The 456,576-nt window shown below is 72.5% G+C and carries 408 protein-coding genes, 3 tRNA genes, 1 pseudogene and 1 riboswitch (2 of these 413 cut by a window edge); of the genes and pseudogenes, 187 read left to right on the top strand and 225 right to left on the bottom strand.

What is annotated here, in order from left to right; genetic code table 11:
* Positions 1-1,473: the 3' portion of a tetratricopeptide repeat protein gene (locus RY076_RS02785; RefSeq protein WP_323095939.1), read on the top strand. 948 nt of this gene lie to the left of the window's left edge; the window shows 1,473 of its 2,421 coding nt (coding positions 949-2,421); the start codon falls outside the window, past its left edge; its stop codon occupies positions 1,471-1,473.
* Here the strand turns inward: RY076_RS02785 and RY076_RS02780 are convergent.
* The gene (locus tag RY076_RS02780) at positions 1,462-2,070 is read right to left on the bottom strand and encodes a ClpP family protease (protein WP_323095937.1); all 609 of its coding nucleotides are present in this window, start codon (positions 2,068-2,070) and stop codon (positions 1,462-1,464) included. The genes RY076_RS02785 and RY076_RS02780 overlap by 12 nt on opposite strands.
* A complete protein-coding gene (locus RY076_RS02775; protein ID WP_323095935.1) occupies positions 2,067-2,675 on the bottom strand; it encodes an ATP-dependent Clp protease proteolytic subunit in 609 nt (202 codons plus the stop codon). The genes RY076_RS02780 and RY076_RS02775 overlap by 4 nt, the downstream gene beginning before the upstream one ends.
* A gap of 116 nt (positions 2,676-2,791) precedes the next feature.
* On the opposite strand from RY076_RS02775, the gene RY076_RS02770 reads away from it, so the two are divergent.
* The 5 genes from RY076_RS02770 to RY076_RS02750 all read left to right on the top strand — a co-directional run bounded on the left by RY076_RS02770 (position 2,792) and on the right by RY076_RS02750 (position 9,150).
* Entirely contained in the window at positions 2,792-4,438 is a 1,647-nt protein-coding gene (locus RY076_RS02770) for an FAD-binding dehydrogenase (protein WP_323095934.1), read from the top strand.
* Between the two features lie 50 nt (positions 4,439-4,488).
* Positions 4,489-5,685, top strand: a complete 1,197-nt coding sequence (locus tag RY076_RS02765) for an ROK family transcriptional regulator (RefSeq protein WP_323095933.1) — start codon at positions 4,489-4,491, stop codon at positions 5,683-5,685.
* Between the two features lie 93 nt (positions 5,686-5,778).
* Positions 5,779-6,867: an ABC transporter substrate-binding protein gene (locus RY076_RS02760; protein ID WP_323095931.1), complete on the top strand. Its 1,089-nt coding sequence runs from the start codon at positions 5,779-5,781 to the stop codon at positions 6,865-6,867.
* A 130-nt stretch (positions 6,868-6,997) separates the two neighbouring features.
* The gene (locus RY076_RS02755) at positions 6,998-7,828 is read left to right on the top strand and encodes an ATP-binding cassette domain-containing protein (protein ID WP_323096385.1); all 831 of its coding nucleotides are present in this window, start codon (positions 6,998-7,000) and stop codon (positions 7,826-7,828) included.
* The gene (locus RY076_RS02750) at positions 7,825-9,150 is read left to right on the top strand and encodes a sugar ABC transporter permease (protein ID WP_323095929.1); all 1,326 of its coding nucleotides are present in this window, start codon (positions 7,825-7,827) and stop codon (positions 9,148-9,150) included. Before RY076_RS02755 ends, RY076_RS02750 begins: the two co-directional genes overlap by 4 nt.
* A gap of 126 nt (positions 9,151-9,276) precedes the next feature.
* Here the strand turns inward: RY076_RS02750 and RY076_RS02745 are convergent, their stop codons facing one another.
* Positions 9,277-9,834 (bottom strand): GNAT family N-acetyltransferase, encoded by a 558-nt coding sequence (locus RY076_RS02745; RefSeq protein ID WP_323095928.1) that lies wholly within the window; start codon positions 9,832-9,834, stop codon positions 9,277-9,279.
* A 60-nt stretch (positions 9,835-9,894) separates the two neighbouring features.
* On the bottom strand, positions 9,895-11,118 hold the full coding sequence (locus RY076_RS02740) for an MFS transporter (protein ID WP_323095927.1): 1,224 nt from the start codon (positions 11,116-11,118) through the stop codon (positions 9,895-9,897).
* Positions 11,119-11,257: 139 nt separating this feature from the next.
* Here RY076_RS02740 and RY076_RS02735 point away from each other — a divergent pair, with 139 nt between their 5' ends.
* Positions 11,258-11,722 (top strand): MarR family winged helix-turn-helix transcriptional regulator, encoded by a 465-nt coding sequence (locus RY076_RS02735; RefSeq protein ID WP_323095926.1) that lies wholly within the window; start codon positions 11,258-11,260, stop codon positions 11,720-11,722.
* A 3-nt stretch (positions 11,723-11,725) separates the two neighbouring features.
* Here the strand turns inward: RY076_RS02735 and RY076_RS02730 are convergent, their stop codons facing one another.
* The 7 genes from RY076_RS02730 to RY076_RS02700 form a co-directional block, all read right to left on the bottom strand.
* Positions 11,726-12,445: a phosphatase PAP2 family protein gene (locus RY076_RS02730; RefSeq protein ID WP_323095925.1), complete on the bottom strand. Its 720-nt coding sequence runs from the start codon at positions 12,443-12,445 to the stop codon at positions 11,726-11,728.
* An 83-nt stretch (positions 12,446-12,528) separates the two neighbouring features.
* Complete coding sequence (locus RY076_RS02725; RefSeq protein WP_323095924.1) at positions 12,529-13,632, bottom strand: DNA polymerase IV; 1,104 nt, start codon at positions 13,630-13,632, stop codon at positions 12,529-12,531.
* A gap of 30 nt (positions 13,633-13,662) precedes the next feature.
* Positions 13,663-14,061, bottom strand: coding sequence for a hypothetical protein (locus RY076_RS02720; RefSeq protein WP_323095923.1), 399 nt, complete (start codon positions 14,059-14,061; stop codon positions 13,663-13,665).
* 67 nt (positions 14,062-14,128) lie between these two features.
* A complete protein-coding gene (locus RY076_RS02715; protein ID WP_323095921.1) occupies positions 14,129-15,382 on the bottom strand; it encodes a hypothetical protein in 1,254 nt (417 codons plus the stop codon).
* Positions 15,383-15,509: 127 nt separating this feature from the next.
* The gene (locus RY076_RS02710) at positions 15,510-17,660 is read right to left on the bottom strand and encodes a penicillin acylase family protein (RefSeq protein ID WP_323095920.1); all 2,151 of its coding nucleotides are present in this window, start codon (positions 17,658-17,660) and stop codon (positions 15,510-15,512) included.
* Positions 17,657-18,067 carry a TIGR03618 family F420-dependent PPOX class oxidoreductase gene (locus tag RY076_RS02705; protein WP_323095918.1) on the bottom strand — a complete coding sequence of 137 codons (411 nt, stop codon included), beginning with the start codon at positions 18,065-18,067 and terminating at the stop codon, positions 17,657-17,659. Before RY076_RS02705 ends, RY076_RS02710 begins: the two co-directional genes overlap by 4 nt.
* 6 nt (positions 18,068-18,073) lie before the next feature.
* Entirely contained in the window at positions 18,074-18,532 is a 459-nt protein-coding gene (locus RY076_RS02700) for a hypothetical protein (protein ID WP_323095917.1), read from the bottom strand.
* A gap of 49 nt (positions 18,533-18,581) precedes the next feature.
* Here RY076_RS02700 and RY076_RS02695 point away from each other — a divergent pair, with 49 nt between their 5' ends.
* The 4 genes from RY076_RS02695 to RY076_RS02680 all read left to right on the top strand — a co-directional run bounded on the left by RY076_RS02695 (position 18,582) and on the right by RY076_RS02680 (position 21,011).
* Complete coding sequence (locus RY076_RS02695; protein WP_323095915.1) at positions 18,582-18,980, top strand: DUF2237 family protein; 399 nt, start codon at positions 18,582-18,584, stop codon at positions 18,978-18,980.
* Complete coding sequence (locus RY076_RS02690; protein ID WP_323095914.1) at positions 18,977-19,426, top strand: hypothetical protein; 450 nt, start codon at positions 18,977-18,979, stop codon at positions 19,424-19,426. Before RY076_RS02695 ends, RY076_RS02690 begins: the two co-directional genes overlap by 4 nt.
* A 17-nt stretch (positions 19,427-19,443) precedes the next feature.
* On the top strand, positions 19,444-20,241 hold the full coding sequence (locus tag RY076_RS02685) for a pentapeptide repeat-containing protein (protein ID WP_323095912.1): 798 nt from the start codon (positions 19,444-19,446) through the stop codon (positions 20,239-20,241).
* A 119-nt stretch (positions 20,242-20,360) separates the two neighbouring features.
* Positions 20,361-21,011 (top strand): hypothetical protein, encoded by a 651-nt coding sequence (locus tag RY076_RS02680; protein ID WP_323095910.1) that lies wholly within the window; start codon positions 20,361-20,363, stop codon positions 21,009-21,011.
* Here the strand turns inward: RY076_RS02680 and RY076_RS02675 are convergent.
* The 3 genes from RY076_RS02675 to RY076_RS02665 form a co-directional block, all read right to left on the bottom strand.
* Positions 20,968-21,993 carry an aminoglycoside phosphotransferase/kinase family protein gene (locus RY076_RS02675; RefSeq protein ID WP_323095908.1) on the bottom strand — a complete coding sequence of 342 codons (1,026 nt, stop codon included), beginning with the start codon at positions 21,991-21,993 and terminating at the stop codon, positions 20,968-20,970. The two genes, RY076_RS02680 and RY076_RS02675, sit on opposite strands and share 44 nt — an antisense overlap.
* An 85-nt stretch (positions 21,994-22,078) precedes the next feature.
* Positions 22,079-23,458, bottom strand: coding sequence for an HNH endonuclease signature motif containing protein (locus RY076_RS02670; RefSeq protein ID WP_323095907.1), 1,380 nt, complete (start codon positions 23,456-23,458; stop codon positions 22,079-22,081).
* A 102-nt stretch (positions 23,459-23,560) separates the two neighbouring features.
* Positions 23,561-24,544: a DUF389 domain-containing protein gene (locus tag RY076_RS02665; protein ID WP_323095906.1), complete on the bottom strand. Its 984-nt coding sequence runs from the start codon at positions 24,542-24,544 to the stop codon at positions 23,561-23,563.
* 87 nt (positions 24,545-24,631) lie between these two features.
* Between RY076_RS02665 and RY076_RS02660 the strand changes: the two genes are divergently transcribed.
* From RY076_RS02660 to RY076_RS02645, 4 genes are all read left to right on the top strand, one after another.
* The gene (locus RY076_RS02660; protein WP_413785724.1) at positions 24,632-25,012 is read left to right on the top strand and encodes an ArsR/SmtB family transcription factor; all 381 of its coding nucleotides are present in this window, start codon (positions 24,632-24,634) and stop codon (positions 25,010-25,012) included.
* Entirely contained in the window at positions 25,009-25,935 is a 927-nt protein-coding gene (locus RY076_RS02655) for a cation diffusion facilitator family transporter (protein WP_323095903.1), read from the top strand. Before RY076_RS02660 ends, RY076_RS02655 begins: the two co-directional genes overlap by 4 nt.
* Entirely contained in the window at positions 25,932-26,564 is a 633-nt protein-coding gene (locus RY076_RS02650; RefSeq protein ID WP_323095902.1) for a cation diffusion facilitator family transporter, read from the top strand. The genes RY076_RS02655 and RY076_RS02650 overlap by 4 nt, the downstream gene beginning before the upstream one ends.
* Before the next feature lie 67 nt (positions 26,565-26,631).
* The gene (locus tag RY076_RS02645) at positions 26,632-27,825 is read left to right on the top strand and encodes an MFS transporter (RefSeq protein WP_323095900.1); all 1,194 of its coding nucleotides are present in this window, start codon (positions 26,632-26,634) and stop codon (positions 27,823-27,825) included.
* On the opposite strand, the gene pdxR is transcribed toward RY076_RS02645, so the two are convergent.
* Positions 27,800-29,233, bottom strand: a complete 1,434-nt coding sequence (gene pdxR, locus RY076_RS02640; protein ID WP_323095899.1) for a MocR-like pyridoxine biosynthesis transcription factor PdxR — start codon at positions 29,231-29,233, stop codon at positions 27,800-27,802. The genes RY076_RS02645 and pdxR overlap by 26 nt on opposite strands.
* Positions 29,234-29,328: 95 nt before the next feature.
* Between pdxR and RY076_RS02635 the strand changes: the two genes are divergently transcribed.
* Both RY076_RS02635 and RY076_RS02630 read left to right on the top strand, forming a co-directional pair.
* On the top strand, positions 29,329-30,666 hold the full coding sequence (locus tag RY076_RS02635; protein WP_323095897.1) for an APC family permease: 1,338 nt from the start codon (positions 29,329-29,331) through the stop codon (positions 30,664-30,666).
* A gap of 57 nt (positions 30,667-30,723) precedes the next feature.
* The gene (locus tag RY076_RS02630; RefSeq protein ID WP_323095896.1) at positions 30,724-32,673 is read left to right on the top strand and encodes an amino acid transporter; all 1,950 of its coding nucleotides are present in this window, start codon (positions 30,724-30,726) and stop codon (positions 32,671-32,673) included.
* A gap of 20 nt (positions 32,674-32,693) precedes the next feature.
* Here the strand turns inward: RY076_RS02630 and RY076_RS02625 are convergent, their stop codons facing one another.
* Positions 32,694-33,227, bottom strand: coding sequence for a GNAT family N-acetyltransferase (locus RY076_RS02625; protein WP_323095894.1), 534 nt, complete (start codon positions 33,225-33,227; stop codon positions 32,694-32,696).
* 324 nt (positions 33,228-33,551) lie between these two features.
* Here RY076_RS02625 and RY076_RS02620 point away from each other — a divergent pair, with 324 nt between their 5' ends.
* The 3 genes from RY076_RS02620 to RY076_RS02610 all read left to right on the top strand — a co-directional run bounded on the left by RY076_RS02620 (position 33,552) and on the right by RY076_RS02610 (position 37,008).
* Positions 33,552-35,132, top strand: coding sequence for a helix-turn-helix domain-containing protein (locus RY076_RS02620; RefSeq protein ID WP_323095893.1), 1,581 nt, complete (start codon positions 33,552-33,554; stop codon positions 35,130-35,132).
* 94 nt (positions 35,133-35,226) lie between these two features.
* Complete coding sequence (locus tag RY076_RS02615; protein WP_323095892.1) at positions 35,227-35,697, top strand: YciI family protein; 471 nt, start codon at positions 35,227-35,229, stop codon at positions 35,695-35,697.
* A complete protein-coding gene (locus RY076_RS02610; RefSeq protein WP_323095891.1) occupies positions 35,698-37,008 on the top strand; it encodes a DUF6596 domain-containing protein in 1,311 nt (436 codons plus the stop codon).
* A gap of 4 nt (positions 37,009-37,012) precedes the next feature.
* On the opposite strand, the gene RY076_RS02605 is transcribed toward RY076_RS02610, so the two are convergent.
* On the bottom strand, positions 37,013-37,579 hold the full coding sequence (locus RY076_RS02605; RefSeq protein ID WP_323095889.1) for a DinB family protein: 567 nt from the start codon (positions 37,577-37,579) through the stop codon (positions 37,013-37,015).
* Between the two features lie 72 nt (positions 37,580-37,651).
* Between RY076_RS02605 and RY076_RS02600 the strand changes: the two genes are divergently transcribed.
* The 3 genes from RY076_RS02600 (at position 37,652) to RY076_RS02590 (ending at position 41,124) form a co-directional block, all read left to right on the top strand.
* On the top strand, positions 37,652-38,278 hold the full coding sequence (locus tag RY076_RS02600; protein ID WP_323095888.1) for a LysE family translocator: 627 nt from the start codon (positions 37,652-37,654) through the stop codon (positions 38,276-38,278).
* An 84-nt stretch (positions 38,279-38,362) separates the two neighbouring features.
* Positions 38,363-39,826: an FAD-binding oxidoreductase gene (locus RY076_RS02595; RefSeq protein WP_323095887.1), complete on the top strand. Its 1,464-nt coding sequence runs from the start codon at positions 38,363-38,365 to the stop codon at positions 39,824-39,826.
* On the top strand, positions 39,823-41,124 hold the full coding sequence (locus RY076_RS02590; RefSeq protein WP_323095885.1) for a cyclopropane-fatty-acyl-phospholipid synthase family protein: 1,302 nt from the start codon (positions 39,823-39,825) through the stop codon (positions 41,122-41,124). Before RY076_RS02595 ends, RY076_RS02590 begins: the two co-directional genes overlap by 4 nt.
* 45 nt (positions 41,125-41,169) lie before the next feature.
* Here the strand turns inward: RY076_RS02590 and RY076_RS02585 are convergent, their stop codons facing one another.
* From RY076_RS02585 to RY076_RS02575, 3 genes are all read right to left on the bottom strand, one after another.
* Entirely contained in the window at positions 41,170-41,568 is a 399-nt protein-coding gene (locus RY076_RS02585) for a VOC family protein (RefSeq protein ID WP_323095884.1), read from the bottom strand.
* 6 nt (positions 41,569-41,574) lie between these two features.
* Positions 41,575-41,835, bottom strand: coding sequence for a metal-sensitive transcriptional regulator (locus RY076_RS02580; protein WP_323095881.1), 261 nt, complete (start codon positions 41,833-41,835; stop codon positions 41,575-41,577).
* A 64-nt stretch (positions 41,836-41,899) separates the two neighbouring features.
* Entirely contained in the window at positions 41,900-42,442 is a 543-nt protein-coding gene (locus tag RY076_RS02575; RefSeq protein WP_323095880.1) for a hemerythrin domain-containing protein, read from the bottom strand.
* Between the two features lie 136 nt (positions 42,443-42,578).
* Between RY076_RS02575 and RY076_RS02570 the strand changes: the two genes are divergently transcribed.
* Positions 42,579-42,794, top strand: a complete 216-nt coding sequence (locus RY076_RS02570; RefSeq protein ID WP_461782302.1) for an ECF-type sigma factor — start codon at positions 42,579-42,581, stop codon at positions 42,792-42,794.
* 18 nt (positions 42,795-42,812) lie between these two features.
* Here RY076_RS02570 and RY076_RS02565 read toward each other — a convergent pair whose 3' ends face one another.
* The 22 genes from RY076_RS02565 to RY076_RS02460 all read right to left on the bottom strand — a co-directional run bounded on the left by RY076_RS02565 (position 42,813) and on the right by RY076_RS02460 (position 67,814).
* Positions 42,813-43,472 carry a LutC/YkgG family protein gene (locus RY076_RS02565; protein WP_323095879.1) on the bottom strand — a complete coding sequence of 220 codons (660 nt, stop codon included), beginning with the start codon at positions 43,470-43,472 and terminating at the stop codon, positions 42,813-42,815.
* Entirely contained in the window at positions 43,469-44,974 is a 1,506-nt protein-coding gene (locus RY076_RS02560; protein WP_323095878.1) for a LutB/LldF family L-lactate oxidation iron-sulfur protein, read from the bottom strand. The genes RY076_RS02565 and RY076_RS02560 overlap by 4 nt, the downstream gene beginning before the upstream one ends.
* Positions 44,971-45,738 carry a (Fe-S)-binding protein gene (locus tag RY076_RS02555; protein ID WP_323095877.1) on the bottom strand — a complete coding sequence of 256 codons (768 nt, stop codon included), beginning with the start codon at positions 45,736-45,738 and terminating at the stop codon, positions 44,971-44,973. Before RY076_RS02555 ends, RY076_RS02560 begins: the two co-directional genes overlap by 4 nt.
* A 16-nt stretch (positions 45,739-45,754) precedes the next feature.
* Positions 45,755-46,372 carry a class I SAM-dependent methyltransferase gene (locus RY076_RS02550; RefSeq protein ID WP_323095875.1) on the bottom strand — a complete coding sequence of 206 codons (618 nt, stop codon included), beginning with the start codon at positions 46,370-46,372 and terminating at the stop codon, positions 45,755-45,757.
* A gap of 14 nt (positions 46,373-46,386) precedes the next feature.
* Positions 46,387-47,397, bottom strand: a complete 1,011-nt coding sequence (locus RY076_RS02545; protein WP_323095874.1) for an alpha/beta fold hydrolase — start codon at positions 47,395-47,397, stop codon at positions 46,387-46,389.
* A complete protein-coding gene (locus RY076_RS02540; RefSeq protein ID WP_323095873.1) occupies positions 47,394-48,632 on the bottom strand; it encodes an RNA polymerase sigma factor in 1,239 nt (412 codons plus the stop codon). Before RY076_RS02540 ends, RY076_RS02545 begins: the two co-directional genes overlap by 4 nt.
* Before the next feature lie 25 nt (positions 48,633-48,657).
* The gene (locus tag RY076_RS02535) at positions 48,658-49,095 is read right to left on the bottom strand and encodes a YciI family protein (RefSeq protein WP_323095872.1); all 438 of its coding nucleotides are present in this window, start codon (positions 49,093-49,095) and stop codon (positions 48,658-48,660) included.
* 121 nt (positions 49,096-49,216) lie between these two features.
* Positions 49,217-49,612: a VOC family protein gene (locus tag RY076_RS02530; protein ID WP_323095871.1), complete on the bottom strand. Its 396-nt coding sequence runs from the start codon at positions 49,610-49,612 to the stop codon at positions 49,217-49,219.
* A 55-nt stretch (positions 49,613-49,667) separates the two neighbouring features.
* On the bottom strand, positions 49,668-50,678 hold the full coding sequence (locus RY076_RS02525; protein ID WP_323095870.1) for a sugar phosphate isomerase/epimerase family protein: 1,011 nt from the start codon (positions 50,676-50,678) through the stop codon (positions 49,668-49,670).
* 53 nt (positions 50,679-50,731) lie between these two features.
* Entirely contained in the window at positions 50,732-52,138 is a 1,407-nt protein-coding gene (locus RY076_RS02520) for an alkaline phosphatase family protein (RefSeq protein WP_323095868.1), read from the bottom strand.
* Positions 52,135-53,316 (bottom strand): metabolite traffic protein EboE, encoded by a 1,182-nt coding sequence (eboE, locus tag RY076_RS02515; protein ID WP_323095867.1) that lies wholly within the window; start codon positions 53,314-53,316, stop codon positions 52,135-52,137. The genes RY076_RS02520 and eboE overlap by 4 nt, the downstream gene beginning before the upstream one ends.
* Before the next feature lie 2 nt (positions 53,317-53,318).
* Positions 53,319-54,203, bottom strand: a complete 885-nt coding sequence (locus RY076_RS02510; protein WP_323095866.1) for a TatD family hydrolase — start codon at positions 54,201-54,203, stop codon at positions 53,319-53,321.
* A gap of 9 nt (positions 54,204-54,212) precedes the next feature.
* Positions 54,213-54,842 carry an EboA domain-containing protein gene (locus RY076_RS02505; protein ID WP_323095865.1) on the bottom strand — a complete coding sequence of 210 codons (630 nt, stop codon included), beginning with the start codon at positions 54,840-54,842 and terminating at the stop codon, positions 54,213-54,215.
* Positions 54,839-55,735 carry a sugar phosphate isomerase/epimerase family protein gene (locus RY076_RS02500; protein WP_323095864.1) on the bottom strand — a complete coding sequence of 299 codons (897 nt, stop codon included), beginning with the start codon at positions 55,733-55,735 and terminating at the stop codon, positions 54,839-54,841. The genes RY076_RS02505 and RY076_RS02500 overlap by 4 nt, the downstream gene beginning before the upstream one ends.
* Positions 55,732-56,670: an SCO3242 family prenyltransferase gene (locus RY076_RS02495; protein WP_323095863.1), complete on the bottom strand. Its 939-nt coding sequence runs from the start codon at positions 56,668-56,670 to the stop codon at positions 55,732-55,734. Before RY076_RS02495 ends, RY076_RS02500 begins: the two co-directional genes overlap by 4 nt.
* Positions 56,667-57,827 (bottom strand): inositol-3-phosphate synthase, encoded by a 1,161-nt coding sequence (locus RY076_RS02490; RefSeq protein ID WP_323095862.1) that lies wholly within the window; start codon positions 57,825-57,827, stop codon positions 56,667-56,669. The genes RY076_RS02495 and RY076_RS02490 overlap by 4 nt, the downstream gene beginning before the upstream one ends.
* A gap of 123 nt (positions 57,828-57,950) precedes the next feature.
* A complete protein-coding gene (locus tag RY076_RS02485) occupies positions 57,951-61,295 on the bottom strand; it encodes a PQQ-dependent sugar dehydrogenase (protein ID WP_323095860.1) in 3,345 nt (1,114 codons plus the stop codon).
* A gap of 123 nt (positions 61,296-61,418) precedes the next feature.
* Positions 61,419-62,543 (bottom strand): sugar phosphate isomerase/epimerase family protein, encoded by a 1,125-nt coding sequence (locus RY076_RS02480; protein ID WP_323095858.1) that lies wholly within the window; start codon positions 62,541-62,543, stop codon positions 61,419-61,421.
* A 95-nt stretch (positions 62,544-62,638) separates the two neighbouring features.
* Positions 62,639-63,862: a Gfo/Idh/MocA family protein gene (locus tag RY076_RS02475; RefSeq protein WP_323095856.1), complete on the bottom strand. Its 1,224-nt coding sequence runs from the start codon at positions 63,860-63,862 to the stop codon at positions 62,639-62,641.
* 119 nt (positions 63,863-63,981) lie between these two features.
* Positions 63,982-65,040: a substrate-binding domain-containing protein gene (locus tag RY076_RS02470; RefSeq protein WP_323095854.1), complete on the bottom strand. Its 1,059-nt coding sequence runs from the start codon at positions 65,038-65,040 to the stop codon at positions 63,982-63,984.
* Positions 65,041-65,208: 168 nt separating this feature from the next.
* A complete protein-coding gene (locus RY076_RS02465; protein ID WP_323095853.1) occupies positions 65,209-66,291 on the bottom strand; it encodes an ABC transporter permease in 1,083 nt (360 codons plus the stop codon).
* Positions 66,288-67,814 carry a sugar ABC transporter ATP-binding protein gene (locus tag RY076_RS02460; RefSeq protein WP_323095851.1) on the bottom strand — a complete coding sequence of 509 codons (1,527 nt, stop codon included), beginning with the start codon at positions 67,812-67,814 and terminating at the stop codon, positions 66,288-66,290. Before RY076_RS02460 ends, RY076_RS02465 begins: the two co-directional genes overlap by 4 nt.
* 73 nt (positions 67,815-67,887) lie before the next feature.
* Between RY076_RS02460 and RY076_RS02455 the strand changes: the two genes are divergently transcribed.
* From RY076_RS02455 to RY076_RS02445, 3 genes are all read left to right on the top strand, one after another.
* Positions 67,888-69,150, top strand: a complete 1,263-nt coding sequence (locus tag RY076_RS02455) for an ROK family transcriptional regulator (protein WP_413785723.1) — start codon at positions 67,888-67,890, stop codon at positions 69,148-69,150.
* A gap of 8 nt (positions 69,151-69,158) precedes the next feature.
* Positions 69,159-69,962 carry an HAD-IIA family hydrolase gene (locus RY076_RS02450; protein WP_413785722.1) on the top strand — a complete coding sequence of 268 codons (804 nt, stop codon included), beginning with the start codon at positions 69,159-69,161 and terminating at the stop codon, positions 69,960-69,962.
* Positions 69,963-70,044: 82 nt separating this feature from the next.
* Positions 70,045-71,778, top strand: coding sequence for a serine/threonine-protein kinase (locus RY076_RS02445; protein ID WP_323095847.1), 1,734 nt, complete (start codon positions 70,045-70,047; stop codon positions 71,776-71,778).
* Positions 71,779-71,791: 13 nt separating this feature from the next.
* Here the strand turns inward: RY076_RS02445 and RY076_RS02440 are convergent, their stop codons facing one another.
* From RY076_RS02440 to RY076_RS02420, 5 genes are all read right to left on the bottom strand, one after another.
* The gene (locus RY076_RS02440; RefSeq protein ID WP_323095846.1) at positions 71,792-73,459 is read right to left on the bottom strand and encodes an HAD family acid phosphatase; all 1,668 of its coding nucleotides are present in this window, start codon (positions 73,457-73,459) and stop codon (positions 71,792-71,794) included.
* 204 nt (positions 73,460-73,663) lie between these two features.
* A complete protein-coding gene (locus tag RY076_RS02435; protein ID WP_323095845.1) occupies positions 73,664-75,457 on the bottom strand; it encodes a flavin-containing monooxygenase in 1,794 nt (597 codons plus the stop codon).
* Positions 75,458-75,564: 107 nt separating this feature from the next.
* Entirely contained in the window at positions 75,565-76,731 is a 1,167-nt protein-coding gene (locus RY076_RS02430; protein ID WP_323095843.1) for a helix-turn-helix domain-containing protein, read from the bottom strand.
* A 119-nt stretch (positions 76,732-76,850) separates the two neighbouring features.
* A complete protein-coding gene (locus RY076_RS02425; protein ID WP_323095841.1) occupies positions 76,851-77,354 on the bottom strand; it encodes a DnaJ family domain-containing protein in 504 nt (167 codons plus the stop codon).
* 4 nt (positions 77,355-77,358) lie between these two features.
* Complete coding sequence (locus RY076_RS02420; protein ID WP_323095840.1) at positions 77,359-77,910, bottom strand: DinB family protein; 552 nt, start codon at positions 77,908-77,910, stop codon at positions 77,359-77,361.
* Between the two features lie 161 nt (positions 77,911-78,071).
* Between RY076_RS02420 and RY076_RS02415 the strand changes: the two genes are divergently transcribed.
* On the top strand, positions 78,072-79,436 hold the full coding sequence (locus RY076_RS02415) for an HNH endonuclease signature motif containing protein (protein WP_323095839.1): 1,365 nt from the start codon (positions 78,072-78,074) through the stop codon (positions 79,434-79,436).
* Between the two features lie 17 nt (positions 79,437-79,453).
* On the opposite strand, the gene RY076_RS02410 is transcribed toward RY076_RS02415, so the two are convergent.
* Positions 79,454-79,648, bottom strand: coding sequence for a hypothetical protein (locus tag RY076_RS02410; RefSeq protein WP_323095838.1), 195 nt, complete (start codon positions 79,646-79,648; stop codon positions 79,454-79,456).
* Positions 79,649-79,897: 249 nt separating this feature from the next.
* Here RY076_RS02410 and RY076_RS02405 point away from each other — a divergent pair, with 249 nt between their 5' ends.
* On the top strand, positions 79,898-80,215 hold the full coding sequence (locus RY076_RS02405; protein WP_323095837.1) for a hypothetical protein: 318 nt from the start codon (positions 79,898-79,900) through the stop codon (positions 80,213-80,215).
* 19 nt (positions 80,216-80,234) lie between these two features.
* Here the strand turns inward: RY076_RS02405 and RY076_RS02400 are convergent, their stop codons facing one another.
* A complete protein-coding gene (locus RY076_RS02400) occupies positions 80,235-80,693 on the bottom strand; it encodes a GNAT family N-acetyltransferase (protein ID WP_323095834.1) in 459 nt (152 codons plus the stop codon).
* 21 nt (positions 80,694-80,714) lie between these two features.
* Positions 80,715-81,584, bottom strand: coding sequence for a uracil-DNA glycosylase (locus tag RY076_RS02395; protein WP_323095833.1), 870 nt, complete (start codon positions 81,582-81,584; stop codon positions 80,715-80,717).
* A gap of 117 nt (positions 81,585-81,701) precedes the next feature.
* Here RY076_RS02395 and RY076_RS02390 point away from each other — a divergent pair, with 117 nt between their 5' ends.
* The 3 genes from RY076_RS02390 to RY076_RS02380 all read left to right on the top strand — a co-directional run bounded on the left by RY076_RS02390 (position 81,702) and on the right by RY076_RS02380 (position 83,359).
* Positions 81,702-82,190, top strand: coding sequence for a sigma-70 family RNA polymerase sigma factor (locus tag RY076_RS02390; RefSeq protein WP_323095831.1), 489 nt, complete (start codon positions 81,702-81,704; stop codon positions 82,188-82,190).
* Positions 82,187-82,867, top strand: a complete 681-nt coding sequence (locus RY076_RS02385; protein ID WP_323095830.1) for a zf-HC2 domain-containing protein — start codon at positions 82,187-82,189, stop codon at positions 82,865-82,867. The genes RY076_RS02390 and RY076_RS02385 overlap by 4 nt, the downstream gene beginning before the upstream one ends.
* Positions 82,868-83,110: 243 nt before the next feature.
* Positions 83,111-83,359: a DUF2630 family protein gene (locus tag RY076_RS02380; protein ID WP_323095828.1), complete on the top strand. Its 249-nt coding sequence runs from the start codon at positions 83,111-83,113 to the stop codon at positions 83,357-83,359.
* Positions 83,360-83,392: 33 nt separating this feature from the next.
* Here RY076_RS02380 and RY076_RS02375 read toward each other — a convergent pair whose 3' ends face one another.
* The 7 genes from RY076_RS02375 to RY076_RS02345 form a co-directional block, all read right to left on the bottom strand.
* Complete coding sequence (locus RY076_RS02375) at positions 83,393-85,264, bottom strand: glycoside hydrolase family 3 protein (RefSeq protein ID WP_323095827.1); 1,872 nt, start codon at positions 85,262-85,264, stop codon at positions 83,393-83,395.
* A gap of 149 nt (positions 85,265-85,413) precedes the next feature.
* Entirely contained in the window at positions 85,414-87,066 is a 1,653-nt protein-coding gene (locus RY076_RS02370; RefSeq protein WP_323095826.1) for a glucoamylase family protein, read from the bottom strand.
* A 34-nt stretch (positions 87,067-87,100) separates the two neighbouring features.
* Positions 87,101-88,003 (bottom strand): carbohydrate ABC transporter permease, encoded by a 903-nt coding sequence (locus tag RY076_RS02365; protein WP_323095825.1) that lies wholly within the window; start codon positions 88,001-88,003, stop codon positions 87,101-87,103.
* Position 88,004: 1 nt separating this feature from the next.
* Positions 88,005-88,919, bottom strand: coding sequence for a carbohydrate ABC transporter permease (locus RY076_RS02360; RefSeq protein WP_323095823.1), 915 nt, complete (start codon positions 88,917-88,919; stop codon positions 88,005-88,007).
* Between the two features lie 4 nt (positions 88,920-88,923).
* The gene (locus RY076_RS02355; RefSeq protein ID WP_323095822.1) at positions 88,924-90,210 is read right to left on the bottom strand and encodes a sugar ABC transporter substrate-binding protein; all 1,287 of its coding nucleotides are present in this window, start codon (positions 90,208-90,210) and stop codon (positions 88,924-88,926) included.
* Between the two features lie 155 nt (positions 90,211-90,365).
* Positions 90,366-91,496 carry a LacI family DNA-binding transcriptional regulator gene (locus RY076_RS02350; protein ID WP_323095821.1) on the bottom strand — a complete coding sequence of 377 codons (1,131 nt, stop codon included), beginning with the start codon at positions 91,494-91,496 and terminating at the stop codon, positions 90,366-90,368.
* Positions 91,497-91,784: 288 nt separating this feature from the next.
* On the bottom strand, positions 91,785-92,159 hold the full coding sequence (locus RY076_RS02345) for a VOC family protein (RefSeq protein WP_323095820.1): 375 nt from the start codon (positions 92,157-92,159) through the stop codon (positions 91,785-91,787).
* An 87-nt stretch (positions 92,160-92,246) separates the two neighbouring features.
* Here RY076_RS02345 and RY076_RS02340 point away from each other — a divergent pair, with 87 nt between their 5' ends.
* Complete coding sequence (locus tag RY076_RS02340) at positions 92,247-93,203, top strand: sigma-70 family RNA polymerase sigma factor (protein WP_323095819.1); 957 nt, start codon at positions 92,247-92,249, stop codon at positions 93,201-93,203.
* Between the two features lie 3 nt (positions 93,204-93,206).
* Here the strand turns inward: RY076_RS02340 and RY076_RS02335 are convergent, their stop codons facing one another.
* On the bottom strand, positions 93,207-93,785 hold the full coding sequence (locus RY076_RS02335; protein ID WP_323095818.1) for a VOC family protein: 579 nt from the start codon (positions 93,783-93,785) through the stop codon (positions 93,207-93,209).
* Positions 93,786-93,932: 147 nt separating this feature from the next.
* Here RY076_RS02335 and RY076_RS02330 point away from each other — a divergent pair, with 147 nt between their 5' ends.
* Complete coding sequence (locus RY076_RS02330; protein ID WP_323095817.1) at positions 93,933-94,712, top strand: SDR family oxidoreductase; 780 nt, start codon at positions 93,933-93,935, stop codon at positions 94,710-94,712.
* A gap of 65 nt (positions 94,713-94,777) precedes the next feature.
* The gene (locus RY076_RS02325; RefSeq protein WP_323095816.1) at positions 94,778-95,368 is read left to right on the top strand and encodes a DinB family protein; all 591 of its coding nucleotides are present in this window, start codon (positions 94,778-94,780) and stop codon (positions 95,366-95,368) included.
* 18 nt (positions 95,369-95,386) lie between these two features.
* On the opposite strand, the gene RY076_RS02320 is transcribed toward RY076_RS02325, so the two are convergent.
* Positions 95,387-95,845 carry an NERD domain-containing protein gene (locus RY076_RS02320; RefSeq protein WP_323095815.1) on the bottom strand — a complete coding sequence of 153 codons (459 nt, stop codon included), beginning with the start codon at positions 95,843-95,845 and terminating at the stop codon, positions 95,387-95,389.
* Between the two features lie 581 nt (positions 95,846-96,426).
* On the opposite strand from RY076_RS02320, the gene RY076_RS02315 reads away from it, so the two are divergent.
* Genes RY076_RS02315 through RY076_RS02305 form a run of 3 tightly spaced genes read left to right on the top strand, consistent with a single transcriptional unit; the run spans position 96,427 to position 99,366 of the window.
* The gene (locus RY076_RS02315) at positions 96,427-97,425 is read left to right on the top strand and encodes a patatin-like phospholipase family protein (protein WP_323095814.1); all 999 of its coding nucleotides are present in this window, start codon (positions 96,427-96,429) and stop codon (positions 97,423-97,425) included.
* Between the two features lie 41 nt (positions 97,426-97,466).
* On the top strand, positions 97,467-98,513 hold the full coding sequence (locus RY076_RS02310) for a Y-family DNA polymerase (protein WP_323095813.1): 1,047 nt from the start codon (positions 97,467-97,469) through the stop codon (positions 98,511-98,513).
* 34 nt (positions 98,514-98,547) lie between these two features.
* Positions 98,548-99,366, top strand: coding sequence for an arylamine N-acetyltransferase family protein (locus RY076_RS02305; protein ID WP_323095812.1), 819 nt, complete (start codon positions 98,548-98,550; stop codon positions 99,364-99,366).
* A 15-nt stretch (positions 99,367-99,381) separates the two neighbouring features.
* Here the strand turns inward: RY076_RS02305 and RY076_RS02300 are convergent, their stop codons facing one another.
* Positions 99,382-99,807, bottom strand: a complete 426-nt coding sequence (locus RY076_RS02300; RefSeq protein WP_323095811.1) for a VOC family protein — start codon at positions 99,805-99,807, stop codon at positions 99,382-99,384.
* 64 nt (positions 99,808-99,871) lie between these two features.
* Entirely contained in the window at positions 99,872-101,287 is a 1,416-nt protein-coding gene (locus RY076_RS02295; protein ID WP_323095809.1) for an esterase/lipase family protein, read from the bottom strand.
* Between the two features lie 166 nt (positions 101,288-101,453).
* Between RY076_RS02295 and RY076_RS02290 the strand changes: the two genes are divergently transcribed.
* Positions 101,454-102,086 (top strand): hemerythrin domain-containing protein, encoded by a 633-nt coding sequence (locus RY076_RS02290; protein WP_323095808.1) that lies wholly within the window; start codon positions 101,454-101,456, stop codon positions 102,084-102,086.
* Positions 102,087-102,088: 2 nt separating this feature from the next.
* On the opposite strand, the gene RY076_RS02285 is transcribed toward RY076_RS02290, so the two are convergent.
* Positions 102,089-102,895, bottom strand: coding sequence for an inositol monophosphatase family protein (locus tag RY076_RS02285; RefSeq protein ID WP_323095807.1), 807 nt, complete (start codon positions 102,893-102,895; stop codon positions 102,089-102,091).
* 219 nt (positions 102,896-103,114) lie between these two features.
* Here RY076_RS02285 and RY076_RS02280 point away from each other — a divergent pair, with 219 nt between their 5' ends.
* On the top strand, positions 103,115-104,410 hold the full coding sequence (locus tag RY076_RS02280; protein ID WP_323095806.1) for a hypothetical protein: 1,296 nt from the start codon (positions 103,115-103,117) through the stop codon (positions 104,408-104,410).
* A 99-nt stretch (positions 104,411-104,509) separates the two neighbouring features.
* On the opposite strand, the gene RY076_RS02275 is transcribed toward RY076_RS02280, so the two are convergent.
* Positions 104,510-106,138, bottom strand: a complete 1,629-nt coding sequence (locus tag RY076_RS02275) for a hypothetical protein (protein WP_323095805.1) — start codon at positions 106,136-106,138, stop codon at positions 104,510-104,512.
* 613 nt (positions 106,139-106,751) lie between these two features.
* Here RY076_RS02275 and RY076_RS02270 point away from each other — a divergent pair.
* The 3 genes from RY076_RS02270 (at position 106,752) to RY076_RS02260 (ending at position 109,675) form a co-directional block, all read left to right on the top strand.
* The gene (locus RY076_RS02270; RefSeq protein ID WP_323095804.1) at positions 106,752-107,957 is read left to right on the top strand and encodes a GNAT family N-acetyltransferase; all 1,206 of its coding nucleotides are present in this window, start codon (positions 106,752-106,754) and stop codon (positions 107,955-107,957) included.
* 88 nt (positions 107,958-108,045) lie between these two features.
* Complete coding sequence (locus RY076_RS02265; RefSeq protein ID WP_323095803.1) at positions 108,046-108,606, top strand: SRPBCC family protein; 561 nt, start codon at positions 108,046-108,048, stop codon at positions 108,604-108,606.
* A 22-nt stretch (positions 108,607-108,628) separates the two neighbouring features.
* The gene (locus tag RY076_RS02260; RefSeq protein WP_323095801.1) at positions 108,629-109,675 is read left to right on the top strand and encodes an NAD(P)H-binding protein; all 1,047 of its coding nucleotides are present in this window, start codon (positions 108,629-108,631) and stop codon (positions 109,673-109,675) included.
* On the opposite strand, the gene RY076_RS02255 is transcribed toward RY076_RS02260, so the two are convergent.
* Positions 109,660-110,412 (bottom strand): SDR family NAD(P)-dependent oxidoreductase, encoded by a 753-nt coding sequence (locus RY076_RS02255; protein WP_323095800.1) that lies wholly within the window; start codon positions 110,410-110,412, stop codon positions 109,660-109,662. The two genes, RY076_RS02260 and RY076_RS02255, sit on opposite strands and share 16 nt — an antisense overlap.
* A gap of 334 nt (positions 110,413-110,746) precedes the next feature.
* Here RY076_RS02255 and RY076_RS02250 point away from each other — a divergent pair, with 334 nt between their 5' ends.
* The gene (locus RY076_RS02250; protein ID WP_323095799.1) at positions 110,747-111,163 is read left to right on the top strand and encodes an antitoxin; all 417 of its coding nucleotides are present in this window, start codon (positions 110,747-110,749) and stop codon (positions 111,161-111,163) included.
* A 16-nt stretch (positions 111,164-111,179) separates the two neighbouring features.
* Here RY076_RS02250 and RY076_RS02245 read toward each other — a convergent pair whose 3' ends face one another.
* Entirely contained in the window at positions 111,180-112,130 is a 951-nt protein-coding gene (locus RY076_RS02245; protein ID WP_323095798.1) for a DUF4097 family beta strand repeat-containing protein, read from the bottom strand.
* Positions 112,131-112,299: 169 nt separating this feature from the next.
* Between RY076_RS02245 and RY076_RS02240 the strand changes: the two genes are divergently transcribed.
* The 5 genes from RY076_RS02240 to RY076_RS02220 all read left to right on the top strand — a co-directional run bounded on the left by RY076_RS02240 (position 112,300) and on the right by RY076_RS02220 (position 115,351).
* The gene (locus tag RY076_RS02240; RefSeq protein ID WP_323095796.1) at positions 112,300-112,716 is read left to right on the top strand and encodes an NINE protein; all 417 of its coding nucleotides are present in this window, start codon (positions 112,300-112,302) and stop codon (positions 112,714-112,716) included.
* 202 nt (positions 112,717-112,918) lie between these two features.
* Positions 112,919-113,473: a DoxX family protein gene (locus RY076_RS02235; protein ID WP_323095795.1), complete on the top strand. Its 555-nt coding sequence runs from the start codon at positions 112,919-112,921 to the stop codon at positions 113,471-113,473.
* Positions 113,474-113,611: 138 nt separating this feature from the next.
* A complete protein-coding gene (locus tag RY076_RS02230) occupies positions 113,612-114,094 on the top strand; it encodes a hypothetical protein (RefSeq protein WP_323095794.1) in 483 nt (160 codons plus the stop codon).
* Positions 114,095-114,134: 40 nt separating this feature from the next.
* Entirely contained in the window at positions 114,135-114,863 is a 729-nt protein-coding gene (locus RY076_RS02225) for a dienelactone hydrolase family protein (protein WP_323095793.1), read from the top strand.
* Positions 114,864-114,997: 134 nt separating this feature from the next.
* A complete protein-coding gene (locus RY076_RS02220) occupies positions 114,998-115,351 on the top strand; it encodes a YciI family protein (RefSeq protein WP_323095791.1) in 354 nt (117 codons plus the stop codon).
* A 25-nt stretch (positions 115,352-115,376) separates the two neighbouring features.
* Here the strand turns inward: RY076_RS02220 and RY076_RS02215 are convergent, their stop codons facing one another.
* Both RY076_RS02215 and RY076_RS02210 read right to left on the bottom strand, forming a co-directional pair.
* Positions 115,377-116,039 (bottom strand): SRPBCC family protein, encoded by a 663-nt coding sequence (locus tag RY076_RS02215; protein ID WP_323095789.1) that lies wholly within the window; start codon positions 116,037-116,039, stop codon positions 115,377-115,379.
* Positions 116,040-116,054: 15 nt separating this feature from the next.
* Positions 116,055-117,509 (bottom strand): cyclic 2,3-diphosphoglycerate synthase, encoded by a 1,455-nt coding sequence (locus RY076_RS02210; protein ID WP_323095788.1) that lies wholly within the window; start codon positions 117,507-117,509, stop codon positions 116,055-116,057.
* Between the two features lie 283 nt (positions 117,510-117,792).
* Between RY076_RS02210 and rocD the strand changes: the two genes are divergently transcribed.
* Entirely contained in the window at positions 117,793-118,971 is a 1,179-nt protein-coding gene (rocD, locus tag RY076_RS02205; protein WP_323096383.1) for an ornithine--oxo-acid transaminase, read from the top strand.
* Between the two features lie 94 nt (positions 118,972-119,065).
* Here rocD and RY076_RS02200 read toward each other — a convergent pair whose 3' ends face one another.
* The gene (locus tag RY076_RS02200; protein ID WP_323095787.1) at positions 119,066-120,217 is read right to left on the bottom strand and encodes a baeRF2 domain-containing protein; all 1,152 of its coding nucleotides are present in this window, start codon (positions 120,215-120,217) and stop codon (positions 119,066-119,068) included.
* 106 nt (positions 120,218-120,323) lie between these two features.
* On the opposite strand from RY076_RS02200, the gene RY076_RS02195 reads away from it, so the two are divergent.
* The 4 genes from RY076_RS02195 (at position 120,324) to RY076_RS02180 (ending at position 123,605) form a co-directional block, all read left to right on the top strand.
* Positions 120,324-121,034, top strand: a complete 711-nt coding sequence (locus RY076_RS02195) for a histone deacetylase (RefSeq protein WP_323095786.1) — start codon at positions 120,324-120,326, stop codon at positions 121,032-121,034.
* 124 nt (positions 121,035-121,158) lie between these two features.
* Positions 121,159-122,811, top strand: coding sequence for an APC family permease (locus RY076_RS02190; protein WP_323095784.1), 1,653 nt, complete (start codon positions 121,159-121,161; stop codon positions 122,809-122,811).
* A gap of 148 nt (positions 122,812-122,959) precedes the next feature.
* The gene (locus tag RY076_RS02185) at positions 122,960-123,148 is read left to right on the top strand and encodes a hypothetical protein (protein WP_323095783.1); all 189 of its coding nucleotides are present in this window, start codon (positions 122,960-122,962) and stop codon (positions 123,146-123,148) included.
* 55 nt (positions 123,149-123,203) lie between these two features.
* Positions 123,204-123,605, top strand: coding sequence for a YccF domain-containing protein (locus tag RY076_RS02180; protein WP_323095782.1), 402 nt, complete (start codon positions 123,204-123,206; stop codon positions 123,603-123,605).
* Positions 123,606-123,627: 22 nt separating this feature from the next.
* Here RY076_RS02180 and ptsP read toward each other — a convergent pair whose 3' ends face one another.
* The 6 genes from ptsP to RY076_RS02150 form a co-directional block, all read right to left on the bottom strand.
* A complete protein-coding gene (gene ptsP / locus RY076_RS02175) occupies positions 123,628-125,310 on the bottom strand; it encodes a phosphoenolpyruvate--protein phosphotransferase (protein WP_323095781.1) in 1,683 nt (560 codons plus the stop codon).
* 10 nt (positions 125,311-125,320) lie between these two features.
* A complete protein-coding gene (locus tag RY076_RS02170; protein ID WP_323095780.1) occupies positions 125,321-125,587 on the bottom strand; it encodes an HPr family phosphocarrier protein in 267 nt (88 codons plus the stop codon).
* Between the two features lie 37 nt (positions 125,588-125,624).
* Complete coding sequence (locus tag RY076_RS02165) at positions 125,625-127,727, bottom strand: PTS fructose transporter subunit IIABC (protein ID WP_323095779.1); 2,103 nt, start codon at positions 127,725-127,727, stop codon at positions 125,625-125,627.
* A 17-nt stretch (positions 127,728-127,744) separates the two neighbouring features.
* Positions 127,745-128,704 (bottom strand): 1-phosphofructokinase, encoded by a 960-nt coding sequence (gene pfkB / locus RY076_RS02160; protein ID WP_323095778.1) that lies wholly within the window; start codon positions 128,702-128,704, stop codon positions 127,745-127,747.
* On the bottom strand, positions 128,701-129,462 hold the full coding sequence (locus tag RY076_RS02155) for a DeoR/GlpR family DNA-binding transcription regulator (protein ID WP_323095777.1): 762 nt from the start codon (positions 129,460-129,462) through the stop codon (positions 128,701-128,703). The genes pfkB and RY076_RS02155 overlap by 4 nt, the downstream gene beginning before the upstream one ends.
* A gap of 249 nt (positions 129,463-129,711) precedes the next feature.
* Entirely contained in the window at positions 129,712-130,098 is a 387-nt protein-coding gene (locus RY076_RS02150; protein ID WP_323095776.1) for a VOC family protein, read from the bottom strand.
* A 118-nt stretch (positions 130,099-130,216) separates the two neighbouring features.
* On the opposite strand from RY076_RS02150, the gene RY076_RS02145 reads away from it, so the two are divergent.
* Positions 130,217-132,415: an ATP-dependent DNA ligase gene (locus RY076_RS02145; RefSeq protein WP_323095775.1), complete on the top strand. Its 2,199-nt coding sequence runs from the start codon at positions 130,217-130,219 to the stop codon at positions 132,413-132,415.
* 2 nt (positions 132,416-132,417) lie between these two features.
* Here RY076_RS02145 and RY076_RS02140 read toward each other — a convergent pair whose 3' ends face one another.
* Both RY076_RS02140 and RY076_RS02135 read right to left on the bottom strand, forming a co-directional pair.
* Positions 132,418-132,879, bottom strand: coding sequence for a hypothetical protein (locus RY076_RS02140; RefSeq protein ID WP_323095773.1), 462 nt, complete (start codon positions 132,877-132,879; stop codon positions 132,418-132,420).
* A 37-nt stretch (positions 132,880-132,916) separates the two neighbouring features.
* Entirely contained in the window at positions 132,917-134,578 is a 1,662-nt protein-coding gene (locus tag RY076_RS02135) for a DUF4389 domain-containing protein (RefSeq protein WP_323095772.1), read from the bottom strand.
* A 211-nt stretch (positions 134,579-134,789) separates the two neighbouring features.
* On the opposite strand from RY076_RS02135, the gene RY076_RS02130 reads away from it, so the two are divergent.
* From RY076_RS02130 to RY076_RS02120, 3 genes are all read left to right on the top strand, one after another.
* Positions 134,790-135,353: a flavodoxin family protein gene (locus tag RY076_RS02130; RefSeq protein ID WP_323095770.1), complete on the top strand. Its 564-nt coding sequence runs from the start codon at positions 134,790-134,792 to the stop codon at positions 135,351-135,353.
* A 237-nt stretch (positions 135,354-135,590) separates the two neighbouring features.
* Positions 135,591-136,523 (top strand): alpha/beta hydrolase, encoded by a 933-nt coding sequence (locus RY076_RS02125; protein WP_323095768.1) that lies wholly within the window; start codon positions 135,591-135,593, stop codon positions 136,521-136,523.
* A 192-nt stretch (positions 136,524-136,715) separates the two neighbouring features.
* Positions 136,716-138,239: a M28 family metallopeptidase gene (locus RY076_RS02120; RefSeq protein ID WP_323095767.1), complete on the top strand. Its 1,524-nt coding sequence runs from the start codon at positions 136,716-136,718 to the stop codon at positions 138,237-138,239.
* A 108-nt stretch (positions 138,240-138,347) separates the two neighbouring features.
* Here the strand turns inward: RY076_RS02120 and RY076_RS02115 are convergent, their stop codons facing one another.
* Positions 138,348-139,496, bottom strand: coding sequence for a hypothetical protein (locus RY076_RS02115; protein ID WP_323095765.1), 1,149 nt, complete (start codon positions 139,494-139,496; stop codon positions 138,348-138,350).
* A 178-nt stretch (positions 139,497-139,674) separates the two neighbouring features.
* Between RY076_RS02115 and RY076_RS02110 the strand changes: the two genes are divergently transcribed.
* Both RY076_RS02110 and RY076_RS02105 read left to right on the top strand, forming a co-directional pair.
* Positions 139,675-140,289 (top strand): hypothetical protein, encoded by a 615-nt coding sequence (locus tag RY076_RS02110; protein WP_323095763.1) that lies wholly within the window; start codon positions 139,675-139,677, stop codon positions 140,287-140,289.
* A 3-nt stretch (positions 140,290-140,292) separates the two neighbouring features.
* Positions 140,293-141,648, top strand: coding sequence for a hypothetical protein (locus RY076_RS02105; protein WP_323095761.1), 1,356 nt, complete (start codon positions 140,293-140,295; stop codon positions 141,646-141,648).
* Positions 141,649-141,688: 40 nt separating this feature from the next.
* On the opposite strand, the gene RY076_RS02100 is transcribed toward RY076_RS02105, so the two are convergent.
* A complete protein-coding gene (locus RY076_RS02100; RefSeq protein WP_323095760.1) occupies positions 141,689-142,213 on the bottom strand; it encodes a 2'-5' RNA ligase family protein in 525 nt (174 codons plus the stop codon).
* Between the two features lie 61 nt (positions 142,214-142,274).
* On the opposite strand from RY076_RS02100, the gene RY076_RS02095 reads away from it, so the two are divergent.
* Complete coding sequence (locus tag RY076_RS02095; protein ID WP_323095759.1) at positions 142,275-142,676, top strand: PPOX class F420-dependent oxidoreductase; 402 nt, start codon at positions 142,275-142,277, stop codon at positions 142,674-142,676.
* 74 nt (positions 142,677-142,750) lie between these two features.
* A complete protein-coding gene (locus RY076_RS02090) occupies positions 142,751-143,656 on the top strand; it encodes an oxygenase MpaB family protein (protein ID WP_323095758.1) in 906 nt (301 codons plus the stop codon).
* Between the two features lie 51 nt (positions 143,657-143,707).
* Here the strand turns inward: RY076_RS02090 and RY076_RS02085 are convergent, their stop codons facing one another.
* The 3 genes from RY076_RS02085 to RY076_RS02075 form a co-directional block, all read right to left on the bottom strand.
* A complete protein-coding gene (locus RY076_RS02085; RefSeq protein WP_323095757.1) occupies positions 143,708-146,167 on the bottom strand; it encodes a hypothetical protein in 2,460 nt (819 codons plus the stop codon).
* 10 nt (positions 146,168-146,177) lie between these two features.
* A complete protein-coding gene (locus tag RY076_RS02080; RefSeq protein ID WP_323095756.1) occupies positions 146,178-146,846 on the bottom strand; it encodes a peptidoglycan-binding protein in 669 nt (222 codons plus the stop codon).
* Positions 146,847-147,095: 249 nt separating this feature from the next.
* Positions 147,096-148,271 (bottom strand): S53 family peptidase, encoded by a 1,176-nt coding sequence (locus RY076_RS02075; protein ID WP_323095755.1) that lies wholly within the window; start codon positions 148,269-148,271, stop codon positions 147,096-147,098.
* 305 nt (positions 148,272-148,576) lie between these two features.
* On the opposite strand from RY076_RS02075, the gene RY076_RS02070 reads away from it, so the two are divergent.
* The 5 genes from RY076_RS02070 to RY076_RS02050 all read left to right on the top strand — a co-directional run bounded on the left by RY076_RS02070 (position 148,577) and on the right by RY076_RS02050 (position 151,805).
* Positions 148,577-148,783 (top strand): hypothetical protein, encoded by a 207-nt coding sequence (locus RY076_RS02070; protein ID WP_323095754.1) that lies wholly within the window; start codon positions 148,577-148,579, stop codon positions 148,781-148,783.
* A 134-nt stretch (positions 148,784-148,917) separates the two neighbouring features.
* The gene (locus RY076_RS02065; protein ID WP_323095753.1) at positions 148,918-149,256 is read left to right on the top strand and encodes a hypothetical protein; all 339 of its coding nucleotides are present in this window, start codon (positions 148,918-148,920) and stop codon (positions 149,254-149,256) included.
* A 32-nt stretch (positions 149,257-149,288) separates the two neighbouring features.
* Entirely contained in the window at positions 149,289-150,503 is a 1,215-nt protein-coding gene (locus RY076_RS02060) for a hypothetical protein (protein ID WP_323095751.1), read from the top strand.
* Positions 150,503-150,925, top strand: coding sequence for a hypothetical protein (locus tag RY076_RS02055; RefSeq protein WP_323095750.1), 423 nt, complete (start codon positions 150,503-150,505; stop codon positions 150,923-150,925). The genes RY076_RS02060 and RY076_RS02055 overlap by 1 nt, the downstream gene beginning before the upstream one ends.
* Positions 150,926-151,220: 295 nt before the next feature.
* On the top strand, positions 151,221-151,805 hold the full coding sequence (locus tag RY076_RS02050; protein ID WP_323095749.1) for a hypothetical protein: 585 nt from the start codon (positions 151,221-151,223) through the stop codon (positions 151,803-151,805).
* Between the two features lie 275 nt (positions 151,806-152,080).
* Here the strand turns inward: RY076_RS02050 and RY076_RS02045 are convergent, their stop codons facing one another.
* From RY076_RS02045 to RY076_RS02035, 3 genes are all read right to left on the bottom strand, one after another.
* Positions 152,081-152,974: a helix-turn-helix transcriptional regulator gene (locus RY076_RS02045; RefSeq protein WP_323095748.1), complete on the bottom strand. Its 894-nt coding sequence runs from the start codon at positions 152,972-152,974 to the stop codon at positions 152,081-152,083.
* A 211-nt stretch (positions 152,975-153,185) separates the two neighbouring features.
* A complete protein-coding gene (locus RY076_RS02040; protein WP_323095747.1) occupies positions 153,186-153,977 on the bottom strand; it encodes a hypothetical protein in 792 nt (263 codons plus the stop codon).
* 1 nt (position 153,978) lies between these two features.
* A complete protein-coding gene (locus tag RY076_RS02035) occupies positions 153,979-156,015 on the bottom strand; it encodes a DUF262 domain-containing protein (protein WP_323095746.1) in 2,037 nt (678 codons plus the stop codon).
* Positions 156,016-156,527: 512 nt separating this feature from the next.
* Here RY076_RS02035 and RY076_RS02030 point away from each other — a divergent pair.
* The 6 genes from RY076_RS02030 to RY076_RS02005 all read left to right on the top strand — a co-directional run bounded on the left by RY076_RS02030 (position 156,528) and on the right by RY076_RS02005 (position 164,069).
* Positions 156,528-156,716, top strand: coding sequence for a LuxR C-terminal-related transcriptional regulator (locus RY076_RS02030; protein ID WP_323095745.1), 189 nt, complete (start codon positions 156,528-156,530; stop codon positions 156,714-156,716).
* A gap of 295 nt (positions 156,717-157,011) precedes the next feature.
* Positions 157,012-159,591 (top strand): Z1 domain-containing protein, encoded by a 2,580-nt coding sequence (locus RY076_RS02025; RefSeq protein ID WP_323095744.1) that lies wholly within the window; start codon positions 157,012-157,014, stop codon positions 159,589-159,591.
* Positions 159,584-160,594, top strand: a complete 1,011-nt coding sequence (locus RY076_RS02020) for a PD-(D/E)XK motif protein (protein WP_323095743.1) — start codon at positions 159,584-159,586, stop codon at positions 160,592-160,594. The genes RY076_RS02025 and RY076_RS02020 overlap by 8 nt, the downstream gene beginning before the upstream one ends.
* Positions 160,578-162,425, top strand: coding sequence for a hypothetical protein (locus RY076_RS02015; RefSeq protein WP_323095742.1), 1,848 nt, complete (start codon positions 160,578-160,580; stop codon positions 162,423-162,425). The genes RY076_RS02020 and RY076_RS02015 overlap by 17 nt, the downstream gene beginning before the upstream one ends.
* A gap of 41 nt (positions 162,426-162,466) precedes the next feature.
* Positions 162,467-163,309: a hypothetical protein gene (locus tag RY076_RS02010; protein ID WP_323095741.1), complete on the top strand. Its 843-nt coding sequence runs from the start codon at positions 162,467-162,469 to the stop codon at positions 163,307-163,309.
* A gap of 1 nt (position 163,310) precedes the next feature.
* Positions 163,311-164,069 carry a hypothetical protein gene (locus RY076_RS02005; RefSeq protein ID WP_323095740.1) on the top strand — a complete coding sequence of 253 codons (759 nt, stop codon included), beginning with the start codon at positions 163,311-163,313 and terminating at the stop codon, positions 164,067-164,069.
* Between the two features lie 56 nt (positions 164,070-164,125).
* Here the strand turns inward: RY076_RS02005 and RY076_RS02000 are convergent, their stop codons facing one another.
* A complete protein-coding gene (locus tag RY076_RS02000) occupies positions 164,126-165,577 on the bottom strand; it encodes a DNA cytosine methyltransferase (protein ID WP_323095739.1) in 1,452 nt (483 codons plus the stop codon).
* Positions 165,578-165,614: 37 nt separating this feature from the next.
* Between RY076_RS02000 and RY076_RS01995 the strand changes: the two genes are divergently transcribed.
* Positions 165,615-166,136, top strand: coding sequence for a very short patch repair endonuclease (locus RY076_RS01995; protein WP_323096382.1), 522 nt, complete (start codon positions 165,615-165,617; stop codon positions 166,134-166,136).
* Between the two features lie 183 nt (positions 166,137-166,319).
* On the opposite strand, the gene RY076_RS01990 is transcribed toward RY076_RS01995, so the two are convergent.
* The 5 genes and pseudogenes from RY076_RS01990 to RY076_RS01970 all read right to left on the bottom strand — a co-directional run bounded on the left by RY076_RS01990 (position 166,320) and on the right by RY076_RS01970 (position 170,851).
* Entirely contained in the window at positions 166,320-168,185 is a 1,866-nt protein-coding gene (locus RY076_RS01990) for a DUF2075 domain-containing protein (protein WP_323095738.1), read from the bottom strand.
* 170 nt (positions 168,186-168,355) lie between these two features.
* Positions 168,356-169,330 carry a glycoside hydrolase family protein gene (locus RY076_RS01985; protein WP_323095737.1) on the bottom strand — a complete coding sequence of 325 codons (975 nt, stop codon included), beginning with the start codon at positions 169,328-169,330 and terminating at the stop codon, positions 168,356-168,358.
* 5 nt (positions 169,331-169,335) lie between these two features.
* Positions 169,336-169,683: pseudogene (locus RY076_RS01980) on the bottom strand (carbohydrate ABC transporter permease); the annotation flags it as partial.
* 50 nt (positions 169,684-169,733) lie between these two features.
* Complete coding sequence (locus RY076_RS01975; protein ID WP_323095735.1) at positions 169,734-169,949, bottom strand: type II toxin-antitoxin system antitoxin; 216 nt, start codon at positions 169,947-169,949, stop codon at positions 169,734-169,736.
* Positions 169,946-170,851 (bottom strand): SPFH domain-containing protein, encoded by a 906-nt coding sequence (locus RY076_RS01970; RefSeq protein ID WP_323095734.1) that lies wholly within the window; start codon positions 170,849-170,851, stop codon positions 169,946-169,948. The genes RY076_RS01975 and RY076_RS01970 overlap by 4 nt, the downstream gene beginning before the upstream one ends.
* A 776-nt stretch (positions 170,852-171,627) precedes the next feature.
* Between RY076_RS01970 and RY076_RS01965 the strand changes: the two genes are divergently transcribed.
* Both RY076_RS01965 and RY076_RS01960 read left to right on the top strand, forming a co-directional pair.
* Entirely contained in the window at positions 171,628-172,944 is a 1,317-nt protein-coding gene (locus RY076_RS01965; RefSeq protein WP_323095732.1) for an HNH endonuclease signature motif containing protein, read from the top strand.
* A 193-nt stretch (positions 172,945-173,137) separates the two neighbouring features.
* Positions 173,138-175,957, top strand: coding sequence for a glycoside hydrolase family 38 N-terminal domain-containing protein (locus tag RY076_RS01960; protein WP_323095731.1), 2,820 nt, complete (start codon positions 173,138-173,140; stop codon positions 175,955-175,957).
* Between the two features lie 309 nt (positions 175,958-176,266).
* Here the strand turns inward: RY076_RS01960 and RY076_RS01955 are convergent, their stop codons facing one another.
* The 9 genes from RY076_RS01955 to RY076_RS01915 form a co-directional block, all read right to left on the bottom strand.
* Complete coding sequence (locus tag RY076_RS01955; protein WP_323095730.1) at positions 176,267-177,385, bottom strand: CehA/McbA family metallohydrolase; 1,119 nt, start codon at positions 177,383-177,385, stop codon at positions 176,267-176,269.
* Positions 177,386-177,521: 136 nt separating this feature from the next.
* A complete protein-coding gene (locus tag RY076_RS01950; protein ID WP_323095729.1) occupies positions 177,522-178,601 on the bottom strand; it encodes an ABC transporter ATP-binding protein in 1,080 nt (359 codons plus the stop codon).
* On the bottom strand, positions 178,601-179,422 hold the full coding sequence (locus RY076_RS01945) for a carbohydrate ABC transporter permease (RefSeq protein WP_323095727.1): 822 nt from the start codon (positions 179,420-179,422) through the stop codon (positions 178,601-178,603). Before RY076_RS01945 ends, RY076_RS01950 begins: the two co-directional genes overlap by 1 nt.
* Before the next feature lie 92 nt (positions 179,423-179,514).
* A complete protein-coding gene (locus RY076_RS01940) occupies positions 179,515-180,453 on the bottom strand; it encodes a carbohydrate ABC transporter permease (RefSeq protein WP_323095726.1) in 939 nt (312 codons plus the stop codon).
* A 43-nt stretch (positions 180,454-180,496) separates the two neighbouring features.
* The gene (locus RY076_RS01935) at positions 180,497-181,951 is read right to left on the bottom strand and encodes an extracellular solute-binding protein (RefSeq protein ID WP_323095724.1); all 1,455 of its coding nucleotides are present in this window, start codon (positions 181,949-181,951) and stop codon (positions 180,497-180,499) included.
* 87 nt (positions 181,952-182,038) lie between these two features.
* On the bottom strand, positions 182,039-182,827 hold the full coding sequence (locus tag RY076_RS01930) for a DeoR/GlpR family DNA-binding transcription regulator (protein ID WP_323095722.1): 789 nt from the start codon (positions 182,825-182,827) through the stop codon (positions 182,039-182,041).
* A gap of 186 nt (positions 182,828-183,013) precedes the next feature.
* A complete protein-coding gene (locus RY076_RS01925; RefSeq protein ID WP_323095720.1) occupies positions 183,014-183,991 on the bottom strand; it encodes a cation diffusion facilitator family transporter in 978 nt (325 codons plus the stop codon).
* A gap of 67 nt (positions 183,992-184,058) precedes the next feature.
* Complete coding sequence (locus RY076_RS01920) at positions 184,059-186,383, bottom strand: glycoside hydrolase family 31 protein (protein ID WP_323095718.1); 2,325 nt, start codon at positions 186,381-186,383, stop codon at positions 184,059-184,061.
* A gap of 131 nt (positions 186,384-186,514) precedes the next feature.
* Positions 186,515-187,912: an FAD-dependent oxidoreductase gene (locus RY076_RS01915; RefSeq protein WP_323095717.1), complete on the bottom strand. Its 1,398-nt coding sequence runs from the start codon at positions 187,910-187,912 to the stop codon at positions 186,515-186,517.
* Between the two features lie 97 nt (positions 187,913-188,009).
* Here RY076_RS01915 and RY076_RS01910 point away from each other — a divergent pair, with 97 nt between their 5' ends.
* Positions 188,010-188,423, top strand: coding sequence for a cupin domain-containing protein (locus tag RY076_RS01910; protein ID WP_323095716.1), 414 nt, complete (start codon positions 188,010-188,012; stop codon positions 188,421-188,423).
* Entirely contained in the window at positions 188,420-188,806 is a 387-nt protein-coding gene (locus tag RY076_RS01905) for an SRPBCC family protein (RefSeq protein ID WP_323095715.1), read from the top strand. The genes RY076_RS01910 and RY076_RS01905 overlap by 4 nt, the downstream gene beginning before the upstream one ends.
* A gap of 73 nt (positions 188,807-188,879) precedes the next feature.
* Here the strand turns inward: RY076_RS01905 and RY076_RS01900 are convergent, their stop codons facing one another.
* The 3 genes from RY076_RS01900 to RY076_RS01890 form a co-directional block, all read right to left on the bottom strand.
* Complete coding sequence (locus tag RY076_RS01900) at positions 188,880-190,838, bottom strand: hypothetical protein (protein WP_323095714.1); 1,959 nt, start codon at positions 190,836-190,838, stop codon at positions 188,880-188,882.
* Between the two features lie 244 nt (positions 190,839-191,082).
* Complete coding sequence (locus RY076_RS01895; RefSeq protein WP_323095713.1) at positions 191,083-192,222, bottom strand: hypothetical protein; 1,140 nt, start codon at positions 192,220-192,222, stop codon at positions 191,083-191,085.
* A gap of 1 nt (position 192,223) precedes the next feature.
* A complete protein-coding gene (locus tag RY076_RS01890) occupies positions 192,224-192,802 on the bottom strand; it encodes a hypothetical protein (protein WP_323095712.1) in 579 nt (192 codons plus the stop codon).
* Between the two features lie 222 nt (positions 192,803-193,024).
* Here RY076_RS01890 and RY076_RS01885 point away from each other — a divergent pair, with 222 nt between their 5' ends.
* Together RY076_RS01885 and RY076_RS01880 are read left to right on the top strand one after the other, a co-directional pair.
* Positions 193,025-193,786, top strand: coding sequence for a hypothetical protein (locus RY076_RS01885; RefSeq protein WP_323095711.1), 762 nt, complete (start codon positions 193,025-193,027; stop codon positions 193,784-193,786).
* Positions 193,787-194,057: 271 nt separating this feature from the next.
* Complete coding sequence (locus tag RY076_RS01880) at positions 194,058-195,590, top strand: S8 family peptidase (RefSeq protein WP_323095710.1); 1,533 nt, start codon at positions 194,058-194,060, stop codon at positions 195,588-195,590.
* A gap of 211 nt (positions 195,591-195,801) precedes the next feature.
* Here the strand turns inward: RY076_RS01880 and RY076_RS01875 are convergent, their stop codons facing one another.
* Complete coding sequence (locus RY076_RS01875) at positions 195,802-197,220, bottom strand: MFS transporter (RefSeq protein WP_323095709.1); 1,419 nt, start codon at positions 197,218-197,220, stop codon at positions 195,802-195,804.
* A 37-nt stretch (positions 197,221-197,257) separates the two neighbouring features.
* Between RY076_RS01875 and RY076_RS01870 the strand changes: the two genes are divergently transcribed.
* The 3 genes from RY076_RS01870 to RY076_RS01860 all read left to right on the top strand — a co-directional run bounded on the left by RY076_RS01870 (position 197,258) and on the right by RY076_RS01860 (position 199,864).
* Entirely contained in the window at positions 197,258-198,265 is a 1,008-nt protein-coding gene (locus tag RY076_RS01870; RefSeq protein WP_323095708.1) for a pirin family protein, read from the top strand.
* A gap of 18 nt (positions 198,266-198,283) precedes the next feature.
* Complete coding sequence (locus RY076_RS01865) at positions 198,284-199,300, top strand: zinc-dependent alcohol dehydrogenase family protein (RefSeq protein ID WP_323095707.1); 1,017 nt, start codon at positions 198,284-198,286, stop codon at positions 199,298-199,300.
* Between the two features lie 180 nt (positions 199,301-199,480).
* Positions 199,481-199,864, top strand: coding sequence for an iron chaperone (locus tag RY076_RS01860; protein WP_323095705.1), 384 nt, complete (start codon positions 199,481-199,483; stop codon positions 199,862-199,864).
* A 34-nt stretch (positions 199,865-199,898) separates the two neighbouring features.
* Here RY076_RS01860 and RY076_RS01855 read toward each other — a convergent pair whose 3' ends face one another.
* A complete protein-coding gene (locus RY076_RS01855) occupies positions 199,899-203,096 on the bottom strand; it encodes an alpha-mannosidase (RefSeq protein WP_323095704.1) in 3,198 nt (1,065 codons plus the stop codon).
* A gap of 290 nt (positions 203,097-203,386) precedes the next feature.
* A riboswitch (cyclic di-AMP (ydaO/yuaA leader) is annotated at positions 203,387-203,591 on the top strand.
* A gap of 95 nt (positions 203,592-203,686) precedes the next feature.
* Between RY076_RS01855 and RY076_RS01850 the strand changes: the two genes are divergently transcribed.
* Complete coding sequence (locus tag RY076_RS01850) at positions 203,687-204,439, top strand: CHAP domain-containing protein (protein ID WP_323095703.1); 753 nt, start codon at positions 203,687-203,689, stop codon at positions 204,437-204,439.
* 114 nt (positions 204,440-204,553) lie between these two features.
* On the opposite strand, the gene RY076_RS01845 is transcribed toward RY076_RS01850, so the two are convergent.
* From RY076_RS01845 to RY076_RS01835, 3 genes are read right to left on the bottom strand one after another with little or no spacing between them, the layout of a single operon-like run.
* Positions 204,554-205,129, bottom strand: a complete 576-nt coding sequence (locus RY076_RS01845; RefSeq protein WP_323095702.1) for a GNAT family N-acetyltransferase — start codon at positions 205,127-205,129, stop codon at positions 204,554-204,556.
* A 9-nt stretch (positions 205,130-205,138) separates the two neighbouring features.
* Complete coding sequence (locus RY076_RS01840; RefSeq protein ID WP_323095701.1) at positions 205,139-205,993, bottom strand: potassium channel family protein; 855 nt, start codon at positions 205,991-205,993, stop codon at positions 205,139-205,141.
* Positions 205,994-206,052: 59 nt separating this feature from the next.
* A complete protein-coding gene (locus RY076_RS01835; RefSeq protein ID WP_323095700.1) occupies positions 206,053-206,985 on the bottom strand; it encodes a CHAD domain-containing protein in 933 nt (310 codons plus the stop codon).
* Between the two features lie 108 nt (positions 206,986-207,093).
* On the opposite strand from RY076_RS01835, the gene RY076_RS01830 reads away from it, so the two are divergent.
* The 5 genes from RY076_RS01830 to RY076_RS01810 are packed head-to-tail and all read left to right on the top strand — an operon-like array spanning position 207,094 to position 212,438.
* A complete protein-coding gene (locus RY076_RS01830) occupies positions 207,094-208,107 on the top strand; it encodes a S1C family serine protease (protein ID WP_323095699.1) in 1,014 nt (337 codons plus the stop codon).
* A gap of 40 nt (positions 208,108-208,147) precedes the next feature.
* Positions 208,148-209,281 (top strand): AAA family ATPase, encoded by a 1,134-nt coding sequence (locus RY076_RS01825; RefSeq protein WP_323095698.1) that lies wholly within the window; start codon positions 208,148-208,150, stop codon positions 209,279-209,281.
* Positions 209,260-210,288: a DUF58 domain-containing protein gene (locus RY076_RS01820; RefSeq protein ID WP_323095697.1), complete on the top strand. Its 1,029-nt coding sequence runs from the start codon at positions 209,260-209,262 to the stop codon at positions 210,286-210,288. Before RY076_RS01825 ends, RY076_RS01820 begins: the two co-directional genes overlap by 22 nt.
* Positions 210,285-211,265, top strand: a complete 981-nt coding sequence (locus RY076_RS01815; RefSeq protein WP_323095696.1) for a vWA domain-containing protein — start codon at positions 210,285-210,287, stop codon at positions 211,263-211,265. Before RY076_RS01820 ends, RY076_RS01815 begins: the two co-directional genes overlap by 4 nt.
* Positions 211,266-212,438, top strand: a complete 1,173-nt coding sequence (locus RY076_RS01810) for a VWA domain-containing protein (protein WP_323095695.1) — start codon at positions 211,266-211,268, stop codon at positions 212,436-212,438.
* Between the two features lie 67 nt (positions 212,439-212,505).
* Here the strand turns inward: RY076_RS01810 and RY076_RS01805 are convergent, their stop codons facing one another.
* Positions 212,506-214,629 carry a bifunctional lysylphosphatidylglycerol flippase/synthetase MprF gene (locus RY076_RS01805; protein ID WP_323095694.1) on the bottom strand — a complete coding sequence of 708 codons (2,124 nt, stop codon included), beginning with the start codon at positions 214,627-214,629 and terminating at the stop codon, positions 212,506-212,508.
* 131 nt (positions 214,630-214,760) lie between these two features.
* Here RY076_RS01805 and RY076_RS01800 point away from each other — a divergent pair, with 131 nt between their 5' ends.
* From RY076_RS01800 to RY076_RS01785, 4 genes are all read left to right on the top strand, one after another.
* Positions 214,761-215,267: a metallophosphoesterase family protein gene (locus tag RY076_RS01800; RefSeq protein ID WP_323095692.1), complete on the top strand. Its 507-nt coding sequence runs from the start codon at positions 214,761-214,763 to the stop codon at positions 215,265-215,267.
* A gap of 72 nt (positions 215,268-215,339) precedes the next feature.
* On the top strand, positions 215,340-216,464 hold the full coding sequence (locus tag RY076_RS01795; protein ID WP_323095691.1) for a DNA glycosylase AlkZ-like family protein: 1,125 nt from the start codon (positions 215,340-215,342) through the stop codon (positions 216,462-216,464).
* A 29-nt stretch (positions 216,465-216,493) separates the two neighbouring features.
* Positions 216,494-216,964, top strand: a complete 471-nt coding sequence (locus RY076_RS01790) for a DUF4440 domain-containing protein (RefSeq protein ID WP_323095690.1) — start codon at positions 216,494-216,496, stop codon at positions 216,962-216,964.
* Between the two features lie 45 nt (positions 216,965-217,009).
* Entirely contained in the window at positions 217,010-217,786 is a 777-nt protein-coding gene (locus tag RY076_RS01785) for a DUF427 domain-containing protein (RefSeq protein ID WP_323095689.1), read from the top strand.
* A gap of 30 nt (positions 217,787-217,816) precedes the next feature.
* On the opposite strand, the gene RY076_RS01780 is transcribed toward RY076_RS01785, so the two are convergent.
* Positions 217,817-218,278, bottom strand: coding sequence for a phage tail protein (locus tag RY076_RS01780; protein WP_323095688.1), 462 nt, complete (start codon positions 218,276-218,278; stop codon positions 217,817-217,819).
* A 606-nt stretch (positions 218,279-218,884) separates the two neighbouring features.
* Between RY076_RS01780 and RY076_RS01775 the strand changes: the two genes are divergently transcribed.
* The 3 genes from RY076_RS01775 to RY076_RS01765 are packed head-to-tail and all read left to right on the top strand — an operon-like array spanning position 218,885 to position 221,138.
* Positions 218,885-219,481, top strand: a complete 597-nt coding sequence (locus RY076_RS01775) for a hypothetical protein (protein WP_323095687.1) — start codon at positions 218,885-218,887, stop codon at positions 219,479-219,481.
* 9 nt (positions 219,482-219,490) lie between these two features.
* Positions 219,491-220,033 carry a hypothetical protein gene (locus tag RY076_RS01770; RefSeq protein WP_323095686.1) on the top strand — a complete coding sequence of 181 codons (543 nt, stop codon included), beginning with the start codon at positions 219,491-219,493 and terminating at the stop codon, positions 220,031-220,033.
* Positions 220,034-220,046: 13 nt separating this feature from the next.
* Positions 220,047-221,138, top strand: coding sequence for a DNA glycosylase AlkZ-like family protein (locus RY076_RS01765; RefSeq protein WP_323095685.1), 1,092 nt, complete (start codon positions 220,047-220,049; stop codon positions 221,136-221,138).
* Here RY076_RS01765 and RY076_RS01760 read toward each other — a convergent pair.
* Positions 221,125-221,559 (bottom strand): hypothetical protein, encoded by a 435-nt coding sequence (locus RY076_RS01760; protein WP_323095683.1) that lies wholly within the window; start codon positions 221,557-221,559, stop codon positions 221,125-221,127. The genes RY076_RS01765 and RY076_RS01760 overlap by 14 nt on opposite strands.
* Before the next feature lie 96 nt (positions 221,560-221,655).
* Positions 221,656-222,009, bottom strand: coding sequence for an iron chaperone (locus RY076_RS01755; protein WP_323095682.1), 354 nt, complete (start codon positions 222,007-222,009; stop codon positions 221,656-221,658).
* Between the two features lie 150 nt (positions 222,010-222,159).
* Between RY076_RS01755 and RY076_RS01750 the strand changes: the two genes are divergently transcribed.
* Both RY076_RS01750 and RY076_RS01745 read left to right on the top strand, forming a co-directional pair.
* Positions 222,160-223,110 (top strand): thermonuclease family protein, encoded by a 951-nt coding sequence (locus RY076_RS01750; protein ID WP_323095681.1) that lies wholly within the window; start codon positions 222,160-222,162, stop codon positions 223,108-223,110.
* A gap of 60 nt (positions 223,111-223,170) precedes the next feature.
* The gene (locus tag RY076_RS01745) at positions 223,171-224,118 is read left to right on the top strand and encodes a phosphotransferase family protein (protein WP_323095680.1); all 948 of its coding nucleotides are present in this window, start codon (positions 223,171-223,173) and stop codon (positions 224,116-224,118) included.
* A gap of 8 nt (positions 224,119-224,126) precedes the next feature.
* Here the strand turns inward: RY076_RS01745 and RY076_RS01740 are convergent, their stop codons facing one another.
* From RY076_RS01740 to RY076_RS01715, 6 genes are all read right to left on the bottom strand, one after another.
* Positions 224,127-224,915 carry a GNAT family N-acetyltransferase gene (locus RY076_RS01740; protein ID WP_323095679.1) on the bottom strand — a complete coding sequence of 263 codons (789 nt, stop codon included), beginning with the start codon at positions 224,913-224,915 and terminating at the stop codon, positions 224,127-224,129.
* A 47-nt stretch (positions 224,916-224,962) separates the two neighbouring features.
* Positions 224,963-226,999: a hypothetical protein gene (locus RY076_RS01735; RefSeq protein ID WP_323095678.1), complete on the bottom strand. Its 2,037-nt coding sequence runs from the start codon at positions 226,997-226,999 to the stop codon at positions 224,963-224,965.
* Positions 227,000-227,058: 59 nt separating this feature from the next.
* Entirely contained in the window at positions 227,059-227,478 is a 420-nt protein-coding gene (locus RY076_RS01730; protein ID WP_323095677.1) for an SRPBCC family protein, read from the bottom strand.
* A gap of 46 nt (positions 227,479-227,524) precedes the next feature.
* Positions 227,525-228,934 carry a magnesium chelatase gene (locus RY076_RS01725; RefSeq protein WP_323095676.1) on the bottom strand — a complete coding sequence of 470 codons (1,410 nt, stop codon included), beginning with the start codon at positions 228,932-228,934 and terminating at the stop codon, positions 227,525-227,527.
* 56 nt (positions 228,935-228,990) lie between these two features.
* On the bottom strand, positions 228,991-230,544 hold the full coding sequence (locus tag RY076_RS01720; RefSeq protein ID WP_323095675.1) for an LCP family protein: 1,554 nt from the start codon (positions 230,542-230,544) through the stop codon (positions 228,991-228,993).
* 144 nt (positions 230,545-230,688) lie between these two features.
* Positions 230,689-232,248: an LCP family protein gene (locus RY076_RS01715; protein WP_323095674.1), complete on the bottom strand. Its 1,560-nt coding sequence runs from the start codon at positions 232,246-232,248 to the stop codon at positions 230,689-230,691.
* A 117-nt stretch (positions 232,249-232,365) separates the two neighbouring features.
* Here RY076_RS01715 and RY076_RS01710 point away from each other — a divergent pair, with 117 nt between their 5' ends.
* Positions 232,366-233,433 carry a DUF429 domain-containing protein gene (locus RY076_RS01710; protein WP_323095673.1) on the top strand — a complete coding sequence of 356 codons (1,068 nt, stop codon included), beginning with the start codon at positions 232,366-232,368 and terminating at the stop codon, positions 233,431-233,433.
* A 97-nt stretch (positions 233,434-233,530) separates the two neighbouring features.
* Positions 233,531-233,998 (top strand): GNAT family N-acetyltransferase, encoded by a 468-nt coding sequence (locus tag RY076_RS01705; protein ID WP_323095672.1) that lies wholly within the window; start codon positions 233,531-233,533, stop codon positions 233,996-233,998.
* A gap of 92 nt (positions 233,999-234,090) precedes the next feature.
* On the opposite strand, the gene RY076_RS01700 is transcribed toward RY076_RS01705, so the two are convergent.
* Positions 234,091-235,254: an SGNH/GDSL hydrolase family protein gene (locus RY076_RS01700; protein WP_323095671.1), complete on the bottom strand. Its 1,164-nt coding sequence runs from the start codon at positions 235,252-235,254 to the stop codon at positions 234,091-234,093.
* An 87-nt stretch (positions 235,255-235,341) separates the two neighbouring features.
* Positions 235,342-236,166 (bottom strand): SDR family oxidoreductase, encoded by an 825-nt coding sequence (locus tag RY076_RS01695; RefSeq protein ID WP_323095670.1) that lies wholly within the window; start codon positions 236,164-236,166, stop codon positions 235,342-235,344.
* Positions 236,167-236,242: 76 nt separating this feature from the next.
* On the opposite strand from RY076_RS01695, the gene RY076_RS01690 reads away from it, so the two are divergent.
* The 3 genes from RY076_RS01690 to RY076_RS01680 are packed head-to-tail and all read left to right on the top strand — an operon-like array spanning position 236,243 to position 237,612.
* The gene (locus RY076_RS01690; RefSeq protein WP_323095669.1) at positions 236,243-236,611 is read left to right on the top strand and encodes a hypothetical protein; all 369 of its coding nucleotides are present in this window, start codon (positions 236,243-236,245) and stop codon (positions 236,609-236,611) included.
* Entirely contained in the window at positions 236,608-237,156 is a 549-nt protein-coding gene (locus tag RY076_RS01685) for a hypothetical protein (RefSeq protein ID WP_323095668.1), read from the top strand. The genes RY076_RS01690 and RY076_RS01685 overlap by 4 nt, the downstream gene beginning before the upstream one ends.
* Positions 237,157-237,201: 45 nt before the next feature.
* Complete coding sequence (locus tag RY076_RS01680; protein WP_323095667.1) at positions 237,202-237,612, top strand: hypothetical protein; 411 nt, start codon at positions 237,202-237,204, stop codon at positions 237,610-237,612.
* 11 nt (positions 237,613-237,623) lie between these two features.
* Here the strand turns inward: RY076_RS01680 and RY076_RS01675 are convergent, their stop codons facing one another.
* The 3 genes from RY076_RS01675 to RY076_RS01665 all read right to left on the bottom strand — a co-directional run bounded on the left by RY076_RS01675 (position 237,624) and on the right by RY076_RS01665 (position 240,294).
* Positions 237,624-238,499: an alpha/beta fold hydrolase gene (locus RY076_RS01675; protein WP_323095666.1), complete on the bottom strand. Its 876-nt coding sequence runs from the start codon at positions 238,497-238,499 to the stop codon at positions 237,624-237,626.
* Between the two features lie 92 nt (positions 238,500-238,591).
* A complete protein-coding gene (locus RY076_RS01670; RefSeq protein ID WP_461782301.1) occupies positions 238,592-239,851 on the bottom strand; it encodes an RNA polymerase sigma factor in 1,260 nt (419 codons plus the stop codon).
* Positions 239,852-239,898: 47 nt separating this feature from the next.
* Entirely contained in the window at positions 239,899-240,294 is a 396-nt protein-coding gene (locus RY076_RS01665) for a YciI family protein (RefSeq protein WP_323095664.1), read from the bottom strand.
* Positions 240,295-240,495: 201 nt separating this feature from the next.
* On the opposite strand from RY076_RS01665, the gene RY076_RS01660 reads away from it, so the two are divergent.
* Both RY076_RS01660 and RY076_RS01655 read left to right on the top strand, forming a co-directional pair.
* Positions 240,496-241,764: a glycoside hydrolase family 76 protein gene (locus RY076_RS01660; protein ID WP_323095663.1), complete on the top strand. Its 1,269-nt coding sequence runs from the start codon at positions 240,496-240,498 to the stop codon at positions 241,762-241,764.
* 82 nt (positions 241,765-241,846) lie between these two features.
* On the top strand, positions 241,847-242,293 hold the full coding sequence (locus tag RY076_RS01655) for a group II truncated hemoglobin (RefSeq protein WP_323095662.1): 447 nt from the start codon (positions 241,847-241,849) through the stop codon (positions 242,291-242,293).
* 4 nt (positions 242,294-242,297) lie between these two features.
* Here RY076_RS01655 and RY076_RS01650 read toward each other — a convergent pair whose 3' ends face one another.
* Complete coding sequence (locus tag RY076_RS01650; protein WP_323095661.1) at positions 242,298-243,227, bottom strand: amidohydrolase family protein; 930 nt, start codon at positions 243,225-243,227, stop codon at positions 242,298-242,300.
* A gap of 107 nt (positions 243,228-243,334) precedes the next feature.
* Here RY076_RS01650 and RY076_RS01645 point away from each other — a divergent pair, with 107 nt between their 5' ends.
* The gene (locus RY076_RS01645) at positions 243,335-244,450 is read left to right on the top strand and encodes an alpha/beta hydrolase family protein (RefSeq protein WP_323095660.1); all 1,116 of its coding nucleotides are present in this window, start codon (positions 243,335-243,337) and stop codon (positions 244,448-244,450) included.
* 383 nt (positions 244,451-244,833) lie between these two features.
* Here RY076_RS01645 and RY076_RS01640 read toward each other — a convergent pair whose 3' ends face one another.
* Both RY076_RS01640 and RY076_RS01635 read right to left on the bottom strand, forming a co-directional pair.
* Positions 244,834-246,195: a C1 family peptidase gene (locus RY076_RS01640; RefSeq protein WP_323095659.1), complete on the bottom strand. Its 1,362-nt coding sequence runs from the start codon at positions 246,193-246,195 to the stop codon at positions 244,834-244,836.
* A gap of 116 nt (positions 246,196-246,311) precedes the next feature.
* Positions 246,312-246,821, bottom strand: coding sequence for a GNAT family N-acetyltransferase (locus RY076_RS01635; RefSeq protein ID WP_323095658.1), 510 nt, complete (start codon positions 246,819-246,821; stop codon positions 246,312-246,314).
* 117 nt (positions 246,822-246,938) lie between these two features.
* Between RY076_RS01635 and RY076_RS01630 the strand changes: the two genes are divergently transcribed.
* Positions 246,939-247,892, top strand: a complete 954-nt coding sequence (locus RY076_RS01630) for a helix-turn-helix transcriptional regulator (RefSeq protein WP_323095657.1) — start codon at positions 246,939-246,941, stop codon at positions 247,890-247,892.
* Between the two features lie 35 nt (positions 247,893-247,927).
* Here the strand turns inward: RY076_RS01630 and RY076_RS01625 are convergent, their stop codons facing one another.
* Positions 247,928-248,521 carry a mycothiol transferase gene (locus RY076_RS01625; protein ID WP_323095656.1) on the bottom strand — a complete coding sequence of 198 codons (594 nt, stop codon included), beginning with the start codon at positions 248,519-248,521 and terminating at the stop codon, positions 247,928-247,930.
* Between the two features lie 226 nt (positions 248,522-248,747).
* Here RY076_RS01625 and RY076_RS01620 point away from each other — a divergent pair, with 226 nt between their 5' ends.
* Positions 248,748-249,575 carry an HNH endonuclease family protein gene (locus RY076_RS01620; RefSeq protein WP_323095655.1) on the top strand — a complete coding sequence of 276 codons (828 nt, stop codon included), beginning with the start codon at positions 248,748-248,750 and terminating at the stop codon, positions 249,573-249,575.
* Here the strand turns inward: RY076_RS01620 and RY076_RS01615 are convergent.
* On the bottom strand, positions 249,523-250,446 hold the full coding sequence (locus tag RY076_RS01615; RefSeq protein WP_323095654.1) for a hypothetical protein: 924 nt from the start codon (positions 250,444-250,446) through the stop codon (positions 249,523-249,525). The two genes, RY076_RS01620 and RY076_RS01615, sit on opposite strands and share 53 nt — an antisense overlap.
* Positions 250,447-250,624: 178 nt before the next feature.
* On the opposite strand from RY076_RS01615, the gene RY076_RS01610 reads away from it, so the two are divergent.
* Both RY076_RS01610 and RY076_RS01605 read left to right on the top strand, forming a co-directional pair.
* Positions 250,625-251,392: a RibD family protein gene (locus RY076_RS01610; RefSeq protein ID WP_323095653.1), complete on the top strand. Its 768-nt coding sequence runs from the start codon at positions 250,625-250,627 to the stop codon at positions 251,390-251,392.
* A 58-nt stretch (positions 251,393-251,450) separates the two neighbouring features.
* Positions 251,451-252,350 carry a hypothetical protein gene (locus RY076_RS01605; protein WP_323095652.1) on the top strand — a complete coding sequence of 300 codons (900 nt, stop codon included), beginning with the start codon at positions 251,451-251,453 and terminating at the stop codon, positions 252,348-252,350.
* On the opposite strand, the gene RY076_RS01600 is transcribed toward RY076_RS01605, so the two are convergent.
* Positions 252,320-253,033, bottom strand: coding sequence for a TetR/AcrR family transcriptional regulator (locus tag RY076_RS01600; RefSeq protein WP_323095651.1), 714 nt, complete (start codon positions 253,031-253,033; stop codon positions 252,320-252,322). The genes RY076_RS01605 and RY076_RS01600 overlap by 31 nt on opposite strands.
* An 83-nt stretch (positions 253,034-253,116) precedes the next feature.
* On the opposite strand from RY076_RS01600, the gene RY076_RS01595 reads away from it, so the two are divergent.
* Positions 253,117-254,193 (top strand): NAD(P)-dependent alcohol dehydrogenase, encoded by a 1,077-nt coding sequence (locus RY076_RS01595; RefSeq protein ID WP_323095650.1) that lies wholly within the window; start codon positions 253,117-253,119, stop codon positions 254,191-254,193.
* A gap of 32 nt (positions 254,194-254,225) precedes the next feature.
* Here the strand turns inward: RY076_RS01595 and RY076_RS01590 are convergent, their stop codons facing one another.
* Positions 254,226-254,858, bottom strand: coding sequence for a TVP38/TMEM64 family protein (locus RY076_RS01590; protein ID WP_323095649.1), 633 nt, complete (start codon positions 254,856-254,858; stop codon positions 254,226-254,228).
* Positions 254,859-255,026: 168 nt separating this feature from the next.
* Here RY076_RS01590 and RY076_RS01585 point away from each other — a divergent pair, with 168 nt between their 5' ends.
* The 3 genes from RY076_RS01585 (at position 255,027) to RY076_RS01575 (ending at position 257,490) form a co-directional block, all read left to right on the top strand.
* Positions 255,027-255,845 (top strand): ABC transporter ATP-binding protein, encoded by an 819-nt coding sequence (locus tag RY076_RS01585; RefSeq protein ID WP_323095648.1) that lies wholly within the window; start codon positions 255,027-255,029, stop codon positions 255,843-255,845.
* Entirely contained in the window at positions 255,842-256,639 is a 798-nt protein-coding gene (locus RY076_RS01580; protein WP_323095647.1) for an ABC transporter permease, read from the top strand. The genes RY076_RS01585 and RY076_RS01580 overlap by 4 nt, the downstream gene beginning before the upstream one ends.
* Before the next feature lie 68 nt (positions 256,640-256,707).
* A complete protein-coding gene (locus tag RY076_RS01575) occupies positions 256,708-257,490 on the top strand; it encodes a MerR family transcriptional regulator (protein WP_323095646.1) in 783 nt (260 codons plus the stop codon).
* A gap of 71 nt (positions 257,491-257,561) precedes the next feature.
* On the opposite strand, the gene RY076_RS01570 is transcribed toward RY076_RS01575, so the two are convergent.
* The 3 genes from RY076_RS01570 to RY076_RS01560 all read right to left on the bottom strand — a co-directional run bounded on the left by RY076_RS01570 (position 257,562) and on the right by RY076_RS01560 (position 261,096).
* Positions 257,562-259,037, bottom strand: coding sequence for a carboxylesterase/lipase family protein (locus RY076_RS01570; protein ID WP_323095644.1), 1,476 nt, complete (start codon positions 259,035-259,037; stop codon positions 257,562-257,564).
* Positions 259,038-259,141: 104 nt separating this feature from the next.
* Entirely contained in the window at positions 259,142-260,506 is a 1,365-nt protein-coding gene (locus tag RY076_RS01565) for an MFS transporter (protein ID WP_323095642.1), read from the bottom strand.
* On the bottom strand, positions 260,503-261,096 hold the full coding sequence (locus tag RY076_RS01560; protein WP_323095640.1) for a helix-turn-helix domain-containing protein: 594 nt from the start codon (positions 261,094-261,096) through the stop codon (positions 260,503-260,505). Before RY076_RS01560 ends, RY076_RS01565 begins: the two co-directional genes overlap by 4 nt.
* Before the next feature lie 155 nt (positions 261,097-261,251).
* Here RY076_RS01560 and RY076_RS01555 point away from each other — a divergent pair, with 155 nt between their 5' ends.
* On the top strand, positions 261,252-262,016 hold the full coding sequence (locus RY076_RS01555; RefSeq protein WP_323095639.1) for a polysaccharide deacetylase family protein: 765 nt from the start codon (positions 261,252-261,254) through the stop codon (positions 262,014-262,016).
* Between the two features lie 59 nt (positions 262,017-262,075).
* Here the strand turns inward: RY076_RS01555 and RY076_RS01550 are convergent, their stop codons facing one another.
* The 12 genes from RY076_RS01550 to RY076_RS01495 form a co-directional block, all read right to left on the bottom strand.
* Positions 262,076-262,666 (bottom strand): S1C family serine protease, encoded by a 591-nt coding sequence (locus tag RY076_RS01550; RefSeq protein ID WP_323095638.1) that lies wholly within the window; start codon positions 262,664-262,666, stop codon positions 262,076-262,078.
* 517 nt (positions 262,667-263,183) lie between these two features.
* Positions 263,184-264,569 carry a replicative DNA helicase gene (gene dnaB, locus RY076_RS01545; protein ID WP_323095636.1) on the bottom strand — a complete coding sequence of 462 codons (1,386 nt, stop codon included), beginning with the start codon at positions 264,567-264,569 and terminating at the stop codon, positions 263,184-263,186.
* Between the two features lie 491 nt (positions 264,570-265,060).
* On the bottom strand, positions 265,061-265,936 hold the full coding sequence (locus RY076_RS01540) for a glucosamine-6-phosphate deaminase (protein ID WP_323095634.1): 876 nt from the start codon (positions 265,934-265,936) through the stop codon (positions 265,061-265,063).
* A complete protein-coding gene (locus RY076_RS01535) occupies positions 265,936-266,943 on the bottom strand; it encodes an ROK family protein (protein WP_323095633.1) in 1,008 nt (335 codons plus the stop codon). The genes RY076_RS01540 and RY076_RS01535 overlap by 1 nt, the downstream gene beginning before the upstream one ends.
* The gene (gene nagZ / locus RY076_RS01530) at positions 266,940-268,358 is read right to left on the bottom strand and encodes a beta-N-acetylhexosaminidase (protein WP_323095631.1); all 1,419 of its coding nucleotides are present in this window, start codon (positions 268,356-268,358) and stop codon (positions 266,940-266,942) included. Before nagZ ends, RY076_RS01535 begins: the two co-directional genes overlap by 4 nt.
* A 1-nt stretch (position 268,359) precedes the next feature.
* Entirely contained in the window at positions 268,360-269,256 is an 897-nt protein-coding gene (locus tag RY076_RS01525; RefSeq protein ID WP_323096381.1) for a carbohydrate ABC transporter permease, read from the bottom strand.
* A 2-nt stretch (positions 269,257-269,258) separates the two neighbouring features.
* A complete protein-coding gene (locus tag RY076_RS01520; RefSeq protein WP_323095629.1) occupies positions 269,259-270,218 on the bottom strand; it encodes a carbohydrate ABC transporter permease in 960 nt (319 codons plus the stop codon).
* Positions 270,219-270,319: 101 nt separating this feature from the next.
* Entirely contained in the window at positions 270,320-271,690 is a 1,371-nt protein-coding gene (locus RY076_RS01515) for an extracellular solute-binding protein (protein ID WP_323095628.1), read from the bottom strand.
* A 179-nt stretch (positions 271,691-271,869) separates the two neighbouring features.
* Complete coding sequence (locus tag RY076_RS01510; protein WP_323095626.1) at positions 271,870-272,997, bottom strand: ROK family transcriptional regulator; 1,128 nt, start codon at positions 272,995-272,997, stop codon at positions 271,870-271,872.
* Positions 272,998-273,136: 139 nt separating this feature from the next.
* On the bottom strand, positions 273,137-274,132 hold the full coding sequence (locus RY076_RS01505; protein ID WP_323095625.1) for a hypothetical protein: 996 nt from the start codon (positions 274,130-274,132) through the stop codon (positions 273,137-273,139).
* Positions 274,133-274,159: 27 nt separating this feature from the next.
* Positions 274,160-275,119 (bottom strand): hypothetical protein, encoded by a 960-nt coding sequence (locus RY076_RS01500; protein ID WP_323095624.1) that lies wholly within the window; start codon positions 275,117-275,119, stop codon positions 274,160-274,162.
* Positions 275,116-275,646 (bottom strand): RNA polymerase sigma factor, encoded by a 531-nt coding sequence (locus RY076_RS01495; RefSeq protein WP_323095623.1) that lies wholly within the window; start codon positions 275,644-275,646, stop codon positions 275,116-275,118. Before RY076_RS01495 ends, RY076_RS01500 begins: the two co-directional genes overlap by 4 nt.
* A 159-nt stretch (positions 275,647-275,805) precedes the next feature.
* Between RY076_RS01495 and RY076_RS01490 the strand changes: the two genes are divergently transcribed.
* The 3 genes from RY076_RS01490 (at position 275,806) to RY076_RS01480 (ending at position 277,954) form a co-directional block, all read left to right on the top strand.
* Positions 275,806-276,081 (top strand): DUF2277 domain-containing protein, encoded by a 276-nt coding sequence (locus RY076_RS01490; RefSeq protein ID WP_323095622.1) that lies wholly within the window; start codon positions 275,806-275,808, stop codon positions 276,079-276,081.
* Between the two features lie 51 nt (positions 276,082-276,132).
* On the top strand, positions 276,133-277,260 hold the full coding sequence (locus RY076_RS01485; RefSeq protein ID WP_323095620.1) for a metallophosphoesterase: 1,128 nt from the start codon (positions 276,133-276,135) through the stop codon (positions 277,258-277,260).
* A 73-nt stretch (positions 277,261-277,333) separates the two neighbouring features.
* Positions 277,334-277,954 carry a class I SAM-dependent methyltransferase gene (locus tag RY076_RS01480; RefSeq protein WP_323095619.1) on the top strand — a complete coding sequence of 207 codons (621 nt, stop codon included), beginning with the start codon at positions 277,334-277,336 and terminating at the stop codon, positions 277,952-277,954.
* A gap of 81 nt (positions 277,955-278,035) precedes the next feature.
* Here the strand turns inward: RY076_RS01480 and RY076_RS01475 are convergent, their stop codons facing one another.
* Complete coding sequence (locus tag RY076_RS01475; protein ID WP_323095618.1) at positions 278,036-278,608, bottom strand: TetR family transcriptional regulator; 573 nt, start codon at positions 278,606-278,608, stop codon at positions 278,036-278,038.
* A gap of 41 nt (positions 278,609-278,649) precedes the next feature.
* Positions 278,650-280,131, bottom strand: a complete 1,482-nt coding sequence (locus RY076_RS01470) for a fatty acid desaturase (protein WP_323095617.1) — start codon at positions 280,129-280,131, stop codon at positions 278,650-278,652.
* A gap of 133 nt (positions 280,132-280,264) precedes the next feature.
* Between RY076_RS01470 and RY076_RS01465 the strand changes: the two genes are divergently transcribed.
* Both RY076_RS01465 and RY076_RS01460 read left to right on the top strand, forming a co-directional pair.
* Positions 280,265-281,005: a DNA alkylation repair protein gene (locus tag RY076_RS01465; RefSeq protein WP_323095616.1), complete on the top strand. Its 741-nt coding sequence runs from the start codon at positions 280,265-280,267 to the stop codon at positions 281,003-281,005.
* Entirely contained in the window at positions 281,002-282,348 is a 1,347-nt protein-coding gene (locus tag RY076_RS01460) for an MATE family efflux transporter (protein ID WP_323095615.1), read from the top strand. The genes RY076_RS01465 and RY076_RS01460 overlap by 4 nt, the downstream gene beginning before the upstream one ends.
* Positions 282,349-282,637: 289 nt before the next feature.
* Here RY076_RS01460 and iolC read toward each other — a convergent pair whose 3' ends face one another.
* Positions 282,638-283,642 carry a 5-dehydro-2-deoxygluconokinase gene (iolC, locus tag RY076_RS01455; protein ID WP_323095613.1) on the bottom strand — a complete coding sequence of 335 codons (1,005 nt, stop codon included), beginning with the start codon at positions 283,640-283,642 and terminating at the stop codon, positions 282,638-282,640.
* A 222-nt stretch (positions 283,643-283,864) separates the two neighbouring features.
* Between iolC and RY076_RS01450 the strand changes: the two genes are divergently transcribed.
* The 5 genes from RY076_RS01450 (at position 283,865) to RY076_RS01430 (ending at position 289,821) form a co-directional block, all read left to right on the top strand.
* On the top strand, positions 283,865-285,184 hold the full coding sequence (locus RY076_RS01450; protein ID WP_323095612.1) for an ABC transporter substrate-binding protein: 1,320 nt from the start codon (positions 283,865-283,867) through the stop codon (positions 285,182-285,184).
* Positions 285,185-285,294: 110 nt separating this feature from the next.
* Complete coding sequence (locus RY076_RS01445) at positions 285,295-286,281, top strand: carbohydrate ABC transporter permease (protein WP_413785732.1); 987 nt, start codon at positions 285,295-285,297, stop codon at positions 286,279-286,281.
* On the top strand, positions 286,278-287,183 hold the full coding sequence (locus RY076_RS01440; RefSeq protein ID WP_323095609.1) for a carbohydrate ABC transporter permease: 906 nt from the start codon (positions 286,278-286,280) through the stop codon (positions 287,181-287,183). The genes RY076_RS01445 and RY076_RS01440 overlap by 4 nt, the downstream gene beginning before the upstream one ends.
* Positions 287,180-288,769: a GH1 family beta-glucosidase gene (locus tag RY076_RS01435; RefSeq protein ID WP_323095607.1), complete on the top strand. Its 1,590-nt coding sequence runs from the start codon at positions 287,180-287,182 to the stop codon at positions 288,767-288,769. The genes RY076_RS01440 and RY076_RS01435 overlap by 4 nt, the downstream gene beginning before the upstream one ends.
* On the top strand, positions 288,766-289,821 hold the full coding sequence (locus RY076_RS01430; protein ID WP_323095606.1) for a LacI family DNA-binding transcriptional regulator: 1,056 nt from the start codon (positions 288,766-288,768) through the stop codon (positions 289,819-289,821). Before RY076_RS01435 ends, RY076_RS01430 begins: the two co-directional genes overlap by 4 nt.
* Before the next feature lie 117 nt (positions 289,822-289,938).
* Here RY076_RS01430 and RY076_RS01425 read toward each other — a convergent pair whose 3' ends face one another.
* From RY076_RS01425 to RY076_RS01390, 9 genes are all read right to left on the bottom strand, one after another.
* Entirely contained in the window at positions 289,939-290,727 is a 789-nt protein-coding gene (locus tag RY076_RS01425; protein ID WP_323095605.1) for a hypothetical protein, read from the bottom strand.
* 226 nt (positions 290,728-290,953) lie between these two features.
* Positions 290,954-291,283 (bottom strand): DUF4262 domain-containing protein, encoded by a 330-nt coding sequence (locus RY076_RS01420; protein WP_323095604.1) that lies wholly within the window; start codon positions 291,281-291,283, stop codon positions 290,954-290,956.
* Positions 291,192-291,464: a DUF4262 domain-containing protein gene (locus RY076_RS23630; RefSeq protein WP_413785731.1), complete on the bottom strand. Its 273-nt coding sequence runs from the start codon at positions 291,462-291,464 to the stop codon at positions 291,192-291,194. The genes RY076_RS01420 and RY076_RS23630 overlap by 92 nt, the downstream gene beginning before the upstream one ends.
* Positions 291,465-291,766: 302 nt before the next feature.
* Positions 291,767-292,213, bottom strand: a complete 447-nt coding sequence (gene rplI, locus RY076_RS01415; protein ID WP_323095603.1) for a 50S ribosomal protein L9 — start codon at positions 292,211-292,213, stop codon at positions 291,767-291,769.
* A 29-nt stretch (positions 292,214-292,242) separates the two neighbouring features.
* The gene (gene rpsR, locus RY076_RS01410) at positions 292,243-292,479 is read right to left on the bottom strand and encodes a 30S ribosomal protein S18 (protein WP_013494395.1); all 237 of its coding nucleotides are present in this window, start codon (positions 292,477-292,479) and stop codon (positions 292,243-292,245) included.
* A 144-nt stretch (positions 292,480-292,623) separates the two neighbouring features.
* Positions 292,624-293,241 (bottom strand): single-stranded DNA-binding protein, encoded by a 618-nt coding sequence (locus RY076_RS01405; protein WP_323095593.1) that lies wholly within the window; start codon positions 293,239-293,241, stop codon positions 292,624-292,626.
* Between the two features lie 81 nt (positions 293,242-293,322).
* Positions 293,323-293,610: a 30S ribosomal protein S6 gene (gene rpsF / locus RY076_RS01400; protein ID WP_323095592.1), complete on the bottom strand. Its 288-nt coding sequence runs from the start codon at positions 293,608-293,610 to the stop codon at positions 293,323-293,325.
* Between the two features lie 221 nt (positions 293,611-293,831).
* Positions 293,832-295,199: a glycosyltransferase 87 family protein gene (locus RY076_RS01395; protein ID WP_323095591.1), complete on the bottom strand. Its 1,368-nt coding sequence runs from the start codon at positions 295,197-295,199 to the stop codon at positions 293,832-293,834.
* Between the two features lie 10 nt (positions 295,200-295,209).
* Positions 295,210-297,441 (bottom strand): transglycosylase domain-containing protein, encoded by a 2,232-nt coding sequence (locus RY076_RS01390; RefSeq protein WP_323095590.1) that lies wholly within the window; start codon positions 297,439-297,441, stop codon positions 295,210-295,212.
* Positions 297,442-298,094: 653 nt separating this feature from the next.
* On the opposite strand from RY076_RS01390, the gene RY076_RS01385 reads away from it, so the two are divergent.
* From RY076_RS01385 to RY076_RS01330, 12 genes are all read left to right on the top strand, one after another.
* A complete protein-coding gene (locus tag RY076_RS01385) occupies positions 298,095-304,145 on the top strand; it encodes a hypothetical protein (protein ID WP_413785721.1) in 6,051 nt (2,016 codons plus the stop codon).
* Positions 304,146-304,207: 62 nt separating this feature from the next.
* Positions 304,208-305,644: a multicopper oxidase domain-containing protein gene (locus tag RY076_RS01380; RefSeq protein ID WP_323095589.1), complete on the top strand. Its 1,437-nt coding sequence runs from the start codon at positions 304,208-304,210 to the stop codon at positions 305,642-305,644.
* A gap of 3 nt (positions 305,645-305,647) precedes the next feature.
* Complete coding sequence (locus tag RY076_RS01375; protein WP_323095587.1) at positions 305,648-306,970, top strand: multicopper oxidase domain-containing protein; 1,323 nt, start codon at positions 305,648-305,650, stop codon at positions 306,968-306,970.
* 16 nt (positions 306,971-306,986) lie between these two features.
* Entirely contained in the window at positions 306,987-309,935 is a 2,949-nt protein-coding gene (locus RY076_RS01370; protein WP_323095586.1) for a multicopper oxidase domain-containing protein, read from the top strand.
* Positions 309,936-309,991: 56 nt separating this feature from the next.
* The gene (locus tag RY076_RS01365; protein ID WP_323095585.1) at positions 309,992-310,516 is read left to right on the top strand and encodes a hypothetical protein; all 525 of its coding nucleotides are present in this window, start codon (positions 309,992-309,994) and stop codon (positions 310,514-310,516) included.
* Entirely contained in the window at positions 310,513-312,651 is a 2,139-nt protein-coding gene (locus tag RY076_RS01360) for a copper resistance CopC family protein (RefSeq protein WP_323095584.1), read from the top strand. Before RY076_RS01365 ends, RY076_RS01360 begins: the two co-directional genes overlap by 4 nt.
* A complete protein-coding gene (locus RY076_RS01355) occupies positions 312,648-314,717 on the top strand; it encodes a S8 family serine peptidase (protein ID WP_323095582.1) in 2,070 nt (689 codons plus the stop codon). The genes RY076_RS01360 and RY076_RS01355 overlap by 4 nt, the downstream gene beginning before the upstream one ends.
* Before the next feature lie 320 nt (positions 314,718-315,037).
* The gene (locus RY076_RS01350; protein ID WP_323095581.1) at positions 315,038-315,625 is read left to right on the top strand and encodes a hypothetical protein; all 588 of its coding nucleotides are present in this window, start codon (positions 315,038-315,040) and stop codon (positions 315,623-315,625) included.
* 273 nt (positions 315,626-315,898) lie between these two features.
* Entirely contained in the window at positions 315,899-316,417 is a 519-nt protein-coding gene (locus RY076_RS01345; RefSeq protein WP_323095580.1) for a SigE family RNA polymerase sigma factor, read from the top strand.
* Positions 316,414-317,496, top strand: coding sequence for a hypothetical protein (locus tag RY076_RS01340; RefSeq protein ID WP_323095579.1), 1,083 nt, complete (start codon positions 316,414-316,416; stop codon positions 317,494-317,496). Before RY076_RS01345 ends, RY076_RS01340 begins: the two co-directional genes overlap by 4 nt.
* A gap of 240 nt (positions 317,497-317,736) precedes the next feature.
* Complete coding sequence (locus tag RY076_RS01335) at positions 317,737-318,420, top strand: PadR family transcriptional regulator (protein WP_323095578.1); 684 nt, start codon at positions 317,737-317,739, stop codon at positions 318,418-318,420.
* A 3-nt stretch (positions 318,421-318,423) separates the two neighbouring features.
* Positions 318,424-319,515 (top strand): inositol-3-phosphate synthase, encoded by a 1,092-nt coding sequence (locus RY076_RS01330; RefSeq protein WP_323095577.1) that lies wholly within the window; start codon positions 318,424-318,426, stop codon positions 319,513-319,515.
* 85 nt (positions 319,516-319,600) lie between these two features.
* Here the strand turns inward: RY076_RS01330 and RY076_RS01325 are convergent, their stop codons facing one another.
* From RY076_RS01325 to RY076_RS01315, 3 genes are all read right to left on the bottom strand, one after another.
* Positions 319,601-320,413 carry a DUF4190 domain-containing protein gene (locus tag RY076_RS01325; protein WP_323095576.1) on the bottom strand — a complete coding sequence of 271 codons (813 nt, stop codon included), beginning with the start codon at positions 320,411-320,413 and terminating at the stop codon, positions 319,601-319,603.
* A 56-nt stretch (positions 320,414-320,469) separates the two neighbouring features.
* Positions 320,470-321,309, bottom strand: coding sequence for a septum formation family protein (locus RY076_RS01320; protein WP_323095574.1), 840 nt, complete (start codon positions 321,307-321,309; stop codon positions 320,470-320,472).
* A 64-nt stretch (positions 321,310-321,373) separates the two neighbouring features.
* Positions 321,374-322,366: a DUF4190 domain-containing protein gene (locus tag RY076_RS01315; protein ID WP_323095573.1), complete on the bottom strand. Its 993-nt coding sequence runs from the start codon at positions 322,364-322,366 to the stop codon at positions 321,374-321,376.
* A 106-nt stretch (positions 322,367-322,472) separates the two neighbouring features.
* On the opposite strand from RY076_RS01315, the gene RY076_RS01310 reads away from it, so the two are divergent.
* Positions 322,473-323,243, top strand: coding sequence for an endonuclease/exonuclease/phosphatase family protein (locus RY076_RS01310; RefSeq protein WP_323095572.1), 771 nt, complete (start codon positions 322,473-322,475; stop codon positions 323,241-323,243).
* On the opposite strand, the gene RY076_RS01305 is transcribed toward RY076_RS01310, so the two are convergent.
* Entirely contained in the window at positions 323,230-323,595 is a 366-nt protein-coding gene (locus RY076_RS01305; RefSeq protein ID WP_323095571.1) for a hypothetical protein, read from the bottom strand. The genes RY076_RS01310 and RY076_RS01305 overlap by 14 nt on opposite strands.
* A gap of 241 nt (positions 323,596-323,836) precedes the next feature.
* On the opposite strand from RY076_RS01305, the gene RY076_RS01300 reads away from it, so the two are divergent.
* Positions 323,837-324,475 (top strand): peroxiredoxin, encoded by a 639-nt coding sequence (locus tag RY076_RS01300; protein ID WP_323095570.1) that lies wholly within the window; start codon positions 323,837-323,839, stop codon positions 324,473-324,475.
* 92 nt (positions 324,476-324,567) lie between these two features.
* Here RY076_RS01300 and RY076_RS01295 read toward each other — a convergent pair whose 3' ends face one another.
* The 18 genes from RY076_RS01295 to RY076_RS01210 form a co-directional block, all read right to left on the bottom strand.
* Positions 324,568-325,242 (bottom strand): class I SAM-dependent methyltransferase, encoded by a 675-nt coding sequence (locus tag RY076_RS01295; RefSeq protein WP_323095569.1) that lies wholly within the window; start codon positions 325,240-325,242, stop codon positions 324,568-324,570.
* Positions 325,243-325,446: 204 nt separating this feature from the next.
* Complete coding sequence (locus tag RY076_RS01290; protein WP_323095568.1) at positions 325,447-325,671, bottom strand: hypothetical protein; 225 nt, start codon at positions 325,669-325,671, stop codon at positions 325,447-325,449.
* A gap of 150 nt (positions 325,672-325,821) precedes the next feature.
* Positions 325,822-326,883 (bottom strand): threonine aldolase family protein, encoded by a 1,062-nt coding sequence (locus tag RY076_RS01285; protein WP_323095566.1) that lies wholly within the window; start codon positions 326,881-326,883, stop codon positions 325,822-325,824.
* A gap of 71 nt (positions 326,884-326,954) precedes the next feature.
* On the bottom strand, positions 326,955-327,653 hold the full coding sequence (locus RY076_RS01280; RefSeq protein WP_323095565.1) for an SDR family oxidoreductase: 699 nt from the start codon (positions 327,651-327,653) through the stop codon (positions 326,955-326,957).
* A complete protein-coding gene (locus tag RY076_RS01275; RefSeq protein ID WP_323096379.1) occupies positions 327,650-329,026 on the bottom strand; it encodes a DUF6421 family protein in 1,377 nt (458 codons plus the stop codon). Before RY076_RS01275 ends, RY076_RS01280 begins: the two co-directional genes overlap by 4 nt.
* Before the next feature lie 769 nt (positions 329,027-329,795).
* A complete protein-coding gene (locus RY076_RS01270; protein WP_207556097.1) occupies positions 329,796-330,071 on the bottom strand; it encodes a WXG100 family type VII secretion target in 276 nt (91 codons plus the stop codon).
* Positions 330,072-330,119: 48 nt separating this feature from the next.
* Entirely contained in the window at positions 330,120-330,395 is a 276-nt protein-coding gene (locus RY076_RS01265; protein WP_323095564.1) for a WXG100 family type VII secretion target, read from the bottom strand.
* A 282-nt stretch (positions 330,396-330,677) separates the two neighbouring features.
* On the bottom strand, positions 330,678-335,090 hold the full coding sequence (locus RY076_RS01260) for an FtsK/SpoIIIE domain-containing protein (protein WP_323095561.1): 4,413 nt from the start codon (positions 335,088-335,090) through the stop codon (positions 330,678-330,680).
* Entirely contained in the window at positions 335,087-337,873 is a 2,787-nt protein-coding gene (locus RY076_RS01255; protein ID WP_323095559.1) for a transglutaminase TgpA family protein, read from the bottom strand. The genes RY076_RS01260 and RY076_RS01255 overlap by 4 nt, the downstream gene beginning before the upstream one ends.
* A complete protein-coding gene (locus tag RY076_RS01250) occupies positions 337,870-339,348 on the bottom strand; it encodes a DUF58 domain-containing protein (protein WP_323095557.1) in 1,479 nt (492 codons plus the stop codon). Before RY076_RS01250 ends, RY076_RS01255 begins: the two co-directional genes overlap by 4 nt.
* 74 nt (positions 339,349-339,422) lie before the next feature.
* A complete protein-coding gene (locus RY076_RS01245) occupies positions 339,423-340,394 on the bottom strand; it encodes an AAA family ATPase (protein ID WP_323095556.1) in 972 nt (323 codons plus the stop codon).
* A gap of 85 nt (positions 340,395-340,479) precedes the next feature.
* Entirely contained in the window at positions 340,480-346,812 is a 6,333-nt protein-coding gene (locus tag RY076_RS01240; RefSeq protein ID WP_323095555.1) for an Ig-like domain-containing protein, read from the bottom strand.
* Complete coding sequence (locus tag RY076_RS01235; protein ID WP_323095554.1) at positions 346,809-347,636, bottom strand: hypothetical protein; 828 nt, start codon at positions 347,634-347,636, stop codon at positions 346,809-346,811. The genes RY076_RS01240 and RY076_RS01235 overlap by 4 nt, the downstream gene beginning before the upstream one ends.
* A gap of 203 nt (positions 347,637-347,839) precedes the next feature.
* The gene (locus RY076_RS01230; RefSeq protein ID WP_323095552.1) at positions 347,840-349,591 is read right to left on the bottom strand and encodes a serine/threonine-protein kinase; all 1,752 of its coding nucleotides are present in this window, start codon (positions 349,589-349,591) and stop codon (positions 347,840-347,842) included.
* Positions 349,591-352,356: an FHA domain-containing protein gene (locus RY076_RS01225; RefSeq protein ID WP_323095551.1), complete on the bottom strand. Its 2,766-nt coding sequence runs from the start codon at positions 352,354-352,356 to the stop codon at positions 349,591-349,593. Before RY076_RS01225 ends, RY076_RS01230 begins: the two co-directional genes overlap by 1 nt.
* A 2-nt stretch (positions 352,357-352,358) precedes the next feature.
* A complete protein-coding gene (locus RY076_RS01220; RefSeq protein ID WP_323095549.1) occupies positions 352,359-353,171 on the bottom strand; it encodes a PP2C family protein-serine/threonine phosphatase in 813 nt (270 codons plus the stop codon).
* Positions 353,168-353,695: a hypothetical protein gene (locus RY076_RS01215; protein WP_323095548.1), complete on the bottom strand. Its 528-nt coding sequence runs from the start codon at positions 353,693-353,695 to the stop codon at positions 353,168-353,170. Before RY076_RS01215 ends, RY076_RS01220 begins: the two co-directional genes overlap by 4 nt.
* Positions 353,696-354,010: 315 nt before the next feature.
* Positions 354,011-355,402 (bottom strand): CCA tRNA nucleotidyltransferase, encoded by a 1,392-nt coding sequence (locus tag RY076_RS01210; protein WP_413785730.1) that lies wholly within the window; start codon positions 355,400-355,402, stop codon positions 354,011-354,013.
* 202 nt (positions 355,403-355,604) lie between these two features.
* Here RY076_RS01210 and RY076_RS01205 point away from each other — a divergent pair, with 202 nt between their 5' ends.
* The 8 genes from RY076_RS01205 to RY076_RS01170 all read left to right on the top strand — a co-directional run bounded on the left by RY076_RS01205 (position 355,605) and on the right by RY076_RS01170 (position 365,373).
* Positions 355,605-356,090: an NUDIX hydrolase gene (locus RY076_RS01205; RefSeq protein WP_076263003.1), complete on the top strand. Its 486-nt coding sequence runs from the start codon at positions 355,605-355,607 to the stop codon at positions 356,088-356,090.
* Positions 356,091-356,143: 53 nt separating this feature from the next.
* Positions 356,144-358,543, top strand: coding sequence for a DUF6049 family protein (locus tag RY076_RS01200; RefSeq protein ID WP_323095546.1), 2,400 nt, complete (start codon positions 356,144-356,146; stop codon positions 358,541-358,543).
* Between the two features lie 94 nt (positions 358,544-358,637).
* Positions 358,638-360,776 (top strand): protein kinase family protein, encoded by a 2,139-nt coding sequence (locus RY076_RS01195; RefSeq protein WP_323095544.1) that lies wholly within the window; start codon positions 358,638-358,640, stop codon positions 360,774-360,776.
* Position 360,777: 1 nt separating this feature from the next.
* A complete protein-coding gene (sigM, locus tag RY076_RS01190; RefSeq protein WP_323095542.1) occupies positions 360,778-361,350 on the top strand; it encodes an RNA polymerase sigma factor SigM in 573 nt (190 codons plus the stop codon).
* Positions 361,351-361,558: 208 nt separating this feature from the next.
* On the top strand, positions 361,559-362,374 hold the full coding sequence (locus RY076_RS01185) for a hypothetical protein (RefSeq protein WP_323095541.1): 816 nt from the start codon (positions 361,559-361,561) through the stop codon (positions 362,372-362,374).
* 178 nt (positions 362,375-362,552) lie between these two features.
* A complete protein-coding gene (trxB, locus tag RY076_RS01180) occupies positions 362,553-363,587 on the top strand; it encodes a thioredoxin-disulfide reductase (RefSeq protein WP_323096378.1) in 1,035 nt (344 codons plus the stop codon).
* 84 nt (positions 363,588-363,671) lie between these two features.
* Entirely contained in the window at positions 363,672-363,995 is a 324-nt protein-coding gene (gene trxA / locus RY076_RS01175; protein ID WP_207556001.1) for a thioredoxin, read from the top strand.
* Between the two features lie 160 nt (positions 363,996-364,155).
* A complete protein-coding gene (locus tag RY076_RS01170; protein ID WP_323095540.1) occupies positions 364,156-365,373 on the top strand; it encodes an N-acetylmuramoyl-L-alanine amidase in 1,218 nt (405 codons plus the stop codon).
* A 4-nt stretch (positions 365,374-365,377) separates the two neighbouring features.
* Here the strand turns inward: RY076_RS01170 and RY076_RS01165 are convergent, their stop codons facing one another.
* Positions 365,378-366,055, bottom strand: a complete 678-nt coding sequence (locus tag RY076_RS01165; RefSeq protein WP_323095539.1) for an N-acetyltransferase — start codon at positions 366,053-366,055, stop codon at positions 365,378-365,380.
* A 104-nt stretch (positions 366,056-366,159) separates the two neighbouring features.
* Here RY076_RS01165 and RY076_RS01160 point away from each other — a divergent pair, with 104 nt between their 5' ends.
* Positions 366,160-367,176: a glutathione S-transferase family protein gene (locus tag RY076_RS01160; RefSeq protein WP_323095537.1), complete on the top strand. Its 1,017-nt coding sequence runs from the start codon at positions 366,160-366,162 to the stop codon at positions 367,174-367,176.
* Positions 367,177-367,239: 63 nt separating this feature from the next.
* Here RY076_RS01160 and RY076_RS01155 read toward each other — a convergent pair whose 3' ends face one another.
* The 3 genes from RY076_RS01155 to RY076_RS01145 all read right to left on the bottom strand — a co-directional run bounded on the left by RY076_RS01155 (position 367,240) and on the right by RY076_RS01145 (position 369,420).
* On the bottom strand, positions 367,240-368,067 hold the full coding sequence (locus RY076_RS01155; RefSeq protein WP_323095536.1) for an alpha/beta fold hydrolase: 828 nt from the start codon (positions 368,065-368,067) through the stop codon (positions 367,240-367,242).
* 64 nt (positions 368,068-368,131) lie between these two features.
* Positions 368,132-368,416 carry a DUF4287 domain-containing protein gene (locus RY076_RS01150; protein WP_323095535.1) on the bottom strand — a complete coding sequence of 95 codons (285 nt, stop codon included), beginning with the start codon at positions 368,414-368,416 and terminating at the stop codon, positions 368,132-368,134.
* 113 nt (positions 368,417-368,529) lie between these two features.
* Complete coding sequence (locus RY076_RS01145; RefSeq protein WP_323095533.1) at positions 368,530-369,420, bottom strand: metallophosphoesterase family protein; 891 nt, start codon at positions 369,418-369,420, stop codon at positions 368,530-368,532.
* 64 nt (positions 369,421-369,484) lie between these two features.
* On the opposite strand from RY076_RS01145, the gene RY076_RS01140 reads away from it, so the two are divergent.
* Both RY076_RS01140 and RY076_RS01135 read left to right on the top strand, forming a co-directional pair.
* A complete protein-coding gene (locus RY076_RS01140; protein WP_323095532.1) occupies positions 369,485-369,808 on the top strand; it encodes a DUF1905 domain-containing protein in 324 nt (107 codons plus the stop codon).
* 13 nt (positions 369,809-369,821) lie between these two features.
* On the top strand, positions 369,822-370,223 hold the full coding sequence (locus RY076_RS01135; protein WP_323095531.1) for a PNPOx family protein: 402 nt from the start codon (positions 369,822-369,824) through the stop codon (positions 370,221-370,223).
* 43 nt (positions 370,224-370,266) lie between these two features.
* Here RY076_RS01135 and RY076_RS01130 read toward each other — a convergent pair whose 3' ends face one another.
* The gene (locus tag RY076_RS01130) at positions 370,267-371,127 is read right to left on the bottom strand and encodes an Fpg/Nei family DNA glycosylase (protein WP_323095529.1); all 861 of its coding nucleotides are present in this window, start codon (positions 371,125-371,127) and stop codon (positions 370,267-370,269) included.
* Positions 371,128-371,263: 136 nt separating this feature from the next.
* Here RY076_RS01130 and RY076_RS01125 point away from each other — a divergent pair, with 136 nt between their 5' ends.
* On the top strand, positions 371,264-372,712 hold the full coding sequence (locus RY076_RS01125; RefSeq protein ID WP_323095527.1) for a hypothetical protein: 1,449 nt from the start codon (positions 371,264-371,266) through the stop codon (positions 372,710-372,712).
* 113 nt (positions 372,713-372,825) lie between these two features.
* Here RY076_RS01125 and RY076_RS01120 read toward each other — a convergent pair whose 3' ends face one another.
* From RY076_RS01120 to rpmH, 9 genes are all read right to left on the bottom strand, one after another.
* Positions 372,826-373,905 (bottom strand): ParB/RepB/Spo0J family partition protein, encoded by a 1,080-nt coding sequence (locus RY076_RS01120; protein ID WP_323095525.1) that lies wholly within the window; start codon positions 373,903-373,905, stop codon positions 372,826-372,828.
* A gap of 534 nt (positions 373,906-374,439) precedes the next feature.
* The gene (locus tag RY076_RS01115; RefSeq protein ID WP_323095524.1) at positions 374,440-374,859 is read right to left on the bottom strand and encodes a hypothetical protein; all 420 of its coding nucleotides are present in this window, start codon (positions 374,857-374,859) and stop codon (positions 374,440-374,442) included.
* Positions 374,860-375,125: 266 nt separating this feature from the next.
* A complete protein-coding gene (locus tag RY076_RS01110; RefSeq protein ID WP_323095522.1) occupies positions 375,126-376,163 on the bottom strand; it encodes a ParA family protein in 1,038 nt (345 codons plus the stop codon).
* A 653-nt stretch (positions 376,164-376,816) separates the two neighbouring features.
* On the bottom strand, positions 376,817-377,617 hold the full coding sequence (gene rsmG, locus RY076_RS01105; protein WP_323095520.1) for a 16S rRNA (guanine(527)-N(7))-methyltransferase RsmG: 801 nt from the start codon (positions 377,615-377,617) through the stop codon (positions 376,817-376,819).
* A gap of 78 nt (positions 377,618-377,695) precedes the next feature.
* Positions 377,696-378,457, bottom strand: coding sequence for a Jag family protein (locus tag RY076_RS01100; RefSeq protein ID WP_323095519.1), 762 nt, complete (start codon positions 378,455-378,457; stop codon positions 377,696-377,698).
* A gap of 99 nt (positions 378,458-378,556) precedes the next feature.
* The gene (yidC, locus tag RY076_RS01095; protein ID WP_323095518.1) at positions 378,557-379,537 is read right to left on the bottom strand and encodes a membrane protein insertase YidC; all 981 of its coding nucleotides are present in this window, start codon (positions 379,535-379,537) and stop codon (positions 378,557-378,559) included.
* Between the two features lie 78 nt (positions 379,538-379,615).
* Positions 379,616-380,023 (bottom strand): membrane protein insertion efficiency factor YidD, encoded by a 408-nt coding sequence (yidD, locus tag RY076_RS01090; protein ID WP_323095517.1) that lies wholly within the window; start codon positions 380,021-380,023, stop codon positions 379,616-379,618.
* Complete coding sequence (gene rnpA / locus RY076_RS01085; RefSeq protein WP_323095516.1) at positions 380,020-380,370, bottom strand: ribonuclease P protein component; 351 nt, start codon at positions 380,368-380,370, stop codon at positions 380,020-380,022. The genes yidD and rnpA overlap by 4 nt, the downstream gene beginning before the upstream one ends.
* 18 nt (positions 380,371-380,388) lie before the next feature.
* Positions 380,389-380,526: a 50S ribosomal protein L34 gene (gene rpmH / locus RY076_RS01080; RefSeq protein WP_010849920.1), complete on the bottom strand. Its 138-nt coding sequence runs from the start codon at positions 380,524-380,526 to the stop codon at positions 380,389-380,391.
* 548 nt (positions 380,527-381,074) lie between these two features.
* Here rpmH and dnaA point away from each other — a divergent pair.
* On the top strand, positions 381,075-382,841 hold the full coding sequence (dnaA, locus tag RY076_RS01075; protein ID WP_323095508.1) for a chromosomal replication initiator protein DnaA: 1,767 nt from the start codon (positions 381,075-381,077) through the stop codon (positions 382,839-382,841).
* Positions 382,842-382,921: 80 nt separating this feature from the next.
* Here dnaA and RY076_RS01070 read toward each other — a convergent pair whose 3' ends face one another.
* Positions 382,922-383,887, bottom strand: coding sequence for an NAD(P)H-binding protein (locus RY076_RS01070; RefSeq protein ID WP_323095507.1), 966 nt, complete (start codon positions 383,885-383,887; stop codon positions 382,922-382,924).
* Between the two features lie 146 nt (positions 383,888-384,033).
* Between RY076_RS01070 and RY076_RS01065 the strand changes: the two genes are divergently transcribed.
* From RY076_RS01065 to RY076_RS01040, 6 genes are all read left to right on the top strand, one after another.
* Positions 384,034-384,819: a WHG domain-containing protein gene (locus tag RY076_RS01065; protein ID WP_323095506.1), complete on the top strand. Its 786-nt coding sequence runs from the start codon at positions 384,034-384,036 to the stop codon at positions 384,817-384,819.
* 742 nt (positions 384,820-385,561) lie between these two features.
* Positions 385,562-386,689, top strand: coding sequence for a DNA polymerase III subunit beta (dnaN, locus tag RY076_RS01060; protein ID WP_323095504.1), 1,128 nt, complete (start codon positions 385,562-385,564; stop codon positions 386,687-386,689).
* A gap of 177 nt (positions 386,690-386,866) precedes the next feature.
* The gene (gene gnd, locus RY076_RS01055) at positions 386,867-387,991 is read left to right on the top strand and encodes a phosphogluconate dehydrogenase (NAD(+)-dependent, decarboxylating) (RefSeq protein WP_323095503.1); all 1,125 of its coding nucleotides are present in this window, start codon (positions 386,867-386,869) and stop codon (positions 387,989-387,991) included.
* Between the two features lie 17 nt (positions 387,992-388,008).
* A complete protein-coding gene (gene recF, locus RY076_RS01050; protein WP_323095502.1) occupies positions 388,009-389,343 on the top strand; it encodes a DNA replication/repair protein RecF in 1,335 nt (444 codons plus the stop codon).
* Positions 389,336-389,983 (top strand): DciA family protein, encoded by a 648-nt coding sequence (locus tag RY076_RS01045; protein WP_323095500.1) that lies wholly within the window; start codon positions 389,336-389,338, stop codon positions 389,981-389,983. The genes recF and RY076_RS01045 overlap by 8 nt, the downstream gene beginning before the upstream one ends.
* Positions 389,984-390,040: 57 nt before the next feature.
* A complete protein-coding gene (locus RY076_RS01040; protein WP_323095498.1) occupies positions 390,041-391,522 on the top strand; it encodes a protealysin inhibitor emfourin in 1,482 nt (493 codons plus the stop codon).
* A gap of 46 nt (positions 391,523-391,568) precedes the next feature.
* On the opposite strand, the gene RY076_RS01035 is transcribed toward RY076_RS01040, so the two are convergent.
* A complete protein-coding gene (locus RY076_RS01035; RefSeq protein ID WP_323095497.1) occupies positions 391,569-392,897 on the bottom strand; it encodes a hypothetical protein in 1,329 nt (442 codons plus the stop codon).
* The gene (locus RY076_RS01030) at positions 392,894-393,400 is read right to left on the bottom strand and encodes a SigE family RNA polymerase sigma factor (RefSeq protein ID WP_323095495.1); all 507 of its coding nucleotides are present in this window, start codon (positions 393,398-393,400) and stop codon (positions 392,894-392,896) included. Before RY076_RS01030 ends, RY076_RS01035 begins: the two co-directional genes overlap by 4 nt.
* 443 nt (positions 393,401-393,843) lie before the next feature.
* Here RY076_RS01030 and gyrB point away from each other — a divergent pair, with 443 nt between their 5' ends.
* From gyrB to RY076_RS00995, 7 genes are all read left to right on the top strand, one after another.
* Positions 393,844-396,021: a DNA topoisomerase (ATP-hydrolyzing) subunit B gene (gene gyrB, locus RY076_RS01025; RefSeq protein WP_413785720.1), complete on the top strand. Its 2,178-nt coding sequence runs from the start codon at positions 393,844-393,846 to the stop codon at positions 396,019-396,021.
* Positions 396,022-396,137: 116 nt separating this feature from the next.
* On the top strand, positions 396,138-398,891 hold the full coding sequence (gyrA, locus tag RY076_RS01020; protein WP_413785719.1) for a DNA gyrase subunit A: 2,754 nt from the start codon (positions 396,138-396,140) through the stop codon (positions 398,889-398,891).
* Positions 398,888-399,721 carry a DUF3566 domain-containing protein gene (locus tag RY076_RS01015; RefSeq protein WP_323095494.1) on the top strand — a complete coding sequence of 278 codons (834 nt, stop codon included), beginning with the start codon at positions 398,888-398,890 and terminating at the stop codon, positions 399,719-399,721. Before gyrA ends, RY076_RS01015 begins: the two co-directional genes overlap by 4 nt.
* Positions 399,722-399,879: 158 nt before the next feature.
* Positions 399,880-399,956: transfer RNA gene (locus RY076_RS01010), tRNA-Ile, on the top strand.
* 29 nt (positions 399,957-399,985) lie between these two features.
* The gene (locus RY076_RS01005) at positions 399,986-400,174 is read left to right on the top strand and encodes a DLW-39 family protein (RefSeq protein WP_323095492.1); all 189 of its coding nucleotides are present in this window, start codon (positions 399,986-399,988) and stop codon (positions 400,172-400,174) included.
* A 39-nt stretch (positions 400,175-400,213) separates the two neighbouring features.
* A tRNA-Ala gene (locus tag RY076_RS01000) sits at positions 400,214-400,289 on the top strand.
* An 81-nt stretch (positions 400,290-400,370) separates the two neighbouring features.
* A complete protein-coding gene (locus tag RY076_RS00995) occupies positions 400,371-400,943 on the top strand; it encodes a hypothetical protein (protein ID WP_323095490.1) in 573 nt (190 codons plus the stop codon).
* A 176-nt stretch (positions 400,944-401,119) separates the two neighbouring features.
* Here the strand turns inward: RY076_RS00995 and RY076_RS00990 are convergent, their stop codons facing one another.
* The 7 genes from RY076_RS00990 to RY076_RS00960 form a co-directional block, all read right to left on the bottom strand.
* Entirely contained in the window at positions 401,120-401,413 is a 294-nt protein-coding gene (locus RY076_RS00990; protein WP_323095489.1) for a DUF6510 family protein, read from the bottom strand.
* Between the two features lies 1 nt (position 401,414).
* Complete coding sequence (locus RY076_RS00985) at positions 401,415-402,155, bottom strand: ferredoxin reductase (protein WP_323095487.1); 741 nt, start codon at positions 402,153-402,155, stop codon at positions 401,415-401,417.
* Positions 402,156-402,168: 13 nt separating this feature from the next.
* Positions 402,169-402,765, bottom strand: a complete 597-nt coding sequence (locus RY076_RS00980) for a molybdopterin-dependent oxidoreductase (RefSeq protein WP_323095486.1) — start codon at positions 402,763-402,765, stop codon at positions 402,169-402,171.
* 70 nt (positions 402,766-402,835) lie between these two features.
* Entirely contained in the window at positions 402,836-405,232 is a 2,397-nt protein-coding gene (locus RY076_RS00975; RefSeq protein WP_323095485.1) for a caspase, EACC1-associated type, read from the bottom strand.
* Positions 405,229-405,627, bottom strand: coding sequence for an effector-associated constant component EACC1 (locus RY076_RS00970; protein ID WP_323095484.1), 399 nt, complete (start codon positions 405,625-405,627; stop codon positions 405,229-405,231). The genes RY076_RS00975 and RY076_RS00970 overlap by 4 nt, the downstream gene beginning before the upstream one ends.
* Positions 405,628-405,800: 173 nt before the next feature.
* Entirely contained in the window at positions 405,801-408,245 is a 2,445-nt protein-coding gene (locus RY076_RS00965; RefSeq protein ID WP_323095482.1) for an MSCRAMM family protein, read from the bottom strand.
* 168 nt (positions 408,246-408,413) lie between these two features.
* Positions 408,414-409,475, bottom strand: a complete 1,062-nt coding sequence (locus RY076_RS00960) for an aldo/keto reductase (RefSeq protein ID WP_323095480.1) — start codon at positions 409,473-409,475, stop codon at positions 408,414-408,416.
* Between the two features lie 56 nt (positions 409,476-409,531).
* Between RY076_RS00960 and RY076_RS00955 the strand changes: the two genes are divergently transcribed.
* Entirely contained in the window at positions 409,532-409,927 is a 396-nt protein-coding gene (locus tag RY076_RS00955; RefSeq protein ID WP_323095479.1) for a MerR family transcriptional regulator, read from the top strand.
* Positions 409,928-410,045: 118 nt separating this feature from the next.
* Here RY076_RS00955 and RY076_RS00950 read toward each other — a convergent pair whose 3' ends face one another.
* The 3 genes from RY076_RS00950 to RY076_RS00940 form a co-directional block, all read right to left on the bottom strand.
* The gene (locus tag RY076_RS00950; RefSeq protein WP_323095478.1) at positions 410,046-413,618 is read right to left on the bottom strand and encodes an RICIN domain-containing protein; all 3,573 of its coding nucleotides are present in this window, start codon (positions 413,616-413,618) and stop codon (positions 410,046-410,048) included.
* Positions 413,619-414,194: 576 nt separating this feature from the next.
* Positions 414,195-415,328 (bottom strand): hypothetical protein, encoded by a 1,134-nt coding sequence (locus tag RY076_RS00945; protein ID WP_323095477.1) that lies wholly within the window; start codon positions 415,326-415,328, stop codon positions 414,195-414,197.
* Between the two features lie 116 nt (positions 415,329-415,444).
* Positions 415,445-415,996, bottom strand: a complete 552-nt coding sequence (locus RY076_RS00940; RefSeq protein ID WP_323095476.1) for an Rv0909 family putative TA system antitoxin — start codon at positions 415,994-415,996, stop codon at positions 415,445-415,447.
* A 152-nt stretch (positions 415,997-416,148) separates the two neighbouring features.
* Between RY076_RS00940 and RY076_RS00935 the strand changes: the two genes are divergently transcribed.
* A complete protein-coding gene (locus tag RY076_RS00935; protein ID WP_323095474.1) occupies positions 416,149-416,667 on the top strand; it encodes a peptidylprolyl isomerase in 519 nt (172 codons plus the stop codon).
* A 101-nt stretch (positions 416,668-416,768) separates the two neighbouring features.
* Positions 416,769-417,674 (top strand): rhomboid family intramembrane serine protease, encoded by a 906-nt coding sequence (locus RY076_RS00930; protein ID WP_323095472.1) that lies wholly within the window; start codon positions 416,769-416,771, stop codon positions 417,672-417,674.
* Between the two features lie 559 nt (positions 417,675-418,233).
* Here the strand turns inward: RY076_RS00930 and RY076_RS00925 are convergent.
* Positions 418,234-418,485, bottom strand: coding sequence for a cell division protein CrgA (locus RY076_RS00925; protein ID WP_076264151.1), 252 nt, complete (start codon positions 418,483-418,485; stop codon positions 418,234-418,236).
* 192 nt (positions 418,486-418,677) lie between these two features.
* Between RY076_RS00925 and RY076_RS00920 the strand changes: the two genes are divergently transcribed.
* The 3 genes from RY076_RS00920 (at position 418,678) to RY076_RS00910 (ending at position 421,100) form a co-directional block, all read left to right on the top strand.
* Entirely contained in the window at positions 418,678-419,478 is an 801-nt protein-coding gene (locus RY076_RS00920) for a helix-turn-helix transcriptional regulator (protein ID WP_323095469.1), read from the top strand.
* Between the two features lie 127 nt (positions 419,479-419,605).
* Positions 419,606-420,415, top strand: coding sequence for a DUF881 domain-containing protein (locus RY076_RS00915; RefSeq protein WP_323095468.1), 810 nt, complete (start codon positions 419,606-419,608; stop codon positions 420,413-420,415).
* Between the two features lie 55 nt (positions 420,416-420,470).
* Positions 420,471-421,100: an aminodeoxychorismate/anthranilate synthase component II gene (locus RY076_RS00910; protein WP_323095467.1), complete on the top strand. Its 630-nt coding sequence runs from the start codon at positions 420,471-420,473 to the stop codon at positions 421,098-421,100.
* 99 nt (positions 421,101-421,199) lie between these two features.
* On the opposite strand, the gene pknB is transcribed toward RY076_RS00910, so the two are convergent.
* The 7 genes from pknB to RY076_RS00875 all read right to left on the bottom strand — a co-directional run bounded on the left by pknB (position 421,200) and on the right by RY076_RS00875 (position 430,328).
* Complete coding sequence (pknB, locus tag RY076_RS00905) at positions 421,200-423,041, bottom strand: Stk1 family PASTA domain-containing Ser/Thr kinase (protein WP_323095466.1); 1,842 nt, start codon at positions 423,039-423,041, stop codon at positions 421,200-421,202.
* Positions 423,042-423,135: 94 nt separating this feature from the next.
* Entirely contained in the window at positions 423,136-424,509 is a 1,374-nt protein-coding gene (locus RY076_RS00900; RefSeq protein ID WP_323095464.1) for a serine/threonine-protein kinase, read from the bottom strand.
* Positions 424,506-425,966 carry a peptidoglycan D,D-transpeptidase FtsI family protein gene (locus tag RY076_RS00895; RefSeq protein WP_323095463.1) on the bottom strand — a complete coding sequence of 487 codons (1,461 nt, stop codon included), beginning with the start codon at positions 425,964-425,966 and terminating at the stop codon, positions 424,506-424,508. Before RY076_RS00895 ends, RY076_RS00900 begins: the two co-directional genes overlap by 4 nt.
* A complete protein-coding gene (locus RY076_RS00890; protein ID WP_323095462.1) occupies positions 425,963-427,360 on the bottom strand; it encodes an FtsW/RodA/SpoVE family cell cycle protein in 1,398 nt (465 codons plus the stop codon). The genes RY076_RS00895 and RY076_RS00890 overlap by 4 nt, the downstream gene beginning before the upstream one ends.
* Entirely contained in the window at positions 427,357-428,871 is a 1,515-nt protein-coding gene (locus tag RY076_RS00885) for a PP2C family protein-serine/threonine phosphatase (RefSeq protein ID WP_323095461.1), read from the bottom strand. The genes RY076_RS00890 and RY076_RS00885 overlap by 4 nt, the downstream gene beginning before the upstream one ends.
* Before the next feature lie 4 nt (positions 428,872-428,875).
* Positions 428,876-429,490, bottom strand: coding sequence for an FHA domain-containing protein FhaB/FipA (locus RY076_RS00880; protein ID WP_323095460.1), 615 nt, complete (start codon positions 429,488-429,490; stop codon positions 428,876-428,878).
* Positions 429,491-429,524: 34 nt separating this feature from the next.
* The gene (locus RY076_RS00875) at positions 429,525-430,328 is read right to left on the bottom strand and encodes a DUF3662 and FHA domain-containing protein (protein WP_323095458.1); all 804 of its coding nucleotides are present in this window, start codon (positions 430,326-430,328) and stop codon (positions 429,525-429,527) included.
* 223 nt (positions 430,329-430,551) lie between these two features.
* Here RY076_RS00875 and RY076_RS00870 point away from each other — a divergent pair, with 223 nt between their 5' ends.
* The 4 genes from RY076_RS00870 to RY076_RS00855 all read left to right on the top strand — a co-directional run bounded on the left by RY076_RS00870 (position 430,552) and on the right by RY076_RS00855 (position 434,677).
* Positions 430,552-432,162 carry a MinD/ParA family ATP-binding protein gene (locus RY076_RS00870; RefSeq protein ID WP_323095457.1) on the top strand — a complete coding sequence of 537 codons (1,611 nt, stop codon included), beginning with the start codon at positions 430,552-430,554 and terminating at the stop codon, positions 432,160-432,162.
* A gap of 91 nt (positions 432,163-432,253) precedes the next feature.
* Positions 432,254-433,102, top strand: coding sequence for an NAD-dependent epimerase/dehydratase family protein (locus RY076_RS00865; RefSeq protein ID WP_323095456.1), 849 nt, complete (start codon positions 432,254-432,256; stop codon positions 433,100-433,102).
* Positions 433,103-433,167: 65 nt separating this feature from the next.
* Positions 433,168-433,250, top strand: a tRNA-Leu gene (locus tag RY076_RS00860).
* Between the two features lie 488 nt (positions 433,251-433,738).
* Positions 433,739-434,677: a serine/threonine-protein kinase gene (locus tag RY076_RS00855; protein ID WP_323095455.1), complete on the top strand. Its 939-nt coding sequence runs from the start codon at positions 433,739-433,741 to the stop codon at positions 434,675-434,677.
* Positions 434,678-434,708: 31 nt separating this feature from the next.
* Here the strand turns inward: RY076_RS00855 and RY076_RS00850 are convergent, their stop codons facing one another.
* A complete protein-coding gene (locus RY076_RS00850) occupies positions 434,709-435,254 on the bottom strand; it encodes a winged helix-turn-helix domain-containing protein (protein ID WP_323095452.1) in 546 nt (181 codons plus the stop codon).
* 259 nt (positions 435,255-435,513) lie between these two features.
* On the opposite strand from RY076_RS00850, the gene RY076_RS00845 reads away from it, so the two are divergent.
* The gene (locus RY076_RS00845) at positions 435,514-439,923 is read left to right on the top strand and encodes a carboxypeptidase regulatory-like domain-containing protein (protein WP_323095451.1); all 4,410 of its coding nucleotides are present in this window, start codon (positions 435,514-435,516) and stop codon (positions 439,921-439,923) included.
* 70 nt (positions 439,924-439,993) lie between these two features.
* On the top strand, positions 439,994-440,647 hold the full coding sequence (locus RY076_RS00840; RefSeq protein ID WP_323095449.1) for an LON peptidase substrate-binding domain-containing protein: 654 nt from the start codon (positions 439,994-439,996) through the stop codon (positions 440,645-440,647).
* Positions 440,648-440,666: 19 nt separating this feature from the next.
* Here RY076_RS00840 and RY076_RS00835 read toward each other — a convergent pair whose 3' ends face one another.
* Positions 440,667-441,374, bottom strand: coding sequence for a M50 family metallopeptidase (locus RY076_RS00835; RefSeq protein WP_323095448.1), 708 nt, complete (start codon positions 441,372-441,374; stop codon positions 440,667-440,669).
* A 122-nt stretch (positions 441,375-441,496) separates the two neighbouring features.
* Here RY076_RS00835 and RY076_RS00830 point away from each other — a divergent pair, with 122 nt between their 5' ends.
* The gene (locus tag RY076_RS00830; RefSeq protein WP_323095447.1) at positions 441,497-442,345 is read left to right on the top strand and encodes a matrixin family metalloprotease; all 849 of its coding nucleotides are present in this window, start codon (positions 441,497-441,499) and stop codon (positions 442,343-442,345) included.
* A gap of 26 nt (positions 442,346-442,371) precedes the next feature.
* On the opposite strand, the gene RY076_RS00825 is transcribed toward RY076_RS00830, so the two are convergent.
* The 4 genes from RY076_RS00825 to RY076_RS00810 all read right to left on the bottom strand — a co-directional run bounded on the left by RY076_RS00825 (position 442,372) and on the right by RY076_RS00810 (position 446,921).
* Positions 442,372-443,307 carry a 2-dehydropantoate 2-reductase gene (locus RY076_RS00825; protein ID WP_323095446.1) on the bottom strand — a complete coding sequence of 312 codons (936 nt, stop codon included), beginning with the start codon at positions 443,305-443,307 and terminating at the stop codon, positions 442,372-442,374.
* Between the two features lie 302 nt (positions 443,308-443,609).
* A complete protein-coding gene (locus RY076_RS00820; protein ID WP_323095445.1) occupies positions 443,610-444,107 on the bottom strand; it encodes a DUF427 domain-containing protein in 498 nt (165 codons plus the stop codon).
* Positions 444,104-445,354 (bottom strand): cysteine desulfurase-like protein, encoded by a 1,251-nt coding sequence (locus RY076_RS00815; RefSeq protein ID WP_323095444.1) that lies wholly within the window; start codon positions 445,352-445,354, stop codon positions 444,104-444,106. The genes RY076_RS00820 and RY076_RS00815 overlap by 4 nt, the downstream gene beginning before the upstream one ends.
* Before the next feature lie 118 nt (positions 445,355-445,472).
* Positions 445,473-446,921 (bottom strand): FAD-binding oxidoreductase, encoded by a 1,449-nt coding sequence (locus tag RY076_RS00810; RefSeq protein WP_323095443.1) that lies wholly within the window; start codon positions 446,919-446,921, stop codon positions 445,473-445,475.
* 191 nt (positions 446,922-447,112) lie between these two features.
* Between RY076_RS00810 and RY076_RS00805 the strand changes: the two genes are divergently transcribed.
* From RY076_RS00805 to RY076_RS00795, 3 genes are all read left to right on the top strand, one after another.
* Positions 447,113-447,643, top strand: a complete 531-nt coding sequence (locus tag RY076_RS00805) for a mycothiol transferase (RefSeq protein ID WP_323095442.1) — start codon at positions 447,113-447,115, stop codon at positions 447,641-447,643.
* A gap of 14 nt (positions 447,644-447,657) precedes the next feature.
* Positions 447,658-448,155: a nitroreductase family deazaflavin-dependent oxidoreductase gene (locus tag RY076_RS00800; RefSeq protein ID WP_323095440.1), complete on the top strand. Its 498-nt coding sequence runs from the start codon at positions 447,658-447,660 to the stop codon at positions 448,153-448,155.
* 97 nt (positions 448,156-448,252) lie between these two features.
* Positions 448,253-449,107 (top strand): CPBP family intramembrane glutamic endopeptidase, encoded by an 855-nt coding sequence (locus tag RY076_RS00795; RefSeq protein ID WP_323095439.1) that lies wholly within the window; start codon positions 448,253-448,255, stop codon positions 449,105-449,107.
* Between the two features lie 24 nt (positions 449,108-449,131).
* On the opposite strand, the gene RY076_RS00790 is transcribed toward RY076_RS00795, so the two are convergent.
* Positions 449,132-449,413 carry a hypothetical protein gene (locus RY076_RS00790; RefSeq protein WP_323095438.1) on the bottom strand — a complete coding sequence of 94 codons (282 nt, stop codon included), beginning with the start codon at positions 449,411-449,413 and terminating at the stop codon, positions 449,132-449,134.
* Between the two features lie 261 nt (positions 449,414-449,674).
* On the opposite strand from RY076_RS00790, the gene RY076_RS00785 reads away from it, so the two are divergent.
* On the top strand, positions 449,675-450,172 hold the full coding sequence (locus tag RY076_RS00785) for a GNAT family N-acetyltransferase (protein ID WP_323095437.1): 498 nt from the start codon (positions 449,675-449,677) through the stop codon (positions 450,170-450,172).
* A 33-nt stretch (positions 450,173-450,205) separates the two neighbouring features.
* Here RY076_RS00785 and RY076_RS00780 read toward each other — a convergent pair whose 3' ends face one another.
* The gene (locus RY076_RS00780; protein WP_323095435.1) at positions 450,206-451,090 is read right to left on the bottom strand and encodes a hypothetical protein; all 885 of its coding nucleotides are present in this window, start codon (positions 451,088-451,090) and stop codon (positions 450,206-450,208) included.
* 144 nt (positions 451,091-451,234) lie between these two features.
* Between RY076_RS00780 and RY076_RS00775 the strand changes: the two genes are divergently transcribed.
* The gene (locus tag RY076_RS00775) at positions 451,235-451,576 is read left to right on the top strand and encodes an MmcQ/YjbR family DNA-binding protein (RefSeq protein WP_323095434.1); all 342 of its coding nucleotides are present in this window, start codon (positions 451,235-451,237) and stop codon (positions 451,574-451,576) included.
* Positions 451,577-451,664: 88 nt separating this feature from the next.
* The gene (locus RY076_RS00770) at positions 451,665-452,555 is read left to right on the top strand and encodes a carbon-nitrogen hydrolase family protein (protein ID WP_323095432.1); all 891 of its coding nucleotides are present in this window, start codon (positions 451,665-451,667) and stop codon (positions 452,553-452,555) included.
* Between the two features lie 54 nt (positions 452,556-452,609).
* Here RY076_RS00770 and RY076_RS00765 read toward each other — a convergent pair whose 3' ends face one another.
* Complete coding sequence (locus RY076_RS00765) at positions 452,610-453,266, bottom strand: uridine kinase family protein (protein WP_323095430.1); 657 nt, start codon at positions 453,264-453,266, stop codon at positions 452,610-452,612.
* Positions 453,267-453,374: 108 nt separating this feature from the next.
* Between RY076_RS00765 and RY076_RS00760 the strand changes: the two genes are divergently transcribed.
* Positions 453,375-454,040 carry a Type 1 glutamine amidotransferase-like domain-containing protein gene (locus RY076_RS00760; RefSeq protein WP_323095429.1) on the top strand — a complete coding sequence of 222 codons (666 nt, stop codon included), beginning with the start codon at positions 453,375-453,377 and terminating at the stop codon, positions 454,038-454,040.
* Between the two features lie 93 nt (positions 454,041-454,133).
* On the opposite strand, the gene RY076_RS00755 is transcribed toward RY076_RS00760, so the two are convergent.
* Together RY076_RS00755 and RY076_RS00750 are read right to left on the bottom strand one after the other, a co-directional pair.
* Complete coding sequence (locus RY076_RS00755) at positions 454,134-454,463, bottom strand: nucleoside triphosphate pyrophosphohydrolase family protein (protein WP_323095427.1); 330 nt, start codon at positions 454,461-454,463, stop codon at positions 454,134-454,136.
* Positions 454,464-454,486: 23 nt separating this feature from the next.
* Positions 454,487-455,191, bottom strand: a complete 705-nt coding sequence (locus RY076_RS00750; RefSeq protein WP_323095426.1) for a hypothetical protein — start codon at positions 455,189-455,191, stop codon at positions 454,487-454,489.
* Positions 455,192-455,363: 172 nt separating this feature from the next.
* On the opposite strand from RY076_RS00750, the gene RY076_RS00745 reads away from it, so the two are divergent.
* Positions 455,364-455,978 (top strand): hypothetical protein, encoded by a 615-nt coding sequence (locus tag RY076_RS00745; protein WP_323095425.1) that lies wholly within the window; start codon positions 455,364-455,366, stop codon positions 455,976-455,978.
* 13 nt (positions 455,979-455,991) lie between these two features.
* Here the strand turns inward: RY076_RS00745 and RY076_RS00740 are convergent, their stop codons facing one another.
* A complete protein-coding gene (locus RY076_RS00740) occupies positions 455,992-456,486 on the bottom strand; it encodes a DUF6194 family protein (protein ID WP_323095424.1) in 495 nt (164 codons plus the stop codon).
* A 37-nt stretch (positions 456,487-456,523) separates the two neighbouring features.
* Here RY076_RS00740 and RY076_RS00735 point away from each other — a divergent pair, with 37 nt between their 5' ends.
* On the top strand, positions 456,524-456,576 hold the 5' end (the start) of the coding sequence (locus RY076_RS00735; protein WP_323095423.1) for a MerR family transcriptional regulator. It continues 790 nt past the right edge of the window; the window shows 53 of its 843 coding nt (coding positions 1-53); its start codon is at positions 456,524-456,526; its stop codon lies beyond the right edge, outside the window.

Below are 456,576 nucleotides of genomic sequence, written 5' to 3'. Positions count from 1 at the left end.
GCCGAGGCGCGCACATGCCTGGGCGAGCTGCGCTGCGGCGACCTCGCGGTGCGCTCGAACATCGCGCTGTCGGTCGAGCACCTCGAGTCCAGCGACGACCCCGTCGACGCCGCAGCGGCGCTCGTGCACCTGTGGTGCGGCCTGCTGCCCTCCGCGTCGCTCTCGGTGCCGGCCGTCGCGGCGCTCACCGGGCTGGCCCGGGACGACGCCGCCACGGCCCTCGAACGGCTCGCCGACGTCAGCCTCCTCGAGACGACGACGCCCGGGCGCTACCGCGTGCACGACCTCGTGCAGGCGGTGGCTCGCGAGCGGGCGGAGGCGTTCCTGGCCCCGCAGGAGGCAGCGGCCGGGATCGAGCGCCTGATCGCCTTCTACGTCGCGGTCGCCTGGCGCACCCGGCACCACAGCCGGGCCGTGCCCGTCGGCGTCGACGAGGCGGCGCTCACGGCACCGTCCGCGTCGCTCGTCGAGCCCACCGCGTGCCTCGACCTGCTCGTCGCCGACGCCGACCAGATCATCGGCCTCACGCAGACCTTCGCGACGGCCGACCACCCCGCCCGACGCCACGTGCCGTGGCTCGCGCTCGGGCTCATCACGTACTACGTCGCCCGGGTCGACACGGCCGGGTGGCCGGAGATGCTCGGGCTTGCCCTCGCGGCAGCCTCGGGCGACGCGTCCGACGCGTCGCCGGCACTGGTGGGCCACCTGCACGAGGACCTCGCCCTGGCCCTGAGCGGTCGGGGTGAGCACGCGGCCGCCCTCGAGGAGGCCCGACGCGCCGCCGACACGTTCCGCTCCTGCGGGGACGCGCCCGCCGAGGCCGCGGCGCTCGGGACCGTCGCGATCGTGCTCGGGCGCCTGGACCGCATCGGCGAGGCGATCGAGCTGCGCACCCGGGCGCTCGAGCTGAGCGACGGCGTCGGCGACGCGCGTGCCGTGGCGGCCGCACACCGCGACCTCGGCCTGCTCCACGCCCGACGCGGCGACCTCGCCGCCGGCATCGCCCACGAGCAGCGCTCGCTCGAGCTCTACACGCGCATCGGTCTCCGGCGGGGCATGGCCATGGCGGCGGTCAACCTCGGCGTCATGCTCCGCGACAGCGGGCGCCTCGACCGCGCCCGCCGGCTCCTCGAGCAGAGCCTCGCCATCTACCGCGAGATCGGCGACCGCGCCGGCGAGACCGAGGCCCTCGACGAGCTCGGCTACTGGCACCTCGTCTCCGGCGACCCCGCCCGCGGCCTGACGGTGCTCACCGACGGCCTCGCCCTCGTCGTCGCCGCCGACGCCGGGCAGTGGGAGGCGAGCATCCGCAAGCGGCTCGGCCTCGTCCTGCTGCGCCTCGGGCGCCGCGACGAGGCCGAGCAGCACTGGCACGCCGCGCTGCGCATCCACGTGAAACGCGGTGAGTGGCGGGCCGTGGCCGAGGCCCGACAGCTGCTCGGCACCGTCGCGCTCTCGGCGTCAGCGCCCTAGACGGGCCTCCTCGGCCCGCTCCACGACGTGGTCGACGACGCCGAACTCGACCGCCTGCTGAGCCGTGAGCACCTTGTCGCGGTCGGTGTCGAGGCGCAGCTGCTCGATGCTGCGCCCGGTGTGGCGGCTCAGCACCTCCTCGACCTGGGAGCGCACGCGGAGCAGCTCGTCGGCCTGGAGCGCGAGGTCGCTCACCGTGCCCTGCCCGCCGGCGGACGGCTGGTGGAGCAGGACGCGTGAGTGGCGCAAGGCGAAGCGCCGCCCGGGTTCGCCCGCGGCGAGCAGCACGGCCGCGGCCGACGCCGCCTGCCCGAGGCACCACGTCGCGACCGGCGTCGGCACGTACTGCATCGTGTCGTAGAGCGCCATGAGCGCCGTGAAGGAGCCGCCGGGGCTGTTGACGTACAGCGAGACCTCGCGGTCCGGCGCGACGTCGGCGAGGTGGAGCAGCTGGGCCATGACGACGTTGGCGACGCCGTCGTCGATCTCCGTGCCCACGAAGATGATCCGCTCCTGGAGCAGCCGGCTGTAGATGTCGAAGCTGCGCTCGCCGGCCGGCGTGCGCTCGACCACGTACGGGATCGTGTAGCTGCTCATCGCAGGCCCACCGTGCGCTGCACGCCCTGCGGGCGGACGTCGGCGAGCGAGGCGACGACGTGGTCGACGATGCCGTACGCCTGCGCCTCCTCGGCGCTGAACCACCGGTCGCGCTCGCTGTCGAGGGTGATCTGCTCGACGCTCTGGCCGGTGTGCTCGGCCTGCAGCTCGTTGACGCGGCGCTTGACGGCCTTGAGGTTGTTCGCCTGCACCTCGACGTCCGCGGCAGTGCCCTGGATGCCCGCCGAGGGCTGGTGCATCATGATCCGCGCGTTGGGCAGGGCGAACCGCTTGCCGGGCGTGCCGGCGCCGAGGAGGAACTGCCCCATCGACGCCGCGAACCCGAGCGCGAGCGTCGACACGTCGTTGGGGATGACGCGCATCGTGTCGTAGATGGCCAGGCCCGCGGTGACGGACCCGCCGGGGCTGTTGACGTAGAGGCTGATGTCGCTGCGCGGGTCGCGCGCGGACAGGAGCAGGAGCTGGGCCGTGATGCGGTTGGCGACGGGGTCGTCGACCTCGGACCCGAGCACGATGATCCGCTGGTGGAGCAGCTGCATCGACAGCTGGTCGTCCAGCGCGGCTGGTGCGAGTGTGTCGGTCATGACCCCAGCGTGGGGCCGGACGCGGCGACAGGAGACGTGGCTCTGCCACGGGCGAATTCGCCCCTGGCGGACCGATCAGCGGGGGTCACGGTCCGGGCCCCGGTAGGTTGCCGTGCATGGAAGCCGACGTCGTCGTCGTGGGAGCCGGCCTCGCCGGGCTCGTCGCCACCGCCGAGCTCGCCGATGCCGGCAAGCGGGTGGTGCTCGTGGACCAGGAGGGTGAGCAGTCGCTCGGCGGCCAGGCGTTCTGGAGCTTCGGGGGCCTGTTCCTCGTCGACTCCCCCGAGCAGCGGCGCATGGGCATCCGTGACTCCATCGAGCTGGCGACCCAGGACTGGATGGGCTCGGCGCAGTTCGACCGCGAGGAGGACTTCTGGCCGCGCAAGTGGGCCGAGGCCTACCTGCACTTCGCCGCCGGCGAGAAGCGGGCCTGGCTGCACGACCTCGGCCACCGCCTCTTCCCCGTCGTCGGGTGGGCCGAGCGCGGCGACGGCCGTGCGGACGGCCACGGCAACTCCGTGCCGCGCTTCCACATCACGTGGGGCACCGGCCCCGGCATCGTCGAGCCGTTCGAGCGTCGGGTGCGGGCCGGCGTCGCGGCCGGACGCGTCACCCTCGCCTTCCGCCACCGCGTCGACGAGCTCGTCGGGTCCGGCGGCGTCATCAGCGGCGTCCGCGGTGCGGTCCTCGCCCCCGACGGCGCGGCCCGGGGAAAGGCGACGAGCCGCGAGGTCGTCGGCGACTTCGAGATCACCGCCCAGGCGGTCGTCGTGACGAGCGGCGGCATCGGAGGCGACCACGACCTCGTGCGGCGGGCCTGGCCCGAGCGGCTCGGCGCCCCGCCGAAGCGGATGGTCGCGGGGGTCCCGGCGCACGTCGACGGCCGGATGCTCGGCATCACCGAGGCCGCCGGCGGACGGGTCATCAACCCCGACCGCATGTGGCACTACACCGAGGGCCTGCGCAACTGGGACCCGATCTGGGACAACCACGGCATCCGCATCCTGCCGGGCCCCTCGTCGCTGTGGGTCGACGCGACGGGCCGGCGGTTCCCGGCGCCCTTCTTTCCCGGGTTCGACACCCTGGGCACGCTCGGACACATCGTGCGCACGGGCTACGACTACTCGTGGTTCGTGCTGACCCAGAAGATCATCGAGAAGGAGTTCGCCCTCTCCGGCTCGGAGCAGAACCCGGACCTCACGGGCAAGGACGTGCGCCAGGTGCTCGGACGCGTCCGGCCCGGGGCACCCGCGCCGGTCGAGGCGTTCAAGCAGCACGGCGAGGACTTCGTCGTCGCCGACACCCTCGAGCAGCTCGTGCACGGCATGAACGCGCTGACCGGCGAGGACCTCGTCGACGAGCGGTCGCTGCGCGCGACGATCGTGGCGCGCGACAACGAGATGGCCAACGACTTCGGCAAGGACGCCCAGGTCACGGCGATCCGCGGTGCGCGGAACTACCGCGGCGACAAGCTGATCCGTGTCGCCACGCCGCACCGTCTGCTCGACCCCAAGGCGGGCCCGCTCATCGCGGTGCGGCTCAACATCCTGACCCGCAAGACCCTCGGCGGGCTCGAGACCGACCTCACCGGGCGCGTCATGCGGGCCGGCGGCGAGCCGCTGCCGGGCGTCTACGCGGCCGGCGAGGTCGCGGGCTTCGGCGGCGGTGGCATGCACGGCTACAACTCCCTCGAGGGCACCTTCCTCGGCGGGTGCCTCTTCAGCGGTCGCACGGCCGGACGCTCCGTGGCCGCAGCGCTCTGACCGCCGGACGCTCGCTACCCAAACCGGACCCCAGCCCTTATCTTTACCCCGTGAATTCATCGCAGGCATCCCCCGGCTCGCAGGCGTCACTGCGCGAAGCCAACCGCCTGCGCGTCCTCGAGGCCCTGCGCGACCAGGGCGCCATGACCCAGGTCGAGATCGCCGGCGCCACGGGCCTGTCCCCCGCGACGGTCTCGAACATGGTCAAGGAGCTCGACGCGGCCGCTGCCGTCGAGCTGGCCCCGAGCATCCGCAACGGCCGCCGCGCCGTCCTCGTCAAGCTGGCCACGGGCAACACGTTGCTCGCCGGCATCGCCTTCGGCGACCGCGACGTGCGCGTCGCCGTGGCCACCGGGCCGCGCGACGTCATCGGCCGCCAGCGCATGCCGCTGCCGCAGAACCACCACGCCGACGAGGGCATGGAGCGTGCCGCCCGCCTGCTGTCCGACCTCGTCGAGAAGGCCGGCCGGGAGATGCCCGACATCAAGGCGGTCGGCGTCGGCATCCCGGCCCCGGTCGACAGCGTGACGGGCCAGGTGGGCTCCGAGAGCATCCTGCCCGGATGGCGCGGCGTCCACGTCGCCGACGAGATGAGCGGGCGAATCGGCGCCCCGGTGTCGGTCGACAACACGGCGAACCTCGGTGCGCTGGGGGAACTGAGATGCGGTGCGCTGCAAGGGATTTCGGATGCCGCGTACATCAAGCTCTCTTATGGCGTCGGGGCCGGGCTCGTGATCGGAGGCGAGCTGTTCCGCGGCCATGCCGGGACGGCCGGCGAGATCGGCCACCTCACCATCGACGAGGACGGGCCGATCTGCCGGTGCGGCAACCGCGGCTGCCTCGAGACGTTCATCGGCTCCCCGGCACTGACCGAGGCGCTGGCCGGCTCGCACGGCCGCCTGACCCTGCGCGACCTCGTGACGCGAGCCCTCGACGGCGACCCCGGCTGCCGCCGCGTCCTCGACGACGCCGGCCGCCACCTCGGGGTCGCGGTGGCGGGCCTGGTCAACCTGCTCAACCCCCAGGTCGTCGTCGTCGGCGGCCAGCTGTCGGCGGTCGGCGACCTCATCACCGACCCGATGCGCCGGGCGCTCGAGCGCAGCGCGATCCCGAGCGCTGCGGCGTCGGTCGAGATCCGCCGCTCCGAGCTCGACACGGACGCCGACGTCGTCGGCGCGATCGTCGCCGCCGAGGCGCTGCACGCGTCCCGCGAAGGCCTCGTGGTAACGATTACGTCCACTTCTTGAATTCAAGGCTTGACGTCAAGGCCGCGCACACGCTGTACTCCGTACGGCCGCACCACCGAGGTTGCCGGCGCAAGAACAAGGGAGTTCCACACCATGCGTGCTCGCTCGACCCGTCTGGCCGGCCTCGTCCTCGCCGCCGGCCTCGGCATCACCTCGCTCGCCGCGTGCGGCAGCAACGGCAACGGCTCGTCCTCCGGCAGCACCGGTGGCGCGGGCGGCGGCGGCAAGAAGATCGCCCTCCTGCTGCCCGAGTCGAAGACCACCCGGTACGAGACCTTCGACCGCCCCCTCTTCGAGGCAGCCGTCAAGGCGTCCTGCTCCGACTGCCAGGTCATCTACAGCAACGCCGACCAGGACGCGAGCAAGCAGCAGCAGCAGGCCGAGGCCGCGCTGACCCAGGGCGCCAGCGTCCTCGTCCTCGACCCCGTCGATGGCAAGGCCGCCGCGTCGGTCGTCGCGAGCGCCAAGAGCAGCGGCGTGCCCGTCGTCGCCTACGACCGCTTCATCGAAGGCGCCGACTACTACGTGTCCTTCGACAACGAGACCGTCGGCAAGCTGCAGGCCCAGACCCTCGTCGACCTCGTGAAGAAGAGCGGCAAGACCTCCGGCGACCTCGTCATGATCAACGGCTCGCCGACCGACCCGAACGCCGCCGACTTCAAGAAGGGCGCCCACAGCGTCATCGACGGCAGCGGCTTCAAGGTCGCCGCCGAGTACGACACCCCGGACTGGAGCCCCGACAAGGCCCAGCAGTGGATGGAGGGCCAGATCTCCGCGGTCAAGGGCAGCCTCGTCGGCGTCTACGCGGCCAACGACGGCACGGCCGGCGGCGCGATCGCGGCCCTCAAGGGTGGCGGCGTCACCCCGCTCCCGCCCGTGACCGGCCAGGACAGCGAGCTCGCCGCGATCCAGCGCATCCTCTCCGGCGACCAGGCCATGACGATCTACAAGCCGATCAAGCCCGAGGCCGAGGCCGCCGCCAAGGCTGCCCTCGCCCTCGCCGCCAAGGAGACGCCGGAGAAGTCCGCCGACTTCAAGGGCATCGCGGCCACGATCCTCGACCCGATCGCCGTGACGAAGGACAAGATCAAGGACTCGGTCGTCAAGGACGGCATCTACAAGACCGCCGACATCTGCACCGGCAGCGTCGCCGCCGCCTGCACGGCCGCCGGCATCAGCTGAGCCCCTCCGGGTGCGGGCGGCGCCGACCGGGCCGTCCGCACCCGTACCCCGCACGCCTCCCCTCCACCGGCACCACCCTCCCGCTCCCTCTCCGACCGAAGGACGGCCCCCGATGACCGGCACGACCGGCATGACCGCCACCACCTCGCCGCCACCTGCACCGACGCAGACGGCCGTGCTCTCGCTGCGCGGCATCTCCAAGCGCTTCGGTGCGGTCCAGGCCCTCTCGAACATCGACTTCGACGTCAACCCCGGCGAGGTCGTCGCCCTCGTCGGCGACAACGGCGCCGGCAAGTCGACGCTCGTCAAGACCATCGCCGGCGTCTACACGCCCGACGCCGGCACGATGGAGTTCGCCGGCTCGCCCGCGACCGTCACCTCGCCGGCGGAGTCCCAGCGGCTCGGCATCGCCACGGTCTTCCAGGACCTCGCCCTGTGCGACAACCTCGACGTCGTCGCCAACCTGTTCCTCGGCCGCGAGCTGCGCACCGGCCGGGCCCTCGACGAGGTGCGGATGGAGCAGGAGAGCTGGCGGCTGCTGCGCCAGCTCTCGGCGCGCATCCCGTCGGTGCGCATCCCCGTCGCGAGCCTCTCCGGCGGCCAGCGCCAGACCGTGGCCATCGCGCGCTCGCTCCTCGGCGAGCCGAAGGTGGTCATGCTCGACGAGCCCACCGCCGCCCTGGGCGTCGCCCAGACCGCAGAGGTGCTCAACCTCGTCGAGCGCCTGCGCGAGAACGGTCTCGGCGTCATCCTCATCAGCCACAACATGAGCGACGTCATGGCCGTGGCCGACCGCGTCACCGTGCTGCGGCTCGGCCGCAACAACGGCACGTTCGACGTCAGCCGCACCAACGTGCAGGAGATCATCGCCGCCATCACCGGCGCCACGACCAACGCGGTGTCCGAGCGGGCCTCGCGGCGCGCGCACACCGAGCAGCCCGAGACGCAGGAGCAGCAGTGAGCACCACGACGCCCGACCCCACCCGCGACTCCACCGGCACGGCGACCACCAGCACCGTCGAGCCGCCCGCGGCCCCGGCAGTCCCGGCGGCCCCGGCCCTGCCGGCCGACCTGCAGGACGAGCGGCTCATCGCCGAGGCCGGCCTCGCCGGCGCGGCCCGCGCCTTCCTCTCCCGCCTGCGCAGCGGCGACCTCGGCGCCCTGCCGGTCGTCGTCGGCCTCGTCATCATCTGGGTCGTGTTCCAGAGCCTCAACGACGCGTTCCTGTCGCCGCGCAACCTCGTCAACCTGACGCTGCAGAGCGCCGCGATCGGCACCATCGCGATCGGCATCGTGCTCGTGCTGCTGCTCGGCGAGATCGACCTGTCCGTCGGCTCGATCAGCGGTCTCGCGGCGGCCATCGTCGCGGTGGGCACCGTCGAGAAGGGCTGGCCGGCGATCGTGGCGATCGTGGCGGCGATCCTCGCCGGCACCGTCATCGGCATCGCCTACGGCGCGATCTACACCCGCTTCGGGGTGCCGAGCTTCGTCATCACCCTCGCCGGCCTGCTCGGCTTCCTCGGCCTGCAGCTCAAGGTCCTCGGCGAGACCGGCTCGATCAACCTGCCCTTCGACTCCGGCCTCGTGAAGTTCGCGCAGCTCACGTTCCTGCCGCCCGTCGTCGCCTACGTCCTCGCGCTGCTCGTCGTCGCCGTGTACGCCGCCACGCGCCTGCGCGCCAACGCCCGACGCGACGCGGCCGGCCTGTCGACGACGCCGGTCGGCTTCGTCGCGGCCCGCACCGCGCTCCTCGCCGTCCTCCTGGTCGCCCCGATCGCGGTGCTCAACCAGGACCGGGGCGTGTCGGTGATGTTCCTCGTGTTCCTCGCGCTCGTCGTCGTCATGGACTTCGCCATCCGGCGCACCGGCTGGGGCCGCTCGGTCATGGCGGTCGGCGGCAACGTCGAGGCCGCCCGACGGGCGGGCATCAACGTGCGGCGGATCTACCTCACGGTGTTCGCGATGTGCTCGACGTTCGCGGCGGTCGGTGGCATCTTCGCGGCGGCCCGCCTCGCCGCGGCCAACCAGAGCAGCGGTGGTGCCGACACCAACCTCAACGCCATCGCGGCCGCCGTCATCGGTGGCACGAGCCTCTTCGGTGGCCGGGGCTCGGCCTACGCGGCCCTGCTCGGCATCCTCGTCATCCAGTCGATCAGCAACGGCCTGGCCCTCATCAACCTCGGCTCCCCGGAGCGGTACATGATCACCGGCGCGGTGCTGCTCCTCGCCGTGACGGTGGACGCGCTGAGCCGGCGGAGCCGGGCGGCCCACGGACGCGCCTGACGCGTCAGGCGTGCCGGGGTCGGCACGGGACCTTCGCCGACGGTCGGTCGGCGGGGGCGGGAGGAGGGCCCGGCGGTGGGAGACCACCGCCGGGCCCTCTGGCGTCCGCGTGCCGTCCGCGTGCCGTCAGCCCGACGCGGGCTGCCACTCGCGCCGCAGCAGTCCGTGGACCCACGAGTCGGAGACGACGCCGTCGACGACGCAGTCCTCACGGAGCGTCCCCTCGAGCACGAACCCGAGCTTCGTGAGCACCCGGGCCGACGGCGCGTTGCGGGTGTCGACCTCGGCCTGGACGCGGTTGAGGTCGATGGTCCCGAAGGCCCACGTCAGCAGCGCGCGGGCAGCCTCCGTGGCGTAGCCGTGCCCCCAGGCCGCCTCACCGAGGCAGTAGCCGAGCGAGGCGCTGCGGAAGTCGGGGTTCCACCGGTTGAGGGTGCACCACCCGAGGAAGACACCGTCGTCGAGTCGCTCGACGACCAGCCGGGCGCCCGTGCCCTCCTCCTCCATCTGGCGACACACGGAGAGGAACCGCTCGGCGCGCGCGGGGTCGGTCCACGGCGGCGAGTCCCAGTAGCGCAGCACGTCGGCGCTGCTGTGCAGCGCGTAGAGGTCGGCGGCGTCGGCATCGTCGAACGGGCGCAGGCGCAGCCGGTCGGTGACCAGCGTCGGGGTGGGGAGCGACATGGGCGTCATGGTCCCGTCGCCGTGCGGCCCCGACAACCGAATTGCCGGGGCCTCACGAGCTCAGCCGAGCGTCGCGAGCGAGCGGGCGTCGGCTGCCGGGTCCGACTCCGACCCGCTCATCGACCGTCGGCCCGACCGCCGGCCCGAGCGGACCGCGGCGAGCAGGACGACGAGGCCCAGGCCGCTCAGCGTCGCGCCGACCCAGAGGGGCGAGGTCCAGCCGAGGCCGCCTGCGATGGCCAGGCCCGAGAGCCAGACGCCGAGGAAGTTGCCGACGTTGAAGGCGGCGATGTTGGCCGAGGAGGCCATCGTCGGGGCGGCCGACGCGTGCTCGAGCACCCGCATCTGCAGGCCGGGCACCGTGGCGAACCCGAAGAAGCCCATGGCGAGCAGCATCGCGGCGGCGCCCCACCGGCTGCCGGCGAGCAGGCCGAAGGCGACGAGGGAGGCGCCGAGGGCCACGGTCAGGGTGACGAGCGTGCGGGTCAGGGCGCGGTCGGCCCAGCGGCCACCGAGGAGGTTGCCGGCGAAGAGTCCCACCCCGAAGAGCACGAGCAGCCACGGGACGGCCGACTCGGAGAACCCGGACACGCGCGTCAGGAGCGGCTCGACGTACATGAACGCCCCGAACATCCCGCCGAAGACGAGGACCGTCATGGCGAGAGAGAACCAGACCTGGCCCGAGCGGAAGGCCGACAGCTCGCTGCGCAGCGACCCGGCGCGGGACGACCGACCACTCGGCGCGTCGGGGACGAGGAGCGCGATCCCGACGAGGGCGAGGACCCCGACGACGGCGATCACCGCGAACGTCGCCCGCCAGCCCCACTGCTGCCCGACGAAGGTGCCGAGCGGGACGCCGAGGACGTTGGCGAGGGTCAGGCCACCGAACATGATCGAGATGGCGCCGGCCTTGCGGTCGGCCGGCACGAGCGAGGCGGCGAGCACGGAGCCGATGCCGAAGAAGGCGCCGTGCGCGAGGGCCGCGACGACGCGTCCGGCGAGCAGGGCCGCGTAGCCGCCGGCGAGGGCGGAGGCGGTGTTGCCGACGACGAAGAGCACCATGAGCGCGAGGAGGGCGCGCTTGGGTCGCCAGGCGCCGATGAGCGGGGTCAGGCCGAGCGCGCCGACGACGACCGCGAGCGCGTAGCCGCTGACGAGGTAGCCGGCGGTGGGGATCGAGACCGCCATGTCGGTCGCGACCGCCGACAGCAGGCCGGCGATGACGAACTCGGTGAGGCCGATGCCGAAGCCACCGAGGGCGAGGGCGACGAGGCCGAGAGGCATGCGAGGAGTCCTTCCGGGAGGACGCGGGAGCGTCGGGGCGCGTCGTTGTCGTCGCCGATAGGCCGCGTGTGCAACTAACTGACCCGGCCGAAGTTAGTTGCACACGCTGGATATTGCAAGCGCGGGTTAGAATCGGCGCATGGGTATCGCTGACACCGCCGTGGAGGTGCGCGCCTCCGGGTGGCGCACGCTCGCCGCGCTGCACGGGCACATCGAGGCCGCGCTCGAGCGCGAGCTGAGCCGCGAGCACGGCGTCTCCGTCGTCGAGTTCACCGTCCTCGACGCCCTGTCGCGCCAGGACGGCTGGCACATGCGGATGTCACAGCTGGCCCGCGCGGCCGCGCTGTCGTCGTCGGCCACGACGCGCCTCGTCAACCGGCTCGAGGAGCGTGGCCTGCTGACCCGCGTCCTCTGCGCCGACGACCGGCGCGGCATCTACACCGAGCTCACCGCGAGCGGCCGTCGCCTGCACCGGGCCGCGTCACCGACCCACGACCGCGTCCTCCAGGCGTCCCTCGAGCAGGCCCGCGACGTGCCCGAGCTCGCGCCGCTCGTCGACTTCCTCCACGCGCCGGCGTCCACGGTGCCCGCAGCGCACCGCTGAGGCTCAGACCTCGGAGCGCTCCCCCACCGGCTCGCCGACCACACGGCGCACGACGTCAGGGGCCGAGCCGTCGACCCACGCCTCGAGGCGGGCGTGCAGCCACGGCACGAGGGCCCACGTCGCGAACCACACGACGAGCACGCCCACGGCGACACCGGTGACGACGTCGTGCCAGTAGTGCGCCCCGGTCACCACGCGGGAGACCCCGACCGCGAGGGCGACCGGCGCGGCGAAGCGCCACCACGTCGGGGCGAGCACGACGACGGCGGTCGCGAGCGACGCGGCGATGACCGCGTGGTTGCTCGGCCACGAGTAGTCGCCCGGCGGCGGGCACGCCGCGAGCGGGTGCACGGCGAGGGTGCGGCACGGCCGCTCCTCGCCGACGACGGACTTGACGACCTCGCTCAACACGTAGGCACCGACCGTCGTGACCCCCGCGGCGACGGCCAGGGCGACGTGCTCGAGACCCCGTGACCGGGCCCGCCAGGCGAGGAAGGCCGCCGCGCCGAGCAGCACGAGGATGCCGAGCTCACCGACGACCTCGAAGAGCGCACCCAGCGGGCCGGGCAGCGCGGTGCCGAACGCCGCGGTCCCCCGGTAGAGCGGTTCGCGCGCCAGCGTGAGCAGCAGCACGAGCACGACGCACGCGCCGACGGCGGGCAGCACGCCGGAGCCGGCGATGCGGCGTCGGACGTCAGAGGTGCTGCTCGCGCGAAAAGACATGGGCACGACCGTAGGCCACGTTCCTGACAGCCGCCTGCCACCCCCCGGACAGGCTTCGGTCAGCCGGCGTCCACCCGGGTCGGCTAGAGGCGCCCGCGGATCGGGGTGCGCTCGACCGGGTCGCCCTCCTCTGGCATGACCATCTCGGCGCGGACGCCGAGCAGGCGCACCTCGCGTTCGGGGTCGAGGCGCCCGGCGAGCTCGACGGCCGCCGCGACGACGGCGTCGACGTCGGTGGTCGGGGCCGGCAGCTTGCGCGCCTTCGTCGAGGTGAAGAACGGGGCGTACCGCACCTTGAGGGTGACCCGGAAGACCGGGCGCCCCTCCTTGACGGTGTCCTCGAAGACCTGCGCGGCGAGGACCCGCACCGCCTCCTCGACCTGCGCCGGCGTCGTGAGGTTCTCCTGGTAGGTGGTCTCGCGGCTGTGGCCGCGGGCGACCCAGGGGGTGTCGTCGACGACGGCGGATCCCAGCCCGCGACCGAGCTGGTGGTACCAGACGCCCATCCGCGGGCCGAGCTCGCCGACGAGGACGGCCTCGTCGGCGTCGGCGAGCTGGCGCACGGTGTCGATGCCGTGCGCGGCGAGCCGCTTGGACACCTTGGACCCGATGCCCCAGAGGTCGACGGTCGGCCGCTCGCCCATGACCTCGAACCAGTTGTCGCGCGTCAGGCGGAAGACGCCGCGCGGCTTGCCGAAGCCCGTGGCGATCTTGGCCCGCACCTTGTTGTCGCCGATGCCGACGGAGCAGTGCAGGTCGGTGGCCTCGAGCACCGCCTCCCGGACGTGGGTGGCGAACGCCTCCGGGTCGTCGGTGTCGACACCGAGGAACGCCTCGTCCCAGCCGAGCACCTCGACGACGACACCGAGCGAGCGGAGGGTGTCCATGACCCGGCCCGACGCCTCCGTGTAGGCCTCGGCGTCGACCGGGAGGATGACGGCGTCCGGCACCTTGCGCGCGGCGAGCCGCAGCGGCATCCCCGAACCGACGCCGAACGCGCGCGCCTCGTAGCTGGCCGTCGACACGACGGCCCGCTCGGTCGGGTCGCCACGGCCGCCGACGATGACCGGCCGGCCGGCGAGCTCGGGGTGGCGCAGCACCTCGACAGCCGCGATGAACTGGTCGAGGTCGACGTGGAGCACCCAGCCTCTGGCTCGGGCGGCGCCGTCGGTCGTGCCGTCGGTCATGTCGCCATTGTGCCCACGACCACCGACGCCTCAGGAGTTGCCGATGCGCTTGCCGCGCTTGAAGGTGTAGGTCTCGTGCGCCTCGGCGTCCGCCCGCTCCGGTATTCCCGCGGCGAGGTCGGGGGTGGGGTCGGGGGTGGCGTCGGGGGTGGGGTCGGGGTCGACCCGGGCAGGGTCGAGGACCGGGTCGCCCGACAGGTCCTCCTCGGGCGGGGCCGCGGCGTCCTGGGCCTGCGCCGCGACGACGACACCGTGGTAGAGCATCAGGGCGGCCAGGGCCGTGACGAGCCAGGCCGACACCTCCAGACCGAGGCTCGTGTGGGCACCGCCGAGGTCGGACCGCAGGACGTGGAGGACGGCCGCGACCCCACCCACGAGGGCGGCGCCGACGAGCCACAGGGCAGCCGAGCGCCGCGTCGTTGTGCTCACGAGGTCACTCTCGCACAGCACCGCAGGTGCGGGAGGCGGGTCCGGCGCGACGTGCCGGGGCGTCGGTTCAGCGGCTCGCCCGCGCGGCCTGGGCCGCGCTCTTCCGGGCCGCCTTCGCAGCGGTCCTGGTCGCCTTGGCCTGGGCCTTGGCCTCCGTGGCCGCCTGCTTCGCCGCGGTCTTCACTGCGTTCTTGGCCGCCGTCTTGGCCGCGTGCTTCGGTGCGTTCTTCACCGCACCCGGGGCGGCGGACGGTGTCGCCTTCGCCGGCTTGGCTGTCTTCGCCGGCTTCGGCGTCTTGGCCGGGTTGAGCGTCTTCGCCGGGTGAAGGGGCTTCGCCGGAGCGGCACCGCCGACCAGCTCGGTGGGCAGCAGGCCCGTGCCGGTGACTGCGGCGAGGGCGTCGAGGCCGGGCTTGGGGGCGAACGCGTCGGCGGGCAGGAGCGGCGCCGTCGGCGTCGCGGCGGCGCGCACCACCTCGGCCGTGTGGGCCGTCTCGACCGCCCGCGGCGCGGGAGCCGTGGACCTGTTGTCGCGGTGCGGGCTCGGCGGCACGAGCGTGCCGGTCACCGACGGGACGGCGCTCAGCTCGGTGCTCGTGCGGCGCGGGGCGGCCGGCGCCTCCGACGCGGGGCCGGAGGCGGACGACGTCGGCGTGACCGCGTGCCCGGACGCGATCGGCGAGGAGACCGGGACGGGCACACCGTGCTGGACGGCGTCCTCGCGGCGGGCCGCGGCGTCGACCGAGCCGGCGATGAGCGCACCGACGGCCACGACGAGCAGGAGGCTTCCGCCGCGCAGGCCGCCGACGTGGTTGAGCGTCAGGCGCCCGAGGATGATCGCGGCAGAGGTGGCGAGCAGGGTCGAGACGCCGAGGACGACGAGGCCCCCGGTGGGGCCACCGATGAGCGTGCCGAGCACGACGAGGGCCGCCATGAGCGTGAAACCGAGGCCGGAGCCCTCGGGTAGGCGCCGACCACGAGGGCGGGCCAGCAGGTCGACGGTGTCGCGCGGCGCGAGGCCCGGTCGCGACGGGAGCGTGAACGCGGCGTCGTCGGCCTCGACGAAGGGGCGCGTCTCGTCGTCGCCGGTGAGGTCGACGTCGCTGCGGTCGACGTCGGCGGCGAGGGCGTCGTCCGGGGACGCCGGGCGGCCACCCAGCGACTCGGGCAGCGCTGCGGCCCAGAGGTGCCAGCCGCGCGGCGGCACGGGCCACTCGGGGTCGGGGAGCAGCCGCTCACCCGTCCCCGCGCCCACCGGCACGAGCGCGCGGTCGAGCGAGAGATCGAGCGCCATGCGGTGCATCGTCGTCGTCCTGGACATGTCCGGACCCCCTCCACCCCTCACGATCGGGACCCTCGACCCGACCCTTGCGGACCGTCCCACCGGTCCGTCAGGCTCGAGCGTACGGGGAAAGTCACGAAATGTCCCGTAAAAGGTAAAAGAATGGTCAAGTGCGCCGGGATCGCGCCCCGTCATCGTCGTGCACGGGGTAGAGGCGGCCGGTGAGCCACGCCGCGGTCTGGTCCGCGAAGTGCGGGTCGCCCTCGACGCCCGAGGCCCCGATCGGCACGACCCAGCGGCTCGCCGAGCGGCCCGCCAGGTCCCACACGTACCGCGCGACGGGCCCGCCGTACGCACGGTCGGTGACGCCCGGCGAGCTCGCCGCGGCGAGGACGCAGCCCTTGTCGCCCGGGACCGGGTCGGGCGAGACCGCCGGCGCACCGCCGACGCCGTCCAGGGCGTGGAGCGGGTCGAGGCGGTGGCGGTCGCCCCACACGGCATCGGGCCCGACCGACTCGGCGACGCGCTGGAGCGCCACACGGACGCCGATCGAGACGTCGATGCCGAGCGCACCCGCGCCCTCGACGAGCGTGTGCCAGCCGGCCCCGAGCTGGCCGAACGGGTTGGTCCAGGCCGCGAAGACCCTTGAGTGGCCGAGGGGTTCGCGGACCGCGGCGAGCTGCGGCTGCTCGGCGAACCACTGCACGAGGGCCGTCCGCCACGCCGCGAAGAGCACCGCCGGGTGGCTGTCGACGTCGCTGTGGCCGTCCCACGCCAGGAGCGTCTCGCGCACCTCGGCGGCCCCGCCGTCGACGACGGCCGCCTCGACGAGCGGACGCATCGGCTCGGCCTGGCCGTTGAGGGTGTCGACGTGGATCGCCGCGAAGTCGTCGACGGTGAGGTCGGTGCGGTCACCGACGAGGGCGCGGATCCGCTCGGCCCGGAAGGGGGTCGCGTAGTCGACGCCGAGCCCGCCGCCGCTCGCGCGGTCGTTGGCGCTGACCATGACGTCGTCGACGTCGGTCACCGGGGGCGTCCGGTAGCCACGCCACGCGTGGCGGGGGTCCCACGCCGCCAGCGGCAGCTCGAGGGCCGCGGGGTCGCGGTCGGGCACACGCCCGGCGATGACGTGCCGGACGCGTCCGGTGGTGTCGGCGACGAGCCCGCTGTTGACCGGCTCGACCCAGCGCGCGAAGGCCGCCTCGACGTCGTCGACGGTCCGGGCACGCAGCAGCGGCAGCAGTGCCGAGAAGCCGAGGTCCTCCTCGACGGCGGTGGGGGTGCGCAGGCTGTAGGCCGTTGGGTGCGCGCGCCGCGGGAAGGCGGCCGGGGCGTCCGACCGGTCCGACGCGTCGGCGGTGGCCCGGTCGAGCTCGGCCTCGAGCCCGGTGACGACCGGCCCACGGCGCGTCACGACGACGGGCACGACGACGTCGTCGCCGCCACGCACCCGCACGACCTCGCTCGAGGCGTCGGCCGGCTCCCAGCCGTCGACGCCGCGCGCCTCGAGGACCGGCCCGCCCGAAGCGCCGCGGCCGGTGACGCGCAGCGACTCGGTCGTGAGGTCCTGGTAGTCGGCCATGGCGTTGGTGATGCCCCACGCCACGGTGCCGGTGTGCGCGAAGTGCTGGACCCCGGGCACGCCGGGGAAGGTGAACCCGACGACGTCGAGCTCGGGGCAGGCCAGGCCCACCTGCTGGTAGCCGCCGGGCAGCTCGATGGTGCGGTGCGGGTCGCCGGCGATGAGGGGCAGTCCGCCGGCCGTGCGGTGCCCGGCGACGACCCACGCGTTGCTGCCGGAGCGGTCCGAGCCCTCGGTGCGCAGGAGCGGAACGACGTGCGCTCCGAGCCGTTCGGCGACGTGGGCGTTGAAGAGCTTGGACGGGAAGGTGCCGAAGAGCAGGTGGATGCCCCAGAAGATCCCGAGCGGGGTCCACGGCTGCCACGGTCGCGGCGCGGCGGCGTAGGCCTCGATGCCGAGCGTGCGTACCTCCGGGGCCTTCGAGAGGCCTTCTTCCAGTGTCGAGTTGACGCCGTCGACGTAGGCGGAGAGCCACTCCTGGGTCTCGGGGTCGAGCTTCTCGAAGCAGCGGCGGACCGTGGGTTCGAGGCGCACCTGGCGCGCGAACCGGTCCCAGTCCACGCCGTCGACCCCGACCTGCTCCGCCGTGCGCCCCTCCATCCGCCACCGGTGGTGCTCGATCTGCCAGGCGCGGTCGAGCGCGGTGACCTGCCCCTGGAGCCGGGCCAGCGCGATGACGTCGTCGGCCCACAGGTGCGGCACCCCGAGCGGGTCACGACGGACGCGTGCCGTCACCTCGCGTCCTTCAGCCGGCCCCACGCGTGCCAGCGGTCGACCTCGACGTGCGCCGTGACACGGGGCCGGTCGCGCACCCGGTACGGCTTGCCGGTGTAGTGCCGCGCGATGCGGTCGATGTCGCGCAGGTCGGTGTCGTCGAGCAGCTCGACGACGTGGCCCTGGAGGCTCACGTGCGTGATCCAGTCGTCCGGGTCGATGGCGCTGAGGGCGACCCGAGGCTCGCGGCGCAGGTGGGCCAGACGCGTGCGCCCGGCGTCGAGGTTGACGACGACGCGGCCCTCCTCGAAGAGGTACCACGTGGGCACCGACACCGGCTGGCCGTCGCGGCGCACGGTGCTCATGGTGGCGTGGTTGGGGCGGGCGAGGAAGGCGGCGACCTCGCCGGGCAGGGGCGGACGGCTCACGACGTGTCAGTCCTGCCCGCCGTGGGGCAGGTGGGCCTCGACCTGGCGGAAGAACGCGTCGGCGAGGCGCATGTACTGCTGGAGCGTCAGGCGGATGGGGTCGCCCGGGGCGAGGCGCAGCACCGTGCGCGCGGGGTCGAGGGGGGACCGCGGGTCGGCGACGAAGGTGCCGCCGTCCTCCATGAGCGAGCGGACGACGGCCCGCACCTCGTCGACGGCACCGCCGCGGCCGACGAGGGCGCGCGACCGCTCGCCGAAGTAGCCCTCGAGGACGATGAGCATGTTGTTGAAGTACTCGTACTCCAGCGACGCGAGCGCGCCTTCGAGGAGATCGACATCGGCGTCGCCGTGGTCGCGCGCCGCCTGGGCGACCTCGCGGAACATCGCCGCCTGGGTCTCCGAGCGCGAACGGCACGCGTCGACGTAGTCCTGATCGCTGTCGTCGTAGTCGCGCATGCCAGCCATGGGATCAGCGTAGTCACGCCGCCGCGGCTCCGGGCGATACCTTGGGCGCATGGCGGATCGGCGGGAGCGCAACGTGCTCGGCGGCGACCTCGAGCCCTGCGGCACCGACCCGCTCACCGGTTTCTACCGCGACGGCTGGTGCACGACCGGGCCCGAGGACCGCGGCAGCCACACGATCTGCGTCATCGCCACCCGCGAGTTCCTCGACCACCAGCGCGCCGTCGGCAACGACCTCGTGACACCGCGGCCCGAGTGGCGTTTCCCCGGGCTGTCGCCGGGCGACCGGTGGTGCGTCGTCGCCGCGCGCTGGCTCCAGGCCCAGCAGGACGGCGTCGCGGCCCCGGTGTTCCTCACCGCGACGCACGAGCGTGCGCTCGAGGTCGTGCCCCTGCAGCTGCTGCAGGACTACGCCGCCGACATCCCCGACGACCCGAGCTCGCTGCTGTGAACGCTCCGACGCCCTTCACCGCCGACGAGATCCGCGCCGGCTGCCCCGACGGCCGCACCATCACGCTGCTCGTCGAGCCGGCCGGCGGCGAGCCGTTCCGGCGGGTCAACCGCTACCGCGACGGCGACGCCGAGGGCGTCACGGTCGACCGCTGGACGCTCGGCCCCGACGGCGACCGGGTCGGCGAGGTCCAGGCGACGCGCTCGACGTGGCTCGAGCTGCAGGCCCACGCGTCCTTCCCCGCCGACGTCACGACCGTGACGCGCGAGACCGTGTCACTCCCCCTCGGCGAGGTCGAGGCGCTGTGCTACCGCGTCGGCGCGGGCGCGGACGCCGCCACGTTCTGGTTCGCCCCGGCGCACCCGGGCATGCCGGTCCGGTACGAGTCGCCCTCTGCCGCAGGCGGTGTCGACCGCACGACCGTCGTGTCCGACACGGTTTCGTGACGGCCGGGCAACCTCCCGTGCCGGTCCACGTGCCCGAGCTCGTGCCCGACTGCTCCCGCTGCTTCGGGCTCTGCTGCGTGGCCCTGCCGCTGACCCGCTCCGCGGACTTCCCCGTCGACAAGCCCGCCGGTGAGCCGTGCCGCAACCTCCTGTCCGACGACCGGTGCGGCATCCACGACCGGCTGCGCGAGACGGGCTGGAAGGGGTGCACGGTCTTCGACTGCTTCGGCGCCGGCCAGCAGGTGTCACAGGTGACCTTCGGCGGGGTGTCGTGGCGGCAGGAGCCGGGCACGGCGGCGTCGATGTTCGCCGTGCTGCCGGTGCTGCGCCAGGTGCACGAGGTGCTGGCGCTGCTCACCGAGGCGTCCGAGCTCGTGTCCACCGTGCCGGGCCTAGGGCGCGAGGCGGCCGGCCTGCGCGGGGAGCTGGACGCGCTCGTGGAGCAGGCGGCCGCGCTGAGCCGGGCCGACGCGTCGACGCTGCTCGCGCTCGACCTCGACGCCCTGCGGCGCCGCGTCGGCCCGGTGCTCGGACGCGTCAGCGCGCGCGTGCGCGCCTCGACACCCCGTCGCGGTGGGGGCCCCGACCGACGCGCGCGGCCCGGCGCCGACCTCGTGGGTGCCGACCTGCGCGGTGCGGACCTGCGTGGCGCGGACCTGCGAGGCGCCCTGCTCATCGCGGCCGACCTGCGCGGGGCGGACCTGCGCCGAGCCGACCTGCTGGGCGCCGACCTGCGCGACGCCGACCTGCGCGACGCCGACCTCGACGGGGTGCTCTACCTGACGCGTCCGCAGCGCGCCGCAGCCCGCACCTGAGCGTGGGCTCGAGATCCGATTCGGTCGTTCGGCCCCGAAACGGGTCATGACGTGACGACAATCATCGGGCCGGGCACCGCTGCCCGGCGACCGACGCCCGGCGACCGAGGGAGGCGACCGTGCACCCAGCCCGCACCGCGGCTGTCGCCGCGCTCGGCCCGGCTCTCGCCGTGGCCCTGGCCGTCAGCGTGTCGGCGTGCTCGTCGGGCAACCCGTCGGTCGAGCTGAGCCAGGCGCCGCAGGGTGCCGGGGTCCGCGACACCGTGAGCGTCACGGTGACCGACACGCAGACCGTCACCCGGACGGCCACGATCCCGGTGACCTCGACGGTCACGGTGCGGGCCACCCCGACCGTGACGGTGACATTGCTGCCGGCTCCCGCGCTGACGAGCAGCGCGCTCTTCAACCGCGCGACGGCCCTGGCCGGGTACGCCGCGCTGCTGTCGGACGTCCGCGCGCTCGACGGGATCCCGTTGAGCGGCAACGCGGCCGCCGTCCGCCTCGACATGATGACCCGCCACTTCTCCGCGCTCGGCGCGGGTGGCTCCCCGCCCGGCCTCGACGCGCCGACGTACTACGCACGGCTGGCCTCGCTCCGGCTCTTCACCGACGCCGCCACGCGCGAGGCTGAGGCCGGATCCCCGCAGGCGGCGGCCCGGTACGCCGTCATCCGTCAGGAGACGGGCACCTTCCTCGCCCTCGTCAACGGGGCGCTGTCGACGAGGTTCACGCTCCCCGCTCCGACGCCAGCGCCGACAACGAGTCGGTGAACCCGCCCCACGCCGTGGCCGAGTCCTCGTCGTCGGCATGCGGTTCGGCGAACCACGCGACGTAGAGCGCCACCTCGGTGAGGGCCCAGCGCAGCGACTGGAACCGCAGCTCGTCCGGGTCGACGACGCGGCCGGTGCGGGCCGCGTAAGCAGCCAGCACGGCGTCGGCCCGCGGCCCGGACGCCTCGCCCGCGACATGGAGGAGGTCGCGCGCCGGCGGCGCGAGCAGGAGGGTGTCCCAGTCGACGAGGTGCAGGCCGTCCGGCCCGTCGAGGACGTTGCGCCAGTGCGGCTCACCGTGGGTGACCACCCAGCCGCCCCGGGACGCGCGCACCTCGGCGGCGAGGGCGTCGTAGTCGTCGAGAGCTGCACGGACCGCGGCGGCGTTGTCGCGCAACGCGGTTCGTGCACGGATGGCGTACGGGCCGCCAGGCGGCAGGTCGCCGGGGTCGGCGGGGTCGGCCCCATCGGCACGGCGGAGCGCGGCATCGAGGCGCTCACGCTCGGGCAGGAGGAGGTCGTCGGTGGCGGCCGCGACGGCCAGCGGCGTGGCCTCGTGGAGCCGGGCCAGTGCGTCGACGACGGCGCCCAGCTGTGCAGCGGTCTGCGCCGAGGGCTCGGGCAGCCGGGGCGCGTCGAGCCAGGGCGTCACGGAGAGCCACCGGTGCCGCGCCGCCTCGACCGCGACGGACCGGTCGCACGCGGCGCGCGGCCCGACGACGAACGGCAGCCCGCTCGCCTCGAGGTCTGCCGCGGCCCGGAACGCGGCGAGCAGCGTCAGCGCCCGGCCGCCAGCACCGGTGCCCGCACCGTGGTCGTGCAGGGTGACGAACCAGCGCGCTCCGTCCGTGTCGCTGACCGACCAGTGGTGGGCACCGAATCCAACCGGTGCGTAGGCGATCTCGCGGGTGTCGATCCCCCACATGACTCGCAACGTGATCACGACGGTGCTCTCGGACACGTCGGTCGGCGGCGTCATCACGGCCCCGACGCTAGCGATCCCGGCGCCCCTTCGCCATGGCACGTCCACCCAGCCGTCCGGCCGCCCGGCCGCCCGGGCCCGACCGTCAGTCCCGCGGCGCTGCGCGTGACGGGGTGAGGTCGACGAGGTGCAGGTGCAACGTGCCGCCGGTCGGGGCGGGGTAGGTGCGGCCGAGGCGTGGTCGTGGTCGGCGGGGCCGTGGCGGCGGCCCGATGGGTGTGTCGGGCGATGGCTTTGGTGAGCTGGTCGGTGGGCCGATGGGCCAGCCCTGTCGGGTCTGGAACCGGAGTCCGTCCGCTCGGGTGGGGTCGCCGGTGATGGTGTAGTCGCCGCGGTGGTGGCTGTCGTGGTGGAAGGTGCACAGGCAGGCCAGGTTGTCGAGGTCGGTGAGGCCGCCGTCGCGCCAGTGGCTCAGGTGGTGGACCTCGAGGTAGTCGGCTGAGCTGGTGGGGCAGCCGGGGAAGCGGCAGCCGCGGTCCCGGTCCAGGACGAGGACGCGGGTGCGGTGCGGGACGACGCGGTGGGTGCGCCCGACGTTGACCGGTGAGCCCTCGGTCTCCCAGACCGGGGTGAGGGTGCCGTCGCAGGTCAGCCCGTCGACGACGTGCCGGGGCAGGCGTGGGGTGCCGGTGAGCCACCCGCCGGTCGTGTCGAGGTGGACCTGCACGCGGTACCGGGCCCGACGCGCCGGGGTCTGCTCGGTCCCGGCGTCCAGCGACCGGGTCGCGAGCAGCACGAGGGCATCGGCCCACGTGATCCGTCGCGGGCCCGGGGTGGTGGCCGGGTCGGCGTACGGGTCCGGCCGGTGCTGCGCGTCGTCACCATCGGCGGTGTGGGTCGTGTCGGTGACGGTGTGGAACAGGTGGTCCTTCGCCTCCGCGATGGCCGCCCTCACGAGCTCGCCGACCTCGGCCGGGGCGTCGTACCGCAGTCGGAACCGGCCGTCCGCGTCGATGCCCATGCTCAGCGAGGCCGGCTCGACCGGACCCGGGGTGCACGCCGGCACTTCTTCGTCGTCGGGGGTCGCCTCGGCGGGCAGGAGCCGGCCCTCCTCGTCGAAGGTCCGCGGCTCCAGGGTGAAGTCGTACCGCGCCACCGACCGCTGCAGCTGCGGCACCGTCGCGTACTGCGCGAACTCGGCCACCGTCGCATCGAACGCCGCCGGGGCGTGCCGTGCGACGACCGCGGCCTGGTCCAGGCTGATCCGCCCCTCCCGCAACGCCGCCGCCGTCTCGGGCAGCTCACTCGCCCGACGAGCCATCAGCACCACCGCGGACGCGTGCCCCCGCGACAGCCCGGCCCGGACGACGAGCCAGTGCTCCGGCGACCGGATCCCGGCCGCCTGCCACGACCCCTCCACCAGCGCCACCGCCACGGCATCGACCAGCCGCCCGTGCGCGTCGTGCAGGTCGGCGGCCAGGGACGCGACGAGGTCCCAGTCCTGCTCGATCACTGCTTGCGACATACCCATATCGTACAGGTGTTCGAACGACGGGGAAAGGCCTGTCCACGGCCAATTCGACTCAGCCACAGCTCATTTCGTCCGAGAAGCCACCATCCCGAGACCTCAGTGACGAGGCGCGGGCGGCTCGGCGTGGACCCGGCGGCTCAGCCGCGAGTGCGACCGCGGCGCCGGTACCCGCGACCACACGGCGCGCTGCAGGGCGAGCGTCACCCACCCGGCCAGGGCCATCCCGACGAGGTTGACGACGAGCTGCACACCGCTGCCGAGCACCTCGGTCCACGCGCCGAAGGCGAGGCCCAGCCCGACGTTGCCCGCGGCCGGGATCGTCGTGACCGAGATGAAGACGCCGCTGAGCCCGCCGACCTTGGCCGAGGTCAGCGACAGCACTCCTGCGGCGGCGGCGAGCAGCGCGACGATGAACGACCACTTGTCCGGCGTGTAGATGAACCCGGTGGCCGGCCGCGAGCCGGTGATGTCGTCGAGGGTCACCCAGCCGAGGGCGCGGCCGAAAAGCCCAGCCAGACAGGTCACGAGGATCGCCACCCCGAAGCCGACGACGAGCGCCCGCGCCGCGACCGCGAACAGCAGCGCCCGCCGCCGCACCAGGGCGACGCCGAGCGCCGCGATCGCCCCGAACTCGGGCCCGAGCACCATGGCGCCGATGACGAGGATCTGCGAGTCGAGGACGATGGCGATGCCGGCGATGAGGGTCGCGAGCGACATGAACGACAGGAACGTCCAGTTGAGCTCGCTGTCCTCGTAGGAGCGCTGGGCGACCTCGGCCCAGACGACGGCGTCGGCGCTGCTGCCGGGCGTCTCCTCGTCGGCCTCGAAGCCGGCCCGCGACACCCACGTCCCGACCGGCTCGAGCTGGAGCGTCCCCTCCTCGTGGACGCCGAGGTCACGCAGGCGCTCGACGAGGTCGTTGGCCCCCTCGCGCGCGACGTCGGCGTGCACGACGTCGCCCGGCGGTCGCAGTGCGACCCCGCGGTACACGACGAGCGTGCTCACGGCCGTCGAGTCGGTCAACACGGCCGTCACGTCGTCGGTCAGGGCGCCCGGCACCGTCACCGTGAGTCTCAGCATGGGCGACAGTCTGCCGGTCGGTTGACACCGGGGCGCGCAGCCGACGACAGTGACATCTGAACATCCGGTCAGATGAGAGGACCAGCCGTGTCGACGGTCACCGGCCTGGACGCCTGCACGACGCCCTGCGTGCACCCTGAGAAGGTCGCGGTCGCCTCCGAGCACGCCCCGGACGCCGACGAGCTGGCCCGCGTGACCAGCGTCTTCAAGCTGCTCGGCGACCCGACGCGCGCCCGCCTGCTCTACGCCCTCCTCGAGGCCGGCGAGCTCTGCGTCTGCGACCTCGCCGCGGCCACCGCCACCGCGGAGACGACCGTCTCGCAGGCGCTGCGCCTGCTCCGCGCATCCGGCGTCGTCGCCGGCCGGCGCGAGGGCCGCAACGTCTTCTACCGCCTCTCCGACGCGCACGTGCGCCTCCTGCTCGACGTCACCCGCGAGCACGCCCTCCACGACGGCCGGTCCCGATGAGCCACAGCCACTCCCACGGCGCCGGGAGCGTCGCAGGAGCACAGGGCCACGCGGGTGGGCGCCACCGCTGGCGCCTCGCCGTCGCCTTCGTCCTCGTCGGCGCCTTCTTCGTCGTCGAGCTCGTCGCGGGCCTCCTGTCCGGGTCGCTCGCGCTGCTGTCCGACGCCGGCCACATGGCGGCCGACGTCGTGACGCTCGGGGCCGCGCTCGTCGCGACGCGCATCGCCACCCGGGCCGACACCACCGGACGCCGCACCTTCGGCTCGTACCGGGCCGAGGTCTTCGCGTCGGGGCTCGCCGTGCTCCTCATGCTCGGGGTGTCGGTCTACATCGTCGTCGAGGCGGTCGGGCGCATCGGGGCCTCGCCCGAGGTCGCGTCGGGCACGATGCTCGTCGTCGGCCTCCTCGGCCTCGTCGTCAACGTCGTCGCGCTGCTGATGCTCCGCGGCGGCGCGGGCGAGAGCCTCAACGTCAAGGGCGCCTACCTCGAGGTCGTCGCCGACACCGTCGGGTCGATCGGCGTCGTCGCCGCGGCCCTGCTCGTGCGCGCCACCGGCAGTGCGTGGTGGGACACCGGCATCGCGCTCGCCATCGCCGTGTTCGTCGCGGTCCGCGCCGTCGGGCTCGGCCGCGAGGTCGTCGCCGTCCTCGGTCAGCACGCCCCGGCCGGCATCGAGCCCGACGACCTCGCCGACGCACTGGCCGGCGTGCCGGGCGTCGTGGAGGTTCACGACCTCCACGTGTGGACCCTGACCTCGGGCATGGACGTCGCCACCGCCCACCTCGTCACCGCGGCGAGCGAACCGCCCGACCGTGTGCTGTTCGCCGCTGGGCTCGTGCTGCGCGAGCGGTTCCACATCGCGCACGCCACCCTCCAGGTCGAGAGCACCGACCGGTCCGCGTGCACCGGAGCCGACTGGTGAGCACCCCGCAGCCGCAGCTGTTCACGCTGCTGACACCGGCGCGCCGCGCGGCGCTCGGCCGACGCGCCCGGCTGCTCGCGGCGGCGTCGGTCGCCTACAACGTCGTCGAGGCCGTCGTCGCCGTGGCGGCGGGGCGCGTCGCCGACTCGACCGCCCTCATCGGGTTCGGCCTCGACTCCGTCGTCGAGGTCATGAGCGGCCTCGTCATCCTCTGGCAGTTCGGCCACCGCGTCCCCGAGGAGCGCGAGCACCTCGCCCGACGCGTCATCGCCGTGTCGTTCCTCGCCCTCGCCGCGTACGTCACCGTCGAGTCGGTGCGCGCCCTCGTCACCCGCGAGGAGCCCGACGCGTCGGTCGTCGGCATCGTCCTCGCGGCCCTGTCGCTCGCCGTCATGCCCGTGCTGTCGCGGTGGCAGCGGCGCACCGGTCGCGAGCTCGGCTCCGGTGCCGTCGTCGCCGACGGCACCCAGACGCTGCTCTGCACCTACCTGTCGGCGGTGCTGCTCGTCGGGCTGCTCGCCAACGCCCTGCTCGGGTGGTGGTGGCTAGACGCCGTCGCGGCCCTCGCCATCGCCGGTGTCGCCGTGCGCGAGGGCGTGCAGAACTGGCGCGGCGACCCCTGCTGCTGAGCCTCCCTGCGGCGGCGCGGCGCGGACCGCTTGACGGCGGACCGCCCGGGGTCCATCGTGAGCCACCGTGACGGTCCAGACCGAGGCCCCTGCCCTCCGCCGCTCCCGGCTCGCCGCCGGTGCCGCGTTCTTCGTGCAGGGCCTGCTCTTCATCTCCCTGACCACGCGACTGCCGATGATCCAGGAGCGGTGGGACCTCGACGAGCTCGCCGTCAGCGGCCTGCTCCTCATGGTCGTGCTGCTCGCCGGCGTCGGGTCGGTGCTCGCCGAGGTCGTCGCCAAGCGGTCCTCGAGCGCCGTCGTCGTGCGGGTCGGGTTCGTCCTGGCCACCGTCGGGTTCGCGGTGCTGCTGGTCGCGCCGGCGTTCGGGGTGTTCGTCGCGGGCCTGGCCGTCTACGGCCTCGCGCTCGGGCTCGTCGACGCGTCGTCGAACATGCAGGCCGTCACCGTCGAGCACCTCTACGGCCGCCCGATCCTGCCCTCGTTCCACGGGTTCTGGACCGCGGGCGGCGTCGTCGGCACGCTCATCACGCTCGCGACCGCGTCGGTCGACCTCGGCCCGACGCTGCTGCCGCTGCTCGTCTTCCCGCTCGCCGTCCTCGCCGCGCCGTTCGTGCGCCGCGACCGGCTCGCCGACTCCGCCGACCCGCTCGACGTGCCGTGGCGACGCATCCTGCTGCTCGGCGTCGCGATGGTCCTCTTCTACATGGTCGACACCGCCGCCACGACGTGGGGGCCGGTCTACCTCGGCGGCACCCTCGACGCCCCGACGAGCCTCACCGCCCTCGCGACGCTGCCCTACCTCCTCGCGACGCTCCTCGCCCGGGCCGTGGGCGACGGGCTCGTCGACCGGCACGGGGCCGTGTGGATGCTGCGGATCAGCGGCGTCGTCGCCTCGATCGCCCTCGCGATCATCGTCTTCGCGCCGACGTGGTGGGTCGCGGTCGTCGGGTTCGCCGTCCTCGGCGGGGCCGTCGCGACGATCGCCCCGCTCAGCTTCTCGGCGGCCGGAGCCATCGCCGGCGGCGAGGGGCTGAGCGGTGAGAAGCGCATCGACAAGGTCGACCAGGTGATCGCGCGCTTCAACCAGTTCAACTACGTGGGTGCGCTGCTCGGCGCCGTCCTCACCGGCGCCGTCGGTTCCGACAACCTCCGCATCGGGTTCGCCGTGCCGATGGTGCTGATCCTGGGGATCATCCCGCTCGCAGCGCAGTTCGCCATCGTGCGCCGACGCGCTACGGGCGTCGTCGACGGCGCCTGAGCACCGCGGCGAGCACCGCCACCCCCGGCCCGACGCGGTCGGCGGGCACCGCACCGACGCCGAGCACGAGGCCGTGGCGGGCGGGCTGCTCGCGGTGCCGCGTCGACAGCGGCTCGACGAACACCCCTGACGCGAGCGCCTGCCCGGCCACGGCGACATCGTCCAGCGCCGGGTCACGCAGCACGGCGCAGACGTGCAGGCCCGCAGCCGAGGGAACGACGTCAAGGTCCTCGTCGAGCCCGGCGAGCGCGTCGAGGAGCCGCTCGCGACGCTCCCGGTAGACCTTCGTCGCCCGCCGCACGTGCGCGCCGTGGTGGCCCTCGGCAAGGAAGTCGGCGAGCGCCTCGTGGGTGACGGCGTCGCCCGACCACGCAGTGACCCGACGCGCCTCCCGCAGCGCGCCCGACAGCGACGGCGGCGCCACGGCGTACCCGACCCGCAGCGCCGGCAGCAGCGACTTCGAGAACGACCCCACGTAGACCACCCGCCCCTCGCGGTCGAGGCTCTGCAGCGGCTCGAGCGGGCGGTCGGCGAACCGGAACTCGCTGTCGTAGTCGTCCTCGACGACCACGGCATCGTGACGGGAGGCCCACTGCAGCAGGGCGATCCGGCGCGCCAGCGACATCGCGGCGCCGGTGGGGTGCTGGTGCGAGGGCGTGACGTAGACCAGGCGCGCCGCGTCGGGAAGCGCGTCGACGACCAACCCCTCGGCGTCGACGGGAACACCGCGGACGCTCGCGCGGTGGGTCTCGAGCAGGCGCGCGGCCGCCGTGTAGCCCGGGTCCTCGACGGCGACGACGTCGCCCGGCTCGAGCAGGACGCGGGCGACGAGGTCGAGGGCCTGCTGGGCGCCTGCCGTCACGATGACGTCCTCGGGCCGGGCGGTCACCGAGCGGGACAGGCCGGCATGCCGGGCTACCTGCTCCTCGAGCCGGGAGGGCCCGGTGTCGCCGTAGGTCACGGTCGACAGGCGGCCGCGGCGCAGGGCCCCCGACACGAGCCGTCGCCACGTCGCGAGCGGGAAGAGGTCGGGGTCGGGCACGCCGACCGAGAAGTCGACGGCGACCCGGCCGGGCAGCTGCGGCGGCTCCCCCGGCACCTGCCACGGTCCGCGCGGCACGAGCGCACCTCCGGCCCGGGCCACCCGACCCGCGGCCGCCGGCGGCACGCACCCGGGCGCGACGAAGGTGCCGGCGCCGCGTCGGGCCTCGAGCAGCTCCTCGGCGAGCAACCGGTCGTAGGCGGCCGTCACCGTGCCGCGCGCGACGTCGAGCCGGCCCGCGAGGTCGCGGGAGGCGGGCAGCCGGTCGCCGCCCGCGAGCCGGCCCTCGAGGATGGCGTCGCGCAGCTGGGCGTAGATCTGGGCGGTGAGGTCACCGGTACCGGTCAACGTGACGTGCAGGTCCACGCGGTCAGCCTAGGCCGACCGTGCCTGGATTGGCCCAAACGGTTCGGGACGGAATGGACCTTCTCACCGGGCCACTGCGACGGCAGTCTGGGGCCATGACCTCGACCGCCGCCCGCGAGCCCGCCCTCCCCGCGCTCCCTGCGCCCCAGGGGCTCCCCACTTCGGCCACCGGGGCCGCTCCCGCCCCGGTGGCCGGCGGCCTGACGGTCCCGCAGGGCACGGCGCTGTCGGTCGGCGCCGTGCTCGGCACCGGCGTCATCACGCTGCCGGCCCTGGCCGCCGGGATCGCCGGCCCCGCCTCGCTCGTCGCGTGGGCCGCCCTCGTCGTGCTCTCCGTGCCGCTCGCGAGCACCTTCGCCGCACTCGGTGCGCGGCACCCCGACGGCGGCGGGGTGTCGACCTACGTACGCCGCGCCTTCGGTGCCCGGGCCGCCGGCGCCGTCGGCTGGTGCTTCTACCTTGCCATCCCGGTCGGCGCTCCCCCCGCGTCGATGATGGCGGGCGGGTACGTGGCGGACGTCGTCGGCGGTGGCCGCACGACGACGCTCGTCGTGGCGGCGGCGCTGATCCTCGGCACCGGCCTCATGAACGCGGCCGGCCTGCGCTTCTCCGGACGCGTCCAGCTCGGCCTCGCCACCGTGCTCGCCCTCCTCATGACGGCGACGATGGCCGTGGCCCTGCCGCACGGGCACACCGAGTCGCTGACGCCCTTCGCACCGCACGGCTGGGGCGCCGTCGGCTCGGCCGCGGCCGTCCTCGTGTGGGGCTTCGCCGGCTGGGAGGCCGTGGCCTCGCTCGCCGGTGACTACCGCAACCCGCGGCGCGACGTGCCTCGTGCCACCGGCATCGCCGTTGCCGTCGTCGGGGTGCTCTACCTCGGCCTCGCGGCGACGAGCGTCCTCGTGCTCGGCCCGGCCGCCGGCTCGAGCGCCGCACCGCTGTCCGACCTCATGGCGATCGCCCTGGGCGAGCAGGCCCGGGTCGTCACCGCCGTCGTCGCGGTCCTGCTCACCGTCGGGGCGATGAACGCCTACTTCGCCGGCGGCTCGCGCCTCGGGGCGTCGCTGGCCCGCGAGGGCGCCCTGCCCGCCTGGCTCGCGAAGGGCTCCGGCCCCGGCGAGGTGCCACGCCGCAGCATCGCCGTCATCGCAGGCGCGTCGGCGACGGCACTGGCCCTGACGGCCGTGCTCGACCTCGGTATGACGCCCCTCATGCTGCTCGCAACCGGCTGCTTCACCCTCGTCTACGTGCTCGGCACGGCGTCGGCGCTGCGGCTGCTCGAGCGTGGGAGCGCCGGCTGGTGGTGCGCCGCCGTCGCCTTCGCCTCGGTCGTCGGGCTGCTCGTCGTCAACGGGCTGCACGCCCTGTGGGCGCTCGGGGTCGTCGGGCTGTCGCTGGCGTACCAGGCGCGCCGCCGGCGTCGGGTGGCCTGACCACCCCTCGTCCTCGACTGGCGTCGGACCCCGGACCGGCACCTAGACTCCTCCGCCGTGACGACGCCAACCGCGCAGCGGTTCAACCGGTGGTTCTTCGACGCGGACCCGCAGCCCGACCCGGGCGGCTACTACGAGCGCGAGGCCCAGGCCACCGCCCAGCACCACGTGCAGCCCTGGTGGCGCGTCATGTGCCTGACCGGCGTCGACTACTTCTCGACGCTCGGCTACCAGCCCGGCATCGCTGCTCTCGCCGCCGGCGCGCTGTCGCCGATCGCGACGCTCGTGCTCGTCCTCATCACCCTCTTCGCGGCGCTGCCGATGTACCGACGCGTCGCCGTCGAGAGCCCGCACGGCGACGGCAGCCTGTCGATGCTCGAGCGGCTCCTGTCGTACTGGCCGAGCAAGATCCTCGTGCTGGCCCTCATCGGCTTCGTCGCCACCGGGTTCGTCATCACCATCACCCTGTCGGCGGCCGACGCGAGCGCCCACCTCATCGAGAACCCCTACCTGCGCTCCACCCTGAGCGGGCACCAGGTCGGCGTCACCCTGACGCTGCTCGTGCTGCTCGCCGCGGTCTTCCTCAAGGGTTTCAAGGAGGCCATCGGCCTGGCCGTGGTGCTCGTCGTGGCCTACCTCGGCCTGAGCCTCGTCGTCGTCGTGCGCGGGTTCATCGCGATCGGCGACCACCCGACGGCCTTCGGCGACTGGGTCGACGCCATGACCTCCGCGCACTCGGTGCCGTTCGGCATCATCGGGGCGGCCCTGCTCGTCTTCCCGGCGCTCGCGCTGGGGCTGTCCGGGTTCGAGACCGGCGTCGTCGTCATGCCGCTCGTCAAGGGCGACCCCGACGACACCCCGGCCGACCCGGCGGGCCGGATCCGCAACGCCAAGAAGCTGCTGACGACCGCGGCCCTGGTCATGAGCGTCATGCTCATCGGGTCCTCGCTCGTCACGACACTGCTCATCCCGCACGCGGCCTTCGAGCCCGGCGGCCCGGCCAACGGCCGCGCTCTGGCCTACCTGGCCCACGACCTGCTCGGCGAGGGCTTCGGCACCGTCTACGACGCGTCGACGATCGGCATCCTCTGGTTCGCCGGCGCCTCGGCCATGGCAGGGCTGCTCAACATCGTGCCGCGCTACCTGCCGCGCTACGGAATGGCGCCGGACTGGGCCCGCTCGACGCGTCCGCTCGTGCTCGTCCTGTCGTTCATCGCCGCCGTCGTCACGCTCGCGTTCAAGGCCAACGTCGACGAGCAGGCCGGCGCGTACGCCACCGGTGTCCTCGCGCTCATGACGTCGGCGGCGGTGGCGGTGTTCCTCACCGAGCTGCGCCGCCGGCACCGCGGCACTGCCGCCTTCTTCGGCGTCGTCAGCGCGATCTTCCTCTACACGATCACCATCACCGTCGTGGAGCGGCCGGAGGGCCTGCTCATCGCGCTGCTGTTCATCGCGCTCATCGTCGTCATCAGCGTGTGGTCGCGGATCGTGCGCTCCACCGAGCTGCGCGTGCAACGCGTCGTCTACGACGAGAGCGCCAGGGCGATCCTCGACGACGCTGCCCTCGGGCCGCAGCCGCTGCGGTTCATCGCGAACAAGATCGACGCCGGTGACCGCGACGAGTACCGCGCGAAGTCGCTCGAGGTGCGGATGCACAACCACCTCAACGCCCGTCAGGGCGCGATCTTCCTGGAGGTCGAGATCAGCGACGCGAGCGACTTCGCGACGACAGTGCACGTCGGCTCCGCGGTGGTCGGCGGGCACTACATCCTGCGCGCGACCGGCCCGTCGGTGCCGAACGTGCTGGCCGCCGTGCTCCTCGACGTCCGCGACCGGGTCAGCAAGCCGCCGCACATCTACTTCGAGTGGAGCGAGAAGGCGCCGGGCCTGAACGTGCTGCGCTTCCTGCTCGCCGGCGAGGGCGACATCCCGCCGCTGACCCACGAGATCATCCGGCGCGCCGAGCCCGACGCCGCGCGTCGCCCGCAGGTCCACGTCGGCGGCTGACGGGAACCGGCTGACGCGCGTCAGGCGCGGTTGGCCCACGCGTCGGGCGTCGTGCGGAAGACGCGCGAGGGCTCCTCGTACCACTTCGTCATCTCACCGAGGTCGTCGAGGCCGAGCCGGCGGCAGACCGCCTGGGAGCGGTCGTTGGTCAGGTGGGTGATGGCGTAGACGTCGGGCAGGCCGGCGCCGAAACCGTGCTGGATGACGGCCGTGGCAGCCTCGGTGGCGTAGCCGTGGCCCCACGAGTCGGGGTGCAGGTGCCAGCCGACCTCGACCTCGCCGTCCTCGGCGTCCGGCAGCGTCAGCAGCAGGACCGAGCCGGCCACGACACCGGTCTCGCGCACCTCGACGGCCCAGAACCCGAGCGGCGGGTTCTCGCTGCGCGCCCGGTAGCGGTCGATGCGCTCGTGCGCCTCGTCGAGGTCCTTCATGAGCACTGGCTCGCCGTCGCCGAGCCACTGCACCACCTCGACCCGGCTGAGGATGTCGAGGAGGCGGTCGGCCTCGTCGTGCGACCACGGGCGGATGACGAGGCGAGGGGTCTCGAGCTGCATGGCGCCACGATCACACCCGCCACCCCCGACGTCCACGCATTTGTCGGGCGCCCTCACGGGACGGCCGCAGGGAGGGCACGACCTCTGGAACGTCCTACTCGTGCCCTCTGCATTGCTCCACGACACGAGCCAGCCGACGGGCCCACCGACGGACCACGCGTCCCCAGCGACCCACTGGCTCACCTGGGGGAGCAATGCAGAGCGTGTGATGAGCGACCCCGGGCCGAGTCGCCGCCGTCCACACCCCCGACCGCCACCCGCGTGACGTCCACAGTGGGCACGTTGACGCTGGTGACAGGCGCCCCACCACCTCACTGTCGTGGGATGAGCTCGAGCACGCGGCAACCCGTCGACCTCGGCGCCGAGGCGTTCGGCGACGCGCTGCGTCACGTGCGCCGCGTCCACCGGGTGAGCCAGCGCAGGCTCGCCGCCTGGCTCGGCGTGCCGCGGGCCCGCATCGGGCGGATCGAGGCCGGTGACCTGTCGATCAGCCTGCACGAGGCCATCGGTCTGTTCCGGGTGCTCGGCTTCCGCATCGTCCCGTCGCACGACTTCCCGTGCCGGCCTCGGCCCGACGCCGACGTCGCCCATGCCTTCGACGTGAGCCCCCAACGCTGCTCGGAGTGGTTCCTCGACGGCGCAGTCACCTACCGCGACGACGCGGACCGGGCGTTCCCGGCGCACGGGGTCATCGACCCACGAGGGCTTCCCGACCACTGGGGCGTGCGCTACGGCTGGGGAAACACCGATGGTCGGATGCCGTGGATCCACCACCGACGCGGCCCGCGCGCTCCGGAGGTCCCCTGGGGCCGGACAGGGCAGGATGGCGGCATGTCAGCGACGACCCCGCCCCCGACCGGCGGGCCAGACGGTTCCGACGCGCCCCCCACGGCCGCGCTTCCCCTGCCCTCCTCGACGCCGCAGATCCGCGCCGCCGTCGAGGAGTACGCGGCGCGCCGGCCGGCCCTCGAGGTCGCGACACACCGGTTCATCGACCTCGTGCGCGACCTGCTCGACGACGCCGGCATCAACTACCTCACCGTCAGCGGCCGCACGAAGTCGGTCGAGTCGTTCGCCGCGAAGGCCGAGCGCCGGCGCGACGGCGTGCTCACCCACCCCGACCCCCTCGAGGACATCACCGACGTCGTCGGCGTCCGCGTCATCACCTACGTGCCCGACGACGTCACCGCGGTGGCCGAACTGCTCGCCGAGGAGCTGGCGGTCCTCGACGACCGCGACCTCGGCAAGGAGACGGCCCGCTCCGGCCGGTTCGGCTACGCCAGCCGCCACCTGCTCGTCGGCATCGACGCGAGCCGCAGCGTGCCCCGGGCCTACGAGTCGCTGGGGCGCCAGAACGCGTCGGTGCAGGTGCGCACCGTGCTCCAGCACGCGTGGGCCGAGTTCGAGCACGACATCCGCTACAAGGGCAGCGTCCCCGAGGAGCACGCGAGCGACCTCGACCGGCGCTTCACCCTCGCCGCCGGGCTCATCGAGCTCGCCGACCGCGAGTTCTCCGCGATCCGCGGGCGCCTGCAGAAGGTGCTGCCGACGCGTCCGGCCGACACCGGCGAGCGCCCGGCACCCGGCATCGCGGCCCAGGACCTCGCCAAGTTCCTCGCGCACCGGTACACCGACGCCGGCTGGTCCCGCGCCGACCACTACACGTGGATCTCGGGCCTGCTGCTCGAGCTCGGCGTCTCGACGGTCGACCGGCTCACCGAGGTGCTCGGGCCCGACGACGGCGCCGACCTCACCGAGCGGATGGGCTACAAGTACCCGCCGGGCGCGGTCCGGCGCCTCGACGACGCCCTGCTGCGGCGGTTCGGCGAGGCCTACCTCGCCCTCGACGGCAACGCGCACCGCCGCGACTCCCTCGCTGCGCGCCTCGACAAGCTGCGCGCCTGAGAAGTTCTTGGCCGGACGTGTCGATTCCACGGAGGCGAGTTCGTCAGGATGATGTGACGAAAGGCGTCACGCACCCACGAACGAGGAGCCGACCATGACCGACACGTACGCCTACATCATCCACGAGGGCGACTGGAACTCCGACGCCTTCCTCGCGGGCGCCCCCGGCGCGAGCGCCCCCGCCGGCAAGGACCCGTCCGCACCGGGCAGCACGCCCGGGATGGGTGGCACCGCCGTCGCCACCGCCGAGGCCCCGGCCGACCTCGAGTCCTCCTTCCCCGAGCACCAGGTCTTCCAGGAGGCCGTCGCCCGGATGGGGGCCCGCATCGTCGGCGGCGCCGCGCTGCAGAACGCGCGCCACGGCGGCGCCGTCAAGCCCGGCGCCGGCGACCGGAAGGTCGAGGACGCCGTCTACACCGACGGGCCGTTCACCGACACCGCCGAGGTCATCACCGGCTTCTACCTCGTCGAGACCGACGACGAGGACACGGCGCGGCGGATCGCGGCGCTCGTCCCCTCGGGCGGGCACGTCGAGTGGCGCAAGGTCTTCCCGACGGGGATGTGAGTGCCCCTCGCGCCGGGTGAGTTCGAGGAGGCGTGGCCGCGCATCGTGCGCGTCCTCGCCTCCTTCACCGGCAGCCTCGACGACGCGGAGGAGTACGCCGCCGAGGCCGTCGCGCGCGCTGCGGACCACGAGCGTCGCACCGGGACGCCCATCGACTCGTGGGCGGCCTGGTGCACGACCGTCGCCAAGCGGGCCTGGCTCGATGACACCCGTCGCCGGGTCGCGCTCGACCGGCTCGCCCCGCAGCTCGCCCGGCCCGAGGCGGACCCCACCGCCCACGACGCCACCGACCACACCGCCATGGACACCGACGACCTGGCCCGCGAGGGCCTCGACGACCGCCTCGCCCTGCTCTACGTCGCCTGTGACGAGGCGCTCTCCCCGGCGTCGCGGATGGTCCTCGCGCTCCGGGTCGTCTGCGGGCTCACCGTCCCGGAGATCGCCGGCCACCTCGGCGTGCAGGACGCCGCGGCCGCGGCCCGCCTCACCCGCGCCAAGAAGGCGTTGACCGACGCACGGGGCGCCTTCCACGTGCCCGACGCCGACGAGCGTGACCGACGCCTGCCGGTCGTCCTCGCCTGCGTGTCCGGGATGTTCACCGTCGCCCACCGCACCGTGCTCGACCCGGCCGACGCCCTCGCCGACACCGGCCGCCAGGCCCTGTCCATCGCCGACGCGCTCGTCGCCGAGCACCCGGACGACCCCGAGGTGCGCGGGCTGCGGGCCGTCATCCGGCTCGGCCTCGCGCGGCGGCCCGGCCGCCTCGACGCCGACGGCACCGGCCTGGCGCTCGACGAGGTGGACCGCCGCCGCTGGGACCACGCCCTCGTCGCGGCCGGGCTCGACGACGCGACGGCCGCCACGGCCGGCGACGGCCGCTTCGCGATCGAGGCCGCCATCGCCGGTCTGCACACCGCCGTCCCGACCTTCGAGGCGACCGACTGGCCGCGCATCGTGCAGCTCTACGGCGCGCTCGAGGAGCGCTGGCCCTCCCCCGCGGTCCGCGTCGCCCGCCTCGCGGCGACGGCGCACGCCCACCTCGCCGGACGCGTCGACACGGCGACGCTCACCGACGGTCCGTCGCTCGCCGACGTCGAGCGCGAGCTGACCCGCCTCGCCGACGCCGCGCCCGGCTACGCGAGCCGCGACGCCGCCCTCGCCCTCGCGGACCTCGAGTGGCGCACCGGTCGGCAGGCCGCGGCGGCGGCGCGCTACCGCGAGCTCGCCGAGGTGCTGCCCGCCGAGCCGCTTCGACGCTTCTGCCTGCGGCGGGCGGCCTCGGCCTCGGACACGACGTCGGACTCGCGCTGACCCGTCACTCCCCCGTGACGCCGTCGAGCGACTCGCGGATGAGGTCGGCGTGACCGTTGTGCCGCGCGTACTCCTCGATCATGTGCAGCAGGATCCACCGGAGGCTGAACTGGCGGCCCTCCTTGCGCGACGACACGACCGACAGCCGGTCCAGGCCGCCCGCCGCGAGCGCCTCGTCGATGTGGCCCCGGGCCGTCTCGACGGCCTCGTCCATGAGCCGGTGCAGCTCCTCCGGGCTGTCGCCCTTCGCCGAGGTCAGCTCCCAGTCGGGGTCGGCGTCCCAGTCGGCGGAGTCCCACGGCTCGCCCATCGGCCGCCCGTGCAGCACCCGGCCGAACCAGCTGGCCTCGTTGAGGGCGACGTGCTTGAGCAGACCGCCGAGGGTGAGCGTCGACGGTGGGTGCGGCGTCGCGAGCTGCTCGGCCGTCAGGCCGGCGGTCTTCCAGCGCAGGGTGTCGCGGTGGTAGTCGAGGAAGGCGACGAGCGTCGTGGCCTCGTCGGCGGCGAGCGGCGGCTCGGTGCGGGAGGGCTGGCCGGGCTCGGTGGCCCCGGGATCGGTCGAGTCGGTCATGGCGCCCGACGCTAGTGTCCGGCCCGCGGTAAACGCATGTCGTTATCGGGGCCGTGGGAGCACACTGGACCGGTGCCCAGCTCGAGCCAGTGGATCGCCTTCCTCGTCGCCTCGCTCCTGTTCATCCAGGTGCCGGGCCCGAGCCTGCTGTTCACCATCGGCCGCGCCCTGACCGTCGGTCGGCGTGAGGCGCTGCTGTCGGTCGTCGGCAACGCCCTCGGCGTCACGACTCAGGTGCTGCTCGTGTCGGTCGGCCTCGGCGCCGTCGTCGCGACGAGCACCACGGCCTACACGGCCGTCAAGGTCGCCGGTGCCGGCTACGTCATCTGGCTCGGCATCCAGGCCATCCGGCACCGCGCGGAGGCCCGCGAGGCGCTCGAGGCGCAGGTCGCCGCCAGGCGTGGCCACGCCCTGCGCATCGGCTTCGTCGTCGGGGTCACCAACCCCAAGACGATCCTCTTCTTCCTCGCCTTCCTGCCCCAGTTCACGAACACGTCGGCCGGGCACGTCGGCCTGCAGATGGCGGTGCTCGGCGTCGTCTTCGGGGCGATGGCCGTGTGCTCGGACAGCGTCTGGGCGCTCGCCGCGTCGAAGGCCCGTGACTGGTTCGCCCGCAACCCGGCCCGGCTCGACCGCCTCGGCGCAGCCGGCGGCACGATGATGGTCGGCCTCGGGGTCACGCTTCTGGCCCGCGAGTGACCGGGCCGCGGCCCGTCCCGGAGATTTTCGCGAGTGCCGGCGGTCCGCGTGCGGAGCCCGCTGCGGCCGTGCTTGAGTAGGACCGTGGCAACCGGTCAGGTCACGGCCCTGACGCGTCCGCCCGGCACGAGCGAGCGGCTGCGCGACCACGAGCGTGCCGTCGAGGACGCCCGTCGGTCCTTCGCGGCCATCCCCCCGGGGGCGCGCGTACGCCTGGCCAAAGGCACCTCGAACCTCTTCCGGTCCCGCACGCCGACCGACGCCCCCGGCCTCGACCTGTCGGGCCTCACCGGCGTCGTCGAGGTCGACCCGGTGGCCGGCACGGCGCGCGTCGGTGGCCTGACGACGTACGAGCAGCTCGTCGACGAGCTGCTGCCGCACGGCTTCGTGCCGCTCGTCGTGCCGCAGCTGCGGACCATCACCATCGGCGGGGCCGTCACCGGGCTCGGCATCGAGGCGGCCTCGTTCCGCAACGGGCTGCCGCACGAGTCGGTCCTCGAGATGCGGGTGCTCACCGGGGCCGGCGAGGTCGTCACCGCCACCCCCGAGGGCGAGCACGCGGAGCTCTTCCGGGCCTTCCCCAACTCCTACGGGTCGCTCGGCTACGTGCTCGACCTCGTCATCGAGCTCGAGCCCGCACACCCGTGGGTGCTGCTGCGGCACGTCCGGTTCGACGGCGTCGCGGCCCTCGCCGAGGCGGTCCGCGCCGTCATGTCTGACGGCGCCTGGTCGGGCGAGCGGGTCGACTTCGTCGACGGCGTCGTCTTCGGCCCGCGCGAGGCCTACCTGACGCTGGGGCGCTGGTCCGACGACCTGCCCGACGGGACGCGTCCGAGCGACTACACCGGCGAGCTCGTCTTCTACCGCTCGATCCAGCACCGGAGGACCGACGCGCTGTCGGCCCACGACTACCTCTGGCGCTGGGACACCGACTGGTTCTGGTGCAGCCGTGCCTTCGGGGCGCAGTCCCCGGCCGTGCGGAGGCTCTGGCCGAAGCACCTGCTGCGCAGCGACGTGTACTGGAAGATCGTCGCCCTCGAGAACCGGTACCACCCGATGGCCCGGCTCGACCGGCTCCGCGGCCTCCCCGCCCGCGAGCGCGTCGTGCAGGACGTCGAGATCCCCCTCGACCGCACGGCCGAGTTCGTCGAGTGGTTCCTGCGGGAGGTGCCGATCGAGCCGGTGTGGCTCTGCCCGATCCGGTTGCGCGACAAAGAACCCCACGCACCGTCTGGAGGCCCGGGCGCCGACGCGGAGGGGACGCCGTGGCCGCTCTACCCGATGCACCGGGGCGAGCCATACGTCAACGTCGGGTTCTGGTCGAGCGTCCCGATCGAGATGGGGGCCGCCGACGGCGACGTCAACCGCCGCATCGAGGACGAGGTGACGCGCCTCGGCGGCCACAAGTCGCTCTACTCCGACGCGTACTACGACGAGGCGACCTTCGCGCGCCTCTACGGCGGTGCCGCGTACACCGCAGCGAAGGACAGGTACGACCCCACGGGTCGGCTCCCGACCCTCTACGAGAAGGCGGTGCGAGCAGGATGACAACGCTGACGGTGGGCGAGGCGTTCGACCGGGTCTACGGGCCGGACGCCCCGGTGCGGTTGGTCGCGTGGGACGGGTCGGCCGGGGGCAGCCCCGACGGCCTCGTCGTGCGCCTCACCGGCCCTGACGCCCTGAACCATCTCGTGACGGCTCCCGGCGACCTCGGCCTGGCCCGGGCCTACCTGCTCGGCGAGCTCGTCATCGACGACATCGACGAGGGCGACCCCTACGCGGTGCTCCGGATGCTCGGCGACGGCCTGCGCCCCCGACGCCCGGGCGCGCGCGACCTGCTCGAGGTGGCACGCCTCGTCGGGGCGAAGGGCCTGCACGTGCCGACGATCCCCGCGGAGGAGACGCCCGGGCAGCTGCGGCGGCTCGCCCACGGCCTGCGCCATGGCCGCACCCGCGACGCGGAGGCGATCAGCCACCACTACGACGTGTCGAACGACTTCTACGAGCTCGTCCTCGGGCCCTCGATGACGTACACGTGCGCGTGCTACCCCACCGACACCGCCTCGCTCGAGGAGGCGCAGGCCTACAAGTACGACCTCGTGGCCCAGAAGCTCGGGCTCCGGCCGGGCATGCGGCTGCTCGACGTCGGCTGCGGCTGGGGCGGGATGGTGCGCCACGCGGTGCGCCACTACGGGGTCACGGCCCTCGGCGTCACCCTGTCGCGCGAGCAGGCGACGTGGGCCCAGCGCGCCATCACGGCCGAGGGGCTCGACGGGCGCGCCGAGGTGCGCCACGGCGACTACCGCGACGTCACCGAGCGCGGCTTCGACGCCATCAGCTCCATCGGCCTGACCGAGCACATCGGCGTGCGCAACTACCCGTCCTACTTCCGCTTCCTGCGCGAGCGGCTGCGCGACGAGGGCCGGTTGCTCAACCACTGCATCACCCGGTCGGACAACCGCCACGCCGGCCTGCCGGCCCGCGGCTTCATCAACCGGTACGTCTTCCCCGACGGCGAGCTCACCGGCTCCGGCGACATCGTCCAGGTCATGGAGGACGAGGGCTTCGAGGTGCGCCACCACGAGAACCTTCGCGAGCACTACGCCCGCACGTGCGGAGCCTGGAACGCCAACCTCTCCAAGAACTGGGAGCGCTGCGTCGAGCTGGCCGGCCTCGGCACGGCACGCGTCTGGGGCCTCTACCTGGCCGGCTCGCGGATCTCCTTCGAGCAGGGCGACATCCAGCTGCACCAGGTGCTCGCCTCGCGCACGAGCAGCGACGGCGCGTCGGGGTTCGCCTTGCGGCCGCGCTACGAGCCCAGCGACCTCGAGCGGCCGGTGGGCTGACGCGAGCCCGCCGCGTCCCGACGCGTCCCGACGCGGCCCGACGCGTCAGAGGTCGCCGGCCGCGCGGCGCTCGTCGTCGCTGCGCAGGATGCAGAACTCGTTGCCCTCCGGGTCGCCCATGACGACCCAGCCACGACCGTCGGCGGTGCGGCAGTCCTGCACGACGGAGGCACCGAGCGCCTCGACGCGGGCGACCTCCTCGTCGCGGGGGCGGTCGGTGGGTCGCAGGTCGAGGTGCACGCGGTTGCGCACCTGCTTGGCGTCACCGACCTCGATGAAGAGCAGCCGGTGCGACCCGTCGGGCGAGAAGATCATGCACTCCTCGTGGCCCGGCTCGTTGGGGTCGGCGGGGTCCTCGTGGTAGCCGAGGAGGTCGGCCCACCAGACGGACTGGGCGTGGGCGTCGAGGGCGTTGACGGTCGTGTGGGACAGCTGCAGCGCCATGGGCCCTCAGGCGAGCGAGAGGAACAGACGCTGCATCGTGTCGACGTCCATCTCGTTGTTGTCGGGGTCGGCGAGGCACTGCCGCAGGCCGAGGGCGATGACGGCGAAACCGGCCCGGTCGAGCGCCTTGGAGACCGCGGCGAGCTGGGTGACGATGTCCTGGCAGTCGCGGCCGTCCTCGATCATGCGGACGATGCCGCCGATCTGGCCCTGGGCACGGTTGAGCCGCTTGACGACGGCCTTCATCTCCTCGGGGTCGAGCTCCATCGACGGGCCTCCTGGTCTGGTCGGAACCCCCTGATGATACCCCTCGGCGTATCAGTCGAGCGGGTCAGTCCGAACCGCCGAGGTCGACGTCGTAGGCCTCGTGGAGCATGTCGTCGCCCTTGCTCCGGTGACGCACGAGCCGGGTGACGAGGCGCGCCACCTCCTCACGGAAGACCGGCAGGTCGGCCATGGTGCCGCCGTGCTCGAGGACCGCGAGGTAGCCGCGGATCGAGTCGCGCAGGCCGACGTGCTCGGCCCGGAGCCGGCCGGCGGGGCCCGAGAGGCGCGGGGCAGCGTGGGCGGCCCGCTCGTAGACGCCGCCGCTGCTCTCGGTGAGGCTGACGTGGTCGTCGAAGTCGTGGGACAGCTCGGCGAGTGCGGCGCGGACGCGCTCGCGCCACATCCCCCCGCGGGCGAGGGGCGAGTCGAGCGCCGCCCCGACGGCCGACATGGACTCGTGCAGCTCCGCGCGGTGCGCGCGGACGTGTGCGAGGTGGGCGGCCAGGCTCTCGGCCTCCGCCGTGGACACTGCCAGGCCTGCGGGCGTCACGGCATCGCCCGCGCTGCGGCCGGGGGTGTGCTGCTCGGTTCCGGTTCGTACGTCCATGGCGACCCCTCCATGCGCATCCATGGTCCACCCGCGATGCGAAGATCGTCCAGTCCCAGTTCGTCAACCGTGGTTGACGGCCGCGTTCGGGGCGCCTAGCCTCGTCAACACAGGTTGACATCGAAGGAGTTGACGGGTGGAGGTGGACGACGTGGTGCGCACCGCACTCGCGACCGGGGACGACGACCCTCGCGTGGCCCTCGCCGCAGCGCGCGAGCTGCGCCGGGCGGCCGACCGCACCGAGGCCACCGTCGTGCGGCGGGCGCGGATGGGCGGCATGGCCTGGACCGAGATCGCCGACGCGCTGGGCGTCAGCCGGCAGGCCGTCCACAAGAAGTACGGCCGCCGCTGAGCACCCCACCCGAACCGGTCAGCCGGCGAGGACGACGACGAGCGTCCGCGGGCCGTGGACGCCCTCGACTCGGCTCAGCTCGATGTCGCTCGTGGCCGAGGGGCCGCTGACGAACGTCAGCGGACGCGTCGGGTCGAGGCGGGCCAGCGCCTCCGGCACGGTCTGGACGACGTCGGCGACGCGCAGCACGCAGACGTGGACGTCGGGCACGAGCGTCAGGGCGCGGCGACCGCACGCGGGCGAGCCGTCGAGCACCACGGTGCCGGTCTCCGAGACGGCGACGACCGACGCGGTGACGACCGCGGCCACGACGTCGAGGTCGCGCGCGGCCAGGGAGCCGTCGTCCGGCCGGGACGCCAGCCCCTCCACCCACGCGACCGGCAGCCCGGGCGCGTGCAGCAGCGGGGGCACTGCGGAATCATCGTCGCCGATCCCTTTGCGGGACAATGCTTCCGACACCGCAGAGGCCACGGCGTCGCGGATCGAGACGTCGTCGGCACCGCACCGCACGACGGTGGCCCGATAGTCCTCGAGTCGGTCGACGAGCTGCGCGACGAGGGCGTCCGAGCCGGCCTCGTGCTCGCCGACGCGCCGGTACCCGCGCGGCACATCGGGCGCGTCCGGCGTCGGACCCAGGGCGTCGCGGACGCGCGCGAGCACCTCGTCGCGGGCGCTCACGACTCGTCCCCCTCTCCCCGCGTACGGGCCCACCAGTCGCGGAACGTCTCGGCGGGCAGGTCGGGGAGGTCGCGTGAGGCGGTCCACCCGGAGAACGGCGGCGGCAGGGGAACCACCGGCTTGCCGCCACGAATCCCCTTGCGCGCCTTGGTCGCCGCGCGCCCGGCCCGGGCGAACCGACTGGCATCGGCCATGACCCAGGCCACGGCTCGCATCGAGGCGGCCTCGGCCGTGGGCACGCGGTGGGTGTCGGCGTGCGCCTCGACGTGCTCGGCCCGCAGCCGCACGAGCTGGTCCGGGATCGGGATCTTGACCGGGCACACGTCGTAGCAGGCACCGCACAGCGACGAGGCGTACGGCAGCGAGTCGTTGGGGTGCGCGTCGCCGGTGCCGCCGTCGAGGCCGGTCAGCTGCGGCGACAGGATCGCCCCGATCGGGCCCGGGTACACCGACCCATACGCGTGACCGCCGACCCGCTCGTACACCGGGCACACGTTGAGGCAGGCCGAGCACCGGATGCAGTGCAGCGCCGACCGGCCCTGCTCGTCGGCGAGCACCCGGGTGCGGCCGTTGTCGAGCAGCACGAGGTGGAACTCCTGCGGGCCGTCGCCGGGCGTGACCCCGGCCCACGTCGACGTGTACGGGTTCATCCGCTCACCGGTCGAGCTGCGCGGCAGCAGCTGGAGGAACACCTCGAGGTCCTGCCACGTCGGCACGACCTTCTCGATGCCCATGACGGTGATGAGGGTGTCGGGCAGCGTCAGGCACATGCGGCCGTTGCCCTCCGACTCGACGACCGCGAGCGAACCGGTCTGGGCCACGGCGAAGTTCGCTCCCGATACGGCGACGCGTGCACGGAGGAACACCTCGCGCAGGTGCGCCCGGGCCGCGGCGGCGAGGACGGCGGGCTCGTCGGTGAGCGACGCGTCGACGCCGGGCATCTCGCGCACGAAGATGTCGCGGATCTCGGCGCGGCCGCGGTGGATGGCCGGCACGAGGATGTGCGAGGGCTTGTCGTGGCCGAGCTGCACGATGAGCTCGGCGAGGTCGGTCTCGTGCGCGGTGATGCCGGCGGCCTCGAGGGCCTCGTTGAGGCCGATCTCCTGGGTGGCCATCGACTTGACCTTGACGACCTCGTCGGCCCCGGTGGCGCGCACGAGGCCGGTGACGATCGCGTTGGCCTCGGCGGCGTCGCGGGCCCAGTGCACGTGGCCGCCGCGGGCGGTGACCTTGGCCTCGAGCTGCTCGAGCAGCTCGGGCAGCCGGGCCATCGTCGCGGCCTTGAGCGCGGCACCGGCGTCGCGCAGCGCCTCCCAGTCGGGCACCTCCCCCACGACCGCTGACCGCTTGGCGCGGATCGTCGCCGTGGCGTGCCCGAGGTTGCGGCGCAGCTGGGTGTCGGCGAGCGCCGCCCGGGCCGCGGTCGGGAAGGACCTGTCGCCGGCGAGATTGCCGTGCCCGGCGGGTGGCCGCAGGCCGGGCATGCCGAGGTGGGTCGTCATGCGCCCACCTCCCACGGCGCGTCCTGGGTGCTCGCGAGCACCTGCGCGAGGTGCACGGGGCGCACGCCGGTGCGCAGCCGGGCGAGTCCGCCGCCGATGTGCATGAGGCACGACGCGTCGCCGGCGGTCAGCACCTCGGCGCGGGTCTGGCGCACCGCCGCCATCTTGTCGGCGAGCATCGCCGTGGACGTGTCGGCGTTCTTGACGGCGAAGGTGCCGCCGAAGCCGCAGCACGAGTCGGCCGCGGGCAGCTCGACGAGGTCGATGCCCCGGACCGCGCGCAGCAGCTGCAGCGGCCGGTCGCCGACGCGGAGCATCCGCAGCGAGTGGCACGTCGGGTGGTAGGTGACACGGTGCGGGTAGGAGGCGCCGACGTCGGTGACGCCGAGCACGTCGACGAGCAGCTCGGACAGCTCGAACGTGCGGGCGGCCACCGCCTCGGCCCGCTCGGCGAGCGCGTCGTCGCCCGCGCGTCGGGCGAGCTCGGCGTGCTGGTGGCGCACCGACCCGACGCACGAGCCCGACGGTGCCACGACGGCCTCGACGCCGCCGGCGAGTGCGCGCTCGAACACCTCGACGTGGTGGCGCACGAGGCCCAGGGCGTCACGCTGGTACCCGGTGTTCGTGTGCATCTGGCCGCAGCACGTCTGGTCGGCGGGGAAGACGACCTCGTGGCCGAGGCGCTCGAGCAGCGCGGTCGTCGCACGTGGCACGTCGGGGAACAGGACGTCGCCGAGGCAGGTCGCGAACAGTCCGATGCGCACGGGCGGCTCCTCGTCCTCAGGCCCGGGTCAGCACGACGACGGTGTCGAGGGCCTCGCGCGGCCCGTCGTCGGTCTCGACGGGCCGTACCCGGATGCCCGAGTGCTCCACCGACACCGGCGGGCCGTCGACGAGGTCGAGCACCTCGTCGGGGTCGTGGAGCACCTCGCGTGAGCTCGGGCCGCCCCAGCCCTCGGTGAGGTTGCGGCCGGCGTGGCACACGACGACGACGTGCCCGCCGGGGCGGACCGCCTCGACGCCGGCGCGAAAGGCCGCCCGCATCTGCTCGCGCGGCAGCTGCAGGTAGGAGAAGAGCGCGAGGTCGAACGATGCAGGGTCGCCCGGCGCGGCCGTCGTCGCGTCGGCGACGAGCGGCGTCAGGCGCGACGTGTCGTCGCCGAGCAGCGCGGCTGCGCGGGCCCGCATCCGGTCGACGGCCACGGCCGAGTAGTCGGTGGCGACGACGCTCCAGCCCTGCTGCACCATCCAGAGGGCGTTGCGGCCCTCACCCGCCGCGACGTCGAGCGCGGAGCCCGGCGTCAGCGCGCCGACGATCTCGGCGACGAACCGGTTCGGCTCGGCCGACCACACGAGGTCGCTCGCGGCGTACCGCTCGTCCCAGGCGTTGGCGTCCACGGCATCCCCTTCGCTCAGGCCGGCCCGGCGGTGGGCCGGCGGACGTCGTGGGCGGCGCCGGCGTCACCGGCCGCGTCGACACCCTCGACGAAGGGCACGACCTCCGCGAGGAAGCGCTCGGGCACCTCGAGCTGCGGGGTGTGCCCGACGCCCTGCAGCCAGGCGGTCGACCAGCCCGGGTTGCGCGTGGCGGTGCGCTGCGCGGCGGCGAAGGGCACGAGCCGGTCGCGGTCGCCGTGCACGAGCAGCACGGGCCGGTCGACGCCGGAGATGAGCGCGTCGTAGCGACGCGGCCGGCGCAGCACGGCGAGCAACGAGCGCGCCGCGCCGAGGAACTCGGTGTCCTTGGCGGGCAGGTCGCCGCGCCACCGCGTCAGGGTGACGCCGGCGTCGATGACGTCCAGATCGGCGCGCGACGCGTCGGCGAAGCACAGCTGCACCGTGCCGAGCACGCGCTGGCGGTCGGTGTACCGGCTCTGCAGCCGCGACAGGAACAGCTCTCCGACGCGGGGCACCGCGTAGAGCGCGAACGTCACCGCGACCTGTCGGTCCTGACGCTGGCGCGGCGCCGGGAGAGCCGGGTCGACGAGCACGAGGCCGGCCACGCGCTCGGGCGACCGGTCCGCGAGCAGCAGCGAGACCATGCCGCCCATCGAGTTGCCGACGAGCACCGCCGGAGCCCCGACGACCTCGTCGAGGAACCGGCCGAGCACGTCCGCGTTGGCCTGGACGCTCGTCGAGCGGCCGCCGGACGGGGTCAGCCCGAAACCGGGCAGGTCGAGGGCGACGACGCGGCGCCCCGCCGCGAGCGCCGGGCCGACGTGCACCCAGTTGAGGTGCGAGCCGCCGAGGCCGTGCACGAGCACGACCGGCGTGCCCGACGCGTCGGAGGTGCGGCTGCCGGGGCTACCCTCGGGCGGGTCGAACTCGACCCAGTGCACCGGCCCGTCGAGGTCGGTGACGTGGCTGCGGGCGCCCCACGGCGCCGCGAGGTCGAACGGGGCGTCGCCCGGGATCGCGCTCACCCCAGCAATCTACGACTCCCGGCGGCTCGGGAGGCGAGGTGGGCCGACTCGGTGGCGTTGTCGCTCGACGCCGCCGCCCGGTCCCACTCCCCCGCGGCGTCCGCGTGGCGGCCGAGGCGTCCGATCAGGTCGGCGCGCACGGCGTGGAAGGACGTGTACCCCTCGAGGGCCAGCGGCTCGACGAGCGCCAGCCCGGCCGCCGGCCCGTCGACCTCCGCCACGGCGACGGCCCGGTTGAGGCGCACGACGTCCGTCGGCACGACGGCGAGCAGCTGGTCGTAGAGGGCGAGGACCTGGCGCCAGTCGGTGTCGGCGGCGCTCGCGGCGTCGGTGTGCACGGCGTTGACCGCCGCCTGCAGCTGGTACGGGCCGGGCGCACCGCGTCGCAGGCAGGCCCGGACGATCGCGTGGCCCTCGGCGATCGCCGCGTGGTCCCAGCGGGAGCGGTCCTGGTCGGCGAGGCGGACGAGCGCGCCGGACGCGTCGGTCCGGGCCGGGCGTCGGGCCTCGGTGAGGAGCATGAGCGCGAGCAGGCCCGCAGCCTCGGGTTCGTCGGGCATCAGCTCGACGAGGACGCGGCCGAGCCGGATGGCCTCGGCCGCGAGGTCGGGCCGGCCGAGGTCGTCGCCGGAGCTCGCGGTGTGGCCCTCGGTGAAGACGAGGTAGACGACGGCGAGGACCGAGGCGAGCCGGTCGGGGAGGTCGGCGTCGCGGGGTACCCGGTAGGGGATGCCGGTGTCGCGGATCTTCTTCTTGGCCCGCACGATCCGCTGCGCCATCGTCGCCTCGGGCACGAGGAAGGCGTGGGCGATCTCGGGGGTGCTGAGCCCGCCGAGGAGCCGCAGGGTCAGCGCGACGCGCGCCTCGGGGGCGAGCGCCGGGTGGCAGCACGTGAAGACGAGCCGCAGGCGGTCGTCGCGCACGGGGCCCTCCTTCCACTGGTCGTGCAGGGTGTCGTCGGACGCCGTGAGCAGGGCCGACTCGGCGTGCTTGCCGTCGCGCACGGCCTCGCGCCGGAGCCGGTCGACGGCCCGGTTGCGGGCGGTCGTGATGATCCAGCCGGCCGGGCTCGGGGGCAGGCCGTCGCGGGGCCAGCGCTCGACGGCGACGGTGAAGGCGTCCTGCACCGCGTCCTCGGCGAGGTCGATGTCGCCGAGGACGCGGATGAGGACCGCCACCGCCCGCCCGTGCTCCTGCCGGAAGACGCGGGCGATGTCGTCGCTCGTGACCGGCATGCGCGGCGGGTGCACCGGGTCGCGCTCAGCCGGCCTCGGGCCGCTGGCCCGGGTCGTCCATGTCGACGAAGGGGCGGATCTCGACGGCGAGCCCGGTGGCCTTCGCCGTGCGCTGCGCCCAGCCGAGGGCGACGTCGTAGTCGGGCGCCCGGACGATGGTGAGCCCGCCGAGGTGCTCCTTGGCCTCGAGGAACGGGCCGTCGGTGAGCACGGCCTCGCCGGTGCCGCTCGTGCGGATCGTCGTGGCCGCGGACAGGTCGCCGAGGCCGCCGGCGAAGACCCAGCCGCCGGCCGCGCGGATGTCGGCGTTGATCGCCTCGAGCTCGGCCATGATCGGGCCGAGGACCTCCGGGGGCGGCGTCGGTCCGTCCGGTGAGTAGAGCGTGATGAGGTAGGTCCGCATCGGGGTGCCTGTCGCAGTCGTCGTGCCGGTGGTCGAACCGGTGGAAGCCGTGGTCGTCATCGTCGTGCCTCTCGGTCGTGAGGTGCGGAGCGGGACGGTTCGCCTGCTCTCACCCTCTACACGAACGCGCCGGGTGGCAATCGACAGGCGCCGACGACTTTCTCGGCTGAGTCGATGCCGGTCAGGACGCGGGGCGCGGGCGCTGCTCGACGAGGCCGACGAGGTTGCCCTCGGGGTCGGTGACGAACGCCATCCACTCGTCGGTGCCGGCGGGGCCGAGCGTGTCGTCGTCGTGACCGAAGATGACGTGCGGCTCGGACTCGACGGAGACCCCGGCCCCGCGCAGCCGCTCCACCGTGGCCTCGATGTCGTCGACGCGGTGGTAGAGCAGCGCGCTCGGGGCGCCGCGGTCGAGCAGGAGCCGCACGCCGCCGCGGTCGAAGAAGACGAGACCCGGCGGGTCGAACGAGGCCACGGGCGCGGTGCCGAGCAGGTCGGCGTAGAACGCGGTGGCACGGGCGAGGTCGTCGGCGTGCAGGGCGACCTGGACGAGTGGGCTGCCGGCGTCGATGGCCATGGGCCGAGGGTATCCCGGCCCATGGCCGCTGGCGGTTCGGCGGCGCGCGGAGGCGTCAGTCCTTGCTGCTGCTGAAGGCGGCGTCGAAGGCCGCCTCGGGGCGCTCGAAGTTCAGCGCCCGGACGTACTCGAGCGCACCGGGCGCTCCGACGAGACGGTCCATGCCGGCGTCCTCCCACTCGATGGAGATGGGGCCGTCGTAGCCGATGGCGTTGAGGGTGCGGAAGCAGTCCTCCCACGGCACGTCGCCGTGCCCGGTGGAGACGAAGTCCCAACCCCGACGCGGGTCGCCCCACGGCAGGTGCGAGCCGAGACGACCGTTGCGGCCGTTGCCGATCCGCTTGCGGGTGTCCTTGCAGTCGACGTGGTAGATCCGGTCCTTGAAGTCCCAGATGAACGCCGCCGGGTCGAGGTCCTGCCAGACCATGTGGCTCGGGTCCCAGTTGAGGCCGAACGCCTCGCGGTGCCCGATGGCCTCGAGCGTGGCGACGGTGCTCCAGTAGTCGTACGCGATCTCGCTCGGGTGCACCTCGTGGGCGAACCGCACGCCGACCTCGTCGAAGACGTCGAGGATCGGGTTCCAGCGTCGGGCGAAGTCGGAGTACCCCTCCTGGATGACGGCGTCGGACACCGGCGGGAACATGGCGACGTACTTCCACACGGCCGAGCCGGTGAAGCCGATGACGGTGTCGACGCCGAGCTTCGCCGCGGCGCGCGCCGTGTCGGCCATCCGCTCGGCGGCCCGCTGCCGGACGCCCTCGGGGTCGCCGTCGCCCCACACGGCAGCGGGCAGGATGTCCTGGTGACGCTGGTCGATGGGGTCGTCGCACACGGCCTGGCCCACGAGGTGGTTGGAGATCGCCCACACGTTGAGGTCGTGCTTCGCGAGGATCTCGAGGCGCGACTCGACGTAGCCGTCCTCGGTCAGGGCGCGGTCGACCTCGAAGTGGTCGCCCCAGCAGGCGATCTCGAGGCCGTCGTAGCCCCACTCCCCCGCGAGGCGGCACACCTCCTCGAAGGGCAGGTCGGCCCACTGGCCGGTGAAGAGGGTGATCGGTCGAGCCATGTGAGTCTCCTTGGCGCTGTTCGGGTCGAGCGGGTCGAGCTGGTGAGGGGTGGTCAGGACGCGGCGACGGTCTCGGCGACAGGTGCGACGGCGACGCCGGCGGCCTCGAGCACGAGGTCGTGGACGTCCGTCGCGGCCACCGTCTCACGCTGCAGGCCGCTCAGGGCGGGGTCGGACGCGATGAGCACCGGCCCGTCCTCGGGGTCCTCGGGCAGGCGTCCGTGGCTGCCCCTGACCCACCGCGGGTCGAGCGGCACGACGCTCATCGCGTACCGCAGGCCGGCCTTCTTGCGGACGAGCGACAGGGCGGCGCGCGCCTTGGCCGAGCGGTCGGCGGGGTCGAAGAAGAGCTCGGCCGGGTCGTAGCCGGGCTTGCGGTGGATCTCGACGCCGCGGGCGAAGTCGGGCGCGCGCCGGTCGTCGAGCCAGTAGTAGTAGGTGAACCAGGCCTTCGGCTCGGCGACGAGCACGAGGTCGCCGCTGCGTTCGTGGTCCAGGCCGTGCTCGGCCTGCCCGGCCCGGTCGAGGACGAGGTCGACCCCGGGGACGGCCGCGAGCAGCGTCCGCACCTGCTCGAGACGCTCGGGGTCGCGGACGTACACGTGTGCCACCTGGTGGTCGGCGACGGCGAAGGCCTGCGAGGCCCACGGGTCGAGGTACTCCATGCCGGCCTGGGTGTGCACCTCGAGCAGCCCCTCGCGGCGTAGCACCCGGTTGACGTCGACGGGCTGGTCGACCTCGGTGATGCCGTACTCGCTGACGACGAGCACCGTGACGCCGAGGCGCTCGGCGTCGTCGAGGAGCGGGGCGAGCACGTCGTCGAGCTCGCGGGCGGCCGCTCGTGCCTCGGGCGAGGTCGGGCCGAACCGCTGGAGGTCGTAGTCGAGGTGCGGCACGTAGGCGAGGGTGAGGTCGTGCTCGGGCAGCAGCACCCGCGTCGCCTCGACGATCCAGCGCGACGACGCGATCGAGGCCGTCGGCCCCCAGTACTGGAACAACGGGAACGGCCCCAGACGGGCGGTCAGCCTGTCGTGCAAGGACGCCGGGCGGGTGTAGCAGTCCGGCGACTTGCGGCCGTCGGCGTGGTAGACCGGCCGCGGGGTGACGATCGAGTCGACGTCCATCCCCATCGCGTACCACCAGCAGACGTTCGCGACGCGGGCGCCGGGGTGGGCGCGGCGCAGCGCGTCCCACACCTTCTCGCCCTCGACGAGCGCGTTGTGCTGGCGCCAGAGGAAGACCTCGCCGAGGTCGCGGAAGTACCAGCCGTTGCCGACGGAGCCGTGGTCGACGGGCAGGCGCCCGGTGAGGAAGGTCGACTGCACCGAGCAGGTCACGGCGGGCAGCACGGTGCCCAGGGTCGACTGGGCGCCGGCCTCGGCGAGCCGGCGCAGACGCGGCATGTCGCGCAGCGCGCGCGGCGTCAGGCCGACGACGTCGAGCAGGAGGACGGGTTTCATGCGGGCTCCTTGAGGCCGAGGTCGATGAGGGTGTCGCGCAGCCAGGCGAGCTCGCCGGCGATGCTGCGGGCGAGGCCGGCGTCGTCACGGGGCCGGTGCCGTTCGGGCACGACGGTCCACGTGTACGTCTCGACCTCTAGGTGGTCGGTGCGGGCGGTGGCGCCGCCGACGAGCGCGTCGAGCGAGCGGCGCAGGTCGTCGGTCGTTGCCGCCAGCGGCGGTTCCGGCGCGGTGCCGAGCGGCACGTGGAAGTGGACGCGCCACGGCTCGTCGGCGTGGGCGCCCAGGGGGCGGCGTCCACCGAGTGCCTCGCCCAGGTCGTCGCGGGCCCGGACCAGCCCGGCGTGGTCGCGCGAGCGCACCTGGTGCAGGAAGCGCTCCTCGTCGAAGGCGGCGAGGGCGGTGCGCGTGGCCGGGTCGGTCGGGTCGGCGGCGTGCAGCCCGGCCGACACCTGCGCCTTGGCCACGCCGATCTCCGACGCGTCGAGCGCGGCGAGGGCGTCGGTGGCGTCCTCGAAGCCGACGGCGAGGTGGCAGAGGTCGAGGCAGGTGCCGATGACGTCTCGGTCCCAGCCGCAGGTGCGCTCGACGAGGTCGGCGACGGTCTCGACGACGCAGCCCGGCTCGGGCTCGAGGGCGACGCGGACGGTGCGGCCGGTGCGGTCGCGCAGGGCGTGCAGGTGCTCGGCGAGGCGCTCGAACTGCTCTGCGGCGAGGGCCTGCCGGTCGCCGAACCACGGGTGTCGCCAGCCGAGCGGCAGCGTCGAGATGCTGCCGCGAGCGGCGTCGTCGGGCAGCAGGCGCGACAGGATGTCGGCGAGGTCGGTCGTGTAGCGCAGGCGGGCGGGCTCGCTCCAGTCCGGGTGGTAGACGCGGTGCTTGACGACCGGCTCCTGGAACCCGCGGTACGGGAACCCGTTGAGCGTCACGACCTCGAGGCCGCGGCGGTCGAGCTCGGCACGGAGGCGGTCGGTCAGCGAGGCATCGCCGGCGAGGGCGTGCGCCACCGGGGCGCTGAGCCACAGCCCGACGCCGAGGACGTCGGCCCCGAGGTGCTGCCGCACCGGCAGCGCGAACCGGTCGAGCTGGCCGACGATGGTGTCGAGGTCCTCGCCGCCGTGCACGTTGGTGCAGTAGGCGACGTGGACCGTCGTGCCGTCGGCGTGCTGGAGTCGCACGGCTACTCCCTTGCCCCGCGCAGCACCGAGTTGCCTTCATACGTCGAGGCGCCCGCGCCCACGAGCTCGCCGGCGGCTGACGCGTCGATGTCCTCGGGCAGCTCGAGCCGGCCGCTCTGGGCGAAGAACTCGACGGGGTTGCGCCACAGCACGCGGTCGACGTCGTCGTCGTTGAACCCGGCCCGGAGCATCGCCTGGCCGGTGCGCCACGTCTTGAGCGGGTCGCTGTTGCCCCAGTCGGCGGCCGAGTTGACGAGCATCCGCTCGAGGCCGTGCTCGCGCAGGATCGCGACCATGCGCTCCTCGTCCATCTTCGTGTCGGGGTAGACGGAGAAGCCCATCCAGCACCCCGACTCGGCGACCGCGCCGACGGTCACCTCGTTGAGGTGGTCGACGAGGACGCGGCCCGGCTCGAGGCCCGACTCCCGCACGACGTCGAGGGTGCGACGCGTGCCGGAGAGCTTGTCGCGGTGCGGCGTGTGCACGAGGGCCGGCAGCCCGTGCTCGACGGCGAACGCGAGCTGCGCGGCGAAGACGTCGTCCTCCTCGGGCGTCATGCTGTCGTAGCCGAGCTCGCCGACGGCGACGACGCGGTCCTTGGCGAGGTAGCGCGGCAGCTCGGCGAGCACCTCGCGACAGCGGGCGTCGTTGGCCTCCTTGGGGTTGAGGCCGATCGTCGCGTGGTGGGTGATGCCGTACTGCGAGGCCCGGAACGGCTCCCACCCCAGGAGTGCGTCGAAGTAGTCGCAGAAGGTACCGACGGTGGTGCGCGGCTGGCCGAGCCAGAACGACGGCTCGACGACGGCCCGGACGCCGGCCTCGTGCATGCGCTTGTAGTCGTCGGTGGTCCGCGAGGTCATGTGGATGTGGGGGTCGAAGATGCGCACGGCTGCTCCTCAGCGGTCGGTCGGGTCGGTCGGGTCGGTCGCGACGGTGATGTCGGCGCTGGCGGTGCGGGCTGCCTCGAGCACGGTCGACGCGTCGCTCGGCACGGTGCGCCCGGCCGCGAGACGCTCGGCGGCGTAGTCGGTGACCATGCGGGCCAGCTCGGCGTCGGCGCGCTCGGCGAGCCCGGCGACGGCCGCCACGGGCACGCCGGTGAAGAGCACTTTGAGGACGGCCTGCCGCCACCCGTGCTGGTCGAGGTGACGGGCCGCGTAGGGGCCGAGCGCTGCCTCGACGAGCCGGGTGTCGTTGGTGCGCAGGGCGTCCCGCACGACCGGGAGCGCCCTGTCGCCGACCGGGTGGGCCCGGTCAGGTGCGTCGAGGGCGTCGAGGGCGCGCAGCATCGCGAGCCGCTCGGCGGTGTCACCGCGCTCGTACGCGCGGACGACCCGGCGGGCCGTGTCGTCGGCGGGACCGGGCAGCGCGAGCAGCAGCAGGCGGCGGTCGGCGTCGCCGTCGCGCCCGGCGCGGGCCGCGAGCCTGGCGGCCGGGGTGAAGTGGCGCTCGAGGCTGTCGGGGTCGCGCGTCACCTCGGCGAGCGCGTCGTGCAGGGCCGTGTCGGGGTCGAGGTCGGTGGTCACGAGGGCACCTCCTGGAGGGCGGGATGGGTGGTGGGCCGGCGGGCGGGGAGGGCACCGGCCGCGCGCTCGGCGGCGCGGAGGAAGCGCAGGCTCTGCGCGGCGAGCGTCGGTGCGGCCCAGGGGTGGCGGGGCAGCTCGACGGACACGAGGCCGCGGTAGCCGACGGCCCGGAAGGCGGCGAGCACGGGCGGCACGTCGACCTCGCCCTCGCCGAAGGGCAGGTGCTCGTGCACACCACGGCGCATGTCGTCGATCTGCACGTTGGCCAGGTGCGAGCCGGCGGCCAGGACGACGGCGGCCGGGTCGTCGTCCTCGACGCACCGCAGGTGGCCGACGTCGATGGTGAGTCGCAGGCGGTCCGGCTCGCCGAGGCGCCGGCGCAGGTCGAGCACGTCGGCGACGCGCTCGAGCACCATGCCGGGCTCGGGCTCGACCGCGAGGTCGACGCCGTGCTCCCGCGCCACGGGCAGGACCTGCGCGATGCCGTCGTCGACGCGTCGGACGAGCTCGGCGGTCGGCACCCCGACGGGCGCCACCCCGCTCCAGCACGACACCACCGGGGCACCGAGCTCGGCGGCGATGCGTACGGCGCGGTGCAGCAGGTCGACCCGACGCTCGCGGCCCGCGTCGGACACGAGCGTCGGCTCGTGCTTGGCGCGCGGGTCGAGGAGGAACCGGGCACCGGTCTCGACGACGACGTCCAGGGCGTGCCGGTCGAGCAGCGCCCGCACCCGGCGGACGCGTGCTGCGACGTCGCGCGCGTACGGGTCGAGGTGCGCGTGGTCGAGGGTGAGCGCGACGCCGTCGTAACCGAGGTCGGCGAGCAGCGAGAGCGCGTCCTCGAGCCGGTGGTCGGTGAACCCGTTGAGGCCGTAGCCGAAGCGCAGGCTCATGTCGGCGACACCACCCGCATCGCAAGGCGTCCCACAGGGACCGACGCCGCGAGCGCCAGCGCGACCTCGGGGCGTCCGCGGCCGGCGACGAGCGAGCCCTGGAGGGGCACGAACCCGCGGATGCCGTGGCCCGTGGCGCGCCGGACCGTCGCCGCATCGGGAGACCGGACGGCGTCGAGCTGCGCGCGCAGGACGCCGCGGGCGTACCAGGCGGCCATCCCCGTCGACAGGGCGAGCGAGCCGGCCCGGCGCACCCGCGAGCCGCGTCGGGCGTTACCCGGCCCGACCGGACCGACGAGCCCGGCCAGCCCGGCCCGGCCGCCGACGAGCGCGCTCGCCGCGGCGACGGCGGCGGTGCCGATCGCCACGGCTCGCGCCGTCGACACCGAGCCGCCGTGCACCTCGCCGCGGCTCAGCGCCGTGACGCCGGCCGTGTGCGCGCCGACGAGGGCGGCCGGCACGGCCGCCGTGCGGATCCCCGCGAGTCCGCCCGCACTCGCCCCGAGCGCGACGTCGAGGGCACGCGTCGAGGCCATCGTCGCCGCCCCGAGCGGGCCGTCCTTGGGGCCGAGGTCGTAGGCCCACACGGCGGCGGCGAGCAGCGTGGCCACGGCCGCGCCGGCGCGTCCCGCCGCGACGCCGGCCACGGCAACCCCGCCGACGGTCAGGCCGGCGGCCACGCCGAGGGCGGTGCGGGCCGGCACGCGTCCCGACGGGATCGGCCGCTCCGGCCGCTCGGTGGCGTCGAGGTCGCGGTCGGCCCAGTCGTTGAGGGCCATGCCCGCCCAGTAGAGGCACGTCGACGCGACCGGCAGCAGCAGGGTGCGGCGCCCGCCCGGCCAGCCCGCCGCCGCGGCCCCGGAGAGGGTGTCGCCGGGCACCGTGAGGGCCGCCGGCGCCCGCACCAGCTCGGCGAGGTCGCGCAGCGTGGTCACGACGACGCCGCTCCCTCGCCGCCGACCACCCAGTCGCGCAGCGTCACGAGCTGCTCGAAGAGCCGGTGCTCGTCGGAGCCGACCGGGTCCTTGAAGAAGAAGCCCCACTCCGGCACGGGGCCGACGTGGCCACGCTGGAGGGCGAGGCCGGCGAGCCGGGCCAGGTCGATGACGAGGGGCGCGGCGAGCGCGGAGTCGCAGCCCTGCCAGGTGAACTGGAGAGACATCCGGGTGCCGAGGAACCCGGAGAAGGTCACGTGGTCCCAGGCGGTCTTCCAGTCGCCGAGGTCGGTGATGTTGTCGATGTGCACCGGCCCCTCGACCGGGTAGCCGAGCATCGCCTCGAGGCCCTTGGCCTTGCTGCGCGATTTGCTCTCGCGCGCGTCGGGGTCGGCGAGGGTGGCGCCGTCGCCGCCACCGAGCAGGTTCGCCCCGGCCCACGAGCGCACCCGCAGCGAACGGGCCGCGAACATCGGGGCGAGGACCGTCTTGACCAGCGTCTCGCCGGTCTTGCCGTCGCTGCCGCCCCACGGCACGGCGTGGCGCTCGGCCAGCTCGGCCAGCGCCGGCAGCCGCGCGCCGGTCGACGGCGTGAAGTCGACGAAGGCGGCTCCGGCCAGGAAGGCAGCAGCCGCGTACACGGCGCTCGACGGCAGAGGGGAACCGCCTGCGTCCCAGGAGGACTCGAGCGCGGACAACGACGCGTGCGTGGCGTCGGCGTCGGCCGGCGGCTCGGTCGAGGACACGTTGACGACGACGACCCGCGCCAGCCCCTCCACGCGTCGGAAGTCGGAGATGTCGGCGGCGAGCCGGCGCACTGCGTCGCCCTGCGGCTCGGCACCGGGCACGTAGCCGGGTCGCAGCCGGGCGTCGACGCGCTCGAGCTCGTCGTGCACGAGCGGCAGGGCGGCGCCGGGCACGACGCCGGCGTCCGCGAGCATCGCCGCCCGCTTGACGAGGGGCACCTCCGCGACGTCGTGGCCGCCGAGCACGATCCGGTCGAGCCCGGTCACGTGCTCGCGCAGGCCCGCCTGCTCGGTGACGAGCCCGTCCGGCCCGCTGCCGCCCGCCGCGATCATCGCGAGCCCGGTGGCCACCGTCGTCGCGACGCTGCCGCGGGCCCCGACGAGCCAGAGGCCGGTCCTGTCGTTGCTCATGTCGATCTCCTTCGATCTGCCGTGGCCCCCCACGTGATGCCGTCCCGTTCCCTCCCCCGGTGGTGACCCGGCGGCGGTCTCCCGCCGCCGGGTCACCGGTGATCCCTCCCGGCCCGCTGCGGGTCAGCGCAGCGAGGCGATCACCGCCCTCGCGTCACGCTGCAGCGCGGCGCGGGCCGCGGCGTCACCGACGGTCGCCGGCTGCCCGGCGAGGTCGACGAACGACTGCAGCTGCGACACCGCGGCGGCCGTACGCCCGCCCGCGACGTGCTTGGCGGCCTGCTCGAGACGCTTCTCGAGCTGCGGCTCACCCGCCTTCGTCACGAGTCCCTCGCGGGCCAGGCGCTCGGTCAGGGCCGTCAGCTCGGCCAGCGACGTCGTCGTCGTGAACGTCGTCGTGGTCGTGCGGACGAGGCCTGCCTTGTCCTTCGCCGTGACGACGAGGGTGTGGCTGCCGAGCGGCAGGCGCCACAGGGCCAGCGGCTGGTCGGCCGCGACGGTGGCTCCGTCGACGGTCGCCGTGACGGTGTCGACCCCGCTCGCCGCGTCGGCCGCCGTCCACGTCACGTCGTTCGAGTTGCCCACGGACCCACCGTCGGTGACACCCGAGACCGCCACCGTCGGCTGCGTCTTGTCGAGCTTCACCGTGACGGACCCGGTCTCGGACACGTTGCCGCCGTTGTCGGTGGCCCGGTAGAGCACCGTCGTGGTGCCCTCGGTCGACACGGTCAGCGCGGTGTTGGCGTTGACCCACGTCGCGCCGCCGTCGGTCGAGCGCTGGCGCGAGGCGACGGTGCCGTTGTCGGTCGCGTTGACCGTCACGGTGACGTTGCTCGTGTACCAGCCGTTCGCCCCGTTGGGCGTCGCCGGGCTCAGCGTCGCCGACACCGTCGGCGGCGTCTTGTCCGCGACGCCGTCGCCGACGAAGCTCAGCGCGTCGAGGACGACGCCACCCGTCGAGGTGACGAACAGGCGTCCCGTGCCGGTCGGCTTCGACGACAGGGTCGCCGCCGTGTCTGACCAGCCGGTGCTGTTCACCGCGACCGTCCCGAACGGCGTCGCCGTCGGCGAGTTCCAGCGCAACGAGAGCGTGCCCTGGCCCGACGCCCGGGCCGTGATGCCGGTGATGCCGACGAGGTTGGCCGGGTCCCAGCCGAGGTGGTCACCGGTGTCGAGCGAGGTGACCTTGCGCAGGCCGCTCGCCGTCGTGTCGCTGACGATCTCGACACCCTGGGTCAGGTCGGCCCACTCGGCCTCCTGCTTCTTCGGGTTGAGGACGAGCTGCTCCGTCGTGGTCGCCGCGGGGACCCCGGCGTGGCCGTTGTCGGTGTAGGTGATGACGACGACGCCGAAGATGTTCTCCGTCTCGCCGTGCTCGGTGGCGTCGGCCGGGGTCGGGATCGCGAACTGGCAGCCCGTGCCCTGGCTCAGCGGGTGGGCGTGCGCGTCGTGGCCGAGACCGAAGGTCCACGTGACGCGCGAGCACACGGTGGCGTTGCCGTCCTCGGGGTCGGAGGTCGTGACGGTGAACGGCACGGCCTGGCCCCAGTCGAAGAACGCGCCGTGGGGCGGCGTCTGGATGTTGATCGTCGGCGCGACGTTGCCGACCGAGATCGACGTGCTCGTCAGGTTGCTCCGGCCCTGCGGGTCGGTGACCTTGAGCCGGGCCGTGTACTTGCCGAGCTCGGTGTAGGTGAAGGACGCCGTGGCGCCGGTGGCGTCGAACGTGCCGTTGCCGTCGAAGTCCCACTGGTAGGTCAGCGCGCCACCCTCCGGGTCCTTCGAGGCCGAGGCGTCGAACTGCACCGTGAGCGGGGCGTTGCTGCTGCTGATCGGGTTGGCCGAGAACTTCGCCTGCGGCGCCTTGTTGCCCGGGCTGTAGTCGATCCGGTAGAGACCCGCGTCGGGGTTGGCGCGGAAGAAGCCGTCGCCGTAGTCGAGCACGTAGAGCGAGCCGTCCGGCCCGAACTCGATGTCGATGGGGCTGTCGGTGATCGGCATCCCGTTGGTCTCGAGCGCCTTGTTGGGCAGGAAGTGCTCGATGTGGTCGACCGGGCCGTTCGGCCACTGGACCGTGAACGCGGCGAGGTAGTCCTGCGAGAACTCGGCGAAGAACGCCTTCTTGTCCCAGTACGCCGGGAACTTCGTCGCCGACGGGTTGGCCGCGTCGTAGTGGTAGACCGGGCCGCCCATCGGGCCCTGACCGCCCTGCGGGTCGAAGTCGGTCAGCTCGGGCCACGGCTGGTCGGTGGACCGGTCGCCGTAGTACAGCGTCGCCGTCGTGGCCGGCGGCACCTGTGCCAGGCCGGTGTTCCAGCGCGAGTTGTTCTGCGCGCCGGCGTTGCAGTCGAACCACGGGCCGGGCGTCGCCGTCGCGAAGTTCCACTCGTTGTAGTTGGCGTTCGGGCCGTGGCAGTACGGCCAGCCGCCGTTGACCGGGCGGTCGATCGCCGTCGTCATCCACTCGACGTAGCCCATCGGGCCACGCTGCGGGTCGGCCGCACCGGCGTCGGGACCGTAGTCGCCCCACGTCACCGAGTTGGTCTGCGGGTCGACGTCCATGCGGAACGGGTTGCGCACGCCCATGACGAAGATCTCCGGACGCGTCTTCGCCGTACCGGGCGCGAAGAGGTTGCCGGCCGGGATCGTGTAGCTGCCGTCGGCGCCGACCTTGATGCGCAGGATCTTGCCGCGCAGGTCGTTGGTGTTGCCCGCCCCACGACGCGAGTCGAGGCCCGGGTTGTTGCCCGGGGCGTCGTTGTTCGGGGCGTAGCCGTTGGCACCGGGGGCGCTGGCCGGCGTGTTGTCGCCGGTCGAGAGGTAGAGGTTGCCGTCGCCGTCGAAGTCGACGTCACCGGCCACGTGGCAGCACTGGCCGCGCTGGGTCTCGACCTTGAGGATGACCTGCTCGGTCGTGAGGTCGAGTTTGTCGGCGGCGGCGTCCCACTTGAACCGGCTGAGCTGGTTGTAGCCCTTCCACTGGTCCCAGTACGACGCGTCGGCCCCGGCGGGCAGGCTGTTCGGCGCCGAGCCGGTCGGGGTCGTCGTGACGTAGGGCGCCGTCATGGTGCGGGGCGCGTAGTAGAGGTAGACCCACTGGTTCGTCGCGAAGTCGGGGTCGAGCGTGACGGTCTGGAGGCCGTCCTCGGAGTTGTTGTAGACCGGCAGGGTGTTGATGACCTTGGTGACGCCGGTGTCGGGGTCGACGAGGCGGACGTCGCCGTTGCGGGCCGTCGTCAGCACGCGGCGGTCCGGCAGGACCGCCAGGTCGATCGGCTCGCCGGTGTCCTTGGTGAGCGTGATCTTCTCGTAGTTGGACCAGTCGAGGGCGGGGTCGTCGCCGTGGTCGACGCCGTCGTGGGCGACGGCCGGCGAGGCGAGGATCCCGCCGAGGGTGGAGAGGGCCAGGACGGCGGCGGCAGTTGCCGCAACCGCCCTCCCGGCCCGGGAACGACTTGTAGCATTCATCGGTACGTCCTTCTTGACAGAGACGGGCGAAGCCGGTCCCCGGGGAGCGCGCCGCTGCAACGGCCATGCGCTCCCCGGGGGTCGGCGTTGGTGCTTTTCCGACTGCTCTCGGTGCGTCGTGCCTCAGCCGCGGAGGGCGGCCATGTTGTCGTAGCTGACCTTGGCGAACGCGAGCGACTGGCCCGGGTTGGCCGTGCCGCCGGGAGCGGTGTCCTGCTCCCACATCGGGTTGTGCCAGCCCTTGGAGCCCACCCGGCGCAGGAACGTCGGGTAGTCGATGTCGCCCTCACCGAACGGCGCCATGACGTAGCCGTTGGCCTGGGTCGGGTCGGACTTGCCGTCCTTGGCGTGGAAGAGCGGGAAGCGCTTCGTCTGGGCCTCGACGACGGCGGCCGGGTCGAACACCGACGTCACCGTCGAGCCGTCGGGCGCCGTGTACGACTTGTGCTTGTACTGCGCGACGTGCGCCCAGTAGATGTCCATCTCGAGGAAGACGTACTTCGGGTCGGTGTTGGCCAGGAAGTACTCGAGGCGCCGGACGCCGGACGAGCGCGTCGGGCGGCCGAGGGAGTCGAGCGGCCCGCTGTCGAGCAGGAAGCTGTACGCGATGTCGTGGTTGTGCGTGTAGAGCTTGAGCCCGTGCTTCTTCAGGGCCCGCTCGCCGAAGGTGTTCCAGCGCGCGGCCGCGGCGTCCCAGTCGGCGACGTAGCCGCTGCTCGTCGGGTCGTTGCCGGTGCCGATGTGCGTCATGCCGAGGATGTTGGCCGTCTCGCACATCGCGTCGAAGCTCGCGAGCGTGGCGTCGGTGATCGTCGCGGGGACGGTGCCGTGGTTGCCCTCGGCCTCGATCCCGTTGTCGTCCAGCCACGTTCGCAGCAGCTTGGCACCGTCGGGGTTGTTGACGTTGCCACCGGGGGCGTTCACGTGCTGGCTGTAGCCGGCGAACTCGATCTGGGTGTAGCCGATGCGACCCAGCTCCTCGATGACGGCCTTGAAGCCGGACGCGTACGGCGAGGTGGCGGGGTCGCGCGAGATGGCGTCGCGGACGGTGTAGAGGATGATGCCGCGCTTGGACTGCGGGATGAGGACTCCGTTGGCGTTGCCGGTGGGCGCCGCGTGGGCGGTGCCGACCGAGGCCGCCGTCAGGGCCGCCGCGGCGGCCATTCCCGTGGAGGCCGCCATGAACTGGCGGCGGTTGAGGCCGAGGCCCTTGGCGAGCTTCAGCGGCTTGACGTCGTTGTCGTGCATGTGAGGGTGCTCCTTCGGGGTGTGACAGAGACGGTGGTGCGGGGGCTCTGACCGGGACTCCTTTCAGGACGGTGAAGCGCGATGACCCCCGCGGGTCAGGTGAGGACGGGAGACGCCGTGCGGGCCCCGACGATCGGGGTCCAGGACCCCTCCCGCTCCGCACTCGTCTCGACGGCCGACAGGATCCGCTGCACCTGGAGCCCGTCGGTGAACGAGGGCCGCGGGTCGGCGCCCGCGGCGACGGCGGTGAGGAAGTCCACCGCCTGGTGGGTGAAGCCGTGCTCGTAGCCGAGCACGTGGCCGGGCGGCCACCAGGCGGCCACCCACGGGTGGTCGGCCTCGGTGACGAGCACCCGGGTGAAGCCCGCGTCACGCGTCGGGGCGTCGTTGTCGAAGACGTGCAGCACGTTCATGTCCTCGAAGTCGAACGCGATCGACCCGCGGGTTCCGTTGATCTCCAAGCGGATCGCGTTCTTGCGACCCGTCGCGAACCGCGTCGCCTCGAAGGTGGCCAGCGCTCCCCCCGACATCCGCGACACGAAGACCGCGGCGTCGTCGACCGTGACCGGCCCCCTGGCGGTGGTCCCGTTCGAGCCGGCCGAGCCGCTGATGCCGGCGAGCGACGCGTCGCCCACGGGCCGCTCGCGCACGAAGGTCTCGGTCAGCGCCGACACGCCCGTCAGCGTCTCGCCGGTGACGTGCTGGGCGAGGTCGACGATGTGCGCACCGATGTCACCGAGCGCCCCGGACCCGGCGCGGTCCTTCTGGAGGCGCCACGTCAGCGGCGACTCGGGGTCGGTGAGCCAGTCCTGCAGGTAGGCGCCGCGCACGTGCAGCACCCGCCCGATGCGTCCCTCGGCGACGAGCTGGCGCGCGTACGCGACGGCCGGGACGCGTCGGTAGGTGAACCCGACCATGGAGCGCACGCCCCGGGCCCGGGCCGCCTCGGCGGCCGCGGCCATGGCCTCGGCCTCCTCGACGCTGTTGGCGAGCGGCTTCTCGCAGAGGACGTGCTTGCCCGCCTCGAGCGCGGCGAGCGCGATCTCGGCGTGCGTGTCGCCGGGCGTGCAGATGTCGATGACGTCGATGTCGTCCCGCTCGAGCAGCCGCCGCCAGTCGGTCTCGACGTCGGCCCAGCCGAACCGGTCGGCCGTGTCGCGCGCGGCCGACGCGTTGCGCCCGGCCACCGCGACGAGGCGCGGCTCGACCGGCACGTCGAAGTAGCTGCGGGCGTTGCGCCAGGCCTGCGAGTGGGCGCGGCCCATGAAGGCGTAGCCGATCATCCCCACCCCGAGGGCGGGCTTTGGTGCGGTCGTCATGACGTCCTCAATCTCCGACGAAGGATGTGTCGGTGGTGGTGCTGCCGGTGCGGTCGTGGAGACCGGCGGGGACGGGTGCCCGCGCCGCACTCGGTGCGTACGGCGCGGGCCCCGGCCGGTCAGGACTCGAAGCCGAGCGGCAGGTACTGGGCGACGTTCTCCTTGGTCACCACGGGGGCGTTGAGGACGATTCGCCGCGGGACCTCGACCTGGACGAGGTCGCTGATGCCCTTGTCCTGCGCGATGAGTCGCGCGAGCTTGATGCCGTCGGCCGCCTGCGTGGGCGGGTAGAGGACGGTCGCCTCCATCTTGCCCTCCTGGATCCACCGCATCGCGTTGGCCGAGCCGGCGCCGCCGATGAAGGCCATCTCGTGGCGGTTGGCCTGGTCGAGGGCGGCCATGACGCCGACACCCTGGTCGTCGTCGTGGTTCCAGAGGATGTCGATCTTCGGCGCGGCCTGGAGCAGGTTGGACATCTGCTTCTCGCCCGACTCGACGGTGAACTCGGCCGCGACGCGGTTGTCGACGGTCTGGTTGCACGCCTTGAGGGCGTCGGCGAAGCCCTTGCTGCGGTCCTGGGTCAGCGGCAGCGAGTCGATGCCGGCGATCTCGGCGATGACCGGGTTGGACAGGTTCTTGTCCTTGACGAGCTTGCAGGCGTACGTGCCGGCCGAGACGCCCATGCCGTAGTTGTCGCCGAGGATCGTCGCGCGGGCGGCGAACGGGCTGGAGAACTCACGGTCGACGTTGATGACCGGGATGCCGGCGTCCATCGCCTTGGTGGCGACCTCGGTGAGCGCGGCGCCGTCGGTCGGCAGCAGGACGATGGCGTCGACCTTGTCGTTGATGAACGTCTCGATCTGGCTGATCTGCTGCGAGGGGTCGTTGGTGCCCTCGGCGGCCTTGAGCTCGACGTCGCTGTGCTTCTTCGCCTCGGCGAGCGCCGAGCTGTTGACGGCCGCGAGCCAGCCGTGGTCGGCCGCGGGGCCGGAGAAGCCGATGACGACCTTCTTGCCCGGGGCGTCGTTGTCGCTCGCGGCGTTGCCACCGGCCTGCTGGGTCGAGGCCGCCGGCGTCGTGGCCGGGTCGTTGCTCGTGCAGCCGGCGGCGACGAGGGCGGCGCTCATGGCGATCGCCGCGGCGGCGACGCGCTTGGTGGTACGAGGTGATGCAGACACGCTGACTCCTATGTGAGCAGTGTTGAGGGTGTGAGTTGCCGTGCGACCCGGTGGCCCCGGGGTCGTGGTGCTGGGTTCCCTTGCGGTTCGGTGCGATCCACCCGGCCGGCGAGACCGGGCGTGGTTGGTCGACGTGGTTGGTCGACGGGGCCGTCGATGTGGCCGGCGCTAGGTCGACCTGGTGCGGGAGACCCGCTGCTGGAGCAGGACGGCGGCGATGATGATGGCCCCCTTGGCCACCGCCTGCGTGGAGGTGTCGACGTTGTTCAGGGTGAACACGTTGCCCAGCGTCGTGAAGATGAGGACGCCGAGGATGGTGCCGACGATGGTGCCGCGGCCGCCGGACAGGAGCGTGCCGCCGATGACGACCGCCGCGATGGCGTCCAGCTCGTAGAGCTGGCCGTGGGTCGAGGTGCCGGTGGTCGTGCGGGCCATGAGCATGACCGCCGCGATGCCGCAGGCGACCCCGAGCAGGATGTAGAGGTACATCGTGTGGCGCTGCACGCGGATGCCGGCGAGCCGGGCGGCCTCGGCGTTGCCACCGATGGCCAGGGTGCGGCGTCCGAAGGTCGTGCGGTTGAGCAGGATCCAGCCGATGACGGCGACGACGGCGAACATGATGACGAGGACCGGCACGCCGAGGACGCTGCCGCCGAAGAACTCGACGAACCCGCGCTCGCGGACGATCTGGGTCCGCCGCTTGGCGATGATCTCGGCGAGGCCGCGCGCGGCGGCCAGCATGGCGAGGGTGACGATGAAGGGCGCTATCCGCCCGTAGGCCACGAGCACGCCGTTGACGAGCCCGCACCCGGCTCCGACGGCGAGGGCCGCGAAGACCATGACGATCCAGTGGGTGTTCGCCGCCATGGTCTGGGTGGCGACCGTCGTGGCCCACACCGACGACAGGGCCACGATCGCGCCCACTGACAGGTCGATGCCGCCGCCGGAGATGACGAAGGTCATGCCGACGCTGACGACGCCGATGACCGAGCCGAGGCGCAGGATGGTCAGCGCGTTCTCGGGGCTGGCGAACCGGTCGCCGGCGGTGACGATCCCGACGACGACGAGCAGCAGGAGGGCGAGGACGAGCCCCGCGTTGCGACCGGCGGGCCCGGAGAGGATGCCGGCCAGGCCCCCACCCGACCGCGACGGCGCGCCGCCGACGGCGGGGCCACCCTTCGGCTCGTCCGGGCCCGCCTCGGAACCGGGCGCTCCCGGCGTCTGGTCGGCCTTCGTGACGTCGGCGCTCATGCCGCGTCTCCCTTCAGGATGATGTCGAGGACGGCGTGCTCGTCGAGCTCGGCGGCCGGCCCCTCGTGGCGGACGGTGCGGTCGGCGAGGACCAGCACCCGGTTGGACAGCCCGAGCACCTCGGGGATCTCGCTGCTGACGACGACGACGGCCACGCCCTGTTCGGTGAGCCGGCGCACGAGCGCGTAGATCTCGGAGCGGGCGCCGACGTCGACGCCGCGGGTCGGCTCGTCGAGGAGCAGGACGCGGCAGCCGCGGAGCAGCCACCGGGCGAGCACGACCTTCTGCTGGTTGCCACCGGACAGCGTCCGCGACTCGCGGTGGACGCCGCGCGGCCGGACGTCGAGGGACTCCATGAGCTCCTCGGCCGCGGCCACCTCGGCGTCGCCGTCGAGCAGGCCGCCGCGGGAGAACCGCGCGAGCGTGGCGAGGCTGATGTTCGAGGCGAGGCTCGCGCCGAGGACGAGCGCCTGGCTCTTGCGCTCCTCGGGGCACAGCCCGATGCCGGCGGAGACGGCGGCCGGCACCGAGCCGCCCCGGACCGGCTTGCCGTCGACGAGGACCCGGCCGCTCGTGGCGCGGCGCGCGCCGAAGATCGTCTCGACGATCTCGGACCGGCCCGAGCCGACGAGCCCTGCAAGGCCCACGACCTCGCCCGGGCGGACGTCGAAGGTCACGTCGGCGAACTCGCCCGCGCGGGAGAGCCCCTCGACGCGGAGCACCGGCTCGGCGTCGCCGACCGGCGGCTTGTCGGGGAAGACGTACTCGATGGAGCGGCCGGTCATGAGCCGGATCAGCTCCTGGGTGCCGGTGTCCTCCGCGTCGAGGCCGGTGGCCACGGTCCGACCGTCCTTGAGGACCGTGACGCGGTCGCCGATCTCACGGATCTCCTCGAGACGGTGGGAGATGTAGACGACGGCGACGCCCTGGGCGGTGACCTCGCGGATGACGGCGAAGAGCTGCTCGACCTCGCCCGCGTCGAGCACGGCGGACGGCTCGTCCATGATGATGAGCCGCGCGTCGCGCGACAGGGCGCGGGCCATGCTGACGATCTGGCACGACGCGGCCGAGAGGGTGCCGACCTCGGTCGAGGGCGAGATCTCGCGGTGGCCGAGGCGGGCGAGCAGCTCGGTGGCGCCGCGGCGCGCGGCGGTGCGCTGCGAGAACCCGAAGCGCGTCGGCTCGTGCCCGAGGTAGATGTTCTCGGCGACGGTGAGGCCCTCGACGAGGTCGAGCTCCTGGTACATCGTCGCGACGCCGAGGTCCATGGCGGCCTGCGGGTGGTGGAGCGTCACGGTCTCGCCGTCCCACTCGATGGTGCCCTCGTCGGGCTCGTGGACGCCGGCGAGCACCTTGATGAGCGTGCTCTTGCCGGCGCCGTTCTGGCCGAGCAGGCAGTGCACCTCACCGGGCCGCACGTCGAGGTCGACGCCACCGAGGGCCACGACCCCGGGGAAGCGCTTGACCACGCCGGTCATCCGCAGCAGCGGGGCGTCGGCTCCATCTCGCCGTCGAGATTCCATGGGTCACACCGTGGACCACTTTTGTCGGACCGTCAAGCAAAAGTTTTGCGAGTGAGACACGAAAGCCGCATGGATGGCATGTGGAAGCTGCGTGTGCTTGACTTCAACGGTGCGTCATCCGGAGTCGTCGTCGCCCCCCGTCCTCGCCGCCAGCGGCGCGGGCGAGCTGCTGCAGCTGCTGCGCGACGAGACCCCCCGCACGCGTGCCGAGCTGGCCAAGCTGACCGGCCTCGCCCGGTCCACCGTCGGCGCCCGCGTCGACGCCCTGCTCGCCACCGGCCTGCTCGCCCCGAGCGGCGAGGCCGCGAGCACCGGCGGGCGACCCCCGGCGCGCTTCGCCTTCAACCCCGAGGCCCGCGTCGTCATCGGCGCCGACATCGGCGCGACGCACGGACGCGTGGCCCTGACCGACTTGAGCGGCAGGCCGATCCGCGAGATCGGCGAGGAGCTCGACATCACCGACGGGCCCGAGGTCGTCCTCGACTGGCTCGTCGCCACGACCCGGCGCCTCCTCGACGACACCGGGCGCGACGCGTCCGACCTCGTCGGCATCGGCATCGGCCTGCCCGGTCCCGTCGAGCACTCGACCGGCCGGCCCATGCGCCCGCCGATCATGCCCGGCTGGGACGGCTACGACGTGCCGTCGCGCGTGCGCCGGTCCTTCGACGTGCCGGTCCTCGTCGACAACGACGTCAACATCATGGCCCTCGGCGAGCACGCCACGGCCCACCCCGACGTCGAGCACCTCCTCTTCGTCAAGGTCGCCACCGGCATCGGTGCCGGCATCATCAGCGGCGGCCGGCTGCACCGCGGGGCCGTCGGCGCGGCCGGCGACCTCGGGCACGTCGCGGCGCCCCACGCACCCGAGGTGCTGTGCTCGTGCGGCAACCTCGGGTGCCTCGAGGCCGTGGCCAGCGGACCGGCGATCTCCAAGTCGCTCAAGGAGATCGGCATCGCGGCCGAGAACAACGCCGACATCGTCGCACTGGTCCGCGGCGGCAACGTGCCCACCGCGCACGCCGTCCGCCAGGCCGGGCGCACCATCGGCGAAGTGCTCGCCACGTGCGTCAGCCTCCTCAACCCCGAGGTCATCGTCATCGGCGGCTCGCTCGTGCAGGCGGGTGAGAGCCTCATCGCCGGCGTCCGCGAGGTCGTCTACGGGCGGTCGCTGCCGCTCGCCACCGGCGGGCTGCAGATCGTCGTCGCCTCCACGGGCGTCCAGGCCGCCGTCATCGGCGCCGCCACGATGGTCATCCAGCACGTCCTCACCGCCGACCGCGTCGACCTCGCCATCGCGCGCCGGTCCGCGGCCGCGGCCGCCGCGTCGGCCAGCTGACCCCCACAATGGGGGCCATGACCGATCACCGGCCCGTCGACACCTGGCTCACCGACATGGACGGCGTCCTCGTGCACGAGGAGGACGCGATCCCCGGCGCCGCCGAGTTCATCGCCGCGCTCGAGGCGTCGGGCAAGCAGTTCCTCGTCCTGACGAACAACTCGATCTTCACCCCTCGTGACCTCGCGGCTCGCCTGCGGCTCAGCGGGATCGCCGTGCCCGAGCGCGCGATCTGGACCTCCGCCCTGGCCACGGCGCAGTTCCTGGCCGACCAGCGCGGGGGCGGCAGCGCGTACGTCGTCGGCGAGGCCGGGCTGCTCACCGCGATGCACGACGTCGGCTTCGTCATGACCGACCGCGACCCCGACTACGTCGTGCTCGGCGAGACCCGCACCTACTCCTTCGAGGCGATCACGCGCGCGATCCGCCTCATCGACAACGGGGCCCGCTTCATCGCCACCAACCCCGACCCGAGCGGCCCGAGCGCGCAGGGCAAGCTGCCCGCCACCGGTTCGGTCGCCGCGCTCATCTCGACCGCCACCGGCCGCCAGCCGTACTACGTCGGCAAGCCGAACCCGCTCATGATGCGCAGCGCGCTCAACCGCATCGAGGCGCACAGCGAGACCACGGTCATGGTCGGCGACCGCATGGACACCGACATCATCAGCGGCCTCGAGGCGGGCCTGCGCACCGTGCTCGTGCTCACCGGCTCGACGCAGCGGCACCAGATCGAGCGCTTCCCCTACCGCCCGAGCCGCGTCGTCGACTCTGTCGCCGACCTCGTCCCGCTCGTCGGGCACGAGGAGGGCTGACCCAGAGCCGCCGATCGGCCCGCCTGTGTGCGGCCCGGCCGCTCCGGGTAGGTTCCTCTGGTCGACGGGAGGACTGTCAGCAGTGAGCCATGCGCAAGAGGTCGTGACGGGGCGCTACCGCCTGCTCGACCGCATCGGGTCCGGCGGCATGGGCCAGGTGTGGCTCGCCTGGGACGAGCGCCTCAACCGAGCGGTCGCCCTCAAGCGGCTGCACGCCCCCGTCGGGCTCCCCGACGCCGACGTGCAGGTGGCGCACGAGCGGGCGATGCGCGAGGCGCGGATCACGGCCAGCCTGCACCACCCCAACGCGGTCCCCGTCTACGACGTCGTCGACCACGAGGGCTCGCCCTGCCTCGTCATGCAGTACCTGCCCTCCCGCAGCCTGCACGAGATCCTCGCCGCCGACGGGCCGCTCGACCCCCGTGAGGCGGCCCGGATCGGGGCCGGGATCGCCGGCGCCCTGGCGGCGGCGCACGCCGCCGGAATCGTGCACCGCGACGTCAAGCCCGGCAACATCCTCATCACCACGACGGGCACACCGCTGCTCACCGACTTCGGGATCTCCCGCGCGCGCGGCGACGCCTCGCTCACCGCGACCGGGCTGCTCACCGGCACCCCCGCCTACCTCGCGCCCGAGGTGGCCCGCGGCGGCGACTCGACGCCGGCCGCCGACGTCTTCGCCCTGGGCGCGACGCTCTACGCCGCCGTCGAGGGCGCGCCGCCCTTCGGCGTGAGCGACAACCCGATGGCCCTGCTGCACCGAGTGGCCTCGGGCCGCATCGACGCGCCGCGCCGCGCCGGCCCCCTCGAGGGCCTGCTCGTGCGGCTGCTGGCCGCCGATCCCGACACGAGGCCGTCCACGGCGGAGGCCGCCGGCGCGCTGGCCGCGGTCGCGAACACCACGCCCGGCACGCACGGCACGAGAGCGACCGCGGTCCTGCCCGCTGCTGCCGGCGTCGATGCCAGGGGTGCCGACGCGACGAACCGCGCCGACGCGTCCGATGCGTCCGAGGCGTCCGTGGCGTCCGCGTCGTCCGACGTCCCCCCGCGCGAGGACGGCCGGTCGGGCCACACGGCCGTCCTGCCCGTCGCCCCTCGGCCCGGGAGAGACCGCCCCCGCCCCGACGCGTCGCCCAGCACGTCGCCCGACGCGACGCCGGGTTCGTCGCCCGAGGTGGCGCCCGGGCTCGCGCGCGAGGAGGGTCGCCGCCGACCGGCCCTGCTGCTGCTCGTGGCCGCCGGGGTCGTGGCAGCCCTCGTCGTGGCCGTCGTGGCGCTCACCCGCGAGACGCCCTCGGGTGACGTCGCGCCCGACGCACGCGCGTCGTCGTCCGCGCCCTCACCCTCGGCGTCGTCCCCGACGCAGACCCGGACCTCGTCACCGTCGACGTCCACCGCGCCGAGCCCGACCGCGTCCCCGAGCACGTCCGCGAGCACGTCCCGCCCGACGCCGACGCGTCCGCCCGCGAGCACGACGTCGCCCGGACCGCCCACCGCCTCCCGGCTGGCGGCGGCGATCCGGGACTACTACTCCGTGCTGCCCACCGACACCGACGCAGGCTGGGCTCTGCTGACGCCGCGCTACCGCACGACGACCTCCGGCAACCGCGCGACCTACGACCGCTTCTGGGGCGCGATCGACCGGGTCCGCGTCAGCGCCGTCGACGCGTCGGCCCCGTCGTCAGCCGTCGCCACGCTGCGCTACGACTACAAGGACGGGCGCACGTACGTCGAGCGCACCGCCTTCACGCTGGTGCAGGAGGGCGGTCGACTCAAGATCGACCGCACCTCCGTGCTCAGCAGCCGGCAGCTCTGACCGTCACCGGCCCTCAGGGCAGGTAGTACGTCGGGTTCGGCACCTTGACGACGTGGTCGGCGTGGCCGCCCTTGAGGTCACTGAACTGGTCGCCGAGGTTGGCGACGACGTCGTAGCCGAGGTCGTCCTCGACGTGGGCCCGGGTCGCCGACTTGTACTCGATGGTCGTGCACGTCGGGTAGGCGACGCACTTGCCCTGCATGTACGACGGCGGCTGCTCGCCCGACTTCCACTTCGTGAAGTAGAGCGCGTCGGTGAACTGCGGGTAGCCCTGCTCGTGCAGGTTGGCGAGCGTCGCCGCCTTCTGGCCGGTGTTGCGTCCGGTCAGACCGACGATCGCGCAGCCGGCGTCGGAGGCCGCCGCGACGAGCGCGGGCATCCCGGGCGTCGCCGGGAAGAGCTTGTTCTGCACCCAGTAGTCCTGCCGGGTCGGGTTGAAGACGAACTTCATGTCCGCGACCTCCATGTCGTAGGTCCACAGCGTCGTGTCGTCGGCGTCGAGCACGACGGCCGGCCTGGTGCCGCGGGCCGCGCCCTGCTTGCACGCGGCGACGAGCCGCTGCTGCTGGCGCGCCTCGAGGGCCTTGAGCTCGCTGATGTACGGGGAGGACGTCTTGTTCGCGATGCCGGTGCCGGGGTCGCCGTAGTAGGTGTAGATCGTCTTCTTGACCGAGTCGATGTTGGGGATCCCCTCGCCGCTCTCGGTGAGGCCGCTCGAACCGTCCGGCTTCATCGTGAAGTGCGTGCGCGGCGCGAGCTTCGGCTCGTTCATCCCGGCGAGGTCGGGCGAGGGCAGGTAGTACGTCGGGTTCGGCAGCTTGACCCAGCGGTCGGCGGAACCGCCCTGCAGGTCGCTCCACTGGTCACCGAGGTTGAGGACGATGTCGTAGCCGAGGTCCTTCTCGATGTGGCGACGCGTGTTGGCCTTGTACTCGACGGTCGTGCAGGCGGCCATGTTGACGCACTTGCCGGCCATGTAGGCCGGGATCGGGTCGCTCGAGCGCCACTTCGTGAAGTACCGGTCGGCGGTGAAGCCGTGGTAGCCGACGTCGGCGAGGTTCTGCAACGTCGCGTCCTTCTGGCCGTTGTTGCGACCGGTGAGCCCGAAGATCGTGAAGCCCATCGCCTCGGCCCTGTTGACGAACGAGACCATCGACGGCGTGGCCGGGAAGAGGCGGTTCTGCACCCAGTAGTCCTGGCGGGTCGGGTTGAAGACGAACTTCATGTCCGCGACCTCCATGTCGTAGGTCCACAACGTCGTGTCGTCGGCGTCGAGGACGATGGCCGGCTTGTGGCCGGCCCGCACGGACTTCGCGTAGGCGTGGGCGAGGTCGGCGTCGAGGCGCGAGGTGATGCGGCCGAGCTCGCTGATGTACGGCGAGGACGTCTTGTTCGCGATGCCGGTCCCGGGGTCGCCGTAGTAGGAGTAGATCGTCTTCTTGACCGAGTCGATGTTGGGGATCGCCTCGCCGCCGACCTTCGCGCCGCTCGAGCCGTCTGGCGCCATGACGAACTGGGTGCGGGGGGTCAGCGTGCGGTCGGGCTGACCGGTGTGCGCCGGGCTGCCGTCGTGTGCGACGGAGGGGGCGGCGGAGCCGACGACAAGTGCTCCGACGACGGAGCCGACGGCTCCGACGACGAGCCCGACGCGTCGACCGGGGATGGTGCTGGGACGCCTCATACGGGATCACCTCTGGGGGCGGGAGTTCACGGACGCTTGAACGTATCCCCACGGGAGCACGCATGGGCCGTTGCGGACGCTATCGGGTGAATCCCAGTGCACTGTCAGAGAACTCGCAGCGCACATGGAGGAACGCACCGACGTCGCAGCCGGTGCGTTCCTCCCTCCCGACGCCGCGCCGGATGCCGCAGCGTGACCGCGGCGTCAGCTGAGGTGGTGCGTCGGCGCAAGGGCGTGCACCGGAGTGTCGAGGCCTTCGAGGCGGGCCTTGAGCTGCATCGCGAGGTAGCGCGAGTAGTGCCGCGACTGGTGCAGGTTGCCGCCGTGGAACCACAGGTTCTCCTGCTGGGTGGGCTTCCACATGTTGCGCAGCTCGCCCTCCCACGGGCCGGGGTCCTTCGTCGTGTCCGAGCCGAGCCCCCAGCACCGGCCGACCTTGTCGGCGACCTCCTGGCTGATGAGTCGCGCCGCCCAGCCGTTCATCGAGCCGTAGCCGGTGGCGTACACGACGGCATCGGCCTCGATCTGCGTGCCGTCGGTGAGGACGACGGCGTGCTCGGTGAGGTGGTCGACCTGGCCGCGCACGAGCCGGATCGCGCCCTTGGCGACGAGCTCGGAGGCGCCGATGTCGATGTAGTAGCCGGAGCCGCGCCGCAGGTACTTGAGGAACAGGCCGGAGTCGTCGTCGCCGAAGTCGAGGTCGAACCCGGCCGCCTCGAGCGCGGCGTAGAACTCCTTGTCCTGCTCGCGGATCGCGTCGAACGCCGGGCGCTGCACGTCGGGCAGCACCTTGTACGGGATCGACGCGAAGACGAGGTCTGCGGTGTCGGCGTCGATGCCGTTCGCGACGGCCTCCTCGGAGTAGAGCGGGCCGAGGACGGTCTCCATGAGCGAGTCGGACCGCACGATGTGGGTGCTCGACCGCTGGAGCATGATCGGCTCGGCACCGTTCTGCCACAGGTCGGCACAGATGTCGTGGGCCGAGTTGTTCGACCCGACGACGACGACGCGCTTGCCGGCATAGCGAGCGCCACCCGGGTGCTTGCTGCTGTGGTGCTGGTCGCCGGCGAAGACGTCCTGGCCGGGGAACGCCGGCACGTTGGGGATGCCGCTCATGCCGGTGGCGAGCACGAGGTGCGTCGGGGTGAGCACCACCTCGCGACCCTCTCGGGTCACGTGCACGGTCCACTGCTTCGACGCCTCGTCGTAGCTCGCGGACGTCGCCTCGGTGTTCGACCAGTAGTCGAGCTCCATGATCTTCGTGTAGCTCTCGAGCCAGTCGCCCATCTTGTCCTTGGGGGTGAAGACGGGCCAGTGGTCGGGGAACGGCAGGTAGGGCAGGTGGTCGTACCAGACCGGGTCGTGCAGGCACAGCGAGTGGTAGCGGCTGCGCCACTGGTCACCGGGCCGCGGGTACTTGTCGACGACGAGCGTCGGCACGCCGAGCCGCTTGAGCCGCGCGGCGAGGCCGATCCCGCCCTGGCCGCCGCCGACGACGAGGACGTACGGCTGCGCGTCGCTGCCCCACGCGTCGACCTGGCTGGTGCGCCGGTCGAGCCAGTTCTCGGTGGACACGTTGACGCCGTGCTCGGCGCCCCGGACCCGCTGCGGTCCGGACGGCTCGGGGAAGTCCTTGAGCGCCTGCGCGCTCGTGAGGATCGTCCACCCCTTGCCGTCCCGGACGCGGACGAGGCCCTTGCCGGTGAAGGTGGCGTTGCCGTAGGTGAACCACGCCTCGCCGACGCCGTCGGCCTCGCTCTCGGAGGTGACGACGAGGTCGGTCGGCCACGCGTCGGGCCCGACGTCGTCGAGCATCGCACCGATCGCGTCACGGCCCTCGGCGGTGTGCAGGTTCCACGTCATGCTGATGAGGTCGCGCCAATAGCACTCGTCGCCGAACAGCGCGGTGACCCGGCCGCTCTCGCCCGAGGCGATCGCCTCCGCGAGGTCGCCGAGCCATCGTCCGGCCGGCCCGGCCTGCGTCGTGTTGTCCGCCATCGCCAACTCCTTTGTCCACGTCGGGGCTGATGGGGCGACGCTAGGTGCGGGCGCAGGGCGGCCGACAGCGTTGCAGAGGGTTGCAGCGCTCTGGACCCGGCCGCGCGTCAGTCGCGGACGGAGGCGGGGACGGCGAGGCGGTACGGGCGGCTCTCGAGGAGGCCACCGAGTCGCTTGCGCAGCCGGGACATCTCGGCGCGCACGGTGACGGCCGTCGTGGCCCCGGACAGGTGCCCCATGAGGGCGGTGACGCCGAGGCCCTCCGGGTGCCGGACGAGCAGCTCGACGATCTCGAGGTGGCGCTCGCTGAGCGGGATCTCGGTGGTCGTGCCCTCCGAGGTGAGCAGGGCCCGCGGCGTCGGGCGCCGCACCACCTCGAGGCTCGCGACCGACGCATCCTCCCGGAGCACCCAGCCGCCCGCGACCTCCTCGGCCACGACGTGCCCGAGCTCGGGCACCCACAGCGACCCGGCCCGCAGGCCGCTCGGCACCCAGGGACGCTCGCCCAGGCCCCAGCCCTGTGCCCGCGCCACCCAGCCGTGCCGGTCCACGACGACGAAACGCCCACGCGTCGTGAGGGACTCGCTGGCCCGGGCGACGCGTCGCAGGTCGCGCTCGTGCTCGCCGGCGAGCTTCTGCACGGCCTCGCGCACCGCCATCGACACGAGCATGAGGGTGTGCGGGTGGGCCGTGCGGAAGGCGCCGCTCAGGGTGACCACCCCGAGCGGCGTCCGGGCCCGGCGGTCGACGACCGGGGCACTCGTGCAGACCCAGGCGTGCTGGTCCTCGCGGGCGTGCTCCGGGCCGAAGATCTGCACCGGGCGCAGCTCCTCCATCGCGGTGCCGAGCGCGTTGGTGCCGACGTCGGACTCGCGCCACCGCGCGCCCTCGACGTAGCCGATGCCCTCGCTGCGGCGCCGGACCAACGACGGGCCGAACATCCACAGCGGGTAGCCCTCGTCGTCGCTGATGACGAGCTCGTTGCCCGCCTCGTTCGCGAGCGGCAGGAGGCGCTCCTTGAGCAGCGGCACGACCGAGCCCAGGACGCTGGAACGGTCGCGCCGCGCGAGGAGGGCGTCGTCGGCGATGGGCAGCGAGACGCGTCCGGCGTCGGCCGGCTGCCGGCCCCACGACCGGGCGACGACGCCGCGCACGTGCGGCGGCACCTCACGCGTGCGCGACCAGTCGCGGTGCAGGCGCAGCAGGTCACGCGCCTTGGCTGCGGGGTCCTCGAACGCAGTCAGGGCGGCCTCGAGTCCACTGGCTGCAGACATGCGCACCTTCGCGACGGGTGCCGCGGCGACCGGTGGAGTCAGCGCGACACGGCTCCCCGTGATGGTGACACGCAGGGCGCCGGTTGGGTAGGGCTCCTCAGCCGCCCGCCAGTTGCCTGTCAGCCGCGGCCGAACAGGCGCGACCACCACGATCCGGCCGGCTGCCGGGCGGACGCGGCGGCGGCCTCGCGCTCCTCGCGGGCGGCGCGCAGCTGCTCCTCACGCTCGTCGCGCAGCACCCGCCAGGCGGCGACCATCTCGTCGACGTCGAGCGTGCGGGCCAGCATCGGCGGCAGGTTGCCGACAGCGGGGCGCAGCCGGTCGGCGAGGACGCGCTTGTTGAAGTCCTCGACGATCTCGCGCACCTGTGCCTCGGTGCGGACGTCGGCGAGGGCCTGCGGGTAGCCGGCCGCCTCCTTGCGCAGGGCCAGCGCACCGGGCAGGGCCCCGCCGAGGTCGAGGTTCTCGCGCTGCGCGAACCGCTTGACCCACCAGTCGGGGTCGCCCGAGTCGCCCAGGTCGAGCGGCTTGCCGGCGCCGGGCAGGTTGTCGAAGTCGCCCCGCTCCTGCGCCTCGCGGATCTGTCGCTCGACGGCGCTCTCCCAGTACGGCTGACCGGACATGCCCTCACGTTAACCCGCGCGCGTCGCCCCCTGCTGTTGACACCTCACCCACCGCACCGTCGTGCAGCTCACGCCAGATGTCGAGGTGCCCGGCATGCCGGGCGTACTCCTGGATCAGGTGCAGCAGGACCCACTGGAGCTGCGGGGCGGACTCCACGTCGGTGAAGCGCCCGCCGACGGCCGCGCGGTCGGTCAGCTCGTGCGCCTCGGCGATGCGCCGGGTGTCCGCGCCCGCGCGTCGCACCCGGGTGGCCAGCTCCTGCACTCCAACCGCCGGCGACACCCAGCCCGCATCGCGCTCGGAGGCCGAGGCGTCACGCCACGGGTCTGGCAGGTCTTCGGCCTCGAAACCCCATGCCATCCAACGACGCTCGACGTTGGCGAGGTGGTTGAGCAGACCTGCCGCGGTCCACTCGGAAGGGACGACACTGTCCTGCAACATGTCGGCATCGAGGCCCTCGACCCTGCCGATGACGACGTCGCGGTAGAAGTCCAGGTAGTCGAGGAGCAGGCCGCGCAGGTCGAGCGTGCTCGCGGGTTCGGGGAACCGGGTCATGGCCATCCTCCATCGTCACCCGACGCGGGTCCGGACGTCGATCAAGGACTAGCGATCAGACCGGCTTTCCGCCGTGCCGCCTGACGAAACGGACTGGAGTCCAAAGGAATTGGGTGTGGGCAACCCTTTCCTCTCCATTCGAACACCTGTACGATAAAGGTATGTCGCAAGCAGTGATCGAGCAGGACTGGGACCTCGTCGCGTCCCTGGCTGCCGACCTGCACGACGCGCACGGCCGGCTCGTCGACGCCGTGGCGGTGGCGCTGGTGGAGGGGTCGTGGCAGGCGGCCGGGATCCGTTCGCCGGAGCACTGGCTCGTGGTCCGGGCGGGTTTGTCGCGGGGGCACGCGTCCGCGGTGGTGCTGATGGCCCGCCGGGCGGGTGAGCTGCCGGAGACCGCGGCGGCGCTGCGGGACGGGCGGATCAGCCTGGACCAGGCGGCCGTCGTCGCGCGGCACGCGCCGGCGGCGTTCGATGCCACGGTGGCGGAGTTCGCCCGGCACGCGACGGTGCCGCAGCTGCAGCGTTCGGTCGCCCGGTACGACTTCACCCTCGAACCGCGGACCTTCGACGAGGAGGGCCGGCTCCTGCCCGCCGAGCAGGACCCGGCCGCGAAGCCAGAGGTTGTCGAGCCGGCCACGTTGTCGATGGGCGTCGACGCGGATGGCCGGTTCCGGCTGCGGTACGACGCCCCGGCCGAGGTCGGCGAGCTCGTGAGGGCGGCCCTCGCGGAGGCGAAGGACCACCTGTTCCACGCCGTCACCGACACCGCACACGGCCACGACGGCGATGACGCCCAGCACCAGTGGGACCCGTACACCGATCCGGCCACCACCCCCGGCCCGCGACGCATCACCTGGGCCGATGCGCTTGTGCTGCTCGCGACCCGGTCGCTGGACGTCGGCACCGAGAAGACTCCGGCGCGTCGGGCTAGATACCGGGTGCAGGTGCACCTCGACACGACCGGTGGCTGGCTCACCGGCACCCCGCGCCTGCCGCGGCACGTCGTCGACGGGCTGACCTGCGACGGCACCCTGGTCCCGGTGTGGGAGACGCAAGGCCACCCGGTCAACGTTGGGCGCACCCACCGCGTCGTCCCGCACCGCACCCGCGTCCTCGTCCTGGACCGCGACCGCGGCTGCCGGTTCCCCGGCTGCCCGGTCAGCTCAGCCGACTACCTCGAGGTCCACCACCGCGTGCACTGGCGCGACGGCGGCCTGACCGACCTGAACAACCTGCTGTGCCTGTGCACCTTCCACCACGACAGCCACCACCGAGGCGAGTACGCCATCACCGGCGACCCCACCACAGCGGACGGGCTCCGGGTCGACACCCGGCAGGGCTGGCCCATCGGCCCACCGACCCGATCACCCCAGCCATCGCTCGACACACCCGTCGGGCCGCCGCCACGGCCCCGCCGACCACGACCACGCCTCGGCCGCAGCTACCCCGCCCCGACCGGCGGCACGCTGCACCTGCACCTCGTCGACCTCCACCCCTCCGGGGCGTCGCCACCTCCGGGCTGATGGCCGGGTTCGACCGACTAGCCGGCCTGCAGCTCGCGGAGCACGGGGAGCTCGAGGTCGGCCGGCGAGGCGCACGCGTTGGTGCAGGCCAGCGCGGGCTCGCCGTCCTGACGGTCGATGCGCCACGCGGTCCCGCCGTGCACCGGCTCCGCGGTCACCGTGACGACTCCGCCGCACCCTTTCGTCGGGCACGGGATGCTGATGGTCTCCATGCCCGCCAGCGTCTCGCGAACACCGCCTGACCGTGACCGGTTCGCCCCCACGTGAGGATCCGTTCCGCAACGTCATCAGCACCAAAGCGCGCTCCGGGCTGTCACCATGCGGACATGACAGGGGTTCGGAAGCGGGTTCGGATGGGGGTGCTGGCGGCGCTGGTGGTGCTCGGTGCCGGAGCCGGCGGCGTGTGGGCTTACGAGGCTTCGCAGCCGAAGCCACCCCAGCGACCGTTGCCCGCAGCGGGCGTGTCCCTCCGCGACGCCGCGACCGCGTACCTCGACGCCGCGGTGCGGCAGGACTGCGGTTTCACCCGGGCCATGACGGTGCGCGAGGAGCTCTTCGCCTGGTGCACGTCACCGACGATGACCTCCTACGGCGACCTCGGGGGTCCGACGGTCCTCACCGCCGAGCAGGCCGGTGGCGAGGAGGAGCAGTGCGTGCCGTTCCGCATGACGAGCACCGAGAGCCGTGACGGGTCGATGCAGGCGGGCGAGCAGCCGTGGAGCCTCTGCTTCGTCAGCACCCCGGTGGGGTGGCGCGTCGCGAACCAGGGCCAGGGCTGACGCGTCGGGGACCGGTGGGTCAGAGCTCCTTGCGGAGGTGGACGTCGTCGGAGTCGGCGGTCGGCACGCCCTCCCAGCGGAAGATCTCGCGGTAGCCCTGCTTCTCGTAGAACCCGGGCGCCTGGAAGGTGAACGACGTGACGAACACGTGCGTGCACCCACGTGCCCGGGCCTCGGTCTCGAAGTCGGCGAGCAGCCGCTCCCCCAGGCCCTGGCCGCGCGCGTCGTCGCGCACCCACGTCATGCCGATGCCGGCGGCGACGCCCCACGTCCAGCCGCTGACGCCGGCGGCGAGCTCGCCCGACGCGTCGAGCAGGCGCACGGTCAGCTCGCGGGCGGCGGGCGTGCCGACGGTCGCGGCCGCGTTGACCACGTCGAGCTCGTCGGAGAGGCGCTGGTCGAGCGCAGCGTCGGCCTCACCGACCTCCGAGCGGTAGGTGGTGGCGGCAGCGGTCGGAGCAGCGTGGGGATCGGTCACGTCGGCCGATCCTGCCACGGGTCACAGCCGGGCGAGGACCTCGTCGAGCATCGCCTCGGTCAGCTTGCCGGTGAAGGTGTTCTGCTGGCTCACGTGGTAGCTGCCGACGAGGCGCACCGGACGCCCCGACGCGGTGACGAGCATCGCCTCGGCGCCGTGCCCGAAGCGGGGCTTGGGGCGCGGCACCGCCCAGCCGCGGCGTCGGGCGGCGCCGATCGCGGCGACCCACCCGATCGAGCCCAGCGCCAGCAGCGACTCGACGAAGGGCTCGGCCAGCTCGAGGTCGCGGTCGAGCCACGGCGCGCAGGTCGCCTTCTCCTGCGCCGACGGCTTGTTCTCCGGTGGGGCGCAGCGCACCGTGGCGACGATGCGCAGTCCGGTCAGCTCGAGGCCGTCGCCCGCGGCCACCGACGTCGGCTGGCTCGCGAAGCCGGCCCGGTGCAGGGCGGCGTAGAGCCAGTCGCCCGACCGGTCGCCGGTGAACATCCGCCCGGTCCGGTTGGTGCCGTTGGCCGCCGGGGCCAGGCCGACGACGAGCACCCGCGCCTCGGGGTCGCCGAACGACGGACCGGGGCGCCCCCAGTACGGCTGGTCGGCGAACGACGCGCGCCGCCCGGTGCGGGCCACCGACTCGCGCCACTGCACGAGGCGCGGGCACGCCCGGCAGACGCTGACCCGGGCGTCGAGCTCGGGCACCGACGCCGCCGAGCGCGCGAGCCGCACCACCTGCGCGGGGGTGCGCGCCACCGGCGTCGACGCATCGGCCGGGTCGCCGGGCCATCCGGTGCCCGGCGGGACCGGGGACGGGAAGCGCTGCCCGGTGACCGGGTGCGGGTCGGACGCGTCGGGCTGCGGCACGCCCGACGCGTCGGGTGCCGGTGCGCTGTCCATGCCCCCACGCTAGGCGGGCGTGAGACGGTTCGGGGTGTGGCGGCGGGTGAACCGCAGGCCGGGCGGCGACGTCCTCGCCTACGAGAGCACGCGCGAACGCAAGGAGGTGAGGGTCGCATGCCGCTCGACGACGACGCCGTCGCGGAGATCTACCGCGAGCACGGCCCGATGCTCCGGCGCGTCGTGTGGCGGGCGACGAACGACGCCAACCGCGTCGACGACATCGTCCAGGAGGTCATCCTCCGCGTCTGGCGACAGGCGCCGGAGGCCGAGAACCTGCGCGCCTACCTCATCACGACGGCCCGGCACCTCATCGTCGACCAGCACCGCGCCGCCACCCGCCGCCCCCAGCAGGCGCAGCTCGTCGAGGTCGCCGCGGACGACGCCGCCCTCGACCGGGCGCTCGACCAGGTGCTCGTCGAGGAGGCGCTCGGCCGGCTCCAACCGGCCCACCGCGACATCGTCCGCTGCCTCTACTACGAACGACTCTCGGTGGCCGAGACCGCCGTCCGCGCCGGGGTGCCGGAGGGCACCGTCAAGTCGCGGGCCTACTACGCCGTGCGCAACCTGCGCGTGATCCTCGACGAGATGGGAGTGACCCGATGAACGCCGGCCCGGACGACGTGCACGTGCTCCTCGGTGCGTACGTGCTCGGTGGCCTGGCCGACGACGACCACCGGGCCTTCACCGAGCACCTGCGTGCGTGCCGCGACTGCCAGGCCGAGCTCGGCCAGGTGTCGGGGCTGCCGCGGCTGCTCGACCTCGCCGGGCCCGACGGCGGCCCGCACCTCACCGACACCACCGACGCTCCCCCCGCGTCGCTGCCACCGACCGACGACGGACGCGTCACCGACCTCCTCGCCGAGGTGGCCCGGCGTCGCCGGCGGCGTCGCACGTGGCTCTCGGCCGTCGCCGCGGCCGCCGCCGTCGTGCTCTTCGCGGGCGGCGTGCTGCTCGGGCCGCGCCTGTTCGCCTCGACGCCGCCGACGACGCACTACACGGTCGCGGCCGCACCGGGGTCGGCCGTCAAGGTCGACGTCGCCCTCGTGACCCGCGGGTGGGGCACGCAGGTCGACATCGACTGCGAGGACATGCCGAAGACCGGCGCGCTGGCCCTCTACGTCATCGACGGCAGCGGCAGGGCGACGACCGCGGCCTCCTGGCGCGCGACGGCGTCCGGCTACTCGAAGGTCACCGGCGCGACGGCGCTGAGCCCCGAACAGATCCGCGCCATCGAGGTGCGCACCGACACGGGCAAGGTCGTCGCCTCGGCCCGCACCTGAGCAACAGCCCGGCTCGAGGGCGCGCTCGAGGGCCCGGTTCGCGGGTGCGCAGCCTGCGATGCCGGGCCCGGGTGGCGGTTCACGTACCGCAACGGGCCAACCGCCGAAGTCGAGAGCGCGTCAGGTCGGGTTTCGGGCCGTTCGACCCACTCGGCCCCCTCGGGTCCGGTTCGCGACCATTCACACCGATCAGTGCCCCGGCGCGAGCCGCAGATACATCGACACCGCGTGCGAGACTGAGCCATGGCTGACGACGTCTCCATCCAGAGCCGCATCAAGTCGCTCATCGACGAGGAGCACGCGCTGCGCGACTCGCTCGGCAAGGGTGACATCACGCCCGAGGACGAGCACGCGCGCCTCGGCCGCCTCGAGGTCGAGCTCGACCAGTGCTGGGACCTCCTGCGCCAGCGCCGCGCCCGGCGCGAGGCCGGACAGGACCCCGAGGGCGCGCAGGTGCGCTCGGAGCGCACCGTCGAGGGCTACACCGGCTGACCCGGGACGCCCAGGCTCGGACCCTGGCGCGCCTCAGGCGCCGAGGCCGTGACCGAAGGTGAAGAGCGGGTCGTCGTAGCCCGGCACGTCCTCGCCGTGCCGGCGCACCTGCTCCATCGAGCGTGGCAGGTCGAAGGGCAGCCGGCCCTGCGGCGACTCGACGCCGGTCAGCGCGTCGACGAGCGCGTCGTCGCTCGTGCCGTAGCTGCCGACGACCGTCGTCGCGATCGGCAGCAACGGCGTCAGCACCGCCGGGCGGTCGAGCACGACGTCGACCACGAGCGGGCACGCCGCGGCGACCCGTCCGAGGCGGTGCACCAGACCGGGCGGGAAGTCGAGCGAGCCTTGGTGGAACCACGACTCGAGGAAGAGGTCCGAGCGCGGGTCGAACGGCGCGGTGACGCGCACGACGGCGACGTCGGCGTCCTCGGGCCGGTCGACGACGGTGCCGAGGCGTGCCGCCGCCTCCGGGGAGACGTTCTCGACGTAGACGTTGAGGCCGTCACGCAGCGGCAGCGTCGCGTCGGCGCACGTGACGCTCGACCCTGCCGCACGTGCCCCCGCGGGGGCACCGTTCTGCAAGAGCGTGACCGAGCGGGCCTGGACGGCGCGGCCGAGGTCGCGGAAGTCCTGGCGGCCGACGGTGGAGGCGGCCGCGTCCTCGTCGACGTACGGGTCGTCGAACAGGCCGAGGCGGAACTTCACGGCGAGGATCCGGCGGGCGGACGCGTCGATGCGCTCTTCGGTGACGCGGCCCTCCTTGACGAGGTCGATGAGGACCTCGACGCACTCCTCGCCGCCGAACTGGTCGGCTCCGGCCTCGAGGATCAGCTCCATCCGGCCGTGGGGGTCGAGGTGCTCGACGCCCCAGGCGCGGGCTGGCAGCACCTGGTCGCCGACGTGGTTGTCGTTGACGAGCTCCCAGTCGGTGACGACGACGCCGTCGTAGCCGAGCTTCTCGCGCAGCAGCCCGGTGACGACCTGCTTGTTGTAGCCGAAGCCGATCGGCTCGATCTTCTCGCCGTCGATCTCGAGCTCGATCGGCATGCCGTAGTAGGGCATGATCCCGGCCGTGCCGGCCTCGATGATCGGCGGGAAGGGCTTGAGGTGGTCGGCGAACCGCCCACCGGGATAGACCTGCTCGCGGCCGTAGGGGAAGTGCGCGTCCTCGCCGTCCTTCTGCGGGCCGCCTCCCGGGAAGTGCTTGCTCGTGCAGGCGACGCTCGCCGATCCGAGCGAATCCCCTTGGAAACCCTTGAGGTAGGCGACGCCGAGCTCGGTGACGAGGTCGGGGTCCTGGCCGAACGTGCCGGCCTGACGGGCCCACCGCGGCTCGGTGGCGAGGTCGAGCGTCGGGTGCAGCGCGGCGCGGATGCCGACGGCCACGTACTCCTGGCGGGCGACGTCGGCGAAGGTGCGCACGAGGTCGGCGTCACGCAGGGCCGCGAGACCGAGCGGCTCCGGCCACTGCGAGAACGCGCCGGCCGAGAAGGACACCCCGACGTTCTCGATGAACGCGTGGCGGGGGTCGGTCGAGATCGTCACCGGGATGCCGTGCGGGGTCTGCTCCGCGAGGGCCTGCAGGGCGTTGCTCCAGCGCGCGGCCATGCGCGGGTCGTCGAGGGCGTGGACGTTGAAGTGGCTCAGGTGCTTGGTCAGCACGACCTCGGACGTCGGCGACTTGCTGATGTTGCCGGGCGTCTCGAGCACGGAACCGTCGGTCCCGGCCTCGATGACGGTCTGGAACATCAGGCCGACCTTCTCCTCGAGCGAGAGACGACCGAGGAGGTCCTCGACGCGCTCGCCGACCGGCAGCCGCGGGTCCTCGTAGGGGTCCATCCGGCCGTTGCCGTTGAGGTCACGGTAGGTGACCCCGTCGTCGGTCGTGCTCGTCTCGGGTCGCACGGGTGAAGCCTTTCATGCGGTGGTGAGGGCTCCGTGGCCGCCCGCGGAGAGGGGGCAAGGCGGGCGGGCGGCCACGGAGGGGGCGTCGGGGCCGGTGGGCTGCTCCCGACGCGTCAGGGGGTGTTTCGGTGGGTGGGTTGTCCTGCGGCTCAGGCGATCCCGGCGCCGAACTCCTCGACGCCGATGACCGGGCGGAGGCGCTTCTCGACGGCCGGCGTCGAGAAGCCGCGTCGGATGACGCCGTTGCCGAGCACGTTGCCGGCGACGCCCATGACCATCGCCTGGTCGAGCGAGAGGTAGCGGCGCGCCACGGTGCCCGACCGCACGGCGACGGCGTCGAAGAACCCGCCTCGGCCGTAGGAGTCGAAGTCGGCCCGCAGGTTCGCCAGGCTGGTGAACGCCTCGTCCGGCTCGTGCATCATCGCGAGGAAGCCGGCGTGCGGCGTGACGACCCCGTCGCCGTACGTCGGGTTCGGGTTGGTCGCCGCGCGGCACGTGCCGAAGCCCGGGTCGTAGCTCGTCCGCTCCTTGTCGGAGAAGTAGCCGTCGGGGTTGAGGCCGAGGGCGTCGACGCCGTACTCGCGGTAACCGGCGAACGGGTCGCTCGACGGGCTGAAGCCCCAGTAGCCGTAGCCGGCGTCGTCGAGGCCGTGCTCGCGCTGGGCGCGCACGTGCAGCGGGTGGTTGCGGCCCCAGCTGTTCGGCGCCCAGTCCGCCTCCGGCACGAAGACGTCGGGCATGAGCTCCTCGAACATGCTGCCGCCCCAGCCGGGCACGACGTGCATGCCCCGGTAGGTGTAGGCGCCCTCGTAGACGTCGATGCCGTAGTAGGTGCGGTTCTCACCCACCGGCTGCATCTCGTGCCAGCTCCAGTCGCAGGTGGCCGGGAACGTGCGCCACATCGCGAAGTACTGCTTGGGCGGGATCTGGCCGGTGATGATGCCGAGGTAGCTCGTGATGCGCGTCTCCGACACGGTCGTGTCGTAGTGGTGCGTCGTGAGCCAGACGGGGTCGCCGCCGATGTGGGTGCCCTGGTACGTGCCGCCGGGGCGGCCGTCCTCGTACGGGTAGAAGCCGCCGTGGATCAGGCCGCCGGGGCGCACCTGGTGGGCCGGGTCGCTGTTGTCGTTGTAGAAGGAGTCCCAGCGCATCCGGTCGAAGATGCGCTTGGCCCAGGGGCGCGCGGCGGCGTCGGACTGCTGGACCACGAGGAGCGCGGCGCCGAGCCAGCCGTTGTCGACGCTCGAGCAGAAGGGGACGACCTTGTCGCCTGAGCCGGGCCACGAGTGAAGGGTCTTGGCGGTCGCCTCGTCGTACCAGTTGAAGTACATGCCGCTCGGCGTGTGGTGCTCCATCCGCTCGACCGTCTTGAGCGTGCGGATGAGCCGGGCCGATGCCTCGCCGCGGCCGATGATGCCGAGCTCGCGCGCGGCGATCGTCGACCACAGGTAGCCGCCGATGTTCGTCGGGGACGTGTAGCCCGAACGGTCTGTGGCCGCGAGGCTCTCCGGGATGTTGTCGGCGGGCAGGCCCGTCGTCGGGTCGGTCATCGCGACGAGGCTGCGCCACGTGTCGGCGGCCCAGGTGCGCACGAGCGCGGCGTCGAGCCGCCGCGTCTGGGCGTTGAGCCCGCCCCGCAGGAAGGCCGGGGCCGAGCCGCTGCGCGTCGCGGCACCTGCGGACGCGGCGGGCGCGAGGGCGAAGGCCGCGAGGGAGGCGGCCCCGCCGACGAGGAGGCTGCGCCGGGAGGGGGTGAGGGAAGGTGCGGAGGAGGAGGTGGGGGTGGTGGGACGGTCGGACATGGGGGCGTTCTCCGTTCCTGGCATGCGTGAGTGCTTACTTGAGGCCCGTCGTGGCGATGCCCTCGATGAAGCGCTTCTGGAAGACGAGGAACACGACGAGGATCGGGACGATGACGACGGTGGCGCCGGCGAGCAGCACGCCGTAGTTGGTGCTGTTCTGGCCCGTCGAGTAGAGGGCCAGCGCCACGGGAAGGGTGTACTTGTCCTCCTTCTGGGCCACCACGAGCGGCCAGAGGAAGTTGTTCCAGCTGCCGAGGAACGTCAGGATGCCGAGCGTCGCGAGGGCGGGGCCGCACAGCGGCATGATGATCCGCCAGAAGATCCGCAGCTCACCTGCGCCGTCGACGCGTCCGGCGTCGAGCAGGTCCCGGGGCAGCCCGAGGATGAACTGGCGCATGAGGAACACCCCGAACGGGCTGACGAGGAACGGCAGGATCAGCCCCGGCAGCGAGTTGACGAGGCCCGCGTTGGCGACGAGGACGAACAGCGGCACGAACGTCACGACGCCCGGGATCATGAGCGTCGCCATGACGGCGATGAACAGCGGCCGCTTGCCCCGGAAGTCGAGCATGGCGAAGGCGTACCCGAGCATCGAGCAGAAGACGAGGTTGCCCGCCGTGACGACGGCCGCGACGACGATGGAGTTGAAGAAGTACTGGCCGAAGTTCAGCTTGCTGAACAGCATCGTGTAGTTGTCGAGCGAGGCGCTCTGCGGCCACCACGTCGGCGGCACCTGGCGCAGCTCGCCCTCGCCCTTGAACGAGCCGAGGACCATCCACACGAACGGGGCGACGACGACCACGAGCGCCACGGCGAGCAGCACGTAGAGCCACCACTTCCCACCCCGGCTCGAGCCGACCATGCCCGAGCGCGGCGCGCGCGAGGGCGGCGCGGGGGCCACCTCCTGCGTCGGTCGGGGGGCGGTGTCGACGGCCATGTCAGGTCCTCTCTCGCAGCAGCCGGAACTGGATGGCCGTGACGATCGCGATGACGACGAAGATGAGGTAGCTCATCGCCGACGCGACGCCGTAGTTGCCGAACCCGAACTGCTGGTAGGTGTAGTAGGACAGCGAGATCGTGCTGTTGAGCGGGCCGCCCTTGGTCATGACGTACGGCTCCTCGAAGAACTGCAGGTAGCCGATGGCCGTCGTCACCATGACGAAGAGCAGCGTCGGGCGCAGCAGGGGCAGGGTCACGTGCCGGAACCGCTTCCACGCGCCGGCGCCGTCGATGGCCGCCGCCTCGTGCAGCTCGGCGGGCACGGCCTGCAGGCCGGCGAGGAAGATGATCATGGCCGTGCCGAAGTTGCGCCACGAGGCCATGAGGATGAGTGACGGCATCGACCAGTTGGGGTCACCGAGCCAGTTCGGCCCCTCGATCCCGACCCAGCCGAGCGCGGTGTTGATGAGGCCGCCCGGGTCCTGCAGGAGGAAGCGCCAGACGACGGCCACCGCGACGATCGAGGTGATGACCGGCATGTAGAACCCCAGCCGGAACACGGCCCGGAACCGGGTGATGCCCTTGTCGAGTGCCACGGCGGCGGCGAGGGCCACGACGAGCGTCAGGGGCATCCCGACGAGGACGAAGTAGGCCGTGTTGGAGGCGGCCTGCCGGAAGATCGGGTCCGAGAGCGCCTTGGCGTAGTTGTCGAACCCGATGACGTCGACGGCGAAGGGGGTGCGCAGGTCGCGGGCCTTGGTGTCGGTGAAGCTCATGAAGAGCGACTGGATCACCGGCCACGCCGTGAAGGCGAGGAACAGGACGCAGAACGGGAGCGCGAGGATCCACGCGGCCCGCCCCTCCCGCCGGGCCGCCTTCGCGGTCCGGCGGGAGGCTGCGGTCTGGACGCTCATGGGATCAGGCGCCCGTGCCGATGGACTCGGCCTGCTGCTGGGCGGTCTTGAGCCCGGCAGCCGGGTCCTCGCCGGTCTTGGTGATCTTCTCCATCTCGGTGTCGAGACCCTTGACGGCCTGCTCCCACGTCGGGAACGACGGCGGGGCCTTGGCGGTCTCGAGCTGCTTTCCGAAGACGGCGAGCTTCTGGTCGGCGGCGAGGGCCGGGTCCTGCCAGGCGCTCTTGACCGAGGGCAGGTCGGTGGAGATCGAGTACCACTTGGCCTGGACCTTCGGGTCGGTCAGCCACTGGACGAACTTCCACGAGGTGTCACGGTTCTTCGTGTTCTTGAAGACGACGAAGTTCGAGCCGCCGACGAACGAGGACGAGCCCGCCGAGCCGGCCGGGATCGGGGCCACGTTGTACTTGTCCTTGAAGCCGGCGCCGCCGACCTTCTCGACCGCGGACATCATCCACGGGCCGGAGATGAACATCGGCACCTTGCCGCTCGCGAAGTCGGGCTCGGTCGTCGGCGTGGCCGGGGCCGCCTTGTCGGAGATGCCGTCGGTGAAGAACGACTGGTAGTACTGCGTCGCCTTGAGCAGCTGCGGGCTGTCGAAGTTGTAGGCCTTGCCGCCGTCCTTGGTCAGGTCGGCGCCCTCGCCCCAGGCGAAGGGCATGACGGTCTGCCACGAGCCCTCACCGCCGGCCTGCAGGCCGATGCCCCACTTGGCGCCGGCCTTGGTCTGCATGGCCTTGGCCATGTCGTGCAGGCCCTTCCAGTCGGCCGGGACGGTGTCGTAGCCGGCCTTCTTGGCCAGGTCGGTGCGGTAGAAGACGACGCGCGTCTCGACGTACCACGGGATGCCGAAGGAGGTGCCGTTGACCTCGGTCGTCTTCTGGGCGCCGTCGAAGAACGCGGACTTGTCGATCGAGCTCGGCGTCGGGTCGAGGGCGTTCATGCCGGCGAACTCGCCCATCCACGTCGTGCCGACCATGGCGACGTCGGGCGTCTGGCCGGCCGTGATGGAGGCGGTGAACTTGTCGTGCGCGGCGTCCCACGGGATGGCGGTGACCTGCACCTTGACGCCCGGGTTGGCGGCCTCGAAGTCCTTCGTCAGCTGCGGGAGGTTGTCACCCTCGGCGCCCATGGCCCACACGGTGATGGTGCCGCTCGCCTTGCCGGTGCTGACGGCGGCTCCGGTCTGTCCGGCGGCGGGGCCACCGTTGTCCGAGCCTCGGCCGCAGGCGGTCACGGTCAGGGCCGCGGCGGTCATGCACGCGACGGTGATGGCGGTGGTGCGTCTCATCGGGTGTTCTCTCTTTCTCGGGGACGTGCAGCGTGGGTTGCCGGGGGGCGCGGTCGCACGTGGTGGAGGGGCGGGTCGGGATCAGGTGTCGTGGAGGGTCGGACGTCGGGGATCTGGGGTGGGAGGGGCCGGTCGGCCCGTCGGGGACGGGCGGCTCAGCGCGTCGGGACGGGACCGGTGGGACCGGAGGCGGATATGGGGCGCGGGCTCGCGCAGCCGCACGAGCCGCGGATGACCACCCGGGTCGGGAGCAGCCGGCGCTCGGACGGCGGCTCTCCCCCCTGGACCCTCTGGTGGAGACGTTCGGCCGCGAGCTCGCCGAGCTCGCGGACCGGTTGGCGCACGGTGGTCATACCCGGGCGCACGTACCTGGCCGTCATGACGTCGTCCCAGCCGACGACGGCGACGTCGCCGGGGACGTCGCGGCCGGCGTCCTGCAGGCGCGTCATGATCGACAGCGCGAGCTCGTCGTTGGCGCAGACGAGGGCGTCGGCGTCGAGCTCACCGGACAGGAGACGGTCGGCGACGAGCTCGCCGTCGGCCTCGCGGAAGGGCACGCGGACCGGCTCGGCCGGCTCGAGCCCGAGGGCGTGGTGGGCCGCGACGAAGCCGGCGTGGCGCTCGGCGATGTCGGGGGCGCCGGCGGGGTCGCCGACGAAGAGGAGGCGACGCCGACCGTGCCCGAGCACGTGGGTGGTCAGCTCGGCCGCGCTGTGGGCGTTCTCGGCCGTGACGCTCTCGATGCCGTCCTGGGGCTCGCCGGCGATGATGACGACGGGCTTCTTGCCGTGCAGGGCACGCGCCACCGCGGGCGGCATCGCGGCCGAGCCGAGCACGGCCAGGGCATCGACGCGGGTGGCGAGGCGGCGGACGGCGCGGGCGGCGTCGGCCTTGCCCTCGGTGAGCAGCAGGGTGACGCTCTGGCCGAGCTCGGCGGCGCGGGTCTCGAAGCCGAGGAGCAGCTCGGCGTAGTAGGGGCCGGTGAGCTCGGGGAGCACGAGGCCGTACGCCTCGTGGTGGCGGACGGCGAGGCTGCGGGCGGCGCCGAGGGGCACGTAGTTGAGCGCGTCGACGGCGTCGAGGACCTTGCGGCGGGTCGTGTCGGAGACGACGTCGGCGCCCTGCAGGACGCGGGAGACGGTGGCGATGGAGACGCCGGCGCGCTCGGCGACCGAGTAGATCGTCGCCCCGGCGCCAGGGACGGACGCGGGCGCCAACCCGGCGGCGGACGCGTCGGTGGAGGCCTGGGTGGCGCGGCGGGCACGTCGGGCCTGCTCGGCTGCCATGGGAGGCCACCTCCGTCTCGTCGTCGAGTCCTGGTCGGTGATGCGATGCGTTGTAAGCGCTTACATCGCCAACCATCCTGCACACATCCCCGACATCGCGCAAGACCCGCTCCGACGGGCAGGGCCGCGACGGGCCTGCCGAGCCGGGCATGGACACCCCCGGCCGGCCAGCCACCGGATCACGAGTTCGACTGTCCCTCAACGCTTCTGGCGCGGACAATGCAAAGGCCCGGTGGCGTCGGAGGTCCGACACCACCGGGCCCGGCCGGCTCGAAGACGGGTGACCGCTCAGGCCGGCGCGGCGTCCTGGAGGATGCCGACGTGGCCACCGTCCGGCAGCGCGAGGACGGCCGTGCGTCGCCCGCCACCCACCTCCGACGGCTCCTGCACGACCGTCGCACCCGCCGCCACGAGGGCGTCGCGGGAGGCCGCGATGTCCGCGACGGTCCAGTACGGCAGCGGGCCGGCCAGCCCCTTGCGGTGGCCGTTCGGGTCGAGGGCCACGTCGACACCCGCCACCTTCCAGCCGACGTAGTAGGGCTGGTCGGTGTGCGGGTCGCCGAGGACGGTGGTGAAGGCGGCCTTCGCGGCGTCGAGGTCGGTGACGGCGTAGACGATGGTCGTCATGGCGGGCAGGCTCGTCGTGCTGGTCGCGTCGGTCATCTCGGGGTGCTCCTTGTCGGTGTCACATCGGGCCCGGCTGGCCCGTCAGACCCATGACGGAACAGAGACGAAGGATGTGACACGGCGATGGACACGAACCCCGGACCGACGCCCGACTGGCTGGCCGGACGCTTCGAGGAGCACCGCGGGCACCTGCGCGCCGTGGCCTACCGGGTGCTCGGCTCGCCGGTCGAGGCAGACGACGCCGTGCAGGAGGCCTGGCTGCGCCTGAGCCGCACCGACACGAGCGACGTCGCCAACCTCGGCGGCTGGCTCACGACCGTCGTCGCGCGGATCAGCCTCGACATGCTGCGCTCCCGGTCGGCCCGGCGCGAGCACCTGTGGGACGCCGCCGACGCCGAGGCGCTGGGTGGCGCGTTCGGTGACGCGCCGGCCGCACCCGTGGGCGGGACGCGTCCGCCCGACCCCGCGGCGGAGGCCGAGCTCGCCGACTCGGTGGGCCTCGCCCTCCTCGTCGTGCTCGACACCCTGGCGCCCGCCGAGCGGCTCGCCTTCGTGCTCCACGACCTCTTCGGCCTGCCGTTCGAGGAGATCGCCGACGTCGTCGACCGCTCCCCCGCGGCGACGCGCCAGCTCGCGAGCCGGGCCCGGCGTCGCGTCCGCGCCTCCGACGTCGACCTCGACGCCGAGCGCGTCGACGACCTCCCCGGGGCCGCAGCCCCGGCGTCGAGGACGCGTCAGCGCGACGTCGTCGAGGCGTTCCTCGCGGCCTCGCGCGGCGGCGACTTCGCGCGCCTGCTCGAGCTGCTCGACCCCGGCGTCGTCGTCCGGTCCGACGCGGCCGCCGCCCTCATGGGCTCCCCGGCCGAGGTGCGTGGCCCCGAGGCCGTCGCCGCGATGTTCGACGGGCGCGCCCGCGGCGCCCGGCTCGCGACGCTCGACGGACGCGTCGGCGCGGTGTGGATGCTGCACGGTGTGCCGAAGGTCGTCTTCGCCTTCACCGTCGAGGGCGGGCGCGTCGTCGGCATCGACCTGCTCGCCGACGAGGCCCGCCTCGACGCGCTCGCGATCGACTACCTGTGAGGCTCAGCCCTGCTGCTGGGCGTGCTCGGCCTGCTTCTGGGCCTCGGCGGCCCACTCGGCGACGCGTCGGGCACTCTCCTGCTCGGAGAGGTCCTCGACCCGGGTCATGACGCTCCAGCGCACCCCGAACGGGTCGCGGAGGCTCGCGTACCGGTCGCCGGAGACGAAGTCGGTGGCCGGCTCGCGCAGCGTCGCGCCCGCAGCGAGCGCCCGCTCGACGACGGCGTCGACGTCGGGGCAGTAGAGGCCGAGGGAGTAGCAGTCGTCCTCGCCCTCGGGCGGCGCGACGAGGTGGTAGTCGGGCACGGGCTCGCCGAGCTGGAGGTGGCCGTTGCCGAGGTCGAGCTCGGCGTGGACGACCGTGCCGCCCATCTCGGTGACGTCGACGACGCGGGCGCCGAAGACGCCCTCGTAGAAGCGGATCGCCTCGGCGGCGCGCGGCACGGCGATGAAGGGCGTGAGGCTCGTCGACCCGTGCGGGACGCCGTTCGTCGTGTGAGCTCCGGTGGCCGCCCGGGTGTCTGTGCCGGTGCCGGTGCTGCTCGGGCTGGGGGTCGCGGCGTCGCGCGCGGTGTCGGTCATGACCTCGACGCTAGGGCCCGGATGCTCTGTGCGGCTTGAACATTCGCGACACGTCCTCACCCAGCCCGCCCGACAAACCGGTTGTGCCCTGGTGCGGCGTCTGGTTGCGTGGCCGGCGTCGTCGTCCCGCGAGCCAAGGAGCCCACCATGACCCGGCCACCCGGAACCGTCCTCGTCACCGGAGTCGGGAGGCGGCGCTCCATCGGCACCGGGATCGCCCTCGGGCTGGCAGCCGACGGCCACGACCTCGTCCTGCACCACTGGCGTCCGTACGACGACCGCCTCGGCTACGAGCAGGGCGCCGACGACCCGGTGGACATCGCGCAGGAGTGCCGCGACCTCGGCGTCCGCGTCGAGCTGGTCTCGTCCGACCTCGCGGACCCCGACGTGCCCGAAGCCCTGGTGGCACAGGCGGTCTCGGCGTTCGGTGGGCCGCTGCGCGGCGTCGTCATGTCGCACTGCGAGTCGGTCGACAGCTCGGTCACGTCGACGACCCTCGAGTCGTGGGAGCGGCACTTCGCCGTCAACACCCGCGCCGCCTGGCTGCTGCTGCGCGCCGTCGCCGACCGGCTGCCCGAGCAGGCCGACCCCGACGAGCCCGTCACCAGCGTCGTGGCCCTGACGAGCGACCACACGGCGAACAACCTGCCGTACGGCGCGAGCAAGGGTGCCCTCGACCGCGTCGTCATCGCGGCGGCCGTCGAGCTCGGGCGCCGCGGGCTGCGCGCCAACGTGCTCAACCCCGGCCCGATCGACACCGGCTGGATGACCGAGGAGATCCGCGGCCTCGGCACCGCGAACACGCCGGCCGGGCGCCTCGGGCGACCGTCCGACACGGCTGACCTCGTGCGCTTCCTCCTGTCGCCGCAGGGTGGCTGGGTCACGGGGCAGCTGCTCCACAGCAACGGCGGCTTCAACGCCGGCTGAGCCCGGAGCAAGGGCAGGGACGTTGCGGCCGTGGATCGTCCGCAACCAGCCCTAGCCTCCTTCCCATGACCGACGCGCCTGCTGCCACCGACCTCCCGCCCGCAGACCTCTCCCTCTACCTCCCGCCGCCGGCACACCCACCGGTCGCCGGCACCGAGGTCGAGATGCTCCTCGGCGAGCTCGAACGGGTTCGCGGCTACGTGCGCTGGAAGTGCAGCGGGGTCGACGCCGAGGGGATGCGCAAGCAGCTCGGCCCGTCCGCCCTCACGCTCGGCGGCCTGCTCAAGCACCTGGCGCTCGTCGAGGACCACTGGTTCGGCGTCCGGCTGCACGGCCGGCCCGCGAGCGAGCCGTGGGCATCGGTCGACTTCGACGCCGACCCGGAGTGGGAGTTCCGCACCGCGGCGGACGACTCCCCCGACGAGCTGCTCGCGCTGTGGGAGACCTCGTGCGACCGGTCGCGGCGGTGGCTCGCCGAGGCCCTGGCCGACGGCGGCCTCGACCACCCGGCGGCCGTCACGGGGCGCGGCGGTCAAGCGCCCGACGCGCGTCGGATCGTCGTCGACATGGTCGAGGAGTACGCGCGGCACGTCGGACACATCGACCTGCTCCGCGAGAACGTCGACGGGCTGACCGGCGAGGACCCCGGCCAGTAGGCCGGCGCCCGACCCGCCTCAGGCCGGCGGCAACGCCGTCGCGAGCCGCCGGTGCAGGTCGGCGATCGTGTCGGCGTCGAGCGGACCCGGCTTACCGAGCACCGACACCAGACGCCGGGACCACGTCACCGCGACGCCGTCGATGACGAACGACCCGCCGATGAGCGGCCAGTCGGCGTCGACGAAGCACAGCGCCGCAGTGACGTCGACGTCGACGTCGGGGCCGACGTCGGGGCCGAGGACAGTTCGCACGACGTCGGCCTGGCCGAGGACCGCAGTGACGAGCCGGGTGCAGTCACGCGTCCCGACGAGCAGACGGTCGACGCGCGGGCGCAGGAAGCCGCCCTCGACGACGTGCCTCGGCCGGCCCTTGTAGCGCTTGGCGTCGATGACGACGACTCCTGACGCGCAGACCACGACGTGGTCGATGTTGGCGCGCGAGCGCGGGACCCGGCGGTCGTGCAGGACGCGGAACATCGGACCCGCCGCGGCGTCGAGCGCCTTGCCGACGTGCTCCTCGCCCGCAGCCCCGGTCTCCCATGCGCGCGTGCTCTGCGGGTCGCCGAAGAGCGCGAGCAGCAGGCCCCCGATGCGCGGCGCCCGGGCCCGGACGCGCTCCTCGCGCGCGTGTGGCGACGGTCGAACTCGCGCCGGGCGGACGCCCCGGCCGCCCCGTCGACGAGCGGCAGCTCGCGCAGCGGGTCGACCGCACCAGCGTGGGTGGCGGCCCGGCAGCCGATGCAGCGCACCGTGCGGGTGATCCGCGAGTACACGGCGGCGGCACCCCGCTCCAGGGCCCTGCCACAGAGCACGCAGGTCCCGGCGTAGCGCAGCCGCATCCGCCTCTCCCCGTCGCCGAGCGACGCCTCCCCCGTCACCCGACGGAGGCTATGTCCCCCGCCGGTCGTCCGTGCGCGGTTCGCGGGATCCCGGCGTCGGCACGCGTCGGGTGCCCGGCGGCGTCGGGTCAACGGGCGTCGGGTGACCTGGCATCGGTGTGACGAAGCGCTCGCCCGGGGCCGCACGGGTGCGGCGGGGCGCGTCGTATCGTCGGACGGGTGGCAGACGGGACGCGTGCAGCAGTCGTGCTCGGGTCGGGCGGAGCCCGCGGCTACGCCCACATCGGGGCGCTCGAGGTGCTCGCCGAGCGAGGCATCGAGGTCGTCGCGATCGCCGGCACGTCGATGGGCGCGCTCGTCGGCGGCCTCGCCGCAGCAGGCCGACTCGAGGAGTACACCGACTGGGCGCGCAGCCTGACCCAGCGCGAGGTGTGGCGCCTGCTCGACCTCAACCTCACGGCGTCCGGCGGCGCCATCCGGGCCGAGCGCATCATCGCCCGCGTCGGCGAGATCCTCGACGGCGCGACGATCGAGAGCCTGCCGATCCCGTTCACCGCCGTGGCCACCGACATCAACGCCCGGCGCGAGGTGTGGTTCCAGCGCGGACCCGTCGAGCACGCGATCCGGGCCTCGATCGCGATCCCCGGCGTCATCACGCCGGCCGTCATCAACGGGCGGGTCCTCGTCGACGGCGGCCTCATCAACCCGATCCCCATCGAGCCGACGGCCGCCGCGCCCGCCGACGTCACCATCGCGGTGTCGCTGTCGGGCATGCGGTCCTCGACCGGCACCGCGACGCCGGTCAAGGAGTCCTCGGAGCCGCGCCCGCGCGAGGAGTGGACGAGCCGCCTGCGTCGCAGCGCCGCCGAGGTGCTCGACTCCGAACGGGTGCGGGCCATCACGAGCCGGTTCTCCCACCCCCGTGACGTCGACGCCGACGCGATCATCCCCGCCGAGGCGGCCGAGCTCGTGCCGCAGACGCCGACAGAGGCCCTCGTCACGGGGCGCGCCGACATCGGCACCGTCGACCTGCTCAACATGAGCTTCGACACGATGAGCGCCCTCATCTCCCGCTACCGGATGGCGAGCAACCCGCCCGACGTCCTCGTCACCGTCCCGTCCAACGCGGTGCGCACGCTCGACTTCCACCGAGCCGCGGAGATGATCGAGCTGGGCCGGCAGCTGACCACCGAGGCCCTCGACCAGGCCGGCTACTGACAGCACCGACCTCTGTCGGCGTGCGGGTGTTGAGTGGGGACGTGGTCCTCCTGCACGCCGACGCCGACGCGTTCCTCGCCTCGGTCGAGCAGCGCGACGACCCGCGTCTGCGCGGGCGTGCGATGGTCGTGGCCCACGAGGTCGTCGCCTGCCCCTCCTACGAGGCGCGCGCCCTCGGCATCCACGCCGGGATGTCGACGCGGATGGTGGCCCGCCGCTGGCCCGAGGTGCTCGTCGTCGGCTACCGCGACGAGGTGTACGAGGAGGCGTCGCGGGCGCTCTTCGAGGTGTTCCACCGCTACACGCCGCTCGTCGAGCCCGGCTCGATCGAGGAGGCGTTCCTCGACGTCACCGACCGCGACCGCGGCGACCCGGCCGGGATGGCGGCCGCCCTGCGGCGCACGGCCCGCGCCGAGGTCGGCCTGCCGGTGAGCGTCGGGGTCGGGCGCACCAAGCTCATGGCCAAGCTGGCGAGCCGGCGCGCCAAGCCCGACGGCCTCGTCGTCGTCGACGCCGACACGGAGGCGCGGGTGCGGCCCCGGCTGCACCTCGACGACCTCTGGGGTGTGGGCCCGACGACGTACGAGAAGCTCCACGCCGCAGGCCTGTTCGTCGTGTCCGACCTGTACGGCTGGGACGAGGAGCGCCTCAAGGGCGTCGTCTCCACGGCGATGGCCCGGCGGCTCGTCGCAATCGCCGCCGGCACCGACGACGCCATGATCCGCCTTCCCGGCCCGCGCCGGTCGGTCAGTGCCACACGGTCGCTCGCCGCCACCCGCACCCGCTCCAAGGTCGTCGCAGTCCTCGACGAGCAGGTCTCGCGGGCGGTCCAGCGGATCGCCGGTCTCGACGGTCCGCCCCGGCTGCCCGCTCGCATCGAGGTCATCGTGCGATACGACGACGGCGTCCAGGCGCTCGAGCGCGGGCTGCTGCCGGCGCCGACGCTCGACCCCGGCACGCTGCGCGCGGTCGCCCACGACCTGCTCGACCGCACCGGGTTCGAGTGGGACGGCCGCGGCGTCACGATGGTCGGGGTGACCCTGCCGCTGCCCACCGCACCCACCATCGCGTCCACGCCCACCGCTTGACCTCAGGTGCACTGGAGATCGCACGATGGCGTCCATGGACCCGAGCACCGACGCGAGAACCGAGTTCCTGAGCGCCGCCGATGCCGCCGCGTACGCCCGGCACATCGGGGCGACCCTGCCGGCGGCCCCGACGCTCGGGGCGCTGTCGGGCCTGCAGCGGGCCCACCTGCTCGCCGTGCCGTTCGAGAACCTCGACATCGAGCTCGGCCGGCCGATCCGCCTCGACCTCGACGCGTTCGTCGACAAGGTCGTCCGGCACCGGCGCGGCGGCTACTGCTACGAGCTCAACGGGCTCTTCGCGGCGCTGCTACGCACCGTCGGCTACCGCGTCGACCTCGTGTCGGCGCCGGTGGCGATGAGCGGTGGGGGTTTCACACCGGAGTTCGACCACCTCGCGCTCGTCGTCGACAGCGAGGCGATGGACGAGCGGGTGCTCGCCGACGTCGGCTTCGGCGCAGGGTTCATCGAGCCGCTGCCGCTGCGCGATGGGTTCGTGCGCCGCGAGCGCGGCACCGACGTCGGGCTCGCCCGCGACACCGACGGCACGTGGACCTATCGCGAGCGCCCGGCTGGCTCGCGGACCGGGGAGTGGGCGCCGCGGTACACCTTCACGACCCGGCCGCACCCGCTCGCGGACTTCGCGCCGCGCAACGAGTGGCAGCAGACCTCCCCCGAGAGCCACTTCACCAGGCAGCGACTCGCCTCACGGCTCACCGCGACCGGGCGCGTCACCCTGAGCGGAGACCGCCTCATCACGACGACGCACGGCAGCCGCGACGAGCGCACGGTCGACGCGTCAGAGCGACCCTCCGTGCTCGCGGAGCACTTCGGGATCACCCTGCCCGACGCCTGACGCGGCGGGTCCGCTTCAGCCCCAGGCGTCCTCGGCGGGGCGGCACAGGCAGAACGGGTGCCCGGCCGGGTCGGCGTACACGCGGAAGCCGCGCTCGGGCGAGGGCTGCGGCGGCTCGACGGGATCGAGAGCGGTGCCACCGAGGGCGAGCACGCGCTCGTGCGCGGCCGCGATGTCGACGACGACGAAGTCGAGGTGCGCCTGCTGCTCGCCGCGCGGCCAGTCGGGTGAGGTGTGGCCGGGGGCGACCTGCGTGGCGATGCGCGGGCCGTCCCAGAGGACGTTGAACCAGTCGCCGTCGGGGTCGGCCTCGACCCGGCCGCCGAGCAGGTCGGCGTAGAACTGCGCCACGCCGGCCGCATCGGCACAGTCGAGGGCGACGCAGTCCCAGCCGATCCGCTGGTCGGCGGGCAGGGACGACGAGGAGGTGGTGTCGGTCATCGCCCCACCCCAGCACCCGGCACCGACACGCGCCAGCGGTTTCCGCGTCGCACCCGGCGACGCGTCAGGTGTCGGTCGGCCAGACGAGCGTCGTCGAGGTCACCGGCCGCACCGTCGCGGCCGGGCCCGAGCCCCCGATCGTCACGGTGTGCGTGCCGGGCGGCAGGTCGGCGAACCGCGCCGACCCGTGCCCGTCCCGAGTCGTCTTCTCGGTCGTGGCGAGCACCGTGCCCTTCTCGCTGCTGACCGTGACGACGACGGGCTGGTCGGGCGAGCCGGCCTGGGGGTCGTCGGCCTCGAGGTCGAAGGCGACGCGCAGCTGGTGGCCCTCGGTGACGAGGTCGGGCACGACGGCCCGGACGCTGACGGTGGCGAGGTCGCGCCGGCGCACGGGCTTGGCGGTCAGGATCTCCTGCACCTGGTCGAGGACGAACGGGTTGCACTGGAGGTTGGTGTGCTGGTCGGGCACGCGGACCGCGAGGTTGGTGTCGAGGCTCTCCCCGAGCCCGACCGCCCCGGTCAGGGTGACGGTGCCGTCGCCGTAGTCGTCGTCGGTGCCGAAGGTCTGCGACGTGATGGCCCGGCCGTCCTGGAAGGTCACGGTGGTCTGCGTCGGCTGGCGCACCCCGAGCACCATGTGCGTCGTGTCGCGGCTGCCCGGTCGGGCCGCCTCGGCCGCCTGCAGGTCGGTGTGGAAGACCATGGCGTCGGCGACCATCGCCGTGTCGACGTTCGGCACCTGCACCTCGGTCGTCTTGGCCCAGCCCCCGCCAGCAGACGCCCCACCGGCGCCGCCGATGCACGCGTACTCCGGCAGCAGCTGGTGCAGCGACGGCATGCTCCGCGCGAACGCCGTCAGGTCGACCGACAACGGACCGATGCCCTTCTTGACGCCGTTGACGAGCTGCTCGAGGGCGTCGGTGGCCCCGCGCCACGGCGTCCCGAGCGTCACGAGCTTGCGGGTCACCTCGGCGCCGCCGCACTTCTCGATGTACCAGCGCGCGACGAGCCCTCCCATCGAGTGGCAGACGAAGACCGCCTTCGCGTCGGCCCACTCGCCGCCGCGGGCGCGCAGCCGCTCGAGCGCGGGCTCGACGAGGGTGCCGAGCCGCTGGCCGTTGTACCGGTTGGACAGGCGCCAGTCGTACGCGAAGGCGATGAGGTTCGGCGGCTGGGCGCCGTTGTCGCGGCGGTAGCCGAGCTTCTCGAGGGCGTCGACGAGCACGTCGTAGCCGCGGATCGGCGTCCAGATGCCGGGGATGACGTGGACGTCCGGCATGAGCGCCACCGCCTCGACGCCGTCGCCGGGGTGGGCGTCGCCGATGCCGGCCGGCAGCGCGTGCTTCAGCACCGAGTCGCCGCCGGTGAACATCTTCCACACCGCCCCGGCGCTCGGCGCCCAGATGAGGTTGGCGCTCGCCGGCGACCCGTCGGCGCCGCGCACCCCGAGGGTGCTGCCCGTGATTCCCGGGAGAACCACGACGAGATCGTTGCTCGTCATCCGACCCACCGCCTCGCTGCCTCTGGCTGCTGCTCGCTGCTGCTGGTGACCCTTCCGACCAACGGTGGCACCGATGCCCTCCGGTGATACGCGAAACGGGTATGAACGCGACAGTCGCCGCACCCGAGCCCGCGAAGGAGCATCCGTGGACATCACCGAGGTCATCGCCCACCAGCACGAGGAGCAGCGGCGGATGTTCGCGATGCTCGAGGAGTGGCCGCGCGACGACCACGAGGGCCTGGCCGCCGTGTGGAAGCGGCTCGAGGTCCTGCTCGAGGTGCACGCCGAGGCCGAGGAGCGCTTCTTCTACCCCGAGCTGCTCCGGCTCGGCACGGGCGGCGCCGACGCCGAGTCGGTCGACGAGGAGGTCGAGGACGCCGTCCACGACCACAACGAGATCCGCAAGGCGGTGCGCAAGGTCGGCCGGTGCCGCACCGGGTCCGACGCGTGGTGGACCGCCGTCGTCGACGCCAACGTGCACAACAGCGACCACATGGGCGAGGAGGAGCGCCAGGACCTCGCCGACTTCCGCCAGCGCGCGAGCCTCGAGCTGCGCCACGAGATCGCCGTGCAGTTCCTGCGCTACGAGGCGCAGCGGTGGGCCGACGGGATCACCCCGAAGGACAAGGACCCCGAGCGCTACGTCGACACGAAGAAGCCGGCGCGCGCCACGGCGACCGAGAAGAAGGCGGCCCGGGCAGCGACTCGGGCTGCGAAGACCGGCCCGGCTCGGAAGGCCGCCTCGAAGAAGGCGTCGAAGGAGGCGTCCGAGGGCTGAGCTCAGCCCTCGGTGGCGGCGAGCGCCGCGACGACGCGGTCATAGACGCCCGGGGCGCCGGCCGCGACGAGCCCGGGGGGCGCGGTGTCGCGCGGCGAGTACGCCTCGCCGTCGGCACGCCCGAGGAGGCCGCCGGCCTCGGCGAGCAGGAGCGAGCCCGGCACGTGGTCCCACGGCGCGCCGCGGCCGTAGAGCACGTAGTCGGCGGCGCCCTCGACGAGCTTCGGGTAGTCGATGCCGCACGACACCCACGTCAGCTCGAGCGGCGGGAGGCCCTCGAGGCTGCGCCCGATCCAGGCCCGGCGCGAGGTGCGGCCGCGCAGCCCGTCGTGGCTCTCGGTACCCGACGCGTCGGGCACCGTCAGGCGCGTCGTGCCGTCGGCGTCGTGGCGCCACGCGCCTGCGCCGCGCTCGGCGACGTAGCCGACGAGGTGCTGCGGCTGCCAGATCCAGGCCCGGACCGCCTGCCCGTCGACGGTCTCGCTGACCATGACGGCGTGGTCGGGCGAGCCGTGCACGAAGTTCTTCGTGCCGTCTACCGGGTCGAGGGTGAACGCGTGCGGCGCCGCGGTGTACCGCTCCATGAGCGACGCGTCGGCGGCGAAGGTCTCCTCACCGAGCACGACGGCGTCGGGGAACGCGGCGACGAGCGCCCGGGTGATGAGCACCTCGGCCTCGCGGTCGGCGTCGGTGACGAGGTCGCCGGGACGCTTCTCGTGGACCTCTCCCTCGGCCAGCGCCCGGAAGCGGGGGTTGACGACCTCGTCGGCGACGTCGCGCAGGAGCGTCAGGATCTCGTCGGTGTCCACAGCCAGCAACCTAGCCCGTCCCCCGACCCGGCCGCTGGAGGCCTGCTGGACATCCGCTGGACGCCCCATGCCGAGACGATGTGAGAATACTGTGAGTTTCATGAATGCGACTGTGCCGCAGTGAAATCCAGCCTATCCGGATCCCCCGTTGCCGGTGTCGCGAGGGTTACATTCCGGCCTATCGGGGATCTTCCGAACGAACTCAGGGATGGAGCACGCATGAGACTGCGTTCCACAGCATCGGCCTTGGTCGCCGCCGCGTCACTCGTGGTGGCGGCCGGAGCGGCGACGGCGGGCACACCGACCACGTCCGAGCCGCAGGTCATCAGCGACGACGCCCTCAAGGCCGAGTCGGTGACGATGGGGGGTGCCACGGTCCTGCCGACCACGCGCACGGTCCCCCACTGGCACGGGTCCACGACCGACCCGGCCGACGGGAAGACGTACGGCTACAACATGGTCGGCGCCGACCCGCACTCGTGCGCCGCGGCGGCGTGCGACGTGACGGTCCAGGTGGACATCACGCCGATCAAGGTCATCATCGCCGGCCGCACCTTCGACGGGTCGGACGTGCTTCCCGCGACGATCGCCTCCCCGCAGTTCGCCACCGGCGACTACGGCACGACGACGGCCGCGACGAACTCGTCGTTCTCCCGCGGCCCGGGCGGTGCCCTCTCGCAGGAGGACGCCGGCGTGCCGCTGCAGCTGCAGGACGCCACGATGCGCGCCCAGTTCGCCAAGACGGGCACCAGCCCGTACCACCTGCGCCTGCACCCGAACGTGCTGGCGCCCGTGACGATCACGGTGCCGAGCAACCAGGGCGGCCTGCTCCAGAGCGGGCGCGGCGTCGTGTTCGCCAGCGTCGACATCGGCTGGTGGTCCGCACAGATCAACAACCTCGAGACGAGCGCCGACCCGACGCACCTGCCGCTCTACCTCACCGACGACGTCATGCTCCACGACGGCAAGTCCCTCACCGACTGCTGCGTCATCGGCTACCACGGCACCAAGGCCGCCGGGGACCGCAAGGGCGGCGGCCAGACCCAGGGCAACGCCCCGGTCCAGACGTTCGCCTGGGCCTCGTACGTCGACCCGGGCCTCTACGCGCGGGCGAACGGCGGCGCCGACTGGGCGCTGCAGGACATCCACGCCATCAGCCACGAGATCGCCGAGTGGGCCGACGACCCGTTCGTCGACAACGGCGTCGAGCCGTGGCTGACGCCGACGGCGCCGCAGTACGGCTGCACCTCGGTGCTCGAGACCGGTGACCCGGTCGTCGGGATCGGCTTCGCCCAGGGCACGAACACCTTCCGTCAGGGCCCCAACCCGAACGGCAGCCAGAGCGCCGACGGGGCCTACCACCCCGAGGACGAGGCGCTCTTCCCGTGGTTCCTGCGCCTGCCGCCGAACGCGACCGGCTCCGAGCCGACGCAGAGCGGGACGGGTGGTCGCTACACCCTGATGGGCGACCTCAACCCGTTCCCGGGCTTCCGCCAGCCGGCCACCGGCTGCTGACGCTCCCGGCTCGCCCAGCGAGCCCGTGAGCCCACCTGACGCCCACCCCCGCCTTTGCGCGGGGGTGGGCGTCGGCGCGTCCGGGATGCGGGCGGCGGGTCAGGCCAGGCCGCCGTCGGGGCGCAGGTGCTCGGGCAGCCCCAGCCAGTAGCCGAGGATGCCGCGGGCCACGCCGTCGGGGCCCGGACGCGTCGCCGGGTCGAGCGCCGGTGGGACGAGTCCCGCGTCGGGCTCCGACGGCTCGACCGGCAGGGCGTCGGCCAGGGACTGGACCAGGTCGTAGCGCCCACGCATGCCGAGGGCGTAGACGAGGCTGCGGACGAGGTCGCCGTCGTCGTGCCCCGAGCCCGTCGCCATCACCTCGGCGACGCGCAGCGCGACGGCGGCGTCCCGGGCCTCACGTCGGGGCGAGCGCGGCTCCACGGTGTTGCCGAGGACGTACCCGGCGGTCGTCGCGACGTCGGTGGGGGTGCCGTTGCCGAGGCTGACCCGTTCGAAGAGGTCGAGGTCCTCCGGCTGCCCGAGCCACGACAGGATGGTCAGGCTCTCGTGGGCGGCGACGACGTCCTTCTGGCCGAGCGCGTCGGCCAGTGCCCGGGCCTGCACCCGCCCGACGACGTGGGCCTGCGGCGACACCATGAGGATGCCGAGCGCCGAACCGCGCTCCCCCTCGTCGGTGGACCCGAGCGACGTCTCGAGCAGGTGCGCGAGCACCGGCTCCTCCATCGACTCGTGCCCACCGACGTCCTCGAGCTCGGCCCGGATGCGCTTGACGGCCGTGCGGAACGCCTCGGCACTGATGGCCCGGCCGTCGCGGACGATCGAGGCGGCCACCCGCCGGTCCTCGGCGGTGAGCACCGTGGCGAGGCGGGGGGTCGCGATGCCGAGCGCGCGCACGAGGTTCGCGGCGCCCCGGTGGACGCGGTAGGGCAGGTCGGGGTCGCGCAGGTGCTGCACCCCGAGGCGGGCGGCCTCGAGGCGGACGTCGCCGTCCAGCCGCTGGCCCTTCACGAGGGTCGTCATGACGATGAGGCAGGCCCGCAGAACGCTCGGGTTCGTCGGCCGGCGCAGCTGGTCGAGGACGACCGACACCGCCTCCGGGTGGTCGGTGTGGTGCAGCATGCCGAGCGGGTCGTTGTAGAACTGCGCGTCCGGGCGGGCCGTCACCTCCGCGGCCATGGCGGCCACGACCGGCCCGCTGCGCGCGTGCCCGACGAGCCGCGCCAGCGCCTCGGACCGCTGGGCGTAGCCGATCCCGAGGCCGAGGCTGGTCTCCTCGAGCAGACGGCGCAGCAGCGCCTCCCAGTCGCGGGCGCGGACGAGCGGCCGCCCGATCCGGCCGAGGGCGTCGGTGAGCTCGTCCCAGTCGAGGCCCGTCATCCGGTCCTCGGACAGGGCCCGCTCGAGGAGCAGCAGGGCGCGGTCGGTGTCGGGCTCCGCGGTGCGTGAGAGCACGGCGACCGACCGGACCGGGCTGCGGGCCCGGCCGAACAGGTCGACCGCCGTGAGCAGCGTGCCCTCGTCGAGGTCGAGCACACGCTCGTAGCGCCGCACGAGCTGACGCGTCACGACCACGTGCCCGCGCTCCCAGCGTCCGACCTGGGCCCGGTGCACGGCGGTGGCGACACCGTTCCCCTGGGCGAAGCCAGCAGCGCTGCGCAGGGCGGGGTCCGCGGCGCTGAGCCGCGCATTCCGCAGCACCCACTGGATCTCGTCGATGAGCTGCATCGCTCAGGTCCTACCCGGTTCCGCAGGCACATATCGGGCGGCAGAAGGGCCGTCGTTGCACGACGATTTCTGCCGCGCAACGTCCGCCTTCGGATTCCGAACCTGTTCGTAGGGTGTCGCGCACAGGGGGTGGGGCGGACACGGAGCGGCGGTCTGGGGGCAGCTTCGTGTCCCGCCCCGGCACGACCGGAGCGGGCTCCGCGTCCCTCGGGTGCGTCCGTCGGGCACGCACGTCCGGACCCACGGCGACCCCTGCATCGCAGCTCCCCTCGACCGGCGCGACGCTCCATCAGCAGCCGCGCGACTCCCCGAGTTGCGATGGACAATAGGCCGCGCAACGCGCGTTTGCCCTGTCATCCCTGTGGGTACGGTAGGCCCCGGAACGCAGCCTGTGGAGGGGAAGCGGGCCTTTTGGACCGGGAGCCGGCGATTCGGCTCCCGGTCTTCCCGTTCCCCGCTCCACCGCTTTTCGTGGCTGACCGCGGTGTGACCGGCGAAAGACCCGCTCACAACTGCGTGGCCCGTGTCCCCGCGGGCTGGCAGGGTGGGCCGCGTGACCCCCGCGCAGCCGCAGACCACCGCCGCCTCCGTGCCTGACTCCGTGCCTGACTCCGTGTCTGACTCCGTGTCGGCACCGATCCTCACCGACGGCGTCGTGACACTGAGAGTGCACACGGAGGCCGACGCCGACGCCGTGGTCGAGCAGTCGGCCGACGCGGACAGCCAGCGGTGGACGACCGTCCCCCGTCCGTACGGCCGTGACGACGCCCTCGGCTGGATCGAGGGCAACCGCGCCGCGTGGCGCACGCCCGACGGCACCCGCACCTGGGCCATCGACTGGGTCGACCCGCACGACCCGGACGGTCGCCCCCGGTTCGGCGGCAGCATCGACCTGCGGCCGGCGGTGCGCCCGGCCGTCGGCGAGCTGGGCTTCGGCCTGCACCCCGACGCCCGGGGCCACGGGGTCATGGCCCGCGCGGTCCGCCTCGTCCTCGCCCACGCCTTCACCGAGGGCGGCTGGGGGCAGCCCCTCATCCGCGTGCACTGGCGCGCCGTGCGCGGCAACTGGGGCTCGCGACGCGTCGCGTGGGCCACCGGCTTCACGCCGCACGGCACGCTCCCCGACAGCCACCCCGACCCGACCCACGAGTCCGCCGCCCTCGACACGTGGACCGCGAGCATCGGCCCCGACGACGCCACGACGCCGGCGGCGCCCTGGTTCGAGCCGCCGGTGCTCGAGGCACCCGAGGCCGGGCTCCGGCTGCGGCCGTGGCGGGCCGAGGACGCCGAGGCCATCGAGCCGCGCGACGCCGACCCGACGCACTGGATGCCGACGCGCTCCGTGCTGTCCACCGAGACGTTCCCGCTGTGGCTGCTCGTGCGCCGGGAACGGATGGCCGAGGGCTCCGCCGTCGAGTGGTGCATCGCCGACGCCACCACCGACCGCGCGCTCGGCGGGGTCACGGTGTTCTCCCGCGTCGGGTCCCTGACGGGTGACGCCGGGGAGCTCGGCTACCAGCTGTTCCCGAGCGCGCGGGGCCGGGGCGTGGCCAAGACGGCCGCGCGGCTCGCCACCGCGCACGCCTTCCGGCCGCGCGAGGAGGGCGGGCTCGGCCTGCGCCGGCTCGTCGGCGAGACCGCCGCCGACAACGAGGCGAGCAACGCGGTGCTGCGCGCCACGGGGTTCACCTCCTGGGGCCGCGAGCGCGCGGTCGACGTGCTCGCCGACGGCTCCTACGGCGACGGCCTGCACTGGGACCTCTTCCGCGACGACTGGCTCGCCCGGGCCGGCGACCGGACCGGCGACCAGCCCGGGTAGTCGTTCGGGGGGTCGTCAGGGGGTCGTGAGGGGCGCGCCCGGCGGGTATGTGGGGGTTGAGCCCGCCGACCCGCCGAAGGAGGATGCCGTGAGGCTGCACCACGACCAGGAGCTCGACGCACCGGCCGACCTCGTGTGGGAGCACTTCATGGACCTGCGCCGGATCGGCCGCTGCTTCCCGGGTGCCGAGGTCACTGAGGTCGACGGCGACGCGTTCGTCGGGCAGATCCGCGCCCGGCTCGGGCCGCTGTCGATGTGGTTCGACGGGACCGGGTCGATGACCGAGCGCGACGCGTCCGCCCGGCGGGCGCGCCTCGAGGCCACCGGGCAGGAGCGCCACGGACTCGGGAAGGCGACGATCGGCGTCACGCTGACGCTGCAGCCGCTCACGGCCGACCGCACCCGGGCCCGGCTCGACACCGCGCTCGACTTCTACGGGATGCCGCTCGACATCGGCCGCGGCCTCGTGCAGCGCGCGTCCGACCCGCTCATCGAGCGGTTCCTCACGAACATGTCGCGCGCGGGTGACGGAGCCGACGACGCGGCGGACGACGCCACCGGCGACGACTCCGGATCGCTCGACCTCGTGCGGGCGGCGGGCGACCTGCTCGGCTCGTTCCGGCGCGACGGCCGGCGTCTGCGGCGCTGACGGACGCCGTCGGACGATGCGGATGACGCTGCGGGTGGCGGTCGTCGGGGCCAGCGGGTACGTCGGCTCGCGGCTCGTGCCCGAGCTGCTCGCGCGCGGCCACGAGGTCGTCGCGCTGCACCGGCGGCCCGTGCCGCAGCGCCTCCCGTGGACCGACGCCGTCGAGTGGCGCCGGGCCGACGTGCAGGACGAGGACCAGGTCGTCGCGGCGCTCGAAGGGGTCGACGCCGTGTGCCACCTCGTGCACGGCCTCGACGACGAGGACTTCCTCCGGCTCGACCGGCAGGCCGCCGACAACGTCGCCTACGCCGCCGGACGCGTCGGGGCCGGGCGGCTCGTCTACCTGTCCGGGATCGTGCCCGACCTCCCGGTCGAGGAGCTGTCCGAGCACCTCCTGTCGCGGCTCGAGGTCGAGCAGGTGCTGGCCGGGGCCGACGCGTCGGTGCTGACCCTGCGCGCCTCGATGGTCATCGGCGCCGGCTCGACGAGCTTCGAGGTGATGCGCCAGACCTCGCACCGGCTGCCCGTCGTGCAGACCGTGCCGGCGTGGATGCGCGGCTCGGTCATCCAGCCGGTCGCCGTGGCCGACGCCGTGTGGTTCCTCGCCGAGGCGCTCGAGCGGCCCGACGTCACCGGCTGGCTCGACCTCGTCGGGCCCGAGCTGCTCAGCTACGTCGACCTGCTGCGGACGTACGCGTCGCAGGCCCGGCTGGTGCGCGTGCAGGTGCCGCTGTGGCTCGCGCCGGTCGACGCGGTGGCCCGGCTGGCCGGCGTGCTCGTCGACGTGCCGAGCCGCACCGTCGAGTCGCTCGTGCCGAGCCTCGGGCACGACATGGTCGCCTCGCGCGACGCCGCCACGGTGCTCGGCGAGCCCCCGGAGGGCCGGATCACCGTCGCCGACGCGATCCGGCGCGCGCTCGGCCCGCCGGCGGACGCGTCGGGGCCAGGGCCGGCGGACGGGGCCGCGGTCGGCGGCGACCCGCAGGGCCCGTCGGCCGGCGACCCCGACTGGTCACGCCACCGGTCGGTGCTCGCGTGGGTGCGCTCGATGGCTCAGCGGGCGATGTAGCCGCCGTCGATGTAGAGCTCGAGGCCGGTGACGAACGCGGCGTCGTCGCTGGCGAGGTAGGCCACGCCCGCGGCGATCTCCTCCGGTCGCCCGAGCCGGCCCATCGGCGTCAGGTCGATCATGGTCTGCTCGAACGGCGTCCCCCTCGCCTGGTCGAGGATCGGGGTGTCGATGAACCCGGGGTGGATCGAGTTGACCCGTACGCCCTCGGGCGCCCAGTGCAGCGCGACGTTCTTCGTCAGCGTCCGGACCGCCCCCTTGGCCGCGTGGTAGGCCGGCGAGGTGCCGAAGCCGCCGCTCGTGCCGAAGATCGAGCTGATGTTGACGACCGAGCCGTGGCCCGACTTCTTCAGGTGCGGCGCCGCGGTGCGCATCCCGAGGAAGACGCCCGTCTGGTCGATGCCGATGGTGCGCTGCCAGTCCTCGAGGCTCGTCTCCTCGATGGTGGCGAGGTCGCCCATCCCGGCGTTGTTGACGAGCACGTCGATGCCGCCGAACTCCTCGATCGCCTTGGCGCACGCGGCGTCCCAGTCGGCCTCGCTCGCGACGTCGTGCTTGACGAACGCGGCGCGGCCGCCGGCGTCGCGGATCTGCATCGCGGTCTTCTCGCCGGCGTCGACGTTGACGTCGGTGACGAGCACCGCGGCGCCTTCGTCGGCGAGGCGCAGTGCCGTGGCCCGGCCGATGCCGCTGGCCGCGCCGGTGACGAGGGCGACACGTCCTTCGAGTCGCTTCATCGTGATCACTTCGATTCCATGGAAGGGGTGGAGCAGGGCTGCAGCAGGACGCACCCTGCCCCTCCACTGTCCGCCCGGGCAGCGTTGCGGCGCAGTTCTGCCGGTCACACCGGGACACGGAGTGACCAACGAGACACCCTCGTCGACACGGGCACCGACACGGGCACCGACACGGGCATCGAAGCGTCGGGGTCGGGTCAGGGTCGACTCCGGGCCGACCCCGGTTGCGCGCGACGGCCTGGCGGATGGACGCTGGCAGGAGAGAGCAGGGCAACCGGTCCAGCTCTGGGAATCCATGACGAATCCATGACCGCAAACCACCCGAGGAGGCACCGTGTCGTTCGGTGACCAGATGAAGCACAAGGCCGAGGAGGTCCACCTCCAGGCCAAGGCGAAGGACTTCGGCGACGCCGTGGCGGAGATGCTCAAGACGGCCGCCTCGATCGCCGCGAACTACGCCAAGGACAACCGCGAGAAGGTCGACGGGGCGCTCGACAAGGTCGAGGGCACCATCGAGGAGAAGACGAACGGCAAGCACACCGACACCGTCACGAAGGTGCGCGCCAGCGTCGACAAGGGCATCGACAAGCTCGTCGAGAAGAACGCGCCGCACGGCACGTCCGCTCCTGCGCCCGGTGCGACGCCGGGTGCGACGCCGGGTGCGACGCCCGGTGCAGCGCCGGGCTCCACGGTGCCCGACGACACGTTCTCCGCCTTCGACGACGACGCCCCCGCCGGCTCCCCGTCCTGACGCGGGGGTCAGCGGGTCAGCGGTAGCGGACCTCGATGTCGCCCGACCCGGTGCGGACGGTGACGTGGTCCGCGCCGGTCGGGCTGTTCGTCACGCCCACCTCGGTGTCGCCGGACCCGGTCTCGGCCGAGACGGCGTAGACCCCGGCCGGCAGGCGCACCGACGCGTCGCCCGAGCCGGTCTGGACGCGCACGGCGTCGGCGGCGGAGGAGAAGTCGAGGTCTACGTCGCCGCTGCCGGTCTTGGCCGTGACGTCGGCCCGGCCGAGCCCCGAACCCTCGACGTCGCCCGATCCCGTCTCCAGGCTCAGCGGTCCGGCGATGTCGCGGGCCGACAGGTCGCCGGAGCCGGACGTGGCCCGCGTCGCGCCGAGGGAACCGGCCATGGCGACGTCGCCGGAGCCCGTCTCGACGGTCACGGCGGTGCCGTCGGGGACGGTGATGACGTGGTCGACGGATCCCCAACCGAGGAAGCCGCCGCAGTCCCCGTCGACGACGAGCGTGTCGCCCGACCACGAGGGCCTCGGGGCGTTCCCGCCCGGGCACCGGGTGTCGGTCAGGACGCCCACGGACCCGGACGCGCCGCCGCCCCGGACCTCGATGTCGTTGGCCCCGCCGCGGATCGTCAGCGTGGCGGGGACGCGCTGGAAGGTCTCCGAGGTGGTGCGCGAGCCCTCACCGGTGAGGGCGTCCCCGGACACGGCCGCCACGCCGGCCATGAGCAGCAGCGCCGCACCCAGGCCGGCGAGCAGCCAGGACCGTTTCGCCGGCGAGGGGCGGGGACGCCGGGGTTCCGGCGGCTCGGGCGACGGGCTGCGCTCGCCGGCATCGAGCGTCGGTCGCAGCCACGCGTCGCCGTACGCCTCACCCCGGGGCGCGTCGCCGGGGACCCGGTCGTCGGGCACCGGCGGACCAGCGGGTGGCGTCGGGGGCGGGCCGTAGCCGCGGACCGGCTCGTCGGAGGTCACCCGATCACGGTACGAGTCCCGGACCCCGCGGCGCCATGACGTTTGGCACCGTCCGGGGTGCCAGGAGTCCCTGTCCCGGCGCTGCACCATCGGTCATGCTGGCCGGAGGTCGACGCCCACGGTCAAGCACCAGGTCAACGCACACAGGTCACAGCACACGGAGGTCGTCATGAGCCAACCACCCACCGAGGGGACGGCACCGCAGCCGCCTCGTGAGATCCCTGCCGGCTGGTATCCCGACCCGGAGGGCAAGCCGGCCTCGCGCTACTGGGACGGCGACTCGTGGACCGACCAGGTCGGTCCGGCGCTGCCCCAGGCCGCGGCGCCGGCGCAGCCGATGATCCAGCGCGTCGAGTTCGACGCCGAGGGCCGGCCCGTCAGCGACCGGTCGCGGCTCGCGGCGACGCTGCTCTGCTTCTTCCTCGGGGTGTTCGGCGTGCACCGCTTCTACGTCGGCAAGGTCGGCACCGGGGTGCTCCAGATCGTGACGTTCGGCGGCCTCGGTATCTGGGCCCTCGTCGACCTCGTCCTCATCATCGTCGGCGCGTTCCGCGACAAGGAGGAGCGGCTCCTCGTCAACTGGTGACGTCGAAGGCACCGGATCGGGCGATCCACTGACTTCGGTTGCGTGTCAAGCGAATTCCGCAGGTGATCAAGCGTGCCCGAATTGCCGTCGAACGCCCCGGTACGGGATGGGTACCGCGACTCAAAGGGCAGCCCGGGCGTATCTGCAGCGGGCCCCGGCCTTCTGAGGTCTCGACAGCTTCGACCTCACAGGAGACACCACCATGTCGCAGATCGCCGTCGACCGACCCGGTCGCCGCACCCACCCCCGCCCCGACGCCACCGGCGTGGGGGGCGCCGTCACCGGCACCGTGGGCACCGCCATCACCATCGTCACCGCCGGCGTCGACCGACTCCAGGCCTTCCTGGTCCGGTACAGCCTGCAGATCCTCCGCATCAGCCTCGGCCTCGTCTTCCTCGGCTTCGGCGTCCTGAAGTTCTTCCCGGGCCTGAGCCCGGCGGAGGCCATCGCCTCGGCCACGATCGACCGGCTCACCCTCGGGCTCGTGTCGGGCCACGCCGCCGTCCTGCTCACCGCCGTCACCGAGACCGTCATCGGGCTGACGCTCGTCAGCGGCCGGTTCCTCCGCGTCGGCATCGTCGTCCTCGGGGGCGCGCTCATCGGCATCATGTCGCCGCTCGCGCTCTTCACGGCCGACCTGTTCCCGCACGGCCCGACGCTCATGGGTCAGTACGTCCTCAAGGACATCGTCCTCGCCGCCTCGGCGCTCGTCGTCTGCGCGTACGCCCTCGGCGCCCGCCTGACGCCGCGTGACTGACACCCGCGTCCCCGCCGCGACCGGCCACCACGCCGGCCGCGGCGGGCGCACCACGTACGCGAAAACCCCACCGCCATCCCGTCGCCCGGAGGATGCTGCAGAGCAGGACCCCGGCGACCGTCGGACGAAGGACACACCATGACCGCCATCCCCGTGCCCCGCACCGGCGCCCCCGTCGGCGTCCACGCCGGGCTCCACACCTCCGACACCCCGTCCGACCACCGACCCTTCGTGGGCCGGCCCGACCCGGGCGTGCGCACCCACCGCTTCCCGGCCGCCACCTACCTGTGCCGCGAGGTCGCGCGCGACGAGCGCGCCTTCGCCCTGGCCGAGCTCGCCGCGTCCGGACGCCGCACCAGCCGCCGCGTCGGGGCGCTCTGCGTCGTGGTGGGCGCCGCGTTCGTCGCGATGCTCGTGCTCCTGTCCACCGGACGCGCCTCGGACACCCTGGGCGTCGCCCTCCTCGTCGGCATCGGGGCCGTCATGGTCATCGCCATCGTCGGGCTCGTCGCGGTCCTGCGACGGCACGAGCGCGAGTACGACCGGCTCGCCGACCGCGTCCGGCGCTACGAGGCGCGCCTGCTCGAGCTGCGCGCCGCCCGCAGCTCGACGCGACGCTGAATCCCCCTGCGGCGTCCTCGCGTGGGTGAGGATGGCGAGCATGACCGACACCGCACCTGCACCGACCGACGTGACCGTCCCGACCGACACCGGCGACGTGCCGACCCGGCTCTGGCTCCCGCCCGCCGGTCAGGGACCGGGCATCGTCCTGCTCCAGGAGATCTTCGGCGTCAGCGCCTACGTCCGCCGCCGCGCCGCCGACCTCGCCGCGCTCGGCTACGTCGTCGCCGCCCCGGAGATCTTCTGGCGGCTCGGTGTCACTGAGCCGGTCGAGGGGCCCGACGCCCTCCAGAAAGGCATGGGCCTCGCGCAGCGGCTCGACTGGGCGCAGGCCGTGCTCGACGCGTCGGCCACCGTCGAGTGGCTCCGCGACCGCGACGAGGTGACCGGCGGCGTCGGCGTCGTCGGGTTCTGCTTCGGGGGTGGGCTCGGGTTCAACGTCGCGGCGCACCTCGAGTCCGAGGGCGCGACGCCGGTGGACGCGCTCGTCAGCTACTACGGCTCGGCGCTGCCCGGGCTGCACGACGTCATGGCGGTGTCGGTGCCGAGCCTGCACCACTTCGGCCTCGCCGACTCCTTCATCGACACCGACACGGTGCGGCGCATCGAGGCCTCGCTCGAGAAGGAGCCGCGGACCGTCGTCGTCACCTACGCCGGCGCCGACCACGCCTTCGACAACGACGACATGCCGTGGTTCCACGCCGGCGCCTCCGGCGAGGCGTGGGCGCGCACCGAGGAGTTCCTCGGCGAGCAGCTGCCCACCGACTGAGGAGGCTCGCCGAGAAAACTCCGACGGCCGTGTCGAACCCGCCGGCCCCCGCTCGACGTGGGGGTGAGTCGGCACCGGCCGACCACCCCACTCACCAGCACCAGCATGATCATGAGCCGCACAGGAGCACTCCGATGACCCAGTACCTGATGTCCGTCCACCACACCGCCGGCGAGGCGATGCCCCCGCAGGACGAGATCGAGCGGATGTACGCCGACGTCGACGCGTTCAACAGCAAGCTCCAGGCCTCCGGGGCGTGGGTGTTCGCCGGCGGCCTCGTCGACCGGTCCGAGGCGAGCGTCGTCGACGCCACGTCCGGCGCCGACTCCGCCACCGTCACCGACGGCCCGTTCAGCGAGGCGCGCGAGTGGCTCGGCGGCTTCTGGGTGGTCGAGGCGCCCGACCTCGAGGCCGCTCTCGCCATCGCCAAAGACGGTTCGCAGGCCTGCGGCGCCCCCGTCGAGGTGCGTGCCTTCCAGGGCGAGTAGTCCCCTGCGCGGGCGGCGCTCCGACTCACGCCGCGAGCGCCGCCGCCTCGGCCCGCTCCTTGATGCCGAGCAGCATCTTGCGGGTCATGAGCGCGCTGCCGGCGGCGAGCGGCTCGCAGACCGCCCGCGAGGCGTGCGTCGTGTAGCCGTACCGCTCGCGCACGAGCAGCCGGGTCGTGAGCCCGGGGTGCTTGCGCACGACGAACGCCCACGAGAAGTCGTACGGCGGGCCGGGCTCACCCTGGCGCGCCCGGCCGTCGACGACGAGCGAGTGCCCCTCGTCGACCGACGCGACGCGCAGCGCGAGCTCCGGGTGCAGCCGGAAGTCCTCGCCCTCGTGCGGGTGCTGCCACTCCTCGTGCACGTGGTCGGCGCTCCGGACGCGGCAGCCGACGAGGTTCTCCAGCCAGTCGTAGCTGTAGAACCCGCCGTGCTCCTGTCCCAGCTGGGCGACCCACGGCCACACCTGCTCCGGCGGCGCGTCGATCGTCACGGCCCGCGTGGCCACGAGCGACGCGTCGGGGATCAGCTCGTCGCCGGGCAGCGCGTCGAGCGTCTCCCCGGTGGTCGACCCGTACCGCAGGTAGGCCCACCGGAACGTCCACGCGGAGAAGGCGACCCCCGTCGCGAGGGCTCCGAGCAGGGCCGCTCGGCGCAGTGGGTGCACGTCCCACCTGATCGGGTTCACGGCCTCCTCCTTTCGTCAGGTCGCCGCGAGGTGGCGTTCGGAGGCGAGGCCGGCGGACGCATCGCGTCGGGCGAGCGCCTCGCGCAGCGCGGCGTCGAGCTGGCCCGGTGTCCGTTCGCGCAGCTCGTAGCGGGCCCGGACGATCGGGACGCTGACGCCGAGCACGCGCATCAGGTCGATGGGCGTGCCGGCCACGACCGCGTCGCACATGCCGGCGTCGGCGACGGCCTCGATCGTCGCCTCGAGGTCGCGCACCTGAGTGGCGTCGTAGCCCATGGCGGGCAGGATGCCGCGCGCGTTGGGGTAGCGCTCGAAGGTGGTGGCGATGGAGCCGACCGCGTACGGCGTCGGGTTGACGATCGCGGCCGCGCCCGCCTGCCGGGCGCCGACGACGCCGGCGCCGTACGTCATCGAGCCGTGCGTCAGGGTCGGGCCGTCCTCGACGACGACGACGCGGTGGCCGCGCACGAGGTCCTCGTCGTCGACGCGGACCGGGCTGTCGGCCAACACGATTCGTGCCTTCGGGTTGAGGCGCAGGCAGGAGGCGACGACTGCCTCGATGTCCTCCGGCCTGGCCGAGTCGCACTTGTTGACGAGGACGACGTCGGCCATCCGGACGTTGGCCTCGCCCGGGTGGTAGCGCGTCTCGTCGCCGGGCCGCAGCGGGTCGGCGAGGACGATGTGCAGGTCGGGCTCGTAGAACGGCAGGTCGTTGTTGCCGCCGTCCCAGAGGATGACGTCGGCCTCCTGCTCGGCCTCGCGCAGGATCCGCTCGTAGTCGACGCCGGCGTACACGACGCAGCCGTTGTCGAGGTGCGGCTCGTACTCCTCGCGCTCCTCGATGGTGCAGTCGTGCGCGTCGAGGTCGGCGTAGGTGGCGAACCGCTGGCAGGCCTGCCGGGCGAGGTCGCCGTACGGCATCGGGTGGCGCACCGCGACGACGCGCAGCCCGGTGCGCCGCAGCAGCCGGCTCAGGTAGCGGGTCGTCTGGCTCTTGCCGACGCCGGTGCGCACGGCGGTGACGGCCACGACCGGCCTGCTGCTGCTCAGCATCGTCTGCCGGGCGCCGCGGAGCCAGAAGTCGGCGCCGGCGGCGATCGCCTCGGACGCGAGGTGCATGACCCGCTCGTGCGGCACGTCGGAGTAGGCGAAGGCGACGACGTCGACGTGCTCGCGCGTCACGAGGTCGGTCAGCTGGGCCTCGTCGACGATCGGGATCCCCTGCGGGTAGAGCGAACCCGCGAGCTCGGGCGGGTAGCGGCGTCCGTCGATGTCGGGGATCTGCGTCGCGGTGAACGCGACGACCTCGTAAGCCGGGTCGTCGCGGAACGTCACGTTGAAGTCGTGGAAGTCGCGACCGGCGGCACCGAGGATGACGACGCGTCGGGGCAGGGGCCCGGGGGTCGGGCGTGACCCGTCGGTGGCGTCGGTGGCGTCCGGGCTGGGGGCGAGGGGTCCGGTGGTGCTCATGGCCAACTCCGTGGCTGAGGTCGACCGCCGGAACCGACACACCCTGGAGCGGGTAGTCCTGGCTGCGGGACCCGCCACTCCCATGGTGGCACCGGGGCTCCGGCGCGTCAGGTGGACGAGACACGTCTCTCACCGTGGCGGGCCGAGCGTTCGACCGTGGCGTGCGGCACGACTGCCGGACGCGCGCCCCGGACGGTGCGACCATCGAGGGGTGAGCAGCACGACGACTGACCGTGACGACCACACGAGCAACACGGGCCGGACGACCGCGACGCACGAGCACGTGTCCCTCGCCGAGCAGTGGCTCGCCCGCAACTACCACCCGCTCCCCGTCGTCATCGCGCACGCCGAGGGCGCGTGGGTCACCGACGTCGACGGACGCCGCTACCTCGACGCGCTGGCCGGCTACTCGGCGCTCAACTTCGGGCACCTGCACCCGGTGCTCGTCGGGGCGGTCCGCGACCAGCTCGACCGGCTGACGCTGACGAGCCGCGCCTTCCACAGCGACCGGCTGGCGCCGTTCGCGCGCGACCTCGCCGCCCTCGCCGGCAAAGAGCTCGTGCTGCCGATGAACACGGGCGCCGAGGCCGTCGAGACGGCGATCAAGACCGCACGCAAGTGGGGCTACGAGGTCAAGGGCGTGCCCGACGGCCACGCCCGGATCGTCGTCATGTCGGGCAACTTCCACGGCCGCACGACGACGATCGTCAGCTTCAGCGACGACCCCGTGGCTCACGACCACTACGGGCCGTACACGCCCGGGTTCGACGTCGTGCCGTACGGCGACGCGGCGGCCCTCGAGGCGGCCCTGACCGACGACACCGTCGCCGTGCTCCTCGAACCGGTCCAGGGCGAGGGCGGCGTCGTCATCCCGCCCGAGGGCTACCTGCGCGACGTGCGCCGGCTGACCCGCGAGCACCACGTCCTCATGGTCGCCGACGAGATCCAGTCGGGTCTGGGGCGAACCGGCTCTACGTTCGCGTGCGACCTCGAGGGCGTCGTGCCCGACCTCTACGTCCTCGGCAAGGCCCTCGGCGGCGGGATCCTGCCGGTCTCGGCCGTGGTGGGCGACGCCGACGTGCTCGGCGTCTTCACCCCCGGCAGCCACGGCTCGACCTTCGGCGGCAACCCGCTCGCGTCGGCCGTCGGGCACGCCGTCGTCGGCCTCCTCGAGACCGGCGAGTACCAGGAGCGGGCCGCGTGGCTCGGCGAGGTGCTCGCGGACGGGCTGAAGCCGCTCGTCGGCCACGGCGTCGACGCGGTGCGCGTGCGCGGGCTGTGGGCCGGCGTCGACGTCGACCCCGCGCTCATGACCGGGCGCGAGGTGTGCGAGCGGATGCTCGAGCAGGGCGTCCTCGTCAAGGACACCCACGGCTCGACCGTCCGCATCGCACCCCCGCTCGTCGTCGAGGAGCGCGACGTCGAGCTGCTCGTCGACGCCTTCGCCCGCATCCTGCGCTGAGGTCCGCTGACGACAAAGTGCCCACTCGACCACACCAACCGGTCGAGTGGGCACTTCCCCCACGTCGAGTGGGCACTTTCTCGCGGGGTGCGACCTACTGGCCGCCGTGGCCGGGCATGCTCGGGATCCGGGACCGCGGCGTCGACTCGTCGGACCACCGCAGCACGGCGCCGACGCCGTCGGCCGGGTTCGCCTGGCCGGGGTCGACGAGCGTCACACCGGCACGGGAGCACACCGCCGCCCACACGAGCGCGGCGTCGGCCGGCACCTCGACGGGTTCGGCCGCGCCGGCCAATGACGCCTCCTCCCGGGAGGAGCCGATCTCGAGGCGCCCCGAGCCGACCCACAGCGGGTGGTCGTGCACGCGTCCCTCGACGAGGAGGACCTCGTCGGCCTGGGCGCGCTGCAGCACCTCGACGACCGGCTCGAGCCCCTCGGCGGCGGCCGCGGCCCGTCCGGTCTCCTCCTCGAAGCGTCCGACGAGGTCGGACTCGGTGGCCGCCCGGGTCGCGGCGAGCGCCGACGCGGTGGCCTCGCGCTCGGCGACCTCCGACGTGCCCGGCGCCCGGCCGCCCGTCCGCGACCGCACGAGCAGCGACCGCAGGGCCTCGCTCGCGTGCTGCTCGAGGTAGCTCATGGCGTGCTCGTCGCCCATGAGGACGACGACCTCCGGACGGTGCTCGCGCACGACGCGGTCGAGCTGTTCCGCGACGGTGGCGGCGTTGCGCTCCCACGAGTCCTGGACGCGGGCCTGGAACCGGCGCTGACCGATGCCGGCGGCGGACGCGCGGTGGATCTCGTCGTGGCCGCCGTCGACGGAGGACGACTCGGGCTCACCGACGCCGGTGGTCACCTCGACGTCGGCGCCGGCGCGGTCGAGCCGGACGACGACATGCGGCACGGTGCCCGCGAGCGCCCGCACCGCCGGCACGAATGAGGGGATCGGGCCCCATGTCGCGTCCTCGCGGGGGCGGCCGGGCAGCTCTACCGTGTCGAGCAGGCCGTCGGCGTTGGCGACGAGCAGCCGGCCGCGGCGGCCGCCGTGCCCGGTCGGGGCGAGCGCCGCCTCCTCGAGGCTGTCGACGACGGTCTGCGGGGCTCCGTCGGCGACGAGCCGACGCACGATGTCACGCCACCGCGCGTCGAGGTCGTCCGACGTCGCGGGATCTCTCTTCGTCACGTCCATCGTCACGCTCACGAACGGGCCGCTGGCCTCAGCCAGCCCGTGGAACCTCTCGAGGTCCATGGTCACCTCCATGTCGGGGACATCTCGGACAGGGACGTCTCGTCACCTACCCAGTCCGGCCGGTCCTCGTCAGCGAGCATCGCCCGAGTCTGCGATGGTGGAGGTGATGGACCATGTCTGGTACGCGGCCTACGGGTCGAACCTCTCGCGCGACCGCTTCACCCACTACCTCGCCGGTGGGCGCCCGTCCGGCGCCGCCCGCGGGTACGACGGGGCGCGGGACGCGTCCGAACCCCTCGGCGACGTGCCCCTGACGCTCGAGGGCCAGGTGTACTTCGCGTGGCAGTCCCGGACGTGGGGCGGCGGCATCGCCTTCTACGACCCCGACGCGTCGGGCCGCGTGGTGGGCGACGGGGGCTCGGACGCGGGTGGGGCCGGCGCAGCAGGTGGCGCGTCGGGCGTGGCCGCGCGGGCGTACCTCGTCACGCGTGAGCAGTTCAGCGACGTCGCGAGCCAGGAGATGCGGCATCCGATCGGGCGCGACCTGCCGCTGTCCGAGCTGTTCCGGGAGAGCCGCACCGCCGTGCTCGGGCCGGGACGCTACGAGACGCTCCACGTCGTCGGCGAGGTCGACGCCGTGCCTGTCGTGACGTTCACGGCGTCGTGGGAGCACGCGTCGGTCGAGCTCAACCCGCCGGTCGACGCGTACCTGCGCACCATCGCGACGGGGCTGGCCGAGTCGCACGGCTGGGACGCGCCGGAGATCTGCGACTACCTGCTGACGCGGCCGGGCTCGGCGCCGACGTGGACGCCCGACGCCCTCGCCGACCTCGTCACCGACGCCCTCTGCCCGCAGCCCGCCGCCACACGCCCCTGACCGACGCCCCTGCCCCCTCCTGACGCCTCGAGGGTGCGGTCTCGATTCGGACAAAACGGGTACAGCGCCTCTCGGACCTCTTGCGCCGATGCGGGAGATGCGTCCGCTGACGAGAGGTGACCACATGGCAACCGTCGACACCAGACCCCAGGAGACACCAGTCCTCAAACGGCACGTCGGGATCATCGGGCTGCTGTTCGCCAGCGTCGGCTCGATCATCGGCTCGGGCTGGCTCTTCGGGGCGCTCAACGCCTCGCAGGCCGCCGGACCGGCGTCGATCGTCTCGTGGGTCTTCGGCGCGATCCTCATCCTGCTCATCGCGCTGTGCTACGCCGAGCTGGGCACGATGTTCCCGCTCTCCGGTGGTGTCGTCCGCTTCCCGCACATGGCCTTCGGCAGCTTCGCCAGCTTCACGAGCGGGTGGATCACCTACGTCGCGGTCGGCACGACGGCCCCGATCGAGGTCGAGGCCGCCCTCCAGTACGGCACGAAGTACGCCGACTTCACGACGAAGCACATGATCGGTGGCGAGCCGGTCTACACGCTGACCCCACTCGGCTACACCGCGGCGGTCATCCTCATGGCGGTGTTCGTCGTCATCAACTACTTCGGTGTCCGCTGGTTCGCGCGGATCAACAACGCCCTCGTGTCGTGGAAGCTGTTCATCATCGTGCTCGTCATCGTCGCGTTCTTCGTCGCAGCCTTCCACGGGGAGAACTTCACGAGCCACGGATTCACGCCGACCGGCTGGCACGGCGTCTTCACCGCCATCGCGACAAGCGGAATCGTCTTCTCCTACCTGGGTTTCCGCCAGGGCATCGAGCTGGCCGGCGAGACCGACAACCCGCGTCGCAACGTGCCGCTGGCCGTCATCGGCTCGGTCCTCATCACGGCGGTCATCTACATCCTGCTGCAGGTGGCCTTCATCGGTGCGCTCGACCCGTCGACGCTCACGAGCTCCAAGGGATGGGCGAACCTCTCCTTCGAGAACGACTTCGGCCCCCTTGCGGCCCTGTCGACGCTCCTCGGGATGGGCTGGCTCGCCGTGCTGCTCTACCTCGACGCCATCATCTCCCCCGGCGACACCGGCCTCATCTACACGACCGTCACGGCGCGCATCTCCTTCGCGATGGCGCGCAACGGCAACGCCCCCAAGGCGCTCGAGCGCACGACGCACCGCGGCGCCCCGCTCATCGGGCTGGTCCTGGCGTTCGTCATCGGGCTCATCGCGTTCCTGCCGTTCCCGAGCTGGCAGCAGCTCGTCGGGTTCATCACCTCGGCGACGGTGCTGTCGTTCGCCTCGGGGCCGCTGGTGCTGTCCGCGCTGCGCAAGCAGATCCCCGACGCCGAGCGTCCGTTCCGCCTGCCCGGCGGGCACGTCGTGCCGTTCCTCGCCTTCTGGGGCTCCAACCTCATCGTCTACTGGTCGGGCTGGAACACCGACTGGAAGCTCATGGCGGCGGTGCTCATCGGCTTCGTCCTGCTCGCGATCTTCTCGGCCACCGGGGTGCTGCGCGGCCAGTCGTTCGACCTGCGCGCGGGCCTGTGGGTGCTGCCCTGGCTGGGGGCGCTGACGATCGTGTCGTGGCTCGGCGACTACGACGGCGGTCTGGGCCTCATCGGCTTCGGCACGGCCATCCCGGTGCTCTTCGTCGTCTCGCTCGGCGTCTACGCCATGGCACTGAACCTGCGGCTGCCCGACGACCAGGCTCGCACCTACATCGACGAGACGACCCACGAGGCCAAGGTCGACGACGAGCAGCTCGCCACAGCCTGACGTCGACTCCGGGCCGAGTGGCCGGATCGAACCGGCGAAACCCTCTTCTGAGGCCGCTTCCGCCCGTCGATCCGGCCACTCGGCCCACAAACGGCGTTCCTCAGGTCCAGTCGATGGTGGCCACGTATCCGGGTGCGACACTCGGAGGGTGAACCGGTCGCCCTACCTGATCGCGCTCGGCGTGCTCCTCTTCCTGGTCGGCGTCCTGTGGACCCTGCAGGGCCTGGGTGTCGTGGGCGGGAGCGTCATGTCCGGGGTGACCCTGTGGGCGGTCATCGGTCCCGTGGTCGCGCTCGGCGGCCTCGCCCTCGTGCTGTGGCCCCGCCGCGGACCCTGAGTCTGACGCGTCACGGCTCGCGGCCACGCCTGCTCACGGCTGGTTGGATGGAGCCATGCGGACACTGCTCAACATCATCTGGGTCGTGCTGTCGGGCTTCTGGCTCTTCCTCGGGTACGTCGCGGCGGGCATCCTGCTCTGCATCCTGATCATCACGATCCCGTGGGGCGTGGCGTCGTTCCGCATCGGGGTCTACGCGCTGTGGCCGTTCGGGCGCACCGTCGTCAGCAAGCCCACCGCGGGAGTGGGGTCCTTCCTCGGCAACGTGATCTGGGTGCTCCTGGCCGGCATCTGGCTCGCGATCGCGCACGTCGTCACGGGACTCGCGCTGTGCGTCACGATCATCGGCATCCCGTTCGGCATCGCCAACTTCAAGATGATCCCGATCTCGCTGGCCCCGCTCGGCAAGCAGATCGTCGACCTCGACGCGACCGACCAGCCCGCGCTCATCGGCTGAGCGGGGCGGGCAGGCTCCGCCGTCAAAGGAGGTCGGTGAGGGTGTCGTTGGCGCGCTCACGGACGGCCTGCAGCGCCTCGTAGGCGGTGCGGGCCCCGCGGGCGGCCGCGGCGAGGCCCCGGCACTCGGCGACGGTGTGCAGCGACAGGGCGAGCCGCACGATCGGCACCTTGCTCGGCGCCATCGACAGCGACGAGACGCCGAGCCCGACGAGGACGAGCGCGAGCAGCGGGTCGCCCGCCGACTCACCGCACACCCCGATCGGCCGGCCGGCGGTGGCCGCCCCCTCGCTCGCGAGCGCCACGACGTCGAGGACGGCCGGCTGCCACGGGTCGAGCAGGTCGGACAGCTCGCCCTGCATCCGGTCGGCCGCCATCGTGTACTGCGCGAGGTCGTTGGTGCCGAGCGAGCCGAAGTCGACCTCGCCGAGCACGTGAGAAGCCCGCAGCGCAGCGCCCGGCACCTCGATCATGACGCCCGCCTTTGGCAGCCCGTTCTCGCGGACGCGCCGCGCGAACCAGGCCGCCTCCTCGACCGTCGCGACCATCGGCGCCATGACGCGCACGTCGGCCCCGGTGTCGCGGGCGGCGATGGCGAGCGCTTCGAGCTGGGCGTCGAGCAGCTCGGGCCGCTCGGCCGACAGGCGCAGGCCCCGACGCCCGAGCGCCGGGTTCTCCTCGGGCCCGAGGTCGGCGAAGGCGAGCGGCTTGTCGGCGCCGGCGTCGAGCGTGCGGACGACGACGCGTCGGTCGCCGAAGGGGGCCATGACGCGTCGGTAGATGTCGGCCTGCTCCTCGACGGTGGGCGCCTTGTCGGCGGAGAGGAAGACGAACTCGGTGCGGAACAGCCCGACGCCCTCGAGGTCGAGCGGGCCTGCGGCCTCGGCGTCCTCGACGCCACCAATGTTGGCGAGCAGCGCGATGGCGGCGCCGTCTGAGGTACGCCCCGGACCCGAGAGGTGCGCGAGTGCGTCGGCCCGACGCTGCCGGCGTCGCCCCTGCTCCTGCACGACCTCGGGGTCGGGATCGACGCTGACCTCGCCGGAGTCGCCGTCGAGCGCCACGGGAGTGCCCGGCGCGATGTCCATGGCCCCGTGCAGCTGCACGACGGCGGGGATGCCCATCTGGGCGGCGAGGATCGCGGTGTGGCTGGTGCGGCCGCCGCCCTGGGTGATGATCCCGACGACGAGCGCCCGGTTGAGGGTGGCCGTCTCGGCCGGGGCGAGGTCGTGCGCGACGAGGACGCACGGCTCGGTGAGCTCGGGCACGCCCGGCGCCGGCACCCCGAGCACGGCCGCGACGGCGCGCGCCCCGACGTCGCGCAGGTCGGTGACGCGCTCGGCGAAGTACCCGCCGAGGGCCTCGAACTGCGCGGCGTACTCCTCGACGGCGTGGGTGATGGCCGTGGCCCGGCCCTGCCCCCTGGCGAGCAGCTTGTCGGCCGCCTTGACGAGACCCTTGTCGCGGGCGATGAGGGCGGTGGCCTTGAGGATCTGCTGCGCGGTGTCGTCGGCCTGGGCGGCCCGCTCCTCGAGCGAGACCGCCACCGCCTCGAACGCCGCCTTGACGTCGGCCAGGGCGGCCTCGTGGTCCTCGGGCGCAGCCTCGTCGGCGGGCGGCGGGACCGGTGGTGCGACCTGCACCACCGGTCCGTACGCCGTGCCGGGGCTGACGCCGATGCCGTGGATCGTCGTCTCGGCGGGCATCAGTGCCTCCTCAGGCGTCGAGGTCCTGCGAGAGCAGGTCCACCAGCTGGTCCAGCGTCGCGTCGGCGCCGTCGCCGTCCGCGCTGAGCACGACCTCTTCGCCGTGCTTGGCCCCGAGGGCCATGACGCCGAGGATGCTCGTCGCGTCGACGGGGTCCTGGCCGGGTCGGGCGATCTCGACGTCGAGGCCGCTGTTGCTGGCGGCCTCCACGAAGAGGGCGGCGGGGCGGGCGTGCAGGCCCACGGACGAGGCGATGGTGACGGTACGGCTGGGCATGGACTGCTCCTTCGCTGTCGGGAACTCAGTCGGGACTTCAGACGGTAGCGGTGGCCTCGACCTGCGCAAGGTTCGCTTCGCGAGAGCGCAGGGCGATGAAGATCAGGGTCATCACCGCGATGCCGATGACCAGGGCGAGCAGGAAGAGCCCGAAGCTGCCGATGAGCGGCAGCACCCAGATGCCTCCGTGCGGGGCCCGCAGCGTGGCGCCGAAGACCATGACGAGGGCGCCGGTGACGGCGGAGCCGACGACCGAGCTGGCGATGACGCGGACCGGGTCGGCCGCCGCGAACGGGATGGCCCCCTCGGAGATGAACGACAGGCCGAGCAGCCAGGCCGCCTTGCCGTTCTCACGCTCGGGCTCGGAGAAGAGCTTCGGTCGCAGGCTCGTGGCCAGGGCCATGGAGAGCGGGGCGACCATGCCGGCGGCCATGACGGCGGCCATGATCTTCAGCTGCGGGGCGTCGGTGGAGGCACCGGCCGCGGCCAGGCCCGTGGTCGCGAAGGCGTAGGCGACCTTGTTGACCGGGCCGCCGAGGTCGAAGCCCATCATCGCGCCGAGGATGGCGCCGAGGAGCAGGGCGCTCGCACCGGTCATGCCGGTGAGCCAGCTGTTGAGATCGGCGGTGAGGCGGGCGATCGGCTTGCCGAGGACGGTGATGAACAGGCCGATCGTGATGAACGACGACACGAGCGGGATGACGACGACCGGCATGACACCGCGGACGCCCTTGGCGACCTTCCATCCCGAGACCCACCGGGCCACGAAGCCGCCGAGCAGACCGGTGACGATGCCACCGAGGAAGCCGGCGCCCATCGTCGCGGCGACGGCGCCACCGACGATGCCGGGCACGAGGCCGGGCCGGTCGGCGATGGCGAAGGCGATGAAGCCGGAGAGGATCGGCACGAGGAAGCCGAACGCGGCGCCGCCGATGACGAAGAGGAGCGCGGCCCACGACGTCAGGCTGGCGATGTTGAACGTCTCGGCGATGTTGAGCGGGTCGCCGGGCTTGAGGTTGTACTTGACGATCTCGATCGGGCCCTGGTCCCCGAGGGCGACCGTGGAGAGCATGAAGCCGAGCGCGATGAGGATGCCGCCGGCCGCGACGAACGGGATCATGTAGGAGACACCGGTCATCAGCCACTGGCGGACCTTCGTGGCGGTGCTCGCACCCTCCTCGACCTTCGAGACGAGGCCGCCGGATGCTCCCGCCGTGGCGGCCGCGGCGGCCGCGGCCTCGCGCTTGGCCGGGTCGGCGTCCCACTCGGCGACGAGCTGCTCGGCCTGCGACACCAGGGCGGGCCCGTCGGAGATGCCCTTCTTGACGCCGACGTCGACGAGCGGCTTGCCGGCGAAGCGTCCGGCGTCCTTGACCGGGAGGTCGTGGGCGAAGATGACGGCGTCGGCGGCGGCGATCTGCGCCGCGGAGAGCGGCTTGGATCCGGCCGAGCCCTGCGTCTCGACGAGCATCGTGTGCCCGGCGGCCTTCGCCGCGTTCTCGAGGCCCTCGGCCGCCATGTACGTGTGGGCGATGCCGGTGGGGCACGACGTGACGCCGACGAGGTTGAGGGTGCGGCGCTCACGCGTCGCCGTGGCGACCGCGCCCGACGCGGCGCCGGTGGCGTCGCTGCCCACGGCTGCCGACGCGGCGCCCGCCGCACCGGCGGCACCCGCGGCACCCGCCCCGGCAGGAGCGTCGAGGGCGACCTCCTGGCTGACGATCCGCACGACCTCGGCCTCGGACGTCGCCGCGAGGAGCGCGTCCTTGAAGTCCTGCTTCATGAGCGCGCGGGCGAGCTTGGGCAGCATCTGCATGTGCGCGTCGCCGCCGCCCTCGGGGGCCGCGATGAGGAAGATGAGCCGGGCCGGGCCGTCCTTGGCACCCCAGTCGATGCCCTCGCTGCGGCCGAACACGAGCGAGGGCTCGGTGATCGCGGCGCTGCGGGCGTGCGGGATGCCGATGCCGCCGGGCAGGCCCGTGGCCATCGTCTCCTCGCGGGTGCGGACGTCCGCGAGGAACTGGTCGAGGTCGGTGCAGCGGCCGGTCGCGACGAGGCGCTCGCCGAGCGTGCGCGTCGCCTCGTGACGGTCGGCACCGGTGAGGTCGAGGACGACCTGCTCTTCGGTGATGAGGGACATGCGGGTTTCCTTTCGGTTCAGCCGGCGAGGCGCCAGGTGAAATCAGGGGTGTCGGTGCTGTCGACAGGGATGCCGAGGAGGTCGGCGGGGGTGGGGACGCGGCTGCCGGGCAGCGTCACCGCCGCGGCGCCCCAGAGGACTCCGGTGGCGAGGGCGTCCTCGGGGGCCTGGCCGGTGGACAGGCCGTGCAGGAGGCCGGCGAGCATGCAGTCGCCGGCCCCGACGGTGGACAACGGGGCGGTGATCGTCGCGCGGGCGTGGACGGCTCCGTCGTCGGTGACGAGGAGCGCGCCGTCGCCGCCGAGGCTCACCGCGACGCACTCGATCCCGTTCGTGACGAGGTCGAGGGCGGCGTCACGGACGTCACCGAGGGTGGGCAGGTCGTGCCCCACCACCTCGGCGAGCTCCTCGTGGTTGGGCTTGATGAGGCTCGGGCGGGCCGCGACGGCCGCGGCCATCGGGGCTCCCGAGGAGTCGACCGCGACGCGCACGCCGAGGTCGCGGACGCGTCGGACGAGGGTCGCGTAGAGGTCGACCGGGGCGCCGGGCGGGAGGCTCCCGCAGCCGACGACCCAGTCGGTGTGGGTGGCCGGGTCGGCGGCCAGCTCGACGGTGGCGGACAGGAGCGCGTCGACCTCCGCGGCCGAGAGCGTCGGGCCGGGCTCGTTTAGCTTGGTCGTCGTGCCGTCGGGCTCGAGGACGCTGATGTTCATCCGCGCGCTACCGGCGACGGGCACGCTGCGCCGCGGCACGCAGGACGCGTCGAGCAGCTCCTCGAGCAGGTGGCCCTCGGGGCCGCCGACGGGCAAGACGGCGACGGTGTCGCCGTCGTTGGCCGCGAGGGCTCGGGAGACGTTGACTCCCTTGCCGCCCGGGTCGATCCGGCTCTCGGTGGCGCGGTGCACCTCACCGCGGCGCAGGGCGTCGATGACGACGGCGCGGTCGACGCTCGGGTTCGGCGTGAGCGTGACGATCATGCGGTCACCACCTCGGGTCCGGCGGCCCGGATGTCGGCCGCGACGTCGTCGGGAAGGTCGGTGTCGGTGACGAGCACGTCCACCTCGTCGAGGCCGGCGAAGCGGTGCAGGTGGTCGTCGCCCGCCTTGCTCGAGTCGGCGAGCACGACGGCGGTGCGGCCGGCGGCAACCATGGCGCTCTTGACGACGCCCTCGGACTGGTCGGGGGTCGTGAGGCCGCGGGCGACCGACAGGCCGTTGGTGCCGACGAAGGCGACGTCGACGACGACGTCGCGCAGGGCGTTGACGGCCCAGATGCCGACCGACGCGCCGGTGAGGGGGCGGACGCTGCCGCCGACGACGTAGAGGGAGATGCCGGGGCGGGCGCAGAGGATGCCGGCGATCTGGACGCTGTTGGTGACGACGGTGAGCTCGGCGTCGGCCGGGAGCAGCTCGGCGAGGGCCTGGGTGGTGGTGCCGGAGTCGAGGACGATGCTGCCGCCGGCGGGCACGTGCTCGAGGGCGCGGGCGGCGATGCGGCGCTTGACGTCGGCGAGGCGGCCGAAGCGGGTGGCGAGGTTGGGCTCGACCTCGAGGCGCTCGACGGGGATCGCGCCGCCGTGGACCCGGCGCAGCGAGCCGCGCCGCTCGAGGGCGGACAGGTCGCGGCGGATGGTCTCGGCGGCGACCCCGAGGGAGTCGGCGAGCGCCGTGACCTCGACCCGGCCGGCCTGGCGCGCCTCGCTCATGATGCGCTGCTGCCGCTCCGCTGCGTACATCGGACCCCTTCGTCCTGTGCCTGGTGCCTGCTCGTGCCGTCTCGTGCCTGCTGGCGCTGGGCCTCTCGTGGCCCGGTTGTTCCATGGAACCACCGAAGCGGACTCAAGTAAAGAGATTCGGGCACCCGTTTTTGTGGAGGTCAGGGCGCGAGAGTGAGCAGCGACCGCAGTTCAGTGAACGAAACGGGCCGAACCGGGCAGCCTGACGCGCCCGCCGATGTGGAGTATGCGGCGAACGGGCGCGGTCGGTCAGCCGGGGCCGGGCGCCTCGATGACGGACAGGACGTTGCCCGACGGGTCGGTGAACCACGCGATGAGCGGGCCACCCTGGCGGAAGATCCCCGACGCGTCGGTCTCAGCCGGCGTGCCCTCGTAGTGCTCGAAGGCGACGCCCCGGGAGGTGAGGCCGGCGACGGCGGACTCGATGTCGTCGACGGGGAAGTTGAGGATCGTGTACGTGGCCGGCGTGTGGTCCGGCTTCGGGTAGACGATGACCGGGCGGTCGCCCGCGAGGTGCAGCGTCAGCATGCCGTTCTCCTCGGTGACGCGCAGACCGAGCGTGTCGCCGTAGAAGGTCCGGGCGGCGTCGACGTCCTTGACGGCGAAGCCGCTGAACGCCTTGGAGTTCTCGAGCACCGGGGTCCCCTCTCGTCGTGGTCGTCCTCCCAGTGAACTCCTCGACGCGGCCGCGTGGGGGCTTCCTCAACGGCGTCGTTGCCGGCCTCCTGACGGTGCGCGTCGTTACGATCGCCGGGTGAGCGCCAAGCCCGCCGTCGTGTCCGCGCCCAGCCCTGCCAGCCCGTCCGGGGTGCGGGAGGTGCGCGTCTCGAGCCCGGACCGCGTGCTGTGGCCGGCGTCCGGGATGGCCGACGGCAAGCCGGTCACCAAGCTCGACATGGCCGAATACCTTGTCGCCGTGGCCGACCCGCTGCTGCACGCGCTCGGCGACCGGCCGGTGACCCTCCAGCGGTTCCCCGAGGGCATCGAGGGCGAGGAGTTCTTCTCCAAGAACCCGCCCAAGGGCGTTCCCGACTGGGTGCGCACCGTCATGTGCACGTATCCGTCCGGGCGGCGCCACCCGCAGCTCGTCGTCGACGAGGTGGCCACGGCGGTGTGGGCCGCGCAGATGAACACCATCACCTTCCACCCGTGGCCCGTACGCACCGGCACCATCGACAACCCGGACGAGCTGCGCATCGACCTCGACCCGCAGCCGGGGCGCGGGTTCGCCGACGCGGTGGAGGCGGCCTTCGCGCTGCGCGAGGTCATGGCCGAGATCGGCCTGACGGCATGGGCCAAGACGTCCGGCAACCGCGGCGTGCACGTCTACGCCCGGGTCGCGCCGACGCACGAGTTCCTCGACGTGCGCCACGGCGTCATCGGCATCGCCCGCGAGCTCGAGCGTCGCCTGCCCGACCTCGTCACGACGTCGTGGTGGAAGGAGGAGCGCGGCGAGCGCGTCTTCGTCGACTTCAACCAGGCCTGCCGCGACCGCACCATCGCCTCGGCGTACTCGCCGCGCCCGCTGCCCGGCGCCCCGGTGTCGACGCCGCTGACGTGGGACGAGCTCCGCGGCGCCGACCCCAAGGCCCTGACGCTGCGCACCGTGCCCGAGCTGGTGGCGTCGCGCGGCCACGCGTGGGCTGGCATGGACGACGCCGTCGGCGACATCGCCGCCGCGATCGCCCTCTGGGACAAGGACGTCCACGAGCGCGGGCTCGGCGAGCTCAACTTCCCACCCGACTACCCGAAGATGCCGGGCGAGCCGCCGCGCGTGCAGCCGAGCAAGCGTCGCCAGGACAAGTCCGACGCCGAGTACATGGCACCCAAGGCCGAGCGCGACGCCGAGCTGCGCGAGGTGTGGGGCGAAGTCGTGCCGCCGGTGGCGCCGATGCTCGCCAAGCCGGTCAAGGACTTCTCGGCGGTCAAGGCGGAGGTGCTCTACGAGCCGAAGTGGGACGGCTTCCGCTCGATCATCTACCGGGCCGGCGACCTCGTCGAGATCGGCTCGCGCAACGAGAAGCCGATGACGCGCTACTTCCCCGACGTCGTCGAGGCGGTGCTCGCGAACTTCCCGGACAAGGCGGTCATCGACGGCGAGATCGTCCTCGTGTCACCGGAGTCCGGCGACCGGCTCGACTTCGACCTGCTCCAGCAGCGCATCCACCCGGCCGCCTCGCGGGTCAAGAAGCTCGCGGGCGAGACCCCGGCCTCGTTCGTCGCCTTCGACCTGCTCTCCCTCGACGGCGTCTCGTACGTCGACCGCCCGTTCAGCGAGCGCCGGGCGGCGCTAGAGAAGGCGCTGGCCGACGCGTCGGCGCCCGTCCACCTGACGCCGGCCACCGCCGACGCCGAGGTGGCGCGCGGCTGGTTCACCCAGTTCGAGGGGGCCGGGCTCGACGGCGTCATCGCCAAGCCCGTCGACGTGCACTACGAGCCCGACAAGCGGCTCATGTTCAAGATCAAGCACGCGCGCACCGCCGACTGCGTCGTTGCCGGCTACCGCGTGCACAAGAGCGGCCCGGACGCCATCGGCTCGCTGCTGCTCGGCCTCTACGGCGACGACGGGCAGCTGGCGTCGGTCGGGGTCATCGGTGCCTTCCCGATGGCGCGGCGCAGAGAGCTCTTCGAGGAGCTCCAGCCGCTCGTGGCCGAGTGGGACGAGCACCCGTGGAACTGGGCGGCGCCGGCGGAAGGCACTGAGGGCGTGCGCAACCCGCGGTCCTCGGAGTACTCGCGGTGGAACAACGGCAAGGACCTCTCGTTCGTGCCACTGCGGCCCGAACGCGTCGTCGAGGTGCGCTACGACCACATGGAGGGCGACCGGTTCCGCCACACGGCTCAGTTCGTCCGGTGGCGGCCCGACCGCGAGCCTGAGTCGTGCACGTACGCCCAGCTCGAGGAGCCGGTCAGCTACGACCTGGCCGACGTCCTGTCCGCGCGCGGCGACTGACCTCAGGCGGGGCGGCCGGTGGCGATCCGGACGAGCGAGACGAGGAGACCGAACCCGCTGCCGACGAAGCCGACGGCGAGCAGCACCCGCGTGACGACGGTCCACGCCGAGTCGGGCCCGTAGTCGAACGGGAACACCGTCCACAGCTCGATGAGGGCGACGATCCCGAACCCGATCGTCACGACGTCGCCGAGCGCCCGAAGGCGGGGCGCCCGGACGAGCGCCGTGACGATGTTGACGACGATCGAGGCGATGATCGCGGCGTTGACCGCCGGGAGGACGCGGGGGGTGTCGGCGGTGAGGAACGGCACCGCCTGCCAGCCCGGGGCCACGTTGATGAGGTAGTAGAGGACCCCGTTGACGACGGCCGCGCCGAGGTTGCCGCCGGCGACGGACGCCGGCGGCGGGACGCGCGCCCCGTGCCTGGTGTGGACGGTGTGCTGGGGGTCCAGCTGGGTGGACATGGGGACTCCTTCCCGGTCGTGCCGGTCGATCAGCCGGTCATTCGGTCGGGGTGTGGTGCGAGAGGTCGGGCCGGCGGGCGGGCTGGGGCTCACCCGGCGCGGATTCCGCGGCAGACGCGTCCGGCGGTGGTGGTACCGACGCGTCCGGCGGCGGAGGTGGCGGCGGCGCGTCCGGTGGGACGACCGCGTCCGGTGGGACGACCGCGTCGGTCAGCGGCGGACCCGTCGGCAGCGGCTGCGGCAGCGCCTCGGACCCTCCGGTGTCGAACCTGAACGGCGGGTAGACGTCCGTCATGAGCGCCGCGTAGGCCATGACCCGGTACACCCACCGGTTGAGGCCGATGACGACGTCGAAGAGGCCGCGCGGCATCGACCCGCTGAAGAGCAGCACGAGGCCGGCGACGAACACGAGGATGCTGAGCACGCCCGGCCAGCCGCCGACGCGCACCCCGTTCTCGTTGGTGTGCGACTGGGTGCCCGCGATGAGCGCCACGACGATCCAGTGCGGCAGCAGGAGCAGCCACTTGACGAAGATCAGCCCGCGCGAGAGGCGCTCGGGGTAGGCGACGTCGAGTCGGGCGTCGTCACCGGGCTGCGGGTCGAGCGAGAACTCCGGGTAGCGGTCGGTGCCGAGCCCGCCGGTGCTGCAGTAGTGCATGACCCGCCAGCTCCAGCGCATGACCCCGACGTTGAAGTCGAAGAGGCCGCGCGGGTAGTGGGCGGTGAAGAGGATCGCGAACCAGGCGATGAGCGTCGTGACGCCGAACGCGATCCAGAGTGCCAGCAGGACGACGAAGTGCGGGATCGCGAGGAACCACTTGACGAGCCACATCCAGCGCGACAGGTCCGGCGCGATGCGGGCCTCGAGCACGACGGGATGCTCGACCGTCGGCGTGATGGCTCCCGCGAAGGCGTCCGGCGTGGGAGCGACCCCCTCCCCCGGGCTCTGGCCGGTCTGCCCGGTGCCGACGGGCACGGCGCCCATCGCCACGGGGGTCCCGGTCGGCGGCGGTGCACCCGAACCGCTCCGGGCGCGGTCGCTGCCGCGCACCCCGGCCACGACGAGCAGCACCCCGGCGACGAACATGACGAGGCCGATGACGACCATCGCGATGGCGACCGGCACGAGCGCCGAGGACTTGACGCCGACGACGGCGGTCGTGGACACCCCGGGCTGGCCGGACGCGTTGAGCACCGCGATGCTCCAGCTGCCGGAGGTTGCGGTCCAGGTGAGCGTCTGCGTGCCGGTGCCCGACGCCTTGGCGGCCCAGAAGGTCTGGGTGCCGGGCGGCTGGACCGACCCGCTGCCGGGCACCGCCTGGGTGGTGACGACACCGTTGGTGCTGAGCCGGACGACCTGGTCGTGGGCGGCGCCGGCGAGGTACTGGTTCAGGTCGGCCGACGGGGCGACGCCGACGAAGACGGGGTTGACTCCCTCGGCCGGGGTCACGGACACGCGCAGCTGGAGGTCGAGGCGGTCGACGACGGCGCTCGGTCCGTCGAGGCGCACCACCGACTGCGGCGAGGTGACGGCGACGCCGGTGGAGGCGAGGCGGTCGATGGTCACCGAATGCCATCCGCCCGAGTCCCGCGTCACCGCCTCGAACACCCCGATGGCACCACCGCCGATGAGCAGGCCCAACCCCGGCAGGAGGAGCAGGCAGCCGATGACCAGCATGACGACATGACGTGTTCTCATGGCGAACTCCATTGACGGCTTTACATCTTCGACGCTAGGCCGCTCTCACAGGCAGGTCTCGGGAATGTGACCCATGAGTCGAGGAAACCGGCCGTCACTCGCCCGTCATGCGGGGTTTCAGGCGATGTGCGAGGGACATGTCGTCTCCTGAGTCACCTTTCGGCTGCAGGGTGCCCGGAGCGGCGGGACGATGGGAACGGAGGCAGAGCCCATGAGCATCCTGATCGTCTACGAGTCCATGTTCGGCAACACGGCCGCCATCGCCGAGGCCATCGCCGACGGGATCCGCCACCCACGCGGTGCGCCGCCCGGCAGCCCACCAGGCACCCGAACCCCAGAACCGGGCGGCCACCCCACCAGGGTCTGCGTCCTTCCCGTGACGCAGGCGCCGAGCACCATCCCGGACGACGTGCAGCTGCTGCTCGTCGGCGGCCCGACCCACGCGTTCTCGATGTCGCGCGACTCGACGCGTGCCGATGCCGCGCGCCAGGGCGCGTGGGGGTCGGTGCGGCGTGGCATCCGCGAGTGGATCCACGACCTCAACCCGAGCGAGGACCTGCGGGTGCTCACCTTCGACACCCGCGTGCACGTCCGGATGATGCCGGGTTCGGCCGCCAAGCAGGCCGCGATCGCCCTGCGCCATCAGGGTTTCCGGCAGGCCGAGCGCGGCCAGAGCTTCTGGGTGGGAGGTGTCTCCGGACCGTTGTCCCACGACGAGCTCGTCCGCGCCCGCGCCTGGGGCGGCTTCCTCGCCACCCTCCTCGTCCCCGCCTGAGGGAAAATATGGGGCCCGGCTCGCTGTGCGAGTCCGGGCCCCGGGCGACGGTTCACGTACCACATCGGGCCAACCGTCAAAGTCTTTGCGTCGTCATGAATTCTTCCGACTTGATTCAATGAAACGGCGCAGACACGCCGATTCCGGTCGATTGCGGATTCCTTGCGCCAATGCAGCAGGGGCCTTGCAGCGCGTCATACAGTCCTCGCAGGACCCCCGAGCCCCGCGAGGACCACGATGCAGAGCAGCACCTTCACGCTGACCACCCCCGACGGCACCGAGGTGTTCGTCAACCGCTGGCTGCCCGACAGCGAGGCGGGTGGTGACGCCAAGGGCGTCGTGCAGCTCTCGCACGGCATGGCCGAGCACTCGTCGCGGTACGCCCGGTTCGCCGAGCGGCTGACGGCCCGCGGGTACGCGGTCTACGCGTCGGACCACCGGGGGCACGGGCGCACGTCCGGCACGCGCGGCGCCTTCGCGGACGACGAGGGGTGGCAGACCGTCGTCGACGACCTGCGCGCCGTCACCGAGCGCGCGCTCGAGGAGCACCCCGGGCTGCCGGTCTTCCTCGTCGGGCACAGCATGGGCAGCTTCCTGGCCCGGTCGTACGCCGCGCAGCACGGCGCATCCCTCGCGGGCCTCGTCCTGTCCGGCACCGCCGGCAGCGCCGGGCCGCTCGGCAACGTCGGCGTGCTCGTCGCGACCGCCCAGGCGCGGATCCGCGGCCACGAGCACGCGAGCGGCCTCATGAACTCGCTGACCTTCGGGCAGTACAACGCCGCCTTCAAGCCGACGCGCACCGACTTCGACTGGCTCTCGCGCGACCCGGCCGAGGTCGACAAGTACGTCGCCGACCCCGACTGCGGGTTCGTCTTCACGGCCGGTGGCTTCGTCGACTTGCTCAAGGGCCTGGCCGCCGTCAACACGGACCGGGTCGTCTCGCGGATCCCCAAGACCCTGCCGATCCACCTGGCGTCCGGCGCGATGGACCCGGTCGGCAACAGGCGCAAGGGCGTGCAGGAGGTCGCCGACCAGCTGCGACGCGTCGGCGTCGAGGACGTCACCGTGACGATCTGGCCCGACGCCCGGCACGAGATCCTCAACGAGACGAACCGCGACGAGGTCGAGACCGAGATCGCCGACTGGATCGACGCCCACCTCCCCGCCTGACCCCTGTGCAGGACGGGTGGTGTGCCGCTACCGTCGTCAGATCGGGGAAGTCGCCACCACACGGCGGGCGACGAGGTCCGCCTGCACGGTCCGGCGGTCGTCGACGTCGCGCCACACGCACGTCAAGGAAACCGCTGTCGCCGGGCGGAGTCCGAGCGTCGATGCCCGGCGCGAGATCTTCGGAGCACTCACATGGACCGAGCATTTCGCCCTGCCGTCGCGGCTGTCGCCGCTGCGGTCCTCGCCGGTATCGGCGCGCTCAGCGCGTCGACCGCCACAGCCGCCCCGCCACCGAACGGGTGCGGCACGAGAGTGAACAACACCACCGCCCTGCTGCTCGAGTGCGTCACGCTCGACGGCGTGCGCGAGCACCAGGCCGCCCTCCAGGCCATCGCCGATGCCAACGGCGGCACGCGCGTGTCCGGCAGTGCCGGCTACGACGCGTCGGTCGACTACGTCACCGGACGCCTGCGCGCCTCAGGCTGGCGCGTCACCACCCAGCCGTTCCAGTTCCAGACCTTCGTGTCCCTGACGCCGTCGGTGCTGCAGCAGGTGTCGCCGGGGCCCGTCGGCGCGCTCCCCCACGCGATCATGAGCTACTCGGGCAGCGGCGACGTCACCGCGGCGGTGAGCACGCCGTCCGGAGACTTCCGCGGCTGCAACGCGGCCGACTGGGCGGGCTTCCCGGCGGGCAACATCGCGCTCGTCTCGCGCGGGGCGCCTCCCGGCTTCCCCGTGGCCTGCACCTTCGCCCTCAAGGCGCGCAACGCCCTCGCGGCCGGGGCGGTCGGGGTCGTCGTCTACAACAACGCCGCCGGGCCTCTCAACGGGACGCTCGGGGCCGACTTCACCGAGAACATCGGCGTCGTCGGCATCGAGCAGTCGCTCGGTTTCCAGCTCTCCACGACGCCCGGGCTCGTCCTCCGGCTGAAGACCGACACCCTGCGCGGCATCGCGACCACCGCCAACGTCCTCGCCGAGCTGCCGGGCAAGAACACGGGCAACGTCGTCATGGCCGGCGCGCACCTCGACTCGGTCAACGCCGGGCCGGGCATCAACGACAACGGCAGCGGATCGGCGGCCCTGCTCGAGGTGGCCGAGAACCTCGGAAAGGTCAAGCCGCAGAACACGATCCGCATCGGTTGGTGGGCTGCCGAGGAGTCGAACCTCGTCGGTTCGACGTACTACGTCAACAACCTGCCGGCATCCGAGCTGCAGCGCATCGCGCTCTACCTCAACTTCGACATGGTCGGCTCGCCGAACCACGTCTTCTTCGTCTACGACGGCGACAACTCCGACAACGAGGGCGCCGGCCCCGGCCCGGCCGGTTCGGCGCAGATCGAGAAGACGTTCGAGGCCTTCTACGCCTCGCGCGGCATCCCGTTCAAGGGCACCGACTTCAGCGGACGCTCCGACTACGGGCCGTTCATCGCGAGCAACGTGCCCTCGGGTGGCCTGTTCACCGGTGCCGAGGGCGTCAAGACGGCGCAGGAGGCAGCGCTCTGGGGCGGTACGGCCGGGAGTGCCTACGACCCCTGCTACCACCAGGCCTGCGACACGTACGCCAACGTCAACCTGACGGCGCTCGACGTCAACAGCGACGCCATCGCCGACGCCGTCCTGCGCTACGGCATGAGCACCGCGCTCATCAACGGCACGAAGTCCAAGGGCAACTTCCGCCCGCCGGCCGACACGAGCGCGCCCGCCACGAGCTGACGTGTCGACCACCTGATACCCACGGAGAGGCCGGACGCGCCCGGGAGGTGACGCGTCCGGCCCCTGCCCGTGCGGCCGGGAGGTCGACGCACGGGCCGGCAGCAGGCGTCAGGTGAGCGGGGTGCCGACGGGGAGGCCTGCGAGCGCGCCGTCGGGCACGACGTGCACGCAGCCCCACTCGAGGCCCAGACGCGTCATGACGTCGGGGCTCGTGACGTGGCGCAGGCGGCCGCCCTCGGCGTACCAGACCGGGGCCGCGTTCTGCTCGCGCAGCAGCGTGTGGTCGCGCGGCGTCGACCGGAGCCCGGAGAGGGAGCCGAGCGGGATCTCGCGCACGGCGTTCCAGTCGAGGTGCAGCGTGTCCATCCACGCCGGCGACGGGATGCCGAACGCCTTGCCGCCGTACACGACGTAGACGCCGTCGGTGCCGCGCTCGCGCACCAGTGTGCCGTTGCCGGGGCACGTCGACACGTGCGCCATCGAGCCGGGTTTGGCGGCCACGACGTCGGCCCAGCGGTAGCCACCGGCGTCGAGCTCGGCGGGCGACGGGATCCAGAACGCGGCCCCGCCACGGATGACGTTGATGCGCGGGTCGGTCGAGTCGTGCAGGAGGCGGCCGTTGGCGAGCCACGACGGCGTCTTGCGGGTGTGCGAGCCGACGAAGAGGCCGCGCCACGTCTTGCCGTTGCTGCCGGTGATGGCGCGCTCGGCGGGGTCGTCGACGGTCGTGAGGCGGATCCGCACCTCGACGCCGGGGTTGTTGTTGTCGTAGACGAGGACGTAGGTGTAGCGGCTGTCCTGCTCCCAGCCGTATGCGACGACCTGGTGGTCGTTGCCGAGCTGCGTGACGTCGCGGGCCTGCGTCAGGCCGAGGAGCACGGGCTGGCCTGAGTTGAGTCGCGCCTTGAGCTTCGGCAGCTCGTCCTCGCGGGTCATGCGGGCAACTCCCTTGCCGCGCAACCAGGTCGGGTGGTCGAGGCTCGTCGCGTACTGCACGAACTTGAGCCCGTTGTCGACGAAGGTGTCCATGAGCCGGTCGTAGACGTAGTCGGCCAGGAGCGTGCCGTCCTGCGGGAGGGCACGGTTGTCCGGCATGCCGAGGCCGGCGTACCAGTAGTCCATCGACGCGGCCGCCATGCCGCCGCAGCGGCCGCCGGTCGTGACGTCGATGCCGAGCGCGGGGATCCGCAGCACGTGGTTGGTGAACGAGTTGCTGAACGCGAAGCCGTGCTCGGCCGGCGTGAAGGCGATGCGCATGGTGGTGCTCTTTCTGCTCTGGTGGAACGGTTCGGGGAGAAGAGGTTTCGGCGACCGCCCTTGAGACTGAGCGCGGCTACTCAAACCGTCCGTTTCGTCGGTATCCAGCGCCGGGTGTCGCGCCTCTGACGAGTGGACGCCCGCCGCCGGGGCGGGCCAGGCCGTTCGGGGGCCCACCATGCGCACGACGCCATTCGTCGTCCTGCCTCGTCGACGCGGTTCGGGAGGGGTGGTCGCGGCGCTCGTTGCCGTCGCAGTGGCCGGCGCCCTCACGGCGTGCTCCGGCGCGTCGGGCGGCTCGAGCCCTTCGCCGCCGGCCACGTCCCCTCCCCCGTCGACGTCCGTCGCCCCGACCAGCGACCTGCCGACCAGCGACCTGCCGACCAGTGACCTGCCGACGACGGACACGACCACCACCGACGCGTCGGGCGTCGTGCCGAGCGACCTCGTCGGTAGCTGGCAGAGCCTCGACCAGGGCTCGGCCGAGGTGCTCTACCGGATCCACGAGGACGGCTCGTTCGAGCGGGCCGAGGTCATGATGCAGCCGCGGACGAGCGGCACCTTCGAGATGCAGGTCGCGACGAAGGGGACGCTGTCGGTCGAGGACGGGACGCTGCGCGTGCGGCCGAGCGGCGGCTGGCAGACCCTCCACGACCCGGACTCCCCCAGTGGCAGCTACGACCACCAGCCGCTCGACGACCTCTCCGTCGAGACGTACCAGTGGTCGTTCGACGGGCCGCGCCTCGTGCTCGTCGGGCCGTACGGCGCCGTGCCGTACGAGCGGGCGGGCTGACGCGTGGCCGGCGGGTCGGCGTCGGGACCTTCGGGGACGCAACGGGTTCCGGCGCCGGCCGGGCTGCTGGCGCGGGCGTGGCGGGCGGCGTCGACGAACGCGGCGCAGGTCGTCGTCAGCGTCGTCGTGGCCGGGCTGCTGGCGCTGGCCACGTGGCTGGCGTCGCAGGCGTCGGGTGCGTGGACGTCGTCGACGCGCCTGGAGACGAAGGCGGCCGCGCTGCTCGGGGAGGACCTGCGCCACGTGTACCAGGACGAGGTGCCGCTGGCGCTCGAGGTGTCGCTGATGCAGGTGCGGGCCGACGCGCTCGACGCGGCGGGCGTCGAGTCGCCGGCGGCCGCGGTCGAGGCGCGGGTGCTGCGCAAGGCTTCGGGCGAGCTGCGGGCGGCCCTCGGCTCGTCGTCGTCGTCGCTGCTCGCCGAGAAGTACGCCGGCGCCGACCACGGGTACGCGGTGAACCGGCGCCTCGCGGACGTCGTCGGCTCCTCGGCGCTCGTGGCGCGGGCCGACGTGCTCGACGCGGTGGCCGAGGGCGACCGGTACGCCGCCGGCGCCGCGTGGGCGGCGGGCGCGGCCGTCGCGCTGGCGCTCGGGTTCGTCGTGGTCCGCGTCCTGACGCGTCGAGGCCGGGCCCGCGGGTCGGCCGCGGCTACAGCGGCGGCGGCTGGATCTGGGGCTGGGGCCGCGGAGCCCGACATCGGCGTCGTGCCGGGGCCGTGGCAGGAGCGGACGACGTTGACGCGGCTGGCGGCCGGAGCGGCGCTGCTCGCCTGGCTGCTGCTGCCGGCGCTGACGGCCGCTCAGCTCGTGCTCGGCACGGCCGCGGCGTCGGACGGTGCGTCGGGGTCGCGGCGGGCCACCGGTCTCGGCAGCACGATCCTCGCCACCCAGCTGCGGCAGGGGCTCATCGCCGACGCGGCGCAGTCGGTGGTCCGGGCGCAGATGGTGTCGCTGGCCCGGCGGTTCGTCGACGTGCAGGCGCAGGACCCCGGGCAGGAGGCCATCGCGTTCGCCGACGGGCAGGGCGCCGACGCGTGGGCGGCGCTGTCGGCACGGATGCTCGCCTTGCCGACGCACGCCGACGGCGTCGATGCCGACATCGTGCAGCTGCTCGCGTCGGGTGACACCGAGGTGGCCGCCGACCTGCGGCTGCAGCAGGAGGCGGTCGACGCGTCGGACCGGGCGGGCGGGGCGGCTGACCTGCTGTCGCTTGCCGTGCTCCTCGCCGGCCTGACCGCCGCGGTGGCCGCGATGGCGAAGGTCGCCGGCTTCACCGGACGCCTCGCGACGGGGGCGGCCGCCGGGCTCGTCGCGGCAGCGGTCGTCGTGGCCGGCATCGCCGTCCTCCACGCCACCTGACGTACCGGTCGGACGCGCGGGGCCGGGCCGGACGCGTCGGTCAGGGGACGCCGGCCAGCGGCCACCGGCGTCCGTCGGCGGTGTCGACGAGCGCGGCATGGTCGCAGCGGAGGGTCAGCGGCAGCACGTCGGCGACGGCGGTGACCGCGAGCGGGATCTGCGCGGCCGTCAGCCCGGTGGAGACCGACACGTGCGGCACCCAGTGGCCGGGGTCGTAGTGCTTGTGGATGGTCGCGCCGGTGTCGCGCAGGGCGGCGACGGCGCGCTCCTGCCGGGCCGCGGTCGCCGAGGTGACCGAGCAGGCCAGGGCCGCCCGCCCGCGCGGGAACGACACCGTGCCCTGGACGGCGATGTCGACCGGACCGTCGTCGGGCAGCGCTGCGGTGGCGGCGAGCACGGCGTCGAGGTCCCACTGGAGGCAGACGCCGTACGACAGGTGCGGCACGTGCCGACCGTGCGTGTGCGTCAGGAGGGTGGCGATGCCGCGTTCCTCGAGGCGCTCCCACAGGCGCACGACCGTCCGGGCGGACGGCGGGTCGAGCAGGAGGCAGAGCGCGAGCGCCATGCCTCATTGTGGCGGTTGCTCGCCGGCGTCCCCGGGAAGCCGCCTGCGTAGGGTGGGCCCCGTGGACACCCCCAGCGACCTCGACGTCGTCGCCGCGCACCGGTACGTCTCGCTCACGACCTTCCGCCGCGACGGGACGCCGGTGTCGACGCCGGTGTGGGTGGCGCGCGACGGCGGCGAGCTCGTCGTCGTCACCGTCGACCCGGCGGGCAAGCTCAAGCGCCTGGCCCACACGGCGCGAGTCGAGCTGCGGCCGTGTGACATCCGCGGACGCATCGCAGACGGTGCGCCGACGTACGCGGGCACGGCACGCGTCGACCGGACGCCCGAGGGCGTGGCCGCGGTGAAGCGCGCGATGGGGCGCAAGTACGTCATGGCGCGGCTCGGCGACATCATCGCGGGCGCGACGTCGTGGGCGGTCAAGCGGCAGCCGCGGGCCGGCATCCGGATCACGCTCGCCTGACGCCCCCGGGTCTGGTTCGCCCAACGTTGGACAGCACGCTTGGGAGTGTCAGGTTCCTCGCCTAGCGTGACGGCATGACCCTCCAACCGGTGACGCGCGCGCTCCAGCGTCGGCTCGGGATGATGTTGCGCGACAAGGTGGCCGGCGACGATGCGCCTGCCCGGGCGGCGCGGATCTGGGGCGCGGAGGGCGAGCGGTGGTTCGTGCCGACGGACCCGGTGTGGCGGGTGCACGCCGACGCGTCGATGTTCCCGGGCGGCATCACGTCGCTGCTGCTGCAGATGCTGCACCCGATGGCGATGGCCGGGGTGGCCGGCCACAGCGGTTACAAGAGCGACCCGTGGGGGCGGCTCCAGCGCACGAGCCACTACCTCGCGACGACGACGTTCGGCACGGTCGAGCACGCCGAGCAGGCGATCGCCCACGTCCGCGAGATCCACGAGCGGGTGCGCGGGCGTGACGCGCTGGGCCGACCGTACCGGGCGAGCGACCCGCACCTGCTGACGTGGGTGCACGTCGCGGAGGTCGACTCCTTCCTGCGCGCGTACCAGGCCTTCGCGGCATCGCCCCTGACCGACGCCGAGGCCGACGCGTACGTGCGGCAGGCGGGCGTGCCCGCGGCGCGGTTGGGGGTACCGACGCCTCCCGCGTCGGTCGCCAAGCTGCGCGGGGTGCTCGCGTCGTACCGTCCCGAGCTCGAGGCCACCGATGCCGCACGCGAGGCGGCACGGTTCCTGCTGCTCGACCCGCCGCTGCCGTGGACGGCCCGGCCGGGCTACGGCGTGCTGGCGGCCGGTGGGGTGTCACTGCTGCCGAGGTGGGCACGGGAGATGCTCGGGCTGCCGGTGCCGGATCCGGTGGCGCGGTTCGTCGGCCGCCCACTCGGCCACCTCGGCGCGGCCACCGTCCGGTGGGGCATGGCCGGCCTCGGCGAACGCCGCCCGTCAGACGCCCGCGAGGAGTCCGCCGCCTCGGCCTGACCGGTGACCGACGCGGCTCGGTGCGAGAGCAGAGCGAGGTGGTCGCTGGGGTCAGGGGGCGGACGCGGAGGGCGCGGGCTGAGGACTCGTTGCCGCGGCGGTCGGAGTGGTCGACGCGTCGGCGCCGGTCGTGGGGCTGCCGGCGTCCGGGGTCGTGGTCGACTCCGGCGTGGTGGCGGTGGGCGGTTCCGGCGTCGCGGCCGGGGCCGTCGTGCTCTGGCCGGCCGGGGCACTGGTGTCAGTGGGTGACGCGGTGCCCGTCGCGGTGGGCGCGCCGGACGTCGGGGTCGGACCGGACGGGGTCGGACCGGACGGGGTCGGGCCGGTGGTCGGGCTGGTCGTCGGGGTGGCTGATGCGGTGACGAGCGTCCGGATCTGGTTCTGGTAGTCGAGCAGCCGGGCCCTGACCTGGTCGAGGGGCAGGCGCTGCATGCTCGCGGCGAACGTGGCGATCTGGGCCCACAGCGCGTCGAGCCGTTGCCGCGTCTGTGCGGGCAGCTCGGACGGCACCGTCAGGACCAGCTGCTGGGCGAGGGCGTACGTCAGGCACTGGACGCAGGAGTAGTTGACGGCGCCGGCGACGTTCTGCGGGATGGCGATGTTGGCGCTGCCGGTGATGAGGACGACCTGGAAGGCCACCGACACCGTCGTGCAGCGGGTGCAGCTGGCGAACGCGTAGGCCTCGTTGGCGTTGGTGACGCTGGTGCCGTCGGCCCAGACGAGAGCGAAGGCGACGTCGTAGACCGTGGAGCCGTCCGTCGTGTTGACGGCCAGGGCCTGGTTGTCGCCGGGGCCGGGCGCGGCGGGGCGGTTGAACGGGAAGACCCACGCCGGCGGTGGTGATGCGCTGGTCGTGGTCGTCCGGTCGGCCGGTCGGGGGACGAGGACGAGGGCGAGCTCGGGATGGTCACGCGTCGGAGGTGTGGACGTGGACGCCCACACCGAGCGCTGCGCGTCGACGAGCTGGCCGTCCTGCAGGTCCGGGGTGCCCGTGATCGCGTACCCGGCCGAGGCGACGGCCTGGGTGAGCGTGCCCTTCTCGAAGGGCTGGACCGGGCGGTAGCGGTTGGCGTCCGGCCACCAGGCGTAGGCGAGGCCGGCGATGACGGCGACTGCGGTGAGGCCGGCAACCGCGCGACGGCCCGGGTGGCCGACCGTGCGGCGCCAGACGGCGGCCGTGGCGGTGCGCACCAGCCGGGTGAGCAGCAGCAGCGAGCCCAGGACCGGGAGCGCGACGGCCACGACGGCGAGGACCCGCACGGTCACGCCGAGGGCGTCCCCTCCGGCCCAGTCGACGGCCAGCGCGTGGGACTGACGCCCCATGCTGTCCCACGCGGTGCCCAGCACCCGGGGCAGCGCCAGGACCATCATCACGAGCGTGAAGGCCAGCAGCGGCACGATCGCCAGCACCCAGATGGTGACGATGATCCGCGGGCCACGCTTGAGGGCGGTCACGCGGGGGTCGGCCGAGCGGCCGGGCCACAGGGCCGCGAGGATCGCGCCCATGCGCGCCTGGAGGTCGGGGACGCCGGTCAGGTCTGCGAGGACGTGGTAGCCGTCGAAGCGCACCATCGGGGCGAGCTGACGGACCATCTGGAGCAGCTGCGCCGCCAGGATGAGCAGGATCGCGTCCCAGCCGGTGACGGCCCAGACCGCGAACATGGCGACGCCGATGATGGCGTTGAAGTACAGACCGCCGAGGTCGACCCGGAGCCGTCCCGCGCGGTCGAGGCGGTAGCTGTCGGTGACGTCGGTGTAGAAGGCCGGCCACACCAGGTAGAGGCCGGTGCCCATCGCCCCGGGCGTGGCGCCGCCGTACCGGCAGGCAGAGGCGTGCCCGAACTCGTGGAAGCCTGCGGACACAACGGTGATGGCGAAGACCACGACGAGCAGCAGCGGCTGGTCGAAGGCCTGGTGGGTGGCCGAGGCCAGGCCCTTGGTGAACAGCACCCACGCCGAGATCGCGACGAAGGCCAGGACCACCGGCACGACGACCAATGGCGCGAACAGCACCGCGAAGGGTGCCGTGAGCCGCCGGGTGACGCGCGGGTCGGACACGACCCAGCGAAGTCGGAGCGCCAGCAACGGGTTCGACCGCTGGACCTGCGGCTGCGACCCGTCGGCGCCGAGGACGAGGCCGAGCTGGCGCAGCTGCGACTCGACGAGGGTCTGCGCATCCTCGGCCGCAAGCCGGCGTCCGTACTCGACGCTCACGGCATCGGCGACCTGCGCGAACGTGCGCTCGCCGTCGATGGCCTTGAGCACCAAGTAGAGCAGCGGCGTCAGCTGGACCGTCTGACCACCGGGGCGGCGCACCAGCGAGGGCGGCGTGCGGTACCCCGATCCCGTCATCTCCCCGAGAAGCTCGACGCCGTCGGCGCGCTGCGGACGCTCGCCGGACGCGTCTTCCCGGGAGAGCGTGTCGCCGGCCGTTCGGGACGGCGCGGCGCCGGGGCCGGACGCCATGGCGTCCGGCCCCGGCACCCCACGCGGTGACGAGGTGAGGCTCACGAAGGACCCGCTACTGGTTGATCGTCGAGGTCTGGTCGGCGGTGGCCTGGGCCGTGCCGTCCAGGTGCTGGGTGATGCTGCCGCTCTGGTCGGCCATGGAGACGGCCTGCGAGCCCACCGACCCGACGTTGGCCGACACGGACGCGTCGATGGGCGCGGCCACGTTCGCGTTCGCGGCCACCGCGCCGTCGACCGGTGCGGCGAGCTTGGCGTCCGCGGCAGCGTTGACGTCGATGTTGAGCAGGTTGCCACTGAGCGCCGAGGACGGTGTCGTTCCGGTCGTGCTGCCCGCGTCGGTGCCCGTGGTCGTGCCGGGGTCGGGGGTTGTGGCCGGCGCCGGCGTGGTCGTGTCGGGCGTGGTCTGCTGGATGTCGCTGTGCTGCGGTGCGTGCGCGATCGCCGACCCGGTGAGGCCCTGGTCGATGTTCACCGCCTGGTGCGCCACTGCCGCGTCCGTCGAACCGACGGACAGGATGTTGGCCCCGACAGCGCCGGCGATCGGCGCCGCGACGTTGGCGTTGGCCCCCACGGCCAGGTCGATCGGCGCGGCGACGTCGAGCGCGAGGTTGAGGTCGGCGTTGAGGTCGAGCAGGGACATGACCTCCTTGTCCGGCAGGGCCGCACCGGCTTCCGCAGCGAGTTCTTCCGGGGAAACAGGGGGCAGATCTGAATCGGTCATCAGGTACTCCATTCCGGCGCCGTCCGGCGCCACTCCTGCGCTTGAGAACCACGCTGCGACGCAGCCGGGCCGCGTCGACCAGCCCGGAATCGAGCTGACGCGCCGCACCGACCTCGCAGGTCACTGCCCGACTTACCCCGAAAAGGACAAAACGCACCGAACCACCGATGTCGGTTCGGTGCGGGTGCCGAGACCAGACGCGGAAGGGGCCCGCCGTGAGACGGGCCCCTCCCCTTTCGGTGCTGGAGATCAGAACGCGCTGGTGCCGTTCGGGGTGCCGAGGCCGGTCGGGCCGTCCCAGCCGGTGCCCGACGTGCACCACACCGCGGGGGTGCACGTGCCGTTGGTGCCGGTGGTGACGTCGTTCAAGCCCGAGGTGTGCGCCCACGTGTAGGACGCCGGGTAGCCGGACGTGTTGCCCGAGAGGGCGTACACGCTGCCGATGATCGGGGACGAGGCGCTCGTGCCGCCGTAGACCTGCCAGCCCTTGCGGCCCTGGTAGGACGTCGAGTCGTACACGGCGACACCGGTGTTCGGGTCGGCGACGGCCGAGACGTCGGCGTTGGCCTTGCCCGAGCACTGCGTCGCGGAGGTCTGCCACGCCGGCTTGGCGTTCAGCGTCGAGCAACCGCTGCCGGCGCCGCTCCACGCCTTCTCGGTCCAGCCGCGGCTCGTGCCGGAGGCGCGGGTGAGGCTCGTGCCGCCGACGGCGATGACGCTGTCGAAGGAGGCCGGCGACTCGATGCCGTAGCCGTTGTCACCGGTCGAGGCGGTGATGGCGATGCCGGGGTGGTCGTAGGCCGAGGTCTGTGCCGAGTCGGAGCCGCCGTAGCTGTTGCTGATGGCGGAAACTCCTTGCGTCGCAGCGTAGTTCACAGCCGTGCCGAGGTCGGCGAACGAGGCGGAGTTGGCCTCGACGAGCAGGATCTTGCAGTCGGGGCACGACGCCGACACCATGTCGAGGTCGAGGCTGATCTCGGTGGCCCACCCGGCGTCGGTGCGCGGGAGGCTCGAGCCGCCGGTCTGGTTGACCTTGCGGAAGCAGCCGTTGGCGGTGGTGCAGGCCGGCAGGCCGAACTGCGAGCGGTACGTGGCGAGGTCGGCCTCCGCGGTCGGGTCGTTGTAGGCGTCGACGATCGCGACGGTGCGGCCGCCGCTGGACAGGCCCGTCAGGCCGTACGCCGCCTGGATGTCGGTGGGGCCGTACCCACTGGGGGTCGCCGTCACCTGCGGCTTGCCCGTGGCGTCGACGACGACCATGGCGTTGCAGCCCGCCGTTCCGGGAACCGGCTTCGCGCAGACGTGTGCGGCACGGTGGGTGGACGCCGCCGGGGCGCTGGTCGGTTGGGCCATCGCCGACGTCGCGCCGAGGGTGAGCATCAGCGCGCCGACGGCAGCGCCGAGTGAGAGAGCCGAGCGTTTCACAGGTCCTCCAGGGTTGGGTGTGACGCTCGGCGCAGCGTCGATGGGGGTCGGCGGCGCGATCGTCGAGGCCTCCCAACCTGACTGGCGCGCCGCGTTCCGGACGCTACGCCCGGCGAGGTAAAGCGTTGGCCAACGTTTGGGAAGACTTCTGCCACGCAAGGGAGTTGGCCGCACTCGTCTCGAGTGGCCGCGTCGCGAGCGCACATGAGGCTGTCACCGACGCGTCGGTTTCCGGAAAGCCGAACGGCTCGCCGACGCGCCGCCTAGGCTGACGACGCACACCTCGGACGACGACAGGGGGCGACGTGGCTCGGGTCTTCAGGGTGATCGCGGGCGTGCTGCTCGGGGGCCTCGGAGGGATGGCCTTCGCCTTCACCGCCGGTCCGACACTCATCTCCGCCATGGGCGCCAGTGAGAGCAGTGCCATGGGCGCCTTCTTCTTCATGTTCTTCTGCGTCCCCGTCATCGGTGCGGTCCTCGGCGGGGTCGTCTTGGCCAGGTCCCGCGCCTGAGGATCGTTCGTCTCGGTTGCGGGCGCTTGGAGTGTCAGCGGCGACCGAGCCTGCAGCTGCGGGCGTGTGGTGCGCGTCGCGTCTGCTGTGGATGACGACGGACACGCTGTCCGAGATGTCCCTAGCCTCGAGTCATGTCCTACGCGATCGACACCGACGGGGCCGGCGGGGCCGGTGACACGCTGGCTCTCACGGCTACCGCGCTGAAGGACTGCGCCGAGGCGTTCGCCTACGCCGCGGGTGTGCTGCAGCGCGGCGTCGGTGACGACGACCCGTTGCTCTCGACGGCCGCCAAGGAGTTCGCCGGCACCCAGACGATGTCGCTGCACACGGCGTCTGGCGGGTTCGCTGCCCTCGGACGGAAGGTGTCGTGGGTCGGCCTGACCGGTAAGGAGACCGAGCTCGAGGTGGCGCAGGCTCTCGGCCTCCTGGGCAAGGCGGCCCCGACCGGCTCTGCGGGACAGGCACTCTGATGCAGCCGGATCCGGGAGGGCCGCACGGCCCGATGACCGTACCCGCCGGTGACCCGCAGTCGCTGCGTGCGGCGGCCCGCCGGCTCGGCGTGGTAGCCGAGATCGGCCTGCAGACGCCCGGCGTGCGTGGCCAGTCGGCGTCGATCATCTCAGCGGTCTGGCAGGGTGACGCGGCCACCGCGGCCCAGCGCGAGGCCGACGTCCTTGCGGGCCGCACCCGCCTGCTTCTCGAGCGCGTCGGAGGTGCTGGCGCCGAGCTGCTCGCTCTCGCAGTCGCTTTGGAGGAGGCCCAGGCGGTCGCTCGGCGTTCGATCGCCGAGCAGGACGCGGCCCAGCGCGACTACGAGCGCGACGTCAACCCGGCGTTCCCGCTGCTCGACCCGGTCGCACGTGCTGAGCATCAACGCGCCCTCACCGACGAGCGCGACCGACGCCAGCGCCTGGCCCGGTCGCGGTACGAGGCGGTCATGGCCCAGCTTCACCTCAAGCGTCGGGCCCTGACGCGTCGGCTCCTGTCCCTCGCCACCGCTCCCCTGCGTGGCGGCACCAGCGGCACCGGCGGCACCCTGCCCGGCCCGAACACCGCCCAGGGGGTGATGCACGACCTCGTCGGCGACCTCACCCTGACGATGACCGCGCTACTGCCGCCCGAGTGCACGACCGTGGCCGTCGACGTCTACGACAACGTCGACACCGGCCTGCCCGAGTGGTCGCTCGAGCAGAAGCTGACCGACGCCGGGATCATCCCCGGGCCCAGCGTCATCGACAAGATCGGCTGGGGCTCCGGCGCCGCGGTGACGTCTGCCCAGTACGGCCTGGCGGCCGCGTTGCGCCCGAGCGGCACGGTGTCGCGGGTGGCTGGGAACCCTGCCGTGCGGCGCACCGTCGACACCCTGAACAAGGCTGACAAGGTCGCCGGCTGGGTTGGCATCGGCCTCTCGGGCGCGACGACGATGGCCGGCCAGCTCGACTCCGACTCGAGGAAGTACACGAACATGCCGACGTGGAAGCTCTTGGCGCGCGGCGCCGTCCAGGGAACCCTGGCCGGCGGTCTAGGAGGCGCCGCCGGTGCCGGTTGCGCCAGGGTGCCGGTCGTCGGACCGGTGCTCTCACCTGCCTGTGGCGCAGTGGGAACGGCGATCGGTCAGGAAGCCGGTCGACAGGTGAACAACTCGTCGATTCTCAAACCCGAGCGGGCGGACACCCGAAGGACCGTGAGTGTCCCGCTCCAGGCGGTGTGGAACTGATGGAGTCCTGGCCAACGTGGCTCTTGGTCCTGGTCATCGACGCCATCGTGGTCGGCGGCTACGTGAGCGTCGCGACGCCCTCGCGCATGTACCGAGGCCGGTTCAGGTTCGCCCAGCTGCCCGATCGTGGGTACTTCGGCGGGCTGTGCGCGGGACTCGGTTTCACGCCCGTGGGCCTGTGGATGAGCATCGGCGGCTCGGACGAGGGAGTCGTGGCCAACATCCTCTTTTCATGGCTCGTGCTGTGCTTGGCCTACTGCGCCATAGGCCAGTTCGCGGCTGTCCCCATCCCCAAGTGGTTCGTCCCCTCAGCGTTCAAGAACGACACCGAGCACGTCTACCCCCGACGCGTCCTCGGGCTCCGAAAGGTCGACCGCCTCTCCGACCGGCCCGACGCCGTCGCTCGAGAGCTGCTGCCCTGACCGGGACCGACGACGCCGTGCTGCACGTCCGAGCGACGCGCAGCACGGCTCGTGGTCCAGCGCTCACGCAGCGACCGTGGCCACACGACGCGACGGCAGCGCGGACGCCACGGCGAGCAGCGCCATGGCACTCGCGAGGTAGACGAGGCTGTGCTGAAGCCGGCACCGGGGCGGCCGCCATCGACGCGACCGCTTGCCATCCGTCCTCCGGGGTGCTTCCCCGGGCCCTTCGGGATCGACAGACGGTAGGTGGAGACTGGTCGGGTCGACGGGACCGAGGAAGAGGTGGCAGGGCATGCCGGACAGCGAGACGTACGTGACCCCGAAGGTGGCGCAGCCCTACTGGGTCAAGCACGCGTACGAGGTGCTCGTCGAGACCGCGGGTCGCTACAACGCCGTCATCACCTACTCCGAGCTGGCCGAGGAGGTGCAGCGTCGTTCGTCGCTGCACACCCGGTCGAGCATGCAGAACTGGGTCGGCGGCCTGGTCACCGACGTCGCCAAGGTCAACCACGTGCGGGCCGAGCCGCCCCTCGCCTCGCTCGTGGTGCGCAAGGACGACGGCCAGGTCGGCGCCGGCTACGACGAGGTGCTGCGGCTCGCCGGTGAGCGGCTGAGTGCCGACTCGATCGACCGGGAGAACCACGCCGCCGCCGCGCGCCTCGAGTGCTACCGGCACTGGGGTGCCGACGTTCCCGCCGACGCGACGCCGACCCTGGCCCCGCGCGCACGTGCTCGCGAGACGCGGGCGCAGACGCCGGGGACTCCGCGGACGCCGCGGACTTCGCGGGCTGCAGCAACGCCCGAGCGTCGCGGTGCGATCTGCCCGACCTGCTTCATGGAGATGCCGCTGTCCGGTGGCTGCGTGAACTGCAGCTGAGCTCGGCCCCGGCCGTCGCCGGTTGTGGCGCACCTGGCCCAGCATCGGCGTCCGGGCAGCGGGGATCTGGGTGCGCGGAGCCCCTGCCGTGCGCACCCAGACACCCCTGCCGGCCCGGAGTCGGCCAGCCGATGTCGCGGCTGCCGACGTCCGGGCGCCCACCCCTTCTGCGGTCGTCGCCGGGCCTCCCATGCCCGACGACGAAGACGCTTCCACCAAGGATGGGCAACACGACCGGCCGGCACTAGGTGTCGGAACCGACACCCCGTCAGTTCCTACCGCCGCGGCGCGACGCTGCGGCTTGCTCTGCTCCCTGCCCACCACGCGGTCGCCGCCGCGCGCCCGTGTAGGCCGGTCTTGGCGTAGACGGAGGACAGGTGCTTGCGGATGGTGCGCTCGCTGAGCCCGAGGCGGTGGCCGATGGCGTGGCTCGTCAGGCCCTGGGCCGCGAGCGCCAGCACCTGACGCTCGCGCGCGGTCAGCGTCGGGAGCTGCCCGGCAGCGCTGGCAATCCGGTCCTCGGTGCCGGCGCGGTTCGCTCCGTTGGCGCCCGCACTTTCATCGTCGCCCTCGACGGCGGCCAGGCGCGCGAGCGCCGCCTTGAGCCGGACGTTGAGGGTGAGGGCGGGCGCGACGATGCTCTGGATCAGGGCGAGCGCGTCGAGGTCGTCGTCGGTGAAGTCGCGCCGGCCGCGGTGCAGCCCGAGGAACACGAGGTCGTTCGCACTGAGGTGCAAGGCGATGGCGACCGGGAACTGGCCGTCGGGCAGCCAGCCGTGCATGGCGTCGAACTCCGGGGTGTCCCAGAACTGGTCCATGCGCACGTGGTCGCTCGTGCGGACCGGGCCGGTGACGCCGATGCAGCGCATGGCTGCGATCGCGGGATGGCTGCCGGCGTACTGCGCCGCGCGTTCCGCCTGACCGAGCGGGACCACGCACCCCTCCGACGTGACGACTGCCGGAGCGTCATCGGTCTGCACGTGCGGCCCGAACGACGTGAGCCCCGCTCCCCCGTCGGCGCCGAGCACGATCTCGATGCGCTGGACGAGCTCCTCGGCGAAGGCCTCGTCGGCGGCCGCGTGCCGGGCGATGTCGACGGCGAGTCGCAGCACGTCCGCCTCACGCGGGTGCCCGGCGCCCAGCAGGGTCGCGGCCTGTCGCGTGCCCATCGCGCTCCGATCGCCTGCGGGTCATCGAGGAGTCCGGCCCGACGATCGTAAGAGCGGGCTGCAGGCTTTGCGTCGTTTCGCCAAGTTTGGCTCCGTTGCCTCGTGGGGCCCTACCGCTCTCTACCTAGCGCGCGTAGCCAACCTGCTGCCTCCTCCGTCCACGTGACGCCGGGCGGGACACCCGCCCAGGCCAACTGGGTAGCCATATCGATCATCGAGGCGGCATATCCAAATGCGCCAAGGTTGTTCGGACCTCTTCCCTCAATCTGATCAGTTCATACAGAAGCTCGAACACAGGCCTGGTCAGAATCTCCTCGACCGCCTGTCGCCGCACCCCGCTGGGACTTAGACTCTCTGCCACCAAGCCAAGAGTCATGTCCTGGCCCTTTCCACGATTCAGTCCCACCCTGAAGACGCGACCGCAATAGGCCCTGGACTGCATGCCTTCACCTAGGTCGGATTCGGCAAGCCCCCAAGCATCCATGATGCTCTTCCAGCCGGCAGGGTCCTCCGTGCGGTTTGGAACCGGAGGCATTTCATCGATGCCTCCAACGGGACGATCGGCAGAGGCAACTGCGGTTCTCAGGACACCCTGGCCGAGGGTCATGACTTCCAAGTCGTCAGAGAGCTCGTAGACTTTTTGGTTGGCCGCACGAGCCTCGAGAGTCCATCGAGCAGCGGCCGGACTGCCATCCGCGAAATCTAGACGGTAAAGAGTCAGGCGCCAACCTTGGTCCGCCGTTTGAAGCCCCAAGCTCAGAGCGGCCTCTCGCAACACATGGTCGATGTCTATGGCATCCACCACGCGATCCACTTCGCGACGCACTTTACGACGCTCCCGGCCAGCGATAACAAGACTAGCTATGTACAGTACGAGCGCCAGGCCGCCGGCCGTAGCCGTCAGATACCAAACTTGGCCGAAGATCCCCAGGAAAGCGGCAAGAAAGGTGAGCAATTGCGCAGCGGTCGCGAGTCGGTGCGCCGTAAAATGAAATCTTGCCACGCTAGAGCCTTCCGGTGACGTCTGCGCCCACCTTCTCCAGCGATGCAACGGCGTCGACTATGGAAATGCGTACCGCCTGATTGAAGTCGAAACCATCAAGATCGCTGAGACCAGGCACGCCCTCAACCTCGCTATGCAGCTGCCGCCCAGGAAGTACACGGTAGCCTGCCTGCTCAACCTGACGCACTAATGCATCCCCCGTTTCACCGCTTAGCTGAGCAAGGTCATCGAGGGCGATCCAGGTGTCCGGCGGTATAGCGTCTAGCACGTTAGCGACCGTGAAGCCCTCCGGGAGCAGGGTCGCAAAGAAGGCATCCTTCTCTGGGGTAGCCAAGCTGGGACGGGGCCATATCTTCACCGCGAGAGCAAGAAGCTCGGCCGACCGCGTATCGATCATTTCAGGCGTCCAGTCATCCCCAATCCCGGCCGATCGATTGATTGGCAGGTTGGATTTCCTCAAGAGTTCTGACTTCTCGACAGGTGGCCGCTGGCCAAGAATAGAATTCTGCCCCGTCACAGTAAGATTTCCGATCACGTGAAGCTTTGCTTCAGCGGTTTCGAGTGCGACCCCATTGCTTGTAAGCATGGTTTTCCATGCATCAGTCATGACCTGGGGCATGATGTGCTCAACCGTCAGTTCATCGCGGACGATTGTCTCTGCAGGCATCAAGTAGTCGTTCAACTCGGATAGCACAAAGCGAACTTGACCGGCTTGCAAGGTGTGGTACAGAGGTGACGTGAGGCCACGATCCGTGACCTCGTTGTCCGCCGGCCAATACTTGTTCCCACGCAGTAGCTCATGCGCAAGCTGTTCAGCTACGGCGCCAGGCTTTAGGCTAGAGGGAATCGCGGAAATGATGCGATTGAGATTGTTTGTTGGAATCGCACACAGTCCGCGGCGAACCAAGAACGAAAGTATGTACTGCAGAGCGCGTGTCGCATCTGAAGTGCTGGTACTGCCAGCCTCGAGACGACTGAGTGTTTCCAAGGTTATGGGAAGGTGCGTTGAGGAGCCCCATGAATTTAAATCGAAAACCGCTTCCCGCAGTTCGGCATTCCAGGCTGGAAGACTATGTTCACCCGGCCTCAGAATTGCCAGAAATAGCGGAGCCTCTCGCTTCAAGCGTTCGAGTTCTAGACGAGCGACGACCGCCGGCCCCTCGCTCGACAGACGCTGCAATTCCTTCAAGTTCTTCTGGAAAGGCGTGTATAGATCTCTCTGGGTGGTCTTAGGGTTCCGCCGAACTAGCTGGGCCCAGAAATACTGGGAGAGCACGCCCTCAGAACCCAACGCATCTTCTAGAGGTTTCCACGTTTGGGAATAGACATCAGCGGCTACAGCATTATCGAATTGCATGAAGCTGTGGTTTCTGATCAGGTCAATCGCTGAAAGCCTCATGCCAGAGTGGTTGATCGTGTTGAAAATCTGATTGATATTGTCATCATCCGACGTATTTATTTCTACAACGATGAGCCGCAGAAGAACTGCATTCTCAAACTTCTTGAAGTCGAAGTCTGGGGCCGATGCAGCCTTCTTTATCTGCTTCTTATACCACGAGTAGGCATCGCCGATCTGTCCCGTTGGTCCACCCTCGTAGACCGTCGAAACAAAATCAGATCGATCATTGTCGCCGGGCACTAGGCGGTGGGGTTGATCTGGATTATAGGGGTTGCTGAGATATTGGCTGGTGTACGTGTCCGGATTCCATTCCGGCTCCAGTTCATGTCGGACGTCGCGCAGCGCCGCTAGGAGTGCGAGCAATGTCGTGAGTCGCTGTTGCCCGTCGATCACCCAGTAGCGCGCGACGGTTGATGCTGGCCCCGGCGCCGGGTGCAAGACGATGCTCCCGATGAAGTGCCCTTCATTGGGAATAGGATTCCCCGCCTGAACATCCGGAGCTTCGTACTGATCCAGTATATCTTCGTACAGCTCCAGCCACTGTGCCTGCTTCCACTTGTAGTGGCGCTGGAACTGGGGAACCACGAAGACCTTGGTTCCGATCAGGAGCCTGGCGAGGTCGGTCTGCTTCGTCTGCACCGTCGGAGCTTATGTCTCGGAACCTTTGTTTGGGCGGAGACAGGCCTAGAGGATTGGGGCGGAGACGGTCTGCGTGGGTGGCCACCGGACAATCACGGGCACGCGCCCACGGACAGCGGCCTCGGTCGTCGTCGTGGCCCCTCGGCCTGGCTGCCTGCCGATTACGGTCGTTCTGTCCTACCTGCCGCGCGTGACCCTCATTCCGCGACTTCGACGTCAACCACCTTGATGTCCACGCCACCGACATACCGCCCAGCATGCTCTTGGTGTTCTTCTAGGCTTGTTCGACCAGTTCCGACTCCTTGGCTCCGTCAGTGAGCTTGTCCTCGGCCAGCAGGGAGAGCACCCCGCTGGTCCTTCGACGACAGTGCGTCACCGATCCGGTTGAGCACGCCGCGCGCTCCTGGTGGTGGCCAAGGTGAGCAACCGGCGACGAGGTGGTCGGCGCGGTCCAGGCGCACCGGCTGGGCATCACAGCTAGCCAACGCGCTGAGGCTGCTCGGCTGTCCGCGATGCTGACGCGGCGTGAGCGGGAGGTCGTCGCCGGGTTGGCGCGCCGGCTTTCGAACGCCGAGTTGGCGCGCGAGCTCTACGTCAGCGAGACGACCGTCAAGACGCACGTCGTGAGCGCGTGCGCCAAGCTCGGCGTCGACAACCGCGTGCAGGCCGCCGTCATCGCGGACCGCGCTGGAGTGGCTTGACACGGGTCGGTTCGCCACATTCGTGGGTCTGCCGCTACACCGTGACGTCGTTAGCGACGCCGCGAGCAACGTCCACCCAAACGTTCATGTCGAGGTAGACAGCGAGTGCGGGATCGGTGCTTGAGGAGTTCACCCCCTTCAGTCTGAACGACCCGCCGCCGGGTCGTCCCTATGGCCCCAGATTGGGTCGGTTCGCGTATTTATGAGATTGCCTCGCGACGTGGCGCTAGCCTGCTGTCCGACGTCACAGGGGAGAAAGGCCATTGGGGTGGAACTAAGCGTTCGGGAACGGGCTGTGCTGGATCAGATCGAGATGCTCATCCGGCAGGGCCGGTCCGAGTCCGAGGCTGCGGCCACACTCAAGGTCTTACTCGTGGGCGAACAGGCGCTCGTAGACAGCGTGGTGCAGTTCCGCCACGACATCGCCGAGCAGCGCCGGAACATGGGTGCCCAGAACGCCGTGTTCGATCCCGAGGACGAGAGCGGCCCTTGGTATGTCGGTCCCAGCGCCATGGATGTCTTCTGGCCTGACCTGAAGGCGGGACTCGAAGGCGACCCCTCTTGGGTCGAGGCTGTACCCAGCCTCGATGCCGCTTCCACGGACATCGTCGGCTTACTTGCAGACCCACACAGTCCGTCAATCAGGACCCGCGGCCTCGTGCTGGGTTTCGTGCAATCAGGCAAGACCGCCAACTTCACTGCCTCCATCGCGAAGGCAGCGGATGCGGGCTACCGACTGTTTATCGTGCTGTCGGGGGTGCACAACTCACTTCGACGACAAACTCAGCTCCGGATCGACGAGCAACTCATCGAAAGGCACCCGGCTCGGTGGGTCGCCCTCACGGATGAGCACCGCGACTTCGGGCAGCCGGTGAAGGCCCTCCCCCTGCTGCACGCGCCGGATCTCCGCATCATCGCGGTCGTCAAGAAGAACGTCTCAAGACTCACTCGGCTACGTGACTGGCTCCGGGAAGCGCACAAGCACGGGGGGCTGGACTCCTGCCCGGTCATGATCATCGACGACGAGGCGGACCAAGCTAGCCCCAACGCTGCCAAGAACCCCGAGCTCGATCGCACAAAGATCAATGAGCGACTAACCGAGCTTCTAGCGCTCCCGCGGGTGGCGTACGTGGGGTACACCGCAACACCGTTCGCCAATGTCTTGGTCAACCCCGCCGATGCGACTGATATCTACCCCAGATCGTTCGTCTACTCGCTGCCAAAGCCGGCCACCTACTTTGGCTCTCGGGAACTCTTTGGGCAACACATCTCTGAAGAGGAAGCCTCGGCTGCCGACGCTCCGCATGACATGATTCGGATCATCCCGGACGATGAAGCCGAAAGGCACTCGACCAAGACTCTGCTCGCCGAGGGACCGGAGGTCACCGACTCCCTAGCGGAAGCGATCAGGTGGTTTGTCCTCGCTACGGCGGCCAGGCGCGTGCGGTCAGGCGTCGCGAAGCACTCGAGCATGCTGATTCACACGACCATGAGGGTCGGTCCTCAACTCGACTACTTGGATCCAATCAGCGCCCACGTCAAGTACCTCGGCACGGAGCTCGCGGCAGGCAACTCCCACCTCTTCAGGTCCTTGTGGGAGAAGGAAGTGGCGGCCGAGCCCGCGAGGCGACATGGCCTCGAGCCGGTTACGTTCGAGCAACTGCTGCCCGCCCTCCCTGAGACGATCTCAGAACTCAAGGTGCTCGCTGACAACGGCTTGTCCACGGACCGACTCGTGTATAACGACGAGCCCGCCACCGTGATCGCCGTCGGCGGCAACACCCTGTCCCGAGGGCTGACGCTCGAAGGTTTGGTTTCGTCGTTCTTCCTGCGGAGTTCGAACACCTACGACACGCTGCTACAGATGGGCCGATGGTTCGGCTACCGACCCGGATACGGCGATCTCCCGCGGATCTGGACCACCCAGCAGCTCGCTGATGACTTCGAGTTCCTGTCCGATGTCGAGGACTCCCTCCGCACCGAAATCGCCAGGTACCGGACCATGGACGGCGCCACGCCCGCGAACTTGCCAGTTCGCATCCGGCTCCATCCCCGGATGCAGGCCACCGCGAACCAGAAGATGAAGTACGCAATTAGAGGAGACGCGTCCTTCAGCGCCCAGCGACCCCAGACCACCTACTTCACGCACCGGGATGCGGCAACGATCGCTCAGAACCTTGGCGCTGCTCGGAAACTATTGGAGACGGCAAAGGCAGCAGGCGTCCACGAGGACGTACAGGACAGCCGCGTGATCCTCCGCGACATTCCGGTCGGGCTAGTCAGCGAGTTCATCCGCGACTACCGCTTCCACGAGGACAGCGAACTGCGTTCCGACCTTCTCGTAAAGTACATCGCCGGTCAGGTTAGGGCGGGCGCCCTCACCGCCTGGAACGTGGCGATAATGGGCATCCAGCAGCCCAAACGAGCACTGACACTGGGCCTCGACTCTCCTAGCCCGCTCATTACCCGATCCAAACTCAAGCGGACCAGCACCCCTTCGCGGGCCGTCATTGGAACCCTGATGTCAAAGCCAGATCGTGTGGCCGACCTCGTCCCCGCAGCCTCGGTCGGGCCTCGATCCACTGACGCGGAACTGCAGAAGCTACGCGACGAAGACGGCCGCGGCCTTCTGGTCCTGTACCCGATCGACAAGGACTCCAAGCCGAAAGCCGGGGTTACGGACCGTGTCCCCCTCGAGGCATCCGACGACCTGCTCGGCGTTGCGGTCTGCTTCCCGACAGCGGCGCCGGGATCCGAGCCGGAGAACACCATCCAAGTCGACCTCACCGAGATGCAGGCGGACGACGAGGTCGGATCGGACGCCTACGAGGACACCGAAGGGTCTCGCGACGACGTGGATCTCGAGGATGAGTAAGCGAGACCTTGACGGGATCTGGACCGTCCTCTCGACATCGCCGCCCACGCTGGGCATCACCGTAGCCCCGACCGGATATCAGGTAGCGGCCGGTCCCTTGCTCGCAGGAATAGACAGCGAGCGGCGACGACACCTACTTATCCCCCTTTCGGCCGGTGAGGCTGCGAGGACCGACACAAAGGGCAAGGCAGTGCACCTCGCGCGTGTCGCTCACGACGGCACCGACTACCTCACGGTGTTTTGCCTGCTTCCGCACTTGCACCACGTCTTCTCGCAGTTCTGCCGCGAACTTGTGGAATCGGTCGAAGAGGTTGGGTCCCCGGCCGGCGAGGCAAGCAAGGCCTTCGACCGGTGGCGAGCCTTGTTCTCTGATGCGCAAATGCAGAGAGGCCTACCCGACGAGACACTGACGGGCCTTGTCGGCGAGTTGCTCGTGCTCGAGGCGTTGCTCAAACGTGGCGCGCCGGCCGATCTCGGTTTCTGGACCGGGCCGTTCAGTGAGATCCACGACTTCCGAAGCGCGACCCACGCAGTAGAGGTGAAGGCCACACTGGTGCGTGAGGGCCGCATCGTTCACATCGCGAACGTCGACCAACTCCAAGAGCCGTCCGGAGCCGATCTCACCTTGGTGCACATACGGCTCGACCGTGATGCCAACGGCTTTGATCTCGAAACCTTGGCGCATCGCGCCTTGTCGGCCGGTGCCGTACGAACTGAACTCAGCCGTCGCCTTGCGGAGCTCGGCGCCGATCTGGACGACATGAGGCCGTATGCCACCCGGAAGTTCCGACTCGTCGAGAGGCGCACCTACGACGTGTCCCGCCCAGCCTTTCCCCGGCTATTGCGCTCGTCCTTCGCGGCCGGGGACCTGCCACCGGGCACGTTGCACGTTACGTACTCAATCGACCTGACCAACGAGCCCCCTCACCCGCTAACCGGAGACGAAGAGCACGCGGCCCTCGAGGCCTTGGCGAAGGAGGCCGCAGATGCAGTGGATCCCTGAACCCAAACCACCCACCGGCGGGCTCGCGGCCGAGGGGTTCTACAAGTTGCTAGGGCGCCCAAGACTAGACCCACTCACGGTCCTGGTCAGGGAGACCGCCCAGAACAGCTGGGACGCCCGCCTCGACGGCGGCAGGCCGGTCGACTTCGGGATCGAAGGTTGGATTCTCGATGACAGCGAGCGGAGCGCCCTCCGCAACCAAGTGTTCGTAAACGCCGCCCGAGCACGGGGAACAGGGCTGGCCCAGGCCCTGTCCGCACCTGAGCTCGTCGGCATCTACATCACGGATCGCCACACCAAGGGTCTCAGCGGTCCCGTGCAAGCGGATCAAGCGGACCCCGAGGGCGTGTACGACTGGGTCGACTTCGTGCTCAACGTCGGTGAGGCCAACACCCAAGGTCACACTGGCGGCACCTACGGGTTCGGCAAGACGATCTCGTACGTCGTCTCGTCGGCCAATGCCGTGGTCGTGCACTCTCGAACGGTCTACAAGGGTCAGCTACAGACCCGCCTGATCGCCTGTGCCATCGGGGAGAAATTCTCCGCCGGCGGCAAGGTCTTCACGGGAAGACACTGGTGGGCAATCCCACAAGGGGACGCGCCTGTCCCCGCAACCGGCGAAGACGCCGATCGCTTGGCGGAGGCCATCGGCATGCCCGGCTTCGAAGGCGATGAGACCGGGACCAATATCCTGGTGATCGCACCTGATCTCGGCGGTCGCCGACCAGAACAAGCCATGAGATTCATCGCAGAATCCGTGACTTGGCACCTTTGGCCAAAGCTCATGGCCAAGGCCACAACACCGCCGATGATCGTGGAAGTAATGTGGAACGGCCAGGTCGTGCCGATCCCGCGCCCAGAAGAGCGCCCTCCCCTCCATGGCTTCGCGCAAGCCTTTCGGGCAATCCAAGAAGGCGCAAAGGTCAGCCAAGACATTCCGGGGCTTAAGATCGAGGGCATCCGCTGCCAGCGGCCGAAGACCCTTGTGGGAACACTGGCAACCGTTCCGCTGATCCACCGGGACCGGGTCGCCGTCGATGATGGACACGACCCCGAAGACGCCGAGACACCGCGGCCCGCGGCCGCAATCACCGGGGTATGTCACCACGTAGCACTACTGCGGACTCCGGAACTAGTCGTCGACTATCTCCAAGGCCCACCACCTCCCGAAGGCGGCACTGAATGGGCCGGAGTCTTCCGCGCCCACGATGACCAAGACGGCCATTTCGCCGCGGCGGAGCCCCCCACGCACGATTCCTGGAACCCCGAGCTGCTGCCAAAGAGCTCGGGCCGAACCATCGTCAACGTGGGCCTACGTGAGATCCGCACGGCTCTCGAGAATCGCTGGGCGCAGAGGAACAACTCGCGTCACGCGGATGCAACGAGCACAGCCCTGATCGCCGACGAGCTGGGCCACCTACTGGGGCCACTGGAAGGCAGGGCGCGCGGACGCCACCGGAAGGACGTGCGCCGCACTCCGACGGGCCCAGCCAAGCCAAAGGTCGACTTCATCCACTCAGGCCCCATTGAAGTCGACGGCGAGCTAGCGACACTCGCACGTGTCAGCGTGGTGCCCGGGAAGCTATCAGGCGCAACCCGACTGCATGTCGCAGTCGCCGCCGCGCTGGATGGCACCTCGGGGGATGCGGACCTTGATCCGAGGCTCGCGCTGATCGCAGCCCGTGTCGGCGGGCAGCCGGAGGAGATCTCCGGCTTGGCCGGGCGTCTTGACCTCGTCTGGAGCTCGGCACCGGTCGAAGTGGAACTGGTCGTTCGCCGAAGCGCAGACACCACAGTGTTGTTCGACCTCGAGGCCGAGCCGGTTCTATGAAGCGCCCAATCGTCCCCTTTCTCACCTGTCCAGAAGTCGCAGTGAACCACGGTGAGTGGCTACTCGGCACGCCGGAGGGTGACGTCCCCTTGCCTAAGGAAGTCCCGCACTGGGACTACCAGACGGTATTGGAGCTAGCAGCACCCGTGTCAGTCGACCGCGCTTTGGTCACGGACTCATGCCAGCTAGGGAGGACAAGCGGCCTTGCCCTCTTGGTCATGGCGCGTTCCGACAGAACCAATGCGGAGCTCATGGCATCACGCTTGGAAGTCCCCCATTCCGACTCCTTCGACCTAGCAGTCAACCTCCGCATTGAAGGAGCCCTGCTAGGGGGGAGGCTTACTCTCGAAACCTTGCTCGTCGTCACCGAGCCGGAGCCTCTGAGCCGGCTAGCTCCCCAACACGCCGGCAGCATCCTTTGGCGCTCGCGCAGCTGGACCGACCTAGAAGGTGTTGGTACGCAGTTCCCCACGGACACAGTCGACTTCCGGACCGTGGGCCTCGATCCCAACGCCGGATGGCAGTTCAAGGTCGATCTGTCCGATCCGGAGGCACGATTCATGTCGGCCGCTCGCCTCACCCTCAATTCAGGACACCCAGCGATAATGCGACTGCTGTCGGGCAGCCGGGATGCGGGGACGGAGCAACTTCTCCGGACTCTGAACTGGGACGTCACTCGGCAGATGGTCCAAGCCGGTCTCGCCTGCGACGACGTTGCCGGTCTGGAGATCGACCCAGACGACACGACCGTCGCCGGTGTTCTGCGCAATCTCCTTGGAAGACTGTGGCAGTTGGAGAGTGTGGCAACGATTCGCCAATGGCAGCAGACCGACCCCCGACGCATTGAGGTCCATATCCAACACCAGGCAAGGCTGCTCATCTGACATGGCCACCCTCCTCTACCCACGGCTTCCACGCGGCACCGCCCAGCAACTAATCCATGAGCGCGCGGGCGCCAAGCCTGCGGAGCTCGTCGAGCTCGCCGCTCTACACCACCCCGACGCCCAGCCGTCGGCGTCAGGTGGCCACCCGGCGGACCTGCAGAAGCTCGCCGAGATCCAGGCCACCATCCGAGAGATCGCCCAACGTGCGGGATATCCGCGACCACTCGGCGGACTTGCACAAAACTTCGACCGGCCTTGCGGGACAGCACTTTACGAGCGGATGGGCATCGTTCCTGCAGATGCGGCCGAGGAAGGTGTCTGGTCCTTCCTGACAGTTGTGCTCGTGCCTGAGATCGGCCCTTGGCGCTTCCCTGCCCAACCTGAGGAGCGGCTCTTGGGCCGACCGCGCAACGTCCTTCGCCGGACTTGGTGGCGCGCATGGGCGCTTGGCCCAGACCTCGAGTCAGCGCCCGAAGGGTGCACGCCACTTGGAGAAGACGAGTCAGTTCAGATCATGGAGCGGCCTTCGCTCGGGGGAAACCGTCGCACCGCCAAGGCCATGCAATACGCCGCTTGGCGTGCTGAACTGGAAGGGCTGCCGGCCCCGCGCTCGGAACTCATGCGCCAACTGGCACGCAGGCTGCGAGCGACGCGATCCCACATCTCGCTGGACTCGCTCGAGGACGCCGATCTGGCGTCACTACTCGACCGCTTGGCCGCAGAGGCCTTGGAGAGCCTGAGCCCAGCCAGCACCAACTAAGAGTGCGGATGGGGTGCCGTCACGAGCGAAAGGACGTCAATGCCGCGAGGAGGCCGTCACTGCGCCCCCGTCGAGTGCAGCACTTGGTCAACGACGCCCGCCAGTTGCACCGCCAAGCGTGGCGGGACAGCGTTGCCAACTTGGTGGTACTGCTGGGTGCGATTGCCACAGAAGTAGTAGTTGTCGGGGAACGTCTGCAACCTAGCGCCCTCTCGAACTGTGAGGCTCCGCATCTGGCCGGGATCTGGGTGGATGTAGTAGTGACCGTCCTTGGCTATGTGGCTTACAACCGTCGTAGAAGGGTCGCTCCACCGTTGGACCCTAAAGCGATCCTTGAAGGGCGCGTCCGGCCGATTTGCGTTGGCGTGGTTCGGCTTGAGGCTGTCGGGTAGCTGGTCAAGCTTTATAAAATCACCGCGCTCAGCTCGTGCAGCAAGAAACCCGTACCGAATAAGGTCTTCAGGCATGTGGGCTCGCGCCCGGTGCTGACTGAGGCTCTCAAGCCGCGCATCGGCAAGCCACGCCTCGAGTTCGCCCTGCTTAGTGCGCGAGATACCAGCCCCCCCGAAATCGCTTCCGGAAGTTGCTGGGACGGCCCGCTTTCGACGGCTCTCAGCGAGGTCCATCGCCTTCAATCGGCAGGACCGCCAGAGATCTTCCGAGTCCATCCGCAGCGGGCTCACCTGCGAGCGGATTCGGGGAAGGTGCTCCAGCGCTTCACGGACGGACACGGTATTGCCCTTGGCCAACGGCAAATACTTGACTCCGGTCAGATCCTCACGAACCCCGAGCAAGATCACACGGTGACGCGCTTGGGGCACCCCGTGTTCCTCCGCCCGGATCACGTAGTCCTTGGGTCCGATCTCGCCAGGCCCTCGCGTGGTCGTGAAGGAGTGGATGACATAGCCGGGGCGCTGGAGATCGGCCAAGATCCTGTCAAACATTCCGACGCCCTTGTGCCGGGAAGACAACAAGCCCTTCACGTTCTCCATGACAAAGACGGCCGGCCGGAACTTTTCGATGATGCGCAGGTACTCCCTGTAGAGGAAGTGCTTGACATCGTCCTCGAACTTCTTGTCATGGCGCCTGCGTGACCTCCCAACAAGCGAATAAGCTTGGCACGGAGGCCCCCCGATCAAGACCCAAGGATCCTCTCGATCCGAACCCAGAGCCGCGCCGATCGCAGCGTCAGTGCGCTCAACCTCCCGGCCGAGTTCAAGCTGGTGAATCTCGCCTCCCGCATCCAACAGCGCCTTCGACACTTTGGGGTTCGCTTGGAACGCCCTCCAGTCCAACCGCCCGTTTAGGAATGAGTAGTAGACGTCCGGGAAGTCGCCACCCGCCGCGAGCGCGCGCATCGCAGTGCGGAGCGTCAGCGTCTCACACGCCACCCGATCCATCTCGAACGACGCCACCGTCTTGAAGACTTGGCGACCGTCCGTGCGGAAACTGGAGAAACCCTCGTTCAGGCCGCCGGGGCCAGCGAACAGGTCGACGACCGGGATCATCCAGTGAGGGTCCTATCTTTGAGTGCATGAGCTCGGGATGCCGACAGGCCCACCCCTCGGCCGCCCACCGGCCTCCAGGCTACCAGGTCTGGCGACCCAAGGAGTCAAGATCGTAGCGCGCCCAGAAGAGCCAATCCGATCAGCGCCCACAGCCTCTCTGAGTGCTCGGTTTGCTGCCCAGCGTCGCGAAGACACCAAGCCCGAGGTGGAACTTCGGCGACGACTCCACGCTCTTGGCCTCCGGTATCGGGTTCACTTCCTAGTACCCGGCTTGCCGAGGCGAAGAGTCGACATCGCCTTCACACGTTCCCGGGTCGCGGTCCAAGTCGACGGTTGCTTCTGGCACGGTTGCCCGGAACACTGCGTCATCCCTGCCACAAACAAGGACTGGTGGCTCTGGAAGTTCTCAGTGAACTCAGAGCGGGACCGGGATACCGACCGCAGGCTCGCCGAACTGGGTTGGACGGCCCTGCACATTTGGGAGCACGAGTCGCCTGAAGCCGCTGCAGACCGCGTCCTCGAAGCGCTTGGGATGCGTCCACCGGCGCCAAGCAGCTGACAACTCACTGATCGCAGCGCACCCCCTTCCTACAACTCGACCATGGGCGCACGATCGGATGTCGATCGTTCAACGAGGCGGCGGGCGACCCGTTTGCTGGTCTGACTTGGCAACGGATGTAGGCCTGTCCCCACGGCCAACGACAAGTCATGGCATGGCGTTCCTTGTCAAGCATCGACCCCGTCAGCAAACCAGTCCACGAAGGAACTCGCGCGTCTGTGCATCAGTCGAGTAGATGCTCACGCTCTGCATTCCCCGCGTGAGGAGCACCTTGTAGACATTGCGCACCAAGCGGTCGAAGTCGGCCTCGCTCACCTTGGTGCGGTTGCGGAAGTCGGGGTCGCGATTGACTTCGCGCATGGTCAACCATCGACCGTCTCTCCACACGAAGTCGGGTCCGATGATGACCCCTGCATGGTCGTACTCGAAGCCCTGTGCGGTGTAAACGCACCCCACCTGCCCGAAGCCCGCAGGATCGCTGGCCCACAGGGCCGCCGGCGGCGCACCTCCTACAGAGCGTTCACCCCGCAGGTTCCAAGGCCGAGCCCAGCCCTCGATCTGCACGTCAGGCACCAGAGATCCATCGGAACGCGGGTCGCTCCAGGGCCAGCAGTAGCCGGCCGCCATTCGGGCCGAGTAGCCATCCTCACTCCGGGCGGTCAGGAAATGTTCGAGCTCCTCCGGCGTGTCCACCACGGACACCTCGAAGCCGTCGTCACCACGCCACGGAATCGGACCTCCGGGCTTCAGCCCTAGCAGGCGCTGGACCCAATCGACGTAAGCCTCGGATCCACCGCACCGGAACTGGTCGTTGAGGTTGATGTGCTCCACGCGGATGCCGAGCGCGGCCGCGTGCGCCTCGATGTCCTCAACGGTGCCCATCTCGCCGGGCCTAACGACCTGGTGCTCGTCGAGAAGGAACACCGGAACACGCGCGGCGGAGAGCAGCTCGTGGATCTGCGGCCGGCCGGAGTTGCGCAGCTCCTTGCGGGTGTAGCGGTTCACCGATGTTTCACGAATGCGGTGAGCCTCATCGAGGATCAGGCAGTCGAGATCGTTCGGCTCCGCCGTCATGAAGGAGTTGAAGTAGGTGAACAGCTTCGCGACCGCGGGCGCGCGCTTGCCGGCGACCTTGCGCAGCGTCTGGGTGAAGGACTTGGAGCCCGTCGCATGCATGACCGCCCGTCCCTGCCGGGAGAGCTCACCCATCAGCGACAGCGCAATGACTGACTTGCCGCTGCCCGGCCCGCCGCTCACGACAACGGCTGTCTTGGTGTTCGAACGCCGGGCACGGTTGACCGCGTGCATCACGTGCTCAAAGGCATCGCGCTGCTCGTCTAGGAGCACGAACTGCTCGCGACGCTGTACCTCGTCGGCGGCTGCGGCCAAGAGCTGCTTGCTCGGAGAGATTCTGCTGCGCAGAAGGCGATCTGCGGCCTCGGCCCCGCTCTCACCCGGGGCGAGGAGAGAACGCAGATACTCGACGAAGGCTCCGCGGTCCTGTCCTGTGAACAAGGCACTCTGCTTGGTGGTGGCTCGGCGGCGCAGATCAGCGACGCCCTGGTCAGTGGCGTTGTGCAGGTAGGCCACGCCTGCGAGGGAGTGTGACTGCTCCGCGAGCATGACGGTGAAGGAGGACAGGTACTCGCAGTAGTCGGCGACCTGGAGAGCCGGGTGGGTCACCGCTCGGTGCCCGTACTGCTCCACGGTCACCAGCGTGTCGCTGTCCTCGAAGCGCTCCGCAGCACTCCACTGCTTCAGCTCCACGACGACGTAGGACGGCTGACCGGTCTTCGGGTGAACACCGGCGAGCACGACGTCCGCGCGTTTGCTTGTCAGAGGCAGCTGGTACTCGATGAGCATCTCGACGTCGTCGAGCCCGGCCGACACCAGATCCGCTCGAAGGGCCGGCAGGCTGCGCTCCCAGGACCGTGACTCGCTGGCCGCGGGGCGCCTACCGGTCTGGATGCTCATCTGCTCAGCGATGTAGTCGGCGAGATGGGCTTCCAACGACGAGAAGCCGCGTACGGAGGTGCGGAGAAGGTGCACGGACAAGTCCCCTGGCAGCACGAAGTGACTCGTGCGGTGTGGGGGCATGTCCGTAAGGAAGCCCGTCGGGCCGCAATGACAGTCGCAGACTAGTCAGAGGACCCCCTGACGCACGGCGATCGACGCGCGTCAGGGGGTCAAATGCCGCCGCAGGTCCGCAGACTGTCCGCTCAGTTGCTCAGGAAGAGGACGTCGTCCTTCCACCGAGCCGTCATGGGGTCGGTGATTTCGCCGATGAACTGGCCGCCGGTCTCGTTGCGGAAGGCCATGAACTTGGTCTCGTCGGTGTCGCGGTGGGTGATGAACTTGCCGACGTAGAGGGTCGGGTCGTCGATGCGTCGCGCCCCGGCGATGTCGTACGGGCCGAGCGGCGAATCCGCCGAGGCGATCCACACGCCGCCTTCGGTCCCCGTCGCCTTGAGCCGGTCCGAGGCGTCCCCCGCCAGGCAGTTGAAGAGCAGCACCTGCCGACCGTCCACGACGAACGGCTGCAGCACCTCGAGCTGCCCGAACCCCTGCCCCGGCGCCGACAGTGGCTCACACAGCTCCCAGTTCTCCAGGTCGGCCGACCACGCATGCCCCACCACCCCCCGGTCCACGCGGTCCGAGGGATCAGCGTCGGGCCCGACAGCCGACCGCGCGGTGATGAGCATGTGCCACCCATCCCCGTCCGGGTCGGCGAACACCCACGGGTCGCGGAACGCCTCGTCGTGCCAGTTTCCCTCGGGTGCCGGCGCCCACTTCTCGTAGATCACCCCGTCTGCCGATAGCACCGGCCCCGGCGCCTTGTCCCAGACCATCAGGTCCGAAGACGTCGCGTACCCGATCGACTGCACGTTCGCCCCGAACGAGTTGAGCGACGCCCCCGTGTAGAACATGAACCACCGCCCGTCCCTGTGCCGCACCACCGACCCGGTCCACGTCGCGCAGTCGTCGAACGCCGGCGCGTCCGACCGCACCAGCGCGTCGACGACGCGCTCCCAATGAACCAGGTCCGTAGACACCGCATGCCCGATGGACGCCCGGTAGTGCCGCGCGTGCGGATCCTTGAGCGCACGCGACGCGTAGAGGAAGAACAGGTGGTACTGCTCGCCGTCGTCGACGGTCCAGAAGTCCCACACCCAGGCCTCGGGCAGACGGAACACGAATCTCAGCCTTTCACGCCGGAGCTGGCGATGGAGTTGATGAAGGCCCGCTGGAAGGCCACGAACAGGACGAGCACCGGGGCGGTGATCATCGTCGCGTAGGCCATGATCTGCCCCCACGAGGTGTTGAGCTGCTTGAAGTAGTCGATGCCCACCATCACCGGCCGCAGCTCCTCCGACTGCACCGCCATGAGCGGCCACAGGTACTGGTTCCACGTCTGCAGGAAGGTGAAGATCGCGACCGTCGCGACGGCCGGCCCCGACAGCGGCATGACGATGCTGCGGTAGATGCGGAACCACCCCGCCCCGTCCACGCGCGCCGCCTAGTCGAGCTCCTTCGGGATGTGGTCGAAGTCGTGAGTGCTCACGCCACCTGAGGCGTCGGGGATCGGGACGCGTCGACTCAGTCGTCGGCGCCCGACGCGTCGGCGTCGCGACGCGGACGACCGCGCTTGGGCAGCGGGCCGGCGTGCTTGGGCATCCGGCCCGCCTCCGTGAGGGCGCGCCGCAGGACCAGCTCGGCCTGGGCGTTGACGCTGCGCAGCTCGTCGTTCGCCCAGCGCATGAGCGCGTCGTGCACGGCGGGGTCGAGGCGCAGCAGGACCTGACGGCGCGTCACGTGTAGAGCGATCCCGCGTTGACGACGGGCGACGGCGGTTGGTCGCCGCAGAGCACGACGAGCAGGTTGCTCACCATCGAGGCCTTGCGCTCTTCGTCGAGCTCGACGATGTCGTGCTCGGCCAGCTGGGCCAGCGCCATCTCGACCATGCCGACCGCGCCCTCGACGATCCGGCTGCGCGCCGCCACAACAGCGTTGGCCTGCTGGCGTCGGAGCATCGCCTGGGCGATCTCCGGCGCGTACGCCAGGTGCGAGATGCGCACCTCGACGATCTCGACGCCGGCCACGGACACCCGCTCGGCCACCTCGGTCGCGAGCTGCCCGGCGACGACGTCGGTCGAGCCCCGCAACGAGGTGCCCGTGCCCTCCGAGTCGTCGTACGGGTGGGAGGTCGCGACATGGCGCAGCGCCGACTCCGCCTGGACGGTGACGAAGTTGCGGTAGTCGTCGACCGCGTACGTGGACCGCGCCGTGTCGGCCACCTGCCACACGACGATGGCGGCGATCTCGACCGGGTTGCCGTCGGCGTCGTTGACCTTGAGGCGGCCCGTCTCGAAGTTGCGCACGCGGATGCTGACCTGGCGGCGGATCGTCAGCGGCAGCACCCACCAGAACCCGGGCCGCGCGACCGTGCCGACGTACCGGCCGAAGAACTGCACCACCTGCGTCTGACCCGGCGGCACGACGACGAGCGCGCTGAGCACGAGGGCCGCGACGAGGATCGGCAGCCAGAGCAGGCCCGTGTCGTTCGTGACGAGGTACCAGATGGCGAGGCCGCAGAGCGCGACGACGATGACGCCGAACCAGCCGTTGAAAGCCAGGGCGGGCCGCTGGGTGATCTCGACGCGGGCCCCCTGGTGACCGACGGGTCCTTGCATCGACGGTGACGGCTGGGCGTTCATGACGCCTCCTCGGCTGCAGTAAAAGTGATATCAAATAGATAGCACTTTTCCGACGGACGCGTAAGCCCCCGATGACACGCACCTGGCCGTGTGCGCCGGGCGAGCTCCGACGCCTCCCGCCCGACGCGTCACGCCACTTCCCCTTCCCGACGCGCCCTCCCACCCTTCCCATCGAGTGAGCACTCAGCCTCACCCGCCCCACACTCACCAGGCCCCGACGCGTCAGCCCCACGGCAGCCCACCCGGCGCGACCAGCCATCCTCCGCGCGCCCTCCTCCTCCTGCCCATCGAGTGAGCACTCAGCCTCACGCGCCCCACGCGAAACGGGCCAGGACAGGACCTCGAGGGGCCGTGACGGGCCTTGTCCGATCAGGCGCATCGCGCGACACAGGACTGTCGGTGGTCGAACATATGTTTGGTTCATGGCCCCCGATCCCTCGACGCTCGAGCTCCTGAGGAGCCGGCTCACCGACCTCGAGGCGCGACAGCGCGCCACGGGCGGCGTGGCCGAGAGCGCGTTCTGGGAAGCCCTGACCAGACGCACCGGGACGACGTCGGCAACCGGATCCACGTCCGGGCCAGCGGCCGAACTCGCGTCACGGACTTCGACCGCGCCCGCGTCGTCAGTACCGTCAGCATCGACCGGCGAGTTCGCTTCGGGTCGTGGCCGTGTGCGGACGCGGCGTGAGGCGCCCCACGCGCGGCAGCTCCCGAGGGGCTCCGGTCCGTGGGCGGGGCTGCCGCAGGAGTCACTCACCTCGCTCGGCCCGGACGGCTTGTCCTGGCTCGATGCGGCCGGCTACGACGAGATGGTCGAGGACCCCTCGTGGATCGAGGCCACGGCTCGACGCGGCGAGGAACGGGCCCAGCGGGAGGCCCGCCCCGGCGGTGAAGGCACCGCCGATCACCACGAGACGATCGCGACCGAGGCGCTCGTCGGGTTCGACCTGACCTCGCACGCCGAGGCCGACCTCACCGCGGCGGCCGAGCGGATCGCGCACCAGCGGCGCTCGCAGGAGGTTGCGCTCGTCGGCATCGTCTCCGAGCTCGTCTCGCGCGGGGTCGAGGTACCGGACGGCCTGTCGCGCGCCGACTGGCTGCGCCGTCACGACCCGTCGCTGACCGCGGGGCAGGCAGCTGCCTTCGTCACCGTCGGCACGGCACTGGCCCAGGCCCGGTGGGCGCGACTGCGGCTGCTCGTCGTCACGCAGCAGGTCACCGTCGGCCACGCCGCGCAGATCGTGCACTTCGACGAACGCACCAGCCCGGTCGCCGATCCCGACGACCTCACCACCGCTCTGGGCGACCTCACCGAGCAGGCACTCCGGCTTCGGCCCGAAGAGCTGGCGCGGCTCGTCCGCCATCACTCCGAGCAGATCCGTCCACCCCGCGACGAGGACCGCCTCGACCGTGGTCGCCGTGAGGCGCGAGGGCTCTGGTTCACGACACCGGACCGCACCGGGATGGTCGGGCTGCGTGGCACGCTCGACCCCGAAGGGGCGGCCGTCCTCAAGGCAGCCATCGACCCGCTTGCCGCTCCGTGCCCCGAGGTCGACGAGCACGGCCGCACCGTCACTCCCGACACCCGCACGCCTGCGCGTCGCCGGCTCGAAGCGCTCCTGACCATCGTGCAGCGTGGTGTGGCCTCCGCGGAGGGCGTCCCGACCACCGACAAGGCCAAGGTCGTCGTCCTCATCGACCTCGACACCCTTGTCGGCGAGGTTCGCGGCACCGGCGCGACGCTCACCGGCGACGTCCTGTCGCCGGGCGTGGTGCGGCGGATGGCCTGCGACGCCGAGATCATCCCGATGGTCCTCGGTGCCGACAGCGAGCCGCTCGACGTCGGCCGCGGCCGCCGCCTCTTCACTCGCGGTCAGCGCCTCGCCATGATCGCCAGAGACCGAGGGTGCAGCTTCGATGGGTGCAGCGTGCCGGCCACCTGGTGCGACGCCCACCACGTCGTGCCGTGGCACCGCGGCGGCCTGACCCGCCTCGACAACGGGGCCCTGCTCTGTCAACGCCACCACACCGTCGTGCACGAGCGCGACCTCACTGCGACGGTCACAGCCGCCGGCGTCACCTGGCACACCTGAGGATCTCGCCCTGCACCCTGCCGACACCGGCGGGGCGCTCGGCATGTCCGCACTCGGTATGTCCACGCTCGCCCAGTGACTCTCGCCCTGATCCATGGGACTGACGGCCCTTTGATCCGGGAAGGGGCCCGTCGGAAACAGGCAGCGGGTCACGCCGGGCGACACGGGTGCCCGGCTGGCAGGATCGGTGACCATGACCACGACGGTGTGGCTCGTCCCCCACACGCACTGGGACCGCGAGTGGTACGAACCCTTCCAGCGCTTCCGGCTGCGCCTCGTCGACCTCATGGACGACGTCGTGGCCCGAGCTCAGGGTGATCCCGACTTCCGCTTCACCATGGACGGCCAGATGGCGGCCGTCGACGACTACCTCGAGGTCCGCCCCGAGCAGACCGACGCCGTCAGCGCGCTCGTCGCCAGAGGCCAGCTCGCCATCGGGCCGTGGCGGGTCCTCATGGACGAGTTCCTCTGCTCCGGCGAGACGATGATCCGCAACCTCGAGATGGGCTGGGCCGACGCCGCGCGGCTCGGGCCGGTCATGCCGATCGGCTACCTCCCCGACATGTTCGGCCACTGCGCACAGATGCCCCAGATCCTGCGCCACGTCGGCATCGAGCAGGCCGTCGTCTACCGCGGCGTGCCGGCTGACGTCGACCGGCACGAGTTCTGGTGGCGCTCACCCGGCGGCACCGGCATCCGCACCGAGTTCCTCGCCAACAGCTACGGCAACGTCGCCGACGTCTTCGGTGGCGGCGCCGCGCGCGAGCGCCTCGCGACGCGTCTCGGTACCCAGACGCACTGGTACGGCGGCGACTTCCTCGCGATGTACGGCACCGACCACGCTGCTCCCCTGCCCTCGCTCATGACCGAGGTCGCCGACCTCGACGCCGACGAGTCGGGCCCACGGATCCGGGTCGCCACGCTGACCGAGTACCTCGCCGAGCCGCGCACCCCGTGCGACGACCTGCGCATCGTCGACGGCGAGCTGCGCAGCCACGCCCGCGCCAACATCCTCCCGGGCGTGCTGTCGGTCCGGTGGCAGCTCAAGGAGGCCATGGCCCGTACGGAGCGGCTGCTGACCCGCTACGCCGAGCCCTTCGCGGCCCTGCACCTGCGGACCTTGCCGAGCCACTACCTGTCCATGGCATGGCGTCGCGTCATCGACTCGTCGTGCCACGACTCCGTGACCGGGTGCGGCGTCGACGAGACCGCCGTGCAGGTGCTCGCCCGCCTCCAGGAGGGCGAACACGCCGCCCAGGCCGTACGCGACCGAGCCCTTGCCGCGGCCGAGGCCGCGAGCCCGATCGGCTCCGTCGTCGTCGCCAACCCGGTGCCCACCGAGCGCACCGACGTCATCGATGTCACCCTCCCGGTGCCCGAGCACTGGGCTGGAGTCGGATTCGAGCTGCCCGACGGCCGTGTGGTGCCGGCCCAGGAGGTGTCACGGCCGCCGGTCGAGCTGGCACGAGAGTCGGTCCCGGCCGCCGACCTCCCGAAGCTGATGCACCGGGTGCACGACCGCGAGCTGTTCGGGCTCCAGCTGCTCCGCATCGACATCGACGCCGCCAACCAGAACCTGACCTTCCGGCTCGCCGACCACGGGGACCCCGACTTCGACGCCATCGCCGAGGAGAGTCGCCTGCGCACCGCTGCCGACGCGTCTCCGGCCGAGGCGGTGTGGGACGTCGTGACAGCCGACGAGCCCCGACGCCGGCTCGCCGCCGCGGTCCCGGCCCCCGCCCTCGGCTGGGCCGCGATCCGCGTCGCCGAACTCCCAGCAGACACCGCGCAGGTCCCGGAATCCGGAGGCATCCGCCTGGGCGACCGGGTGCTCGACAACGGGCTCGTGCAGGTCCGCGTCGACGACGACGGCACGCTGACCGTCACCGCCGACGGGGTCACGCTCCGCGGCGTCGGGCGGCTCGTCGACGGCGGTGACCCCGGCGACTCCTACAACTACGCACCTCCGGCCCACGACGTGCTTGTCAGCGAACCGGCCGAGGCGTCGGTGACGGGGCTCGGAAGTGAGGGCCGGGTCGTCGGCGCACTCCGGGTCGACCGGCGCTACGACCTTCCCGCCACGAGCACCCTCGACGGGCGGTCCGAGAGCGTGGCCTCCACCCCGGTGGCCATGCACGTCGAGCTCCGGGTCGGCGAGCCGTTCGTCCGGCTGCGTCTGGACTGGCAGAACGTCACCCGCGACCACCGGCTTCGCCTGCACGTTCCGACCGCCGAGCCGGCCACGGTCTCGCACGCCCAGGGACAGCTCGCCGTCGTCGAGCGCGGGCGCACCGCCGAGGCCGGCCCGGTGGGCGAGCACCCGCTGCCGACCTTCCCGGCCGAGCGCTTCGTCGACGCCGGCGGTGTGGCCGTCCTGCTCGGCCGGACGGTGGAGTACGAGCTCGTCGACGCTGAACGACCAGCCGACGATGCCGCGACCAGTCCGGTCGATGGGTCCGTCGGCACCGAGATCGCCGTGACCGCGCTGCGGTCGATCGGCCACCTCAGCCGCAACGTGCACCCGTACCGCAGCGAACCGGCCGGACCCCAGCTGCCGACGCCGGACGCCCAGGCGCTCGGGCCGTGTCACCTGTCGCTCGCCGTCATGCCGCACCAGGGCACGTGGGCCACGGCCGAGGTCGCCGCGGCCACGGAGGCCTACCTCCACCCGGTCGTCGTGACGCGGGGTTCCGGTCCCGCCGACGGTCAGCTGACACAGGTCGAGGGCCTGCGCGTCTCGGGCGCGGGCGTCGAGCTCGTGTCGCTCCGGCGGCGCGCTGACGCCGACACGGCCGTCGAGGCACGCCTCGTCAACCTGTCCGACCATCCCACCGTCGCCGTGCTCGGTTCTGACGCGGTGCCGGTGCGTGGCGCCACTGCCGTCGACGGCCTCGGCCGGGAAGCCCAGGACGGCGAGCCGATCGAGGTGGCCGACGGCCGCGCCCGGATCGCGCTGCGCCCGTGGGAGATCGCCGCCGTTCGCATGGAGGTCCCGCTGCCCCACGCCCGCTGACCGGCGTCCATCACTCCAGGACGGCACCCGACCTGCCGCGCCGGCGTCCCGATCGTTCGGGCCTCGACCTCTGCACATCCGCCACGATCGAGTGAGCACCCAGCCCCACCGGGCACATCCGTCACGATCGAGTGAGCACCGAGCCCCACGCGTCACACGCGTCGTGAGACGGGTGTGACGAGTGGGGCTCGGTGCTCACTCGATGAAGGGGTGGGGAGCAGGACGCGTCGGTCAGGTGGGGGCGTGCTCGGGGTGCTCGCACCTGAGCAGAGAGTGATCGAGGACGGCGCGGTCAGGGAGGACGGGGCCTCAGCCGCAGAGGGCGTGGACGATGCGGTCGTCGCTCTCCAGCCAGCACGGGCCGTCCCAGCCCGATACCCGCACCCGGTCCTCGAGCAGGAGCCGCCGCGACCGGCCGAACCCGGTGAGCAGCAGCCCCTCAGCGCACAGCGCCACGACGTCGTCGCCGTCGCGGAGCAGCAGCGGCCCGTCGACACCGGCGCTCACCGCCGTGCGGCCCGCCTGCACCGCACCGAGGACGTCGTCGCCCTCCGCGAGCACCCACGTCGTCGGCGCACCGGGCAGACCGTCACTGCCGTGCCGGTGGTAGTCACTGCCCCCGATCGGCGTCGTGCGGGGTGTCTGCTGCCACCACGCGAGCGGCGCACCCCAGGTCGGAGCGAGTGCCCACGACGAGTGCCACACCTCGGCCACCCGCGGCTCCCTGACGGGCAGCAGCCAGGCGCAGTCGCCACCGAGCGGGTGGTTGACCGAAAGGAGACCACCGCGGCTCTCGGCCTGCTCGGCCCACGTCTCGGGCGACGAGCGGAAGTCGACGAAGCCGATGTCGCCGAACGCGTTGGCGTGGCCGACGTCGCGCGTCACCTCCTGACCCGGGACCAGGGTGATGCCGTGCTGGCGCCCCACCGCCGGCAGGTGCGGATGGTGGCTCGTCGTGTTGTGGTCGGTGACGGCGAGGAAGTCCAGCCCGCGCGAGACCGCCAGCGCCGCAAGGCCGCCCACCGAGAGCGACCCGTCGGAGTGCACCGTGTGCGAGTGGAAGTCGCCGGCGCGCCACTGCATCCCGTCGACCGTCGGCAGATTGCGCCCGGCCCCGGCACGCGGCCGGCGAGCCGCAGCGTCGACGGTCTCGGGGTCCTGCGGTTCCGCGCGCCGGTGGCCGTCGACGACCGACGCGTCGACGGATCGCACGGTCAGCTCCATGGTCACGCCCGAGCGCGGGACGCGGTGCAGCCCGACGAGCACGTGCCACGTGCCGCCATCGACCGGGTGGGGCACGTAGCCCGGCGTCGCCCACCCCTGGGAGACAACGACTCGGCTCCGTGCCCCACCCGACCACCCGACGTATCCCTGCGGCCCCTCGAGTCCGAGGTCCAGCACCGCCCCCGGCTCGCCGGAATACGTCATCTCGACCTCGATCGCGCCCACCCCTGAACCGGGCACGTCGACGTCAACCGTGCGGATCTGTGCCTCCGCCCGGTCTTCGGGTACCCAGCTCCGCTGCACGTGAAGCAGCGTTCGACCGCTCATGGCGTCCGGCGCTTCATGGCGACAGCAGCTCCCCCTCCGCGTCGTAGAGGAGCACCCGTCCGGAGATCGGGGCGACCCCCACGACCGCCCCGACCTCCGGCTCGGCGCCCTCGGGTGCCACCACCTGCACCCGCTGGCCGTCATCGGTGCGCGCGGTCACGAGGACGCTCGCTCCCAGGCTCTCCGTCGTCTCGACGGTGCCCTTGAACACGAGGGGACCGTCGGCGTCGACCTTCGCGTACTCGGGTCGGAACGCCACCGTCACCTCGCCGTCCGCGGCGTCGGACCCCACCCACCCGGCCGCGACCGCGTCGACACCCTCGAGCGGGCCGACCGTCAACGAGCCGCCGGCGAGCGTGCCGGGCAGCATGTTCATCGGCGTCGAGCCGATGAAGTTCGCGACGAACGTGTTCGCCGGACGCCGGAAGATCTCCGACGGCGTGCCGAGCTGGCGGATCCGCCCGGCCTCCATGACCGCGATCTGGTCGGCCATCGCGAGCGCCTCGCTCTGGTCGTGCGTCACGAAGACCGTCGTGACCCCGAGGTCGCGCTGGAGCCGCTTGAGGAAGGTGCGGGCCTCGAGGCGCAGGCGCGCGTCGAGGTTCGACAGCGGCTCGTCGAGGAGGAAGACGCTCGGGTTGCATGCCATGGCCCGCGCCAGCGCGACCCGCTGCTGCTGGCCGCCGGAGAGCTCGCCGGGGCGTCGGTCCATGAGCTCCGACAGGCCGAGGCCCTCGCCCGTGTCGGCCGCCTTGGCCGCGCGCTCGCTGCGGCCGACCTTCTTGATGCGCAGCGGGTAGGCGATGTTGTCGGTCACCGTCATGTGCGGGAACAGCGCGTAGTCCTGGAAGACCATCGCGACGTTGCGCTCGCCCGGCGTCAGCGTCGTGACGTCACGGTCCCCGATGCCGATCGAGCCGCCCGACGCCGCCTCGAGCCCCGCGATGGTGCGCAGCAGCGTCGTCTTGCCGCAGCCCGACGGGCCGAGCAGCGCGAAGAACGAGCCGTCCTCGACCGTCAGGTCGAGACCGTCGATCGCGGTGACGTCACCCGGGTAGACCTTGGTCAGGCCCTCGATGTGGATGCTGGCCATCAGCTCTTGATGCCTCCGTGGAACCGGAACCCGTAGCGTCGGTTGACGAACAGGTAGAGCGCCACCACCGGCAGCGCATAGACGAGCGAGAACGCCGAGATGAGAGGCAGATTCGCCTGCCCGCCCTCGGAGTAGAACGTGTACATGACGACGCCGGCCGGGATCTTCGCCGGGTCGCGCAGCAGGATGTACGAGGTGAGGAAGTCGCTCCACACGTTGACGAGCGCCCACACGGCGATCGTCGCAAGGCCCGGGCGGACGATCGGCAAGACGACGTGCCGCAGCACCTGCGTCGGGGACGCGCCGAAGACCCGCGCGCTCTCCTCGTAGGACTTCGGCGTCGCGTCCATGAAGTCCTTGAGGATGAAGATCGCTGCCGGCAGCAGGCCGCCGGTCAGCACGAGGATCACGCCGGAGCGGTCGTCGATGAGGTTGAGCTGGAACATCAGCTGGAAGATCGGCACCATCGCCGCGGTGCCGGTGACGATCGAGCTGAGCAGCAGCAGCCCGTAGAGGATCCCGTTGCGGCCCGGGATGCGCACCCGCGACAGCGAGTAGGCCGCGAGCGCAGCGAGGGCCGTGACGCCGAGCATCGTGCCGCCGGCCAGGTAGACCGAGTTCTTGAGCGAGGAGAACGCGTACGGGTTCTCGGACAGCTTGCGGAAGTTGTCGAGCGTCCAGTCGGGCCAGCTGACGTCGAGCCCCGGGTGCGCGTCGAAGGGCGCCGTGACGAGCCATAGCATCGGCAGCGCCCAGAACGCGACGACGACCGCGAGGAAGGCCACGAGGCCGAGGTGCCCGACGACCGACCGGGTCCGCACCGGCCGCCGCGTCGGCCGTCGCGTCGACGCCTTCACCGGCGCCGTGGCCGCCTCTCTCACAGACGCTTTCACGGGCGTGCTCATCGGCGCGCTCACCGACGTTCCCGGAGCAGGCGCACGTAGAAGAGCGCGATGACGAGGTTGATGACGAGCATGATGAAGGAGATCGCCGATCCGTAGCCGAGCTGCCCGCCGTAGAGGGCCTTGTTGTAGATGAAGACCGGCAATGTCTCGCTCGCGTGGTTCGGGCCGCCGGCCGTCAGCAGGTAGGGCGAGAAGTCGTTGAAGGTCCACAGGCTGATGAGCAGCGTGTTCGTCAGCACGTGGCCGCGGATGTGCGGCAGGACGACGTCGCGCAGCTGCGCGAACGTCCCCGCGCCCGCGAGCCGCGCCGACTCCAGCTGCGAGGGCGGGACGGCCCCGAGCGCCGCCGAGAACAGCAGCATCGAGAACGCGGTGCCGCGCCACGTGTTGAAGACGATGATCGAGGCCATCGGGTGCTCGAGCAGCCACTCGGTGCCCGGCGTGTGGAGCAGCGTGTTGAGGGTGCCGCCGTCACCGGAGAGGTAGGCGACCCAGAGGAACGCGACGATCGAGCTCGGCAGGATCCACGCGAGCAGCACGAGCATCTCGATGCCCGACCGCACGAGCTTCGGCACGCTGCGCAACGTCCAGGCCAGCGCGAAGCCGGCCACGGTCTGGCCGATGATCGCCGACCCGAGCACGAAGAGCACCGTCAGCCACAACGAGTTGCGGAAGTCGGGGTCGACGAGGGCCTCGCGGAAGTTGTCGAGACCCACGAACTGCGGGTTGGCCGCCTGGATCCCGGTGAGCCGGTAGTCGGTGGCGCCGAGGTACACGGTCCAGACGGCCGGCACGACGAGGAACGCCGTGACGAGCACGAGCGCGGGCGCCACGAGCACGGCCGCGCGTCGACGCCCGAGCCCCGCGGCGTCGACCGTCGCCCTGGACGACGCCCGAGCCGACGTCTTGGCCGACGCCTTGGCCGACGCTCGGGACGTCACGGTCATCGGGGGCCCGCCTCCCCCTGCAGAGGCGGGCACCCGCGACCCCTCACGACGACGACACCTTGTCGGCGCCTCCGACGGCCTTGTCGACCGCCGAGCCATATGTCTTCGCGGCCTCCTCGACGCTCTTGCCGGACACGATGTCGGCCGTGGCCTGCTGGAGCGCCTGGGAGACCTGCGGGTAGACGGCGAGGCCGGGACGGTAGTGCGTGACCGGCAGGACCTTGGTGGAGATGAACGACAGGAGCGGGTCCTTGGCCAGCACCTGCGCGTTGACGTCCTGGCGGGCGGTGACCTTCGCCGACCCGTGGAGCAGCGCGTTGATGGCGTCGGCCGACCCGATGAACTGGAGCAGCTCCCACGCCTGCTGCGGGTACTTCGTGTTCGGGTTGAGGAAGTAGCCGCCGCCACCGGACATCGACACGTAGTCGGTGCCGCCGACGCCCGCGCCGGGCTCGCGAGCCGGGATGTAGGCCCAGCCGACATCGGCGTCGCGCGTGGCCATCGGGGCGTCGCCGTTGTCCGGGTTGATGACCGAGCGCCAGAAGTAGTCGCCCTCGAGGAGGATCCCGACCTTGCCCGCGGCGAAGGCGGCGAAGGACTCGTCGCGGCCCTTGGCAGCCTGCTGGAAGCTCTTGCTCGACAGCCCCTGGTCCATGAGCTGCTTGTAGAAGGTCAGCACGTCGCGCACGGCCTTGGTGTCGCCCTGCCACTTGCCGTCGGTGTAGATCTCGGAGCCGGCGCCGGCGAGCAGCGGCAGCACGCCCTGCATCGTCGTGGCCTCGCCCATCGCGGTGCCGGCGTTGATCTGGACCGGGTCGACGCCCTGGATCGCCTTGAGCTTGGCGCCGGCCGCGACGATGTCCTGCCACGACTTGGGCTGCCAGTCGGCCGGCAGACCGGCCTGCGCGAAGAGCTTCTTGTTGAAGTAGAGGACGCGTCCGTCGGTGCCCGCGGGGATGCCGTACGTCTTGTCCTCGAAGGACACGTTGGCCTGCACGGCCTTGGGGATCTGCGACCAGCCCTCCCACGAGGTCACGCCCGGCCCGGCGACGTCGGTCAGCGGCTTGAGGTAGCCGGCCTGGGCGAACTCGCCGACCCAGATGCCGTCGAGGGCCATGATGTCGGCGCCGGCCCGGCTCTTGAGGTCGAGCGCAACCTTCGTCTTGTACTGCTCGTCGTCGACGCCCGAGGGCTGGAAGGTCACCTTGACCGTGACGCCCTTGGCCTTCTGCTGCTGGGTGAAGGTCGGGATGACGTACTTGGTGTACCAGTCGGCCTCGTCCGCGTTCTTGCCGCCGGCGATGGAGTTGGACGTGATCGTCAGCGTGACGTCCTTGGCGTCGGCGTTCTGCGTCGGGTTGGCCGACGTCGACCCGCTCCGGTCGCAGGCCGCCCCCACCAGGGCGACGGAGGCGGCGATGCCGATGACGACGGTGCGACGCAAGGGGCGGGGGTGTGCTCGGCGCGACGGGTCCTGCGGGGCGGGGCGGACATCCATGGTGTGGCTCCTTCTCCGGGTGCGGGCTGACGTGTCGGGGGCGGCGGGGCCGCGGGTGTGACGGGCTGACTTCGAGGGCTTCGGGGTCTACGGGGCTGCCACTGGGCTGATGGGGCTGGGCTCCGGCGCAAGCAGGATCTCCGTCCCGCTCTCACGGGCGCGCGCGAGCGTGTGCGGGTCGGCCAGCGAGGTCGTGATGACCGTCGAGACGGACCCGAGGTCGCAGACGCGGATCGAGCCCTTGCCGGGGAACTTCGTGTGGTCGGCGAGGAGGACTACGCGTCCGCCGCTCTCGACGAGGCGACGCTTCGTCGGCACCTCGACGGTCGTCGTGTCGAGGATCCAGCCCTCGCGATCGACGCCGCTGGTGCCGAGGAAGACGAGCGACGCGCTGACGTGGCGCAACGCGTCCTCGGTGAGTGGCCCGACGAGCGAGTGGTACCGGCGCCGGACGACGCCGCCGAGGAGCACGAGGTCGACGACCGGGTCGTCGCGCAGCGCGTCGAGGACGGCGAGGCTCGGAGTGATGACGGTGATGGGCCGGCCCCTCAGCTCGCGGGCCAGCGCGCCCGTCGTGGTGCCGATGTCGAGCAGGACGGTGTCGCCGTCGCGGACGAGGGCCGCGGCCGCCTTGGCGATGCGGTGCTTCTCGGCGGCAGCGTCGTCGGCGACCTCCTCGTAGGGACGGTCGATCTCGATCGTCAGCGCCGGGGCTGCCCCGCCGTGGACCCGCCGCACGAGACCGGCGTCGGCCAGCTCTGCGAGGTCGCGCCGGATGGTGGCCGACGACACGCCCAGGCGCATGACGAGGTCCTGGACCGAGACGGCTCCGTCTCGTACCTCGTCGGTGATGGCGCGGTGCCTCGCATACCTCACGCTCAGAGGGTTGCACAGAAATGAGCGAAATTGCGCGTTGCTGAGCGCCGAAGGTGCGGCCGCCCAGAAGACGGTCGCTCACGCGGGGTTCGGTGGACGGTGTACCCCGATACGGACGCGTCCAGCAAAGCGCGACGGACGCGTCCAGCAGGGCGCGACGGAGAGGTCGGGCGGACCGTGGACGCGTCAGGCTGCGGGCGCGGCGTCGGGCTCCAGGGTGGGCGCGTCGGGTCGCGACAGCGTGACCATGGCGCGCTCGATGGCGTCGGACTCCTCGATGCGTCGGCCGATGCTCGTGAGCTTCTCGGCGACCTGCGACTCCGTCTCCTCGCCCACGAGGTCGACGGCCGCGACGAGGAGCATCCGGCTCGGGCCGACGAACTCGAGGTGCAGGAACGTGACGCGCTCGACCTCTGGGCTGTCGGTCAGCTCGCCGAGCACCTTGCGCCACAGCTCCGGGCGCACCGTCTCGCCGACGAGGAAGTCGCGGTTGCGGCTGATGAGGTAGATGGCGACGACGCCGAGCAGCAGGCCCACGAGGATCGAGCCGACCGCGTCCCACACGGCGTTGCCGGTGACCTGGTGCAGCAGGATGCCGGTGCCGGCGAGGACGATGCCGACGAGGGCCGCGGCATCCTCGGCGAACACGGCCCGCAGCGTCGGGTTCGAGGTGTAGCCGAGGTAGGGCAGCGCGTGGAGGCCACGCTGGCGGGCCTCGGCCCGGGTCTGCCGGCTCGCCTGGACGAACGACACGCTCTCGAGGACGAAGGCGATGCCGAGGACGACGTAGGCCCAGAAGTACTCGGTCTCCCCCTCCGGCGCCGTCAGCGACTGGATGCCGTGCCACACCGACACCACGGCGCCTGCCCCGAACAGCCCGAACGCCGCGAACATCGACCACACGTACGCCTCGCGCCCGTAGCCGAACGGGTGCTGGTCGTCGCGCGGCTTCGCGGCACGTCGCTCGGCGGTGAGCAGGAAGATCTCGTTGCCCGCGTCGGCCCACGAGTGCGCAGCCTCGGCCACCATCGACGCCGACCCGGTGATGACCGCGACGACGGACTTGGCGACGGCGATGAGGGCGTTCGCCACGAGAGCGACGATGACGGTGACGAGGCTCTCGCCACCCTTCTTGTCACCGGAGGACTTCGCGTCGTCGGCCATGCTCGAATCCTTACCCGCCGCCCGGCGCCGCACAACGCCTGCGGCCAGCCCTCGGATCAGGACACCATCACGACGCCGAGTGGCGGACCTCGCGGAACGACGTGCGGCGGTGGCCCGGGTGGGCCACTCCCGCAGTGTCGTGGGCCACGGTCGTCTCGCCGCCGGTCCGGGTCACGGTGATCGTCGTGACGAGCTGAGCCACGCCGTCGCCGGAGGTGAGGCCGTCGTCCTCGACGAGCGTCGACTCCCAGCGGCCGTCGGCGACCGGCTCGAAGACGTGCAGCTCGATCGTCTCGGGGGCGTAGCCGTCGGTCGACGCCGGGGCCTGCTCCCACATCGGGATCGCCGCACCCGCGCGGGCGAAGAGCGGGATCCGCTCGAGCGGGGTGTCCACGGTGATCGTCTGGCGCCCCTCGTGGAGGTCGCCGGTGTGCCAGTCGTACCAGTGCCCCTCGGGCAGGTACACGGTGCGGGAGGTGACGGCCGCCTTGTAGACCGGCGCGACGAGCAGGTCGCGGCCGAAGAGGTACTGGTCGTCGAGGTCGACGACGGCCGGGTCATCCTGGAAGTCGAGGACGAGTGGACGCTGCACCGGCTCGCCGGTCTGCGACGCGCGCACGAACGCGGAGTAGATGTACGGCATGAGGCGGTAGCGCAGGCGCACGGCCTCGCGGGCCAGCTCGTGGACCTCAGGCCCGAACGACCACGGGTACTGGTCGATGTTGTCGGTCTCGGAGTGGTTGCGGCAGAAGGGAGTCAGCGTGCCCGCCTGCATCCAGCGCAGGAAGAGCTCTGCGTTGGTGTCGCCCTGGAAGCCGCCGATGTCGGCACCGACGAAGGGCTGCCCGGACAGGCCGAAGCCGCAGGCCATCGGCATGCTCACCCAGAGGTGGTCCCAGCGGGCCTGGTTGTCACCCATCCAGTTGGCGGCGTACCGCTGGATGCCGGCAGAGCCGGCGCGCGACAGGATGAAGGTGCGCGCCTCGGGCCGCACCTTGCGCAGTCCCTCGAGCGTGCCCATCGCCATGAGCATCGCGTACTGGTTGTGGAAGCGTTCGTGCGTGGCGCGGCCGTGATCGAACAGCATCGCCCCCGGCGGGATCTCGCCCGTTGCCGGCTCGTTCATGTCGTTCCAGATGCCGGCCAGCCCGGACTCCACGTGGCGGGCGTTGAGCTCGCCCCACCAGGCGCGGGCTTCGGGTGTCGCGAAGTCGGGAAAGACCGTGTTGCCCGGCCACACCTGGCCGATGTACGTGTCCCCGCCCTCCGTGCGGCAGAAGACGTCCTTGTCCAGCCCGTCGTCGTAGACCTCGTAGCCCGGGTCGTGCTTGACGCCCGGGTCGACGATCGTGATGGCGCGGTATCCCTGGTCGGCGAGGCCCTTGAGCATGCCCGCGGGGTCCGGGTACCGGTCCGAGTCCCACGTGAAGACGCGGTAGCCGTCCATGTAGTCGATGTCGAGCCAGATCGCGTCACAAGGGAACTCGTCGTCCCGGTAGCGCTCGGCGATCACCTCGATGTCCTGCTGCTTGTAGGCGTGCCAGCGGCAGTGGTGGTAACCGAGCGCCCAGATCGGGGGCAGCGACGCCCGTCCGGTCAGCCAGGTGTACCGCTCGAGGACAGTTGCCATGGCCGGCCCGGCGAACACGTACTCGGTCCATTGGCCGCCGTGGAAGCTGATGCGGTACTCGTCGTCCTGACTGAACCCGTACTCACCGCGGTAGCCGTTGTCGACGAACGACCCTGCGACAGAGCCGGACTCGGCCGAGCGGTGGTGGAAGAACGGGATGTTCACGTAGTACGGGTCGAACTCGACGCTCGTCATGTCGGCCCGCGGGTCGTCGGCGGCCAGACCGGCCCGGAACTCGGCGGTCGCGTGCTCGTTGAGCACGTCGGTGTTCCACAGCGTGAAGTCGCGGCCGCGCCGGTTGAGCCGGCCGCCCTTCTCCCCCAGGCCGTAGATCGCGTCGTCGCGGCCGATGCGGCGCCGGGTCGTCCACGCGTCGTTGAGGGTGGCGTACGTCCAGTACCGGCCGGACGCGTCGGGCGCCGACTCGACGACCGGTGAGCCGTCGGTGCGGTGGACGTCGACGCGGAACGGGTCGAGCCACAGCGTGACGACGAGGTCGGCGGTGCGCAGCCGCCATGCGTCCGCGCCCTCCTCGACCGACCACTCGACGCCCTGCGACAGCGGGTCGGCCAGCGGGTCGATGTTCACCGCGTGCGTCGGCTTCTCGTCGAACGCGCCGCCGCGGCTCATCCTCAGCCGCACGACGTCGTCGCGCACCGCCTCGACGAGGAAGGTCTCGCCGTGCAGGCGGGCGCGCAGGCCGCGCTCGCCCTGCTCGACCGAGTCGACGCGTTCGAAGCGGATGAAGTGGTCGGTCCTCATGGTGCTCGTGGTCCTTGCTGCCGAGGGTGACGGGGGTGCTGGGAGCGTGCTGACGGGAGGGCGCGTGGGCCGCAGACCACGGTATGCCGTGTCCCGTGGGGCGGCGCAACGTCGAAGGGCCGGCCGCCCGGTCAGCGAGACGGCGGACCGACGCGGGGGTGCACGACCGGCGTCCCGGTGGCCACCGGTGATCTCCCGGCGTAGCGCACGACGCGCGCGACGAGCGCCGGCCGGGCCAGTGCGGTCGGCGGGTCGGCGAGCTGGACGACCCGGTTGAAGGCCCGCGCGACCTCGACCGACGAGTGGCTGGCGCGCACGACGCGGCGCACGTAGGCGTTGAGCGCGGCCGAGCCGGGCGGGCGCGGCCCGGTCGTCGCCGGGTGCCCGAAGTCACCACCCACCGCGATACGGCACGGGGCGTCGATGACGCGAGCGGCTTTGCGGTAGAAGCGTTTCGGCAGGTCACCCGCCCGAAGTCCGGCGACGTCAGAGCGGGCCAGGGCCTCGGCGACGACGCGTCCGAGCGCCTCGGCCTGCAGGGCCGAGGAGGTCATGCCCTGGCCGTAGATCGGGTCGAAGCTGCACGCGGCATCACCGAGGCTGACGAGGCCCGGCACCGGCTCGCGCACCCTCTCGTGGTGTCGGCGCTGGCTCGAGGGGAACCGGTAGGTCTCGATGTCCCCGACGCGCTCGCACCTCTCGAGCAGCTCGGCCACCACCGGGGTCGGCAGCCCCCGCGCGAACTCGCGCATCGAGGCGTCGGTCGAGCCGGGTGAGTCGCCGTGGACGCCCGCGAGCGTCACCTGCCAGCGCCCGCCCTCGACGGGCAGCACCGCCCCGCCCCGGAACGTGCCGGGGTTGTCCTGGCACACGACGAAGGTGCCCTCGAAGTCGGCGGCGTCGCGGCGCAGCAGGCACGACGCGTACGCGATGTCGATGCCGACGCGTGTCACGGGAGGGGCCACGACACCGGCCTCGGCGAGGTCGTGCGCGATGGCCGAGCTACGGCCCGAGCAGTCGACGACGAGGTCCGCCGGCCGCTCGACGCCCTCCACCACGACCCCCGTCACCCGCACCGGCACCCCCTCGGACAGGGCGACCCGCTCGACGCGCACGCCCGACTCGACCCTGACGTTCGACAGCGCCGCGACGCGCGCGCGCACGACGCTCTCCAGGAGCGGACGCGTCAGGCTGAGCACCGGCCGCCCCCAGTCACCCCGGGCCCGGTAGGCGCCGCCCTGGTGGACGTAGGCGCGCGAGCCGTCGGTCGGCACGGCACCGCACGCGACGAGCTCGTCCTCGATGCCGGGGAACCAGAGGCGCAGCCTGTCCAGGCCCGCCGACAGCAGCAGGTGCAGGTGGCGGCCCTGCGGCACGCGACCCCGCGGGCGCACCTCGTCGGGGAGCCGCTCGCGCTCGAGGACGACGACCTGCCCGACGTGACCGGCGAGCGCCCGCGCCGTGAAGAGCCCAGCCGTGCTCGCGCCCACGACGACGACGCGTCCGGCCTCCTGCCCGGTCCCGGCCACGGCACCTCCCGACGGTGGACCCACCATCGAGGCTAGGACCGCGTGCGTGCCTGCGGTAGCCGTTCCACGCAGCACCCGCGTCGGGTTTGATGGGTGGATGAGCGACACCCCTGCCCCGGCCGTGCCCGACCCCGCGACGCCGTGCACCCGCGTCGGCGGCGACGAGCTTACACCTGCCGACCCGACACCCGGGATGGCTCGGCAGGTCGCGCTGCACACCGACACGATGTGGTCCGGCACCGTCGACACCGAGGCCGGCACGGCGTCGGGCTGGCACCACCACGGCGACCACGACACCACGCTCTACATCGTCTCGGGGCGGATGCGCCTCGAGTCCGGCCCCGGTGGCCGCGACGTCGTCGAGGCCGGGCCCGGCGACTTCCTCCGCGTGCCCGCCGGCGCCGTGCACCGCGAGTCCAACCCGGGCGACGCGACCTCGCGCGCCGTCATCGTGCGGTGCGGCTCCGGCACCCCGACCGTCAACGTCGACGGCCCGGCGCCCGGGCGATGATGCGCCTGCGGCTCACCGCCACCGGAGACGCCGCGCCCGAGGTCGTGTGGGAGCGCTACCGAGACCTGCGTCTCTGGCCGACCTGGTCGCCCCAGGTGCGCGGCGTCGATGCCCCGGCGGACCTCCTCGCGACGGGGCTGCGCGGCGTCGTGGTCGGGCCGGTCGGCGCTCGGCTGCCGTTCGAGGTGCTCGACGTCGATGAGGCCGCGATGTCGTGGCGCTGGCGCGTCCGGGCCGGGTTCGTCGACGCCGTCCTCGACCATGCCGTGCGCCCGGCACCACGCGGGACCACCACCGACCTCGTCGTCACGGCGCCCTCGGTGTTCGCGCTGGGCTACGCACCGGTGGCACGGCTCGCGCTCCACCGGCTCGTCCGGGCCTGAGCGCTCGAACCGAACCGAGGCTCGCAACACCGCCCGAGCACGGCAAGAGACACGGTTCGAAAAGCCTTGCGCGTCAGGCCTGCCCGGCCGCCGCGGACTCACCCACCAGGCGCCCGGCCGCAGCAGCCGCGATGGCGGCGCGACACGCGTCGACGATCTCGGTCAACGACCCGTCGGGGTCGACCGAACGCTCGAGGGCGACGACCTCGCGCTCCGGGCCCGCGACGCGGAACCCCTCCGGCACGGCCGAGGCGAGCACGAGCGGCATCGGGTCGGCGTCGGGGTGGCGCAGCGAGGACTCCTCCCGGTCGAGCGTGCCGACGTAGATCGGCTCGACGGAGCGCCCGTTCGGCGTCGGTCGCACGACGACGACGTGCACGACGTCGCTCGCGACCGCCACGGTGTCGACCTGCTTGACGGCCGCGAGGACCGCCGACGCCAGCCCCGACGCGTAGGCGAGGTTGCGCTCGCGCACGGTGCGCGGGCGCCATGGCGACTTCCCGGTCGTGGCGCGCCCGAGCACCTCGTCGGCCACGACGACCGGCGGCGGGAACCGCACGAGGACAGTGACGTAGGGCCGCCCGGTCGACGGGTCGTGGCCAGCGTCGAGGCAGGTGACGTCGCTGCCGGACAGGCGCATCGCCTCGTCGACGACGGCGACGACGGTGGCCGGGTCGTGCTCGCGGAGGAGGCGCCACGCCCCGTCGGCGATGGCCCGGCGACGGTCCGACAGCACCCATCGCGCGATCCGGGTGGCGCGCACGATCTCCGCGGCGCGCTCGACCGCGACCTCACGGCGACGCTGCAGGGCCTCGCGGTGCAGGTCGGGTTCGCTCGCGCCCTCGACGTCGAGGGCGCGTCGCAGGATCAGCTCCTCCTCGGCGGCGGTGACCGACGCGCGTGGGGCCGGCGCCGGTGGCCGCAGGGGGCGGAACGGCTGGCGGTGCAGCGAGCGCAGCTCGCCCTCGACGCGGGCCAGCGCGGCCCGGTCGCCGGCGCGGCGCGCGGCGAGCGCCCGGGTCAGGAGGGTCCCGGTGGCGACGGCGGTGGCGGCCACGCTCGCACCGATGGTCGCGATGCCCTGCTCCGGGACGCGGCGCGTCGCCTCGCCGTTGCGGGACCGACGCCACCGCGACCTGATCCCCCGCTCACGACCCGTCGCGTCGCCGCCGTCACGGCCGCCTCGCGGGGCGCGCCACTCACCCTGCTCGCCGACTCGGCCGGGCGCGCCGGCATCGGGGGACCCGGCCACGAGGGTGGGCCGCATGAGCTCAGCGAGGGCCGCCGCCACCGCGCCGCCGACCAGGAACTGGACGCGGAAGCCCGACGGGTGTGTCACGAGGCGCAGCACCGGCGACAGCCGGGCCCGCGAGGCGCCGGCAGCGCCCGAGGTCGGGTCGGCCGTGGACGGGTGGCTCGTGGTGAGCAGCTGGGCCCGCAGGGTCGAGTCGAGGACGGCGGCCGGGTCGGCGCCGGCACGCGTCCCCTCGAGGGCCGACAGCGCGTGCGTGCCGTCGAGGACCGATGCGTCGAAGCTGTCGAACGAGCCGCGCGGGCGGTAGTACTCGCGCCCGGCACGCTCGTAGACGCCGGACGCGCGTGGCGCCCCGCCGTGGGACGAGCCGTTGGGTGAGTCGCCGTGGCTCGAACCCCCGTACGGCGACCCGATCCAGGCCGAGCTGCCGGTCCCCGAGCTGCTCGGCGAGCCGCCATGCGAACCGCCCGGCGAGCTGCCGTGCGAGCTGCCGTATCCGCGGTGGACCGACCTGCCCCGCCCCCCGCGCTCGGGGAACAGCGCGGCGAGCGAGACGGTCGACTGCGCGGCGACCGTCGCGACCGGGAACGAGACCTGCGACCGACGGCCCCGGTCCCGCAGCCCGCGCGAGACGTCCGGCCCGCCGTCCATGGTCCAGAAGGTCCACCGCACCGGCGGGTCGGGCCACTCGGGTTCTGGCAGCCAGTCGTCTGCCGGCACCCACGACGACGGCGGGTCCGGCCACCCCGGCGGCGGGTTGAAGCTCACGGTCAGCACAGGTCCCCCTAGACCCAGGCTCCCCACCCCGTCCCCGTGGGCGTGGAGGCGTCACCGGCACACCTGCCGAGGCCCGGCCCGTGTGCTGTCCGCAGCGTAGCGCTCAAACGAGTTCCGTTGCAGCACAAGATTTTTCGGCTACCCGACGCATCATGATGAATCATGAAATGTACCCTGGACGCCAAAACGCCCACTCGTCGCACGAGTGGGCGTTCCGGACGGATCAGACGGCGCCCGGTACGGGTCAGGCGGTGCCCGCCGATCCGTCGGCCGCGCCACCCAGCGCGGCGTCCAGGGCCTCGTCCTCGAGGGCGGCGACGCACGCGCCGACGACGGCCTCGATGTCGGCCTCCGGTGCGAGCGGGGCGAGGTCGTGCGCCGGGCCGTCGAAGGCCAGCGGCCGGATCGCGGCGCTGAGCAGCAGCGGCATCGGGTCGGCGGCGGCCGGCCGCAACGTGACGGCCTCGCGACTCAGGCTGCCGAGGTACACCGGCTCGAGGCCGGTCCCGCTCTCGGTCGGTCGCATGATGAGCACGTGGACGTCGTCGGCGGCGACGGCGACGGAGATGGCGTGGCGCGCGGTCGCAAGCGTCAACGACGCCAGGCCGCCGAGGTACACGGCGTTGCGCTCCGCGACGGTCCGGCGCCGCAGCATGGGCCGGCCGTTGCCGGACAGGCCCGGCCCCTTCTCACCGACGATGTCCGGACGCGGGTAGCGCACGACGACAGTGACGTAGCCCCGGGCGCCGTCCTCCGACCAGCCCGCGTCGATGCACGTGCACGAGCCTCCGGACGCGGTGAACTCCGCCTCGAGCTCGGCGATGACGGTGACGCGGTCGTTGCGGGCGAGATCGGCCCAGCGGTCCTCCAGGGCCGCGGCGCGGTGCTGCCCGACGACGGCGTGCGCCACCTCGGCGGCCGCCGCGAAGCCGTCGGCCTGCACCTCGGCCTCCTCGCGGGCCGCCCTGCGCTCGGCCAGCCGGAACACCGACACCTGTTGGCGGGCGGCGCGGAACGCCTTGCGGTGCAGGTCCTTGCGCTCGTGGTCGTCGAGCGGTCGGACCGGCTCGGGATCGGGCCGGCGCCGAGGCGTGTGGCTGTGCAGGTGCAGGGAGGACAGCGTCGTCTCGACCTCGGTCAGCGCCGAGACGTCGTCGCCGCGCTGGGCCGCGAGCGCACGCACGGCGAGGACGTCGAGCGACACCCCCGGCACGCCGGAGGGCCCACGTGACCCGACGCCGGTGCCGACCGTCACGCCGTGGCCCGCGCCGTGAACTGCGTCGGGCTCGGCGGACGGGTCGGCACCGGCGACGAGCGTCGCGCGGAGGCCGGACGCGGTGGAGCCGAGTCGCACCTCGGGTGCGACCCTGATCTGGGCCTCCACGTCAGGCGTCCACCCTGCTGACCGGGAAGAGCAGGCCGTCGACGGCCCACGCCTCCTCGGGAGACCGCCGCGCCTCGGGACGCCGGGGCGTCAGGGGCGCGTCGGGCTCGGGCTGGGTCGCGTCCACGAGGACCGACGCGGCCTGGGCCGGGGCGGTGGGAGCCACCACCGGCTCGGGCGCGCGCTCGAAGACCCGCTCGGCCGCCCTGAGGCGGGCGAGCCACGTGCCGCGGTCCGTGCCGTACGTCGCCACGGTGGACCGGGGAGGGGACCCCAGCCGTGGCGGATGCGGCACGGACTGCCCGACACCACCGGCGGAGCCGCCGACGCTCGGGGCGTCGACGGGTCGGTGGGACCCGGTGGCGTCGATGGCACTGACGGCTCGCGAACCGACGGGCATACCGGCGAGCACGTCGCCGGTCACTCCGCCGCTCGCCACCCGGCGCGGGTCGACAACGGTCCAGAACTCCCAGTCCTCGGGCGGCGCAGGCCAGCTGGGGTCCGGCATCCAGTCGTGGCCGGGCGCCCAGGCTGCGGACGGGACCGGCCAACCGGGTGGGATGTTGAAGCGCACGGACATGGTCTTCCCCTTTGAACGCGAACCTCGGAGCACCCCCGTGCTCCACTCCCTCTTCGCGAAAGGTACGGCTCCGGAGGCCCACCTCGTCGCGAAATGGACAAAATCGACGTTTCAGCACATGTCCTGCCCCGGGTCCCGAGCTGCGCGGATCAGGGGCGGCTCGGGGGTCGCTCGGGGTCGACCCCGATGGGCACCGGGGCCGTCGCCCACCACGCTGGGACCATGACGACGACCACCCTGCGCCCCCACCCCGTCGCGGTCCACCCGAGCCGCACGGTCGCGCGCGGCAACCTCGCGACGCGCCCCACGACCGGCGCGGACCGTACGCCGCCCGGTGTCGTCGATGCTCCCTCGGCGGCACCCTCGCTCGCGCCCGACCGCGGCCGGGTGCTCGCCTTCGTCGCGCCCCTCGTCCTCTTCGTCCACGGCATCCTCGTCTGGGTTCTCGGCCTCGGGTCAGCCTCGCCGTCCGCTGTGTCCGGCGCCGGGCCCCTCGGCGCCGACGGCGACTCCAGCGGCACCGTGTCGCTCGCGGTGGGCGCCACCATCGACGGCGCCGACGTGGAGCGGCTCGCGCCCGCGGTGTCGGGCCTGACGCTCGTCCTCGCCGCCGCCGCGTTCTGCTGGCTCGTCGCGGCCCTCGGGACGCGTCTGGAGCACCTGCGGGTCGGCGCCCCGGCCACCGCGCTCGCGGCGTTCGGCGTCGGCGCGACCGCGGCGGTCTGGCTCGGTCAGGCCTCCGGTCTGCTCGGGGCGACGCTGCCCGCGGCCCTCGTCGTCGGCGGTCCGGTCCTCGTGGCCCTCGGCGTCGCGGCGGTGCTCGCGGCCCTGACCCTCGAGGGGCGGCTGCCGATCGGCTCAGCCGCGCTCGCCGGCGTCGGAGCCCTCGCCGTCGCCCTGCCGTGGGGGTTGCTGCCGCTCGGGGCGCTCCTGCTGCTCATCGCGCTCGCGCCGCTGACGCGTCCGTCCCCCGACGTCGCGTGAGCCAAGCGGCACCCGGCCGGTCCGACGCGTCGCGCCACGTGACGCGTCGGGCCGACTGACGCGCCATCCGGCTGACACGTAAGTCCGTCCGACGCGCGCTCCTCCGGGCGGGCGGCGTCGGCCGGTGGACAGGACAGCCGGACCGATGCCGCCCGACCGACACTTCGCCGCGCGCGTCCGCTCCCCGCGCGTGACGATGTCCCCGACGCCCCACCCCGGGCGCCGCAGGACTCACACTCACCCACCCACTCACCCCCCGGGAGCTCAGCACATGCGAAAGCCCACTCTCCGGCGCCGCGGCCTGGCCGCGGCAGCATCCCTCGCGGTCGTGGCAGCCGCAGCGGTCGGCGGCTCGGCCGCCGCCTCGACGAGCGCCGACGAGCCGACGTCGACGCCCGTCCCGATCAGCACCCCCGACGGCCGGCTCATGAGCTACGTCGTCAACGCCCGCGTCGCCAACCCCGGCCAGACGCGTCTCGTCGAGAAGGCGGTCGAGGCCGCGGGCGGCGTCGTCGTCCAGTCGTGGCCGCAGATCGGCGTCGTCGTCGCGCACTCGAAGGTCGCGACCTTCCGGTCCGACGTCGTCGCGAAGGGCGGCAACGCCGTCGACTCGGTCGGCGCCACCCGCACCGTCGAGGTCAGCGAGGGCACCCCCGAGGACGCCGGCGCGTCCTGGGGTCGCGGCGCCTCCGGCTACAAGCAGGGCGCCAAGAAGGACTGGAACGGCGACGTCGAGTCCGACCCCAGCCCCGCCGTCACCACCGACCCGCGCGAGTCCGAGCAGTGGGACCTGACGATGATCAAGGCCGACCAGGCCCACAGGATCACCGACGGCTCCCGCAGCGTCCTCGTCGGGGTCCTCGACTCCGGCATCGACGCCGACCACCCCGACCTCGTGGCCAACCTCGACGTCGCGGACTCGGTGAACTGCACCGACGCCGGTCGCCCGTCGAGCACCGGCTGGCAGCCGACGACGAGCGACCACGGCACCCACGTGGCCGGCACGATCGCGGCCGCCCGCAACGGCGTCGGCATCGTCGGCGTCGCGCCGAACGTGCGCCTCGCGTCGGTCAAGGTCGTCAACGACGCCGGGTTCATCTACCCGGAGTACGCGGTGTGCGGCTTCGTCGAGGCCGGGCTCAAGCACATGGACGTGACGAACAACAGCTACTACGTCGACCCGTTCGAGTTCTACTGCGAGGACCAGCCCGACCAGTACGCGGCCAAGGAGGCCGTGCGTCGTGCCGTCACGTGGTCGACGAAGCAGGGCGTCGTGCACGCCGCCGCCGCCGGCAACTCCGCGCGCGACCTCGCGAACAAGTCGTCCTTCAAGGACACGACGAGCCCCGACGACCAGCCCGCGTCGGGCCAGGTGAGCCGGACGCTCAACAGCGGCTGCGAGGACATCCCGACCGAGCTCGACGGCGTCGTCACGGTCAGCTCGATGCAGCGCTTCCCGGCCGGCACGATGGACAGCCGCCTGTCGTCGTTCAGCAACCGCGGCCTCGGCAAGATCGACGTCGCGGCACCCGGGTCCTCGATCCTGTCGACAGTCGTCGCCAACAACGGCTACGGCCTCAAGAGCGGCACCTCGATGGCGTCGCCGCACGTGGCCGGTGTCCTGGCGCTCATGAAGTCCGTGCACCCCACGTGGACGCCCGCGCAGATGATCGAGAAGCTGCGCCAGCAGGCCGACGACAAGGCGTGCGGCACGACGACGAGCGGCCCGGTCTGCACCGGCCCGGTCGAGGACAACAGCTTCTTCGGTGAGGGTGTCGTCGACGCCCTCGACGCCGTGAGCTGACGCACCACCTGCACGCCCGGGAGGGCCGGTCCGCCTCGGCGGTCCGGCCCTCCCTCACATCCCCCCGGCACGCCCTCTCCTGCGTCGAGTGAGCACCCGGCACCACCAGCCCAACCGGCCCCACCAGCCCCACAAACCTTGCCCCTCTCCTCATCGAGTGAGCACTCAGTCCCACCCGTCACGTGACGGGTGTGACTGAGTGCTCACTCGATCAAGAGGTGGGCGGGACTCCCGCGTGGAGGCGGCCGACGCCGCGGACGGTGCGGACGAGCAGGACGAGGGCGACGAGCTGGCTGACCGCGACGACGGCGACGAGCCAGGGCAGCGACCGGTCGTAGAGCCAGCCGGACACGAGACCGCCGACGACGGCGAACGCACCCTGCACGCCGGCGAAGACGCCGTAGGCCGTGGCCCGCCTCGGCGCTTCGACGACCTCGGCGACGAGCGCCTTGACCGTCGAGTCCTGCACGCCGTAGGCCAGGCCCCACACGGCCACGCCGACGAGCACGAGGGCGAGCGACCCGGTCAGCGCGAGGGGCGGCACCAGCGCGACGAGCACCGGCACCGCGAAGAGCACCGCTCCGCCGAACCGGTCGTAGGCGACGCCGACGACGAGCGCCGCGAGCGCCTCGACGCCCATCGCGCCGGCGTACACGATCGGCACCGTGGCCACCGGGACGAGGCCGCCGACGGTCAGGTGGTAGCCGATGAGGCCGAAGGTCACGAGCCCCGCCGTGGTCAGGCCGGCCGCGAGCGCGTACCGGAAGAACGAGTGCGGCAGACCGGCCCCGACGGCGTCGGCGAACCAGCCGCGCACCCCTGCGACCATCCCTCGCCGAGCCGGACCCGACTCGGCGACAGCGGTTTCCGCGGGCTGCACGACGCCGGCTGCTGACGCGTCGGGCATGGACGCGTCGGTGGGCTCGGTGGGCCCGGCGCGCTCGGTGGTCTCGGCGGGCTGGGTGGGCTGGGGGTCGTAGGCGGCGGGGTCGGGCACGCGGGCGCGGATGATCGCGAGCAGGACCATGGCGACGACGCCGGGGATCGCGAGCACGAGCATGCCGGGCCAGATCGTGCCCGCGGCCGCGACGACCGCCGCGACGAGGAGCGGCCCGGCGAAGGCGCCGACCTGGTCGAGGGCCTTGTGGACGCCGAAACCGCGTCCGCGCCCCACCGCCGTCGCGACGTGGGCGAGCAGGGCCGACTTCGACGGGCTGCGCACGGCCTTGCCGGCCCGCTCGAGGAGGATGAGCAACGAGGCGAGGGCGAGCCCCGCACCACCGACGAACGGGGTGACGGCGAGCAGCGGCACGCAGACGGCGGTGAGCCCGTAGCCGACGATGGTCAGCGCCCAGTAGCGGCCGGTGCGGTCGGCGAGCGGGCCGAAGACGAGCCGCAGCACGAGCGCCATGGCCTCACCCGCGCCGGTGACGAACCCGACGACGACCGCCCCCGCGCCGAGCGAGGCGAGCAGCGGCCCGTACATCGAGCGGGCACCCTCGTAGACCATGTCGGCGGCGAGGCTGACGAACCCGAACCACCAGACCACCCGCCAGGCCGACCACCGCAGCGCCGGCCGGGTGCCGGTCACCGGCGGGGTGGGGGCGTCGGGTCGGGCCGGCTCGGTCATGGTGGGCAACGTAGCAACGTCGCCTTAGCCTGATCCGGTGAGCAACCCGGACCGCTCCCCAGCCGAGGTCACCTGCGAGCACCGCGACGCCGACGCGGGTTCCGTCGCCGGCACCGGCCCCGTCGTGCTCCCCTACCGCGACGTGCCGCTCGGCGGCCCTCGGGCGATGCCGGTGCGGCGGAGCCTGCCGCAGCGCGAGCGCTCGCTCATCGGGGCGTGGTGCTTCGTCGACCACTACGGCCCCGACGACGTGTCGGCCACCGGCGGCATGGTCGTGCCGGGCCACCCGCACACCGGCCTGCAGACGGTGTCGTGGCTCTTCTCGGGCGAGGTCGAGCACCGCGACACCACCGGCGTCCACGCGTTCGTGCGTCCCGGCGAGCTCAACATCATGACCGCCGGCAACGGCATCGCCCACTCCGAGTACTCGACACCGAGCACGACGACCCTGCACGGGGCGCAGCTGTGGGTGGCGCTGCCCGAGGCGAGCCGGTTCACGGCGCCGGGATTCGAGCACTACGCGCCCCCGGTCACCGAGGTCGACGGCTGCCGTGTCCTCGTCTTCCTCGGGTCGCTGTTCGGGGACACGTCGCCGGTGTCGATGCACTCGCCACTCGTCGGGGCCGAGGTGACCGTGCCCGCCGGGCGCTCCGTGGACGTCGAGCTGGACGGATCTTTTGAGCACGGGTTCCTCTGCGACACAGGGATGCTCACGGTCGAGACTGCCATGGCCAAGCCCGGCGAGGTCGTCTTCGTGCCGACGGGCACGAAGGCGGTCACCCTGACGGCCGGCGACGAGGACACGCGCCTGCTCGTGCTCGGCGGCGCCCCGTTCGGCGAGCAGGTCGTCATGTGGTGGAACTTCATCGGCCGCAGCCACGAGGAGATCGTCGGCTTCCGGGAGCAGTGGCAGCGCGAGCGCGAGGCCGCCGCCGAAGGTGCGACGCCCGACGCGTCGACCCGCTATGGCACCTTCCCCGACGCGTGGGAGCACACCCTGCCCGCACCTGGCCTGCCGAACCTGCGTCTGCGCTCGCGCGGCTGACTTGGAAGGATGGGGGCCATGCGCGCGACGACGATCCACGGCCCCGGCGACATCCGACTCTCCGAGGTGCCCGACCCGACCATCGAGGCACCGACCGACGCCATCGTGCGCGTCACGGCCGGGTGCATCTGCGGCTCCGACCTGTGGCCCTACCGCGGCGAGAACCCGATCCGTGAGGGCGCGACGATCGGCCACGAGGCCGTCGGCGTCGTCGAGGAGGTGGGCTCGGAGGTCAAGGACTTCAGGCCCGGCGACTTCGTCGTCATCCCGTTCTGCCACTGCGACAACACGTGCCCCGACTGCCTGGCCGGCGTCCAGTCCGCGTGCCCGAACGCCGACGGCACCGCGAGCGGCCAGGCCGAGCTGACCCGCGTCACCCAGGCCGACGGCAGCCTCGTCAAGACCGACGGGATGCCCGACGAGCGTTTCGTGCCTTCGCTGCTCGCGCTGTCCGACGTCATGGCCACGGGCTGGCACGCGGCCGTCGCGGCCGGGGTGACGCCGGGCTCGACGGTCGTCGTGGTCGGTGACGGCGCGGTCGGCCTCTGTGGCGTCATCGCCGCCGAGCAGCTCGGCGCCGAGCGGATCGTCGCGATGTCGCGCCACGAGCCGCGCCAGGCCCTCGCCCGTGAGTTCGGTGCCACCCACGTCGTGGCCGAGCGCGGCGACGACGCCGTGGCCGCCGTCATGGACCTCACCGGCGGCATCGGCGCCGACGCCGTGCTCGAGTGCGTCGGCACCCACCAGTCGATGGACACCGCCTTCCACGTCGCACGCGCCGGCTCGACCGTCGGCTTCGTCGGCGTGCCGCACGGGGTCGAGCTGCCCCTGCGCCGGATGTTCGTCCGCAACATCGGCCTGGCCGGCGGCATCGCCCCGGTGCGCCGGTACCTGCCCGACCTCATGGCGCGGGTCCTGTCCGGCCGCATCGACCCGGGCAAGGTCTTCGACCTGACCCTCCCGCTCGACGAGGTCGCCGAGGGCTACCGCGCCATGGACGAGCGCCGCGCCGTCAAGGTGCTGCTCGAGCCGTGAGGCCCGGGGAGGGCCCTGTGACAAGGCGATTCACGTGATGTCACCGGACGTTCACGTATTTGTCGTTTTGCTGGAGTTTGGACACGAAATGCCCTCTTACTTTGCAGTCACCCCATTCGGCACATAAAGTCGCAGACATCCCTCCCGACAACCGGTCCGGATACTGAGTGAGGACCAGGCTTGGCCCCGAGATTCGCGTCCGTCGATGACTACATCGCCTCCTATCCCGAGGAGACGCGGACTCAGCTCGCGAGGGTGCGAACGGCGATCCGCACGGCGGTGCCCGACGCCCGCGAGAAGATCAGCTACGGCATGGCCACCTTCATCCTCGAGGGCAAGCCGCTGCTCTATTTCGCCGGGTGGAAGAACCACGTCGGTATGTATCCCGTGCCCACCGGCGACGCCGCCTTCGAAGACGCCATCCGGCCGTTCCGTCGGGCCAAGGACACCGTGCGTTTCCCGATCACGAAACCGGTGCCGCTCGACCTCGTCGCGACCATCGCGCGGCTCTGCGTGAAACGTGCCGCCGAGCGCGAGCGCGAGGAGCAGTCGCAGTCCGGCTGACCACGGGCCGACCAGTGCCCCGCCCGGTCAGTGGTCAGCGTCGGGGCGTCAGGCGCAGCGTGACGATCCGGAACGGCCGCAGTCGCAGGCGGATCGCATCGGCGGGAGTGCCGGTGCTGGTGCCGGTCTCGATGGCGTCCTCGACGACCACGAGCGCCTCGCGGCCCGCGAGCGCGGCCGATCCCGGCTCCTCGAGCAGGTCGGTCTCGACGACGCGCTGGACCGGGAAGCCCGGCACGAGCGTCACGTCCCGGCGGCCGCCGGTGGCCTCGTAGAGCCGGACGACGACGTCGCCGCTGCCGTCCTCGGCGAGCTTGACCGCCTCGACGACACACCCCGGGTCGTCCACCGCCACAAGGGGCCTCACCGACGCGGGGTCACTCCCCGACCCCTCGGGCGGGGCGCCGAGCAGCGGCAGGTGCATCGAGTACCCGTGCGCGACAGCCTCGGCGACGTCGGCACCGGGCACGATCCCGAACCGCACGACGTGCTCGCCGACGACCTCAGAGGCATCGGTGTCGGGGTCGGGGAACGACGGCGAGCGCAGCAGCGTCAGGCGCACCGTCGTAACCGGCTCGCCCGACGCGTCGACGCCGCGGCGCACCGCGTGCCCGTACGTCGACTCGTTGACGACGGCCAGGCCCCAGCCCTCCTCGCCGACGTGCAGCCAGCGGTGCGCGACCATCTCGTGCCGCGCGGCCTCCCACGACGTGTTCTCGTGCGTCGGCCGGCGCAGGTGGCCGAACTGGATGTCGGCGGTGCTGTGCGGCGCGAGGACCGGGACGGGCACGTAGGCGGCGAGGGCCCGCTCGCTCTCGCGCCAGTCGACGCGCACCTCGACGTCGACGCGCGGCGAGTCGGCCGTGACGGTCGTGCGCTGCACGTACGTCGACTGCCCGACGCGTCCGCGGGCCTCGACGACGACGCGCAGCGGTCCCGCCTCGACGACACGGGCGGCGTGCGCGCCGTCCCCGCGCGACGCGTCGGGCGTGACGTCGGGCGTGACGTCGGGGGACGTCCACGTTCGGGCGTGCGGCTTGTCGATGTCCCAGGCGTCCCACATCGCCGGCACGTCGGGGTGAAGGCGCAGCTCGGCGGCGCGGGCTCCGGGCGGGAGCGCGTCGCGGCCGCCGTGGCGCACGTCGAGGAGGCGCTCGATCGAGCCGTCGGGCGCGACGGTGACCGACACGAGCCCGTTGGTGACGGTGAGACCGTCGACCTCCACGGGGCGCTCGGGCTCGACGCGTCGGCCGCCGACGGAGAGCGCGGGCACCTCGACGAGTGCGACCTCGCCACCGTCGCGACCAGCCCCGACGACCTCGACGACCTCCCGACGCGGCAGCGGCCCGGCGTTGAGCAGCCCGGGGCGACGGGCGTCCTCGCCCGCGAGCAGGTCGAGGGCCTCTGCGACGAGCGCGCGCAGCTCGGCCGTCAACCGCGTGAAGTCCTCGCGGGCCTCGCGGTGCACCCATCCGATGGCGCTGCCGGGCAGGATGTCGTGGAACTGCAGGAGCAGCAGGCGTTCCCACACGAGGCGCAGCCGCTCGGCCGGCCACTCGCCGAGGCCGCGGAGGGCGACGAGCGTCCACGCCAGCTCGGCCTGGCGCAGGAGTGCCTCGCAGCCGCGGTTGCCGGCCTTCATGGCGCGCTGGCTCGTCAGGGTGCCGCGGTGCAGCTCGAGGTAGAGCTCGCCGGCCCACGTCGGGGCGCGGTCGGCGTACTCCTCGCGGACGGCGTCGAAGAACGAGGACGCCGTGCCGACGTCGACGGCGGGCGAGCCCTCGAGCGAGCGGAGCCGGCGGGCCCGTTCGAGCATCTCGCGCTCGGGACCACCGCCGCCGTCGCCGAAGCCGAACGGGATGAGCGCCCGCCGGGACCGGCCCTTCTCGAGGTGCTGGCGACCGGAGCGGTGGACGTCCGCGCCGCCGAGCTTGCTCTCGTAGGTGTCGGCCGGCGGGAAGTGCGTCAGGATGCGCGACCCGTCGATGCCCTCCCACCAGAAGGTGTGGTGCGGGAAGGTGTTCGTGTCGTTCCAGCTCAGCTTCTGGGTCAGGAACCACTCGGCGCCCCCGAGCCGCGCGATCTGCGGGTAGGCCGCCGCGTAGCCGAAGGAGTCGGGCAGCCAGACGCCGGCGCAGCGTCGGCCCAGCTCGCGCTCGAAGAACCGCTGGCCGTGGAGCAGCTGGCGCACGAGCGACTCACCGCTCGGCATGACGCCGTCGGCCTCGACCCACTGGCCGCCGACCGGCTCCCACGTGCCGGCCTCGACGGCGTCGAGGATGCGCTGCCAGATGGCCGGCTGGTGATCCTTGGTCCACGCGTACTGCTGCGCCGACGAGCAGGCGAAGACCAGCTCGGGGTAGTCGGCGGCGAGGGCCGTGACGTTGGCGAAGGTGCGCGCGCACTTGCGCACGGTCTCGCGCACCGGCCACAGCCACGCGGAGTCGATGTGGGCGTGGCCGACCGCGGTGAGGCGCTGGGCGCTCGTCGCGGCCGGCGCCGCGAGGACCTCGGCGAGCGCGGCCCGGGCCGCCACGGCCGTGCCGCGCACGTCGTGGACGTCGAGGACCGCCAGGGCGTCGTCGAGCGCGGCGGTCACCTCGAGGCGTCGGGCGTCGCGCTCGGGCAGCTCGCCGGCGAGGTCGACGAGGACGTCGAGGTCCATGGCGAGGCCGAAGACCTCCGGCTCGAACACGGCGACGTCGATGCGGCCGAGGACGTAGCGCGGGTCGTCGCCGGCCGTCGCGAGGTCGCCGAGCCCGGTGGGCCGGAAGCCGTGCTCCATGACGGCCGGGTTGCCGGCGGCCTCGAGGTGCAGGTGGATCGGCTCGCCGCCGGCGGCGTCGGGGCTGACGCGGTACCAGCGGTTCATCGGGTGGATGCCCTTGAGCGGCGTGCCGGCGGCGTCGTGGAGCAGGCCCTCGGCCTGGAAGCCGGGCCCCTCGCCGCGGAACCCGAGGTCGACGACCACCTCGACGCACTGCCCGGCGAACGCGTCGGGCACTGCCCCGGTGATCTCGAACCACCACGTCGACCACGGCTCACCCCAGGGCGTGCCCGGCCCGACCGGCTCGTGCGGCGCCGCCAGCGCCTCGGCGACCGGCACCGGCTCGCCCGGCGCGTGCCAGGCCGACACCGCGAGGGGCGTCCGGTCGCGGTGTACCGCAGGAAGGACGTGCTCGGCGAGCACACGGCGGGAGCGGGCGAGCACGTGCGAGCTGTCGTCGAACACGCGTCGACCCTAGCCAGACGAGGGCTGCCGCGAGCCGTTCCCGCACGACACACCCGCGACGCCGGCTTTTACCGGACGTCATGACCCCGTGAAGGCAGAATGGCCACACCCCAGTGTGACCTGCGTCACAATCAGGCCACGGTAAAGGCCAGGTAAAGGCCGCCCATGCACTCATTCAAGGACGAATCCGACGCGCCCCCGTTACCTCGGCGTGACATTGCCCGGTTGAGTCGTCTACAGTTCCGGGAGTCCGGCCCCCCTGGCCGGGCGCGTACGAGGTGGACCGCCTAGTCCTGTCACCGCCTTGAACGTGAGATCAGACCTTGTGACAGGAGCGGAGGAACCACACGTTTCTCCGGGCGTCCGGCACCACGACTCCGGACGTCCTTGGGGTGAAGTACCCATCCGGGCCGAGCACGACACACGGCACGGGAGGGAGCCGGGCACCTTTCCGCCCGAACCCGACAGCTAACTTCGTAGGCGCGGAGAGGTACATGACTGAGATCATCCGCGGGCGCCACCGTGCGCCAGGACGCCACAATCCCCTCAACGAACTCAAGCTTCTCGCCCGTGAGTCGGCTCAGCCGGCCATGAAGGGCGCCGCCATCGTCGCGGCCACCGGCGGCATCCTCGCCACCTTCGCGGGTCCGGCCAGCGCCGACGAGGCCAAGGCCGCCAACGGTGCCGTCACCGCTCTCGGCTCCCCCGCCGTCGTCGGCCCGGCCGCCACGCGAGCCGCAGCCCCCTCGACGGCCCTGTCGAAGATCGGCTTCCAGCCGCAGGTGCAGCAGGCCGTCGCGCAGCGCACCGCCAAGGCCAAGCCGGCCGTCATCGAGGACGTCGTCGTCGAGAAGGCCCGCCAGGCCGCCGTCGACCGCAAGGCCGCTGCCGAGCGGGCCTCCCGCGAGGCCTCGCGTCAGTCCCTGCTGAGCAGCACCGTCTCGGTCAAGTCGAACAGCAACGGCTCGGTCCCGAGCGCGTCGTCGGGCATGCGCTCGTCGCACAACTGGGCCACCGCTGGCCAGTGCACGTGGGGCGCCCTCAACAAGTGGTACCAGTCCGAGGGCTACTACCCCGGCGGCTGGACCGGCAACGCCATGGAGTGGGCCTCGGGCGCCGCTTCCGCCGGCTACACCGTCAGCGGCACGCCGCGCACCCGCTCGATCGTCGTCATGCAGCCCGGCGTCAACGGCTCGGGCAGCGTCGGGCACGTCGCCTGGGTCACGGCCGTCAACGGCGACCAGGTCACCATCATCGAGATGAACGCGATGGCCGGCCCGTACAACTACAACACCCGCACCGTCACCGACAAGGCGGGGATGAAGTACATCTACGCGCCGTGACCTGACCGGTGCGCCCGCGAGAGAGGGCGGGGACGACTTCGTGTCGTCCCCGCCCTCTCTGCATGTCCGAGGCCGCCACCCGGGCGGTCCGGCCTGGTCTGCAGGCCGATGGGCTCAGCGCGGCTCGGGCGGCGGTTCGGGGCCGACGTGCGGCTCGCCGAGGAACCGCTGCACCCAGGCGACGTCGTGCCACGCACCGTTCTTCCAGCCGACCCTGCGGTAGGTACCGACCGGCTCGAACCCGAAGGACGCGTGGAGCCGGTTGCTCGCCTCGTTCGGCTGGGCGATGCCGGCCGCCGCCATCCGGTAGCCGCGCTCGGTGAGCCGCTCGATCAGTGCCGTGTAGAGGGCCCGGCCGGCACCGGTCCTGTGGCTCGCGGGGTCGAGGTACACCGACACCTCGCAGGACCAGCGGTAGGCCGGACGGGCCTTGAACGGCCCGCCGTAGGCGTAGCCGACGACCTCGCCGCCGTCCTCGAGGACGAGCCAGGCGTGCGTCGCGACGGCGGCCTCGATCCGGGCCGCCACCTCTGCCTCGGCCGGCGGCTCGAGCTCGAAGGTGACGGCCGTGTCGAGGACGTAGGGCCGGTAGATGCGCGCACAGTCGGCGGCGTCGGCGGCCGTGGCGTCACGCACGACCCGGGAGGCGCGCCCCGGATGGGGTGGGTGCGGCGGGTTCTCGGTCGGCATGTCGCGATGCTAGGGCGCGCCGCCCGGCCGCTCGTCATCCGGCTGGCCCTCGCCCGGCCGGCCCTCACCCGACTGTCCCCCGCGCAGCCGCTCGCCGGCCCGCGGCTCGCGGGCCTCCTCCTCGCCTGCACGTGTCTCGTCGGGCTGCGGCTCCTCCGACAACCAGCGCCGCCGGCGTCGGTTGCTGCCCGGGGCCTCGGCGGCGAAGCGCGACACGACCATCGCCACGAAGGTCACGAGGTAGACCTGCCCGATGACCGCCTCGGACATGGCGGCGAGGCGCCCGACCTCGGTGACCGGAACGAAGTCGCCATAGCCGAGCGTCGCGATCGTCGTGAGGCTGAAGTACATGTAGACGGTCGAGGAGACGTTCTCGCCGAAGTAGTGCACGTCGGGAGTCCACGCGTCGATCGTCTGGAAGAGCAGCGAGTACGCGACCGCGAGCTGCAGGTAGGCGGCGACGGCGCCGAGGACGGTCTGGAGGGTCACCCGCTGGTGCCACACGAGGCGGCCCGCGCAGAGGACCGGCGTCACGAAGGCGGCGAGGCACCAGAACGCGTCGGGCTGGATCGCCGCCGGAGGCCGCGCGGCCCCCGGGACGGCCTCGAAGAGGATGATGACGAGGTTGCCGACGACGCTGAGACCGACGAACCAGTCCATGATCCGGCACATGCGGCGTGACGCCCCGGAGGCGCGGGTCGCGACGACGAGCGCCGCACCAGTGACCGCGTGGGTGATGAACCGGCCGGTGTAGGAGAAGCGCACGTCGACGAGCGACTGCGTGACGATCGCGACGAGGACGAACAGCAGCACGAGGTCGAAGCGGTCGAGGAGGACTCTCCGGCGACCGACGGGCTCGTCCATGGCTGCCTCCTGCGTCCGGTGCGAGGGCTGCGCTCCGAGAATAGGCGTCGGCGCGTGCCTCAGACCCCGGATCGGCGGTGGAGGCGCCGGACCGCGACCTCGGCCACCGCCTCCAGACGCAGCGCCTCGGCCTCCTCGAGGGAGTGGACGCGGCCGACGGCGAAGGCCGTCGCGACATCGCCGGCCCGGGCCACCTCGGCGACGGCGACCCTCGTGGCGACGGTGTCGTGGTGTTCGCCGAGGACCTCCTGGACGTGCTCGGCGGCCTCGGCGATGCGCACGACGCGACGACCGGTGACCGGTGCGGCGGCCTCGGCCGCGTAGCGCAGGCGCTTGGCCGCCTTGCGCGCGTCGTGCAGCAGGGCGGCGCGGCCGTCCGTGTCGGGTTCGGCGAGCGCCTCCCGGGCGAGACGGTCGAAGCGGGCGCCCTCCTGGCGGATCCGGCGACGGGCGACGCGTCGGGCCGGGTCGGCGGCCCGCGCCGTGAGGGGCGGGTCGGCGGCGAGGGCCTCGAGTCCGGCGAGGGCCGAACGGTACCGCCGCGAGGCCAGCACCTCCAGCACGTGGGGGCGGCGGCTCTCGAGGTCCTGCTCGAGGGCTCGCGTCAGGGCCCGGTGCCCCCGACGGGCGAGCTCGGCGCCGTCGATGCCCGCAGCAGCCGGCGCATGGGCGGCCACGCGTTCGAGGACGACCTCGGCGTCACGCACCCGGCCCAGCTCGGACGCCGCCCATTGCAGCTCTGCGCGCAGCGGCTCGGTGCGGGACGCGTCGACGAGGGGGCGGAACGTCGCCAGTGCGCTGCGGGCCCGACGCATCGCGACCCGGAGGTCGTGGACGTCCGGCGCCCCGCCACCCGGCCCCTCGGCGGCGCGGACCGCACGCACCTGCTCGTCCAGCCACCAGCGCAGCAGCTCCCCGGCGGGATCGTCGCGGCCCGGCCGCCACCGCTGCCCCGCGTCGGGCGGGTCGGGGACCGCTGGCGGTGGGGGCACAGGTCCTGTCTACCCCCGCGCGGCGCCCGGAGACCGGTGAACGGACGGACCCTGTGAACCGTGGACAGACGCCTGCACGGTCGCGGCTGCGGAACGTAGAGTCGAGAGGTGGCACGGGTCACCGATCCGCCGAAGGTGCATCCGGCCGGCTCCCTCGGTGCCGCGCCGTCGGCGTCCACGCCCGGCGTCGCGCCGCAGCGCGGATCCCCGCCCACGTCGCCGCACTCGTCCCCGCTCATGGCCCCGTACGCGTCGCCGCTCATGGCCCCGCCCCCGGGCCCCCCGCCGGCGGACCCCGACCCGCCACCCGGGTCGACGCGCCGCCTCGCCCGGTTGCGCGACGTGCCCCGACGCGTCTGGGTCGCGGTGCTCGTCGTGCTGCTCATCGCGGGCGCGGGACTCACCTTCGCGCTGACGCGGCCCCCTGAACCGCCCGCCCTGACCCAGCGCGACGTCGACGCGAGCGTCCAGCGCGGGCTCCAGGCCTACAGCGAGGAGCAGGCCGCCGCGCCCGCAGACGCCACCAGGGCCCACCGCGCGATCGAGCCCTCGCTCGTCGTCGTCTCGACGCGGACGACGACGTCGACGGGCACCGAGGAGGGCACCGGCGCCGGTGTCGTCGTCAACGACGCCGGCACGGTGCTGACGGCCAACCACGTCATCGCCGGGGCCGGCACCATCACCGTGCAGTTCGCCGACGGCACGAGCTCACCCGCCCGGGTGCTGAAGAGCCAGCCGGAGAACGACATCGCCACCCTGGTGCCGACGCGGCTGCCGGGCACCGTCGTGCCGGCCGTCCTCGGCGGCGGTGTGCAGGTGGGGGCGCCGGTCTTCGCCGTGGGACACCCGCTCGGGCTCACCGACTCGCTGTCGGCCGGCGTCGTGTCGGCGCTCGACCGCACGGTCACCGTGCCGGACGGGCGGCACCTGCAGCACCTCATCCAGTTCGACGCCGCCGTCAACCCCGGCAACTCGGGTGGACCGCTGCTCGACACGGCGGGGCACGTCGTCGGCATCGTCACGGGCCTGGCGAACCCCACCGACCAGGCGCTGTTCGTCGGCATCGGCTTCGCCGTGCCCATCGCGACAGCCGGCAGCGCCGCCGGGAGCCCGCCCCACTGACCAGCCCGACGAGACCAGCCCGACGAGACCAGGAGACAGCATGGACGACGAGAACCGCCCCGCCTCCGAGCCCGACTCGGCGACCGGCACGGCGCCCGACGCAGCGCCCGACGCAGCGCCCGACGCAGCGCCCGACACCGCAGCCGACCACCGGCTCCTCGAGCAGGCGCTCTACGAGGTCAAGCGGACCATCGTCGGGCAGGACGTGCTGCTCGAGCGGATGGTCGTGGCACTGCTCGCGCGCGGCCACCTGCTCGTCGAGGGCGTGCCGGGCCTCGCCAAGACGATGGCGATCAAGACCCTCGCCGCCACCGTCGGCGGGGAGTTCCAGCGCATCCAGTTCACCCCCGACCTCGTGCCGGCCGACCTCGTCGGCACCCGGATCTGGAACCAGCGCGACGGCGAGTTCCAGGTGTCGCTCGGGCCGGTCTTCGCCAACCTCGTGCTCGCCGACGAGGTCAACCGCGCGCCGGCGAAGGTGCAGAGCGCCCTGCTCGAGGTCATGCAGGAGCGCCAGGTGACGATCGGTCGCCAGACCTACCCGGCGCCCGACCCGTTCCTCGTCATGGCCACCCAGAACCCGATCGAGTCCGAGGGCACCTACCAGCTGCCCGAGGCGCAGGTGGACCGCTTCATGCTCAAGGTCCTCATCGGGTACCCCTCCGCCGCAGAGGAGTTCGTCGTCGTGGAACGGCAGATCGCGGCGGCGGCGAAGACGGCGCAGGTCCTCGACCCGGACGTGCTGCGCCGCTTCCAGCACGAGGTCGACGCGGTGTACGTCGACCCCGCCGTCATCGAGTACGCCGTGCGGCTCGCGTCTGCGACGCGCAACCCGGCCTCGGTCGGGCGAGACGACCTGTCGCGGCTCGTCACCTACGGGGCGAGCCCCCGCGCGTCGATCAACCTCGTGCTCGCGGCACGGGCGCTGGCCTTCCTGCGCGGGCGCGACTTCGCCCTGCCGTCAGACGTGCACGAGCTCGCGCACGACGTGCTGCGCCACCGGGTCGTCCTGTCGTACGAGGCACTCGCCGAGGACCTGTCGGCCGACCAGGTGCTCGCGCCGATCGTGGCAGCGGTCCCGGTGCCGGCCGTGCCCGTCCGTGAACGGCCCACGGGCACCAGCGTCCCCACCGGTGGCGCGGAGGACTCGTCATGGGCGCAGCCCCAGCCCTGACGCCGGAGCGACTGCTCCGCCGGCTCGAGTGGCGCGTCGTGCGCCGCCTCGACGGCCTGCTCCAGGGCGACTACCGCAGCCTCTTCAAGGGCTCGGGCCTCGACTTCACCGACCTGCGCGAGTACGAGCCGGGTGACGACCTCAGGCACGTGGAGTGGAACGTCACGGCGCGCCTCGACGAGCCGTGGGTGCGCGAGTACGTCGAGGACCGCGAGGTGACGGCGTGGCTGCTCCTCGACGCGTCGCGCTCGATGGGCTTCGGTCCGGCCGACCGCAACAAGGACCTCGTCGTGGCCGAGGTGGCCACGACGCTCGCCCACCTGCTGACGCGCGGGGGCAGCCGCGTCGGGGCCGTCGTGATCGACGCGGGCGTCGAGGCGGTCGTGCCGCCCGGGTCGGGGCGCACCCAGGTGCTGCGGATCGCCCGGGCCCTGCTCGCGCGCCGGGAGGCGCACGACGCCTCCGACGCCGCCATCTCCTCCACCACACCATCCGCCGCGACCTCCGCCACCGACTCGGGACGCCGGCGCCGCTGGCGAGCGCCGACTCGCCGGGGTGCGGCAGCGCGTCCCGAGCCGCCCGGCGTCACCGACCTCGGCGCCGGCCTGCGGGCGGTGGCCGGGCTCGCGCGTCGGCGCGGGGTGGTCGTCGTCGTCAGCGACTTCGTCAGCTCGCCGGGCTGGGACGCCGAGCTCGGGCGCCTCGCCCGGCGCCACGACGTCGTCGCGCTGCGCGTCAGCGACCCCCGCGAGCACGACCTGCCGAGCGTCGGCACGCTCTACGTCGAGGACCCCGAGACCGGCGAGCAGATCGTCGTCGACACCGACGACGCGGCGTTCCGGGCCCGGGTGCGGCAGGTGGCCGACGAGCGCCGGGCCGAGCTGGAACGGCTGACGCGTCGGGCCGGGGCTGACCTGCACCACGTGTCGACCGACGAGGACCTCGTCCGTGCGCTCGTGCGCGTCGCGGCCCTGCGGCGCCGCCGGATCGGGGCGCTCCGACGATGACGCTGACCTGGCCGTGGATGCTGGTGGGGCTCGCGGTCCTGCCGGTGCTCGTCGTCGCCTACCGCCGGCTCCTGGCGGGTCGGGCGGCCCGCGTGCGCGCCATGGCTGCCGACGGCCTCGTCCTCGTGGAGCGGCGCGACCTGCTCCGCCACCTCGGCCCAACCCTGCTGCTGGCCGCCCTGGCGCTGCTCGTCGTCGCGCTGACCCGTCCCGTCGCGGCCGTCGCCGAACCGCACCGGGAGGGCACGGTCGTGCTCGCCTTCGACGTGTCGAACAGCATGGCCGCCGCCGACCTCAAGCCGACGCGTCTCGAGGCGGCGAAGGCGGCGGCGCGCGGGTTCGTCGCGAAGCAGCCGCCCAGCGTCCGCATCGCCGTCGTCGCGTTCGGCAGCAACGGCGTCGTGACCCAGCGCCCCACCGACGACCGGACGGCGGTGCTCGCCGCCATCGCCCGCCTCAAGCCCCAGAGCGACACGTCGCTGGCCGGTGGCATCCTCGCCGGCCTCAGCGCCATCGCCGGCCGGCCGGTCCACGCGCCGTCCGACACCGAGAACGGCGCCACCGACGAGACGCCCGTCGGCTACTACGGCGGCACCGCGATCGTCCTGCTCACCGACGGCGAGAACACGTCGGGCTCCGACCCGCAGGCCCTCGCCGACTACGCTTCCGCGGCCGGGGTGCGGATCGACCCGGTGGGGCTGGGGACCCCCGCCGGCACCGTCATCGAGGTGGACGGGTTCAGCATCGCGACGGCGCTCGACGAGTCGGCGCTGCGAAAGATCGCCGACACCACGGGTGGCACGTACCGACGCGCGTCGGACGCGGCCACCCTTGCGGCCGTGTACGACTCGATCCAGCTGCAGTGGACGACGCGGTCGGTCCCCCACGAGATCACCTCGCTCGTCGCCGGGGTGGCCGCGCTGCTCCTGCTCGCGGGGGCGAGCGTCACGGTGCTGCGCCAGGGGCGGGTGGTCTAGGTGTCCTTCGGCCAGCCGCTGCTGCTGCTCCTCCTGCTCGCCGTGCCCGTGCTGCTCGGGGCGTACGCGTGGCAGCTGCGGCGTCGGCGCCGGCAGGCCGTGCGCTTCCCGGACGTCGCGCTGCTGCGGGCGGCGGGCGCGACGCGTCGGACGTGGCGTCGGCACGTGCCCGTGGCGCTCCTGCTCGGCGCCCTCGCGGTGCTCGGGGTGGGCAGCGCCCGCCCGACGGTCGAGGCCGACGTCTCGGCGTCGAGCTCGACGATCATCCTCGCCCTGGACGTGTCCGGGTCGATGTGCGCGACCGACGTGACACCGAACCGGCTCAGCGCGGCCCAGGCGGCGGTGCGCGACTTCGTGCAGCACCAGGACGACGCGACCAAGATCGGCCTCGTCGTCTTCTCCGGGTTCGCGCAGCTCGCGGTGGCGCCGACCGACGACCGTGACGCCCTGCTCGAGGCGATCGACGGCGTGACGACCGGCCGCGGCACGACGATCGGCGCGGCGATCCTCCGCTCGGTCGACGCCATCGCCGAGCTCGACCCGAACGTGCCGCCGAGCGATCCGGTGGACGAGCCGTCGACCGACGGTGCCGGCACGCCGGCCCCCGCGTCCCCGACGCCCACGCCGTCGTCGCCCGGTGACGGCCCGGACGGGTCGGGGGGACCGACGCGGGTGCCGCCGGCGCCGGAGATCGTCGTGCTGCTCACCGACGGCGCGAACACGCGCGGGGTCACGCCGGCCGAGGCGGCCGAGCAGGCGGCGGAGCGTGGCGTCCGGGTGTACCCCATCGGGTTCGGCACCCGGAACCCGACGCGCCTGGCCTGCACCCTCGACCAGTACGGCGGGCTGCCCGGGCCGGGCTTCGGACGCGACGTCAGTGGCGGCGGGTTCGGGTCGCGCGCGCCCGACCTCGGTGGCCGCAACTTCCTCGTCGTCGACGAGGCGGCGCTGCGCGGGGTCGCCAGGACGACCGGGGGCGAGTACTTCGCGGCGCAGGACACCGAGGGGCTGACGAAGGTGCTGGCCAACCTCCCCAAGCACGTCACGGTCACGCACCGCGTCGTCGACCTCAGCGCGGCTTTCGTCGGGCTCGCGGCGCTGCTGCTCGTCGGCGCCGTCTGGGTCTCGGTGCGGCAGGGTTTCGGAGGGGCGCGGCGCCCATCGCGCGGCTGACGCCCGACAGCACGACGCGTCCGGCACCCGACGCGTCAGGCGCCCGACGCGTCCGGCACCCGACGCGTCAGTGGTGGCCCGAGCGGGCCAGCGTCACGAGGTCGCGCACCCCGGCCTCGGGCAGGTAGGCCCGGCTCAGCGCCAGGCCGATCCGCGGCAGGGCGGCCTCGTCGGGGAAGACGAGGTAGAGCGGCTCGGTGCGCGGCTGGAACTTCGCCTTGAAGGCGTGCAGCGACCGGAAGCCGTAGTACGGCTCGAGCGAGGCACCGAGCCGGTCGAGGAACGCGTCGAGCGTGCCCCGGTCGAGGGTGTCGTCCTCGGCGGTGGGCAGGGTGCGCGCGAGCGGTGCGCCCGAGAGCGACACGACGGCGCAGCCCTCGTCCTTGAAGGCGAGGCAGGCCGAGGCGATGAGGAACTCCATCGAGTACCGGAACCCGCCCGGCAGGCGTCGCATGACGTCGAGGGTCCAGCCGGCCGGCTCGCCGCCACCGCTGGGGTGGAAGGGCATCCACGACGTGACGCCGTGCACGGTCGTGTCGGCGTCGACGGCCAGGCCGACCCGGACATGCGGGTCGAGCGCCTCGTCGACCCCGCCGAGGGTGAAGCCCATCTCGGGCAGGCCCTTGTCCTCGACCCAGTCCGAGGAGATCGCCTTGACCTGCATCTGCAGGCCCCGCGGCATCGCGGAGAGGGTCCCGAGCCGGAACTGCACTCCGAGCTTGGCGGCCTGGTTGAGCGCGGTCCGCACGTCCTGCCACGCCTTGCCGACGAAGTCGAGCGTCGGCAGGTCGATGCAGGCCTCCTCGGCGACCTGCAGGCAGTGCCAGCCCTGGGCCTGCGCGTGGCGCGACGCCTCCTCGGTCACGGTGAAGAGGCACGGCACGAGCCCCTGCGCGTGGACGGCGTCGGCGAAGCTGCCGAGGAGCCTCGAGCGCTCGGCCTCGGTGGCCGCCACGGGGTCGCACAGGCCGATGGCGACGCCGGCGTGGACGCGGTAGGCGACGTAGCCGGGCACGTCCCGCGGCACGAACCACCGGTTCTCGGGCCACGTCGTCATCCAGGCGAGCCGGTTGACGGTGCCCTGCTCGCGGAGCAGTGCCGTGGCCCGGGAGCGCTGGTCGTCGTCGGCCGGGGCGACGAGGCTGCCCGTCGTGCGGCGGGCCCGTCGCGGCGACGGGTTGCGGAAGGCGTGCCGACCGACGAGGAGCACGGCGAGGCCGAGGCTGTTGCCGAAGATGTCCCAGCCGGCCGCGAGCAGGCCCGGCTCGCCGACGACGATCATCCACACGTAGTTCGCGACCTGGATGGCGAGTACGACGACGAGCAGGGCCACGGCCCAGCGCCACGCGCGTCGCCGCCCCTTGTAGAGCGACCGGGCGAGCCACAGCCACAGGACGATCTGCACGACCCCGAACCAGAAGTCGGGGTCGCTGATCTCCTGCGCGCGCGCCGCCGCCGACATCGTTACGGCGAACGGCCCGTCGGCGTGGGTGAAGGGGTGCAGGAACACCTCGACCGCGGCGACGGCGAAGAACGCGCACGCGAGGAGCCGGAAGTCGCGCCGGGTCAGCTGCCGGACGCTGAAGGAGGGTGACCGGCCCACGAGGTAGGGGCCGAGCAGCAGGCCGAACCCGACGCCGAGCACGTGCTCGAGGTCGGCGAGCGATCCCATGTGGATGACGAAGAGCACGACGTAGGCGACGAGCAGGGCCCGCGCGCGGCCGCGCCACGGTGGCGTCAGCGTGACCGACGCGGCCGCCGCGGCCCCGAGGAAGCCGGCCGACGGACCGGCGTCGCGAACGATCGCGAGCGTCGTCGTCCAGGCGTAGCCGTGGCCGGCGGTCAGCCAGAGGATGCCGGCCGCGCCGAGGACGGCCACGACGTGGCAGGCCAGGAGGGCGACCGCGGCGCGTCGGGTGCCGAGGCGCCATTCGGCGAACCCGCCGAAGAGCATGAGCCCCAGGAGGATCGGCACGTACTGGTAGGGCTTCGCGGCGAAGAACCCGCCGACGACGACGGTCCACCAGGCGCCGTCCTCGAGCGCCGGCAGACCGTAGGTGATCGAGGCGTTGAGGGGTCGCTCGAGCAGCGGGTCCCACAGGGCCCGCGTCACGACGGACAGCGTGAGGACGATGACGACGAGGGCGCTCGTCAGGGGTAGGCGACGCGTCACCGTCCGAAGACGGGACATGCCTCCATGCTCCCGCCGACCGGGCGAACCGTCGCCGGATTCCCGAGATGTCGGCTGTGCGAGGTCTGCGTCGTGTCGCCGCCCGTGGGTGGGCCGGATGGGCTGGGGGTGGCTGGGGGTTGACTGGGCCCATGACCACCCGGCTGCTCCTCCTCGCTGACACCCACCTGCCCAAGCGAGCCAGGGAGCTGCCAGCCGAGGTGTGGCAGGCCGTCGACGACGCCGACCTCGTCGTCCACGCCGGCGACTGGGTCGACGTCGCGACGCTCGACGCGCTGGAGGCGCGGGCCCGGCGCCTCGTCGGGGTGGTCGGCAACAACGACCACGGCGCGCTCCGCGAGCGCCTGCCCGAGTACGCCGCGTTCGAGGTCGAGGGGGTGCGGTTCGGCGTCGTCCACGAGACCGGCTCGGCGTCGGGCCGGGAGGCGCGCTGCGAGGCGACCTACCCCGACCTCGACGTCCTGGTCTTCGGGCACAGCCACATCCCGTCGGACACGACGGCGCCGCGCGGGCTGCGGCTGCTCAACCCCGGCTCGCCGACCGACCGACGCCGTCAGCCGTTCTGCACGTACATGACGGCCACCGTCGACGACGGTGCGCTCGGCCCGGTCGTGCTCCACGAGCTCCGACGCCGCTAGGGCCCGCACTCGTCCGTCGAGGCGGCGGGCCTCCGGGCGCCTTTCGTCCGGAGCCGGTGCGAGCATGCCGGCATGACAGCGAAGACGGTCGCATCGACCGAGGCCGGCCTCACGTGGCCGCAGGCCCTCGGCTGGCGGCTGGACCGGCACCTGCTCGACCCGGTCGGGCCCGCGTCGGCCGCCGAGGTGGTGCGCCGGCTCGGCGCCGTGCTGTCGATGGACGAGTCGCTCGCCGACCTCGCCGTCGGCGTCCGGAGCACGACGGCACGTCCGGGCGACCTCGCCACGGCCGTCGCCGACGGCACCGTCATCAAGGCGTTCGCGTTCCGCGGGTCGATGCACTACCTCTCCCCCGAGGACGGCGGCATCTACCTGTCGATCCGAACCGCCGGGCGGCAGTGGGAGCTGCCGAGCTGGGTGGAGTACTACCGGCTCACGCCGTCCGACTGGCCCGACTTCCGGGCCGCCGTCCGCGACGCCCTCGCCGACGGGCCGCTGACGATCGGTGAGATCGGTGCGGTCGTCACGCGACGCAAGGCCTACCGCCACCTCGAGCCGGTCTTCGCCGAGGGCGCCGGAACGCTGGTCAAGCCGCTGACGTGGCAGGGCGACATGAGCTTCGGACCCCCGCGTGACGGGAGGCACACGTTCCAGCGCCTCGACACGAACCCGCGCTGGGCCGGCGTCCCCGACCTCGGCGACGCCGGTCCGCGCGCCGTCACGGCCTACCTGCGCACCTACGGCCCGGCGACGCTCGACCACGTCCACCACTGGCTCGGCAGCGGCCTGAGCGCCGGGCGCAAGCGGCTCGACCGGTGGATCGCCGGCCTCGGCGACGCGCTGGCCGCCGTCGACGTCGACGGAACGACGGCATTCGTCGTGCGCGAGGACGTCGAGTCGCTCTGCGCCGCAACGCCGTCCGACGCCGTGCGCTTCCTCCCCGGGCACGACCAGTGGGTCATGGGCGTCGGCACCAAGGACGAGCAGGTCGTGCCGCCGCCCCTGCGGGAGGCCATGACCCGCAAGGCCAACCCGCTCGTCGTCGGCGGCGTCGTCCGCGGCACGTGGGCGCGCAAGGGGGACGCGCTGACGGTCACCTGGCGCGGCCGAGGCAAGCGCCCCGACGCATCGATCCGGCACGAGGCCACCCGACTCGGCGAGATCCTCGGCAAGGACCTGCAGGTCGAACTGGCGTGACCCGCGCCGAGGACCGCTAGCGTTCGGGCGTGAACACCCGTGGCCAGCAGGCAGATCCGGTCTTCGACGTCGCCGCCGACCGTGCAGCGGTGCGCGCCGTGGTCGACGCGTTCCTCGACGCGTTCCGGTCGGGACCGGAGTCCCTGCAGCGGCTCGACCGGCTGCGCACGCTCCTGCTGCCCCAGGCCGTCGTCGTCCGCACGTGCGGCCTCGACCTCGGCGTGTACGACGTCGAGTCGTTCATCGCGCCTCGCGCGGCCCTCCTGTCCGGCGGCTCGCTCGTCGACTTCCATGAGTGGTCGCTCACCGGGCGCATCGACGTGTTCGGCGACGTCGCGGCCTGGTTCGGCGCCTACGCCAAGGAGGGCATCCACGACGGCGAGCCGACCGCGGGCCGCGGCATGAAGTCGGTGCAGCTCGTCCGCACGCCGGAGGGCTGGCGGATCAGTGCCGTCGCGTGGGACGACGAGCGTCCGGGCCTCACCCTGCCGCCCGGCTGACCTGACCCCGTGTCGTGCCCGCCGCGAGGTGCGCATGCTCGGAGCATGGCCATCGACCTCTACCAGCAGTGGTTCCGCGACCTCGGCGAGCTGCGCTACGCCGCGACCCCCAAGCGGTTGCGCGCGCTCCTCGACGGCCGGACAGTCATGGACACCCGTGACGCCCTCCTCGTCTACGAGCCCCGACGCATCGTGCCCTGGTACGCGGTACCGCCGGCCGACCTGCACCTGACGCTGACCGAGCACGACCCCGCGCCGGTGCCCGAGATCCGCGCGCCGGTCCTCGCGCCCCGCCACAACGAGTGGCACACGGTGCTGGGGCATTCGCTGCACCTCGACGGTCACGGCGAGGTCGCCTTCCGGCCCGACGACCCGGCGCTCGGCGGCCGGGTGCTGCTGCACTGGCAGCCGTTCGAGTGGCTCGAGGAGGAGGAGCCGGTCATGGGCCACCCGCACGACCCGTTCAAGCGGATCGACGTGCTGCGCAGCGACCGCCACGTGCGCGTCGAGGTCGGTGGGGTCGTCGTCGCCGAGTCGTCACGGCCGACGATGCTCGTCGAGACGAGCCTGCCCGTGCGCTGGTACCTCCCGCGCGAGGACGTGCGCCTCGACCTGCTGACGCCGTCGCAGACCCACACCGTCTGCGCCTACAAGGGCGTCGCGTCCTACCTCAGCGCCGACGGCGCCCCCGATGTCGCCTGGTTCTACCCCGACCCGCTCCACGACGCGCTGCCGGTCAAGGACCTCGTGAGCTTCTGGCGCGCTGCCGTCGTCACCGTCGACGGCCGACGCGTCGACACCTCGATGCCGGGCGAGCCCTGAACCCTCACCAGCCGACTCCAGCGCTGCGCGTCAGTACTCGCCCTTGATGACGAAGAACGAGCCGCGGATCGTGCCGGCGAGCTTGGACTTCTGGCGCGCGAACTTGAACGCCGACAGCTCCTCAGGCGCGTCCATCCCGTCGCAGAGCTTGAACCCGACGGCGCGCTTGCCGCCGTCGGCGACGGTGTACATGACGTTGATCGACAGGCCGGACTCGTAGAAGACGTACGCCATCCGGATGCCGTCGACCTCGAACGCCGTGGCCTCGAGCGGCGGTGAGGCGATGACGATGTCGCGCTCCTGCTCCAGGACGCGGCTCACGAAGTCGACAGTGTCCTTGGCCTCGGCGGCAGGCTCGGTGGTGAATGTGTGGTCGAACTTGTTCCTGTAGTAGCGGGCCTCGTTGGCCCGCAGGCCGGCGAGCGCCTCCGCGTGCGGCGAGGACTCGAGGCCGACCGTGGAGACCTCGGTGAAGTCGACGACGTAGGACATGACCACCTCCGGATGCGACGCCTGGACGTCACGAGGCTAGTCCCGCGCGGCGTCGGCGCTCGGTCCAGCGTCACAGCCACTTTGCCTGGCCCGCCACTAGCGTTCCGAGCCGCCAGGACACGCGGGACTGGCTCCTTTGGCCCTTCCGCCGGAAGCCCGGCTGCAATGTGTTGTGGTTCCGCGCGGCTAGAGTGGGCTGGTCAGCGTCTAGGTGTCTCCAACAGGTCAACGAAGCGGGGGGTTGTGGGTCTCGAGGATCGTCCACAGCTCGGCCCCGGTGATCACAAGGACAAGGACATCCGCAAGGTCCTGCGCCAGGTGCTCAAGCTAGGCAAGGGCAATAGGTTCGTGCTGGTCAAGGGCGGCCACTGGGGCCTGCTCGTCTGTTCCGAGGGTTGCTGCTGCGTCCAGGTCAACGGGACCCCCCGAGTGCCTGCCCGGCATGCAAGGGACATCTTGCGCGAGGCACGTCAGTGTCCGCGAAAGGACGGCGACCCGCGCAGTCGGAGTCGGAACTGATCTCCGTTGGCAATCTCGGGACAGCCATGTCAGGATGGGCTACGTTGACACCTGTCAACGAGCGTCACCTGTCGAAGGGGCTGGGCCATGGAGTTCGCCATCAAGTTTGTCGCCACCACCTGGCTGGACGTGGACACGGCGGGGCAGGCGTTCCACGACCACTTTGACGGCATTTTGTCGAAGCGAGACGGCGAGTGGCTGATCACCGTGTACCAAGAGGGTCCCAACGCGCGAAGGGCAGCGCTCGCTGCAGTAAATGAACTGGAGACCCTCGGCTTCTCAGTGCGGCGAGTGGACCGTGACCTTGTCGATATCCCCGAGATCGCCCAGCGCCTCGGCCGAAAGAGACAGAACATCCATCAGTTTGTCACCGGTTCCCGCAGGGCCTCTTTCCCCGCACCATACGCCTACCTAGGAAGTAAGCGGGTTTGGACGTGGCCCGAAGTGGTCTTATGGGCTTGTCGCGAGCTTGAATTTGCCGAAGAGTCCGGCCTTCTGCCGGACGATGCAACTTTTGTTGACGCATACCTCGCCGACAGGCGCGACAGAGTTACTGCCAATTGGACGCACGCAGTTGATCGCGCCGATAGATCTTCCGACAAGTGGTCGCTAACTGCTGGCAATGAGACGGCCGAAAGCAGTTACAGGCGATCGGCTGTTGAGATCAGTGTTCTGCAGCCTTAGGAACTTTACGTGACCACGAGCGTTTCGGTTGGCGAGCTGCGGGAGCGCGCAGCACGCGTCCTGCAGGCTGTAACCCTAAGAGATGTCTCGCTACACTCGATTTCTGCAAAAGGTGCAAACCCCCACCTGGCCGGCCCTTTCACGGTCAAACAAGGAATCAACGTCAAAGGTGAGGCATCCGAGAACGGCGACGGCGTCCAAGCCTGGGCAATGTATCAAGTAGAGGCATTCCCCACATCAGACGAAGGGCATCCGGACTCGTCTAGTGCTGAAGCAGCTTGGTCGTTGAACATAGAGATGATTGCAGACTACCCGTTCGAGTCGGGAAGCGGGGAGCGCTTTGATCGCGAGCACCTAATGGCTTTCTCCATCATCGTTGGTTTGATGGCAATTCATCCCTATGCCCGCGAGACGGTGCAAAATATCACCGGGCGACTAGGCTATCCTCCTTTCACTCTTGAAATGCTGGAACCAGTCTCAGCTGGTGACGATGACGACATCATCCAGATAGAGATGGATCCTGATTCACTGGCTGGAGGGGCGGCGTCTTAAAGGGGCGGAGCAAATGGCGCTGACGGAGCTGTCGATCGACCAGGCACGACGCGTCGCGGTGCACGCGCAGCTGCTCGATGCCCCTCGCCCCACCGACCTGCTCGACGTCGTCGACCGGCTGACGATGCTGCAGATCGACCCCACCGCGGCGGTCGCCCCGAGCGCCGACCTCGTGCTGTGGGCGCGGCTCGGCTCGGCCTACCGGCCCGCGGATCTCACGGCGGCGCTCGACGACCGCCGCCTCCACGAGACCGTCGCCTACGTCCGGCCGCCGGGCGACGTCGCCGCCGTCGTCTCGGAATGGGTCGGGCGCGAGTTCCACCCGGCGATGACCGAGTGGCTCGAGGCCAACCAGCAGTTCCGCCAGGACATCCTCGACCGCCTCGACGCCGACGGCCCGCTCCTGTCGCGCGACATCCCCGACACCAGCGCGGTGCCCTGGCCCTCGAGCGGCTGGACCAACAACCGCAACGTCACCAAGATGCTCGAGTCGATGGCCCGCCGGGGACACATCGCCATCGCCGGCCGCAAGGGCCGCCAGCGCTACTTCGACCTGCCCGAGCGGGTCTACGGGGCGCCGCTCGAGACGCTCAGCCACGACGACGCCACCCGGTTCCGCAACGAGCGCCGCCTCGCCGCCCTCGGCATCGCGCGCGCGAGCGGCCCCGAGACGCCCGGCGAGCAGCCCTACGTCGGCGAGGCCGGTCTCGAGGTCACGGTCGCCGGTACGCCGGGCACGTGGCGCGTCCACGAGCCGCACCTCGACGCCGTGGGCGCCTCCTTCACCGGCCGCACCGCGCTGCTGTCGCCCTTCGACCAGCTCGTCCACAACCGCACCCGCGCCGAGCAGCTCTGGGGATTCGAGTACTACCTCGAGATGTACAAGCCGAAGGAGCAGCGACGCTGGGGCTACTTCGCGCTGCCGATCCTCCACGACGACCGCCTCGTCGGGAAGCTCGACGCCCAGGCCGACCGCAAGGCGGGCGCGCTCGTCGTCAACGCCGTGCACGAGGACGCCCCGTTCACCGCGCGGATGACCACGGACGTCGACCGCGAGATCGCCGACCTCGCCACCTGGCTCGGCCTCGAGGTCAGCCGCGGCTGATGCCCTCCACCGGGTCGAGTCGCTGCGGGCGACCGTGCCCGTTCGACGCGGCCGGCGGCGGCGCGTCGGTGCTGACGAGCCCGTCGGCGGCGTCACCGTTGCGCTCGGCCCGCCGGTCGGCGGCCCGCTTGGCGCCGTTCGCGCGGTAGCCACGCACGGCCCGCTTCGACTGCGAGGACAGCACCGACTGGTCGCTCTGGTGCGACAGCGCCGACGCGCTCGACATGTTCGACAGGAACGAGAAGGCGCTCATCGAGGACCCCACCGACAGCAGCGACGCGAACGAGCCGAGGCTCCCGACGGACAGGATCGACCCGACGCTGCCGATCGACAGGATCGACCCGGTGGAGCCGATGGACAGGAACGAGTCGCGCGAGGCGATCGACCACTTCCCGCGCAGCGCTCTGGGAACCGTGGGCATGACTCGATCCTAGGCACGCCTGCTCGGATTTCGGGAGGTTGCGGCGCGTCAGGTGTCAGCGGCCCCGTCCCGAACCCGTGTGATCGACGCGTCGGGTCAGGTCGGCTTGTGCCTCGCCGCGAGCGCCGCGGCGACGCGACCGATGAGCTCGTACGGCACGGGCTTGTCGTAGAAGAACTGCACCGTGTCCTTGCTCGCCCGGTACGGCGCTATCTGCGTCTCGAGCTCGGGGTCGAGCACGCCGACCGGGTAGAGCCCCACGTGCTTCTTCCAGCCCGCGAAGTGGAGGCCGTACCGGTCGGCGAACATCAGCGCCGGCATGCCGTAGCGGATCTTCTCCTCGGCGCCGGGCAGCGCCGCGCGCAGCGTCGCGCACACCTGCTCGAGCACCTGTCGCGGCCCGTCCGGGAAGGCCGCCACGTACTCGTCGACCGTCGCTGCCTGCACCATCGCGCCCCCTCGGGTCGTCAGCCGTCACCAGCCATCCTCGCCGACCGACGGTGCGGAATGGCCCGTTCGCCGGACACCCGGCCAACCCGCGCCTACCGTGAACGCGTCGCAGCCACTGGGGCAGCCGGCACGGCAGGGGGGACCAGGCTCATGCGTCGACGCATCAACGGACTCGTCGTCCTCGTCGGGCTCGCCCTCTTCGCCGGCGTCACCGGTGTGGCCAACCGCTCGCCCGGTGACCTCACCCTCGCCGGCAGCGGTGCCGGCGTCACGGTCACGTACACGCCCGGGGGGACGCCTCCGGGTGACGCGCCAACTCCGGACGCCCCGACCACCGTGGCGCCGACGACCGACGCTGCCCGGAGGGCCGCCGACGCGAAGGCCGCCGCCGACAAGGCCGCGGCGGACCGGGCTGCTGCCGACAAGGCTGCGGCGGACCAGGCAGCAGCGGACCAGGCGAAGGCGGATCAGGCGAAGGCGGCCGCCGCCACGTGGGCGGTCACGAAGGTCGTCGACGGCGACACCATCTGGGTCGAGCGCGACGGCCGGCGGGCCAAGGTCCGGTTCATCGGCATCGACACCCCCGAGACCGGCCAGTGCGGGTTCTCCGAGGCCCGCAACGCGCTGCGCGGGATCATCGGCGGCCAGCGCGTCACGCTGACGGCCGGCGCCCGCGACGACATCGACCGCTACGGACGGCTGCTGCGCTACGTCGACGTCAACGGCGTCGACGCGGGGCTGAGGCTGGTCAAGCAGGGCTTCGCCATCGCGCGGTACGACTCGCGCGACGGCTACGGGCAGCACGCGCGCGAGGGCGCCTACGTGCGCGCCGACGCCGCGAGCCCCAAGGCAGCGTGCACCCCGCCGGATGGATCCGTCGGGATCGTCGGCGGCTCGGGCGGGTCGGGCGGGTCCACGGGGTCCTGGCCGCTGCCCGGCGACGAGCACCCGTGCCCCCAGAGCCGACCGGTCAAGGGCAACGAGAACTCGATGATCGCCCACGAGCCGGGCGACCGGTACTACGGCGTCACCGATCCCGAGCAGTGCTTCGCGACGATGGACGACGCCGTCGCCGCCGGCTTCCGCCCCGCCAAGGTCTGACCCAGCCCCACCGGGAGAATTGGGTTTGCCGGGGCGCGCCGTCGGCGGCATCCTCGCCGGATGGGTGGAGGTCACGCAGTCGGGGTCCGGATCGGCTACGCCCAGGCGCCGGAGCACGTCAGGCGTTGGGTGACCGAGCGCCTCGGCGGTGAGGTCGAGTCGGTGGTGGACTGTGTCGGCGGCATGTCGCCGGGGCCGGCCGTCCGGGTGCGCACCGCGTCGGGCGCGGCCGCGTTCGTCAAGGCCTGCGGTACCGAGCTCAACCCGGTCACCCCCGACCTGCTGCGCGCCGAGGCCCGCGCCCTCGCGGCGCTTCCCGCACACCCGTCGCTGCCGCTTCTGCTCGAGGTCCGCGACGACGGCGACTGGGTGACGCTGCTCATCGAGGACCTCCGCGGCTCGTCACCTCCGGCCCCCTGGCGCCGCGCAGACCTGGCCCGGGTGACCGCCGCCCTCGTCGAGCTGCGCCCGGTCCTCGACACGGTGCGACTCGACGGCGTGCACCCGGCACGGGAGTCGTCGCCGATCTTCTCGACGAGGTGGCGCGAGCTGGAGACGCGCCTCGACCTCGTCGACCCGTGGTGGGGCGAGCACCACGACGCGCTGGCCCGGCACGCCGCCCGGGCCGTCGAGCTCATCGACGGAACGGCCTTGTTGCACTGGGACATCCGTGCCGACAACGTCGTCGTCACGCCCGACCGCACAGTGCTCGTCGACTGGGGCCAGCTGCGTCGGGGTGGCGCCTGGATGGACCACGCGATGCTCGCCCTCGACTGCTCGATGAGCGGCAGCGAGGTGTCGACCGGCGAGCTGGCGACGCTCGACCCCGTCCTGCGCGACCGCGACCCCGCCGACCTGCTCGCCGTGGCCGCCGCGGCCGCGATGGCCTTCGCCTCCCGGGCCACCGAACCGTCGCACCCGAGCCTGCCGACCCTCACCGCGACGAGCGCGCGCTGGGCCGACTCGCTGCGTCCCTACCTCGAGCGGGCCCTCGCCGACGCCGGCTGACGGGCGAGTCAGTCGTCGAGGTCGAGGATGCAGGCGGTACCGACGTCGACGAAGCCGACGCGTCGGTAGATCTCGGCCGCGGCGTCGGACCCGGCCGTCAGGAAGACGAGGTCGACGCCCTGCTCGCGGCACGCCACGACGAGCGTCCGGGTGACGGCGCTGCCGTGGCCGCGGCCGCGGTGCTTCGGCGGGACGGCGATGCCCATCAGCTCGGCGACGTCGTCCCGGGGCGCGGCCGACCCGGCGCCGCAGAGGCGCCCGTCCTCGAACGAGGCGACGACGACGAGGTCGCCGCGCTGGATCAGCTCGGGCCGCTTGCCGGTGTCCTTCGGCTCGACGACGTCGCGCTCGCCGAAGCCCGCCGACACGGTGCCCACGGCGAGGGCCAGGTGCGGCTCGGCCGGGCGCAGGGCGCGGGCGCGCGAGTCGGGCTCTACGACCACCTCGGCGGGCAGCACGAGCAGCGGGTACCGACGCGGCTCGTACCCGGCCGCGCGGACCGCGGGCAGTAGCGTCGGCGTGACGTCGTCGACCCACTCGATGGCGCGGGGCACGTCGAGGGCCGCCTGCCGCGCGAGGACCCGCTCGACGTCCTGGGCCGTGAACGCCGCACGACCGCCGAGGCGCGGCCGGGCGTAGTACTGCCACCCGGTTCCCTCCTCGGCGACGAAGAGCGTGAACGGGCCGACCTCCTCGGCGGTGGTCACCGCTCGCGGCACGCGGTCGTAGTACGCCTCGACCCTGGCCAGGCGCGGGTCGGCGCGGCCCGGCAGGCTGCGCACGCGGGAGGTCGTCATGCGGCGAGGATGGCACCGCACCCTCGGAAGGGCCATCGAATTGACGGTCAGCGGCGGCCGCGGCGGGCCCGGAGGTAGTCGGCCACGACGTACTCCCCGAGCCGCGACACGTCGGGAGTGAAGACGCGTCCGCCGGCCCGGCGCGCGACGGCGTCGACGAACCGCGCGAGGCCGGGGTCCTCGCCGAGCATGAAGACGTTGAGCGTCGCCCCGGACCGACGCAGCTCGTCGACCTGGGCGACGGTGGCGCGGACCGTCTCGGGCAGGGCCGGCCAGTGGAACGACGGCCGCCCGTCGGTGTCGATGTGCGCCGTGGGCTCGCCGTCGGTGACGACGAGGACGACCGGCTCGGCGTCGGGGTGCCGCCGCAGGTGCCGCGAGGCCAGCATGAGGGCGTGCTGGAGGTTGGTGCCCTGCACCCAGTCGGGCTCGGCCTCGGTCAGCTCGACGGGCGACAGGCGCCGGGCGGCGAGGTCGAAGCCAATGATCTCGAGCGCGTCGTGGCGGAAGCGGGTCGTCACGAGGTGCGAGAGGGCCAGCGCCGTCTGCTTCATCGGCCCCCACCGCCCCTCCTGGACCATCGAGAACGACATGTCGACGCAGAGGGCGACAGCCGCACGGGCCCGACGCTCGGTTTCGGCCACCTCGAAGTCCTCGACGAGCAGGTCCACGCCTCCGCTCCGGGAGTGCGGTCCCCGGGCAGCGCTGCGGCGCAAGGCGTTCGAGACGGTGCGCACGGTGTCGATCGGCAGCTCGTCGCCGAACTCCCACTGCCGTGACAGCCCGGTCAGCTCGTCGGCCTGACCGGCGCTACGGTCGTCGTGGTCGCCGCGCCCGGTGGCGTCGACGTGCTCGAAGACGCGGCGCAGCGCGGTCTCTCCGAGGCGCCGGACCGCGCGGGGTGTCAGGCTCAGGCCGTCGTCGCCCCGCGAGACGTAGCCCTGGCGCTCGAGCTCACGCTCGAGCCGGCGCAGCTGGTCCATGTCGCGGGCGGCGTCGGCGCCGAGGTACTGCTCGAGGCGCTCGACGTCGACGTCGTCGAGGCTCGCGCCGTAGTACGACTGGCCGAGCTGCTCGCCGAGCTGCTCGAGGTCGGCGAGTTCCGCCACGGCGTCGACGGCCTGACCCCAGCCGAGCGACTCGGGCCCCTGCCCGGGGCGCACCGGCGTCGAGCGGTCGAGGCCCGGACGCAGCGCGCGGAGGTTGTCGGAGAGCTGGGCCATCTGCGAGGCGAGGTCGGGGTCGCCGAGCGCGTCGGCCATGAGCTGGGCCAGCTGCTCGCGCTGCTCGGGGCTGAGCGAGGCGAGGAGGCGCTCGGCCGCGGCCTGGCGCCGGGCCAGGGCGTCGATGAGCTCGTCGACGTTCGCAGGGTTCTCGGGGAACATCTCGCCGTGCTTGTCCATGAAGTCGCGGAACCGGTCGTCGGTGTCCTCGCCCCGGGCGTGAGCGGCGAGCAGCTCGTTGAGGTCGGCGAGCATGTCCTTGACGGCCTGCATCGCCTGCCGGGACTCCGGGCTGTCCCCCGACAGGGCCTGGCGCAGCCCCTCGAACTGCGCGCCGACGACCTCGCGCTGGAGCAGCTGCTGGATCTGCTCGTACGTGGCGCGGGCCTCGTCGGAGTGCCACTCGTGGTCGGCGAGCGCCCGGACGGCACCGGCCACGTCGTCGGGGATCGTCGCGAGGTCCATCTCGGCGAGACGGGCGGCGTCGCCCTCCTCGCCCGCGAGGGCATCGCGCTCCTGGGCCAGCGCCTGGTCGAGCATGGCCCGCACCTGGTCGAGGGTGCCGCCGAGGTCGCCGCGCCGCCGGGCGGCGTCGCGCAGACGACGGACGCGCTCGGCGAGGTCGTCGAGGCCGCGGCGGCCGTCCAGGCCGCGTCGGAGCAGCTCGCGGAGGGACTCCCGCAGGCTGCCGCCCGCGAGGACGTCGCGCCCCACCTCGTCGAGCGCGGAGCGGACGTCGAACGGGGGCGCGAGCGGGTCGGGGCCACCCGTCCACGGCCCGTAGCGGAAGCGTCCGTGGCCGCCGGGGCCGCCGGAACCGCTAGAACCGCTGTGCGGGTCGCGGGGCTGGTCAGGGCTCACCACCCCACGCTACGTCCGCGACCCGCCGTCCCGTCCAGCCCTGGCGGGGGCCGGGCGCCTCAGCCCTTCGCGGCCGCGATGGCGTCGAGGCGGCTCGCGATGGCCGCGAGCGACTCGTCGAGGCCCTGCTGCAGGCCGTCGAAGTCGTGCGGGGTGGTCAGGCTCAGCTCGATGCGCGTGCCGGAGCCGCCGTCGTCGTGGAGGCGCAGCGTGCCGTGGTAGCCGCTGCCACCGGGCGAGCCCCAGCTGATCGAGTGGTCGGCGTCGTCGGCCTTGAACCAGGCGTCGGAGACGACCTTCTCGTCCGAGCCGTCCTGGTCGGCGTCGACGATCGCCGTCGTGCGCACCGTGCCGGCCGCCACCTCGTGCGCCTCCGTCATGCGCGGGAAGTACTCGGGCAGGTGCTCGGGGTCGGAGATGTAGTCGAAGGCGTCGGTGACGTCGTGGGTCACGGTCGTGGTTGCGGTGTAGTCGCCCATGCGTGGTTCTTACCCCGAGGCCCGCCCCGCGAAAACGGCGCGTCGCTCACGCCCCGTAGACGGTGCGGCCGGCGACCGTGTCCTTGTCGATGCGGCGCGTCAGGTGCAGACCCTCGAGCACGAACTCCACTGCGGCAGCGACCTGCCCGGGCGAGGCGTCGTCGCCGTGGCCGAGCCGGTCCAGCACCTTGGACAGGCCCGGCACGGTGCCGACCTGCGCGAGCAGCTCGGCCCCCGGGATGAGGTCGCCGGTCTCGACGACCGCGCCGTCGGCGAAGAGGTTGGTGAAGCCGGTGAGGTCGAGTCCCGCGAGGCGCGCCCGGTACGTCTCGGCCGTCGCGACGCGGAGCAGGTGGGCGAGCACGTCGCGCTCGCGCCCCTCCTCGCCCATCTCGAACTCGACCTTGCCGAGGAGCGTCGGCACGACGGTCGGCACGTCACAGATCCGCGCCACGGCGGACGCCTCGCCGACCCGGGCCGAGCGGCGCAGCGCCGAGCCCGCGATGCCCTCCGCGGCCGCGATGGCGAAGCGGGCCGACACCCCAGAGCGCTGGTCGACCGACGCCGACTCGCGCAGACCGCGGGTGAACCTGGCGACGACCTCGAGCAGGTGCTCGGGCACGTCGGCCACCAGCGCGGCCTCCTGCGCGACGAGCGTCACCTCGTCGTCGACCTCGACCGGGTAGTGCGTGCGGATCTCCGCGCCGAAGCGGTCCTTGAGCGGGGTGATGATGCGGCCGCGGTTGGTGTAGTCCTCGGGGTTGGCCGTCGCGACGAGGAGGAGGTCGAGCGGCAGCCGCAGCGAGTAGCCGCGGATCTGGATGTCGCGCTCCTCGAGCACGTTGAAGAGGGCGACCTGGATGCGCTCGGCGAGGTCAGGCAGCTCGTTGAGGCCGAAGACGCCGCGGTTGCTGCGCGGCACGAGCCCGTAGTGGACGGTCTCGGGGTCACCGAGCGTGCGCCCCTGCGCGACCTTGACCGGGTCGACGTCGCCGACGAGGTCCCCGACGCTCGTGTCGGGGGTCGCGAGCTTCTCGGTGTAGCGCTCGCTGCGGTGGCGCCACACGACCGGCAGGTCGTCGCCGAGCTCGGTGGCGAGGCGCCGGCAGCGCACGCACGAGGGCCGGTCCGGGTCGTCGCCGATCTCGCAGCCCTCGACCGCGGGGCTCCATTCGTCGAGCAGGCCGGCGAGGGTGCGCATCAGGCGCGTCTTGCCCTGGCCGCGCTCACCGAGCAGGACCAGGTCGTGGCCGGCGAGCAGGGCGCTCTCGAGCTCGGGCAGCACGGTGTCCTCGAGGCCGACCATGCCCGGGAACGCGTCCTCGCCCGCTCGGAGGCGGGCGAGGAGGTTGTCGCGGATCTCGGCCTTGACGCTGCGATGGACGTGCCCCGACGCGCGCAGGGCGCCCAGGGTCGTGGGGCGGGAGCTGCTGGTGTCGCTGGCGAAGTCGCTCACCACTGCACGCTACGTCCGCCCCGCCGAGGTGTCGACGGGGCATCCGCGGGCGGGGGTCAGCACTGGGCGTACACCGCCTCCGGGCTCGGGGGATTCCCGCTGCCTGTAGACCCGGCGGCCGTGCCCGGCGCAGGTTTCGGCGTCGGGGGCGCGATGCCCTGCTTCACGAGCCGCCGCACCAGGGCGTAGTCGGGATTCCCGTCGAGGACCCCCGCGTCGGCCGTCAGGGAGACGCTGTTCACGGTCGACCCCTGGATGCGCACGGCGAGGTCGACGAAGTCGGGCAGGCTCTGCACCGGGATGTCGGTGTAGATGTTGTTCCTCGCGATCCGCGCCAGTTCGGGATACCGGGCTAGCATCCGGGCCGGGTCGACCTGGTCGACGATGGCGCGGACGACGCAGCGCTGCCGCGCCTGCCGGTAGTTGTCGCTGTCGGCCGCCCGGCTGCGCGCGTACCAGAGGGCGTGGAAGCCGTCGAGGCGCTGTCGTCCCGGCGTGAGGTAGCCCTTGATGCCGACGATGCGCCCACCCACGACCTCACCACCGATCGGGAGCAGGCCACCGGTACCGGCGTTCTTGACGTTGACCTCGATGCCTCCCATGGCGTCGACGAGCTGCTCGAAGCCGCGCAGGTCGATGACGACGAGGTTGTCGACGTGCAGCCCGGTGATCTGCTCGACCGTCCCACGGATCTCGACGCGGCCCGGCAGCTGCCCCGCGGGATAGGCGCCGGGGTGCGCGGCCGCGTACTGCTGGGCCTCTTGGTAGAGGTTCGTCAGCATGCACTGTCCGCTGTCGCCCGGGCCGTTCTGCGCGCACAGGCGATCCGGGTAGCCGAAGCGACCAGATGGGTACCGCTGCCGCAGAGGACTTTCCGGCGCCAGTGGTGCGTTGCGCAGGTTTCGGGGCAGCGAGATCAGGGTGGTTCGCCCACTCCGGGTGTCGATGCTCGCCAGGATCATGGAGTCGGTCCGGGTGCCCACCCGATCGGACGCGGCGTCGGACCCGATGAGCAGGACGTTGAGGCGCTGCTTCGAGGCCCACGGGTCCTGCTCGACCGTTGGCGGCGGTGCACCCGCGTCGGTCGGTGGGACGACTGGGGTCGAAGGGGCGAAGACCTCGTTCACCGTGTCGCGCGTGATGAGCGCGTACTCGGCGCCCTTGAACGAACCACCCGCCACGATCACGACCAGGACGGTCGCCGTGAGGGCGAGTGCGCGGGTTCGCGGGGCATCGAGGTGCCGCGGACGGGCCTCCAGGGCGGTGAGCACGATCGTCGCGCACCACACGACCCCGCCCACCGACAGCACGACGACGGCCACGAGCAGCAGGGACGGACGGGACACGACGTCGAGCACCGCTCTCGTGAGGCCGAGGTCGAGCACGGCCCAGGCCAGCGCACCACCGGTCGCGAGCGCCACGGCGAGCACCCCCCAGCCGATCGCCTTGCGCCGCGTGCGAGTCAGGCCGGCGCCGGGCAGTGCCGCGCCGAGGAGGGTCAGGCCGAGAGCCCGTGCGAGCCCGGGCCTGCGGGGGCGGGCGGACACGTCGGCGGGCGCCGAGTCGGACGCGACGCCGGAGGTGGGCGTCCCGTCACGGTCGACGGCCATGCTCTTCCTCCCTGAAGCGGGCGGGTGACCTCCATTGTCGACGGGAAGTTCCCCGGGAAACAGCAGTTCAGGTGGTCCACAGGAAGCCCGGAGGAGGTGTCCAGCGATCGCCAGTCGGCGGACGTCAGCGACGGGGAGCGGCCGTCAGCACTGGGAGTACGGCGTCGTCGTCGGGCTCGGCGTCGCTGGCGGCGTCTTCGCGGGCTTCGAGGTTCCTGTGGGGGTCGACGCGTCAGTCGAGGTGGGGGTCGGCGTCGGAGCCGGCTTCGGCGGCGCGATGCCCTCCTGCACCAGCACGCGGACGTGGTCGTAGTCGGGATCCTCGGGGACCACGCCGTCGGGGCGGGTCAGGGTGACGCTGTTGATCGTCGAGCCCTGGATCCGGCCGACGAGCTCGACGAAGGCGGGGAGGTCCTGCGCGGCGATGTCGGTGTAGATGTTGTCCTTGGCGATCCGGGCCAGCTGCGGGTACTGGCCGAGCATCTGGGCGGGGTCGACCTGCTCGACGATCGCCTTGACGACACACCGCTGCCGGGCCTGGCGGTACGTGTCGCTGTCGGCGGCCCGGCTGCGGGCGTACCAGAGCGCCTTGAACCCGTCGAGGCGCTGGCGGCCGGGCTCGAAGTGGTCCCTGACGTCGACGATGCGGCCCGCGACGACGTGGCCGCCGATGGGCAGCGGGTCGCCGGTCGCCGCGTTCTTGACGTTCACGACGACCCCACCCATGGCGTCGATGAGCTGCTTGAAGCCGCGCAGGTCGATGACGACGACCTGGTCGATGTCGAGGCCGGTGACCTGCTCGACGGCGCCGCGCAGCTCGAGGCGGCCCGGCACCTCGCCGGCGGGGTAGGCGTCCGGGTGGCCGGCGGCCCAGGCGGTGGCCTCCATCCAGAGGTTGGTCAGCATGCACTGCCCGTGCTCGCCCGGACGGTTCTGGGCGCAGTCGCGGTCCGGCTGGCCGAAGTGCCCGGACGGGTAACGCTGCAGCAGAGGGCTGTTCGCCCCGAGGGGTGTGTTGAGCAGGTTGCGCGGCATCGAGATGAGGGTGGTGCGACCGGACGCGGTGTCGATGCTCGCGACGATCATCGAGTCGGTGCGGGTGCCGTCCCGGTTCGACGCGGCGTCGGAGCCGAGGAGCAGGACGTTGACGCGCTTCTGGGTGGCCCACGGGTCGTCGCCGTCGTCGACGGTGACGCCGGCACCGGGCGGACGCGTCACGGGCGCGGCGAACACGTCGGTGACCGTGTCGCGCGTGATGAGGACGTATTGGGCGGTCGTGACCGACCCGCCCGCCACGACGAGGGCGAGCACCGTCGCGACCGCCGCGAGCGCGCGCGTCCGGCCACGGTCGAGCGACGCCGGTCGGGCGCGCACGGCCGTCAGGACGACGGAGCCGCACCACACCGTCCCGAGGACCGCGACGGCCACCGCGAGCGCGAGCAGGAGCCCGGGGCGGGCGACGAGCCCGAGCGCGGCGCGCGTCGGGCCCATGGACAGCACCGTGAAGGCGGCGACGGCGGCGAGGAACAGCGTCAGGCCGAGCAGCACCCAGCCCAGGACCCGGCTGCGCGTCTGTGTCAGGCCGGCCCCCGGCACGACGGTGCCGAGCAGCGTCAGGCCGACCGCGCGGCGGAAGCCGGAGCGCCGGTCCAGCCGCTGCTCCCCGCGGGTCCGCGATCCGGCGGCGTCGGGCTCGACAGGCATGGCGACTCCTCCTCCGCCCACCCCGTGCGGACGACCCCGGCCATTCTGCACTCAGGCTGCTCCCGGACTCGGCACCGACGCGGCGGGTGGCCGGGGTCGGGATGGTTGGGTGGTGCCATGGACACCGACGCGTGGCGCGACCGCATCCGGGCCTTCGCCGACGAGCGCGAGTGGGGCCGGTTCCACGACCCGAAGAACCTCGCCATGGCGCTGTCGGTCGAGGTGGCCGAGCTGCTCGAGGTGTTCCAGTGGATGACGCCGGAGGAGTCGCGCGCCGTCATGGCGGGCGAGCGCGCAGGCGAGGTCGCCGACGAGGTGGCCGACGTCATGACCTACCTGCTTCGGCTCGTCGACGTGCTCGACCTCGACCTCGACGCCGCTCTCACGTCCAAGGCGCAGCGCAACGCCGAGCGGTACCCGGTCGAGACGTCGCGCGGGTCGAGCGCCAAGGCACCGGCGCTCGGCGGACCGGTGGTGCCGCCGCCCGTCGAGGTGACCGTGCCGGTGCTCGGCGTCGACGCGTGCCGCGCCGGCTGGGTGGGCGCCGTCCTCGAGCCGGGTGCGCCGCGTCCGAGGGTCGTCGTGGCGCCGACGATCGCCGGCCTCGTCGAGCTGGTGCGCGAGTCGCTCGGGCTGGCCGTCGTCGGCATCGACATCCCGATCGGGCTGCCCGACTCGAGCCTTCGGCAGGCGGATGCCCTGGCGCGACAGGCGATCCGCGGCAAGGCCTCGTCCGTCTTCACGACGCTGACCCGGGCCGCCTACGCCGCGCCGACCCGAGCGGAGGCCGACACCGTCAACCGCGGGCTCGTCGGCCAGGGCGTCGGCGCCCAGGCGTTCGCTCTCCGCGACAAGATCCTCGACGTCGACGCCTGGCTGCGCACCCGGCCCACCGTCCGTGTCCTCGAGGTGCACCCGGAGGTGTGCTTCGCGACGATGGCCGGTTCCCCGATCGTGCCCGGCAAGAAGACCGACGAGGGCCGCGACCTGCGCCTGGCCGCCCTGGCCGCTGCCGGCATCGCCCGGCCGTCGGTGCTCACCGGCTCGGGCTACGCGGCCGACGACGTCATCGACGCGTGCGCCGTGGCCTGGACGGCCGCACGGTACGCGTCGGGGATCGCGACCTCGCTGCCGGACCCGCCCGAGGTCTTCTCCGACGGCATCGAGGCCGCCATCTGGCGCTGAGGCAGTGTGACGGGTGGGACGGGGTGCTCACTCGACTCGATGCGGGCAGGGTGGAGGCACAGCGGGGCGGGGGTCGGAGGCACGCCAGAATGCCGGCATGACCGGCTTCACCGTCGCCCGCGACGACCTCACCGACCCGGCCGTCGTCGCGCTGCTCGACGGGCACGTCGCCGAGCTGCGGAGCATCTCGCCGCCCGAGAGCTCGCACGCGCTCGACCTCGAGGGCCTGCGCGCTCCCGGCGTCACCTTCTGGGCGGCCAGGGACGCGGACGGCACCGTCCTGGGCTGCGGCGCGCTCGCGCTGCTCGACGACGGCCACGGCGAGGTGAAGTCGATGCGCACCAGCCCGCGGGCGCAGCGCCGGGGCGTCGCCCGGGCGGTGCTCGAGACGGTGATGGACGAGGCGCGGCGGCTCGGGCTGGCGCGCCTCAGCCTCGAGACCGGCTCGGCCGACTTCTTCGCCCCGGCACGCGCCCTCTACGCCGCGCACGGCTTCACCGAGTGCGGGCCGTTCGGTGGTTACCGCCTCGACCCGCACAGCACCTTCATGACCCGCGAGCTCTGAGCGACCCGGCGCCGAGCCCACCGCAACGTCCGACCCACCCGGCGCGTCCGGTGGTGGATCGACGCGTCGGGGGGCCGGACCGTGGGCCGGCGTCAGCCGGTGGTGACGGCGGCGCGCAGGGCGGAGGTCGTGGCGTCCCAGCCGGGCTGGGTCGGGTGGACGAACTCGGCGACGTCGCGACCGGGTGAGCCGACGGGGACGAGCCACGCCTGCGACTGGTCGGCGACCAGGCGCGGGTCGAGGCCGTGGACGCGGCCGCCCCAGGCCTGCTTGACGGTGTCGACGAAGTGGTACCGGGCGGCACTCGGCCCACCCTTCAGCTCGGCGTTCAGCTCGGCGATCCCCTGCGCCTGGAGGCTGTCGCCGACCCGCTGCAGGTCGTTGAGGGCGGCACCGGCGTCGTAGGTGGGGGCGACCTCGGGGATGCCGTAGCTCTCGCGGTTGATGAGGAACGGGTAGCTGAGCAGGTACACCTCGGCACGGCCGCCGGAGCGGGCCTCGACCTGACGGAGCGCGTCCTTGGTGCGCTCGACCATGGTCGGGGCCTTGGCACGCGCGGCGTCGAGGTCGGTCTTGCACCGCGTCGGCTCGCGGGCCACGAGGCAGTCGGTGACGATCGTCGAGAAGCCGATGTCGTTGCCGCCGATGGTGACGAACACGTAGTCGGTGTCGGTCGTGACGGCGTCGATCTGCGGACGCGCGTAGAGCTGGCACTGCACGGTGCCGGTGTAGAGGCTGCCGACGCCCGCACCCGCGACGAACGTGTAGCGGTAGGCGAAGTCGGGCTGGGCGGGGACGCCGCACAGGCGCGCGATCTGGGCGCGACGCATCCACTCGGCCTGCTGGTCGGGGTAGGCGGCCGGGTCGATCGTGTACGTGGCGGCCTGTGTCGTCGGGTCACCGAGGTCGCGCGGCTCGAGGATGTCGGCGACGACGCCTCCGCTGCACGCCGCGTCGGTGTAGCTGGCGCCCAATGCGGCTGCGACCTGGGAGCCGTAGTTGTCCGGCGACCGGTAGCAGGTGCGCTCCTCGTACGTGCCGGTGCCGTTGCCGGCCGAGTACGAGTCGCCGAGCTGGACGACGTGCGGCCGCGTCGTCGCGGCGCCCTTCGTCGTGCTGCTCGTGGGTGCCGACGTGGGTGCCGACGTGGGTGCCGACGTGGCCACCGGGGCTGCGGTCAGGCCGGTGGCGGCGGCGAGGGCGATCGCCGCCGCGGCGACGCGGGCAGGCAGCGGCGTTCGGGTGGAGCGGTGCACGTGGACTCCTTCGTCCGGTGACGGTCTCGCGTGCTCAACGACGCCGGAGCCGTCCACGTCACGCCCCGGCGTCGCGCTCCGGGCGGGTCAGCCCTGGGCGAGCTGGGCCACGTGGTCCCACTTCTCCCACGTCTCGAGGCGCGACGCGTAGTCGGCCTTGGCGATCGAGAGCGGGGCGGCGCCGAAGAACACCCGCAGCGGCGGCTCCTGCGCGTCGACGACCTCCAGGATCGCCTTCGCCGACGCCGTCGGGTCGCCGGGGCCGGAGGTGTTGCGCGCGGCGCGGGCCTTGTTCGTCTCCTCGCGGAAGGCGTCGTAGGCGGGCAGCGGGTCGGAGTGCCGGGCCGAGGCCCCGGCCCAGTCGGTCGCGAACCCGCCCGGCTCGACGAGCGTCACGTGGATGCCGAAACCGGCGACCTCCTGGGCCAACGACTGGCTGAAGCCCTCGAGGGCCCACTTCGAGGCGTGGTACATGCCGACGAGCGGGAACGCTGAGATCCCGCCGATCGAGCTGACCTGGATGATGTGGCCCGAGCCCTGCTTGCGCAGGAACGGAAGCGCGGCCTGGGTCACCCACAGCGCGCCGAAGAGGTTGGTCTCCATCTGGTCGCGGGCGTCCTTCTCGCTCAGCTCCTCGACGAAGCCGAAGTGGCCGTAGCCCGCGTTGTTGACGACGACGTCGAGGCGGCCGAAGCGCTCGTGCGCCTGCGCGACGGCGGCGAACGCGGCGTAGCGGTCGGTGACGTCGAGGGCGATGGGCAGGATGCGGTCGCCGTGGGCGGCGACGAGGTCGTCGAGGGTCGAGGTGTCGCGCGCGGTGGCGGCGACGCTGTCACCGCGCTCGAGGGCGGCGAGGGCCCACTCGCGCCCGAACCCGCGTGACGTGCCGGTGATGAACCATGTCTTCGTCATGTCCTCGACGCTAGGCATTCGAGCGCGCTCGAACGCAACCCCGGCAGCCGCCGGCCCGGCTGCCTAGGGTGGGTCCGTGACCGACCTGCCCGGCCTGCGCGGCCGACCCGCGACCCTCGCGGCCCTGCTGGCCCGGCACGGCGCCCGGTTCGTCGTCGTCGGCAGCACGGCCCGGTGGCTCACGACCGACACCGGCTCGCCGGGCGACCTCGACGTCGTCGTCGACGCGTCCGACCTCCCGCTGCTCGCCGAGGCGCTCGGCGCGATCGGGGTGCCCGTCGACGCCGCGGCGCTCGCGCGCAGCAGCCCGACGCACGTCGACACCTCGTGGGGCCCGCTCGACGTGTTCGTCGCCGAGCCGCCGCCTTCGCGCGACGTCCCCTTCGACGCGGGTGACGCGTCGACGGACCTGCCCGTGGAGAAGCGGCCGGCGGAGGACGCGTGAGCGAGCGCGAGCGACCGGCCGGACCGCCGCGCCCGTCGGCGAGCGGCCTCACCGCCTTCGAGCTGGCGATCCTGCGCGCCGTCGAGGGTGCCGACGCGGGATCCACCGGCGCCCACGCCCCGGTGGTCGACGTGCTGGCCCGCATCGAGACGGCGACCGGCGTCGGACCGCGGTACGCCTATCCGGCCCTCTGCGACCTCACCCGGCCGTGGGTGCGGCACGTGCCGCTCCTCGACGGGTACGGCAACCTCGGGTCCGTGAGCGGCGACGAGGCGGCCGAGCCGCAGTACACGCAGGTCCGCCTCGCCACGGCCGGCGAGCTGGCTCTCGCCTCCGAGCGCGGCGAGGTCGGGCCCCTACCGCTCGAGCTCATCGAGGGCTCGCTCCACCGCGGCGGCGGCCTGCCGCCTTTCGACCCGGCCACGACGATCCGCGCCCTGCTCGTCGGCACCAGCGGCTCCGGGCTGCCGACCACCCCCACCGGCACCATCACCCGCGACCCCAACGGCGAGTTCGAGCGCGGTGGGCGGTCGTACACGCGCTAACTGCTCGGCTCGGTCATCCGGACCGGGCCGGAGCCAGGCGAGCTCGTGCTCACCTCGCCCCCGTACCGCGTCGGCACCGACCTCATCGTGCACCACCTCAGGGACCGGGTGGAGAACGAGAACCGCAACGCCCGCGCCGACGCCGAGGACCACCCCTGGCGCCCGCGTCAACCACTCGTGCCGGGGCGCCCCTCGCCCGTGCGCGACGTCGTCGACGTGAGTGACCGCTGGGGCACCCTGATCAAGATCCGCCTTGCCGACGGTGTCGATCCGGTCGACGGGCTCGACTGGGTGCGTGGCGTCTGGCCCGTCACGACATACACCGACGGCGCCTCCTACGAGGAGACCTACGACCGTTTCGCCTCGTGGCGCGGGCTCGACCAGAGCGGCCTGCACGCCCTCGACGCCCTGCTCACCCAGGGGTCGGCCGGCGACGAGGACGTGCCCCCCAGCTGATCGGACCGCCCTCAGCCGCGGGCGTGCTCGGTGAGCCAGTCGAGGGCGTCCTCCGCCCGCGAGAGCACCGAGATGTGCCCGCCACCGGCCTCGACCCACAGCTCGGCCGCGGGCACGCGTCCGGCGAGCCACCGCCCGTGCGACACCGGGACCATCCCGTCGGCGTCGCCGTGCACGACGAGCGTCGGCGCCGTGACGTCCGCGGGGTCGAAGCCCCAGTCGCGCACGTAGGCGAGGTCGTCGTCGACGACCGGTCCCGCCCCGGCGGCCATCGCCGGGCCGACGACCGATCCGAGCCAGCGCCACGGGCCGGCGAACATCGCCTCGTCGACGGGCAGGAACCCGATGTCCTCGGCCGACTGCTCCGGGCCGTCCGCGACGGCCGCCTCGTGCCGCTCCTTGGCGTCGCGCCCGGCAACGGCCGCGCGCAGCGACGCGTCACCGGCAGGTGCCAGCCCGGCGAACCAGTCGACGCCGTCGGCGGTCACGGGGCCGTACGGCGCGACCGGCGACATCGCGACGACAGAACTGACGCGCTCCGGCATCAGGGCCGCCGCGGCCAGCGCGTGGGGTCCGCCGCCGGAGTGGCCCATCGCCGCGAACCGGTCGATGCCGAGGTGGTCGAGGACGCGGGCGAGGTCGCCCGCCGCCGACCCCACCGAGCGGTCGGGGCGCGGCGTCGACCCGCCGTAGCCGGGCCGGTCGTAGCCGACCCACCGGATGCCGTGGCGGCGGCCGGCGTCGAAGAGCGGGGTCGGCGGGGGCCCGATGTTCGGCGTGCCGTGGAACCACACGACGACGAGCGGGTCCTCGACGCCGTCGGGCGCGCCGGTGTCGTAGGCGTGCAGGACGGCACCGTCCGGACCGGCGACGTCGAGCTCGCGCACCACCACCGGCGTCAGCGGCTGGCCGGAGCCATCGGATGCGTCGGATGCGTCGGTTGCCTGAGTTCGATTCGTCTCGGGGGCAAGAGGATCGGTCACAGCGACTCGGCCTTTCGTCGGAGGTGGTCCTGCTCGGGGATGCTCGTGGCGAGGCGGGAGGCGAGGGCGTACTCGTCGCGGGCCGCGTCGGTCTCGCCGGCGGTCTCGAGGAGGTGGGCCCGCACGGCGTGCAGACGATGATGGCGCGCGAGGCGCCGGTCGGTGGCGAGGGCGTCGACGACGCGCAGGCCCTCGGCCGGCCCGAGCACCATGGCGACCGCCACGGCCCGGTTGAGGGCGACGACGGGGCCCGGGGTGAGCGCCTCGAGCACGTCGTAGAGGGCGAGCACCTGCGGCCAGTCGGTGTCGGCGGCCGTCGGCGCCTCGTCGTGGACCGCCGCGATCGCCGACTGCACCTGGTAGGGCCCGAGGGCGGTGTGGGTCAGGGCGTCCTCGACGAGGGCCACCCCTTCGGCGATCGCGGCCTGGTCCCAGCGGGTGCGGTCCTGCTCGGCGAGGAGCACGAGCCGGCCCTCGGCGTCGAGGCGGGCCGGGCGTCGGGCCTCGGTGAGGAGCATGAGCGCGAGCAGGCCGGCCACCTCCCCGTCGCCGGGCTGCAGCCGGCGCGCGACGCGGGCCAGCCGGATCGCCTCGGCGGTGAGGTCGACGCGGTGGAGCTGGTCGCCGCTGGTGGCCGTGTGGCCCTCGGTGAAGACGAGGTAGAGCACGTGGAGCACGGCGCCCATGCGCTCGGGCAGGTCTGCGGCAGAGGGAGCCTCGAACCGGGCGCCTTCCTCCCGGATGCGGGCCTTGGCCCGGCTGATCCGCTGCGCCATCGTCGCCTCGGGCACGAGGAAGGCCCGCGCGATCTCGGCCGTCGTCAGGCCGCCGACAGCTCGCAGGGTCAGGGCGATCTGCGCCGGCGGCGTCAGGGCCGGGTGGCAGCACAGCAGCAGGAGCGTCAGCGTGTCGTCGTCGCCCGACGCCGCGGCGCCTACGTCGACCCCGCTGCCACCCCCGCCGACCGACGCGTCCGCGGCCGCGGCGACGTGGGCGTCCGCGGGCAGGCGGGCCGCGTCGTCGGCCTCGCGCCGCTCGCGCGCGGTGTCGCTGCGCCACGCGTCGACGAGCCGGCGGGAGGCGACGCGCACGAGCCACGCCTTCGGGTCGTCCGGGACGCCGTCGCGCGGCCACTGCACCGACGCGGCGAGCAGCGCCTCCTGCGTCGCCTCCTCCGCGCGGTCGAAGTCGCCGTAGCGACGCACGAGGGCGGCGACGACCTGCGGGGTCGCGGCCCGCCACACGTCGTCGGCCACGATCCCCGCAGTATGGCCCACAGGGGCGCCGATCGGGTGCACGGGCATCACAGGTCCGGCGCCGACCCGTCCATGAGCGGGCGCACCTCCACGGCCGCGAACCGCGCGTCGGGGAACCGCGCGGCGATCTCCTCGGCCCGTTCGGGGCTCGCGCAGTCGACGACGAAGTAGCCCGCCAGCTGCTCCTTCGACTCGACGAACGGCCCGTCGGTGACGACCCGCTCGCCGTCGCGGACCCGCACGGCGCGGCTCGTCAGCGGGTCGGCGAGCGCCTGGGCGCCGACGAGCTCGCCGCTGTCGCTGATCTCGGCGAGCAGGGCCTCGAAGTCGGCGAGCAGGCCGGCCCGGCCGGCGTCGTCGAGCTCGAGCGCCTCGGCGGTGCGCAGGAAGATCGGGTGCCCCCACGAGCGCGGGTTGCTGTAGATCATGAGCAGGTACTTCACGGGCCCTCCCTCGGTGGTCGCCGGGCACTCACCCGGCCTCACCCGGGACGTCGGAGCCGGGACGGCCCGCTCGACAGCACCACGCCGCAGAGTCTCCGGCTCGCCGTCGCCGGGTCATCGTCATCTGCCGCGAGCCTCGCACAACGATGCCGCCGTCGCCGTCTGCGGTGCTGCGACGCGTCGGGCGGGTAGCGTCGGGGCGTGGCCGACGCCCCCGCACCCACGCCCGCCCCCAGCCCCGCATCCGACGCGCCAACGGACGCGCAGACCAACGCGGTCGTGGCCTCGGCGCGCGCCGGTGAGTCCGAGCACTCGGTCGGCCTGCTCTTCGCCCGGCCCCTGGCGGCCCTGCCGGCCACGACCCTCGCGCGGGTCCACGCGCCGACCGGGCGCCGCGACCCCTCGTTCGGGGGCCTGCGCGGGCCGTGGCACTACTGGTGGCAGGCCCACCACCTCGACGCCGTCGTCGACGCGGGTATGCGCCGGCTCCGGGCGGGAGACCTCGCCGGCGCGTCCGCGACCGCGAACCGGGCCGACCGTGTCCTCGCGACCGTCCGGCTGCGCAACCGGGCCCGCTGGACCAACGACTTCTACGACGACATGGCCTGGCTCGCGCTCGCCGCCGGGCGCCTCGGCCGCCTGCACCGGCTGCTCGAGCGGCGCCGCGGCCACCGGCTGCTCCGGTCGGCGCGGCGGACGCTGACGGCCGAGCTGCGCTCGGCCCTGACCGACGACGCCGGGGGCGGCCTCTTCTGGAGCACCGAGCGCGACTTCAAGAACGTGCCCGCGAGCGGCCCCGCCGCCCTCCACCTGGCCCGGCTGGGCGACCTCGACGCGGCGCGGCGCATCCTCGACTGGACCTACGCCCGGCTCTGGTCGCCCGACACGGGGCTCTTCGCCGACGGCATCCGCCTGCGCGACGGGGTCGAGGTGCTCGTGCCCCACGTGTGGAGCTACAACCAGGGCACCGTGCTCGGGGCGCTCGTCACGATCGGCGACCCCGAGAGCCTCGAGCGCGCCGCCGCCCTCGTCGCGGCCGTCGACACCCACCTCACCACGGCGAGCCCACCTGCCGACGCGCCGCACGCGCCGCACGCGCCTGACGCGTCGGGTGGGCGACGCGTCCTGCGGACCCACGGTGCGGGCGACGGGGGCCTGTTCACCGGCATCCTGGCCCGCTACCTCGCGCTCGCCGCCGACACCGACCAGCTCGACGCGGCCGCGAGGGCCACCGCGTCCCGCCTCGTGCGCAACACCGCCGACGCCCTGTGGGACGGGCGCGACCCGAGCCGCCACACGGGCCTCCACCACGCTCTGCTCACCGGCCGGCGCGGCGCGGCGGTCGCCACGGTGTTCTCCCCCGACCCGACGCGTCCGGCCTCGGAGGCGCTTCCCGACGCCGACCCGCTCGAGCTCGCGCCCCAGCTGCAGGCCTGGACGGTGCTCGAGGCGGCGGCGCGCCTGGCCTGACCCCGGCCGCCGCGGAACCGACTGGTGCGATGCCCGGGATGCTCGGCCCCACCGGGGCGCCGACCGCTGCCATGCTGGGCCGATGGAGACGCTCTTCGAGGCGGCCGGGGGCGAGGACGGGATGCTGCGGCTCGCGCACGCGTGGCACGAGCGGGTCCTCGCCGACGACGTCGTGGCGCACGCCTTCAGCCACGGCTTCAAGGACGACCACACGCCGCGCCTCGCCGCCTACTGGACCGAGGCGCTCGGTGGCCCGCCGGCCTACAGCGACCGGTACGGCGACGAGTCGTACGTCGTGCGGCTGCACAGCGGCAACGGGCCGCACGAGGAGATGGACCGGCGGGCCATCGCCTGCTTCGACACAGCCCTCGACGACGTCGGGCTCACGGACGAGCGCCTGCGCACCGCCCTGCACGACTACTTCGCGTGGACCACGACGACGACGATGTCGCGCTACCACCACTCCGCCGACGACGTGCCGGACGGCCTGGCCCTGCCCCGGTGGTCGTGGGACGGGCTCCAGTCCTGACGCGTCAGGCCGGCAACCGCTCGCCGGTGTCGAGGTCCAGGCCGAGTAGCCGTGCCCCGTTGCGCCACAGCACCTTCCGCATCCACTCGTCGCCGAGTCCCAGCCGGGCGAGCGCCTCGAGCTGGTGCGCGTACGGGTAGGGGATGCTCGGGAAGTCCGAACCGAGCACGACCCGGTCGCCGAGGGCCGCGAGCCGGTCGCGGTAGCCGGGCGGCATCGGCGCGAACGCCTCGGTGAAGTCGGTGGCGCACATCGTCGTGTCGAGGTGCACGTGCGGGTGGACCTCGGCGAGGTCGGCGAACGCGTCGTACTCGGGCATCCCGAGGTGGGCGACGACGAGCACGAGCTCGGGGTGCCGGGCGAGCACCGCGGCGACGGCGTCGGGGCCCGTGTGCCGGCCCCGGATCGGCGCCGACCCGGCGTGCACGACGACGGGCACCCGTGCCTCCTCCAGGGCGGCCCACGCCGGCGTCAGCCGGTCATCGTCCGGTGAGAAGCCGCCGACCTGCACGTGCAGCTTGAAGAGGCGCGCCCCGGACGCCAGGGCGTCGCCGACGTAGGCACCGACCCCGGGCTCGGGGTAGAACGTCGCGCAGTGCACGACCTCGGGCGCCCGGGCCGCGAACGCGGCGCTCCACTCGTTGAGCCACTGCGCCATGCCCGGCCGGTGCGCGTAGCTGAGGGCCGGCACGGCACGCAGTCCGAGCGTCCGCAGCGTCGCGAGCCGCTCCGGCACGCCGGCGCGGTAGGTGATCGGCCAGGGCCGGCCGTAGTGGTCCTCGGCGCCGTCGAAGTAGTCCCACACCTTGCGCTGCATCGCGTCGGGCAGGAAGTGGACGTGCACGTCGGCCAGACCGGGCAGCCCGAGCGCCTCGACGTAGCCGGGGACGTCGGCGTCGGTGGTCGGACCGGGCGTCGTGCGCTGGGAGGTCACGGCTCGCAGGCTATGCGACGCCCTCGCCCGGCACCGGCGGGGCTCGGGCACGTCTCGGGTCGGTCACGACGCTGGGAATCCGCTGGATGTCGGGTGAGACTCGGTGGATGAGAGCCCGACGCGCCGCCCCCGGCACGACCGTTGTGTCCGGCCTCGTCGCGGCCACCCTCGCCCTCTCGGCCTGCAGCGCCCCGTCCCCGGCGGGCGAGGCCGCACCGGGTTCGACGGGCACCGCCAGCGCGTCGGGCGCACCGGCGTCGACGGGCGCCGGCACCCCTGCCAGCCCGAGCAGCCCGAGCAGCCCAAGCACTCCGGCGGCCCCGGCCCCGACGACCACCCGCCCGGCCGCGCCGCCCGACCCGGCGTCGATCCCCGCACAGATCGCCGCCCGGTACGAGGGCGGCAACCTGCGGCTCGGCCGCGAGCGGGGCAGCACCGACGCGTACCGGCAGTACTACGCGACCTACGCGAGCAACGGCCTGACGATCAGCGGCCGCATCAACATCCCCCGCGGGGCCGGCCCGTTCCCCGCGGTCGTCCTCGCGCACGGCTACGTCGACCCGGCGGAGTACACGAACGGCGAGACGATGCTGCGCGAGCGCGACTTCCTGGCGCGGCAGGGCTACGTGACCCTGCACATCGACTACCGCAACCACGCCGAGTCCGACCGCGACCCGCGCAACGACGCCGACCTGCGCGCCGGCTACACGGCCGATGCGATCAACGCCGCCCTCGCCCTGAAGAAGGCCCGGGTCGTCGACCCCGACCGCATCGCGCTCATCGGCCGGTCCATGGGCGGCGGGGTCGTGTACTCGGCCCTCGTCGTGCGGCCTGGCCTGTTCCGGGCGGCGGTCGCCTACTCGCCGGTGAGCTCGGACACCGTGGACAACTTCGACCGGTGGGTACGTCGCGACGCCGACCGCTCCGGCGTGGCGCGCGCGGTCATCGCCCGGCTCGGCACGCCCGAGGCGCAGCCGGCGCGGTGGGCGACGACGAGCCCGCGCACCTACTTCTCGCGGATCACCGAGCCGCTGCTCATCCACCACGGCACCGCCGACGAGGACTGCCCGATCGCGTGGTCGGCCGAGACGGTCCGCGCGCTCAGGGCGGCCGGCAAGGACGTGACCTACGACGTCTACCCGGGCCAGCGGCACACGTTCACGTCGCAGTGGCCGCTGTCGATCCGGCGCACGACGGCCTTCCTCGACGCGCACCTGCGCTGACACGTGAGCCGCCGGCGGTGACCGTCCGACGGTCCGGACATGAGTACGGGGTGGGTCCGCATCCCCCTGCGGAACCCACCCCGTTCACATTCCCCCACCCCCCAAGGAGCCGGAACGATGTCCCCCCTGGCGCCGATCCCACCCCGGTCGGCACCCGGTTCGTTCCCTCCCCGTTGACCTCTACTTTTACGGACGAATCGCAAGCCGCACCCGGGGAACGGCTCAGAATTTCCGCAAGAGTCCTGCAAGATCGGACAAAGTTCGCGGATCGGCGCGATCGGTCGACGAATTCGCAAGCGGCACAGCAAGATTCACTGAGACGCATGGTTCGGATGAGACGTGTGTGACGCGTGTGGCTCGGGAGGTTCACCCTCCGCGACGCGTCATGACCCGGCGAGCGCGCCCATCGGGTCCCACGACGGCAGGACGACCGGCTCGGCGTCGAGTGCCGGGCGCAGGTCCTCGGGGAGGGCGTCCCGGCGCACGGCGATCTCGAACACGTGCTCGCCGAACCAGTTGTCGTTCATCGTCATGAAGCCCTTGTCGCCCTTCTCGGTGCCCCAGCTGTTCTCGACGCGCCAGCGCCGCGGCACGTCGTCGACGAGGTCGACGCCGGTGAACAGCATCGCGTGCGTCATGAGCGACTCGTGGTGCAGGAGTCGGTCGGCCTTGCCGAGGTCCGGCGTCGTGCCGTAGACGGCGGCGCGGTCGTAGAGGCCGGCGTCCCAGAGGCCGAGGTCGGCGTTGCTCATCTGGCCGGTGTCGCAGCCGAACCACACCGGCTCGCCGCCGGCGATCGCGCGCGACGCGAGGCTCTTCATGAGGTCGGTCTCGACGTTGAGGTAGGTGACCGGCGGCGCCCCGACGACGTTGCCGAGGTGCTCGACGGTGTACGTGCGCCCGTACGGGTTGGCCGGGCGCGGGTCGTTGACGAGGCAGACGTAGTCGGCGAGCGGCACGGTGACGTACGCGTCGGCGAACTCGAGCGGCGTCATGGTGCCCTCGCGGTGGAACCCCTTGTCGGAGTCCTTCCACTGCCAGAGGAACGACTCGGGCGGGGTCCCGAGGTGGATGGCGAGCAGGCGGTGCACGGTGCCGAGCACGTCCTCCTTGGCCTCGGCCAGCTCCTCGGCCAGCCCCTCGTTCAGCCCCTCGTTCAGGGCTCCGGCAGCGGCACGGGCGCGCAGGTCGCGCGCGGCCTGGCGCAGCACGGTGGCGAGGTCGCGGTTCAGCTGCCGGGTGTTGCTCGAGGACGCCGTCTCCGGCATCGCGCTCTTGGGCACGAGGCCGTGCTTGAGCACGAGGGCGACGAACATGTTCCACTGCCCACCGTCCTCGCTCGGCGTCGCGAGAAGGTGCGCGACGGTGCGGTCGTCGACGTCGCGGTCGGCCGTGGCGATGACCGACTCGAGCCAGTGGTTGGCCTTCTCGAGCTTGTCGAAGAAGAGCAGGTGGTTCTGGGAGAACTCGAAGTCCTTGACGCCGAGCTTCTTCGCCGCGCCGGCGCGCAGCAGGTTGGTGCCGGCGAAGAGCCAGCAGCGCCCGCTCTTCTCCTGCGACGTCGCGCCCCAGTCGTCGAGCAGGTGCGACACCGAGTGGTCGATGCTCGTCACCACGCGGCGGTCGAGGGCGACGTCGTCGACCTGCGTCTTCGTCACGGCGTTCTGCAGCAGCCGCGCGGTCGGGTCGGCGTCGAAGGCCTTGGCGAACCGCTCGAGGACGTCGGGGGCGAGGTCACGGGGCATGCGGACTCCTTCGGAAGGCTGGGTGCGGTGCGCTCGACACTACGCCCGGCACACGCGTCCACCGGCGGGAGTGGGGTGAGAAGGGACCACCGGTCGCAGCCTCAGCCGTCTCAGCCTCAACCGTCGAGCGGACGCTCCCAGAGCCGGGTCGTCGACTCGAGCCGGTCGTAGACCCACGGCTTCGTCTCACCGGTGGGCCGGTAGCCGAGGCGCTCCCAGAACGGGGCGGCCACCTCGGCGTTCGTGTCGACGACGGCGAGGCGCAGGGTGCCGACGTCGCCCCACTCGCGGGCCAGGCGCACCACCTCGTCGTGCATCGCTCGGCCCAGCCCCGCTCCGCGGCTCGCGCCGTCGACGACGAGCAGCCCGACGAACGCGGTGCCGGCCGCCGGGTAGCCGTGCAGCACGTCGGCGGCCGCGACGAGCCGCTCGCCGTCGAAGAGGCCGACGACGTGCTTGTCGGCAGGGTCGAAGTCGGGAGGGACCGCGGTCAGCGTCGAGTACCCGTCGCCCGGGCCGGGCGGGTAGCCGGTGACCCGTTCGGCGTAGCCGGGGTCGGTCTCGAGCAGGGCCTGGAGCAGGTCGTCGTCGCCGGGTCGGTCGAGGCCGCGCACGCTCCTGGTCATCCAGGGAGGCTAGCCGCGCCGACTGTGACTCCGGCTGGACCGCTGGTGTTCCACCGGACCGTCGGGGCCGAGCACTACGCTCGATCCGGGCGATCCCCGTCCGGATCGGAGGAGGACGTGCGCGACGAGACGAGCCCGACCTCCCGGGCGCTGCTCGCCCTCGAGCTGATCCAGGGCAGCCCCGGCATCTCCGCCGACCGCCTCGCCGACAAGCTCGAGGTGTCCGAGCGGGCAGCCCGCCGCTATGTCGGCATCCTCCGCGAGGCCGGCATCCCCATCGAGTCCGAGCGCGGGCCCTACGGCGGCTACCGCGTCGGGCGTGGCCTGCGCCTGCCGCCGCTCGTCTTCAGCGCCCCCGAGGCACTCGGTCTCGTCATGGCCGTCCTCGACGGGCACCACGAGGCCGGCGACCCGACCGACCCCGTCGGCAGCGCGCTCGGCAAGATCGTGCGGGCTCTGCCCGAGCCGATCGCCCGCCAGGCCGAGGCGGTGCGCCGCACCACGGCCCCGGCACCCGACCGCGCCGCCGTGCGTCCCGACCCCGGCACGACCAGCACCCTCGTCGGCGCCTGCGCGGACCGCCTCTGCGTGCGGCTGTCCTACCGGTCGGAGGCCGGCTCGGAGTGGGACATGGACGTCGAGCCGTGGGCCGTCGTCGTGCGCCACGGACGCTGGTACGTGCTGTGCCGGCGACGCCCGGGCGGCGAGGTCCGCACCTTCCGCGTCGACCGGGTCCGACGCGTCGAGGTGCTGCACGACCCGTTCAGCCCGCCCGCCGACCTCGAGCCGGTGGCGATGCTCGAGGAGCACCTCGCGGTCGGCTGGGAGTTCACGACCGAGGTCGTCGTCGAGGCGCCGCTGGAGAAGGTCAGGGCCGCCATGCCGCGCGGGCTCGGGCGGCTGGAGGCGGTGGACGCCGACCGCACGCGGCTGACCGGGTCGACGGGCAACCCGTTCTGGTACGCCGACCAGCTCGCCCGGCTCCCAGCGCGGTTCCACGTCGTGGACGGGCCCGAGCTGCGGGAGGCGGTCCGCGCGCTCGGCCGCCGGTTCCTCGACGCCGCCGACTGACGGGCTGTGCGCGCCGGCTGGCCGGTCCGGGCCGGTCAGTGGAAGGCGTAGCTGCCGGACTCGGGCCGCCAGCCCTCCGGCGGGTCCTCCCCCGTCCGCCCGTCGACAGCCTCGCGCAGCAGGTCGACGTGGCCGGTGTGGCGGCCGTACTCCTCGAGCAGGTCGAACAGGATCCGGCGGATGCTGACCGGCCCACCGTCCGGGCCCGTGGCATGGGCCGCCGCGTCGAGCCCGCCCTCCTCGATGGCGGCGTCGAAGCGCTGCCGCGAGCGCGCGACGGCCCCGTCGTAGAGGCCGTAGAGCCGGTCGGGGGTGTCGTCGGCGGCGGAGGCGAACTCCCAGTCGTCGTCCCCGTCCCAGCCGTTGCCGTCCCACACGGGGTCGAGCGGTGCGCCGTGCAGCCGGACCAGCGACTTGAAGTCCTCGTTCGCCGCCATGTGCTTGAGCAGGCCGCCGATCGTCAGGGTGGAGGCGCCGACGCGCTGCTGCAGCCCGGCGGAGTCGAGGCCGTCGGCCTTCCAGCGGAACGTCGTGCGCATGCGGTCGAGGGCGCCGAGGAGGTGCTCGAGGTCGGTGCCGGCGAAGGGCGGCTCCCACGGCCGCTCGGTGGGCGGTGTGTACGTCGTCATGCCGCCGACGCTAGGGCCGGTTCCGGACGAACGACGTCCGGAGCGGCTGACCTTCCGCCGACCCCGCCCTCGGATGCGGGCGCTCTCCGGACGCTCTGCATTGCTCCACCACGCGAGCCGGCGCGCCCACCGGCCCCCGGGCGCGCACCCTGGCTCACCTCGCGGAGCAATGCAGAGCGGCGAGGCGCGTCGGTGTGGATTCGCCTGTGTGGCAGGGTGGCCCATCGTGCCCAGCCTGATCCGCGGTCCCCGACGCCACCACCTGCCCGCTCGCGTCCTGGCGGTCTCCGCCCTGACGACCCTTCTGGCCGGGTGCGGGCTCCCCGCCCTGACGGCCACCTCGCCCGGGGCGCAGCCGCACGCGTCGACGACCGTCGGCGGCAGCGACCCGGGATCGGCCACGAGCTCGTCGGGCACGCCCGGCCCGTCGGGCACCGGCGGCACGACGCGCACGAGCACGGCGCTGACGACACCAGCCCAGGCCCGCGCCGCCCTCGCCCAGCTCGAGCGGCTGCCGGTCAAGGGCCGGGCGCCGAAGACCGGCTACGCGCGGGACCGCTTCGGCACCTCCTGGACCGACGACGTCGACGTCCCGGGCGGCCACAACGGCTGCGACACCCGCAACGACGTGCTCCGCCGCGACCTCACGGCCCAGCGACTCAAGTCCGGGACGCACGGCTGCGTCGTGCTCTCCGGGCGGCTCGCCGACCCCTACACCGGACGCGTCATCGCCTTCGAGCGCGGCGCCTCGACGTCGTCGAAGGTGCAGATCGACCACGTCGTCGCGCTCGGCGACGCGTGGGTCAAGGGCGCCCAGCAGCTGACGCCGGCCCAGCGAACCGCCCTGGCCAACGACCCGCTCAACCTCCTCGCCGTCGACGGCCCGACCAACAGCGCCAAGCGCGACTCCGACGCCGCGTCGTGGCTTCCGCCGAACCGCGCGTTCCGCTGCACCTACGTGGCGCGCCAGGTGGCGGTGAAGACCCGCTACCACCTGTGGGTCACCGCGGCCGAGAAGTCGCAGATGGCGCGACAGCTCGGGGCCTGCCGGTGAGCAGCGTCATCGCCGCGAGGAGGCACAGCACGGTGCCGCCGATCGCGGGCGCCGAGGCCCACGTGGCCGAGCCGATCCCGGCGTCCGACTGGAAACCGCCGCCCACCTCGAGCACGAGCAGGTAGGCGGCAGCCGACACGTTGGCCGCCGCCGCGAGCACCGCACCCAACGGCCGGCGGAGCCAGAGCAGGATGCCGGAGACGAGGAACGCGGGCGCGAGGACGCCGAGGTCGAGCGCATACACGAGGTGGATCGCCGACGGTGGCATGACGTCGGCGGGCAGCAGGCCAGTCAGGGCGAACCGGACGGAGAAGGTCCCCCACGCGACGAGCAGCCCGGCACCGAGCAGCGTCGTGAACGCCGCGACGACCCGCGCGGCCGGGCCGGTACGGATGCCGGCCGCCACCGCGTCGACCTCGAGGCTCGAGCCGAGCAGCACGAGCGCGTACGTCGACAACGAGAACGCGGCCACGTGCACGAGGAAGACGTCGCTGAACGCGGCCCCGAAGGCGTAGTACGCGTAGTTGTAGACCCCGTAGAAGAGCAGCCCGAGCCACACGGCGACCGACGCCGTCGAGGCCCGGGTCGCGCTGCGGTACAGGGCGACCGCGAGGGCGGGCACGACGACCGCGAGCGTCACGAGGTCGTTGCCCCGCAGTGCCGCCAGCGCCCACGGCTGCTCGGGGTAGAGCCCCGGGACGAGCAGGCCGAGGAGCGACTGCACGAGCATCAGGCCGAGCACCACGAGGGACAGGATGCGGGCCGCCGTGAGCCGCGGCCCGTCCCGCAGCAGGGCGGCTGCGGCCTCGGGTGGCGCCCCGGCGCTCCGGGTCCTGTCCTCGACCCGACCGGCGACGCGCTGGGCACCCATGACGACCGACCTCCTCGGCGACGAGGCCTGCGCTCCGGGCGACGCGTCCGGCGCGCTCCGCGCACGCCTCTCCCTCAACGCTAGCCGGGGGCAGGACGGCCGGCGGCGCCCTGTCGGCACCCTCACATCCGCACGCTCGGCCGGGTCGACTGTCGGTCCGGCCGCCTACGGTCGCCGGATGGACGAACCGCGAAGTGGTGGGCAGCGGCCGCGCGTCGTCGTCACGACGACGGCGAGCCTCGACGGCCGGATCACCACGTCGCGGGCCGAACGGCTCCTCGATCCGGGCGTCGCCGACCGCTGGCGCGCCGCGTGGCCGGATGACGTCGACGACCTCCACGAACAGCGTCGGGCCTGGATCGAGGAGCACGATGCCCCCACGGTGACGCTCGAGGGCAGCGGCACGTTCGTCGCGGACGACGTCGAGTCCCCATGGGCCGCAGCGAGTTCCCCGTCGGACGAGGCACTCTTCGCCGACCACCTCCCTCGCCGCGCTCCCCGGTGGTTCGTCGTCGTCGACGCCCGCGGCCGCGTCGACTGGACCTACTTCGGCGACGACACGACGGCCCTGCTCGTGCTCGTCTGCCGGTCGACGCCGCCCGGCTACCTCGCCCGGCTCCGCGAGGTCGGGGTCGGCTACCTCGTCGTCGGCGACGACCGCGTCGACCTCGCCCTGGCACTCGAGCGGCTCGGCGACACGCTCGGCGCGACGTGCGTCGTGTCCGACGGCGGCGGCGGCCTCAACGGGGCGCTGCTGCGCGCCGGACTCGTCGACGAGCTGCACGTCGTGACGTTCCCGGCGCTCGTCGGCGGCCTCGGCACGCCGACCTTCCTCGACGGCCCGCCGTTGCCGCCGGGCGGCGAGCCCACGCGCGTGCGGCCGCTCGGGGTCGTCACCGGCGCGGCAGGCAGCACGTGGGCCCGGTACGCCGTCGGTCCCGCTTGACGCGTCGTCTCCGACACCGCTGTGACACAGGCGGGCCCGGGGCGGCACAATGCCGGGCATGACCGACGCCGCGCGCGCCACGGAGGCGCGACAGCTCCTGCTCGACCAGACCGCCCGGACGGCGTCCGGATCGCTCGAGGACCCCGCCCTCGTCGCGGCCGTCGTCGGGGTCGAGCGGCTCGTCGTCGCCACCGGCTCGACGGACGAGCAGACGTTGCGCGACGCCCTCGAGGGCCGGCCCGTTCCCGGGTCGGACGCCGAGGCCGTGGCCACCCTCGTGGCGGAGGCCGAGCGGCACGTCCTCGCCGGCCTGGCGCGCCGCGAGTCGGGGCAGTCGGTGGATGCCGGCGTCATCAACCCCGACGCGGGCACGTACCGCATGACGACCGACGCGACGCTGCTGCGGGCTGCGGTCCGGGCGGCCCAGCGCTCGTTCGACGTCATGCCCTACTACCGGATCCGGTACGGCGAGAGAGGATCTCGCTTCGCGAGCAGCGACTCCGCGTGGCTCATCTCGCTCGCACCACTCAGTGCCGACCGGGCGACGCGCCAGGTGCTGTGGCTCTCCGGAGTGCTCGCCGGGCGCGGCATGCCGTGCTGGCTCATGGAGACCCACCTCGACGAGCTCATCACCGAGGTGCGGGCGGTCGCCGGCGACGCGGCGGTCGGCGCGCTTCCTGCGGCTCGCGACGCGGTCGCCGGAGCCCGCCGGGCGCACGTCGACGACGAGCTGCTCGACCAGGCCGACGCGTGGGCCGACGAGCTGCTCGGCGACTCGCTGCCGGTGCCCCGGACCGGGGCCCTCATGGCCGCCGCCGCGGCGGACACGCTCGCCGGGGTCACGCGCGATGACCACTCCCTCGTGGACTGGCTCACCGACCCGGTCCGCACGGCTCCGGAGGCCGCCACGGCCCTGCGCGAGCTGCGTCAGCGCATCCGCGACGCCGCACGTCCCTGACCCGGCCGACCCGCAGACCCGGACGACCCTGACGCTCCTGCGTCAGGCACGAGCGCCGCGATGCCGTCGAGGACGAGGTCGAGCCCCGGCTCGAACTCTCGCGCGAAGGTGTACCCCGGCGCGAGCACGACGTGCTCGGCGAACCACGCCATGTTCGGGTGGGCCCCCACGAGCTCGGCGAGCGGACCCACGCTGACGAGGTCGGCGGCCTCCGCGCCCGAGTCGAACGGCAGCGTCGTCTCCTGCAGGACGAAGCCGTAGACGAAGGCGTCGATGACCGCGTAGGCGTGCGCCACGTGCTCGGGCGTGAACCCCGCCGTGCGCAGGCAGGCGATGTTCGCGTCGTGGTAGGCGAGGGTGGCCGGCCCCGGCGCGCGTCGTGACTCCATGAGCGGCAGCGCCCACGGGTGCCGCGACAGCACTTGACGTACCGACACCGAGCGGCGCCGCAGCTCGGCGCGCCAGTCGCCCGACGCGTCGGGCAGCACCACCTCGTCGTAGACCCTGTCGACCATCGCGTCCAGGAGCGCGTCCTTGTTCGCGACGTGGTGGTAGAGCGACATCGCCTCGACGCCGAGTTCGCCGGCGAGTCCGCGCATCGTCAGGCGCCCGATGCCCTCGGCGTCGGCCATGGCGACCGCGGCGTCGAGGACACCCTCGCGGGTCAGCTTGCGCGGGGGCATCGGGTCTCCTGGGGGTTGTCTGCCTTACGGCGTAATGCTAGCGTCGTCTTAAACCTTACGCCGTAAGAGAGTGAGCCTCCGCCATGAACCCCTCGACCCACACCCCTTCCCCCACCCCGCCCCCGACCGGGCCCGCGGCCTCGTCCCCCGCCGGCACCCCATCCCCGAGTCCGGCGCCGCTGCCGACCCGGATGCGGGCCGCGACCCGCCGCGCGTACGGCGGCGTCGACGAGGTCCGGGTCGAGCCCGTCGACCGCCGTGACCCCGGGCCGGGCGAGGTGCTCGTCGCGGTCCGGGCCGCCGGGCTCGACCGCGGCGCCCTGCACCTGCTCACCGGCACCCCGTACGCCGCCCGCGCGGCCTTCGGGCTGCGGCGACCGCGCCAGCCGGTCCTCGGCTTCGAGCTGGCCGGCGAGGTCGTCGCCCTCGGGCCCGACGTCACCGGGTTCGCCGTCGGCGACCGGGTCTTCGGCACCGCGCCGGGCTCCTTCGCCGAGTACGCCGTGGCGCGCGCCGACCAGCTGACCCCGACCCCGGCGTCGGTGGACGACGTCCAGGCCGCGACGCTGAGCATCTCCGGTGGCACGGCGCTCGAGGCGGTGCAGCGCTACGCGCACGTCGAGGCAGGACAGCGGGTCCTCCTCCTCGGCGCATCGGGTGGGGTCGGCACCTTCGCGGTCCAGATGGCGACGCACCTCGGCGCCGAGGTGACCGCGGTGTGCAGCGCCGGCAAGGCCGACCTGGTGCGCGGCCTCGGCGCGCAGCACGTCGCCGACTACCGCACGACGTCGGTCGCCGACCTCGACGGCCCCTTCGACGCCGTCGTCGACATCGCGGGCAACCGCCCGGTGCGCAAGCTGCGCCGGGTGCTGACGCCGTCCGGGTCGCTCGTCATCGTCGGCGGCGAGGGTGGCGGGAGGTGGCTCGGCGGCCTGCACCGCAACCTCGCCGTCAGCATCCTCGACCCGTTCTCGCGCCAGCACCTGTCGTGGTTCGTCACCAGGCAGTCGGGCGGGCTGTCCGCCCGGGTCGGCGAGCTGGCTGCCACGGGTGCCGTCCGTCCGGTCCTCGACCGGGTCGTCGGCCTCGAGGGCGTGGCCGATGCCCTCTCCGACATGGAGCGCGGCAACCTCCGCGGCAAGGTCGTCGTCCGACCCTGACCGGCCTCGGGCCTTCGAGTCAGGACTGCGAGTCAGGACTGCGAGTCAGGACTGCGCGACCGCCAGCGGGCCAGGCCCAGCCCGGCGAGCGCCGTCGTCGAGAGCGCGGCGAGCAGCACCGGCAGCCAGCCGGGGGCGTCGAGCCCACCGCCGACGACGGCGTAGAGCACGGCCCCGGGCGCTAGGCCGATCGCGCTGCCGACGACGAACGCGACGCGCGGCACGGCCAGCGCGCCGCTGCCGTAGTTGAGCATCCAGAAGGGCAGCACCGGCAGGAGCCGCAACGACACCATGCCCGCGAGCCGCTCCGCGCGGGCGCCGGCCGACTGCTCGCCGGCGGCGCGGGCCACGGCCGCCTCAGCCCGCCCCACGACCCGGTCGACGCGTCCGCCGGGGCGGCGAGACCGCGCTGCGAGCCGGGCGAGCTCGTAGCTGCCCATCGACGCGAGGACCGCAGCGGCCCAGGCCAGCACGAACCCGGCCCACGGACCGAAGGCCGACCCGGCGAGGAGCGTCAGGACGGTCCGGGGCACGCCGAGCATTGTCGCGGCGACGAAGACGGCCAGGAAGAGGACGCCGAAGGCCGCGGGCGAGGCCGGAGCGAGCGACAGCAGCACGGCGTGCACCCACGCCGCCGCCGCGTGCACCGACGCGCTCACCTCCACCCGCTCACCTCCATGTGGACAGCATGGGACCCGACCCCGGGCCGCGCCAAAACGGCCCCGATCGAGGGCTCGCCCGCGACGCGTCCACAACGAATCCGCACCCCCTCCGGAAACTCGTGCGAAAGAGGGCTTGACCTTGACGCTGCGTCAGGGTTGGACGCTCATCCCATGACCACGAAAACCGCCATCGAGATCGTCGGGCTCCGGCAGTCCTACGACGACAACGCTGTGCTGAAGGGCGTCGACCTGCGCGTCCCCTCCGGCACGATCTACGCCCTGCTCGGCTCCAACGGCGCCGGCAAGACCACGATGGTCCGGATCCTGTCGACCCTGCTGCGGCCCGACTCCGGCACCGTCACCGTCCACGGCCACGACGTCGTCACCGCGCCGCACGAGGTCCGTTCGGCGATCAGCCTGACGGGCCAGTTCGCCGCCGTCGACGAGATCCTCACCGGCCGCGAGAACCTCGTCCTCGTCGCCGAGCTGCGACGCATCCCCGACCCGGGCTCCGTCGCGGACGCGCTCCTCACCCGCTTCGACCTCACCGAGGCCGGGGCCCGACGCGTCGGCACCTACTCGGGAGGCATGCGGCGCCGCCTCGACATCGCGATGAGCCTCATCGGCGAGCCGGCCGTGCTCTTCCTCGACGAGCCGACGACGGGCCTCGACCCGCAGTCGCGGATCGAGGTGTGGAAGACCGTGCGCGAGCTCGCCGGCCGCGGCACCACGGTGCTGCTGACGACCCAGTACCTCGACGAGGCCGAGCAGCTCGCCGACCGCATCGCGATCCTGCACGACGGCCGGATCATCGCCGAGGGCACCCTCGCCGAGCTCAAGGCCCTCCTGCCCCCGGCCACCGTCGAGTACGTCGAGAAGCAGCCGACCCTCGAGGAGATCTTCCTCGCGATCGTCGGCCCGGCCCGCACCGCAGACCAGCCCACCCCCGGCAGCCACGACCTGCCCGACACCCAGGGAGCCCACCGATGACCATCCACGCCGCCTCCCCCACCGCACCTCACACGCTGGGCGACACCGTCAGTGACACCGTCGTGCTGACCCGGCGGTCGCTGCGGCACGTCCTGCGCAGCCCCGACACCATCATCACGACGGCGATCACCCCGATCGCGATGCTCCTGCTCTTCGTCTACGTCTTCGGTGGTGCCATCGACGTCGGCGGCGCGAGCTACGTCGACTACCTGCTGCCCGGCATCCTGCTCATCACGGTGGCGTCGGGGGTCGCCTACACGGCCTTCCGCCTCTTCACCGACGTCTCGACCGGCATCGTCGAGCGGTTCCAGTCGATGCCGATCGCCCGGTCGGCGCTGCTCTGGGGCCACGTGCTCACCTCGGTCGTGGCCAACCTCGTGTCGCTGGCGCTCGTCGTCGCGGTGGCGCTGGCCATGGGTTTCCGGTCGAGCGCCGGCCTCGGCGCCTGGCTGGTCGTCGTCGGCATCCTCGTGCTGTTCACGCTGGCGCTGACGTGGCTGGCCGTCATCCCCGGCCTCACCGCGAAGTCGGTCGACGGCGTCAGCGGGTTCTCGTACCCGCTGATCTTCCTGCCCTTCATCAGCTCGGCGTTCGTGCCGACGGAGGGGATGCCGGGCCCGGTGCAGTGGTTCGCCGAGCACCAGCCGGTCACCTCGATCGTCGACACGATCCGCAACCTGCTCGCCGAACGGCCCGTCGGGAGCACCGGCTGGGTCGCCCTCGCCTGGTGCGTCGGCCTCCTCGTCGTCGCCTACGTCCTCGCGATGCGCACCTACCGGCGCAAGGTCGGCTGACCCGCCGGCCATCACCCCCACCGCGCGTCCGACGTCGCCACCCACCACCCGATCGGGAGAATGAGCCCATGCTGACGATCAGCCAGCTCGCGGCGTACGCCGGAGTCACGGTGCGCACGGTCCGCCACTACCACGCCAAGGGCCTGCTGCCCGAGCCCGAGCGCGACCGCTCCGGCTACCGGCGCTACGACGCCGCGGCCGTGGTCGAGCTGGTCCGGATCCGCACGCTCGCCGACGCCGGGGTGCCGCTCTCGCGGGTCAGCGAGCTGCTCGACGCGGGTGAGGTCGAGTTCGCGGCGGCGGTCGAGCAGATCGACCGCCGCCTCCGGGCCGAGATCCGTGAGCGGCAGCGGCACCGGGAGCGGATCGCCCAGCTCGCGGCCGGCGACAGCCTGGCGCTGCCCCCGGCGGCGGTCGCCTACGTCGAGCGGATGCGCGAGCTCGGGTTCCCGGAGCGGCTCATCGAGGTCGAGCGCGACAGCTGGATCCTCATCGCCGCCCAGATCCCCGACCAGGTGTCGGCGCTCATGGAGATCAAGCACACCCAGATCGAGCACCCGGTCCTGCGCCGGCTGTACCTCGACCTCGGCGACCTCGTCGACGCCGGCCCCGACGACCCGCGCCTGCCGGCGCTCGCCGACCGCGTCGCGGCGTTCATCGAGGCCGCGTCCGCGGAGGCCGTCGAGTCAGGGCGCAGCGACGAGGACTACCCGATCAGCCCGGACCTCATCGAGCTGCTCGACACGACGTTCCTCGAGTCGTTCGCGTGCGCAGGTCGCCTGCTCGAGCTGCTCGAGGAGCGCGGCTGGACCGGCTGGACCGACATCCGGCGCATCGAGCCCGTCCACTGATCGTGCTGACGACGGGACGCTGAGGACTTGACGCTGATGTCCAAGCCCCATGCGTCGGGCGGCCTTGCGGCTCAGGCGAGGTCGAGGACACCGGGGTAGTCGGTCCACAGCTCGAGCGAGGCCCGCTCCGGATAGTCGGCGACACGCGGCTCGACGTCGAACACCCGGGTCGCACCGGCGTCGAAGGTGGGCCACCCGGGGTCGCCGGTCGTCGCGAAGTCGACCCACGCCCGGCGCATCTGCGCCGACAGCGACTCCGCCTCGGCGCCCGGCTCGCCGATGAGCATCGCCGGTTGCCCCAGCGTCAGGTTGCCGAACACGAGCGGCACGTCGAGGCCGTGACAGGCGCCGAGGGCACCGCCCATCCCCGGCGCCGGCCACGTCAGCTCGTAGACGTGGGCGTCACCATCGGCCGCGAGCTGCGCCCGTGCGAGCAGCACCGACGGCATCCGGAAGAGCCAGTCGGAGCGGACGACCTCGTAGAGGGCGTCGGGGTCGGCGAACCGCTCGCGGTAGGCCTCCGGGTCGGGGGCGAAGACCTCCGCGGCCTCGGCAGCCATGGCCGGGGTGACCTGGCCGAGCACCCCGGTGAGCAGTGACAGCAGCCGCTGCTCGTCGCGGGTGTGCCCGACCAGCAAGGGGATTCGTCCGGTGAGGCCCTCCCAGGGCGTGGTCGGCAGCACGTCGCCGTCGACGACCGGGGCGACGGGGACCCGCGCTCGCGCGGCCCGGCCCCAGCGGTCGGCGTACTGGTCGACGCGCTCCAGGACGGCATCCAGGGCGAGGGGGAGCAGGTCGGCGTCGACGCCCGGCAGGTCGGCGGGCGCGACGCCGAGCTCGGCCGCGCACACGCGGGCGACGTCGGTGGCGAGCGCCGGCGTGAAGAAGGTGCCGGGCACGCTCTGCGCGATCGCGCGCCGGAAGAGTCCCTGCGCCCGTGGCATCGCGAGGAGCGCGGCGACCGACCCACCCCCGGCGGACTGCCCGAAGACCGTGACGCGGGTCGGGTCGCCGCCGAAGGCCCCGATCGCGTCGCGCACCCATTCGAGCGCCGCCACCTGGTCGAGCAGGCCACGGTTGGCCGGAGTGCCCTCGACGAGGCCGAACCCCTCGAGCCCGACCCGGTAGTTGAAGGTCACGACGACGACGCCGTCGCGGACCAGGACGGGGCCGTCGTACTCCGGCAGGCCCGAGGTGCCGAACAGGTAGGCGCCACCCTGGACCCACACCATGACCGGAAGCCGGCCGGCGAGGTCGGGCGACCAGACATTGGCCGTCAGCCAGCCCGGATCGGGCGACGCGGCACCGGTGGCCCCGGCGGCGCCATCGCCACTGATGGCACTGGTCGGGGCGGCGGGGCCGGACTGCGGTGGCGCAGGCCCGAAGGCCGAGGCGTCGCGCACCCCGCTCCAGCCGCGCACCGGCCGCGGCGGCCCGAACCGCTCGGGCAGGCTCGCGAACGGGACGCCGCGGAACACCGCGAGCCCAGCCTCCTGCACACCGCGCACCACACCGCCCGGCACCTCGACCTGTACATCGACGCCCACCCCACGATGATCGCCGGACCCCGCGGGCGGCACGAGCCCTTTTCCGAGCGCCCGACCCGGCGCCCCCGTCCGCCCCCTACGCCCCGTACGCCGCGCCGCCCTCGTCAGCCGACGGCGACCGAGGTCGCGCCGCCGACCCGTGCCGCGTCGGTCGGCGGGGCAGCCGGAGCAGGCCGGGTGTCGAAGCCGCGGAACGAGCGGAACAGCAACGGGCAGAGCGAGGCCGCGAGGTAGGCGAACCCGATGACCCAGAGCCCGGCCTCGAGGCCGAGACCGCTCGCGAGCAGACCGCCGAGCACGCCGCCCAGCGGCATGAGCGACCAGCACAGGGCCGAGTTGAGCGAGGACACCCGCCCGGTCAGGTGCGGCGGGATCCGCTCGTAGACGACCGCGCCGAGGATGGGGTTGAGGAAGCCGGACGCGAACCCCGACGCGGCGAAGACGAGCAGGCAGGCCCAGAGCGGCGCCCCGAGCGCGAGCACGACGAACCGCGGGAGTCCCGACACGAGGAAGGCGACGAGGTAGGTGCGGTAGCGCGGCAGGCGGGCACCGAACCGAGCCGCGAGGAGCGCGCTGAGGATCGACGCGGCGGACATGCCCGCGAGGAGCGTGCCGATCCCGGTGGCGCCGGCCCCGCTCTGCTGGCCCCAGGCGGGCAGGAGCACCGAGGTCCACGCGATGTCGAGCAGGTTGGTCGTGGCGACCATGGCGCAGAGCGCGACGAGCACCCGGTCGCGGCGCAGGAACTGCCAGCCCTCGCGCAGCTGCCGCAGGTACGTGGCGACGGGCGCGGTCGTCGCGCCCGCCGTCGACCCGTCCGGCCTCGTCGACGTGTCGGGCATGGTCGACGCGTCGGGCGTCACCGACGCGTCGGGCGTCACCGACGCGCGGGGCACCCGCTGCAGGGCGCCGGTCGTCGCGAGGACGACCGCGGCGCACACCGCGAACGACACTGCGTCGACGAAGAGGGCGCCCACCGCGCCGAAGAGGCCGACGAGCACGCCGGCGAGGGCGGCGCCGGCCATCGACGCGGTCCGCTCGATGGCGCCGTGCAGCCCGGTGACCCGCTCGAGCGGCACGTCCGCGACCGACGCAACGCCCGGGACCATCGCGCTCTTGGCGCCGTCGCCCGGTCCGCGCAGGGCACCCGCCACCCCGACGAGCACGAGCAGGACCGGCAGCTCGAGCCGGCCGGCCAGGTGCAGCAGCGGGATCGCCGCGACGGCCAGGGCCGAGGCCGCGTCGCACCAGACGGCGACCGTCTGCGGGCCGTGGCGGTCGGTGAAGGGGCCTCCGAGGACCTTGAAGAGCACGAGCGGCGCCATCTCGACGGCCGCGACGAGGCCGGTCTGGGTGACCGACCCGGTCGTCGTGAGGACGAACCACGGCAGGGCGATCATCGAGATCCGCGTGCCGACGAGCGAGATCGCCTCAGCCGTGAGCAGCCCGTAGAGCGGGGTGCGGCTCATCGCGCCTCACCTCCGAGGAGGCCGTCGCCGGCGTCCGGGTGCAGGTAGGCGTTGACGTTGACCGTGTAGGGCAGCGCGTCCGGGGTGTCCGCGTCGGCCTCGGCGAAGCCCGCCAGGAGGGCCACCATCGCGTCGCGCAGCTCGCCGGCGCGTGCGGGCGTCAGCCGCAGCACCCAGTCGCTGAAGGTGGCCGCCTCGCGCCACGCCTGGGGCAGCCGGCGCTGCTGCATGACCGCCCGCTGGAGCAGCTCGGCGTGCGTCGTCGCGACCGCCTGCAGGTAGGCGTCGCGGGCGTCGAGGTCGGCCGGGGCGACCCCAGCCTCCCCACGGGGCGTGCGGGTGGACGCGTGCACCGCGCGCCACCAGCGCTCGCGGCCGTTGCCGCGCTCGGCGTCCTCCTCGATGAAGCCGTGCCGGGCCAGCTGGCGCAGGTGGTAGGACGTCGCCCCCGTGTTGAGGCCGAGGCGGCGCCCGAGGCCGGACGCGGTGTCCGGTCCGTCGACCCGGAGCATGCCGAGCATCCGGAGGCGAACGGGGTGCGCCAGCGCGCGCAGGGCCTCAGGGCCCGGGGTGACGAACGATTCGCTCATGGGACGAGAGTAGACCGCAAAGGAATCTTTGCAAAGAGTTCTTTGCGATTGGTTCGTCCCATTCCTCCACAGTCGTCCCAGCAGTTTGGGTCGGTCTCGGGGAACGCGCGGCGCGTCCACGGCCGTTTCCCGAGGCGGTTCGTACCGTCGAGAAAATGGACCGCCGCACGTTCCTGGCCTCCCTCGCCGCCGCCGTCGCCACCGGACTCGCCGGCTGCGGCACCGAGCCGTCGCCGGACGCCACCCCTTCTCCGACCGGCACCGCGGCCCTGTTCACCGCGCCGAAGGGGCTGCGGAAGGTGCCACTGCCGCACGGGACGCTCTTCCAGCTCCCCGACCAAGGACGCACCGTCGCGCTGACGGTCGACGACGGCACCAGCTCCGCGGTCATCGAGGGCTACGCGACGCTGGCCCGCGACACCGGCCTGCGGCTCACGTTCTTCTGCAACGGCGTCAACTCCGGCTGGACCACCCACGCCGACCTGCTGCGCCCGCTCCACGACGACAACCAGATCTTCCTCGCCAACCACACGTGGTCGCACCCGAACCTGCTGCACCTTTCGCCGGCCCGGGTCGCCCGCCAGGTCCGCCGCAACGAGGCCTTCCTCGAGAACACGTACGGCACGCTCGGACGGCCCTTCATGCGTCCGCCCTACGGCGCCCACGACGAGGCCCTCGACGCCCAGCTCGCCGACCTCGGCTACCCCGCGGTGACGATGTGGCTCGGGGATCTCGGTGACTCCTCGGTCGTGGCGCCGCAGCGGATCGTCGCCAACGCCAAGGAGTGGCTGCGGCCGGGCCACATCGTCATCGGGCACGCCAACCACCGGCCGGTCACCAAGGTGTACGGCCAGCTCGTCGAGATCATCCGGGCCCGTTCCCTGCAACCGGTGCACCTCGGCGACATCTTCGAGGTCTGAGCGCCTCTCCGCGCAACCGCGCGAGTCCGGTAGGACGGCGGGCGGGCCCCGGTACCGGCTCAGCCGACCCCTGCCAGCCGGTTCGCGACTTCGATGGCGTGGTCGATCGGGATGGCATAACCGGCCTCGGTGGCACCCGTGCGCCGGTTCGTCGCCGCGGCCGTGTCCATGCCGACGACCAGGCCGGACGCGTCGAGCAGCGGTCCGCCGGAGTCGCCGGGCTGGACGTCGGCGCTCGTCTCGATGAGGCCGGTGATGCGCTCGGCCCGAGTGGCGCCCACGTCGCGGGCGGTGATCGCCTGGCCCAGCGCCGTGACGGTGCCCACGGCTGCCGAGGTGCCGGGAGCGTTGCCGGCGTTGCCGACGCCCGTCACCGTCTGCCCCACCGCGACCGTGCTCGAGTCGCCGAGGGGAGCCGTCCGCAGACCACCGGCGTTCTCGAGCTGGAGCACCGCCGCGTCGTCGGTCGGGCTGTCGCCGATGACCCTCGCGGGGTAGCGCCGTCCGGTGGCCAGGTCGACGACCGCGATCGACGCAGCCCCCGCGATGACGTGGTCGTTGGTGAGGACGCGACCCGAGGCCGTCAGGACGATGCCGGTGCCGGCACCCTCCTCGCGCCCGTGGTCCAGGGACGTGAGGACGTTGACCACGCCGATCGTCTGGGTTCCGGTCGCCCGGGTCGCGGGGCGCACCGGAGCGGCGGACGTCGCCGACCCTCCCGGGCCACTACCCGAACCGCCGCCCGAAACCCCTCCGTTCGAAGCAGACCCGCCGCTTCCCGCGCCGAACCCTCCGTGGCCGTGGCGCCACCAGCCGTGCCCGGATCCGGGTCCGCCGTTCGCCACCCCGGGGCTCCCGTACGGGTCGACCGATGCGGCCCGACCGGCGACGGTCGCCGTCGGCGACGCGGCGTGGACCAGCAGCGTGGCCGCGCCGCAGGCGGAGAGGGCCGCCACCGCCCCGACGGTGGCGAGCCGGGTGAGTCCGCGAGGGTGATGAGCAACCATGACGCGTCCTGGGGTGAGCGACACGAAGGTGTGTCACGAGGTCTGTCACCACCAGCGGACGCCCGTTTCCCGTGACTGCGCTTCCGGTTGGGTGTGGGCCGGCTGTGCGAACGGTCCGGTCGTCCCGCGTGCGGGCCGACGCGATGCTGCGGCCGACGCGTCAGAAGTTCGAGGCCATGTTCTGGAAGCGGCTGAAGTGACCCTGGAAGGCGACGACGATCGTGTCGGTCGGTCCGTTTCGGTGCTTGGCCACGATGAGGTCGGCCTCGCCCTCGCGGGGACTGTCGCGCTCGTAGGCGGCCTCGCGGTGCAGCAGGATGACCATGTCGGCGTCCTGCTCGATGGAGCCGGACTCACGCAGGTCGCTCATCGCGGGCTTCTTGTCGGTGCGCTGCTCGGGACCACGGTTCAGCTGGCTGATGGCGATGACCGGCACCTCGAGCTCCTTGGCGAGCAGCTTGAGCGCACGCGAGAACTCCGAGACCTCCTGCTGGCGGGACTCGACGCGCTTGCCGCTCGACATGAGCTGGAGGTAGTCGATGACGACGAGCTTGAGGTTGTGGCGCTGCTTGAGCCGGCGGCACTTGGCGCGGATCTCCATGAGCGACATGTTCGGCGAGTCGTCGATGAACAGGGGCGCGTCGGAGACGCGGCCCATCGTCGAGGCGAGACGGGTCCAGTCCTCCTCGCGCATCGTGCCCTTGCGCATGTGCTGCAGCTGGATGCCGGCCTCGGCCGAGAGCATGCGCATCGTGATCTCGGTGCGGCTCATCTCGAGGCTGAAGACGACCGAGGCCATCTTGTGCTTGATGGCGGCCGACCGGACGATGTCGAGGCCGATGGTCGACTTGCCCATCGCCGGTCGGGCGGCGATGACGATCATCTGGCCCGGGTGCAGGCCGTTGGTCAGGGCGTCGAAGTCGGTGAAGCCGGTGGGCACGCCGGTCATCTCGCCGGAGCGGCCGGAGGCGACCTCGATCTCGTCGACGGTGGCCTCGATGACGTCACCGATGGCGTGGTAGTCCTCGCCGCCGCGCTTGTCGGCGACGGCGTAGACCTCGGCCTGTGCTGCGTTGACGATGTCCTCGACGTCGCCGCCGCCCTGGGCGTAGCCGAGCTGGACGATGCGGGTGCCGGCCTCGACGAGACGGCGCAGCACGGCGCGCTCGGCGACGATCTGGGCGTAGTAGCCGGCGTTGGCGGCCGTGGGCACCGAGGCGATGAGCTGGTGCAGGTAGGCCTGGCCGCCGACGCGGGTGAGGTCACCGCGCTTGGTCAGCTCGTCGCTGACGGTGATGGCGTCGGCGGGCTCGCCGCGACCGTAGAGGTCGAGGATGGCGTCGTAGATGAGCTCGTGCGCGGGGCGGTAGAAGTCGGTGCCCTTGAGCTGCTCGACACAGTCGGCGATGGCGTCCTTCGACAGCAGCATGCCGCCGAGGACCGACTGCTCGGCGCCGACGTCCTGCGGCGGGAGGCGGTCGTCGGGCGGCCCGCCCTCACGCGCCGACGACGCGAACGCGCTGGTGCTCAGCTCGTCGAGCGACACGAACTCACCTTCCCCTGACTTGCTGGGCGACTCACTGGACCCTCCGCCCGAGGGAGGTCCCTCGGGCGCACTGCGGACGAACTACGTCGGTGCAACTCAGTAGACACCCGTCCACCGACAGGCTTCGACAGGCCCCCCAGGCGCACAGGTCCGACCTGCCGATCCGCGTGAGCCGTGCCGCCCTCCCCGAGCGCACCGACACACCGTAGGGCGGGCCCACCGCGACCTTCAACCTCAGGGCCCCCGCGGCGCGAAACGCCTGTGGACAACCGGTGGACAGCGGGCCGCGACACGCCGTCAACAAGTGTGGACAACGTGTGTGTACAACTGTGGGGACACGTTCGGGCCCATCGACCAACAGGGGCTCTGACCTGCGACGACGCGTGTCCACGGGGTGTGGACGAGAACTTCCACCGGCCTGTGAGTTGTCCACAGCGGGACAAGCCCATCGGTTTTGACAATTGGGGAAAGTCCCTTTACCACGGCATAGATCACGGCGTGGGCGATTCGGACAAACCGGCCGCCGACGCGTCGTAGTAGTCGCGGTTGCGCAGCCCCGTCGCGGCGGCCTCGTCGAGGACGACGAAGGCCTCGGCGTGCCACTGGATGACCGAGCCGGGGCACGAGGCCGACAACGGCCCCTCGACGGCGGCCGCGACCGCCGCCGCCTTGCCGGCCCCCGACGCGACGAGGACGAGCCGGCGCGCGTCGAGGACGGTGCCGAGCCCCTGGGTGACGCAGTGCGTCGGCACGGCGTCGACGTCGCCGCCGAAGAAGCGGGCGTTGTCGTGGCGCGTGCGGTCCGAGAGCCGCTTGACGCGCGTGCGCGACGCCAGCGATGACCCGGGCTCGTTGAAGCCGAGGTGGCCGTTGGCGCCGATGCCGAGGATCTGCACGTCCACCCCGCCGACGGCCGCGATGCGTCGCTCGTAGTCCACGGCGGTCGCGGTGAGCTCGCGCTCGGTCGCGCCCGAGCCGTCGGGCACCGACAGGCACTCGGGCGACAGGCGAAGCGGCCGGCACACCTCGCGCAGCAGCACCTCGCGGTAGGACTCGGGGTGGCCGGCGGGAAGGCCGACGTACTCGTCGAGGGCGAAGCCGTGGGCGCGGGTCAGGTCGAGCCGCCCGGAGTCGACGGCTCGCGCGAGCTCGGCGTAGAGGCCGAGCGGCGAGGACCCGGTCGCGAGCCCGAGCACCGGGTCACGGCGCCACGGCCCGGGTGCACCGGACGGGTCGGATGCACCGGACGCATCGGGCGCTACGGGTGCCACGGGTTCCGGAGACCCGTGGGCGGGCAGACCGGCGAGGACGACCTCGGCGGCCCGGCGGGCGACGTCGGCGGGCTCCGGCAGGACGATGACCTCCATCAGCCCACCCTCTCACCGGCCCGGTGGGGCGGGGCCGCACCGTCCACGCCAGTTCGGGCGCGCGGGACGGCCAGGAACGAGGCCCCGACCGCCGCGACCGGCAGCGTCGCGGGCAGCAGGGCGAACCGGTCGGGCAGCTCGAGCGCGGCGACGAGTCGCGAGGCGCGCGAGCGCCGCTCGAGATCGGCTCGCACGGCCTCGAGCAACGGTGCGCCGAGCCCGGCGAGTCCGCCTCCGGCGAGGACCTGCTCGGCGCCCGAGGCCAGTGCGAGCACCTGCACCGCGAGCCCGACGCCGCTCGCGATGACGTCGACGGCCATCCGGGCCGCGAGGTCGCCCGCCGCGGCGGCGACGAAGGGGTCGGGGGCGAGCCGGGTCCGTGCAGGCCAGAGCCGCGCCAGGGCCGAGCCCGACGCGACGGTCTCGAGGCAGCCGACCTGCCCGCACGTGCACGGAGCGTCACCGGCGACGGGCAGGTGCCCGATCTCCCCGGCGGCGCCCGCGATCCCGCGCACGACGACGCCGTCGCGGACCACGGCGGAAGCCAGGCCGGTGCCGAGGTTGAGGTAGGCCAGCGCCCCGGGCCCCAACGCACCCGACGCACCCGACGCACCCGACGCGTCGGCGCGCAGCCGCCAGGCCCCGAGCGCCGCGGCCTTGACGTCGTTCTCGACGGCCACCGGGCGCCCGAGCCGGCGTCCGAGCTCGCCCGCGAGGTCGACCGCGTCGACGTCGAGGTTGACCGCGTGCCGGGCGAGTCCCGTTGCGGGGTCGACGAGCCCGGGCATGCACGCACCGACGCCGGCCACCCTCGACAGCCCTCCGGCCTCGAGCGCGACCTCGTGGGCGAGCCGCGCCGCGACCTCGACGACGCCGTGCGGGCCACGCCCGGACGGCGTCGTGCGCAGTGCCAGCACCGACGCGTCGGGGCCGACGAGCGCGACCGCCGTCTTCGTGCCTCCGATGTCGATCCCCAGCCGCGCCCCCGGTTCGCCGTCGACGCTCACGAGCCCAGCCCGAGGTAGCGGCCGAGTGCCCGGGCCACCACGACCGACCCGCCGTAGGCGACGAGGTCGGCGCCGCCGCGCGGCCAGCCGCAGTCGACGACGATCGTCGGGTGTCCTTGCGCCCGAAGCTCGTCCGCGACGCGCCAGGCGGGGTGCGTCGGCGCGAGGCCGCGGCCGGCGACGGCCACCTTGGCGCCGGCGGGGACGTCGTGCACCGGCACGGTGAGCCCGGCCGCGAGCGGACCCCAGGCGACGCGTCCCACGGCGAGGTTGGGGTCGGAGGCCACCTGCACGATGCACGGCACGCCCTCGGCGGCGAGCCACGCGTCGCTCGTGGGCGTCGTCGTGAAGCCCTCGGAGAGCAGCGCGTCGGCCCAGGCACCGGCGGAGCCGGGGCGCTCCGAGGACACCGGCCCCGGCGGGAAGGTCGCCGACAGGAGCGCGACGCGTCCGGCGGCGTCCTCGAGCCTGCTCACCGGCAGGCGCCCGTCCGCCACGGCCACCACGACCGCGTCGACGACCGCGAGCAGCTCCTCCTCGGTCGTCTCCGACCCGATGCAGAGCAGGTCGCAGCCGGCGGCGAGGGCCCGCACCGCGGCCTCGGGGATGCCCGTGACCGCCGAGGCGCCCGCCATGTCGAGCGCGTCGGAGACGATGACGCCGGTGAAGCCGAGCCGCCCCCGCAGCACGTCGCCCAGGACCACCGGCGAGAACGTCGCCGGGCGCTCGGCGTCGATGGCCGACACGACGACGTGCGAGGTCATGACCGACGCGACGCCCGACTCGACCGCGGCCCGGAAGGGCTCGAGCTCGCGCACGTCGAGCACGTCGAGCGCCGCGTCGACGCGTGGCAGCGCGAGGTGCGAGTCGGTCACGGTGTCGCCGTGCCCCGGGAAGTGCTTGGCACACGCGGCGACGCCGACCGACTGGACGCCCTCGACGTACGCCGCCGAGTGCCGGGCCACGTGGTCCGCGTCGGCGCCGAAGCTGCGCGATCCGATGACGGGGTTCTCGTCGGCGGAGTTGACGTCGACGACCGGAGCGAGGTCGAGGTTGATGCCGTAGGAGGCGAGCTCGGTGCCGATGAGCGAGGCCGACCGACGCGTCAGGCCGGTGTCGTCGAGGCGGCCGAGGAGGGCGTTGCCCGGCTGCGTCGACCCGGTCGGGTAGTGCAGCCGGGTCACGTCGCCGCCCTCCTCGTCGACCGAGACGAGCAGTCCGGGGGCGGCCGCGCGGAGGTCGGCGCACAGGGCCGCGAGCTGGTCGGGGTCGACGACGTTCGCGCCGTAGAGGCACACTGCGGCCAGGCCGGACGCGTGCTCGCGGGCGACCCAGTCCGGCGGCGTCGTGCCGACGAACCCGGGCATGAGCGTGCCGAGGACGAGGCGCCGCAGCGCCTCCGGGGAGATGGTCATGTCAGCCCTTCACCGCTCCGCCGACGAGGCCGTTGCTCATCCGCCCCTGCACGAGGAGGAAGAAGATGATGACCGGCACGGCGACGACGGTGGAGGCGGCCATGACCTGGCCCCAGTCGGTCTCGCGGGTCGCGCTGGCCTGCACGAAGCCGCGCAGCCAGAGCGGCAGCGTCCGGGCCTGCTCCTCGGTCATGACCACGAGCGCCACGGTGAACTCGTTCCACGCCTGGAGGAAGGCGTACACGCCCGAGGCCACGACGCCGGGGGCCAGCAGCGGGAAGGTGATCCGCAGGAACGCCTGCGTGCGCGAGAGCCCGTCGACCATCGCGGCCTCCTCGAGCTCGACCGGCACGCCGGCGACGAACCCGCGCAGCATCCACACGGTGAAGGGCACGACGGCGGCCGTGTAGAGGATCGCGAGGCCGAGGACGTTGTTGAGCAGGCCGACCGAGCTCATCATCTTGTACTGCGCGATGAACAGGCCCTCGGCCGGCAGCATCTGGATGAGGAGCAGCGCGAGCACGAAGGTGCGGCGGCCCCGGAACCGGAACCGGCTGATCGCGAGGGCGCCGAGGAACGCGATGACGATCGCCGCGGCCACGGTGGTCAGCGTGACGACGAGCGAGATCCCCAGGGCGCGAAGGAAGCCCGGGTCAGTCACGACGGTCCGGAAGTTGTCGAGCGAGCCGCCGAACGGCAGGAACGTCGGCGTGCTGCGCTGCAGCGTCACGGTGTCGAGGAAGGCCGAGTTGAGCATCCAGTACACCGGGAACGCCCAGACGAGGGCGAGCGCGACGGCGACGACCGTGAGCACGGTGCGACGCGTGGAGCGACGCGTGGAGCGACGCGAAGTGGTTCGCGAGGGGGTTCGCGACGAGGCGCGCGAGGCGGTGGAGATGCTCACCGGGCCTCCTCCTTCATGAGGGAGCGGACGTAGTACCAGCTGACCCCGACGGTGATGAGCAGCATGAGGATCGAGACGGCGCTGGCCGAGCCGAAGTCACCGGCGCCCGTGCCGAGCTGGTAGATGTACGTGCCGAGCAGGTGGGTCTCGTTGGCGACGCCGCCGGCGTCCTGGAGCAGCTTGACCTGGGTGAACACCCGCAGGTCCCAGATCAGCTGCAGCAGCAGGACGATCGAGATGACCGGTGCGACGAGCGGCAGGATGATGTGCCGGAGCCGCTGCCAGCCGCCGGCGCCGTCGATCTGCGCCGCCTCGAGCACCTCGGGCGAGAGCTGGGTCAGCCCCGCGTAGATCGACAGCGCGACGAACGGCACGCTCATCCACACGACGACGACGGCGGCGACGACGAAGAACGACAACGGCTGCACGAGCCAGTTGTGCCCGGCCGCGTCGATGCCGACCTGCTCGAGCACCCAGTTGAGCAACCCGTTGCGCCAGTTGACGATCCACGTCCAGACCGTCATGGAGGCGACGACCGGCATCGCCCACGCGAGCAGGAGCGCCACCTGCAGGCAGAGCCGCCCGACGCGTCCGACGGCACCCATGAGCAGGGCCAGGCCGAGGCCGACGGCGACCGTGACCACTGCGCAGACGACGCAGAAGACGAGCGAGCGGACGACGACGAGCCAGAGGTTCGCGTCGGTGAGCAGGGCGAGGTAGTTGTCGAGCCCGACCCACTCCGGCGGCTGGCCGAACTGCTGGGCGAGGCCGAACTTCTGGAAGCTCGTGACGACCTGCCAGCCGACCGGGTAGCCGAGGGCCACGACGAGGACGAGCAGCGTCGGGACGGTGAGCAGGGCGGGTGGGACGCGTCGGGGCCGGCGGGGTCGTCGGGGCGCGTCGACCGACTGGGGTGTGCGGGAGGTGTCGGGCGGAGCGGGTGCCGTCGTGGTCATGACTGGCCTTTCGGGCCTGAGGTCGAGGGGGCCGGCGGCCGGGTGGAGGGGTGTCCCGGCCGCCGGAGCCTGTCAGGCGGGCTGGTGAGCGGCGGAGGCCGTCACGAGAGGTTGAGCAGCGGCGTGATCTTCGCGTCGTACTCCTTGGCCAGGGCTGTGAGGTCGGACGCGTCCTTGATCTTGGAGAAGAACTCCTCCATGACCATCTTCGACTCGACGACGGCCCAGCCCGGGGCGGCCGGCGTCAGCTTCGATGTGGCCGCCGACTCGATGGTCGCCTTGGCGAACGCGTCGGTCCCGAGGGAGCTGACGTAGTCGGAGTTGGCCGGGCCGAGGCCGGCACCGCCGAGCTTCTTCTGGTAGTCCGCCGAGAAGATGATCTTGAGCAGCTCGCGCGACAGCTCCTGGTTCTGGCTGGCCTTGGAGATCGCGATGTTGGAGCCGCCGGCGAAGACGGGCGCCGGCTTGCCGTCGGTGCCGGGCAGGACGAACGCGGTGAACGTCGAGTCGTTCCACTCGCGGGTCTTCTTGCCGTCCTTCTCCTTGAGGTCACCGATCGACCAGTGCGCCCAGCCCGGGGCCATGATCGTCGCCGCCGCGAGCGACGTCTTGCCGGTGACCTTCTGGTTCTCGTCGAGGATCTCGTCCGCGTCGTTGACGTAGAGCCACGGCGTCTGGTCCTTGGCGTCGGCCGGGGCCTTGGAGGCGTTGCGGTAGAGGTCCTGCAGCTGGGTCAGGCCCTTGACCGTGTTCGGGTCGGACAGGGTCGAGACCCACTGCCCGTTCTCCTTCTTGGCGAGGTCGCCGCCGTTGGCGAAGATCCACGAGATGCCGTTGCGCCAGTCCTGGCCGCCGAGGAAGAAGCCGCTGAAGTTCTTGATGTTCCGGGGGTTCTTGGCCGTGATGGTCTTGACGGCGGAGTTGAACTCCTCGAGCGTCTTCGGGGCGGCGACCCCCGCCTCCTTCCAGAGGTCGGCCCGGGCGAACATGTAGCGCGAGCCGAAGTAGTACGGCAGCGCGTACTTCTTGCCGTCGACCGAGCCGACGTCGACGAAGGACTGGAGCAGCTTGCTGCCCCCGAGCCCGTCGTAGAGGTCGCTGACGTCGCTGAAGGCACCGACGTTGGTGAAGGTCGGGCTCTGCGTGTTGCCGATCTCGGTGACGTCGGGGGTGTTCTTCGGGTCGGGCAGGGCCGTCGTCAGCTTGGTGACGAGGTCGGGCCAGGCCTGCTCCTCGATCTTGAGCGTGGCGCCGGTCTTGGCCTTGAAGGTGTCCTGCAGGTAGGTCCGCAGCTCCTTCGGGGTGTCGGTGCCGGCCAGCCACAGGGTGATCGACTTCCCGGCGTTGCCGCCGGCGCCTCCGGGGGCGGCCGAGGAGCCCGTCGTCGTGCCGTTCGCGCCGCCGCCGCAGGCGGTGAGCACGAGGGCCGCCGTCGCGGCCGTGGCCACGGCGAGACCGAGGGTTTTGTTCATGACGTTTCCTTTCCGAGGGCCGCGGTGGCGGACCGGTTTCGCGTCGTTGCGAAGTGGTTGCGAGGTGGTGCGAGGGGTGTGCGGGAGAGGCCGGGCGGCCCCCGGTGCAGCCGGTGCAGCGGGTGGTGCGGGTGTGGTGCGGGTGTGGTGCGGAGTGCTGCTGGTGGTGGAGCCGGCGCCTAGGCGACGCCGAGCTGGTCCCACAGGACGAGCACGGCGGCGCCGCGCAGGACGATGTCGTCGGACCGGTCGGCGAGGCGTACGGCCAGGTGCGCCTCGGGCCGGGCGAGCAGGCGGGCGCGGAGCGTCTCCTCGAGGGCGTCGCGCAGGACGCCGCCGAGCAGGTGCTCCGGTCCGGAGAGGACGACCTCGGACAGGTCGAGCGCGGCCACGACCGGGGCGAGCGCGATCCCGAGCCGCTCGCCGGCCTCGCGCAGCGGGGCGTCGTCGCCCGACGCGTCGAGCGCCTTCTCGAGGTTGGGGGCCGACAGCCACGTCTCGAGGCAGCCCACCTTGCCGCAGCGGCAGCGGGCGCCGCCGTCGGTGCCGACGGTGACGTGCCCGATCTCGCCGGCGGCGAAGTGGGCGCCGCGGACGCGCTGGCCACCGACGATGAGCCCGCCACCGACACCGCGGCCGATCTTGACGAGGACGAGGTCGTCGCCGCCGTCGCCGAGCGTGTAGTCGGCATGGACCGCGGCGTCGGCGTCGTTGACGACGAAGACGGGCAGGTCGGTGGCCTCCGCGACGACGTCGCGCAGCGGCACGTCGGTCCAGCCGAGGTTGGGCGCGGTGTCGACGACGCCGCCGGGGCCGACGATGCCGGGCGTGCCGACGCCGATGCCGAGCAGCGGCGCGGTGGCGGCCGCGACGAGCTCGTGGACGAGGTCGAGGACGGTGTCGACGACCGCCTGGCCGGTGGCGTCGCCGATCGGCCGCTCGGCGCGCACGAGGATGTTGCCGTCGAGGTCGAGGACCGCGCCGCGGAGGACCTCGTGGGCGGCGAGGTCGAGCCCGATGGCCTGCAGGCCGGTGCGGTTGACGTCGACGAGCGTGGCCGGCTTGCCGGGGCGCACCTCGTCGGAGGGGCCGAGCTCGACGGCGTGCCCGGTGTCGATGAGCTCGGCGACGAGGTCGGAGACGGTCACCTTGCTCATCCCGAGGCGGCGCGCGACGTCGGCGCGGCTCATGGCACCCACCGAGTAGAGCAGCTGGAGCACGAGTGACAGGTTGTGCCGGCGGCCGTGCGCGGGGAGCACAGCAGTGCGCGGCGAGAGCCGTCTGGCGCGGGAGAGGGCGGTGGTCACGAGGGTTAGTAAAGTTTACTAACTCCCAATCCCGCAACCGGTTCGGCACCACGCATTCGGTCACGGTTCGGTCACGACGCGTGGCGATGCCGTACGCCCCGGGGCCGCGGGCCGGTCGGACGCCCGACGCCGGGGACCGTCACATCAGTCGCACCCACGTGTCCGCGGCGCCACCGAGGCGACCGCAGCTCGACTCCTGCAGCCGGGAGTCGAGCGTCGCATAGTCGGTCCAGACCCGGTATGCCCGAGGGCACGAGAGGCCCGTCGGACGCAGCTCGACCAGTCCACGGGTCCCCGTGCTGACCGACCCCTGCTCCACGAACCGCCTCTCCCCGCTCGCGGACCGTCTCGTGACGTCGTCGACCACGGCATACGTGCGACCGTCGACCACGAGGAGGCGCCCGGAACCCTGCAAGAGCCACACCCCGTCCAGCCCCGACTCCCAGCGGAGCTGCTGGGGCCGGCCGCCGACGTACCGCGACACGACGGGCGTCGAGGTCGGGACGACCCGGGTCAGGTCCGAGTCGAACCATGCCGGCTCGGGGCCGAAGTCGCCATGGCACCCGCCGTCCGCGGTCAGCCAGTGCAGGCGCAGCCGGTCCGCAGCAGGGCGCTCGGCCCGGAACGTCGCCGAGCACCCGGACGCGTCGGCCAGCCGGAGACCGTCCGGCAGCATTACCGCGACCGAGCCCTCCCCCGGCCGGTCGGCGAGCAGGTCGCGGGCGCGCAGCACCTCGAAGGTCCCGTCGGCGCGGATCACCCACAGGGGCGGCCAGGCCGAGTCCTCCTCGACCCGCCACAGCCCCGCGATGGCGTCGAGGGCCTCGGCGTCCGTCCCGGCCCACCCGGTGGCACGCGTCGCAGCCAGCCCCGCGCGGCGTCCGCCCCCCTCCTGCGCCGCGACCAGAGCGACCGCCGACAGCCCGAGCGAGAGCACGACGGCGAGCACCAGCAGCAGGTGTCCTGGCCGGCGAGGGCGACGGCCCCGCCCGGCGCGGGCGCCTTCGAACCGCTCCTCGATGCGCTCGACGTCCCTCTCGGGAACGTGGAGGCCCTCCGCGACGCGGCGCAGCGCCCAGGCGGCGGTGTCCGCCCGATCCGGGCGCCCTCCCGACGCGGACGGCGCTCTCGGCACACGCTCAGTCGACACGGTCGGCGCCCGTCAGTTGAGGCGGACCCAGGTGTCGGACGTCCCCCCGAGCCGCCCGCAGCTTCCCGGCACCAGCTGCGCGTCGAGCGTCGCGTAGTCGGACCGCACGGACCGGTACCGCCGGTCGCATCCGGCGCCATCCGGGGTGAACGTCACGGTGCCGTCGCGCCCGACGGTCGCCGTGCCGCGCTCGTCCATCGCAGCGTCCCCCGACGTCGCGAGGTCCGTGGCCCGGTCTGTGACGACGTAGGGGCTCGAGGTCACCCCCGCGGGCGCCTCGTCGACGGCGAGGAGGCGCCCACCGCCCCGGAGCAGCCAGGTCCCCGTCAGGCCCGACATGCCGTTGAGGACGACCGCCCCACCTCCGACGTACTTGGGCTGCACGACGCGGCCGGCGCTGGGGACGAGCCGCGTCAGTGTGCCGTGCACCCACCACGCGTCGAGGATGGCGTCGCAGTCCCCCTGTGTCGCCGTCCGCTCGAGCACGACCCCGACCGGGTCCGGCGCCACCGCCCAGGTGCGCGTGCACGTTCCCGCCACCGACACGGTCAGGGTGGTCCCGGTGAGCCGGTAGGACATCGTCGTGGCGCTCCGCGAGGCGACCAGCTCACCGGGCTTCTTCAGCTGCTCCATCGTCCCGCCGGGCCCGAACGCCCACAGCGTCGGGTCGAAGTCCCCGTCCACGCGCCAGAGGCCGACGAGCTGGTCCGCGCTGAGCCCCGTCGACGTCTGCGTCGGAGCCGGCGCGGCCGGTCGGCTCCGCTGGGGCGTGGTCAGGAGGACCGCGAGCCCGGCCAGCGCGAGGACGAGCAGGGTCACGGCGGCCACGAGCCAGCGCCCCGGGCGCGGACGCGCCGCCGGTCGCTCCCACGCCGGCTCGAGCCGTTCGAGGTCGCGGGCCGTCACGTCCACCGAGTCGGCGACCTCGTGCAGCGCGCGTCTCGTCAGCTCCTCGACGTCCGGGCCGGTCATCGCCCCGCCTCCATCTCCCGCTGCAGGCGTCCGATGGCGCGGTGGCCATGGCGCTTGACGGTTCCCACCTCGAGCTCGAGCAGTGCCGCCGTCTGTGCCTCCGTCAGGTCGAGGTAGTACCGGCACACGACGACCTCGCGCTGGCGCTGGGGCAGCCGTTTGACGAGCGCGAAGACGCGGAGCGCCTCGTCGCTGGCCACGGCGTCCCCGTCCGGGGTGCCCACCGCCCTGACGGTCAGTCGCTCACGCAGGGCACGGGCGCGGATGAGCCGCCGTTGGGCGGTGCGGCACTGGTTGATGACCGCGGCCCGGAGGTAAGAGCGCACCGAGGCCTGGTCACGGACGTGGTTCCAGTTGCGGTAGAGACCGATGAACGCCTCCTGGACCGCGTCCTCGGCGAGGTCGCGGTCGCCGACGAGGCAGTAGCCGAGCCGGACCAGGCCGGGCACCTCGTCACGGAACAGGCCGTGGATGGCCGCGTCGCGATCGAGCCGCCGCCACTCGAGCTCTTCCGTGCCCTTGACCAACACCTGTTCCTCCCAGGATGTCGTGTCCCCGTCAAGGGTCGCAGCCGGCACCCGAATGGTTGACCGCTCGCCGAAAGTCGCGGGACGACCCCGGGCGAACCGTGAGCGACCGACCGCCTGCGAGGCCCCGCGGTCGGTACGGCGACATACGGTGGTGCCATGTGCCGCAACATCCGACAGCTCCACAACTTCGAGCCCGCCGCGACGTCGGAGGAGGTGCGCGCCGCCGCCCTCCAGTACGTCCGCAAGGTCAGCGGCAGCACCAGGCCGAGCCAGGCCAACCAGCACGCCTTCGACGAGGCCGTCGAGGTGATCGCCCACGCCACCCAGCACCTGCTCGACCACCTCACCACGAGCGCACCGCCCAAGGACCGTGAGGTCGAGCGGCAGAAGGCCCGCGAGCGCAACGCCGTCCGCTTCGGCACGCCCGCCTGACCGGCCCGGCACCCGCACCGGCCCAGCGCCCGCTCGCCGACTCGCGCACCCGTGTCCGTCTTCGTCGCCGTCCTCGCGGCGCTCCTCGCGCTGCTCACCCTCGCCCTGCACCGCCGCCTCGCCGTCGCCCCCGGCTGGCCCCGCGGCGTCCGCCTCGCCTCCGCCACCCTCCTCGGCCTCACCTGGCTGCTCACCCTCACCGCCTTCGCCATGCAGTCCGGCGCCCTCGACCCCCGACGCGGCCGGTGGGTCGCGTGGGCTGGCATGACGTGGCTCGTCGTCGCCTGGTACCTGCTGCTGGGCGTTGCCGCCCTCGGGATCGCCTGTCTCGCAGTGCAGCTCGTGCGGCGCCCCGGCCTGCGTCGCCCGCTCCTGCGGGTCGGCACCCCGCTCGTCGTCGTCGCGGCACTCGGCGCCACGGGCTACGGGCTGGCCGAGGCATCCGAGCCGTCGGTGACCCCGGTGACCGTCACCGACCCCGACCTGCCGCAGGGCCTGGACGGACTGCGTGTCGCGCTCGTCACCGATCTGCACGCCGGACCGATCCGTGAGGCGTCGTTCACCCGACGCGTCGTCGACCTCGTCAACGCCCAGCGTCCCGACGTCGTCGTCCTCGGCGGCGACCTCGTCGACGGTCGTGTCGCCCAGGTCGGCGACGTGCTCGCCCCGCTCGCCGACCTCCGCGCCCCGCTCGGGGTCTACGCGGTCAGCGGCAACCACGAGTTCATCTCCCAGGAGGCCGACGCCTGGCTGACGCACTGGGAGAGCCTCGGCATCCGCGTCCTGCGCAACGAGCACGTCGGCATCGAGCGGGGCGGGGCGAGCCTGACGCTGGCCGGCGTCCACGACCTCACCGGGCGCGGCACCGACGCCAGTGACGCGGCCCGCGCGCTCGAGGGCGTCGACCCGGCCGGGTTCACGATCTTCGTCGCCCACCAGCCCAAGGCCGCCGAGAACGTCCAGGGCCGCGGCGTCGACCTCCAGCTCTCGGGGCACACGCACGGCGGGCAGGTGTGGCCGTTCCGCTACCTCGTGCCGCTCCAGCAGGCGGTCCTCGACGGGCTGTCGACCGTCGGCGACGTGCCGGCGCTGACGAGCCGCGGCGCCGGGGCGTGGGGGCCGCCGGTCCGGGTGCTCGCCCCACCCGAGGTGCCGGTCGTCACGCTCCGCCGCGGCTGAGCCGTCCTCCGGCCGATCCCGCGGCCGCCTCGAGGTTGCTGCGCCGGTGGCCGTCCGCCCCTACGCTCGGCGCATGGGGTTCTGGGCGAGGCAGGTGACGCCGCGGCTCGTCGCGGGCGGCGAGAGCGAGGCCATCGTCGCCATGCGCCGTCGGGCCTGCGCCGGCCTGCGGGGCGAGGTCGTCGAGCTCGGGTTCGGCAGCGGCAACAACGTCGGCCTCTACCCGGCGGAGGTCACCCGGGTCGTCGCGGTCGAGCCCTCGGACGTCGGCTGGCACCTGGGCGAGAAGCGCCGGGCCGGCAGCACGGTCCCGATCGAGCGCGGAGGCCTCGACGGCCAGCGGCTCGACCTGCCCGACGACAGCGCCGACGCGGTGCTGTCGACCTTCACCCTCTGCACCATCCCCGACGTCGCGGCCGCCCTCCGCGAGGTGCGCCGGGTGCTCCGACCGGGCGGCGCCCTGCACTTCCTCGAGCACGGCATCGCGCCCGACGAGGGAGTGCGACGCTGGCAACGGCGCCTCGAGCCGCTGCAGAAGCGGGCCTTCGACGGCTGCCACCTGACCCGCGCCATCGACCGGATCGTCGCGGAGTCCGGGCTCGAGGTCGTCGACCTCGACCGGGCCTACGCACCCCTGCCGAGGCTCATGCGGCCGTGGGCCTTCGGCTACCTCGGCCGCGCCGTCAAGCGTTAGGGCGCCCCCGGAAGCGCGTCCTCCCCGCGGAGGGGGCACCTGACGTCGAGGGGCACCTCTCTCGATCGAGTGAGCACTCCGTCACACGGGCCCCAGGACGCGTCCGGCGACCCAGGCGATGTCGTCGGCCACCTGCTCCGGCGGACCACCGGGGCGCACGACGTGGCTGAGCACGACGCGCACGACGACGTCGACCGCGGCCCGGCGCCGACGCGGCGGGAGCGCCACGTCGTAGCCCTCGAGGCGGCCGAGCACCATGTCCGACGCGACGTCGACGAGCACGTCGGAGCGCGTCGTCAGCAGCGGCATCAGCTCGGTGTCGCCGCCGTGGGTGAAGGTCGCGAGCGCCCGCAGCAGGGGACTGTCGGCCGCGAGGTCGAGCACGGCCCGCACCGCCGCGCGCACCGCCGCGTCGAGGTCGGTGGGGTGGGCGTCGAAGGCGTCGCCGACGACGCCGAGGAACCGCTCGAGCTCACGCAGGACCATGGCCTCGCCGAGCGCCGGCTTGGACCCGAGCTCGTTGTAGACCGTCTGGCGCGACACCCCGACCCGCGCGGCGAGCGCCCCCATCGTCACGGCCGCCCACCCCACCTCGGCCGTCAGCGCCGCGGCCTCCGCGACGATCCGCTCGCGCAGGCTGGGCGTCGTCGTCATGCCGGTCATCGTAGGCACCGCGCGCCCGGCGACCGCTCCCGTCACGTCGAGGCGGCCGCCACGAAGTCGACCTTCTCGCGCACGCCGCAGTCGGGGCAGCACCAGTCGTCCGGCACCTGCGCCCACGTGGTGCCGGCCGGGAAGCCTTGTCGCACATCGCCGTCCGCCTCGTCGAAGACGTAGCCGCAGCCGGGGCAGGCGTGCCGGCCGACCGCGCGAGCGACCTGGGCCGACCGTCCCACGCCCGACGCGTCGGCACCCTCCGCATCGACCGCGTCGACCGCGTCGGACGCGTCGGTACCGACGCCGCGCGACGCGTCCGACGTGCCCGACCCGTCCGACGCCCCCGGGGGCGGGTAGGCGGCGAGCACCCGAGCGCGTCGCGAGGGCTGCACGTTGGCCAGGCGCACGTCCCCGCCGTAGTGCGCGACCACGCGCGGGTCCATGACGCGTCGCCACAGCGGGGGCACGAGCGCGAGGACGATCATCCCGGCGTAGCCCGTCGGCAGCACCGGCGACTCGGCGTAGTCGCGCAGCGTCTGGTAGCGACGCGTCGGGTTGGCGTGGTGGTCGCTGTGCCGCTGGAGGTGGTAGAGCAGGACGTTGGTCGCGAGGTTGTTGCTGTTCCACGAGTGGCTCGGGTCGACCCGCTCGTACCGCCGTCGACCGGGCTGCCCGACGACCTGGCGCAGCATCCCGTAGTGCTCCATGTAGTTGACGACCTCGAGCAGCGAGAGCCCGACGAAGGCCTGCAGGAGCAGGTAGGGCAGCACCCCGACGCCGAGCCAGGCCACGAGCGCGCCCCAGAGCAGCGCCGACAGGAGCCAGGCGCTGACGACGTCGTTGGACAGCCGCCACGGGCGCAGTCGCCGCCGGGCCAGCCGGCGCTTCTCGAGGCGCCACGCGCTGCGCAGCGACCCGGCGACGGTGCGCGACCAGAAGGCGTAGACGCTCTCCCCGACGCGGCTGCTCGCGGGGTCGGCCGGCGTCGCGACCCGCACGTGGTGGCCTCGGTTGTGCTCGATGTAGAAGTGACCGTAGAAGCTCTGCGCGAGGGCGACCTTGGCGAGCCAGCGCTCGTGGCTCTCCTTCTTGTGGCCGAGCTCGTGGGCGGTGTTGATGCCGATGCCGCCGACGCAGCCGATGGAGACCGCGAGGCCGACCTTGTCGAGCGTCGACAGGCCATCGTGGGTGATGACCCACATGGCGGCGACGAGGCCGACGTACTGGATCGGCAGGAACCAGTAGGTGATCCAGCGGTAGTACCGGTCGTTCTCGAGGGCCTCGATGAGCTCGTCGGGAGGGTTGCTGCGGTCGAGGCCGGCGACGAGGTCGATGAGCGGGACGATCCCGAGGATGACGATCGGGCCGATCCAGAACCAGACGCCCCAGCCCGTGGCCGCGTGCAGGCCGAGCCCGACGAAGGCGAGCGACGGGACGACGAGCCCGATGAGCCAGAGGTGTCGTTTCGGGTCGCGCCACTGCTCGGCGGTGCCGGTCGGCACCGTTCCTGCTGCCGTCATGGGAGCCTCCACGTCGTCGATTTACACGACCGTAGAATATGTAAAGCCACTTGACAAGAGTTCGTCTGATGTAAAGACGATCGCATCGCGACCAGCCCGACCCGGCGTCGGGGGTGGCGGCTACCTTGAGCCCATGACGAGCGACCCGCACCCCGACCTCGCGTCGGAGGTCCGGGCCGCCCTCGTCGCCGGTGCCGACCCCGAGCGCGCCGCCGGCCAGCAGCGCTACATGAAGTCGGCGATGCCGTACTTCGGCCTCACCTCGCCGCAGCTCAAGGCGGCCCTCACCCCGTTGCTGCGCGACCCCGGCCTGGCAATGTCCTCTCGCGAGCAGTGGGTCGCCACCATCGAGCAGCTGTGGGGCACCGCCACGCACCGCGAGCAGTGGTACGCGGCGATCACCCTGGCCCGCCATCGCGCCTACCGGCAGTGGGTGGACAGCGACGCGATGCCCTTGTGGGAGAAGCTGATCCGCGAGGGTGCCTGGTGGGACGTCGTCGACGACATCGCCACCCACCTCGTGCGCGACACGCTCCTCACGGCCCCGCAGGTCGAGGGGCTGCGGATGCGCGACTGGTCGGGCAGCGACTCGCTGTGGGTCAGGCGCGCCTCGGTCATCAGCCAGGTCGGGGCCGGTGCACGCCTGGACCAGGACCTGCTGTCCGACGTCGTCGAGCCGAACCTCGAGGACCGCGACTTCTTCATCCGCAAGGCGATCGGCTGGGCACTGCGCGACCACGCCCGCCACGACCCCGACTGGGTCCGCGCCTTCGTCGCCGACCACCCCGGCCTGTCCGGGCTGTCCCGGCGCGAGGCGCTCAAGCACCTCGGGGCCTCGGCGCCGGCGGGGTCCCTGCCCGAGACGCCCGCATGAGCGCCGGCACGGGCACGTCCGCGCCCACGGCCCACCGCCGCGAGATCCTGCGTCTCGCGGTCCCGGCCTTCCTCGCCCTCATCGCCGAGCCGCTCTTCCTGCTCGCCGACTCCGCCATCGTCGGCCACCTGGGCACGGCCCAGCTCGCCGGGCTCGGGGTCGCCAGCGGCGCGCTCGTCACCGCCGCCGGCATCTTCGTCTTCCTCGCCTACGGCACGACCAGCGTCGTGGCCCGCCACCTCGGCGCGGGCGACGACCGCGCCGCCATCGGCGCCGGCATCGACGGGCTCTGGCTCGCGCTCGGCCTGGGGGCCGCCACCGCGGTCGTCACTGCCCTGGCCGCCCGTCCGATCTGCGCGGCGTTCGGCGCCTCGCCGGCCGCCCTCGAGCAGGCCACGACCTACCTGCGCGTCTCGGCGCTCGGCCTACCGGCGATGCTCGTCATCCTCGCCGTCACCGGCGTGCTGCGCGGCCTGCAGGACACCACCACACCGCTCGTGGCGTCGGTCGCGGGCTTCGGCGCGAACATCGCCCTCAACGTCGTCTTCGTCTACGGGCTGCACTGGGGCATCGCAGGATCCGCGTGGGGCACGGTCATCGCCCAGACCGGCATGGCGGCCGGACTCGTCGCCGTCCTGCTCGTCAAGGCACGCGCTCGGCAGGCCAGGCTGCGCCCCCACCCCGGACGCGTCCTCGCCGCCGCACGCACCGGCGTCCCGCTCCTGGTGCGCACGCTCGCGCTGCGCGCGACGCTCCTCGTCACGACGTGGGTGGCGGCGTCCCTCGGCGACGTGCCGCTCGCCGCGCACCAGGTGGCGATGACGGTGTGGTCCTTCCTCGCCTTCGCCCTCGATGCGCTCGCCATCGCCGCGCAGGCGATCACCGGCCACGCCCTCGGCGCCGGCGACCGCGAGGGCGTACGGGTCACGATGGCCACGATGGTGCGCTGGGGCGTGTGGGGCGGCCTCGCGGTCGGGCTCGCCGTCGCCGCGCTGCACGGCGTGATTCCCGCGCTCTTCACGAACGACCCCGCGGTGCGAGAAGCGCTCGGGGCAGCGCTCGTCGTCGTCGGGCTGGGGCAGGCGGTGGCCGGCTACGTCTTCGTCCTCGACGGCGTGCTCATCGGGGCCGGCGACGGGCGCTGGCTGGCCTGGGGCATGGTCCTGACGTTCGTCGCGTACCTGCCGGTGATCCTCACGGTCCGCGCGTGGGGCCCGAGCGGGTCGCCGGTGCGCGACGTCGTCGTGCTCTGGCTGGCGTTCACCGCCTTCATGGTGATCCGTGGGGCCGGGCTGTGGTGGCGGGCCCGCCGCGACGACTGGATGGTCGTCGGCGCCCGCTGACCGCCTCGCCGCGGCCACCGGAGCAGCGGGCCGGCAGTCCTAGCCAACTGCTACGCCCTTTTCAGGGTTCTTTAAGGTGCGGGAGTCATAGTCGTTCTCGTGAGTTGCTCCTGTGCGACTCGGTGATCTCCTCCCCCTGTCGGATCACCGCGTCAAGGGCACCCGCCCCCGCTGGTCGAGTTCGGCGACGTGACCAGCGGGGGCGGGTTTTTCTTTGCCCGCGCCCGGCCACGCGACCGCCCGACCGCTCGACCAGCCCGGCCCACTCGACAGGACGAGCGTCGCCGCGTCAGCCGGCCCACTCCGCCACGGCGACGTCGGACAGCAGCGCGCTGACCTCGGCCGTCGTCGGCATCGCCGTCGAGCACTCGAGCCGACCGGCGACGATGGCGCCCGCGACGCTCGCGAAGTGCACGACCCGCTCGAGGTCCCACCCGGCGAGCAGCCCGTGCACGAGCGCGCCGCCGAACGCGTCGCCCGCCCCGAGCCCGTTGACCACCTGCACCGGGAAGGGCGCGACGCGCACTGTGGCCTCCGGGGTCCTGGCGAGCACCCCGCCCGGGCCCAGCTTGACGACCGCCAGCTCGAGCCCCGCCTCGAGCAGCGCGGCAGCCGCTCGCTCCGGGTCGCGCTCGCCGGTCGCGACCTCGCACTCTTCGACGTTGCCGACGGCGACGGTGACGTGCTCGAGGGCCCGCCGCACCAGGGCGGGCGCCTCGTCGGGGTGGGGCCACAGCGTCGGCCGGTGGTCGAGGTCGAGGACGGTCAGGGGGCGCCGGCCGCGCTCTCGCCAGGCGGCGAAGTGCGCCTCGCGGCTCGGCTCCTGGCTCAGCCCGGTGACGGTTGCCCAGTACACATCGGCGTCCCGGATCGCCTGCAGCGGAATCGAATCCGCGGTGATCAGCAGGTCCGGAGCGATGGGGTAGCGGTAGAACCAGATCGGGAAGTGGTCCGGCGGGAAGACCTCGCAGAAGGTCACCGGGGTCGGCGGTCCCCCGGTGACGGTCTGGACGAACGCGTCGTCGACGCCGAGCTGCAGCAGCTCGCGGTGCACGTAACGGCCGAACGCGTCGTCGGCGGTGGCGCTGACGAGCGCGCACCGACGCCCGTGGCGAGCCGCCGCGACAGCGACGTTGGCCGCGCTGCCACCGAGGAACTTCTCGAAGCTGCGTACCTCGTCGAGCGTCACCCCGTGCTGGAGCGGGTAGAGGTCGACGCCGACGCGACCGATGGCCACGAGGTCGTGACTCGCGCGGTGGGCGCCCTCGCCCCGGGCCTCGTGCGACGGTCCCATGGGTCAACGCTAGACGGGTCGCGGCGGCAGAGCACCCCGGACGCGTGGGCCGAACCGATGGCCGAGCACCGTCGACGCGCGATGGTCACGGAATGGTCACGGCTCTTGACCGCTGCCGCGGCGTCCCGTCATTCTCTCCCGTGAGAGCGCTCTCACGGTCCCGCTTCACGCAGGGAGAGCGCTCCCACACTCACACTGGGCAGAGACCGAAGGAGCTCTCCGATGACAGCCCGCACCACTCGTACCGGCACCCGCCTGACGCGTCCCCGGAACGTCGCGCTCGCCACCCTCACCGTCGGACTGCTGGCGCTCTCGGCCTGCAGCTCGGGCAGCGCCGACAACGGCCCCTCGACCCAGGCCGGCGCCGCCGGCGGCAAGGTCACCCTCACCCTCGCAACCTTCAACCAGTTCGGTTACGAGGACCTCATCCCCGAGTTCGAGAAGACCCACCCGAACATCACCGTCACGCACAAGAAGGCCGCCACCTCGAACGAGGCCCGCGACACCTTCTTCACCCGCCTCTCCGCCGGCAGTGGCATGGCCGACGTCGAGGCGGTCGAGGTCGACTGGCTGCCCGAGATGCTCCAGTACTCCGACAAGTTCACCGACCTCAAGAGCGCCGCCACCGACGGCCGCTGGCTCGACTGGAAGGCCAAGGCCGCCACCGACGCCGACGGTCACCTCATCGGCTACGGCACCGACTCCGGCCCCGAGGCCATCTGCTACCGCAGCGACCTCTTCAAGAAGGCCGGCCTGCCGAGCGACCGCGAGTCCGTCGCCAAGCTGTTCGGGAACACCTGGGACAGCTACTTCGCCGCCGGCAAGCAGTTCGCCGCGAAGTCCAAGGTGCCCTTCTTCGACAGCATCGGCGCCACCTACCAGGGCATGGTCAACCAGGTCCAGGCCGCCTACGAGAACCCCGCCGACGACACCATCACGGCCACGACCAACGCCGACGTCAAGAAGCTCTACGACGAGGTGGTCCAGGCCGGCATCACCGACGGCCTCTCCGCCAAGCTCCAGCAGTGGGGCGACGACTGGACCGCCTCGTTCCAGAAGGACGGGTTCGCCACGATGCTCTGCCCCGGCTGGATGGTCGGCGTCATCGAGGGCAACGCCAAGGGCGTCAAGGGCTGGGACGTCGCCAACACCTTCCCCGGTGGCGGCGGCAACTGGGGCGGCAGCTACCTCGTCGTGCCCAAGCAGAGCGCCCACCCCAAGGAGGCCCAGGAGCTCGCCGACTGGCTGACGGCTCCCGAGCAGCAGGTCAAGGCCTTCAAGAAGGTCGGCGCCTTCCCGAGCCAGCAGGCCGCGCTCACCAACCCCGAGCTCCTCGCCTTCAAGGTCGCCTCGTTCAACGACGCCCCCACCGGGCAGATCTTCGCCGAGCGCGCCAAGGCCGTGACGGTCTCGCCGTACAAGGGCACGCACTACTTCGCCATCAACGACGCCATGCAGCAGGCCCTGACCCGCGTCGAGCAGGGCACCGCGCCGCAGGAGTCGTGGGACAAGTGGGTGGCCGACGTCAAGGCCCTCGGCTGACCGCCCCACGCTGAGCCGTGGGCGGCCCGGTACCACCGCCGGTACCGGGCCGCCCACCCCGACGAGCGGACCACCGCATGAGCATCCAGACCCCCTCCCAGTCGCCCTCCATGGAGACCTCCAAGGCGGCGAGCACCCTCGGTGCCGACGCCTCCGCACCGGTCCACCGCTCCCCCATCGCCCCACGGGCCGGGTGGCGTCGGCGCCTGACGAAGGTCGACGAGAAGGCCTCGCCGTACGCCTACGTCAGCCCGTTCTTCATCCTCTTCGGCGTCGTCGGCCTCTTCCCGCTGCTCTACACCGCCTACGTCTCGCTGCACCGGTGGAGCCTCATCGGGGGCCAGGGCGACTTCGTCGGCCTCAAGAACTACGCCGACGTGCTGGCCCAGCCCTACTTCTGGAACGCGCTGAAGAACACCATCAGCATCTTCCTGCTCTCGAGCGTGCCCCAGGTCATCGCGGCCCTGCTCATCGCCGCGGCCCTCGACAGCGGACTGCGGGCCCGCACCTTCTGGCGCATGGGCGTGCTGCTGCCCTACGTCGTGGCCCCCGTCGCCGTCGCCCTCATCTTCAGCGACCTGTTCGGTGACAAGTTCGGCCTCGTCAACCACCTGCTCGACCTCGTCGGCATCGACCCCGTCCAGTGGCACAAGGAAGTGCTGCCGAGCCACCTGGCGATCGCGACGATGGTCAACTTCCGCTGGACCGGCTACAACGCGCTGATCTTCCTGGCCGCGATGCAGGCGATCCCGCGCGACTACTACGAGGCAGCGATGATCGACGGCGCCGGACGCGTCCGCACCTTCTTCTCGATCACGGTCCCGCAGCTGCGCGCGACGATCATCTTCGTCGTCATCACCTCGACGATCGGCGGCCTGCAGATCTTCGACGAGCCGCGGATGTACGACCAGTACGGCCTCGGCGGCGCCGACCGTCAGTGGCAGACGCTGACGCTCTACCTCTACCAGCTCGGCTGGACGCAGAAGAACTTCGGCCGGGCCGCGGCCGTGGCCTGGATGCTCTTCCTCGTCGTCGTCCTCTTCGCGCTGCTCAACTTCCTCGTCACCCGACGGATCGCCTCGAAGGGGCAGCGATGACCACAGCGACCAACACCGCGACGAACACCGCGACGAACACCGGGAACCTCCCCCGGCGCGCCGGCCGCGGCACCCGCCTCGTGCGCCGCACCCAGGCCAGTCCGATGGCCTACGCCGTCCTCGTCGTCGTGCTGCTCGGGTCGGCGTTCCCGCTCTGGTGGTCCTTCGTCATCGGCAGCAAGGACTCAGCGGCGATCGTCCAGGACCCCTACTCCCTCGTGCCGGGCGGGCACTTCCTGCAGAACGCGAGCACCGTCGTCACGACGATCCCGTTCTGGAAGGCGCTCGGCAACAGCATCCTCGTCAGCACGACGGTCGCCGCGCTCGTCGTGCTCTTCTCTGCCCTGGCCGGCTTCGCCTTCGCCAAGCTGCGCTTCCGCGGGCGCAACGGACTGCTCGTGTTCGTCATCGCGACGATGGCGGTGCCGACGCAGCTCGGGATCGTGCCCCTCTTCATCGTCATGAGCAAGCTCGGCTGGATCGGCAGCCTCTGGGCCGTCATCCTGCCGAGCGCCGTCAGCGCCTTCGGCGTCTTCTGGATGACGCAGTACCTGCAGGAGGCGCTGCCCGACGAGCTCATCGAGGCTGCCCGCGTCGACGGCGCCTCGACGCTGCGGACCTTCTGGTCGGTCGCGCTGCCGGCCGCGCGGCCGGGCGCCGCGATGCTGGGCCTCTTCACCTTCATCGCCACGTGGACGAACTTCTTCTGGCCGTTCATCATCCTCGACCCCGGCAACCCGACCCTGCCGGTCGCGCTCCAGCAGCTGCAGGCCGCCTACTTCGTCGACTACTCGCTCGTCCTGGCCGGCGTCGTGCTCATGGCCCTCCCCCTCATCGTCCTGTTCGTCTTCGCCGGGAAGCAGCTCGTGTCCGGCATCATGCAAGGAGCAGTCAAGGGATGAACGTCCCCACCACCACGACCACGTCGCGCCCCGCATCCGAGACCGCACCGGGGGCCAACACCGACCACCCCACCGCCAGCGATCTTGTTGTGCCCCATGGGCGCCCGGTTCCGGCCGGCTTCCTCATCGGCGCCGCCACGGCGGCCTACCAGATCGAGGGCGCCCGGCACGAGGACGGCCGGCTCGACTCGGTCTGGGACACCTTCGCGCACACGCCCGGCGCGGTCGTCGACGGCGACACCGGCGACGTCGCGTGCGACCACTACCACCGCTTCGGCGAGGACGTCGCCCTGATGCGACGCCTGGGCCTGCAGTCCTACCGGTTCTCGACGTCGTGGTCGCGGATCGTGCCCGACGGTCGCACCGTCAACGCGTCGGGCCTCGACTTCTACGAGCGGCTCGTCGACGAGCTGCTCGAGGCAGGCATCGCGCCGTGGCTGACGCTCTACCACTGGGACCTCCCCCAGGCCCTCGAGGACCGCGGCGGCTGGACGGTCCGCGACACGACCGACCGGTTCGTCGAGTACGCCGGCGTCGTGCACGACCGCCTCGGCGACCGCGTCCGCACGTGGACGACGCTCAACGAGCCGTGGTGCGCGGCGTTCCTCGGCTACACCGCGGGCATGCACGCGCCGGGCCGCACGTCGGTGGCGGACGGCCTCGCCGCCGCCCACCACCTGCTGCTCGGGCACGGACGCGTCGTGCAGGAGCTGCGCTCTCGCGACGCGTCGCTCGAGCTCGGGCTGACCCTGAACTTCACCGTCGCCGACCCGCTCGACCCCGCCGACCCCCGCGACGTCGATGCCGCCCGACGCGTCGACGCCCAGATGAACCGCATCTTCCTCGACCCCGTCTTCCGGGGCGCCTACCCGGCCGACCTGCTCGAGGACGTCCGCGGACTGGGACTCACTGACCACGTCGTGGACGGTGACCTCGAGGCCATCTCTTCCCCGATCGACGTGCTCGGCGTCAACTACTACAACGGTGAGGCCATTGCGCACTGGCAGCCGGAGGTCGCCCTCGACGACAACGTCAACGGCGGCCGCACCACCCGCTCGCCCTTCCCCGCCGCCGACTCCTCCTTCCGCCACCCGCGCGGCCTGCCCGTCACCGCCATGGACTGGGAGATCCAGCCCGAGGGCCTGACGCGCCTGCTGCACCGGCTCCACGACGAGTACACGGGCCCGGCCGGCGTGCCGCTGCACGTCACCGAGAACGGCGCCGCCTTCGACGACGTGCCCGACGCCGCCGGATTCGTCGACGACGCCGACCGCGTCGCGTACGTGCGCGCCCACCTCGGGGCGGTGCTCGACGCCGCCGAGGCCGGCGTCCCGGTGCGCGGCTACTTCTACTGGTCGCTGCTCGACAACTTCGAGTGGGCCTGGGGGTACGCCAAGCGCTTCGGTATCGTCCGAGTCGACTACGACACCCAGGTGCGGACACCGAAGGCCAGCGCCCTCGACCTCGCCCGGATCATCTCGACCCGGGTGCTGCCGACCGGCCACCCGTCCACCGATGCCATCGGGTCGCCCGGCACCACCGACGGTGCCGGCACCGACGACCGAGCAGGAGAGCACGAGGCATGACCCAGGGCACGCCGGCCACCACGCCGATCGCCGACGCGGACGCCGCATCCGGGCGTCCGACGCTCGAGGCGGTCGCTCGCGTGGCCGGCGTGTCCCGGGCGACGGTCTCGCGCGTCATCAACGGCTCGCCGCGCGTCAGCCCCGACGTCCTCGCCGTCGTCGAGCGGGCCATCGCCCAGCTCAACTACGTGCCGAACCGGGCGGCCCGCTCGCTCGTGGCGCGCGCGACGATGTCGATCGCACTCGTCGTGCCCGAGGACGCGCACCGCTTCTTCGGCGACCCGTACTTCGCCGACGTCGTCCAGGGCATCAGCGACCGCCTCGACGAGAGCGACTACGTCCTCAACCTCCAGCTGACCCACCCGAGCTCGCCGTCGGAGAAGACGCGTCGGTACCTGCTCGGCGGCAACGTCGACGGCGCGCTCGTCGTGTCGCACCACTCGGGCGACCACTTCCTGGCCTCCCTCGGCCGCTCGCTACCGGTCGTGTTCGGTGGCCGCCCGATCGGCGACATCGCCAACCCCGGCGACTACTACATCGACGTCGACAACCGGGCCGGTGCCCGGCACGGCGTCGAGCACCTCGTCGAGCGTGGACGCCGCGCCATCGCGACGATCACCGGTCCGGCCGACATGCCCGCCTCCGTCGACCGCGAGCTCGGCTGGCGCGACGCCCTCGCAGCGGCCGGGCTGTCGGACCACCGGCTCGCACGCGGTGACTTCACCGAGGCGGGCGGCATCCGCGCCGCCCTCGCCCTCGTCGACGAGCACCCCGACCTCGACGCGATCTTCGTCGCGAGCGACCTCATGGCCAGCGGCGTGCTGCTGGCCCTCGAGGAGCGCGGGCTCTCGGTGCCCGACGACGTCGCCGTCGTCGGCTTCGACGACAGCCCGTACGCGACGCGTGGCAAGGTCGGCCTGACGACGGTCGCCCAGCCGGCCCAGGAGATGGGCGTCGTCATGGCGGACACGCTGCTGCGCCTGCTCGGTGGCGAGCAGGTCGAGCGCGTCCGCGTGCTCCACACCCGGCTCGTGGTGCGCGACTCCACCTGACGCGTCGACCCTCCCACACAGTCGAGTGGGCACTTTCCCGAGCCGCGTTTGACTCGAGTGGGCACTTTCCCTGGCTGCGTTGAGTCGAGTGGGCACTTCCTCAGCCGCGAGGGCGAGTCAGGACGCCCAACGATGCCGACGAATGAGGCCCCGCTGCATCGCGAGCTCCATCGCCTGGGTCGAGAAGAACCGGGGCTCGGCGCGGGAGAGGTCGAGCTCGCGGCGTGGGATGCCAAGCGCGGCGGCGAAGCGCAGCACGCACGCTCGACGCGCCTCCGGCGAGCCGAGGTCTTCCTTCCATATCTCCTCGACGGCAAACTCCCCCTCGCGTTCGAAGCCCATACGTCTTTCCTCATCAGCGACGCGCTGCTCGTCGCTCGCGTGGAATGCCTCACCTTGGTACTCGCCCACGACACCGTGCTCTTTCCAGTACAGGTCGGCCACGCCGAGAAAGTGACCAGCCGCATCGATCACGGCTTGACCGAGCTCGGGCTCGGGCAGACCGCAGCGCACCAACATCAGTCGGGTGACCGTTTCGCGGGGCGAGGCGGCTCCGAGCCGGATCTCGGACAGCGCCTCCAGGAGCGTGACCTTGCCACGGGGCCTCACGCGAGAGGCAAGGGCGCGATGCAGAGGGTGGATGCTGTTGAGGTCGTATGCCACCGCATCGCCGAGAACGATGAGGTCATCGAGGCCCGCCGGCTTGCCGCGCCCGACCAGCTCACCGAGGTCGACCCACGTATCGGCGGGAGCGACCACCGGGAGGCCCTGCGCGGATGTCGTGACGCGGGAGTGCCTGGCGCGGTGCGCCACGACGCCGGGTCTGCGCATCCGGCGTGTGTCAAGCGGACCCGTGACGTGAACGCGCTGGTCCTCGGCGATCGCGTAGGACAGGGGCAGCGCCAAGAGCTCAGCCGCCGTGAGATGCGAGAAGGCGGCGTCGGCGGGAAGGACTGGGTGCAGAGCACGTGCCCGCTCGACGGCTGTTGTCGGTACACCGACAGATCGAACTCCCCGCGCCGGCCGGTGTAGGTCGGGACTGTCGAGTTCCCGGTCAGGGACCGCCACGCGGCGCAGCGGACCCGTGAGGAAGGCGCCGGACTCGAGCGCCGACGGCCATCCATCGCGCAGGTCAGCAAGCGCAGCCGCCCGAGCCGGCACCGTCGCCCTCCACCCTGGCGCTGAAGGTTCCGGGCCGCGGCTGCCGGTGCGCAGGATATGGGTAGCCGCCCTCCCAGGGAAAGGCGCCGGCGACGGACCAGGTGAGCTGCAGGACCGGGACGGAGACCTCTGACGGCCGACGGTAGTGCCGGTTCGCGCCGAACACGATGTCGCCAGGGTTGGGGACCTGCTCGACGAGGTACCGCTCTTCATGGTCCGGAAAGCTCAGCTCCTCGCCGGGCACGAGGTCGCGGCCCTTGACGACCATGCTGTACAGGTGGTTCAGAAAAGCCTGAGGCACTCGCTTGGTCCAGACCGAAGACCAGCAGCTCCGGGTGCCCGAGCCCGAAGAGGCCGATGGTGTAGCAGAACGAGGTCGATATGCCCTCGCCGTCGCACGGCATCACGTGTTCGAGCGAGCACCCGTACCGCCGGATGTACTCACTGACCCGGCGATCCTCCTGATCGAGCCACTGGCTCACCCTGATGTCGTCCACTGGTTCCCTCCTCGTTGTGCAGGTCTGGAGGGCCAACTTTGCTTGCAAGCGGCTCGGCGCGCCGCAGCGTCGGAGCGTGCTGTGGACACCGACGCAAGGGCTCAGGGAGATGTGGAACTACGCGTCCAAGTGCCCACTCGACCGGCAGGAGCGCCGGGAAATCGGCGCGAAGGGTTAGTCCAAGTGCCCACTCGACGGGGAGGAGGGACTGGACGGGGGGACGGGACGACGAAGGGGCCGGGACCGCGTGGTGCGGGTCCCGGCCCCTTCGGCCGTTCAGGCGTCGCTCAGGCGGAGACGACGTCGAACTTCAGCGTCGCGAGGACCTCCGGGTGCAGGCGGACGGTGGCCTCGTAGGTGCCCGTCGTCTTGATGGCCTGCTTGACCTCGATCTTGCGCTTGTCGAGCTCGGGACCGCCGGCGGCCTTGACCGCGTCGGCGATGTCACCGTTGCTGACGGCGCCGAAGAGGCGACCCGACTGGCCGGCGCGGGCCTCGACCTTGACGGCCGTGGCCTCGAGCTGGCCCTTGATGCCCTTGGCGGTGTCGAGGTCCTTGATCGAGCGGACCTCGCGACCCTTCGTCAGGGCGTCGACCTGCTTCTGCCCGCCCTTGGTCCACGGGGTCGCGAGACCACGCGGGAGCAGGAAGTTGCGGCCGTAGCCGTCCTTGACCTCGACGATGTCACCAGCAGTACCGAGGCCGGAGACCTCGTGCGTGAGGATGAGCTTCATATCAGTTCTCCTGGTTCTCGAGGCCGGGCTCAGCGAGCCGAGCTCGAGTAGGGCAGCAGGGCCATCTCACGGGCGTTCTTGACGGCCGTGGCGATGAGACGCTGCTCCTGGACGGACACACCGGTCACGCGACGCGCGCGGATCTTGCCGCGGTCGGAGATGAACTTGCGCAGCAGCGCGGTGTCCTTGTAGTCGATGTTCTCGACCTTCGCCGCCTTGAGCGGGTTGGCCTTCTTCTTGGGCTTGCGCACAACGGGCTTTGCCATCGTGGTGCTCTCCTTCGTGATGAGAGCCCGGGGTTCTGCGCCCCGGGATGGGTCTGGTGATCCAGAGGATCTAGAGGTGCCGCGCGAGGCGGCGGTTGCCGGTCGGTGCCGGCGTCACGATCAGCTCCTGATCAGGATGGTCGATCAGAACGGGGGCTCGTCGTAGCTGGGAGCCTGCCCCCAGCCACCACCCTGGCCGCCGCCCTGCTGGCCGCCCTGGGCACCGCCCTGAGCGCCACCCTGGCCGCTCCAGCCGCCACCCTGGCCGGCGCCACCCTGGCTGGCGCCCTGGCCACCACCGGTCGCCCAGGGGTCCTCGCCCTGGCCGCCACCCTGACCACCGCTCCAGCCGCCGCCCTGCTGGCCGCCGCCGAAACCGCCACCGCCGCCTCCACCACGCTGGGTCTTGTTGACCTTCGCGGTGGCCGAGCGCAGCGAGGGACCGATCTCGTCGACATCCATCTCGACGACGGTTCGCTTCTCGCCCTCCTTGGTCTCGTAGGACCGGGACTTGAGGCGACCGGAGGCGATGACGCGCATGCCGCGCTGGAGCGACTCGGCGACGTTCTCCGCCGCGTCGCGCCAGACCGAGCAGCGCATGAATAGCGTCTCGCCGTCCTTCCACTCGTTGCTCTGGCGGTCGAACATCCGGGGCGTCGAGGCCACCGTGAAGTTCGCGACCGCTGCACCGGACGGCGTGAAACGCAGCTCGGGGTCGGCGGTCAGGTTGCCGATGATGGTGATGACGGTGTCGCCTGCCATGGATCAGTCCTTCGCTGGGTGATCGGAGCGAACGCTCGGGGTGGAGATCGGCGGTCGATCAGGTGCTGATCAGGTGCGTGATCAGGCGCCGGGGCGGAGCAGCTTGGTGCGCATGATCGACTCGCTGAGGTTCAGCTGACGATCGAGCTCCTGGGCCACGGCCGGCTCGGCGGTGAAGTTGACGACGGTGTAGATGCCCTCGGACTTCTTCTTGATGTCGTAGGCGAGGCGACGACGGCCCCAGATGTCGACGTTGTCGACGGTGCCGCCACCGTTCTTCACGACGGTCAGGAAGCGGTCCATCGTCGTGCCGACGGTGCGCTCCTCGGTCTCGGGGTCGAGGATGACCATGAGTTCGTACTGACGCATGCTTCTACCCACCTCCTCTGGTCTCGGCGGTCACGGGTCTCTCCCGTGACAGGAGGGTTGCAAACGTCCCGCCGTGAGCCACGGGTGACAGCCAACCAGATCGGTCCGACAGGGGTCGGGCTTCTCCACAGGCCACGGGGCGCACGGCGAACCCGGCAAGACTACCGGGCGGGCCCACCCCCGGCGAAATCGAGCCGGGCGGTGATCGCCGGCCCCGCGCGTCAGGCGAAGCGGACGATGAGACGGTCGTCGGCGCCGGTCATCGGACCGGCGAGGTCGTCGTGCTCGGCCACCGGGTCCTCGGCCGTGCCGCGACGCCCCCAGCGGTCGCGCGCCCGCAGCCACGCGACGGCGACGAGCCACAGCACCGCGACGACGCGCAGCATCGAGAAGAACGCGTACCAGGCCGGCGGCAGCCCGCGGTCGGGCACGGTCGTCGCGGCGATCGTCAGCCACACGGCGACGAAGTTGAGCGCCTCGGCGCCGGCCCACAGCAGGTGCTCGCGCCACTGGAGCGCACACCACGCGATGAGGGGCAGCAGCCACAGCGAGCTCTGCACGGTGAACGACTTGCCGGTCACCAGGACGATGCCGACCATGACGAGCGACACCTCGGCCACGGTGGGCCGGCGGGCGGACGCGAGGGCGAGCACCGCCCCGGCGAGCAGGGCCAGCAGCCAGCCGACGGCGGCGAGCGCGGTGACGACGCCGTCGGGCATCGCGTGCCCGGCCAGCTGTGGCAGCAGCCACGGCGAGCCGTAGCCGGCGGGCGAGGAGGACCACCCGAGGTAGGCCGACGCGGCCGCCGCCGGGTTGAGGAAGGAGACGAGCGACAGGATGCCGCCGAACGTGAGGAACGTGTAGAGCGCGAGCCGGCCGAAGGCGCGCTTCCGGCCGGAGCGCAGGCACAGCAGGCCGATGGCGATGACGAGGAGCACGGGGTAGCTGCGCGCGGCGATCGCCGCGCCGAGCAGCACGCCCGCGAGCGTCGGTCGGCGGCGCGACCACGCCCAGAGGCCCGCGCTCGCGAGCGCGACGCCGAGCAGGTCGGCCGAGACGAACCCGACGAGGGCGGCGACGGGCGAGAGGGCGACGTGCGCGGCCGACCACGCCGAGAACGCCGAGGACGCCACGCACCACACGACGACGAGCAGCAGCAGCGTCAGCAGCACCGACCACAGCGCGAAGTACCAGGCGGCGCGCGTGCGCAGCGACCCGTCGTCGGGCACGAGGCTCGCGACGGCGGTCAGGGCCAGGCCGGTCAGGGGCGGCTGGCCCGTGGTCGGGGCGTCGGAACCGCCCTGGAGGAAGGCGGCGAGCCCCGCCTTGACGTTGCCGTCGCGGTAGGCGTTGGGCAGGTCGGCGTAGCACGCGCTCCAGAACTGGGTGTCGCCGGTGAACCCGGTGCGCAGGCACGGCGCCCGCAGCAGGATGCCGAGCCCGGCCGTCACCGCGGTGAGCGCCGAGAGGATGGCCGCGGTGAGCACCCACGGCAGCTCGCGACCCGTGGCGTAGCGGCCGCGGGGTCCGCCGATGACCTCCGACGCCGCCGTGACGACCGGGTCGTCACGGCGGGCGGAGACGCGCATCACCGGGACGTCACCCGCCGGCGCCGGCACCGCCGCCGCCACCTCCGCCACCTCCGCCGCCGCCCCCACCGCCGGGACCGGTGGACGAGGGTGACGGGAAGGGCAGCGTGAACGTGCCGGTACCGGTCGGCGGGCCGGTGGGCGTCGGCTTGCCGGTGCCCTTCGTCTTCGTCGGCGTCGGCGTCTCGGTGGTCGTCGTCGGGGCCTGGGTCGTCGTCTCGGTCGTCGTCGTCGTCGGCGTCGGCGTGAACGTCGTCGTCGGCGTGGGGACCTTGTCGTCGCCGATGCCGGCGCGCTTCGGGAAGTCCTGCACCGGCACGCCGTCCATGACGATCTTCATGAAGTCGTAGAAGACGTCGGCCGGGACGGTGCCACCGGTGAGGTTGGTGTCCTCGGCGCTCGTCAGCTGCTGCGGGTTGCCGTTCGCGTCGGGCTTGTACATGCCGACCGAGACGGCCAGCTGCGGCACGAAGCCGGAGAACCAGATCGACCTGGCGTACGACGAGGTACCCGTCTTGCCGGCGATCGGGCGGTCGAGCCGCTGCAGCTTGGTGGCGGTGCCGCCGTCCTTGACCGTGTACGTCATGGCGTCGGTGACGTCCGCGGTGACGTCCTTGTCGAACGCCCGACGCGTCTCCGGCTTGGCCTGGTAGCTGAAGTCGCTCGTCGTCGAGGTGACCTTCTTGACGAAGTACGGCTTGGACCGGACGCCCTGGCCGGCGATCGTCGAGTAGGCGGTGGCCATGTCGATGACGTGCGGCGAGGCGGTGCCGAGGACGTTGGTCAGCGTGGTGTCGAGGCCGGGCGTGCGCTCCGGGATGCCGGCGTCGATCGCCGCCTGACGCGTCAGCTTCGGGGTGATCGTGTTGTTGAGGTTGACGAAGGCCGTGTTGATCGAGCGGCCGATCATCCGGCGCATGTCGACCATGCCGTAGGAGCGGTCGCCGAAGTTCGTGATCTTCGTGCCGGCGATCTCCTGCGGCTGGTCGCCGTCGAACTTCGTCTTCGTCGAGATGCCGTCGCGGACGGCGGCGAGCACGGCGAACGGCTTGAAGTTCGAGGCGCCCTGCATGATCGCCTGCGTCGCCGAGTTGAACTGGTTCTTGCGGTAGTCGGCGCCGCCGTACATCGCGAGGACCGCGCCGTCGCCGGGCTTGATCGCCACGAGACCGCCCTGGACCTTCTTCGGCAGGTTGTCCTGCATCGCCTGGATCGCGGCCCCCTGGGCCTTCTTGTCGATCGTCGTCGTGATGCGCAGGCCGCCCTGGTCGATGTCCTGCTCGGTCAGTCCCTTGGCGATGAGCTCGCGCTTGACCTGGGCGGTGATGAAGCCGTTCGGGCCCGCGGAGAACTGGTTCGGCTTGAACGGCAGGATCTTCGGCAGCTCGGTGTACTTGGCGCGCTCGGCCTGGCTCAGCCAGCCCTCGGTGACCATGCCGTCGAGGACGTAGCCGACGCGCTGCTGCAGGTTGGCCTTGGCCTTCGCGCCGTTGGCCGGGTCGTAGAGCGAGGGCGCGTTGATGACGGAAGCGAGCACCGCGCCCTCCTGGACGGTGAGCTTGCCGACGTCCTTGCCGAAGTAGGCCTTGGCGCCGGACTGGATGCCGTACGCGCCACGGCCGTAGTAGATGGTGTTGAGGTAGTCCTCGAGGATCTGGGACTTGCTGCGCTGGCCGTCGATCTTGATGGCGAGGAGGATCTCGCGAGCCTTGCGGCTGACCGTGCGGTCCTGGGTCAGGAAGTAGTTCTTGACGTACTGCTGGGTGATCGTCGAGCCGCCGACCTGGGCCTCGCCGGTGACGCTCGTCTTGACGGCGCGCAGGATGCCGCCGACGGAGATGCCGTTGTTGGCGTAGAAGGTGCGGTCCTCGGCGGCGATGTGCGCCTCCTGGACGGCCTTCGGCACCTGGGCGAGCTTGACCGACTCGCGGTTGCCGTCCTGGGAGGAGATGCGGTCCATCTCGGTCTTGCCGTCGCTGTAGTAGACGATCGACACCTGCCGGTTGGCGATCTCGTTCGCCGCCGGGATGGTGATCTTGTTGTAGGCGATGAAGACGCCCACGATCCCGAGCACGAACAGCACGGCGCCGGCGATCGAGCCCCACTTGAGGGTCCCGACCACCCACTTCTTCCAGCCGGTGCGTCCGCCGTCAGCGCCGCTGCTCCGAGCATCGCCACCACGCCCGCCGGCCTTGGCGGCCGACAGCTGGGCGGCACGGACCTCGCGCCTGCTCTGACTCACTCATCCACTCCGTTTCAGCGATGTGGCCCGGGCTTCCGCCCCGGGCCGCTCATCAGTATGACGCGACGCGACGCCGGAAACCCAAACGAGAGGACGAGCCTCACAGAGGCCGCACAGGCTGTCCACCGGTGCTCCCGAGGTCCTGCGACAGACGTACCCGTCCGCCGGCCCCCACCCTCACCCGCCCTCATCCGGCCGGCCGCCCGGCCCCTGACCCGCCCGCCGCCGTCCACCCCACCTGACGGGTTCCTGACGGCGGGGTGAGGTGTCGCTGACCCCCGGCTGACGCATCGTGACGCCGCGCCTGACGCCGGGGTGACGCAGCCCACACGGATCGCTGACGGCCCGACGGGTTCCGGGCTTCGCGGCCCGCGCCGAGCGGTGACATGACCCCTAGGCGAGCGCCCGGGGCGGGTGCTCGGAGGGCAGAGGTGAGTCGGATGGACGAACACGGCCAGGTTGCGACCATCGGCACGCAGGGGACGGACGGCACGACGCCGACGTCCCGGCGCGCCCGGACCGCCGGCGCGCGCGCCCGGCACGAGCACGCGGCCGGACGCCGCCGCGTCCGACCGCGTGGACGAGGCGGACGAGGCGGACGAGGTGGCCCGGGCGGCCTGCGCGGTGGCCCGGCACGACGCCTGGTGTCGGCCGTGGGTGCGATGGCACTCGCGGTCGGCACGCTCGTGTCCGTTCCCCTGCTCGCGGCGGTCCCCGCGCACGCGGCCACGAACGACGTGCACGTGCAGCTGCACGCGGCCCGCACCGAGGCGCACGCGAACCCGCCGGTCACCGAGGGCGACGCGGTCACCGACTTCCGCTACATGATCAACGTCGACAACAGCGGCAAGAGCGACCCCGCCGGCGGCCCGCAGCCGGGCTCCGGCTGCTCGGCCGAGGACCCCGGCTACCCGGCCGGCTGCACGTGGCCCTCGATCCTCGAGGACCCGGGCGCGGCCCCGATCTACCGCCAGGGCACGAGCGCCGACTTCGCGGGCGGCGCCTCGCTCACGCTGCCCGACGGCAACTACCTCGTGACCGTGCTCGCCGACGGCTACAAGATCGACGGCGCCCACTTCGCCGTGCCGAGCGCCGACGGCACCGTCGACATCGGCGTGCAGCCGGACCCGCTGCCCGACGCCACGTTGCGGGCCTACGTGTTCCAGGACGAGGCGTCGACCAACGGCGCCATCGACAACGGCGAGGACGGCCTCGCCGGCTTCCAGGCCCACATCAACGACACGCTCGGCGAGGTCACGACCGACATCTACGGCAACCCGCTGTGCACGACGTACGTCGGCGAGAACCCCGACACCCACATGATCCCGTGGAGCTCCGCGTCCCGTGACGCCGAGGGCCTGCCGATCGTCGACACCGTCGGCGGCAAGTGCTTCAGCGACTCGACCGGCATGGTCGCGGTGCCGCACCTCGGCACCAACCGGTACACGACGACGATCACGCCGCCGGACGGGACCGACTGGATCCAGACGACGACCCTCGAGGGCAACCACGACTTCGACACGTGGCTCATGGAGGGCGCCACCGGCTACGACACCGAGTTCACCGTGGCCGGCGAGCCGGTGCCGACGCCGCAGTTCGGCTTCGTGCACCCGCACAACAGCCTCGGCGCCACCGCGTCCGGCTCGATCACCGGCGTCGTCGTGGCGGCCAAGCAGTACTACCCGCCGGTCGGCGGCAGCTTCAACCTCTACAACGGCATGACGGGCAGCAAGCTCGACAAGCCGATCGCGAACCCGGTGCTCTCCCTCAACGACCTCGACAACGGCGACCAGGCCGTCTGGGTCGGGCGCGGCGACGCCGACGGCAGCTTCGCCATCCCGCACGTGCCGGACGGCACCTACCAGCTGACGTGGTGGGACGAGCCGCAGGACTACATCCTCATGCTCGTCAACGTCACCGTGTCCGGCGGCAGGGCCGTCGACATGAAGCAGCTGCCGATGAACGGCTGGTGGACCGAGGTCACCGGCCACGTCTTCCTCGACGACAACAAGAACGGCAAGCGCGACCCCGGTGAGCAGGGCGTGGCCCAGTTCCCGCTGACGCTGCGCAAGAAGGACAACTCGCTCATGGACCGCGGCTCGAACGCCGTGTCCACCGACAGCACCGGCTACTACCGCTTCGAGAGCGGCTACCCGCTGGCCGAGTGGTTCATCCTCGAGGCCTACTCCGACTCGTTCTACACGACCGGCGTCACCTACCAGGCCGACAACCAGCCGACGCCGACGACGGTCAAGGGCTCGGGCGTCGACGTCAGCCTGCTGCCGATCATCGGCCTGTCCGGCACCGTCGACTGGGGCGTGCAGAAGTACGACGCGGCCGGCACCAAGGGCGGCCCGCGCAACGGCGGCATCGTCGGGTCGATCAGCTACGACACGACCCGCAACGAGCTGGACCCGCAGTACGCGGCGGCCGAGGACTGGCAGCCGGGCGTCCCGAACGTCCCGGTCAAGCTCTACGACACCGTGGACTGCCCGGCCGACGGCTCGCTGCCCTGCGACCCGACCGACACGTACGCCCTGGCGGCCGACGGCTCGTACAAGCACGGCCCGCTGCTCAACACGTACATGTCCGAGTCGTGGGGCCGGCCGACCGGCTGCGTCGCCCGCGACGCCGACGGCAAGCCCTTCTCCCACCCGGCCGACGAGGACGTCCTCGTGCCGGACCAGGCGAGCACCGGCGAGTGCCTCGCGGCCCTCGTCCAGGGCGTCCAGGTCGGCCCGTACGCCACCGACCAGGGCACGCCGGACGCCAACTTCGGCGCCGCCGTCGACGGCAACTACGGCTTCGGTGACGGCTGCTTCACCGGCACCCTCGACGCGTCCGACCCGGCCAACCCGACGTGCACGGACGCCTCCGGCAACGACGCCTTCACCCCGCTGCCGGGCGGCCACAGCTACCTCGTGCAGATCGACGTGCCGAACGACAAGAGCGGCAACCCGATGTACTCGGTGACCTCCGAGGAGGACATCAACATCGCCCGCGGCGACACCGTCGTGCCGCAGGTGCCGCCGCCGGCGTGCGTCGGCTCCCTGCACACCGTCGACGTCGCCGGCGACGGCACCGACGACTACCCGGCCAAGACCGGCGACGGCACCAACGGCCTGCCGACCGGTGTCACCGTGCCGGCCTCCTCGCCGGTGTCGAACAACCCGTTCGTCGACATGGGCGGCTCGCCCTACGAGGGAACGGCCAAGCCGCGCTGCGACCAGAAGCTCGTCGACCTCAACAACGGCAAGTCGATCGTGCCGATGTTCAACGTCTTCACCGACGTGCCGCTGCCCTCGCGGATGCGCGGGCTCATCGTCGACGACCTCAACTTCTCCGTCGACAAGCGGACGACCGGCTTCGGTGACAAGGCCGGCGTGCCCTACGCCCCGGTCGGGATCTACGACTTCACCAACCGGCTCGTCTACACGGCGCACTCGGACTTCAACGGCATCTACGACGTCCTGATGCCCTCGACCGACCACATCTCCTGCCCGACGCCGTCCGGTGTCTGCACGGGCATGTACCGGTTCGTCGGCAACGACCCCGGCGTGCCAGGAGCGCTCAACCAGGACTACAACCCGCGGTTCCGGACCATCGCGACCGAGTTCGAGGCCATGCCCGGGGTGACCATCCCGACCGACCTCGCCCCCACCCAGGTGGGTGTCAGCATCGGCACGCCGGGCACGAGCCCGACGACCGTGTCCTGCCCGATCGACGCGGTGCAGCCGCAGCTGTTCTCGGTGTCCAAGCCGTTCGTGCGCAGCACCGACGTCGGCACGGCGCGCAACATCAGCATCAACGGTCTCGGCTTCGGGGCCACCCGGGGCACCGGCACCGTCACCCTCGACGGCGTCGCGCTGCCGACGAGCGCCTACCAGTCCTGGAACGACACGACGATCCAGCTGGCGATCCCGACCGTGGGCACCAACCCGGCCACGAACGTCACGGCCGGCCCGCACACGCTCGTCATCGCCGCGTCCAACGGGATGAAGACGGTCAACGGCATCACCTTCCACGTGCTCGGCACGGGGTACAGCCCGAACGTCTACACCGTCGGCCCGGGCGCTCTCGCCTCGAACGCGCGGTACAACCCCGCGAGCACGGCGAGCCAGACCGGCACGGCAGGCGTCAGCCACGCCATCCAGAACGCGCTCGACGACGCACGGACCAGCTCCGGCACCGACCTCGTGGTCGTCTACCCGAACACCGCTGTGCCCGTGACGAACCCGCGCGGTGCCTACTACGAGAACCTCGTGGTGTCGGCCCCGGTCAAGCTCCAGGGCATCGGCGCCGGTGGGTTCCAGGGGTCGACCCCGACGAGCCCGCACATCCAGGGCACCATCATCGACGGCAGCGCGTTCGGAGGCGACACCGACCTCGCGACCGACTGGTTCACCCGCGTCGACGCGATGACGTGGGCCGGCAACCAGGCCGTCAACGACGGCGCGGTCATCTACCTGCTCGCCCAGGCGAACACGTTCCCGGACACCGCCTCGGCCTTCAAGCCGGCCGTCGACGGGTTCGACATCCGCGGCGGTGACCAGCAGGGCTTCCCGGGCAACCTCAACGACCTGACCGGGCAGCTGAACAACCTGCCGCCGAACATCGTGACGCAGGGCGGGGCGATCTTCGCCAACGCCTACGTGCGCCAGCTGCAGGTGACGAACAACGTCGTCGAGAACAACGGCGGCGGCTACGGCACCATCCGCATCGGTACGCCCGACCTGCTGGCGCCCGACACCAACCAGCACAACGAGCACGTGCGGATCGCGAACAACCGCATCGTGCAGAACGCCGGCACCAACCTCGCCGGGGCCATCGGGCTCTTCGCGGGCTCGGACGGCTACGAGGTGGCCGGCAACGACATCTGCGGCAACTTCACCCTCGAGTACGGCGCCGGGCTCAGCGTGTACGGCTACAGCCCGGGCGGTTCGGTGCACCACAACCGGATCACGCTCAACAACTCCAACGACGAGGGTGCCGGCATCATGATCGCCGGTCAGCTGCCCGCCGACCCGACGACGCTGTCGCCCGGATCCGGCGCGGTCACCATCAACAACAACCAGATCCAGGGCAACCTCGCCAACGACGACGGCGGCGGCATCCGGTTCCTCATGGCGGGCAACTTCCCGATGAACGTCTACAACAACGTCATCGCGAACAACGTCTCGACGCACGAGGGCGGCGGCATCGCCATCGACGACGCGCCGAACGTGCGGATCTACGGCAACACGATCATGGGCAACATCACGACGGCCACCGCCGTGACGTCCAACGGGCTGCCGGCCCCGGCCGGTGTCTCCACGGCGACCAACAGCGACCAGCTGCAGGCGACGCTGCCCGCGGGCTCGCCCGTCTTCAGCCAGCCGCTGATGTTCGACAACATCCTGTGGGACAACCGTGCCGGCACCCGTGCGGGCACGACCGTGACGGGCATCGGCCTGGCCGGTGACGCGTCGCCGGTCGACGAGTGGGCGGTCGGCAACGCCGACGGCACGGGCCTGCTCGCGCCGACGAGCTCGGTGATCCAGCAGGACGCGTCGCACCCGTACACCGCGAGCGCCACGAACCGGTTCACGGACCCGCAGGTCGTGCGCCCGTACGCCCTGTCGGTGTCGTTCGCGACGTGGCGCCAGAACCCGGCCTTCGTCGACGCGAACGTCGTCGCGGTGGAGCAGCCGCCGGACCTCATGGGCGACTACCACCTGGCGTCGTGCGCGACCGGGTCGGCCTCGCCGGCCTGCAACCTCGGCGCGGCCTCGGCCGGTGGTGTCGCGATGCCGACGACCGACATCGACGGTGACGGACGTCCGTCGAACGGCGGCTACGAGGCAGGATCCGACGAGTCGCCGGGCGGCACCGTCACGCCGCCGCCCTCGACACCGGCGTTCTACTTCTCGACGACCGGCAACACGAACCCGCCGGGAGTCACCGGAACGGCCGACGACGCCGACGTCTACGCGTGGAACACGCCGTCGAACACGTTCAGCCGGAGCATCGACGTCACCGCGGCGCCGTACGGCGTGCCTGCCGCGGCCAACCTCGACGGCCTGTCGATGGTCGATGCGACGCACTTCTACGCCTCGTTCAGCAACGACACGACCCTCCCCGGACTCGGGGCGGTCCAGGACGAGGACGTCGTCTACTGGAACGGCAGCGCCTGGTCGGTGTTCTTCAACGGCACCGCCCACGGCATGACCACGGCCCAGCTCGACGTCGACTCGATCACCGTCCGCGGCGGCGTCCTGTACTTCGGCACCGCCGGGGCACAGCGCCCGCCGGGGGTCGGCGGGACGACCGACATGAACGACCTCTACAGCTGGAACGGCACGGCCTACGCACGGGTCTGGGACGCGTCGGTGCACGGCGTGCTGCCGCTGACCCACGTGGACGCGGCGACGTACGTGGACGCCACGCACGTGTACCTCTCGTTCGACGGCACGAACAACCTCATCCTCACCGGCGGGCTCAGCTCGCTGACCGTCCAGGACGAGGACGTCGTGTACTGGCAGAGCGCGAGCGCCACCTCCCTCGGCACGTGGTCGGTCTGGTTCGACGGCACGGCCCGCGGGCTCACGGCGACCGACCACGACATCGACGCGTTCTCGCTGCCGACGGGTGCGACCGCACCCGCGGCCGCCGCGGCCCGCGCCGGCGCCCGCCCCGCGCCCGGGATCGGGGGGCCGGTCCGATGACCGGTCGCCCCGGCCCCGAGCCGCACCTCCAGCCCACCGCTCCTTCACGACAAGGGGACACCATGGACACGCTCCACCCGACCGAGCCGGGCGTGCCCACGCCCGACGCGGTGGCGACCCTCGCCACCGGACCCACCGACGCTCCCGGCGCGGCCGCCGAGGCAGGGCACGGCGTCAGCCGGCGCCGGTTCCTCGGCCTCGCCGGGGGCGCGGCCCTCGTGGCCGGCGTCGGCACCTGGGGCGGGCGCGTGCTCGCGCCCGAGCAGGTGGCCTCCGCGGCCGACGCGCCGGCGAACCTCTACCTCGCCGGCACCGACGGCTGGATCCACCTGCCCCCGACGCCGGCGATCCCGCCGTACCACCCGGACAACCTCGCGCCGGCCGGCCTGACGACCTACGTCTTCGGGTTCCGCAACGTCACCGGCATGACGACGACGCAGCGGCTCGCGCAGAAGAACAAGGCGCAGCACTCGGCGCCGCTCTTCTGGGTCGACCAGTACGACCCCAACGCGCACAACGAGTTCCGCGTCCAGCTGACCAACCTGGGCCTCGCCCTGCGGCCCGACCTCTTCGACGCCCACACCCTGCACTGGCACGGGTTCCGCAACGTCATCCCGTTCTTCGACGGGGAGCCGACGGGCTCGGTGTCGGTGCCGGCCGGGCGCGAGTTCACGTACGTCTACCGGCCGCGGGACCCCGGGACGTACATGTTCCACTGCCACGTCGAGGACGTCGAGCACGTGCACATGGGCATGACGGGCCTCGTCTTCGTCCGGCCCATCCAGGACGGCCAGAGCAAGACCTACCAGGGGCGTACGTACACGAAGTTCCTCTACAACGACGGCGACGGCTCCACCGGCCACGACCGCGAGTTCGCGATGTTCCTGTCGGAGGTGTGGGCCGAGGCCCACTGGGCCGACGCGCACATCCAGCTGCCGGAGTGGAGCGACTACCGGGCCGACTTCGCGCTCCTCAACGGACGCGTCTACCCCGACACGCTCGAGCCGAACGGACCGTCGGTCAACGCGTTCCACACCGAGTCGGGCGTCACGTTCGACCCGAGCGGCGACCTCATCGCCCCGGCCGGACGCCCTGACCTCCAGTACCAGCCGAACTCCTCTCTCGTGCGGTGCAACTCGGGCGAGCGCGTGGCGCTGCGGTTCGCCAACCTCGGGTTCCGCGAGTCGGCCATGACGACGAGCGGCATCCGGATGCGGGTGGTCGGCCGCGATGCGACGCCGATGCGCGGCCGGGACGGCACCGACACCTCGTACGAGACCGAGACGCTCAACATCGGCCCGGGCGAGAGCTACGACGTCGTGTTCACGGCCCCGCCCAAGACGGGGTCGGGGGCCTACGACACGTACTACCTCTACAACCGCGCGTTCAACCGCTCGAACAACCTCGCACCGGGCGGGTTCGGCGGTCAGGCGACCGAGATCCGGGTGTACGCGAGCGGCGTCGGCCCGCAGAGCTACCCGAACGACTGGGGGAACTGAGCCATGAGCCTCACACCACGTCTCCGGCGTCGCGGGTCCTCCCTGCGACGCGTGCTGGCCGCCGCCACGGTCACCGCGCTCGGCGCGGTCGGTGCGGCGGTCGTCCAGGGCGCTCCGGCCACGGCCGACGCCCCGCCGCGCAACGGGATCGTCTGCACCTCGGGCGGATCCGCTCCCGCCAACCCGGTCTTCGACCTGACGACGCGCACCGGCTACATCGACCTGCCGGACGGCAACACCGCGTACATGTGGGGCTACTCGAGCGGGTTCGACCCGTTCCAGCACCCCGGTCCGGTGCTGTGCGTCCACGAGGGCGACACCGTCACTGTCATCCTCCACAACACCCTCGAGGACCCGACCTCGATCGTCTTCCCGGGCATGGACGACGTCCGCGCCGACGGGGTCGCCTCGCAGCCGCAGGTCGACGGCGCCGGCCTCGTGACGAGCCTGGCGCCCGGCGCCGCCGCCCTGACCGGCACGACGACGTACACGTTCACGGCGTCGCGTCCGGGCACCTACCTCTACGAGTCGGGCACAAACCCGGAGAAGCAGGTGCGGATGGGCTTGTTCGGCGCGATCGTCGTGCGCCCGAGCCTCGGCGACGACTACGCCTACGACTCCGCCGACAGCCGGTTCAACCCGACCGAGGAGTTCATGGTCCTGCTCTCGGAGATCGACCCCTACCAGCACCAGGCGGCCGAGGCGCACAAGAGCTTCAACCTCAACAACTACAAGGCGCGGTACTGGCTCATCAACGGCCGCGGCTACCCCGACAGCATCGCCGACAACGGCGCGTCGTGGCTGCCCAACCAGCCGTACGGCTCGCTCGCCACGGTCAAGCCCTACGACCCGGTGACGCACCCGCTCAACGGCCTGGCCCGCTACCTCAGCGTCGGCAGCGAGGACTACCCGTTCCACCCGCACGGCAACAACGGGCTCGTCGTCGGCCGTGACGGCCACCCGCTGAAGAGCCCCTCCGGTGGCGACCTGTCGATGGAGAAGTTCGCCATCAACATCGGCCCCGGCCAGACGTGGGACGTGCTCTTCAAGTGGTACGACGCCGAGGGCTACAGCCCGAGCAACCCGGTGACCGTGACGGTCCCGAGCCTCGCCAACCAGGTCGTCGGCACGTTCTACAGCGGCAGCCCGTACCTCGGCTCGACGCAGGCCCTGCCGCCGGGGGTGCAGACCCTCAACCAGTGCGGCGAGTACTACATCATCAGCCACAACCACGCGCTGTACCAGATCACCTCGTGGGGCGTGACGATGACCGGTCCCATCACGTACATGCGGATCGAACCGCCGGCCCCGAACACGTGCGGTTGAGGAAGAGGTGGATCCGATGACGACACGCACCCGCGCACCGCGCGTCCTGATCCGGTCGCTCGCGACCGGAGGCCTGCTCACGGCGGCCTGGCTGCTGCTCGGCCCGGCGGGCTCGGCGCACGCCGCCGACCGCTCCATCGACCTCTGGGCCGTCAGCGGCTCGACGAGCCTTCCCGGGCTCGCCTCCCCGCTGACGGTCTGGGGCTACAGCTCGGACGGCTCGGCGGTCACCGCTCCCGGTGGCCCCGTGCTCACCGTCGACGAGCACGACACGGTGACCATCACCCTGCACAACACGCTGTCCGAGAACACCGCCCTGCACATCGGCGGCCAGTCGCTCGTGCCCGACACCACGGGCATCCCGAGCGGCACCCGCACGTACACGTTCACGGCGGACCGCCCGGGCACCTACCTCTACGAGGCGGGCCTCACCCCGAACAGCGAGCACCAGGTGGCGATGGGCCTCTACGGCGCCCTCGTCGTGCGGGCCACGAACCCGGCCCAGGCCTACGACGACGCCGGCACGGCGTTCGACGCGTCGGCCCCGGTCGTGCTCGGCGAGATCGACCCAGCGCTCAACGCCAGCGCGAACCCGGCCGGGTTCGACCTGCGCAACTTCAAGCCGCGCTACTTCACCGTCAACGGCAAGGTGCACCCGCAGAACGCACCGATCGCCGCGGCGTCGGGGCAGACGCTCCTGCTGCGCTACGTCAACGCCGGGCTCTCCTACCGCTCGATGGGCGTCCTCGGCGCCTCGCAGCGGCTCGTCGGCGTCGACGGCAGCCAGCTGCGCAACGGGGCCACCGACATCTCGCGCACGTACGTCGCCGAGACGTTCGGTCCCGGCCAGACCGCCGACGCGCTCGTCTCCCTGCCGGCCACCGCGACCGACCGTCGCCTCGCCGTCTACGACGCGAGCCTGACGCTGCACAACTCGAACACGGCCGGAGCCGGCGGCATGCTCGCCGTCGTCGCCGTGGCCGGAACGGGCGTCGCCGCCCCCGACTCGGCGGGGCCGGCCACGACCGGCGTCGCCTGGGCGAGCGGCACGCTGACCGCGACGGTCAGTGACGTCGCGACCGGCGGCAGCGCCGTCACCGCGGCCGAGTACCGGCTCGACTCGGTCGCCGCCACCGCGACCGCGATGAGCGGGTCGTTCGGGACGCCGACGGTCACGGTCACCGCCCCCGTCGCCATCGCGTCCGGCCAGCACGTCGTCTACGTGCGCGGTCGCGACGCCGGCGGGAGCTGGGGTCCGTGGAGCTCGGTCCTCGTGACCGGCAACGACGTCGTCGGGCCCACGACGAGCGGCGTCGTGCTCGCACCCGAGCGCACCAACGGCTCGGTCGCCGTGGCCGTCAGCGCCACCGGCAACGACTCCGCCTCCGGTGGGCACGCCATCGGCGCGGCCCAGCTGTCGATCGACGGCGGCACCCCCGCCGCGATGACCGTCGCGACCTCTGGGCCGGTGGCGAGCGTGACCGGCACGATCCCGGCCGCCACGGTCAACCTCCTCGCCGAGGGCAGCCACACGGTGTCAGTTCGCACGCAGGACTCGGTCGGCAACTGGGGCGACCCGGCGACGGCGACCCTCGTCGTCGACAAGACCGGTCCCACAGCGTCGGCCGTCGGCGTCGACCCCGACCCGAACAACGGCCTGCAGCCGGTCAACGGCGCGACGCCGTCGGTGCGCCTGTCGGCGACCCTGACCGATCCCGCGTCGACCGTCGGCGCCGCGCAGAGCACCGTCGTGGCCGGCGAGGCCTTCGTCGACACGCTCGGCCCGCTCGGCTCCGGCATTCCGGTCGAGGCCTCGGACGGGGCGTGGTCGGGCCCGATGGAGAACGTCTACCTCGACATCCCGCTCGCCACGGTGCGGCAGATGACCGAGGGCTCGCACACGCTGTGGGTCCGCGGGCGCGACGCCGCCGGCAACTGGGGCGCGGCCGGCCAGGTCGTGCTGCACGTCGACAAGACGGCCCCGTCGATCGTGACCCTGACGGCGACGCCGAACGCGGCGACGAACACCGTCACGGTGTCCGGCACCGCGACCGACGCCCGGTCCGCACTGACGAACGTCGAGTGGTTCCGCGGCGCCGACCCCGGCGTCGGCAACGGCACCGCGCTGTCGATCACGGCAGCGGGCGCCATCAGCGGCACGATCGACACCTCCGGCTTCCCGGACGCCGCCGCGACCCTCTCCTTCCGGGTCCGCGACGCCGCCGGCAACTGGAGCGCGGTCGTGACCCGGACGGTCACCGTCACGCACCAGCTGCGCTACTCCACCGCGGGCAACACCAACCCGCCCGGCGTGGCCGGCACGGCCGACGACTCGGACATCTACCTGTTCAACGGCGCGAGTCACTCCCGGCTCCACGACCTGACGACCATGGGTGTCCCGACGGCCGCCAACGTCGACGGCTACAGCCGAGAGGACGACACGCACTTCTACGTCTCGTTCACCGGCCCGACGACCGTGACCGGCTTCGGGACGGTCCAGGACGAGGACGTGCTCTACCGCAACGGCGCCACGTGGCAGATGTACTACGACGGCTCGACCCACGGCATCACCGCCAACGTCGACGCCATCAGCGTCACCGGCACCGGCACCGGCCGCGTCCTCTACTTCTCCCTCGCGACGAACACGACGCCGTCGGGAGTCACGGGGGCGGCCGGGGACGACGCCGACATCTACCGGTGGACGAGCGGCAGCACGTACACGCGGGCCCTCGACGCGACGACGGTCGGGATCCCGGCCACCGCCAACGTCGACGGCGTCACGTGGGTCAGCGCGACGGACTACTACCTGTCCTTCAGCGCCGACGCGGCCATCACCGGCCTCGGCACCGCGGCCGACGAGGACGTGATCCACCGCACGGGCACGACGTGGAGCACGTACTTCGACGGCTCGCTGCACGGCATGACCAACTCCAACCTGGACGTCGACGCGTTCGACATCCGCTGACCCGAGACGGGCGCCGGCCACCCCCGGGCCGGCGCCCCGTCGGAAGGAGCGAGGCGATGACCGCCCCCACCCTCACCGCACCGGACCCGCGCGACTCCGCCGCTCCCGGTCGGGCCCGCCCACGCCGACGGGCCAGGGCGGTCATCGTCCTCGTTGTGCTCGCCCTGCTCGCCATCGGCATCGCCATCGGGACGCGGGCGGCCGTCCGGGCGGCGGACGACGTGCGCTCGGGGACCCGGGCCGTCAGCGCGCAGGACTTCGCGGCGGCCACGGGCGTCAACCTCTCCCTGCTCGGCGTCACGGCCCAGGGCGGGATGATCGAGTTCCGCTACCAGGTCGTCGACCCCGACAAGGCGAGTCTGCTGCTGCACCAGGACGACCGGCGCCCGATCCTCGTCGCCGAGGACACCGGCGCGACGCTCGTCATGCTGTCGCGGCCCCACAACCACAAGGCCGACCTCAAGCTCGGCGGCACGTATTTCTTCATGATGGCCAACACCCAGAACGCGGTGCGCGACGGCACGAAGGTGACCGTCATCGTCGGGGACGTCCGCCTCGAGCACGTGGTGGCCCGCGCATGACCGTCGCGGCCCGCCGTGAGCCCGCTGCCCGGCGGGCCGCGCGCCCGACCCTGTCGTCATCCGCATCGCGGGTCTCCCTGTCCTGCAGGCCGACCCGGCGCCCCTTCACCCTGGCAGCCGCGATCCTCCCGACGCGGCGCAGCGGGGTTGCGGGGGCGCCGGGCATCCTGCGGGCCGTCGTCGCCGCGGCCCTCCTCGTGCTCGTCGCGCTCGTCTCGGGGGCCGGCGCGGCGTCGGCGCACAGTGCCCTCGAGCGCTCCGACCCGCCGAACGGGGGCATGGTCGCCACCGGCCGCACCAGCCTGACGCTGTGGTTCGGCGAGCCCGTGTCCGCCTCCGGCAGCGCGTTCAGCGTCCGCCCGAGCGACGCGTCGGCCCCGCCGGTCGCGACGACCGCCACGCTCGACGCGTCGGGCGCCGTCGTCCACCTGCGCACCCCGCCGCTCGAGCGGGGCACCTACACGATCGCCTGGTCGGTCGTGGCCCTCGACGGCCACGCGACGCGCGGCACGGTCGTCTTCGGTGCCGGCTTCCGGCCCGACGGCGTGCCGGCCGGGGCGTCCGGGCCCGCGCCCGACCCCGCCCAGGTCGTCGCCCGCCTCGCCGACCTCGGCGGCACGCTCCTCGCACTCGGCGCCCTCGCCGTCGCCGGCCGGGTCCTCACCCAGCTCGGGGCCACCGGTGCGCGGCTGCGGCGTCGGGTGCTGCGGCTCGGGGCCCTCGGGGCGGCGGTGTCCCTCTCGGCCGCGGCCGCCGTGCCGGTGCTCACCGCACGGGCCGGCCTCGATGCGTCGGCCGGCGCGCCGGGGCAGGGCGCGTCGCTGACGTCCGCGGTGCGTGAGGTCCTCCTCGGCAGCACCTGGGGCGTCCTCTGGGTGCTGCGGCTGCTCGCCGTCGCGTCCGGGCTCGTCGGACTCGTCGTCGCGAGCCGGCGGTCGGGTTCCGGCGGCCTTGCGGTCGGCGGGGCCTCCGCCGACGTGACCGCGCCCGGCGCGACGACGGGGGCCGCACCGACACCGCGGGCCTGGACGCGTCCGGCCCGGGTGGCCCTCGGCGCGCTCGTCGTCGCCGCGTCGCTCGACGGCTTCGCCGGCCACGCGTCGACGCTGCCGGCCCGGTCGGTGCCGGCCGCGCTCGCCGCGACCCTGCACGTGCTCGCGGCGGGGGTGTGGGCCGGTGGCCTGCTCGTCCTCGTCGTCACCGTCGTGCCGCTCATGCGCCTCGACGCCGCGACCCGCCGCTCGGTGTCGCCGCGGGCCTGGCGGGCCTTCAGCCCGATGGCGGCCGCCTCGACCGTCGTCCTCGTCGGGACCGGGCTCTACGAGGCGGGGCGGCACGTCGAGTCGGTGTCGACGGCCACCCGCAGCGTCTACGGCACCGGCGTGCTCGCCAAGCTGCTCCTCGTCGCCGTGGCCCTCGCCCTCGCGGGCTACAACACGGTGCTCGTCAACCCGGCGGTGTCGGCACGCGTGGGCCGGGTGCTGCGCCTCGGGGCCGGCTGGCGCCCGCGGCGGCGCCGGCTCGCCGTGACCGTGACCGTCGAGGCCCTCGTCCTCGCGGGCGCGGTCGCCGTGGCCGCCCTCATGACGTCGGTGCCGACGGCGCGCGAGGTGCAGGCCGCAGCGGCGGTCACCGCGCCCCACAGCGCCACCGTCGACGGCCTCTTCGTGACGTTCGAGGCCGTCCCGACGGGCGAGCAGCTGCGCCTCGTCGTGCGCACCGAGGCCGTCGTCCGCCCCCTGCCAGCACCGCCCGCCGGCGTCGAGGTGGGGCTCGCCCCGGCCGGCACCGTCACGCTGCGCCCGGTCGAGCCCGGGCGCTGGGAGGGCACCGCCGCCGTACCCACGAGCGCCGACTGGACCGCGGCCGTCGTCGTGCACCGGTCCGGGCGCCCCGACTCCGTCGTCCTCGTCCCGTGGTCCACCGCCGCAGCCGGGGCCACCACCCCGCTCGAGCTCGTCACGAGCGGCCTGGCCGTCGCGATGCTCCTCGCGCTCGCGACCGTCGTCGCCGTGCGGCGCCGACCCCGCGCCACCGACTCCCCCTCCCCCTGGTCACCCCCCGCGGGAGTCGGTGGTGCCGGACCCGGCCGCAGCAGCGAGGACGAGCACCTCGAGAAGGCGATGACCCGATGAACCCGTCGAACCACCCGTCGACCGACCTGCCCACCCGCCGCGTCGCGGCCCGCGCCGGCGTCCTCGGATCCGCCGCCCTCGGGGCCGCCACGCTCGTCGGCGCGCTGCTCACTGCCCCGGCAGTCGCGAGTCCCCTTGACGCACAAGGCAACCCGGGCTCGGGCTCGACCGTGCCCGCCACCGTATCGGCGCCGCTGGCCCGCACCCTCGGCACGGCCCCGGCGTCGGGGCACGTCCGCGTGCTCGTCACGCTCCGCGCCCGCGCCGACCTCTCGGGCCTGCCCGCCCAGGCGCGCGACCGCCGGCTCGCCGCCGTCGTCCAGCGGCTGCGCGAGCACGCGAGCACGAGCCAGGCCCCCCTGCGTGCGCGGCTGCACGCGCTGGCCGCGGCCGGCGAGGTGGGCGCCGAGACGCCGCTGTGGGTCACCGACGCCGTCGCCGTCACCGCCTCGCCGGCGGCCGTCCGCGAGCTCGCGGCCCGGCCGGACGTCGCGAGCGTGACGCCCGACGCCATCACGGTGACGCCGGTCGCGGCGCCGGCGGAGCCCAACCTCACCGCCGTCGGCGCGCCGAGCATGTGGGCCGCGGGCCAGACCGGCCAGGGAGTCGTCGTCGCGACCCTCGACAGCGGCGTCGACACGAGCAACGCCGACCTCGCGTCCCGGTGGCGCGGCGGGACGAACAGCTGGTTCGACCCCTACGGGCAGCACGCGACGCCCGTCGACCTCAGCGGGCACGGCACCGCCACCACCGGCCTCGTCGTCGGCGGCGACGGCGCCGGCACCTCCTACGGCATGGCGCCCGGGGCGTCGTGGATCGCGGCGCGGGTGTTCGACGACCGGGGCGCTGCGAGCGCCACGGCGATCCACCAGGCCTTCCAGTGGGTCCTCGACCCCGACCACGACCCGTCGACGGCCGACGCGCCGCGCGTCGTCAACGCGTCGTGGGTCCTCGGCGCCGGGCCGGGGTGCGACCTCTCCTTCCAGCCGGACGTCCGCGCCCTGCGCGCCGCCGGCATCGTGCCGGTGTTCGCGGCCGGCAACTTCGGGGCGTCCGCGTCGACGAGCGCCAGCCCGGCCAACTACCCGGAGTCGCTGTCGGTCGGTGCGGTGTCGGCCACCGACACGATCTGGTCGGGCTCGAGCTCGGGGCCCTCGACGTGCGGCGGGCGCACGCGCGTCTTCCCGGACGTCGTGGCCCCGGGCGTCTCGGTGCTCGTCGCCGACCGGTACGACACGTACACGTACGCGTCGGGCACCTCGGTCGCCGCGCCGCACGTGACCGGAGCGCTGGCCCTGCTGCTCGGCGCGCACCCGGACCTCGCCGCGTCGACGCTCGAGCAGGGCCTCGTCGCGACCGCGCACGACCTCGGTACCGCCGGGGCCGACGACCGGTACGGCGCCGGACGGGTCGACGTGCCGGCGGCCGACGCGTGGGCCGCCACCGTACCCGCACCCACCCCCGACCTCGCTCTGGCGGTGTCCCCTGGGTCGGCGTCGACGCGCGCCGGTGGCGCCGTGACGTTCGGCGTCACAGCCACGCCCGCGGGCGGCTTCGCCTCCGCGACGTCCCTGTCCGTCACGGGCCTGCCGACGGGGGCGACCGGCACGTTCTCGCCGGTCGCGCTCGGGCCGGGCGCCTGGAGTTCGACGCTGTCGGTCACCACGGGCGCCGGCGTCGTGCCGGGCTCCTACCCGCTCACCGTCACGGCGGCGGGCGGCGGGCTGGCCCGCACCGCGACCATGACGCTCGTCGTCACCGCGGTGCCCGACTTCACGCTGTCGGCCTCGCCGACCTCGCGCACCGTCAAGCGCGGCCAGACGGCGAGCTACCCGCTGACCATCGGGGCCTCCGGCGGGTTCACCGGGAAGGTCACGCTGTCGCGGTCGTTCCTGCCCGCCGGTGCGACGTCGTCGTGGACGGTCAACCCGGTCGCGGCGCCGGGCACCTCGCGCCTCGACATCAGGCCGTCGTCGACGACGCGTCGCGGCACGTACACGGTGACGGTGACCGGCACGGGAGGTGGGGCGACGCACAGCGTGACGCTGACGCTCGTCGTCACCTAGTCGGCCGGACCGGGCGCAGGACCGCTCGATCGGGAAGACGCGTCGGCCTCCCCTGGTGTCGACGTCCTCGTGCCGCGTCCTCAGCGTTGCTCCGCATGGTGAGCCAAGGTCGGGGCGGGATGCACGCCTCTCCGGTGGCTCGTGGGGTGGAGCAACGCTGAGGGCGTCGGAGGACTGTCGGCACCGTCCAGCGCCGACCTGGGCCGACCGGGTGCCGGAGGTCTCGGACGGGTCACGGTCACCGGCCGGGCCTTGACCCGTCGCGCCGCGAGCCCTTGACTGCTAACCACATGAATCCGAACGAGTGGTTAGGAGATCCGATGCACCGCCGCACGACCGCCCCCACCCGCCCCCGTACCGCCGGCCGCGCACCATCGCGACGCCCCGTCGCAGCGGCCGCCGCAGCAGCCACCGCCATCTCGGCCGCGGCCGTCGTCGCGTCGGCGGGCGCGGCGAGCGCCGACACCCCGTGGACGCCTTACGTCGAACAGAGCAGCTTCGTCGTGCCGGCGGCCCGGTCCACGTGCGGCTTCGACGTGCGCGAGGACGTCGTCAGCCAGGCCGAGGAGTACCGGACGACGGCCACGTGGCCCGACGGTTCGCCGCGCGAGCAGGTGTGGCGGGGAGACCTGACGATCCGCTTCACCAACCTCACGTCCGGCGCGTCGGTGGTGCGCGACCTCGGCGGCACCGGCGTCTACGTCTTCAACCCCGACGGCTCGCCGGCTTCCCTCACCTCGCAGCACGGGCCGTTCGCCGCGACGATGCCTCCGGGCAGCACGCCCGGCACCGGCATCTACGTGCTGTCCGGCCACGGCACCGGCGTGACGTTCGAGACCGACGGCACGCGCTCGTTCACGCTCGGGCCCGCGGGCAGCGCCGAGAACCTCTGCACCGCCCTCGCCTGACCACCGAGCCCGCAGCCCACCCCCGGCACCGGGCCCCGGTCTGACTCCGAACCCCACCCTGCCCGAACCCCACCACCGAACCGGAGGGCGCGCGCCGGGGAGCACCGCACAGGCGGCGCGCGTCCTCCCCGGGGCCGTCGAGAAAAGCAGGGCGGATCGCGTGCAACCTCCCGGCGGGTCCAGCCGGTCGTTCCGGGTGTGACGACCACACTGGACCTCGCGGGCGGGACCGACGCCGCACCACCGCGACTCACGAGCCGTACAGGGGGCGCCGTGGACCGGCAGGAGTTCGACGCCTTCGTCGAGGCGCGATCGAGCGCGCTGCTGCGCACCGCCTACCTGCTGACCCACGACCGCGGCCTCGCCGAGGACCTCGTGCAGACCTCTCTCGCCAAGGCCTGGTTCGCCTGGACCCGCATCGAGACCCGGCCCGAGGCGTACGTGCGCCGGATCATGGTCAACACGTACTCGAGCTGGTGGCGACGCCGCTGGAACGGCGAGGAGGCGACGGCCGACCTGCCCGAGCGCCCCGACCCCCGGCACGACCCCCGACGCGGCGAGGACGTCCGCGCCGACGACCGGACCGACCTGTGGCGGGCGCTCGAGCGACTGCCGAAGCGGCAGCGCGCCGTCGTCGTGCTCCGGTTCTACGAGGACCTCTCCGAGGCCGAGACCGCCGAGATCATGCAGTGCTCGGTCGGCACCGTGAAGAGCCAGGCGAGCCGGGCGCTCGCCAAGCTCCGCATCGACCCCAGCCTGCGAAACGACTCCGCCGAGGAGAGTGCCCGATGAACCTCACCGACCTGCGCGACGAGCTGACCGTCCACGCCGACGACCTCGGCCCCGCGCCCGACTTCCGCGCCGGCGTCGCCGCCCGGGTCCGCCGCACCAAGCGCCGCCGCGCGGTCACGGGTGCCGCCGCCACCCTCGCCGTCGCCGCCCTGGCCGTCGGCGTCCTGACCGACGTCGGCCGCCCGGCCCCGACCGTTCCTGCAGGCACGTCCGGCACGGCCTCCAAGACCGTCCCGATGATCGGCTCGGACGGCATGCCGTACCGCGCCGTCCCGGACGCCCGCGGCGACGTCGTCAAGAACGGCCTGCGGTACAGGGCCCAGGTCGGCGACGACACGCTCGCGGCCGGCTTCATCGGCGACGCCGGCCAGGGACAGTTCACTATCGTCTGGGACGTCAGGACCACCCACGTCTCCGTCGGCGCGGAGTGCTACCTCCCCGCCCTGTCGGACGACGCAGCCCGGGCCTACATGGTCTCCGTGGGCCTGGAGGGCAAGGAGGGCTTCTTCGGCAGCCAGTGTTCCGGTCGGCGTCCCGAGGTCCGCGACCTGCCCCCCGGCGGGGCAACCCCCGGCGAGCCCGGCCAGGGCTGGTCCGACCTGACCGTCGGCACGGCCGCCCGGCTCCGGGTCCAGCTCGTCGACGCGCACACCAAGAAGCCGGCAGCCGTCGACGGCGCGCTGCTGACCGGGGCCGTCTACGAGCAGGGCCCCCGGCAGGACGTCGTCGACGCGTCGGGGCAGACCGTCGCGTCGCTGCCCGCGGTCCTGGAGCACCAGGGCTACCGGTACCGGTTCCTCGCGATGCAGGCCGGGCCCGGCGCAAGGACGCCGCTGCCCCACCTAGCGACTCCGGCCGGCGTGCCGTTCCTCGTGACGGCGGGATCGACCGGCTCGGACACGTCGCCGGACGCGGGCACGACCTACGTCACGGGGTTGGACCAGGAGGCCGGGGCCACGAGCGGCGGGTGGCAGACCATCCCGCAGCCGGCTCGGGCGGCCGGCACCGTCGGCCTCCGGACCGAGGGCAAGGCCCCGACCGGCACCGCCTTCGTCGCCGTCTACGTCCCGGAGCACTGACCCGCCCCCTGCGAGGCCCCCTCCCCAGCCCCTTCCCAGCACCCTCCCCGGGCCGAGTGGCCGGACCGAACGGACCCATCGACGTCCAGGCGTCGAAACCCGAGCTCGATCCGGCCGCCCGGCCCGACGGCGTGCCAGGGCGGCGACGGCGGCGCGCGACCCGGACTCCTCGCGGAGGTGTCGCGGTGATGCGTCGGCGAGATGTATCGCGCCGATATATCTGCGTGTAGAGTGACACTCGTGCCGAAGTCCTCGCGTCCGACGAGCCGCCGAGCCGCGCTGCTCGAGTTCGCCGTGCTCGGCCTCCTGCACGACGGGCCGCTGCACGGCTACGAGCTGCGCAAGCGGTTGACGACGGCCCTCGGCATCTTCCGCGCCCTGTCGTACGGCTCGCTCTACCCGGCCCTGCGCCACCTCGTCGAGTCCGGCTGGATCCACGAGACCGAGGAGCCCTCGGCCGGCTCCGGCCGCCGTCCGCGCATCACCTACGAGCTGACGGCCGACGGCAAGGAGCACTTCCAGGACCTCGTCGCCGCCTCCGGGCCCGACGCCTGGGACGACGACGACTTCGACGTGCGGTTCGCTTTCTTCTCCCGCACCGAGGCGCAGGTGCGCCTGCGCATCCTCGAGGGCCGGCGCTCCCGGCTCGAGGAGCGCCTGGCGAACGTCCGCGACGCGTCCGCCCGCAACCGGGAGCGGATGGACGGCTACACCCTCGCCCTCCAGCAGCACGGCGAGGAGCGGGCCGAGCGCGAGGTCCGCTGGCTCGAGGAGCTCATCGTCGCCGAGCGACGCGCCGCCCTCGACCCGGGCCCGTCGGCCTTCGACGAGCCCGGGGCCACCACCCCCACAGACACCAACGGCACCACCTCCAGCACCACCTCCAGCACCACCCCGAGCACCACCGACAACAACAAGGAGTGATCCATGGGATCCGTACGCGTCGCCATCGTCGGCGTCGGCAACTGCGCGAGCTCGCTCGTGCAGGGCGTCGAGTACTACAAGGACGCTGACGCCACCGGCACCGTCCCCGGCCTCATGCACGTCACGTTCGGCGACTACCACGTCAGCGACGTGGAGTTCGTCGCCGCGTTCGACGTCGACGACAAGAAGGTCGGCAAGGACCTCGCCGAGGCCATCAACGCCTCCGAGAACAACACCATCAAGATCGCCGACGTGCCGACCACGGGCGTCACGGTCCAGCGCGGCCACACCCTCGACGGGCTCGGCAAGTACTACAAGCTGACGATCGACGAGTCGGGCGCCGAGCCGGTCGACGTCGTCGCCGCGCTCAAGGACGCCAAGGTCGACGTCCTCGTGTCCTACCTGCCGGTGGGCTCGGAGCACGCCGACAAGTTCTACGCGCAGTGCGCCATCGACGCCGGCGTCGCCTTCGTCAACGCCCTGCCGGTCTTCATCGCCTCCGACCCCGAGTGGGCTGCCAAGTTCGAGGCCGCCGGCGTGCCGATCATCGGCGACGACATCAAGAGCCAGGTCGGCGCGACGATCACCCACCGCGTCATGGCCAAGCTCTTCGAGGACCGCGGCGTCGTGCTCGACCGCACGTACCAGCTCAACGTCGGCGGCAACATGGACTTCAAGAACATGCTCGAGCGCGAGCGCCTCGAGTCCAAGAAGGTCTCCAAGACCCAGGCCGTCACGAGCAACCTCACCGGCCCGCTCGCCGGCAAGAAGGACGACCGCAACGTCCACATCGGCCCGTCCGACTACGTCGCGTGGCTCGACGACCGCAAGTGGGCCTACGTCCGCCTCGAGGGTCGCGCCTTCGGCGACGTCCCGCTGAACCTCGAGTACAAGCTCGAGGTCTGGGACTCCCCGAACTCGGCCGGCATCATCATCGACGCCATCCGCGCGGCGAAGATCGCCAAGGACCGCGGCATCGGCGGCGCCCTCCTTTCGGCGTCGTCCTACCTCATGAAGTCCCCGCCGGAGCAGCGCGAGGACACGATCGGCCGCGCCAAGCTCGAGGCCTTCATCCGCGGCGAGGAGCCCCGCTGACCAGCGGCTCCCCCACCGCGTGACCGACGCGTGAACCACGAGGCCCCCTCCCGCACGGGAGGGGGCCTCGTCGCGTCTCCGGCCGTCAGTGCCCGAGGAGGACGCTGTGGTCGAGGCTGCCGACCGACGCCTGCACGACACACACGACGCCGAGGTCGTACTGCCAGGCCGACTCGGTCGTCGGACCCACGAACACGAGGTCGAGCGCGTCGAGGTCGGTCGGGCGCACCACGCCGGCCAGCGCGTCGGAGCAGGCGCTGCCGGCCGCCTCCACCGCCTTGTCACGACCCGGCCACGCACCGGCGAGCGTGACCGACGCAGCCATCTGGCCTTCGTGCGTCTCGGCGCACGACCGCCGCACCAGGACGCCCACCTGCCCGGTGCCGTCGCCGGCGGGCAACCCGTCGAAGCAGTCCCCGACCTCGAGGTTGTTGACGGTCACGTTCTTGGTCGTGTCGAAGACCTCGCCGTCGGCGAAGCCACTCGATGAAGACCGCGTGGGGCCGTAGAGGCTGAACGCGGCGATCCCGCCGACGACCAGCACGAGCCACAGCGAGCCGAGGACGATGCCGGCGATGGCCATGCCGCGTCCGTTCTGGACGACACGGCGCAGCTGCCCGAGGGCGACGAAGCCGAGGACGATGCCGACGACGGCGGCCACGGGCATGAGCCCGGCGATGCCGCAGCACAGGGCCGCGATGGCCAGGCCGTTGGTTCCCGGTCGGTACTCGCGGTCGTCCCGGCCCGGAGCCAGGGTGGGCGCGGCCGGGTAGGCGGGGTACGCCGGGTAGGCGGCAGACGGAACGGGCTCGCCCGGAGTGCCGGACGCCGGAGGCGGCGGCAGCTGCACGGAGCTCGAGGAGGCGGTGTCCTCCTCGTTCGGCGACGAAGGGCTCACGAGCCGGGAGCCTGCCACACGAGCGGCGGATCCGGGCGGGATCGCGGTTCGCCGTGTCAGCGGTTCTTCAGGACGGTCCCGGTCAGGCGCCCGCCGTCGTCCGCGACGAGGACGCACGAGACACCCCGGTCCCGGCGCCAGTCGGGCAGGGTGCTCGGGTAGATGACGGTGAGGGCGACGCGCTCGTGGTCCTGGTCGCGGATGAAGCGCCCGACCTTCGTGGAGCAGGCGTCCTGGGCCAGCGCGGCGGCCTGGTCACGGCCGGGCCACGGCTGGTCGGGCAGCGTCAGCGTCGTGCCGACCTGGGCCTCGTGCGATCCCGCGCACGGCATCCCGGTGACCGCGGTGACGGTGGTGTCCGCCGAGGCCGGCAGACCGTCGAAGCAGTCGCCGCCCTGCAGGTCGACGACCTCGACGCGTGCCCCCGGGGTCAGGGCGCCGGTGTCGGCGTCGCGCTGGGGAGCGCCGGTCGCCCCGAGCGCCAGGATGGCGACCCAGCCGACCACCCAGACCGAGCCGAGGACCACCCCGGCGACCGCGGAGGCCTTGCCACCACGGACGACCCGCCCCATCTGCCGCAGCGCGACGACGCCGAGGACGACGGCCGCGACAGCGGCGACGGGGATGAACCCACCGATGCCGCACCACAGCGCGGCCGTGGCCAGCCGGTTGGTGCCGGTCCCGTGCTCGGGTCCCTCGCTCGTGGCTGTGGGCGTTGCTCCCGGCTCGCCGTCCGCCGGCTGCGCGTAGGACGCCCACGACGTGACCCCGCGCGGCAGGCGAGGCGGCTCGGGGGCGGGCGGCCGGGCGGTCGCCTGCGCCACCGGCTCACCGACGGGAGGTGGCAGGTAGCAGGAGGAGGTCGTGTCCTCCTCGTTCGGTGACGCAGGGCTCACGAGCCGGGAGCCTCCCACACGGCAGGCACTCTCGGGCCGGTTTCGGCGACGAGCCGGGCGGCGACTACTTCAGGACGCTGCCGGTGACCGTGCCGGACTTGGCGTCGGCGGTGCACTGGATGGCCCGGCTGTTCGACCACGTCCAGGCGTCGGCCGGGTAGAGGAAGGACGGGTCCACCTCGTGCATGCGGCTCTCGCGCACGAGCGGGTCGGCCTTGTCCGAGCAGCCCTTGTCGGCCGCGTCGACGACCTTGTCCTCGCCGGGGTAGCGCCCGCGCGGCAGCTCGAAGACGGTGATGACCTGGCTCGTGTGCGGCGTCGAGCACGGCACGACGGACACGTCGCCGACGTCGGTGCCGGACCCGAGCGAACCGCCGTTGAAGCAGTCACCGGCCTTGAGGTCGCCGACCTCGACCCGTCGTTCGACCGGTCCCGAGGGCGACGACGAGGACGAGACGCTCGAGGCGGTGCTCCCCCGCGTCGACGAGGCCGGGTCGTCGGCCAGGACGCCGATGGTGATGAGCGCGGCCCAACCGAGCAGCCACAGCGAGCCCAGCACGATGCCGGCGATCGCGAGCCCGCGACCGCCCTGCACGACGCGCCGCAGCTGCTTCAGGGCGACGATGCCGAGCACGATGCCGACGACGGCCGCGATGGGCAGGAGGCCGGCGATGCCGCAGCAGAGGGCGGCGATGGCCAGGCCGTTGGTGCCGGGGCGGTACTCGCGCTGGTCGTGGCCGGGCGGCACCGACGCGCCCGGGAAGGACGCGGGCGCACCCGGGAAGGACGCGGGCGCACCGGGGAAGGACGCGTACGCGTCCGGGAGCGGGGACGCGTCGACGGCGGTCGTGCCGGGGTAGGGCTGCCCGCCCGACGCGTCGGGCCCGACAGGCGCGGCGCCCGGCGCCACGAACGGCGAGGCCGTGGGTGAGGCGACATGCGAGGCGACATGCGAGGCGATGGGTGCAGGCGGGACCTGGGGGCTGCCCGGGACGTACGGCGGCAGCTGGTACGGCGAGGAGGGGGTCGTGTCCTCGCCGTTCGGGGAAGAGCTCACGGGGCGTGAGCATCCCACACCGCGCGACCCGTCGCCGACGAGCGGTAGGCGGCGCACGTCGCTGTCGGGAAGCGGCGCCGTGGGGCAGGATCGGACGATGCGCGTCATGACGTGGAACCTCCGCACCGAGACCGCCCTCGAGCCGCCGCACTGGCCCGACCGCCTCGCCGGTGTCGTGTCGGTCATCGAGGAGCAGGCGCCGCACGTGCTCGGCACGCAGGAGGCGTCGGCGCGGATGCTCGACGACCTCGCGGCACACCTGCCGAGCCGGTACGCGTGGCTGGGTGAGGGCCGGCTCGGGGCGCGCAACGACGAGTTCACGGCGGTGGTCTACGACACGGCGCGGTTCGACCTGCTCTCGTGGCACACGTGGTGGCTCTCCGACCGCACCGAGGTGCCGGGGTCGACGGCGTGGGGCGCGGCGTTCCCGCGCACGGCGACGACGGTCCGGCTCCGCGACGCGGGAGACGGCACCGCCTACACGTTCGTCAACGCCCACCTCGACCACGTCAGCGGGCAGGCCCGCCTCGAGGGGGCGCGCCTGCTCGGCGGCAGCCTGGGCCACGACCCGAGCGTCGTGCTCGGCGACTTCAACGCGGAGGCGCGATCGTCGGAGCCCTACACGGCCCTGGCCCAGGCGGGGCTCGTCGACGCCGTCGCGCCGCACGTCACCGACGCGACGCCCGGGACCTTCACGGGCCTCGGGCCCGTGCAGCCCGGCGGCCCGCACATCGACTGGGTGCTGACGACGCCCGACCTCGTCTCGACGGGCGCCCGGGTCGTCGACGTGACCGGACTCGACCCGGTGCCTTCGGACCACCTGCCCGTGGTCGTCGACCTCGAGCACGTCGCGGGCCCGCAGGTCACCCGGCCCTGAGCGTGCGCGCCGCGCCGACGACGGCGCCACCGCCGATACCGGCAACCACCAGGGCCGGCAGCAGCAGAGGGGAACGCCACGGGGCGAACTCGCCGTAGCCCTGGACGGCGACGACGACCCCCCAGAGGAGCGCCGCGGCGAGCACGAGCTCGACGACTCCGAGCGCGAACGAGGCCCGGGCCGCCCGACGGGGTGCGGTGCGGCCCCACCGCAGGCACCCCACGGCGGCGACGGTGAAGGCCAGGACCGGCACCGCGAGGACCAGCCCGAAGAAGGCGTAGAGGGCCTCGAGCTCGGCGTTCGGCCGCGTGCCGGCGACGACGAGGACCACGACGGTGACCACGCCCGTCACGGCGACCACCACGTGTGCGAGCGCGAGGACCGCCGAAGCCGGTGTCGTGCTGGGACTCTGCGCGTGCGACGCCATGCCCCAGCACAGCACGTCCCGGTCCCCGAGTCCTGAGCACCGCACCTCAGAAGCCGCGCCGACGCGTCACAACATTTGGACACCCATAACGCGATACATGGTTTCGTGGTCACAATGGCTGGCAATCCGGGGCGTGGAGTGCGCCCGACCGCGAGAGGACGAGCCAATGGCATCACCGCGACTGGGCGACGTCGCCCCCGACTTCACCGCCGACACGACCGAGGGCCAGATCAGCTTCCACGACTGGAAGGACGGCACCTGGGCGGTCCTCTTCAGCCACCCGGCCGACTTCACGCCGGTGTGCACGACCGAGCTCGGCCGCGTCGCCGCGCTCGAGGACGAGTGGTCCAGGCGCAACGTCAAGGTGCTCGCCGTGTCGGTCGACCCGACCGACCGGCACGACGAGTGGAAGGGCGACATCGAGGCGGTCGGCGGCGCGTCCGTCGCCTACCCGATCATCGGCGACGAGGACCGCACGGTCTCCGAGCTCTACGGCATGATCCACCCCGGCGAGGGCGACACCTCGAGCGTCCGCTCCGTCTTCATCGTCGACCCGGCGAACAAGGTGCGCCTCAGCCTCACCTACCCCAAGAGCGTCGGCCGCAACTTCGACGAGATCGTCCGCGCCGTCGACGCGCTCCAGCTGACCGACAGCGGCCCCTTCTCGACGCCGGCCGACTGGCGCGAGGGCCAGCGCGTCATTGTCGCCCCGACGCTGTCGACCGCGGACGCGCGTGAGCGCTTCGGCGCCGACGCGGTCGAGGAGGTCCGTCCCTACCTGCGGTACACGACCGCGACGGTCTGAGCAGCGTCGGGCGAACGCCCCGAACTTGTTGCACGACAAGGGTGGCCACCCCGACGGGGTGACCACCCTTGTGCGTCAAGCCGACTGACGCGTCAGGTGCGCTGCGCGAGGACGGCGGCCTGGTCGTCGCGCTCGCTACCCGTCGCACTCCGGACGAGCCTCGCCACCTCGACGGCACCGGCAACCTCGAGTCCCGCGGCAAGGTCGTCGGCCGTGTGCAGGTGGCGTTCGAGGGTGATGTCGTGGCCGAACCGGCGGTAGCTGGGGGCGACGTCACGCACCCCGCGGCCCGACTGGCTGGCGACGAGCAGGTGGCCGCCCGGACGGCACACCCGGACCGCCTCGGCGAGCAGCCGGTGCAGACCCGACGGGGGCGTGTGGATGACCGAGTACCAGAGCAGGACGCCGTCGACCGACGCGTCGGGCGCCGGGAGCGCGTCGAGCGAGGCGACGTCGAAGGCCAGGTCCGGGTGGTCGCGTCGCGCCATCGCCACCATGCCCGACGACAGGTCAAGGCCTCGCGGGTGCACGCCCCGGTCGGCGAGGTAGCGACTCATCCGCCCGGCACCGCACCCGGCGTCGAGCACCTGCCCGCCCTCCCCCACCGCGGCGGCGAAGGCGTCGACCATGGCGAGGTCGAGCGAGGTCTCGGCCCACGTGTCGGGGAAGTAGGCGGCGTAGTCGGCGGCCACGGTGTCGTACGCGTCGCGCACCGACGCGTACCCGCCGGGGATGTCGTGGTCGGCCGGCACTCTCGCTGCATCCATCCGCGCAGCCTCCCAGACGCCACCGTCAGCCGCGCGCGGCCCGGTCGACGCCATCGGACGTGGCGAGGTCCGCGACGACCTCCGGACGCGCGCCACCCCCGAGGACACGACGTCCTCGGGGGTGGCGGTGCAGGGCCTCTCAGCCGCGTCGGACCCGACCACTGCGGTCGCGTGACGGGGCCGCCTCCTGTGGGCCCGGACCGGTCAGCGGTACTGGAAGTAGTAGTAGTTGTTCGTCTGCTTGTAGCAGGAGCCGACGTAGCTGAAGCCGCCGTCGTGGACGTAGGTGGCCCGCGCGCTGTTGCACTTCGTCAGGGTCGAGTACGGCCCGGCGACATAGTTGGTGGCGGCCGACGCCGGGGTGGCGGCGGCCATCACGACACCCGCTCCGACGGCCAGGGCCGCCGCGGTGATCCTCTTGCTGAACATGTCGTTCTCCGTTCGTCTGGTGGTACGGACGTGACGACTCTCCGCGTGAAACAGCGCCGGCGCGCGGTGGAAGGCGGCCGGCTGCGAGATCTCGCAGACTTCGGCGTCTGCCGCCAACCAATCCGGGCGACCGCGCGTCAGGAGTGGCGCTCAGGCGCGCAGCAGGCGCGTCAGCTCGGCGAGGAAGGCGTCGACGTCGGCCTCGGTCGTGTCCCACGAGCACATCCAGCGCACCTCGCCGGTGGCCGGGTCCCAGTCGTAGAACCGGAACCGCTCGCGCAGGGCGTTCGCCACGTCGCGGGGCAGCACGGCGAAAACCGCGTTGGCCTCGACGGGCCGCTGGATCGTGACGCCGTCGAGCGGCTCGACGCCGGCGGCGAGGCGGGTGGCCATCGCGTTGGCGTGCGAGGCCGAGCGCTGCCACAGGTCGCCGTCGTAGAGGGCGAGCAGCTGCGCCGACACGAAGCGCATCTTGGAGGCGAGCTGCATCGACAGCTTGCGCACGTGGACCAGGCCCAGGGCCGGGTCGGCCGCGAGCTCGGGGTCGACGACGACGACGGCCTCGGCGGCGAGCGCGCCGTTCTTCGTGCCGCCGAGGCTGAGCACGTCGACGCCGGCGTCACCGGTGAAGGCGGACAGGTCGGTGCCGAGCGTGGCTGCGGCGTTGGCGATGCGAGCGCCGTCGAGGTGGACGCGCATGCCGAGCGAGTGGGCGTGCTCGGTGATCGCCCGGACCTCGTCGGGCGTGTAGCACGTGCCGAGCTCGGTGGTCTGGGTGATCGACACGACGAGCGGCTGGGCGCGGTGCTCGTCGCCGAAGCCCCACGCCTGCCGGTCGATGAGCTCGGGGGTCAGCTTGCCGTCGGGCGTCGGGACGGTGAGCAGCTTGATGCCGCCCATCCGCTCGGGGGCGCCGTTCTCGTCGGTGTTGATGTGCGCGGTCTCGGCGCAGACGACGGCGCCCCACCGCGGCAGCAGCGCCTGCAGGGCGACGACGTTGGCGCCGGTGCCGTTGAAGACGGGCCACGTCGTGGCGGCCGTGCCGACGTGCCCGGCGACGACCTCCTGGAGGCGCGCGGTGTATGCGTCCTCGCCGTAGGCGATCTCGTGACCGCCGTTGGCCGCGGCGAGGGCGGCGAGCACCTCGGGGTGCAGGCCGGCGTAGTTGTCCGAGGCGAAGCCGCGCTTCGCGGTGTCGTGCAGGGTGGTCACGCGGTCCTCTTCGTCACAGGTTGGTCGCGGGTCAGGTGTTCAGCCGCGAGGGCGGCGGAAGGCGTTCTGGCTCAGGCGCGCTCGGCGCCCGGCCACAGCTCGGCGCGCGCCCCGTTGAGGGCGGCGGCCTCGCCGTCGAGGAGGCTCACGAGCCACGTGGCCACCTCGGCGGGTCGGGTCGCGGTGCGACCCTCGCCGATCCACTTCACCACACCGGTGGTCGCCGCGGAGCCGGGGGTCACGTCGGCGGAGGCGAACGAGTCGGCCAGGGAGGCGAGCCACGTCTCGGCCGCCGCCTTGGCGGCGGCGTAGGCGGCGTTGCCAGCGGTCGGCGTCGACGCGGCGGCCGCGCTGACGATGGCGACGCGTCCGCGCCCCGACGCAACGAGGGTGTCATGCAGCGCGAGCGTCGTGTGTCGCAGCGTGTCGACGAGGTTGCCCGAGAGCCAGGCCCAGTCCTCGTCGGTGGACTCGGTGAAGAGCTTTCCGCCGCGCCAGCCGCCGACGAGGTGGAACAGCGCGTCGACGCCGCCGAAGCTGTCGACGATCTCGGCGGCGAGCGCCCGCACGGCGTCACCGTCGAGCAGGTCGCACACCCGGGTCGTCAGCAGGTCCGACCCGACCTCGGCCGCCAGGGAGGCGAGCGAGGCGTCGTCGCGACCCACCGCGACGACGCGCTCGCCCCGCTCGACCAGCGCGACGCAGGTCGCGCGACCGGTCCCCCCGGTGGCTCCCGTGACGACGACGACCCGCCGGCCCTCTGACGTCACGCGCTCGCCCCGGTGATGCCGGAGGTCGACTCGACGACGCCCTTCATCTTCTTGGCGAGGGCCTCGTAGAACATCGACAGCGGGAACTCGTCGGGCAGCACCTGGTCGGTGAGGCCCTTCGGCGGGCCGTCGAGCGGCAGCGCCGTGAGGTCGCCGTCGCGGTGGCGGGCCCACGCCGAGCGCGGGTGCGGCGTCAGTACCCCGGCGACGAGGTCGTAGGCGGCGAGCCAGTGCGCGACCTTGGGCCGGTCGATGGAGCGCCAGTAGAGGTCCTCGACGGCGCGGCCGAGCTCGAGCACCGGCTCCGCGACGTTCTCCCACTCGATCGTGAGGCGGTTGTCGGTCCAGTGCAGCACGCCCTTCTGGTGCAGCCACGCGAAGAGCAGCTGGCCGCCGAGGCCGTCGTAGTTGCGGGTGCGGTCGCCGGTGATGGCGAACCGGAAGATCCGGTCGAAGAGCACGGCGTACTGCACGAGGCGCGCGTACGGGTGGCCCTGGGACTCGAGCGCGACGGCCTCGCGGAACGCCGTGAGGTCGCAACGCAGCTCCTCGAGCGAGTAGAGGAAGTACGGCATCCGCTGCTTGATCATGAACGGGTCGAACGGCAGGTCGCCGTGCATGTGGGTGCGGTCGTGGATGAGGTCCCACATGACGAACGTGTGCTCGGCCAGCTGCTGGTCGGCGAGCAGGCGCGCGGCGTCCGGCGGCAGCGACAGGCGGGTCACCGACGCGGCCTCGGAGATGACGCGGCGGAAGCGGGCGGCCTCGCGGTCGGCGAAGATGCCGCCCCACGTGAACGCCGGCACCTCGCGCATCGCGACGGTCTCGGGGAAGAGGACGGCCGAGTTCGTGTCGTAGCCCTCGGTGAAGTCGAGGAAGCGGATCGGCAGGAAGAGCGCGTTGGAGTAGTCGCCGCCCTCGAGGTCGGCGACGAAGTCGGGCCAGATCACCTCGAGCAGGACGGCCTCGACCTGGCGGTGCGGGTTGCCGTTCTGGGTGTACATCGGGAAGACGACGAGGTGCGGCAGGCCGTCGGCCCGGTGCTGCGCCGGCGCGAAGGCGACGAGCGAGTCGTAGAAGTCGGGCACCTCGAAGCCGCCGTCGGCCCAGCGGCCGAAGTCCTTGACGAGCGCCTCGAGGTAGTCGGCGTCGTGCGGCAGGTGTGGCGCGAGGCCCTGGATGCCGGTGACGACGCGGCCGACGTGCGCGGCGGCGGCCGCGTGGTCGGCGGTGTCGGGCACCGAGCCGTCGGAGGTCTGCAGCGCCCGCAGGTCGGTGACGGCCGCCTTGAGGGAGACCCAGGCGTCGGTCTCGACGAGCGGGTGCTTCGTGACAGCGACGCGACGCTCGGGGCGGGGCGCGACGTGCGACACGGCGTTGTGGACCAGGTCGGCGAGGGCCCGCTCGCCCGCCTCGGCGGCGGGGTCGGCCGGCTCGACGGCCAGGACGACGAGGCGGCCGGAGTCGGCGTCGGTGCGCACGGCGGCGACCGGGACGCCGCCGGCGAGCAGCAGCGGACGGGCCGGGGCCTCGACGTCGAGGGCGCCGGTGGCGGCCAGGGTCGTGAGGTCGACGCGGGCGAGGAGGTCGTCGCCCACCTCGGTGTCGCGCTCGACGCGGATCGCTGAGGCGAGCGGACCGGAGGGCACACCCGACGCCGTGCGTGACGACTGGGGCACGAGGCCCGTGAGCGAGCCGGCAGCCGGGGCGCCGAGGACGACGACGCCGCGACCGGCGGCGAGCGCGTCGGCCACCGTGGCATCGGCGGCGCGGGCGGCGTCGACGACGAGGACGTCGGCGGCCGCGGGGGCTGCCACGACGCAGCCACGGTGGGCCAGGCCCGACGTGAGGGAGTCGGCGAGGGCGGGCCGGTCGGCGACGACGGCCACGGAGGGGAACAGGCTCACGGAGGGGCCTCCTGTCCGGAGAAACTTCGGCGTTGATGCTTTCTTGTCGAAGAATCTACGGGCTCAGGCGGCAGAAACACCAATTCGTGCCGCCGGGACGTGAGACGGCCCACAGTCCTGCACGGGCCTGCCGACCCCGGACACGCCGAAGGGTGGCCGTCCCTCCCCTGAGAGGACGACCACCCTCCGGTGGTTCGTGGTGCCGGCGGACGTCAGGACACCCGCCGGTGCCGGCTCACTTGGCCGACGTGCTCTTCTGCGACTCGGCGTTGGTCTTGCACTTCTTGCCCATCGCGTCGAGCTTGTCGCCGGCGGCCGAGACGACCTGGCGCTGGCCGTGCCAGTCGCTCTGGAAGCGGTCGGCGTCCGAGCCGCCCCAGTTGCTCTTGATCTGCGAGACGGCGCTGTTGACGGCCTCGACGATGCCGTCGAGCTCGCCCTTGTAGCCGACGAGCTTGTCACCGGACGCGGACACCGCGTCCGCGTTCATGCCCTTCTTGTAAACAGCCATGTCAGTTCCCCTTCAGAAGTCTGCGTTGCGTGGATGAGTGGTGGGCGATCAGTACTGCGACGAGGTCTGGCGCTGCTGCTGGACCTCGTGGTCGATCGTCGACTTCATCTCGGTGAGCAGCTTCTGAGCCTTCTGGAGCTCGGGACGGTGCGTGCCCGTCCACTCCTGCTCGAACTGCTTGGAGTCGTCGCCCTGCCAGTTCTGCTTGAGGGACTCGACCTCCTGGTCGACCTTCGTGATGAGCTTCTGGATGGCCTCAGCCTGCTGCTGCAGGACGTTGCCCTGGGCGTTGACCTCATCGTCGTTCATTCCGAGCCAAGCCATGACCTTCTCCTTTGCCGTGTTCCCCCGAGTACGTCGGGAAGTCTCTGCTGTCAGGCCACCCCTGTCGGCCGGCCGTGTACCTCTCGTGACGTTCGCGGTGCTTCGGGGGTTTCCACCCGCGTCGCACCGTTCGTCGACATGCATGAACCTATGGCAGCACCTCCCCCACGTCGATGGGGAGGACTCCCCATGACTGCGGAGGGTCTTGGGCGGCGGGCGCGCGCGTCACCACGGACAGGCCAGTTCGCCTGTCCGACAGTGCGATTCGCGCCCCGCCGTCTGTCATGGCAGGGCCACCTGGAGCAGCTCGAACTTGCCCTTCTCGACGATGAACCCACGCCCCTCGGGCAGCTCGGCCCGGTTGAGGGCGGGGAGGTTCGCCTTGAAGACGGACAGCCCCTCGTTGCCGTCGGGGTGCAGCGCGAGCCCGGAGCGCGAGGTCTTGAGCAGCGCCTGGAGGCCGAAGTTGCTGCTGAAGAACGCGGCCTCGCCCTCGGCGACGACGAGCTGGTCGTTGTCGACGCAGGCCTTGACGAGCGTCGTCAGCGCGTTCTCGGCGCCCGAGGGCGCGAGGTCGTCGACGCGCTCGATGAACACCGCCACCGGACGCGTGATGCGCCCCTCCTCGATGTCCGACGCGAGGCGCGCGGCGAGCTTGGAGGTGGCCTCGCCGCCGACGGCCGTCTCGGCCCAGATGCCGAGGTCGAGCAGCTCAGAGCTGCGACGCGGCGTCATGAGGTAGAGCGCCGACTGCGAGCTGAACCGGTAGAGGCCCGCAGCCGTCGCAGCCACCGCCGTGGTGCGGCCCGAGCCCGACGGGCCGGTGATGACGAACGTGCCCTTGGGGTCGAAGCCGTGCGGCTCGAGCGACGACGACGCGACGCCGACGACGGGACGCCCGCCGTGCTCCGACGGCAGGTCGCCGATCGGGATGAGTTCGGCCAGCGACTCGATCGCCGGCGCCTGGGAGACCCCGGCCTTGCGCGTCGCGTCGGCGAACGCCTCGACAGCTGCGGCCTGGACCGTGACGTCGGAGGACCCGCCGAGCACCGCCACCTGCACCTCGGCCCCGTTCATGAGGCCGCGACCCGCGGGCGAGGCCATCGTCAGGACGTCGCCGGGCACGCCGAACACCGAGTAGTCGTCGGTGTTGCTCATGCGCAGGATGATCCGGCCCTGCACGGCCGCCGCGAGGTTCGTCGGCAGACCGGTGCGCTGGTCGGAGGCGATGACGAAGTGGACGCCGACCGGACGGCCGTCCGCGGCGAGGCCGGCGAGCATGTCGAGCCACTGGAAGCGCCCGCCCACCTCGTAGGCCTGCCGGAAGGCCGTCATGCCGTCGATGAGCACCATGATGCGCGGCTCGTCGGTGCGGCCCGAGAGGCGTCGGTAGTCGGTGATCGTCGCGGCGCTGACGGCCGAGTACCGCGAGGCCCGCTCGTCGATCGTCGCGCGCAGCATCCGGATGAGACGCGTGACGCGCTCGTGGTCGCCGCCCGGGACGATCGAGCCGACGTGCGGCAGCGCCTCGAGCAGCGCAAGGCCACGGTTGCCGAAGTCGAGCCCGTACACGTGGCACGGCCCGCCGCGCACCGTGTAGCCGGCCGCGATGGCGATGGTGCGCAGGAACACCGACTTGCCCGACCCCGACGTGCCGTACACGGCGATGTTCCCCTCGCGGTCGGGCCGGAACGCGACCTCCGGCTGGGCCTGGTTGTCGGGGTCGTCGGCGACGCCGAAGACGAGCTCGTCGTCGCGGCGCTGGGTCGGCAGCGTCGCGAGGTCGTAGACCGGGCGCATGTCGGGCAGCCACGGCTTGCGTGGGCGCGGCAGCTCGGCCCGGCGCGCGGCCCGCCCGAGCGTCGCCACGAGGCGCTGGATGTCGGTGGGCCCGAGGTCGGCGTTGTCGTCGCCGTCGTCGCGGCGCGGCGGCTCCCACTCGGTGCCCGAGCCGAACGTCAGCGTCTCGACCTTCATGTCCGGCGGCGGCGGCACGTCGGAGGTCCAGCCGCCGGCGTAGCCCGTCTGGAACGGCACGAGGCGGCCCGGGCCGGTCTTGCTCACGGCGCGACCCGGCAGCGACGGGTCGAAGAACGCCGCCTCCTTGCTGCCGAGCACGTCGTCGGAGTCGTTCTCGTCGGCCATCCGCAGCGCCATGCGCAGGTTCGTGTTGGCGCGGAGGTTGTCCTTGATGACGCCGGCCGGACGCTGCGTGGCGAGGATGAGGTGCAGGCCGAGCGAGCGGCCGCGCTGGGCGACGTTGACGACGCCGTCGACGAACTCCGGCACCTCCTGGACCAGCGCCGCGAACTCGTCGACGACGATGATGAGCGAGGGCGGGGCCTCGACCTCGCCGCGCCGCTCGAGCTCGACGAGGTCCTTGGCCTTGAACCGGGCCAGCAGGTGTTCGCGATAGTGCAGCTCGGCCGCGAGCGAGGCGAGCGCCCGGCGCACGAGGTGCGGCGAGAGGTCGGTGACGAGGCCGACGGTGTGCGGCAGCTTGACGCAGTCGCGGAAGGCCGAGCCGCCCTTGTAGTCGACGAGCAGGAACGTGACCCGCTGCGGCGAGTGGGCCGCGGCCATGCCGAGGATCCACGCCTGGAGCAGCTCGGACTTGCCGGCGCCGGTCGTGCCGCCGACGAGGGCGTGCGGGCCGTCGGAGCGGATGTCGACGGAGAACGTGCCCTGGCTCGACTGGCCGACGACGGCGCGCAGGTTGCCGGGCTTGCGGGGCAGCACCTCCGGCGCGTACGGGCCGGTGAGGATCGAGCGGGACTCGCCCCACTTCTCGATGACCGACTCCTCGGCGCTGGCCAGCTCGGTGCCGGCGAGGGTCAGCAGCGACACCGCGCGCGGCAGGTCGCTCGCGTCGTCGACGGGGACGCCGGCGTCGACGACCGGCGAGAGGGCGCGGGCACAGGCCATCGCCTCGTCGTAGCCGATGCGGTCGACGGCGACGGGCTGCACCTCCTCACCCTCGTGGACGAAGCCGGCGAGGGAGCGCTCGTCGCCCTCGACGACGAGGAAGGTGTGGCAGGCCGCGGGCAGCAGCTGCTGGGTCTCGGCGACCCACACGACGAGGATGCCGTGCGCGTGGCCGCGCTCGGCGATGGCGACGAGCCGGCTGCGGTCGATCGGGGCGTCGCTCTCGACGAGCACGAGCACCGACGGGCGGCCCGCGCTGGCCGCCTCCTGCTCCTTGGGGCTGCCCTTGGCACTTCCCTTGGCGCTGATGAGGTCCTCGAGGGCGTCGGCGAGCGCGGAGCACGCAGGAGCGCTGCCGGCGAGGTGGCCGACCTCGATGGGGCTGTGCGGCGAGCTCGTGTGCGGCAGCCACTTGAGGAAGTCCCAGTCGCGGGCCGAGCTGCCCGAGGCGAACGAGCAGACGGCGAGCTCGGCGGGCGAGTGCAGCGCGACGGCCTGGACGACGAGCGAGCGGGCCGCGCCGAGGGCGTTCTGCCGCGAACCCGCGACGCCCACCGCACCGGAAGTGAGTGGCGCCGCGACGACAGGCACGTCGTGCACGACCTCGAGGCCGGACAGCTGCTCGGACACCTGGAGCCACGCCTCGGCCTTGGACCGGCCGACGGCGGGCATCTTGATCGGCGAGCGCGACGGGCGCGTGCCGAGGCCGAGCCGCAGCTCGCCGAACCCGTTGCCGTCACGGCGGCGCGTCCAGAGCAGCGCGCTGCGGTCGCGGACGGCGACGAGGCAGTCGGTGCCGCTCGGCTGCTCGCCGCGACGCACGTGGCTCTCGCGCTCGAGGGAGGCGCGGATGCGGTCGGAGAGCAGCGCGAGGTCCTCCGCGAAGTCCTTCATCGCCTGCTCGAAGTCCTTGCGCTGCTGGCGCCGCGCCTCGTAGTACGTGCCCGCCATCATCATCGGCATCATCAGCATGAAGACGATGGAGAAGGCGTTGCGCGTGATGAGGTACATGACGACGCCCATGAGCAGCGGCACGATCATCGCCACGAGCGGCATCGGGTTGGCCTTGCCGCGCTCGGGCAGGTCGGGGACCTGGAACTCCTGTCCGGGAAAGAGCGGCGCGACGCGCGGGGACCGCGAGAACTGCACGGTGCCGGCGTCGCCGGACAGGACACCGCTTCCCGGACGCGTCACGGCGCCGTCGCCGGTCAGGTGCACCTCGAGCTCGGTGTCGCCGAGCCGGATGACGTCGCCGCTCTTGAGGTGGGCGCGGGTGACCTGCTGGCCGCCGGCCGTGATGCCGTTGGCCGAGCCGAGGTCGACGACCTCGACGACCTCCTGCACGACGAGCTTGGCGTGCTGGCGCGAGACCGACTCGTCGGCCAGCTGCACCTCGCAGCCCCGCCCGCGGCCGACGTAGGCGGTGCCGCGCGACAACGGGAACTCGCGACCCGCGTCGGGCCCGGAGCGGATGACCGCGACCGCGGCGGGACGGCCGCGGTCGACGAAACCCTCGCCGGCGCGGGTCACGGTGACCCGCATGCCCGACTGCAGGCCGCTCTCGGCGACCGTGGCGCGCGGGTCGAGCCCGCGCATCTCCTGGTCGACGAGCGCCAGCGTCATCGCGGCGTCGACCCCGAGCACGCTGCTGCGGTTCGGGTCGGCGGCCGCGAGGTAGCCGGCGAGGTCGCCGACGGTGGTGGCCGAGTCGGTCGTCGCGACGAGGTCGGTCTCCCGGTCACCGGACCGGAGGACGAACTTCAGCTTCACGCGTCACCCTTCGTGCTCTCGTTCTTCGTGTTCTTCGGGGTCTTCGACGCCCCTCGGGTGGTGCGCTCACCGCGCCCCGGGAGCCCCGGGCGGCCGGAGTCGGCCGCACGTCCCGAGCGACCCGACGGCCCGCGCCGGCCCGACCTCGTGGTCGGCGCGGCCGTGCCGATGCCCGCCTTCGAGGAGGAGGACCGGCCCCGACGCGGCGTCGTCGACCCCGATCGCGACGTGCGGCGCGCCGCCGGGGCCAGGCCCGAGCCCGTCGGGAGGTGGTCGCGGAACGTGCGCAGCGAGACGTCGGCCCGCAGCCGCTGCCAGAACGACTGGCCGGACCGAAGGCGGCGCCGGGCCCGCTCGACGCCGGACCAGAAGTCCGCGACGGCCTCGTGGCTCGGCTCGTCGACGTCGAAGACGTGCCCGTTCGCGGCGGCCGCGAGCGGCACGAGCGCGAGCGGCTCGTGGCTGCCCGGGGGTGCCGGCGGCGGCGCCGGGACGGTACGGCCCGGGTCGGTCGACTCGGGGGCAGCAGTGCCCTTCGAGAAGCTCGGCGTCGGTGCGCCCATGAGCGCGCCGTCGACGACGACGCTCGGCTTCGGCGGGGGCGGACCGTCGACGTGGAGCTCCAACGCGCGAGCCTGCTCGAGGCGGGTGCCCTTGGCCGGCAGGGGCATTCGCAGGTCGCGCGCGGTGTCGATGACCTCGCGCCACCCGCCGGTGACCCGAGCGGCCGTCGTCCCGGTGGTGCGGCGGCGGCGCCGGCGCAGCCACTTGGCGCCACGGATGGCCCCGTAGATGCACAGCAGGACGGCGAGCGGCAGGAGCACGTAGAACACGAGCCAGCGCAGCCAGTCCGGCCAGTTGTCGGGGTTGAGCGGGTTGTCGTCCTTCGGTGGGTTGCGCAGCTGGGTGGCGTTCTGCGCCTGGTCCGGGCCCTGCAGGACGCTCGGCGGGTTGTTCGCCGCCGGCGGCGGCACCTGGGCGCCGGTCTTCTTCTCCTCGGACTTGCGGATCAGCTGCTGCGGCTTCTTGTTGCGGTCCGGCACGAACTGCGAGGCCAGGATCGGCAGCCACGAGTCGTCGGCGAGCTTGACCTCGACCCACGCGCGGACGTCCTTGCCCTTGACGACGCCGCCCGCCTCGGGGATCGCGCCCATGACGACGCGCGTCGGGACGCCGAGCCGGTTGGCGACGAGGGCGTAGGCCGCCGCGTACTGCTCGTCGTTGCCGGCCAGCTGCGTCGACTTCATGAACTGGCTCATCCGCAGCAGGCTGTGGCCGGGCAGGAAGACGTTCTGGTAGTCGCCGGGCGTGCCGCCGTCGGTGTACGCGCCGTCCTGGAGGGCCTTGGCGACGGCCGCGACCTTCTCCCACTGGCCGTCGACGCGGTCGGTCCACGGCGTCGTCTTGTCGTCGAGGAAGCCCAGCGCCGACGCGTCGACGGTCGTGCCGTCGGCGACGTCGGCCGTCTTGGGAAGCTCCTTGCCGGGCGCCTGCACGTAGGCGGTCACCGTGTACTGGTCGCCCGCGGCGAGCTTCTCGGGCAGGACGCCGGTGTTGGTGTCGACGTTGAAGCGCAGGTCCTCGGAGAGCGTGTCCTTGCGCGCACCGACGAAGTCGAGACCGGTGACCGTGCCGAACGTCGGCAGCCAGACGTCGCTGTAGCCGCCGGCCGGGACGGCCACGGTGGCCGTGACCTCCTGGCCGGGACCCTCGGCGGCGATGTGCGTGCCGACCTTGCGGAAGCTGGTGCCCTCGGGGTCGGGCCCGTCGCCGAGGTTGGCGTAGTTGCCTGCGCCCCAGACGAACCCGTCGTAGGAGTCGAGCGCCGCGAACCGCAGCGGGACGCCGGCCGGCAGGCCCTTCACGGTCAGGAGCGTCTTGTCGAACTGCTGGGCCGCGTTCGGCTCGGTGTACTGGCGGAACCCGGCGAGCGGCGAGGCGAACTGGCTGACGTCGAACGGCGGCGTGAGCGCGGAACGGAACACCGTGCGGGTGTGGTCGGCCCCGGGCAGCATCGGACCGACGAAGAACCCGCCGACCGTGGCCACGGCGAGCAGCCCGGCCGTGGTGACGGCGCGCGTCGTGCGGCCGGCGCCGTTCTGCAGCGCCGGCCGGTTGCGGTTGCTGCGCAGGGCCGTCCAGCCGATGGCCACGAGCGCGAAGACCGCGCCCTGGACGAGCACGGCGGCCGGCGTCGGGGTGCCGAGGACGATCGAGGCGACGAGCAGCACGACCGGCGACACGAGCGCGAGGACCGCGCCCGGCCAGCGTCGGGCGACACCGTAGGTCAGGGTGGCACCGGCGAGGCCGAAGAGGAACGGAAGCGCCATGTACGGGCCCTCGGAGTCGACCGGCGGCAGCGCCGTCAGCAGCTCCTTCCAGCCCGGGACGGCCATGTGCACGAGCGTCCCGAAGGTCGCCCCGGAGGGCAGGAACCCGGCGACGAGGTCCTCGCGCACGGCGATCGGTCCGGCGAGGAGCAGGTAGGCGGCCGCGGCCACGAGCAGCGTCACGACGCCGAGGGCCCGGAAGGCCGCACCGGCGTAGGCCACGAGCAGCCCGATGAGCAGGCCCGCGAGGCCGACCCAGAGCCAGCCGAGGCCGAAGAAGGTCGTGCGGAAGCCGACGAGCGCGATGCCGACGAGCGCCACGGTGAAGCCGGCGTCGACGAGCTGCGGCGTCGTCGGGCGCAGCTTCGCCAGCTGCGTGCCGATGCGCTCGCGCGCGCTCGGCGACTGCACGAGCGCGCTCGGCGGCGGGGCGGAGATACCGGTCTGGCTCATCGGGCGACTCCGGTGAACAGGAGGGGGCGGAGGTCCTCGAGCGCGCTCAGCGTCAGGATCGTCAGACCGCCACCGCGGCGGATGCCGTGCTCGGCGAGCGGGTCGACGACGACGATGACCCGGGTCACCTCCGGCGGGAACTGCCCGGCCGCGCGCTGCAGCTCGATGAACGGGCGGTGCGGCCCGGTGACGATGAAGACCGTCGACGTGTCGGGCGCGAGGTCGGTGGCGTCGAGGCTCACCGCGAAGAGGTCGATCGGGCCGGGCTCGACCCGGGCCATGGCATCGAGGCCGACCTGCGGCACCGACCGGCTCACCTTCTGCTCGCCGCAGACCATGGTGCAGTCCTGCTCGTCGAGCATGACGCGGACCATGATCGAGGCGCCGACCGAGATCGCCGTCTCGACGTCGGCCTCGATCGCGGTGGGCGCGTTGGCCGCCATGACGTCGCGCTCGACGTCGCGGTCCGTGCGTCCGGTCTTGCCGTGGCCGGAGCGGTACTGCTCCGGGTCCGGGTCGACGACGATCGTCACGTGCGAGCGCCGGGTGTCGAGGAACTGGCGCACGAGCAGGCGCCCGGCCTTGGCCGAGCTGCGCCAGTGGATGTAGCGGCGGTCGTCGCCCGGCTGGTACTCGCGCAACGCGTGGAAGGCGAGGTCGCTCATCGAGACGTCCTCGGTGGTGCTGCCCTCGAGGTCGCGCAGCAGGCCGGCGCCGAGCGACTCGAGCGCGACGGTGCGCGGGTGGACGAACAGCTCGGTGCGCTCGGTCCACGTCAGGGTGCGACGCATCAGACCGAGCGGGTCGCCCTGCACGGTCGTGGCCGGCCCGACCTGGATGACGCCGCGGCGCGACGTGGGCACCACGAAGAGCTCCTCGTGGGCGTTTCCCGGCGTCAGGGGCGGCAGCACGAACCGCGCCGCGGACAGGCCGACGGGCAGCTCGACGAGGATCGGCAGCATCGGGGCCCGCGCCTCGTTCGTCACGACGATGCGACCGGTGGCCGGCTCACCGACGACGACGCGTCGGGGGTCGACCTCGGCGACGACGCGCACCTTGGTGCGCCCGAGGGCAAGGACGAAGCACACGAGGAAGAGCACGAGGGCGGCCGCGGCCACCATGAGCAGCTCGGTCCAGCCCCAGCGGGCGCCGACGAACCACGTGACGAGGCCGAGCGCGAGGATCGTCCACCCGAGCGGCGAGACCCAGTGCAGAACGCCGGCGACCGGCCGCCACACGCCCTCGGTGCGCTGGGCGACGCGTCCGGTGGCGTGCCCGATCGTCTGCGTGATCGGCTGCGTGACGTGCCGGATCCCGCGGCTCGTCGAGCCGCGGGCGGCCCGTGCTCCCGCCCGGCCCGACGCGCCTGCCGGAGCGTTCGTCGAACCGCTCGCCGGCGCGCCCGCCGGTGCGTCGGCGGACGCACCCGTGGACGCCTGCCGCTCCCTGACCTGTTCGGCGACCTGTTCGGCCATCCCTACCCCTCGTCGTGGCTTTCGTCGGGCGGTTCGCCCTCGCGTGCCGTGGTGTCCGGTCGTGCACCCGCCGCTCAGGCGGAGGCGCGCTCCGCCGGCGGGGCGATGTCCCCGAGGATCTGGTCGATGCACTGCTCGACCGTGGTGCCGGCGAACTGGGCCTCGGCGTTGAGCAGGAGGCGGTGGCTCAGCACCGGCTCGGCGAGGATCTTGATGTCGTCCGGGACGACGTAGGTGCGGCCCTGGCTGGCCGCCCACGTCTTGGCGCAGCGCACGTAGGCGAGGCAGCCACGCACCGACAGGCCGAGCTTGAGGTTCGGGTGGCGGCGCGACTCCTCGGCGATGCGGCTGACGTAGCCGAGGATCGCCGGGTCGACGTGGATCTCGTCGGCGAGGCGCGCCATGTCGACGATGACGTTGCTGGCGATGAGCGGCTGGAGCGTCTTGGCGCGGTCACGCGTCTTGGCGTCGGCGAGCACGGCGATCGTCGCCTCGTGGTCGGGGTAGCCGACGCTCGCCTTCATGAGGAAGCGGTCGAGCTGGGCCTCGGGCAGGCGGTAGGTGCCGGCCTGCTCGATGGGGTTCTGCGTCGCGATGACCATGAACGGCTCACCGACCGAGTGCGGCTTGCCGTCGATGGTGACGCGGCCCTCCTCCATGACCTCGAGCAGCGCCGACTGCGTCTTCGGCGAGGCGCGGTTGATCTCGTCGGCGAGGACGATGGTCGCGAAGATCGGGCCCGGGTGGAACTCGAAGCTCTGCTTCGTCGGCTCGTAGATCGTCACGCCGGTGACGTCGGACGGGAGCAGGTCGGGCGTGAACTGGATGCGGCTGTGCGTGCCCTGCACGGTCCCCGACAGGGCCCGCGCGAGCTGGGTCTTGCCGGTGCCCGGGAAGTCCTCGAGGAGCATGTGGCCCTCGGAGAGCAGGCAGGTCAGCGCGAGGCGCGTGACGTGCTGCTTGCCGAGGACGGCCTTCTCGATGTTGCCGACGAGCTGGTCGAAGGTGTGGGCGAACCAGGTCACCTGGTCCTGCGTGACGCTCATGGGTTTCCTTCTCGTGAAAGTGGTCTCGTGCGAAGTGCTGGGTTCGGTGCTGGGTTCGCTTCGGGGCCGCCGCGCGGTGCGCGGCTCAGCCCCACGGGTTCTTGGTCGCCGAGTCCCGGCCGTTGGACCCGGTGCAGGTCACGGTCACCGACTGGTTCGGATAGCCGAGGAACTTGCCGGAGTTGTTGCCTCCGTTGGTCGGCCGGTGCGTGCTGTTCGCGCCGTTGTCGGGTGTGGACCATCCGCTGATCGAGCAGCTGATGGCGCCCTGGAAGTTCTGCAGCTCGTAGCCGATGTGGTTGCAGTTCGTACCGCACTGCTTGCCCTGGTAGGGGTCGTAGCAGTTGGTCGGGCTGCACGCCGTGCCCTTGTAGACGCTGACGACCTTGGGGGCCGGAGGCGGCGGCTTGGCGTTCGTCGTGCCGGTGACGTAGCCGGTCCACGGGCCGGGACCCGAGTCCTGGGCGATGGCCCGCACGCGGATCTTGCGCGAGGTCGAGTAGCCGAGACCGCTGAACGTCGTCGAGTGCGTGCCCGCCCCGACGGTGGTGTTGCGGTCGCCGTCGATCTCGTAGCCCGTGATCGGCCGGCCCTCGCTCTGCGTGGTGCCCCACGTGAACGTGATGCTGTTGTTGTCGTGTGACTCGCGCAGGTTCGGCACACCGTTCGTCGGACCGTAGGGGTGGTACCCCACGCTGTTGCTCCACGGCGAGCACTGTCCGGCGACGTTGCAGGCCTGGATCTGCATCGACTGCTGGGTCGTGCCGAGGTTGCCGGCCTTGCCGCCCGAGCAGCCGCCCGAGCAGGACCACGAGCCGCTGCGGCCCGCCGACGTCTGCCAGTTGACCTTGTCGTAGCCACGCGAGCGCGAGTCGCCGAGGGTGAACGACGCGTCGGCCGAGTAGTCCTTCCGCGGGGTGGCCACCGACTGGAGGGTCGGGGTCTCGGGAATGCCGTCGGCGGTGTAGCCGGAGTAGTTCGCCTTGTCGGAGGTCGCCGGGCCGCCGTTCGTGGCGGTGACCGTGTACTCGACCCGCTGGCCCTGGTAGGGGATCGTGTCGCTGGCCGTGCGGGACTCGCCGCCGGAGCGCGTCGCGATGAGGTTCCACGCGCCGCCCCCGGTGCGCCGGTACACGTCGTACTTCGTGATCGGCGGGCCGTTCGGGTCGGTGGCCGGCCAGCTGACCGTCACCTGCGCGTTGGCGTCGCCGGGCGTCGGCGTGCGCGGGCTCAGCGTCGGGGCCGGCACGTTGGCCGGCTTGCCGAAGGACTGCGCCTTGACGGTGGGGCCGAACGGGCCCCAGCCGGCGCCGTTCCTGGCCTGCACGCGGATGTTGTACGCGTCGTTGTTGATGAGGCCCGAGAGGGTCTTGGTGAGCGCGGGCGCCTTGACCGGCACGGTGCCACCGGAGCCGGCGTTCGTGCCGATGTCGACGTACTGGACGCGGTAGTCGGTGACCTCGCTGCCCTCGTTCGGCGGCGGCGTCCAGTTGACGGTGAGCTTGCGGTCGCCCGGCACGACGTCGGTGATGACCGTGGCCTTCGGCTTGGTGTCGGGGCGGACCGTGTTGCTCTTCGGGCTCTCGTCCGACCAGCCGACCGCGTTCTGCGAGCGGACGGTGAACGAGTAGTCCTTGCCGTTGGTCAGCCCGGTGATGGTGCACGGCGAGCTGGCGCAGACCTGGCGCACCTCACCGCCGTTGGCGATGACCTCGTACTGCTGGATCGGCAGGCCGCCGTCGTAGGCCGGCGGGCGCCAGTCGACGCGGGCCGTGCTGCCGAGGATGCGGTCGGCGACGGCCACCGGCGCGTCGGTCGGGTCGGGCTTGCTGCGCACGGTGACGGTCACCTGGCCGAGCGCGGCCGGGCGGCCCGGCGCGTCGAGGACACGCACCGAGATCTTCGTGTCGTTGCGCGCCTTGTCGGACGCCGACACCGTCAGCTGGCAGCCGCTCGCCGACGCCGTGACGCCGACGCCCGAGACGACCTGGCTCTCCTGCACCGAGCACTGCGGCGCGGTGAGCGGGCTGTCGAGGTACTGGGCGAGGTTCACCGTGCGGCTCGTGCCGGCGATGAGGCCCTCGACGAGCACCGGCCGCATCGTCGCGATCGGGGGCGCGCTCGTGACGCGGACCCGGATCTTGAAGGTCTCGGCGCCGCCCTTGGCCTTGACGGCGACGGCACCGGTGGTGCCTGCCGTCGCAGCCGACTGGGCCTTGAGGACGACCTGGCGCCCGCCCTGCCCGGACTGGGCGAGGTCGACGCGGTCGGCGGCCGGGTCCCACGTGGCCTCGTAGGCCGCCGTGCTGCCGTCCATGCCGTCGGGCAACCAGGCGTGGCACAGGCGCGGGATGTCGAAGCTGCGCGCCGGGCCGTCGGCCGCGAGGAGCACCTCGTGGTCGGGGCAGCGCAGCACGGGGACGTCCGGCCCGATCTGGACCGGGATCGTGACGTACGTCGTCTGAGCGGCCTTGTCGTTCGGGCCGGTCGAGTTGGTCACCTCGAGCATGAGGGCGGCCGGGCCGACGTAGCCGTTCGTCGAGGTCAGCGCGAGCTCGGTGCCCGACGTGACGGCGGACTGGAGGTCGTCGGCCGGTGACGTCGACACGGTCTGCGGCGAGGTGACCGACACCTTGCCGCCGCGCGGGTCGAGGACGTAGTCGCCGAGCGGCACCTTGACGGTCGAGTCGGCGCCCATCTTCACCGTCTTGCCCGACACGACGTACGGCAGGCCGTTGTTGCCGGCCGGGACGTAGATGAGGGCCATCGCCTGCGCGCCGTCGGCGTCCTCGATGACGTACGGCACGACGCGGGCCTGCGGGCGCAGCTGGATGCGCAGCTTGCGGCCCTCACGGGTCACGCCGTCGCCGTAGAACTTCACGATCTTCAGCTGCGACTGCTCGCCGTCGATGTCGCGGTCGTTGGCGAGCGCGTCGACGACGATCGAGGTCTCGCCCGGCTTGGCCGACCCCGTGTCGTCGACCGCGGTCGGCGGGTTGTTGAAGTCCTTCTGGCCGCGGACGGTCAGCGTCGACTTCGACGGGTCGAAGAGGCCGTCGGTGATGCCGTAGGTCAGCACCTTCGCCGGCCCGACCTCGGGCGCGACGACCTTGAAGGTGTCGTCCTTCTGGCGCTGGAAGTCCTTGAGCGTCGCGGCGTCGTTGAGCGTCGACAGGTCGGTGAAGGAGACCGAGTCGCCCGCGGCGATGAGGTCGTTGGACAGCACGTCGGCGCGGACGGTACGACCCGGCGCGGCGACGACGTCGTCCTCGACGGCCACCGGCGGCTGCGGGTCGCCCGGCTGCACGACGCCGACGCGGACGAAGCCGTCGCTCGTCGCGCCGAACCGGTCGCGCAGCTGGTAGCGGATCACCTCGGTGCCGGCGCTGCGCGGGTAGGCCTCGTAGCGGATCGTCGCGGCGCCGTAGCCGACGACGCGACCGAGCTTGAGGTCGACCGGGCCGGTGTCGTCGCCGACGATGCCGCTGACGAACGTCAGGTCGCCGTCGGGGTCGACGCCGCTCGTCGGCACGGTGATGGCGAGGGTGTCGCCCGCCGTCACGCTCGTGCTGAAGCTGCGAGCCTGCGGCGGCTGGTTCGGGTTCTTCACGGCGTCCGGCGGCGGGTTGATCGTCACCGTGATGCGCCCGGTGCCACCGCGCGAGCGCATCCCCTCCGGGTAGGTCGTGTACTCGAGGATGGCCGTCTTCGGCCCGGACATCGGGGCGACCTCGGGCACGTACCGCACGACGGTGCCCGACGCGAACGCCTGGCCGCCGCCGGAGAGCACCCGCACCTCGGGGGCGAGCTTGAGCGGGATGCCCTCGCTCATCGAGTCGTTGTCGAGGGCCGGGATGGTCACGGCGTCGCCGACGCGGACCGTGGCGACGTCGTCGACGACGGTCGGTAGGACCTTGTCCTTCGGTTCGGGCTTCTGGACGACGGAGAGCTCGCCGACGGCGGTCTTCGTGCCGTCGGAGATCGTGTACCTGACCGTGCCCTGGCGGGTCTCGTTGCCGGTGACCGGGGCCGTGGCGACGACCCGGACCCACCGGCCCTGGACGACCGACGGGCGCAGCCACGCCTGCGAGGACTCGACCCGCTGGACGACGAGGACGTCGCTGCGCGGGCTGTAGTCGTTGGACAGCACGTCGGCGATGACCGGCGTCTGGCCCCGGACGACCGCGGCGTCGGGCGTCGCGACCGGCGGGGCGTCGTTGTCCTTGTCGGGCAGGATGTCGACGCGGATGCGGCCGGTGGCCACCCCGGCACCGACCTGCGCCGTGTACGTCACGACGGAGGTGCCCGGCGTCTGGCCGGTGACGGTCACGACCCCGGTGTCGAGGTTGGTGTCGAGCTTGAGCTGACCCGGACCGCGGACCGCCTGGGCGAGCCGCATCCGGGCCTCGGGGTCGGTCGGGTCGGCGCCGGCGATGTCGTTGCCGAGCGGCTGCAGCTGCACCGGCTTGCCGACGACGGCACGCACGACGTCGGGCTGGGTCCGCGGCCGGACCGGCTTCTCGTCGTCCTCGCTCAGCACGTCGAGCGCGACCGAGGACTGGGCGGTGCCGTTGCGGCCGTCGTCGACGAGGTACTTGACGACCTGGTCGCCCTTCTCGCCCTGCGCCTTGATCGTCAGGGCGCCGGAGCCGTCGACGCCGGTGGTCTCGACGTCGACCGGCGACACCTGGATCGGGTCGTTCTCGGCGTCGCGCCAGTCGGCGACGACCCCCACCCGGACCGAGCCGTTCGCGACGACCGGGTAGGACGCCTGCGCGAGGCGCGCCTGCCCGGAGCGCAGCTTCGGCGCGGTGTTGACGTCGTCGGTGACGATCTTGACCGTCACCTTCGCGGTGGCCCGGCCGTTCTTGGCCGTCGTGCCGTTGTTGACGGTGTAGGAGAACGTGAAGCCCTCGACGCCCGGTTCGTCGGGCACCGTCACCTGGACGGTCTGGCCGTCGGCCGAGGGCGTCGCCTGGATGCCCTGGGCGTCCGGCTGCGTGACGTCGCCGGGCGAGATCGCGAGGATCGAGCCCTGGCTGTCGGAGTCGTTGTCGAGGACGTGCAGCGTCGACGTGCGCCCCGGGCGCACCTGCATGACGTCGGGCTGCGCCTTGGGCGGCGTCCGCGTCTGCTGGTCGTCGATGAGGTTCTGGTCCTTCTTCTTGTTCTTGTTGTCCGTCTGCGGCGGCGGGATGACCGAGTTCCAGTTGTCGATCTTGACGCGGTTGCGGTCGACGTCCCAGACGTCGCCGGAGTCGAGGTCGTTGAGCACGACGAGGCCGCGGTTGACGCGCAGCTTGACGCCGTCGGCGCGCACGCCCTTCTTCATCGCCCCGAGGTCGACGGTGCCGGCGTCGGCCGGGGAGCCGCAGTTGCGGCCGTAGTAGACGTTCGACGGGCCGGCCCACGCAGCGTGCACGCACGCGGCGAGCCGCACCGGCTGGGACAGCATGAGGTCCTGCCCCGACGCGCCCGCCTGGCCCTGGGCGAGCGCGACGCCGCCGGCCTGGCCGCCGTCGCCGGTGAGGTCGACCTGCGTCAGGCCCGAGCCGTCCTGCACGAGCACGGTCGACGCGTCGGGGCCGGGCTGCTGGAGCGCGGCGTAAGCGGGGTTGCCGGGCTCGGCGTTGCCGACGGAGAGCTGCTCGGGCTCGCTCAGCGCGTCGGAGTAGAGCTTGTTCGTGCCGGAGTCCCACACGACCCAGTGCGAGCCGACCGCGGTGACCTGGGCCGACTTCGAGGAGAACTTCAGCGCGGTCGTGACCGGCTTGTCGAACTCCGTCTTGCCCTTGGGCCGCACGACGGTGACGGTGCCCTTCTCGGCCGAGACGGCGTAGACGGTGCCGTCGACACCGACGGCGACGGCCGCGTTGCCGCCGACCTTGGCGAGCGGCTTGGCCTGGGTCTGCAGGCCGTCGAGGCCACTGAACCCGGCCCGGTCGTCGACGCGCTGGGCGCGCAGCTCGCCGGTGGTCGGGTCGATCATCGCGACGCTGGTGCCGCGCAGGTCGAGCGGGGGCGTGGTGAACACGCGGTTGCCCGTCGCGGTGCTGGGCTTGGGCAGCAGGACCGCCTGCTCGGAGGCGAGCGTGCCCTCCGACGGGTTGATCGGGATGACCTGGTTGCTCGCCTTGGTGTAGCCGAGGACCGCCGCGCCGTCCTGGAACATGTCGAGGCCGGAGCTGGCGCCCACGTCGGCGTAGACGCCGGCGTCGAGCTGGCCGGCCGCCTTGTTGATGCGTCCGAAGCGCGACTGCTCGGCGTTGGTGACCCAGATGCCGCCGTCGTTGAGGTCGGCCTTGCGGACCATCTCGCCGTCGCTCTTCGTGGCGAGCCAGACGAGCAGGCTCGCGACGAGGGCGACGACGACGGTCGAGACGATGCCGATCCGTCGCTTGGTGGCGGCGGTGCTCATGCGTTCCCCTGTTCGACCGCCACAGCGGCCTTCGATGCGTTCGATGCGTTCGATGCGTTCGATGCGTTCGGTGCCTGCGATGCGGACGCCTGGGCGTCGACGCTCGTGAGGTCGTCGAGCAGGACGAGGTCCTCCTCGACGACGATCTTCGTCGAGAGCGCGTGCTCGACGAGCCGGGCCTTGCGGTTGGTCGCGAGCTTGCCGACGCCGCCGTGCAGGCCGCGCGTCCCCGCGTCGGCGAGCTTCTGGCAGACGTTGTCGAGCTTGCGGTTGAAACGGGTGAGGGTCCAGCCGAGGCGCTCGGCAGCAGCGGCGGAGGAGGGTATCTGACTCGTACCCGCTTCACGGCGTCGGAGGAACGGCTCGCACAGCGCGACGACGAGGAGTTTCTGGTCGGGCGTGAACGACACGCGTCCGACCGTGGCGGCGCCGACCTCGTCGGCGTCCTCGGCGTTCCCGGCGGCCGGGGCCTCGGCGGTCACCGTCTTGAACACGGGACTCGCGACGTGGATCTCGAAGTCGTAGGTCGTCGGGCCCGCGGTGAACCACACGACGAGCTTCTTCATGGCGAGCGGGATGCGGGCACCGGGGTTGAGGAAGGCCTGGAAGAGGCCCTGCTCGTCCGCGACGGTCGCCGTGAGCGTCGACCCGGTGTTGCTCAGCCACCAGAAGCCCGCCTCGTGCGAGACGACGAGGAAGGTGCGGTGCAGGTACGGGTTGTCGTCGACCTCGACATCGCCGGTGCGACCGATGGTCAGACCGGCCTCCGGTGACACGGAGTACTCCTCGCCGCAGAACACGACGGTCACCTTGCTGTGGATCACGATCAGGTCCCCTAACCCGGTCGACTGGCGCACGGTGGTGCTCGTGCGCGCGCGGCTAACGAGGTGCAACCCTGCCGCGTTACGGACGTGTGTGGTGGTTTGGTGCTGTCTGGGTCGAGATTTCCCCTTCGCGGGCCGTGTGTCGATCCGCCGTCGTACTCAGTGGTGGTGGTTGGATGCCCGCCCGACGCGCGGCTGGGCCGTCACTGGGCCGTCTCGCACTCCGGGCCGCCGGGGGGTGAGCCGTTGCCGGCCCTGACGACGACGACGCCGGCGCACACCTTGGTTCCCTTCGGGACGGTGAACGTGTAGGTCGGCTTCGTCGAGGTCACGATCTTGGAGTCGTCGCGCACGGCCTGGTCGCGGGAGGCCGCGTACCGGATCCGGAAGGTGTCCTTCTTGTCCGGCTCGGGGTAGGTCCACCGGAACGTGACCGTGCCGGCGCCCGACTGCGCGGTGACGACCGGTTGGTCGAAGACCGGGTTGCCCACGGCGCTGTCGTCGCCCGGCATCGACACCGTCTGCTTCGGCGTCGGGCCCACGTCGGTGGGCGGTGTCGAACCGCCGCGCAGGACGAGGAAGACGACGAGGCCGACGAGGACGACCACGCCGCCAGCCAGGCCCCACACGATCCCGGGACGCGTCAGCGGCGACGCCGGCGGTGCGGCGGCCGGCGCCTGCGGGTCGGCGGTGCTGGCGGCCCGCCTGACCGTGGCCTCGTCGGACCCGCCGTCGCCGCGGGTGAGCGGCGAGGTGGCCGGTGACGCCACGACGTCGGTGGCGGACGCGGAGCGTGCCGGCGCGTGACCGCCGTACGAGTAGCCCGGCTGGCCGCCGGGAACCGCTGCGGGAGAAGGACGCCCGTGGCCGTGGTCTCGCCGCCGCGTGTCGTCCTCGACCGGTGCGGAAGCGGGCGCGGCGTGGGCGGCGGGTGCACCCGGCGCAGCAGGTGCGGCCGGTTGGGCGATGACGGTCTGCGGGGCCTTGATGCGGGTGCGGTCCTCCTCGTCGCCGCCGCGGCCGGTGGGCGAGCCGTGGGTCTGGCTCACGAGCGTCGTGTGGCCCTGCTCGTCGAGGACGACGATCGGGGTGCGGGCGAGCCGCTGCTGCTGCTCGACGGCCTGCAGCGCCCGGGCCAGCTCGAGGGCGGAGGCCGGCCGGTGCGAGGGGTCCTTGGCCATCGACTGGGCGAGGAGCCGCTCGAGGCCGCCGGGCACGTCGGTGCGTCCGGTCGGCGGCACCGGCGTGTTGCGGATGCGTGGCATGAGGGCGTACGCCGAGTTGTCGCCGCCCGGCACCTCGAAGGGCGAGCGGCCGACGAGCAGCTGCCACAGCGTCGCGGCCAGCGAGTACACGTCCGAGCGCACGTCGCCGTTGCTCTGGCCGTAGAGCACCTCGGGGGGCGCCCACGGCACCGAGACCCCGACGTCGTCGGTGGTCTCGACCTCGCCGCCCTCGCCGTCGCGGGCACCACGACCGGCGATGCCGAAGTCGGTGAGGCCCGGCGCGCCGTAGGCGCTGACGAGGACGTTGGCCGGCTTGATGTCGCGGTGCGTGATGGAGGCGCGGTGCGCGGTCTCGACGGCGCTGGCGATCTGGATGCCGGTGCGCAGGACCTCCTCGACGGAGAATCGCTCGGCCCGGGCCCGCATCGCGAGGTTGGGCGGCGGGTAGTACTTCATGACGAGGTACGGGCGCCCGTCGTCGGACGTGCCGGAACGGAAGACCTGCACGATGTACGGGTGGTCGCCGAGGGCGGCCATCGTGTCGGCCTCGTCGACGAACTGGCGGCGCAGCGCGTCGGTGAGTCCCTCGGACTTGAGCACCTTGACCGCGACCGGCATGCGCGGGCTCTGCTGCTCGTAGAGGAACACGTCGGCGTAGCCGCCGGAGCCGAGGGGCTGGACGAAGACGAGCCCCGGGATCTTCGGGGGCGCTCCCTTGCGCGATGCCATCAGAGCGCGGCCTCGAAGGTGAAGGAGACCTCGTCGGCCATCGACACGACCGAGCCGGGCTCGAGGACCTGCTGGTCGTTGGCGCGCAGGCGCACCGGGGCCTCGCCGGGCAGCGCCATCGTCGTGCCATTCGTCGTGCCGAGGTCGCGGACGAGGACGTGCCAGCCCTCGAGGAGGACCTCGACGTGGTTGCGGGACACGTCGCGCTCGGGGCTCGGCACCTTGACGACGTGCGGCCGGTCGGTGGCGGCCACGCCGTCGCCGAGCTTGGGCGAGCGTCCGAGCAGGACGCTGCGGTCGAGGGTCACGACGTCTCCGGTGGACAGGCGCAGGACGCCGAGCGGCGGCCGCGGCATGGTGAACGGCTCCTGCGGCGGGATGGAGGTACCGCAGACGCGGCACGCATCGCCGTGCGGCGGGGTCGGGTGCCCGGAGGCGCAGAGCACGGCGAGCACGCTGGGGCCGGTCGGGTTGGCCAGCTGGGCGGCGTGGCGGGCCTCGAGCAGGGCGCTGCGGTCGACGGTCTGCTCCGCCTCGTCCGCCTCGTCGAGGTCCTCGGTGGCGGCGGCCAGGCGCGGAGTGTGGTGCTGCTCGAGCCTGGGGGTGTCGTGCGGGAGCGCGTGGCTCGCGTCGCCCGACGGGATCGGTTGGGTCGGTGGGACGGCCGGCGCCGGGTGGTCGGGCGACACCGGTGCGACGGACGCAGGGGGCACGGCGGGCGCGGAAGCTGCGGCAGGCGCGGGCGACGGCGGCGCAGGAGCTGCGGCAGGCGCGGGCGACGGCGTGGGTGCAGGCACGGCGGGTGTCGGGGCCGGACCCGGCGTGGTGGCAGCAGCGGGCGGCGGGCCAGTGGAGATGAGCGGGGTGGCCTGTGGCGCACGGACGCCGGGCGGCGGGGTGTGCACGGGCGGCAGGAGGCTCGGCGCCGGCGGCGGCGTGTGCCGGCCGGCGAAGGTCGGGGTGTCGAGCGGCGCCTCCGACGGCGTCGCCGGGGTCGTCGCTGCGGGTGCCGAGCGCGCGGGCGACGACGTGGCCCACGGCACCGCCGAGATGAGCCCACCCGAGCTGCCGGGGACCGGCTGGGCGGGCGTGGCCGGAGCCTCCGGGACCGGGTTGGTCACCGGTGCGGGCGCCGCGTCGGCCACGGGCGGCGCGACGGACGCGGCGTCCGGCGCCCCGGCGCCGTCGTCAGGGTGGGCGTCGTCGTGGTCGTCATGGTGTTCGTCACCCTGGTCGACCTTCGTCAGCTCGGCGAGGACCCGACGGTGCTCGTCGACGGCGGTCGTGTGGCCGAAGAGGTAGTCGTAGCTCGGCGCCGCAAGGGACGCGTCTTCGGCGTCAAGGGCGTCTGGAGCGTCGGCGGCGCTCGGCGGAGACGGCGCCGGGGGGACGGGCCGTGGTGTCGCGTTCGCGGCAGCGGGCTTGGGCTCCTCGGGGGCCTCGGGTCGCGAGGCCCACGTCGACTCGAAGTCGCGGCCTGCGTCGACGGCGGGGAGGTCGTCGGCGACCGGAGCAGCCGGCATCGCCGGCGTCTCCGACACCTGGGTGGCGGCCGATGCCGGCGAGACCGGGACCTCGAAGACCGGCTCGGGCGGCGCCGGGACAGCGGGCGCCACGGATCCGGTGGCTGACGTCGCCTGGGGAGCAACGGGATCCGCGCTCTGCACGGCGTCTACCGGTGCGACCGGAGGGGGCGTCGTCATCGGGATGGCGGCTGGGGCGGCGGGGCTCGGCGCGCCGCGACCACGGACCGGTGCCGCGGGTGCCGCCGAGGCCCAGGAGCGCAGGGACGGCATCCCCGCGATCGGGCTCGCTTGTGCTGCAGGGCTGTTCGCGGTGGTGGCCGGCTCGGGGTCGACGGCAGGCGCCGAGTCGCCCTGCGCCACAGGCAGATCCGGACCGTCGGACGGTGCGCTGGTGGCTTCCTCGTGCGCAGACGGCGGCTCGGCCTGCGCGGCGTCGGGTGCGGCTTCGACGAGGGTGGGCTCGTCGACGGCGGCGGCCGGCTCGTCGCGACGGGCCCAGCTGCGGCCCCACGACGACGTCGCGCGGCCCGGCTCGGCCGTCGGGGCCGGCGCCCCGAACGTCGGCACGGCAGGGGGAGGCGCGGGGTCCGCGCCCTCGCCACGACCGTCCGGCTCGGCGAGCGCGTCGGGGGCCACTGGGCTCTCGGGACCGTCGGTGGGTGCGGAGGTCGGCGGGACCGACGAGGAGGTCGACGGCACAGGGGTGCCCGTCGCAGCAGCGGCGGCGTCGGCGTCGGCGTCGCCGCCTGCCGCCGGCGCGTCCGTTCGGGCCGATCCGATGGTCACGGAGTCTGCGGCCGGAGCCGGAGCGGCCACGGGACCGGCTGAGGTCAGGGTCTGCGCGGGCGCGGGCTGCTCACGCTCCGACTCGTCGAGCACCCGCAGCACGATGCGCTCGGGAGCCTCGGCGAGGTCGACGTCGGCCCAGACGCGGGCGCTCGTCGCGCGCACGTCGTGCTCCGATCCGTCGGCGAGCGTGACGACGGCAGCCACCGGCCCGAAGGCCACGATGCGCGTCGTGTCGCCGGTGTGCACGCCGACGAAGTGACGGGCGCGGCGCACGCCACCCGCGGTCAGCACCTCGAGGACGTCGTCGAGGTCACCGCCGTCGGCGGCGTCGCTCGCGTGGAGCGTCTGCTCGTCCTCCTCGTGGAGGCCGATGAGCAGGTGCATGCGCGGGCCCCCGATGTGCGTCCAGCCTTCGGGGGCCCAGTCCACGACGACGGTCGGGCCACTCACGTCTACGACCTGCTCTCCCCTGATGAGCCGTTCACGGTCTCGCGCGGGGTGGTGTCCTCGTCGACGTCGTCGTCGGACTCCTGCCCCAGCAACCCGACGACGATAGCAGTGACGTTGTCGCGGCCACCGGCCTCGACGGCCGCGGTGACGAGCGCGTCGGCAGCGGCATCGGCGTCTGGGTGCTCGAGCAGGATGGCCTCGATGCGCTCGTGGGACAGCTCGTTGCTCAGGCCGTCGGAGCAGATGACGAAGACCTCGCCCGGGTAGGGCGGGAAGACCCACGTGTCGACGACGCCCATCGGGTCGCGGCCGAGGGAGCGGGTGACGATGTTGCGGGCCGGGTGGCGGTGGGCCTCCTCCGGTGTGATGAGGCCGCGCTCGACGAGCTCCCACACCTCGGAGTGGTCGACGGTCACCTGGTTGAGGGCGCCGTCGAGGAGCCGGTAGACGCGGGAGTCGCCGATGTTGAAGACGGCCCAGTGCCGCTGGCCACCGACCGACACGACCGCGAGGCCCGCGACGGTGGTGCCCATCCCGGTCTGCTCGGGGTGGCGGGCCGCCGACTCGAGGATGCGCCGGTTGGCCTCGGCCACCTGCGCGACGATGTCGCGGACCTGCAGCACCGGACGGCTCGAGAGCTCGACGACCGCCTCGGCCGCGATCCGGCTGGCGACCTCGCCGGCGGCGTGGCCGCCCATGCCGTCGGCGACGACGAAGACCGTGCCCTCGGCGCGCGCGCTGTCCTCGTTGTGCTTGCGGACGCGTCCGACGTCGGTGCGGACGCCGACGGAGATGGTCGGCAGCACGGCGGTCACTCCCCGGCCTTCCGGACGCCGGTCGTGACCGGCGCCTCGCCCGCACCCGACCAGGGCGTGACGCGCACCGAGGTGATGACCTCGCGGATCAGCTCGTAGTCGGTCTCGGCGGACGCGCCACCGACGGCACCGGTCAGCTGGACGAGGAAGGCGGGGCGCCCGGCGTCGGAGGGCACCACGTGGAAGAGGTTGGCCTGCAGGACGGTGTCGACGTCGGCATCGGGCCACGTCGCGTCACACCCGACGAACGCCGCACCACCGAGCTCGGCGGCGTAGGGCTCGGAGACCGCGCCGCCGCGCGAGCGCGCCATCGCGGCAACCTGCTCGAGCGACTCCTCGACCCGGAACGCCGGCCCGCACTGCTCGATGCTGACGACGACGTTCGGCGCGAAGGCCCCGTCGCGCGGCAGGCGGGTGGCCATCGTCGTGCCGGGTGCGTGGACCGGCTCCCACTCCTCGGGAACCTCGAGGGCCACGGCCGGCAGGCCCGGGAAGTCGGCGCTCGGGTAGGCGAGGATGGTCATGCACGGTTCCTTTCGGTCGTTCCCGCAGGGGACGGGGACGGCGCGGTCAGTCAATCAAACACCGCGAAGGGTGTCAGATCGGTCGTCGGCGGCCCGCGAACCGGGGGCGAGTCGTTGCAGAGCCGGAGCGCGGAACCGACGCACGGTCGGACCGAACCGGACCGGGCCCACCGGGACCGGCGCCGGACCGCCCCAGCCTAGGCCGGGTCGGGCGTACCCGCGATGGGGAGAACTCCCCGCGCCGGGGGCCCACACCGGGCGTCGGGCCGGGTGTCGGGCCGGGGCGTCGGGTCAGGCGTCGGGTCAGGCGTCGGCTCAGGCGTCGCCGCGCGCCGCCCACCACGCGAGCAGCTTCTCGCGGGCGGCGTCCGGGCCGATCGGGCCGTCGTCGAGGCGCACCGACAACAGGTAGTCGTAGGCCTCGCCGAGCACCGGGCCCGGCCGGATCCCCAGCGCCTCGGCGATCTCGTTGCCGTTGAGCTCGGGCCGCACCCGGCCCAGCTCCTCCTCGGCGGCGAGCCGGTCGATGCGCACCTCGAGGTCGTCGTAGGCGCGGGAGAGCCGCTGCGCCTTGCGGACGTTGCGGGTGGTGCAGTCGGAGCGGGTCAGCCGGTGCAGCCGCTGCAGCAGGGGCCCGGCGTCGGTGGCGTAGCGGCGCACCGCGGAGTCGGTCCACTGCCCGTCGCCGTAGCCGTGGAAGCGCAGGTGCAGCTCGACGAGCCGGGACACCTGCTTGGTCGTGTCCTTGTCGTAGCGCATCGCCTTCATCCGCTTGCTCGTCAGCTTGGCGCCGACGACCTCGTGGTGGTGGAAGGAGACGCCGCCGCCCTTCTCGAACCGACGCGTCGGCGGCTTGCCGATGTCGTGCAGGAGCGCGGCCAACCGCAGCACGAGGTCGGGGCCCGGCACCGACTCGGGTGGGCCGTCGGCCGGACCCTCGAGGGCGATCGCCTGCTCCAGGACCGTCAGCGTGTGCTCGTAGACGTCCTTGTGGCGGTGGTGCTCGTCGACCTCGAGGCGCAGCGCCGGCAGCTCGGGGACGAACACCTGCGCCAGGCCGGTGTCGACGAGCAACGTCAGCCCGAGGCGCGGGTCGGGAGACAGGACGAGCTTGGAGAACTCGTCCCGGACGCGTTCGGCCGAGATCATCGTCAGCGTCTCGGCCCGCTCCTCCATCGCGGTGCGCACCTCGGGTGCCACGTCGAAGCCGAGCTGCGCGGCGAACCGCGCGGCCCGCATCATCCTGAGGGGGTCGTCGGCGAAGGACTCCTCCGGCGCGGCCGGCGTCATGAGGCGCCGGGCCACGAGGTCGGGCAGGCCGCCGTGCACGTCGACGAACTCGAGGCTCGGCAGCCGGATCGCCATGGCGTTGACGGTGAAGTCGCGGCGCACGAGGTCGCCGTCGAGGGCGTCGCCGAACATCACCTCGGGCTTGCGGCTCGTGCGGTCGTAGGTGTCGGCGCGGTAGGTCGTGATCTCGATGGTGTGGCTGCCCTTGCGGACGCCGATGGTGCCGAAGTCGCGGCCGATGTCCCAGTGCGCGTCGGCCCAGCCCCGGACGACGCCGAGGATGGCGTCCGGGCGCGCGTCGGTCGTCAGGTCGAGGTCGGGCGAGACACGCCCGAGGAAGGCGTCGCGGACCGGACCACCGACGAGGGCGAGCTCGTGACCCGCGGCCACGAACCGCTCGCCGAGCTCGGTGAGCATCGGCAGGACCGGCGCGAGGCGCGCGACGGCCGCCTCGAGCAGCGCCGGCCCGGCGTCGGCGGCCGGCCGGGCGGGTGAGGGGTCAGGTCGTTCGAGCACCGGACCAGCCTAGGTGAGCCCGGCACCGGGACTCGTCGGGCTCGTCGGCCGCGTCGGTCCCGACGACGAGGACCCCCGGCCCCGTGCCCGTTATGGTGACGATGTGAGCGCGCAGCCGATCCCGAGCCAGGTCCCTGGCCGTCGGCTGCCCGCGGTCGAGGAGCGTTCTGCCGGAGGCATCGTCGTCGACGTGCGCGACGGCCAGGCGATCATCGCGATCATCGCCCGGCGCAACCGGGCCGGCCGCGTCGAGTGGTGCCTGCCCAAGGGGCACGTCGAGCCCGGCGAGACCCTCGTCGAGACCGCGATGCGCGAGGTCGCCGAGGAGACCGGCATCATCGGCCGCGTGCTCGTCGAGCTCGGCACCATCGACTACTGGTTCGCCACATCGACCAAGCGCGTGCACAAGTTCGTGCACCACTACCTGCTCGAGGCCCTGGGCGGTGAGCTGTCCATCGAGAACGACCCCGACCACGAGGCCATCGACGTGGCGTGGATGCGCCTCGACGAGGTCCACCGCCGGCTGACGTTCCCCAACGAGCGCCGCATCGCGCAGGCGGCGTGGAACCGGCTGGCAGGCACCGCGTGATCCGGTGGGGGTCGCGACGTCCGGGCACGAACGGACGCCGCGGGACCCGGCTCGTGCGCACGGTCGCGGTGGCGCTCGGCGTCGCGGCCACGCTCGGCTCCACCGTCGCCCCGCTCGGCCCGGCTGCCGCCGCCCCGCGCGGCGCGTCCGCGTCGTCCGCGTCGTCCTTTGCATCACCGGCGTCACCGTCGTCACCGGCATCGGCGGCCTCCGCCGGGGCCGCCGACCCGACACTCGGCGAGCCCGGGACCTCCGACGCGACGCCCCGCGTCACGCCCGCGCGCGACCGCGCGGTCGTCGTCCTCGACTCGCTGAGCCCGAGCGTCGTGCGGGCCGGCACCGACGTGACCATCACCGGCACGGTCACGGCGCCGCTGACGGGCCCGCTCACCGGGCCGACGGTGCGCGTCGTGCGTGGTGACGTCACGGTCAACCAGCGCACCGCCCTCGACGACTGGGCCTCCGGCCGCACGCCCGCCGACGGCCCCACGGTCGCGACGCGCACGCTGCCCGACGTCGCGTCGGGAAGCACCCGCAGCTTCAGCATCACCCTGCCCTCGGAGAAGCTCTACGACAGCGCGGCCTTCGCCGCCCTCCCGATCGCGGTCGAGGTGGTGCAGGACGGCGCCTCGGCGCCCGCCGGCGCCACCCGCACGTTCCTCGCGTGGAGCAACCGCAAGGAGTACGTGCCGCTGCGCCTCGCGACGGTGCTGCCAGTGACGCTCGACCCAGACACCACCCTCTTCTCGCGTGACGACGCCGTGCGCCTCGCCGCGTGGCAGCGCACGATCGGCCCCGGCTCCCGCGTCGACCGCATCGTCGCGGGCACCACCGGGCGCCCCGTGACCCTCGCCGTCGACCCGTCCGTCTTCGGCCCCGACGCCTCGCCCGCGGGCGCGCCCTCCGGCACCCCGACCGGGACGGCCACGAGCCCGCCCGGCACGCCGAGCGCTACCACCTCGACCTCGCCGGCCACGGGGTCGACGGGCACGAGCGGCACACCGACGCCCACCGACCAGCCGACCGACCAGCCCTCCGACCAGCCCACCGACAGCGGTGGCCAGCCCGCGACCCCGTCGGCCGCGACCCGCGACATCGCCCGCCTGGGCGACGCCCTCGCGGCCGACCTCGCCGGTCGCAGCCTGTGGGCGCTGCCCTACACGGACGCCGACATCGCGGCGGCGGTCGGCATCGACCCGGCCAACGCCCTCATCCGCGACCTTGTGAGCCGTAGCGCCGCCGTCGCCGCCCGCGTCCACCAGCCGGTGCGGGGCGACGTCGTGTGGCCCGTCGACGGGCTGCTGCCCCCCGGGCGCGAGGCCGGCATCCGCACCCTCCTGGCCGGGACGACGGTCAAGAAGGCCGCCGGCATCGTCGTCAACCGCAACGCCGTCACCGCCGACTCGCCGTACACGCCGAGCGCCGCCCGCATCGCCACCGGCGGCACGCGTCTGCTCACCTACGACCCGCGCCTGTCGGGCCTGCTGCCCCGGCGCAGCGACGCGAGCGCGGTCCTGCCGACGCAGCGCTTCCTCGCGGAGTCCCTCGTCCTGCTCGGTGAGCGCCCCGGCATCGCCCGGTCGGTGCTCGTCACGGCACCGCGCACCTACGACCCCGACCCGGACGACCTCTCCGCGTTCCTCAGCGCCGTCTCCGACGCACCGTGGCTCGACGGCGTTGACGCCGCGTCCCTGCTCACCGACACCGCGAGCGACAAGGCCACCGCCCAGGAGAAGCCCGCGGGCGCCGTCGCCCCGGCAGCGCCGCGGCCCGTGCTCAACGCCCGACGCCTCGACTACATGGCCGCCCAGCGCAACACGCTGCTGTCGGTGGCGGCCGTGCTCGCCGACGGCGCCGAGTTCGAGCGGGTGTACCGCGAGGTGCTCGACGAGCTGGCCAGCACGCGGTGGCGCTACAACCCCAAGGGGTGGGTCGTGCTGTCCGCGTCGGTGACGGCCGACGTCACGGCTGCCACGCAGGCCCTCAAGGTCGTGCAGCCGCGCGGCACCGTCAACCTCCTCGCCGAGAACGGCACGCTGCGCGTCACGGTCGAGAACGGCCTCGACTACGAGGTGACCGACCTGCGGCTCCGGCTCGCACCGACCAACCCGCGCGTCCAGGTCGTCAGCGACCCCGGTCCGATCACCATCGGTCCCTCGTCGCGGACCAACGTGCAGGTCGAGGTGGCGGCCGTCGCCGCCGGCAAGGCCGAGATCCGGGCGTGGCTGACGACCGCCGACGGCACCGTCATCGGCACGCCGGCCCAGATCGCCGTGTCGGCCAACCCCATCGACGGCGCGATCTACTGGGTCGGTGGCATCCTCGTGGGCCTGGTCCTGCTCGCAGGCATCGCCCGCGCCGTGCTCAAGGGCACGTCCCGCGTCGACGAGATCCCCGACATCGAGGCCGTCACCGCGGCGCACGAGGCCGTCGAGGACGGGGATCGCGACTGACTCCGCCTAGGATGTGGGCAGGTTGCGCGCTGTCGCGGCCGACGAGCACGCACCAGAACGCGACGACACCAGACAATCCGGACGACGAGGGAGGGTGACGCACGTGCAGGGAGTTGGACCCGGAACGGTCCTCAGCGGCCGCTACGCGGTGACGCTGCGCACCTCCGAGGGCGAGCACCACGAACGGTGGCGCGCCAGTGACCACACGCTCGAGCGCGAGGTCGTGGTCGTCGTCTTCCCCGGCGGCTCGCCCGTCGCCGCGCCGGCGCTCGACGCCGCGCGCCGCGCCGCGGGCATCGAGGACCCTCGCCTCGTACGCGTCCTCGACGTCGGCACCGACCAGGGCGTCGGCTTCATCGTCGAGGAGCCGCTCACCGGCGCACTCCCCCTGTCGCACCTGCTGCAGGCGGGCGGCCTGTCGGCCGACGAGGTGCGGCGCCTCACGGGCGAGGCCGCCACGGCCCTCGACAAGGCGAGCCACCGTGGCCTGCACCACCTCGCGCTGACGCCGAGCGCGGTGCTGCGGATGCCCGACGGCGAGGTCAAGGTCCGGGGCCTGGCCACCGAGGCCGCGCTCACCGGGGCCGACCGCCTGTCCGACGACCGCGCGTCGCGCGCCGACGCCGTCGGCCTCGTCAAGATCGCCTACGCCGGCCTCACCGGGCGCTGGCCCCTCGTCGCCGTCGACGGTGGGCTCATCCCCGCCGGTGGTCCCGTCGGCCTCGAGACCGCCCCGACGATCGTCGGCGGTGTCGCCGCCCCGTCCGAGATCGCCGTCGGCGTCCCGAACGACCTCGACCTCATCTGCCGCATGACGCTCGGCGGGGGCCACCGCGGCCCCGTGTCGCCCGGCGACCTCGCCCTCCAGATCGCGCCGTGGCCCTCGCAGCCCCCGGCCTCCGACGGCGCCTCCGGCATCCGGCTCACGCCGACGCAGGAGGACTTCGAGCCGACGCGCGTGCTGCCCGCGGTCACCGACCTCGGCGCGGGCGCCATGGCCGTCGGCGCGGGAGCCGGGCTGGGCTACGGCATGGCCGCTGCGTCGGGGACCGGTGAGGAGACCGCCGCGTTCAGCCCCTTCGGGTCCGACGACACGGCCGACCGAGCGGGCGACTGGGCCCACGACCGCGCATCCTTCGCCGCCGACGCCACGGCCGCACACGACCCGTTCGGCATCGGTGAGCGCACCGAGGAGATGCCCCAGGCCGCGGCCGCGTCGCACTCCTCGAGCGCACAGACCCAGTTCCTCGAGCGTCCGACGAGCGGGGCGCCCAGCTCCACCGGCGCGCAGGCCACCCCCGCGGGCGCAGCTCGCGAGGAGTCGGCGAGCGCCCGCGCCCAGGCCGGCATCGCCGCCGCCGGTGCGGCCGCAGCGGGTGTCGCCGGCACCATCGGCGACAAGGTCGGCTCGTTCGCCCGGGCCGCGGCCGACAAGGCCGCCGCCAAGGCCGCCGAGCGGCGGGGCGGCCACGACGACTTCGAGGGCGAGGACATCCACCTGTCCGACGCGCTCGACGAGGCGCCCACCGGCCGCCTCGAGCCGCCGGTGCCGGTGTTCGGCCGCGATGCCCCCGAGCGGCCCAGCGGCGCCCAGTCGCGCATCGCCCTCGCCGTCGTCGGGGTCCTCGTGCTCATCGGGCTCTTCGTCGGGATCAAGAACGTCGCCATGATCGGCCAGCACGACGGCCCGAGCGGGTCCGCCGGCACCGTCACGGTCACCCAGACACGCAAGCCGTCGCAGAGCCAGGCCGGCTCCACGACGCAGGCGCCCCCCAGCACGAGCAACCAGGCGCCGCCGGCGACTGCGGTCTCGATCACGAGCGGCAAGGGCTACGACGAGCAGGACGGCAACGAGGCCGACCAGAACGCCGACAAGGCCTTCGACGGCGACCCGAGCACCGGCTGGCGCTCCCGCTGGTACGGCACCGACGACTACAACGGCGGCAAGGACGGCCTCGGCCTCATCCTGACCCTCAACCAGCCGACGCAGGTCAAGGAGGTCACCCTCGTCCTCCCGGCCCAGCAGGACGTCACGGTCTACGCGACCAACGGCGACTCCCGCACCGGCGCCCAGGAGGTCGGCTCGCAGTCCGGCGCGCAGGGCACCGTGACGATCAAGGCGTCCGGCGACCTCCAGCCCGCCACGAAGATCATCGTCTTCATCACCAAGGCCGCCCCGGACGAGGCACCCAAGCACTTCCGCGCACAGATCAACGAAGTGACGGTGCGCTGAGGTGGACGGGGGCCCTGGCGCCCCGTTCGCCGAGCTGAGCGACCGGGATCTGCTCCGGCTGCACGTCGAGGGCGACGACCACGCCTTCGGCGAGCTGTTCCGCCGTCACAAGGACCGGATGTGGGCTGTCGCCCTGCGCACGGTGCGTGACCCCGAGCTCGCGGCCGACTGCGTCCAGGACGGCTTCATCGCCGCGTTCCGGCGCGCCGACTCCTTCCGGGGCGAGGCCGCCGTCACCACCTGGCTGCACCGCATCGTCGTCAACGCGTGCCTCGACCGGCTCCGGCGTCGCAAGCCCATGAGCGAGCTGCCCGAGTACGAGCTCGCCGACCGGCACGACGACCATGCCTCCACCGAGGTACGCCTCGACATCCGGGAGGCGCTCGAGCGGCTGCCCGAGGGGCAGCGGGCGGCCCTGGTCCTCGTCGACATGCACGCCGTGCCCGTCGCGGAGGCGGCCGAGATCCTCGGCGTCGCCGAGGGCACCATCAAGTCACGCTGCGCACGCGGGCGCGCCGCGCTGGCCCAGCACCTCGGGCTGACGCCGGGCCGGCGGCCCACCGCCGACGCCTGAGCCCGACCGCCCGCACCCACGACGGACGGCCGGATCGACGTCCGGCCGACGATGGTTGAATCCGGGTGGAACCGGGGGGCGGTGTCAGGGCGTCGAAACCCCGGCGTACGCCTATCCACGCCCGGTCCCTGCCGGGTACGGACCCCGTGCACCAGTACGCCGCATCACCAGCACGACCCCTGCACGCACCTGACGAAGGACCCACCCCGTGGACGAGTCCAGGCATACCCCTGAGCCGCACCTCGACCCCGACGAACCGACCGACCCCACGCACGACACCCTCGACGTGGACACCGAGCTCGACGAGCGCGTCCGTGGCCTGCTCGCGGCGCCCGCCCCCGACGCGGGTCCGATGCCGGACGCCGTCGCCGACCGCATCGCGGCCGCACTGGCGCAGGAGGCCCGCCTCCGCGTCGACCGGGGTCCGCTCGCCGACGCGTCGGCGCCGGCCGGCCCGCACGACGAGCACGCCACCGTCCTCGAGATGCGCCGCCCGCAGCGTCGGCACCGCCCGTACTACCTCGCCGCGGCGGTGGCCGCGGCAGCCCTCGTCGTCGCGGCGGGCGCGTCCGCGCTGCACCTGACGAAGCGGCCGAACAGCACCGCCGTCATCGGTGGTGGGTTCACCTCGTCGACGCCCGCCACGTCGCCCGCCACGACGCCCTCTACCGGCGACTCAGGCGTCCACATCCAGCTCGGCCGCACCGCCTACGCGGCCGCCACCCTCGGCGCCCAGGCGCGCGAGCTGCTCGACCACCCACGGGCCCCGCTGCGACCAGGTGCCGCCGAGGCGCCCGCCATCGGCCCCATCGGCACCGACGTCGGCCTCGCGTCGTGCCTCGAGGGCCTGGGCGTCGCCGCCCCGGCCCCGAGCGCCGTGTCGGCCGACCTCGCGACGTTCGAGGGGCGTCCGGCCGCGGTCGTCGTCGTGACGCGCGACGGCGCGAGCAGCGCGTGGGCCGTCGAGCGCTCGTGCTCGGCGCAGGCGCCCGGCGTGCTGCACCCCGAGACCCCCGTGCCCTGACGCGTCGGCGCGCTGGCAGGCGCGGGAACAAGGACCGCCTAGGATCGGTTGAGGCCCATGAGGCCCGCGGCGCCGCTCCGGTGCGCGGACCCCTGGGCACAGGCCGGGCGTCCAGCGCCCCACCTGCGTCAGCGAGAGTGTCATCGAGCGTCATCGAGGAGCAGTTCCAGTGTCCGACATGTCCGACGTGCGCAACGTCATCATCATCGGCTCGGGCCCGGCCGGGTACACGGCCGCCGTCTACGCGGCGCGGGCGAACCTGGCCCCCCTCGTGTTCGAGGGCGCCGTCACCGCGGGTGGCGCGCTCATGAACACGACCGATGTCGAGAATTTCCCGGGCTTCCAGGACGGCATCATGGGCCCGGACCTCATGGAGAACATGCGCGCCCAGGCGGAGCGGTTCGGCGCCGAGCTCGTCACCGACGACGTCACCGCCGTCGACCTCACGGGCGAGCTCAAGACCGTCACCGACGGCGAGGGCAACGTGCACCGCGCCAAGGCCGTCATCCTGTCGATGGGCTCGGCCTACCGCGAGCTCGGGCTGCCCCGCGAGAAGGAGCTGTCGGGCCACGGCGTCTCGTGGTGTGCCACGTGTGACGGCTTCTTCTTCCGCGACCAGGACATCGCGGTCGTCGGCGGCGGCGACTCCGCCATCGAGGAGGCGACCTTCCTGACGAAGTTCGCCCGGACCGTCACGATCATCCACCGCCGCGACGAGCTGCGCGCGAGCAAGATCATGGCCGACCGTGCCTTCGCCAACGACAAGATCCGCTTCGCGTGGAACTCCGAGGTGGCCGAGATCCACGGCGAGGGCAAGCTGTCCGGCGTCACGCTGCGCGACACCGTCACCGGTGACACCCGCGAGCTGCCGATCACCGGCCTCTTCGTCGCCATCGGCCACGACCCCCGCAACGAGCTCGTCAAGGGCGTCGTCGACACCGACGACGCGGGCTACGTGCTCGTCCAGGGTCGCTCTACGCGCACCAACCTGCCCGGCGTCTTCGCCTCGGGCGACCTCGTCGACCACACCTATCGCCAGGCCATCACCGCGGCCGGCTCCGGCTGTGCGGCCGCCCTCGACGCCGAGCACTACCTCGCCGCGCTCGAGGACACCTCGTCGACCGCCGACGCCGCCGCCGAGGCCGCCGCCATCGACGACACCGACTCCGGCGCGATCCCCGACCCGCGCGCCACCGTCGGCGCCGACGCCTGACCGGCCGCCCGACAGCACGTCCGCTCGCCAGTCCGACCCAGCGCTCCACCCACCTCGCCACCCCGCACCCGAGAAGGAATCTCCATGGCACTGAAGAACACGACCGACGCCACCTTCGCCGACGACGTCCTCATGAGCGAGAAGCCCGTGCTCGTCGACTTCTGGGCGACGTGGTGCGGCCCGTGCCGCAAGGTGGCCCCGATCCTCGAGGAGATCAACGAGCAGTACGGCGACAAGATCGAGATCGTCAAGCTCGACACCGACGCCAACGTCGACACCGCGGCCCGCTACGGCGTCGTGTCGATCCCGACGCTCAACGTGTACGTCAAGGGCGAGGTCGTCAAGACCATCGTCGGCGCGCACCCGAAGCCGAAGCTGCTGCGCGAGCTCGAGGAGTTCATCGCCTGATCGGGTACGTTGTCGGGGGTGGTCGGCCGTGTGGCCCCACCCCCTTCGCGTACTACGCTGCCCTTGGGTCGAGACACGTGCCCTGCAGGCCACCTCACCCCGCCCGCCCGCGTTCCCTCAGCGTCCCGTGCTCGGGCCTCCTCCACCGGAAGGAGCCGTCATGACCCCTCTCCCGTCCGTCGTGCTCCGACGCGGTGACTCCGGTCCCGCCGTCGCCGCCGTGTGCGAGCGGCTCGTCGTCACCGGTGACCTGCCCGGGGGCGCCGGCCACGTCGACCGGTTCGGCGACCCGATCTACGACGAGAGCGTCGAGAAGGCGGTCAAGTCCTTCCAGCAGCGGCGCGGCCTGCTCGTCGACGGCGTCGTCGGGCTCTCGACGTTCGCGGCGCTCGACGGTGCCCGCTGGGCCCTCGGCGACCGCGTCCTGCGCTACCTGCCCGAACACTTCCTCGAGGGCGACGACGTCGTGGCGCTGCAGGCCCGGCTCGGCGAGCTCGGGTTCACCGCCGGCAAGGTCGACGGCCTTCACGGCCCCGACACCGACGCCGCCGTGCGAGCCTTCCAGGCCGCGGTCGGGCTCGTGCCCGACGGGGTGGTCGGCCCCGAGACGATGCGCGCCTTCGCCGGCCTGCGCCGTTCGGTCGTCGGCGGTTCCGCGAACGCCCTGCGCGAGCGCGAGCACATCCGCCGCAGCGGGTTCTCCCTGGGCGGGCGCACCATCGTGCTCGACCCGGGTCACGGCGGCCGCGACGGTGGCGCCACCGGCCACGGTCTTGTCGAGGCGCAGGTGGCCCTCGACCTCGCGCGGCGCATCGAGGGTCGGCTCTCGGCGCACGGTGTCAGCGTCGTGTTCACCCGCACGGCGGCCACCGACGCCGGCACCGACGAGGAGCGCGCCGCCTTCGCCAACTCCTGCGACGCCGACCTCGTCCTGTCGCTGCACGCGGACCACAGCGCCACCGGCTCGGCGCACGGCGTCGCCACGTTCTTCTACGGGCACGCCGACGGCGCCGGCTGGTCGACCACCGGTGAGCACTTCGCCGACCTCCTGCTGCGCGAGATCGTGGCCCGCACCGGTCTCACCGACTGCCGCACCCACGCCCGCACGTGGTCGCTGCTGCGCCGCACCCGGATGCCCGCCGTGCGCCTCGACTTCGGCTACCTCAACAACGAGGGCGACGCGACGGCCCTGACCGACGCGCGCACGCTCGACGCCATCGCCGAGGCGGTCGTCGTCGCGCTCCAGCGGATGTACTTCGGCGAGGCCGACACGACCCGTACCGGCGTCCTGCGCCTCGACGACCTGCGCCGCCACCTCGAGGCGATGCGTCGCCAGCAGGTCGGGTCGGCGACCTCACCTCCGCGCACCGGCACCTGACGCGTCAGGCGTGGCTCGAGCCGTTCGGGTGCGTCTCGGGCACCGGGCGCACCCCGGGCACCTTGGCGAGCGCTCGGCGCACCGCCTCGGCCGCCTCGTCGCGGATCGTCACCAGGGTGCGCAGGTCGATGCGCAGCCGGGGGTAGGTCGGGTGGTCCCGCTCGACGCGGAAGCCGGCCTCCTCGAGCAGGTGCGCCTCGAGCACGCAGGCGTGCCGGTGCACGGCCAGGGGTCGCGCCGCGACGACGTCGAGGGAGCGCACCCGGTGGTTGAGGGCCTCCTTCGCCGCCGCCTGCACGAGCGTCTTGCGCAGCCCCTTCCCGCCGCGGGCGACACCGTCGAGCGCGCGCCGGGGATCGACCGTCATCGCGGTGACGAGCATGAGCGTCGCCGGGTCGGAGGGCGAGGTCGGGAAGGCGGCGAGACGGGGCACGTGCCGGGCCGGGGCCACGATGACGTGCCCGACTGCATGGCCGTCGACGTAGGCGACGCGCCCGGGAGGCCCCCAGTCGGCGGTGACCTGCTCGACCCAGCCCGCGAGGAGCTCGAGGGAGTCGGCCGGCCGCCCGTGCCCGTTGTGGGGGACGGTCTGCCAGAACGTGCACGGCGCGCACGGACCGACGAGGTCCCCGACGCGCTCGGGCGTGAGCGGGCGCAGCTCACGCGTCCTCGTTCCGGGCATGGCCCCATTCTGACCCGACCCCGTCGCGTCGTGCCCGCCGGACGCGCTGGCGGTGCGTCACCGACGCCGCGGTGCCACGTGTCGACACACCTAGGGTGAGGTGCATGAGCGAACCCGGCACGTACGTCGAGAAGAGCTTCAAGCGCGACACGAACTACCTCACGACGCGCATCACGCGCGACGCGCGCGACGGCTGGCCGGTGGAGGCCGGCCGGTACCGGCTCGTCGTGTCGCGTGCGTGCCCGTGGGCCAACCGCGCGATCATCGTGCGCCGGCTCCTCGGGCTCGAGGACGCGCTGTCGATGGGGATCTGCGGGCCGACCCACGACAGCCGCAGCTGGACCTTCGACCTCGACCCTGGTGGCCTCGACCCGGTGCTGAGGATCCCGCGCATCCAGGACGCCTACCTCGGCCGTGATCCCGAGTACTCCCGCGGCATCACGGTGCCCGCGATCGTCGACGTGCCGACCGGTCAGGTCGTGACGAACGACTTCAAGCAGATCACCGTCGACCTCGAGACGCAGTGGCGCGACCTCCACCGCGAGGGAGCGCCGGACCTCTACCCCGAGGCGCTGGCCGACGAGATCGAGGCGGTGAGCGAGCCCATCTACCGGCACGTCAACAACGGCGTGTACCGCTGCGGCTTCGCCGGCACCCAGGAGGCCTACGACAAGGCCTACCGCCGGCTGTGGCAGCACCTCGACCTGCTCGAGGAGCGCCTGTCCACGCGCCGCTACCTCGTCGGCGACCACGTGACCGAGGCCGACGTGCGCCTCTTCACGACGCTCGTGCGGTTCGACCCGGTGTACCACGGGCACTTCAAGTGCAACCGCAACAAGCTCGCCGAGATGCCCGTCCTGTGGGCCTACGCCCGCGACCTGTTCCAGACGCCCGGGTTCGGAGACACCGTCGACTTCGCGCACATCAAGCGGCACTACTACGTCGTGCACCGCGACGTGAACCCCACGGGGATCGTGCCGCTCGGCCCGGCGCTGGAGGGCTGGGCCGAGCCGCACGGGCGCGAGTCGCTCGGTGGCGCACCGTTCGGGGACGGCACGCCGCCGGGGCCCGTGCGTGAACCCGTGCGACCCGAGCACAACCCGGTGCTGGCACTGCTCTGAAGATCGCATGGGTGGGTTCTTCTGCCTGACAGAGGAGCCCACCCATGGATCTTCGGGATTCGCTCAGCCCGTGAAGAACTCGGCGAGAGCCGGCGCGAGCGTCGATGCCGGCACCTGGTGGAACTCCCCCGGCAGCTCAACGGCCGTGCCGTCCGGCAGCGCGTCGGCGACGACCTGTGCGGCGTCGTGGAGCCACGGCATCCGGGTCCCACTACTGCACACGGACAGGAACGGGATCGTCACGCGGGCAAAGGTTTCCGTGGGGATGTCCTGCTCGTCGCCGCCGAGGCAGAACCCGTCGTACTTCACCGTGTAGGTCATCGACAGCATGGGCTCCCACATCGGGCTTCCCTTGAGCCCGTCGACCATCTCGTCCGGCATCCCGACCGCCTCGCGGTTGAAGAACCGCAGGATGCCCTCGCGGTCGCCGGCCGCCTCGAACGCCTCGAGGCGCTCGATGTAGTCGGCGGGCGGCGGCGGCCAGGCAGCGGTGCGGTAGGGCACCTCCATGGCCGCGGCCTTCGTCAGCGGTGCGCCACCGGCGGCCGCCTCGATGACGAGAGCGCCCCCGGATGAGATGCCGAAAGCGTAGGCGGCAGAACCGGATTCGCCCGCGGCATCGATGACGGCGGTGATGTCCTCGACCTCACGCGCCACGGCGTAGGGCGCCGTGTCACCGCTGTCTCCCCTGCCGCGTCGGTCGTAGGTGACGCCGGTGAAGCCGAGCTCACCGAGTGCCTGGGCCAGGTCCCGAAATGCACCGCGGTCGCAGAACGCGCCGCCGACGATCGCCGCGACGGGGCCGCTGCCGTAGGCCTCGTAGGCGATCGTCGTGCCGTCGGCGGACTGCGCGGTCCGGACCGTGGTTGGTGTGGTCGGGGTGGTGCTCATCATCGGTCTCCTGTCGAAAGTCATTGTCTGGTGGTCATTTTCGCGTGCAAGCACCTCACGCGCCCTACGAGCGGTGGGCGATGCCGTCGAGGTGCAGCTGCGTCGAGGCGTCGCGGTGGGTGCCGGTCGTGCCGACGTGCGTGTCACTGATCGTCGCGCCGTTCTTGACGACGTGGAACAGGGCCATGGCGTGGCCTCGACCCAGTCCGTGGTCTGCGGCGAGCCATTCGACGACGACCGCGGCCTTGGTGTCGGGGCCGTACCCCTTCGCGGCTGCCTCCTCGAGCAGCTCCTGCGGGGTGCGGCCGGTCTTCTTCTCGATCGCGTCGAGGTAGGCCTGGAACGACATGTCGTGCTCCTTGTCAGCGCGGTGGCGGGTGCTGGTGGTCCGGGTCGCCCCGGTTGCCCTCACCCCCATGTCGATCACCGTCGACCCACCTCGACATTTCGATTGTCGAAAGGTCAGCGTTTCGTCGAGAAGACGGTGCGCCGGTCCCCCTCGGGCACCGTGGCCATGTAGTCGACGACGGCGTCGCTGAGGCTCGGCCACGTCGGGTGCTGCTCCACCGGGGCGACGGTCGCCACGACGTGGTCGCCGTGCACCTCGACGAGGTTCCACGACTGCGGGCCGTCGACCCCCATGAGCAGCTCGCGCGGTGCACCGACGTCGTCGACGTACGACACACCGCCCGCGACGAACACCGGTACGGACCCGAGGGTGCCGAAGCTGGTGACGTGGAGATGACCGCTGAGGATCGCCCGCACGTCGGTGCCCTCGAGCGTGCGGCGCAGCCGAGCGGGGTCGTCGAAGTCGAGCAGCTGCATGACCGGCGACCGGTAGGTGATGGGCGGGTGGTGCATGACGAGCACGGTCCCGTGCTCGGCCGGCGTCGCGAGCACGTCGGCGAGCCAGGCGTACTGGCTCTCGGAGAATCCCCCGTGGTGGAAGCCCGGCAGGGCCGAGTCGATCGCGACGATCCGCAACCCGGCCACGACCGTCACGGTGTCCTGCGGCGCGTCCGTGTCCCGGCCGAACCACCCCTGGGCGAGGGGGCGCCGCTCGTCGTGGTTGCCTCCGGTCACGACGACCGCGGCGCCGAGCCGCTCGGCCACCGGCTCGACCAGCTCGCGGAGCCGCGCGTACGCCTCCGTCTGCGCGCTGTCGGTGAGGTCTCCGGACAGCACGATCGCGTCGAACCGTTCGCCCGACGCCTCGACCTTCTCCAGCGCCTTGCGCAGCTGGCTGACCGTGTCGATGTGCCCCTGGAGCAGCCCGTCTCCCGCGATGAGGTGCATGTCGGACAGGTGGGCGAGGACGTGCGTCGGCGCCGGTCGGCTCCCCGTGAAGACCATGACGTCAATCTACGACCGTGCGCCTCGTTGTGATCGGGGGTCGATGCGTTGGATGCTGGGTGTCGTGGCACGCATCGTCTCAGGGCTCTTCCGCGTCGACTTCACAGGTGAGGTCGTCTACTGGCGCGGGCCCTCGCCGTACCACTTCGTCGTCGTCCCCGAGCCGGCGCTCGACGAGGTGGCCTCGTGGTCCTTCGCTAGCTACGGCTGGGGATGCCTGCCCGTCCACGGCCGGCTCGGCCGCACCGAGTTCCGGACGTCATTGTTCCCCAAGGACGGCGGCTTCGTCGTCCCGATCAAGGCGCACGTGCGCACGGCCGAGGACATCGACCTCGGCGACGTCGTGCGGGTGCGCCTCGACCTCGTCACCGACGGCGTCACCGACTGAGGAGACCGAGAGCGTGCCGCTGCCCCGAGCCGTCACCACGATGAACCGCGATGTGCTGAACAAGGCGATGGTGCACCTGGCCGGGCACGGCTGGTTCGTCGAGCTCGAGCACGTCGGGCGTCGATCCGGGCGCGTCTTCCGCGTCCCGATCATGGCGTTCGACGGCGGCGACCACGTCACGGTGGCCCTCACCTACGGCCGTGGCGTCGACTGGCTGGCCAACCTCCGCGCCGCCCACGGCGGCCGGATGCACCTGCGCGACGACCTGCTGACGCTCGGCACCCCCGTCTTCCTCGACGAGGCGGAGGGACTGCGACGCATGCCCCAGCCACCACGGGCGATGCTGCCGGTGCTCGGCTGCCACGAGTTCGTCGAGATCCCTGTGCGAGCGCGAGTTCGCTTCAGCGAGTGGTGAACCCGTGTACCTCGCAGGGGCTGGCACGAGGCCGTGGGCTACCTCAGCGGCGCACCTGACAGGCGGGGCACCAGTAGAGCGTCCGCCCGGCGACGGTGCGGTCCTGCACGGTGGCAGCGCACCGCGGGCAGGACAGGCCAGTGCGCTTGTACACGAGGAACCGACGCTCGAAGTGGTCGCCGAGGCGCTCCCCCGTCAGCGACTCGGTGACGGCCCGCGCGCGTCCGCTGCGACGGAGCCGCCGCGCGGCCTCGACCTGGTCGGGGACGGTCAGGATCTGCGAGAACGTCGCGCCGAGCGGCATGAGCAGCACCAGGTCGTCCCACAGAGCCGTCCACGCCTCGGGCGACAGGTCCCGACCGGCGGTGAGCGGGTCGACGGCCTGACGGTGCAGCACCTCGCAGCGGTACACGTTCCCGACGCCGGCGACCACGGACTGATCCATGAGGAGTTCGCCGATTCCTTTGCGGCTCTTGCCGATTCGAAGCCGGGCGCGCTCCGGTCGCTGACGCCTGCGCAGCGGATCCGGGCCCAGGGTGCCGACGATCTCATGCTCACGCTCCGCGTCGACGAGGGTGCATGTCATCGGGCCGCGGAGGTCCGCGTAGTGGGAGTCGGTCTCGAGCCGCAGCCGCACGGTCGGCAGCGGGGCCGGCACGACTCCACCAGGAGCCGGTCTCACCGGGAAGCTGCCGATGAGCCCGAGGTGCACGCGGAGCGTCGTCGGGCCGATGTCGACGAAGAGGTGCTTGCCGTGCGCCCGGGCGCCGTGCAGCTCGTGGCCGTCGAGCCGCGCGGCATCGGCAGCGAACCGTCCCTGCGGGCTCGACGCCGCCACGACGCGTCCGGAGAACGCCCGCTCGAGCCGAGCTGCCAGGGCATGGATCGTGTGGCCCTCGGGCACTGCTCTCCTCCGTGCATCGGTCGATCCGTCAGTCCATCGACGGCCCGTGGACGGCGGCTCGCCGCTCGCCCGTGGCTACCGTATCGTTGCCCGCGGGGGAACAGCAGTCGCCGGCGACTTCCGAGAAGGAGAGCACATGGCGACTGACTCCGTGCGTGCTGGGCAGCTGCGCGGCGACACCATCGAGCACCCCGATGCCGGGACCCACGTGGTCACGGACGGCCGAGCACCCGTGTGGGTGCCGGTGTTCGCCGTCGTTCTCGGCGTGCTGGCCAGCGGCTACGTAGCGCAGGTGGTCACGCCGTTCATCCGCCGCGACGACTGGCCGTACATGCTGCCGGCGCACGCCCCCGGCGGGTCCGACGTCTGGCGCAAGAACCTCACGGAGGGCCGCTGGCTCAACTATGCGTGGTGGCTGGTCGTGGGCCAGCACGAGACGCCCCTCGTGGCTTCCGTGCTCTACGCCCTGGCCTACGGCTTCTTCGTCGTCGGGTTCGTGCGGCTCTTCACGGTCCGTGGCCGGCTCGCCACCGGGTTGCTGACCCTGGCCGTGTTCGCCTCGCCGTTGTGGGAGCGGCTCGTCTACTGGCCGGCCACGCTGACCCCGTCGGTCATCGTGGCTGCCCTTGCCGTGTGGTCCCTGCCCCGCGCCTCGACGACCCGCGTCCGCCTCGGCGTCTGGATGGGGCTGGCCACGGTGCTGTGCGTGCTGACCTACCCGCCGATGGCGCCTGTCGTTCTCGTGGCGGCACTCGTCCTCCTGAGGGATCGTTCGTGGCGCACGACGCTCGGTGTCTGCGTCGTCTTCGTCGTCGGCTACGGCCTCGGCATCCTGGCCATCTACCTCTTGAACTGGATCGCCTTCCGCCACTTCGGGATCCGGATCGCCGCCTGGCGCCACCCCAACACGGCGCACAGCCTGCACGACCTCGTCGTCAACGCGCGCCGGTACGCCGGGGACATGCGATCTCTCGCCAAGGCCCTGGGGTGGGTCACCCTCGTCGCAGTCGGGGTGCTTGGCGTCGCCGCACTCCTCGACCGCCGGACGCGAGGCCCGTGGCTGCGCGTCCTCACCGGCCTCGCCGTGGTCTTCGCCCTGGGCGGGGCCCAGACCGTCCTCACCGGTGTCACGACGAACCCGCGTGGCCTCCTCTGGGGCTGGCTGCTGGCCGTCGTCCCCGCCGGGCTGCTCCTCGCGAGCGACGCCTGGGCCCGGTGGGTCGGCGTCGGGGCCCTCGTGGCCCTGTCGGTCATCGGGCTCGTCCAGTGGCGCTCCGACGTCGCGGCTCATCAGCAGACGCGCCGCGAGTATGCCGCCATCGTCGACGCGGCCGTGGCTGCGCAGCAGCGCACGGGCGTCCGCGACGTCGTGCTCTACCAGGACCCCGTCCAACGCAAGACCGCCGTGGGCGGCATCACGGCCGGCACGATCCAGATGATGCTCTACGAGTACGGCGGCATCGTCACGCACTGGTGCTCCACGGCGCAGTGCAGCGAGCTGAAGGCTCAGAGCGCGGCCGGCCCGGTGGTGCCGATCAACGGCGCCATCGGCGTCATCGTGCCGAAGCCGGCGTCCTGGCTCTGACTCCGCTGACGACTGAAGCCGCGTGTTTCACGTGAAACGTGGCGAAGCGGCTGCTCGCCAGAGCACGTAGCCGGACAAGCGGCCCTGTCGCGCGGGTATCTCCAGCCTGGTGGTCAGCGAGCCTGGCCGTCGACGCCCATGAGGCCCATGATCCGGCGCAGGTCCTCGATCGAGGCGAACTCGACCGTGATCTTGCCCTTGCGCTGGCCGAGGGCGATCGCGACGCGCGTCTCGAGGTGGTCGGCGAGCCCCGACGTGTACTCCTCGAGCTGCGGGTGGCGCGAGCCCGCTCGCGGACGACGCGGCTTCGGGGCCTGACCACCCTCACCGAGCGCGACGAGCTCCTCCACCGTGCGCACCGACAGACCCTCCGCGACGATGCGCTGGGCCATCCGCTCCATGGAGGCGCCATCGGGCAGGCCGAGCAGCGCCCGCGCGTGGCCGGCGCTCAGCACGCCCGCCGCGACACGACGCTGGACGAGCGGAGGCAGCTTGAGCAGGCGCAGCGTGTTCGAGATCTGCGGACGCGACCGGCCGATGCGCGTCGCGAGCTCCTCGTGCGAGCACCCGAAGTCGTCGAGAAGCTGCTGGTAGGCGGCCGCCTCCTCGAGCGGGTTGAGCTGGCTGCGGTGCAGGTTCTCCAGGAGCGCGTCGCGCAGGAGGTCGTCGTCGCTCGTGTCCTTGATGATCGCCGGGATCGTGGCCTGCTCGGCCTGCTGCGACGCTCGCCACCGACGCTCACCCATGATGAGCTCGAAGCGCTTGCCCTCGGCCTCGCCGAGCTGGTCCTCCGGGATGCGACGCACGACGATGGGCTGCAGCACGCCGATCTCGCGGATCGAGTGGACGAGCTCGCCCATGTGGTCCTCGTCGAAGACCGTGCGCGGCTGGCGCGGGTTGGGCCGGATCGAGTCGATGTCGAGCTCGGCGAACTCCGCACCCGGCACGACGGCGAGCTCGGGACCGGACGCGGTGGCGCCGGTCTGCGGTGCGACGGGCATGGCGTCGGCGGCGTCGACCGATGCGGCGCCAGCCTCAGGCGACTCCTCGGTGGCGAGGGCGACGCCGCCCCCGTCCTCCACCCGCTTCTGCTCCGGGAAGAAGACGTCGACCGGTCGGCCCGCTCCCCCGCTGGGTGCGCTGGGGATGAGCGCTCCGAGACCCCGACCCAGTGCGCGACGCTTCTCCGCCATTCAACATCCTCTGACCATGTCGGGCGCGACCCTCGCGTCCGGCGCTCAGTCTAGGTGGTCGCCACCGGTGATCCGCGCAGGCAGCCCTGGGGGCGGTGGTGCGCGTTTCACGTGAAACGCCGGCGCCGCAGGACCGGCCTGAGCACGTTGCGACGACTCGGGAACCACGTTTCACGTGAAACCTGCGGGCCCGGGGCGCGAGGTGCCGGAATTCACCTGCATGGGTGAGTGGCTGTTTCACGTGAAACCGCGACCCGTTCGAGGGCAGACGCGTCCCGATGTGACCATGCGGTGCGTGTGGCCGCCGGTCCTACCGACCACGTTCATCTCCCGAGAGCCCGGGGAGGTGACGCATCCGCTGGACGCTGGCACCCTCTCGGGTCGCCTGGCCCCCACCACCCTGACCCATCACGCTGACCCATCACGCTGACCCATCACGCTGACTCGTGCACCGGAGGGTCTCCCTCGTCCCCGGTCGCTCAGGTGGTGGCCCGGCCGAGGAGTGCACTCGCGTCGATGCAGCGACACACGAGGTCAGACCGCTGCGGCGACAGCACCTCTCGGTGTCAGGGCGCCCCCTCCGGGACCTCCCCACCTGGTGCTTCCGAGCTCCCTGTACTCGTCCTGGATGACGCCGTGGTTGACCCACCGATCAGCACGAGCGCCCTCAGCCGCCGCACCCTCGAGCAGCTCCCGCGCTCCGGGGAAGCGGGCGATGACGACGCCCTCCCCCGGGTACTCGTCCGCGTCGACAGGGCGGAACTCATTGACGTCGGCCAGGCCGTCACCGCCCTCGTCGACGACGGCGAACCGGGTGAGCTCGAAGTCGCCACGGCCCCGAGCAGCGAAGAGCCACTCGACGGTCCCGCCATCGAGGTCGACCGTGAGCATCTGCTCGACGCCGGCGCCACGGACCAGCGCGGCCTCTGCCTGTCGTTCGGTCAGGTGGCGCATCGTCAGATCATGCCCGAACCACGGCGTGCCATCCGAGCACCGTCATCGCGAGATGCTGTGAGAGCCCGTGCGGGCTCGCGCGAGGCGGGTCGCTGAGGGTGTACGTCAGGGGCAACGGGCGACTAGCTGAGGCCGTCGTTTCACGTGAAACCGAGAGGACGTGCCGAACCTGTCTCCACCTTGGGGGCTTGCCACCCATCCGTTTCACGTGAAACGGCGCCGCCCCTTCAGGGACGGCGCCGTCTTCGCAGGCAGGCGAGGGGCGGTCAGGCCGCCCCGGCGGCTCCCCGATCGGCCATCTCGCCGGCCGCCTCGAGATAGGCCAGGGCGCCGCTGCTCGTCGAGTCGTACGTCATGACCGTCTCCCCGAAGCTCGGGGCCTCGGAGATCCGGACCGAACGCGGGACCGTCGTCCGGAGGACCTCCTTCGGGAAGTGCTCGCGCACCTCCTCGGCCACCTGCGCCGAGAGACGGGTTCGACCGTCGTACATCGTCAGCAGGATCGTCGAGACGTGCAGCGGCGGGTTGAGGTGGGCACGGACCAGCTCGATGTTCTTCAGCAGCTGCGACAGGCCCTCCAGCGCGTAGTACTCGCACTGGATGGGGATGAAGACCTCGCTCGCCGCGACCATCGCGTTGACCGTCAGCAGGCCGAGGCTCGGTGGGCAGTCGATGAGGATGTAGTCGTAGCTGTGGCCGGCCTCCGCCGCCGCAGCGATCGCCTTCTGCAGCCGGGTCTCACGGGCCACGAGCGAGACGAGCTCGATCTCGGCGCCGGCGAGGTCGATGGTGGCCGGCGCACAGAAGAGGCTGTCGACCGTGGTGCACGGCTGGACGACGTCGAGCAGCGGCGTGCCGTCGACGAGAACGTCGTAGATCGAGGGCACCTCGGCATGGTGGTCGATGCCCAGGGCGGTGCTCGCGTTGCCCTGCGGGTCGAGGTCGATGACGAGGACCGTCAGTCCCGACTGCGCCAGCGCCGCGGCGACGTTGACCGTGGTCGTGGTCTTGCCGACGCCACCCTTCTGGTTCGCGACGGTCAGGACGCGGGGGGCGGCCGGCTTGGGGAAGGGCCGCCCGGTCAGCTGGATGCGGCGACGGGCGTTCTCGGCGAGCTCACGAGCCAGCGGGGTGTCGTCGTCGGCCTTCGGCAGGGCCGCGACGATCGCCTCGCGGTCGGCGTGCCCGTCGGCGTACGCGCGGCGGCGGGCCTCGTCGTCCACAGCGTTGTCCCCAGCCGCCGACACCCCCGATTCCTGCGTGGAGAGCGTGATCTCGGGCGCGTCGTCCACCGTGTTGTCCACAGGTCGTTCTTCCTCATCATCTGTGTTGTCGTCGGGCCCGGAGACCGCCTCGCGGTCGTCGTCGTCCGCCTCATCCGTCAGGTCGTCCTGGCTGTCCGTGTCCTCGTCGACCGGAGCCGGATCGGAGGCCAGCACCTCCGGGGCGGGGCCGCTGGGCTGGTGCTCGCTCTCCCCGTGATCCACGTTCTCGGCCGCACCCCCGCCTGCGTCGGCCAGCGCCTCCACCGCACCCGGCTCGGCGCGGTCCAGGTCGCGGCGTCCAGGCTGACCGGCGGTCGTGGAGCGCTGATCTCCTGTCGTGTCACCGGTCCCGTCCAGCGGGCCGTCCTTCTGGGGACCCTCTGTCGACGTACCGGAGTCCGCGACGAGGGTTGCATCGACGACTGCGGCCTCGGGAGCCTCGCCACCCGGCGCGGGTGGGGTTTCGGTCGCACCACGCTCCCCCGGCGTCGGCCCTGTTTCACGTGAAACACCGCCGAGCATGCGGGCGAGCCAGCCCAGACGGCGGTGCTCCGGCGACGGTTCGGGTTCGCTGGGCCACCCCAGGTTCGTCGACATCGTCACGGGGAGTGCACCTCCGGGGATCGCGGGTGGCGGTGACGCGGAACGGGCAGCCCGTCGCCGCATCCACCGCCGGAAAGGTCTCGACACGATCATGTCTGATGCGGCCGACGTCTGCCGGACGCCGGGCCGGTGCGCCGCGAACCACGCGGCCGATCCGCACGCCGGCGCGCGGATCCTGCGCTGCTGGGAGCGCGGGAGCGGAACCGGCGACGGTCCACCCCCTCCCCGATCGTCAGGCGAAGGACGATCGTCGGGTCGGCGAGGACGTCAGCGCCGTACTCCTCGACCGATGCATCCACGACACCGAGACGCGTCAGGGCGGTGCGGTGCTCCTCGAGCTCGTCCTGGGCGCGAGACCCCTTGAGCGCGAGCACGGTCCCGTGCGGCGCCAGCAGGGGCAGGGTCCACTCGGCGAGCTGGACGATCCCGGACACGGCGCGAGCCGTGACCCACGGTGCGTGCACGGCGTCCCACAGCGCCTCGGCGCGGGCGGTGTGCACGGTGACGTTCTCGAGTCCGAGCTGCGCGATCGCACCTGAGAGCCAGCCAGTCCTGCGCGCGAGCGGCTCGACCAGGTGCACGTGGAGGTCCGGCCGGGCGATGGCGATGGCCAGGCCCGGCAGGCCGGCGCCGGAGCCGACATCGACGACCTGCTGGCCGTCCTGAGCCACGGGGATGGCGGTGTGCACGACGGCGCAGTTGAGCACGTGCCGGTCCCAGAGACGAGGCGCCTCACGCGGACCGATGAGCCCGTGGCTGATGCCCGTGTCCGCGAGCACCGCGACGAACTCCTCTGCGAGCGGGAGGCGCTCCCCGAACACCGCCGCGGCGAGGTCGGGGGTGGCCGGGACGACCGGGGGCCCGCTCGACCCACGCTCCTCGTCAGCCACGCCATGCTCCTTGTCCTACGTCGTCAGCGGCGGCCGTCGGTGACGGACCGCCCCGTTTCACGTGAAACGTGCCGGCGCTCAGGCCGGCAGGATGACGACGTGGCGGTTCGGCTCGACGCCCTCGGACTCGGACACGAGACCGGCGGCCGCGACCTCGTCGTGCACGACCTTGCGCTCGAAGGCCGACATCGGCTCGAGCGACGACTTCTCGCCCGAGGTCTTGACGTGCTCGATCGCCGTCTTGGCGAGGTCGACGAGGGTGGAGCGGCGCTCGGCCCGGTGGCCGGCGATGTCGAGCATGAGGCGGCTGCGCTCACCGGTCTCGGCCTGGACCGCGAGGCGGGTCAGCTCCTGGAGGGCCTCGAGGACCTTCCCACCCTGTCCGACGAGACGGCGCGGCACGCGGCCGTCCTCGGAGTCGACGATCGCGACGGCGGCGCGGTCACCGTCGACGTCGACGTCGATGTCCCCGTCCAGGTCCGCGATATCGAGGAGCGTCTCGAGGAAGTCGGCCGCGACCTCACCCTCGCGCTCGAGCTGGCGCACACGCGACGGCTTGTCCGCCTTCTCCGCTGCGACGGCGTCCTCGGCGTCCTCGGCCTCGGCGTCCTCGGCGTCCTCGGCCTCGGCGTCCTCGGCGTCCTCGGCCTCGGCGGCGTCGGCCGCGTCGGCCGCGGGCTCGGCCGGCTCGGTCACGGCGGCGGTGTTCTCGGCTGCCGCGTCGGTGGTGCTGGCAGCGTCGGTCGCCTCGCTTGCGGCGGTCGTCGACGCCGTCGTGGCGTCAGCGTTGTCAGCGGAGGTGTCGACGGCCACGTCGCCGGTCGCCTGGGTGTCGCTCATGGGGATGCTCCTTCGTTCACCGGCCTCGGACCTGTGGACAACTCACGTCGTCGCAGGTCAGGGGCTCAGCAGGTATGGACAAGCGTGTGGATGGACGCCTCAGCGGCGGTTCTTCGGCGCGGTCGTCTTGGCGCGCTTCTTGCTCTTCGGCTGCTGGCGCTGGCCGGCCTTCGGGGCGTCCTCGGCGGCCTCGGCGCCGTCGAGCCCGGGCACGGTCAGCTCCTCGAACGTCTTGCCCTTGCGCTCGAGCCGCTTGCGGCGGTTGGCCTCGGCCTCGGACCCCGGCGCGGGCATGTTCCGGATGACGTAGAACTGCTGCCCCATCGTCCAGAGGTTCGTCGTGAGCCAGTAGATGAGGACACCGATCGGGAAGTTGATGCCGGAGATCGCGAAGAAGATCGGCATCAGGTAGAGCAGCACCTTCTGCTGCTTCGCGAAGGGGTTGTCGAGCGCCGCCGACGGCATGTTCTTGCGCATCAGCTGGTACTGCGTCGTGAACGTCGTCGCCGACATGAGCACGATGAGCACCGCGGTGAGGATCTTGACGCTGAGCTGGTCGCTCGAGACGAAGGAGTCCGACAGCCTCGCGCCGAAGATCGTCGAGCTCTCGATGGCGCGGGCGACCTCGTTGGTGATCGGGCCGATGCCGGGCTGCTTGCCCTCGGCCTGGGCCTTGAGGTTGTTGAGCAGCTGGAACAGCGCGAAGAAGAACGGGCTCTGGATGAGGATCGGCAGGCAGCTGCTGAACGGGTTGGTCCCCGTGCGGCGGTAGAGATCCATGATCTCCGCCTGCTGCGCCTTCTGGCTCTCCGGGTCGCGCTTGCCCTTGTACTTCTTCTGGATCTTCTGCATCTCCGGCTGGATGAGCTGCATCCGCCGCGAGGAGTGGATCTGGCGCACGAACAGCGGGATGAGCAGGAGCCGCACGACGACGGTCAGACCGACGATCGAGAAGGCCCAGGCCCAGCCGGCGAGGTCACCCTTGAGACCGATCGCGTCGAACAGCCAGTGCCAGGCGTACATGACCCATGCCTCACCCAGCTTGATCGGGTAGAGCAGGGTGTTGAAGAACTCGCTCAACGTGTGTCCTCTGTCGTCCGGTGAGCCGGCCATGCCTTCGGTCCGGTCACCACTGGTCGGCAACGATATGCCGCGTGGTCAGGTGGTGGGTGCTCCGTGGTGGTGCCGGTGCCGCCTCGCGGTGCCGGGCGCCGGGTCGGGGTGCGGCGTGACGCCCGGTGCGACGTCGGGCCCGGCGGCCGCGTCAGCCCCCGCTTCGGCGTCCCTCGGGCGGAAGTCCTCGGGACGGACGTCGTTGCGGGCGGCCCACGTGAGCGGAACGTCGTCGACGCCACCCGGGTTCCACGGGTGGCACCGGCCGATCCGCCGCGCGGCCAGCCATCCGCCACGCAGTGGGCCGAAGCGCATGAGCGCGGTGACCGCGTAGGACGAGCAGCTCGGGTAGAAGCGGCAGCTCGGCGGCGTGAGCGGGGAGATGAAGCGCTGGTAGATGCGGACCGCGAGCACGAGCGGGGCCGCGAGCACCTGGTTGACCGTGACGCTCACCGGCAGGTCACCTTCTCGAGCTGCCGCCCGAGAGCGGCATCGAGCTCGACCCAGGACGCCTGCGCCGCGGCGGGGTTCGCGCGGACGACGAGGTCCCAGCCGACGGCGACGCGGTCGAGGTGACCGGCCATGCTGGCCCGGAGCCGACGCTTGGTGCGGTTGCGCACCACGGCGTTCCCAACGGCCTTGGACACAACAAAACCGACGCGCGGCGGAAGCTCCGCACGCGCATCGGTCCGGTTGGCATGCACGACGACGAGTCGCCCGCCCGCTCTGCTGGCGCCAGGCCCGCGGACTGCCGACGCGAAGTCTGCGCTCTCACGCAGACGGTGACGTGCCGGCAGCACGCCGAGACCTACGGCGGCTCAGGCCGAGAGCTCGGCGCGGCCCTTGCGACGGCGGGCGGCGAGGATGGCGCGACCCGCGCGGGTGCGCATGCGCAGGCGGAAGCCGTGCGTCTTGGCGCGGCGACGGTTGTTCGGCTGGAAGGTGCGCTTGCTCACGAGGTTCTCCATTGGTCGCGGGGCCGGGCGACTCTCGTCGACCCGCGCTCCCGTGGTGGTGGGGCAGGGCGTGGTCTCGGCGACCGCAATCGGCAAGCCCGTGGTGCTTCGGCGTCGACCCGGAGGACCGGGCGCGGCGCGGAGCGCCATGGGCATGCGAAAGAGGTCGCAGACACGCTCGGTCAACGATACGGGAGCGTCGGAACGAGGGTCAAACCGAGGGAGCGGCAACGCCTGCCTCGTGCCGAACCGACCGATCCTCGGGCGTTCCGGAACGGATTCAAGCCGACACGCCGTGAGTTGGCCGAATCCGTGCACCTGACGATTGTCAGCGGAGCCCTCGAGTTGTAGGTTTCGGTGCTTACGGTCCTGGTCCACCCATGCACAGGCTGTGGACAAACATGTGGACAACAAGGCATCGTTCACCCGGACAGCGGACGGCGGAGGGCCGTCCAGCCCGGAAGCGCGGCTTGGGAGCCGCCCCGGGTAGTACCGGAACGTGCCCGACCGACGGGCCCGAGACTTGACTCAGGGGTAGGTGGGACCAGGTGGCCGAGGCAGGCGTCGACTACGCACAGATCTGGCAGGAGACGCTCCGCACACTCGACTCGGTCGGCCTGACCAACCGCGAGCGCGCGTTCGTGCGGCTCTGCCGGCTGATCGGTGTCCTCGACCAGGTGGCGCTCGTGCGCGTGCCGAACAACTTCACCAAGGACTTCCTCGAGACGCGCATGCGCGAGCAGGTGCATGCGGCGCTCAGCGCGCAGCTGGGTCACCCGGTGCAGCTCGCCGTCTCCGTCGACGAGACCCTCGAGACCGACCTCGGCATGATCAGCGACGAGCCCACCGGCCAGCCTGCGCTGTCGGACGGCGCGCGTCCGTCCAACCCCTTCGCCTCGACACCGGGGAACCAGGGGCACCAAGGGCACCAGGGCCAGCAGGGCCAGATGGGACAGCTGCCCCACCACGGGATCAACCACGGCACCGGTTCCTCCGGTCAGGCGATGCCTGGAGGGGCGGCCGCGCACGCGGGCTCGAACGGGCACACCGTCCCGGCACAGCCGCCGCTCGGCAGCCCGTACTCGCAGGTGCACCCGGCGGCGGCGAACCCCAACCCGCTGCGTGACCTCGCCGAGAGCGCGCCCGCACTCGACGGCGCCGACCTCGACGAGCCGCGTCCGCAGGCCTACCCGGCCCCGAACCACGGCGGCATCGACCCGTTGCGCGCAGGTGGCGAGAGTGGCCCGCTGCGCCAGCAGCGGCCGGAGCCCCCGGTCGTCGGCGACACGCGTCTGAACCCGAAGTACACCTTCGACACCTTCGTCATCGGCGCGAGCAACCGCTTCGCCCATGCGGCCGCCGTCGCCGTGGCCGAGGCGCCGGCCAAGGCCTACAACCCGCTCTTCGTCTACGGGGAGTCCGGTCTCGGCAAGACCCACCTGCTGCACGCCATCGGGCACTACGCCCGCACGATGTTCCCCGGCGTGCGGGTGCGGTACGTGAACTCCGAGGAGTTCACCAACGACTTCATCAACAGCATCCGCGACGACAAGGCGAGCGCGTTCCAGGCCCGCTACCGCAGCGTCGACGTGCTGCTCATCGACGACATCCAGTTCCTCCAGGGCAAGCTGCAGACCCAGGAGGAGTTCTTCCACACCTTCAACACGCTGCACAACGCGAACAAGCAGATCGTCATCACCAGCGACCTGCCCCCGCGAGAGCTGTCCGGCTTCGAGGACCGGATGCGCACCCGCTTCGAGTCGGGACTGCTCACCGACGTCCAGCCGCCCGACCTCGAGACCCGCATCGCGATCCTGCGCAAGAAGGCGATCCAGGACCGGATGAAGGTGCCGGACGACGTCCTCGAGTACATCGCGACGAACTTCAGCACGAACATCCGCGAGCTCGAGGGCGCCCTGATCCGCGTCACGGCCTTCAGCAACCTCAACCGCCAGCCGGTCGACCTCCCGCTCGCCGAGATCGTGCTCAAGGACGTCCTGCCGAACGAGACGCCGAACCAGGTGACGGCGGCGACGATCATGGCGGTCACCGCCGCGTACTACGCGGTGACGCTCGAGGACCTCTGCGGCTCGAGCCGGTCGCGCCAGCTCGTCACGGCCCGGCAGATCGCCATGTACCTGTGCCGCGAGATGACCGACCTGTCGCTGCCGAAGATCGGGCAGCACTTCGGCGGCCGCGACCACACGACGGTCATGCACGCCGACCGCAAGATCCGCGAGCTCATGGGCGAGCGGCGCGCCATCTACAACCAGGTCACCGAGCTGACGAACCGGATCCGCCAGCAGTCCCACTGACACACGCTGGCCGACGCGTCCGTGCGCGATGTGTCCGTGCGCTGACGCGTCGGTGCGCTGACGCGTACCTCCCCGACGAGTCAGGGGCGTCGGGACGCGATGGTGGCCTCGAGCGCGTCGTCCCACGGCGTCGGCGCGAGCCCGAAGGTGTGCTCGGTCAGGGTCGTGTCGAGTACGAACGGCCGCTCGAACTGGTGACGCGTCTCGCGCAGCTCACGCATGAACGGCACGACGAGCCCGGCCGCGGTGCCCAGCGGCCGCGGCAGCACCCGGACCGTGCGCGCCGTGACCCCCGCGAGCCGGGCGACGTCGCGAGCGGCCTCGGCGAACGTCCGTGGTGCCGAGGTCGGCACGTGCCAGGCCCGGCCCCACGCGTCCGCGCTCGGATCGCTCGTCGCGACGCGGGCGGCCAGGGCACCGACGTCGGGCACGTACGTCCACGAGTGCGGGACGTCGGGGCGCCCTGCGGGGACCAGGGGCGTCCGGCCGGCGAGGAGCGCGTCGATGACCACGTCGTTGAGGTAGCTCGTGCGCGGCGTCGTGCCCGGGCCGAAGTAGTCGCTCGACCGCAGCTCGGTGACCCGGACCCGGCCCGCACGGTGCCGCGCCAGCGCCTCGGTCCACATGTCGGCGCGCAGGGCGCCCTTGTGGCCGGCGGGACGCATCGGGTCGTCCTCCCTCATCGGGCCCTCCACCCGGCCGTAGCCGTAGAGGTTGCCGATGATGACGAGGCCGGCGCCGGTGGCCTCGGCGGCAGCCAGCGTCGCCGCGGCGACGGGCGGCCAGTCGGTGTCCCACGTCGTGTAGCTGGGCGGGTTGACGGCGTTGACGATGCTGGCGGCGCCGCGGGCGAGCTCGGTCAGCCGGGATGCGTCGGCCGCGTCGGCGGCGACGACCTCGACGGCCTCGGGGTGGGCGTCCTGCCACGGACGCTCGGTGACGCGGCCCGAGCGCGACGCGAGGGTGACGGTGTGGCCAGCGGCCACGAGGGCGGCCGTCGTCGTGCGTCCGACGCCGCCGGCGCCGAGGACGAGGTGGTGGGACATGGGTGCTCCTGGAAGGGGTCGTGGGTCGCGGGTCGTGACCTCACCGCGAATGTGAGCAGTGCTCACGTTCCAAGCATGCGCGCATGGTCGAGGAAAAAGCAAGAGCACTGCTCACATTTTCTCGCCGGCTGTGTCAGGCTCGGTCCATGACCACCTCCGAGCGCACCACCAGCGAGCCGACCGATGCGCCGACCGATGCGCCGCCCGATGCGCGGACCGAAGAGCCGACCGCCGCAGAGCCGCTGGGCCGTCGGGCCCGCAACCGGATGGCCATCGAGGCCGACATCCTCCGCGTCGCGCGCCAGCACCTGGCCACCTCGGGCGCCGCCGCCCTCAGCCTCCGGGCGGTCGCCCGCGACCTCGGCATGGTCAGCTCGGGCATCTACCGGTACGTCGAGAGCCGCGACGAGCTGCTGACCCGGCTCATCGTCGACGGCTACACCTCGCTCGCCGCGGCGGTCACGACGGCGCACGACGACATCGACCCCGACGACCTCGGGGGCCGGTGGGAGGCGGTCGCGCACGCCCTGCGCGCCTGGGCGCTGGAGCACCCGCACGACTTCGCCCTCCTCTACGGTTCACCCGTTCCGGACTACACGGCACCCGCGGACCGCACGACCGAACCCGGCACCGCCGTCCTGGCCCTCGTGACACGTATCGTCGACGGCGCCGCCCGGGCGGGGCGCGGCCCGACCCTGGCACCGGCGCTCGAGCGACTCGCCGACGCGGGGGTCGGCGCCTTCCTCCAGGACGACTTCTTCGCCGGCACGGCCATCGAGGCCGGGGCGCTGGCGCAGGGCCTCAGCGCCTGGACGCTGGTGCTCGGGGCCGTCACGAGCGAGGTGTTCGACCAGCTCGGCCCGGTGCCCGACGCCGGGGCGCTCTTCGCGTGGCACGTCGCGGTGTCGCGACGCCTCGTCGTCACGGACTGACCCGTCGGGGCCGGCCGGCGGGCGCGGCTCGACGAACCGAACGAAACGGGCACTCGTGACTAGTCACCATGTACCGGACATCGCTTCAACCGAGAGAGACCGCCGCGGCGCCAGGGACGTCCACAGCTGTCCACATCCGCATCCACAGCTGTGTGCACAGCGTGACCCGGTCGTGATCACGCCGCCCGGAACCCACAGGCTCTACCCCCAGCTGTGGTTATCCACTCCTGTGGACAACTCTGTGGAAGTGGCGCCGGCCTTCATCCACAGGTGACTAGCCACCAATGCGCACAAAACGGACATGGGCTCCGGCTGTTTCCACAAGGACACTGTGGACAGGTGTGGACGAGGTCGGAAATCTTGCGGAAAAACTGCACCGTGCTTGTGAGCACCGTGTGAATGACGAAACGGCGTCCACAGCGAGCTCGGGTCCGCCCCGTCGACCGCCCACATCTCCTGCACACGCGAATCGACGGGTTGACCTGCGTCGACGCCGCTTGTCCACAGGATCCACAGCACCTATGACGATGACGAGAACCCAGATGACGAGAGATGCCCCGACAACGAGGGTCTCGAGCGACCCGACGACCGAGGCGGGGAGGGCCGGTGGAAGACTCCCCCCGACACGGCCCGCCGGCAGGTGCCGGGGCCCCCGACCGTTTGTGGCGTGTTTGTGGTGCCACCTCGGGCGCAGGGACTAGTGTCTGAGCCCCCATGTCCAACCTGTCGAAGTGAGAGCACCGTGAAGTTTCGGGTTGAGCGAGACGTCCTGGCCGAGGCCGTGACCTGGGTGGCGCGCGGTCTTCCGGCGCGCCCGCCCGTGCCCGTGCTCGCGGGCGTGCTCCTCGAGGCCAGCGAGGAGGGCTCGCTGACGCTGTCGGCCTTCGACTACGAGGTCTCCGCGAAGATCACCGTGCCGGCCGACGTCGCCGAGTCCGGCCAGGTGCTCGTGCTCGGCCGCCTGCTCGCCGACATCTCGCGCAACCTGCCGAACAAGCCGATCGACGTCAGCACCGACGGCACGAAGGTCAACGTCGCCTGCGGCTCCTCGCGCTTCAGCCTGCGTGAGATGCCGGTCGCCGACTACCCGACGCTCCCGGCGGCCCCCGAGACCAGCGGCACGATCGCCGGCGACACCTTCACGCAGGCGGTCGCACAGGTCTCGATCGCCGCCGACCGCGGCGACACGCTGCCGATCCTCACCGGCGTCCGCGTCGAGATCGACGGCGACAAGGTGACGCTGCTCGCCACCGACCGCTACCGCCTCGCGATGCGCGAGCTGACGTGGACCCCGAGCGAGTCCGACGCCAGCCACGTCGCGCTCGTCCCGGCCCGCCAGCTGTCCGACACCGCGAAGGCGCTCGGCGCGTCCGGCTCGGTGTCGTTGGCGTTCGGCGCCGGTGGCGATGGCCTCATCGGCTTCGAGGCCGGCCAGCGCCGCGCCACCACCCGTCTGCTCGACGGCGAGTACCCGAAGGTCACCTCGATCTTCCCGACGAGCGTCGACACCGAGGCCGTCGTCGAGACCGCCTCCCTCGAGGAGGCCGTCAAGCGCGTGGCACTCGTCGCCGAGCGCAACACCCCGGTGCTGCTGAAGTTCACCGACGGCCAGGTGGCGATCGAGGCCGGTACCGGCGACGACGCCCAGGCCTCCGAGGCGGTCGAGGCCACCCTCACCGGTCCCGAGATCCAGATCGCGTTCAACCCGCAGTTCCTCCTCGACGGCCTGCACGCCGTCGGCACCGCCTTCAGCCGGCTGTCGTTCACCCAGCCGAGCCGCCCCGCGGTGCTGTCCGGCCAGGAGGAGGCCGACGGCGAGCCCGACGGCTCGTACCGGTACGTCCTCATGCCGGTGCGCTTCGCCAGCTGACCCACCTGCGTCCCGACGTCGCCCTCGCGGGGTGACGGTCCCCGGGCGGTCGCCTGACCACGGGCGAGCCCGCCGGTGCACCCGGTGCTCCGGCAGGCGTAGCCTCGAACCGCTCGTGCTCCACCGGCACTCCCTGCCGCACCTCGCTCCCTGCACTCCCCCAGAAAGGCTCCCGACATGCAGCTCGGTCTGATCGGTCTCGGCAAGATGGGCGGCAACATGCGGGAGCGGTTGCGTCGCGCGGGCCACGAGGTGATCGGGTTCGACTTCAACCCGGCCGTGCGCGACGTCGCGACGATGGCGGCCCTCGTCAAGAAGCTCGAGGCGCCCCGCGTCGTGTGGGTCATGGTCCCGGCCGGCGACCCGACGCGCGAGACCGTCGCCAAGCTCGCCGAGCTGCTCGAGCCGGGTGACCTCGTCATCGACGGCGGCAACTCGCGCTTCACCGACGACTTCGAGAACGCCAAGCTCCTCGCCGGCAAGAAGATCGGCTACATCGACTGCGGCGTCAGCGGGGGCATCTGGGGCCTGGAGAACGGCTACGGCCTCATGTGCGGTGGCGACAAGAAGTGGGTCAACAAGGCCATGCCCATCTTCGACGCGCTGCGCCCCGAGGGCCCCCGCGAGGAGGGCTTCGTCCACGCCGGCAAGGTCGGCGCCGGCCACTACACGAAAATGGTCCACAACGGCATCGAGTACGGCCTCATGGCCGCCTACGCCGAGGGCTACGAGCTGCTCGAGAAGAAGGATATCGTCACCGACGTGCCCGGCGCCTTCAAGGCGTGGAGCCGCGGCACCGTCGTGCGGTCCTGGCTGCTCGATCTCATGGTCAAGGCGCTCGAGGAGAACCCGCACCTCGACGACGTCTCGGACTACACCAACGACTCCGGCGAGGGCCGGTGGACCGTCGAGGAGGCCATCGCGCTGTCGGTGCCGATGCCGGTCATCTCGGCCTCGCTCTTCGCCCGGTTCGCCTCCCGTCAGGAGAGCTCGCCGACGATGCAGGCCGTCGCGGCGCTGCGCGGCCAGTTCGGCGGCCACCAGGTGATGAGCATCGCCGAGGGCGAGGCCCTGCGCACCGGGTCCGCCCCGGTGGCCCCGGCCAAGAAGGCGGCCGCGAAGAAGGGCGCGACGAAGCGCGCAGCCACCAAGGCCGCGAGCAAGCGTGCCGCCGCGTCGGCCTCCCAGGCGAACGTCGCGACGGCCAAGACGTCGGCGAAGTCCGGGCGCAAGGCGGCCTCGAAGGCCACCGACGCGGCCGACTCGGTGCGCGGCCAGAAGCGCGCCGCCAAGAAGGCCTGAGCGCAAGGCCCGGTTCGTTGCATGTCCGGCACCTGACCCTCAAGGACTTCCGCAGCTACCCGAGCGCCGAGCTCGCGTTGTCGCCGGGGGTCACGACGCTCGTCGGTCTCAACGGTCAGGGCAAGACGAACCTCGTCGAGGCCGTCGGCTACCTCGCGACGCTCGGGTCGCACCGGGTCGCCACCGACCAGCCGCTCGTGCGGTTCGGGGCGAGCCAGGCCGTCATCCGCGGGGCCGTCGTGCGCGACGACCGGGAGACGCTCGTCGAGCTGGAGATCACGCCGGGCCGGGCCAACCGCGCGCGGCTCGGCCGGGCGCCGGTCAAGCCGCGCGACGTCCTCGGCACGGTGCGCACCGTCCTCTTCGCTCCGGAGGACCTCGCGCTCGTCAAGGGTGACCCGTCGGAACGGCGTCGGTTCCTCGACGACCTCCTCGTGCAGCGGCAGCCGCGGTGGGCCGGGGTGCGCTCGGACTACGACAAGATCCTGCGCCAGCGCAACGCGCTGCTGAAGTCGGCGGCGCCGGTGCTGCGCAAGGGCGCCCGATACCGCCCGCGGCCCGGTGACCCGAGCAGCGACGAGGCCCGTGAGGCGGCGCTGCACACCCTCGACGTGTGGAACGACCACCTCGCGGGCATGGGCTCCCAGCTCGTGTACGCCCGCCTGCGGCTGCTGCGCGACCTCGTCCCCGACCTCGCCGAGTGCTACGACGCGGTGAGCGCGGCCGCCTCGAACGCCAGGGCCGTGTACCGCAGCTCGCTGCACGAGGACCTCGCCGCGCGCCTCGCCGCGGGAGAGGTGCCGGAGGTCGACGAGCTGCGCGCGGGGATGCTCGAGACCCTGGCGCAGGTGCGCGGCAACGAGGTCGAGCGCGGCGTGACGCTGGTCGGACCGCACCGCGACGACCTCGTCCTGTCGCTCGGCGAGCTGCCGGCCAAGGGCTACGCGAGCCACGGCGAGTCCTGGTCCTTCGCGCTCGGCCTGCGGCTCGCGGCCTACCGGCTGCTGCGCCGCGACCTCGGCGATGACCCGGTGCTCGTGCTCGACGACGTCTTCGCCGAGCTCGACTCCGGCCGGCGGGAGCGGTTGGCCGCCCTCGTCGACGACTGCGAGCAGGTGCTCATCACCGCGGCGGTCGGGGCCGACGTGCCCGACCGGCTTCGCGAGCGGGGGGCGACCTTCACCGTCGAGCTCGGCGCCGTCGCGTCTCCGGGTGTCGACGCGCCGGACGCCGACGCGTCGGGCGACGTGTCGGGCGACGCGCTGCCCGACGCCGTGGACCCCGACGCCGACGCGTCTCCGGGTGAGGCAGCCCCGGCCAGCGCCAATGGGGAGCCGACGACGGATGGCTGACGACACCACGCCGGACGCGGGGGCCCCGGATCGCGAGGCGACGCCGGGTGACGATGCCGCGCCTCGTCCAGAGCTAGGGACCGTCGAGGACGCCGGCCGGGCCGGCGCGCCCGATGACCCCGGTCCGTCGGACACCGACACCCGGATCGCCGACGCCGCCGCGTCGGCCCTGGCGCGGGCGCGGGCCGCGGCGTCGGAGAAGGGGCTCCGGCCGGGGATGAAGCCGCGCAAGCGGCGCCGGCCCATCGGCGAACCGACCCTGTCGGGCTCGAGTCGCGACGGGCGCGACCCGACCCTGCTCGGCGACCAGCTCGACCGGCTGCTCCTCGACCGGGGCTGGCGCGTCGACGTCGCGGTCGGTTCGGTCATGGGGCGCTGGCCCGAGATCGTCGGCCCCGACATCGCCGGGCACGTCGAGCCCATGACCTTCGTCGACGGGGTGCTGACGGTGCGGGCCGACTCGACGGCCTGGGCCACGCAGATGCGCCTGCTCGCGTCGTCGCTGCTCGCGCGGATCGAGGAGGAGGTCGGCGTCGGCGCGGTGAGCGAGCTGCGGGTCGTCGGCCCGAGCGCGCCGTCGTGGAACCGCGGCGCCCGGCGCTCCCCCGACTCCCGCGGCCCGCGCGACACGTACGGCTGACCGGAGACGGGCCCCGCCCGTCGGGCGACTGTCGGCGACGCGGCGCACACTGGCTCCATGACCGCGACGCCGATCCACCGCTGCCTGATCGTCCCGCCGTACATGCTCGAGGAGCTGGCGCGCAGCGCCGAGCCCGCCGTCGCGGCGCAGGCACGCCAGGCGCTGCGGCACGACGCGTCGGTCCGCGAGCTGCGCAGCGCGCCGACCGCTCACGCGAAGAAGCGTCGGCGCCACCGCCCCGGAACGCCACCGGCCGGCACACCCGACACGTCGACCCCGTCGACGCCCGTGCCGGAACGCACCATCGCCGACGCGAAGGGGGCCCAGACCACCCCCGGCACCACCGTGCGGCGCGAGGGCGAGGCGGCCACGTCCGACCCGGCGGTCAACGAGGCCTACGACGGCCTCGGAGCCACCTGGGAGCTGTGGTGGCAGGCGTACCAGCGCAACTCGCTCGACGGCCAGGGCCTGCCGCTGCTCGCAACGGTGCACTACGGCCGCAACTACGACAACGCCTTCTGGGACGGCACCCAGATGGTGTTCGGCGACGGCGACGGCGTCATCTTCGAGCGGTTCACCAAGAGCGTCGACGTCATCGGGCACGAGCTCGCGCACGGCGTCACCGAGCACACGGCCGGCCTGAACTACCAGGGTCAGTCGGGCGCGCTCAACGAGTCGATCTCCGACGTCTTCGGTGTCCTCGTCAAGCAGCACCAGCTCGGGCAGAGCGCCGACCAGGCCGACTGGCTCGTCGGTGCCGACCTGCTCAACCCCTCGGTCAAGGGTCGGGCCCTGCGCGACATGCGCAACCCGGGCACCGCCTACGACGACCCGCGGCTCGGCAAGGACCCGCAGCCCGCCGACATGGCGCACTACGTCGACACCCAGGACGACAACGGGGGCGTCCACATCAACTCCGGCATCCCGAACCGCGCCTTCGCCCTCGCCGCCCTCGCCATCGGCGGCAACGCGTGGGAGGACGTCGGGCACATCTGGTACGCCGTCGTCTCGGGCGACGCGATCAAGCCGACCTGCGACTTCGAGACGTTCGCGAACCTCACTGTCGACGCGGCCGCGACAGCCCACGGTGACGGCTCCGCCCAGCACACCGCGGTGCGGGATGCATGGCAGCAGGTCGGCGTGCTCGCCGCCGCGGGCCAGGCGCCGGCACCCGGCGGACCCGGGTCGGCCGGCCCGGGCACGGCCGGCCACTCGACCGGTGGCACCGACCCCGCGACGCCCCCGAGCACCGAGGCGCAGGTGGTGCTCCGACGCACGGGCGGGTTCGCCGGGCAGGTGCGGGAGCGTCGGGTCGCGATCGGCGAGCTGTCCGAGCGCGACCAGAAGGACTGGCAGCACCTGCTCGCTGCGCCGACCCTCCAGCGGATCGCGGCCTCCACCGAGCGCACGCACCCTGATGCGTTCATCTACTCCGTCGTGTGCGACGAGGCGGGCTGCGACGTGACGATCCAGGAGCCCCACCTGCCCGAGGCCATCCACTCCCTCTTCGAGCGCACCCTGTCCGAGCCCGACGAGTGACGGGACCGGTCCGGGTCGGTGTGTCCGACCCGGACCGCTCCATCCGTCAGTCGGCGGAGATGACGTACGGGTCATCGCCCTCCGGGATGTCGACCTGGTCCCGCGGCCGTGCTCGGCCCACCACCTCGCAGGACCCGTCCAGGGTGCATCGCTGCAGGCTGCGGGTTCCGCCGGTCGACCCGACCTGCACGGTGATCGTGCCGTCCGCGCCCATGCGGTAGCTGACCGGCGAGCCGACCCCGGTGGCGACGTCGCCGCGGCCCTCGAGCACGACCGAGGCATCGCTGGTCCGCACGACGACGAGCCCGCCGTACGTGAAGGACCGATCGGGGTTCAGCTGGGAGTCGTCGAGTCCGTCGATCTCACCGGTCGCGAGCAGGTACTGCCCGTCGGCGGAGAAGGACCGGAACAGCAGTGGGCCGCACAGCCGCCACCGGGTGCGGTCGCTGGCGAGGTCGACGAGGTCGTGGCACGTCCGCGTCGATGGCTTGTTCGGGTCCGGGGCCACGAGCGCCGTGCCTGTCGCCGCGTCGACGAGGGCGAGCCGATGCTTCACGGGCCGGACGTCATTGTCGAGGATGTCCCACGCCACGGCGTCCCCACGGAACCCCCGGTTGGCGTAGACGACACCGTCGATGACGCCGACGGCCTCGAAACCGGGCGAGGACCCTCCGGAGCCGGATACGGCGCAGTCGCAGGCCGATGCCGGCAGCGTACGGACCCACGTGCCACTGCCGTCGTAGACGCGCAACGTGCCGAGCCTCTCGATCACGATGAGCTGGCCGTCGGCGGCGACGGTGGCCTTGCCGCTGCCCAGCTGCATGGTCGGCAGGTCGAGCGGCTGCAGCACTTGGTAGTCGCCGGTCTTCGCCCGCTGCACGAGCCAGCGACCTCCCGGCAGGGTCGCGAGGTAGTCGCGGGAGACGGAGCTGCCGAGCGGGTGCTCCTTCGTGCCGTCGTGGATGACGCCGCCGGCGAGGTAGGGGATGTCGGTCGCGGCGGTCGGGTCGCCGGTGGCGGGCCGCAGGTTCGCGGGCGCGGGCGAGCCGTCAGCCGTCAGGGTCGGGGTCGAGGTCGGCGTCGGCGATGTGGATGTCGGAGGCATGACCGGCACGGAGGGCGTCGGCAGGTCGGTGGGCCGCGTCGTCGAGGGGGCGACCGGGACGGTCCGGTCCGGCGTCGGGCCCAGCGCCGCCCACCCGACCGGGACGCCGACAGCGAGTACGAACGCTGCGGCGACGCCGACGGCCGCGGCGCGTCGGCGACGCAGCTGGGCGTCTCGGCGGATCGCGCGCTCGGCGAGGTCGGCCACGACGTGCACGCCCTCGCTCCGGCGTTCGAGCACGTCCTTCAGCTCCGGGTCGAAGTGGCTCATGCCGTGGCCTCGCTCATCCTCGTGCGCAGCGCACTGATGGCGCGGCTGGTGTGGCTCTTGACCGTCCCGACCGAGCAGCCGAGGACGTCGGCGGTCTGGGCCTCGGTGAGGTCCTCGTAGTAGCGCAGCACGACCGCTGCCCGCTGCCGGGTGGGCAGCGCCTGCACGTGCCGCCACAGGTCGAGCGCCTCCGACGCGTCGAGGCCGGCCGGCGCCGGAGGCGCGATGACCTCGAGCACGTGGCTGCCCGGCGACTCTGGCCGGCGCAGCAGCCGGCGCCAGCGCGAGTTGTTCTCGTTGACCATGAGACGGCGCACGTACGCGTCGGGCAGATCGGCGGCCCGGACACGCTCCCAGTGGCGGTACACCTTGGCGAGGGCGTTCTGCAGGAGGTCCTCGGCGGCGTCGCGGTCGCCGGTCAGCAGGTACGCGAGCCGGCCCAAGGCCTGCTCGCGCGACCTGACCCAGGCCGTGAAGTCGTCGCGCCGGTCGGCGTCGTCCATCGGATGCTGTCCCCTGTCGTCCGACCCGAGGGCGCTGTGGAGGCGCGTCCCGGGTCACTGCGCCGGCGGCTGTGCCGGCACCAGTCATGACGCCCGCGACGCCGCCGGCGTTGTCACCGGAGTCTCGTCGATTCGAGCAGATTCCGGCGTGTCGAGGGCCGGTGCGGCGGCCGAGGGTGTCGAGCCGTGAGAAGGCACCTGAGGCGCGCTGGGGGGCCGGGTCGTGATCCTCCCCCCGGATCAGCGGGGTTTCGGGCCGGAAAAGTGCCCTCCCGGGCGTTTGCGGGGCACAGTCGGAGCGCTCGGACCGGTAGAATGAGCGGGACTCGGCTCGACCGTGCCGTCTGACACGGGCGGGCCGTCCCGATGTCACCGACCGGTGGCACGACGCGGGTTGCCGGCGTGACGTGGCGCACCCGGGTCGACGTGTGAAGAGGAGAGACGTGTCCGAGGCCGACCAGACGCCCCAGAATCCCATCGACCCCGCGGCCTCGGCAATCAACGCGGCCGACTCGACCGACGCGGCCACCCCTGCGGTGGCGGCGCCGGCCGACCTCCGGCCGAACGGCGTCGACTACGACGCGAGCGCGATCACGGTCCTCGAGGGGCTCGAGGCGGTCCGCAAGCGTCCGGGCATGTACATCGGCTCCACCGGTGAGCGCGGCCTGCACCACCTCGTCTACGAGATCGTCGACAACTCCGTCGACGAGGCCCTCGCCGGGTACGCCACGCAGATCGACGTCACGCTCCTGGCCGACGGCGGCGTCCGCGTCAAGGACAACGGTCGCGGCATCCCCACCGACATCCACCCGGTCGAGAAGATCAGCGCCGTCGAGCTCGTCCTGACCCAGCTGCACGCCGGCGGCAAGTTCGGCGGCGGTGGCTACAAGGTGTCCGGTGGCCTGCACGGCGTCGGGTCCTCGGTCGTCAACGCGCTGTCGACGACGCTCAAGGCTGCCGTGCGCCAGAAGGGCCACGTGCACCGGATGAGCTTCTCCATGGGCGTGCCCGACGGGCCGCTGCGCCAGGAGGAGGCCACCGACGAGACCGGCACGACGATCACGTTCTGGGCCAACGCCGACATCTTCGACACGACGGTCTACGACTACGAGACGCTGCGGGCGCGCTTCCAGCAGACCGCCTTCCTCAACAAGGGGCTGACGATCAGCCTCACCGACGAGCGCGTCGACGCGTCGGGCGAGGGCGAGGTCGACCTCGACCAGCTCGAGTCCGACCTCACCGAGGTCGAGGCGAGCGACGAGGACGACACCGCGGCCGGTGCGTCGGGCGCGTCGGGCGAGAAGAAGAAGGTCACGGCCAAGAAGGTCACCTACCGCTACGACGGCGGTCTCGTCGACTACGTCAACCACATCAACAGCAGCAAGCGCAGCGAGCCGGTGCACCCGGACGTCATCTCGCTCGAGACCGAGGACTCCGAGCGGATGCTCTCCCTCGAGCTGGCGATGCAGTGGACCACGGCGTACTCCGAGTCGGTCCACACCTACGCCAACAACATCAACACCCACGAGGGCGGCACCCACGAGGAGGGCTTCCGCGCGGCGCTGACCAAGCTCGTCAACGACTTCGCCCGCAAGCAGAACCTCCTCAAGGAGAAGGACGAGAACCTCACCGGCGACGACATCCGCGAGGGCCTGACCGCCGTCATCTCGGTCAAGCTCGGCGAGCCGCAGTTCGAGGGCCAGACCAAGACCAAGCTGGGCAACTCCGAGGTCAAGGGCTTCGTGCAGCGGGCCATGACCGACGAGTTCGGCCACTGGCTCGAGGCGCACCCGAACGAGGGCAAGGACATCGTGCGCAAGTCGGTCCAGGCCGCGGCGGCCCGCATGGCCGCGCGCAAGGCCCGCGAGGCGACCCGCCGCAAGGGCCTGCTCGAGTCGGGCGGCCTGCCGGGCAAGCTCAAGGACTGCCAGAGCAAGGACCCGAGCCGCTCCGAGGTGTTCATCGTCGAGGGCGACAGTGCCGGCGGCTCGGCCACCCAGGCCCGCGACCCGCACACGCAGGCGATCCTGCCGATCCGCGGCAAGATCCTCAACGTCGAGAAGGCGCGCATCGACAAGATCCTCGCCAACAACGAGGTCCAGGCGCTCATCTCCGCGTTCGGCACCGGCATCGGCGAGGACTTCGACCTCGCCAAGGCGCGGTACCACAAGATCGTCCTCATGGCCGATGCCGACGTCGACGGCATGCACATCCGCACCCTGCTGCTGACACTGCTCTTCCGGTTCATGCGCCCGCTCATCGAGGCCGGCTACGTCTACCTCGCACAGCCGCCGCTGTTCCGCCTCCGCTGGAGCAACGCCGACCACCAGTTCGCCTACTCCGACAAGGAGCGCGACGGACTGCGGAAGCTCGGCGAGGAGAAGGGCTGGCGCCTGCCGAAGGACAACCCGATCCAGCGCTACAAGGGTCTCGGCGAGATGAACTACGGCGAGCTCGGCGAGACGACGATGGACCCCGAGAAGCGCACGCTGCTCCAGGTCACGCTCGACGACGCCGCCAAGGCCGACGAGGTGTTCGCCGTGCTCATGGGTGAGGACGTCGAGTCCCGGCGGACGTTCATCCAGAAGAACGCGCACGACGTGGCCTTCCTCGACATCTGACCCACCGTGCCCGCGGCCGGGGGCATTGCCGACGTTCCACGTGAAACGTCCGACCGTCCCCTGCCGCGTGTTCTGCTCTTGCTTCCCAATCCGACTGACAGACAAAAGGATCTGACGTGAGCGACGACCTGCCTCCCAACGAGCCGCCCGAGTCCACCGACGGGCCCGGCACCGACGGGGACGACGTCACCCAGACGCCCGAGGAGAACGTCGACGCCCGCGCGGTGGTCGCACGCGAGCCCGGCCAGCACGACCGCGTCGAGCCGGTCGACCTCAACGCCGAGATGCAGCGCAGCTACATCGAGTACGCGATGTCGGTCATCGTCTCGCGCGCGCTGCCCGACGTCCGTGACGGCCTCAAGCCGGTGCACCGACGCATCGTCTACGCCATGTACGACGGCGGGTACCGCCCCGACCGCGGCTTCAACAAGTGCGCGCGCGTCGTCGGTGACGTCATGGGTCACTACCACCCGCACGGCGACTCGGCGATCTACGACGCCCTCGTGCGCCTCGTGCAGGACTGGTCGCTGCGCTACCCGCTCGTGCAGGGCCAGGGCAACTTCGGCTCGCGCGGCAACGACGGCGCGGCCGCCCCGCGGTACACCGAGTGCCGGATGGCCCCGATCGCCATGGAGATGGTGCGGGACATCGAGCAGGACACCGTCGACTTCGTCCCGAACTACGACGGCAAGACGATGCAGCCGGCGGTCCTACCGAGCCGCTTCCCCAACCTGCTCGTCAACGGCTCGGCCGGCATCGCCGTCGGCATGGCCACCCAGATCCCGAGCCACAACCTGCGCGAGGTCGCCGCGGGCGCCCAGTACTACCTGGACCACCCGGAGATCGGGCGCGAAGAGCTGCTCGAGGCGCTCCTCGGCATCATCAAGGGCCCGGACTTCCCGACCGGCTCGCTGATCATGGGTCACCGCGGCATCGAGGACGCCTACCGCACGGGCCGCGGCTCGATCATCATGCGGGCGGTCGTCAACGTCGAGGAGATCAAGAACCGGCAGTGCCTCGTCGTCACGCAGCTGCCGTACCAGGTCAACCCCGACATGCTCGCGATGAAGATCGCCGACCTCGTCAAGGACGGCAAGATCGCCGGCATCGCCGACATCACCGACGAGACGTCGGGCCGCACCGGCCTGCGCATCGTCGTCACGCTCAAGCGTGACGCCGTCGCGAAGGTCGTGCTCAACAACCTCTACAAGCACACGCAGCTGCAGACGACGTTCGGCGCCAACATGCTGGCCCTCGTCGACGACGTGCCGCGCACGCTGCCGCTCGACGGGTTCATCCGGCACTGGGTCGACCACCAGATCGAGGTCATCGTCCGGCGCACGCGGTTCCGCCTCAACAAGGCCGAGGCCGACATCCACATCCTGCGTGGGCTGCTCAAGGCCCTCGACATGCTCGACGAGGTCATCGCGCTCATCCGCGGGTCGCGCACTGTCGACATCGCCCGTGAAGGGCTCATCGAGCTGCTCGAGATCGACGAGATCCAGGCCAACGCCATCCTCAACATGCAGCTGCGTCGCCTCGCCGCCCTCGAGCGCGAAAAGCTGCAGTCGGACCACGACGAGCTGCAGGCCCTCATCGACGAGCTCAACGCGATCCTCGCCTCGCCCGAGCGGCAGCGGCAGATCGTGTCCGAGGAGCTCGCAGCGATCGTCGACAAGTACGGCGACGACCGGCGCACCGAGATCATCCCCTTCGACGGCGACATGTCGATGGAGGACCTCATCCCCGAGGAGGACGTCGTCGTCACGATCACGCGCGGCGGCTACGCCAAGCGGACGCGTGTCGACCAGTACCGCGCGCAGAAGCCGGGCGGCAAGGGCGTGCGGGGAGCGTCGCTGCGCGGCGAGGACATGATCGAGCACTTCTTCGCGACCACCTCGCACCACTGGCTGCTCTTCTTCACCAACCTCGGACGCGTGTACCGGGCCAAGGCCTACGAGCTGCCCGAGGGCAGCCGTGACAGCAAGGGCCAGCACGTCGCGAACATCCTCGCCTTCCAGCCGGGCGAGCAGATCGCCCAGGTCATGGCGCTGCGTTCCTACGAGGCGGCCCCGTACCTCGTCCTCGCGACGAAGGCGGGCCTCGTCAAGAAGACGCGTCTGTCCGACTACGACTCGCCGCGCTCGGGTGGCCTCATCGCCATCAACCTGCGCGACGAGGACGAGCTCGTCGGGGCCTCGCTCGTCAGCGCCGAGGACGACCTCCTCCTCGTGTCCCGCAAGGGCATGTCGGTGCGCTTCCACGCCACCGACGGCCAGCTGCGCCCGATGGGCCGCTCCACCTCCGGCGTCACGGGCATGAAGTTCCGTGGCGACGACGAGCTGCTCGCGATGGCGGTCATCGAGGCCGGGACCGAGCCCGACGTCTTCGTCGTCTTCGAGAACGGCATGGCCAAGCGCACGGCCGCTTCGGAGTGGAACCCGAAGGGCCGGGCCACGCTCGGCGTTGCCGTCGCCAAGATCACCGACCGCAACGGCGACCTCGCCGGCGCCCTGACCACGACCGGTGACGACGAGCTGCTCGTCGTGTTCGAGCGCGGCAACCTCGTGCGCGCCACGACGGCCGGCATCGCCCGCAAGGGCCGCAACACCCAGGGCGTCATCCTCGTCAAGCCGGGCAAGAACGACCGCGTCGTCGCGATCGCGCGCAACCCGGAGAAGGAGGAGGCCGCGGTGGTGGGCGAAACGGACGCGTCGGGCGAAGACGACGGTTCGGGCACCGGCGGCGTGTCAGGAGCGGCCGCTCCCAGTGCGCCCGCTACGGTTCCCGGCCCCGATGGCGTACCGTCGGACGAAACCTCGGGTGACGAGGATGGTTCGTCCGATGGTGACAACGGAGGTGACGCATGAGCGCGACGAGCTCTGACCGCCCGCTCGGCGCGACGGGGTACGGCGCCGGTCCGTCCATGAGCAACGGCAGTCCGACGCCGGCCGGTTCGACGCCGTCGGCGTCCGGCCCCACGGGGTCCACGTCGTCCTCGCAGGCCCCGGCGTCGTCGTCGTCCGCGTCCGCGGCGACGAACGACGCGACGATGAGCTCCGGCGCCGACTACTACGGCAGCGGGTCGCCGTACTCGTCCGGTTCGACGACCGCGTTCAGCAGCTCGAGCGGCTCCTCCGGTTCCAGCGGCTCCTCCGGAGCGGCCCGCTCCGGTGGTTCGAACGACACCTCGCTGTCGCGGGGCGCGGTCACGACCCGCACCAGCCCGCAGCAGCGCGTCGGCGATGCCGCCGCGTCCGGCACCCCGGGCACCGGTCCCGCCACGGCCGCCACGGCTGCGGTGCGCCCGACCGGCGCCGCCCGCAAGGCCAAGGGCCCCCGACGCGTCCGCCTGGCGGTGGCCCGCGTCGACCCGTGGTCGGTCATGAAGATGAGCTTCCTGCTCTCGGTGGCGCTCGGCATCGCCGGCGTCGTCCTCACGGCCGTGCTGTGGATGATCCTGTCGACGATGAACGTCTTCACCGACATCGAGGGCGTGCTCCAGTCGCTGCAGACCACGACGTCAGACCCGTTCTCGATCAAGGACTACGTCGGCTTCGGCCGCGTCGTGTCGCTCTCGATCGTCATCGGCGTCATCGACGTCATCCTCATGACGGCCATCGCCACCGTCATGGCCTTCCTCTACAACATCTGCTCCGCCCTCGTCGGCGGCGTGCAGCTGACGCTGACCGACGACTGACGCGTCGGATCGAGCCCGTCCTGAACGGCCCCCGCCCCCACGGGCGGGGGCCGTTTTGGTGACAGCTGGGGGCATCCGGTAACGTTTCCCATCGCGTCCGGTCGTCAGCCCAGACGTCGGATCCCGACGGGTTCGACCAGGCGCGCGAAGGTGACGATGGGCCTATAGCTCAGACGGTTAGAGCGCTTCCCTGATAAGGAAGAGGTCGGAGGTTCAAGTCCTCCTAGGCCCACCATCACCGTCACCACGGAGAGGATTCACCGAATGCTCAAGCGTCTCGCCCTCATCGCTGGGGTTGTCGCCGGCATCGTGTTCGTGCGACGCAAGGCCAAGCAGCAGCAGGCCGAGCAGGACCTGTGGACGCAGGCCACCGACGACGTCTCGGCTCCCGCCGCATCGCCGGTCACCCCCGATGCCCCGGTTTCGCACGACGAGGCGACCACCTCGTCCTGATCCTCCCTGCTTCACCCGCCGGACGCGTCCGGCGAGCCAGGGGCCATGGCGCAATTGGTAGCGCACCTGCTTTGCAAGCAGGGGGTTAGGGGTTCGAGTCCCCTTGGCTCCACCACGACTGCCCCGTCCGCGGACGGGGCATTCCCATGTCCGACGGTGCTAGCTTCCCGATCCCGGAGCTGCCAAGCTGCCCGGCGTGGCCATCGAGTACGCGCGTTTCCAGCAGTCGTTCGTCGAGGCGACGCTGGCTCAGGCGATCGCCGACGTCGATGCTTTGGCGGTTGAACTGAGGACGGCACTCGAGAGCGCCGCGGCGTCGATCGATGCAGCGCACATCCACGGCGCCAGCAGTTCAGCCGTGCAGGCGATTGCCTCGCACATCCTCAAGGACCGCCTCGGTTTCTCCGAGGAGGTTCTGCTGACGCATGAGGACGGGATCGTCTCGAGACCGCGACCGGACTTCTTCTACTCGTCGGGCCCTGGTCGGGGGATCATCGCGGAGGTCGAAAGGGGTGGGACGGTGACGAACAACCACGACCTCAAGGACATCTGGAAGGCCCACATCGCTCCGGACGTGCAACACCTGTTCCTCCTCGTTCCGAATTCGAACTGGAAGGCATCCGGGCTTCCGCGCGAACGACCGTTCATGCGCGTGAAGCACCGCATGGGTGCGTTCTTCGGGGACCCCCGACGGGAGATCGACGTCCTGACGTGCCACGTCTTCGGTTACGGCGGTCGCGAGTTCGGGCTGGCCGACGCAGCCGAATGAACGGGGCGCGAGGAAGGGGCACCGGGTATCTCGCCACTGACACGCCTTTCGGGGCAGCCGCACAGCGTGCTCGGGATCCGGCTGACGTCAGGGTGTGCGTCTGGCTGGTGGAGGTCGCTACGGTGCCGCAGCACACCTACCGCCTGCTCCTGCCGCGCGCCGGGTCCTGACCGGCGTCAGTCCGTCACGGGCAGTGGGACGCGGAGCGTGCGCGTGCCCCGCAGGTCCAGGACCACCTCGTCGCGGATCACGGTCGCTCGCAGCACGACCGCACCGCACCCCCGACAGCGGGCCGTCGACCCCATGCCGGTCTCGTAGAGGACGAGCTCGGCGACGCACTGCTCGCGCCCGCACCCGACGCACAGCACCGTCGCGCTCGTGATGTCGACGCCGAACACCTCCCCGAGCCGTCCCGCCAGCATGTTGCCGTCGAGGGCCGGTGAGCCCCGGCCTTCCTCGTGACCCGTCATGTCACCCTCCACCCGGACCGAACCGCTCGGTCCTGATCGTGTGCTCGTCGTGGCCGAGGTCGACGAGCGCGTCCGCGACCGCGTCGACGAATCCGGTGGGCCCGCAGACGTAGACCCGTTGACCGGCCTGGACCGGCGCCCAGGTCGCGAGCTCGTCGGCGGTGATGCGGTGCGCGCCACGTGCGTCGCCCTCGGGTGCGGACCGCGTGTACGCGACGGTCACCGTCAGTCCGTCGTCGAGGCGACCCCGCCGCTCGAGCTCCGCGGCGTACAGCACGTCCTGCGGCGTGCGCACCGAGTAGACGAGGTGCATCGGTGCGGCACTGCCCGACTCGTGCCGGGCGCGCACCATCGCCATGAGGGGGACCAACCCCGACCCGCCGCCGACCAGCAGCACCGGATCGGCGGACGCACCGGCGTCGGGGCGCCACACGAACCAGCCACCGACCGGCCCGCGCAGCTCCACCGGGTCGCCGACGCCGTAGTCCCGCGCGAGGAATGAGGAGACCTCCCCGTCCGGCACCACCTGCACCGTCAGCTCGACCTGGGCGCCGTGGTCCGGCGCCGCCAGCGAGTAGGAGCGCTGCGCGGAGTAGCCGTCCGGTGCGGTGAGCCGCACGTCGACGTGCTGGCCCGGCAGGTGCCCGGGCCACTCGGGCACCCCGAGGACGAGGGTCACCGCATCCGGGGTCTCGTCCGTGCGGGACACGAGGTAGGCCACCTGCCACGTCACGCGGCCCATGCCGAGGCAGCCCTCAGTCTCCGGCGTAGCGCTGCTCGCGCCACGGGTCGCCGTACTCGTGGTAGCCCAGCTGCTCCCAGAACCCCGGCTCGTCGTTCAGGAGCAGGTCGATCCCGCTGACCCACTTGGCCGACTTCCAGAAGTAGAGGTGCGGGACGAGGAGCCGGGCCGGGCCGCCGTGCCACGGCTCGAGCGCCTCGCCGTCGAACTCGTGGACGACCCAGGCCTGCCCGTCGAGCAGGTCCTCGAGCGGCAGGTTCGTCGTGTACCCGTCGTAGCTGCGCACGAGCGCGAACTCCGCAGCGGTCTCGACGTCCTCGAGGAACGTGTCGAGCGAGACACCGCGCCACGAGGTGCCGAGCTTGGACCACTTCGTCACGCAGTGGATGTCGACGGTCGGCGTCTCCTGCGGGAGCGCCTGCATCTCTGGCCACGACCACGCGTGCACCTCGCCGCTCTCGGTCGTGACGGTGAACGACCACTCGTCGACCTCGACGCGTGGGGTCGGTCCCGCTTGCAGCACCGGGAACTCGTGCGTCAGGTACTGGCCCGGCGGCAGCTCGACGTCGTCACGTCGTCGTCCACGGAAGCCCGGCGTCACGATGCCCATGCGTTCTCCTCGTCGATCGTCGTTGCTCGGGCGGGTTCGGTCAGGGTCGGGTGGGTGCGGGGTCGGGCGGTCAGGGAGTAGTCGGCCCGGTAACGCGCGGGCCGGAGGTGGCTCGTGGCCATCGCCCGACGAGCAGAGCGGCCACCACGACGACGGTCGCGGCGACGATGCCGAGTGTCAGGTACCGGGGGTCGTTGCCGTGGTTGCTCGCGAAGAGCGATGAGGACAGCGAGCGATCCAGGACCACCACGCCCGAGGCCGCCAACCAGGCCCGCTCCGCCGTGACCGGGCCGATCGGGAGGCCGATGGTCGTCAGGGCCGCGGCGGCCCCGGCCCACATCCAGAACCACGCCACCCAGTAGGTGGGGGCGCTCGAGTCCTGCAGGAAGATCGCGAAGTCGAGCAACACGAGGACCCCGACCGCCGTGGCGACGATGACCGCGATGGTTGCCGGATCGGTCCACCGAACCTCGTCACGGTGGACCGACGACCGCAGCTGCGACGACAGGAGCGTCCCGACGGCCACGACGACCATGCAGACCGCGCCGAGGAAGCTGAGCCACCACCCCGGACCAGGGGCCGACGTCGTGCCGTCGCGGAGCAGTCCGATGGCTCCCAGGGTGTGGAGCACCCCGAGGGTCGTGGTGGGAAAGACCAGCGCGACCCCGATCGCCGGTGACGAGCGGCGGGCAAGCAGCGCGACCCCGGCGGCGACGGCCAGCACGAGGAAGCACACCACCTCGACGACGATGTCGTCCTCCGGGTTGGCCGCGGAGTCGCCGGCGCCCCACGGCGCGATGAGGCCGCCGACGACGACGAGCAGACCGGAGGCGACGGCCACCCAGCCGAGCACGGCCCGCAGCCGTGCGGCCGGCTCATCCACGTGGGACCGGGCGGCCCCCTCTGCGCGACCGGCCGAGGCGGCCGCCCCCGCGGTGGTTGCCGTCGGAGGACCGGGCGTCGACGGGGGGCGCACCGGTGGCTCGGTCTCCTGCGGCGGCGCCTCATCGGCGGACGACGGCGACGCCGCTTCCGAGGCGGCGATCGCACCGGGCGACCCTGCAGGCGGGTCCGGGGCGACGGGGACGAGGCGGCGGGCCGTGCCGGCCGCCACAGGCGTCGCGACGCCGTCCGGCGTCCTTGCCTCTACAGGCGACGCATTCTCGTCCAGGGTCGTGCCCTCGTCGCGCGTCCCGCCCGCAGGTCCGGGGGTAACCGCAATGACGGGCACACGAGCGGTGACGGGGACGGTCACCGAGCCGGTGGGGGCGGTCAGCACGAGCGTCCCGCTGAAGGGCTGCCCGGTGGGCGCGAACGTCACGACGACCTCGCCGTCCTCCACCTCGGCCGACAGTGGCGGGTCCGCCTCGACCGACACCTCGCGCGCGAGCGGCACGCCACCGAGCGCCAGGGTGCGTTCCACGTCGACCGACGCATCGGCGTCCAGCTCCCCGAGGTCGAGCGACGCCGGCGTCACCGACGGACGCGCCGCGTCGATCGCCGCCCGGGCGTCGTCGGCCACGGCGCGCACGTCGCCGGCCGCCACCGCCCGGAGGGCCTCGAGCGCACCGAGCGCGACGGCGAGGTCGGGGTGGCCGAGCCGGTCGCGCAGGTCGAGCACGGCGCCGCGCCGATAGGTCGGGTCGGGGTTGCGCAGGGCTGTGGCCAGCGCGTCGGGCAGGGGCGCGGCCTTGAGGCGTCGCCGACGGGTGCGGGCGACGTAGATCTCCCCCGACATCTCGATGTCGCGACCGGGCGTCTGCTTCGGGTTGGCCTCCCGGACGCGGTCGAACACGTAGTCGTAGAGCTCGTCGAGGGACACGAGCCCGTCCTCGTCGCGGTCGGCGTCGCCGGTGCGCAGGCCGTGGACGACGGCCGAGGTGAACACCGACGGTGGCGCCTCGTGCTCGGCGGTCAGCGTCGTGCCCTCGAAGGCGTACTCGATGGCGCTCGACGCGCTGATGACCGCGCGCCCGCGCCCACCGCCCAGGCGTCCCTTCGGGAAGGCGTCCATGACGTTGACCGGACCGGCCGCGCGCACCGTGACGCCCTCGCCGAACGCGCCGCCGTAGCAGCAGTCGAGGAACAGCACGATGCTGTGGGCCCGCGAGCCGCGCATGCACCGCTGGACGAAGTCGGCCGGCACCGACGAGGACGCGAGCCGGTCCGGACGCGTGTTGCGGGCCGCGATGAACAGCTCGCCGGAGTCGCTCTTGAGCCCGTGGCCGGAGAAGTGCAGCAGGACGAGGTCCTCGGGGCCGCTGTCGGCGAAGAGGTCCTCGATGTGGGCCTGCACCTCGTGCGACGCCGCGTTCTGCACGACGTCGACCTCGAAGCCGCCGACCTCGGGGTCGCCGAGCACCTCGCTCAGCGCCACGGCGTCGGCGGCGGCGGAGCGCAGCTGGCCGAGGGCCGCGTGGTCGTAGGTGTCGGTCGCCACGACGAGCGCGCGGCGTCGCCCGGTCATGCCGGGGCCTCCGTCCCGTCCACGTGCTGCAGGAACACCTGGAGCAGCCGGGCCTGCTCCTCGGCCGACGCGTCGGTCAGCTCGAACACGTCGCCGCCGACCTCGATCCGCACCGAGCGGGCGTCGCCGGTGCCGCGCCGCAGCCAGCCGCGCAGCGACGCGACGAGGGCCGTCAGGCCGCCGGAGCCGAAGACCGCCACGGCGAGGGCGCTGACGGTGGCCGTGTCGACGGCGCGAGAACCGGGCGCCGCTTCGACGGGTGCGGACCCGCTGCTCGACAGGGGCTCCACCTCGTCGAGGTCACCCAGCTCGGTGCGCAGCTGCCGGTGGAGCGAGTCGAGGCGTAGACCATCCGCCCCCGCCTCGGACAAGGCCACCACGACCGTCGCGCGCATCTCGCCACCTCGCAAGTGCCGTTTCCAGAACAGTACGCGCGTGGTGCCTCCGCGATACAGGTTCCCGGCACGGCCGCCCGGGCGACGACGCCACTCGCGACGTCCGCCTACATGCGCGAAAGCCGGCCGCACACCGGGTTGGGTGTGCGGCCGGCCTCGAGCCGTGCTGCCCGTCAGGGCAGGTGGATCGTCAGCGTCCGGTTCTCGCCCTCCGCGAGGGTGACGCGGGTGGCCCCGGCTGCGGTCGACGCGCCGTCGTACCAGGCCTCCTGACCCGTCTCCGCGTTCTGCAGGTGGATGCGGTACTCCCCTGCCGGCAGGACGACCGGGTTGAAGGTGTTGCCACCGAAGACGTCGAAGTCGCCCATGTGGCGGCCGGTCGGGCTCTCGACGAAGCCGATCCATCCCTCACCGGCCGGAGATCCGTCGGCGTTGAGGAGCTCCCCGGAGATGGTGCTGGCCTGCGCCAGCTGGGCCGAGAAGCTCCCCGCCTTGCCGGGCTTGATCGTCAGGGGCGTGGCCCCCTCGAACGACGTGGAACCGCCGACCCACTCCGGGGCCCACGGACCGACGCCGTACCCCGTGTAGGCGACGGGGCGGTACGTGCCGGCGGCGATCGGGCCGACGGTGTAGCGGCCGTCCTGGTCCGTGGTGGCGCAGTCGAAGCACTCGCCGCTGCGGTCCATCAGGTCTCCCCGCGGGTTCACGGTGGCACCGGCCACCGGCTTGCCGAACGGGTCGGTGATGCGGCCCGAGATCGTCACCGGCGGGTCGATCTTGACGTTGCGGATCGTCTTCGTCGTGCCGGCCTTGACGGTGACGAGGTCGGCCTGGGCCTGCGTGTCGGCCTTGAACGCCCACACGTCACCCGAGGGGTACGGGCCGTAACCCATGCCCAGGTGCACGGCGTACGACCCGGCCGGGAGCCCGGCGATCGTCCAGCGTCCGGAGGCGTCGCTGCATGTCCCCACCTGACCCTCGACCCGCGCGCCCGCGTGCCCGACGTACGCGTCGGGGCACGCGCCCTGCAGCGGGGTACCGAGCTTCGCGTCGATGGCGAGACCGGTGATCGTCGCTGCCGGCGCCAGCGAGGCGTCGATGGTGCGGGTGTCGCCGGAGTGCAGCTCGACCGGGGTCGCGTGGGCTGCATCGGGTGCGCCGTCGTGGACCTCGGCGACGTATCGTCCGTTGGGGTCGCTGAACCTGATGCCGAAGGAGCCCTCGTCGGGGACCGCGACCGAGTAGGCGCCGGTGTCGTCGGTGCAGGCGGATGCCACCGTGTCGACCCAGTCGGCGACGGGGAGCCGGAAGACGTCGACGCACGCGCCGGCGACCGGGGCTCCCGTCGCATCGGCGCGCACCATCCCGGAGACGGTCGCGTCCGCCACGAATCGATCCGACGCGTCGACGGTCTCGCCGGAGGTCACGCTGAAGACGTGTGCGGAGTCCTGCGAGCGCGCACCGAAGAGCCACTGGAACGAGCCCTCGAGGTAGGCGTTGACCGTGTAGTCACCGGGCGGGACCACTGCACGCCAGGAGCCATCCTGTTCGGCCCACGCATAGGTGGGCTCACCTCCGTCGACGGGCTCGATCGTCACCGAGGTGCCCCCGGCCGGGGAGCCGTCGGATCGCGTCATCCTGCCGGCCAGGATGCCTCCCGGCGCCAGGGACACGTCGACCACGGCCGGCGTGGTGAACGCGGTCGCCTCGTCGACGGAACGAGCATCCTGCGCCCACTCTCCGAGGTGCACGCCGTCGTAGGACTCCACCCGCAGCTTGTAGTCGGTGGCGTCGTCGAGCCCGAGGATCTCGTAGTGACCCGACCCCTCGGGGTCGTCCGACGTGCAGTCGCTCCCGAGCTGGGCGCCATCGGAGGCCCGGACCGCGGTGACGCATGCATCGAGTCCCTCGCCCGTGTCGTCACCCACGATCCGCCCGCTGATCGCCGGTGTCGCGGGGACGCTGAGCACCTCGTCGAGCGTCGTCGTGTCGGTCCGTGCGGGCACCTCGATGACTGCGGCAGTGGCCCGCGACGCAGCGCCGTCCTCCCACTGGTCGAAGCCGTATCCGAGGTAGCGCACCTGATAGCTGCCGCCCGGCAGGTTGAGGCGCCAGCGACCGCCATCGAAGGAAGAGGCGACGGCGGCAGCCCTGTTCTGACCGACGGGGTAGAAGCTGACGCCGGCGTAGTCGGCCGGGGATCCGTCGGAGAAGCTGATGGCGCCCGACACCTGGCCGTCCGGTTGCCACGCGAAGTCGGCGGTGCCGGGAGCGGTGAAGCGCGCCGCCAGGTCCTCGCTCTGGACGCCGGGAAGCCATGCCGTGGCGAACCACCGGTCAGAGCCCCGGTAGTTCGCGAAGACGATGTACTGCTGTCCCGGCGTCAGGTCACCGACCTCCCAGTGGCCGGCCTCGTCCGTGCAGGTGACGCCACCGGACGTGTCGTCCGGGTCCAGCGTGGAGACGGTGACGCAGACCTCGAGAGGATCGCCGGTGTCGGCCGCGGTGATGGTGCCGGACAGCGTGGCCGGCTCGGCGTGGGCCGGCGCGACGACGACCGACGACGCGAGCAGCGCCCCGGCCAGTGCCACGCCCACGCGCTTCAGTGCTGAACGCATGTGAGTGCTCTCTGTGAGTCCCCTGTGCCGCGGCTGCTGCCGAGGCGAGCAGAACGTAGCAGCGCGCAGCGACAGGATCGGGCCTCGGCGACCGGCGATCGTCGCGACTGCAGGTTCCTGCAACGGCGGCATGCGGCGACGCGGCAGCCCGCCACGCCGCCCGACGCGTCAGGCGGCGGAGCGCTCGCCGAGCGGGCGCCGGCGCAGGTCCGCGTCGGTGAGCGCGGGCGGCGTCCATGCGGTGTTGGCGCGGTACAGGTCGACGCCGGGCGCCACGATCTCGTCGATCCGGTCGAGCACGTCGTCGCCGAGGGTCAGCCCGGCGCCCGCGAGGAGGTCGTCGAGCTGTTCCGGCGTGCGGGGCCCGAGGATCACCGAGCTGACGGCCGGGTGCGCCACGACGAACGCGACCGCGAGCTGTGGCAGCGTGCAGCCGACCTCCTCGGACAGGGCGACGAGGGCTTCGACGGCGTCGTACTTCGCGGAGTTCTCGGGCAGTGACGGGTCGAAGCGCTCGGGGCGCAGACCGGCCCGGGCCGTGCCCGCAGCGGCCCCGGTGCCGCGGCGGTGCCGGCCGGTGAGGAACCCGAAGGCGAGCGGGCTCCACGTCAGCACGCCCATCCCGTGCGCCCGGGCGACGGGCAGCAGGGACCGCTCGATCCCGCGGGTCAGGAGCGAGTACGGCGGCTGCTCGGTGCGGAAGCGCATCAGGCCGCGCCGTTCGGCCACCCACTGCGCCTCGACGACCTGCTCCGGCGGGAAGCTCGAGGAGCCGAACGCGCGGATCTTGCCGGCTCGCACGAGGTCGGTCAGCACCGACAGCGTCTCCTCGACGTCGGTCGTCGGATCGGGGCGGTGCACCTGGTACAGGTCGATGTGCTCGACCTGGAGCCGCCGCAGGCTGTCCTCGACGGCCCGCGTCAGCCACCGCCGCGAGTTGCCGCCACGGTTGGGGCCTTCGGCGAGCGGGAAGTGCCCCTTCGTCGCGACCACGATGTCGTCGCGACGCGACCGCAGCGACCCGCCGAGGGCCTCGCCGAGGATCTCCTCGGACTCGCCGGCGGAGTACATGTCCGCGGTGTCGACGAGGTTGATGCCGGCGTCGAGGGCCCGCTCGAGCATCGCGTGGCACGCGGCGCGGTCGGGGTTGCCGACGGCACCGAACATCATGGTGCCGAGGGCGTACGGGCTGACGTGGACTCCGGTGCCGCCGAGCGGTCGATAGCGCATGCGGCAGACGCTAGGACCTAGACCGCGGTCTAGATCAAGGCACTACCGTGGCGAGCATGTCGGTCGACGAATCAGCCACGGCATCAGCTCTGCTCACGATCGGTGAGGTGGCCGAGCAGACGGGCCTGTCGGTCCACGCGCTGCGCTTCTACGAGCGGCAGGGCATCCTGATCGACCCGGTGCGCCGCACGTCGGGCGGCCAGCGCCTCTACAGCGAGGACGACCTCGTCTGGCTCCGCCTGTGCATGGTGCTCCGTGCGTCCGGGATGCCGGTCGAGGACATCCGCGTCTACACCGAGCTCGCGCGGGAGGGGGAGGGTACCGAGCGCGACCGCCTCGAGCTGCTCCGCGGCCACCAGGACCGGGTTCGCGCGCAGCTGCGCGAGCTCAAGCACTGCCTCGACATCATCACCTACAAGGTGCGCGTGTACGAGGACGTCGTCGGCGAGTAGCGCTGTCCCGCAGCCCAGTTCACGACGGCCACACGCGGAGGCCGGCCGCACACCGCGTGCGGTGTGCGGCCGGCCTCGACCGGTGCGGACCCGGGCAGGTGGCCCGGGCGGTGCAGCCCTAGTTGGCCGTGGCCGTCCAGCGCTGGGTCGCCGCGCCGGTGTCGGTCACCTGCACGACCTTGCCCGACGCGTCGACCGCGAGGGAGAGGCCGCTGTGCTTGGCCTTGAGCGTCAGCTGCGTACCCGACCTCGTGATGGTCCACTGCTGGTTCGTCGTGCCCGTGCAGGTGTACTGCCCCACGAGAGCGCCGGACGTCTGCGAGCTGTAGAAGACGTCCATGCACTGCCCGCTCTGGGCGTTCTTCACCTCGTAGGCGCCCGAGTCCTGCAGCGTGACGACCCACTTCTGCGAGGGCGACGAGCTGACCGGCGCCGTCCCGAGCTGTGCGGAGTCGGACCCCGGCGCCTCGAGGGCGAGCCCCGAGCCGACGTTGCCGATCGAGTACTGACCGTCCGCGACCGGCGGCGGCACGACCTCCTCGGTGCCGACGGTCATGGCGAAGACGTGGACCGCCGAGTTGGCCGGCAGGGTCACCGCAGCCACCTCCTTGGCCGGGTCGATCCGCACCGTCTTGGTGTAGAGGCGGTACGCGGTGGTCGGGTAGGCCGCGCCGCTCGGCGTGTTCTTGCCCATCGTCGTCACCGCGGTCTTCGCGCCGTACGTGTCGGTGGCGAGGCAGCACCAGTTCGGGAAGCCGACCGTCACCGCCGTGGACGAGCCGTCGGCGTAGTGCACCGTCGCCGCGCCACCGGCAGACCCGCTCGTACCCGTGCCGAGGAAGGCGAGGGCGTTGCCCTTGCCCGACACCTGGATCGTCTCACCGGCTGCCGCGACGTTGTCCTTCGTGCCGGGCTGCGACGACGGCCACGTGAAGTCGAACCCGTTGGCCGACACCGTCGCACCGGGCGAGACGCCTTGTGCCGCAAGCCGTTCGGCGATGTAGCTCGACCCTCCACCGTCGATGTCGCCCGGTGCGGGCGACGCCAGGGCCGTGACGCCGACGTTGCTGAACGCGCTCGCCAGCGAGGGGAACGCCAGCCGCGTCGTCGTCGCGTCGGACAGGGTGTGCGACACGTCGCGCACCGTGTACGCGGCCGACGCCGTGACCGGGTACGACCCGGGCCTGGCCCCGGTGGGCGGGGTCACCGCGAACCGCGCCGTGAACGACGCGCCGTCCTTGAGGTCGGTGGCCGTCGTCGGACCGGACGCCGTGGCCGACCAGCCGGCCGGCACGCCGACCGACGTCGCGGTCACCTGGACCGGCTTGCCCGTCGAGTTGGTGAACGTCGCCGACACCTCGCGACCCTCGCCCGGCACCGAGATGACCGGCGCCTTGACGTCGAGCGTCGCGTCGAGCTCGCCCGGCTGCGCGCCGCCGACCGCGCCGGCGCCGGTGAGGCGCACGGTGTGGGCCGACGTCGTGGGCACCGACCGCGTCTTGACGTGGACGACGCCGGTGGCGGCGTCGTAGAACCAGCCCTCGGGCGCCGCGTCGAGCGCCGCCTGCGAGGCCATCGCGCCCACCGACGCGTTGTCGACCGCGACTGCGGACGGTGCCGTGTTCGTGTGGACCGCCAGCCCGTAGCCGCGCGTGGTCGGCTTGCCGGCGTACGCGCCGTCGACCGAACCGAGCGTCACCGTGACCGGGCCCTTGCCCGCCACGGGCGCGGCGACATCGAACCGCTGGGTCGCGCTGCGGCCGGCGGCCCACTCCTGCGAGCGGCCGTCGTCCTCGTAGCTGGTGAACGTCGAGGCCCCCGAGGGGTAGACGTCGAGGTCGAGACGGCCCGAGGCCTTGCCCGCCGACCAGTCGAGGGTGCCCTCCGGGAACTGCGGCACGACGGCGCCGGCCCGGACGAAGAGCGGCAGCCGGTCGAGCGGCGCCTTGTAGCCGTTCAGCGTCTGCTTGCCGGAGTAGAGCCGCCCGGTCCAGTAGTCGACCCACGTGCCCTCGGGCAGGTAGATGCCGTCGCGCACCATCGTGTCGGAGTAGACCGGAGCGACGAGGAAGTCATCACCGGCGAGGAACTCGTACTTCGCCTGGTCACCCCACGTCGCAGGGTCGTCCGGGTAGTTGACGTAGAGCGGACGCGTCGGGCCGAGGCCGTTCTTCGACCCGTTCACCGTGTGCGTGTAGAGGTAGGGCAGCAGTCGCTCGTGCAGCTGGAGGTAGCTGCGGTTGATCGAGGTGTACGGCTCGCCGTAGCGGTAGGGCTGCTTGTCCTTGGCCGCCCAGCCGCTCATCGCGTACGTCATCGGCAGGAACATCTTCCATTGGAGGTCACGGGTGTACGTGTCGGCGCTGCCGCCGAAGATGCCGTCGATGTCGCCCGTCGTGACCGGCTGGCCCGAGAGCGTCGATCCGGCGTAGGTCGGGATCTGCCACTTGATGTAGTCCCACGACCCCGACTGGTCGCCGCTCCACATGGCGCCGCAGCGCTGGGTGCCGGCCCAGCCCTCGATCGTCAGGACGGTCGCGCGGTCGGCGCTGTTGGACTCGATGCCGTCGCGGGCCTTCTCGCAGGCGTCGAGTGCGAAGCGGTAGCCGGGGCCGACCCAGGCGACGTCGGTCTTGCGGACGCGGACGCCGGCGGCGACCTCGGACGGCTGGCTCGTCAGGTCGGCCTGGGTCCACAGGCCGAGCTCGGAGCCGTGGCCCTGGAGCATCTGGTGGGTCTCGGGCAGCTGCTCGTAGCCGCAGCCGTACCCGTCGTTGACGAGCATCCAGCCGAGCGGCATGTCGGCGGCGGTGTAGCCGTCGGCGACGGTCGTCGAGTCCCGCAGGGTGCGGCGCTCGCCGCGGTTGGCGTTGTGCAGGTAGCAGTCGGCGTCACCGACCTCGAGGGCGTACATCGGCAGCATGAGCGGACGCCCGGTGAGGCGCGTGTACCCGTCGAGGACCTGACGCGTGTCGCCCACGAAGTAGTACGCGTCGAAGCGCTGCTCCTGGTGGGTCGTGCGCACCGGGGCGTGGAAGTCGTACGTGCCCGCGGCGAAGGTGTCGCGCAGGACGCCGTAGCCGGCGCTCGAGAGGTAGAAGGGGGCGGCATTCGGGTTGCCGCCGTCGTCCCAGTTGTAGTCGCGGCTGATCGTGATCGAGGTGTCGCGGTGGCTGAAGCGGCCGTTCTGCATGCCGCCGCCGAAGAACTGCTCCTGGGCCCCCTGGGCGAGCGTCTGGGTCGTGCCGGCGCTGCTCCAGGCGAGCGGCGCCGTCTCGCGCCAGAGGTCGCGGCCCGACGCGTCCTGCAGGCGCATCGTCAGCGGGTGCTTGTTCACGGTGAGCCGGGCCTTGGCGGTGCTGACGACGTACGCGTCGGCCGACTCGGCGACGCTCGAGCTGCCCGCGACGCGGTGCCGCCCGACGACGATGTCGGCGTCGGGCGCCGACGGGTCGGCCGGGTCCTCGTTGGCCGGGTCGGTGAACGTGCCGTCGGGTGCCAGCTGCACCCGGACGAGCGAGGCGTCGTCGACCTCGACGCGCACCTTCGCGGCACCCGAGGCGAAGGTGTAGGTGTCGCCGCTGCGGCTGAAGCCGGTGACGTCACCCAGGTGTCCGTCGGCCGCGGCCGCGGGGGCGGCTTGGGCGACGAGTCCCGAGAGGGCGACCGCACCGATCCCGGCAGCGGCCACCCATCGTTGGACTGTGTGTCTGAAACTGCGCATTACAGCATCCTTTCGATCACAATCAGTCACGCTCTTGGTGAGGACCGTAGGGGCTCGCCTCGTGAGCGTCAACAGATCGGGGCGAAAGGGGCGCATCGGCCAGGACATCCGGACGGGACGTCGGAGGGGTCGGCGGCGGTCACGGCAGGGCGTCGCCGAGGCCACGTGGAATCCACAGTGCGTTCCTCTGGCGCGCCGGGCCCACTGGTGCCATGCTCGGTGGAGCAGCAGTTCTCCGGGTCGTCGGCCACCACGTCGGCGAGGCGGAGGCTCGGGCGAAATGGCGTGGAAAGGGCGGACTCGATCTCGAGGACGTAATAGAAACTTCACCCAACCCCTCGCGCAGGCCCCCGGTCCGGGGTTAGACTGGGAGCAGCGAAGGGTTGGGCCCGCACGAACCGCGCCCAGCCCTTCTGCATGTGCTGGCTCGCACTGTCCCCCTGTCGGTGCGAGCCAGCTCATGCAGAGAAGGACCCGGATGCCGATGGCATCCGGGTCCTTCTCTTTGGGGCCGCCCGTGCTGGAGGTCCCTGGCGTCGGTGCTCAGCCCTTGCCGGTCTCCTCCTTGGAGCTGCGCGGGCGTGACGAGCCACGCGGCGAGGCTTTCGTCGAGGCGCCGTTGACCGCGCCGCCCTCGAGTGCGTCGTCGCTGATGGCATCGGCGCCGGGAGCCTGCTCGGCCTCGGTCACCTGGCCCTCGGCAGCGGAGGTGCCGCTCAGCGGGTCGGCCGCGCCGGTGGCGGCGGCGTCCGTGGCGGCGTCGGCGGCCTCGTCGGAGCGGTCCTTGGCATCGGCGATGGCGGCCTGGCCCTTGGCGGCGAGGTCACCGGCCTTGTCCTTGGCGGCGTCGGCGAGCTCGGAGCCCTTCTCCTTGGCCTTCGAGGCCGCGTCGGAGACGGCCTCCTTGGCGTGCTCGACCTGGGTGCTCGCCTTGTCCTTGAACGAGGTGCCCGGCGTGCCGGCGCTCGTGTCGAGGGGCGTGGCCCACGGGTCGTCGGCCTGCTTCTGCTTGCGGTAGGCGGCGACCGCGGCGACGCCGGCGGCCGTGAGGCCGATGACGATGAGCCACTTGCCCTTGCCGCCCCGCTTCTTCGCCACGGCGTCGCCCTTGAGCACCGAGTACGCGTCGTGGGCCCGGTGCCCACCGACGGTCGCCGCCTCGCGGGCCTGCGCCGCGGCCGACTCGAGGTGCGGAGCCGCTGACTCGCGGGCCTGCTCGGCGCCGGCGGCGAGGGCCGCGGCGGCGGTGGCGATCGCCGCGCCGACCTTCGGCAGCACGGTGTCGACGAGCGTGTCCTGGGCGTGCTCGATCTTCGGCCGGGCCCGTTCGGTGGCTTCGTGGATGGCCTCGCCGGCGACGTCACGGGCCGTGGCCGCGGCGTCGACGAGCCGCTCCCGGGCGGCCTCGGCGGCGTCCTGGACCGCGGGTGTCGCGGCCTCACGGGCGGCCTCGAGCTGCTTGCGGGCCGCGGTCGAGGCCTCGGCCGCCTGCTGACGCGCCACCTGCGACGCGTGCTCGGCCTGCTTGCGGGCGGCCTTCGACGCCTGGGCGGCCGCATCGGCGGCACTGTCCCTGACGGTGTCGAACTGGTCGCCGGCCGCCGACCCGAGGTCGACGGCGGCAGAGCGGGCCTGGTCGACCGCGGCCTCGGCGCGGGACTGCTTGGTGCGGAACATGCGTCCTCCTAAGTCCTGTCGTCCTTACCCATCCTGCCAACATCGGGCACGAGCCGCACCCGCCCCGCAGAACCGGGGCCAGGAGGGTCGGGACGGGTCGGTTGGTGTGTCCCGGTTCAGCCCGCGGAACCGGCCGGACGCGTCGGGTCGGCGTCGGGGTCGGCGTCGGTGGACGCGTGGGTGGACGCGTCGGTGGGCGGCTCGACCGGTGCCGCGGTGTCGAGGCCGAGGACGGTGTCCTCGAGCGTCGAGTCGGCGACGGCCTCGTGGGTGGGCGTCGGCACGTCGGCCACGGCCGGGCCCGGCACGTCGGGAGCCGGCGCACCAGGGTCGGCGGGGAACGGGCCGGTGTCGGTGGCCCCGGCGGCCGCGGCCGCACCGGTGGCGCCCGCCGCGGACCCGCCCTCCGCGACCTTCTCGATGCCCTTGTCGACGCCGGCGCGCACCTTGGCCACCGTGTCGGCGTACTTGCCGTGGGTCTTCTCGTCGATCGTGCTGCTCGCGGCGTCGATGTAGCCGTCGATCTTCTCGCGGTTCTCGGTGGTGAACTCACCGGCCTTCTGCTGGGCCTGCTTCGCCGCCTGCGTCGCGGCCTCCTGCAGCTGCCGTGCCTTGGTCTCGAGGTCGAGCTCCTCGGCCTTCTGCTTCAGCTTGTCCAGGAACGACATCGCTGCACCGCCCTTCGTCTCGTGTCTTCTTGGCCAACGGTGGGTCCGGCACCGGCGTTCCCCGTCCGTGCGGGCCACGTACCCCGAGGGCACAGCAGTCGCACGGTCGCCACACAGCGGACGGGCTGACGCGTCGTGCGAGGATTGGGCCCATGAAGGCAACCCTGCACACGAACCACGGCGACATCGTCGTCGACCTCTTCGAGCACCAGGCCCCGAAGACGGTGGAGAACTTCGTCGGCCTCGCCAAGGGCGAGAAGGAGTACAAGGACGAGGCGGGCCGCACCAACCCGACGCCGTTCTACGACGGCCTGATCTTCCACCGCATCATCCCGAACTTCATGATCCAGGGCGGCTGCCCGCTCGGTCAGGGCTTCGGTGGCCCGGGCTTCACGTTCGACGACGAGATCAGCCCCGACAAGGACTTCACCAAGCCGTACGTGCTCGCCATGGCCAACGCCGGCAAGCGCATGGGCAAGGGCACCAATGGCTCGCAGTTCTTCATCACCACGGCGGCCACCACGTGGCTCCAGGGCAAGCACACGATCTTCGGTGAGGTCGCCGACCAGTCCTCGCGCGACGTCGTCGACAAGATCGGCGCCGTCGCCACCGGCCCGAACGACAAGCCGGTCGAGGACGTCGTCATCAACTCGGTGACGATCGAGGCCTGAGCGCCTCGCTCCACCAGCTCAACCCGTACGCACGGACGAGACCGGCAGGGGGAATCCCGTTGTCCGACAACCCGACCGCTCCACCCCCCGCTGAGCCGGGGGTGCCGCAGCCTGCTGCCGGTCCGTCCGTGTGCCCGCGCCACCCCGACCGGGAGGCGTACGTGCGCTGCCAGCGCTGCGGACGCCCCGCGTGCCCCGAGTGCCAGCGGCCCGCGGCCGTCGGCATCCAGTGCGTCGACTGCGTCCGCGAGGCGTCGCGCGCCATGCCCGGCGCGCGCACCGTCTTCGGCGGCCGTGCCACCGCCGGCACCCCCGTCGTCACCTACACGATCATCGCGATCTGCGCCGTCGTCTACCTGTTCCAGCGCGCCTACGCGCCCCTGACCGGCCAGTTCGCGTTCCTGCCGGCGCTCGGCTGGACCGAGCCGTACCGCTTCGTCACGGCGGCCTTCCTCCACTCGCCGGACACGATCTTCCACATCCTGCTCAACATGTTCGCGCTGTGGAGCCTCGGGCAGTACCTCGAGCCGCTGCTCGGCCGGGCCCGCTTCGCCGCGCTCTACCTCATCAGCGGCATCGGTGGTCAGGTCGGCGTCGTCCTGCTGGCCGGGTCCCCCACGATCTCCGGGCTGAACGCCGGCCAGGATGTCGGGTGGCTGACCCCGGTCGTCGGAGCGTCCGGAGCGATCTTCGGCCTCTTCGGCGCCCTCCTCGTGCTCAACCGGCACCTCGGCCGCTCGTCGGCCTTCATGTACGCGACGATCGCCATCAACGCCGCCTTCGGCTTCATCTACCCCGGCATCGCCTGGCAGGCCCACCTCGGCGGCCTCGTGACCGGCCTCGCCTGCGCCGCCGTCATCATCGCGTTCCGACGCCAGGGCATTCGCCACCTCGTCTGGCTGGGCCTCGGCGCGGTCCTCGCCGTCGTGGTCGCCGCAGCGGTGCTCAAGTACCTCTCGCTGCCGGAGGCCGTCCGGTTGATCGACTCGAGCGCCTTCGGCCGCTGACCCCTCCAGCGGGTGTGCGGGTACGTACCCGGCGTGAACCGGCCGCTCGGATGGTCGCCCTGCCCTCCCGGCGGGCACCGATGGGCTTCCCACGGTTGTCCACGGCTGTCCACCGTTCTCCCCCGGTTGTCCACGGCCCGGGTCGGCCGGTTCTCCACAGCTCCGGGCCCTCGTCATCGCGCCGGAGCGCGGGCGAGGCCGGACCGCGTCTCGTCGACGGTCTTGCACACAGGATCCACACCCTGTGGACAACGGGTTCCACACGCCGGCTGAGCACGGGTTCCACAGGTATCCCCACCTCGAGTTGTCCACCGGTGTGGATAACCCTGTGGATGTAGTTACACACGTGTCATTCATCCCCAGCTGGGGACAACCATGTGGAAAAGATGTCAACACCGTGTGGGGAGATGTGGACGAGGGGGCCACCGCGGCCACTCGACGCTCCGCTCGGCCCGGTGGACGACGAACGGCCCGCCCCCGGATCGGGGACGGCCCGCCCCCGGATCGGGGACGGGCCGTGAGCGGTCCGGGCGCGGCGGGCGGCCGCGGCACGAGGAGGTCAGCGCCAGCGCATCGTCATGATGAAGCCGGCCATGAGCAGGACGAAGCCCACGCCGAGGTTCCAGACGCCGATCGAGCCGATCGGGTACTTGTACTCGGTCACGTAGTAGACGACGATCCACAGCAGCCCGACGACGAGCAGCGTGATGAAGACCGGGGCCCACCACGTCGGGTTGGGCTCGGCCGCCTTGCTCTTCTGCGGCGGGGTGTAGGCGGTGGCCTTGTGGTCGCGGCCTCTGGACTCGGGCACTTGCTCTCTCCTTGCGTCGTGTGCGGCCCAGCGTAGTGCGTGCGGCCGTGAACGCACCCTCCTCGAGCCACGTCCGCTCCCGGGCGCGGCCTCGCGGGCGCGCCACGCCTCGCCCCGTTGCACAATGGCCCTTCCGGCGCCCGGCACGACCGACCCGGCCGTGACCCGTCGCCGCCGACGACAGGGGATCCCATGACACCGGACGAGAGCCCGGGTGACGACGCAGCGCAGCCGATGCGACCGCCCCCGCTCGACGCGTCGGTCGCGCCGGGGCTCCGTGCGCTGGTCCGCGACGGCCGCGCCCTCGAGGAGCAGACCGCCGAGCTCGCGCACGACATCATGTTCGACGGGCTGCGCCCCTCCGGCTTCCGGATGATCGGCGCAGGCGTCGACCAGATCGCCCAGGGCCTGGCCGCCATCGAGCCGCGCACGCGTCGCACCGTCGAGTCGGTCCAGCCGACCTCGATGTTCAACCCGAACGACCGCACCCAGACCCTCGACGAGGCCTCGGTCTCGAGGGGCGTCACGATGCGGCTCGTCGGGTCCGAGCGCGCCTTCGCCATGAACCCGATGCTCGTCGCGGTGCACCCGCAGGCCCGGGTCGGACCGACCGTGGCGCGCTTCATCCTCATCGACCGCAGCGCGGCCGTCGTCGGTGGACCGCCCGACCCCCGCGGCTTCCCGACCGCCTGGCTCGCCACCCGCGAGGACATGGTGCACCGGGTTCGCGACCTCTGGGAGCGCACGTGGGCCCGGGCCACCCCCGTCGTGCCGCCGGGTGAGCAGCCGCCGTTCTCCCGCCGCCAGTACGAGGTGGCCCGGCGTCTCGCGCTCGGCGCCAAGGACCAGGCCATCGCGCGCGAGCTCGGGGTGTCGGTGCGCACCGTGGCCACCGACATCGCCGCTCTCGTCGCCGCGCTCGGCGCCCGCAACCGCGTCGAGGTCGTCCTCATCCTGCGTGGCGGACGCGGTGACTCGGCCCCGGCGACGTGACGGGCGGCTGGTCGTGAGCCGTGTGTGAGCCGTGTGTGAGCGGGCGTGAGCCGGTCGTGAAGCACGGGAGAGTCAGGGCAGAATGGCGGTGGGGCGCGGAACGGCCGCGCCCGTGGAGGACGCAGGCATGACGGACGAGCCGCAGGCCGAGGAGCCGCAGGCGCACGAGCCCGCCACCGACGGTGGGCCGGACGCCGCTGCCCCCGAGCCGCGTCGCCGTCCGCGCCTCACGTGGCGGGCGCTCGTGCCGGTCATCACCGCCGTCGCCGGCATCATGTTCTCGATGAGCTTCGTGGCCGCGCAGGGCCAGGACCTCCGCGCCGACCGCGACCTGCCGCAGCTCATCATGGACGGCGACTCGCGCGTCGCCGACAAGGCCGCCCAGCTCGACACCCTCCAGAAGGAGGTCGACGCGCTGTCGAAGGCCAACGCGCCCTACGACAAGCGGCTCTCGACCCTGGCCGCCAAGGGCGACGCGCTCGCCGACGCCGCCGCCGACACCAAGGTCTCCGGGCCGGCCGTCGAGGTGACCCTCGACGACGCGCACCGCAGCGCCGACTCGCTGCCCGAGGGCTTCACCGCCGACGACATCGTCGTGCACCAGCAGGACGTCCAGGGTGTCGTCAACGCGCTGTGGCAGTCCGGTGCCGAGGCGATGATGATCCAGGACCAGCGCATCATCTCCACGAGCGCGGTCCGGTGCGTCGGCAACACCCTGATCCTGCAGGGGCGGGTCTACTCGCCGCCCTACCGCATCAAGGCGATCGGCGACGTCCAGTCGCTGCAGCTCGGCCTCGACAACGACCAGACCGTGCAGATCTACAAGCAGTACGTCGACGCCGTGGGTCTCGGCTACGGGGTGCAGACCCACTCCGCCCTGGAGTTCCCGGCATACTCGGGCACGGTCGACCTCCAGTACGCGGCCCCGATCCGCTGACCGGCCACCCGCCCGAGACCCCGACCACCCGACCCGCAGCACCCGTGAGGCCCGCATGACCCGCATCCTCGTCGTCGACAACTACGACAGCTTCGTCTACACGATCGTCGGCTATCTCGAGCAGCTCGGCGCCGAGTGCGTCGTCGTGCGCAACGACGCCGTCGGGGTCGGAGCGGTCGCCGAGTACGACGGCGTCCTCGTCTCGCCCGGCCCGGGAACGCCGGAGGCCGCGGGGGTCTCGATGGAGGTCATCCGCGAGTGCGCGCGCCTCGGCACCCCGATGTTCGGCGTCTGCCTCGGCCACCAGGCGCTCGGCGTGGTCGCCGGCGCGACCGTCGACCGGGCCCCCGAGCTGCTCCACGGCAAGACCTCCCTCGTGCACCACGACGGCACCGGCGTCCTCGAGGGCCTGCCGTCGCCGTTCACCGCGACGCGCTACCACTCGCTGACCATCGACCCGGCGACGCTCCCCGACGAGCTGCTCGCCACGGGCCACACCGACTCCGGTGTCGTCATGGCGGTCCGTCACCGCGACCTGCCCCTGCACGGGGTCCAGTTCCACCCGGAGAGCGTCCTCACGGAGGGCGGGCACCGGATGCTCGCCAACTTCCTCGCCATGTGCGGCGACACCGGGGCGGTGGCCCGGTCCGCGGGCCTGAGCCCGCTCGTCACGGCCGCGGTCTGAGCACAGCCGAGCCCCCACAGCACGAGAAAGTGCCCACTCGACGGGGTAGATACGTCGAGTGGGCACTTTGTCCCGGTGCGGGGTGGCCGGGGGCCGGCGTCAGGGCAGGATCGGCGGCGGTGACGTCGTGTCGGTCGCGGTGGCCGTGTCGGTCGGCGTCGGCGTGACCGTGACGGTCGACGGGGTCGGCGTCGGGGTCTTGGCGACCTTGACCGTGATCGTCGACCCGGCCTTGACGACGTTGCCGGCGTTCTCGACGTCGAGCACCTGGTCGGCCGGCTTGTCGGAGTCGACCGGCTCCTTCTTGGGGTTGAGGCCCGCGTTCTGCAGCGAGATGACGGCCTGCGTCCAGTCCTTGCCGACGAGGTCGTCGGGCACCTTCACGTTGCCGGTGGCGTAGAAGATCGTGACGTCCGAGCCGGCCGCGACGGTCGAGTTGGCCGACGGGTCGGTCTTGGTCACCTTGTTCTTGTCCTGGTCGGGCGTGTTCTCCTGGACGAACTTGACGACCTTGAAGCCCTGCTTCTCCAGCTCGGTACGCGCGTCGTCCTTGTTCATCCCCGTGACGTCGGGCATCTGCACGCTGTCCGGGCCGGTCGAGACGACGAACCGGATGACCGACTGCTCCGCGACCTGCCCGCCGGGCTTGGGGTCCTGGCTGATGACGCTGTCCTTGGGCACGGTCGTGCTCGGGGCCTGGGACTTCTCCCCGCGCAGGTTGTTCGCCGCGAGCGTCTGGGTGGCCTGCGCCTCCTGCATGTTGACGATCGAGGGCACCGCGACCATCTTGACGTCGGGCGTCTGGTTGCCGAACCACGTCACCGCGAGCCAGCCGATGAGGCCGAGCAGCACGAGCGCGAGGACGGTGACGAGCGCGGCCCGGCCCTTGTGGCCGGTGCGCTCCTCGTCCTCGTCGTGCCCGACGGCCGGCAGCCCGGCCGTGTTGCCGTACTGGGACCGACGCGTCACCGGCTGCACCGCCGTGGGCGCGCCCGCCGACGCGTAGGACGCCGGGAGCGTCTGGGTCGCCGCGGCGCCGACCGCAGCGCCGGTGCCGAGGGCGGCGGCGCTGATCGGACGCCCGAGCCGGACGTTCTCGAGGTCGACACGGAACGCGGTGGCGTCCTGGTAGCGGGCGTCGCGGTCCTTCTCCAGCGCGTGGAGGGTGACGGCGTCGAGGTCGCCGCCGACGGCGTCGTTCCAGACGCTCGGCGGCTGCGGCAGCTCCCCGACGTGCTGGTAGGCGATCGCCACCGGCGAGTCGCCGGTGAACGGCGGACGGCCGGTGAGCAGCTCGAAGAGCATGCAGCCGGTCGAGTAGAGGTCGGAGCGGGCATCGACGGTCTGGCCCTGGGCCTGCTCGGGTGACAGGTACTGCGCCGTGCCGACGACCGACTGGGTCTGGGTCATCGTCGCGGCGGTGTCGGCGATCGCGCGGGCGATGCCGAAGTCCATGACCTTGACCGTGCCGTCGTCGGTGATCATGACGTTGGCCGGCTTGATGTCGCGGTGGACGATGCCCATGCGGTGGCTGTAGGCCAGCGCGTCGAGGACGCCCTCGGTGACCCGGATCGCCTCGGCGGGGTCGAGCTGCTGGTGCTCGGTCAGCTTCTGCCGCAGCGTCAGGCCGTCGACGTGCTCCATCACCATGTACGGCAGGTGCGTCCGCGTGCCGTTCGGGCCGTCGATGAACGCGTCGTCCTCGCCGGAGTCGAAGATCGCGACGATCGAGGGGTGGTTGAGGCCGGCGGCCGACTGCGCCTCGCGGCGGAAGCGCATGAGGAAGTTCTGGTCGCGCGCGAGGTCCGAGCGCAGCATCTTGATGGCGACGGTGCGCCCGAGACGGGTGTCGTGGCCGATGTGGACGTCGGCCATCCCGCCACGGCCGATGAGCTCGCCCACCTCGTAGCGTCCGCCGAGGATCCGGGGGGAAGTGGTCACGTCGCTCGCCCTCGCTCGGTCGGGTGCTGCCTCATCGAATGCTCGGTCATCGTCGTCCGCTCGTCGTGCGATCTCGTCGGGCCGGTCGGTCATGTCAGTTCCCCTGGTCCTCGCCCTGGCCCTTGCCCTTCCCCTTGCCCTTCTTCTTGTCGGGCGGCTTGGGGGACTGCTCCGTGGTGGACGTGCTGGCGGATTCGGTGGGTGTGCTCGTGGTCGTCGGGGTCGAGGCGCTCGTCGACGCGCCCGCGCCGCCCGTGCTCGTCACCGCCGGCGTCGACGGGGCCGGGTCGGGCGCGGCGCCCATCCGGCCGCCGAGGGCGAAGGAGCCCCACGCGATGAGCAGGACGAGCGGGACGGCGAGCCAGGCCCAGCGTGGCGGGGCCGCGCGGCGCTCGCGGTCGCTGCCGCGTCCGGCACCGCTCCGCTCGCCGAAGCTGGGGGTGTCGCCCCGGTGCGTCGGGGCCTCGGACACTCCCGCCACGGCGGCGCCCACGGCACCGGCGGCGCCCGCCGCGCCTGCAGCGCCGACCCCGGCCGACGCGTCGGTGCGGGGGTGGGCGGCGGTGAAGGCGCGCGTCGGGCTCAGGGCGGCGATGGGCGCCGTGGCGTCGCTCGCGCCGAGGGGTGCCGGGGTGACGCCCGGCAGGGCGCCGAGCGGCATGCCGACGGCAGCGGCCACCTCGCTCACGGCGTGCGGGCGGTCGGCGGCGGTCTTGGCCAGGCAGGCCCCGACGATGTCGCGGAGGTCCTGCGGCACGGTGTCGGGCAGCGGCGGTGGCGGGTCGTTGACCTGCGCGAGGGCCGTGGCCACCGGCGTGCCCATGTCGAACGGCTTGAGGCCGGTCAGCATCTCGTGGGCCACGATGCCGAGGGAGTAGATGTCGCTCGCCGCCGTCGCGGGCTCGCCGAGGGCCTGCTCGGGGCTGATGTAGTCGGGGGTGCCGAGGACCTCGCCGGCGCGGGTGTGCCCCGAGCCGTCACCGATGCGGGCGATGCCGAAGTCGGTGAGCTTGGCCTGCCCCTCGCCGGTGACGATGATGTTGGCGGGCTTGACGTCGCGGTGCACGACGCCGGCCTCGTGCGCCGCCGACAGGGCGAGGGCGGCCTGGCCGAGGATCGAACGGACGTCGTCGGGCGCCATCCCGCCGTCGCTCTCGCGGATCAGCTCGCCGAGGGTGCGCCCCGGCACGAGCTCCATGACGATGTAGGCGACGTCGTCCTCCTCGCCGTAGTCGTACACGGCGGCGATGTTCGGGTGGTGCAGCCCGGCGCTACCGCGCGCCTCGTCGCGGAACCGGTCGATGAACGTCGTGTCGTCGGGGTCGGCCGGACGCAGCACCTTGACCGCGACCGGGCGCTCGAGGACGGTGTCGGTGGCCTCCCAGACGTCGCCCATCCCGCCCGACGCGATGCTCGTGTCGAGGGTGTAGCGCTGCCCGAGCGTCGTGCCGGGCTCGACGAGGCTCATCGGCCGAGCACCGCCTCCATGACGGCCCGAGCGATCGGGGCCGCGACGCGTCCGCCACCGACCTCGCTGCCGGTGACACCGCCGTCCTCGACGACGACCGCCACGGCGACCTTCGGGTCGTCGGCCGGGGCGAAGCTGATGAACCAGGCGTGCGGCGGCTTGCCCTTCTCGTGCTGGGCGGTGCCGGTCTTGCCGGCCACCTTGACGCCGTTGATCTGCGCGCGGGCGCCGCTGCCGTTGTCGACGACGGAGACCATCATCTTCGTCAGGATCGACGCGGTCTGCTCGGAGACGGCCTGCGACAGCTCGGTCGGGTCGGGCGTCGAGGAGATGACGTCGAGGTTGGCGCTGCGGACCGAGTCGATGATGTACGGCGTCATGACGCGGCCCTTGTTCGCGATCCCGGCCGCGACCATGGCCATCTGCAGCGGGGTCGTCTTGACGTCGTACTGGCCGATGGCGGCCTGCGCCGACTGCGGCTCGTTCATGTCGGCCGGGACCGAGCTCGAGGCGGCGCGCAGCGGCACCTGGATCGAGTCGCCGAAGCCGAACTTCGCCGCCTGTGCGCGCAGCTTCTCGCCGCCGAGGTCGAGCCCGAGCGAGCCGAACGCGGTGTTGCACGAGATCTCGAGCGCGTGGATGAGCGTCGTCTCGTTGTTCGGGCCGCATGGCTGGCCGGTCTCGTTCGGCAGGTTGGTGCTCGTGAGCGGCAGGTCGAGCTCGGCCGGTCCCGGCACCTTGGAGTTCTCGTCGGTGACGACGCCGTTCTCGAGGGCGGCGGCCGCCGTGACCACCTTGAACGTCGAGCCGGGCGGGTACAGGCTGCTCAGCGCGCGGTTGACGTAGGCCTTGTCGGGGTCGCCGGCGAGCTTCTGCCAGGCCTTGGAGGCCTTGGTGAGGTCGTGGCTCGAGAGCGGGTTCGGGTCGTACTGCGGGTGGCTCACCATCGCCAGGATGGCGCCGGTCTTCGGGTCGAGCGCGACGACGGCGCCCTTGCTCTTGCCGAGCGCGTCGTCGGCGGCCTTCTGTGCCTTGGGGTCGATGGTCAGCTCGAGCGTCGCGCCGGCGGTCTTGCGGCCGGTGATGAGGTCGGTGACGCGTCGGACGAAGAGGGAGTCGGAGTCGCCCGTCAGGAGGTCGTCGGCCGCGTGCTCGAGGCCGTACGGCGCCCCGACGACGTAGCTGTAGAAGCCGGTGACCTGCGAGTACAGCTCGCCCTGCGGGTACTGGCGCAGGAACTTGTACTGGTCGTCGACCGGGATCGACTTCGCGACGGCCTGGCCGCCGACGATGATCGAGCCCCGCTCGCGCGAGTAGGTGTCGAGCAGGGTGCGCTTGTTGGCGGCCATCGAGCCGAGCGACTTGGCCTGGACGAACTGGATGACCGTCGCGGACACGAGCAGCGCCGTGAAGAGCGCCGCCATGAGCAGCGAGAGGCGTCGGATCGGGGTGTTCACGGCATCCTCACCACCTGGGTGACCTCGGCCGGAGCGGGGTCGTCGACCGCGACGCCGACCGGGATCTCCGGCATCGGGCGTCGGGCCTGGTCGGAGATGCGCAGCAGCAGGGCGGTGATGACCCAGTTCGCGAGCAGCGAGGAGCCACCGAGGGACATGAACGGTGTCGTCAGGCCGGTCAGCGGGATGACCCGGGTGACGCCGCCGATGACGATGAAGACCTGGAAGGCGACCGAGAACGCGAGGCCGACGGCGAGCAGCTTGCCGAAGCCGTCGCGCACCCCGAGGGCCGTGCGGACGCCGCGCTCGCAGTAGAGCACGTAGAGCACGAGGATCCCGAGCGTGCCGAAGAGGCCGAGCTCCTCGCCGAGGCTCGGGAAGATGAAGTCGCTCTCGGCGAACGAGGTGAGCCAGGGCCGGCCCGCGCCGAGCCCGGTGCCCGTCAGGCCGCCGGCGGCCATCCCCCACAGGCCGTTGGCCAGCTGGTTGGAGACGTCGAGGCTCTGCTGGGAGAACGGGTCCAGCCAGAGGTCGACGCGCTTGGTGAAGTGGGAGAACGCCGACAGGGCGAACGCGACGGCGGCCGCGAACAGCAGCAGGCCGATGACGATCCACGACGTGCGCTCGGTGGCGACGTAGAGCATCGCGACGAAGAGGCCGAAGAAGAGCAGCGCCGTGCCGAGGTCGCTCTGGAAGACGAGGATGAGCAGGCACATCACCCACGCCACGACGATCGGGCCGAGGTCGCGGCCGCGCGGGAAGGTGAACCCCAGGACCTTCTTGCCGGCGAGCGACAGGACGTCGCGCGTCTGCACGAGGTAGCCGGCGAAGAACACGGCGAAGGCGATCTTGGCGAACTCGCCCGGCTGGAAGTTCATCGGGCCGATGGAGATCCAGATCTGCGAACCGTTGATCGACCGGCCGAGGCCCGGCACCAGGGGCGCGAGGAGCAGCACGAGCCCGGCCGCCATCGACACGTAGGTGTACCGGCGCAGCAGGCGGTGGTCGCGCAGCACGATGATGACCGCGATGGCCAGGACGATGGCGAACGTCGTCCAGATGATCTGGCGGTAGGCGTCGCCGTCGGTGCCGAGCTTGCCGCGGGCGAGGTCGAGGCGGTGGATCATGACGAGGCCGAGGCCGTTGAGGACCGTGGCGATCGGCAGCAGCACCGGGTCGGCGTAGGCGGCCTTCCACCGGAGCACGAGGTGCACGGCGAGGGCGAGCAGCGTGAAGCCGCCCGCCACCGGGATGATGTTCGCCGGGACCGTGCCGTTGCGGTTGAGGTCGGTGGTGACCCACGCGAGCAGGACGATGCCGATGGCGAGGATCAGCAGCCCCAGCTCGGCGTTGCGGCGCGTGCGGGGCGTCAGGGGCTCGACGGTCGTCGTCATGCCGGCACCCCCGTCGTCACCGCCGCGGAGAGCGCCACGGACCGCGTCGAGGACCCTGCGGACCCTGCCGCCGAACCTGCCGCGGACCCGGTCGAGGGCAGCGCCGGCAGCGCGGCCGCCTTCGCGGTCGTCGACGGACGCGGCGCCGGCGTCGTCGGACGCGGCGCGGTGGTGTGCGGCGTCGAGGGCGCCGGGGTGGGCGTGCTCGGCGTCGGGGTCGGCGTCGGCTGCGGGGTGGTGCCGCACGGCGTGCCGGTGATGGCGAGGTGCTGGCAGCGCATCGCCTCGCCGCGGAGGCGGTCGACCTTGCCCTCGGCGTCCGGGAGGTCGCGGGCCGGGATCGTGTTGTCGACCGAGCCCTGGACGTCGGCGGGCAGGTCGCTGACGCGGACCTCCGACTCGGTCTCGACGCGGGACAGGGCCACGGGGCCGAGGTCGGCCGAGACGCCGCGGAAGATCGCGACGTGCCCGTTGCTCGCGGCGACGTAGAACTGCTTCTGCGACCACGCGTAGGCCGCGTACCCGCCGGCGCCGAGGATCGCGGCCACGACGACGACACCGATGGTGCGTCGGGCCACCTTCGCCCGGCGCGAGCGGGCCGGGCCCTCGGCGAGCTCGACGTGCGTCTCGTCGTCGTCGGTGGCCTTGTCGCGGCCCGTGGCGGCGCGCGAGAGCGCGGCGGCCTTCTCGGCCGGCGAGGTCGGGATGGCGCGGGTGCGGTTCGGCAGGCGCTTGGCCGCCGCCCCGACGACCTGCGGCACGGTGACCGGCAGGTCGTCACCGTCGGCGTCGACCACCTCGGCGACGATGACCGTGACGTTGTCGCGGGTGCTCGCCTTGAGCGCCACCTCGATGCAGCGGTCGGCGGCGTCGTCGGGGGTGCGGGCCTCGCGGAGGATCTCCTCGATGACGTCGGCGCCGACGAAGTCGGACAGGCCGTCGGAGCACAGGAGGAAGCGGTCGCCGATCTTCGCCTCGCGCAGCGAGGTGTCCGGCTCGTCGTCGGGCTGGCCGGTCATGACGCGGGTGACGACGGAGCGCTGCGGGTGGTGCCCGGCGTCCTCCTTGGAGATGCGCCCTTCGTCGATGAGCTGCTGGACGAAGGAGTGGTCCTTCGTGATCTGCGAGAAGGTGTCGCCGCGGAGCATGAACGCGCGGGAGTCGCCGATGTGCGCCATCGCGAGCTTGTTGCCGGTGCGGAGCATGACGATCGTCGTGCTGCCCATGCCGGCGAGGTCGGCGTTCTCGCGCATGGCGCGGGTCAGCTTGGCGTTGGCCGAGTGCAGCGCCTCCTCGAGCAGCGGCACGGCCTGGTCGGCGGTGACGTCCTCCTCGTCGAGGGGCGCGAGCTCGCCGACGATCATCGAGCTGGCGACGTCGCCCGCGGCGTGGCCGCCCATGCCGTCGGCGAGCACGAGCAGGTTGGGGCCGGCGTAGCCAGAGTCCTCGTTCCGGGACTTGGGTCCCAGGCCGAGGTCGGAGCGCGCGGCGTAGCGCAGGGCGATGGCCATCCGGTCAGCCCCGCAGCTCGAGGACCGTCTTGCCGATGCGCAGCGTCGTGCCCACCTCGACCGGGCGCGAGCCGGTCAGCTTGTCGCGGCCGATGAACGTGCCGTTGGTCGAGCCGAGGTCCTCGACGAGCCAGCCGTCGCGGGCCGGGTCGGGCTGGATGCGGCAGTGCCGGCCCGACGCGTAGTCGTCGTCGAGGACGAGCGCGCACTCGGGGTTGCGGCCGATGAGGATGCCGCTGCTGCGCAGGGGCAGGGACGTGCCGGTGAGCGGCCCCTCCGTCACGACGAGCGTCGTCGGGACGGTCTTGCGCCCTCGGGGCCGACGAGACGCGGCCCCGGCGGCACCCCCCGCAGCGGCACCCCCTGCAGCGGCACCGGCGGCGCCGGCAGCACCCGCCGCGCCAGCGGCGGCACCACCGGCGGCGGCGGGCTGGCGCCGGCCGCGCGCCTGCGCCTTCTCCTGCGCCTTCTCCTGAGCCTTGGCGGCCTTGCGCTGGGTCCGGCGGCTCACCGACGTGCCGTAGATGTCGGTGCGCAGCACGCCGACGACGCTGAAGATGAAGATCCACAGCAGCGCGAGCAGACCCAGCCGCAGCAGGGTCAGGGTGAGTTCACTCATGCATCACCAGGTGTCGTCGGGGTGGTCACGTGGGTCATCGCCGCCCGGCCCGGAAGGTGGCGGTGGTTCGCCCGAGGGTGAGGCGGTCGCCGTCCTGCAGCCGCTGGCTCGCGATGCGCTCGCCGTTGACGAAGGTGCCGTTGGTGGAGTTGAGGTCGCGGATCGAGGTGACGAGGTGCGGCCCGTCGGTGGTGACGCGGATCTCGCTGTGGCGCCGAGACACCCCGGGGTCGTCGACGACGATGTCGGCGGAGTCGTCGCGCCCGAGCGTCGTGAGCGCCCCGAGCAGCGGGTAGCGGTCGCCGTTGATGTCGAGCCACGGGCGGGCCGAGGGGTTGCTGCGGGCGCCCGGACGCTGCACGGGCGGCTCGTCGACGACGGTGCCGCTCGGCGTCTGCGGGCGGGGGGCCGGGGCGGGCTCGCGGGCCGGCGCGGCGGAGGCACCGGCACCGGCCGCGCTGCCGGCGCGCTTGGCCGTGGCGGGACGGACGCGGAAGACGCCGGTCTCGAGGCCCTCGCCCTCGACGAGGTCGACCTCGAGCGGGCCGCCGGGCTGGTAGCCCTGGGAGTCGGCGTGCTCCTGGGCGGCGGCGACGAGGTCGTCGGTGAGGTCGTCCTCGTAGTCACCGAGGCGCTCGTAGTCGGTCGAGCTGAGCTCGATCGTGTAGAGGTTGGGCACCATGGCGCGGCCGTGACCGACGATCGCGGCGCGGTCGTCCATGGCGCGCCGGATGGCCGAGGCGATCTCGACGGGCTGGACCTCCGACTTGAACGCCTTCGCGAAGGCGCCGTGGACAGCCTTGGCCAGACCGTGCTCGACACGGTTGATGAGTCCCACGCCGTCTCCTCCTTCGTGATGGTCGCTTGCCGCTGGGCGCTTCATCGTAACCGGGTCACCCGTGCAAGGCCCCAACCGACGGGCGGTGGGTAAGGGTCCGGAAAGACCGTTTCGCCCCGCGCCACGCGTGGTCAGCAGGTTTGATGTGTCGCGGAAGCATGGGACCATCGCGGAGGGTCCGTGAGCGGGCCCCCGCACGTGGCAGGCCAGCAAGGAGCGCTCGATGAGCAACGACGAGACCGGCAACACCGAGGGCCAGGGCATCCCCGGCTTCTCCTCGAACAACCGGGTCCCTGGGGGGTTCGCGCTGCCCATTCCCGTCGCGACGGGTTCGCCCGAGGACCAGCCCTCGAGCGACCCGTGGTCCTCCACGTGGGACGACGACTCCTGGCAGTCGGAGGAGGCCGCGTCCGAGCAGACCTCGCCCGAGGCGTCCGACGCCAACACGTGGAGCGACCCGTACGCCGCGAGCGAGGGCACGTCGACGGCGACCGACGACGCGTCGGGCTCGACCGGCGACTTCAGCGCCTACGAGGGTGACTACGACTCCTCGTCCTCCGGTGGCTACACGCCGAACGGGTCGACGCAGAACGGCTGGTCCTCGTGGGAGTCCGGCAGCGGCAGCACCGAGGCCGACGAGTCGACGCGCCACTGGCAGTCCCTGCAGCACGACTCCGAGGTCGCCGACGCCTCGCAGGAGGAGTACTCCGGCTGGGTCCCCGCCGGGTCGCCGTCCGGCAGCTCGAGCACCTCGACCGACACCGACGCGCCGACGAGCCGCTTCTCCACCGACCACTCGAGCGCGCGCGACGCCTTCGCCGCCGCCCCGGCCGTCGACCCCGACGTCGCCGCCGCGGCGGAAGAGCTCGGTCACAGCTACGACCTCACGCCGGTCGACCGCGCCGGCAACTCCGACCGCCCGAGCGCCGAGGACCTCATCACGGCGCGCTCCAAGGGTGAGCGCCAGAAGGTCAAGGCCAACTCGGGCCTGCGCAAGGCCTTCGGGCTCGGCCCGAGCACCAAGGAGCTGCTCGAGCGCGACCGCATCGACCGCATCGCCCGGCCGCTCAACGGCCGCAAGACGATCATGATCATCAACACCAAGGGTGGTGGCGGCAAGACCCTCGTCTCCCTCATGCTCGCCAGCTACCTCGGGCGCTACCGCTCCGGCTCGGTCCTCGCGTGGGACAACAACGAGACCGAGGGCACGCTCGGCATGCGTGCGCCGTCGCAGAGCCACCACCGCACGGTCGTCGACCTCCTCGGTGCGCTGCCGACCATCGCTGGCGACCCGAACGCCGGCACGTCCGAGCTCGAGCACTGGGTGCGCGAGCAGCGGGGCCTGTCCTTCGACGTGCTGGCCTCCGCCGACGACGACGAGGCGATGCGCATCATCGGCGAGCAGGAGTTCGAGGACCTCCACACGCAGCTGTCGCGCTTCTACCGGATGATCATCGTCGACACCGGCAACAACCGCCTCGCCCCGAACTGGCTCGCGGCGGCCGCCCGCGCCGACATGCTCGTCTTCGCCACCTCGCTCAAGGACGACACCTCCGTCGTCGCCGCGAAGAACCTCGACGCGCTCGTCGCGATGGGCCGCGGCGACCTCGTGCGCAACGCCGTCTGCGTCATCTCGCACACGTCGGCCAAGGGCAACGACATCGGCGCCGGCGTCCACACCCGCGAGCACTTCGAGCAGTGGGTGCGCGGCGTCGTCGACATCCCCTACGACCCGATGCTGGCCCCGGGCCTGCACCTGGACCCGCTCAAGATCAGCAAGAAGACGCACGACGCCTGCATGGAGATGGCCGCGGTCGTCGTCGACGGCCTCTGACGCCCGCGCCTGATCGTCACCGACGCGTCCGTCCCTGCCGGGGCGGGCGCGTCGTCGCGTCCGCGGTGCTGTCGTGGGGTATGCCGGTGCCATGGCCCGGATCGCGCTGACCGGAGCCGCGGGACGCATCGCGACGTCGCTGCGGCCGCGCCTGCACGCCGCGGGGCACGACCTCGTCCTCCTCGACGCGGTGCGAGTGCCCGATGCAGTGCCCGATGCGGTGCCCGGCGCCGTGCCCGGTGAGCGGGTCGTCGAGGCGGACCTGCGCGACGTCGAGGCGCACGCCGATGCGTTCGCCGGCGCCGATCTCGTCGTGCACCTGGGCGGCCTGTCCGACGAGCGGCCGTGGGCCGACCTGCTCGCCGTGAACGTCGACGGCACGCGCGCCGTGCTCGACGCGGTGGTGCGGGCCGGCGTCGGGCGCGTTCTGCTCGCGAGCTCGGTGCACGCCGCCGGCTACGTGCCCGTCGACGACCCGGCCACCGCCGCGGGGATGCCGCTGCCGGCGCCGGACACGTACTACGGCGCCAGCAAGGCGGCGGTCGAGGCGCTGGGCGGGCTGTACGCCGGACGCTTCGGCCTGACCGTCGTCAGCGCCCGCATCATGACCTTCGGCGAGGAGCCGAGTGGGCGCTCCTCGCTGCGATGGTGGTTGTCGGCCGACGACATGGCGCGCCTCGTCGACGCGGTGCGCACGACCGACGCGGGTGGCCACCACGTCGTGTGGGGCGTGTCGGCGAACGCCCGGGGGCACGTCGACCCCGGGCCCGGCGCCGGCATCGGCTTCGTGCCGGTCGACGACGCGCAGACGTGGGTGGACGAGGGGCGCCTCGGCGCCGATGTAGCGGCCGAGGCGCCGCGTGCGGTGCTCGGCGGAGGGTTCGCCGACCCGGCCTACCGCCTCGGCGAGGCGCACGGCGGAGCCCCGACGCGGACGTGACGGGCGCCGGGCCGGACCCGGTTTGGCGATCCGGTGGGCTATGCACCACACTGTCCTCTTGTCACGCGCGAGTGGCGGAACGGCAGACGCGCTGGCTTCAGGTGCCAGTGTCCGAAAGGGCGTGGGGGTTCAAATCCCCCCTCGCGCACGCGATGACAGAAGGGCCCCAGTTCTCGGAACTGGGGCCCTTTCGCTGTGTGGGCCCTCTCTTCACGCGTGCGCGTCCGCCGGGAACCGTCGCCGGAGGGGCCGAGGAACGAGGCCGGCTCCGAACGACGGAGTCCCCCCTCGCGCACTGGAGCGACGAGTCCAAGACGCGTGAACGCGGACCACGACAGGCCGCCAGGTGGCGCGTCGTCGCGGCGCAGGAGCGTCGGAGACCGCAACGAGCCGCCACATGGCGGCTTGCTGACGGCTGCCGCGCCGCCGGGACGAAAGGTGATCCTTCGGGCGGTTGAAGGCCACACCTGCGGGGTATGTTGACCCGGTCGCTGAACGGGGATCGGCGGCTTGTCCGGTCACGAACGTGAAAGTCTCAGGCACCGGTCCGGGTCACCTACCATGACTCGGACGAAGGCCCCCTGAGATGTCGAACGACGTGCACCTTCCGTCCGAAAGGCCCGGGTGCCAACCCCCATGAACCGACTCCACGAAGGCTTCGTCCTCGGTGGTCGCTACCGCCTCGAGCGGCGCATCGCCTCAGGCGGCATGGCCGATGTCTGGGCCGGGTCGGACGACGTCCTCAAGCGCCAGGTCGCCGTCAAGATCATGCGGCCCGACGCCGACCACGAGCGACTCTTCGCCCTGCGCTTCCGCGACGAGGCCGTGCACTCGGCCGGCCTCATGCACACGAACATCGCGACCGTCTTCGACTACGGCGAGGACGACGGCCTGGCCTTCCTCGTCATGGAGCTCGTCGACGGCGAGCCGCTGTCGAAGATCCTCGCCGAGCGCGCCCCGCTCGAGCCGATGGAGGTCCGCTCCATCCTCGGTCAGGCCGCGCTCGCGCTCGGCGTCGCCCACGAGGCGCGCGTCGTGCACCGCGACGTCAAGCCGGCCAACATCCTCGTGCGCCCCGACGGCGTCGTGAAGCTGACCGACTTCGGCATCGCCCGCGCCCTCGACGCGTCGGGCCACACCCAGCACGGCGAGATGCTCGGCACGCCGAACTACATCAGCCCCGAGCAGGCCCTCGGCCACGCCGCCACGGGGTCCAGCGACCTCTACGCCCTCGGCGTCGTCGGGCACGAGATGCTTGCCGGCCAACGCCCGTTCGACCGTGGCACCCCGATCGCCACCGCCCTCTCGCACGTCAACGAGCCCCCGCCGCCGCTGCCCGAATCGGTGCCGAAGGACCTGCGCGAGCTCATCGCCGACTGCCTCCAGAAGGATCCTGAGAAGCGCCCGACCAACGCCGCCGACTTCGCGATCCGTCTCGGCCTCGGTGACCACGAGGTCGTCGGCCTGGCGCTGGGTCTCGCGCAGGCGATCACCGGGCAGGCCGTCGAGGACGAGCCGGAGCCCACCCAGGCGATGCCCCTGAACGCGCTCGACGAGCCCGAAGCGGCCCGCTGACCGACGCGTCTCCCCTCCGACGCGTCGGGCGTCAGGGTCCGGTGACGCGGAGGCGGTAGCCGATGCCGTGCACCGACGTCAGCTGGCAGCCGGCGTCGGTGCCGAGTCGTTTGCGCACCCGCTTGACCGTCGACATGAGCGGCTCCTTGTCACCGAGGAAGTCGGTGCCCCAGATCCGCTCGGTCAGCGCGGCGAACGACCAGACGCGGCCCACGTCGGACCCGAGCAGGGCCAGCAGGTCGAACTCCTTGGCGGACAGGTGGATGGGCGCTCCCCCGAGCGTCACCTCGCGGGCCGCGACGTCGATCCGCAGGCGTCCGGCGGCGAGTGGCGGCGGCAGGGTCTGCGGCGCACCGGACTCCAGCGGGGGCCCGAGCGCGAGCGCATGCGAGGGGTGGGGCCCGTCGGTGAGGGCCGGATCGGACCCGACGGGTTGCAGGAGGGTGCGAGCGGCCTCGAGGTCGCTCGTGACGAGCACGACGGCGCTGTCGTGCAGTAGCTGGGCGACCTTCGTGGCCTCCCGGAGCGGGAGCCCGACGCAGAGCACGAAGCCTGCCTGGATCGAGTGTTGGAACATAGTGCCCCCTCGGCGACCGGTGGCGTGAAATATCTCCATATCAGAGGCACCGGTCGGCCCGTCCAGCCCGTACGGCGTGGCTTGACCAAGATTTGACCGGATCCCGCCCGCGACTTGCCCGGATCTGCCTGCGTCGCGACCTGTCGAGCGGTTCTCCGTCTTGCCAGCGTGGTGAGCGTCCTTCCCACCCAAGGACGCCCGCGCGCTCGGGGAACTGCCGGGCCTGGTTCGACACGGAGGATCGATGAGAGCAACATCGATGAGAGCAACCACGAGAGCCCGACGGCTGACCCTGGTCGTCGCGGCAGCAGTCGCCGTCCTGCTCACCGTCGCAGGATTCGGCGCACCGCGTGCCGACGCAGCCAGTCCTGATCCGAGGGACAAGCTCAGCGCGGCTGCCGAGCAGCGCCTGACGCAGAACAAGACCGCGGACTTCTGGGTCCGCATGACCGATACGGCAGACCTGTCCAAGGCCAGCCAGGTCAAGGACTGGAACCAGCGCGGCAAGGCGGTCTACGACGCCCTGCGCAGCCACGCCGCGGCCTCGCAGAGCAGCGTCGTCGCCCAGCTGAAGGCCGCGAACGCCGACTACACGCCGTACTGGATCACCAACGCCGTGCTCGTCCGCGGCGGCACGCTCGGCCTCGCCGACACCCTCGCGGCGAACAGCCAGGTCAAGGAGATCGTCGAGACCTCCGTCCTCGAGCTGATCAAGCCGGTGTCGGAGAAGCCGTCCCCGGGCACGATGGGCACCAACGCCGTCGAGTGGGGCATTGCCGCGATCAACGCCGACGACGTCTGGAGCACCGGTGTGACGGGCGAGGGCATCGTCGTCGCGAGCATCGACAGCGGCGTCGACGTCACCCACCCGGCGCTGAGGTCGAAGTACCGCGGCCTCCAGGCCGACGGCACGCTCGACAACAACTACAACTTCTTCGACTCCTCCGGCGAGTGCAACGCCGCGGGCGACCCGTGCGACACGGACGGCCACGGCACCCACACCATGGGCACCATGGTCGGCTCCGACGGCGCAAACCAGATCGGCGTCGCCCCCGGCGCCACGTGGATCGAGGCCAACGGCTGCAGCACGTGTGCCGATGCCGACCTCATCGAGTCGGGCCAGTGGATGCTTGCCCCGACGCGTCTCGACGGCAGCGCTGCCGACCCCTCGAAGCGACCCAACGTCATCAACAACTCGTGGGGTTCGCGCAACCCCTCGGCCGAGCCGTTCATGGAGGACATCCAGAACGCCTGGGCCGCGTCCGGCATCTGGGGCCAGTGGTCCAACGGCAACAGCGGACCCTCCTGCACCACGAGCGGATCACCGGGCTCGCGCACCATCAACTACTCGGCCGGAGCCTTCGACGTCGCCGGCAACATCGCGAGCTTCTCGGCGCGCGGCCCGGGCCAGGACGGCGGGACGAAGCCGAACATCTCGGCGCCCGGCGTCAACGTCCGCTCGTCCGTGCCCGGTGGCGGCTACGCCACGGCCAACGGCACCTCGATGGCCTCGCCGCACGTCGCCGGCGCCGTCGCCCTCGTGCTGAGCGCGGCACCCTCGCTCGTCGGTGACCTCGACGGCACGAAGGCGCTGCTCGACGAGACCGCCGTCGACACGAGCGACCTGACCTGCGGTGGCACCGCCGAGAACAACAACGTCTGGGGCCAGGGCAAGCTCGACGCCCAGCGCCTCGTCGCCGCCGCCCCCGTCGGGGATGTGGGCCACCTCGCCGGCACCGTCTCATCTGGCGGCTCCCCGGTCGCCGGCGCGAGCGTCCAGGTGACCGGACCGACGTCGCGCACCGTGACGACCGGTGCCGACGGCACGTATGACCTCACCGTCTCCGCCGGTGACTACACCGTCCGCGTCAGCGCCTTCGGTTATGCGACGCAGACGCGCACCGCGACCGTCGCCGCCGGGAGCACCGCCACCGTCGACGTCACCCTCGTGGCGGCCCCGCGGCACACCGTCTCGGGCACCGTGACGCTGCAGGGCGGCGCGCCCGTCGCCGGTGCGTCGGTGACGGTCAGCCCGGCGGTCCCCGCCGCGACGACCGGCGCCGACGGCGCGTTCTCGATCGCCGACGTGCCCGAGGGTACGTACACGCTGGCCGTGAACGCGGGCGGCTGCACCGCCCCGTACGCGAGCGAGCTCGTCGTCGACGGCGACGAGACCGTCCCCGTGACGCTCGCCGCACGGGCGGATGGCTACGGCTACACGTGCTCGGTCGGGAGTGGCGACTACCTGCAGGGCACGACGAAGACGACGCTCTCGGGTGACGACGCGGCGCTCGCCGTCGACCTCCCGTGGTCGTTCTCGTACTACGGGAACGCGTACGGCAAGGCGTACGTCTCGACGAACGGCCACGTGAACTTCCTCGCGTCCGTCACGGCGTACTCCAACACCGCGATCCCCAACCCGGCCACGCCGAACGCCGCGATCTACCCGTTCTGGGACGACCTCAACGTCGACGCGTCGGCCGGGGTCTACACCGGGACGACGACCGTGGGCGGCGTCGAGGCGTTCGTCATCGAGTGGCGCAACGTCCGCTCGTACGCCGACGCGAACGCCCGGACGAACTTCTCCGTCGCGCTGCTGCGGGGCGGTGGGGTGGTCATGGGCTACGGCGCCCAGACCGACGCCAAGCCGGTGCTCACCGGCACGTCGGCGACGGTCGGCCTCGAGAACGCGAACGGCACCGTGGCGTGGCAGTACGCGTTCAACACCGCGGGTTCGGTGGCGCCGCAGAAGTCAATCCGCTTCACGCCGCCGCCCTCGGGCGTGCTGAGCGGCACCGTCACCGACGCCAACGACCACCAGCCGGTGGGCGGGGCGACCGTCACGGTCACGCCGTCGACGGGCTCGCCGACGACGTTGACGACCGCGGCCGACGGCACCTTCAGCAAGGTGCTGTTCCTCGGCTCCTACGAGGTCACGGCGTCCGCGACGAACTACGTCACGCAGTCGACGAGCATCACCTTCGACAGCGACGGTGACACGGCGGAGTTCAGTCCGGCCCTCAGGACCGGCGTCGCGGAGATCACCGGGGTCACGTCGTACGACTGGGGCGTGCTCGGCAAGGGCGACACTCGCAAGGAGACCTTCACCGTGAAGAACACCGGCTCCGCGCCGCTCGCGTTCTCCATCGGTGAGGGCGGTCGCAAGACCTCCTCGGCCACCGAGCGCCCCGCTGCCCTGAGCGGTTCGTCCGTCAAGGCCGCGACGACGAAGGACCGCAACGCCACGTCGGCCGAGGGCCTCTACAGCGCGTCCCAGCGGGCCGCGCAGAAGAGCCTCGCGGCCGCCCCGCACGCCGACGGCGACGTGCTGGCCTCGTGGAGCACGGGTCTGTCCGTCGCCTGGGGCGTCGGCTTCGACGGCAAGGTCTGGATCTCCGACCCCGAGGCCCAGACGAACTCGACCTTCTCGACGGCCGGTGCCGCGCAGGCGACCTACCCCGGTCGCTGGGGCGGCTCGTGGAACGGTGACATGGCCTACGACAGCCGCACCGGCAAGGTCTGCCAGGTCAACGTAGGCGGCGACAACGCGATCGTCTGCATCGACCCGGCGACGGGTGCCGAGAGCAGCCGCATCTCGGGCTCGCCGTGGACGGGCGTCTCGCAGCGCGGTCTCGCGTACAACGCCGCGGACGACGTGTTCTACATCGGTGGCTGGAACGAGGGCGTCATCTACACGGTCGCGGGCACCACGCACGCGACCCCGGGTGCCACCCTCGCGACGTGCGAGCCGGCCGAGCCGGGCATCGCGGGCCTCGCCTACAACAACACGTCCGACACCATCTGGATGGTGCCGAGTGCGGAGACGACGGTGTTCTACCAGCTGTCGCCGGCCGACTGCTCGACGCTCAAGACGGTGGCCTACCCGGTCGCGGGCGACTTCCCCGGCTCCGGGCTCGAGTCCGACGACCAGGGCAACCTCTGGACGGCGAACCAGCTCGACGGCAAGGCCTACCTCGTCGACGTGGGCGACCCGGAGAACACCGACGTGCCGTGGCTGTCGGTGAACCCGACGTCCACGACCATCGCGGTCGGCGAGACCAAGACGTTCACCGTGGACGTCGACGCCTCGCTCGCCGAGCCGGGTGTCTGGTCGGGTGCGCTGACGCTCAACACCGGCGCCGGTCGCAACCGGGCGGTCAACGTGCCGTTCCAGGTCGTCGTCTCCGCCTACCAGGTGGGCGTCAACAACGCCGGTGGCGCCCTCGGCGCCAAGGACCTGTTCAAGTGGCAGGCCGACAAGGCGTATGCGGCCGGCGGCTGGGGCTACCTCGGCACCGGCACGAAGGTGGAGTCCACCAAGAAGGCGATCGCCGGGACCCAGGACCAGTCGCTGTTCCAGACGCGTCGGTCGGGGGCCTTGACGTACCGCTTCGACGCGGCGCCGGCGGGCACCTACCAGCTCGAGCTCGGGTTCGCCGAGTTCGCGGCGACCAAGGCCGGCTCGCACGTCTTCGACGTCAAGGTCAACGGCGCGTACAAGATCGTCGCGAAGGACATCGCGGCCGAGGTCGGCTCGTTCACGGCCGATGTCGACACGCTCGTCATCGAGCACACGGGCGGCCCGATCACCGTCGAGCTCGTGCCCCGGAAGGGGCTCGGCTCGCCGGTCGTCAACACCCTCAAGGTGCAGGAGCGTGGTGATCTCTGAGTCCTGAGGGCAGGCGGACGGCCGTCGCCGGGACCTCCCGGCGGCGGCCGTCCGTGCCTAGGCTGGCGGCATGGCGACGCTGCCGCTCTTCCCGCTCGGCACCGTGCTCCTGCCCGGGGCGCGGCTGCCGCTGCAGATCTTCGAGCCGCGCTACGTGGCGTTGCTGCGCGACCTGCTCGCCGCCCAGCAGGAGCGCTCGCCGGTGTTCGGGGTCGTCGCGATCCGCGAGGGCTACGAGGTCGGCGACGACGGCGTCCGGGCGCTGCACCCCGTCGGCTGCGCTGCGCTGCTGACGCAGGCGGCGGCCCTGGAGAACGAGCGGTACTTCGTCGTCTCGGAGGGCACCCGCCGGTTCCGTCTCGAGGGCGTCGACGCCGAGGCCGGGACCCCGTACGCGACGGGTGAGGTGACGTGGCTCGAGGAGGTCGAGGGCGATGCCGCGGCCGTCGCCGAGCTCGCCGCGAGGCTGCGTGCCGCCCTCGTCTCGTTCGCGACGACGGTCGGCGCGAGCGAGATCGAGCTGGCCGACGACGACCGGCTGCTGTCCTACTCGGTGCCGCAGACGGTGAGCCTCGACGTCGGCGACCGCCAGCGGCTGCTCGAGTGCGTCGACACCGAGTCGCGGCTGCGCCTCGGGCTCCAGCTGGTGCGGCGCGAGAAGGAGTTCGCGGCCACTCTCGGGGCGGTGGCCAACCCGCCGTCCTCGCCGCCGAACCTCAACTGAGGCGCGTCCGGAGCTCGCGTCAGGACAGGGCCGACCACACCTCGACGCCGACCACCCAGGTGGCCACGGCGCACGCCGCGACGAACGTCAGGTTCCACAGCACCCGCGGCACGTGCGTCAGCTGGCCCAGCACCGCGGGGTCGCTCGCGCCGGAGCGGTCGGCGAGCACCGCCAGCAGGTGGCGCCACGCGCCGACGAGCAGCACGACGCCGAGGCCGATGAGCACCTGTGCCTGCAGCGTGTCGTCGCGCCACCACCACAGAGCCGCCGAGCCGACGATCGCGACGAGCATGACGACGACGGTGAGCGCCGAGCGCACCCGCACCAGGGCGAAGAGCAGGATGACGAGCCCGGCCGTGATGAGCGGCGCGGCCCAGCCGCGTCCGGCCGCCCACACCATGAGGGCGCCGACGAGCGCCGGCGCGGGGTAGCCCGCCCACGTCGACGCGACGCGGCCCGGTCCGCGCGCGGGCCCGCGGGTCACGGCGTGGCCGGACATGTCACCGCGCAGGACGAAGCCGGTGAACTGGCGGCCGACGAGGACACCGACCACGGCGTGACCGAGCTCGTGGACGAGGGTGACGACGAGCCGCACGACGCGCCACAGCGGCCCGAACGCGACGAGGACGAGCGCCACGCCGAGCACGACGACGACGCTCGTCGTGCCGATCGCGACGTCACCGCTCGTCGGCACGACGCGGTCGTGGACGGCGTCGAAGAGGTTCACGGACAGGAGAACCTAGCCGATGCGGTTGTGGACGGCGCTGCCCGTCCGACGCGACGCCGGTGGCGGGGCCCCGCACGCGAGTCGGCAGGACATCCGGCGCGGTTTTCGGCAGAGTCGGGGTCATGCGTCAGGGGTTCCGTCGTCGTGCGCCCGGCCGCCACCGGGCGCGTCGGGAGCCTGACAGACCTCTCTGGCGCCGACCGGTTCCGCTCGTCGGCGCCGCGCTGGTCGTGCTCCTCGCGCTCGTCGTGCCGTGGCTCTGGCAGTCCCGCCCCTTCGACCCCCGGCACGGTTTCGGGCCGGACTACCCGCCGGCCGGCATCGGTGCCGCCCAGGCCCCGATCGGTGCGCCGCCCAAGGCCCCGGGTGGGCGCGGCGGGTACGCGTTCATGCAGCGGCAGGCCGACGACGTGCACCCGGTGGCCTACGACCCGTGCCGGCCGATCCACTTCGTCGTCAGCAGCGTCGGGCTCCCGGACGGCGGCGAGGCGCTGGTGCGCGAGGCCGCGGACGTCATGTCGCAGGCCTCGGGCCTGCAGTTCATTTACGACGGCCTGACCGACGAGGCGCCCGACCCCGACCGCGACCCGTACCAGCCCGAGCACTACGGCGACCGCTGGGCGCCCGTCTACGTCAGCTTCGCGACCCCCGACCAGGTGCCCGGCCTGGCCGGCGGGGCCATCGGCCTGGGCGGCAGCACCCCGCGCGCGGCGAGCGACGGCTTGCTCGTCTACGTCACGGGCGCCGTGTGGCTCGACCGTGACCCGATGACCGCCCTGCTCACGGCAGGCCGCCGCGACTCGGCGCGCGCCGTCGTCGAGCACGAGATCGGGCACGTGCTCGGGCTCGGGCACGTTCAGGACTCCTCCGAGCTGATGTGGGGGTCGGGTGGTGCGGTCTCCGGCCCTGCAGACGGCGACCGCCGCGGCCTGGCGATCCTCGGTCGCGGCTCGTGCCGCCCCGACCTCTGAGGCTCGACCCCGCCGCTCCCTCGTCCTCAGCCCGGCAGCGCAGCGGGGTGACGGCGCAGCAGCACCTCGAGCAGCAGGCGGTGCAGCGGCACGTCAACGCCCGACTCGGCGGCGAGGCGCACGACGGCACCGGTCCAGGCGTCCAGCTCGGAGGGGCGGCCCTCGAGGAGGTCACGCTGCAGCGACGTGGTGGCGTCGGCCGGCTGGTCGTCGACGAAGGCCAGCGTGCCGTCGACGACCGTCGCGGGCAGCCGGATGCCGCGCACCCGGGCCAGCGCCTCGACCTCGCGCATCGCGTCGCGGAGCAGCCCGCGGCGGGCCGGGTCGCCGCGCAGCTCGCCGATGGTCGCGGTGAGGGCGGCGCCGAGGCCGCCGAACGGCACGACCATGAGCATCTTCGACCACAGCTCGGCCCAGATGTCGTCGGGCACGGGTGAGGCGGCCCCCGAGGCGACCACCGCGTCGCGGAGGCGCGCGACCCGTTCCGAGGGGCCGCCGCGGTGGGACTCCCACTCGTCGAAGGCGAGCGAGGCTGGGCCGCCGGCGTGGGTGATCCTCCCGGGGCCGTCGATGAAGGCGAAGATCTTGGCGATGCCGGGCAGCACGGCTCCGCGCCCGACGACCGCCGCGACCTGGTCGGGAGCCTCGACCCCGTTCTGGGTCGTGACGACGGCGGTGGCGGCGCCGACGAGCGACGGCAGGGTCTCGAGCACGGGCGGCAGCTGCCACGTCTTGACGGCGAGCAGCACCGCATCGACCACGCCGACCGTCGTCGGGTCGTCCGTCGCCCGTGCGGATTGCACGGTGAAGTCTCCGGCGACGCTCGTGACCTGCAGGCCGCGGTCGCGGATGGCCTCGAGGTGGGCACCGCGGGCAACGAACGTGACGTCGTGCCCGGACGCCGCGAGACGTCCGCCGAAGTAGCCGCCGATCCCACCCGTGCCCAGCACTGCGATGCGCATGACCGCGCCTCCTCGTCCCCGGGGCACGCGTGCCGAGCCCTCGACTCATCATCGCGCCGGGCGCGGGTCCGGAGATAGCGTCGCCACTGGACCGTCTCGACCGTCCTGCCGAGACCAGCCGGCTGCTCGTCGGCACGACGCTCGACGACGACGCGATCGCGAGGGTGGCATCCGCCGCGACCGGAGGCGCCAGCCCGCTGCCCGAGACGGGCTACAAGGTCGAGCTGGTCGAGGGGTCGTCCGAGAGGTGCTGGAGCGGGTCAGCGCGTGAGGGTGTGAGTCCCCGCGACACGGTCCGCGTGCTACCAGCCCCAGGTGCCGGGCCCGCCCTTGAACGGGCCGACGACGCGGTCGGTCACCCAGCCGCCGTAGAACCCGCCCTCCTGCGGTCGCACCCGCTCGCCGTCGACGAAGCAGGCGTCGACGAGCCCCGGCATGACGGCCACGTGCCCGGCGAGGGCGGCAAAGGCGTCGACCGGCTCGGGGTAGGTCCACGCCGCCCGCGCGGCGCGCCGGCCGCCGCCGACGACGTCGCAGTAGGACGCGCGTCCCTTCCCCTCGCACACCGTGTGGCCCTCGACGCTCAAGAGCGCGCCGTCGACGAACGCGTCGGAGGGCAGGTAGTAGGTGGGCGGGTGGCTCGTCTCGAGCACCCGCAGCGAGGCGCGGGTGCGGGCCACGACGACGCCGCCGAGGTGCACCTCGACGAGCTCGTCCGACGCGCCGAGCGCGGGCGGGCGCGGGTAGTCCCAGGCCGACTCCTGCCCCGGGCCCGGCGGCACGGGCACGGGACGCGTCACCGGGTGGCCCCGGCGATCTCCTCCACGCCGCGCGCGAGGCGCTCGACGTCGTCGGCGCTCGTGTACGGCGCGAGCCCGGCCCGCACGCCACCGACGGCGCCGAGGCCGAGGTGGTGGCTGCACTCCCACGCGTAGAAGTGGCCTGCCGGCGCGTTGACGCCTCGCTCGGCGAGGCCCTCGCGGACCGCCTGCGGGTCGAGGCCGTCGAGGGTGAACAGGAGGGTCGGCGTCCGACGCTTGGCGTTGCTCCAGACGGTGAGGCCGGGCACCGCGCGCAGCCGCTCCTCGAGCGTCGCGAGCAGGGCGTCCTCGTGCGCTTCGAGCGCGGCGAACGACGCGACGAGCGCCTCCCGACGCGTGCGGGTGCCCGACGCCGATGCGTCCGCCGTGCCCGACGCGTCCGACTCGTCGCTGTCGAGCGTCGCGAGGAAGTCGATGGCCGCGGTCGTGCCGGCGAGCAGCTCGTACGGCAGGGTGCCGAGCTCGAAGCGCTCCGGGACCGCGTCGGTCGAGGGCACGAGCTTGGCCGGGTGCAGCGTCTCGAGCAGCTCGGGCCGGGCGGCGAGAGCGCCGAGGTGCGGGCCGAGGAACTTGTACGGCGAGCACACCCAGAAGTCGGCACCGGCGGCGGCCACGTCGGTCGAGACGTGCGCCGTGGAGTGGACGCCGTCGACCCAGAGGAGCGCACCGGCGTCGTGCGCGACGTCGGCGACGGCGGGCAGGTCGGGTCGGGTGCCGATGAGGTTGGAGGCCGCGGTGACTGCCACGAGACGCGTCCGGTCGCACACGGCGGCCGCGACGTCCGACGCGTCGAGCTCGCCGGTGGCCGGGTCGAACCCGACCCAGCGGACCGTGGCACCCCGGGCCTCGGCCGCCAGCACCCAGGGCCGCACGTTGGCGTCGTGGTCGAGGCGCGAGACGACGACCTCGTCGCCCGGGCCCCACCCGGCCGAGAGGGTGCGGGCGAGGTGGAAGGTCAGCTCGGTGGCGCTGCGACCGAAGACGACGCCGCGGGGATCGGCGCCCAGCAGGTCGCCGATCGCGGCGCGGGCGTCGAGCACGACGGCGTCGGCGCGACGCTCGGCCGGGGTCACGGTGCCGCGGTTGGAGATCGAGGACGTCATCGTGTCGGCGACGGCCCGGGCCACGACGTCGGGCGTCTGCGAGCCGCCCGGGCCGTCGAAGTGGGCGGCGCCGGAGCGCAGCGAGGGGAAGTGGGAGCGGACGCGGTCGACGTCGAAGGCCATGCCCCGAGCGTAGGCCGACCGCCGTCGGCCCGGGCAGCGCAATCGAGAGAGCAGCTCGTCCCACGTGGGACGAGCTGCTCTCTCGACGTCGGGTGGACGGCCTGCGCGCCCTCGTGCGTCAGTCGGTGACGCGGCCGTCCTCGAAGAGGCGCGGCACGCGGTGGTTGGCCACGAAGCGGTTGTCCGGGTCGTACGCCGACCGGATCCCCTTGAGCTGCAGCCAGGTCAGCTCGTCGAACGCCGATCGGACGTCGGTCGGCTCCTCGGCGAAGTTGAGGTACGTGCGGCCCGACTCGAAGGGCCGCATCGCCGCGACGAGGCGGTCGGCGTCGGCGCGACCAGCCGCCGCCAGCTCGGGCGTGGCCGCGATGCCAACGGCGAAGAGCGCGTGCTCGGCGTCGAGGTGGGTGAGCGCTCCGCCGTCCTCGGCAGGCCGGGCGAGGGCGCCGCCGAGCTGGCGCAGCTCGGTCGAGAGCAGCGACGTGCCCGAGTCCGGGCCCGACTGCTCGAGCAGGGTGTCGACCGCGGCGTCGGTGAGCGTGCCGACCATCGACGAACCGGAGACGCCCGGCGTCGGGCCCTCGGGGTCCATGTGGATCCGCGGCAGGGCGCGCGCCGGCACCCGGTCGAAGGTGTCGATCTCCGGGCCGAGGCCGCGCAGCAGCGACAACACGGCGCGGGCCTGGGCGTCGCAGTCGACGACGGCGCCGTCGACGACGACGAGCGACCGGCCGCGCAGCGGCTCCGGGATCATCGGCAGCGGCGGCAGGTTGAGCAGCCGCAGCGACGTCGAGACGCAGTCGGGCGCGTCCGCGGCCCACTCGGCCCACCGGCGCACGACGCGGTCGGCGTGCCGGACGTCCCACGCGAGCATGCCGGCGTAGGCGGTCTCGATCGGGTAGAGGCGGAACTCGATGGCCGTGACGACGCCGAAGTTGCCGCCACCGCCGCGCAGCGCCCAGAACAGCTCGCGGTTCTCCGACGCGTCAGCGCGCACGTGCTCGCCGTCGGCCGTGACGAGCTCGATGGCCGTGACGCTGCTCGAGGCGAGGCCGAGCCTCCTTGCGTACCAGCCGATCCCGCCGCCCAGCGTGTAGCCGGCGATGCCGACGTCGGGCGAGCTGCCGTGCAGTGCGGCGAGGCCGTGGTCGGCGGCCGGCTCGGTGGCGTCCATCCAGATGGCTCCGCCCTCGACGCGTGCCACGCGGCGGAAGGGGTCGACGGTGACGCCGCGCATCTCGTGCATCTTGACGAGGACCACGTCGGACAGGCCCTGGGCGACCAGGGGGCCGGGGTTGTGGCCGGTGCTCTGCGCCGCGACGCGGAGGCCGTCGGCGGCGGCGGCGCGCACGGCGGCCTGGACGTCGGCGACGGTGCGCGGCACGACGACGGCGGCCGGACGCTGGTCGACGGCGACGTTCCACGGCAGCCGCGCCGCGTCGTAGCCGGCGTCGCCGGGCAGGTGGACGGGCAGCTGGACCGCGCCGGAGCGCAGGCCGGACGGGCTCGTGGCCTGCTCGGTGCGCGCCTCGGCGTCCGCGACGGGGGCGGTGAGGTCGATGGTCATGCGGGGCTCCTCGGGCTCCTCGGTGTGGTGTCGGCCCGCCCCGCCGGGTTCGGCGGAACGGGCATCGGGGAGTCAGAGGCGCTGTGCCGCAGCCAGATACACGCCCGGCGAAACGTCCGGATTCCTCCCGCGCGTCGCGGCGGGAGCCCCGGTTCTGCTGCTGCGTCGGTGCGCGGGTGCATGCTGTGGTGATGGCAGACGACTCGACGAAGACCGCCCATGACCTGCTCGTCGATGGCTTCGGCCGCATCGAGGAGGGCGTCCCCGACGTCGTCGACGGGCTCTCCGTCGACGAGCTGCTCTGGCGCCCCGACCCCGACGCCAACCACGTCGCGTGGCTCGTGTGGCACCTCGCGCGGCAGCAGGACGACCAGGTCGCCGGGCTCGCGGGCGGCGGGTCGGCGTGGCTCGAGGACGGCTGGGCCGAGCGGTTCGACCTGCCCTACGCGCCCGAGGCGCACGGCTGGAGCATGAGCAGCGACGACGTCGGCGCCTTCACGATTGCCGACACCGGCCTCTTCGCGGCCTACCACGGGGCGGTGCACGCCCGGACCGTGGCCCTGCTCGACGGCCTCACCGCAGACCGGTACGCCGAGGTCATCGACGCCCGGTGGGACCCGCCCGTCACCGTCGGGGTGCGCATCGTGTCGGTCTTCGACGACGCCGCCAAGCACCTGGGGCAGGCCGAGTACGTCCGCGGGCTCATCCTGCGCCGACGCTGAGGGGTCGGTCGCCGGTGGCTGCGCCGATCCCGCCCTGGCTCAAGGCCCTCTACGCCGCGCCGAACGCCCTCTACGACCACGGCCTCGGCTGGGTGCTGGGGCACCGGTTCCTCCGGCTCGAGCACGTCGGACGCCACTCGGGGCGGCGGTTCACGGCGGTGGTCGAGGCGCTGCAGTACGACCCCGCCACCGGCGAGGCCGTCGTCATGGCCGGCTACGGGCACGGGGCGGACTGGCTGCGCAACGTCCGTGCGGCCGGTTCGGCCCGCGTCGAGTTCGCCCACGGGCCCCGGCCGGCGTCGGTGCGGGTGCTCGGCGTCGAGGAAGCGGCTGAGGTGCTGGCCGGCTACGAACGGCGCCACCCCGTGCTGCGGCCGGCGCTGCGGCCGTACCTGTCCTCGCTCGCCGGGTGGCGCTACGACGGGTCGCCCGACGCCCGGCGCCGCCTCGTCTCACAGCTGCCTATGGTCGCCTTCCGCCCGCTTCGTCCGGGTGTGGACCCGCACGGGTGAGGTGGGTGTGACGGGCGTGGCCCGTGGGTGAGGAACGGGTCACCATCCCTGTGTGAAGCACAGAATGGACACAGGATCTCGTGTCATTCTCGAGGGGATGACCACCCCGACCCTGAGCCCCGACGCCGTCGCCGCACCCCGCGCTGACGGCGTCTCCATGCTCCGGTCGCGCCGGCCGCACGGGCGCCGCGCGCACCACGAGCCGCACGAGGTCGTTCGTGCCCGCCGCCTCCGGCTCATCGCCCGGGGCCGACGCGCCCGCCTCGCCTCGACGGTGGCCGTCGTCTTCGCCCTCGTCGGCGTCAACCTCGCTGACCACGTGCTCGGCTGGAACACCATGTGGCTCGGCCCGATCGGGGCCGTCGTGCTCATCGCGTTCGCGCGCTGGCAGGGCCTGACCTGGCACCAGCTCGGCCTCGCCCGCCGCACCCACGCCCGCGGCATCCGCTGGGGCCTCGGGGTCATCGGCGTCGTCGGGCTCGTCTACCTCGCCGGCATCCTCATGCCGTCGACCCGCAGCGCGTTCCTCGACGCGCGCTACCACCTGCCGCCGGCATCGGCCCTGCTCACCGCGTTCGTCATGATCCCGCTCGGCACCGTGCTGCTCGAGGAGGTCGCCTTCCGCTCGGTGCTCTGGGGCTTCCTGTCCCGGCACGCGCGGATGTGGCAGGTGCTCCTCGGCTCCTCGATGCTCTTCGGCCTGTGGCACGTGCTGCCCGCCGCGGCCTCGGCCACCGGGAACGCCGCGATCGGCGACGCGTTCGCCGCCTTCGGGCCGTGGGCCAAGGTCGCCGTCATCGTCGGCACCGTGCTCTTCACGGCCTTAGGCGGTGTCGTGGCCGGCGAGCTGCGCCGCCGCAGCGGCAGCGTCTTCGCGAGCGTCGGCATGCACTGGGCGACCAACTCGCTCGGCGTGCTCTTCGGCGTCCTCGCCTGGCGTCTCGCTGCCTGAACCACCCCGGCGAGCACGGGCGTCTCAGACGCCGGCGGCCTCGCGGACGCGGCCGGTCGGGGTGTCGTGGCGGATCTCGTCACCGCAGTGCGAGCAGCACCAGCCGGTGGCGTCCTTGACGTAGCGGTGCCCCATCGAACGGCAGGTGCGCGTCTGCGGCTCACCGCGCCAGTCGTGCAGGCCGTCGGTCCGGCGGCCGCCGCGGACGAAGGCGTTGCCGACGAGCGCGGCGATGACGAGCCCGACGAGCACGAGGGGCCACGCGGCGACGAGCGAGGTCGCCTCATCGAGAATCACCGGGTTCATGACGAGAACTCTCCCGGGCGCCGCGCAAGAGACCGGTCGCGAAACGGCAAGAACCATGCAAGAACGGCACAATTCGCCCGCGCGGCTCGCAGCGCCGTTCCAGAACTGCGCCCTTCCCGCATCGGTGCACGCTGCTCGGCCCACCCGTGGCGGGACCGCGCACTCCTGGCGCGAGCGAGCACTGCTGACCCGACGCGTCGCTCCGGGTCGGAGCGCGATACCCGGGTGCAGCGCGTCCGACGTCCGACGCATACTCCCGGCATGGCCTTCACGATCCGCGCCGCCCGGCCCGAGGACTTCACCCGGCTCGGCGACCTCACGGCCGCGGCCTACCTCGACGACGGCCTGCTCGACTTCGGCGCCGGCGACCCGTACCTCGCCGTGCTGCGCGACGTCGCCTCGCGGTCCGAGCACGCCGACGTGCTCGTGGCCGTGGACGCGTCGGGCGCCGTGCTCGGAGGCGTGACGTTCGTCGGGTCGCAGGGGCGGTTCGCCGACATCGCCGGGCCGGACGAGGCGGAGTTCCGCACCCTGGCGGTGGCCCCCGAAGGGCGCGGCCAGGGCGTCGGCACCGCCCTCGTGCGCGAGTGCATCGACCGGTCACGCGCGCTCGGCCGGCGCCGCATCGTGCTCTCGACGCAGCCGATGATGCACGCCGCGCACCGGGTGTACGAGCGGTTCGGGTTCGTCCGCGTGCCCGAGCGCGACTGGAACCCGATCGACGACCTGCGCCTGCTCGTCTACGCGCTCGAGCTCTGACCCGACGCCCCCGACGCGTCCGGACCCGACGCGTCAGCCGCGCGTGGCGCGGACCTGGGCGATGAGGTCGCGGACGGCGAAAACGATGGTCGGGTCGAGCTCGACGTGACGCTCCATGAGCCCGAGCAGCGTCTGCGCCGCGTCGGCGTTGCGCTCGTAGCCCGGCAGCAGGTCGGCGAGCGGCAGGACGTCGGGACCGAACCGGCGCTCGACCCCGCGGTCGACGACGAACACGTCCTGACGCGTCCCGCTCCCGAGGCCGAGGTGGTCGAGGACGGTGACCCACCGGTCCACCGCGTAGCCCTGGACGAACCGGGTGGCGGTCAGGCGCTCGCCGCGCAGGTCGCGGTGCAGGCCGACGTAGAGGTTGGTGATCGCCTCGCCGACTTCGTGCTCGAGCGACGGCGGCTGAGGCACCGGCACCGTCGGCACGTCGAGGCCGGCGGGGGCGTCGGCGCGGCTCCAGTGGATGCGGCCCGGCGGGTACCCGGCGGTGTCCATCTGCGCGAGCGTGAAGACCGCGTACTCGGCGAACAGCCCGTCGGTGAGGAGCGCCTTGCGTCCGGCGTCGCTGTTGTCGAACGACCAGACGACCGGCTGGGCCGCGTCGAGCCAGTCGATGTCGGCGAGGTACCGGCCCAGCGCGGCCCGGTCGTCGACGACGACGAAGAAGTCGGCGTCGGAGTGCTCGTCGATGCGGTGCAGGTCGAGGCCGACGGAGCCGAGGCCGAGCAGGGCCACGGCATCTCCGCGCTCGGCGAGCACCGCAGCGAGCCGGTCGAGGAAGGCGAGGAGCCGCTCGCGCATCGGGGCGGTCGGGTCGTCCGGCGTCGGGACGGGCATCGAGACGGCGGGAGTGGGGCCTGCCGCGGTGAGCTCGCCGGCGAGGTCGGGGGTGGACGGGGTCTCTGACGTCATGGCGTCGCTCCTGGGGACCGTGATGGTGGGGAGTCGACGTTTCAGCCCGCCCGGACAGCCGTCGGGGTCGCGACGCGCTCACGGTACGCGCGGCGCCCCAGCGTGTCGAGAGGTGCGTCGCGTGGGAGGGTGGAAGGCGTGCCGGTGACCATCGACGACGTCAGGGCCGTCGCGGACCTGCTGCCGCGGTCCTACGAGGTGCTCGTGCGCGACCGCGTGAAGTTCCGTGTCGGACGCACCGTGTGGCTCGCGTTCTCCGCCGACGAGACCCAGATGGGGTTCGCCTTCCCGCGGGAGGAGCGCGACGTCCTCGTGGCGAGCGAGCCCGAGGTCTTCTTCATGCCGCGCCGCAGCGACCTGCGGTTCAACTGGGTCGAGGTGCGCCTCGATGCCATCGACGTCGACCGGATGCGCGAGATCGTCATCGACGCGTGGCGGCTCGTCGTGCCGAAGACCGTCGCCCTTGCCTACAGCGCCGACCGCTGACGCTGCTGGAGCCGCGACGCGTCGGGGTGTGACGCGTCGGGGTCGCGGGATGGCACCCGGTGTCGTGGGCCGCCCCTAGGTTGTCGGCATGACGACGATGCGGTGGGCAGTCGCGCAGAGCCGGATGGCCGAGGACCCGGGCGACGCCGAGGCGGTGCGCGCCGCCGGTGCGGGGATCCGTGCCCTGATGCGGGAAGCCAGCGCGGGCGGCGCCCGCCTCGTGCAGTTCCCGGAGGGGGCGATCGTCTACCCGAGCAAGCACGTCATGTCCTCGTCCGGCCCCGACACGGTGTCCGACGCGGACTGGGCGCGGGCCGACTGGGACCTGCTGCGCGAGGAGGCCGAGTCGGTCGCCCGGCTGGCCGCCGAGCTGCGGATCTGGGTGGCGTTCGGGTCGATCCACCCGCTGACGCCACCGCACCGACCGCACAACAGCTTCTACGTCGTGTCGGACCGCGGCGAGCTCGTCGGCCGCTACGACAAGCGCTTCCTGTCCAACACCGAGCTGACGTGGATGTACTCGCCGGGTGCGGAGCCGTTCGTCTTCGAGGTCGACGGCGTCCGGTTCGGGGTGGCGCTCTGCATCGAGGCGAACTTCCCGCACCTGTTCGAGGAGTATGAGCGGCTCGACGTCGACGCCGTCCTTCTCTCGGTCATGGTCGACGACGCGATGCGTGCCGAGATCGGCCGGTCCTACGCCGCCCTGTTCGGGTATTGGGTCGGCTACTCGGTGCCGGCCCAGTTCGGCTCCACGGTGCCCTCGGGCATCGTCGCGCCGGGCGGGCGGTGGGTGGCGCGGTGTCCCGCCGAGGACCGGCCGGCGCTCGCTTTCGTCGACCTCGACCTCGCCGCGCCCGACGAGGACGTCCGGATCGCCACCGACCTCGCCCGCCCGTGGCGGCGCCGCGCGAAGGACGGCCTGTACGACCCGGTCCGGTTCGCCGCAGACCCCCGCAGCGAGAACGTCCACGCGTTCTAGGTGGCGGCGGCCGGCTGACGGTGCCCTCGACGCCCGTGGACCCGCGTCAGCCCCTCAGACCTGACGGAGGCGCCGAGGCCCGTCGGTCACCGAGACGTGGTCGGTGCGCCCTTCCGACGCCGCGGTGCCGTCGACCACGAGATCCGCTCGGGTCCAGGGCTGCTCGGCCTCGAGGAAGGGCTGCTCGGCCGACATCCAGTCGTCCCAGAACGCCTCGGCCTCGTCCGGCGTCCGCCCGAGCGTGATGTCCCGTGCGATGCCGCGGCGGCGCGCCTCCACGGCGTCGGAGGCCACCCACACGATGAGCCGCGCGAAGGGTGCCAGCTCGGCGCGAGCCGCCCCCACGCCCTCGATGACGAGGTCGGCACCGGGCGGGACCTCGATCCCGCCGGGGCGGTCGTGGCGCACCCAGCCGGGCGGTCGGTAGTCGACCCGCTCGCCGGCGAGCCAGGGTCGCACGACTCCCTCGAGCATCTCGGCCGCCCAGTCCGTGGGGTGCAGCTGCCAGGCGACGTCGTCGGTCGCGACGACGCTGCCACCGCGCGCGTCGGCGGCCGCGGCGGCGAAGGTGGTCTTGCCGGCCCCGGAGCGCCCGTCGACGAGCACGAGCGAGGGCCCCTCACCCGCCGGAGGCGCCAGGAGCTCGGTCAGCGCCTGCCGGGAGACGCGGCGGAACGGGCCGAACTGCGGTTCAGCGGTGTTGGCGTGCATCGCCCGAGTATGGACGAGCGCACCGCCCCACGCCGCGATGCGCGTCGGTACCCGGGCGTCGGCGGGCGCGGCTAGCCTGACGACGGCATCGACTCCATGGAGGTAGCAGTGAAGCTTCTTCTCAGCTCAGGCGGCATCACGAACCCGAGCATCCAGGATGCCCTTGTGGCGATGCTCGGCAAGCCGATCGCCGAGTGCACCGCGCTGTGCATCCCCACCGCGAACTACGGGCACCCGATGGTGTCGCCCGAGAACACGTGGCGGTTCATCTCCGGCCGGTCCCCCTCGCCGATGACCGACCTCGGGTGGAAGTCGGTCGGTGTTCTCGAGCTCACCGCGCTGCCGACGATGGACGCCGACCGCTGGGTGCCTTGGGTGCGCGACGCCGACGTGTTCCTCGTCGACGGGGGCGACGCCCTGTACCTCGCGCACTGGATGCGCGAGTCCGGCCTCGCCGACCTGCTGCCCAGCCTCGACGGGGTCTGGGTCGGGGTCAGCGCCGGCAGCATGGTCATGACGCCGCGCATCGGCGCCGACTTCGCGCACTGGCAGCCGCCGGGTGGCGGTGACCGGACCCTCGGTGTCGTCGACTTCTCGATCTTCCCGCACGTCGACCACCCCTCCATGCCCGACAACACGATGGACGAGGCCGTGCGCTGGGCGGCCGGCCTCGGCGTCCCGGCGTACGCGATGGACGACTCGACCGCGATCACCGTCGTCGACGGCGTCGTCGAGGTCGTCTCCGAGGGCACGTGGAAGCGCCTCGACTCGTGAGCCGCTGCTGACGCGTCGAGCCGTGCGTGGTTCAGGGGGTCAGGACCCCGTCAACCCCGCACAGCTCGGGCGCCCTGGTGGGCCTCAGGCGGGTCAGCGGCGGTCGCCGGACCCGCCCAGGACGGCTCGCCGCTGCCGGTCGGCGAGCTTGTCGATGTTGCGCTGCGCGACGTCGTCGAGTGACAGGTCGAGGAAGCTGGCGAGGACCGCGGTGTACCAGAGGACGTCGCCGAGCTCGGCCGCCAGATCGTCGCGGTCGAGGTGCGCGAGGTCGGTGTCGTGGTCACGGACCAGCTTCTTGACCTTCTCGGCGATCTCCCCCGCCTCACCGACGAGCCCGAGCACGAGGTGCAGGAACTCGTCCCGGGCGTCCTTGTCGCGAGCGGTGCGCAACGCGGCGCGCTGGTAGTCGTCGCACTCCATGCCGCCCACGCTACTGGCGGCGCTCACCCACCGAGCGGAGCTGCGCGCCAGTGCTCGAGGCGCATGAGCCTGCCGTCTGCATCGGAGCGGTAGCGGTAGCGGACCAGGCTGACGGAGTCGAGTACGGCCTCCTGTGCCGCGATCCGGCGTCGGGCTTCGACCCAGGCCACCAGACCTTCCGGGTCGGCGATCGGGGCCGCGAAGTGCAGGACGTTGGCGTACCAGATGTCCCGCGGGTCCCACTGGTCCTCGAACCATGCGTGGGGACCCAGGTGCTCTCGGAGGGTGCTCATGAACGTCCACGGAGCCTCGTCGACGGGCTCGAGCTGGGCCATCACCGACCCGGTCGTCAGGGTCAGGCCGGTCAGGTTCAGCCGGAGGGGAGGTGTGGCCTCGGCGGCGGTCCGCATCGCGTTCGCCCAGGCCGTGGTCCCCTCGTCGGTCGGTTCGGCCGCCTCGCGATAGGGCTCGAGGGCACGCACGGTGACGTGGCTGGCGTCCGCACGGCCGGTCAGGAAATGACCGGGACCGGCGAAGTCGCACGCCTGTGTCATCAGCTCCTCGAGGCGCGCCCGTACGTCCGACGGCGGGATGCTGACGATCGTCGTCGGCCAGCGCCCCCCGTCGGCGGGTGGGGAGTCCTGCCGGTGGGTGCCGTCGAGCACCGTCGGACGGGCCTGCTCGTGCAGTCGGTCGAAGACGTGCCGTCCGGTCGGGGTCTTCGTCATGGCCGCGGAGTCTAGGCGGCACGTGGTCGCCTCGACCCGGCGGTGGCCGCCCCGGTGAGCGGGGTGTGGAGATCGTGTGGAGGTCGCCGGAACCGTCGGTCGCCACGGCCCGGGACCGGGCGGCCCGCGGCTAGGGTCCTGGCGTCAGGCAGGTCGACTCAGGGGGCACGTGGTGGGTAGGGCCGGGCACGTCGCGAAGCAGGTCTCCCTCGGGCTGCTCGCCCTCGCCCTCGTCGTAGTCGTGCCGTCGGTCGTGTGGCACCAGGTCCTCGTCGTGGGCGGATGGGTCACCGACCCGGCCGACGCCGCGCCCGGGCTCTTCGTCGCCGGCGTGCTCGTGGGCCTCACCGGGCTCGTCGTGTCAGGCATCGACCGTCACCGGCGACGCACCGCTGGTGAGGCCGTCCCTGGTCGCCCGAGCGGAGGGCGCGTGACCGCGGTCGTGCTGCTTGTCGTGACCGCAGGCGTCGTCGCCGGCGTCGACTGGCTCTTCAGCTACGGCTCGGACGCGGTCGTGCTGGAGCCGGCGAGCGCGGGCGGGTGCCGCGTCGTGGTCGAGGAGCGCTCGTTCCTCATGAGTGGTGGCGGCACCGTGTTCGTCCTGCCGGCCGGCGACCTCGTTGCACGACGCGTAGGCCGCTACACCACCGACGACGGGTACCTCCCGGTCGAGGCGGGGTCGTACTCCCTGACGTGGTCGGGCGAGAGTGGGTACCTCGAGGTGTCGGGGTCGCAGGTCGACCCGGTGTGGCCGGGCGGTCACGAGATCGACTGCCCGGGCGGCTGACGGCCCTCGCGGCTCAGCCCTCCCGTCCAGCGCCTCCGTGGCGGCGGGTGGCGCGTCGCCGGGCGTCGGCGTGGGCGTCACGGACGAGGCCGAGTGCGAGGGCGAGCGTCCGCTCCCCCGGCGTCACGACGGCGACCCAGCCGAGCGAGCCGTACACCGGGTGCGGCAGGACCGCGTCGACCGCCGCGAAGTCGAAGGCCGCTCCCGCAGCGCTGCGCTCGCCGAAGGCGCGCGGACTCTCGCCGACGAGCTCCTCGAAGGTGTGGGCCCCGACGTGCACGTTGAGTCGCCACCGGCTCGGTGCGTCGAGTCGCGACGCCACGTCGTCGGGGTAGTCCTTGGTGACGAGCGTGGCGAACGGCTGGGTGGCCGGCACGACGCCGTCGGGCGCGTAGTAGGCGAAGTGGTCGCCCCAGGCCACCTCGGGGAAGGTGCTGCCCGGCTCCGGTGAGAGCACGAGCACGCCGTCGAGCGACCGGATCACGTCGAGGACCTCGTCCATACTCATGGGTGAAGTGTCATCCTGAAGTGCTTGTGGAGGGTTGGTGACCGGAGCCGCTAGGAGGTCCGACCCGTCGACGCCCGGGGCGCCGGTGCT

The sequence above is a fragment of the Intrasporangium zincisolvens genome, assembly GCF_034724055.1.
Classification (GTDB): Bacteria; Actinomycetota; Actinomycetes; order Actinomycetales; family Dermatophilaceae; genus Monashia; species Monashia zincisolvens.
This window is presented reverse-complemented; position numbering and strand designations above follow the sequence as displayed.

Excerpts from the sequence above, each read along its gene's own strand:
- RY076_RS02780 (WP_323095937.1), bottom strand. The coding sequence starts at position 2,070 with ATGAGCAGCTACACGATCCCGTACGTGGTCGAGCGCACGCCGGCCGGC.
- RY076_RS02775 (WP_323095935.1), bottom strand. The coding sequence starts at position 2,675 with ATGACCGACACACTCGCACCAGCCGCGCTGGACGACCAGCTGTCGATG.
- RY076_RS02770 (WP_323095934.1), top strand. The coding sequence starts at position 2,792 with ATGGAAGCCGACGTCGTCGTCGTGGGAGCCGGCCTCGCCGGGCTCGTC.
- RY076_RS02760 (WP_323095931.1), top strand. The coding sequence starts at position 5,779 with ATGCGTGCTCGCTCGACCCGTCTGGCCGGCCTCGTCCTCGCCGCCGGC.
- RY076_RS02755 (WP_323096385.1), top strand. The coding sequence starts at position 6,998 with ATGACCGCCACCACCTCGCCGCCACCTGCACCGACGCAGACGGCCGTG.
- RY076_RS02745 (WP_323095928.1), bottom strand. The coding sequence starts at position 9,834 with ATGTCGCTCCCCACCCCGACGCTGGTCACCGACCGGCTGCGCCTGCGC.
- RY076_RS02740 (WP_323095927.1), bottom strand. The coding sequence starts at position 11,118 with ATGCCTCTCGGCCTCGTCGCCCTCGCCCTCGGTGGCTTCGGCATCGGC.
- RY076_RS02735 (WP_323095926.1), top strand. The coding sequence starts at position 11,258 with ATGGGTATCGCTGACACCGCCGTGGAGGTGCGCGCCTCCGGGTGGCGC.
- RY076_RS02730 (WP_323095925.1), bottom strand. The coding sequence starts at position 12,445 with ATGTCTTTTCGCGCGAGCAGCACCTCTGACGTCCGACGCCGCATCGCC.
- RY076_RS02725 (WP_323095924.1), bottom strand. The coding sequence starts at position 13,632 with ATGACCGACGGCACGACCGACGGCGCCGCCCGAGCCAGAGGCTGGGTG.
- RY076_RS02715 (WP_323095921.1), bottom strand. The coding sequence starts at position 15,382 with ATGTCCAGGACGACGACGATGCACCGCATGGCGCTCGATCTCTCGCTC.
- RY076_RS02700 (WP_323095917.1), bottom strand. The coding sequence starts at position 18,532 with ATGGCTGGCATGCGCGACTACGACGACAGCGATCAGGACTACGTCGAC.
- RY076_RS02695 (WP_323095915.1), top strand. The coding sequence starts at position 18,582 with ATGGCGGATCGGCGGGAGCGCAACGTGCTCGGCGGCGACCTCGAGCCC.
- RY076_RS02670 (WP_323095907.1), bottom strand. The coding sequence starts at position 23,458 with ATGTCGCAAGCAGTGATCGAGCAGGACTGGGACCTCGTCGCGTCCCTG.
- RY076_RS02665 (WP_323095906.1), bottom strand. The coding sequence starts at position 24,544 with ATGCTGAGACTCACGGTGACGGTGCCGGGCGCCCTGACCGACGACGTG.
- RY076_RS02655 (WP_323095903.1), top strand. The coding sequence starts at position 25,009 with ATGAGCCACAGCCACTCCCACGGCGCCGGGAGCGTCGCAGGAGCACAG.
- RY076_RS02635 (WP_323095897.1), top strand. The coding sequence starts at position 29,329 with ATGACCTCGACCGCCGCCCGCGAGCCCGCCCTCCCCGCGCTCCCTGCG.
- RY076_RS02625 (WP_323095894.1), bottom strand. The coding sequence starts at position 33,227 with ATGCAGCTCGAGACCCCTCGCCTCGTCATCCGCCCGTGGTCGCACGAC.
- RY076_RS02620 (WP_323095893.1), top strand. The coding sequence starts at position 33,552 with ATGAGCTCGAGCACGCGGCAACCCGTCGACCTCGGCGCCGAGGCGTTC.
- RY076_RS02615 (WP_323095892.1), top strand. The coding sequence starts at position 35,227 with ATGACCGACACGTACGCCTACATCATCCACGAGGGCGACTGGAACTCC.
- RY076_RS02605 (WP_323095889.1), bottom strand. The coding sequence starts at position 37,579 with ATGACCGACTCGACCGATCCCGGGGCCACCGAGCCCGGCCAGCCCTCC.
- RY076_RS02590 (WP_323095885.1), top strand. The coding sequence starts at position 39,823 with ATGACAACGCTGACGGTGGGCGAGGCGTTCGACCGGGTCTACGGGCCG.
- RY076_RS02585 (WP_323095884.1), bottom strand. The coding sequence starts at position 41,568 with ATGGCGCTGCAGCTGTCCCACACGACCGTCAACGCCCTCGACGCCCAC.
- RY076_RS02580 (WP_323095881.1), bottom strand. The coding sequence starts at position 41,835 with ATGGAGCTCGACCCCGAGGAGATGAAGGCCGTCGTCAAGCGGCTCAAC.
- RY076_RS02575 (WP_323095880.1), bottom strand. The coding sequence starts at position 42,442 with ATGGACGTACGAACCGGAACCGAGCAGCACACCCCCGGCCGCAGCGCG.
- RY076_RS02560 (WP_323095878.1), bottom strand. The coding sequence starts at position 44,974 with ATGACGACCCACCTCGGCATGCCCGGCCTGCGGCCACCCGCCGGGCAC.
- RY076_RS02540 (WP_323095873.1), bottom strand. The coding sequence starts at position 48,632 with ATGCCGGTCACGAGCGACGACATCGCCCGCGTCTTCCGGCAGGAGCAC.
- RY076_RS02535 (WP_323095872.1), bottom strand. The coding sequence starts at position 49,095 with ATGACGACCACGGCTTCCACCGGTTCGACCACCGGCACGACGACTGCG.
- RY076_RS02530 (WP_323095871.1), bottom strand. The coding sequence starts at position 49,612 with ATGGCCATCGACGCCGGCAGCCCACTCGTCCAGGTCGCCCTGCACGCC.
- RY076_RS02525 (WP_323095870.1), bottom strand. The coding sequence starts at position 50,678 with ATGGCTCGACCGATCACCCTCTTCACCGGCCAGTGGGCCGACCTGCCC.
- RY076_RS02520 (WP_323095868.1), bottom strand. The coding sequence starts at position 52,138 with ATGAAACCCGTCCTCCTGCTCGACGTCGTCGGCCTGACGCCGCGCGCG.
- RY076_RS02500 (WP_323095864.1), bottom strand. The coding sequence starts at position 55,735 with ATGAGCCTGCGCTTCGGCTACGGCCTCAACGGGTTCACCGACCACCGG.
- RY076_RS02490 (WP_323095862.1), bottom strand. The coding sequence starts at position 57,827 with ATGAGCAACGACAGGACCGGCCTCTGGCTCGTCGGGGCCCGCGGCAGC.
- RY076_RS02485 (WP_323095860.1), bottom strand. The coding sequence starts at position 61,295 with ATGAATGCTACAAGTCGTTCCCGGGCCGGGAGGGCGGTTGCGGCAACT.
- RY076_RS02480 (WP_323095858.1), bottom strand. The coding sequence starts at position 62,543 with ATGCACGACAACGACGTCAAGCCGCTGAAGCTCGCCAAGGGCCTCGGC.
- RY076_RS02475 (WP_323095856.1), bottom strand. The coding sequence starts at position 63,862 with ATGACGACCGCACCAAAGCCCGCCCTCGGGGTGGGGATGATCGGCTAC.
- RY076_RS02465 (WP_323095853.1), bottom strand. The coding sequence starts at position 66,291 with ATGAGCGCCGACGTCACGAAGGCCGACCAGACGCCGGGAGCGCCCGGT.
- RY076_RS02460 (WP_323095851.1), bottom strand. The coding sequence starts at position 67,814 with ATGGAATCTCGACGGCGAGATGGAGCCGACGCCCCGCTGCTGCGGATG.
- RY076_RS02455 (WP_413785723.1), top strand. The coding sequence starts at position 67,888 with ATGGCATGTGGAAGCTGCGTGTGCTTGACTTCAACGGTGCGTCATCCG.
- RY076_RS02450 (WP_413785722.1), top strand. The coding sequence starts at position 69,159 with ATGGGGGCCATGACCGATCACCGGCCCGTCGACACCTGGCTCACCGAC.
- RY076_RS02440 (WP_323095846.1), bottom strand. The coding sequence starts at position 73,459 with ATGAGGCGTCCCAGCACCATCCCCGGTCGACGCGTCGGGCTCGTCGTC.
- RY076_RS02435 (WP_323095845.1), bottom strand. The coding sequence starts at position 75,457 with ATGGCGGACAACACGACGCAGGCCGGGCCGGCCGGACGATGGCTCGGC.
- RY076_RS02430 (WP_323095843.1), bottom strand. The coding sequence starts at position 76,731 with ATGTCTGCAGCCAGTGGACTCGAGGCCGCCCTGACTGCGTTCGAGGAC.
- RY076_RS02425 (WP_323095841.1), bottom strand. The coding sequence starts at position 77,354 with ATGTCCGGTCAGCCGTACTGGGAGAGCGCCGTCGAGCGACAGATCCGC.
- RY076_RS02420 (WP_323095840.1), bottom strand. The coding sequence starts at position 77,910 with ATGACCCGGTTCCCCGAACCCGCGAGCACGCTCGACCTGCGCGGCCTG.
- RY076_RS02415 (WP_323095839.1), top strand. The coding sequence starts at position 78,072 with ATGTCGCAAGCAGTGATCGAGCAGGACTGGGACCTCGTCGCGTCCCTG.
- RY076_RS02410 (WP_323095838.1), bottom strand. The coding sequence starts at position 79,648 with ATGGAGACCATCAGCATCCCGTGCCCGACGAAAGGGTGCGGCGGAGTC.
- RY076_RS02395 (WP_323095833.1), bottom strand. The coding sequence starts at position 81,584 with ATGGACAGCGCACCGGCACCCGACGCGTCGGGCGTGCCGCAGCCCGAC.
- RY076_RS02390 (WP_323095831.1), top strand. The coding sequence starts at position 81,702 with ATGCCGCTCGACGACGACGCCGTCGCGGAGATCTACCGCGAGCACGGC.
- RY076_RS02385 (WP_323095830.1), top strand. The coding sequence starts at position 82,187 with ATGAACGCCGGCCCGGACGACGTGCACGTGCTCCTCGGTGCGTACGTG.
- RY076_RS02380 (WP_323095828.1), top strand. The coding sequence starts at position 83,111 with ATGGCTGACGACGTCTCCATCCAGAGCCGCATCAAGTCGCTCATCGAC.
- RY076_RS02370 (WP_323095826.1), bottom strand. The coding sequence starts at position 87,066 with ATGTCCGACCGTCCCACCACCCCCACCTCCTCCTCCGCACCTTCCCTC.
- RY076_RS02365 (WP_323095825.1), bottom strand. The coding sequence starts at position 88,003 with ATGGCCGTCGACACCGCCCCCCGACCGACGCAGGAGGTGGCCCCCGCG.
- RY076_RS02360 (WP_323095823.1), bottom strand. The coding sequence starts at position 88,919 with ATGAGCGTCCAGACCGCAGCCTCCCGCCGGACCGCGAAGGCGGCCCGG.
- RY076_RS02355 (WP_323095822.1), bottom strand. The coding sequence starts at position 90,210 with ATGAGACGCACCACCGCCATCACCGTCGCGTGCATGACCGCCGCGGCC.
- RY076_RS02350 (WP_323095821.1), bottom strand. The coding sequence starts at position 91,496 with ATGGCAGCCGAGCAGGCCCGACGTGCCCGCCGCGCCACCCAGGCCTCC.
- RY076_RS02345 (WP_323095820.1), bottom strand. The coding sequence starts at position 92,159 with ATGACCGACGCGACCAGCACGACGAGCCTGCCCGCCATGACGACCATC.
- RY076_RS02340 (WP_323095819.1), top strand. The coding sequence starts at position 92,247 with ATGGACACGAACCCCGGACCGACGCCCGACTGGCTGGCCGGACGCTTC.
- RY076_RS02335 (WP_323095818.1), bottom strand. The coding sequence starts at position 93,785 with ATGACCGACACCGCGCGCGACGCCGCGACCCCCAGCCCGAGCAGCACC.
- RY076_RS02330 (WP_323095817.1), top strand. The coding sequence starts at position 93,933 with ATGACCCGGCCACCCGGAACCGTCCTCGTCACCGGAGTCGGGAGGCGG.
- RY076_RS02325 (WP_323095816.1), top strand. The coding sequence starts at position 94,778 with ATGACCGACGCGCCTGCTGCCACCGACCTCCCGCCCGCAGACCTCTCC.
- RY076_RS02320 (WP_323095815.1), bottom strand. The coding sequence starts at position 95,845 with ATGTTCCGCGTCCTGCACGACCGCCGGGTCCCGCGCTCGCGCGCCAAC.
- RY076_RS02305 (WP_323095812.1), top strand. The coding sequence starts at position 98,548 with ATGGACCCGAGCACCGACGCGAGAACCGAGTTCCTGAGCGCCGCCGAT.
- RY076_RS02300 (WP_323095811.1), bottom strand. The coding sequence starts at position 99,807 with ATGACCGACACCACCTCCTCGTCGTCCCTGCCCGCCGACCAGCGGATC.
- RY076_RS02280 (WP_323095806.1), top strand. The coding sequence starts at position 103,115 with ATGAGACTGCGTTCCACAGCATCGGCCTTGGTCGCCGCCGCGTCACTC.
- RY076_RS02275 (WP_323095805.1), bottom strand. The coding sequence starts at position 106,138 with ATGCAGCTCATCGACGAGATCCAGTGGGTGCTGCGGAATGCGCGGCTC.
- RY076_RS02260 (WP_323095801.1), top strand. The coding sequence starts at position 108,629 with ATGACGCTGCGGGTGGCGGTCGTCGGGGCCAGCGGGTACGTCGGCTCG.
- RY076_RS02255 (WP_323095800.1), bottom strand. The coding sequence starts at position 110,412 with ATGAAGCGACTCGAAGGACGTGTCGCCCTCGTCACCGGCGCGGCCAGC.
- RY076_RS02240 (WP_323095796.1), top strand. The coding sequence starts at position 112,300 with ATGAGCCAACCACCCACCGAGGGGACGGCACCGCAGCCGCCTCGTGAG.
- RY076_RS02235 (WP_323095795.1), top strand. The coding sequence starts at position 112,919 with ATGTCGCAGATCGCCGTCGACCGACCCGGTCGCCGCACCCACCCCCGC.
- RY076_RS02230 (WP_323095794.1), top strand. The coding sequence starts at position 113,612 with ATGACCGCCATCCCCGTGCCCCGCACCGGCGCCCCCGTCGGCGTCCAC.
- RY076_RS02225 (WP_323095793.1), top strand. The coding sequence starts at position 114,135 with ATGACCGACACCGCACCTGCACCGACCGACGTGACCGTCCCGACCGAC.
- RY076_RS02220 (WP_323095791.1), top strand. The coding sequence starts at position 114,998 with ATGACCCAGTACCTGATGTCCGTCCACCACACCGCCGGCGAGGCGATG.
- RY076_RS02210 (WP_323095788.1), bottom strand. The coding sequence starts at position 117,509 with ATGAGCACCACCGGACCCCTCGCCCCCAGCCCGGACGCCACCGACGCC.
- RY076_RS02200 (WP_323095787.1), bottom strand. The coding sequence starts at position 120,217 with ATGGACCTCGAGAGGTTCCACGGGCTGGCTGAGGCCAGCGGCCCGTTC.
- RY076_RS02195 (WP_323095786.1), top strand. The coding sequence starts at position 120,324 with ATGGACCATGTCTGGTACGCGGCCTACGGGTCGAACCTCTCGCGCGAC.
- RY076_RS02190 (WP_323095784.1), top strand. The coding sequence starts at position 121,159 with ATGGCAACCGTCGACACCAGACCCCAGGAGACACCAGTCCTCAAACGG.
- RY076_RS02180 (WP_323095782.1), top strand. The coding sequence starts at position 123,204 with ATGCGGACACTGCTCAACATCATCTGGGTCGTGCTGTCGGGCTTCTGG.
- ptsP (WP_323095781.1), bottom strand. The coding sequence starts at position 125,310 with ATGCCCGCCGAGACGACGATCCACGGCATCGGCGTCAGCCCCGGCACG.
- RY076_RS02170 (WP_323095780.1), bottom strand. The coding sequence starts at position 125,587 with ATGCCCAGCCGTACCGTCACCATCGCCTCGTCCGTGGGCCTGCACGCC.
- RY076_RS02165 (WP_323095779.1), bottom strand. The coding sequence starts at position 127,727 with ATGTCCCTCATCACCGAAGAGCAGGTCGTCCTCGACCTCACCGGTGCC.
- pfkB (WP_323095778.1), bottom strand. The coding sequence starts at position 128,704 with ATGATCGTCACGCTCACGCCGAACCCGAGCGTCGACCGCGCCGTCGTC.
- RY076_RS02155 (WP_323095777.1), bottom strand. The coding sequence starts at position 129,462 with ATGTACGCAGCGGAGCGGCAGCAGCGCATCATGAGCGAGGCGCGCCAG.
- RY076_RS02140 (WP_323095773.1), bottom strand. The coding sequence starts at position 132,879 with ATGTCCACCCAGCTGGACCCCCAGCACACCGTCCACACCAGGCACGGG.
- RY076_RS02135 (WP_323095772.1), bottom strand. The coding sequence starts at position 134,578 with ATGAGAACACGTCATGTCGTCATGCTGGTCATCGGCTGCCTGCTCCTC.
- RY076_RS02130 (WP_323095770.1), top strand. The coding sequence starts at position 134,790 with ATGAGCATCCTGATCGTCTACGAGTCCATGTTCGGCAACACGGCCGCC.
- RY076_RS02125 (WP_323095768.1), top strand. The coding sequence starts at position 135,591 with ATGCAGAGCAGCACCTTCACGCTGACCACCCCCGACGGCACCGAGGTG.
- RY076_RS02120 (WP_323095767.1), top strand. The coding sequence starts at position 136,716 with ATGGACCGAGCATTTCGCCCTGCCGTCGCGGCTGTCGCCGCTGCGGTC.
- RY076_RS02115 (WP_323095765.1), bottom strand. The coding sequence starts at position 139,496 with ATGCGCATCGCCTTCACGCCGGCCGAGCACGGCTTCGCGTTCAGCAAC.
- RY076_RS02110 (WP_323095763.1), top strand. The coding sequence starts at position 139,675 with ATGCGCACGACGCCATTCGTCGTCCTGCCTCGTCGACGCGGTTCGGGA.
- RY076_RS02100 (WP_323095760.1), bottom strand. The coding sequence starts at position 142,213 with ATGGCGCTCGCGCTCTGCCTCCTGCTCGACCCGCCGTCCGCCCGGACG.
- RY076_RS02090 (WP_323095758.1), top strand. The coding sequence starts at position 142,751 with ATGACCCTCCAACCGGTGACGCGCGCGCTCCAGCGTCGGCTCGGGATG.
- RY076_RS02080 (WP_323095756.1), bottom strand. The coding sequence starts at position 146,846 with ATGACCGATTCAGATCTGCCCCCTGTTTCCCCGGAAGAACTCGCTGCG.
- RY076_RS02065 (WP_323095753.1), top strand. The coding sequence starts at position 148,918 with ATGTCCTACGCGATCGACACCGACGGGGCCGGCGGGGCCGGTGACACG.
- RY076_RS02060 (WP_323095751.1), top strand. The coding sequence starts at position 149,289 with ATGACCGTACCCGCCGGTGACCCGCAGTCGCTGCGTGCGGCGGCCCGC.
- RY076_RS02055 (WP_323095750.1), top strand. The coding sequence starts at position 150,503 with ATGGAGTCCTGGCCAACGTGGCTCTTGGTCCTGGTCATCGACGCCATC.
- RY076_RS02050 (WP_323095749.1), top strand. The coding sequence starts at position 151,221 with ATGCCGGACAGCGAGACGTACGTGACCCCGAAGGTGGCGCAGCCCTAC.
- RY076_RS02045 (WP_323095748.1), bottom strand. The coding sequence starts at position 152,974 with ATGGGCACGCGACAGGCCGCGACCCTGCTGGGCGCCGGGCACCCGCGT.
- RY076_RS02030 (WP_323095745.1), top strand. The coding sequence starts at position 156,528 with ATGCTGACGCGGCGTGAGCGGGAGGTCGTCGCCGGGTTGGCGCGCCGG.
- RY076_RS02020 (WP_323095743.1), top strand. The coding sequence starts at position 159,584 with ATGAGTAAGCGAGACCTTGACGGGATCTGGACCGTCCTCTCGACATCG.
- RY076_RS02015 (WP_323095742.1), top strand. The coding sequence starts at position 160,578 with ATGCAGTGGATCCCTGAACCCAAACCACCCACCGGCGGGCTCGCGGCC.
- RY076_RS02005 (WP_323095740.1), top strand. The coding sequence starts at position 163,311 with ATGGCCACCCTCCTCTACCCACGGCTTCCACGCGGCACCGCCCAGCAA.
- RY076_RS02000 (WP_323095739.1), bottom strand. The coding sequence starts at position 165,577 with ATGATCCCGGTCGTCGACCTGTTCGCTGGCCCCGGCGGCCTGAACGAG.
- RY076_RS01995 (WP_323096382.1), top strand. The coding sequence starts at position 165,615 with ATGCCGACAGGCCCACCCCTCGGCCGCCCACCGGCCTCCAGGCTACCA.
- RY076_RS01970 (WP_323095734.1), bottom strand. The coding sequence starts at position 170,851 with ATGAACGCCCAGCCGTCACCGTCGATGCAAGGACCCGTCGGTCACCAG.
- RY076_RS01960 (WP_323095731.1), top strand. The coding sequence starts at position 173,138 with ATGACCACGACGGTGTGGCTCGTCCCCCACACGCACTGGGACCGCGAG.
- RY076_RS01955 (WP_323095730.1), bottom strand. The coding sequence starts at position 177,385 with ATGACGTATTCCGGCGAGCCGGGGGCGGTGCTGGACCTCGGACTCGAG.
- RY076_RS01950 (WP_323095729.1), bottom strand. The coding sequence starts at position 178,601 with ATGGCCAGCATCCACATCGAGGGCCTGACCAAGGTCTACCCGGGTGAC.
- RY076_RS01940 (WP_323095726.1), bottom strand. The coding sequence starts at position 180,453 with ATGACCGTGACGTCCCGAGCGTCGGCCAAGGCGTCGGCCAAGACGTCG.
- RY076_RS01935 (WP_323095724.1), bottom strand. The coding sequence starts at position 181,951 with ATGGATGTCCGCCCCGCCCCGCAGGACCCGTCGCGCCGAGCACACCCC.
- RY076_RS01925 (WP_323095720.1), bottom strand. The coding sequence starts at position 183,991 with ATGGCCGACGACGCGAAGTCCTCCGGTGACAAGAAGGGTGGCGAGAGC.
- RY076_RS01920 (WP_323095718.1), bottom strand. The coding sequence starts at position 186,383 with ATGAGGACCGACCACTTCATCCGCTTCGAACGCGTCGACTCGGTCGAG.
- RY076_RS01910 (WP_323095716.1), top strand. The coding sequence starts at position 188,010 with ATGAGCGACACCCCTGCCCCGGCCGTGCCCGACCCCGCGACGCCGTGC.
- RY076_RS01905 (WP_323095715.1), top strand. The coding sequence starts at position 188,420 with ATGATGCGCCTGCGGCTCACCGCCACCGGAGACGCCGCGCCCGAGGTC.
- RY076_RS01890 (WP_323095712.1), bottom strand. The coding sequence starts at position 192,802 with ATGTCCGTGCGCTTCAACATCCCACCCGGTTGGCCGGTCCCGTCCGCA.
- RY076_RS01885 (WP_323095711.1), top strand. The coding sequence starts at position 193,025 with ATGACGACGACCACCCTGCGCCCCCACCCCGTCGCGGTCCACCCGAGC.
- RY076_RS01880 (WP_323095710.1), top strand. The coding sequence starts at position 194,058 with ATGCGAAAGCCCACTCTCCGGCGCCGCGGCCTGGCCGCGGCAGCATCC.
- RY076_RS01875 (WP_323095709.1), bottom strand. The coding sequence starts at position 197,220 with ATGACCGAGCCGGCCCGACCCGACGCCCCCACCCCGCCGGTGACCGGC.
- RY076_RS01865 (WP_323095707.1), top strand. The coding sequence starts at position 198,284 with ATGCGCGCGACGACGATCCACGGCCCCGGCGACATCCGACTCTCCGAG.
- RY076_RS01850 (WP_323095703.1), top strand. The coding sequence starts at position 203,687 with ATGAAGGGCGCCGCCATCGTCGCGGCCACCGGCGGCATCCTCGCCACC.
- RY076_RS01845 (WP_323095702.1), bottom strand. The coding sequence starts at position 205,129 with ATGCCGACCGAGAACCCGCCGCACCCACCCCATCCGGGGCGCGCCTCC.
- RY076_RS01840 (WP_323095701.1), bottom strand. The coding sequence starts at position 205,993 with ATGGACGAGCCCGTCGGTCGCCGGAGAGTCCTCCTCGACCGCTTCGAC.
- RY076_RS01825 (WP_323095698.1), top strand. The coding sequence starts at position 208,148 with ATGGACGACGAGAACCGCCCCGCCTCCGAGCCCGACTCGGCGACCGGC.
- RY076_RS01820 (WP_323095697.1), top strand. The coding sequence starts at position 209,260 with ATGGGCGCAGCCCCAGCCCTGACGCCGGAGCGACTGCTCCGCCGGCTC.
- RY076_RS01815 (WP_323095696.1), top strand. The coding sequence starts at position 210,285 with ATGACGCTGACCTGGCCGTGGATGCTGGTGGGGCTCGCGGTCCTGCCG.
- RY076_RS01805 (WP_323095694.1), bottom strand. The coding sequence starts at position 214,629 with ATGTCCCGTCTTCGGACGGTGACGCGTCGCCTACCCCTGACGAGCGCC.
- RY076_RS01800 (WP_323095692.1), top strand. The coding sequence starts at position 214,761 with ATGACCACCCGGCTGCTCCTCCTCGCTGACACCCACCTGCCCAAGCGA.
- RY076_RS01795 (WP_323095691.1), top strand. The coding sequence starts at position 215,340 with ATGACAGCGAAGACGGTCGCATCGACCGAGGCCGGCCTCACGTGGCCG.
- RY076_RS01785 (WP_323095689.1), top strand. The coding sequence starts at position 217,010 with ATGGCCATCGACCTCTACCAGCAGTGGTTCCGCGACCTCGGCGAGCTG.
- RY076_RS01780 (WP_323095688.1), bottom strand. The coding sequence starts at position 218,278 with ATGTCCTACGTCGTCGACTTCACCGAGGTCTCCACGGTCGGCCTCGAG.
- RY076_RS01775 (WP_323095687.1), top strand. The coding sequence starts at position 218,885 with ATGGAGTTCGCCATCAAGTTTGTCGCCACCACCTGGCTGGACGTGGAC.
- RY076_RS01765 (WP_323095685.1), top strand. The coding sequence starts at position 220,047 with ATGGCGCTGACGGAGCTGTCGATCGACCAGGCACGACGCGTCGCGGTG.
- RY076_RS01760 (WP_323095683.1), bottom strand. The coding sequence starts at position 221,559 with ATGCCCACGGTTCCCAGAGCGCTGCGCGGGAAGTGGTCGATCGCCTCG.
- RY076_RS01755 (WP_323095682.1), bottom strand. The coding sequence starts at position 222,009 with ATGGTGCAGGCAGCGACGGTCGACGAGTACGTGGCGGCCTTCCCGGAC.
- RY076_RS01750 (WP_323095681.1), top strand. The coding sequence starts at position 222,160 with ATGCGTCGACGCATCAACGGACTCGTCGTCCTCGTCGGGCTCGCCCTC.
- RY076_RS01745 (WP_323095680.1), top strand. The coding sequence starts at position 223,171 with ATGGGTGGAGGTCACGCAGTCGGGGTCCGGATCGGCTACGCCCAGGCG.
- RY076_RS01740 (WP_323095679.1), bottom strand. The coding sequence starts at position 224,915 with ATGACGACCTCCCGCGTGCGCAGCCTGCCGGGCCGCGCCGACCCGCGC.
- RY076_RS01730 (WP_323095677.1), bottom strand. The coding sequence starts at position 227,478 with ATGGGCGACTACACCGCAACCACGACCGTGACCCACGACGTCACCGAC.
- RY076_RS01720 (WP_323095675.1), bottom strand. The coding sequence starts at position 230,544 with ATGGCCGTCGACCGTGACGGGACGCCCACCTCCGGCGTCGCGTCCGAC.
- RY076_RS01715 (WP_323095674.1), bottom strand. The coding sequence starts at position 232,248 with ATGCCTGTCGAGCCCGACGCCGCCGGATCGCGGACCCGCGGGGAGCAG.
- RY076_RS01710 (WP_323095673.1), top strand. The coding sequence starts at position 232,366 with ATGGACACCGACGCGTGGCGCGACCGCATCCGGGCCTTCGCCGACGAG.
- RY076_RS01705 (WP_323095672.1), top strand. The coding sequence starts at position 233,531 with ATGACCGGCTTCACCGTCGCCCGCGACGACCTCACCGACCCGGCCGTC.
- RY076_RS01695 (WP_323095670.1), bottom strand. The coding sequence starts at position 236,166 with ATGACGAAGACATGGTTCATCACCGGCACGTCACGCGGGTTCGGGCGC.
- RY076_RS01655 (WP_323095662.1), top strand. The coding sequence starts at position 241,847 with ATGGAGACGCTCTTCGAGGCGGCCGGGGGCGAGGACGGGATGCTGCGG.
- RY076_RS01645 (WP_323095660.1), top strand. The coding sequence starts at position 243,335 with ATGAGAGCCCGACGCGCCGCCCCCGGCACGACCGTTGTGTCCGGCCTC.
- RY076_RS01640 (WP_323095659.1), bottom strand. The coding sequence starts at position 246,195 with ATGCCCCGTGACCTCGCCCCCGACGTCCTCGAGCGGTTCGCCAAGGCC.
- RY076_RS01635 (WP_323095658.1), bottom strand. The coding sequence starts at position 246,821 with ATGACCAGGAGCGTGCGCGGCCTCGACCGACCCGGCGACGACGACCTG.
- RY076_RS01625 (WP_323095656.1), bottom strand. The coding sequence starts at position 248,521 with ATGACGACGTACACACCGCCCACCGAGCGGCCGTGGGAGCCGCCCTTC.
- RY076_RS01615 (WP_323095654.1), bottom strand. The coding sequence starts at position 250,446 with ATGGGTGCCCAGCGCGTCGCCGGTCGGGTCGAGGACAGGACCCGGAGC.
- RY076_RS01610 (WP_323095653.1), top strand. The coding sequence starts at position 250,625 with ATGGACGAACCGCGAAGTGGTGGGCAGCGGCCGCGCGTCGTCGTCACG.
- RY076_RS01605 (WP_323095652.1), top strand. The coding sequence starts at position 251,451 with ATGACCGACGCCGCGCGCGCCACGGAGGCGCGACAGCTCCTGCTCGAC.
- RY076_RS01600 (WP_323095651.1), bottom strand. The coding sequence starts at position 253,033 with ATGCCCCCGCGCAAGCTGACCCGCGAGGGTGTCCTCGACGCCGCGGTC.
- RY076_RS01595 (WP_323095650.1), top strand. The coding sequence starts at position 253,117 with ATGAACCCCTCGACCCACACCCCTTCCCCCACCCCGCCCCCGACCGGG.
- RY076_RS01585 (WP_323095648.1), top strand. The coding sequence starts at position 255,027 with ATGACCACGAAAACCGCCATCGAGATCGTCGGGCTCCGGCAGTCCTAC.
- RY076_RS01580 (WP_323095647.1), top strand. The coding sequence starts at position 255,842 with ATGACCATCCACGCCGCCTCCCCCACCGCACCTCACACGCTGGGCGAC.
- RY076_RS01575 (WP_323095646.1), top strand. The coding sequence starts at position 256,708 with ATGCTGACGATCAGCCAGCTCGCGGCGTACGCCGGAGTCACGGTGCGC.
- RY076_RS01565 (WP_323095642.1), bottom strand. The coding sequence starts at position 260,506 with ATGAGCCGCACCCCGCTCTACGGGCTGCTCACGGCTGAGGCGATCTCG.
- RY076_RS01560 (WP_323095640.1), bottom strand. The coding sequence starts at position 261,096 with ATGAGCGAATCGTTCGTCACCCCGGGCCCTGAGGCCCTGCGCGCGCTG.
- RY076_RS01555 (WP_323095639.1), top strand. The coding sequence starts at position 261,252 with ATGGACCGCCGCACGTTCCTGGCCTCCCTCGCCGCCGCCGTCGCCACC.
- RY076_RS01540 (WP_323095634.1), bottom strand. The coding sequence starts at position 265,936 with ATGGAGGTCATCGTCCTGCCGGAGCCCGCCGACGTCGCCCGCCGGGCC.
- nagZ (WP_323095631.1), bottom strand. The coding sequence starts at position 268,358 with ATGACCATCTCCCCGGAGGCGCTGCGGCGCCTCGTCCTCGGCACGCTC.
- RY076_RS01520 (WP_323095629.1), bottom strand. The coding sequence starts at position 270,218 with ATGACCACGACGGCACCCGCTCCGCCCGACACCTCCCGCACACCCCAG.
- RY076_RS01515 (WP_323095628.1), bottom strand. The coding sequence starts at position 271,690 with ATGAACAAAACCCTCGGTCTCGCCGTGGCCACGGCCGCGACGGCGGCC.
- RY076_RS01500 (WP_323095624.1), bottom strand. The coding sequence starts at position 275,119 with ATGACCGGCCCGGACGTCGAGGAGCTGACGAGACGCGCGCTGCACGAG.
- RY076_RS01490 (WP_323095622.1), top strand. The coding sequence starts at position 275,806 with ATGTGCCGCAACATCCGACAGCTCCACAACTTCGAGCCCGCCGCGACG.
- RY076_RS01480 (WP_323095619.1), top strand. The coding sequence starts at position 277,334 with ATGGGGTTCTGGGCGAGGCAGGTGACGCCGCGGCTCGTCGCGGGCGGC.
- RY076_RS01475 (WP_323095618.1), bottom strand. The coding sequence starts at position 278,608 with ATGACGACGACGCCCAGCCTGCGCGAGCGGATCGTCGCGGAGGCCGCG.
- RY076_RS01470 (WP_323095617.1), bottom strand. The coding sequence starts at position 280,131 with ATGACGGCAGCAGGAACGGTGCCGACCGGCACCGCCGAGCAGTGGCGC.
- RY076_RS01465 (WP_323095616.1), top strand. The coding sequence starts at position 280,265 with ATGACGAGCGACCCGCACCCCGACCTCGCGTCGGAGGTCCGGGCCGCC.
- RY076_RS01460 (WP_323095615.1), top strand. The coding sequence starts at position 281,002 with ATGAGCGCCGGCACGGGCACGTCCGCGCCCACGGCCCACCGCCGCGAG.
- iolC (WP_323095613.1), bottom strand. The coding sequence starts at position 283,642 with ATGGGACCGTCGCACGAGGCCCGGGGCGAGGGCGCCCACCGCGCGAGT.
- RY076_RS01450 (WP_323095612.1), top strand. The coding sequence starts at position 283,865 with ATGACAGCCCGCACCACTCGTACCGGCACCCGCCTGACGCGTCCCCGG.
- RY076_RS01445 (WP_413785732.1), top strand. The coding sequence starts at position 285,295 with ATGGAGACCTCCAAGGCGGCGAGCACCCTCGGTGCCGACGCCTCCGCA.
- RY076_RS01440 (WP_323095609.1), top strand. The coding sequence starts at position 286,278 with ATGACCACAGCGACCAACACCGCGACGAACACCGCGACGAACACCGGG.
- RY076_RS01435 (WP_323095607.1), top strand. The coding sequence starts at position 287,180 with ATGAACGTCCCCACCACCACGACCACGTCGCGCCCCGCATCCGAGACC.
- RY076_RS01430 (WP_323095606.1), top strand. The coding sequence starts at position 288,766 with ATGACCCAGGGCACGCCGGCCACCACGCCGATCGCCGACGCGGACGCC.
- rplI (WP_323095603.1), bottom strand. The coding sequence starts at position 292,213 with ATGAAGCTCATCCTCACGCACGAGGTCTCCGGCCTCGGTACTGCTGGT.
- rpsR (WP_013494395.1), bottom strand. The coding sequence starts at position 292,479 with ATGGCAAAGCCCGTTGTGCGCAAGCCCAAGAAGAAGGCCAACCCGCTC.
- RY076_RS01405 (WP_323095593.1), bottom strand. The coding sequence starts at position 293,241 with ATGGCAGGCGACACCGTCATCACCATCATCGGCAACCTGACCGCCGAC.
- rpsF (WP_323095592.1), bottom strand. The coding sequence starts at position 293,610 with ATGCGTCAGTACGAACTCATGGTCATCCTCGACCCCGAGACCGAGGAG.
- RY076_RS01395 (WP_323095591.1), bottom strand. The coding sequence starts at position 295,199 with ATGCGCGTCTCCGCCCGCCGTGACGACCCGGTCGTCACGGCGGCGTCG.
- RY076_RS01380 (WP_323095589.1), top strand. The coding sequence starts at position 304,208 with ATGGACACGCTCCACCCGACCGAGCCGGGCGTGCCCACGCCCGACGCG.
- RY076_RS01375 (WP_323095587.1), top strand. The coding sequence starts at position 305,648 with ATGAGCCTCACACCACGTCTCCGGCGTCGCGGGTCCTCCCTGCGACGC.
- RY076_RS01370 (WP_323095586.1), top strand. The coding sequence starts at position 306,987 with ATGACGACACGCACCCGCGCACCGCGCGTCCTGATCCGGTCGCTCGCG.
- RY076_RS01365 (WP_323095585.1), top strand. The coding sequence starts at position 309,992 with ATGACCGCCCCCACCCTCACCGCACCGGACCCGCGCGACTCCGCCGCT.
- RY076_RS01360 (WP_323095584.1), top strand. The coding sequence starts at position 310,513 with ATGACCGTCGCGGCCCGCCGTGAGCCCGCTGCCCGGCGGGCCGCGCGC.
- RY076_RS01355 (WP_323095582.1), top strand. The coding sequence starts at position 312,648 with ATGAACCCGTCGAACCACCCGTCGACCGACCTGCCCACCCGCCGCGTC.
- RY076_RS01350 (WP_323095581.1), top strand. The coding sequence starts at position 315,038 with ATGCACCGCCGCACGACCGCCCCCACCCGCCCCCGTACCGCCGGCCGC.
- RY076_RS01340 (WP_323095579.1), top strand. The coding sequence starts at position 316,414 with ATGAACCTCACCGACCTGCGCGACGAGCTGACCGTCCACGCCGACGAC.
- RY076_RS01330 (WP_323095577.1), top strand. The coding sequence starts at position 318,424 with ATGGGATCCGTACGCGTCGCCATCGTCGGCGTCGGCAACTGCGCGAGC.
- RY076_RS01310 (WP_323095572.1), top strand. The coding sequence starts at position 322,473 with ATGACGTGGAACCTCCGCACCGAGACCGCCCTCGAGCCGCCGCACTGG.
- RY076_RS01300 (WP_323095570.1), top strand. The coding sequence starts at position 323,837 with ATGGCATCACCGCGACTGGGCGACGTCGCCCCCGACTTCACCGCCGAC.
- RY076_RS01295 (WP_323095569.1), bottom strand. The coding sequence starts at position 325,242 with ATGGATGCAGCGAGAGTGCCGGCCGACCACGACATCCCCGGCGGGTAC.
- RY076_RS01290 (WP_323095568.1), bottom strand. The coding sequence starts at position 325,671 with ATGTTCAGCAAGAGGATCACCGCGGCGGCCCTGGCCGTCGGAGCGGGT.
- RY076_RS01270 (WP_207556097.1), bottom strand. The coding sequence starts at position 330,071 with ATGGCTGTTTACAAGAAGGGCATGAACGCGGACGCGGTGTCCGCGTCC.
- RY076_RS01265 (WP_323095564.1), bottom strand. The coding sequence starts at position 330,395 with ATGGCTTGGCTCGGAATGAACGACGATGAGGTCAACGCCCAGGGCAAC.
- RY076_RS01255 (WP_323095559.1), bottom strand. The coding sequence starts at position 337,873 with ATGAGCCAGACCGGTATCTCCGCCCCGCCGCCGAGCGCGCTCGTGCAG.
- RY076_RS01250 (WP_323095557.1), bottom strand. The coding sequence starts at position 339,348 with ATGGCCGAACAGGTCGCCGAACAGGTCAGGGAGCGGCAGGCGTCCACG.
- RY076_RS01245 (WP_323095556.1), bottom strand. The coding sequence starts at position 340,394 with ATGAGCGTCACGCAGGACCAGGTGACCTGGTTCGCCCACACCTTCGAC.
- RY076_RS01240 (WP_323095555.1), bottom strand. The coding sequence starts at position 346,812 with ATGAGCACCGCCGCCACCAAGCGACGGATCGGCATCGTCTCGACCGTC.
- RY076_RS01230 (WP_323095552.1), bottom strand. The coding sequence starts at position 349,591 with ATGGCATCGCGCAAGGGAGCGCCCCCGAAGATCCCGGGGCTCGTCTTC.
- RY076_RS01215 (WP_323095548.1), bottom strand. The coding sequence starts at position 353,695 with ATGACCATCCTCGCCTACCCGAGCGCCGACTTCCCGGGCCTGCCGGCC.
- RY076_RS01210 (WP_413785730.1), bottom strand. The coding sequence starts at position 355,402 with ATGCTCACCGAGCTCGGCGAGCGGTTCGTGGCCGCGGGTCACGAGCTC.
- trxB (WP_323096378.1), top strand. The coding sequence starts at position 362,553 with ATGTCCGACGTGCGCAACGTCATCATCATCGGCTCGGGCCCGGCCGGG.
- trxA (WP_207556001.1), top strand. The coding sequence starts at position 363,672 with ATGGCACTGAAGAACACGACCGACGCCACCTTCGCCGACGACGTCCTC.
- RY076_RS01170 (WP_323095540.1), top strand. The coding sequence starts at position 364,156 with ATGACCCCTCTCCCGTCCGTCGTGCTCCGACGCGGTGACTCCGGTCCC.
- RY076_RS01165 (WP_323095539.1), bottom strand. The coding sequence starts at position 366,055 with ATGCCCGGAACGAGGACGCGTGAGCTGCGCCCGCTCACGCCCGAGCGC.
- RY076_RS01160 (WP_323095537.1), top strand. The coding sequence starts at position 366,160 with ATGAGCGAACCCGGCACGTACGTCGAGAAGAGCTTCAAGCGCGACACG.
- RY076_RS01155 (WP_323095536.1), bottom strand. The coding sequence starts at position 368,067 with ATGAGCACCACCCCGACCACACCAACCACGGTCCGGACCGCGCAGTCC.
- RY076_RS01150 (WP_323095535.1), bottom strand. The coding sequence starts at position 368,416 with ATGTCGTTCCAGGCCTACCTCGACGCGATCGAGAAGAAGACCGGCCGC.
- RY076_RS01145 (WP_323095533.1), bottom strand. The coding sequence starts at position 369,420 with ATGGTCTTCACGGGGAGCCGACCGGCGCCGACGCACGTCCTCGCCCAC.
- RY076_RS01125 (WP_323095527.1), top strand. The coding sequence starts at position 371,264 with ATGGCGACTGACTCCGTGCGTGCTGGGCAGCTGCGCGGCGACACCATC.
- RY076_RS01120 (WP_323095525.1), bottom strand. The coding sequence starts at position 373,905 with ATGGCGGAGAAGCGTCGCGCACTGGGTCGGGGTCTCGGAGCGCTCATC.
- RY076_RS01115 (WP_323095524.1), bottom strand. The coding sequence starts at position 374,859 with ATGCGCCACCTGACCGAACGACAGGCAGAGGCCGCGCTGGTCCGTGGC.
- RY076_RS01100 (WP_323095519.1), bottom strand. The coding sequence starts at position 378,457 with ATGAGCGACACCCAGGCGACCGGCGACGTGGCCGTCGACACCTCCGCT.
- RY076_RS01070 (WP_323095507.1), bottom strand. The coding sequence starts at position 383,887 with ATGTCCCACCACCTCGTCCTCGGCGCCGGCGGCGTCGGACGCACGACG.
- RY076_RS01065 (WP_323095506.1), top strand. The coding sequence starts at position 384,034 with ATGACCACCTCCGAGCGCACCACCAGCGAGCCGACCGATGCGCCGACC.
- gnd (WP_323095503.1), top strand. The coding sequence starts at position 386,867 with ATGCAGCTCGGTCTGATCGGTCTCGGCAAGATGGGCGGCAACATGCGG.
- RY076_RS01045 (WP_323095500.1), top strand. The coding sequence starts at position 389,336 with ATGGCTGACGACACCACGCCGGACGCGGGGGCCCCGGATCGCGAGGCG.
- RY076_RS01040 (WP_323095498.1), top strand. The coding sequence starts at position 390,041 with ATGACCGCGACGCCGATCCACCGCTGCCTGATCGTCCCGCCGTACATG.
- RY076_RS01035 (WP_323095497.1), bottom strand. The coding sequence starts at position 392,897 with ATGAGCCACTTCGACCCGGAGCTGAAGGACGTGCTCGAACGCCGGAGC.
- RY076_RS01030 (WP_323095495.1), bottom strand. The coding sequence starts at position 393,400 with ATGGACGACGCCGACCGGCGCGACGACTTCACGGCCTGGGTCAGGTCG.
- RY076_RS01015 (WP_323095494.1), top strand. The coding sequence starts at position 398,888 with ATGAGCGCGACGAGCTCTGACCGCCCGCTCGGCGCGACGGGGTACGGC.
- RY076_RS01005 (WP_323095492.1), top strand. The coding sequence starts at position 399,986 with ATGCTCAAGCGTCTCGCCCTCATCGCTGGGGTTGTCGCCGGCATCGTG.
- RY076_RS00990 (WP_323095489.1), bottom strand. The coding sequence starts at position 401,413 with ATGACGGGTCACGAGGAAGGCCGGGGCTCACCGGCCCTCGACGGCAAC.
- RY076_RS00985 (WP_323095487.1), bottom strand. The coding sequence starts at position 402,155 with ATGGGCCGCGTGACGTGGCAGGTGGCCTACCTCGTGTCCCGCACGGAC.
- RY076_RS00980 (WP_323095486.1), bottom strand. The coding sequence starts at position 402,765 with ATGGGCATCGTGACGCCGGGCTTCCGTGGACGACGACGTGACGACGTC.
- RY076_RS00975 (WP_323095485.1), bottom strand. The coding sequence starts at position 405,232 with ATGACCGGGCGACGCCGCGCGCTCGTCGTGGCGACCGACACCTACGAC.
- RY076_RS00970 (WP_323095484.1), bottom strand. The coding sequence starts at position 405,627 with ATGCGCGCGACGGTCGTGGTGGCCTTGTCCGAGGCGGGGGCGGATGGT.
- RY076_RS00965 (WP_323095482.1), bottom strand. The coding sequence starts at position 408,245 with ATGCGTTCAGCACTGAAGCGCGTGGGCGTGGCACTGGCCGGGGCGCTG.
- RY076_RS00960 (WP_323095480.1), bottom strand. The coding sequence starts at position 409,475 with ATGCGCTATCGACCGCTCGGCGGCACCGGAGTCCACGTCAGCCCGTAC.
- RY076_RS00955 (WP_323095479.1), top strand. The coding sequence starts at position 409,532 with ATGTCGGTCGACGAATCAGCCACGGCATCAGCTCTGCTCACGATCGGT.
- RY076_RS00945 (WP_323095477.1), bottom strand. The coding sequence starts at position 415,328 with ATGTTCCGCACCAAGCAGTCCCGCGCCGAGGCCGCGGTCGACCAGGCC.
- RY076_RS00940 (WP_323095476.1), bottom strand. The coding sequence starts at position 415,996 with ATGTCGTTCCTGGACAAGCTGAAGCAGAAGGCCGAGGAGCTCGACCTC.
- RY076_RS00935 (WP_323095474.1), top strand. The coding sequence starts at position 416,149 with ATGAAGGCAACCCTGCACACGAACCACGGCGACATCGTCGTCGACCTC.
- RY076_RS00920 (WP_323095469.1), top strand. The coding sequence starts at position 418,678 with ATGACACCGGACGAGAGCCCGGGTGACGACGCAGCGCAGCCGATGCGA.
- RY076_RS00915 (WP_323095468.1), top strand. The coding sequence starts at position 419,606 with ATGACGGACGAGCCGCAGGCCGAGGAGCCGCAGGCGCACGAGCCCGCC.
- RY076_RS00910 (WP_323095467.1), top strand. The coding sequence starts at position 420,471 with ATGACCCGCATCCTCGTCGTCGACAACTACGACAGCTTCGTCTACACG.
- RY076_RS00900 (WP_323095464.1), bottom strand. The coding sequence starts at position 424,509 with ATGAGCCTCGTCGAGCCCGGCACGACGCTCGGGCAGCGCTACACCCTC.
- RY076_RS00890 (WP_323095462.1), bottom strand. The coding sequence starts at position 427,360 with ATGACGACGACCGTCGAGCCCCTGACGCCCCGCACGCGCCGCAACGCC.
- RY076_RS00885 (WP_323095461.1), bottom strand. The coding sequence starts at position 428,871 with ATGGCCATCGCCCTGCGCTACGCCGCGCGCTCCGACCTCGGCCTGGGA.
- RY076_RS00880 (WP_323095460.1), bottom strand. The coding sequence starts at position 429,490 with ATGAGTGAACTCACCCTGACCCTGCTGCGGCTGGGTCTGCTCGCGCTG.
- RY076_RS00870 (WP_323095457.1), top strand. The coding sequence starts at position 430,552 with ATGAGCAACGACGAGACCGGCAACACCGAGGGCCAGGGCATCCCCGGC.
- RY076_RS00865 (WP_323095456.1), top strand. The coding sequence starts at position 432,254 with ATGGCCCGGATCGCGCTGACCGGAGCCGCGGGACGCATCGCGACGTCG.
- RY076_RS00855 (WP_323095455.1), top strand. The coding sequence starts at position 433,739 with ATGAACCGACTCCACGAAGGCTTCGTCCTCGGTGGTCGCTACCGCCTC.
- RY076_RS00850 (WP_323095452.1), bottom strand. The coding sequence starts at position 435,254 with ATGTTCCAACACTCGATCCAGGCAGGCTTCGTGCTCTGCGTCGGGCTC.
- RY076_RS00845 (WP_323095451.1), top strand. The coding sequence starts at position 435,514 with ATGAGAGCAACCACGAGAGCCCGACGGCTGACCCTGGTCGTCGCGGCA.
- RY076_RS00840 (WP_323095449.1), top strand. The coding sequence starts at position 439,994 with ATGGCGACGCTGCCGCTCTTCCCGCTCGGCACCGTGCTCCTGCCCGGG.
- RY076_RS00830 (WP_323095447.1), top strand. The coding sequence starts at position 441,497 with ATGCGTCAGGGGTTCCGTCGTCGTGCGCCCGGCCGCCACCGGGCGCGT.
- RY076_RS00825 (WP_323095446.1), bottom strand. The coding sequence starts at position 443,307 with ATGCGCATCGCAGTGCTGGGCACGGGTGGGATCGGCGGCTACTTCGGC.
- RY076_RS00815 (WP_323095444.1), bottom strand. The coding sequence starts at position 445,354 with ATGGCCTTCGACGTCGACCGCGTCCGCTCCCACTTCCCCTCGCTGCGC.
- RY076_RS00810 (WP_323095443.1), bottom strand. The coding sequence starts at position 446,921 with ATGACCATCGACCTCACCGCCCCCGTCGCGGACGCCGAGGCGCGCACC.
- RY076_RS00805 (WP_323095442.1), top strand. The coding sequence starts at position 447,113 with ATGGCAGACGACTCGACGAAGACCGCCCATGACCTGCTCGTCGATGGC.
- RY076_RS00795 (WP_323095439.1), top strand. The coding sequence starts at position 448,253 with ATGACCACCCCGACCCTGAGCCCCGACGCCGTCGCCGCACCCCGCGCT.
- RY076_RS00790 (WP_323095438.1), bottom strand. The coding sequence starts at position 449,413 with ATGAACCCGGTGATTCTCGATGAGGCGACCTCGCTCGTCGCCGCGTGG.
- RY076_RS00785 (WP_323095437.1), top strand. The coding sequence starts at position 449,675 with ATGGCCTTCACGATCCGCGCCGCCCGGCCCGAGGACTTCACCCGGCTC.
- RY076_RS00780 (WP_323095435.1), bottom strand. The coding sequence starts at position 451,090 with ATGACGTCAGAGACCCCGTCCACCCCCGACCTCGCCGGCGAGCTCACC.
- RY076_RS00770 (WP_323095432.1), top strand. The coding sequence starts at position 451,665 with ATGACGACGATGCGGTGGGCAGTCGCGCAGAGCCGGATGGCCGAGGAC.
- RY076_RS00765 (WP_323095430.1), bottom strand. The coding sequence starts at position 453,266 with ATGCACGCCAACACCGCTGAACCGCAGTTCGGCCCGTTCCGCCGCGTC.
- RY076_RS00755 (WP_323095427.1), bottom strand. The coding sequence starts at position 454,463 with ATGGAGTGCGACGACTACCAGCGCGCCGCGTTGCGCACCGCTCGCGAC.
- RY076_RS00750 (WP_323095426.1), bottom strand. The coding sequence starts at position 455,191 with ATGACGAAGACCCCGACCGGACGGCACGTCTTCGACCGACTGCACGAG.
- RY076_RS00740 (WP_323095424.1), bottom strand. The coding sequence starts at position 456,486 with ATGAGTATGGACGAGGTCCTCGACGTGATCCGGTCGCTCGACGGCGTG.